At 71.9% G+C, this 454,312-nt stretch carries 408 protein-coding genes, 9 tRNA genes, 4 pseudogenes and 2 riboswitches; of the genes and pseudogenes, 232 read left to right on the plus strand and 189 right to left on the minus strand.

What is annotated here, in order from left to right; all coding sequences use genetic code 11:
- Positions 1 to 964 precede the first annotated feature (964 nt).
- The 6 genes from ACIO92_RS10105 (at position 965) to ACIO92_RS10130 (ending at position 8,028) form a co-directional block, all read left to right on the plus strand.
- Positions 965 to 1,495 (plus strand): hypothetical protein, encoded by a 531-nt coding sequence (locus tag ACIO92_RS10105; protein WP_402280237.1) that lies wholly within the window; start codon positions 965 to 967, stop codon positions 1,493 to 1,495.
- Positions 1,482 to 3,914: a phage/plasmid primase, P4 family gene (locus ACIO92_RS10110; RefSeq protein WP_402280235.1), complete on the plus strand. Its 2,433-nt coding sequence runs from the start codon at positions 1,482 to 1,484 to the stop codon at positions 3,912 to 3,914. The genes ACIO92_RS10105 and ACIO92_RS10110 overlap by 14 nt, the downstream gene beginning before the upstream one ends.
- Before the next feature lie 102 nt (positions 3,915 to 4,016).
- The gene (locus ACIO92_RS10115; RefSeq protein WP_402280234.1) at positions 4,017 to 5,843 is read left to right on the plus strand and encodes a DNA polymerase; all 1,827 of its coding nucleotides are present in this window, start codon (positions 4,017 to 4,019) and stop codon (positions 5,841 to 5,843) included.
- Between the two features lie 390 nt (positions 5,844 to 6,233).
- Positions 6,234 to 7,049, plus strand: coding sequence for a sigma factor (locus ACIO92_RS10120; RefSeq protein WP_402280232.1), 816 nt, complete (start codon positions 6,234 to 6,236; stop codon positions 7,047 to 7,049).
- Positions 7,046 to 7,228 (plus strand): hypothetical protein, encoded by a 183-nt coding sequence (locus ACIO92_RS10125; RefSeq protein WP_402280230.1) that lies wholly within the window; start codon positions 7,046 to 7,048, stop codon positions 7,226 to 7,228. Before ACIO92_RS10120 ends, ACIO92_RS10125 begins: the two co-directional genes overlap by 4 nt.
- Before the next feature lie 566 nt (positions 7,229 to 7,794).
- Positions 7,795 to 8,028: a hypothetical protein gene (locus ACIO92_RS10130; protein WP_402280228.1), complete on the plus strand. Its 234-nt coding sequence runs from the start codon at positions 7,795 to 7,797 to the stop codon at positions 8,026 to 8,028.
- A gap of 44 nt (positions 8,029 to 8,072) precedes the next feature.
- Here the strand turns inward: ACIO92_RS10130 and ACIO92_RS10135 are convergent, their stop codons facing one another.
- On the minus strand, positions 8,073 to 9,086 hold the full coding sequence (locus ACIO92_RS10135) for a transcriptional regulator (protein WP_402280226.1): 1,014 nt from the start codon (positions 9,084 to 9,086) through the stop codon (positions 8,073 to 8,075).
- Positions 9,087 to 9,549: 463 nt separating this feature from the next.
- Between ACIO92_RS10135 and ACIO92_RS10140 the strand changes: the two genes are divergently transcribed.
- From ACIO92_RS10140 to ACIO92_RS10155, 4 genes and pseudogenes are all read left to right on the plus strand, one after another.
- Entirely contained in the window at positions 9,550 to 9,780 is a 231-nt protein-coding gene (locus ACIO92_RS10140; protein WP_402280224.1) for a hypothetical protein, read from the plus strand.
- A 493-nt stretch (positions 9,781 to 10,273) separates the two neighbouring features.
- Positions 10,274 to 10,747, plus strand: coding sequence for a hypothetical protein (locus ACIO92_RS10145; protein ID WP_402280222.1), 474 nt, complete (start codon positions 10,274 to 10,276; stop codon positions 10,745 to 10,747).
- A 231-nt stretch (positions 10,748 to 10,978) separates the two neighbouring features.
- Entirely contained in the window at positions 10,979 to 11,125 is a 147-nt protein-coding gene (locus tag ACIO92_RS10150; protein WP_402280220.1) for a hypothetical protein, read from the plus strand.
- A gap of 260 nt (positions 11,126 to 11,385) precedes the next feature.
- Positions 11,386 to 11,704, plus strand: a pseudogene (locus ACIO92_RS10155) (hypothetical protein).
- A gap of 644 nt (positions 11,705 to 12,348) precedes the next feature.
- Here the strand turns inward: ACIO92_RS10155 and ACIO92_RS10160 are convergent.
- Positions 12,349 to 12,597 carry a GntR family transcriptional regulator gene (locus tag ACIO92_RS10160; protein WP_402280218.1) on the minus strand — a complete coding sequence of 83 codons (249 nt, stop codon included), beginning with the start codon at positions 12,595 to 12,597 and terminating at the stop codon, positions 12,349 to 12,351.
- A gap of 170 nt (positions 12,598 to 12,767) precedes the next feature.
- On the opposite strand from ACIO92_RS10160, the gene ACIO92_RS10165 reads away from it, so the two are divergent.
- The 4 genes from ACIO92_RS10165 to ACIO92_RS10180 all read left to right on the plus strand — a co-directional run bounded on the left by ACIO92_RS10165 (position 12,768) and on the right by ACIO92_RS10180 (position 14,037).
- Positions 12,768 to 13,136 carry a hypothetical protein gene (locus ACIO92_RS10165; RefSeq protein ID WP_402280216.1) on the plus strand — a complete coding sequence of 123 codons (369 nt, stop codon included), beginning with the start codon at positions 12,768 to 12,770 and terminating at the stop codon, positions 13,134 to 13,136.
- Complete coding sequence (locus tag ACIO92_RS10170) at positions 13,133 to 13,336, plus strand: hypothetical protein (protein WP_402280215.1); 204 nt, start codon at positions 13,133 to 13,135, stop codon at positions 13,334 to 13,336. Before ACIO92_RS10165 ends, ACIO92_RS10170 begins: the two co-directional genes overlap by 4 nt.
- Positions 13,337 to 13,385: 49 nt before the next feature.
- Complete coding sequence (locus ACIO92_RS10175) at positions 13,386 to 13,694, plus strand: hypothetical protein (protein ID WP_402280213.1); 309 nt, start codon at positions 13,386 to 13,388, stop codon at positions 13,692 to 13,694.
- A 97-nt stretch (positions 13,695 to 13,791) separates the two neighbouring features.
- Positions 13,792 to 14,037 (plus strand): hypothetical protein, encoded by a 246-nt coding sequence (locus tag ACIO92_RS10180; RefSeq protein ID WP_402280211.1) that lies wholly within the window; start codon positions 13,792 to 13,794, stop codon positions 14,035 to 14,037.
- 97 nt (positions 14,038 to 14,134) lie between these two features.
- Here the strand turns inward: ACIO92_RS10180 and ACIO92_RS10185 are convergent.
- The 8 genes and pseudogenes from ACIO92_RS10185 to ACIO92_RS10220 all read right to left on the minus strand — a co-directional run.
- Positions 14,135 to 14,530, minus strand: a pseudogene (locus tag ACIO92_RS10185) (MFS transporter); the annotation flags it as partial.
- A 74-nt stretch (positions 14,531 to 14,604) separates the two neighbouring features.
- Complete coding sequence (locus ACIO92_RS10190) at positions 14,605 to 16,881, minus strand: ArnT family glycosyltransferase (protein WP_402280209.1); 2,277 nt, start codon at positions 16,879 to 16,881, stop codon at positions 14,605 to 14,607.
- Positions 16,878 to 18,149, minus strand: coding sequence for a bifunctional glycosyltransferase family 2/GtrA family protein (locus tag ACIO92_RS10195; RefSeq protein WP_366445377.1), 1,272 nt, complete (start codon positions 18,147 to 18,149; stop codon positions 16,878 to 16,880). The genes ACIO92_RS10190 and ACIO92_RS10195 overlap by 4 nt, the downstream gene beginning before the upstream one ends.
- 25 nt (positions 18,150 to 18,174) lie before the next feature.
- Positions 18,175 to 19,704 (minus strand): sensor histidine kinase, encoded by a 1,530-nt coding sequence (locus tag ACIO92_RS10200; protein ID WP_401235374.1) that lies wholly within the window; start codon positions 19,702 to 19,704, stop codon positions 18,175 to 18,177.
- A 6-nt stretch (positions 19,705 to 19,710) separates the two neighbouring features.
- Complete coding sequence (locus ACIO92_RS10205; protein ID WP_366445375.1) at positions 19,711 to 20,466, minus strand: response regulator transcription factor; 756 nt, start codon at positions 20,464 to 20,466, stop codon at positions 19,711 to 19,713.
- A gap of 164 nt (positions 20,467 to 20,630) precedes the next feature.
- Positions 20,631 to 21,554: an amidohydrolase family protein gene (locus ACIO92_RS10210; RefSeq protein WP_402280376.1), complete on the minus strand. Its 924-nt coding sequence runs from the start codon at positions 21,552 to 21,554 to the stop codon at positions 20,631 to 20,633.
- 139 nt (positions 21,555 to 21,693) lie between these two features.
- Positions 21,694 to 22,029 (minus strand): antibiotic biosynthesis monooxygenase, encoded by a 336-nt coding sequence (locus tag ACIO92_RS10215; RefSeq protein WP_366445374.1) that lies wholly within the window; start codon positions 22,027 to 22,029, stop codon positions 21,694 to 21,696.
- A gap of 260 nt (positions 22,030 to 22,289) precedes the next feature.
- Complete coding sequence (locus tag ACIO92_RS10220; protein ID WP_401235371.1) at positions 22,290 to 23,162, minus strand: DUF2797 domain-containing protein; 873 nt, start codon at positions 23,160 to 23,162, stop codon at positions 22,290 to 22,292.
- Between the two features lie 27 nt (positions 23,163 to 23,189).
- On the opposite strand from ACIO92_RS10220, the gene ACIO92_RS10225 reads away from it, so the two are divergent.
- On the plus strand, positions 23,190 to 23,591 hold the full coding sequence (locus ACIO92_RS10225; RefSeq protein WP_401235370.1) for a hypothetical protein: 402 nt from the start codon (positions 23,190 to 23,192) through the stop codon (positions 23,589 to 23,591).
- 120 nt (positions 23,592 to 23,711) lie between these two features.
- On the opposite strand, the gene ACIO92_RS10230 is transcribed toward ACIO92_RS10225, so the two are convergent.
- The 6 genes from ACIO92_RS10230 to ACIO92_RS10255 form a co-directional block, all read right to left on the minus strand.
- On the minus strand, positions 23,712 to 24,536 hold the full coding sequence (locus ACIO92_RS10230) for a Bro-N domain-containing protein (RefSeq protein ID WP_366445371.1): 825 nt from the start codon (positions 24,534 to 24,536) through the stop codon (positions 23,712 to 23,714).
- 125 nt (positions 24,537 to 24,661) lie between these two features.
- Positions 24,662 to 25,027 carry a PH domain-containing protein gene (locus ACIO92_RS10235; protein ID WP_366445370.1) on the minus strand — a complete coding sequence of 122 codons (366 nt, stop codon included), beginning with the start codon at positions 25,025 to 25,027 and terminating at the stop codon, positions 24,662 to 24,664.
- Positions 25,028 to 25,293: 266 nt separating this feature from the next.
- Complete coding sequence (locus tag ACIO92_RS10240) at positions 25,294 to 25,806, minus strand: stress protein (RefSeq protein ID WP_366445369.1); 513 nt, start codon at positions 25,804 to 25,806, stop codon at positions 25,294 to 25,296.
- 98 nt (positions 25,807 to 25,904) lie between these two features.
- The gene (locus tag ACIO92_RS10245; protein WP_366445368.1) at positions 25,905 to 26,465 is read right to left on the minus strand and encodes a stress protein; all 561 of its coding nucleotides are present in this window, start codon (positions 26,463 to 26,465) and stop codon (positions 25,905 to 25,907) included.
- Positions 26,466 to 26,713: 248 nt separating this feature from the next.
- Positions 26,714 to 26,992, minus strand: a complete 279-nt coding sequence (locus tag ACIO92_RS10250) for a hypothetical protein (RefSeq protein ID WP_366445367.1) — start codon at positions 26,990 to 26,992, stop codon at positions 26,714 to 26,716.
- Positions 26,989 to 27,189 (minus strand): hypothetical protein, encoded by a 201-nt coding sequence (locus ACIO92_RS10255; RefSeq protein ID WP_366445366.1) that lies wholly within the window; start codon positions 27,187 to 27,189, stop codon positions 26,989 to 26,991. Before ACIO92_RS10255 ends, ACIO92_RS10250 begins: the two co-directional genes overlap by 4 nt.
- Positions 27,190 to 27,672: 483 nt before the next feature.
- Here ACIO92_RS10255 and ACIO92_RS10260 point away from each other — a divergent pair, with 483 nt between their 5' ends.
- The gene (locus ACIO92_RS10260) at positions 27,673 to 28,653 is read left to right on the plus strand and encodes a LuxR C-terminal-related transcriptional regulator (protein ID WP_366445365.1); all 981 of its coding nucleotides are present in this window, start codon (positions 27,673 to 27,675) and stop codon (positions 28,651 to 28,653) included.
- Positions 28,654 to 28,835: 182 nt separating this feature from the next.
- Here ACIO92_RS10260 and ACIO92_RS10265 read toward each other — a convergent pair.
- Both ACIO92_RS10265 and ACIO92_RS10270 read right to left on the minus strand, forming a co-directional pair.
- Positions 28,836 to 28,908: transfer RNA gene (locus ACIO92_RS10265), tRNA-Arg, on the minus strand.
- 243 nt (positions 28,909 to 29,151) lie between these two features.
- Positions 29,152 to 29,242: transfer RNA gene (locus ACIO92_RS10270), tRNA-Ser, on the minus strand.
- 266 nt (positions 29,243 to 29,508) lie between these two features.
- On the opposite strand from ACIO92_RS10270, the gene ACIO92_RS10275 reads away from it, so the two are divergent.
- Complete coding sequence (locus ACIO92_RS10275) at positions 29,509 to 29,937, plus strand: SSI family serine proteinase inhibitor (protein ID WP_366445364.1); 429 nt, start codon at positions 29,509 to 29,511, stop codon at positions 29,935 to 29,937.
- Positions 29,938 to 30,116: 179 nt separating this feature from the next.
- Complete coding sequence (locus tag ACIO92_RS10280) at positions 30,117 to 34,004, plus strand: PAS domain-containing protein (protein ID WP_402280203.1); 3,888 nt, start codon at positions 30,117 to 30,119, stop codon at positions 34,002 to 34,004.
- 216 nt (positions 34,005 to 34,220) lie between these two features.
- On the opposite strand, the gene ACIO92_RS10285 is transcribed toward ACIO92_RS10280, so the two are convergent.
- From ACIO92_RS10285 to ACIO92_RS10340, 12 genes are all read right to left on the minus strand, one after another.
- Positions 34,221 to 35,873, minus strand: coding sequence for a long-chain fatty acid--CoA ligase (locus ACIO92_RS10285; protein ID WP_366445362.1), 1,653 nt, complete (start codon positions 35,871 to 35,873; stop codon positions 34,221 to 34,223).
- 124 nt (positions 35,874 to 35,997) lie between these two features.
- Positions 35,998 to 36,543: a SigE family RNA polymerase sigma factor gene (locus ACIO92_RS10290; protein WP_366445361.1), complete on the minus strand. Its 546-nt coding sequence runs from the start codon at positions 36,541 to 36,543 to the stop codon at positions 35,998 to 36,000.
- 319 nt (positions 36,544 to 36,862) lie between these two features.
- Positions 36,863 to 38,206 carry a DUF1906 domain-containing protein gene (locus ACIO92_RS10295; RefSeq protein WP_402280200.1) on the minus strand — a complete coding sequence of 448 codons (1,344 nt, stop codon included), beginning with the start codon at positions 38,204 to 38,206 and terminating at the stop codon, positions 36,863 to 36,865.
- Between the two features lie 53 nt (positions 38,207 to 38,259).
- Positions 38,260 to 39,426 carry a lipid-transfer protein gene (locus tag ACIO92_RS10300; RefSeq protein WP_402280198.1) on the minus strand — a complete coding sequence of 389 codons (1,167 nt, stop codon included), beginning with the start codon at positions 39,424 to 39,426 and terminating at the stop codon, positions 38,260 to 38,262.
- Positions 39,423 to 39,806 carry a MaoC family dehydratase gene (locus ACIO92_RS10305; RefSeq protein WP_402280196.1) on the minus strand — a complete coding sequence of 128 codons (384 nt, stop codon included), beginning with the start codon at positions 39,804 to 39,806 and terminating at the stop codon, positions 39,423 to 39,425. The genes ACIO92_RS10300 and ACIO92_RS10305 overlap by 4 nt, the downstream gene beginning before the upstream one ends.
- Positions 39,803 to 41,059, minus strand: a complete 1,257-nt coding sequence (locus tag ACIO92_RS10310) for an acyl-CoA dehydrogenase family protein (protein ID WP_402280194.1) — start codon at positions 41,057 to 41,059, stop codon at positions 39,803 to 39,805. The genes ACIO92_RS10305 and ACIO92_RS10310 overlap by 4 nt, the downstream gene beginning before the upstream one ends.
- Before the next feature lies 1 nt (position 41,060).
- A complete protein-coding gene (locus ACIO92_RS10315) occupies positions 41,061 to 42,131 on the minus strand; it encodes a bifunctional MaoC family dehydratase N-terminal/OB-fold nucleic acid binding domain-containing protein (protein WP_402280192.1) in 1,071 nt (356 codons plus the stop codon).
- Positions 42,128 to 43,294 (minus strand): acyl-CoA dehydrogenase family protein, encoded by a 1,167-nt coding sequence (locus ACIO92_RS10320; protein ID WP_366445355.1) that lies wholly within the window; start codon positions 43,292 to 43,294, stop codon positions 42,128 to 42,130. The genes ACIO92_RS10315 and ACIO92_RS10320 overlap by 4 nt, the downstream gene beginning before the upstream one ends.
- 378 nt (positions 43,295 to 43,672) lie before the next feature.
- A complete protein-coding gene (locus ACIO92_RS10325) occupies positions 43,673 to 43,978 on the minus strand; it encodes a hypothetical protein (RefSeq protein WP_402054942.1) in 306 nt (101 codons plus the stop codon).
- Positions 43,979 to 44,382: 404 nt separating this feature from the next.
- Positions 44,383 to 44,907: an O-acetyl-ADP-ribose deacetylase gene (locus tag ACIO92_RS10330; protein ID WP_402280190.1), complete on the minus strand. Its 525-nt coding sequence runs from the start codon at positions 44,905 to 44,907 to the stop codon at positions 44,383 to 44,385.
- A 286-nt stretch (positions 44,908 to 45,193) separates the two neighbouring features.
- Complete coding sequence (locus tag ACIO92_RS10335; RefSeq protein ID WP_402280188.1) at positions 45,194 to 45,439, minus strand: antitoxin; 246 nt, start codon at positions 45,437 to 45,439, stop codon at positions 45,194 to 45,196.
- Between the two features lie 272 nt (positions 45,440 to 45,711).
- Positions 45,712 to 45,801: transfer RNA gene (locus tag ACIO92_RS10340), tRNA-Ser, on the minus strand.
- 228 nt (positions 45,802 to 46,029) lie between these two features.
- Between ACIO92_RS10340 and ACIO92_RS10345 the strand changes: the two genes are divergently transcribed.
- Entirely contained in the window at positions 46,030 to 46,806 is a 777-nt protein-coding gene (locus tag ACIO92_RS10345) for an NUDIX domain-containing protein (RefSeq protein WP_402280186.1), read from the plus strand.
- Here ACIO92_RS10345 and ACIO92_RS10350 read toward each other — a convergent pair.
- Positions 46,790 to 47,926 carry an XRE family transcriptional regulator gene (locus ACIO92_RS10350; RefSeq protein ID WP_402280184.1) on the minus strand — a complete coding sequence of 379 codons (1,137 nt, stop codon included), beginning with the start codon at positions 47,924 to 47,926 and terminating at the stop codon, positions 46,790 to 46,792. The genes ACIO92_RS10345 and ACIO92_RS10350 overlap by 17 nt on opposite strands.
- Before the next feature lie 706 nt (positions 47,927 to 48,632).
- On the opposite strand from ACIO92_RS10350, the gene ACIO92_RS10355 reads away from it, so the two are divergent.
- The 17 genes from ACIO92_RS10355 (at position 48,633) to ACIO92_RS10435 (ending at position 61,909) form a co-directional block, all read left to right on the plus strand.
- On the plus strand, positions 48,633 to 48,899 hold the full coding sequence (locus ACIO92_RS10355; protein WP_402280182.1) for a DUF6284 family protein: 267 nt from the start codon (positions 48,633 to 48,635) through the stop codon (positions 48,897 to 48,899).
- Positions 48,900 to 48,904: 5 nt separating this feature from the next.
- Positions 48,905 to 49,177 carry a DUF6303 family protein gene (locus tag ACIO92_RS10360; protein WP_402280374.1) on the plus strand — a complete coding sequence of 91 codons (273 nt, stop codon included), beginning with the start codon at positions 48,905 to 48,907 and terminating at the stop codon, positions 49,175 to 49,177.
- Positions 49,174 to 49,515 carry a hypothetical protein gene (locus ACIO92_RS10365; protein ID WP_402280180.1) on the plus strand — a complete coding sequence of 114 codons (342 nt, stop codon included), beginning with the start codon at positions 49,174 to 49,176 and terminating at the stop codon, positions 49,513 to 49,515. Before ACIO92_RS10360 ends, ACIO92_RS10365 begins: the two co-directional genes overlap by 4 nt.
- Positions 49,512 to 50,537 (plus strand): DUF2637 domain-containing protein, encoded by a 1,026-nt coding sequence (locus ACIO92_RS10370; RefSeq protein WP_402280178.1) that lies wholly within the window; start codon positions 49,512 to 49,514, stop codon positions 50,535 to 50,537. The genes ACIO92_RS10365 and ACIO92_RS10370 overlap by 4 nt, the downstream gene beginning before the upstream one ends.
- Positions 50,538 to 50,557: 20 nt before the next feature.
- Positions 50,558 to 51,016: an NUDIX domain-containing protein gene (locus ACIO92_RS10375; protein ID WP_402280176.1), complete on the plus strand. Its 459-nt coding sequence runs from the start codon at positions 50,558 to 50,560 to the stop codon at positions 51,014 to 51,016.
- A 1-nt stretch (position 51,017) separates the two neighbouring features.
- Entirely contained in the window at positions 51,018 to 51,236 is a 219-nt protein-coding gene (locus ACIO92_RS10380) for a hypothetical protein (protein ID WP_402280174.1), read from the plus strand.
- Positions 51,237 to 51,316: 80 nt separating this feature from the next.
- Positions 51,317 to 52,903: a hypothetical protein gene (locus ACIO92_RS10385; RefSeq protein ID WP_402280172.1), complete on the plus strand. Its 1,587-nt coding sequence runs from the start codon at positions 51,317 to 51,319 to the stop codon at positions 52,901 to 52,903.
- Positions 52,903 to 55,014, plus strand: a complete 2,112-nt coding sequence (locus tag ACIO92_RS10390; RefSeq protein WP_402280170.1) for a hypothetical protein — start codon at positions 52,903 to 52,905, stop codon at positions 55,012 to 55,014. The genes ACIO92_RS10385 and ACIO92_RS10390 overlap by 1 nt, the downstream gene beginning before the upstream one ends.
- 225 nt (positions 55,015 to 55,239) lie before the next feature.
- Entirely contained in the window at positions 55,240 to 55,737 is a 498-nt protein-coding gene (locus tag ACIO92_RS10395; RefSeq protein WP_402280168.1) for a hypothetical protein, read from the plus strand.
- A gap of 10 nt (positions 55,738 to 55,747) precedes the next feature.
- Positions 55,748 to 56,152: a hypothetical protein gene (locus ACIO92_RS10400; protein ID WP_402280166.1), complete on the plus strand. Its 405-nt coding sequence runs from the start codon at positions 55,748 to 55,750 to the stop codon at positions 56,150 to 56,152.
- 11 nt (positions 56,153 to 56,163) lie between these two features.
- A complete protein-coding gene (locus tag ACIO92_RS10405) occupies positions 56,164 to 56,442 on the plus strand; it encodes a hypothetical protein (protein ID WP_402280164.1) in 279 nt (92 codons plus the stop codon).
- Between the two features lie 10 nt (positions 56,443 to 56,452).
- Positions 56,453 to 57,094 (plus strand): hypothetical protein, encoded by a 642-nt coding sequence (locus tag ACIO92_RS10410; protein ID WP_402280162.1) that lies wholly within the window; start codon positions 56,453 to 56,455, stop codon positions 57,092 to 57,094.
- 99 nt (positions 57,095 to 57,193) lie between these two features.
- A complete protein-coding gene (locus ACIO92_RS10415; protein WP_402280160.1) occupies positions 57,194 to 58,129 on the plus strand; it encodes a bifunctional DNA primase/polymerase in 936 nt (311 codons plus the stop codon).
- Positions 58,126 to 58,428, plus strand: a complete 303-nt coding sequence (locus ACIO92_RS10420; protein WP_402280158.1) for a hypothetical protein — start codon at positions 58,126 to 58,128, stop codon at positions 58,426 to 58,428. Before ACIO92_RS10415 ends, ACIO92_RS10420 begins: the two co-directional genes overlap by 4 nt.
- Positions 58,425 to 59,966: a YfjI family protein gene (locus tag ACIO92_RS10425; RefSeq protein ID WP_402280156.1), complete on the plus strand. Its 1,542-nt coding sequence runs from the start codon at positions 58,425 to 58,427 to the stop codon at positions 59,964 to 59,966. Before ACIO92_RS10420 ends, ACIO92_RS10425 begins: the two co-directional genes overlap by 4 nt.
- Before the next feature lie 313 nt (positions 59,967 to 60,279).
- On the plus strand, positions 60,280 to 60,468 hold the full coding sequence (locus ACIO92_RS10430) for a helix-turn-helix transcriptional regulator (RefSeq protein ID WP_402280154.1): 189 nt from the start codon (positions 60,280 to 60,282) through the stop codon (positions 60,466 to 60,468).
- A gap of 58 nt (positions 60,469 to 60,526) precedes the next feature.
- Positions 60,527 to 61,909, plus strand: coding sequence for a tyrosine-type recombinase/integrase (locus ACIO92_RS10435; protein WP_402280152.1), 1,383 nt, complete (start codon positions 60,527 to 60,529; stop codon positions 61,907 to 61,909).
- Positions 61,910 to 62,048: 139 nt separating this feature from the next.
- Here the strand turns inward: ACIO92_RS10435 and ACIO92_RS10440 are convergent.
- Positions 62,049 to 62,138, minus strand: a tRNA-Ser gene (locus ACIO92_RS10440).
- Between the two features lie 200 nt (positions 62,139 to 62,338).
- Between ACIO92_RS10440 and ACIO92_RS10445 the strand changes: the two genes are divergently transcribed.
- On the plus strand, positions 62,339 to 63,211 hold the full coding sequence (locus ACIO92_RS10445; protein ID WP_366445335.1) for an MHYT domain-containing protein: 873 nt from the start codon (positions 62,339 to 62,341) through the stop codon (positions 63,209 to 63,211).
- 84 nt (positions 63,212 to 63,295) lie between these two features.
- Here ACIO92_RS10445 and ACIO92_RS10450 read toward each other — a convergent pair whose 3' ends face one another.
- Positions 63,296 to 64,912: a S1C family serine protease gene (locus ACIO92_RS10450; protein WP_402280150.1), complete on the minus strand. Its 1,617-nt coding sequence runs from the start codon at positions 64,910 to 64,912 to the stop codon at positions 63,296 to 63,298.
- A 210-nt stretch (positions 64,913 to 65,122) separates the two neighbouring features.
- Here ACIO92_RS10450 and ACIO92_RS10455 point away from each other — a divergent pair, with 210 nt between their 5' ends.
- The 3 genes from ACIO92_RS10455 to ACIO92_RS10465 all read left to right on the plus strand — a co-directional run bounded on the left by ACIO92_RS10455 (position 65,123) and on the right by ACIO92_RS10465 (position 68,164).
- On the plus strand, positions 65,123 to 65,944 hold the full coding sequence (locus ACIO92_RS10455) for a glycerophosphodiester phosphodiesterase (RefSeq protein ID WP_366445333.1): 822 nt from the start codon (positions 65,123 to 65,125) through the stop codon (positions 65,942 to 65,944).
- 137 nt (positions 65,945 to 66,081) lie between these two features.
- Positions 66,082 to 66,684, plus strand: a complete 603-nt coding sequence (locus ACIO92_RS10460) for an ATP-binding protein (protein ID WP_366445332.1) — start codon at positions 66,082 to 66,084, stop codon at positions 66,682 to 66,684.
- Between the two features lie 502 nt (positions 66,685 to 67,186).
- On the plus strand, positions 67,187 to 68,164 hold the full coding sequence (locus ACIO92_RS10465; RefSeq protein ID WP_401235351.1) for a DUF5926 family protein: 978 nt from the start codon (positions 67,187 to 67,189) through the stop codon (positions 68,162 to 68,164).
- Between the two features lie 221 nt (positions 68,165 to 68,385).
- Here the strand turns inward: ACIO92_RS10465 and ACIO92_RS10470 are convergent, their stop codons facing one another.
- Positions 68,386 to 68,754 (minus strand): hypothetical protein, encoded by a 369-nt coding sequence (locus ACIO92_RS10470; RefSeq protein WP_401235349.1) that lies wholly within the window; start codon positions 68,752 to 68,754, stop codon positions 68,386 to 68,388.
- Positions 68,755 to 69,314: 560 nt separating this feature from the next.
- Positions 69,315 to 69,863 (minus strand): bifunctional DNA primase/polymerase, encoded by a 549-nt coding sequence (locus ACIO92_RS10475; RefSeq protein ID WP_401235501.1) that lies wholly within the window; start codon positions 69,861 to 69,863, stop codon positions 69,315 to 69,317.
- Positions 69,864 to 70,799: 936 nt separating this feature from the next.
- Here ACIO92_RS10475 and ACIO92_RS10480 point away from each other — a divergent pair.
- Positions 70,800 to 72,251, plus strand: a complete 1,452-nt coding sequence (locus ACIO92_RS10480) for a PP2C family protein-serine/threonine phosphatase (RefSeq protein ID WP_401235347.1) — start codon at positions 70,800 to 70,802, stop codon at positions 72,249 to 72,251.
- Between the two features lie 224 nt (positions 72,252 to 72,475).
- A complete protein-coding gene (locus tag ACIO92_RS10485; protein ID WP_366445328.1) occupies positions 72,476 to 73,936 on the plus strand; it encodes an aminopeptidase P family protein in 1,461 nt (486 codons plus the stop codon).
- A gap of 240 nt (positions 73,937 to 74,176) precedes the next feature.
- On the opposite strand, the gene ACIO92_RS10490 is transcribed toward ACIO92_RS10485, so the two are convergent.
- Positions 74,177 to 74,647: an ATP-binding protein gene (locus ACIO92_RS10490; RefSeq protein WP_366445327.1), complete on the minus strand. Its 471-nt coding sequence runs from the start codon at positions 74,645 to 74,647 to the stop codon at positions 74,177 to 74,179.
- Positions 74,648 to 74,860: 213 nt separating this feature from the next.
- Between ACIO92_RS10490 and ACIO92_RS10495 the strand changes: the two genes are divergently transcribed.
- From ACIO92_RS10495 to ACIO92_RS10535, 9 genes are all read left to right on the plus strand, one after another.
- Entirely contained in the window at positions 74,861 to 75,652 is a 792-nt protein-coding gene (locus ACIO92_RS10495) for a hypothetical protein (protein ID WP_401235345.1), read from the plus strand.
- A 146-nt stretch (positions 75,653 to 75,798) separates the two neighbouring features.
- Positions 75,799 to 76,596: a YcnI family protein gene (locus tag ACIO92_RS10500; protein ID WP_402280146.1), complete on the plus strand. Its 798-nt coding sequence runs from the start codon at positions 75,799 to 75,801 to the stop codon at positions 76,594 to 76,596.
- A 48-nt stretch (positions 76,597 to 76,644) separates the two neighbouring features.
- Positions 76,645 to 77,385 (plus strand): SCO family protein, encoded by a 741-nt coding sequence (locus tag ACIO92_RS10505; RefSeq protein WP_402054920.1) that lies wholly within the window; start codon positions 76,645 to 76,647, stop codon positions 77,383 to 77,385.
- Positions 77,382 to 77,849 carry a copper chaperone PCu(A)C gene (locus ACIO92_RS10510; RefSeq protein WP_401235341.1) on the plus strand — a complete coding sequence of 156 codons (468 nt, stop codon included), beginning with the start codon at positions 77,382 to 77,384 and terminating at the stop codon, positions 77,847 to 77,849. Before ACIO92_RS10505 ends, ACIO92_RS10510 begins: the two co-directional genes overlap by 4 nt.
- Before the next feature lie 44 nt (positions 77,850 to 77,893).
- Positions 77,894 to 79,933, plus strand: coding sequence for a copper resistance CopC/CopD family protein (locus tag ACIO92_RS10515; protein WP_402280143.1), 2,040 nt, complete (start codon positions 77,894 to 77,896; stop codon positions 79,931 to 79,933).
- Positions 79,934 to 79,936: 3 nt separating this feature from the next.
- Positions 79,937 to 81,241: an iron uptake transporter deferrochelatase/peroxidase subunit gene (efeB, locus tag ACIO92_RS10520; RefSeq protein ID WP_402280142.1), complete on the plus strand. Its 1,305-nt coding sequence runs from the start codon at positions 79,937 to 79,939 to the stop codon at positions 81,239 to 81,241.
- A 27-nt stretch (positions 81,242 to 81,268) separates the two neighbouring features.
- Entirely contained in the window at positions 81,269 to 82,204 is a 936-nt protein-coding gene (gene pheA / locus ACIO92_RS10525; RefSeq protein WP_366445319.1) for a prephenate dehydratase, read from the plus strand.
- A 509-nt stretch (positions 82,205 to 82,713) separates the two neighbouring features.
- Positions 82,714 to 84,003, plus strand: a complete 1,290-nt coding sequence (serS, locus tag ACIO92_RS10530; RefSeq protein WP_366445318.1) for a serine--tRNA ligase — start codon at positions 82,714 to 82,716, stop codon at positions 84,001 to 84,003.
- The gene (locus ACIO92_RS10535; RefSeq protein ID WP_366445317.1) at positions 84,000 to 84,806 is read left to right on the plus strand and encodes an HAD family hydrolase; all 807 of its coding nucleotides are present in this window, start codon (positions 84,000 to 84,002) and stop codon (positions 84,804 to 84,806) included. Before serS ends, ACIO92_RS10535 begins: the two co-directional genes overlap by 4 nt.
- Positions 84,807 to 84,929: 123 nt before the next feature.
- Here ACIO92_RS10535 and ACIO92_RS10540 read toward each other — a convergent pair whose 3' ends face one another.
- Both ACIO92_RS10540 and lpdA read right to left on the minus strand, forming a co-directional pair.
- The gene (locus ACIO92_RS10540) at positions 84,930 to 85,547 is read right to left on the minus strand and encodes a rhomboid-like protein (protein WP_366445343.1); all 618 of its coding nucleotides are present in this window, start codon (positions 85,545 to 85,547) and stop codon (positions 84,930 to 84,932) included.
- A gap of 139 nt (positions 85,548 to 85,686) precedes the next feature.
- Positions 85,687 to 87,090 carry a dihydrolipoyl dehydrogenase gene (lpdA, locus tag ACIO92_RS10545; protein WP_366445316.1) on the minus strand — a complete coding sequence of 468 codons (1,404 nt, stop codon included), beginning with the start codon at positions 87,088 to 87,090 and terminating at the stop codon, positions 85,687 to 85,689.
- 120 nt (positions 87,091 to 87,210) lie between these two features.
- Here lpdA and ACIO92_RS10550 point away from each other — a divergent pair, with 120 nt between their 5' ends.
- Positions 87,211 to 87,891, plus strand: coding sequence for a FadR/GntR family transcriptional regulator (locus ACIO92_RS10550; RefSeq protein ID WP_366445314.1), 681 nt, complete (start codon positions 87,211 to 87,213; stop codon positions 87,889 to 87,891).
- Entirely contained in the window at positions 87,888 to 89,240 is a 1,353-nt protein-coding gene (locus ACIO92_RS10555; protein ID WP_402280138.1) for a CynX/NimT family MFS transporter, read from the plus strand. The genes ACIO92_RS10550 and ACIO92_RS10555 overlap by 4 nt, the downstream gene beginning before the upstream one ends.
- Before the next feature lie 89 nt (positions 89,241 to 89,329).
- On the opposite strand, the gene ACIO92_RS10560 is transcribed toward ACIO92_RS10555, so the two are convergent.
- The 4 genes from ACIO92_RS10560 to ACIO92_RS10575 form a co-directional block, all read right to left on the minus strand.
- On the minus strand, positions 89,330 to 90,049 hold the full coding sequence (locus ACIO92_RS10560) for an ABC transporter permease (RefSeq protein ID WP_366445312.1): 720 nt from the start codon (positions 90,047 to 90,049) through the stop codon (positions 89,330 to 89,332).
- 14 nt (positions 90,050 to 90,063) lie between these two features.
- The gene (locus ACIO92_RS10565; protein WP_366445311.1) at positions 90,064 to 90,975 is read right to left on the minus strand and encodes an ABC transporter ATP-binding protein; all 912 of its coding nucleotides are present in this window, start codon (positions 90,973 to 90,975) and stop codon (positions 90,064 to 90,066) included.
- Positions 90,976 to 91,054: 79 nt separating this feature from the next.
- Positions 91,055 to 91,966 (minus strand): ABC transporter permease, encoded by a 912-nt coding sequence (locus ACIO92_RS10570; protein WP_366445310.1) that lies wholly within the window; start codon positions 91,964 to 91,966, stop codon positions 91,055 to 91,057.
- Positions 91,963 to 92,928, minus strand: a complete 966-nt coding sequence (locus ACIO92_RS10575) for an ABC transporter ATP-binding protein (protein WP_366445342.1) — start codon at positions 92,926 to 92,928, stop codon at positions 91,963 to 91,965. Before ACIO92_RS10575 ends, ACIO92_RS10570 begins: the two co-directional genes overlap by 4 nt.
- Before the next feature lie 283 nt (positions 92,929 to 93,211).
- Between ACIO92_RS10575 and ACIO92_RS10580 the strand changes: the two genes are divergently transcribed.
- From ACIO92_RS10580 to ACIO92_RS10605, 6 genes are all read left to right on the plus strand, one after another.
- A complete protein-coding gene (locus ACIO92_RS10580; protein WP_366445309.1) occupies positions 93,212 to 94,057 on the plus strand; it encodes a M24 family metallopeptidase in 846 nt (281 codons plus the stop codon).
- Positions 94,057 to 95,940, plus strand: coding sequence for an SDR family oxidoreductase (locus ACIO92_RS10585; RefSeq protein ID WP_402280135.1), 1,884 nt, complete (start codon positions 94,057 to 94,059; stop codon positions 95,938 to 95,940). Before ACIO92_RS10580 ends, ACIO92_RS10585 begins: the two co-directional genes overlap by 1 nt.
- A 151-nt stretch (positions 95,941 to 96,091) precedes the next feature.
- On the plus strand, positions 96,092 to 97,039 hold the full coding sequence (locus ACIO92_RS10590) for a MerR family transcriptional regulator (RefSeq protein ID WP_402280133.1): 948 nt from the start codon (positions 96,092 to 96,094) through the stop codon (positions 97,037 to 97,039).
- A gap of 176 nt (positions 97,040 to 97,215) precedes the next feature.
- The gene (locus tag ACIO92_RS10595; protein ID WP_401235500.1) at positions 97,216 to 97,758 is read left to right on the plus strand and encodes an RNA 2'-phosphotransferase; all 543 of its coding nucleotides are present in this window, start codon (positions 97,216 to 97,218) and stop codon (positions 97,756 to 97,758) included.
- 15 nt (positions 97,759 to 97,773) lie between these two features.
- The gene (locus tag ACIO92_RS10600; RefSeq protein ID WP_366445304.1) at positions 97,774 to 98,226 is read left to right on the plus strand and encodes a hypothetical protein; all 453 of its coding nucleotides are present in this window, start codon (positions 97,774 to 97,776) and stop codon (positions 98,224 to 98,226) included.
- 109 nt (positions 98,227 to 98,335) lie between these two features.
- The gene (locus tag ACIO92_RS10605; protein ID WP_402280131.1) at positions 98,336 to 99,229 is read left to right on the plus strand and encodes an LLM class flavin-dependent oxidoreductase; all 894 of its coding nucleotides are present in this window, start codon (positions 98,336 to 98,338) and stop codon (positions 99,227 to 99,229) included.
- Between the two features lie 524 nt (positions 99,230 to 99,753).
- On the opposite strand, the gene ACIO92_RS10610 is transcribed toward ACIO92_RS10605, so the two are convergent.
- The gene (locus ACIO92_RS10610) at positions 99,754 to 100,272 is read right to left on the minus strand and encodes a MarR family transcriptional regulator (protein ID WP_366445301.1); all 519 of its coding nucleotides are present in this window, start codon (positions 100,270 to 100,272) and stop codon (positions 99,754 to 99,756) included.
- 68 nt (positions 100,273 to 100,340) lie between these two features.
- Here ACIO92_RS10610 and ACIO92_RS10615 point away from each other — a divergent pair, with 68 nt between their 5' ends.
- The 4 genes from ACIO92_RS10615 (at position 100,341) to ACIO92_RS10630 (ending at position 103,923) form a co-directional block, all read left to right on the plus strand.
- Positions 100,341 to 101,165 (plus strand): hypothetical protein, encoded by an 825-nt coding sequence (locus ACIO92_RS10615; RefSeq protein WP_402280128.1) that lies wholly within the window; start codon positions 100,341 to 100,343, stop codon positions 101,163 to 101,165.
- A gap of 4 nt (positions 101,166 to 101,169) precedes the next feature.
- Positions 101,170 to 102,171 (plus strand): SGNH/GDSL hydrolase family protein, encoded by a 1,002-nt coding sequence (locus tag ACIO92_RS10620; RefSeq protein ID WP_366445299.1) that lies wholly within the window; start codon positions 101,170 to 101,172, stop codon positions 102,169 to 102,171.
- Positions 102,168 to 102,878 (plus strand): NAD(P)H-binding protein, encoded by a 711-nt coding sequence (locus ACIO92_RS10625; RefSeq protein ID WP_366445298.1) that lies wholly within the window; start codon positions 102,168 to 102,170, stop codon positions 102,876 to 102,878. The genes ACIO92_RS10620 and ACIO92_RS10625 overlap by 4 nt, the downstream gene beginning before the upstream one ends.
- Before the next feature lie 184 nt (positions 102,879 to 103,062).
- On the plus strand, positions 103,063 to 103,923 hold the full coding sequence (locus ACIO92_RS10630) for an HAD family hydrolase (RefSeq protein WP_402280126.1): 861 nt from the start codon (positions 103,063 to 103,065) through the stop codon (positions 103,921 to 103,923).
- Positions 103,924 to 103,942: 19 nt separating this feature from the next.
- Here the strand turns inward: ACIO92_RS10630 and ACIO92_RS10635 are convergent, their stop codons facing one another.
- The 5 genes from ACIO92_RS10635 to hisC all read right to left on the minus strand — a co-directional run bounded on the left by ACIO92_RS10635 (position 103,943) and on the right by hisC (position 113,774).
- Positions 103,943 to 105,697 (minus strand): GAF domain-containing protein, encoded by a 1,755-nt coding sequence (locus ACIO92_RS10635; protein WP_366445296.1) that lies wholly within the window; start codon positions 105,695 to 105,697, stop codon positions 103,943 to 103,945.
- Positions 105,698 to 105,951: 254 nt separating this feature from the next.
- Positions 105,952 to 109,620 (minus strand): thiol reductant ABC exporter subunit CydD, encoded by a 3,669-nt coding sequence (cydD, locus tag ACIO92_RS10640; RefSeq protein ID WP_402280123.1) that lies wholly within the window; start codon positions 109,618 to 109,620, stop codon positions 105,952 to 105,954.
- A gap of 20 nt (positions 109,621 to 109,640) precedes the next feature.
- Complete coding sequence (gene cydB / locus ACIO92_RS10645; RefSeq protein WP_366445294.1) at positions 109,641 to 110,642, minus strand: cytochrome d ubiquinol oxidase subunit II; 1,002 nt, start codon at positions 110,640 to 110,642, stop codon at positions 109,641 to 109,643.
- Positions 110,643 to 110,660: 18 nt separating this feature from the next.
- Positions 110,661 to 112,169 (minus strand): cytochrome ubiquinol oxidase subunit I, encoded by a 1,509-nt coding sequence (locus tag ACIO92_RS10650; protein WP_366445293.1) that lies wholly within the window; start codon positions 112,167 to 112,169, stop codon positions 110,661 to 110,663.
- A gap of 507 nt (positions 112,170 to 112,676) precedes the next feature.
- On the minus strand, positions 112,677 to 113,774 hold the full coding sequence (gene hisC, locus ACIO92_RS10655) for a histidinol-phosphate transaminase (RefSeq protein WP_366445292.1): 1,098 nt from the start codon (positions 113,772 to 113,774) through the stop codon (positions 112,677 to 112,679).
- A 414-nt stretch (positions 113,775 to 114,188) separates the two neighbouring features.
- On the opposite strand from hisC, the gene ACIO92_RS10660 reads away from it, so the two are divergent.
- The 3 genes from ACIO92_RS10660 (at position 114,189) to ACIO92_RS10670 (ending at position 117,854) form a co-directional block, all read left to right on the plus strand.
- On the plus strand, positions 114,189 to 115,295 hold the full coding sequence (locus tag ACIO92_RS10660; RefSeq protein WP_351783227.1) for a LacI family DNA-binding transcriptional regulator: 1,107 nt from the start codon (positions 114,189 to 114,191) through the stop codon (positions 115,293 to 115,295).
- A 298-nt stretch (positions 115,296 to 115,593) separates the two neighbouring features.
- Complete coding sequence (locus tag ACIO92_RS10665) at positions 115,594 to 117,051, plus strand: metallophosphoesterase (protein ID WP_402280120.1); 1,458 nt, start codon at positions 115,594 to 115,596, stop codon at positions 117,049 to 117,051.
- Positions 117,052 to 117,212: 161 nt separating this feature from the next.
- Positions 117,213 to 117,854: a hypothetical protein gene (locus ACIO92_RS10670; RefSeq protein ID WP_402280118.1), complete on the plus strand. Its 642-nt coding sequence runs from the start codon at positions 117,213 to 117,215 to the stop codon at positions 117,852 to 117,854.
- 62 nt (positions 117,855 to 117,916) lie between these two features.
- On the opposite strand, the gene thiC is transcribed toward ACIO92_RS10670, so the two are convergent.
- Positions 117,917 to 119,698, minus strand: coding sequence for a phosphomethylpyrimidine synthase ThiC (thiC, locus tag ACIO92_RS10675; RefSeq protein ID WP_366445290.1), 1,782 nt, complete (start codon positions 119,696 to 119,698; stop codon positions 117,917 to 117,919).
- Positions 119,692 to 119,838, minus strand: a riboswitch (TPP riboswitch). (Overlaps the previous gene by 7 nt.)
- Before the next feature lie 71 nt (positions 119,839 to 119,909).
- Here thiC and ACIO92_RS10680 point away from each other — a divergent pair.
- Positions 119,910 to 121,295 (plus strand): YibE/F family protein, encoded by a 1,386-nt coding sequence (locus tag ACIO92_RS10680; protein WP_402280116.1) that lies wholly within the window; start codon positions 119,910 to 119,912, stop codon positions 121,293 to 121,295.
- Between the two features lie 175 nt (positions 121,296 to 121,470).
- Here ACIO92_RS10680 and ACIO92_RS10685 read toward each other — a convergent pair whose 3' ends face one another.
- From ACIO92_RS10685 to ACIO92_RS10700, 4 genes are all read right to left on the minus strand, one after another.
- Positions 121,471 to 121,914, minus strand: a complete 444-nt coding sequence (locus ACIO92_RS10685; protein ID WP_351783574.1) for an SsgA family sporulation/cell division regulator — start codon at positions 121,912 to 121,914, stop codon at positions 121,471 to 121,473.
- Between the two features lie 135 nt (positions 121,915 to 122,049).
- Positions 122,050 to 122,820: a helix-turn-helix domain-containing protein gene (locus tag ACIO92_RS10690; RefSeq protein ID WP_366445288.1), complete on the minus strand. Its 771-nt coding sequence runs from the start codon at positions 122,818 to 122,820 to the stop codon at positions 122,050 to 122,052.
- Positions 122,821 to 123,058: 238 nt separating this feature from the next.
- Positions 123,059 to 123,271: a DUF5326 family protein gene (locus tag ACIO92_RS10695; protein ID WP_366445287.1), complete on the minus strand. Its 213-nt coding sequence runs from the start codon at positions 123,269 to 123,271 to the stop codon at positions 123,059 to 123,061.
- 218 nt (positions 123,272 to 123,489) lie between these two features.
- Positions 123,490 to 123,807 (minus strand): cupin domain-containing protein, encoded by a 318-nt coding sequence (locus tag ACIO92_RS10700; protein ID WP_366445286.1) that lies wholly within the window; start codon positions 123,805 to 123,807, stop codon positions 123,490 to 123,492.
- Between the two features lie 51 nt (positions 123,808 to 123,858).
- Here ACIO92_RS10700 and ACIO92_RS10705 point away from each other — a divergent pair, with 51 nt between their 5' ends.
- The 5 genes from ACIO92_RS10705 to ACIO92_RS10725 all read left to right on the plus strand — a co-directional run bounded on the left by ACIO92_RS10705 (position 123,859) and on the right by ACIO92_RS10725 (position 127,540).
- Positions 123,859 to 124,248 (plus strand): phage holin family protein, encoded by a 390-nt coding sequence (locus ACIO92_RS10705; RefSeq protein ID WP_366445285.1) that lies wholly within the window; start codon positions 123,859 to 123,861, stop codon positions 124,246 to 124,248.
- 9 nt (positions 124,249 to 124,257) lie between these two features.
- Positions 124,258 to 124,749: a low molecular weight protein-tyrosine-phosphatase gene (locus tag ACIO92_RS10710; protein WP_366445284.1), complete on the plus strand. Its 492-nt coding sequence runs from the start codon at positions 124,258 to 124,260 to the stop codon at positions 124,747 to 124,749.
- Positions 124,750 to 124,760: 11 nt separating this feature from the next.
- Positions 124,761 to 125,891: a cystathionine gamma-lyase gene (locus tag ACIO92_RS10715; RefSeq protein ID WP_366445339.1), complete on the plus strand. Its 1,131-nt coding sequence runs from the start codon at positions 124,761 to 124,763 to the stop codon at positions 125,889 to 125,891.
- 237 nt (positions 125,892 to 126,128) lie between these two features.
- Entirely contained in the window at positions 126,129 to 127,025 is an 897-nt protein-coding gene (locus tag ACIO92_RS10720) for a LysR family transcriptional regulator (protein WP_366445283.1), read from the plus strand.
- A 35-nt stretch (positions 127,026 to 127,060) separates the two neighbouring features.
- The gene (locus tag ACIO92_RS10725) at positions 127,061 to 127,540 is read left to right on the plus strand and encodes an NUDIX hydrolase (RefSeq protein WP_351783247.1); all 480 of its coding nucleotides are present in this window, start codon (positions 127,061 to 127,063) and stop codon (positions 127,538 to 127,540) included.
- Here ACIO92_RS10725 and ACIO92_RS10730 read toward each other — a convergent pair.
- A complete protein-coding gene (locus ACIO92_RS10730; RefSeq protein WP_402280370.1) occupies positions 127,483 to 128,889 on the minus strand; it encodes a globin domain-containing protein in 1,407 nt (468 codons plus the stop codon). The genes ACIO92_RS10725 and ACIO92_RS10730 overlap by 58 nt on opposite strands.
- Positions 128,890 to 128,894: 5 nt before the next feature.
- Positions 128,895 to 129,548 (minus strand): HAD-IB family phosphatase, encoded by a 654-nt coding sequence (locus ACIO92_RS10735; RefSeq protein WP_366445282.1) that lies wholly within the window; start codon positions 129,546 to 129,548, stop codon positions 128,895 to 128,897.
- A 100-nt stretch (positions 129,549 to 129,648) separates the two neighbouring features.
- Between ACIO92_RS10735 and ACIO92_RS10740 the strand changes: the two genes are divergently transcribed.
- From ACIO92_RS10740 to ACIO92_RS10750, 3 genes are all read left to right on the plus strand, one after another.
- Entirely contained in the window at positions 129,649 to 130,512 is an 864-nt protein-coding gene (locus ACIO92_RS10740) for a GNAT family N-acetyltransferase (RefSeq protein WP_402280111.1), read from the plus strand.
- A 91-nt stretch (positions 130,513 to 130,603) separates the two neighbouring features.
- Positions 130,604 to 131,062: a MarR family transcriptional regulator gene (locus ACIO92_RS10745; protein ID WP_366445280.1), complete on the plus strand. Its 459-nt coding sequence runs from the start codon at positions 130,604 to 130,606 to the stop codon at positions 131,060 to 131,062.
- Positions 131,063 to 131,171: 109 nt separating this feature from the next.
- Positions 131,172 to 131,624 carry a GNAT family N-acetyltransferase gene (locus ACIO92_RS10750; RefSeq protein WP_402280109.1) on the plus strand — a complete coding sequence of 151 codons (453 nt, stop codon included), beginning with the start codon at positions 131,172 to 131,174 and terminating at the stop codon, positions 131,622 to 131,624.
- Between the two features lie 48 nt (positions 131,625 to 131,672).
- Here the strand turns inward: ACIO92_RS10750 and ACIO92_RS10755 are convergent, their stop codons facing one another.
- The 3 genes from ACIO92_RS10755 to ACIO92_RS10765 all read right to left on the minus strand — a co-directional run bounded on the left by ACIO92_RS10755 (position 131,673) and on the right by ACIO92_RS10765 (position 134,612).
- Positions 131,673 to 133,052, minus strand: a complete 1,380-nt coding sequence (locus ACIO92_RS10755; protein WP_402280368.1) for a serine hydrolase domain-containing protein — start codon at positions 133,050 to 133,052, stop codon at positions 131,673 to 131,675.
- 351 nt (positions 133,053 to 133,403) lie between these two features.
- The gene (locus ACIO92_RS10760; RefSeq protein ID WP_402280107.1) at positions 133,404 to 134,006 is read right to left on the minus strand and encodes a gamma carbonic anhydrase family protein; all 603 of its coding nucleotides are present in this window, start codon (positions 134,004 to 134,006) and stop codon (positions 133,404 to 133,406) included.
- A 51-nt stretch (positions 134,007 to 134,057) separates the two neighbouring features.
- Positions 134,058 to 134,612, minus strand: coding sequence for a hypothetical protein (locus ACIO92_RS10765; protein ID WP_402280105.1), 555 nt, complete (start codon positions 134,610 to 134,612; stop codon positions 134,058 to 134,060).
- On the opposite strand from ACIO92_RS10765, the gene ACIO92_RS10770 reads away from it, so the two are divergent.
- On the plus strand, positions 134,578 to 134,847 hold the full coding sequence (locus ACIO92_RS10770) for a LysR substrate-binding domain-containing protein (protein WP_402280103.1): 270 nt from the start codon (positions 134,578 to 134,580) through the stop codon (positions 134,845 to 134,847). The two genes, ACIO92_RS10765 and ACIO92_RS10770, sit on opposite strands and share 35 nt — an antisense overlap.
- Positions 134,848 to 135,083: 236 nt before the next feature.
- Here the strand turns inward: ACIO92_RS10770 and dnaB are convergent, their stop codons facing one another.
- Positions 135,084 to 136,565 (minus strand): replicative DNA helicase, encoded by a 1,482-nt coding sequence (gene dnaB / locus ACIO92_RS10775; RefSeq protein WP_366445275.1) that lies wholly within the window; start codon positions 136,563 to 136,565, stop codon positions 135,084 to 135,086.
- A 422-nt stretch (positions 136,566 to 136,987) separates the two neighbouring features.
- Here dnaB and ACIO92_RS10780 point away from each other — a divergent pair, with 422 nt between their 5' ends.
- Positions 136,988 to 138,325 carry an MATE family efflux transporter gene (locus ACIO92_RS10780; RefSeq protein ID WP_402280101.1) on the plus strand — a complete coding sequence of 446 codons (1,338 nt, stop codon included), beginning with the start codon at positions 136,988 to 136,990 and terminating at the stop codon, positions 138,323 to 138,325.
- 147 nt (positions 138,326 to 138,472) lie between these two features.
- Here ACIO92_RS10780 and rplI read toward each other — a convergent pair whose 3' ends face one another.
- The 4 genes from rplI to rpsF all read right to left on the minus strand — a co-directional run bounded on the left by rplI (position 138,473) and on the right by rpsF (position 140,199).
- On the minus strand, positions 138,473 to 138,919 hold the full coding sequence (rplI, locus tag ACIO92_RS10785; protein ID WP_351783263.1) for a 50S ribosomal protein L9: 447 nt from the start codon (positions 138,917 to 138,919) through the stop codon (positions 138,473 to 138,475).
- 18 nt (positions 138,920 to 138,937) lie between these two features.
- A complete protein-coding gene (gene rpsR, locus ACIO92_RS10790; protein WP_003956534.1) occupies positions 138,938 to 139,174 on the minus strand; it encodes a 30S ribosomal protein S18 in 237 nt (78 codons plus the stop codon).
- Between the two features lie 57 nt (positions 139,175 to 139,231).
- Positions 139,232 to 139,834, minus strand: coding sequence for a single-stranded DNA-binding protein (locus ACIO92_RS10795; RefSeq protein ID WP_401235301.1), 603 nt, complete (start codon positions 139,832 to 139,834; stop codon positions 139,232 to 139,234).
- Between the two features lie 74 nt (positions 139,835 to 139,908).
- Positions 139,909 to 140,199 (minus strand): 30S ribosomal protein S6, encoded by a 291-nt coding sequence (gene rpsF, locus ACIO92_RS10800; RefSeq protein ID WP_015034882.1) that lies wholly within the window; start codon positions 140,197 to 140,199, stop codon positions 139,909 to 139,911.
- A 285-nt stretch (positions 140,200 to 140,484) separates the two neighbouring features.
- On the opposite strand from rpsF, the gene ACIO92_RS10805 reads away from it, so the two are divergent.
- The 3 genes from ACIO92_RS10805 to ACIO92_RS10815 all read left to right on the plus strand — a co-directional run bounded on the left by ACIO92_RS10805 (position 140,485) and on the right by ACIO92_RS10815 (position 143,151).
- A complete protein-coding gene (locus tag ACIO92_RS10805; protein ID WP_366443596.1) occupies positions 140,485 to 140,799 on the plus strand; it encodes a hypothetical protein in 315 nt (104 codons plus the stop codon).
- A gap of 119 nt (positions 140,800 to 140,918) precedes the next feature.
- Positions 140,919 to 142,037, plus strand: a complete 1,119-nt coding sequence (locus ACIO92_RS10810; protein ID WP_366443595.1) for a peptidoglycan bridge formation glycyltransferase FemA/FemB family protein — start codon at positions 140,919 to 140,921, stop codon at positions 142,035 to 142,037.
- Positions 142,038 to 142,119: 82 nt separating this feature from the next.
- On the plus strand, positions 142,120 to 143,151 hold the full coding sequence (locus ACIO92_RS10815) for an alanine racemase (protein ID WP_351783271.1): 1,032 nt from the start codon (positions 142,120 to 142,122) through the stop codon (positions 143,149 to 143,151).
- Between the two features lie 15 nt (positions 143,152 to 143,166).
- Here the strand turns inward: ACIO92_RS10815 and ACIO92_RS10820 are convergent, their stop codons facing one another.
- A complete protein-coding gene (locus tag ACIO92_RS10820; RefSeq protein ID WP_366443594.1) occupies positions 143,167 to 144,663 on the minus strand; it encodes a glycosyltransferase 87 family protein in 1,497 nt (498 codons plus the stop codon).
- Between the two features lie 116 nt (positions 144,664 to 144,779).
- Positions 144,780 to 147,533 (minus strand): transglycosylase domain-containing protein, encoded by a 2,754-nt coding sequence (locus ACIO92_RS10825; RefSeq protein WP_366443593.1) that lies wholly within the window; start codon positions 147,531 to 147,533, stop codon positions 144,780 to 144,782.
- Between the two features lie 369 nt (positions 147,534 to 147,902).
- Between ACIO92_RS10825 and ACIO92_RS10830 the strand changes: the two genes are divergently transcribed.
- The 3 genes from ACIO92_RS10830 to ACIO92_RS10840 all read left to right on the plus strand — a co-directional run bounded on the left by ACIO92_RS10830 (position 147,903) and on the right by ACIO92_RS10840 (position 151,049).
- The gene (locus ACIO92_RS10830; protein ID WP_366443592.1) at positions 147,903 to 148,583 is read left to right on the plus strand and encodes a helix-turn-helix transcriptional regulator; all 681 of its coding nucleotides are present in this window, start codon (positions 147,903 to 147,905) and stop codon (positions 148,581 to 148,583) included.
- Positions 148,584 to 148,630: 47 nt separating this feature from the next.
- Positions 148,631 to 149,713, plus strand: coding sequence for an inositol-3-phosphate synthase (locus tag ACIO92_RS10835; protein ID WP_366443591.1), 1,083 nt, complete (start codon positions 148,631 to 148,633; stop codon positions 149,711 to 149,713).
- Positions 149,714 to 149,789: 76 nt separating this feature from the next.
- Entirely contained in the window at positions 149,790 to 151,049 is a 1,260-nt protein-coding gene (locus tag ACIO92_RS10840; RefSeq protein ID WP_402280096.1) for an MFS transporter, read from the plus strand.
- Positions 151,050 to 151,149: 100 nt separating this feature from the next.
- Here ACIO92_RS10840 and ACIO92_RS10845 read toward each other — a convergent pair whose 3' ends face one another.
- Positions 151,150 to 152,616: a CCA tRNA nucleotidyltransferase gene (locus tag ACIO92_RS10845; RefSeq protein ID WP_402280094.1), complete on the minus strand. Its 1,467-nt coding sequence runs from the start codon at positions 152,614 to 152,616 to the stop codon at positions 151,150 to 151,152.
- A 214-nt stretch (positions 152,617 to 152,830) separates the two neighbouring features.
- On the opposite strand from ACIO92_RS10845, the gene ACIO92_RS10850 reads away from it, so the two are divergent.
- From ACIO92_RS10850 to trxA, 7 genes are all read left to right on the plus strand, one after another.
- Positions 152,831 to 155,260, plus strand: a complete 2,430-nt coding sequence (locus tag ACIO92_RS10850; RefSeq protein WP_402280092.1) for a DUF6049 family protein — start codon at positions 152,831 to 152,833, stop codon at positions 155,258 to 155,260.
- A 45-nt stretch (positions 155,261 to 155,305) separates the two neighbouring features.
- Positions 155,306 to 157,666 carry a murein biosynthesis integral membrane protein MurJ gene (gene murJ, locus ACIO92_RS10855; RefSeq protein ID WP_366443587.1) on the plus strand — a complete coding sequence of 787 codons (2,361 nt, stop codon included), beginning with the start codon at positions 155,306 to 155,308 and terminating at the stop codon, positions 157,664 to 157,666.
- 117 nt (positions 157,667 to 157,783) lie between these two features.
- Positions 157,784 to 159,508: a protein kinase family protein gene (locus ACIO92_RS10860; protein ID WP_366443586.1), complete on the plus strand. Its 1,725-nt coding sequence runs from the start codon at positions 157,784 to 157,786 to the stop codon at positions 159,506 to 159,508.
- A gap of 105 nt (positions 159,509 to 159,613) precedes the next feature.
- Positions 159,614 to 160,324: an RNA polymerase sigma factor SigM gene (sigM, locus tag ACIO92_RS10865; RefSeq protein WP_366443585.1), complete on the plus strand. Its 711-nt coding sequence runs from the start codon at positions 159,614 to 159,616 to the stop codon at positions 160,322 to 160,324.
- The gene (locus ACIO92_RS10870; RefSeq protein WP_366443584.1) at positions 160,321 to 161,262 is read left to right on the plus strand and encodes a hypothetical protein; all 942 of its coding nucleotides are present in this window, start codon (positions 160,321 to 160,323) and stop codon (positions 161,260 to 161,262) included. The genes sigM and ACIO92_RS10870 overlap by 4 nt, the downstream gene beginning before the upstream one ends.
- 138 nt (positions 161,263 to 161,400) lie before the next feature.
- Positions 161,401 to 162,366, plus strand: coding sequence for a thioredoxin-disulfide reductase (gene trxB, locus ACIO92_RS10875; protein ID WP_401235290.1), 966 nt, complete (start codon positions 161,401 to 161,403; stop codon positions 162,364 to 162,366).
- Between the two features lie 48 nt (positions 162,367 to 162,414).
- On the plus strand, positions 162,415 to 162,747 hold the full coding sequence (gene trxA, locus ACIO92_RS10880) for a thioredoxin (protein ID WP_351783298.1): 333 nt from the start codon (positions 162,415 to 162,417) through the stop codon (positions 162,745 to 162,747).
- A gap of 134 nt (positions 162,748 to 162,881) precedes the next feature.
- Here the strand turns inward: trxA and ACIO92_RS10885 are convergent, their stop codons facing one another.
- The 9 genes from ACIO92_RS10885 to rpmH all read right to left on the minus strand — a co-directional run bounded on the left by ACIO92_RS10885 (position 162,882) and on the right by rpmH (position 169,591).
- The gene (locus ACIO92_RS10885; protein ID WP_366443582.1) at positions 162,882 to 163,499 is read right to left on the minus strand and encodes a GNAT family N-acetyltransferase; all 618 of its coding nucleotides are present in this window, start codon (positions 163,497 to 163,499) and stop codon (positions 162,882 to 162,884) included.
- Between the two features lie 163 nt (positions 163,500 to 163,662).
- Complete coding sequence (locus ACIO92_RS10890) at positions 163,663 to 164,736, minus strand: ParB/RepB/Spo0J family partition protein (protein ID WP_366443581.1); 1,074 nt, start codon at positions 164,734 to 164,736, stop codon at positions 163,663 to 163,665.
- Positions 164,733 to 165,812 carry a ParA family protein gene (locus tag ACIO92_RS10895; protein ID WP_366443580.1) on the minus strand — a complete coding sequence of 360 codons (1,080 nt, stop codon included), beginning with the start codon at positions 165,810 to 165,812 and terminating at the stop codon, positions 164,733 to 164,735. Before ACIO92_RS10895 ends, ACIO92_RS10890 begins: the two co-directional genes overlap by 4 nt.
- Before the next feature lie 237 nt (positions 165,813 to 166,049).
- Positions 166,050 to 166,766 (minus strand): 16S rRNA (guanine(527)-N(7))-methyltransferase RsmG, encoded by a 717-nt coding sequence (gene rsmG, locus ACIO92_RS10900; protein WP_366443579.1) that lies wholly within the window; start codon positions 166,764 to 166,766, stop codon positions 166,050 to 166,052.
- A gap of 117 nt (positions 166,767 to 166,883) precedes the next feature.
- Positions 166,884 to 167,393, minus strand: coding sequence for a R3H domain-containing nucleic acid-binding protein (locus tag ACIO92_RS10905; protein WP_366443578.1), 510 nt, complete (start codon positions 167,391 to 167,393; stop codon positions 166,884 to 166,886).
- A 29-nt stretch (positions 167,394 to 167,422) separates the two neighbouring features.
- Positions 167,423 to 168,733, minus strand: a complete 1,311-nt coding sequence (yidC, locus tag ACIO92_RS10910) for a membrane protein insertase YidC (RefSeq protein ID WP_366443577.1) — start codon at positions 168,731 to 168,733, stop codon at positions 167,423 to 167,425.
- Between the two features lie 3 nt (positions 168,734 to 168,736).
- Positions 168,737 to 169,063 carry a membrane protein insertion efficiency factor YidD gene (yidD, locus tag ACIO92_RS10915; protein WP_329855968.1) on the minus strand — a complete coding sequence of 109 codons (327 nt, stop codon included), beginning with the start codon at positions 169,061 to 169,063 and terminating at the stop codon, positions 168,737 to 168,739.
- On the minus strand, positions 169,060 to 169,431 hold the full coding sequence (rnpA, locus tag ACIO92_RS10920) for a ribonuclease P protein component (RefSeq protein ID WP_366443576.1): 372 nt from the start codon (positions 169,429 to 169,431) through the stop codon (positions 169,060 to 169,062). The genes yidD and rnpA overlap by 4 nt, the downstream gene beginning before the upstream one ends.
- A 22-nt stretch (positions 169,432 to 169,453) precedes the next feature.
- Entirely contained in the window at positions 169,454 to 169,591 is a 138-nt protein-coding gene (gene rpmH / locus ACIO92_RS10925) for a 50S ribosomal protein L34 (protein ID WP_006381191.1), read from the minus strand.
- A gap of 395 nt (positions 169,592 to 169,986) precedes the next feature.
- Here rpmH and dnaA point away from each other — a divergent pair, with 395 nt between their 5' ends.
- The 10 genes from dnaA to ACIO92_RS10975 all read left to right on the plus strand — a co-directional run bounded on the left by dnaA (position 169,987) and on the right by ACIO92_RS10975 (position 183,227).
- Positions 169,987 to 171,735 (plus strand): chromosomal replication initiator protein DnaA, encoded by a 1,749-nt coding sequence (gene dnaA, locus ACIO92_RS10930; RefSeq protein ID WP_366443575.1) that lies wholly within the window; start codon positions 169,987 to 169,989, stop codon positions 171,733 to 171,735.
- 1,036 nt (positions 171,736 to 172,771) lie between these two features.
- Positions 172,772 to 173,902 (plus strand): DNA polymerase III subunit beta, encoded by a 1,131-nt coding sequence (gene dnaN / locus ACIO92_RS10935; protein WP_366443574.1) that lies wholly within the window; start codon positions 172,772 to 172,774, stop codon positions 173,900 to 173,902.
- Between the two features lie 171 nt (positions 173,903 to 174,073).
- Positions 174,074 to 174,952 carry a phosphogluconate dehydrogenase (NAD(+)-dependent, decarboxylating) gene (gene gnd / locus ACIO92_RS10940; protein WP_366443573.1) on the plus strand — a complete coding sequence of 293 codons (879 nt, stop codon included), beginning with the start codon at positions 174,074 to 174,076 and terminating at the stop codon, positions 174,950 to 174,952.
- A 57-nt stretch (positions 174,953 to 175,009) separates the two neighbouring features.
- The gene (gene recF, locus ACIO92_RS10945; protein WP_366443572.1) at positions 175,010 to 176,131 is read left to right on the plus strand and encodes a DNA replication/repair protein RecF; all 1,122 of its coding nucleotides are present in this window, start codon (positions 175,010 to 175,012) and stop codon (positions 176,129 to 176,131) included.
- A complete protein-coding gene (locus tag ACIO92_RS10950; protein WP_351783324.1) occupies positions 176,128 to 176,679 on the plus strand; it encodes a DciA family protein in 552 nt (183 codons plus the stop codon). Before recF ends, ACIO92_RS10950 begins: the two co-directional genes overlap by 4 nt.
- A gap of 726 nt (positions 176,680 to 177,405) precedes the next feature.
- Entirely contained in the window at positions 177,406 to 179,433 is a 2,028-nt protein-coding gene (gene gyrB, locus ACIO92_RS10955) for a DNA topoisomerase (ATP-hydrolyzing) subunit B (protein ID WP_366443606.1), read from the plus strand.
- Between the two features lie 41 nt (positions 179,434 to 179,474).
- On the plus strand, positions 179,475 to 182,096 hold the full coding sequence (gene gyrA, locus ACIO92_RS10960) for a DNA gyrase subunit A (RefSeq protein WP_401235280.1): 2,622 nt from the start codon (positions 179,475 to 179,477) through the stop codon (positions 182,094 to 182,096).
- Between the two features lie 106 nt (positions 182,097 to 182,202).
- The gene (locus ACIO92_RS10965; protein WP_366443570.1) at positions 182,203 to 182,763 is read left to right on the plus strand and encodes a DUF3566 domain-containing protein; all 561 of its coding nucleotides are present in this window, start codon (positions 182,203 to 182,205) and stop codon (positions 182,761 to 182,763) included.
- A 98-nt stretch (positions 182,764 to 182,861) separates the two neighbouring features.
- A tRNA-Ile gene (locus ACIO92_RS10970) sits at positions 182,862 to 182,935 on the plus strand.
- Between the two features lie 157 nt (positions 182,936 to 183,092).
- Positions 183,093 to 183,227 carry a DLW-39 family protein gene (locus ACIO92_RS10975; protein ID WP_003958712.1) on the plus strand — a complete coding sequence of 45 codons (135 nt, stop codon included), beginning with the start codon at positions 183,093 to 183,095 and terminating at the stop codon, positions 183,225 to 183,227.
- A 905-nt stretch (positions 183,228 to 184,132) separates the two neighbouring features.
- On the opposite strand, the gene ACIO92_RS10980 is transcribed toward ACIO92_RS10975, so the two are convergent.
- Positions 184,133 to 184,681, minus strand: a complete 549-nt coding sequence (locus ACIO92_RS10980) for a DNA-binding protein (protein ID WP_351783332.1) — start codon at positions 184,679 to 184,681, stop codon at positions 184,133 to 184,135.
- A 129-nt stretch (positions 184,682 to 184,810) separates the two neighbouring features.
- On the opposite strand from ACIO92_RS10980, the gene ACIO92_RS10985 reads away from it, so the two are divergent.
- The 3 genes from ACIO92_RS10985 (at position 184,811) to ACIO92_RS10995 (ending at position 186,054) form a co-directional block, all read left to right on the plus strand.
- Positions 184,811 to 184,883 (plus strand) — tRNA-Ala (locus ACIO92_RS10985).
- 342 nt (positions 184,884 to 185,225) lie between these two features.
- Positions 185,226 to 185,492 carry a GlsB/YeaQ/YmgE family stress response membrane protein gene (locus tag ACIO92_RS10990; protein ID WP_366443568.1) on the plus strand — a complete coding sequence of 89 codons (267 nt, stop codon included), beginning with the start codon at positions 185,226 to 185,228 and terminating at the stop codon, positions 185,490 to 185,492.
- Positions 185,493 to 185,670: 178 nt separating this feature from the next.
- On the plus strand, positions 185,671 to 186,054 hold the full coding sequence (locus tag ACIO92_RS10995) for a DUF6344 domain-containing protein (RefSeq protein ID WP_366443567.1): 384 nt from the start codon (positions 185,671 to 185,673) through the stop codon (positions 186,052 to 186,054).
- Between the two features lie 679 nt (positions 186,055 to 186,733).
- Here ACIO92_RS10995 and ACIO92_RS11000 read toward each other — a convergent pair.
- Positions 186,734 to 187,435: a DUF5324 family protein gene (locus ACIO92_RS11000; RefSeq protein WP_402280082.1), complete on the minus strand. Its 702-nt coding sequence runs from the start codon at positions 187,433 to 187,435 to the stop codon at positions 186,734 to 186,736.
- Between the two features lie 207 nt (positions 187,436 to 187,642).
- Between ACIO92_RS11000 and ACIO92_RS11005 the strand changes: the two genes are divergently transcribed.
- Positions 187,643 to 188,170, plus strand: a complete 528-nt coding sequence (locus ACIO92_RS11005) for a peptidylprolyl isomerase (RefSeq protein ID WP_366443565.1) — start codon at positions 187,643 to 187,645, stop codon at positions 188,168 to 188,170.
- Positions 188,171 to 188,193: 23 nt separating this feature from the next.
- A complete protein-coding gene (locus ACIO92_RS11010) occupies positions 188,194 to 189,078 on the plus strand; it encodes a rhomboid family intramembrane serine protease (RefSeq protein ID WP_366443564.1) in 885 nt (294 codons plus the stop codon).
- Between the two features lie 373 nt (positions 189,079 to 189,451).
- Here the strand turns inward: ACIO92_RS11010 and crgA are convergent, their stop codons facing one another.
- Positions 189,452 to 189,706, minus strand: a complete 255-nt coding sequence (crgA, locus tag ACIO92_RS11015) for a cell division protein CrgA (protein ID WP_306329356.1) — start codon at positions 189,704 to 189,706, stop codon at positions 189,452 to 189,454.
- Positions 189,707 to 189,846: 140 nt separating this feature from the next.
- Between crgA and ACIO92_RS11020 the strand changes: the two genes are divergently transcribed.
- The 6 genes from ACIO92_RS11020 (at position 189,847) to ACIO92_RS11045 (ending at position 194,122) form a co-directional block, all read left to right on the plus strand.
- Positions 189,847 to 190,614 (plus strand): DUF881 domain-containing protein, encoded by a 768-nt coding sequence (locus ACIO92_RS11020; protein ID WP_366443563.1) that lies wholly within the window; start codon positions 189,847 to 189,849, stop codon positions 190,612 to 190,614.
- Positions 190,615 to 190,671: 57 nt separating this feature from the next.
- A complete protein-coding gene (locus ACIO92_RS11025; protein WP_401235276.1) occupies positions 190,672 to 191,358 on the plus strand; it encodes a class E sortase in 687 nt (228 codons plus the stop codon).
- 65 nt (positions 191,359 to 191,423) lie between these two features.
- On the plus strand, positions 191,424 to 191,585 hold the full coding sequence (locus tag ACIO92_RS11030) for a hypothetical protein (RefSeq protein WP_366443561.1): 162 nt from the start codon (positions 191,424 to 191,426) through the stop codon (positions 191,583 to 191,585).
- Positions 191,582 to 192,220 (plus strand): aminodeoxychorismate/anthranilate synthase component II, encoded by a 639-nt coding sequence (locus tag ACIO92_RS11035; RefSeq protein ID WP_366443560.1) that lies wholly within the window; start codon positions 191,582 to 191,584, stop codon positions 192,218 to 192,220. The genes ACIO92_RS11030 and ACIO92_RS11035 overlap by 4 nt, the downstream gene beginning before the upstream one ends.
- Entirely contained in the window at positions 192,217 to 193,407 is a 1,191-nt protein-coding gene (locus ACIO92_RS11040; protein ID WP_401235273.1) for a class E sortase, read from the plus strand. The genes ACIO92_RS11035 and ACIO92_RS11040 overlap by 4 nt, the downstream gene beginning before the upstream one ends.
- Positions 193,408 to 193,447: 40 nt before the next feature.
- Positions 193,448 to 194,122, plus strand: a complete 675-nt coding sequence (locus ACIO92_RS11045; RefSeq protein WP_366443558.1) for a class E sortase — start codon at positions 193,448 to 193,450, stop codon at positions 194,120 to 194,122.
- A gap of 176 nt (positions 194,123 to 194,298) precedes the next feature.
- On the opposite strand, the gene pknB is transcribed toward ACIO92_RS11045, so the two are convergent.
- From pknB to ACIO92_RS11075, 6 genes are all read right to left on the minus strand, one after another.
- Positions 194,299 to 196,338, minus strand: coding sequence for a Stk1 family PASTA domain-containing Ser/Thr kinase (gene pknB / locus ACIO92_RS11050; RefSeq protein WP_366443557.1), 2,040 nt, complete (start codon positions 196,336 to 196,338; stop codon positions 194,299 to 194,301).
- Positions 196,339 to 196,480: 142 nt separating this feature from the next.
- Positions 196,481 to 197,947: a penicillin-binding transpeptidase domain-containing protein gene (locus ACIO92_RS11055; RefSeq protein WP_366443556.1), complete on the minus strand. Its 1,467-nt coding sequence runs from the start codon at positions 197,945 to 197,947 to the stop codon at positions 196,481 to 196,483.
- Positions 197,944 to 199,383 carry an FtsW/RodA/SpoVE family cell cycle protein gene (locus ACIO92_RS11060; RefSeq protein ID WP_366443555.1) on the minus strand — a complete coding sequence of 480 codons (1,440 nt, stop codon included), beginning with the start codon at positions 199,381 to 199,383 and terminating at the stop codon, positions 197,944 to 197,946. The genes ACIO92_RS11055 and ACIO92_RS11060 overlap by 4 nt, the downstream gene beginning before the upstream one ends.
- Positions 199,384 to 199,409: 26 nt before the next feature.
- The gene (locus tag ACIO92_RS11065) at positions 199,410 to 200,894 is read right to left on the minus strand and encodes a Stp1/IreP family PP2C-type Ser/Thr phosphatase (RefSeq protein WP_366443554.1); all 1,485 of its coding nucleotides are present in this window, start codon (positions 200,892 to 200,894) and stop codon (positions 199,410 to 199,412) included.
- 206 nt (positions 200,895 to 201,100) lie between these two features.
- Positions 201,101 to 201,622, minus strand: coding sequence for an FHA domain-containing protein (locus ACIO92_RS11070; RefSeq protein WP_366443553.1), 522 nt, complete (start codon positions 201,620 to 201,622; stop codon positions 201,101 to 201,103).
- Positions 201,623 to 201,632: 10 nt separating this feature from the next.
- Positions 201,633 to 202,481, minus strand: a complete 849-nt coding sequence (locus tag ACIO92_RS11075) for an FhaA domain-containing protein (RefSeq protein ID WP_402280076.1) — start codon at positions 202,479 to 202,481, stop codon at positions 201,633 to 201,635.
- A 565-nt stretch (positions 202,482 to 203,046) separates the two neighbouring features.
- Between ACIO92_RS11075 and ACIO92_RS11080 the strand changes: the two genes are divergently transcribed.
- Positions 203,047 to 203,130 (plus strand) — tRNA-Leu (locus ACIO92_RS11080).
- Between the two features lie 264 nt (positions 203,131 to 203,394).
- On the opposite strand, the gene ACIO92_RS11085 is transcribed toward ACIO92_RS11080, so the two are convergent.
- Positions 203,395 to 205,500: a peptidoglycan recognition protein gene (locus ACIO92_RS11085; protein ID WP_402280365.1), complete on the minus strand. Its 2,106-nt coding sequence runs from the start codon at positions 205,498 to 205,500 to the stop codon at positions 203,395 to 203,397.
- Between the two features lie 856 nt (positions 205,501 to 206,356).
- Here ACIO92_RS11085 and ACIO92_RS11090 point away from each other — a divergent pair.
- From ACIO92_RS11090 to ACIO92_RS11110, 5 genes are all read left to right on the plus strand, one after another.
- Positions 206,357 to 208,096, plus strand: a complete 1,740-nt coding sequence (locus ACIO92_RS11090; protein ID WP_402280074.1) for a sensor histidine kinase — start codon at positions 206,357 to 206,359, stop codon at positions 208,094 to 208,096.
- Between the two features lie 37 nt (positions 208,097 to 208,133).
- The gene (locus ACIO92_RS11095) at positions 208,134 to 208,793 is read left to right on the plus strand and encodes a response regulator transcription factor (protein ID WP_366443550.1); all 660 of its coding nucleotides are present in this window, start codon (positions 208,134 to 208,136) and stop codon (positions 208,791 to 208,793) included.
- Between the two features lie 427 nt (positions 208,794 to 209,220).
- Positions 209,221 to 210,678 (plus strand): DUF2252 domain-containing protein, encoded by a 1,458-nt coding sequence (locus tag ACIO92_RS11100; protein ID WP_366443549.1) that lies wholly within the window; start codon positions 209,221 to 209,223, stop codon positions 210,676 to 210,678.
- Between the two features lie 902 nt (positions 210,679 to 211,580).
- The gene (locus ACIO92_RS11105) at positions 211,581 to 212,324 is read left to right on the plus strand and encodes a hypothetical protein (RefSeq protein WP_366443548.1); all 744 of its coding nucleotides are present in this window, start codon (positions 211,581 to 211,583) and stop codon (positions 212,322 to 212,324) included.
- A 56-nt stretch (positions 212,325 to 212,380) separates the two neighbouring features.
- On the plus strand, positions 212,381 to 212,725 hold the full coding sequence (locus ACIO92_RS11110; RefSeq protein ID WP_366443547.1) for a rhodanese-like domain-containing protein: 345 nt from the start codon (positions 212,381 to 212,383) through the stop codon (positions 212,723 to 212,725).
- Between the two features lie 32 nt (positions 212,726 to 212,757).
- On the opposite strand, the gene ACIO92_RS11115 is transcribed toward ACIO92_RS11110, so the two are convergent.
- The 6 genes from ACIO92_RS11115 to paaA form a co-directional block, all read right to left on the minus strand.
- On the minus strand, positions 212,758 to 213,891 hold the full coding sequence (locus ACIO92_RS11115) for an acyl-CoA dehydrogenase family protein (RefSeq protein ID WP_402280071.1): 1,134 nt from the start codon (positions 213,889 to 213,891) through the stop codon (positions 212,758 to 212,760).
- 321 nt (positions 213,892 to 214,212) lie between these two features.
- A complete protein-coding gene (locus ACIO92_RS11120; RefSeq protein WP_402280070.1) occupies positions 214,213 to 215,301 on the minus strand; it encodes a 2Fe-2S iron-sulfur cluster-binding protein in 1,089 nt (362 codons plus the stop codon).
- Positions 215,302 to 215,799: a 1,2-phenylacetyl-CoA epoxidase subunit PaaD gene (gene paaD, locus ACIO92_RS11125; protein ID WP_366443544.1), complete on the minus strand. Its 498-nt coding sequence runs from the start codon at positions 215,797 to 215,799 to the stop codon at positions 215,302 to 215,304.
- The gene (paaC, locus tag ACIO92_RS11130) at positions 215,793 to 216,500 is read right to left on the minus strand and encodes a 1,2-phenylacetyl-CoA epoxidase subunit PaaC (protein ID WP_402563906.1); all 708 of its coding nucleotides are present in this window, start codon (positions 216,498 to 216,500) and stop codon (positions 215,793 to 215,795) included. Before paaC ends, paaD begins: the two co-directional genes overlap by 7 nt.
- 137 nt (positions 216,501 to 216,637) lie before the next feature.
- Positions 216,638 to 216,925, minus strand: coding sequence for a 1,2-phenylacetyl-CoA epoxidase subunit PaaB (gene paaB / locus ACIO92_RS11135; protein ID WP_015034815.1), 288 nt, complete (start codon positions 216,923 to 216,925; stop codon positions 216,638 to 216,640).
- Entirely contained in the window at positions 216,922 to 217,944 is a 1,023-nt protein-coding gene (gene paaA, locus ACIO92_RS11140; protein WP_366443542.1) for a 1,2-phenylacetyl-CoA epoxidase subunit PaaA, read from the minus strand. The genes paaB and paaA overlap by 4 nt, the downstream gene beginning before the upstream one ends.
- Before the next feature lie 111 nt (positions 217,945 to 218,055).
- On the opposite strand from paaA, the gene ACIO92_RS11145 reads away from it, so the two are divergent.
- From ACIO92_RS11145 to ACIO92_RS11155, 3 genes are read left to right on the plus strand one after another with little or no spacing between them, the layout of a single operon-like run.
- Positions 218,056 to 218,913, plus strand: a complete 858-nt coding sequence (locus ACIO92_RS11145) for a DUF5819 family protein (RefSeq protein ID WP_366443541.1) — start codon at positions 218,056 to 218,058, stop codon at positions 218,911 to 218,913.
- Positions 218,910 to 220,370, plus strand: coding sequence for an HTTM domain-containing protein (locus ACIO92_RS11150; RefSeq protein ID WP_402280067.1), 1,461 nt, complete (start codon positions 218,910 to 218,912; stop codon positions 220,368 to 220,370). Before ACIO92_RS11145 ends, ACIO92_RS11150 begins: the two co-directional genes overlap by 4 nt.
- Positions 220,367 to 221,044 carry a TrmH family RNA methyltransferase gene (locus ACIO92_RS11155; protein ID WP_401235256.1) on the plus strand — a complete coding sequence of 226 codons (678 nt, stop codon included), beginning with the start codon at positions 220,367 to 220,369 and terminating at the stop codon, positions 221,042 to 221,044. Before ACIO92_RS11150 ends, ACIO92_RS11155 begins: the two co-directional genes overlap by 4 nt.
- A gap of 154 nt (positions 221,045 to 221,198) precedes the next feature.
- On the opposite strand, the gene paaN is transcribed toward ACIO92_RS11155, so the two are convergent.
- Positions 221,199 to 222,896 carry a phenylacetic acid degradation protein PaaN gene (gene paaN / locus ACIO92_RS11160; protein ID WP_402280064.1) on the minus strand — a complete coding sequence of 566 codons (1,698 nt, stop codon included), beginning with the start codon at positions 222,894 to 222,896 and terminating at the stop codon, positions 221,199 to 221,201.
- A 124-nt stretch (positions 222,897 to 223,020) separates the two neighbouring features.
- Here paaN and ACIO92_RS11165 point away from each other — a divergent pair, with 124 nt between their 5' ends.
- Both ACIO92_RS11165 and ACIO92_RS11170 read left to right on the plus strand, forming a co-directional pair.
- Entirely contained in the window at positions 223,021 to 224,583 is a 1,563-nt protein-coding gene (locus ACIO92_RS11165; protein WP_402280062.1) for a 3-hydroxyacyl-CoA dehydrogenase, read from the plus strand.
- Entirely contained in the window at positions 224,580 to 225,173 is a 594-nt protein-coding gene (locus ACIO92_RS11170; RefSeq protein WP_366443536.1) for a TetR/AcrR family transcriptional regulator, read from the plus strand. Before ACIO92_RS11165 ends, ACIO92_RS11170 begins: the two co-directional genes overlap by 4 nt.
- Before the next feature lie 325 nt (positions 225,174 to 225,498).
- On the opposite strand, the gene ACIO92_RS11175 is transcribed toward ACIO92_RS11170, so the two are convergent.
- Positions 225,499 to 226,089 carry an Lrp/AsnC family transcriptional regulator gene (locus ACIO92_RS11175; RefSeq protein ID WP_401235253.1) on the minus strand — a complete coding sequence of 197 codons (591 nt, stop codon included), beginning with the start codon at positions 226,087 to 226,089 and terminating at the stop codon, positions 225,499 to 225,501.
- Between the two features lie 177 nt (positions 226,090 to 226,266).
- On the opposite strand from ACIO92_RS11175, the gene pdhA (ACIO92_RS11180) reads away from it, so the two are divergent.
- From pdhA (ACIO92_RS11180) to ACIO92_RS11210, 7 genes are all read left to right on the plus strand, one after another.
- Positions 226,267 to 227,424: a pyruvate dehydrogenase (acetyl-transferring) E1 component subunit alpha gene (gene pdhA / locus ACIO92_RS11180; protein WP_366443535.1), complete on the plus strand. Its 1,158-nt coding sequence runs from the start codon at positions 226,267 to 226,269 to the stop codon at positions 227,422 to 227,424.
- Positions 227,424 to 228,470, plus strand: coding sequence for an alpha-ketoacid dehydrogenase subunit beta (locus ACIO92_RS11185; RefSeq protein WP_384853730.1), 1,047 nt, complete (start codon positions 227,424 to 227,426; stop codon positions 228,468 to 228,470). The genes pdhA (ACIO92_RS11180) and ACIO92_RS11185 overlap by 1 nt, the downstream gene beginning before the upstream one ends.
- Positions 228,470 to 229,873, plus strand: coding sequence for a dihydrolipoamide acetyltransferase family protein (locus ACIO92_RS11190; protein WP_402280059.1), 1,404 nt, complete (start codon positions 228,470 to 228,472; stop codon positions 229,871 to 229,873). Before ACIO92_RS11185 ends, ACIO92_RS11190 begins: the two co-directional genes overlap by 1 nt.
- 553 nt (positions 229,874 to 230,426) lie before the next feature.
- On the plus strand, positions 230,427 to 231,275 hold the full coding sequence (locus ACIO92_RS11195; RefSeq protein ID WP_402054813.1) for an NTP transferase domain-containing protein: 849 nt from the start codon (positions 230,427 to 230,429) through the stop codon (positions 231,273 to 231,275).
- Entirely contained in the window at positions 231,272 to 232,831 is a 1,560-nt protein-coding gene (locus ACIO92_RS11200) for a molybdopterin molybdotransferase MoeA (RefSeq protein ID WP_402280057.1), read from the plus strand. The genes ACIO92_RS11195 and ACIO92_RS11200 overlap by 4 nt, the downstream gene beginning before the upstream one ends.
- Positions 232,828 to 233,913, plus strand: a complete 1,086-nt coding sequence (locus ACIO92_RS11205) for a potassium channel family protein (RefSeq protein ID WP_366443530.1) — start codon at positions 232,828 to 232,830, stop codon at positions 233,911 to 233,913. The genes ACIO92_RS11200 and ACIO92_RS11205 overlap by 4 nt, the downstream gene beginning before the upstream one ends.
- Before the next feature lie 45 nt (positions 233,914 to 233,958).
- A complete protein-coding gene (locus tag ACIO92_RS11210) occupies positions 233,959 to 234,945 on the plus strand; it encodes an NAD(P)H-quinone oxidoreductase (protein WP_366443529.1) in 987 nt (328 codons plus the stop codon).
- A 209-nt stretch (positions 234,946 to 235,154) separates the two neighbouring features.
- Here ACIO92_RS11210 and ACIO92_RS11215 read toward each other — a convergent pair whose 3' ends face one another.
- The 4 genes from ACIO92_RS11215 to ACIO92_RS11230 form a co-directional block, all read right to left on the minus strand.
- A complete protein-coding gene (locus ACIO92_RS11215; RefSeq protein WP_366443528.1) occupies positions 235,155 to 235,700 on the minus strand; it encodes a bacterial proteasome activator family protein in 546 nt (181 codons plus the stop codon).
- 97 nt (positions 235,701 to 235,797) lie between these two features.
- Positions 235,798 to 238,662, minus strand: a complete 2,865-nt coding sequence (locus ACIO92_RS11220; protein ID WP_402280054.1) for an FtsX-like permease family protein — start codon at positions 238,660 to 238,662, stop codon at positions 235,798 to 235,800.
- The gene (locus ACIO92_RS11225; protein WP_402280052.1) at positions 238,659 to 239,393 is read right to left on the minus strand and encodes an ABC transporter ATP-binding protein; all 735 of its coding nucleotides are present in this window, start codon (positions 239,391 to 239,393) and stop codon (positions 238,659 to 238,661) included. The genes ACIO92_RS11220 and ACIO92_RS11225 overlap by 4 nt, the downstream gene beginning before the upstream one ends.
- A gap of 229 nt (positions 239,394 to 239,622) precedes the next feature.
- Entirely contained in the window at positions 239,623 to 240,408 is a 786-nt protein-coding gene (locus tag ACIO92_RS11230; protein WP_366443525.1) for a PadR family transcriptional regulator, read from the minus strand.
- A 475-nt stretch (positions 240,409 to 240,883) separates the two neighbouring features.
- Here ACIO92_RS11230 and ACIO92_RS11235 point away from each other — a divergent pair, with 475 nt between their 5' ends.
- On the plus strand, positions 240,884 to 241,426 hold the full coding sequence (locus ACIO92_RS11235; protein WP_401235244.1) for a hypothetical protein: 543 nt from the start codon (positions 240,884 to 240,886) through the stop codon (positions 241,424 to 241,426).
- Between the two features lie 298 nt (positions 241,427 to 241,724).
- On the opposite strand, the gene ACIO92_RS11240 is transcribed toward ACIO92_RS11235, so the two are convergent.
- Positions 241,725 to 243,362 (minus strand): protein kinase, encoded by a 1,638-nt coding sequence (locus ACIO92_RS11240; protein WP_402280049.1) that lies wholly within the window; start codon positions 243,360 to 243,362, stop codon positions 241,725 to 241,727.
- 277 nt (positions 243,363 to 243,639) lie between these two features.
- Here ACIO92_RS11240 and ACIO92_RS11245 point away from each other — a divergent pair, with 277 nt between their 5' ends.
- Positions 243,640 to 245,244: a protein kinase gene (locus ACIO92_RS11245; RefSeq protein WP_401235240.1), complete on the plus strand. Its 1,605-nt coding sequence runs from the start codon at positions 243,640 to 243,642 to the stop codon at positions 245,242 to 245,244.
- A gap of 112 nt (positions 245,245 to 245,356) precedes the next feature.
- Here the strand turns inward: ACIO92_RS11245 and ACIO92_RS11250 are convergent, their stop codons facing one another.
- The 3 genes from ACIO92_RS11250 to ACIO92_RS11260 all read right to left on the minus strand — a co-directional run bounded on the left by ACIO92_RS11250 (position 245,357) and on the right by ACIO92_RS11260 (position 247,812).
- Positions 245,357 to 246,436 carry a phosphotransferase gene (locus ACIO92_RS11250; protein WP_402280047.1) on the minus strand — a complete coding sequence of 360 codons (1,080 nt, stop codon included), beginning with the start codon at positions 246,434 to 246,436 and terminating at the stop codon, positions 245,357 to 245,359.
- 15 nt (positions 246,437 to 246,451) lie between these two features.
- The gene (locus ACIO92_RS11255) at positions 246,452 to 246,934 is read right to left on the minus strand and encodes a pyridoxamine 5'-phosphate oxidase family protein (RefSeq protein WP_366443521.1); all 483 of its coding nucleotides are present in this window, start codon (positions 246,932 to 246,934) and stop codon (positions 246,452 to 246,454) included.
- Between the two features lie 218 nt (positions 246,935 to 247,152).
- Positions 247,153 to 247,812: a response regulator transcription factor gene (locus ACIO92_RS11260; protein ID WP_351783435.1), complete on the minus strand. Its 660-nt coding sequence runs from the start codon at positions 247,810 to 247,812 to the stop codon at positions 247,153 to 247,155.
- A gap of 366 nt (positions 247,813 to 248,178) precedes the next feature.
- Here ACIO92_RS11260 and pdhA (ACIO92_RS11265) point away from each other — a divergent pair, with 366 nt between their 5' ends.
- The 5 genes from pdhA (ACIO92_RS11265) to ACIO92_RS11285 all read left to right on the plus strand — a co-directional run bounded on the left by pdhA (ACIO92_RS11265) (position 248,179) and on the right by ACIO92_RS11285 (position 253,990).
- On the plus strand, positions 248,179 to 249,360 hold the full coding sequence (pdhA, locus tag ACIO92_RS11265) for a pyruvate dehydrogenase (acetyl-transferring) E1 component subunit alpha (RefSeq protein ID WP_366443519.1): 1,182 nt from the start codon (positions 248,179 to 248,181) through the stop codon (positions 249,358 to 249,360).
- A 2-nt stretch (positions 249,361 to 249,362) separates the two neighbouring features.
- Entirely contained in the window at positions 249,363 to 250,343 is a 981-nt protein-coding gene (locus tag ACIO92_RS11270) for an alpha-ketoacid dehydrogenase subunit beta (RefSeq protein ID WP_366443518.1), read from the plus strand.
- A 31-nt stretch (positions 250,344 to 250,374) separates the two neighbouring features.
- Complete coding sequence (locus ACIO92_RS11275; RefSeq protein ID WP_402280361.1) at positions 250,375 to 251,829, plus strand: dihydrolipoamide acetyltransferase family protein; 1,455 nt, start codon at positions 250,375 to 250,377, stop codon at positions 251,827 to 251,829.
- A gap of 191 nt (positions 251,830 to 252,020) precedes the next feature.
- Positions 252,021 to 252,674: a GntR family transcriptional regulator gene (locus ACIO92_RS11280; RefSeq protein ID WP_384853777.1), complete on the plus strand. Its 654-nt coding sequence runs from the start codon at positions 252,021 to 252,023 to the stop codon at positions 252,672 to 252,674.
- On the plus strand, positions 252,671 to 253,990 hold the full coding sequence (locus ACIO92_RS11285) for an MFS transporter (RefSeq protein ID WP_366443514.1): 1,320 nt from the start codon (positions 252,671 to 252,673) through the stop codon (positions 253,988 to 253,990). The genes ACIO92_RS11280 and ACIO92_RS11285 overlap by 4 nt, the downstream gene beginning before the upstream one ends.
- A 124-nt stretch (positions 253,991 to 254,114) precedes the next feature.
- On the opposite strand, the gene ACIO92_RS11290 is transcribed toward ACIO92_RS11285, so the two are convergent.
- Positions 254,115 to 254,942 (minus strand): maleylpyruvate isomerase family mycothiol-dependent enzyme, encoded by an 828-nt coding sequence (locus ACIO92_RS11290; RefSeq protein ID WP_366443513.1) that lies wholly within the window; start codon positions 254,940 to 254,942, stop codon positions 254,115 to 254,117.
- A 155-nt stretch (positions 254,943 to 255,097) separates the two neighbouring features.
- On the opposite strand from ACIO92_RS11290, the gene ACIO92_RS11295 reads away from it, so the two are divergent.
- Positions 255,098 to 255,901 carry a carbon-nitrogen family hydrolase gene (locus ACIO92_RS11295; RefSeq protein ID WP_366443512.1) on the plus strand — a complete coding sequence of 268 codons (804 nt, stop codon included), beginning with the start codon at positions 255,098 to 255,100 and terminating at the stop codon, positions 255,899 to 255,901.
- Between the two features lie 19 nt (positions 255,902 to 255,920).
- On the opposite strand, the gene ACIO92_RS11300 is transcribed toward ACIO92_RS11295, so the two are convergent.
- The 3 genes from ACIO92_RS11300 to ACIO92_RS11310 form a co-directional block, all read right to left on the minus strand.
- On the minus strand, positions 255,921 to 256,412 hold the full coding sequence (locus tag ACIO92_RS11300) for an LURP-one-related/scramblase family protein (RefSeq protein WP_401235233.1): 492 nt from the start codon (positions 256,410 to 256,412) through the stop codon (positions 255,921 to 255,923).
- 68 nt (positions 256,413 to 256,480) lie between these two features.
- Positions 256,481 to 257,233 (minus strand): hypothetical protein, encoded by a 753-nt coding sequence (locus tag ACIO92_RS11305; RefSeq protein WP_401235231.1) that lies wholly within the window; start codon positions 257,231 to 257,233, stop codon positions 256,481 to 256,483.
- Between the two features lie 2 nt (positions 257,234 to 257,235).
- Complete coding sequence (locus ACIO92_RS11310; protein ID WP_402280042.1) at positions 257,236 to 258,930, minus strand: hypothetical protein; 1,695 nt, start codon at positions 258,928 to 258,930, stop codon at positions 257,236 to 257,238.
- Positions 258,931 to 259,206: 276 nt separating this feature from the next.
- On the opposite strand from ACIO92_RS11310, the gene ACIO92_RS11315 reads away from it, so the two are divergent.
- Complete coding sequence (locus ACIO92_RS11315; RefSeq protein WP_401235228.1) at positions 259,207 to 261,045, plus strand: NHL domain-containing thioredoxin family protein; 1,839 nt, start codon at positions 259,207 to 259,209, stop codon at positions 261,043 to 261,045.
- A gap of 22 nt (positions 261,046 to 261,067) precedes the next feature.
- Here the strand turns inward: ACIO92_RS11315 and ACIO92_RS11320 are convergent, their stop codons facing one another.
- From ACIO92_RS11320 to ACIO92_RS11330, 3 genes are all read right to left on the minus strand, one after another.
- Entirely contained in the window at positions 261,068 to 261,412 is a 345-nt protein-coding gene (locus ACIO92_RS11320) for a hypothetical protein (protein ID WP_366443507.1), read from the minus strand.
- Between the two features lie 76 nt (positions 261,413 to 261,488).
- A complete protein-coding gene (locus ACIO92_RS11325; protein ID WP_366443506.1) occupies positions 261,489 to 262,796 on the minus strand; it encodes a M18 family aminopeptidase in 1,308 nt (435 codons plus the stop codon).
- 351 nt (positions 262,797 to 263,147) lie between these two features.
- On the minus strand, positions 263,148 to 264,977 hold the full coding sequence (locus ACIO92_RS11330; RefSeq protein ID WP_402280039.1) for an acyl-CoA dehydrogenase: 1,830 nt from the start codon (positions 264,975 to 264,977) through the stop codon (positions 263,148 to 263,150).
- A gap of 143 nt (positions 264,978 to 265,120) precedes the next feature.
- Here ACIO92_RS11330 and ACIO92_RS11335 point away from each other — a divergent pair, with 143 nt between their 5' ends.
- The 3 genes from ACIO92_RS11335 (at position 265,121) to ACIO92_RS11345 (ending at position 268,235) form a co-directional block, all read left to right on the plus strand.
- Positions 265,121 to 265,630 carry an SseB family protein gene (locus tag ACIO92_RS11335; RefSeq protein ID WP_366443504.1) on the plus strand — a complete coding sequence of 170 codons (510 nt, stop codon included), beginning with the start codon at positions 265,121 to 265,123 and terminating at the stop codon, positions 265,628 to 265,630.
- Positions 265,631 to 265,806: 176 nt separating this feature from the next.
- Positions 265,807 to 266,769 carry a pirin family protein gene (locus tag ACIO92_RS11340; RefSeq protein ID WP_366443503.1) on the plus strand — a complete coding sequence of 321 codons (963 nt, stop codon included), beginning with the start codon at positions 265,807 to 265,809 and terminating at the stop codon, positions 266,767 to 266,769.
- A 389-nt stretch (positions 266,770 to 267,158) separates the two neighbouring features.
- On the plus strand, positions 267,159 to 268,235 hold the full coding sequence (locus ACIO92_RS11345) for an AI-2E family transporter (protein ID WP_366443502.1): 1,077 nt from the start codon (positions 267,159 to 267,161) through the stop codon (positions 268,233 to 268,235).
- 159 nt (positions 268,236 to 268,394) lie between these two features.
- Here the strand turns inward: ACIO92_RS11345 and ACIO92_RS11350 are convergent, their stop codons facing one another.
- Positions 268,395 to 270,512 carry a SpoIIE family protein phosphatase gene (locus tag ACIO92_RS11350; protein ID WP_366443501.1) on the minus strand — a complete coding sequence of 706 codons (2,118 nt, stop codon included), beginning with the start codon at positions 270,510 to 270,512 and terminating at the stop codon, positions 268,395 to 268,397.
- A 243-nt stretch (positions 270,513 to 270,755) separates the two neighbouring features.
- On the opposite strand from ACIO92_RS11350, the gene aspS reads away from it, so the two are divergent.
- Positions 270,756 to 272,540 (plus strand): aspartate--tRNA ligase, encoded by a 1,785-nt coding sequence (gene aspS / locus ACIO92_RS11355; protein WP_366443500.1) that lies wholly within the window; start codon positions 270,756 to 270,758, stop codon positions 272,538 to 272,540.
- 75 nt (positions 272,541 to 272,615) lie between these two features.
- Here the strand turns inward: aspS and ACIO92_RS11360 are convergent, their stop codons facing one another.
- The 6 genes from ACIO92_RS11360 to ACIO92_RS11385 all read right to left on the minus strand — a co-directional run bounded on the left by ACIO92_RS11360 (position 272,616) and on the right by ACIO92_RS11385 (position 277,184).
- On the minus strand, positions 272,616 to 273,167 hold the full coding sequence (locus tag ACIO92_RS11360; protein WP_366443499.1) for a YceI family protein: 552 nt from the start codon (positions 273,165 to 273,167) through the stop codon (positions 272,616 to 272,618).
- A 175-nt stretch (positions 273,168 to 273,342) separates the two neighbouring features.
- Positions 273,343 to 274,089, minus strand: coding sequence for a hypothetical protein (locus tag ACIO92_RS11365; protein ID WP_366443498.1), 747 nt, complete (start codon positions 274,087 to 274,089; stop codon positions 273,343 to 273,345).
- A 155-nt stretch (positions 274,090 to 274,244) separates the two neighbouring features.
- Positions 274,245 to 274,484, minus strand: coding sequence for a hypothetical protein (locus tag ACIO92_RS11370; protein ID WP_402280035.1), 240 nt, complete (start codon positions 274,482 to 274,484; stop codon positions 274,245 to 274,247).
- Positions 274,485 to 274,498: 14 nt separating this feature from the next.
- Complete coding sequence (locus ACIO92_RS11375; protein ID WP_402054769.1) at positions 274,499 to 275,413, minus strand: hypothetical protein; 915 nt, start codon at positions 275,411 to 275,413, stop codon at positions 274,499 to 274,501.
- Positions 275,394 to 276,458 (minus strand): helix-turn-helix domain-containing protein, encoded by a 1,065-nt coding sequence (locus ACIO92_RS11380; RefSeq protein ID WP_366443496.1) that lies wholly within the window; start codon positions 276,456 to 276,458, stop codon positions 275,394 to 275,396. The genes ACIO92_RS11375 and ACIO92_RS11380 overlap by 20 nt, the downstream gene beginning before the upstream one ends.
- 252 nt (positions 276,459 to 276,710) lie before the next feature.
- A complete protein-coding gene (locus tag ACIO92_RS11385) occupies positions 276,711 to 277,184 on the minus strand; it encodes an ATP-binding protein (protein WP_401235214.1) in 474 nt (157 codons plus the stop codon).
- A gap of 148 nt (positions 277,185 to 277,332) precedes the next feature.
- Between ACIO92_RS11385 and ACIO92_RS11390 the strand changes: the two genes are divergently transcribed.
- Positions 277,333 to 278,172, plus strand: a complete 840-nt coding sequence (locus ACIO92_RS11390; RefSeq protein ID WP_401235212.1) for a helix-turn-helix domain-containing protein — start codon at positions 277,333 to 277,335, stop codon at positions 278,170 to 278,172.
- Between the two features lie 128 nt (positions 278,173 to 278,300).
- Here ACIO92_RS11390 and metG read toward each other — a convergent pair whose 3' ends face one another.
- On the minus strand, positions 278,301 to 279,905 hold the full coding sequence (metG, locus tag ACIO92_RS11395) for a methionine--tRNA ligase (RefSeq protein ID WP_366443493.1): 1,605 nt from the start codon (positions 279,903 to 279,905) through the stop codon (positions 278,301 to 278,303).
- 90 nt (positions 279,906 to 279,995) lie between these two features.
- Between metG and ACIO92_RS11400 the strand changes: the two genes are divergently transcribed.
- Both ACIO92_RS11400 and ACIO92_RS11405 read left to right on the plus strand, forming a co-directional pair.
- On the plus strand, positions 279,996 to 280,652 hold the full coding sequence (locus ACIO92_RS11400) for a response regulator transcription factor (protein WP_366443492.1): 657 nt from the start codon (positions 279,996 to 279,998) through the stop codon (positions 280,650 to 280,652).
- 40 nt (positions 280,653 to 280,692) lie between these two features.
- The gene (locus tag ACIO92_RS11405; protein ID WP_366443491.1) at positions 280,693 to 281,799 is read left to right on the plus strand and encodes an ATP-binding protein; all 1,107 of its coding nucleotides are present in this window, start codon (positions 280,693 to 280,695) and stop codon (positions 281,797 to 281,799) included.
- A 170-nt stretch (positions 281,800 to 281,969) separates the two neighbouring features.
- Here ACIO92_RS11405 and ACIO92_RS11410 read toward each other — a convergent pair whose 3' ends face one another.
- Positions 281,970 to 284,078, minus strand: coding sequence for a VWA domain-containing protein (locus ACIO92_RS11410; RefSeq protein ID WP_402280031.1), 2,109 nt, complete (start codon positions 284,076 to 284,078; stop codon positions 281,970 to 281,972).
- Positions 284,079 to 284,334: 256 nt separating this feature from the next.
- Here ACIO92_RS11410 and ACIO92_RS11415 point away from each other — a divergent pair, with 256 nt between their 5' ends.
- A complete protein-coding gene (locus ACIO92_RS11415; RefSeq protein WP_401235208.1) occupies positions 284,335 to 286,416 on the plus strand; it encodes a PhoX family protein in 2,082 nt (693 codons plus the stop codon).
- A 63-nt stretch (positions 286,417 to 286,479) separates the two neighbouring features.
- Here the strand turns inward: ACIO92_RS11415 and ACIO92_RS11420 are convergent, their stop codons facing one another.
- From ACIO92_RS11420 to ACIO92_RS11430, 3 genes are all read right to left on the minus strand, one after another.
- Positions 286,480 to 287,466 carry a hypothetical protein gene (locus tag ACIO92_RS11420; RefSeq protein ID WP_366443488.1) on the minus strand — a complete coding sequence of 329 codons (987 nt, stop codon included), beginning with the start codon at positions 287,464 to 287,466 and terminating at the stop codon, positions 286,480 to 286,482.
- A 103-nt stretch (positions 287,467 to 287,569) separates the two neighbouring features.
- Complete coding sequence (locus ACIO92_RS11425; protein WP_402280029.1) at positions 287,570 to 289,045, minus strand: APC family permease; 1,476 nt, start codon at positions 289,043 to 289,045, stop codon at positions 287,570 to 287,572.
- Between the two features lie 193 nt (positions 289,046 to 289,238).
- Entirely contained in the window at positions 289,239 to 291,194 is a 1,956-nt protein-coding gene (locus ACIO92_RS11430; protein ID WP_402280027.1) for an FUSC family protein, read from the minus strand.
- A 175-nt stretch (positions 291,195 to 291,369) separates the two neighbouring features.
- Here ACIO92_RS11430 and ACIO92_RS11435 point away from each other — a divergent pair, with 175 nt between their 5' ends.
- Positions 291,370 to 291,867, plus strand: a complete 498-nt coding sequence (locus tag ACIO92_RS11435; protein WP_402280026.1) for a DUF397 domain-containing protein — start codon at positions 291,370 to 291,372, stop codon at positions 291,865 to 291,867.
- 89 nt (positions 291,868 to 291,956) lie between these two features.
- On the opposite strand, the gene ACIO92_RS11440 is transcribed toward ACIO92_RS11435, so the two are convergent.
- The 4 genes from ACIO92_RS11440 to ACIO92_RS11455 are packed head-to-tail and all read right to left on the minus strand — an operon-like array spanning position 291,957 to position 294,136.
- Positions 291,957 to 292,193 carry a DUF2630 family protein gene (locus ACIO92_RS11440; protein WP_366443483.1) on the minus strand — a complete coding sequence of 79 codons (237 nt, stop codon included), beginning with the start codon at positions 292,191 to 292,193 and terminating at the stop codon, positions 291,957 to 291,959.
- A gap of 18 nt (positions 292,194 to 292,211) precedes the next feature.
- Positions 292,212 to 293,225 carry an endonuclease/exonuclease/phosphatase family protein gene (locus tag ACIO92_RS11445; protein WP_402280024.1) on the minus strand — a complete coding sequence of 338 codons (1,014 nt, stop codon included), beginning with the start codon at positions 293,223 to 293,225 and terminating at the stop codon, positions 292,212 to 292,214.
- Positions 293,226 to 293,229: 4 nt separating this feature from the next.
- Positions 293,230 to 293,664 carry a hypothetical protein gene (locus tag ACIO92_RS11450; RefSeq protein ID WP_402280022.1) on the minus strand — a complete coding sequence of 145 codons (435 nt, stop codon included), beginning with the start codon at positions 293,662 to 293,664 and terminating at the stop codon, positions 293,230 to 293,232.
- A gap of 34 nt (positions 293,665 to 293,698) precedes the next feature.
- Complete coding sequence (locus ACIO92_RS11455) at positions 293,699 to 294,136, minus strand: hypothetical protein (RefSeq protein ID WP_402280021.1); 438 nt, start codon at positions 294,134 to 294,136, stop codon at positions 293,699 to 293,701.
- 350 nt (positions 294,137 to 294,486) lie between these two features.
- On the opposite strand from ACIO92_RS11455, the gene ACIO92_RS11460 reads away from it, so the two are divergent.
- Together ACIO92_RS11460 and ACIO92_RS11465 are read left to right on the plus strand one after the other, a co-directional pair.
- Entirely contained in the window at positions 294,487 to 294,876 is a 390-nt protein-coding gene (locus ACIO92_RS11460) for a RidA family protein (RefSeq protein ID WP_402280359.1), read from the plus strand.
- 80 nt (positions 294,877 to 294,956) lie between these two features.
- Positions 294,957 to 295,361, plus strand: a complete 405-nt coding sequence (locus ACIO92_RS11465) for a hypothetical protein (RefSeq protein ID WP_402280019.1) — start codon at positions 294,957 to 294,959, stop codon at positions 295,359 to 295,361.
- 117 nt (positions 295,362 to 295,478) lie between these two features.
- Here ACIO92_RS11465 and ACIO92_RS11470 read toward each other — a convergent pair whose 3' ends face one another.
- The 3 genes from ACIO92_RS11470 to ACIO92_RS11480 all read right to left on the minus strand — a co-directional run bounded on the left by ACIO92_RS11470 (position 295,479) and on the right by ACIO92_RS11480 (position 297,715).
- Positions 295,479 to 295,913 carry a universal stress protein gene (locus tag ACIO92_RS11470; RefSeq protein WP_366443477.1) on the minus strand — a complete coding sequence of 145 codons (435 nt, stop codon included), beginning with the start codon at positions 295,911 to 295,913 and terminating at the stop codon, positions 295,479 to 295,481.
- Between the two features lie 61 nt (positions 295,914 to 295,974).
- Entirely contained in the window at positions 295,975 to 296,598 is a 624-nt protein-coding gene (locus ACIO92_RS11475) for an FMN reductase (RefSeq protein WP_366443476.1), read from the minus strand.
- A 4-nt stretch (positions 296,599 to 296,602) separates the two neighbouring features.
- Complete coding sequence (locus ACIO92_RS11480; RefSeq protein ID WP_401235489.1) at positions 296,603 to 297,715, minus strand: LLM class flavin-dependent oxidoreductase; 1,113 nt, start codon at positions 297,713 to 297,715, stop codon at positions 296,603 to 296,605.
- 217 nt (positions 297,716 to 297,932) lie between these two features.
- Here ACIO92_RS11480 and ACIO92_RS11485 point away from each other — a divergent pair, with 217 nt between their 5' ends.
- The 3 genes from ACIO92_RS11485 to cobM all read left to right on the plus strand — a co-directional run bounded on the left by ACIO92_RS11485 (position 297,933) and on the right by cobM (position 300,169).
- A complete protein-coding gene (locus ACIO92_RS11485; protein WP_366443475.1) occupies positions 297,933 to 298,061 on the plus strand; it encodes a DUF6126 family protein in 129 nt (42 codons plus the stop codon).
- A 138-nt stretch (positions 298,062 to 298,199) separates the two neighbouring features.
- Positions 298,200 to 299,423: a precorrin-6y C5,15-methyltransferase (decarboxylating) subunit CbiE gene (gene cbiE / locus ACIO92_RS11490; RefSeq protein ID WP_402054742.1), complete on the plus strand. Its 1,224-nt coding sequence runs from the start codon at positions 298,200 to 298,202 to the stop codon at positions 299,421 to 299,423.
- Positions 299,420 to 300,169, plus strand: coding sequence for a precorrin-4 C(11)-methyltransferase (gene cobM, locus ACIO92_RS11495; protein ID WP_402054739.1), 750 nt, complete (start codon positions 299,420 to 299,422; stop codon positions 300,167 to 300,169). Before cbiE ends, cobM begins: the two co-directional genes overlap by 4 nt.
- Before the next feature lie 23 nt (positions 300,170 to 300,192).
- Here the strand turns inward: cobM and ACIO92_RS11500 are convergent, their stop codons facing one another.
- On the minus strand, positions 300,193 to 300,267 hold the full coding sequence (locus ACIO92_RS11500) for a 50S ribosomal protein bL37 (protein ID WP_384854521.1): 75 nt from the start codon (positions 300,265 to 300,267) through the stop codon (positions 300,193 to 300,195).
- A gap of 89 nt (positions 300,268 to 300,356) precedes the next feature.
- Between ACIO92_RS11500 and ACIO92_RS11505 the strand changes: the two genes are divergently transcribed.
- Both ACIO92_RS11505 and ACIO92_RS11510 read left to right on the plus strand, forming a co-directional pair.
- Positions 300,357 to 300,602, plus strand: coding sequence for a type II toxin-antitoxin system prevent-host-death family antitoxin (locus ACIO92_RS11505; RefSeq protein ID WP_366443472.1), 246 nt, complete (start codon positions 300,357 to 300,359; stop codon positions 300,600 to 300,602).
- Positions 300,599 to 301,033 carry a PIN domain-containing protein gene (locus ACIO92_RS11510; RefSeq protein WP_402280016.1) on the plus strand — a complete coding sequence of 145 codons (435 nt, stop codon included), beginning with the start codon at positions 300,599 to 300,601 and terminating at the stop codon, positions 301,031 to 301,033. Before ACIO92_RS11505 ends, ACIO92_RS11510 begins: the two co-directional genes overlap by 4 nt.
- 27 nt (positions 301,034 to 301,060) lie before the next feature.
- Here the strand turns inward: ACIO92_RS11510 and ACIO92_RS11515 are convergent, their stop codons facing one another.
- Entirely contained in the window at positions 301,061 to 302,182 is a 1,122-nt protein-coding gene (locus tag ACIO92_RS11515; protein WP_402280356.1) for a cobalt-precorrin-5B (C(1))-methyltransferase, read from the minus strand.
- Positions 302,183 to 302,197: 15 nt separating this feature from the next.
- Here ACIO92_RS11515 and ACIO92_RS11520 point away from each other — a divergent pair, with 15 nt between their 5' ends.
- The gene (locus ACIO92_RS11520; RefSeq protein ID WP_402280014.1) at positions 302,198 to 302,929 is read left to right on the plus strand and encodes a cobalt-precorrin-6A reductase; all 732 of its coding nucleotides are present in this window, start codon (positions 302,198 to 302,200) and stop codon (positions 302,927 to 302,929) included.
- A 3-nt stretch (positions 302,930 to 302,932) separates the two neighbouring features.
- On the opposite strand, the gene ACIO92_RS11525 is transcribed toward ACIO92_RS11520, so the two are convergent.
- The 4 genes from ACIO92_RS11525 to ACIO92_RS11540 form a co-directional block, all read right to left on the minus strand.
- Positions 302,933 to 304,633: a PA14 domain-containing protein gene (locus ACIO92_RS11525; protein WP_402280354.1), complete on the minus strand. Its 1,701-nt coding sequence runs from the start codon at positions 304,631 to 304,633 to the stop codon at positions 302,933 to 302,935.
- Positions 304,634 to 304,874: 241 nt separating this feature from the next.
- Positions 304,875 to 306,377 (minus strand): precorrin-2 C(20)-methyltransferase, encoded by a 1,503-nt coding sequence (locus ACIO92_RS11530; RefSeq protein WP_366443469.1) that lies wholly within the window; start codon positions 306,375 to 306,377, stop codon positions 304,875 to 304,877.
- The gene (locus ACIO92_RS11535; protein ID WP_351783534.1) at positions 306,374 to 307,027 is read right to left on the minus strand and encodes a precorrin-8X methylmutase; all 654 of its coding nucleotides are present in this window, start codon (positions 307,025 to 307,027) and stop codon (positions 306,374 to 306,376) included. Before ACIO92_RS11535 ends, ACIO92_RS11530 begins: the two co-directional genes overlap by 4 nt.
- On the minus strand, positions 307,024 to 308,253 hold the full coding sequence (locus ACIO92_RS11540; RefSeq protein WP_402280011.1) for a cobalamin biosynthesis protein CobG: 1,230 nt from the start codon (positions 308,251 to 308,253) through the stop codon (positions 307,024 to 307,026). Before ACIO92_RS11540 ends, ACIO92_RS11535 begins: the two co-directional genes overlap by 4 nt.
- A 72-nt stretch (positions 308,254 to 308,325) precedes the next feature.
- Positions 308,326 to 308,470: riboswitch (cobalamin riboswitch) on the plus strand.
- A gap of 34 nt (positions 308,471 to 308,504) precedes the next feature.
- Here ACIO92_RS11540 and cobN point away from each other — a divergent pair.
- Positions 308,505 to 312,113, plus strand: coding sequence for a cobaltochelatase subunit CobN (cobN, locus tag ACIO92_RS11545; protein ID WP_402054731.1), 3,609 nt, complete (start codon positions 308,505 to 308,507; stop codon positions 312,111 to 312,113).
- 34 nt (positions 312,114 to 312,147) lie between these two features.
- On the opposite strand, the gene ACIO92_RS11550 is transcribed toward cobN, so the two are convergent.
- Positions 312,148 to 313,695, minus strand: coding sequence for an ABC-F family ATP-binding cassette domain-containing protein (locus tag ACIO92_RS11550; RefSeq protein ID WP_401235483.1), 1,548 nt, complete (start codon positions 313,693 to 313,695; stop codon positions 312,148 to 312,150).
- A 311-nt stretch (positions 313,696 to 314,006) separates the two neighbouring features.
- On the opposite strand from ACIO92_RS11550, the gene ACIO92_RS11555 reads away from it, so the two are divergent.
- Positions 314,007 to 314,876 carry an alpha/beta fold hydrolase gene (locus tag ACIO92_RS11555; protein ID WP_401235481.1) on the plus strand — a complete coding sequence of 290 codons (870 nt, stop codon included), beginning with the start codon at positions 314,007 to 314,009 and terminating at the stop codon, positions 314,874 to 314,876.
- 87 nt (positions 314,877 to 314,963) lie between these two features.
- Here ACIO92_RS11555 and ACIO92_RS11560 read toward each other — a convergent pair whose 3' ends face one another.
- Positions 314,964 to 315,572, minus strand: a complete 609-nt coding sequence (locus ACIO92_RS11560) for a S8 family serine peptidase (protein WP_402280351.1) — start codon at positions 315,570 to 315,572, stop codon at positions 314,964 to 314,966.
- A gap of 61 nt (positions 315,573 to 315,633) precedes the next feature.
- Here ACIO92_RS11560 and ACIO92_RS11565 point away from each other — a divergent pair, with 61 nt between their 5' ends.
- Both ACIO92_RS11565 and ACIO92_RS11570 read left to right on the plus strand, forming a co-directional pair.
- Positions 315,634 to 316,593, plus strand: a complete 960-nt coding sequence (locus ACIO92_RS11565; RefSeq protein ID WP_366443465.1) for a DUF1648 domain-containing protein — start codon at positions 315,634 to 315,636, stop codon at positions 316,591 to 316,593.
- 2 nt (positions 316,594 to 316,595) lie between these two features.
- The gene (locus ACIO92_RS11570) at positions 316,596 to 316,952 is read left to right on the plus strand and encodes a GntR family transcriptional regulator (protein ID WP_351783554.1); all 357 of its coding nucleotides are present in this window, start codon (positions 316,596 to 316,598) and stop codon (positions 316,950 to 316,952) included.
- A 432-nt stretch (positions 316,953 to 317,384) separates the two neighbouring features.
- On the opposite strand, the gene ACIO92_RS11575 is transcribed toward ACIO92_RS11570, so the two are convergent.
- Positions 317,385 to 318,344, minus strand: coding sequence for a D-2-hydroxyacid dehydrogenase family protein (locus tag ACIO92_RS11575; protein WP_402280008.1), 960 nt, complete (start codon positions 318,342 to 318,344; stop codon positions 317,385 to 317,387).
- Between the two features lie 141 nt (positions 318,345 to 318,485).
- Here ACIO92_RS11575 and ACIO92_RS11580 point away from each other — a divergent pair, with 141 nt between their 5' ends.
- Positions 318,486 to 319,952: a hypothetical protein gene (locus ACIO92_RS11580; RefSeq protein WP_402280006.1), complete on the plus strand. Its 1,467-nt coding sequence runs from the start codon at positions 318,486 to 318,488 to the stop codon at positions 319,950 to 319,952.
- An 18-nt stretch (positions 319,953 to 319,970) separates the two neighbouring features.
- On the opposite strand, the gene ACIO92_RS11585 is transcribed toward ACIO92_RS11580, so the two are convergent.
- A complete protein-coding gene (locus tag ACIO92_RS11585) occupies positions 319,971 to 321,647 on the minus strand; it encodes a threonine/serine exporter ThrE family protein (protein WP_402280004.1) in 1,677 nt (558 codons plus the stop codon).
- A gap of 156 nt (positions 321,648 to 321,803) precedes the next feature.
- On the opposite strand from ACIO92_RS11585, the gene ACIO92_RS11590 reads away from it, so the two are divergent.
- Positions 321,804 to 322,163 (plus strand): hypothetical protein, encoded by a 360-nt coding sequence (locus tag ACIO92_RS11590; RefSeq protein ID WP_366443461.1) that lies wholly within the window; start codon positions 321,804 to 321,806, stop codon positions 322,161 to 322,163.
- Positions 322,164 to 322,267: 104 nt separating this feature from the next.
- On the opposite strand, the gene ACIO92_RS11595 is transcribed toward ACIO92_RS11590, so the two are convergent.
- The 6 genes from ACIO92_RS11595 to ACIO92_RS11620 all read right to left on the minus strand — a co-directional run bounded on the left by ACIO92_RS11595 (position 322,268) and on the right by ACIO92_RS11620 (position 329,689).
- Positions 322,268 to 322,579: an SCO5918 family protein gene (locus tag ACIO92_RS11595; RefSeq protein ID WP_366443460.1), complete on the minus strand. Its 312-nt coding sequence runs from the start codon at positions 322,577 to 322,579 to the stop codon at positions 322,268 to 322,270.
- A gap of 49 nt (positions 322,580 to 322,628) precedes the next feature.
- Positions 322,629 to 323,030: a hypothetical protein gene (locus ACIO92_RS11600; protein ID WP_402280001.1), complete on the minus strand. Its 402-nt coding sequence runs from the start codon at positions 323,028 to 323,030 to the stop codon at positions 322,629 to 322,631.
- 48 nt (positions 323,031 to 323,078) lie between these two features.
- On the minus strand, positions 323,079 to 324,557 hold the full coding sequence (locus tag ACIO92_RS11605) for a DEAD/DEAH box helicase (RefSeq protein WP_401235180.1): 1,479 nt from the start codon (positions 324,555 to 324,557) through the stop codon (positions 323,079 to 323,081).
- A gap of 268 nt (positions 324,558 to 324,825) precedes the next feature.
- A complete protein-coding gene (locus tag ACIO92_RS11610) occupies positions 324,826 to 325,029 on the minus strand; it encodes a cold-shock protein (RefSeq protein ID WP_030939356.1) in 204 nt (67 codons plus the stop codon).
- A gap of 1,344 nt (positions 325,030 to 326,373) precedes the next feature.
- Entirely contained in the window at positions 326,374 to 327,750 is a 1,377-nt protein-coding gene (locus tag ACIO92_RS11615; protein WP_402279998.1) for an erythromycin esterase family protein, read from the minus strand.
- Positions 327,751 to 328,186: 436 nt separating this feature from the next.
- Positions 328,187 to 329,689 (minus strand): MFS transporter, encoded by a 1,503-nt coding sequence (locus ACIO92_RS11620; protein WP_366443456.1) that lies wholly within the window; start codon positions 329,687 to 329,689, stop codon positions 328,187 to 328,189.
- Between the two features lie 113 nt (positions 329,690 to 329,802).
- On the opposite strand from ACIO92_RS11620, the gene ACIO92_RS11625 reads away from it, so the two are divergent.
- A complete protein-coding gene (locus ACIO92_RS11625) occupies positions 329,803 to 330,327 on the plus strand; it encodes a MarR family winged helix-turn-helix transcriptional regulator (protein ID WP_402279996.1) in 525 nt (174 codons plus the stop codon).
- A gap of 138 nt (positions 330,328 to 330,465) precedes the next feature.
- On the opposite strand, the gene ACIO92_RS11630 is transcribed toward ACIO92_RS11625, so the two are convergent.
- Positions 330,466 to 331,827, minus strand: a complete 1,362-nt coding sequence (locus ACIO92_RS11630) for a DUF1254 domain-containing protein (protein WP_402279994.1) — start codon at positions 331,825 to 331,827, stop codon at positions 330,466 to 330,468.
- A gap of 219 nt (positions 331,828 to 332,046) precedes the next feature.
- On the opposite strand from ACIO92_RS11630, the gene ACIO92_RS11635 reads away from it, so the two are divergent.
- From ACIO92_RS11635 to ACIO92_RS11645, 3 genes and pseudogenes are all read left to right on the plus strand, one after another.
- Entirely contained in the window at positions 332,047 to 332,724 is a 678-nt protein-coding gene (locus ACIO92_RS11635; protein ID WP_366443453.1) for a GAP family protein, read from the plus strand.
- Positions 332,721 to 334,457 (plus strand): SulP family inorganic anion transporter, encoded by a 1,737-nt coding sequence (locus ACIO92_RS11640; RefSeq protein WP_402279991.1) that lies wholly within the window; start codon positions 332,721 to 332,723, stop codon positions 334,455 to 334,457. The genes ACIO92_RS11635 and ACIO92_RS11640 overlap by 4 nt, the downstream gene beginning before the upstream one ends.
- A 38-nt stretch (positions 334,458 to 334,495) precedes the next feature.
- Positions 334,496 to 334,687: pseudogene (locus ACIO92_RS11645) on the plus strand (HAD family phosphatase); the annotation flags it as partial.
- A gap of 70 nt (positions 334,688 to 334,757) precedes the next feature.
- Here the strand turns inward: ACIO92_RS11645 and ACIO92_RS11650 are convergent.
- Positions 334,758 to 334,828: transfer RNA gene (locus ACIO92_RS11650), tRNA-Gly, on the minus strand.
- Between the two features lie 402 nt (positions 334,829 to 335,230).
- On the opposite strand from ACIO92_RS11650, the gene dcd reads away from it, so the two are divergent.
- Together dcd and ACIO92_RS11660 are read left to right on the plus strand one after the other, a co-directional pair.
- The gene (gene dcd / locus ACIO92_RS11655; RefSeq protein WP_351785576.1) at positions 335,231 to 335,806 is read left to right on the plus strand and encodes a dCTP deaminase; all 576 of its coding nucleotides are present in this window, start codon (positions 335,231 to 335,233) and stop codon (positions 335,804 to 335,806) included.
- A 13-nt stretch (positions 335,807 to 335,819) separates the two neighbouring features.
- A complete protein-coding gene (locus ACIO92_RS11660) occupies positions 335,820 to 336,317 on the plus strand; it encodes a phosphoribosyltransferase (RefSeq protein WP_366441932.1) in 498 nt (165 codons plus the stop codon).
- A 68-nt stretch (positions 336,318 to 336,385) separates the two neighbouring features.
- On the opposite strand, the gene ACIO92_RS11665 is transcribed toward ACIO92_RS11660, so the two are convergent.
- From ACIO92_RS11665 to ACIO92_RS11675, 3 genes are all read right to left on the minus strand, one after another.
- Entirely contained in the window at positions 336,386 to 337,429 is a 1,044-nt protein-coding gene (locus tag ACIO92_RS11665) for a Yip1 family protein (protein WP_366441933.1), read from the minus strand.
- A gap of 380 nt (positions 337,430 to 337,809) precedes the next feature.
- Positions 337,810 to 340,071: a heterodisulfide reductase-related iron-sulfur binding cluster gene (locus ACIO92_RS11670; protein ID WP_366441934.1), complete on the minus strand. Its 2,262-nt coding sequence runs from the start codon at positions 340,069 to 340,071 to the stop codon at positions 337,810 to 337,812.
- A 107-nt stretch (positions 340,072 to 340,178) separates the two neighbouring features.
- Positions 340,179 to 340,709, minus strand: coding sequence for a sugar transferase (locus tag ACIO92_RS11675; protein ID WP_402054691.1), 531 nt, complete (start codon positions 340,707 to 340,709; stop codon positions 340,179 to 340,181).
- A 361-nt stretch (positions 340,710 to 341,070) separates the two neighbouring features.
- Here ACIO92_RS11675 and dnaK point away from each other — a divergent pair, with 361 nt between their 5' ends.
- The 4 genes from dnaK (at position 341,071) to ACIO92_RS11695 (ending at position 345,270) form a co-directional block, all read left to right on the plus strand.
- On the plus strand, positions 341,071 to 342,909 hold the full coding sequence (gene dnaK, locus ACIO92_RS11680) for a molecular chaperone DnaK (RefSeq protein WP_366441936.1): 1,839 nt from the start codon (positions 341,071 to 341,073) through the stop codon (positions 342,907 to 342,909).
- Positions 342,909 to 343,553: a nucleotide exchange factor GrpE gene (gene grpE, locus ACIO92_RS11685; protein WP_366441937.1), complete on the plus strand. Its 645-nt coding sequence runs from the start codon at positions 342,909 to 342,911 to the stop codon at positions 343,551 to 343,553. Before dnaK ends, grpE begins: the two co-directional genes overlap by 1 nt.
- Before the next feature lie 90 nt (positions 343,554 to 343,643).
- Positions 343,644 to 344,822 (plus strand): molecular chaperone DnaJ, encoded by a 1,179-nt coding sequence (gene dnaJ, locus ACIO92_RS11690; RefSeq protein ID WP_366441938.1) that lies wholly within the window; start codon positions 343,644 to 343,646, stop codon positions 344,820 to 344,822.
- A 4-nt stretch (positions 344,823 to 344,826) separates the two neighbouring features.
- Positions 344,827 to 345,270: a heat shock protein transcriptional repressor HspR gene (locus ACIO92_RS11695; protein WP_351785598.1), complete on the plus strand. Its 444-nt coding sequence runs from the start codon at positions 344,827 to 344,829 to the stop codon at positions 345,268 to 345,270.
- Between the two features lie 132 nt (positions 345,271 to 345,402).
- On the opposite strand, the gene ACIO92_RS11700 is transcribed toward ACIO92_RS11695, so the two are convergent.
- Positions 345,403 to 345,870: a hypothetical protein gene (locus ACIO92_RS11700; RefSeq protein ID WP_366441939.1), complete on the minus strand. Its 468-nt coding sequence runs from the start codon at positions 345,868 to 345,870 to the stop codon at positions 345,403 to 345,405.
- A 116-nt stretch (positions 345,871 to 345,986) separates the two neighbouring features.
- Positions 345,987 to 346,970, minus strand: a complete 984-nt coding sequence (locus ACIO92_RS11705) for a helix-turn-helix transcriptional regulator (RefSeq protein ID WP_366441940.1) — start codon at positions 346,968 to 346,970, stop codon at positions 345,987 to 345,989.
- 128 nt (positions 346,971 to 347,098) lie between these two features.
- Between ACIO92_RS11705 and ACIO92_RS11710 the strand changes: the two genes are divergently transcribed.
- Both ACIO92_RS11710 and ACIO92_RS11715 read left to right on the plus strand, forming a co-directional pair.
- Entirely contained in the window at positions 347,099 to 347,371 is a 273-nt protein-coding gene (locus tag ACIO92_RS11710; protein ID WP_366441941.1) for a hypothetical protein, read from the plus strand.
- Positions 347,368 to 347,688, plus strand: coding sequence for a (2Fe-2S)-binding protein (locus tag ACIO92_RS11715; protein ID WP_366441942.1), 321 nt, complete (start codon positions 347,368 to 347,370; stop codon positions 347,686 to 347,688). Before ACIO92_RS11710 ends, ACIO92_RS11715 begins: the two co-directional genes overlap by 4 nt.
- A 318-nt stretch (positions 347,689 to 348,006) precedes the next feature.
- Here the strand turns inward: ACIO92_RS11715 and ACIO92_RS11720 are convergent, their stop codons facing one another.
- Positions 348,007 to 348,411: a pyridoxamine 5'-phosphate oxidase family protein gene (locus ACIO92_RS11720; RefSeq protein ID WP_402279985.1), complete on the minus strand. Its 405-nt coding sequence runs from the start codon at positions 348,409 to 348,411 to the stop codon at positions 348,007 to 348,009.
- A gap of 122 nt (positions 348,412 to 348,533) precedes the next feature.
- Here ACIO92_RS11720 and clpB point away from each other — a divergent pair, with 122 nt between their 5' ends.
- Both clpB and ACIO92_RS11730 read left to right on the plus strand, forming a co-directional pair.
- Positions 348,534 to 351,125 carry an ATP-dependent chaperone ClpB gene (gene clpB / locus ACIO92_RS11725; protein ID WP_366441944.1) on the plus strand — a complete coding sequence of 864 codons (2,592 nt, stop codon included), beginning with the start codon at positions 348,534 to 348,536 and terminating at the stop codon, positions 351,123 to 351,125.
- Between the two features lie 165 nt (positions 351,126 to 351,290).
- Entirely contained in the window at positions 351,291 to 351,824 is a 534-nt protein-coding gene (locus ACIO92_RS11730) for a YbjN domain-containing protein (protein WP_366441945.1), read from the plus strand.
- 182 nt (positions 351,825 to 352,006) lie between these two features.
- Here the strand turns inward: ACIO92_RS11730 and ACIO92_RS11735 are convergent, their stop codons facing one another.
- Entirely contained in the window at positions 352,007 to 353,188 is a 1,182-nt protein-coding gene (locus tag ACIO92_RS11735; RefSeq protein WP_402054681.1) for a pyridoxal phosphate-dependent aminotransferase, read from the minus strand.
- A 387-nt stretch (positions 353,189 to 353,575) separates the two neighbouring features.
- On the opposite strand from ACIO92_RS11735, the gene ACIO92_RS11740 reads away from it, so the two are divergent.
- The 17 genes from ACIO92_RS11740 to ACIO92_RS11820 all read left to right on the plus strand — a co-directional run bounded on the left by ACIO92_RS11740 (position 353,576) and on the right by ACIO92_RS11820 (position 372,237).
- Complete coding sequence (locus tag ACIO92_RS11740; RefSeq protein WP_366441947.1) at positions 353,576 to 353,842, plus strand: hypothetical protein; 267 nt, start codon at positions 353,576 to 353,578, stop codon at positions 353,840 to 353,842.
- Positions 353,843 to 354,108: 266 nt separating this feature from the next.
- Complete coding sequence (locus ACIO92_RS11745; protein WP_366441948.1) at positions 354,109 to 354,627, plus strand: DUF2617 family protein; 519 nt, start codon at positions 354,109 to 354,111, stop codon at positions 354,625 to 354,627.
- Between the two features lie 96 nt (positions 354,628 to 354,723).
- Positions 354,724 to 356,460 carry a spermidine synthase gene (locus tag ACIO92_RS11750; protein ID WP_402280349.1) on the plus strand — a complete coding sequence of 579 codons (1,737 nt, stop codon included), beginning with the start codon at positions 354,724 to 354,726 and terminating at the stop codon, positions 356,458 to 356,460.
- A gap of 90 nt (positions 356,461 to 356,550) precedes the next feature.
- The gene (locus tag ACIO92_RS11755) at positions 356,551 to 357,690 is read left to right on the plus strand and encodes an SRPBCC family protein (protein ID WP_402279982.1); all 1,140 of its coding nucleotides are present in this window, start codon (positions 356,551 to 356,553) and stop codon (positions 357,688 to 357,690) included.
- 74 nt (positions 357,691 to 357,764) lie between these two features.
- Positions 357,765 to 358,550 (plus strand): aldose 1-epimerase, encoded by a 786-nt coding sequence (locus ACIO92_RS11760; RefSeq protein ID WP_366442129.1) that lies wholly within the window; start codon positions 357,765 to 357,767, stop codon positions 358,548 to 358,550.
- 23 nt (positions 358,551 to 358,573) lie between these two features.
- On the plus strand, positions 358,574 to 359,113 hold the full coding sequence (gene pyrE / locus ACIO92_RS11765) for an orotate phosphoribosyltransferase (protein ID WP_366441951.1): 540 nt from the start codon (positions 358,574 to 358,576) through the stop codon (positions 359,111 to 359,113).
- A gap of 223 nt (positions 359,114 to 359,336) precedes the next feature.
- On the plus strand, positions 359,337 to 360,359 hold the full coding sequence (gene fbaA, locus ACIO92_RS11770) for a class II fructose-bisphosphate aldolase (RefSeq protein WP_366441952.1): 1,023 nt from the start codon (positions 359,337 to 359,339) through the stop codon (positions 360,357 to 360,359).
- Between the two features lie 78 nt (positions 360,360 to 360,437).
- Positions 360,438 to 361,598 (plus strand): MalY/PatB family protein, encoded by a 1,161-nt coding sequence (locus tag ACIO92_RS11775; RefSeq protein WP_366441953.1) that lies wholly within the window; start codon positions 360,438 to 360,440, stop codon positions 361,596 to 361,598.
- A gap of 126 nt (positions 361,599 to 361,724) precedes the next feature.
- A complete protein-coding gene (locus ACIO92_RS11780; protein WP_366441954.1) occupies positions 361,725 to 363,179 on the plus strand; it encodes an MFS transporter in 1,455 nt (484 codons plus the stop codon).
- A gap of 471 nt (positions 363,180 to 363,650) precedes the next feature.
- Positions 363,651 to 364,064 (plus strand): DUF3151 domain-containing protein, encoded by a 414-nt coding sequence (locus ACIO92_RS11785; RefSeq protein WP_366441955.1) that lies wholly within the window; start codon positions 363,651 to 363,653, stop codon positions 364,062 to 364,064.
- Positions 364,065 to 364,278: 214 nt separating this feature from the next.
- A complete protein-coding gene (locus tag ACIO92_RS11790; RefSeq protein ID WP_402279979.1) occupies positions 364,279 to 365,178 on the plus strand; it encodes a DUF3152 domain-containing protein in 900 nt (299 codons plus the stop codon).
- Between the two features lie 125 nt (positions 365,179 to 365,303).
- Complete coding sequence (locus ACIO92_RS11795) at positions 365,304 to 366,152, plus strand: tryptophan 2,3-dioxygenase family protein (protein ID WP_351785650.1); 849 nt, start codon at positions 365,304 to 365,306, stop codon at positions 366,150 to 366,152.
- Positions 366,145 to 367,347 carry a kynureninase gene (gene kynU / locus ACIO92_RS11800; RefSeq protein ID WP_402054670.1) on the plus strand — a complete coding sequence of 401 codons (1,203 nt, stop codon included), beginning with the start codon at positions 366,145 to 366,147 and terminating at the stop codon, positions 367,345 to 367,347. The genes ACIO92_RS11795 and kynU overlap by 8 nt, the downstream gene beginning before the upstream one ends.
- Positions 367,348 to 367,896: 549 nt before the next feature.
- Positions 367,897 to 368,766, plus strand: a complete 870-nt coding sequence (locus ACIO92_RS11805) for an alpha/beta hydrolase (RefSeq protein WP_401235152.1) — start codon at positions 367,897 to 367,899, stop codon at positions 368,764 to 368,766.
- A gap of 121 nt (positions 368,767 to 368,887) precedes the next feature.
- Entirely contained in the window at positions 368,888 to 370,210 is a 1,323-nt protein-coding gene (locus ACIO92_RS11810) for a sensor histidine kinase (RefSeq protein WP_402054667.1), read from the plus strand.
- Complete coding sequence (locus ACIO92_RS11815; protein ID WP_351785660.1) at positions 370,207 to 370,869, plus strand: response regulator transcription factor; 663 nt, start codon at positions 370,207 to 370,209, stop codon at positions 370,867 to 370,869. Before ACIO92_RS11810 ends, ACIO92_RS11815 begins: the two co-directional genes overlap by 4 nt.
- A gap of 141 nt (positions 370,870 to 371,010) precedes the next feature.
- The gene (locus ACIO92_RS11820) at positions 371,011 to 372,237 is read left to right on the plus strand and encodes a cytochrome P450 (RefSeq protein ID WP_402279975.1); all 1,227 of its coding nucleotides are present in this window, start codon (positions 371,011 to 371,013) and stop codon (positions 372,235 to 372,237) included.
- Between the two features lie 58 nt (positions 372,238 to 372,295).
- Here ACIO92_RS11820 and ACIO92_RS11825 read toward each other — a convergent pair whose 3' ends face one another.
- Both ACIO92_RS11825 and ACIO92_RS11830 read right to left on the minus strand, forming a co-directional pair.
- A complete protein-coding gene (locus ACIO92_RS11825; protein ID WP_401235144.1) occupies positions 372,296 to 373,867 on the minus strand; it encodes an ABC transporter permease in 1,572 nt (523 codons plus the stop codon).
- Positions 373,864 to 374,823, minus strand: coding sequence for an ATP-binding cassette domain-containing protein (locus tag ACIO92_RS11830; protein ID WP_402279973.1), 960 nt, complete (start codon positions 374,821 to 374,823; stop codon positions 373,864 to 373,866). The genes ACIO92_RS11825 and ACIO92_RS11830 overlap by 4 nt, the downstream gene beginning before the upstream one ends.
- A gap of 93 nt (positions 374,824 to 374,916) precedes the next feature.
- Here ACIO92_RS11830 and ACIO92_RS11835 point away from each other — a divergent pair, with 93 nt between their 5' ends.
- Positions 374,917 to 375,447: a GbsR/MarR family transcriptional regulator gene (locus ACIO92_RS11835; protein WP_402279971.1), complete on the plus strand. Its 531-nt coding sequence runs from the start codon at positions 374,917 to 374,919 to the stop codon at positions 375,445 to 375,447.
- A gap of 286 nt (positions 375,448 to 375,733) precedes the next feature.
- On the opposite strand, the gene ACIO92_RS11840 is transcribed toward ACIO92_RS11835, so the two are convergent.
- Entirely contained in the window at positions 375,734 to 376,534 is an 801-nt protein-coding gene (locus tag ACIO92_RS11840) for a diacylglycerol kinase (protein ID WP_402279969.1), read from the minus strand.
- Between the two features lie 143 nt (positions 376,535 to 376,677).
- Between ACIO92_RS11840 and ACIO92_RS11845 the strand changes: the two genes are divergently transcribed.
- Positions 376,678 to 377,961: an adenylosuccinate synthase gene (locus tag ACIO92_RS11845; protein ID WP_351785676.1), complete on the plus strand. Its 1,284-nt coding sequence runs from the start codon at positions 376,678 to 376,680 to the stop codon at positions 377,959 to 377,961.
- Positions 377,962 to 378,036: 75 nt separating this feature from the next.
- On the opposite strand, the gene ACIO92_RS11850 is transcribed toward ACIO92_RS11845, so the two are convergent.
- Positions 378,037 to 380,049, minus strand: a complete 2,013-nt coding sequence (locus ACIO92_RS11850; protein ID WP_402279967.1) for a serine/threonine-protein kinase — start codon at positions 380,047 to 380,049, stop codon at positions 378,037 to 378,039.
- Positions 380,050 to 380,075: 26 nt separating this feature from the next.
- Positions 380,076 to 381,611: a substrate-binding domain-containing protein gene (locus ACIO92_RS11855; protein WP_366441966.1), complete on the minus strand. Its 1,536-nt coding sequence runs from the start codon at positions 381,609 to 381,611 to the stop codon at positions 380,076 to 380,078.
- A 281-nt stretch (positions 381,612 to 381,892) separates the two neighbouring features.
- Here ACIO92_RS11855 and ACIO92_RS11860 point away from each other — a divergent pair, with 281 nt between their 5' ends.
- The 4 genes from ACIO92_RS11860 (at position 381,893) to ACIO92_RS11875 (ending at position 385,497) form a co-directional block, all read left to right on the plus strand.
- A complete protein-coding gene (locus ACIO92_RS11860) occupies positions 381,893 to 382,834 on the plus strand; it encodes a zinc-binding dehydrogenase (RefSeq protein WP_401235130.1) in 942 nt (313 codons plus the stop codon).
- A gap of 178 nt (positions 382,835 to 383,012) precedes the next feature.
- Positions 383,013 to 383,954: an FG-GAP-like repeat-containing protein gene (locus ACIO92_RS11865; protein WP_366441968.1), complete on the plus strand. Its 942-nt coding sequence runs from the start codon at positions 383,013 to 383,015 to the stop codon at positions 383,952 to 383,954.
- Between the two features lie 182 nt (positions 383,955 to 384,136).
- Entirely contained in the window at positions 384,137 to 384,997 is an 861-nt protein-coding gene (locus ACIO92_RS11870) for a glycoside hydrolase family 19 protein (RefSeq protein ID WP_401235475.1), read from the plus strand.
- A gap of 113 nt (positions 384,998 to 385,110) precedes the next feature.
- Positions 385,111 to 385,497 (plus strand): hypothetical protein, encoded by a 387-nt coding sequence (locus ACIO92_RS11875; protein ID WP_366442130.1) that lies wholly within the window; start codon positions 385,111 to 385,113, stop codon positions 385,495 to 385,497.
- 101 nt (positions 385,498 to 385,598) lie between these two features.
- Here the strand turns inward: ACIO92_RS11875 and ACIO92_RS11880 are convergent, their stop codons facing one another.
- Both ACIO92_RS11880 and ACIO92_RS11885 read right to left on the minus strand, forming a co-directional pair.
- Positions 385,599 to 386,060 carry a MarR family winged helix-turn-helix transcriptional regulator gene (locus ACIO92_RS11880; RefSeq protein WP_402279964.1) on the minus strand — a complete coding sequence of 154 codons (462 nt, stop codon included), beginning with the start codon at positions 386,058 to 386,060 and terminating at the stop codon, positions 385,599 to 385,601.
- The gene (locus ACIO92_RS11885; RefSeq protein WP_402279962.1) at positions 386,061 to 386,663 is read right to left on the minus strand and encodes a DJ-1/PfpI family protein; all 603 of its coding nucleotides are present in this window, start codon (positions 386,661 to 386,663) and stop codon (positions 386,061 to 386,063) included.
- 155 nt (positions 386,664 to 386,818) lie between these two features.
- Here ACIO92_RS11885 and ACIO92_RS11890 point away from each other — a divergent pair, with 155 nt between their 5' ends.
- From ACIO92_RS11890 to ACIO92_RS11900, 3 genes are all read left to right on the plus strand, one after another.
- The gene (locus ACIO92_RS11890; RefSeq protein ID WP_366441972.1) at positions 386,819 to 388,183 is read left to right on the plus strand and encodes an aspartate aminotransferase family protein; all 1,365 of its coding nucleotides are present in this window, start codon (positions 386,819 to 386,821) and stop codon (positions 388,181 to 388,183) included.
- A 69-nt stretch (positions 388,184 to 388,252) separates the two neighbouring features.
- A complete protein-coding gene (locus tag ACIO92_RS11895) occupies positions 388,253 to 388,960 on the plus strand; it encodes a GntR family transcriptional regulator (RefSeq protein WP_366441973.1) in 708 nt (235 codons plus the stop codon).
- Positions 388,961 to 389,092: 132 nt separating this feature from the next.
- Entirely contained in the window at positions 389,093 to 389,743 is a 651-nt protein-coding gene (locus tag ACIO92_RS11900) for a hypothetical protein (RefSeq protein ID WP_366441974.1), read from the plus strand.
- 144 nt (positions 389,744 to 389,887) lie between these two features.
- On the opposite strand, the gene ACIO92_RS11905 is transcribed toward ACIO92_RS11900, so the two are convergent.
- Positions 389,888 to 390,610, minus strand: a complete 723-nt coding sequence (locus ACIO92_RS11905) for an SLATT domain-containing protein (RefSeq protein ID WP_366441975.1) — start codon at positions 390,608 to 390,610, stop codon at positions 389,888 to 389,890.
- A gap of 252 nt (positions 390,611 to 390,862) precedes the next feature.
- On the opposite strand from ACIO92_RS11905, the gene ACIO92_RS11910 reads away from it, so the two are divergent.
- The 7 genes from ACIO92_RS11910 (at position 390,863) to ACIO92_RS11940 (ending at position 397,596) form a co-directional block, all read left to right on the plus strand.
- Entirely contained in the window at positions 390,863 to 391,198 is a 336-nt protein-coding gene (locus ACIO92_RS11910; RefSeq protein ID WP_351786077.1) for a YbaB/EbfC family nucleoid-associated protein, read from the plus strand.
- Between the two features lie 110 nt (positions 391,199 to 391,308).
- Positions 391,309 to 391,908: a recombination mediator RecR gene (gene recR / locus ACIO92_RS11915; protein WP_351786039.1), complete on the plus strand. Its 600-nt coding sequence runs from the start codon at positions 391,309 to 391,311 to the stop codon at positions 391,906 to 391,908.
- 35 nt (positions 391,909 to 391,943) lie between these two features.
- Positions 391,944 to 392,606 (plus strand): DUF5063 domain-containing protein, encoded by a 663-nt coding sequence (locus ACIO92_RS11920; protein WP_366441976.1) that lies wholly within the window; start codon positions 391,944 to 391,946, stop codon positions 392,604 to 392,606.
- A 387-nt stretch (positions 392,607 to 392,993) separates the two neighbouring features.
- Entirely contained in the window at positions 392,994 to 394,262 is a 1,269-nt protein-coding gene (locus tag ACIO92_RS11925) for an aspartate kinase (RefSeq protein ID WP_351786034.1), read from the plus strand.
- Entirely contained in the window at positions 394,259 to 395,311 is a 1,053-nt protein-coding gene (locus ACIO92_RS11930; protein WP_366441977.1) for an aspartate-semialdehyde dehydrogenase, read from the plus strand. The genes ACIO92_RS11925 and ACIO92_RS11930 overlap by 4 nt, the downstream gene beginning before the upstream one ends.
- Positions 395,312 to 395,575: 264 nt before the next feature.
- A complete protein-coding gene (locus tag ACIO92_RS11935) occupies positions 395,576 to 396,346 on the plus strand; it encodes a SigE family RNA polymerase sigma factor (RefSeq protein WP_401235110.1) in 771 nt (256 codons plus the stop codon).
- On the plus strand, positions 396,343 to 397,596 hold the full coding sequence (locus ACIO92_RS11940; protein ID WP_402279957.1) for a hypothetical protein: 1,254 nt from the start codon (positions 396,343 to 396,345) through the stop codon (positions 397,594 to 397,596). The genes ACIO92_RS11935 and ACIO92_RS11940 overlap by 4 nt, the downstream gene beginning before the upstream one ends.
- A gap of 265 nt (positions 397,597 to 397,861) precedes the next feature.
- On the opposite strand, the gene ACIO92_RS11945 is transcribed toward ACIO92_RS11940, so the two are convergent.
- Both ACIO92_RS11945 and ACIO92_RS11950 read right to left on the minus strand, forming a co-directional pair.
- A complete protein-coding gene (locus ACIO92_RS11945) occupies positions 397,862 to 398,602 on the minus strand; it encodes an SURF1 family protein (protein WP_366441979.1) in 741 nt (246 codons plus the stop codon).
- Positions 398,603 to 398,625: 23 nt separating this feature from the next.
- Positions 398,626 to 400,461, minus strand: coding sequence for a prolyl oligopeptidase family serine peptidase (locus ACIO92_RS11950; protein WP_402279955.1), 1,836 nt, complete (start codon positions 400,459 to 400,461; stop codon positions 398,626 to 398,628).
- Between the two features lie 121 nt (positions 400,462 to 400,582).
- Between ACIO92_RS11950 and ACIO92_RS11955 the strand changes: the two genes are divergently transcribed.
- From ACIO92_RS11955 to ACIO92_RS11965, 3 genes are all read left to right on the plus strand, one after another.
- Positions 400,583 to 402,325: a recombinase family protein gene (locus ACIO92_RS11955; RefSeq protein ID WP_402279953.1), complete on the plus strand. Its 1,743-nt coding sequence runs from the start codon at positions 400,583 to 400,585 to the stop codon at positions 402,323 to 402,325.
- Between the two features lie 301 nt (positions 402,326 to 402,626).
- On the plus strand, positions 402,627 to 402,989 hold the full coding sequence (locus ACIO92_RS11960; RefSeq protein ID WP_402279951.1) for a hypothetical protein: 363 nt from the start codon (positions 402,627 to 402,629) through the stop codon (positions 402,987 to 402,989).
- Between the two features lie 792 nt (positions 402,990 to 403,781).
- A complete protein-coding gene (locus ACIO92_RS11965) occupies positions 403,782 to 404,615 on the plus strand; it encodes a recombinase family protein (RefSeq protein WP_402279949.1) in 834 nt (277 codons plus the stop codon).
- 301 nt (positions 404,616 to 404,916) lie between these two features.
- Here the strand turns inward: ACIO92_RS11965 and ACIO92_RS11970 are convergent, their stop codons facing one another.
- The 6 genes and pseudogenes from ACIO92_RS11970 to ACIO92_RS11995 all read right to left on the minus strand — a co-directional run.
- Entirely contained in the window at positions 404,917 to 405,138 is a 222-nt protein-coding gene (locus tag ACIO92_RS11970; RefSeq protein WP_402279947.1) for a hypothetical protein, read from the minus strand.
- Between the two features lie 217 nt (positions 405,139 to 405,355).
- On the minus strand, positions 405,356 to 405,559 hold the full coding sequence (locus ACIO92_RS11975) for a hypothetical protein (protein WP_030145899.1): 204 nt from the start codon (positions 405,557 to 405,559) through the stop codon (positions 405,356 to 405,358).
- A 63-nt stretch (positions 405,560 to 405,622) separates the two neighbouring features.
- Positions 405,623 to 406,471, minus strand: coding sequence for a Scr1 family TA system antitoxin-like transcriptional regulator (locus tag ACIO92_RS11980; protein ID WP_402279945.1), 849 nt, complete (start codon positions 406,469 to 406,471; stop codon positions 405,623 to 405,625).
- Positions 406,461 to 406,985, minus strand: coding sequence for a DUF6879 family protein (locus tag ACIO92_RS11985; RefSeq protein ID WP_402279943.1), 525 nt, complete (start codon positions 406,983 to 406,985; stop codon positions 406,461 to 406,463). Before ACIO92_RS11985 ends, ACIO92_RS11980 begins: the two co-directional genes overlap by 11 nt.
- Positions 406,969 to 407,175 (minus strand): hypothetical protein, encoded by a 207-nt coding sequence (locus tag ACIO92_RS11990; protein ID WP_030145901.1) that lies wholly within the window; start codon positions 407,173 to 407,175, stop codon positions 406,969 to 406,971. Before ACIO92_RS11990 ends, ACIO92_RS11985 begins: the two co-directional genes overlap by 17 nt.
- Positions 407,176 to 407,380: 205 nt before the next feature.
- Positions 407,381 to 407,657, minus strand: a pseudogene (locus ACIO92_RS11995) (TolB family protein); the annotation flags it as partial.
- 71 nt (positions 407,658 to 407,728) lie between these two features.
- Between ACIO92_RS11995 and ACIO92_RS12000 the strand changes: the two are divergent.
- Positions 407,729 to 408,559 carry a class I SAM-dependent methyltransferase gene (locus ACIO92_RS12000; protein ID WP_402054637.1) on the plus strand — a complete coding sequence of 277 codons (831 nt, stop codon included), beginning with the start codon at positions 407,729 to 407,731 and terminating at the stop codon, positions 408,557 to 408,559.
- An 8-nt stretch (positions 408,560 to 408,567) separates the two neighbouring features.
- Here ACIO92_RS12000 and ACIO92_RS12005 read toward each other — a convergent pair whose 3' ends face one another.
- Complete coding sequence (locus tag ACIO92_RS12005) at positions 408,568 to 408,864, minus strand: DUF6191 domain-containing protein (RefSeq protein ID WP_366441982.1); 297 nt, start codon at positions 408,862 to 408,864, stop codon at positions 408,568 to 408,570.
- Between the two features lie 112 nt (positions 408,865 to 408,976).
- On the opposite strand from ACIO92_RS12005, the gene ACIO92_RS12010 reads away from it, so the two are divergent.
- Positions 408,977 to 410,383: a tetratricopeptide repeat protein gene (locus ACIO92_RS12010; RefSeq protein WP_402279940.1), complete on the plus strand. Its 1,407-nt coding sequence runs from the start codon at positions 408,977 to 408,979 to the stop codon at positions 410,381 to 410,383.
- A 109-nt stretch (positions 410,384 to 410,492) separates the two neighbouring features.
- Positions 410,493 to 411,509, plus strand: a complete 1,017-nt coding sequence (locus ACIO92_RS12015) for a YdcF family protein (protein ID WP_366441984.1) — start codon at positions 410,493 to 410,495, stop codon at positions 411,507 to 411,509.
- Between the two features lie 25 nt (positions 411,510 to 411,534).
- Here the strand turns inward: ACIO92_RS12015 and ACIO92_RS12020 are convergent, their stop codons facing one another.
- Positions 411,535 to 413,358 carry an alkyl sulfatase dimerization domain-containing protein gene (locus tag ACIO92_RS12020; protein ID WP_366441985.1) on the minus strand — a complete coding sequence of 608 codons (1,824 nt, stop codon included), beginning with the start codon at positions 413,356 to 413,358 and terminating at the stop codon, positions 411,535 to 411,537.
- 249 nt (positions 413,359 to 413,607) lie between these two features.
- On the opposite strand from ACIO92_RS12020, the gene ACIO92_RS12025 reads away from it, so the two are divergent.
- Entirely contained in the window at positions 413,608 to 413,886 is a 279-nt protein-coding gene (locus tag ACIO92_RS12025) for a hypothetical protein (RefSeq protein WP_366441986.1), read from the plus strand.
- 231 nt (positions 413,887 to 414,117) lie between these two features.
- On the opposite strand, the gene ACIO92_RS12030 is transcribed toward ACIO92_RS12025, so the two are convergent.
- The 3 genes from ACIO92_RS12030 to ACIO92_RS12040 all read right to left on the minus strand — a co-directional run bounded on the left by ACIO92_RS12030 (position 414,118) and on the right by ACIO92_RS12040 (position 418,502).
- Complete coding sequence (locus tag ACIO92_RS12030) at positions 414,118 to 415,317, minus strand: serine/threonine-protein kinase (protein WP_401235092.1); 1,200 nt, start codon at positions 415,315 to 415,317, stop codon at positions 414,118 to 414,120.
- Between the two features lie 1,097 nt (positions 415,318 to 416,414).
- Positions 416,415 to 417,020, minus strand: a complete 606-nt coding sequence (locus tag ACIO92_RS12035) for a cysteine hydrolase family protein (RefSeq protein WP_402279937.1) — start codon at positions 417,018 to 417,020, stop codon at positions 416,415 to 416,417.
- A 153-nt stretch (positions 417,021 to 417,173) separates the two neighbouring features.
- Entirely contained in the window at positions 417,174 to 418,502 is a 1,329-nt protein-coding gene (locus ACIO92_RS12040) for an MFS transporter (RefSeq protein ID WP_402279935.1), read from the minus strand.
- Between the two features lie 131 nt (positions 418,503 to 418,633).
- Here ACIO92_RS12040 and ACIO92_RS12045 point away from each other — a divergent pair, with 131 nt between their 5' ends.
- Positions 418,634 to 419,569 (plus strand): LysR family transcriptional regulator, encoded by a 936-nt coding sequence (locus ACIO92_RS12045; protein ID WP_366441990.1) that lies wholly within the window; start codon positions 418,634 to 418,636, stop codon positions 419,567 to 419,569.
- A gap of 10 nt (positions 419,570 to 419,579) precedes the next feature.
- On the opposite strand, the gene ACIO92_RS12050 is transcribed toward ACIO92_RS12045, so the two are convergent.
- The 4 genes from ACIO92_RS12050 to ACIO92_RS12065 form a co-directional block, all read right to left on the minus strand.
- Positions 419,580 to 419,987 carry an RNHCP domain-containing protein gene (locus tag ACIO92_RS12050; RefSeq protein WP_402054624.1) on the minus strand — a complete coding sequence of 136 codons (408 nt, stop codon included), beginning with the start codon at positions 419,985 to 419,987 and terminating at the stop codon, positions 419,580 to 419,582.
- Between the two features lie 19 nt (positions 419,988 to 420,006).
- Positions 420,007 to 420,333: an RNHCP domain-containing protein gene (locus ACIO92_RS12055; RefSeq protein WP_366441992.1), complete on the minus strand. Its 327-nt coding sequence runs from the start codon at positions 420,331 to 420,333 to the stop codon at positions 420,007 to 420,009.
- 450 nt (positions 420,334 to 420,783) lie between these two features.
- Positions 420,784 to 420,857: transfer RNA gene (locus tag ACIO92_RS12060), tRNA-Pro, on the minus strand.
- Positions 420,858 to 420,942: 85 nt separating this feature from the next.
- Positions 420,943 to 421,881, minus strand: coding sequence for a metallophosphoesterase (locus ACIO92_RS12065; RefSeq protein WP_366442008.1), 939 nt, complete (start codon positions 421,879 to 421,881; stop codon positions 420,943 to 420,945).
- A 74-nt stretch (positions 421,882 to 421,955) separates the two neighbouring features.
- Between ACIO92_RS12065 and ACIO92_RS12070 the strand changes: the two genes are divergently transcribed.
- Positions 421,956 to 422,420, plus strand: coding sequence for a GatB/YqeY domain-containing protein (locus tag ACIO92_RS12070; RefSeq protein WP_366442009.1), 465 nt, complete (start codon positions 421,956 to 421,958; stop codon positions 422,418 to 422,420).
- A gap of 265 nt (positions 422,421 to 422,685) precedes the next feature.
- Here ACIO92_RS12070 and ACIO92_RS12075 read toward each other — a convergent pair whose 3' ends face one another.
- On the minus strand, positions 422,686 to 424,923 hold the full coding sequence (locus tag ACIO92_RS12075; RefSeq protein ID WP_366442010.1) for a transglycosylase domain-containing protein: 2,238 nt from the start codon (positions 424,921 to 424,923) through the stop codon (positions 422,686 to 422,688).
- A gap of 416 nt (positions 424,924 to 425,339) precedes the next feature.
- Here ACIO92_RS12075 and ACIO92_RS12080 point away from each other — a divergent pair, with 416 nt between their 5' ends.
- Positions 425,340 to 425,684, plus strand: coding sequence for a WhiB family transcriptional regulator (locus ACIO92_RS12080; protein WP_026058363.1), 345 nt, complete (start codon positions 425,340 to 425,342; stop codon positions 425,682 to 425,684).
- Between the two features lie 131 nt (positions 425,685 to 425,815).
- On the opposite strand, the gene ACIO92_RS12085 is transcribed toward ACIO92_RS12080, so the two are convergent.
- Entirely contained in the window at positions 425,816 to 427,309 is a 1,494-nt protein-coding gene (locus ACIO92_RS12085; protein WP_366442011.1) for an ArsA-related P-loop ATPase, read from the minus strand.
- Positions 427,306 to 428,268 carry an ArsA-related P-loop ATPase gene (locus ACIO92_RS12090; RefSeq protein ID WP_351785980.1) on the minus strand — a complete coding sequence of 321 codons (963 nt, stop codon included), beginning with the start codon at positions 428,266 to 428,268 and terminating at the stop codon, positions 427,306 to 427,308. Before ACIO92_RS12090 ends, ACIO92_RS12085 begins: the two co-directional genes overlap by 4 nt.
- Before the next feature lie 124 nt (positions 428,269 to 428,392).
- On the opposite strand from ACIO92_RS12090, the gene ACIO92_RS12095 reads away from it, so the two are divergent.
- The 5 genes from ACIO92_RS12095 (at position 428,393) to ACIO92_RS12115 (ending at position 431,967) form a co-directional block, all read left to right on the plus strand.
- Entirely contained in the window at positions 428,393 to 428,548 is a 156-nt protein-coding gene (locus tag ACIO92_RS12095; RefSeq protein ID WP_351785977.1) for a hypothetical protein, read from the plus strand.
- Positions 428,545 to 429,015: a RidA family protein gene (locus tag ACIO92_RS12100; protein ID WP_366442012.1), complete on the plus strand. Its 471-nt coding sequence runs from the start codon at positions 428,545 to 428,547 to the stop codon at positions 429,013 to 429,015. The genes ACIO92_RS12095 and ACIO92_RS12100 overlap by 4 nt, the downstream gene beginning before the upstream one ends.
- Before the next feature lie 86 nt (positions 429,016 to 429,101).
- Complete coding sequence (locus ACIO92_RS12105) at positions 429,102 to 430,082, plus strand: NUDIX hydrolase (protein ID WP_402279930.1); 981 nt, start codon at positions 429,102 to 429,104, stop codon at positions 430,080 to 430,082.
- On the plus strand, positions 430,079 to 430,909 hold the full coding sequence (locus ACIO92_RS12110; RefSeq protein ID WP_402054614.1) for an MBL fold metallo-hydrolase: 831 nt from the start codon (positions 430,079 to 430,081) through the stop codon (positions 430,907 to 430,909). The genes ACIO92_RS12105 and ACIO92_RS12110 overlap by 4 nt, the downstream gene beginning before the upstream one ends.
- A 173-nt stretch (positions 430,910 to 431,082) precedes the next feature.
- The gene (locus ACIO92_RS12115) at positions 431,083 to 431,967 is read left to right on the plus strand and encodes a prohibitin family protein (RefSeq protein ID WP_366442015.1); all 885 of its coding nucleotides are present in this window, start codon (positions 431,083 to 431,085) and stop codon (positions 431,965 to 431,967) included.
- A gap of 76 nt (positions 431,968 to 432,043) precedes the next feature.
- Here the strand turns inward: ACIO92_RS12115 and ACIO92_RS12120 are convergent, their stop codons facing one another.
- Positions 432,044 to 432,718, minus strand: coding sequence for a Crp/Fnr family transcriptional regulator (locus ACIO92_RS12120; RefSeq protein WP_351785964.1), 675 nt, complete (start codon positions 432,716 to 432,718; stop codon positions 432,044 to 432,046).
- 290 nt (positions 432,719 to 433,008) lie between these two features.
- Here ACIO92_RS12120 and nth point away from each other — a divergent pair, with 290 nt between their 5' ends.
- The 3 genes from nth to ACIO92_RS12135 all read left to right on the plus strand — a co-directional run bounded on the left by nth (position 433,009) and on the right by ACIO92_RS12135 (position 436,305).
- Positions 433,009 to 434,214: an endonuclease III gene (gene nth / locus ACIO92_RS12125; protein WP_402279926.1), complete on the plus strand. Its 1,206-nt coding sequence runs from the start codon at positions 433,009 to 433,011 to the stop codon at positions 434,212 to 434,214.
- Between the two features lie 85 nt (positions 434,215 to 434,299).
- Positions 434,300 to 435,004, plus strand: a complete 705-nt coding sequence (locus tag ACIO92_RS12130) for a CoA pyrophosphatase (protein ID WP_366442017.1) — start codon at positions 434,300 to 434,302, stop codon at positions 435,002 to 435,004.
- 101 nt (positions 435,005 to 435,105) lie between these two features.
- Entirely contained in the window at positions 435,106 to 436,305 is a 1,200-nt protein-coding gene (locus ACIO92_RS12135; protein ID WP_366442018.1) for a MarP family serine protease, read from the plus strand.
- A gap of 51 nt (positions 436,306 to 436,356) precedes the next feature.
- Here the strand turns inward: ACIO92_RS12135 and ACIO92_RS12140 are convergent, their stop codons facing one another.
- The 6 genes from ACIO92_RS12140 to ACIO92_RS12165 all read right to left on the minus strand — a co-directional run bounded on the left by ACIO92_RS12140 (position 436,357) and on the right by ACIO92_RS12165 (position 444,444).
- Positions 436,357 to 436,554 carry a hypothetical protein gene (locus ACIO92_RS12140; protein ID WP_351785951.1) on the minus strand — a complete coding sequence of 66 codons (198 nt, stop codon included), beginning with the start codon at positions 436,552 to 436,554 and terminating at the stop codon, positions 436,357 to 436,359.
- Between the two features lie 122 nt (positions 436,555 to 436,676).
- Entirely contained in the window at positions 436,677 to 437,609 is a 933-nt protein-coding gene (locus tag ACIO92_RS12145) for an alpha/beta hydrolase (protein WP_366442019.1), read from the minus strand.
- The gene (locus ACIO92_RS12150) at positions 437,606 to 438,103 is read right to left on the minus strand and encodes a phage holin family protein (RefSeq protein ID WP_366442020.1); all 498 of its coding nucleotides are present in this window, start codon (positions 438,101 to 438,103) and stop codon (positions 437,606 to 437,608) included. Before ACIO92_RS12150 ends, ACIO92_RS12145 begins: the two co-directional genes overlap by 4 nt.
- A gap of 36 nt (positions 438,104 to 438,139) precedes the next feature.
- Entirely contained in the window at positions 438,140 to 439,570 is a 1,431-nt protein-coding gene (gene nhaA / locus ACIO92_RS12155) for a Na+/H+ antiporter NhaA (RefSeq protein WP_366442021.1), read from the minus strand.
- 320 nt (positions 439,571 to 439,890) lie between these two features.
- A complete protein-coding gene (acs, locus tag ACIO92_RS12160; protein WP_366442022.1) occupies positions 439,891 to 441,846 on the minus strand; it encodes an acetate--CoA ligase in 1,956 nt (651 codons plus the stop codon).
- A 192-nt stretch (positions 441,847 to 442,038) separates the two neighbouring features.
- Positions 442,039 to 444,444, minus strand: coding sequence for a SulP family inorganic anion transporter (locus tag ACIO92_RS12165; RefSeq protein ID WP_402279921.1), 2,406 nt, complete (start codon positions 444,442 to 444,444; stop codon positions 442,039 to 442,041).
- Positions 444,445 to 444,791: 347 nt separating this feature from the next.
- Between ACIO92_RS12165 and ACIO92_RS12170 the strand changes: the two genes are divergently transcribed.
- Complete coding sequence (locus ACIO92_RS12170) at positions 444,792 to 446,099, plus strand: hypothetical protein (RefSeq protein WP_402279919.1); 1,308 nt, start codon at positions 444,792 to 444,794, stop codon at positions 446,097 to 446,099.
- 226 nt (positions 446,100 to 446,325) lie between these two features.
- Here ACIO92_RS12170 and ACIO92_RS12175 read toward each other — a convergent pair whose 3' ends face one another.
- The gene (locus ACIO92_RS12175; RefSeq protein WP_366442025.1) at positions 446,326 to 447,312 is read right to left on the minus strand and encodes an ATP-binding protein; all 987 of its coding nucleotides are present in this window, start codon (positions 447,310 to 447,312) and stop codon (positions 446,326 to 446,328) included.
- 102 nt (positions 447,313 to 447,414) lie between these two features.
- Here ACIO92_RS12175 and ACIO92_RS12180 point away from each other — a divergent pair, with 102 nt between their 5' ends.
- Entirely contained in the window at positions 447,415 to 448,233 is an 819-nt protein-coding gene (locus ACIO92_RS12180; protein ID WP_366442026.1) for an oxidoreductase, read from the plus strand.
- Positions 448,234 to 448,665: 432 nt separating this feature from the next.
- On the opposite strand, the gene ACIO92_RS12185 is transcribed toward ACIO92_RS12180, so the two are convergent.
- Complete coding sequence (locus ACIO92_RS12185) at positions 448,666 to 449,514, minus strand: HAD-IB family hydrolase (protein WP_351785931.1); 849 nt, start codon at positions 449,512 to 449,514, stop codon at positions 448,666 to 448,668.
- A 574-nt stretch (positions 449,515 to 450,088) separates the two neighbouring features.
- On the opposite strand from ACIO92_RS12185, the gene ssd reads away from it, so the two are divergent.
- The 4 genes from ssd (at position 450,089) to ACIO92_RS12205 (ending at position 454,153) form a co-directional block, all read left to right on the plus strand.
- Complete coding sequence (gene ssd / locus ACIO92_RS12190; protein ID WP_366442027.1) at positions 450,089 to 451,198, plus strand: septum site-determining protein Ssd; 1,110 nt, start codon at positions 450,089 to 450,091, stop codon at positions 451,196 to 451,198.
- Complete coding sequence (locus ACIO92_RS12195; RefSeq protein ID WP_402279916.1) at positions 451,195 to 452,364, plus strand: TadA family conjugal transfer-associated ATPase; 1,170 nt, start codon at positions 451,195 to 451,197, stop codon at positions 452,362 to 452,364. The genes ssd and ACIO92_RS12195 overlap by 4 nt, the downstream gene beginning before the upstream one ends.
- A 77-nt stretch (positions 452,365 to 452,441) precedes the next feature.
- A complete protein-coding gene (locus tag ACIO92_RS12200; protein ID WP_402280346.1) occupies positions 452,442 to 453,392 on the plus strand; it encodes a type II secretion system F family protein in 951 nt (316 codons plus the stop codon).
- Positions 453,389 to 454,153 carry a type II secretion system F family protein gene (locus ACIO92_RS12205; protein WP_366442029.1) on the plus strand — a complete coding sequence of 255 codons (765 nt, stop codon included), beginning with the start codon at positions 453,389 to 453,391 and terminating at the stop codon, positions 454,151 to 454,153. The genes ACIO92_RS12200 and ACIO92_RS12205 overlap by 4 nt, the downstream gene beginning before the upstream one ends.
- Positions 454,154 to 454,312 lie beyond the last annotated feature (159 nt).

Genomic DNA, 454,312 nt, shown 5'->3' on the forward strand with positions numbered 1-454,312 from the left:
CGCGTCCCCGCCCACGGGGGGGGGCCGCCCCGAACCCGGTGGTCCGGGGGGGCCCCCCCCCAAGCGGCGACGCCCGCACGCTGCCACACTCGCCGATGAGGCGTGCTTTCTCCTGCCCTACTCCGACAGCCTCCGACGCGACGGGCGGCCCGGGGAATTCCCCGAAGCGGACGGGTGGGATGAATCTGCGGACTTTTGCCGCTCGCCTTCCGCATGGTGGGGCGATTTCCTGCCCGCAATCCGCCGATGGGAAGAGCTGACCGAACATCCTGCACCCGCCCCGACCGAATTGGGTCCGCGCGGCGGAGTCCGGGTCACTGCTGCTTTCGCCGAGTGGCTTATGGGCATTCCAGGGTGGGTGACCGAAGTTCCGGGGCTCACACGGCGCGAGCAGCTTAAGGCCATTGGCAATGGCGTGTGCCCGCCGCAGGCTTACGCGGCATTCAGGCATCTACTTATTCATAGCGATATCAGGGGGACTCATGGGGAAGCGCGGAGTAATCACGGACTACGCGAGCGACGAACTGTATCCGGGGGATCTCGTCGCCTATGCGGCGAGGCAGGGGAATCGGGTGCGTCTCGCCGATGCGATCATCCGACGCGTGACGACGCGAATGGAAGGCGGTCGGCTCCGGCCGATGCTTCTTGTCCGTCCGACGGGAATCGAGAGCGGATTCACTAAGCGCCGGTCGATGCGCTCGGAATGGATTTCCTCCGAACACGTCCGACTCATCATGCCGGACGTGACGGGCGAGCGGGACACGCAGGACTGTATACGGGGGATCAATGGAACTGACCATTTCTGCGGACACGGCACCACCGATCGGTGATATCCGCCGGCTCGGCGAGGGCGACACCGTACGGCTGCGCCCGGACTACCAGCGACGCCCCGACTGGATTCGGTATCTCGCTGCGGCTGCCCATGCCATGGGGCGGGGCGCACGCATAGTACAGGGGGAAACCGATGGCTAATCCGAACAAAAGCAAGGGGACCGCGTGGGAGAGCGCGGTGCGCGACCACCTAAACGCGTTCCTCGGCCTGGTAGACGAGCGCGGGAAGTTCCTTGACCCGATGGACGGCGCGAACGTCCGCCGAGCCGCACAAGAGGGCGCGCGGGACGTGGGCGATATCCACGCGGCCCCGTTCGTGCTGGAAGCGAAGAACACCGCAACCCCCGCCGTGCCGACGTGGATTCGACAGGCGGAGGTCGAGGCAGGGCACGCGGGATTCCCGTACGGAATCGTCGTCCGGAAGGTGCGCGGTCACTCCGTCGCCATGGGCCGCGTGCATGTGTCGGTTCGGACGTGGACCCGAATACGGCTCGCCCTTGGGATGCCGACGCAGGAATTCGCGGCGCTCTATGGGTGGTCGGTCTCGCTGCGCGGGCTCGACACGTCCCGGTGGTACTTCACCACCACCGTGGGGGACCTCGCGCACCTGGTCGGCGACTACCGCCGCAACGTCCCCTCGGGGGTGTCCCGTGCGGTTCGCTGATCTGCTCGGGCGGTTCTCGGGGGTGTCCGGTGAGGCGGACGGCGGGTACTCGGCCCTGTGCCCCGCCCACCAGGATTCGCGCCCGTCCCTCCGTATCTGGCGGGGCGAGGACGACAAGGTTCGGCTGACGTGTCGTGCCGGCTGTGGCACGGCCGATGTGATCAGGGCCGTAGGGCTCGACTGGTCGGCGCTCTTCGATGCGACGGGCCCCGGCTCGGTCGTGCCCGCCGGACGCCCCGACCCGGTACCCCCTCGCCTCATCGCTGGCCTCGCCGCGTACGTCGACCGCACGTCGGCTGCCCTCGGCGACTGGTCGGCGGAGTGGTCCGGGCGGGCTCGGACGTATCTCGCCGACCGGTTCGGCCTCGATGTCGAGACCGCCGTAGACCTCCGCGTCGGGGTGGACTTCGGCGACCAGGCCGAGGGGTACGCCTACTTGTCTCGGCAGTACCGCGCGCATCCCCGGATCACGGTGCCGCTCTGCGGGTGGGATGGGGTGGCACGGGGTCTCCAGGGGCGCGACATTGGCGGGGAGTGCTCCGCACGCTGGGTGTCCCTCGCCAATCCACGCGGACACCACTGGGCCCTGTGGGGCGTACTGCGGGGCGGGGGCGGATACGGGACCGTCCTGGTCACCGAGGGGCCCGGGGACGGGCTGACAGCCGTGGCGTGCGGCTATGACGCGGTGGTCATTCGTGGGGCCTCCCTTGCCAACTCACCTGATCTAGTGGCTGAGTTGGCGGGCGAGCTACGCGGGCGCCACGTTGTGCTGTGCGGCGACAACGACCGCAGCGGCACCGGGTTCTCAGCTCGCCTCGCCGAGGGGCTGACCGCGCACGGGGTCACCGCGTACGTGCTCGACATCCCGCACCAGGGCGACGACCTGACCGACTGGCGTGCACGGGACCCGAACGCGTTCCCCGCCGAGCTGCACCGTGCGGTTCGGGAGGCCCGTCCGGCGAGGGACACCGCCGAGCGGGAGGCGGAGGCCCGTACCGTCGAGCTGGCAACGCGCACGGGCGCGGACACCGTGTCCCGGGACCAGGGCGCGGAAGCGGCCGAAATCCTGGCCAAGCTGGTCGGTACCTACGGTGAGAGCGACGCCATGAACTCTCACGCCCTGGTGGCGTGGTCCGGGGGCCGCATCCGGTACGCGTCCGGGCTCGGGTTCTACACGTGGGACGGGCGGGTGTGGGTGCGCTCGGATATGCGGGTCCGGCAGGAAATCCACCGCATGGGCGCCGCTCTCGTCCTCGCCGGACAGAATCAGCTAGCACGCGGATTCACGATGACGTCCCGCATTGACGCACTGCTGACCGAGCTTTGTTCCGTCCCTAATGTCAGCATCGGTGCCACCGATTTTGACGACCGTCCCGACCTGCTGAACTTCCGGAATGGCACGGTTGATCTCCGTACGGGCCTGCTTCGGCCGCACGACCAGGCCGACCTACTCACGTACGCACTCGATATCGACTACCGGCCCGACGCACCCTGCCCGCGCTGGGAGGCATTCCTACAGGAAATTTTCCCCGGGATGCCGGACATGCCCGCGTACATCCAGCGCATGATCGGGTACGGAATCACGGGACACACTGCTGAACAGACATTCAGTGTCTTTTGGGGAAAGGGCGCCAACGGAAAGTCTGTACTAGTCGACACCATCACATCAGTATTCCGTGCCATCGTACGCACCACTCCGTTTTCCACATTCGAGGAACGCAAGAGCGGCGGAATCCCGAATGATGTTGCAGCGCTACGTGGCGCCCGGCTCGTCATGGCCTCCGAGGGCGAGGCGGGAAAGCCCATGTCGGAATCGATCCTTAAGCGCGTTACCGGTAAGGACATGATTTCGGCGCGGTTCCTCCGGCAAGAGTTTTTCGAGTTCAAGCCTTCCTTTCTGCTGCTGCTCGCCACGAACCACAAGCCGAAATTTCGGTCGCAGGATGAAGGGCTTTGGCGACGGGTGAAGCTGGTCCCGTTCAAGCGGTGGTTTGCGCCCGCCGAGCGTGACCCCGAGTTGGACACGAAGCTACTCGGCGAGGCGGAGGGCATCGCGGCATGGGCGGTGCGCGGGGCCGTCGACTGGTACCGCGAGGGATTGAGAGACCCGCAGGTCATCACGGGTGCGTCACGGGAGTACCGCGAGACGTCAGACCCGCTCGCGGGTTTCCTTCCGGGCGTCCTGGAGTGGGCCGACGAGTCCGTTGTAATGAATGGCACGGACGCTTTCAATCTCTATCGTGACTGGTGCGAGGCGGAGAACCTTCCCGCTAAGGAGCAGTGGACCCGCCGAGCCTTTTACGAGGCAATGGAGGAGCGCGGGGCGGTACGGAAGCGCACCAACAAGGGGATTGCGCTCGGCTGCCTGCGTGCTGCCGAGGAGACCCCCGGGCAGACCGGACCGGGGATATTCGGATAACTGCATAGCCAACCGATAGGGGGCGTTCACCTAGCCAAGGTGGGCGCCCCCTTTTTTTGCTTTCTGGGGGACGAATGATTGAGCTGCGACACCGAATAGCCGGTGACACTGTCACGGTGCACGTGCCTGAGACGCCCGAGGATCTGCAAAAGTTCTGGGAGTGGCTTTTACCGGGCGAGGGCACGGGGGCCCATTGCCGTTGACACTGAGACCACGGGTCTCCAGATATTTGCCCCGACCTTCCGGCTCCGTACGGTGCAGTTCGGCGACGCGCACGACGCGTGGGTAATCCTGTACGAGCGGGGCGGGTACCACGAATTTTACGCGCGGGAAGCGCTGCCGAAGATCCGCGAAATCCTGATCCACAATGCCGCGTATGACTGGCTTGTCCTCGGGCAGTGCGCCGGAATCCCTTTGGAAGACCTCGCACCGTGGACGACCGATACCCGCATCCTTGCGGCACTCATCGACCCCCGACAGCCTTCCGAGGGCGGGGCAGGGACGGCGCTGAAACCCCTATCGGCGAAGTGGGTTGACCCTGCGGCACCGGACACCCAGGGCGGATTGACGAAGGTTTTCAATTCCCTCGGTTTCACCAAAGAGACCGGGTGGGCGGGAATCCCTCTCACTCACCCCACCTACCTGCTGTACGCGGGTCTCGACGTCATTCTGACGGCCCGTCTCGCACCCGTGCTCCGCGCCGAGCTGGCGCGCGTCGGCGTCCGCCCCGACCTGGTGCCGTACGAGCATGAGCTTGCCCGTATCTGCGCCACGATGCAGCGCACGGGGCTCCTGGTGGACCAGGAGTACGCGGGGCCGCTCTCCCGCCGGCTCGCCGAGGACGCCGAGCGGTACGGGGCGGTGGCTGCCCGGTACGGGGTCGCGTCGGTCGGCAGCTCTGCGCAGGTGGCGGAAGCACTCGCAGGCATGGGCGAGCAACTGACGGAGCGAACCGACTCCGGCGCAGTGAAGGTAGACAAGGCTGTCCTGTTGCCCCTCGCGGACCTTGACCGGGACTGGCAGCGCATCGGGGCACGAGACCCGAACGCGCTCGCCGACGCGGTGCTGAGAGCGAAGCGCGCAGCGAAGTGGGGCACGACGTACGCCGCGCGGTTCATGAACAGGGCGGACGCGTCGGGGCGCATCCACCCGGCGGTGTCGCCCCTCGCCGCACGCACGGGCCGCATGTCGGTGTCGGACGGGCTGCACAATCTGCCGAGCAGTGAGTATGTGATCCGCCGGGCGATTGTCGCCGAACTCGGGCACGTCATGATCAGTACCGATTTCCAGGCTGTGGAAATGCGGGTCCTCGCCGCTCTCGCCAAGGTGCGGCGCATGACAGACGGTTTCGTCCACGGTGGCGACGATTTCGACATCCACCAGTTCACCGCGCGACTGATTAAGGGCGACCAGGCCACCGCAAAGGACCGGAAGGTATTCAAAGGCGCCGGTTTCGGAAAGGTGTACGGGGGTGGCATCCGCACAATTTCCCGTCAGACAGGTGCGGCCGAGGACGAGATTGCACGGGCGGTCGCTGAGTACGACCGCGTATTTCCGGAGATCAAACGGGCGTCGGCACGGTGGCAGCGGGAAGCGCGCCGAAACGGTGGCGTTCTGATCTCCGCCACGGGCCGTCGACTCCCGCTGGACCGAGACCGAATGTATGCCGTGGTCAATTATGCCTGTCAAAGCGCTGCGCGGGATCTGCTCGGGCAAGCAATGCTGAATGTCGATGCTGCGGGTCTGCTGCCGAATTGCCTTTTGCCTATTCACGATGAGCTTCTGGTGTCGGCTCCGCGCGAGGACGCCGAGGACGTTGCACGCGAGATAAAGCGGTGCATGACCATGAGCCTGTACGGCGTCCCGATCGTGGCCGATGCGGAGATCGGCGGGCGCTCATGGGGGTCCCTGTACGGCGCGGACTACTAGCTCAGTGCTCTGACCTGCACGGATGTGATCGGTGCGCCTGTGCGGACTAACGATCATGGGGGAGGGTTGCACGCTCTTTGGTCACGAATCGCGCAATGACGATCTCTCAGATAACGGCTGCGTGCCCGATCCGGAAGGTATGCCCGATTAGGCGAAGATAACGCACGAATGCATGTCATTGCCCACTGCGCGGCCCCGGCCTAATTTCGAGGTCAGCAGCGACGCACGGCAATGCGCAAGCCCCGTCCTGCTAATCCGGGACGGGGCCTTTTTAATGCCCTGATGCAAAGCGCATTGCACTGAGAGCACGGGACACCTATGCCCGTACTCCGTCCCGGAATCCTCCGCCCCTCATTCCAGGGGGCACCACCCGAGTACGGAGCGATTCCCATGACGCATTTCACTGCTGAGATGATCGCAGCAGCCAAGGAAAACGACCTGTCGGCGATCACCGCTCTTATATCCGAGACCGAGGATCTAGTGACCCGCCGCGCGTCCGATTATGCGACCAGCGACGGGTGGACGGATCACGCCCTCGCTGACGATCTCGCACAGGTCGGCAGGGTCAGAATTTGGGAATCCGTCGCTAAATTCGAGGGTACGGAACCGGGCGAATTCATGGCCTTTATTTCCAGGGCCTTGCATTCGGCGATGACCGATCACCGCAGGGAAGAGCGGTTCCCTGGGGTGGATGTCGGAACCGTCCGGGACTTCCGCACGGCGCTCATCCTCGCAGGGGGCGACCCGTACGAGGCTGCTCGCGTCGCCGCAACGGATGCCATGGGGGCCCGCAGGATGGTCCCGGACCGGGCGCGCGCTGCCCTGCTGTCGTGGCTCGGCACGGATCGTATAGACAGGCCCGTGACCGGCGAGGGGGAAGACGTCGTCACCCTCGCGGATGTGATCGCGGATGAAGTCGGTGTTCCCGTCGACTTGCTCGACCCGCACGACGCGGCGACGGTCAGCCGGCGGACCATTCGTAAGCAAGTCCACGCAGCACTGGGCAAGTTGAGTGATCGGCAGCGCCACGTACTCAAAGCCGATCACGGGATTGCCCCGGTCGGCTGCTATGCCAATGAGCCCTTGGCGCTTGCCTCCGACATGGGCTTGACCCTGGAGCAGGTGCGCCACGCCCGCCGGTTGGGCAAGTCGCGGTTTGCAGGGGTGTACCTGGCGGAGACCGGGGAAGCTTCGGGGGCCGCGTGACCGCCATCCTGCCCACCCGTGACGGGGGGACAGTCACGGTCACCCGCCGGGGACGTCTGGTCGATATGCACGTGCGGGACGCCGAGGGCCGAACGGTCGCCACGGTCGTCCGCCCCGCCGACCAGGCCGACACGCTGCTTTCCGTGGCTTCCCGACTGCAACGCCAGTTCCAGGTTTGAGCGTTATCCGGGCCGTGTCTCAAACCAGACCCAGGGGTTTGGTACTTGCTCTGACCTGCACCTTTTGCAAAAAAGGTTCTTGCCCGTGACCGTGCCGTGTCCTAATATCGACGCCAAGCGCAAAGATGCGCCTGAAAGTGGGGGGTACAAGTGACATCCGGAAGGACCGACACCAACAAGATCATCACGGGTCGCAGCTCAGCCGTGACCCTGAGTGTTCAAATTTTCGAGAGCGAACCCGGCGGTTTGTTTCAGCGGTGGGCCCCTGAGGGGTCCGTCCCGTCCTACTCGGCCGTGGTCGGCACTGAGAGCGCGCTCGCCGCTGCCCTCGCCCTGTACGGGGCACGCGTCGCCGCTCTGGTCGAATCGCTCGCTGACACGACGTGGCGGATCATCGCCCGGTGCCTCCCCACGGGTACCACGGTCGGCGAGTGGACATGGGTGCGCAGCGCCGAGACGGGCCGATGGGTGCCGGCTGCGGAGCCGTGGTGCGTCTGGGACGAGATGCGGCGCGTGGAAGCGCTCGACAGAGCGACCCGACGCGCCGCCGAGCTGGGGCACGCGGCATGACGACGACGTTCGTTGACGGGTACGACGACCGAGACAGCGCGTACGCGTCCGCCTTCCGCCCCGCGCGCATCCTGGTCCGCGCCCGGTTGTCCGACCGGTACGGCATGAGCGTGCACCGCATGAAGGGTGGGTGGGGCGTCTACCTCACCGACCGAACACCCGACCGTCCCGCACCCGCCACGCTGCGCCTGCTGCCCTTCCGCAGCACCCCCCACCGCGCAGCAGCATGAAACGGCCCCGCCCTGTACCCAACTCGGTGCAAGGGCGGGGTTTGTCATTTCCGGCTAAGTGAAAATGCCCGCTCGGCAGTCTGCCGGGCAAGCGAATTACCACGATACGACGAGAGAAGGGGCGGGATTCTCCTCACTTGCTCGTCAATTCTCCCCGAATGAATAGCAGGATACCCGTCAAGTGCAGAATCCCATGTAGCGCAAGCGGCTTCCAAGTGACCGATTGCGAGCTGCCGTTCAGCAAGTAGCGCACTGAATTTGATTTCCGACCGCTTGCTATCCGTGGAGTCTCGGAGTCGGAAATGGTCATTCAGAGACTCAACGCTCCCCTTGGTGTCGCCCAATGCGTGCCGCACTTCTGCGGTCGCATAGGCGAGAGTGGCAGAACTGAATCCACCAAAGGTCCCCATTTGGCTTTCCGCCTGGTTAACTGCTCGCTCTGCCTCGCGCAGACTTACAAGCGCATTATTCTTTTCCCCTGCGAGGGCATATGCGTGGGCCTGTTGACCTGCCATGAATGCTCGCATACGCGGAGTTGATTCCGGTGCTGCTTCTGCGGCTGCGTTCGCTAGTCTTGCCGCTGGTGTTCCGTGACCTAGGCTCGCGGCTTGTACGGACATGCCGCGCAGGACATGACAGTACGTGTTGTGGTCCCCTGCTGCACCAGCGAGTTCAAGGGATTTCACGTAATACTGCTGGGCCCTACCGTGCGCTCCCTCATCAACCGCCATCCATCCGGTCAGGTAGCAGAGGAATGCAGCGGCGGACAACATAGATTTGCGTGTCTCGCTGGATGCGTCTGCGTTCATGTACGGGGTGACAGTGTTGACCAGGAAAGCAGCAGCCATGGGGCGCGCATACCGGCCGCCGAAATCACCATCCAGGTCTGAAAGGCGGTCAGTCATCGCCCTAACTGCCTGAACCTCCGATTGCCCAATACGGATCTTTGGGTTTCTCTGGACCGCTTCCATTCGTCCCACCACGTCCCGCCAGTCGGGAATGGTAAGCGCGACGGAAAATAGTCCCGCGCCGAGAACGCCACGGCGTGAGGGGTCCATGTCTTGCCTCCCGAGTTCTAACAACCCTTCAACGACATTCGCGTGACTGTTGGGCTCTTTTAGAGGTTCCGGGAATCCCGCCTCGGTGTGCGTGACGGGGCGGAGCAGTCTCCGGGCGAGTGCTTCCAAGATCAGGGGCCGAACATCGGGTTTTGGCAGATGCCCCTTTAGCCACTGGTGCACCGAGGGTTCCCGGTACCGCAAGGGTGTTCCTCGCTCCGTGCCTAGCCGGTTGACCTCCTGGGCGAACTGCCGCAGGGTCCACCCGCTCTCTCGGTACAAGCGTTCCAGTGTGATGTTCGGCTGTGGTGTCAACGGCCCCAACTCCCGTGCCATGCCCTCTTAAAGCTCTTAAACCTTGCCCACTTCCCAACGGTACCGCTGTGCGTGGTCGGACGGTTGCCTAGTGCGAGCACGGAGTGTGCCGCATCGCCGACCGAGTGACCCAGAGGGAAGGTTGATCATGATCAGTTCCACGTGGGTACCCGTTCTCAACGGGTACGCGGTGGACACCAGCAACGGCCATCCCCGCCCCGGAAAGATCGTCCGGACGGATCACGAACTGTTCATACTGCGCCCGCCCGGTGGTGGCGCCGAGTGGCCTGCGTCCCGTCAGTCCCTCAGGGAGCCGGACATCACGGAGCGGGGGGAGATCCGCACGCTCATCACGCCCGTTCCCGAGGACCGACCGTGACCGCGCTGCCGGGGGGACCGGTTCCCGCCTACGTCGCCGAGGTGTATGCGGAGTGGCCCACCGAAACCGCGTACGCCACCGCCGCTACCCGCCTCGCCGTCCATGAGAACACCGACCCGAGGCTGGCCCTCCGATGGCTCCGGAGCGAAGCGCGCCGACTCGCGGACCGCATCGACCCCGCCCCCAAACAGGTGAGTTGGGGGCCGCCGCGCGCCTTCCGACCGGTCACCCCATCTGGCCCTAACTCGGCTGCGATACTGCGGAGTTGGGCGAGTTCCGAGCGTGCTGCGGAGGACGTCCTTGAAGTGCTGGGGACACGGCATCCCTTCCGTGCCGCATTCCCTGATACGGGCGCCACCTACGTCCTAAGTGTCTGGTTCAGCACCGCCCGCACCGAGGACGTTCGGGAACCTCCGTCGGCCCCGGTAGTGCAGCGCGTCGGCACTCTCGCGGCCCCGCTGTACGCGGACGCTACAGACCCCCGGAGATAGTCATGGCCCCTCTCAGCCCCGCCCACGAACACGCGCTCGCGCAGAAAGACATCATCATCCGCCGGTACGTCGACAAGAAGGTGTCCGCGCGCCGGTTGGCCGATCAATACGGCGTCGACAACGGATGGCTGGGGCGTCGCCTCGATGAGTGGGGCGTGGTCCGCCGAACCAGGCCCACTCGCACCCCCGCCCACGAGCGCGTGTTCGCCGAGAAGGACGCGATCATCCGCCGGTACGTCGACAAGAAGGTGTCCGCGCGCCGGTTGGCCGATCAATACGGCGTCAGCCCGTGGTGGCTCATCCGACGTCTCGATGAGTGGCGGGTCCCCCTCCGCCAACTCCGGGCGCCGTGTTCCGCGAACTGCGCGTCAACACTCTCGCGGCCCCGCTGTACGCCGACGCCCACTGACCCCCTGATAGCGGCCGTCAACGCGACCACGGACGCACCCGCCGCGCGCATCGTGCAGCACACCTAGACCCCCGCCCCTGCCGCACAGGCCCCGCTCTCCAGGACAGCACGGGGCCGTGACTCGCTCTGCGGCGGGGGCGGGCACCACTTCCGCATCCGGGGAATCTCCCGAGACCGCCGGTACACACATCACGGTCGGCAGTCTCACGGATGCGGTGCTCGGTCCGGCGTAGCGACGGGCCGAGCGCACTTCCCCGCGCCCGACCGGGCCAGGGACCAACGAGAGACCGGAGAGACCATGCCCACCGCCGAACCGATCACCGAAGACCCGGCCGACACCGAGCCGGCGAGCGAGCCGACCGACGAGCCGGACGGCATCGGGCGCCAGGACGACGACCAGGCCGACGCCAGCGACCCCCACGCACAGGTGCAACTCGTCGCCTAGCGCGTCCTCTCAGACCCCGACCCGACCGGCCCCAACCCTGGCAGGTAGACCGATCGGATCGGGCACCCGTGACCTAGCCACCGAGGGGAGGTGACGACATGGCCGCCAGTAGCCCCGGAGACACGAACCCGGACGGAACAAAGGGTACGGGCATGGGCCCCCGCCCGACGAAGCCGCCGCCGCCGGACGCGCACTGATTCCGTACCGCGACGGTCGCGCGGGTCGTTAGTGACCGAGCAACCTGATACGGAGGCGAGTCAATGATCTTGATCGGCTGCGGTTTCGGACTCAGCGAAACCGATGTCACCACCTGCGAGGCGTGTTGGAAAGCTCCGGTGCAAGCGGTGAGGCACCGGACCGACGACGCGCCCCGTGACCTGCTGTGCGGGGCATGTGCGGAAGCCGGATATCCGATCCGCACGGACCTGTTCCCCCCGTTCGGCATCCGAGGACTGACAACCAGGAAGGTGAACAATGGGCAAGCACAAGGCACCCGGACCCCCGCAAATGCCCCCGGACCCCGGACCGGAGGCGCCTAAGCCTGCGCCGAAGAGCCCTCCCGGAACCCCGCCGGTCTAGCTCCGGCAACCTGACCCCGGTACGGCGGACGCTCCCCCGCCTCTGCCGTACCGGACCGTGACACCTCCGACCGGACAAGCCCCGGGCAGAGGCAGCCGTGCCGCATCTGAGTCGACGGTCTCAGGCCCTCGGCCCCGGTCCGCCCCATGGCGGGGTGCCGCTCCCCCACTGGAGCGGTGAGGGTGTCACACCCGCCCCGTCCGTACGCTGCCCCCTGCGGCGCACGGGCGGGGCACTCTCGTCTACCGACCCGAGGACCGACAGATGTTGCAGTGCACTGCCGTGCGTCGCCGACCCGTCAGATTCCCCGACCCCGACTCTGACACCAACGTGCCACCCCTCACCGACCATTACGCAGCGTGCGAACTCGGCGTAGGGCACGACGACGACCATGCCGCACTGGTACGTGTCGACGACGCACAGGGGTGTTGGTTGCGCTGGCAGACGGACACAGGCCCCGTCACGTACGACCTGGTGTCGTGGTGCACAGCCGGAATGGAATCCGGGGCCCCGTGCGTCTTCTTCGCGGGGCACCCCCTGGGCCACTCGTTCGAGGTGACCGACCCGACGAGCGAGGCGTACGCGGCGGACATCCTCGCCCACCCGGAGAGGTACGGAGGCGCGCCGGCTGACTCGGAAGACGACTAGACGTCGGCCTGGTCGTCGTCCCGGCGGTCAGCCACAAAGGAGCCCATGCCGGGCGTGGTGGTGATCCAGCCGGATTCCCGAAGGTTCTTGGTTGCCTTCCGCACGGTGTCCCGGGCTACGCCGAACTCAGCTTGCATGGCCACTTCGGAAAGGTGGTACGCGGTCGGATACTGCCCGCTCCGGATACGGCTCCGGATCAGGTCTGCGATCTGCTGCCACTTCGGGCGGGTCGGGTCGAACTCCACGCTGCGGACCCTACCCATCCCCGTACACGTCTCTCCAGTGGCCTATACCCGCCCACAGGCATGGACACGGGTATACAGGCTTACTACTCTGCACAAAGAAAAGCGCCCCGGCGGACCGCTGTAACGGTCAACCGGGGCTCCGCCTATCAGCTAATAGGAGCTGACAGACAATGCGCGATCTTACCGCCCACCTGTTCCTCTTGTTCCTCGGACTCGGTTTCGTGACCGTCCTCGCGGTCATCCTTACGGCCGTCCTCGCCACGGCCCCCCGACGCCCCGGACGCCACTCCGCCGCCCACCTCGCCGAGCAGACGGCGCCCGCACCGGCCCCCGTGTCGCCCTGGTCCCGCCCGTGGACCGGCCCCACCAAAGAGGAAGCGGCGGAGATCTTCCGGCAGGAAGCGAAGCGGTCCCGCGTCATCCGCGAACGGCGCACCGCCGCCGCCCTTGCCACCCTCGGTGTGGACTACGCCTACGGCTACGCGGGAGACCACTTCGAAACCCTCTCCACCCTCGCCGCTGCGGGCGTGACCGCATGACCCGCGACGCACTGACCGCCACGACTCCGACCCGCGCGGGAGCGCTCTGCGTCGTCTGCGGCACATGGACAACCGTCCCCGTCGAACTCGGCTACATCGAGCGCGTCAGCGGGCCCGGAGTGACCCTGTGGGGGTGCCCTGCCGAGCTGACCACCGCGAGCCCCGCACCCATGCCCGGAGAGGTCCAGCGGGGCGCGTAGAGCCCTTCCGCTGGCAGTATCGACACCACAGAAGAAGGAGGGGGCAGTCATGGCCCTTGCATCACGAGAGCGGTACCACCTGCACGCGGAGTTCGCCGAGGAAGTGTCCAAGACGTACGCCGACATCGTGTGCGAAGCGTGGGGGATGGTTCTGCGGATGCAGGCCGGCGGAAGTCCCGCCCGCCAGAAGAGCATCCGGCAGATCGCGGAAGGGATGGAACGGGCGGCGGTGATCGTCACCAAAGGGCACGACTACCTCACCGAGACACTGACGCCCGAGGACCGACTCAAGCGGGATCGCAAGCGGTACGAGGTCGCGTTCCTCGCCGATGAGGCGGACCGCAACGCACCCGCGTAGACACCCCGCAGAACGAGCCCCCACCCGGACCCCCTTCCGGGTGGGGGCTCCCCCGTTTTCGGCCCCGGTGCGGGTCTGTCTCGCTACCGTGCCCAGCATGGCCATCCTCAGTTACACCGACATCGCCCGTGACCTCTTTCGCCGGACGGAAACCGCCATCGCTGCCATCGCTGCCCTCGCCGTGGACACCGGCATCACGTTCCGCATCAGCGACATCGTGCAGCGGGTAGAAGACGAGTTGCCCGAGGGGTACCCGGACAGCTCCAACGGGGCGCACCCCCGCCGGGAGATCATCGCCGAAATGGCGCGCGACGCCTTGTCGGGCGAGGCGTACGCCGACTGACCGGAGGCAGCAAAACGCCCCGTTCGGCCATGTGCCGTGCGGGGCTTCCTGTTTCTCTGACCTGCTGACTTTTGAGCTACCAGGCTGTAGGTTCGCCGAGGGTGGTGGTCATCAGGATCGCGCCGCCGACGCCCATGCCCGCGCGGGCGGCGATCAGCTGGCCCGTGGAGTCGGCGAGTCCGGCGGCGAGCGAGCCGAGGCCGAAGAGCGCGAGTCCGATCGCGAGCAGCTTCTTGCGTCCGTAGCGGTCGGCCGCGTTGCCCGCCGTCAGCAGCAGTCCCGACTGGACGAGCGAGTACGCGTTGATCATCCACTGGATGTCGGTGGTGGTCGCGTGGAGTTCCGAGGTCAGCGAGGGGATGGCGACGCTGAGCACGGTGTTGTCGAGCAGCACGGTGAGCTGGGCGAGGCAGATGACGCCGAGGATCAGCCAGCGCTGCGGATGGCCGCCGCCGGTGGACGGCTGTGGGGTCGCGGCGGTGGTCGCCGTCATGGCAAGACTCCTTGTACGGTGTACGGGACCGGGCTCGTACACCGTACAAGAGTCTCTCTTACGCCGTACAGGGATTACTTCGGACGGGTCAGGTCGTAGAAGGTGGCGCCGCCGATCGTGACCTCCTCGAAGTTCTCCGCGACCCACGAGGAGATCTCCGAGCCGCCGCCGGGACCTCCGCCGAAACCACCGGCCCGGCTCCGTCCGCCGTCACCCTGACCTCCTTGGCTTCCCTGGCTTCCCTGGCTTCCCTGGCTTCCCTGGCTTCCCTGGCTTCCCTGGCTTCCCTGGCCGGCCTCTCCGCTCCGGCCGCTCGTGCCGCCCTCGCCTCCGCCGATGAAGTAGTGGATCTCTCCTTGGGCCACGTACTCCTTGAACCGGGCGAGCGTCGGGGAGGGATCGCTGCCGTTGAAGCCGCCGATCGCCATCACGGGTTTCTCGGTGGCGAGTTGATAACCGGCCGCGTTCTGCGCGCCGACCGTGGCCGCGACCCAGGTGTAGGAGTCGGCGTCCACGAGGAGGGCGGCCCCGGCCTCCGCCCCGACGCTCACGCCGTTGAGGAGACCGCCCATGCCGCCGCCCCCACCGGGCCCCTCGCCCCCGGCCGTCCCGGGAGCCGTGCCCGGGGACATGCCCGGCGGCATCCCCTGCGGCCCGCCGCCACCGCCCGGCACCTGCCCCCGCGCACCCTGGTCCTGGTCCTGGCCCTGCCCCGGCATCCCCGGGAACCGCGCACCCCCCTGGTTCCGGCCGCCGCCCTGGAACCCGTACGGCAGCGCCGTGCCCCGGCCGCCCGGCCCCCGCATCCCGCCGAACCCGGCCCCCGCCGGACCCGCCGTCACGATCGAGCCCCGGTGCCCGGTGCCCACCGTCGCCAGGGTGTACGCGAACGGCCCCGCGAGGCCCGCCGCGAGAGCGAGCCCCGCCGCGCACAGCCCGATCCGCCGGTCCACCCGCCCGGCGAGCAGCAGCCCGAGCACCGACACCAGACCCACCACCAGGACCGCCCAGCGCAGCCACGGCAGCCACTCCGGCGTACGGCCCAGGAGCACCCAGCCCCAGTACGCGGTCACCCCCGCCGTCACCGCGAGGGTCACCGGGGCGAACAGCCCGGTGCGCTCCTCCCAGAGCACCGCCCCGCCCATGCCGACGAGCGCCGCGAGGTACGGGGCCAGGGCCACCGTGTAGTACTCGTGGAAGATGCCCGCCATGAAGCTGAACACGGCCAGCGTGACCAGCAGACAGCCGCCCCACACCAGGAACGCGGACCGGGCCGTGTCCGTCCGGGACGCCCGCCAGGTCACGACGAGCCCCGCGACGAGCAGAACGAGCGCGGCGGGCAGGAGCCAGGAGATCTGACCGCCGACCGAGTCGTTGAACATCCGGCCGATCCCGGTCCCGCCCCAGCGGCCACCGCCCCCACCGCCCGGACCGCCGCCGACACTGCCGGTCTCCTCGCCGTTGAGGCGCCCGAGACCGTTGTAGCCGAAGGTCAGCTCCAGGAAGCTGTTGTTCTGCGAGCCCCCGACGTACGGACGGGAGGACGCGGGCCACAGCTCGACCAGCGCCACCCACCAGCCCGCCGACACCAGCAGCGCGAGCCCGCCGAGCGCCAGCCGCCCCAGCCTGCGCCCGACCCCGCCCGGCGCGCACACCACATGGACCAGGGCGAGCGGTGGCAGGACCAGAAAGGCCTGGAGGGTCTTCGCGAGGAACGCGAACCCCAGCGCGACCCCCGCCGCCACGAGCCACTTCGTCGCGCCCCGGTCCTCTTCGAGGGCGCGCAGCACCGCGTACACCGCCACCGTCGTCAGGAGGGCGAGCAGCGCGTCCGGGTTGTTGAAGCGGAACATCAGCGCGGCCACCGGGGTGAGCGCCAGGACCGTGCCCGCGAGCAGACCCGCCCCCGCGCCGAACCGGCGCCGGACCGCCGCGTGGAGCACGCCCACGGTGGCGACGCCCATGAGGACCTCGGGCACCAGGATCTGCCAGGACCCCAGACCGAAGAGGCGGACCGAGAGGGCCATCGGCCAGAGCGCGGCCGGCGGCTTGTCGACGGTGATGGCGTTGGCCGCGTCGAGCGAGCCGAAGAAGAAGGCCTTCCAGCTCGCGCCGCCCGCCTGCACCGCCGCCGAGTAGAAGGAGTTGGCGTAACCGGAGGCGCTCAGGTTCCACAGATAGAGGACCGTGGTCACGGCGAGCAGCCCGAGGAGGGCGGGCCGGGCCCAGGGCGCGTCCTCGGCCCGCCCCCGCCAGAGCCGGGCGGCCCGTCCGGGGGCGGGAGCCCCGGCGGACGGCGGGGTCACGGGCGGGGTGCCGACGCCCGGCGCCGGGAAGGGTGTCGTCGTCATCGGCCGTTCCTTGCGGTGGACCGCTCGGGGAAGACCCAGAGCCGGAAGAGGAGGAAGCGCAGCACCGTCGCCGCCAGATTGGCGACGACCAGCACGGCGAGTTCGGTCGAATGCCCGGGATCACCGGTCGCCGTGTCGAGGGCGGCCAGCGATCCGCTGGTCAGGGCGAGACCGATGGCGAAGACCACGAGGCCCTGCGCCTGGTGACGGACCGCCCGGTCCCGGCCCCGCACCCCGAAGGTGAGCCGCCGGTTGGCCGCCGTGTTGGCGACGGCGGAGACGAGCAGGGCTGCGGCGTTGGCGAACTGCGGGCCGAGCCCCAGCCGGAACGCCGAGTACAGGGCCAGATAGAAGAGCGTGGACAGCGCCCCGACCACACAGAAGCCCACCAGCTGCCGGGCGAGACCGCCGGGCACACCGTTCAGCTCACGGTCCCGGGGATCGTCCCCGAAGGGCCGGGCCAGCCGGTCGAGCGGCAGCGAACCCGTGGCGAGGGCCCGCCCCACCCGCCACACGCCCTTCAGGTCGTCGGTGGCCGTCCGCACGATGCGCACGGTCGACTCGGGGTCGTCGACCCAGTCGACCGGCACCTCGTGGATGCGCAGCCCGGCCCGCTCGGCGAGCACCAGCAGCTCGGTGTCGAAGAACCAGCCGGTGTCCTCGACCATCGGGAGCAGCCGTTCGGCGACGTCCCGCCGTATCGCCTTGAACCCGCACTGCGCGTCGGAGAACCGGGCGGCCAGCGAACCGCGCAGGATCAGGTTGTAGGCGCGCGAGATCAGTTCCCGCTTCGGCCCGCGCACCACCCGCGAGGAGCGGGCCAGCCGGGAGCCGATCGCCAGGTCGGAGTGGCCGGAGATGAGCGGCGCGACCAGCGGCAGCAGGGCGTTGAGGTCGGTGGACAGATCGACGTCCATGTACGCCAGGACCGGCGCGTCGGAGTCCGACCACACCGTCCGCAGCGCCCGCCCGCGTCCCTTCTGTTCGAGGCGCACGGAGCGCACCTCGGGCACCTCGGCGGCGAGGGCTGCGGCGAGGACCGGAGTGGAGTCGGTGGAGGCGTTGTCGGCGACGGTGATGCGGAAGCCGTACGGGAAGGTCCGGGAGAGGTGTTCATGGAGCCTGCGGACGCAGGGCTCCAGGTCCTTCTCCTCGTTGTAGACGGGGATCACCACGTCCAGGACGGGCCGTCCGGCCGGATGCACCGGCAGGTGCTCCCGGGCGGGAAGCGTGCCGGACAGGGGCCCCGCGATCGTTGGGGTGCGCATACGGGGACCCTCGCCGGGCCCGCTGTCACGGCTGTGTGATCAGCCTGTGGCCCGCCTGTGAGCGGGGGGCGCCCGGGAGCAGAACGGTGAACACGGTCCGGCCCGGGGCGCTCTCGACGCTCACCTCCCCGTCGTGCGCGAGGACCACCGCGCGGACGATGGCGAGCCCGAGCCCGGTGGACCCGGCGGTGCGGGAGCGGGAGGCGTCCCCGCGCGCGAACCGCTCGAAGACGGTGGGCAGCAGGGCGGGCGGGATGCCGGGGCCGTCGTCCTCGATCTGGACGGCGACGGTGTCGGGCCCGGGGCGGACCCGTGCGGTGACCCGGGTCCCGGCCGGAGTGTGGGTACGGGCGTTGGCGAGGAGGTTCACCAGGACCTGGTGGAGCCGGGCGCCGTCGGCGGGGACGGAAGGCCCGCCGTCCTCGGGCAGTTCGAGGCTCCAGCGGTGCTCGGGACCGGCGGCGCGGGCGTCGCTCACGGCGTCCACGACCAGCGGGACGAGGTCGGTCGGCTCGTACGAGAGGGGGCGTCCGGCGTCCAGCCGGGCCAGCAGCAGCAGATCCTCCACCAGGCCCGTCATCCGGGTCGCCTCCGACTCGATCCGGCCGAGCGCGTGCCGGGTGTCGGGCCCGCACTCCTCCCGGCCGCGCCGGGTCAGCTCCGCGTAGCCCCGGATCGAGGCGAGCGGGGTCCGCAGTTCATGGCTGGCGTCCGCGACGAACTGCCGCACCCGGGTCTCGCTCTGCTGACGTGCGTCGAGCGCCGAGTGGACGTGGTCCAGCATCCGGTTGAGTGCCGCGCCGACCTGACCGACCTCGGTCCTCGGATCGGCCTCCGCCTCCGGGACGCGCTGGTGCAGCGCCACCTCGCCGCTGTGCAGCGGCAGCCGGGCGACCTGACGGGCGGTGACGGCCACCCGCCGCAGCGGGCGCAGGGCCACCCCGACGAGCACGCTCCCGGCGAGCGAGGCCGCGACGAGCCCCGCGCCGGTGACGCTCAACTCGACGACGACCAGGGTGGAGAGGGCGTCCTCGACCCCGGCGAGCGGAATACCGGCGAGGAAGGCGCCACGACCGCCCTCCGCGAAGACGACCCGGTACGAGCCGAGTCCGCCGGGCAGATCCACGGTGTGCGGCTCGCCGTCGCGCGGGACGGCGTCGAGCGCGGCCCGCTGGGCCCCGTCGAGCCCCTCGATCGGGAAACGCGGGCCCTCCGTCCCGCCGCTCCCCGCGACCTCCGTCGAATACCCGGCGGAGGAGACGCCGTCGTCGCTCAGCACGGCGCCGAGGCTCCCGATCGGGACACCCGGCCCGCCGAGGAAGGCGAGCGGCTCCCGCTCCGGGGCGGGGCCGGGCTTCGGCATGACCACCGGCGGTCCCGCCGCCCGCTGGGCCAGACCGTCGATCTGCTCGTCGGCCTGGGCGTAGAGGTACGAGCGGAACGCGATCGCCGTGACCGTGCCGATGACGGCCGCGACGACCGCGATCAGGGCTACGGCGGCGACGACGAGCCGGGTCCGCAGCGACCACGGCCGCCGCCCCGACCTGGCGGACACCGCTGGCTACTCGCCCGGCTTGATGAGATATCCGGCCCCGCGCCGGGTGTGGATCATCGGCGCCCGGCCCGCGTCGAGCTTCCGCCGCAGATAGGAGATGTACAGCTCCACGACATTGGCCTGGCCGCCGAAGTCGTAGGACCAGACGCGGTCGAGGATCTGCGCCTTGCTCAGCACCCGGCGCGGATTGCGCATGAGATAGCGCAGCAACTCGAACTCGGTCGCGGTGAGATGGATGGAGACGCCGCCCCGGGTGACCTCGTGACTGTCCTCGTCCAGCGTGAGGTCCCCGACGACGAGCACCGACTCGCTGCGCGCGAGCACCGCCCCCGACCTGCGGACGAGTCCCCGCAGCCGGGCCACGACCTCCTCCAGGCTGAAGGGCTTGGTGACATAGTCGTCGCCGCCCGCCGTGAGCCCGGCGATCCGGTCCTCCACGGCGTCCTTCGCGGTCAGGAACAGCACCGGCACATCGGGCAGCTCCCGCCGGATGCGCCCGAGCAGGCTCAGCCCGTCGACATCGGGCAGCATGACGTCGAGGATCACGGCATCCGGCCGGAACTCACGCGCGGTGCGCAGGGCGGCGGTACCGTCCCCGGCACTGCGCACCTGCCAGCCCTCGTACCGCAGGGCCATCGAGAGCAGCTCGGCCAGCGATGCCTCGTCGTCGACGACGAGCACACGGACGGCGGTTCCGTCGGCACGGAGCAGATCGGCACGGGTGCCGCTTCGGGTGCTCGTGCGGGATGTGGTGACGGTCATGGGCCCACGCTCTCGGCCGCCGCTGAGAGGCCCCTTGCCCTTTCCTGTGAATTGCCTGAGAAACAGCCCTGAGGTTTCACGTGGAACGACGGCCTCCCTGTTTCACATGCTTGTTTCACGTGAAACAGCGGACCTGCGGACTCGGGGGCGGCGGGCCCTCGGCGTCAGGGAGAGCGGTGAGCCCCTGGCGTGAGCTGGAACAGCGCGGCCCCGTTCTCGTACAGGACACCCCGGAGCCAGTCGTCGCCGAGCCCGAGGCGCTCCAGGGCCCGGATCTGATGCGCGTACGGATACGGGATGTTCGGGAAGTCGGAGCCGAGAAGAATGCGGTCGCCGAGGTCCACGAGCCGCTTCAGCTCCCCCTCGGGGAAGGGCGCGAGCCGCTCGCTGAAGTCGGTGAAGGCCATGGTGGTGTCCAGGAGCACGCCCTCGTACCGCTGCGCGAGATCGAGGAAGTCCGCGTACTCCGGCATCCCCATGTGGGCGATGATCACCCTCAGCCGGGGGTGCCGGGCGAGCAGCCGGGCCATGGGACCGGGGCCGGTGAACGGGCCCGGCGCGGGACCGGAGCCGCAGTGGACGACGGTCGGGGTGCCGTTGTCGGAGAGGGTTCCCCACACGGCGTCCAGTCGGCTGTCCGTCGGGTCGAAGCCGCCGACCTGGAGGTGCGCCTTGAAGACCCGGGCACCGGCGTCGAGCGCCCGGCGGACGTACCGGTGGACGCCCGGCTCGGGGAAGAAGGTCGCGGTGTGCAGACAGTCGGGGGTGCGGGCGGCGAAGTCCGCGCCCCAGGCGTTCAGCCACTCCGCCATGCCGGGCTTGTGCGGGTAGAGCATCGCGGTGAAGGCGACCGTGCCGAAGCCGCGCAGGAGCGCGAGCCTGCGGTCCTCCTCCTCTCGGTAGGTGATGGGCCACTCGACACCGGTGAGCGGGCCGACGCCGTCGAAGTAGGACCAGACCTTGTCGAGGACGTTCTGCGGCATGAAGTGCGTGTGCACATCGACGAGCCCGGGAATCCCGAGCCGTTCGACGAGGGCGGGGAGGTCGGTGAGAGCGGGGGCTGGGGGGCGGGCCGAGGCGGGGTCCAGGTCCGGGCCTGCGGCCGGGTCTGGGACGGGATGGTGGTCCTGGTCCTGGTCCTGGGCGGGGGTGTGGTCCCTGTCCGGGACATCGGTGCGGGTCCGGGGGCTGTCGGAGCTCCGGTGGTCGTCGCCCCCGGCGCTGCCGCTACTCGCGCTCAAGGCCGTAGCTCCGCTCGACCCTGCCGATGTGGACGCTGTAGCTCTCGTACCAGTGCTCCCGCCCGTACTCCTTGGCCGCCCGGTGCTCCGCGTCGAGGCGCCAGGCGTCCAGCGACTCCAGATCGCGGAAGTAGGCGACGGTGATGCCGATGCCCCCGGGCGTGCGGGCGGACTCGTAGCCGAGGAAGCCGGGGACCGCGCTGACGACCTCCTTGAGCCGGGAGGCGGTCTCGGCGTACCCCTCCGGGGCGTCGGGCCGGACAGAAGTGAACACGGCGGTGTAGTAGGGCGGTTCGAGGCCCGCCACCAGCTGGGGAGTCATGTGATCACCCTCGCCGGGACGGGACGCGGATGTCCACGCCACCCCGGGAAAGGGATCCAAGACTTTACGAAGGAGGACACGGCGACGGAGCCGACGGCCGGGCACCGGCCGCCGGGGCACACGGGAAGCGCGGACCCCGAGGACGGCGGCCCGGCGGGCCCGCCGGGGCCGGGCGGGGCCGGGCGGGGCCGGGCGCGGCTGGGCGGAGCCGGGCGCGGCTGGGCGGAGCCGGGCGGGGCGGGCGAGCCCGGCGGGGCCCGTCAGAACAGCTCTCCCTGGGCACCCGGGTCGGCGGCCGGGACCGCCACCGGCGACACCGGAACCGAGAGATCCTCGTCGTCCCCGGCGCTCCGGAGCGCCCACCCGCCCATCAGCCGCGTGTCCAGGGCGAGACAGCGCCCGTCGGGGACCAGCAGATGCAGATCGGGCCCGGCGGCGGCCAGCAGCCGCCCGGTGACGACACCCCCGTCGGCCAGCTCGGTGACCGTGCCCGCGAGCGGCGGCAGACCGTCGAGCCCGAAGGCCCCCGCGTGGTCGTGCGGCACCCACTCCAGGGGCTCCAGGGTCTCCGTCCAGCCGCCGACCTCCCGCGCCCGCCGGTACAGCTCCAGGACCTCCGCCGCCCGCTCGGGAGCGGGCGGAAGCGCGTGTCTGACCGCCCGCTTCCGCTCGTACGCGACCCGGTCGGGCACGCCCAGGGCCTGCCGCAGCACCTCCTCGGTGCGCCGGGCGGCCATCAGCGGCCCCCGCCCCAGCCAGCCGAACGTGACGGCGCCCTGTTCGAGCAGCCGGGTCGCGCCCCGCGTCTCGGCGGTGATCCCCACCTTGGTCATGCCGGGCCCGAACCAGGCCAGGTACACGCGGTACGGCCGGGGGTCGTCGAGAAAAGTGTCGGCGGCGACGGAACGGGCCCTGTCGAGCCGGGCGCACTCGGGGCACCGGCCACCGGTGGACCGCCCCGGAACGGCCGCCCCCATGGGGCACGGGTTCTCCCGCGCGCCCGGACAGCGCCGTACTCCCACGGCCCGGAAGGCCAGCCGACGCCCCCGGACGAGCGGGCTGACCCGCCCGCCCCGCCACCGGAGGCCTGGGGTCCCCCCGGCCCAGCCGATCCCCCGGCACCACCACTCCACGACGCCCGTCCCTCCTAAGCTCCCCGGATGTCCAGTCTCCGGCACATCCGTTTCCAGTCCCCGACGAGGAGCCCGCGGGGCCACCGGCCCGGGGTCTTCGGCCTGGCCAACGCGCTGGCCCGCGAGGGCCTGCTCTCGGCCGAGGAGTACGCGGTCTGGCGGGCCTCGAACGACTGGTACGACACGCACGTCCCGAACCCGTCGACGGTGGACCCGACGGTCTACGACCCGGCGGTGAACCCCGGCGCCGCCGCCTGGTTCCTCCCGACGGCGACCGAGGCCCTGGCCCGGGTCGCCCCGTACCTGCGCATCCTGCGGGACCACGGGGTGCCCTGCGTACGTCTGGAGTCGGCGGACCCGGGCCGGATCGTGTACGCCGACACGTACCAGGTGGTGGCGGTGGCCCCACCCGGCGAGGGCGGGGCGTAGAGCCGGGGCCGGACGTCGTCCCCTACGACCGACCGCCCGGAACAGACCGGATGGAACAATCCGCCCGGAACAGCCCGATCAAGGCAGGACAGTCAAGGCAGGACAGTCAGGGCAGGACGGTCAGGGCAGGACGTAGATCCGGGCTCCGTCCGGGTCCGGTTCGCCGACCTCCCTCATGCAGCCCCGCTCGATCAGGAGCCGTACACAGTCCCGTACGCGCTCGCAGGAGAGCCCGGTGCGGCTCGTGACGTCCTGCGGCCGGTAGCGGACCCCGCCCCGGACGAGCGCGGGCGCCAGGCAGCTGGCGACCGTCCGCATGTCGCCGGTGATCGCCCAGGACTCGACGAGTTCCTGCGGGTCGAGCATGACGACGGCACCGGTGCGCTGGCGGGGCACGGCAGGCCGCACAAGGGAGTCGGCGACCCTTGAGAGGCTGTGCCGCGTCTCGCGCAGCAGCTCCGCGTACTCGGCGTGCTCGACATGGGCCGCGGCCCGCTCGTCGAAGCGGCCCTCCAGCCGGACGAGGACGTCGAGCAGTTCCTGCGGCAGGACGAACCCGGCGTACACGGGCGAGGGCCGGAGCCCGTAGCAGCCGGTCCGCTGCACCGAGGCCACCACCTCCGCCGTCCACGCCCGGAACGCCGCCGCCTCGGGCCTCCGGCACACCCCGACGAGCTGCACGAGTCCCCGGAGGCTCACCATCCGCGTCGAGGCCCTGATCCCCGGCCGGCCGAGGAAGTCCACGCCGTCGGTGAGCTCCCGCGCCGACGCCAGGCACTCCGGAGGGAGCGCCACGGTCCGCAGCACCTCCCGGCTCCCCCCGTAGCCGAGCCTCTTCGCCACGTCCACCACCGGGAACCAATGGCCACCGTCGGGCGCGGTCAGCCGCCGCAGGGGTCCGCCGGTGGCGACGTGCGCCAAGTCGTCGATGTCGATCGCGTCCATCGCTCATCACCTCCGCCACGCAAGGTAGGCCGAGGGCATATTCAACTGACATTCAAATCAGACAGGTTCACCCAAAAGGGGAGGCCTCCCGAGGATTCCCGGGAGGCCTCCCCACCGTCAGGGCCCTACCTGGCGACGAACTGCGTGAGGATCGCCTGCACCTCGTAGATGTCGACGCCCTTGGTGAAGGTCTTCTGCACGGGCAGCTGGCTGCCCGAGATCCAGATCTTCAGCTCGGCGTCCAGGTCGAAGGTGCCGGCGGTCTCGACCGCGAAGTGCGTGATGCTCCGGTACGGGATCGAGTGGTACTCGACCTTCTTGCCGGTGATGCCCTGCTTGTCGACCAGCACGAGCCGCCGGTCGGTGAAGAAGATGGTGTCGCGGATCAGCAGGTACGCGGCGTGCACCTGCTCCCCCGGCCCGAGCAGCCGCGCGTAGTCCTGCTGCGCCTGCGCCGGGTCGATCGCGTGCGCGTTTCCGAAGAGTGCCATGTCCCTACCCCCATATGGTGAGAAAGAACGATCATCCGATCCGAACCGGTATGAGGGCAAGAGATCGGCCGGACCGCGTGCCGGAACGGCCGATTCGCCCGAAAACGTGCCGGAACGCCGAGCGACCCCGGCCTCCTGATGGAGGACGGGGTCCCGGGACGAGCCCTGGCGTGCGCTTGCGAGTCGGTTCAGTTCGGGTCGGGTCGGGTCGGGTCGGGTCGGACCTGATCAGATCTGACCTGATCGCGGTTTCAGATCGGGTCGGATCAGAAGGTCACGGTGCCGCCGTTGCGGTTGAACCAGCCCTTGAAGCCCCAGTTGATCCAGCCGCCGTCACCGGTGTTCTTGAAGGTGCCGCCCGCGCCGAAGATCCAGACGCCGTAGTAGACGCTGCCGAACTTGACGTTGGCGTAGAGCTTGACGCTGCCGAGGCTGTCCTCGTACCCCTGGCTCAGGTTGAAGACCATCACGTTGTACTGCCCGCCCGCCGCGTCGAAGACCTTGTCGACCGCCTGCTGGACGAAGGTGCCGCGGTCGTCGGTGTTGATGCTCTTGATCGCGCTCTCGACGGCCGCCTTGTACGGGGCGTCGCCGTGCATCGTGACGATCGGGGCGATGCCGAGGGCGTTCATCTCGCCGGGCTGGGCCGCCTGCGCCGCGGCGGGGGCGGAGGTCGAGGTGCGGGCCTTCTCGGGCCCCTTGTCGGCGGCCTGGGCCGGCAGCGCGGCGACGGCGGTCATGGCGAGGGAGGCGAGGGTGACACCGGCGAGAGAGGTCATACGGCGCATGATGCGAACTCCTGTTCGAATGAAAGGAAAGGGTGAGGTGCGGAGGAGGAACGGGGAGGGGAGGGAGGAGAGCTCGGGGTGATGCCGGGTCACCAGGACCGGTGGAAGGTCACGTTGTTGCCGTTGCGGTCGAACCAGCCCCTGAAGGCCCAGTTGATCCAGCCGCCGTCGCCGTGGTTGGTGAAGGTGCCGGACTCGAACACGATGACCCGGTAGGTGCCGTAGTCGCTCTTGATCCGGGCGTCGAACTGCACACCGTGGAGGTTCGTCGAGATGGAGTTGGCGTTGTTGATGACCATGACGTTGTAGCGCTGGCCGGCGTCGTAGAAGGCGCCCTCCATCAGGGACTTCACGTAGCCCTCGCGGTTCTGCTTCTTCTCCAGGGCGGCCACGGTGATGTTGTAGACCTTCTCCGCGAGACCGATGACCGCGACGATGACCTCGACGGCGACCGCGAAGCCCTGCGTCTTCGGCGGGGCGAGCTGCCCCTTGAGCCCCGCCGTGTTCACGACCGGACCGGGAGCGGCGTACGAGGCCGGGGCGGGGGCGGCGGACACGGAGGCGGCGTACGAGGCGGTCGAGGGCAGCAGGACACCGGCGGCGACGACGGCGCTGATGACGGTGAGGGCGGCGCGCTTACGGTTCTTCATCTCGGATTCTCTTTCTCTCGGTGTTCTCGTGGAGTGGATTCGAACGAATTTCTGACGAACTTCGGACAGATCCCGGACGAATTTCAGACGGACGGGATTCGCCAGAAGGAAGAATGTTCTTTCGGGCAGCGAGGAGTGCCCTTTCGGTCATGCCGATCGATGCGGCAGACCCCGATGATGGGAAGCGAATATCGAGCTTCGGGCAATTCGCGGAACCATGGTGCCGTCCGGGAAACCGGGATGCCACGTCACCAGGAGGTGGTGAGGTGATCGAGTACGTCGTCGGGGGACGAGCGACGGGGACGGCCGGGCCGGGGGGCCTCGGAAGTCCTGCGGTCCGTCAGCCGCCCGACCGCGAGGGCCAGGGCGAATCCGGCCCCGATCCCCAGGAGCGCCGCCAGCCGCAGGGACCTTCCTGTGGCTGCCGTACCGCTGCCGCACGAGGCGACGAGGCGGCTCCCGCCCGGGGTGTACGGGGGGCGTGAGATCCGGCGCGAGCGGTGGACCCCGGTTGTTCCATTGGTCACGTGAGGACTTTCGGGCAGGTGGTGGCGGGGCTGCTCCACTCGGTGTCGTCGGGCTTGTTCTTGCATTTCTCGACGGCCTGGGCGGAGATCCGACCGGATTCCCCGGCGGAACCCAGAGCGGAGGACACGGCGCCGGCACCGGCGCCGACCATGCTCACCGTCAGAGCGGCGGCGCACATGAATCGCATGAGCTTCATCGTGTTCTCCCTGGTCTGGTTCCGGTTTCCCGGGGTTTCCCTCTTCGGTGATTCAAGAATCGCCCGGAAAGAATGGCGGGACCAGAGCGTCGAGGCGTCATCAACGTGCCTGGCACCAAAGAGAGGGGGGTAAACATGACCAAACCGATGGAAAGCGATGCCCTGGACGGCCCTGACAGCGGGCCCCCGGCCCCGGAATCCCCGAATCCACCCGGACGACGGCCGGGCCGACAGCAAAAGGACACGGAGCGGACGGACCCCGGGAAGAAGAACGGGTCGAGGAGCACGGCCCCGGCCCCGGCTCCAGACCCGACCACGGCCCCATCCCCGACCACGGGCACGGGCACGGCCACACCTCCGCCCCAGCCCCCTTCCTCTTCCCCCTCCCCCTCCCCCTCCCCCTCTCCCTCTCCCTCTCCCTCTCCCTCTCCGAAACCGTCGCCCGAGGACTTCACCCTCACGGACGGCTTCGACACCACGACGGTGGGGCTCTACTCCCACCTGCTGCGCCACGGTCCCGCGCCGCTGACCGCCCTGGCGGGCGCCCTCGGTCTGTCGCCGGAGCGGACGGGGGAGGCGGCCGCGGTACTGGCCCGCCACCGCCTCCTCACCCACGCGAAGGAGGAGCCGGAGGGCCCCTGGCACGCCATCAGCCCGTACGCGGCCGCCGCCGAACTCGTCGGCCCGGAGGAGAGCAGACTGCGCCGCCGGCTGGAGGCCCTGGAACGCGCGCGGGCACGGCTCGACTCCCTCGCGCCGCTGTACGAGGACGCCCGGCGGGGCGGCGGGGACTCGGCGGCGGTCGAGACGGTGTCGTCACGGGACCGGGTGATGCTCCTGATCGCCGACGCGGCGGCCCGCTGCACGAAGGAGGTGCTCACCGTCCAGCCCGGCGGCGGACGCCCGGTGGGACACCTGGAGCGGGCGCTGCCCCGGGACCTGGAGATGCTGCGCCGGGGGGTGCGGCTGCACACGCTCTACCAGCACACGGCCCGCTACAGCCCCGGGACTCAGGAGTACGTGGCGGCGGTGATCGAGGCGGGCGCGGAGGTCCGGACGCTGGGCGAACTCTTCGGCAAGATGGTCGTGTTCGACCGGGCGCTGGCGTTCCTGCCGGTCTGGGACGACCCGGACGCGGCCGTCGTCCTGCGCGAGCCGTCGGCGGTCGCGTTCCTCTGTTCGGTCTTCACCCACGCCTGGAACCTGGCGGAGCCGTTCTCGACCTCGTACACGACGACGACGTCGATCCAGCTGCGGGACACGATCGCGGCCCGTCTGGTCACCGGCGCGAAGGACGAACAGATCGCCCGCAGACTGGGCATGTCCCTGCGCACCTGCCGCCGCCACATCGCCCAGCTGATGGAGGAACTGGGCGCCGAGAGCCGCTTCCAGGCGGGCTACCTCCTGGCCCTCCGCTCCCGGGACCCCTCCCACACACCCCCGGAGGCATCGACGGGCCCGTGAGACCGGCCGATCACGGCCCCCGAGGCAGACCGCCGGGCGGTTACGGACCACGGAGGCCACGAGGAGGCGGTGGCGTACCCCCGCCACCGGACACCGGCCCACCATCACCTGACCGAAGGACAGCGACCCAGCCCCCGGATAACGCAAGAGGCCCGGACTCTCGTCCGGGCCTCTCACCTGTGTGCACTCGGCAGGATTCGAACCTGCAACCTTCTGATCCGTAGTCAGATGCTCTATCCGTTAAGCTACGAGTGCTTGTTCTGTTTTCTGTCTTTGCTCTCCGGCCTTTCGGCCCGTTCGCGGCGACAGGAAGAACATTACATGACTGCCGCCGTCATGTGAAATCCATTGGGTGCACCCCTTGTGAGCTGCGAAAACGTCGAGGTTCGCCGAGGGGTGAGACGGCGTGGCGCGGGGGTCCGAGGGGCCGGAACCGGACGGGAAACGGCTGGGAACGAGCGAAGCCCCGGCCTGGTGGGGCCGGGGCTTCGGGTGGGGCGGAGGCGGAGGGATTTGAACCCTCGATGGGCTTTAAGACCCAAACCGCATTAGCAGTGCGGCGCCATAGACCGGACTAGGCGACGCCTCCATGCATCGCGCGCTGACGCGTGCGGTGCGTGCAGATGATGACACAGGCGAACCGTGCGCCACCAATCGATTCTCACCGTACTAGTCCTCCGGGGTCGAGGGCAAAGCCCCGCGAGCCTCTCGTGGCGCCCTCGTGGCGCCCGCCCGGCGCCCGCCCGGCGCACCCCGGTTGCGCAACGCCCCGGCCCCCGGAGCGTTAGACGGGGCGGGCACGCGTGCGCCCCGCGCCCGTCGTCCACGCCGCACCCCTCGTCCCTGGAGACCGCCATGCTGCGCAGCTTCGCCACCCTCGCCACTCTCGCCACCACCGCCGCCGGGACCTCCGTGCTCGGTCCGCTGCCTCCGCTGCCGCTGTTCTCCGCGCCGGACTCGCTGACCGTGACCGTCTCCCAGAGCGGGAACCCGAGCGCCGACGGCACCTTCGACCTCACCTGCGACGACCGGGCCGACGGGAACCACCCGGCCCGCGAGGACGCCTGTGCGCGCCTCGGACGCCTCGCCGAAGAGGGCGCGAACCCGTTCAAGGAGGTGCCCGCGGACCAGATCTGCACCCAGGTGTACGGCGGTCCCGCCCTCGCGCACATCACCGGTACGTGGCAGGGCCGTAGCGTCGACGCCCGGTTCTCCCGCGCCAACGGCTGCGAGATCGACCGCTGGGAGAAGCTGGAGCCGGTCCTTCCGCTCGTGCGGGGATGAGCGGGAGGATGGGCGGGGGACGAGCGGGGGACGAGCGGGGATCAGGGGGCCGTGTCAGAAGGCCCGCTCCCGGGCTCCCTTAGACTCCCCTCAGTGACAGGCCGCGGCCCGAGGGGCAAGATGGGGCCGGCCGGTCGATCGGCAAGCACGTAGCAGTGCGTCAGGGAGGAAGCGTCGTCGTGAGCAGCAGGCCATCCCGAGGCGCTGCTCGCCTCGCAGCCATACTCGACGCCCTCCCCGACGGCCTGGTGCTCGTCAACTGCAACGGCACGGTCGTCAACGCCAACACCATCGCCCTCGGCATGTTCGAGACGCCGGGCACCGCGCTCGTCGGGCGCGGGCTGCTCGACCTGCTGCCCGCCTTCGACTCGCGGCTCATCCCCGGTTCGATGCGCCTGCCCGAGGCCGCCGACGAGCAGGGCCGTACCAGGCCCGCCCGGATGGTCGCCCGGCGCACCGACGGCAGCGAGTTCCCCGCCGAAGTGACCAGCGCCAGCCTGGAGGACGGCCGGGAGGCCTACGACTCGTACGGCGGCTACACCGGCGACGAGCTGCTCATGCTGGTCGTCCGCGATCTCACCGGCACCCTCGACACCGAGGCCGAACTGGCCCGTTCGCAGCGGCAGACCGAGATGATCCTGCGGGCCGCCTCCGAGGGTGTCGTCGGCACCGACACCGACGGCCGGGTCGTGCTGGTCAACCCCGCCGCCGCGCAGATCCTCGGCTACCGCGCGGGCGAGCTGGGCGGCCAGGAGCTGCACCCGCTGATCCTGGCCAAGCGGTCGGACGGCGATCCCTTCCCGTACGAGGAGTCGCCGCTCGCGGACACCCTCAAGTCGGGGCGCAAGCACCGGGTGCGGGGGCAGGTCCTGTGGGCGAAGAAGGGCGACCGGGTGCCGGTCGACCTGACGACCGCCCCGGTGCGCGACGGCGACCAGCTCGTCGGCGCCGTCATGACCTTCACCGACCGCAGGCCGTACGAGCAGCTCGTCGAGGAGCACACCGCCGAACTCGCCGACCGGGCCGAGCGCGCCGCCGCCGAGCGGGAGGCGCAGCAGGAGCGGTACGCGTCCCTCGCGGCCCGGCACGAGCAGCTGACGGCCGTCCTCGCGCATTCGCTGCGCGGGCCCCTGGAGGAGCTGCGCACCCAGCTCGGGACCCTCGCCGCCGACGACGCCGGGCAGCTCTGGCCCGAGGCCAACCAGGTCCTGCACCATCTGGCCGCCGGGTACGCGCGGATGACCTCGCTGGTCGACAACGTGCTCGGCTACCAGCGGCTCGACGCGGGCGCGGAGAAGCTGGACAAGCACGTCGTGCTCCTCGACGGGGTCGTGACGGCGGGCATCGACAGGGCCGTGGAGCTGATCGGGCCCGGCCGGGCCCAGTTCGCCGTGCACGCGCCGCCGATCGAGGCCGAGGTGGACGCCGTCCGGCTCGGGACGGCGCTCGCGCACCTCGTCGCGGACGTCGCCGGGGTCGACGCGACCGGCCGGAGCCGGGCCGCCACGGGGGGTTCCGCCCCCGCCGACTCCACCATCGTGGTCGCGGCGGCGCAGCGCGGTGACGTCGTCCGCATCGAGGTCCGCGGTCCGTACGCGGGTGGCGATCCGGTCCACGGGCCGGTCGTCCGGGGCATCGTGGCTCTGCACGGCGGTGTCGTGCAGACCCATGAGGTGCCGGGGACGAGCGGCGGCGCGTACGTCCTGGAGGTGCCGCTCGGCTCGGGCCGGGGCACGGTCACTCCGCCGTCAGGACCCTCAGGGCCGTCAGGACCTTCCGGGACCGGCCCGCGGCCGGGGCGGCGCGAGGCCCTCGCCCTGCCCGCGCAGGCCTCCCCGGCGGTCCCGCGGCCCACGGCCCGCGACTCCGCCCCCGGCGGGCCGGGGATCTCCGCCGGGACCAGCGCTCCTGACGCGCTGTCGGGTACGGGTACGGGCCCGGGGACAGCCACCGTGCCGGGCCCGGCGCCCGGTGCCGTCGCGCTCGTCGGCGATCCGTCCGAGGCGCCCGGGGCCGAGGCCTCCGGCGGGGGGCGGCGACGGGCCCGGCGCGGCTCCACCGACGCCTTCCTGGAGAGCCCGGTCGTGTCCGAGGGCGCCGCCGGGCCCAGTGGCCGTCGCCGGGGCCGTACGGGCGACACCGCCGAGATGATCCCGGCCCAGCAGAACACCGCTCCCCCCGGCGCCGAGCCCACCGGGCGGCGGCGCGGGCGGCCCGCCGAGGGCGCCGTGGTGACCGCCGCCGAGGGCGCGCAGGGCAGGGCCGCGCTCGGTGCCGCCGTGCCGCCGCAGGGCGTCCCGGTGGAGCCGCAGGGCATGGCTCCGGGGCCGTCCGGCCTCGCCCTGGAGCCCCCGGCCGTGCCCGGCCACGCTCCCGCTTCCGCCCTCGCGCTGCCCGCCGTGGCGTCCGAGCCGTCCGAGCCTCAGCCGAGCGGGCGCCGTCGCCGTGCCCTCGCCGCCGCGCAGGAGCGGGCGGCGGCGGCCGACGCGGGGCCCCGGACGCCGTTCGCGCTCCCGCCCGCCGACACCGGCCGTCCGTCCGACGCCGATGCTCCCTCCGGCATCGGCCGTCCCGCCGAAGCCGAGCGGACCGCCCACGCGTCCCCGGACCCCGGGCCGGTCGGTCCCGTGCCCGCCCCGGGGCCCGGGGCCGCGTTCGCCGGTCCGTCGCCGGTCTCCGCCGAGGAGCGGCACGAGGCCGTACGAGGGGTCCCCGGCGCGGACCACACACCTCCGCAGCCGCATCCGCACGTCCAGCCGCAGGAGACCGGGCCCGGTGGTCACCACCGGGCCGTGGCGCTGCCGCTGCCGGAGCCGTACCAGCGGGCGGAGCCGTATGCGGGCCAGGAGCCGGGGAACGGTGCCGGGTCCGCGACGGGCACCGGTTCCGTACCGCTGCCTCCCGAGCTGCCGATGCCGCAGGACTCCGCGCAGGGACGTGCGTTCAGCGTCCGCGCGCTCGGGCAGGGCGGGCCCGCCGTCCGCCCGGCCGGGCCCGTGGCGCCCCCGGCACCCGTGGCACCTCCGTCCGCCCCGCCGTCCGGAGCCGTTCCGGCGGCTGCCGGCTCCCCGGCGCCCGCCTCCAACGGTTCGGGGCGGCGGCGCAGGCTCGCCACTCCGCCGGAGGTCGATCCGCCGGTCCCTGCGGCGGCCCTCCCGGGCGTCGGCGGTGCCCGGCCGCAGTCCTCGGTGCTCGCGCCCGCCGCCCCGGTCTCCGAGGGGCGTTCCTACGCCATAGGGGCGCCCGCCGAGGGTTCCGCCGAGGGCCCCGAGCCGCTGGACGGGCCCGGTGGCGCCGTCGAGGTCGCCAACCGGCCCGCGCCGCGCCCGGTCGACGACGAACTTCCGCCGGAGCCGCTGGACAACCCCCGGCGGCTGCTCGTCTGGCCCGCGCCCGACGTCTCCACCCAGCAGGCGCTGAGCGACCGGGGCTACCGGCCGGTGATCGTGCACTCCCGCGAGGAGGTCGACGCGCAGATCGCCGCCTTCCCCGCCGCGCTCTTCGTGGACCCGCTGACCGGCCCCATCACCCGTACCGCGCTCCAGTCGCTGCGTCAGGCGGCCGTCGCCGCCGAGGTGCCGGTGCTGCTCGCCGCCGGGCTCGGGCAGGCGACCCGGGAGGCGGCGTACGGCGCCGATCCCGCCGTGCTCCTCAAGGCGCTCGCGCCCCGCGACAGCGAGCAGCACCCGTCCAGGGTCCTGCTGATCGAGGAGAACGAGGACATCGCGGAGGCGCTCGCGGCCACCCTGGAGCGGCGCGGGATGCAGGTGGCGCGGGCCTCCTCGGACACCGATGCCGTCACCCTGGCCACCCGGACCCGGCCGAACCTGGTGGTGATGGACCTGATGCAGGTGCGCCGCCGCCGGGCCGGGATCATCGACTGGCTGCGGGCGAACGGGCAGCTCAACCGCACCCCGCTGGTCGTCTACACCTCGGCCGACCTCGCCGCGCAGGAGCTGCCGGGGCTGTCCTCGGGCGAGACGGTGCTGTTCCTCGCGGAGCGCTCGAACAGCACCGAGGTACAGGCCCGGATCGTGGATCTGCTGGCGAAGATAGGCACCAACTGACGTTCCCGCGGACGCGGACGCGGGCATCGGCACGGGCGCCGACACGGACGGGGTTGTCTGCGCGGACGCGGACGTCGGTGCGGACGCGGACGCGGGGAGGGCTTCGTCACCACGAAGCCCTCCCCGCGTCCGTCCGACCACGGCCGGTCCCGGTGCCCCGGTCCTGGCGTAGGCCCGGGTCAGGTCCAGGTCCAGGTCCAGATCCAGCCGCCCGGCCTACAGCTCCGTCACGTCCAGTTCCCCGTCCGCGTACTGCTTGCGGATGACCTTCTTGTCGAATTTACCGACGCTCGTCTTCGGTACCGCCGGGACGATCGCCCAGCGCTCCGGGAGCTGCCACTTCGCGATGCCGCCCTCGGCACCGAGGAAGGCCCGCAGCGTCTCGTAGTCGGCGCTCGCGCCCTCCTTGAGGACGACGGTCGCGAGCGGGCGCTCGCCCCACTTCTCGTCCGGGACGGCGACGACGGCCGCTTCGGCCACCGCCGGGTGGGCCATCAGGGCGTTCTCCAGTTCGACGCTGGATATCCATTCGCCGCCGGACTTGATGACGTCCTTGGCGCGGTCGGTGAGGGTGAGGAAACCGTCCGGACCGATCACGCCCACGTCACCGGTCTTGAGCCAGCCGTCCGCGCTGAACTTGTCCTCGGGGCGCAGCGGTTCGCCGTCGACGCCGTTGTAGTACGCGCCCGCGATCCAGGCCCCGCGCACCTCCAGCTCACCCGCCGACTCGCCGTCCCAGGGCAGGTGGTCGCCGCCGGGGCCGACGAGCCGGGCCTCGACGCCGGTGGGGAAGCGGCCCTGGGTGACCCGGTAGGGCCACTCCTCCTCCGGGGTGAGCCCGGCGGGCGGGTGCGCCATCGTGCCCAGCGGGGAGGTCTCCGTCATGCCCCAGGCGTGGCAGAGCCGGACGCCGAGCCGGTCGTACGCCTCCATCAGGGACGGCGGACAGGCCGCGCCGCCGATGGTGACCTGGGCCATCGAGGACAGGTCGCGGGGGCGGGCGGTGACCTCGGCGAGCAGACCCTGCCAGATGGTGGGAACGGCCGCCGCGTGGGTCGGGCGCTCCCGTTCGATCATGTCGGCGAGCGGGGCGGGCTGGAGGAAACGATCCGGCATGAGCATGTTGATGCCGGTCATGAAGGTGGCGTGCGGCAGGCCCCAGGCGTTCACATGGAACTGGGGGACGACCACGAGGGTGGTGTCCCGGTCGGTCAGGCCCATCGACTCGGCCATGTTGACCTGCATGGAGTGCAGATAGATCGACCGGTGGGAGTAGACCACGCCCTTGGGGTCGCCGGTGGTGCCGGAGGTGTAGCACATGGCGGCGGCGGTCCGCTCGTCCAGCTCGGGCCAGTCGTAGGTGGTGGCGCGGCCCGCGATCAGCTCCTCGTAGTCGTGGACGCGCGGCGCGGCGCCGTCCAGGACCGACCGGTCGCCGGGACCCGCGACGACGACGTGCTCGACCGTCGGCAGGTGCGGCAGCAGCGGGGCCAGGAGGGGCAGCAGGGAGCCGTTGACGAGGACGACCCGGTCGGCGGCGTGGTGGACGATCCACACCAGCTGTTCGGGGGGCAGACGCAGGTTCAGGGTGTGCAGGACCGCGCCCATGGAGGGGATCGCGAAGTACGCCTCGACGTGCTCGGCGTTGTTCCACATCAGGGTGGCGACCCGCTGGTCGCCGGTGACGCCGAGTTCGTCCCGCAGGGCGTTGGCCAGCTGATGGGCGCGCGCTCCGGCCTCCGCGAACGTGCGGCGCTGCGGTTCGGGCTCACCCGTCCAGGTGGTGATGGTGGACTTCCCGTGGATCGTCATCCCGTGCTTGAGGATGCGGCTCACGGTCAGCGGTACGTCCTGCATGGTGCTGTACACGGGGCGTCCTCCCGGTGGGCGCTACGTGGCAGTAGGGGTGTGCAGATTCTGCGCACGTACCGCGCGGTATGTCACTACCCGGGAGTACGGAAATTGCCAGTGATCACTGGCAGCAGCGGGAGCGCTACCGTACGGGAGCCAGCTCGGGGTCCTCGCGGAGCTTGCCGAGCGCCCGCGACACCGCGCTCTTCACCGTCCCGACCGACACCCCGAGCACCTCGGCCGTCTGCGCCTCGCTCAGGTCCTCGTAGTACCTGAGGACGACCATCTGCCGCTGGCGCTCCGGGAGCTTCAGGACCGCGCGCCACATCGCGTCGTGCAGTGCCTGCCGCTCGGCCGGGTCCGGTTCGGGCAGCCCGGTGGGCTCGGGCAGCTCCTCGCAGGCGAACTCGTCGACCTTGCGCTTGCGCCACTGCGAGGTGCGCGTGTTCAGGAGCGCCCGGCGCACATAGCCGTCCAGGGCGCGGTGGTCCTCGATGCGCTCCCAGGCGACGAAGGTCTTGGCGAGCGCCGTCTGGAGCAGGTCCTCGGCGTCGCACGGGTTCGCCGTCAGGGAGCGCGCGGTGCGCAGCAGCACGGGCCCGCGCGCCCTGACGTACGAGGAGAAGGTCGGGTACGACGCGTACTGCGAGGCACCGGCGCAGACGGGGCCAGAAGGTGGCGGAGTCATGGCTCCACGCTAGGAGGGGAGGAGCCTCCGGCGGATCGGCCCCAGGTCCCGAACCGTCGTCCGCCTCAGGTTGTAGGGGTGGGGAAGGCTCCACCTCCTCTGGGTGGAGAGCCGTAGGGGCCGCGTCAGGGTCGGACCCCGGCGGGACGGGGCCCCGGGGGGGGAGGCCGGGGCCCTTTCGGGGTCCGGACCGGGTCCGGACCCCCGGTGCTCCCTGACCCGGCCGGAATCGGCCCGCCCGCGGGGACGGCCGGGACCGGCTCCCCCGCGAGCACGGCCGGGGACGGTCCCCCTGCGAGCACGGCCGGGGACGGCCCCCTCATGGGGACGGCCGGGACCGGTCTCCACCTGATCCACGGTCCGGGACGGGGACGGACTCCGTGTGCTCACGCTCCGGACCGGTCCCGGGGTCCGCGTGCACACGGTCCGGGACGGGGTCGGCCCGGTGCTCCCGGACCGTCAGACGCGCGGCCGGGGTGATCCGGGCGACGGGCGCGTCCACCTCGTCCCGGTCGATGACGAGCCGGTGCCCGCCGTACGTCTCCGCCACATCGCCCTCGTACTGGTGGATCCGCGCGTGCGGCCACGCGTGCGGGTCCAGGACGTTCTCCGTGTACAGCGCGGGCCCGCCCCGCCAGCGCGCGAACCAGATCACGTCCGGCAGGTCGGCCGTGCCCGCCCGCCGCTGCGCCTCGATGTCGCGTACGCCCGAGTCGGCGCTGCTGTAGAACCCGGCCAGATGGCCGAGCCGCCGGACCTCCCGGTTCCAGGCCCGTACGAAGGAGAGGGTGGTCGCGGCGCAGTGGGCGTCGCCGGAGCGGTACGACTCGATGTCGAGGTACAGCGGGCTGCCCGCGTCCAGGCCCAGGGCCCGCGCGGCCCGCACCGCGTCGCCCGCCTCCCGGGTGCCCTGGCCCCAGGGGTCGGAGCCGAGGGCGAAGGGCCGCTTGGCGGCGGAGAGCACGCACGGCGCCTGGGAGCCCACGAAGATCGGCAGCAGCCGCCAGCCCATGGTGTGGACCTCGGTGACCCACGTCCGGTCCAGCTCCCGCTGGCCGGGGCAGCCCCGGCCCCTGCCCCCGAAGTAGATGCCGACGGCCCCGTAGGGGGAGTCCTGCCAGGCCCTCATCGTGGCGAGGGGCGGCGCCTCGCAGGTGTCGAAGGCACGCCCGGTGAAGTGGTCGGCGGCGACCGCGCCCCGGACGGGGGAGGCGGGTGTCCCGTGCGCCGGGGGCGCGAGTGCGGCTCGGGCGTCGTACACCGGGGGGACGACCGGGGGCCGGGCCGGACCGGACCCCGCCCCTTCCCGTACGGCGGAGGCCGGGGCGGGTCCGGAGAGCAGCGCCGCCCCCGCCAGGACGGTCACGAGCGCGGCGGCGAGGGCCCGCACGCGGGAGGACGCCGGACGGCCGGACGGCGGTCGCGTGGGCGCCGGGGGCTCAGGGGATGTCGGGGGCCGGGCGCGGTCGGGCGGTGGCGCGCCGGGCTCCGGGACTCCGGTCGGGGCGGGGGCGGAGACGCGGGCCGGGTCGGGGTTCCCGGTGCGGGGCACGTCGGCGTGCCCGGTGCGGGCCGGACCGGCGCCCCGGGTCCGGCGGGGCTCGTCGGGGCCCGGGGCCCGGGTCGGGTCGGCGTTCACGGTGCGGGGCGGCTCGTTGTCCATGGCGCGAGTAAAAGGACCCCCGCCGCCGCCCGGCCACTCCGGAGGCCTTCGCCTCAGCCGTCCGTGCCCAGGATCAACCCGGACGTAGGAACGCCCGTACCGGCCGTCACGAGGCTCCGGGCCGCCCCCGGCACCTGGTTCACCGAGGTCCCGCGCAGTTGCCGCACCGCCTCCGCGATGCCGTTCATGCCGTGCAGGTACGCCTCCCCGAGCTGCCCCCCGTGGGTGTTCAGGGGCAGCGCGTCCGCCGCGACGAACCCGGCCGCCTCGCCGGGCCCGCAGAAGCCGAACTCCTCCAGCTGCATCAGCACGAACGGGGTGAAGTGGTCGTAGAGGATGCCCACGTCGATGTCGGAGGGGGCGAGCCCGGACGTCCGCCAGAGCTGCCGGGCGACCACGCCCATCTCCGGCAGCCCGGTGAGACCGTCCCGGTGGAAGCTGGTCATCGCCTCCTGCTTGCGTCCGGCGCCCTGTGCCGCCGCGAGGATCACGGCGGGCGGGTTCGGCAGGTCACGGGCGCGCTCCACGGAGGTCACGACGACCGCCTGCCCGCCGTCGGTCTCCTGGCAGCAGTCCAGGAGCCGCAGCGGTTCGGCGATCCAGCGGGAGGCCGCGTGGTCGGCGAGGGTGATCGGCTTGCCGTGGAAGTACGCGGCGGGGTTGCGGGCCGCGTGCCGCCGGTCCGTGACGGCGACGTGACCGAACACCTCCGGGGTCAACCCGTAGGCGTACAAGTACCGTTGGGCGGCCATGGCGACCCAGGAGGCCGGGGTGAGCAGCCCGAACGGCAGCTGCCAGCCCAGTGCGGCGCCCTCGGCGGAGGGCTCCCGCCGCTGGACGCCGGAGCCGAAGCGGCGCCCGGAGCGCTCGTTGAACGCGCGGTAGCAGACGACGACCTCGGCGATCCCGGTGGCGACGGCGAGCGCGGCCTGCTGGACGGTGGCGCAGGCGGCCCCGCCGCCGTAGTGGACGCGGGAGAAGAAGGACAGCTCGCCGATGCCGGACGCCTGGGCGACGGTGATCTCGGGGTTGGTGTCCATGGTGAAGGTGACCAGGCCGTCGACGTCGGCGGGGGTGAGCCCGGCGTCGGCGAGGGCCGCGCCGACCGCCTCGACGGCGAGGGACAGCTCGCTGCGGCCCGAGTCCTTGGAGAACTCGGTGGCCCCGATGCCGACGACGGCCGCCCGCCCGCCGAGCCCGTCCCGGTGGCGGACGCTCATTCCGGCACCTCCACGGTGACGGTGCCGGTGACGTGGTGCCCGAGCCCGTTGGCCCCGGTGATCCTGACCCGGGCGGTGTCCCCGTCCACCTCCACCACGGTGCCGGTGAGGACCATGGTGTCGCCGGGGTAGTTGGGGGCGCCGAGGCGGATGGCGACCTTGCAGAGGACCGCGCGGGGGCCGAGGCGGTCGGTGACGTACCGCCCGACGAGGCCGTTGGTCGTGAGGATGTTCATGAAGATGTCCGGGGAGCCCTTCTCCCGGGCCAGTTCGGCGTCGTGGTGCACGTCCTGGTAGTCGCGGGAGGCCACGGCCCCGGCGACGATCAGGGTGCGGGTGATCGGCACCGTCAGCGGCTCCAGTTCGTCCCCGGGTTTCACGACGGCTCTCCTTCCGCGAGCAGGTCGCCGAGTTCGGCGAGGAGTTCGGTGCCGCAGCCCAGGTACGCGTCGAGCTGCCGGCCCCACAGGAAGTGCCGGTGGACGGGGTGGTCGAGGTCCGCGCCGGTGCCGCCGTGCAGGTGCTGCCCGGCGTGCACGACCCTCTTCCCCGCCTCGGAGGCCCACCAGGCGGCGGTGAGGGCCGCCCCGGAAGCGGCCAGGCCCTCGTCGAAGCGCCAGGCGGCCTCGTAGGCGGTGACCCGGATGGCCTCGGTGTCCATGTACGCGTCGGCGGCCCGTAGTTGGACGGCCTGCCGGGTGGAGAGCGGGCGGCCGAACTGCTCCCGTACGGAGGTGTGCTCGACGGCCCTGGCCAGCGATCCGGCGCAGACGCCCGCCTGGAGCCCGGCGAACGCGGTCCGCGCGGCGGCGAGCACGTCCGCGTACGCGCCGGGGCCGCCGAGCCGCTCCCCCGGGGCCCCTTCGAGGACGAGCCGCCCCGCCGACCAGGGCGCGGTGAGCTCGACGGGTTCGGTCCCGGCCGCGTCCTCGACGCGGACCAGCCACAGGGCGTGCTCCCGGTCCGGTACGAGGACGTGGGTGGCGTCCCCGAGCCAGGGGACCCACGGCACGGTGCCGTCGAGCAGCGCGTGCGGGTGCGCGTGCGCGTGCGGATGCGGATGCGTGTCGGGGAGTTCGCGGGCGCCTTCGTCGGGGAGTCCGTGGGGCCCTTCGTCGGGCCGCCGCGCGCCGGGGGACCCGTCGGGCCGTCCTCCCAGGTCCCGGCCGAGCGGACCCTCGGGCCCGTTCCGGCGATGTCGAGGCCCTCCGCCGGGCGGCCCGTCGTGCTCCGCGACCAGCGGACCGGCCGGGCTCCCGGCGCGGGCCGTGACCGTGCCGGGCGCCGGGAACGCGCCCGTCACCACCGTCGTACCGTCGCGCAGTCCGGGCAGCAGCCGGGCGCGCTGTGCCCCGGTGCCGTGCCGGGCGATCGCGAGGATCCCGTACGCGCAGGTCACGGCCAGCGGCACCTGGGCCGTCACCCGCCCCTGCTCCTCCAGGAGCAGGACCAGGCCCAGCAGCCCGGTCTCCTCGACGGCGGCCGGGAGCCCGGCGGCACACAGCGCCTTCCACAGCTCGGCGTCCGTGCCGGTGCCCGCCGCCCTGAGCCGTTCGTGGGTGGCGAGGTCGGTGAAGATACGGGCGGCGAGCTCCCGTACGGCCGACTGCTCCTCGCCGGGGGTGAAGTCCATGTCAGCGCTCCCCTTCCGCGTCCGCGCCCGTGTCCGCGCCCACGTCCGAGCCCGCTTCCGTTTCCGTTTCCGGGCGGAAGACGGGCAGTTCCAGGTCCTCGTCGACCCGCAGGAACTCCAGCCGCACCGGCATCCCGATCCGCACCTCGTCGTGGGGCACCCCCACCACGTTGCTGATGATCCGTACCCCTTCGGCGAGTTCGATCAGACCGACCGCGTACGGCGGATCGAAGGCCGGGAACGACGGGTGGTGCATCACCACGTACGAGAAGACCGTCCCCGCGCCGCTCGCCTCGACCGTGTCCCACTCCCGCGAGCCGCAGTCGGCGCAGCCGGGCAGCCAGGGCAGGCGGAGGGCCGCGCAGCCGCCGCAGCGCTGGACGAGGAGCCGGTGCTCGGCCACGCCCGCCCAGAAACCGGCGTTGTCCCGGTTGATCACGGGGCGGGGCCGCCGGGGCTTCGGCTCCGGTTCGGGGGGCCGGGCGGCGGGCGCGTACTTGAGGATGCGGAAGCGGTGGGTGCCCGCGAGTTCTCCGGCGGCGCGCACATCGGTCCTGGTGGTGACGAAGTAACCGGTCCCGAGCTTCGTCGTCTTGCGCCCGGACACGGACTCGATGACCGTGTCGAAGGTGATGTCGTCGCCGGGCCGCAGCGGGCGCAGGTACTCCTGCTCGCAGTCGGTCGCGACGACCGAGGTGCACCCGGCGCCGTCGAGGAGCGCGAACAGCTCGTCGTGGGCCGACGCCCGGCCGGTGTGCCCGGAGCGGCCGGTGCGCCCGGAGAGCCCGGTGTGTCCGGTGTGCTCGGTGTGTCCGGTGTGCTCGGTGTGATCGGAGAGCCTGGTGTGCCCGGAGAGCCCGCCCATCGTCCAGGCCTGGAGCATGGTCGGCGGCGCGACGGCCCCGGGGCCCCGGTAGGCGGGGTGCTCGTCCCCCACGGCCTCGCACCAGTGCCTGATCATGGGCAGGTTGACGGGGTCCTTCCCGGTCACGCCGACGGCGGCGGCCCGCCCCTCGAACGCCAGGAGGAGGGGGTGGAGGGGGTCGGGGTCCCGTTCCGTCTCCCGGGTCACCGGCGGCTCCTCCCCTTCATGCCGAGCCGCATCATCGCGACGATCTCGCGCTGCACCTCGCTCACGCCTCCTCCGAAGGTGTTGATCTGCGCGGCCCGGTTCATCCGCTCCAGTTCGCCGCCGTCGAGCGCTCCCGGCGAGCCCGCCCGGACCGTGCCCGCGCCGCCCGCGATCTCCTGGCAGATCCGGTAGACCTCGACCGCCGACTCCGTCCCCGCGAACTTCACTCCGCTCGCGTCCCCCGGGGCGAGGCGGCCCGCGCCGACATCGCCCACCAGACGCCAGTTGAGCAGCCGGGTCGCGGCCAGCCGGGCGTGCGCCTCGGCGGCGCGCAGCCGTACCCACGGTTCGTCGATCCGGCGGCGGCCGGTCGCCGGGTCGGGGATCCGGGCGCGGTCGAGCGCGGCGGCGAAGAAGTCCTCGGCCTGCATACCGATCGCGGCGAGCGCGACCCGCTCGTGGTTGAGCTGGTTGGTGATCAGCCCCCAGCCGCCGTGCTCGGGCCCGACGAGGTTCCCGGCGGGGACGCGTATCCCGTCGTAGTAGGTGGCGGTGGTGGTCAGTCCGCCCACGGTCGTGATCGGGGTCCAGGAGAAGCCGGGCGCGTCGGTGGGGACGAGGACGATGGAGATGCCCCGGTGCGGGGGCGCGTCGGGGTCCGTACGGCAGGCGAGCCAGATCCAGTCCGCGTTCTGGGCGTTGGAGGTGAAGATCTTCTGGCCGTCGATCCGCCAGGAGTCCCCGTCGCGGACCGCCCGGGTCCGGAGGGAGGCGAGGTCGGTACCGGCCTCGGGCTCGCTGTAGCCGATGGCGAAGACGATCTCGCCGCGCAGGATGCGGGGCAGGAAGTGGCTCTTCTGCGCCTCGGTCCCGTAGGCCATCAGGGTGGGGCCGACGGTGTTCAGGGTGACCATGGAGACGGGTGCGCCCGCTCGGTAGGCCTCGTCGAAGAAGACGAACTGCTCGTCGGGACCCCGGCCCCGGCCCCCGTACTCCTCGGGCCAGCCGAGCCCGAGACGGCCGTCCGCACCGATCCGGCGGAGCAGCCGGCGCTGGGCGTCGATGTCGGTGGCGGGGGGCGGTCCTTCGGGCATCAGGTCCCGGAAGTACGCGCGGAGTTCGGCGCGCAGCCGCAGCTGCCGCCCGGTCGGGGCGAGGTGCACGGAGACGGCCTCCCGTGGGACGACTGAGATTTCTGACTGTCCGTCAGATTCCCTTGCCGTGTCAAGGTCGGGGACCGGGGGCGTGGGCGCCGGAGGGCGGGGCGAGGGGCGAGGGACCTGGGGGCCGGGGGGACCGGGGAGGGCTGGGGGGCTGAGGAGGGCTGGGGAGGGCTGGGGAGGGCTGGGGGCGCCGCCGGGGCGCGAAGGGCGGGCGCGAAGGCCGTCGTGGCGCCGGACCCGGCGGTGTGGCCGACCGGGCTCAGGAGGGCGGGACGACGACAGCGCGGCGGCCCGCACTCCGGTACCGAAGTACCTTCGTGCGGGCCGCCGCTCACACCACGGTCACGCCCCCCATCGGGCCGGATTCCGTGCTGCCGGTCACCACCACGGGTGGAAGTTGACCACCGCGTTGGTCTGGGAGATCTGGGTGAAGGCGGAGCCGTTCACGCTGGCCGTGTTGTTCTGGTTGGAGGCACCGGCGCCGGTCGCCACCTGCTGCGTCGTGGTGGAGTTGCCGTGGTTGTTCCCGCCCACGCCGCTGCCGATGACGCTGGCGACGCTCGTGTTCGATCCGTCGTTCGCGAACCCGCCGTTGTCGGCCTGGGCCACCCCGGTGAAGAGCGCGGCGGCGAGGGGCAGGGCGGCGGTGGCGGCGAGAACGCGGACGGTACGGATGCTTGCCATGTCTGTTCCTCCGGGAACTGAAAGCGGGTGCTGAGGCACGGAACTGCGCGGAACTGCGCGGAACTGCTGTGAAGCTGTGAAGTAAGGCCATTCCCAAGGCAGTTGGCCGACCGCCCGGTGTTTTCTGCTCGACGTCGCGAGTCCAGAGTTGCCCACCGAATCCCTGGCGAACCACCCCGGAGCGCCCCATTCCCCCGCAAGCGTGAGGACAAGTCGATAAACCCGGTCAGCACAAGAAATGCCCGGCTCACCGGAATGGAGGAGTCCGAGTGCGGGCACGGCCGTTGCGCCGCAAGAGCGGAAGCGTTTCGGCAGATTTCCCGCCAACCGCCGATTCGGCGGAATGTGACAGCGAGTCCCGGGCCGAGAAAAATCAAACGGATCTGCGAAATCCGAAAGAACTCCTACTTCTGGCCCGCCCGGAGGACGGCGGCCTCGAAAACGGCGTACGCCGGAGCGTCGAAGAGCACGAACCGGACCTCTTCCACATCGGTACGGGCCGCCAGCACCGTCTCGACCGCGATCCGGGCACCGTCGTCCAGGGGCCAGCCGTAGATCCCGGTGGAGATGGCGGGGAACGCGACGGTCCGGTCTCCCGACGCGTCCGCGACCCGGAGGGATTCGCGGTAGCAGGAGGCCAGCAGCTCGGAACGGTCCTCGTCCCGCGACCAGACGGGACCGACCGTGTGGATCACGTGCCGGGCCGGGAGCCGGCCCGCCGTGGTCGCCACCGCCCGATCGGTCCTCAGGCCCTTCCCGTGGTGGGAGCGGCGCAGCGCGCGGCAGGCTTCGAGGATCTCGGGCCCGCCCGCGCGATGGATGGCGCCGTCGACCCCGCCCCCGCCGAGCAGGGAGGAGTTGGCGGCGTTGACGACGGCGTCGACGGTCTCGCGGGTGATGTCCCCGCGCACGAGCACGATCCGCACCACGACGTAACCCCCGACTTCTCTCCGTCGGGCTTCGAACCGCCCGGGGTCCCGTCGAGGCCCCGCCCGAGGCCCCCATTGAACCCGGAAAGCCCTCAGGGGCGCCCCCGGATTTCCACCTCGGGGGCGCCCCTGAGAAGGAGGCCGCGCGACGCCGGAGACCGGGCGCGGAAACCGGCTGACGGTGCCCACGGACGGACCTGCGGAGCGCGAAGCCCGGAGAACAGAACCGGCCCACCGACCACGACGAGGTCCGCCGCCTCGCCGAGAACGACCGGCCGCCCTCCCGCTACGGCTGCGGGGACGAGGGCGGGGGCGGGGGCGGGGGCGGAGTCGGGGGCGGAGTCGGCGGGTCCTGCTGCGGGGTGCCCGTCCCGCCGAGCTGCTCCTTGAGCTTCTCCTGGGCGGTGTCGACCTGGCTGCTGTACTTGCCCTGCGTCTTCTGGTCGACGAAGTCACCGGCCTTGTCGATGCCCTGAGAGGCCTTGTCCTCGTGGCCCTTCAGCAACCCCTTGAGCTTGTCCAGCACAGACATCCTCCGGCCCTCCTGCTTCAGCGGCTCGAACCCTCCCAGCATCGCCTTCCCCCGCGGATACCGCATCCGCAGGACACCCACGAACCGCCGGAAACCCTCGCCCCGCGCATGAGTCCCGAGCCACGACCCCCGAGAAGCCGAAACCCGCCGCCGACACCCAGAAACCCAGAAGAGCTCGAACGCCCCCTGACGGGTCGGAACAACCCAGGCCCCACAAGAAAGGGGCACCCCGTGAGACGGGGTGCCCCTTCCGGTCAGCGCGACGGCTGACCTGGTGCGGTGGGTGTGGGATTTGAACCCACGGTGACTCGCGCCACGACGGTTTTCAAGACCGCCTGTCGTACAGCAACCATTGCCACTGCGACCTGCGCGTTCCCCACTCCGAGATCTCTGCGTGGCTTCCCTGGCCCGCACCTGGCCCACGAGGCCCCGAAACAGCCCCTTCTCAGGTCTGCATCCGCTGTCCGCTCGCGACCGGCATCCGGGGCCGGGCGACCGCTGGAAGAGAGGTTCACATGGCCGAGTCATCCGTTCTGCTCCCCCGATACGCTGGCTACCACCAGCCGACGATCCGGGAGTGTGCGCCGAGGATGGGACCCAAGACGCAGAAGGTCTACGAGACGATCCGCTCCTGGATCGAGTCGGGCCGCTACGGCCCCGGCGACAAGCTGCCGTCCGAGCGGGCGCTGAGCGCCGAGCTGGGGATCGGCCGTACCGCGCTGCGTCAGGTACTCGCCCGTCTGTCCAACGAGCACTTCATCAAGGCACACGACCGCAGCTCCTACCGCGTCCTCGGCAGCGAGAGCGTCCCGACGCCGCCGGAGGTGGAGCCGTGGAAGATCCACGGCTCCCGCCACATCTACGAGAACCCGTGGGTGAACCTGGAACTGGTCGACGTCGAGCCCCCCGGAGTCGACCGCTTCGAGCACCATGTCGTCCGACTCTTCCGTGTGGCGATCACTGCTGTGGTTGATGACCAGGACCGCGTACTCATGCTGTGGCGGTACCGCTTCGTACCGCAGCAGTGGGGGTGGGAGCTGCCCGGCGGAATCGTTGACTCGGGCGAGGACGCGGCCACGACTGCGGCCCGCGAGACCGAGGAAGAGACCGGGTGGCGTCCCGGCCCCGTCGAGCACATCGTCAGCTACCAGCCAATGATCGGCATGGTCGACTCACCGCACGAGATCTTCGTGGCCCGTGGAGCCGAGAAAGTTGGCGAGCCGACCGACGCCGAGGAGGCCGGGGAGATCGCTTGGATCCCCCTCGACGACATCCCGCGCCTGATGGCCGATGGCAAGCTCATGGGCTCCGGCACGCTTGTGGCCTTGCTCCACATCCTCGCGACCCGGTCTAGAGGCGCCCGGTAAGGAGCTCCACACGGCGGCGGTACCGCACGGACCCCGTGCGGTTCGCCAGCAATCGCGCCTTCTGGAGATGCGACCGCGCCTCGTCCAGCTCCCCGCGGGCTAGGTGCGCCTGGGTGAGGTCGCAGTGGATGCCGGAGTTCGCGCGTACGAAGGTCTCATCGGCAGTGCGGAGAGACGCGTACAGCTCCTCCATCGCTGAGGCGTCTCCGAGCTTGACCAGGACATTTCCCCGCCACCGCGACAGGTGATCGGTGTTGAGGAAGATGCTCAGCATGTCGGCATCGCGTACTTCGCCGTCGCCCGGCAGAAGCGCCGTCGCACGCTCAAGCGCTGCCCTCGCAGCCGACTCCATCTCTGAACCGCCAGCGGCAGCACACAGTTCGGCTTCTGCCGCCGCCAGCCATGCCCTCAGGCGAAGTGACTGGCCTTCGAGATGGGTGCGCTGAGCGTCCCGCACTAGCTCGACTGCCAGCTGAGGCCGACCGGCGTCCGCAAGCACATACGCCTGCTCACCCATGGCGTGCGCCAGGTACAACGGCGACTCGGCATCCTGAGATGCCTTCTTGGCGAGCTCATACCGACGCCATGCCCGATCCACGGCCCCAGCGTCCAACGCCTGCCAGGCGGCAAGGGTGGATGCTCCCGCGAGGGCAGTTGCGATGGGCCGTCGTACTCCCGGCCGCACGGCGAACGTCAGCGCTTCCTCCATCGCAGCCAGATGGCCGTTCATCTGGTCAACCAGACCGGTCGCGCCCATCTGACGGTCCATGGTCCGGAGTAGCTCAGTCTGGGCCAGGAACGACGGAACCATGGACTCGCTCAGGCTGCCTGCCGCGTCAATTCGGCTCAGCAGATCCGCGTACCCGTCCGCCTGCGGCTGCTGCGCTTCGGTCTCACCCCGCAGTTCGGCATCCGTCGCGCCCAGAAGCGGCCGAAGGATCGCGGCATACCGGTCCGTGATGGTGCGTCGACCGTTCTCCCACTCAGAGATATAGGTCTTGAGACTGGCCGCAGCAGCAATGTCGAGTAGCCGTTGCTCCGCAACCCGCCGCATCTCGTGAACCAGTCGATCCTGCGACCAACCTCGTGCGGTTCGGATCGCTCGTAACCCCTGCGCCACGCCGCCTCCTGTAAAGCCCCAGGTGAGAGCACGTTAACCCCCCTGAGGTTAACCCCAGTTGGCTACCGAAGCACCGCGCTTGGGCCGTTCTCTAGAAGAGCACACCAACAACCCACCTTCCGAAGGGGTTGCATCTGGTGCGCACCAGATGCCATTCTTCTGGTGCGCACCAGATGGACCCGAAGGTTCGGAGGGTGTGCACGAGAGGGCCCTCTTTGGGCTGCTCTCAGCGCCCGGAGAGCCCCGTGTAGGCGGATCGGCTCCAAGGAAGCGACTGCTGGCTTGAGAACTGAACAGTGGACACAGAACGACAGGCATCTGCGACAAGCCGCAGGCCCTGCCGCACGAGCAGCAAGCACCTTTTCCCAGGCCGCCCTTGCGGGGCGGACAAGCGATCCGTACGTGCGGTGAGACAAGGGCAAAGATCGCGAACGAACTACGCATGTGCATGTCCGCCCCGTTGGAGGCCGACGTGAAGCGAAGACCAAGGGCGCCCCAGTGCTGGACCGGCACGGACGGCGAAGCCCGCTGAGTCACCTGACCTCCGCAGCGCTGCTGCGGCCGGTTGCCTCCCTTGCCCGTCCGGGCCCCGTTCGCGGGGCTCGTACGGGCGGGGTTGAGGGGAGCCGGAGTGCTCCAACGGCTGAACCCCCGGGGCGCCTACCCCGGGGGTTCGTAGGGCCGTTCCTCTCAGGAAGGAAGACCCATGAACCCCATCATCACACTCCCCGCAGACGGCGGGGGCCTGGCGTTCGGCGGTGAGCCGTCGGATGCGGAGCTGGACGCGATCGAGCAGGAGTTGCCGCTGATCCTGGCGGCGGTCGACCTGCTCGACGCGGAGATCATGATTCTGGACTGTCCGGCGACCGTGCTGGACGCGCTGAGGATCCGGCGGGCCCGCCGCCGGGTGCTGGCGGCTCGCCGGGACCTGGCCAACCGCGCCGCCGCGATGCTGTCGGGTGGTGCGGCGTGACGCACATGGCCCGGCTGGTCAGTCGTTCCACGGGCCTGTGGGTGCTGTACGTCGTCACCGACGACGCCCGGCCCTCGACCTGGCCCACCGTCTACCTCGCCCGAGCGTCGGCGCCGACGTGGCCGGAGCGGCTGGCGTTCCTGGCCTCGCTCGGCTACGAGCCGGTCGAGCCTGGGGCCGCCTGGGAGTGGGAGGAGCTGTCCGGGCCGGACGACTACCGCGTCCGCCTGTCCGCCTCCCTCCCGGTCCGCCCCCTCGCCGAGGAGGGCGCCTCGTGAACGCTCCGAGGCTCGCGGATCTGTCCGCGCCGCTGGCGGCCCTGCTCGTCCTGGGGACGGAGTTCGCGCACCTGCCCGCTCCCTGCGTCCACGTCTCGGAGGTCTTCCCCGAGCGGCTGGAGCTGGCGTTCCACCACGACGACTTCGCCGCGTTCGAGGCGTGGCGTGAGGCTCTGGACATCAGCCCGGAGGGCACTGTTCACCACGTTCAGGGTGACGGCTCGACGGCCGTGCGGATCGTCCACGGGGCTGTCGCCGGGGCTGATGTTCAGCTGATCGGTTTCGCGCCGATCCCGGCTCTCGTGCCGGTCGGCGCGGGGTCGGAGGCGGCGGAATGAACAGTGTTCAGATCCGTTCAGCCGAGAAGGCACTGAATGTCGGGACGTGGCTGATCGTGTGCGGGGCGATGCTCTACTCCGTCCTCACGGTCACCCCCCTGATGCGGGCCCACACCCCGGACGGGTGGAAGTGGACCGCCCCCATCCTCCCCATCGTGGTCGACGCCGCCGTCGTCATCGTGGTCCGCCTCGACTCGGTCCTGGCCCGGTTGGGCGGGGACGGCGGGCGGTGGCCGGTGGTGCTGCGGTGGATGACCGGGGTCATGACCCTGGCCCTGAACACCGCCGACTCCCTGCTGAAGAAAGACCTGGTCGGGGCCGCTGTCCATGCGGTCGCACCACTGCTGCTGATCGTGACGGCGGAGACCGGCCTGGCCTACCGGCGGGCCATCAACGCCGCCCAGGCGGTCGCCGCCGAGCGGGAGCGGGCCGAGCGCCGTCAGCGGGAGGACGAGGCCCGGCAGCGCGCCGAGCAGGCCGAGACAGCCAGCCGCGAACGGGCCGAGGAAGCCGACCGGCGGGAACGCGAGCGTCGTGACCACGAGGCCACGCTCGCCCGTGAACAGCGTGACCACGAAGCACGGCTGGCCCGTGAACAGGCCGCCCGGGAAACCGCCCGCGAGCAGGCGGAGCGGGACCGGACCGAGGCCGCCGAGCGGGCCGAGCGAGTAGCCCGTGAACACGGCGAGCGGATCCGTGAACAGCAGCGGGCCGAGCGTGAACGCCGTGAACACGCCGCCGCCGAGCAGGCCGAGAAGGAGCGTCGCGAATACGCGGAGCGGGTCGAGCGTGAACAGCGCCAGGCCACCGAGCGCACCGCCCGTGAACACGCCGCCCTCCTCGCCGCCGGACCCGCAGCCGAGAAGCAGCCCGAGGCAGTGGCCCGCCAGACCGTCGCCGCCGCCTTCGCGGCCGGGCTCCCGGTCCGCAGGGCTGCCGAGCTGTGCGGCTGGTCGACCGGCTGGGTCACCGGCCACTACCAGGAACTCCGCCACACCACCCCCGTCACCGCCGCCGTATGAGCGGCACCGAAGGAGCCACCATGAGCACCGGCACCGAGACCGAGATTGTGCAGTTCACCGCCGACATCGTGTGTGTGCGGGGCGGGGACGTCCTGCTGATCGAGCGGGGCTGGCCGCCGTTCCAGGGCCGTCTCGCTCTGCCCGGCGGGTACGTCGATCCCGGGGAGACCGCACGCGCCGCCGCCGTCCGTGAGCTGGCCGAGGAGACCGGCATCCAGGTGAGCGAGCCGGATCTGACCCTGGTCGGCCTCTACGACGCCCCCGGCCGGGACCCGCGCGGCCGGTTCGTGAGCGCCGCCTTCATGGTCACCGTCCCCGCCACCACCACCGCGCGGGCAGGTGACGACGCCGCCGCCGTGTGCTGGGTCCCCTTCGACGCCCCGGGCCTGCTGGCGTTCGACCACACGGACATCGTCCGCGAGGCACAGCGCAGGACTCCGACGATCGCCACCAACTCCAGCTCTGTGAAGGGGATTTGATATGACGCGCAGTCAGAGGCAGGGCACCCACGCCTACGTGATCACCCTCCAGGGCGGTCCGGACGGTGGTGTGTGCACCCTCCAGGGCACCCACACCCCGCGCGTGGGTGAGACCCGCTTCGACATCCTCATGCAGCTCCGGGCCGACGCCGCCCGCTCCCACCGGGAGATGGAGGACGCCGTCGTCCTGTTCTTCTCCCTCGACCGAAACACCCTCTGACCCGCACAAAGCAGGGCCCGGCCGCTTCCTTCCACAGTCCCGGCCGGGCCCCCTAACTCCCCTTAAGGGAGGTAGCAAGGATGACGGACATCAGTACCGAGCCGGTAGTGGGCACCGTCCCGCCGCCCACTCCGCCGACCGTCCCGCCCCCTGCTCCGGCTCCGGAGCAGGGGAAAGCGAAGCAGGGTCCGGCCGGGGTCGCACATACGGCGGGCGGGTGGCCCGTGGTTCCGCTGGCCACCACCAGCGTCAACACCAGCGTGGGCACGGTCGCCGCCGCGACGCTCGCGGGCGGCCCGGCCGGGGCCGCGCTCGCGGTCGCCGGGGCGGCCCTCGTCGGCAGCGCCGTCCTGGCCCACCGCGCCATCCGCCAGCGCACCGCCAAGGCCAAGACCACCACCAAGGCCGGGGCCAAGGTCCCGACCCCCAAGCCGACCCCGAACCCGAGCCCGTCCCGGCAGCCGAACAGCTCGCCCCGCGCGGGCGGGCAGCGCTCCGCCGGCACCTTCCCGGGCGGGGCGTCCCGGGGCCGTACCGGCTCGACGGGGACGTCCGCGTCGGCGGCGCCCCGGCAGCAGCAGAAGGGCAAGCTGGGTCAGGTCCGGGACCTGCGTCAGTCGGCCCGCTCGACGGCCGGGGCCGCGACACGAGCCGACCGCCGGACCGCCCAGACCCAGGCCCGCCGTCAGACCGCCGACAACCGCCGCACCACCACTCCCACCCCCCGCCAGACTGCCCGCACCCACATCCCTTCCGCCTCCCGCGATCACAAGGCCGGTGGCTCCAACTCCCCGAAGAAAAAGCCGGGTTCGGGTCTGGGGGCTCGGGTGGGGGCGGTTCGTGACACGGCTGTCCAGCGGGCCCGTACGGCCCGGGACCGGGCCGCCGCGCGTTCGGTCGATGGTGCCCGGGACACGACCCGCTCGGCAGTCACCGCCCGCCAGAAGAAGGCGATGACCCGAGCGGTCCGCAAGCGGGCCCGGCGGGACCTGTGGCGCTCAGCGGCCCGCACACAGGGCCGTCGCCTGCTCGCCGCACTGTTCGCGGCGCCGCTCGGCGTCCTCGGGCTGCTGACCACCCCGCTCGGCCGGAAGCTCGGCATCGGCTGGCTTCAGCACCCCGGGCGCCGGTTCTACCGGCGCCTGATGCGCACCGCCGAGGAACAGCAGGCCACCCGGGACACGGCGATCCGTGAGCGGCGGGCCGCCGCCGAGGCCGCGATCGACGCCGACCTCACCCCCGAGCAGCAGATCAGCGACACCGTCGAACGCCCCGCATTCCTTCTCCCCGCCACCCCGTCGTCTCCGCTGGAGGTTGTGAACATGTCCGGTTTCAAGTTCGAGGAGGCCGCTGCCGAGATGGAGACGGCGGCCCGTACCTACGAGCCCGACACGGCCATGGAGATCCTGGACATGGTCGAGGGTCTGCCCGAGGCCCTGACCAGCGTGGCGAACACCTTCCGCATCCTCGCCGAGCGCTCCGACTCGGAGTTCCCCCTGGAGAAGGCCGTCGCCGCCGCCTTCGACGACATCTTCGGCGCCCTGCTGCACGCCGTCGACGCGGCCGGAGACGTCGCGCCGCTGTTCCGGCAGGTCCACGCGTACGACATCGCCCGCCACACCGACCCCCGCAACGGCCCCGAGGCCGAGAAGGGCTGGAACGTCTGATGACCACCACGACCCCGAAGGACACCACCACGTCGGGGCCGGTGTGGGACTGGGCTGCCGGTCACGGACCTGTGACCGGCGCCCTGTCCGCCACCACCGGCGCGTTCGCCCTGGCCACCACCGGCGCCGCCACCGGGATGCCGCCCACATGGGCGCTCGCGGTCGGCGCGGCCGGGGCCATCGGCCACACCGTCTCCACCCTCCGCGAACGGCTCTCCGCCCGCACCGTCGCCCTGCGCGCCTCCTCCTGGCTCCTGGGCGCGGGGTGGACGACGTGGGCGGTCGCGACGGGGCCGCTGTCCTGGGGCGCGATCGGGTCCCTCGCCGTCCTCGGCGTCGGCATCGGCACCACCGCCCGCAGCGCGGCCCTGTTCGAGGACGGCCGCGAGCTGGAGCTCATCGCAATCGCGGACCGGCAGGTCGCCGCCGAACTCTCCGCCGAACGCCGCACCCTCGCCGCGGAATGGGTCGAGCGGATCCAGCGGGTCGCGGGCATCACGGTGACGGTACTCGCGATCGAGAAGTGGCCCACGGGCACGGGGTTCACGATCGACGCGGAGCTGCCCGGCGGCACGACCTACGACCAGGTCGCCAAGGAATCCGCCCGCCTGTCGGCGGACGCCCGGCTCCCGCACGGCTGCACCGTCGCCGCCACCCCCGGCATCCACCAAGGGCGCGTCCTGATCGACGTCGCCACCGTCAACGTCCTGGTCAACGAGATCCCCTACCCCGCCGACTACAGCCCCCTGTCCATCCACACCGGCCTCCCCTGGGGCGTCCGGGGCGACGGCCGGGACGTCCTGGTCTACCTCCGCGAACAGTGCGCGCTCATCGTCGGCCCCACCGGCTCCGGCAAGACCAACATGGTCCACACCGTCCTCGGCTCCTTCGCCCGGTCCGGCGACATCCTGAGCTGGGTCATCGACCTCAACGCGGGCTCGGCGGGCCTGCCCTGGGTCCGGCCCGCTCTCGACGGCGACGGCACCCCCGGCCGGGAGACCCGCCCCGGAATCGACTGGCTCGCCTCCACCTACGACGAGGCCATGCTCATGCTCGACGCGGCCCTGCGCCTCGGCAAGCACCGCAAGGTGTTCTACCAGGGCCTGATGGCGCAGACGAACACGGACCTGCTGCCTGTCTCCGCGCAGATCCCGCAGGTCATGATCCTGATCGACGAGGGCGCGGAGATCCTCGCCAGCTCCGACCCCCAGATGCGCAAGCTCGCCGAGCGCATCCTGGAGGTCATCCGGCTGCTCCGCTCGATGGGCGTCCGCACGGTCCTGACCGCGCTCGGAGCCACCAGCTCCGTCCTCGGCAACCTCATGATCCGCCGCGAAGCCAAGGCCCGTGTCTGCCTGACCGGCGGAGAGGTCGAAGGCATGGACCTCAGCAAGGTCTTCCCGGGGACGCGGGGCCTGCGGCCGGACCAGGCGCCGTACAAGGGGGCCGGGTTCATCGGCACTCCCGAGTCGGCCCCGGGGCTGTTCAAGAGCTGGCGGATCACCCCGCACCAGATCGCGGACATCGTCCGGGCGACATCAGCGCTCCACCCCCGGCTCGACGAGGCGTCCGCGACCGCCGCCGGACCCGCCTACGCCCGCCGCTGGGACACCACCCGCACCGCCTGGATGCGCACCACCACCCCCACCGCCGAGCAGCCCGCCGACCGGCCCGGCCGCGAGACCCCCGGCCGAACAGGCGGCGGGCTCAACCTCTCCGCCCTCCGCAACACCCCCACCCCGGCGGCGGGCGGGCCGGACGAGGACACGCTCGCGGCCGAGTTCATGGCCCAGATCGACGCCCAGTTCGGCACCGTTCCCGAGCCCGCCGCCGACCCGTCCGAAGACGACGACCGGCCGCGCGGGCTGAACCTGACCGCATTCCGCAACGAGCCGTCCGGCGGCCCGGAAGGCCCCGACTGGCTGCCCGCCGCCGTCGACGCGATCCGGGCCGCCGGACCCGAGGGCATGAAGCCCTCGGCCGTCGCGGACGCGGTCGCCAAGGACCGCAAGACAGTCCGGGCGGGACTGAAGGCGGCGGCCGAACGAGGCGAGCTGGTCTACCGGGACAACGGACCGCACTCCGTCTACGTCCACCCCGACCACGCCTAGAAGGCTCCACAGAGAGCTACTGGGTACTGGGTAGTGGGGCGTCGCCCCACTACCCAGTAGACGCCCCAGTAAGGCACACAGGGCCTTTCAACAGGCACTTCTACTGGGGACCCCACTACCCACTACCCAGTAGCGCACCCCACTAGAAACCACACAGCGTCACCCAGCCCGGCGGGCGGCACCTCACCACGAGGCGCCGCCCGCCGCCGTCGAAGGGACCGCATTGTGTACGAACAGGCCGCGTACGAGATCACCACCGCCCACCCCTGGAACCCGCCTCCGACGCCCGTGATGCGGCCGGTGGTCCTGCCCGCCGACATCCCGCCAGGCGTCGAATGGGTCACCCTCCCCAACGGCGTCCGCACCCTCGCCTACACCCACCCCACCCCGCCCCCGCACATTCCGCTTCCGGCGCCGCAGCCCATCCCCGCGTGGGCCCGGACCACCGCCCTGCTCGCCCCCACCGTCGGCGGCGGGATCGCCGCCGCCGGGATCGGACTCTCCTACGCCGCCCCGGGACTGATCGCCATGAGCCACGCCCTGTGGTCCGCCGCCGCCCTCGTCGTCGCCGCCGTCACCGCCGTCCCGATCCTCCTGCGCACCGCCCGCCGCACCCCCGGAGCGGGCCCCGGGGCGGGCGGGGGGACCACGACGCACATCACGCAGAACATCACCGCCAGCGGCATGTTCGGCCGCGCCAACGGCACCATCAACCACCCCTGAGGAGAACCCGTTGACCAGCATCCGGATCACCTCCTACGGCACCGGACACCACGACACCCCCACCGCCCACGACCCGGTCGTCGTCGACACCACCACCCTGCACAACCCGCCCGACGACCCCGCCGTCCGCGCCACCCTGACCCAGCTCACCGGACGCCACCCCGACGTCGTCGCCTACGTCATGGCCACCCCCGGAGCCACCCAGCTCCTCGACACCACCCGACGCACGGTCGAGCGGCGCATCGCGGACGGCGAGCAGCACATCGACGTGCACGTCCACTGCTACGGCGGCCGACACCGCTCCGTCGCCCTCGCCGAACTCCTCACCACCAACCTCACCACCCACGGCCACCACGTCCAGGTGAGCCACCGGCACATCGACCGCCCCATCCTGCCGTCGCGCACCACCACCTGAGGAGAGACGAGATGCGCCTGCGTATCCGCCGGGCCGACTGGCCCCGTCCGGCCCTGGTCCTGACCGACACCCCCCTCCCCGACTGCCCCGACTGCGGCGGTGAGGGCGGTTACGCCTACGACTACGGGGACGAGTCCGGCGAGTACGCCGGTACCGACTGGGACTCCTGCACCTGCTGGGACGACACCCGCTGCTGGATCCTCCTGCCCCTCCCGCGCCTGCCCCGCCGCCGCACCCCGGCCACCGACCCATGGGGACCCAGCGGCTACAGCGACGAACCCCCCTTCTGAGGAGACACGTTTGACCACAGACCACCGCCCCTACATCGACGACGTCGTCCTGGATCTGTCGATGCTCAACATCACGGTGACAGAACGCGAGTTGGCCGACACCCCCGTACGGTCGGCCAGCCTCACCGCCACCTGCAGCGTCACCTACCGCGCCACCCAGGTCGTGTTCGGCTGGACCGAGGAAACCGGCTGGCAGGTCACCCTGGGAGAGCAGCCCGCCGCTCCCCTGCTCGACACTGTGCTCCCGCGCGGCGGCGCGCTCGCCAGGGCCGTCATCGAACTGATCCTGGGCGACACCCCCCGCCGCGACGCCATCCCCCCGTACCGCCACGTGGGTGACAACGACGACTTCGAAGCCCAGCTCAAAGCCCGCCACCCGAAGCCGTACGAGCCCGAGAACATCACCGATCCCCGGCTCGACCGGCTCGACGAACTCCTGGACACCCTCCTGACCGCCTACACGCAGGCTGCGGACGGCGGGCCGCTGCCCACCCCCGCCGACGCCCAGCAGACCGCCGCCGACGTCCGGGCCGCACTCGCCGACGTCCACACGATGCGCGAGCAGCTGCTCCGGGCCCGCTACCTCAGCGCCGGAAACGCATGGGCGGCCGGACAGCGCTCGGGCCGCCGCGCCGCCAACCGCCGCTACTAGACCCCACCCCGCCCCCACCCAGATACGCCGAGGGCGGCCCCCATCCAGCACAGATCCGGGGCCGCCCTCATCCACCAACTCAACAGTGGAGGTACCAGCATGACCCATGCCGTCCCCATCCGGCGAGACCGGCTGAACACCGCTCTGGACGCGGCTGCACGCGGCTGGCCGGTGTTCCCGCTCCGGCCCGGCGACAAGCGGCCCGCCGGGCACTCCGAGGAGCGGTGCCCCGGCACCGGCCGTTGCGCGGCCGGTCACCGCACCCCGGAGGAGCGGGCCACGACCGACCGGGCCCGGATCCTGGCCGCCTGGACGCACACCCTCTACAACGTCGGCCTGGCCACCGGCCCGGCCGGACTGGTCGTGGTCGACCTGGACCTCCCCAAGGCCGACGCCCAGGCGGCGCCCCCGCAGTGGGAGGGGTTCCGGGACGGCATCGAGGTGTTCACGGCCGTGTGCGAGCGCTCCGGGCATCCCGTACCGGCCGACACCTACACCGTGCGCACCGGGCGCGGCGGGCTGCACCTGTACTTCGCCGCGCCTGAGGGAAAGCGGCTTCGTGGGAGCGCGGGGCGTCTGGGGTGGAAGGTCGACACGCGAGCCTGGGGCGGGTACGTGGTGGCCGCTGGAAGCGTGGTCAACGGCCGGGCGTACGAGGTCGTCAACGCGGTGGACCCGATCCCCCTCCCCACGTGGCTCTGTGACCTCCTCACCCCGCCGCCCGCGCCCGCTCCCCTGTCGGTGTCCGCCGTGCGGGCCCGGGTCGGGCGTGCGGACCGGTACGCCGCCGCCGCCTTGAGCGGTGAGCTGGCGAAGCTGGCCGCCGCCCCGGACGGCGAGCACAACCTGACCCTCTACCGGGCCGCGTACGCGCTCGGACGCCTCATCGCGGCCGGGGGCCTGGCGGAGCAGGAGGTCACCGACCGGCTCACCGAGGTCGCTCTGGCCAAGGGTCTGGCCGCGTCCCGGGCTGCGTCGAGCATCCGCGACGGTATCCGCCGCAGCACCCGCAACGCCCTGGCAGGTGCCCAGTGACCGCCCACCTCCGCTCCGCCGGACCGGCCTCGGCCGCCCCCGGCGGTAGGGCGGGAAGGGTCGTCGCCGAAGGCGTCCTTTCTGGTTCTGAGCCGCGCCCGGTCGACGGGCCGAGGGTCCTCGCGATGCTCCGGATCGGTCTGGCCGGTCGGAACGCGGTGCCCACCGCGCACTCGTGGTGTTCCTGCGGCCGGGACCTGCAGGCGTTCGGGCATCAGCAGATCGCCCGGCTCGCCGATGACCACGCCCGGCACCGCGACCGGTGCCCGCTGCTCGCCCATGGAGAGGAAGCCGCATGAGCACGCACGACTCGGAGCTGTGGGCGGGGTTCGAGGAGACGAGCGCCGAGGACATCGCCGGGCCTGTGTGGGACGAGCCCGTACCGCTCAACCCGCGCGGCCAGCTCCCCGTCTTCCCCGTGGACACGCTGCCTGACTGGCTCGCCGCCATGACCGCCGGTGTCGCCGAGGAGACCCAGACCCCGGTCGACCTCGCCGGGTGCCTCGCGCTCGCCGCCATCGGCACCGCCGCCGGCGGACGCATCACCGTGACCGTGCGCGGGCAGTGGAGTGAGCCGGTCACCCTCTACACCGCCGTCGCGCTCCCGCCTGGGAACCGCAAGAGCGCCGTGTTCGGGCTCATGACCAAGCCGCTCCTCGCCGCCGAAAAGGCTCTCATCGAGCTGACCGCGCCGCAGCGGGCCGAGGCCGCCGCCGCCGCGCGGATCGCGAAAGCCGCGGCCGAGAAGGCGGAGAAGCTGGCCGCCAACGCCGACGCCGACAAGCTCGCTGGCCTGACCGCTCAGGCCATCTCGCTGTCCGAGGCGGCCGAGCGGGCCGTCATCCCGGCCGAGCCGCAGCTCATCGCCGACGACGTCACCGCCGAGAGCCTGACCACCCTCCTCGCCCAGCAGGACGGACGGATCTCGATCCTGTCCCCCGAGGGCGAGATCTTCGAGATCATCGCCGGACGCTACTCCGGCGCCCCGAACATGGGGATCTTCCTCAAGGGCCACGCGGGCGACATGGCCCGCGTCAACCGCCAGGCCCGGGACTCCCAGTACATCGAGAACCCCGCCATCACCATGGGCCTGGCCGTGCAGCCGGACGTCCTGGACTCCATCGGGCAGATCAAGGGCGCCGACGGACGCGGCCTGCTCGCCCGGTTCCTCTACTCCAAGCCCGCTTCCCTCGTCGGCTACCGCAACCTCACCCCCGAACTCCTCAGCCCCGACACCGCCGACACCTACGCCCACAAGCTGGGGCGCCTGGCCCTGACCCTCGCGGCCTGGACCGAGACGGCCGAACTCACCCTCAGCCCCGAGGCCGACGCCGTCCTCCTGGCCTACCAGCGCGTCACCGAGTCCCGTCTCCGCAAGGACGGGACCCTCGCGCCGATCACCAACTGGGCCAGCAAGAGGGACGGCGCCGTCGCCCGCATCGCCGGTCTCCTCCACCTCGCCACCCACCCCGACGACGCCTGGACACGGCCGATCGCCGCCTCGACGATGGCCGCCGCCACCCGCCTCGGGGACTACTTCACCGCCCACGCCCTCGACGTGTTCAACGCCATGAAGGCCGACCCCGCCCAGGGAGCCGCCCACACGGTCCTGACCCACCTGAGCGAGACCCGCACCGCCGCCTTCACCAAGCGCGACCTCTTCCGCGCGATGCCCCGCAGCGAGTTCCCCGCCATGGGCGACCTCGACCCCGCCCTGGACCTCCTGGAGGAACACGGCTGGGTCCGCCAGCAGCCCCCGCCGCCCCGCACCACACGCGGCGGCCGACCGCCCTCCCCCCGCTACGAGACCCACCCCCGCATCACCCGCGCCGCCTGAAAACCCCCGAACCCGCTGACAGAACTGACAGAACCTCCCGACCAGCCACCTGACCTGCGGAAACGAGCACTTCTGGAGCTCTGACAAAACCTCCGGAAACTCTGACAGAACTCGAAAAACCTCACCCCCGGGTGAGCCGTCCGGTCTGACAGAACCCAGGTTTCCGAGGTTCTGTCAGAGTTTTTCGAGGTTTTGTCACAACGGCCGAACCGGCCAAAGCAGCAGGTCAGATGCCATACAGCGAGGTTCTGTCAGTTCTGTCAGTACTTTCCGGGGTTCTGGCACCCCGGATCGAGCTGAAGGAGCCCGATTCATGGCCCGCCCGCAGATGCTCAAGCTCCCCGAAGTCCTCACCGAACTCGGCATGAGCCGTGCCGCCTTCTACCGAATGCGCGCCCGCTCGCAGGGGCCGCGCCTCATCAAGCTCCCCAACGGCCAGCTCCGCGTTCGCCGTTCGGACTTGGACTCGTGGTTGTCCGGGTGCGAGGAAGCCGCCGCCTGACCCATCCCGCAACGAGGGGGTCCACCAGTGGTGGGCCCCCTCACCCATCTGGAGAGACATGCTCACGTACGACGTGGAATTCTGGTCCATCCGCCAGCGCCGTCGCCCGAAGCCGTTCGAGCTGCGGTGGCGGGTCGGCGAGCGCAAGCACTCCAAGAGCTACAAGCTCAAGCCCCAGGCCGAGGGCCGCCAGACCGAGCTGATGTCCGCCCTGCGCAAGCGGGAGCAGTTCGACGAGGAAACCGGCCTCCCGGTCTCCGAGCTTGAGGTGTTGACCGCACCCACCTGGTACGAGCACGCCACCGGGTACGTGCTCATGAAGTGGCCGAAGGCGTCGGCCAAGCACCGCGCGAGCATCGCCGAGACGCTCGCCACCATCACGCCGGTGCTCGCGTCCAGCTCGCGCGGGGCCCCGACGCCGCCCGTCCTGCGGATGGCTCTCTACGGATGGGCCTTCCGCGCGGTGCGGGACGAGGGGGGCACGCTGCGGCTGCGGCACCAGGTCGAGGAGCCACCGGCCGAGGTCGCTGCCGCGCTCGCCTGGATCGCCAAGCACACGCACAAGATGACCGATGCTGCCCGGTCAGACCGAATGCGCGCCGCCCTGGACGCTATCTCGGTGAAGCTCGACGGGAAGCCTGCCGCTGACAACACGGTGAACCGTAAGCGCATGGTGCTGAGCAACGTGCTGCGGTACGCCGTCGAGCGGGCGATCCTGCCCACGAATCCCCTGGGAAGGGTGGACTGGACGGCCCCGACAACGGACGACGAGGTCGACTTCCGGTACGTCCCCAACCCGAAGCAGGCCGCTGCCCTCATCGGAGCCGTGCGGCAGATCAGCGATAGGGGCGAGCATCTGGCTGCGTTCTTCGGGTGCCTCTACTACGCCGCCATGCGTCCATCGGAGATCGCGGCCTTGCGTGATGCTGACTGCACGCTGCCGGAGACCGGCTGGGGCGAACTGGTCCTCGCCGGGAGCCGTCCCGAGGTCGGCTCCGGCTGGACGGACGACGGGAAGTCGTACGACGAGCGCGGCCTGAAGCGACGAGCGCGGAAGGCCACCCGCCCCGTACCCATCCCTCCGGTGCTCACGGCGATGCTCCGCGAGCACCGGGAGCGGTACGGGGTCGCGGCGGACGGCACGCTGTTCCGGGCGGCCGAGGGCGGTCGAGTCCGCTCCACGGAGTACTGCGCGCTGTGGGATGCCGCCCGGTTCAAGGCCCTCTCGGCAAGGGAGGCGGAGACACCCCTCGCCGACGTGCCGTACTCCCTCCGCCATGCCGGGGTGTCCCTCTGGATCAACTCCGGCGTGGACCCGGTGGAGGTCGCCCGGCGGGCCGGTCACAGCCTCACGGTCCTCTTCCGGTTCTACGCCAAGATTCTCCGGGGTCAGCAGGACAAGGCGAACGCCCTCATCGAGCAGGGGCTCAACGGTGGCTGAGCCGTCGATCCTGGCCCGCGCCTGGCCCACACGTGCTGGTCAGGACTGGGATACCGGCGAGCCGGGGTGAGACAGGGTGAGCACAGGGGGCGGGCCCCGGATTCCGGGACCCGCCCTCTGACCTGCCACTTCCCTGACCTGGCGGTGGGTGTGGGATTTGAACCCACGGTGACATCGCTGCCACGACGGTTTTCAAGACCGTTCCCTTAGGCCGCTCGGGCAACCCACCTTCGCTTCCGGCCGCTTGGGGCGGAGCGGGCTACAGCGTACCGGGTGGGGGGACGGGGCGGGGGCGGGCGGGGCGATCTTGCGGTGGTTCCGGTGGTCGCGTCCCGCATGTCCCGGGTGCGTGAAGATCAACTGAAACGCCGGGTTAGAGTCCCGTTCGCAACGTCTCCGCGTTTCTTGAGAAGAACTGAGGTCCCCAGGGTGCAGGGCACGATCGACGGGTTCAGCTATGGCATGGTCACACCCCTGGTGGGCTATGTGATGGCCTGTCTGGGCAGTGCGCTGGGACTGCGCTGCACCGTGCGGTCGCTGGCGCACGGGCGGACCCGGAAGCCCGGGTGGCTCGCGCTCGGAGCCGCGTCCATCGGATGCGGGATCTGGACCATGCACTTCATCGCCATGCTGGGCTTCCAGGTGCGCGAGACGCGCATCACGTACGACGGGACGCTGACCTTCCTCAGCCTGCTCGTCGCCGTGCTCGTCGTCGGCGCGGGTGTCTTCACCGTCGGCTACCGGGGCGCCCGTCCGCTGCCGCTGGGGGCCGCCGGTCTCTTCACCGGGCTCGGCGTCGCGGGTATGCACTACCTGGGCATGGCCGCCATGCGGATGAACGGCGCCGTGTCGTACGCCCCCGGCGTCGTCGCCCTGTCGATCCTCATCGCCGTCGTCGCCGCGACCGCCGCCCTCTGGGCCGCCGTCTCCGTACGGGGCTTCGCCGCCAGCCTCGGCGCCAGCGTCATCATGGGCGTCGCCGTCACCGGGATGCACTACACCGGCATGGCCGCCATGGACGTCCGGGTCGAGCACGGCGCCCACGCCACCATCGCCCCCACCGGCACCACCGCCTTCGACGTGCTGCCGCTGCTCGTCGGCCCGCTGATCTTCCTGGTCTTCGCCGCGGCCGTCGTCATGCTCGACCCGATGCTCATCATGGGGGACGACGAGCCCGGCGCGCGGCCCGTCCAGCGCCTCGACATCGGCGACCTCCAGTCCACCCTGAACGCCGACAACAACTGGGGCGCCACCGGCTCGTACTCGTCCACGGGACAGCGGCAGCAGCCGCCCGGCCGGTAGCGACGCCGAACGGGAAGGCACCGGGGCCCGCCCGGTGCCTTCCCGTTCCCGTACCCGCTCCGCACGCGCCCGCGTGCGCCCCGCTCAGCTGTCGCCGGTGCGCTCGCCCAGGACCACCGTCGCCGTGGACGTCTTGCCGTCCCGCTCGTAGGTGACCTTCACCGAGTCGCCCGGCTTGTGCGTCCAGATCTCGCTGATCAGCGTGGGACCGCTGTCGATCTGGTGCCCGCCGAAGCCGGTGATCACATCGCCCGGCTTCAGGCCCGCCTTCGCCGCCGGGCCGTCGGCGGTGACCGAGGGGGTGCCGCCGGAGCCCTGGGGCGCGATCGTGGCGCCCTCGCCCTTCTCGTTCATCGTCACCGTCGCGCCGATCACCGGGTAGACCGGCTTGCCCGTCCTGATCAGCTGCTGGGCCACGTTCTTCGCCTGGTTGACCGGGATCGCGAAGCCGAGGCCGATCGAGCCCGCCTGCGACTGGCCGAAACCGCTGCCGGTCGACTGGATCGCCGAGTTGATCCCGATCACCGCGCCACTCCCGTCGAGCAGCGGGCCGCCCGAGTTGCCCGGGTTGATCGACGCGTCCGTCTGCAGCGCGCTCATGTACGAGTTGCCGCCGCCGTTCCCGTCGCCCGAGGCCACCGGGCGGTTCTTGGCGCTGATGATGCCCGTCGTCACCGTGTTGGACAGACCGAACGGCGCGCCGATCGCGATCGTCGAGTCGCCGACCGCGACCTTGTCCGAGTCGCCCAGCGGCAGCGGCTTCAGCCCCTTCGGCGCGTTCGTCAGCTTCAGTACGGCCACGTCGTAGCCCTGGGCCCGGCCGACGACCTCGGCGTCGTACCGCTTGCCGTCCGGGAAGGTCACGGAGAGCGTGCCGCCCTCCGCCGCCGACGCCACCACGTGGTTGTTGGTGACGATGTGGCCCTCCTGGTCGTACACGAAGCCGGTGCCCGTACCGCCCTCGCCCTGCGCGCCGCCGGACTTCGCCTGGATGGTGACCACGCTCGGCAGCGCCTGCGCCGCGACCGCCGCGACCGTGCCCGGGTCGCGCTTGAAGGCCGCCGGGGCGTCGCCGGAGGAGACCGTCGTCGAGCTGGGGCCGTTGTCGCCGCGCTCGGCCGCCCAGTAGCCGATGCCGCCGCCGACCCCGCCCGCGACGAGCGCCGCGACGAAGACCGCAGCCACGAGACCGCCGGTCCGCCTGCGCGGTCCCGAGGGGACCGGGGGACCGGGCGGGAGCGGGGCGCCCCAGGCCGGTACGGCCGGCGGGGGCGGCGGCCAGCCGCCGGCCGCCGCTCCGGCCCCCGCGCCCGCCGCCCCCACAGCGACCGGTTCGGGGGCCGGGGCGGCCGGGGCGGGAGCGGGAGCCGGGGAGGGCGCCGCTGCCGGGGGGACCGGGGCCGAGGAGGAGGCCGGGGTCGTCGGCAGGGCTCGGGTCTGCTCCTGCTCGCCCGCCGACGACACCGGCGGGGGCTGGGTGGGCTGCGGAGGCGTGGGCAGGGGCCGCGTCGGCTCCGCGGCCGACGGGCCCGACGCGGCCGACGTGTCCGACAAGCTCGCCGGGTACGTCTCGGTGGCCGGGTCAGGGGTCGTCGGGAGGGGCTCGGTCAGGTCCGGGGTCGCCGCCGAGGGGGGCGGCGGAGGGGCGGACGGGGCAGCCTGGTCCGCCGGAACCGCCGTGCCCTCGTTCTCGGTGCTCACAGCTCGCTCTCCTCGTCGACTACGCGGGGTGGGGTGTGGGTGGTACCTGCGGGGCCACCTGCTGGCTCCAGGGTGCTGCACCAGCTTTTCCCACAGGACGTCAGGCCACCGTAAGCCGTAGCTGTGCGTTCGCACCCCCACTTTTACATACGGACAGAACGGACAGCCTCCGGTGTGCCCGCCCCGCCCCGCCAATGGCACCATGACGCCGTGACTCACGCACGGCAGCACCCGCCCCGCGTCCCCCTCCAGGTCGTCGCCCACCGTGGAGCATCCGAGGACGCACCGGAACACACCCTGGCCGCCTATGTGAAGGCCATCGAGGACGGCGCCGACGCCCTGGAGTGCGACGTACGCCTCACCGCCGACGGACACCTCGTCTGCGTCCACGACCGGCGCGTGGACCGCACCTCGAACGGGCGCGGGGCCGTCTCCGCGCTCGAACTCGCCGATCTCGCCACGCTCGACTTCGGCACCTGGAAGGGCCGCGAGGACTCCGGCGAGAGCCCCGACCGGCGCGACCCCGGCTCCACCTCCGTGCTCACCCTGGAGCGCCTCCTGGAGCTGGTCTCCGACGCCGGGCGCCGGGTCGAGCTGGCCGTCGAGACCAAGCACCCCACCCGCTGGGCGGGCCAGGTCGAGGAGAAGCTGCTCCAGCTCCTCGGCCGGTTCGGGCTCGACGCGCCCGCGTCCCCCGAGGAGTCCCCGGTACGGGTCATGAGCTTCTCGGCCCGTTCCCTGCACCGGATCGCCGCCGCCGCGCCGACGCTGCCGACCGTCTCCCTCGCCCAGTTCGTCTCGCCGCGCATGAGGGACGGAAGGCTCCCGGCGGGCGCGCGCATCGCGGGCCCCTCGATCCGGATCGTGCGGCACCACCCCGCCGTGATCCTGCGGCTCCGGAAGGCGGGGCACCAGGTGCACGTGTGGACAGTGGACGAGGAGGAGGACGTGGAGCTCTGCGAGCGCCTCGGGGTGGACGCGATCATCACCAACCGCCCCAAGCAGGTGCTGGCGCAGCTGGGCCGCGGCTGACTCCCGCCCCCTTCCCCGCCGCCCCCGCGCACCCCCTCCCGAGGCGTCTCCGTGCCCTTCTTCCCCTTGTGCCACAAGGGGTGAGGCCCGTACGGGGGTGTGCACCGGCGCGTTCCGTACGTACGCGATCGTCACGAGTGCCTCATCCCACGCGGATTGGCCGGTTTCCGGTCCAGTCCAATGGGGCATCCACACGGTGGCGTGGGGCAAAGGAGGTCTCGGGGGTGGCGTTGGTGGTGGCACAAGAGGTGCCCACGTCGTCGAGCATGGCCGTACCCCATGGCCCTGCGGGCGTGGGAGAAGCGCGGCACCGGATGCGGGACGAGCTGTACCGCAGCGGGGTGTCCGACGCGGTCGTGGACGACGCGGTCCTGATCCTTTCCGAACTGCTCAGCAACGCGTGCCGGTACGGCAGACCGCTGGGGCGGACGGACCGGGGCGACGGGGACGTACGCGCGGCCTGGCGGGTCGACCGCTCGGGCGGCCTCAGGGTCGAGGTCACCGACGGGGGCGGTCCGACGCGACCCGTCCCGTCGACCCCCTCGGTCACCGCACGGGGCGGACGCGGGCTGAACATCATCAGCGCGCTGGCACAGGACTGGGGCGTACGGGACAACGCGGCCGGCGAGGTCACCGTCTGGGTGGTCGTCACCGAAGGACACCGCCGCGAGGACTTCGCTACGCGCGTCGGCGGCGGCTCGGGCTTCGACTTCCTGGACGCGTACGACGATCTGGACTGAGCGATCTGGACTTGAACGGTCCGGAGAGCGGGCGGACCGCTTTCGATCCGGACCGAAAGGTCTGGGCTGAGCGGTCTGGGCTGAGCGGCCCGGACCGAAGCGGTCCGGACCGGGCGATCTGCACAGCGCTGCCCGGACCGAAGCGGTCCGGACCGAGCGGGCCGGGCGCCCCGCAGCGGGCGGGCGGGTGGAGGCGCGGACCGTACGACCGCCTGCCGTACGACCGCGTGCGGTACGGGATCAGGCATCGTACGAGCTCCGGCACCGGGCGAGGTCCGGCATCGGGCGAAGCCCGGCACGGTACGAGGCCGGGTGCCGGGGGCCGCCGCCGGGCGAGGCCCGGCACCGTACGGTCCCTGGTCACCGGCCCGTACGGGACCGCCCACCGGCGCCGTCCCCGTGGCGCGGGCGGCGGCCCGCCTGAGAGGTGGCGGTGTCCCGTGCGGCTAGGCTCGCGGCCGGAACAGCCACCGCACCGCCGCGATCGGGAGAAAGCCACACCATGGCCAAGAAGCGCCCCCAGACGAAGGCCGGCAAGACCGGCCAGGCACAGGTCACGAGCGGGGAGATCCCGGTCGTCGGCGCGCGGGAGCCGTGCCCGTGCGGTTCGGGCCGCCGGTACAAGGCGTGTCACGGCCGGACCGCCTCGCACGCCGTGACCGAGCTCGTCCAGCGCCCCTTCGAGGGCCTGACCGGCGAGTGCGACTGGGTCGCGCTGCGCGAGCTGGTGCCTGCCGCGACCGTCCCGCTCACCCTGAAGGACGGCCTGCCGGAGGGCGTCCCGTCCGTGACGCTCGCGACCGTGCTGCCGATGGCGTGGCCCGCGCTGCGCCGCGACGACGGCTCGGTGCTGCTCGCCCTCCAGAACGACTCCACCTCCGGCGACCTCGCCCGCGACCTCGCCGACACCCTCCAGCGCGCCCTGGTCGCCGAGCCGGGCACCCCGGTCCCCGGCCGCCGCGTGCCCGCCGAGGGCCCCCGCCTCCAGGACCTGCTCGACGCGGACGCCGAGTTCGCCCCCGAGGTCCACTCCGGGTTCGAGTTCTGGATCCCGCAGTCCGCCGACGGCGCCGACCCTGAGGTCGCCGCCTCCCTGGAGCGGGCCAACGCCGCCGCGATCCCGACCGTCAAGCTGACCGGCGTCGACTCGGCGTACTGGTGCGAGACCCCGGACAAGAACCACCTGCGCTGGGTCATGCCGTACCCGGAGGAGAAGCTCCTCGACGCGCTGGCCCGCCTCCAGGCTGCCGGTGGGACCTCGATCGGCGAGGAAACCCGTCTCGTCGGCTCGTTCCGCGCCCACGGTCTGATGGTGCCGGTCTGGGACCTGCCGACGTCGATGACGGCGGAGGAGTGCGAGAAGCCCGCCGCCGAGTTCGCCGAGCGGCTCGCCGCGGCACTCGCCTCGGACGCCCCGCTGACCGCCGAGGAGCGGCGCGCCCGTGGCGGCCTCACGAACCGTCAGGTCACTCTCAGCTGATACCCCGGGTGGTATCGGTCACTGACAGACCGATCAGTCGGTGACTTCCGCCACAACATGGCGGTGGCACGGGTAAATCCCTGTCCGAATAACCGAGATCGAATTTGCGAACAGCAGATCTCTTGTTACCGTTCTGGAAGCCCGGTCGCTGGTGCATCCCCCGTCGCCAGCGATCGGGCGTTTCCATGCCCTCTTCCAGCCACTCCGGCCGGGGGACGGATTCAACTCCCTTGGCCGTCCGCCGCGTTGCTGCCCGCCCGCAACAGCAGCGGGGTGCTGTCCCCCTCGCCCGCACCGGCGAATTCCGCGACCGCCGTATGGGCCGTCGCCGCACCGCGACCCCGCTCCCTCGGCGTCTCGCAGCTCCCGGGTTCGTCCTGCGCCGGGACCGCGCAGTGGACCTGCACGGTCCGCCCGCCGGGGGTCATGAGGGTCAGAAACGCGTCGAGATCCTGTCCCGAGGCGTTCCGGTAGTACGTGCGCGCCCAGAGGTCGGGTCCCTCGGACAGCACGCAGGTCTGCGCCTCGACACCGTCCGGGGAGGCGAGTTCCGGTCCGCAGCGGGTGACCCGCTCCGGCAGTTCCGCCACGGAAGCCCCCGAGGCCGCGGACCCTCCCGGAGCGAAGGCCCCGGAAGAACCGGCGGGACCGGCGGGACCGGAAGCCCCGGCCGAGTCCGCGGAGCCGGAGGAGTCGGTCGTACGGGGGACCAGGCCGAGTCCCGTCAGCAGTCCCCCGGGCTTCGCGTCGGTCCCACCGGACCCATTGGTCCTACTGGTCCCACCAAACCCATTGGTCCCGACGACCCCACCGGTCCCGACGGCTTCAGCAGCCTCACCGCCCCCACCCGTCGCTCCCCTCGCGCTCGCCCGGACGCCCGGTTCGCCCGTCTGGCCCGCCATCGCGACGAACGGCAGCAGGACGGCGGCCGTGACGACGGCACCCAGTCCGACCACACGAAGGTTCACCGGGCTCATGCGCTCCACCTGCCCTGCTCGGCCGGAGACCGCGGCCGGAGATCCTGAACGGTGGGCCGAACATAGCGGCGCCCGGCGGCCGTCCCGCCGGGCGCACGCCCGTTTCCCCGGGAAGTCGGCGCCGGACGCACCCGTTCGGGTGAACGCCCCGCGCCCCTCCGGAGCACCGCCGATCAGTACGCCAGTCGGCTCCCGCCGCCCGGGGCGCTGGTGCTCGCCTCCACCAGGGCGTCGACCACCGCCTCCACGTCCGGCAGCCACGGCCGGGCCGAGCCCGCGAGCGGGGCGCGCTCCCACCGGACCTGGCCGGTCCCGGTCACCGAGGGCGGCAGCACCAGATAGCCGCCCTCGCCGTGGAACCGCAGCGAACTGGGCACGCTGTCCTTCGCGTACAGCAGCTCCCCGAGCCGTTCGAGCCCGTACGGGGCGACGAGGATCGACCACCGGGTCGGGGTCGCCACGACCGGGCCGAGGCGCATCCCCGTCGCGTCGAGCGCGGCGAGCGCCCGCGCGCCCGCCACCGCGGGCAGGCTGACCGCGCAGGGCGCGCCGCCGCCGGTGGCCAGGAGCACCGGGGCGTCCGGGCGCCTGGTCCACCACCAGCGGATCATCCGCTCGTCGGTGGTGGCCGCGAGGAGGACCGGTTCGTGGGGGTGGGCGCCCGGCACCACGCAGTCGGGGTCGGGGCAGGCGCAGGACCGGACCGGGGGCACGGGGGCCACCGCCGCCGGACCGGCCGCCGCCGGGCTCGGGTCCGGGGTCTCGGCGGAAGGGCCGCCGACCGTTCCGGAAGGACCGTCCGCGGTGCCCGACGGGCCGGGGGCACCACCTGCGGGCTTCGACGAGCGGGAGACACCGCTCCCGGTGCCCGACGGGCCGGAGGTGCCGTCCGCGGTGCCCGACGAGCCGGGCGCGCCGCCCGTCACCGGGCCCGCGGCCCTGCTCGTGGCCGTGCGGGAGGTCGCTCCCAGACCCGCTCCCGGCAGGACGGGCCAGCCCCATTCGACGCCGAAGGCGACCGCCGCTTCGAGCCGGGCGGTCCTCGCCTTGCGTCGGGACCGGAGCCTGCGTCGCATTCCGAGGATCTCGCGCATGAGCGCTCGTTCCTTTCCGTTGAACGCCGAATCCACATGACACCATGTGCAGGACACTTCACTGTGCGTATCAGCGCGTACCGGGTCGGCGGGGCGCCGGCCCCGTCGATGCGGGGCCGTCCGGGCCGTGTCCAGGTGGACCACGTGGAACCGGGTGGAGCAGGGGTCGGATCCAGGTGGCGCCAGGTCAGAACGAGGTGGAGCCGGGTCAGCACCAGGGGCGGGTCGGAACAGGTTCCCCGCCACTCGGTGACGGGCTGCGGCCTGCGGCATGAAAGACGCCGGGGTCCCGCTTCGCGTTCCGGGACAGCGTCAACTGCCCCTGCCTGTCATCGACTACGTACCCAGCACGCTCGGAATGACGCGCTTTCAAACGACGCCAGTCGACCGCAAAAGGTGCACACTGGGGGCAATTTTCAGCCAAGTTCCCAGGGAGTTCAACCCCTGTGCGCGACCTCACGGACACCACAAGTCCCGGGGAGACAATGCTGGACATCGTTCGTCTTGTGCGTGTACATGTGGATACATCGAGCGGCTCATGATGACGTGGGGGTTTGCGATGCTATGGCGCCAAACGGACCGGTCGGAAAGCCGACTGCCATGAGTGCCCCGCACTCACCGAAAGTGGCCGGAATCAATTCCACTGTTCCCGGCCCCCCGCAGACTGCGTCACCCCTTCCCGGGGTCCCCCCGGCCGCGGCACCCTCCGATCCGGTCCCGCCGCCCGGCGCGCTGATCCAGGACCGGCTGGCCGCCTGGGTCTCCGACCTCACCACCCTGCACGAACTCACCGAGCGCCTCATCAGGACCTCCTCGCTCGACGAGGCCCTCCGCGAGGTGCTCGACGCGGGCGCCGCCCTCGTCGGGGCCCGCCGCGGCATGGGCGTCCTCGAACCGGCCGACGGACTCGGCCCCACCGCCACCCTCGGCCTCGGCCTCGCCCACGCCGATCTCGGGATCATCGAGACCGTCCCCCGCGCCACCAGCAGTTACGGACGCCTCCTCGACGGCCTCCCCGACCCCGCCCGCCCCGAACGGGTCCCCGACCCCATCACCATCCGCGACCTGCGCACCGAGGAGGGCCTCGACCCGCGCCACCGCGAGGTCGCCGCCCGGCTCGGCTTCGCCGCCAGCTACGCGCTGCCCCTCGCCACCGAGGAGACCGGACGGCTCGGCGCGGCCGTCTGGTTCTACGACGAGCCCGCCGAACCCGACGCCCGCCGCCGCCACCTCGTCGGGCTCTACGGACGCTTCGCCACCGAGCACCTCGCCCGGCTCCTCCAGGTCGAGCGGGCCCGCCTCCGGCTCGGCGCCGTCGCCGAGGAACTGCTCCCCAGCAGGCTGCCCCGCGTCCCCGGTGTCCGGCTCGCCGTCCGCCACCGCACCGGCCCCCGGGGCGGCGGCGACTGGTACGACGCGCTGCCACTGCCCGAGGGCGCCCTCGGGCTCTCCGTCGGCTCCGTCACCGGGACCGGCCCCGGCGCGCTCGCCGCCATGGGACGGCTGCGCGCCTCCCTGCGGGCGTACGCGGTGATGGAGGGCGAGGACCCCGTCGCCGTCCTCTCCGACCTGGAACTCCTGCTCCGGCTCACCGAACCCGCACGCTCCGCGACCGCCCTCTTCGCCTACGCCGAACCGGACCGGCGGCGGATCGTCCTCGCCGGGGCCGGGCACGCCCCGCCGCTGATCGTGGGCGAGCGGCGCACCGAGTTCGTCGAGACCTCGCTCTCGGCCCCGCTCGGGATGCTCTCCTGCTGGGAGGCGCCCAGCGTGGAGCTGTCCCCGGCACCCGGAGAAACGGTGCTTCTCTACACCGACGGGCTGCTGCGCCGTACCGGCGAGCCCATGGACCGCGCCTTCGCCCGGCTGCGCGCGGCCGCCGCGAGCGTGCCGAAGGCGGACCGGGACGACCCGGGGGCGCTCGCCGACCACGTCCTGCGGACCCTCCTCCCGGACGGTCTCGACACCGGCGCGGACGGGGAGGACGTGGTCCTGCTCGCCGCCCGCTTCGCCTGACGCGCCCCGGCTCGGGCCGCCCGACAGCGGTGTCCGGCGCCCGGCACGGCCCGCTCCGCGCACGGTCCGGACAGCTCGCCGCCCCCTTCGGCCGAGGGGTGCGGACCCGTGAGGGACCAGGCCCGGAGCGTGACATTCCGGTAATGGGCCTTCCGGCCCTGGGACCCCTTCCGTACGACCGTACGATGGTGAAGGTTCAGTGTCGTACCAGAGGAGGCAGACCCGTGGCCGAGGAGCTCACGCCGGAGACCCCGGAAGAGACCGAAGAGCAGGCGATCAAGCAGCGGAAGAACGGCCTGTACCCGGGCGTCTCCGATGAACTGGCCGAGAACATGAAGTCCGGCTGGGCCGACACCGAGCTGCACGGACTGGAGCCGATCGCCCAGGCCGACCGCACCGCCGAGCGCCGCGCCGCGCTCTCCGCCCGCTTCCCGGGCGAGCGCCTGGTGGTCCCCGCGGGCAATCTGCGGACCCGGTCGAACGACACCGAGTACGCCTTCCGGGCCTCCACCGAGTACGCGTACCTCACCGGCGACCAGACCCCGGACGGCGTCCTCGTCCTGGAGCCGACCGCCGACGGCCACGAGGCCACCCTCTACCTGCTGCCGCGCTCCGACCGGGAGAACGGCGAGTTCTGGCTCGACGGCCAGGGCGAGCTGTGGGTCGGCCGCCGCCACTCCCTCACCGAGGCCGAGCAGCTCATCGGCGTCCCCGCGAAGGACGTCCGCGAGCTGACCGGCGCGCTGCGCGAGGCCACCGGCCCCGTCCGCGCGGTGCGCGGCCACGACGCGGGCATCGAGGCGGCCCTGACCGACAAGGTCACCGCCGAGCGCGACGAGGAACTGCGCGTCTTCCTCTCCGAGGCCCGCATCGTCAAGGACGCCTTCGAGATCTCCGAGCTGGAGAAGGCCTGCGCCGCCACCGCCCGGGGCTTCGAGGACGTCGTGAAGGTCCTCGACAAGGCCGAGGCCACCAGCGAGCGCTACATCGAGGGAACGTTCTTCCTGCGCGCCCGCGTCGACGGCAACGACATCGGCTACGGCTCCATCTGCGCCGCCGGTCCGCACGCCACCACCCTGCACTGGGTCCGCAACGACGGCGACGTCCGCTCCGGCGACCTGCTGCTGCTGGACGCGGGCGTGGAGACCACCGAGCTCTACACCGCCGACATCACCCGCACCCTGCCGATCAACGGCCGGTACACCGAGCTCCAGCGCAAGATCTACGACGCCGTGTACGAGGCGCAGGAGGCGGGCATCGCCGCGGTGAAGCCCGGCGCCGCCTACCGCGACTTCCACGACGCCGCCCAGCGCGTCCTCGCCGAGAAGCTCGTCGAGTGGGGCCTCGTCGAGGGCCCGGTCGAGCGCGTCCTCGAACTCGGTCTCCAGCGCCGCTGGACCCTGCACGGCACCGGCCACATGCTCGGCATGGACGTCCACGACTGCGCCGCCGCGCGCACCGAGGCCTATGTCGAGACCACCCTCGCGCCGGGCATGTGCCTGACCGTGGAGCCGGGTCTGTACTTCCAGGCCGACGACCTGACCGTGCCGGAGGAGTACCGGGGCATCGGCGTCCGGATCGAGGACGACATCCTCGTCACCGAGGACGGCAACCGGAACCTCTCGGACGCGCTGCCGCGCCGTTCCGACGAGGTCGAGGCCTGGATGGCCGCGCTGAAGGGCTGATCTCCGCGTACGTTGGATCCGAGGGGCCCCGTCGACCGACCGGCGGGGCCCCTCGCCGTGGTCCGGCCCGGCAGGGGCCTTCGGCGCCGATCCGGCGCGGCAGGGGCCCTGTGCCGTGGGCCCGCGCGCCTTCGTGGCGCGCCTTCGCCGTGATCCCGCGCGCCCGGTCCGGTCCCGTGCCGACCGCCCCCGTACGTCCGCCCGGTCCGGGGCGCCCGGTCCCGCCCCGCCGCGGGGCGGTCAGGCCAGGAGCAGGGAGGGGCTGTCCTTCCACTTCAGGATCTTGTCGAAACTGACCACCGCGCCGCCCCGGCCCGACCGGTTGCCGAAGTGCACATGGTCCGCCAGCTCCGCGATCAGCCGCAGCCCCCGGCCGTGCTCGGCGTCCGCCGGGGCCGCCGGGACCCCGGCGGGTCCCGGTTCCCCGCCCGGACCGGGGAAACCGGGCCCTGAGTCCGCCACCTCGATGCGGCAGGTCTCGCCGTCCAAGTACGCCGTCACCCGGTAGGCCCTGCCCCCGGCGCCGCTCCCGTCCGTGCCGCCCCCGCCGTGCTCCACCGCGTTCGCGCACGCCTCGGTCAGCGCGACCGACAACTCGTAGGACACGTCGGGGTCGACCCCCGCCGTCTCCATCGTGCCCAGCAGCAGCCGCCTGGCCAACGGCACGCTGGCGGCCTCCCGCCGCAGATGGAGTGACCACCAGATGCTCATGCTCCAGCCTCCCGGCAGCGGCTCGACATACCGATACCTATTGCCAGGCGGGACCCTTCGTAAGCGCCGAAAGGCGTCAAGAGCGCTCGTTCGGCGGATGCACCGCACCGGTGAGCCGGTGTATGTCGCCCCGAAGACCTCCAAGCGCCCCAAGAACGACCTTACGGACCTGCCTCCTGACGGTGGGGGCCGTGGTGCGATGATGGGCCCGCCATGACTGCCCCCGCGCTCGCTCCACGGCTGCTGAGGGCCGCGGTGTTCACCGCGGTCTGTGTCGTGCTGTCCGCGCTCGGGCACGCCCTCGCCGCCTGTGCGGGCATCGCCCTGTGGACGCTCGTGGCGGGCTTCCTCGGGGTCTTCGGGGTCACGGTCCTCTTCACCGGGCGCGAGCGCTCGCTCGGTTTCGTCGTCGCCGCCCTCACCTGCGGACAGCTCGGTCTGCACGTCCTCTTCGGTCTCGGACAGCGTCGGCTCACGCTCGGCCCCGAGGCCGACGACGCCCTCGTCCGGATGGCCGCCCGGTTCGTCTGCGGGGCGGGCGCCGCGGCCCTCGACCCGGCCGACGCCGCCCGGATCGTCCGCGACGCCGGGATCGACCCCGCCACCACGGGAACGGGCGCCGGAGCCCATCTCGGGCACACGGCCGTCGCCGCCTCCCCCGCCGGGGAACTGGTGCCCGGTCTTCCGATGCTCCTCGGACACCTGCTCGCCGCCCTCGCCACGGGCTGGCTGCTGCGGCGCGGCGACCGCGCCCTCGTCCGGCTCGTCGAACTCTCCGAGCAGGGCGCGACGGAGCTCGCCGAATGCGCCACGGTCCGCTCGCTGCGGGCCGCGCTCCGGCTCGTACGGACCCTGCTCCGCGGTCTGTCGGCCGCCCCGGTCGCGGGTCCGGCGCGGGCCGTCCGGACCGCCTTCGACTCCTCGCCGCCACCGGTGGCCGAGGCTCTCCAGCACACGGTGATCAGGCGCGGCCCCCCGGCCGCCGACTGCGTCCTCGCAGCCTGACATCTGCGTCCCCGCAGCCTGACACCGCTCGCCGCGGACCGCTCGGCACGAGTGCGACCGCGATCGTCCGTACGCCCGTGGAGGTTCCTTCCTCCGCCCGGCGCGCCGGACGCCACCCCTTCTCTCCTCGCTGGAGTGTTTCTGCCATGACCGTTCTCCGCGCCTCCTCCGCCTCCCGGGTCTCCACCTCCCGCTCCCGGACCTCGGCCTCCCGGGTCGCCCTCGCCGGTGGCATCGCCCTCTCCTCCGTCGTGCTGCTGTCCGGCCCGGCGTTCGCCCATGTGAGCGTGCAGCCGCAGGGCGAGGCCGCCAAGGGCGGCTACGCGACCGTCAACATCAAGGTCCCGAACGAGCGCGACGACGCCTCCACCGTGAAGCTGGAGGTCAGCTTCCCGCTCGACCACCCCCTGGCCTCCGTCATGCCCCAGCCCGTTCCCGGCTGGAAGGCCGAGGTGACCAGGAGCAAGCTCAGCAAGCCGCTGGAGCTGCACGGCAAGAAGATCAACGAGGCCGTGTCCAAGGTGACCTGGACCGCCGACGGTTCGAAGATCGGCCCCGGCCAGTTCCAGCAGTTCCCCCTCTCCCTCGGCCAGCTGCCCGAGGACGCCGACCAGCTCGTCCTCAAGGCGATCCAGACGTACGACAACAAGGAGGTCGTGCGCTGGATCGAGGAGCAGAAGGAGGGCGCGGAGGAGCCGCAGAGCCCCGCCCCGGTCCTGAAGCTCTCCGCCGCCTCCGAGGACCACCACGGCGGCGCCGCCCCCTCCGCGTCCGCGTCCGCCGGTGCGGACAAGAAGGACGGCAAGGCCGGTCACGACGGCCAGGAGACGGCCTCCGCCGACTCCTCCGACACCACGGCCCGGATCCTCGGCGTCATCGGCATCCTCGCCGGTGTGGCCGGTGTCGCCTTCGGCGTCCTCGCCGGTCGCCGCCGCTCGGCCTGACGGCCGCCCCTCATCCAGCACACCCGGAAAGAAGCGGAAAGAACCAGCATGTCCGCAGAGAAGACATCCCCCCCGAAGTCCGGTGACGCCGCCGAGGCCGCCCGCCCCGGTCGGCGCACCCCGCTGATCGTCGCCGCGGTCGCGATCGTCGCGGCGATCGGCGTCACCGCGGCGGTCGGCCTCGGCGGCGACGGCGACAAGGCGCCCGGCGCGGGCTCCGGCTCGGTCGCCGTGGTCTCCGGCGGCTCCGACTCCACCAAGGCGGCCACCGTCCTGGACCGGCCGTTCACCAAGCCGGACCTCGTCCTCACCGACACCGAGGGCAAGCCGTACGACCTGCGGGAGCGGACCAAGGGCAAGCCGACGCTGATCTACTTCGGCTACACCCACTGCCCCGACGTCTGCCCCATGACGATGAGCAACATCGCCATCGCCAAGAAGAAGCTCCCCCCGGCCGACCAGGAGAAGCTCCAGGTCGTCTTCGTCACCACCGACCCCGAGCGGGACACCCCGGCCTCCCTCGCCAAGTGGCTCCCGGCCGCGGGCGACGCGTCCTTCACCGGTCTCACCGGCGACTTCTCCACCATCCAGGCGGGTGCCCGCCAGATCGGCATCGGCATCGACCCGCCGAAGAAGCTGCCCGGCAACAAGGTCGTCTCCATGCACGGGGCCCAGGTGGTCGCCTTCTCGCCCACCACCGACCAGGGCTACGTCCTGTACGGCGAGGACACCGGCATCGACGACTACGCCAAGGACCTGCCGAAGCTCATCAAGGGGGAGAACCCGTGATACGCCGCACCACCACCCTGTCCGCCGCCGTGGCGCTCGCCGCCGCTCTCGCGCTGACCGGGTGCTCGTCCTCGTCCGACGGCGCCGCGGACGGCAAGCCGAAGCTGGAGGTCAGCGGCGCGTTCATGCCCCAGCCCGTGATGGACATGGCCGGGGGCTTCCTCACCGTCAAGAACACGGGCGGCACGGCCGACAAGCTGACGTCGGTCACCAGCCCCATCTCGGACGACATCACGATCCACGAGACGAAGAACCAGAAGATGCTGGAGGTGAAGTCCTTCGACATCCCCGCGAACGGCGAACTGAAGCTCTCCCGTGGTGGCAACCACATCATGTTCATGGAGCTGAAGCAGAAGCCCAAGCAGGGCGAGAAGGTCAGCATCGAGCTCCATTTCGAGAAGTCCGACCCCATCAAGGTCGACCTTCCCGTCGAATCCGCCGGCCACAACCCGCAGCAGCACTGAGCGAGTTGACGTAGTTCAGACAGAACTGACGGAGTGACCCAGAGATGACAACCACCGCCCCGCGCCTCGGCACCGCCCTGGCCCGGCTGCTGATCCTGGCGGCCGCGCTCCTCGGCACGCTGCTCGCCGGTGCCGCACCCGCGTCCGCGCACGCGGCACTGACCGGAAGCGACCCGAAGGACGGGGCGGTGGTCGTCACCGCGCCCAAGGAGGTCAACCTGACCTTCTCCGAGCAGGTCGCCATGAGCCCCGACTCGATCCGGGTCCTCGACCCGGCGGGCCGCCGGGCCGACACCGGCGAGATACGCGACCTGTGCAGCGGCGCCATCGTCCGATACGGGGTGGGGCTCCGCGCGGGTCTGCCCGACGGCACCTACACCGTGGCCTGGCAGACCGTCTCCGCCGACAGCCACCCCATCTCCGGCGCGTTCACCTTCTCCATCGGCGCCCCCTCCACCACCTCCGTCGCCCTGCCCGACCGGTCGGCGGACGGCGGGGTCGTCGGGACCCTCTACGGTCTCGCCCGCTACCTCTCCTACGCCGGTTTCGCCGTCCTCGTCGGCGGCGGAGCCTTCGTCCTGGCCTGCTGGCCGCGCGGCGCGAGCGTCCGGCCGGTCCAGCAGACCGTCGTACGGGGCTGGCTCACCCTCACCGGCGCCACCCTCGTCATGCTGCTGCTGCGCAATCCCTACACCGGCTCCGGCGAACTCTCCGACGCCTTCGACCTCGCCGGTCTGAAGGCCGTCCTGGAGACCAAGACCGGGGCCGCGCTCACCTCCCGGCTGCTGCTGCTCGGCGCGGCCGCGCTCTTCGTGGCCGTCCTCTTCGGCTCCTACGCCCGGCGCACCGACCCGAAGGAGAAGAAGGACCTCTCCTTCGGCCTGGCCCTCGGCGGCACGGTCGTCGCGGCGGGAATCGCCGGCACCTGGGCGCTGGCCGAGCACGCCTCGACCGGCATCCAGCCCGGCATCGCCATGCCGGTCGACATCCTGCACCTGCTCGCGGTCGCCGCCTGGCTCGGCGGTCTGACCGTGCTGCTGGTCTCCCTTTACCGCACGCCGCACGTCGACCGCTCGGCGGTCGAGCGGTTCTCCCGGGTCGCCTTCGGCGCCGTGCTGGTCCTCGCGGCCACCGGGCTCTACCAGTCCTGGCGCCAGGTCGGCTCCTGGTCCGCGCTCACCGGGACCCGCTACGGGCAACTGCTGCTCGTCAAGATCGGTCTGATGTGCGTGCTCATCGGCATCGCCTGGATCTCGCGCCGCTGGACCCGCCGCCTGGCCGACGCCGAGCCCACCGGGGAAGCGCCCGAGAAGCCCGGTGCGGCCGAGAAGCCCGGTGAGGCCGGTGAGGCCTGCGGTGCCGAAGAAGCCTGCGGTGCCGAAGAAGCCGGTACGACCGGGGGCTCCGAGGAGACCAGGAGGCCCGGGGGGACGGTCGACGAGACGGCCGACGAGACGACGACGGAGACGGTCGGCCCCGCGACGGACGAGGCCGAAACCGATCCCGAGCGGTCCGCGCAGCTCGCCCGTCAGCGGGTCGCCGTCGCCACCGCGCGGCGCAAGCGCGAGCGGGACGCCGACCCCGAGCGGGCCGGGCTGCGCCGCTCGGTACTCACCGAGGCGGCCGTCGCCGTCGTGCTCCTCGCCGTGACCACCGTGCTCACCTCGACCGAACCCGGCCGCACCGAGGAAGAGGCGGCACGGAGCGGCAACGTATCCTCCGGTCCCGCCGCCGTGCCCGACCGGCCCGTCGACATCCGGCTGCCCTTCGACACCGGCGGCGTCGAGGGCAAGGGCATCGTCCGGCTCAGCCTCGACCCCGGCCGCACCGGCGCCAACGCGCTCCACCTCTACGTCGAGCGCCCCAACGGCAAGCCGCTCGACGTCCCCGAGGTCAAGATCGCCCTCACCCTGGACGCGAAGGACATCGGCCCGCTGCCCGTCGCCCCCGACCGCATCCAGACCGGACACTGGAGCGCGAGCGGCGTGCAGATCCCGATCTCCGGCGACTGGCGGATCCAGGTGACCGTCCGTACCTCCGAGATCGACCAGACCACCGTCGAAAAGAACGTGAAGATCGGCTGATCCGTGACCGAGAACGACAACCTTGAGATCTCCCGGCGACGGCTGCTGGGCACCGTCGGCGCGGCGGGCGCGGCCGGACTCGTCATCGGCGGGGCCGGTGGCATCGGGATCTCCACGTCCGGGTCGGACGACGACGCGGGCGCCAACGGCCCCGGAGGCTCCCCGGCACTGACCTCCGTCGGGGCGACCGAGGTGATGTTTCACGGGAAACATCAGGCGGGCATCACCACACCGCTCCAGTCCCGGGGCCATCTGGTCGCCTTCGACCTGGCACCGGGCGCCGGGCGCAAGGAGGCCGTCGCCCTGCTGCGCCGCTGGTCGGCGACGGCGAAGGCGCTGATGGCGGGGAAGGCCCCGACCGGAGACACCGGGATCGCCCTCGACGCGGGCCCGTCCTCCCTGACGGTCACCTTCGGCTTCGGCCGGACGTTCTTCGACCGCACCGGGCTCGCCTCGCGGCGGCCCGCCGCCCTCGACCCGCTGCCCGCCTTCTCCGCCGACGCGCTGGACCCCCGGCGCTCGGAGGGCGATCTGTGGGTGCAGATCGGTGCCGACGACGCCCTGGTCGCCTTCCACGCGCTGCGCGCCGTCCAGAAGGACGCGGGCGAAGCCGCCCGGGTCCGCTGGCAGATGAACGGCTTCAACCGCTCGGCCGGGGCCACCCCGAAGCCGATGACCGCCCGGAACCTGATGGGCCAGGTCGACGGCACCGCCAACCCGAAGCCCACCGACCCCGACTTCGACCGGCGGATCTTCGTCCCTGCCGGAGCGGCCGGGACAGCCGGAGCCACCGGAGCCACCGGAGCCACCGGGGCCGAGGAGTGGATGGCCGGAGGCTCGTACGCGGTGGTGCGCCGCATCCGGATGCTCCTCGACGACTGGGAGAAGCTGCCGCTCGACGGGCAGGAGAAGGTGATCGGGCGCCGGAAGTCCGACGGGGCCCCGCTCACCGGCGGCTCCGAGATCACCGCGCTGGACCTGAACAAGTTCGGTCCCGACGGACAACTGGTCATCCCGGACAACGCCCACTCCCGGATCTCCGCCCCCGAACAGAACGGCGGGGCGGCCATGCTGCGCAGGCCGTTCTCCTTCCACGACGGCATCGGTCCGGACGGGGCGCCGGACGCCGGGCTCCTCTTCGTCTGCTGGCAGGCGGACCCGCTCAGGGGCTTCGTCCCGGTGCAGCGCAAGCTCGACCGGGGCGACGCCCTGTCCGCTTTCATCCGCCATGAGTCCAGTGGCCTCTTCGCGGTCCCCGGCGGCCCGGCCCAGGGCGAATACGTGGGCCAGCGCCTCCTGGAATCCTGAGCGTCCCGGGCCCACTAGGGTGACGGTATGTCCGCCACCCGGTACACGTATCTCGGCCCCGAGGGCACCTTCACCGAGGCCGCGCTGCGTACGCTGCCCGAGGCCGCGACCCGGGAACTCGTCCCCATGGTCTCGGTCCCGGCCGCGCTCGACGCCGTACGGAACGGGGAGGCCGCCGCCGCACTCGTGCCGATCGAGAACTCCGTCGAGGGCGGGGTGACGTCCACCCTCGACGAGCTGGCCTCCGGCCGCCCGCTGATGATCTACCGCGAGGTGCTGCTCCCGATCGCCTTCGCCCTGCTCGTACGGCCGGGGACCAAGCTGTCGGACATCAAGACGGTCACCGGTCATCCGGTGGCGCAGCCGCAGGTGCGGAACTGGCTGCGGGCGCATCTGCCCACGGCCGTGTGGGAGTCGGCCGCCTCCAACGCGGACGGGGCCCGGCTGGTGCAGGAGGGCCGGTTCGACGCGGCCTTCGCGGGCGAGTTCGCGGCGGCGACCTACGGCCTCGAAGCGCTGGTGACGGAGATCCACGACGCGCAGAACGCCGAGACGCGCTTCGTGCTGGTGGGCAGGCCCGCCCGTCCGGCGGCTCCGACCGGCGCGGACAAGACCTCGGTGGTGCTGTGGCAGGGTGACGATCATGCGGGTGCCCTCCTCGAACTGCTCCAGGAATTCGCGGTGCGCGGGGTGAACCTGATGCTGATCCAGTCCCGGCCCACGGGGGCGGGGATCGGGAACTACTGCTTCGCCGTGGACGCCGAGGGCCATATCGCGGACCGCCGGGTGAGCGAGGCGCTGATGGGGCTCAAGCGGATCTGCCCCCAGGTGCGCTTCCTCGGCTCGTACCCGAGGGCGGGGGTCTCGGTCGAGCAGGTGCCGCCGCTGCGGCGCGGTACGTCGGACGAGGAGTTCACTTCGGCCTCCGACTGGTTGGCGAGGGCCCAGGACGGTCGGGCTTGATCCGATGATGGACGAGCGCTCCCGAAGCCGGGAGCGCTCGTCCACAGGTGCGAACCACTAGTCCTACCTGCGTATTTTCAGTTACCCGCAGCAGTTATCCACAGGCGCCCTCTTCAACCTGGGGACAAGTCGACAGCTCGCCCCGACAAGGTCGACAAATCGCCCTAGCCACATCCATGGCAGGGGCATCTGTCCACAGCCCCTCATCCATGACTTCGTCAGCACCACTCATCACGCCAACTCGTTGGAGCGAGGAGTTCCCACCCAAATGAGTGGCTCAATAGCGTTTGATCACGGAATTCCCAGGCTCGAAGCGGGAAATCCCCATGATGTTCTCCGTAGTCCACAGATCTTCCGCACAGCCTGTGGATAACTAAATGCATCAGCCCGGATCTCGACATTCCCACGGGCCTCAAAAGGGATGAAACGGTACACAGGGCATCCCGTGTGACAACACGCGTGACGTTATCCGGTAGGGGCCCGCGAACACGCACCGGTAGCCTGGTGGGGTGATTGACCTTCGCCTGCTCCGTGAGGACCCCGACCGTGTTCGCGCCTCCCAGCGCGCCCGTGGAGAGGACGTCGGCCTCGTCGACGCCCTGCTCTCCGCCGATGAGCGGCGCAGGTCGTCCGGCGTCCGCTTCGACGAACTCCGCTCCGAGCAGAAGGCGCTCGGCAAGCTGATCCCCAAGGCCTCTCCCGAGGAGCGCGCCGAGCTGCTCCAGAGGGCCGAGCAGCTCAAGGCCGACGTCAAGGCCGCCGACGCCGAGCAGAACGACGCCGACGAGACGGCCAAGTCCCTGCTGCTCAAGCTCGGGAACATCGTCCACACGGACGTCCCGGTCGGCGGCGAGGAGGACTTCGTCGTCCTGGAGACCCACGGCACCATCCGCGACTTCGCGGCCGAGGGCTTCGAGCCCAAGGACCACCTGGAGCTGGGCGAGGCGCTCGGCGCCATCGACATGGAGCGGGGCGCCAAGGTCTCCGGCTCGCGCTTCTACTACCTGACCGGCGTGGGCGCCCTCCTGGAGCTCGCCCTGGTCAACGCGGCGATCGCGCAGGCCACCGAGGCCGGCTTCATCCCGATGCTGACCCCCGCGCTGGTCCGCCCGCGCGCCATGGAGGGCACCGGTTTCCTCGGCCAGGCCGCGGAGAACGTGTACCACCTGGAGAAGGACGACTACTACCTCGTCGGCACCTCCGAGGTCCCCCTCGCCGCGTACCACATGGACGAGATCATCGACGCCGACAAGCTGCCGCTGCGGTACGCGGGCTTCTCGCCCTGCTTCCGCCGCGAGGCGGGCACGTACGGCAAGGACACCCGGGGCATCTTCCGCGTCCACCAGTTCGACAAGGTCGAGATGTTCTCGTACGTCGCGCCGGAGGACGCCGAGGCCGAGCACCAGCGTCTCCTGGACTGGGAGAAGCAGTGGCTGACCGGCCTCGGGCTGCCCTTCCAGGTCATCGACGTCGCCACCGGCGACCTCGGCGCCTCCGCCTCCCGTAAGTACGACTGCGAGGCGTGGATCCCGACCCAGGGCAAGTACCGCGAGCTGACCTCCGCCTCGAACTGCGACAGCTTCCAGGCGCGCCGGCTCTCCGTCCGTATGCGGGACGAGCAGGGCGGCAAGAAGACCGTGCAGCCGCTGGCCACCCTGAACGGCACGCTGTGCGCCGTACCGCGCACGATCGTGGCGATCCTGGAGAACCACCAGCTCGCCGACGGCTCCGTGCGGGTGCCCGAGGTGCTCAGGCCGTACCTCGGCGGCCGTGAGGTCCTGGAGCCGATCGCCAAGTGAGCCCCTTCCCCTACCGCCTGGTCGCGACGGATCTCGACGGGACGCTGCTGCGCGCCGACGAGTCCGTCTCCGGCCGCACGCGGGAAGCGCTCGCCGCCGCGACGGCGGCGGGCGCCGCGCACATCGTCGTCACCGGCCGGGCGGTGCCCTGGACCCGGCACATCCTCGACGACCTCGGTTACGAGGGGATCGCGGTGTGCGGCCAGGGCGCGCAGGTCTACCACGCGGGCGAGCACCGGCTGCTGACCTCGCTGACCCTGGACCGGCAGCTCGCCGGGCTCGCGCTCTCCAAGATCGAGGCGGAGGTCGGCCCGGTGGCGCTGGCCGCCAGCCGGGACGGTCTGGAGGGCGAGGTCCTGATGGGCCCCGGCTACCAGGTGCAGGAAGGCCCGCTGCCGTACGTCCCGTACGAGGACCCGGCGGAGCTGTGGGCGGCCCCGCTGACCAAGCTCTACCTCCAGCACCCGACCCTGACGGACGACGAGCTGACCCGGGCCGCCCGGAAGTCCGTCGGCAGTCTCGTGGACGTCGTGATGGCGGGTCCCGGCATCGTGGAGATCCTGCCGCTGGGACTGAGCAAGGCGACCGGGCTCTCGCTCGCGGCGCGGCGGCTGGGCGTCAAGGCGGCGGAGACGATCGCGTTCGGCGACATGCCGAACGACGTCCCGATGTTCGGCTGGGCGGCCCACGGCGTCGCCATGGGCAACGCGCACGAGGAACTGCGCGCGGTCGCGGACGAGGTGACCACCTCGAACGAGGAGGACGGCATCGCCGTCGTCCTCGAGCGTCTGCTGGCGGGCTGACAGCCCGCCGGAGACCTCCGGAGCCTGGTGGAAAGGGGAAGGGGCGGCCTCGCGCGGACCAGGTCCACGCGCTCGAAGCGGCCGCCCCTTCCCTCCGGGAGATCCCCCGTTCCTCCCGCACAACTAGTGTGCGACGAGACCGTGTTCGCGGGCGACCGGTTTTCCGCGGGTGAGCGGATAGCAGGCCAGACCGATCGCGAGCGAGATCAGATGCCCGAGGTCGGTGTACGTACGGTCGGTGACGAACGGTACGACGAAGAAGGCCACCGCCCCCATCAGGTAGAACCAGCGCCAGGGCCGGGCCAGCCGGTAGGTGAGGACGCCCGCGGCGGCGGCGAGCCCGTAACTGACCCCGATGTCCACGACGTGCGCCATGCTGCGCGGGACGTCGTGGTGGCGGATGGCGGCCAGAACGACCTGCTGGCTGATCAGGGTCGCCGCGATGTGGGCCGTACCGACGGTGAAGAGCCATCTGGGGGTCCCCAGCCAGCGCTCCACGGGGGCGTGGAGCAGCTCGAACAGCACCGCGTACAGCAGCAGGTCGGCCGGGTTCTCGATCCAGAAGGCGCTGCCGAGCAGGGCGCGCACCGGATGGTGGGACAGCTGGTGCAGATTGCTGCTGTTGCGGTGGAGGAGATAGGTCTCCAGGCCCTGTGGCGCGAGGGCGATGACGAGGCTGGTGATCGCGATGATCAGGAGCCAGACGTGGGTGCCGGGTGACGAACGCACCCACGACCTGATCGGTCGGGACGGTTCGCCACCCGGTGCGGATCGGCTCGTTCCGCTGTTTCCGTCGACTCCGTCGTTTCCGTCGACTCCGCTGGTTCCGCTGGCTTCGGTCGGCACCCTTCAGTGCCTATCACCCGGAGCCCGGAGAAACTCAGAAATTGATCATGTGTCCGGAAATGCCGTGGATCGCTTCCTTCACGGCCTCGCCCAGCGTCGGGTGGGCGTGGACGTTGCGCGCGACCTCGTGGACGGTGAGGTCCCACTGCTGGGCCAGGGTGAGCTCGGGCAGCAGCTCGGTGACGTCCGGGCCGATCAGGTGGGCGCCGATGATCTCGCCGTGGGTGCCGTCCGCGATGATCTTGACGAAGCCGGTGGCGTCGCCCAGACCGTGCGCCTTGCCGTTCGCCACGAACGGGAACTTGGCGACCTTGACGTCGAAGCCCTTTTCGCGGGCCTGCGCCTCGGTCCAGCCGAAGCTGGCGATCTGCGGCTGGCAGTAGGTCGCGCGCGGGATCATCGGGTAGTCGAGTTCCATCGTCTCGGCGTCCCCGATGGTCTCGGCGGCGATCACGCCCATGGCCTCGGCGGTGTGCGCGAGCATCAGCTTCGCGGTGACGTCGCCGATGGCGTAGATGTGCGGCACGGAGGTGCGGCAGCGGCCGTCCACGTCGATCGCGCCGCGCTCGGTGAGGGCGACGCCGGTGGCCTCAAGGCCGTAACCGGTGACGTTCGGCGCGAAGCCGATGGCCTGCAGGACCTTGTCGGCCTCCAGGACCTTGCTGACACCGTCCTTGCCGGTGACGGTGACGCGGACCTGCGGGCCCGACTCGTCGATGGCCTCGACGCGGGTCGAGGTCAGGACGTCGATGCCGAGCTTGCGGTACTGCTTCGCCAGCTCCTTGGAGACCTCTTCGTCCTCCAGCGGCGCGATCCGGTCGAGGAACTCGACGATCGTGACCTTGGTGCCGTAGTTGCTGAGGACGTACGCGAACTCGATGCCGATGGCACCGGCGCCGGCGATGACGATCGACTTCGGGGCGTCCTCGGCGAGGATCTGCTCCTCGTACGACACGACGCGCTCGCTGCGGGCGGTGCCGGGGAGCAGCCGGGGGGTGGCGCCGGTCGCGATGACGCAGTTGTCGAAGGTGATCGTCTCCGAGGTGCCGTCGGACTTGGCCACCTGGAGGGTGTGCGCGTCGAGGAAGGTGCCCCGGCCGTCGAACTCGGTGATCCCGTTCTTCTTCATGAGGAAGTGGACGCCCTTGACGCGGCCGTCCGCGACCGAACGGCTGCGGCGGAACGCCTCCGTGTAGTCGAAGGAAACCGTGCCGTCGACCTTGATGCCGAAGGTCTTGGCCTCGTGCTGGAAGATGTGGGCGAGTTCGGCGTTGCGCAGCAGCGCCTTGGTGGGGATGCAGCCGACGTTCAGGCAGACCCCGCCCCAGTACTTCTCCTCGACGACCGCGACCCGCTTGCCCAGCTGGGCGGCGCGGATGGCGGCGACGTAGCCGCCGGGGCCAGCTCCGAGTACGACGACGTCGAAGCGGTCTGACATGACTGACTCCCGAGGGTGGTGAGGGTGTTCGGTCCGCGTACGGCCCCACAGTAGTCGGGAGTGCCCCGTCCAGTCAGTTGTAGGATGACTGGGCAACCGGGCAAATGAAGGTGGGTCGGCATGGCTCTGAAGGCGGCGGGACGGACCTCGCTGGTGGACTCCGTGGTGGAGCAGCTGCGGGCCCAGCTCGCGGGCGGGGAGTGGGCGGTCGGCGACCGCGTCCCGACCGAGCACGAGTTGGCGCAGCAGCTCGGCGTGGGCCGCAACACGGTCCGGGAGGCCGTCCGCGTCCTGGTCCACGCCGGTCTCCTGGAGTCCCGCCAGGGCAACGGCACCTTCGTCAGGTCGCACGCCGATCCGGCCGCCGTGCTGCGCGGGGTCCGGCACGCGGGCGCCTCCGACGTCCTGGAACTGCGGATCGCCCTGGAGGCCGAGGCCGCCCGGCTGGCCGCGGCCCGCCGGGACACCCATGACCTGCTGCGGCTGCGGGCGGCCCTGACCACCCTGCGCGAGGAGGGCGACCGGGACGCCGACGCGGACCTCGCCTTCCACCTCGCGGTCGTCGGCGCCACCCACAACACGGCCTTCGTCGAGGTCTACCGCTTCTTCTCGGCCCAGGTCCACGAGGTCCTGGTGGAGGCGCTCGGCGACCAGGAGATGCCGCCGGTCGACATCGACGCCCACGAGGCGCTGGTCACCGCGATCGAGGCGGGCGACCCGGAGGCGGCGGAGCGCCAGGCCCGCGAACTGCTCCGGCTCCCCATGGAGACGGTCGCGGCACTGACGGACCACTCCCGATGAGCACGGGAACCCCGACGACCGGCCCCGGACCGGGCCCGGAACTCGATACGGGCACGGGCGTAGGCATAGGCATCGGCGCGGTGGGTGTCGGCGGGCCGTCGCTGCTCGTGGACGCCGAGGCCGGGACGCCGGAGACCACGGCGGGTGCGGCCACCCGGCGGGCCCTGCTCGCCCACCCGGCGCTGCTGCTCGTCGGCATCGTGCTCGCCTCGCTGAACATGCGGGTCGCACTCGCGAGCGTGGCGCCCCTGGTCGGCGAGGTGTCCGACACCTTCGGGCTCTCCGCGACGGCGAGTTCCCTCGTCACCTCGGTGCCGGTGCTCTTCCTCGGCGTCGGCGCCCTGGTGGCACCGTGGCTGGGCCGCCGCTTCGGGGCCGAACGCGTCCTCTTCGCGGCGCTGCTCCTGCTCGCCGTCGGCATCCTCGGGCGGCTGCTGCCCTCCGCCGCCGCGCTGTACGGCGGCGGTGTCCTCGTCGGCACCGCCATCGCCCTGCTCAATGTGCTCATGCCGGGCCTGATCAAGCGGGACTTCCCCGACCGGGCCGCGGCGATGACCTCCGTCTACACGGGCGCGATGATCGCCGGAGCGACGGTCGCGGCGGCCGCCGCCGTGCCCCTGGAGAAGGCCCTGGGCGGCGGCTGGCAGGCCTCGCTCGGCTTCTGGTCCCTGCTCGCCGTGGTCGCGGCGGTCGCCTGGCTGCCCCAGGTCCTGATCGCCCAGGGCCGGACGGGCCGTGCGGTGCGGGCCGTCCCGGCCACCGGGGCCGCCGCCCGCCCGGTGAGCGTCTGGCGCTCGGCCCTCGCCTGGCAGGTCACCCTGTTCATGGGGCTGCAGTCGCTCTGGTCGTACGTGCTGATCGCCTGGATGCCGACGATCTTCACCGACCACGGGATGAGCCGCTCCACGGCCGGTGTCGTCTTCGCCTTCAACAACCTGATCCAGGTCGCGGGCGCCTTCGTCGTACCGCTGCTCGCCGGGCGGATGCGGAGCCAGCGTCCGCTGGTCGTCCTCGTCACCACGCTCGTCGCGGCCGGATACGCCGGTCTGCTGGTGGCCCCGCTGGAAGGGGCCTGGCTCTGGTCGGCGGTCCTCGGGGTCGGCCAGGGCGGTGCGGTCGGGCTCGCCCTGACCCTGATCGTGCTGCGCTCCGGGGACGCGGCCACCGCCGCCCGGCTCTCCGGGATGGCACAGACGGTCGGCTACCTGCTCGCCGCCGCGGGGCCGCTCGCGGCCGGTGTCCTCCATCAGGCCACCGGCTCCTGGACCCTGCCGATCTGTGTGGTCCTGGTGGTCTGCGCGGCCGCCCTCGGTGTCGGGCTGCTCGCCGCGCGGGACCGGGTGGTGTGAGAGGGAAGCGGTGCGGCTCCCGGTGGGGCCTACCGAGGTGGTGACCCGGAGGTTCGGAGCCGTACCGCTTCCGTCTCTTCCCCCCGGGCCTACTCCTCGCCCGCGAGAGTCAGTCTGTTGAGCTTGTGACCGGCGAACCAGGTCGCCGCGACGGTGACCGCCGCGAGGAGCGCGATCGCCGTCGGCAGGCCGACCTCGGAGCTGACCAGGCCCTCGCCCGTGACCTTCTCGGCCAGGGCCAGCGCCCACTGCTGCACGCTGAGGGTCTTCGCGCCCGCGATCAGGGAGCCGAACAGGGCCTCCCACACCAGGGCGTAGACCAGGCCGATGACGACCGCGTGCCTGCTGACCGTGCCGAGCAGCAGGAACACCGCGCTGTACGTGATGGAGGCCACGAGCGCCGCCACCGTGTACGCCACGGCCACCTGCTGGCCGTTGCCGTTGAGGATGAACCCGGCGAGGAACGTCGGCACCGCCGAGAAGACCATCGTCACCGAGACCGCCACGATCAGCTTGGTGAAGATGATCGAGTGCCGTTTCACCGGCTTCGACAGCAGATAGACGATCGAACCGTCGTCGATCTCGGGCCCGATCGCGCCCGTGCCCGCGATGACACCGATCAGCGGCACCATCGTGGCCAGGGCGAACCCGCCGAGGACATCGGCCGCCACCTGGTCGTCCGCCCCGTTGAAGAGGCGGACCGCCACCGCGATCAGCAGCAGGATGGCGGGCAGCAGGAAGAGGATCAGGGCCCTGCGGCGGCCGAGGAGGGCCCGGTAGGTGAGCCGGGCGACTGTGGGGTTGTACATCGGTCAGGCTCCTTTCAGGCCGCGACGAGGTACGAGAAGACCGATTCGAGGGACTCGTCCGAGGGCGAGACCGTCAGGAGCCGGATGTCCCGCTCCCGTGCCACCTTCGGCAGCAGCTCCGTGAACCGTCCGAAGTCCACCGCCTGCACCCGCAGTCCGCCGTCCGCCAGGTCCACCTCGATGCCCGCCGTGGACGGGTCGGCGATCAGCGCGGCGGCGAGCGCCCGGTCGTCGCTGGAGCGGACCAGATAGCGGTGCGGCCGGTCCGTCATCAGCCGTCGGATCTTGCGGAAGTCACCGGAGGCCGCGTGCCGTCCGGCCACGATCACCTCGATGTGCGAGGCCAGCTGCTCGACCTCCTCCAGGATGTGCGAGGAGAACAGGACCGTGCGCCCGTCCGCGCCCATCCGCCGCAGCAGGTCCATCAGCTGCATCCGCTGGCGCGGATCCATGCCGTTGAACGGCTCGTCGAGCAGCAGCACCGAAGGCTCGTGCACGAGGGCCGAGGCCATCTTCACGCGCTGCCGCATCCCCTTGCTGTACGTGGAGATCTTGCGGTCCTGCGCGTACTCCATCTCGACGGTGGCCAGCGCCCGCTGCGCCTCCTCGGCGCCGAGGCCCTGCAGTTCCGCGTTGGCCAGGACGAACTCGCGTCCGGTCAGGAAGTCGTACATCGCCTCCCGCTCGGGCACCACGCCTATCTCGCGGTAGACCGACTCGTTCCCCCAGATCGACCGGCCGTCGAGCGTGACGCTGCCGGTGGAGGGGTCGAGGAAGCCTCCCATCATGTTGATCAGCGTGGACTTCCCGGCGCCGTTGGGCCCGAGGAGGCCGGTGACGCCCGGACCCACCGTCATCGTGACGTCGTTCACGGCCACGACGTTCCCGAACCAGCGGGACACGTGGTCGATGGTGAGGATGCTCATGGGCGCTGCCCAATCCTTGGAAGGGTGGTGGCGGGCGACGGGACGCCGGTCGGGCGCGGCCCGTTCGACGGGAGGGCGGTCACAGGCCGACCTTTCGGTAGCGGCGCATCAGGATGCCGTAGGTACCGGCGATGAGCGCGAGGACGACCAGCAGATAGACCGCGCCCGCTCCGGCACCCGGTCCCTCCCCTCCGGGGAAGGAGGAGGGCGCCCCGAGGAAGGCGGTCTGCACCCCGTCGATGAGGGTGATCGGCGAGAACAGGCCGAGCCAGGTGATGGCGTCCGGGTTGTCCGTGCCGTACGCGATGCCTTGGAGGGTCGAGACCGCCCCGTACGAGATGGTCAGCGCGGCGATCACGGCGGCGACGCCGAAGCCCCGGCGCGGGGTCAGGGCCGCCATGACCAGCCCGATGCCGCCGAAGAGCAGCGAGAGCAGCGTCACGGACACCAGGCCCTGGCCGAACATCTGCGTCTGGGTGCCGAAGTCCATCTTGGCCAGCAGCGAACCGATCCAGAGGATCACCAGCGGCACGGACGTCAGCAGGAAGAGCGCCGAGGCCATCGCGGCGAACTTCGCGAGCACGTAGTCCCCGCGCTCGATCGGGCGGCAGAAGTACAGCGGGACCGTCCGGAACCGCAGGTCCCGGGAGACCGACTGCGGCGCCTGCGAGGCCAGGTAGATGCCGATGACGAGCTGGAGGAAGATCGCGTACTGCGTGTACTCCAGCGACAGCTTGCTCTGCTTGGTGGCGACCGCGACCGCGACGATGATCAGCGCGGGCACGCACATCACCCCCGCGAGCAGCATCGGCAGGACCTTCGACTTGGCGCTGCGGCCCAGGCCGTAGGCGCCGCGCAGCGACTGCGAGAACAGCGACCTGCGCGCGTACGCCCGGCCGAGGCGGGGGCCGTCGTAGGACCGGTATCCGATGTTGTGGATGCGGGTCGTGTCGGGAGCGCCCTGGGCGGGCTGGGGGAGCTGGGTGCTCATCGGGCCGGCACCTCCTCGTGCTGCGGGGCCGCGTCGGGGCGGAAGACCTCGGCTATGTGGTGGCGGCGCTGCTCCATGCGGACCAGGCCGAGGCCGAGACCGGCGACGGTGTCCCGCACGAGGTCGTACGTCTCCTCGCCGGGGGCCTCCAGGAGCAGGATGTGGCCCGCGCCGGGCAGGCCCTCCTCCACTCCCGCGTGGAGGGTCACTCCGGCGGTGGTGAGGGCCGCGCGGAGCGCCGCCGTGCCGTCGGGGTGGGTGTCGGAGTCGGTGACCTCGACCGCGAGCGTCGTGGTCTGCCGGGTGAAGTCGCTGGTGGAGCTGGAGCGCAGCAGGCGTCCGCCGTCGATGACGACGACGTGGTCGCAGGTGCGCTCCAGTTCGCCGAGGAGGTGCGAGGTGACGAGGACGGAGATGCCGAAGTCCGTCCAGACGCGGCGGATCAGGCCGAGCATCTCGTCGCGGCCGACCGGGTCGAGGCCGTTCGTCGGCTCGTCGAGGAGGACCAGTTTCGGGTCGTGCACCAGCGCCTGGGCGAGCTTCACCCGCTGCTTCATGCCCGTCGAGTAGCCGCCCATGGGGCGGTAGCGCTCCTCGTACAGGCCGACGTGGCGCAGGGTGTCGGCGGTCCGCTCGCGGGCGGCGGTCGCGGGCATCCCGGACATCCGCGCCATGTGGACGACGAACTCGGTGGCCGAGACGTCCGGTGGGAGGCAGTCGTGCTCGGGCATGTATCCCACGCGCTCGCGGATCTGGGCGCCGGAGGTCCGGACGTCCAGTCCGAGCACCTCCACGCGGCCCTCCGTGGCGGGGGAGAGTCCGAGCAGAATCTTGATCATGGTGGACTTGCCGGCCCCGTTGGCACCCACGAGTCCGGTCACACCGGGCCCGATGTCCAGGGAGAGCCGGTCAAGAGCGGTCACCCGGGGGAACCGCTTGCTGAGGCTTTCGGTCGCGATCACAGTCACGATTCGAAGGTAGTGGTGTGTGCCACAGGAGTCGTCAGCCCAACGGCTCGATCCTTCTCCGACCAGAGGAGTACAAGCCAGTAGGGGAGGTCGCGACGAAAGTCTTTCGCCTTCGGGGTTTCGGGCGGCGGGAGTACTGCTTCCGGCCGCCTTTCCGAGGGTTTTCCACAGGCCGTCGTCCGACCCCTTGACGCAGCCGCCGGGCATTGTCACATTCATCGGTGTCAAGTTACGGACGCGTAGCGCGGTCGGGTGCTCACACGGGACGGCGGATGGCATGGCCTCAGCGGTGACAGGGGAACTCGCGGCGGAGCTGCGGGGGTTCAGGGAAGTGCAGCGGCTCTCCTACGAGTGCGCGGAGGCCGTCGCGGCGCAGCTCAGGCCCGGGGTGACCGAGCGCGAGGCCGCCCGGATGCAGCGCGAGTGGCTGTACGCGAGAGGGGTGCGGGACTGGTTCCACCGGCCCTTCGCCTGGTTCGGGGACCGCACGGCCTTCGTCGACTTCAAGGTGCCGCTGCAGTTCTTCCCGACGAACCGGCCGCTGGAGGCGGGGATGCCGTTCATCCTCGACATGGCGCCGGTCTACCGGGGGCACACGGCCGACATCGGCTACAGCGGCTGTCTGGGGCTCAACCCGTTGCACGACAGACTGCTCGCCGACCTCAGGGACCACCGCGAGCTGATCCTGCGGGAGGTCCGCGAGCGCCGCACGCTCCGCGAGATCTACCAGGACGTCGACCGGCTGATGGTCCGCCAGGGGTACGCGAACCGGCACCGGGCCTATCCCTTCGGTGTCATCGCCCACAAGATCGACCGGGTGCGGGAGCGCCGCTGGTCGCCGACGGTCTTCGGGTTCGGCGCCCAGGCGCTCAAGGGCCTCGCGGGCGACGCCCTGCACGGGCACCGGGACGGCTGGTCGCCGCTCTGGTCGCCGTACAAGTTCTCCGACCATCCTCCGCAGCCCGGTCTGTGGGCGGTCGAACCGCACCTCGGGTTCCGGGGTACGGGCGCGAAGTTCGAGGAGATCCTGGTCGTCACCGACTCCGGGGACCCCGAGCAGAGCGCTTTCTGGCTGGACGACGATCTGCCGCACGTGCGGCGCTGGAACGAGGGGGCGGTCTGATGGGGCGCGACGACCTGACGGCGGGGAGCGGCGGCGGCACGACCGGGCCGGGGCGCCTGGCGTCCGGGCCGGGGAGCCGCGCTCGGGGGCCGGGTGGCCTGGCGGGGGCGCGGGAGCGGTGGGTGCGGACCGGCGGGATCGAGCTGTGCGTCGCCGAGCTCGGCGAACCGGACCGGCCCACCGTCCTCCTCGTCCACGGCTACCCGGACTCCAAGGAGGTCTGGTCGGAGGTCGCGGTCCGGCTCGCCGAGGACTTCCACGTGGTGCTCTACGACGTCCGGGGCCACGGCCGGTCCACGGCTCCGGCGCCGCTGCGCGGCGGCTTCACCCTGGAGAAGCTGACGGACGACTTCCTGGCGGTCGCCGCCGCCGTCAGCCCGGACCGGCCGGTCCATCTCGTCGGACACGACTGGGGGTCCGTGCAGTCCTGGGAGTTCGTCACCGTCGCGCGCACCGAGGGCCGCATCGCCTCCTTCACCTCGATGTCCGGGCCCTCCCTCGACCACTTCGGGCACTGGATCAAGCGCCGGATGACCCGCCCCACTCCGCGCCGGGTCGGCCAGCTCCTCGGCCAGGGCGCCAAGTCCTGGTACGTGTACCTGCTGCACACGCCCTACCTGCCGGAGCTGGCCTGGCGGGGCCCGCTCGGCAGGCGCTGGGCGAAGGTCCTGGAGCGGGTCGAGAAGCTTCCCGCCGGTGACTACCCGACGCCTTCGCTGCCGAGCGACGCGGCGCACGGCGCCTGGCTCTACCGGGACAACGTCCGGGCCCGTCTCGGCAGGCCCCGCCCCGACGCGTACGCCCACGCGCCCGTGCAGCTGATCACACCGACCGGGGACGCCTTCCTCTCCGAGCGGCTCTACGACGACCTGGGCACCTGGGTGCCGGACCTGACCCGGCGCACCCTGCCCGCGAAGCACTGGGTGCCGCGCACCCGGCCGGACCAGCTGTCCGCCTGGATAGGCGCGTTCGTCCGGGCCAACGAGGGTCCGGCGGGGCGGGTGGCGGAGGCGCTCGCCGGGACGGCGGCCGGGGGCGGGGTGAGGCCGGAGTACGCGGAGCGGTTCGGCGGGCAGCTGGTCCTGGTCACGGGGGCGGCCAGTGGCATCGGCCGGGCCACCGCCTTCGCCTTCGCGGAGGCCGGTGCCCGGGTCGTCGCCGTCGACCGGGACGCCGAGGGCGCGGGCCGTACGGCCGAGATGGCCCGGCTGATCGGCGCACCCGACGCCTGGGGCGAGACGGTCGACGTCTCCGACGAGCAGGCGATGGAGAAGCTGGCCGCGAAGGTGGCGAGCGAGTACGGGATCGTCGACGTCCTGGTCAACAACGCGGGGATCGGGCTCACCGGCTCCTTCTTCGACACGACGAGCGAGGAGTGGCAGCGGGTCCTCGACGTCAACCTGTGGGGCGTCATCCACGGTTGCCGGTTCTTCGGCGCCCAGATGAAGGCACGCGGGCAGGGCGGTCACATCGTGAACACCGCGTCCGCCGCCGCGTTCCAGCCGTCCCGGGCGCTGTCCGCGTACAGCACGTCCAAGGCCGCGGTGCTGATGCTCAGCGAGTGCCTGCGCGCCGAACTGGCCGACCAGGGCATCGGAGTGTCCGCGATCTGCCCCGGGATCGTCAACACCGGCATCACGGCGACCACGCGGTTCGCCGGGGTCACGGACGAGGCCGAGGAGAAGCGGCGCCAGAAGAAGACGTCCCGGCTGTACGGCCTGCGGAACTATCCGCCGGAGAAGGTCGCGGACGCGGTCCTGGGAGCGGTCCTGCACGACCGGGCTGTGGTCCCGGTGACCCCCGAGGCCCGGGGTGCGCACCTCCTGTCCCGGCTGAGCCCGGGAGTGCTGCGGGCCCTCGCCCGGTGGCAGCCGCCGACGTAGGGGGCGGGGGCGCGCGGGCCGGGGCGCGGTCACGCAAGGGCCGGGGCCGGGGCGCTTCCGCGCGGGGTCGGAGGTGGTGGCACGGTCGTACGATCCCTTGCGGGAGGGCCCCGCGACGGCGGGGTGGAACGAGCGGTCGGTGGGAGCGGGTTTGTCCGAGCAGTCAGCACAGCCGGAGTACCGGATCGAGGATCTCGCCCATCACAGCGGGGCCACGGTCCGGACGATCCGTGCCTACCAGGACCGTGGCCTGCTGCCCCGACCGGAGCGGCGGGGCAGGTCGAACGTGTACGGGGACGCCCACCTCGCGCGGCTCCGGCAGATCGCCGACCTCCTCGACCGGGGCTACACCCTGGCCTCGATCAAGGAACTCCTGGAGGCCTGGGACACCGGCCGGGGTCTCGGCGGGGTCCTCGGTCTCGTCGCTGAGGTCCACGGCCCCTGGACGGACGAGGAGGCGGCCCGCATCTCCCGCGCGGAGCTCGACGCCCGCTTCGGCGGCGCTCCGGACGAGGCGGCCATCCGGGAGGCGGTCGAGCTCGGCGTGCTGGAGCGGATCGGGGACCGGGAGACCGAGGAGTACCTCGTACCGAGCCCCCAGGAGCTGGCGGTGGCGGTGGAGTTGTACGCGGCCGGGGTTCCGCTGCCCGCGATCACCGGGCATCTGAGGGAACTTCGGGATCAGGTGGAGCACATCGCCTCGCGCTTCCTGGAGTTCACCACGGAGTACGTGTTCGCGCGCTACCTGGAGCACCGGCCCCCGACGGACGCGGACGCGGTCGAGGCGGCGGCGATGGTGCGGCGGCTCCGCCCCCTCGCCCAGCAGACCGTGGACGCCGAACTGGCCCGCGCCATGCAGATTCTGGCGACTCGTCACCTTCAGTTGCACCTGTCGCCCGAAGCGCCTCCCGCGAAGGACGACGAACCGCGTTCCGTACCGCTTCCGGCCGCCACCATCAGGGGCGTTCAGGAGCTGACGGGCCCCGACGGGGTCGCCGCCTTCGTCGCCGCCGCCACCGAACGAGAAGTACAGAAGAGAACATTGGATGCACTTTGCTCAATAGAGAATGAAAGTGTAGAAGTTGGACAAATGCCGTGAAAAGTGGCGCTCGTTGTCCACAGAGAAGCCAACTTGCCTGTGGATAAGTCGGGTTGGCTGTGGACCAAACCTGCTCGGGTGAAAATTGATGGAACGAAGCGATCGGGCTCCGGCATCCTGACGGGATGCATCCCGACCGGAAGGACCGAGAGCGCTCGCCGGACGAGCTCCGCAGGGTGGACGAGCTCCGCAGGGTGAAGGTCTCGAAGTACCTGTCCAAGCACCTGCGCCACCAGCCCGAGCGCATCGGCATCGTCCTCGACGCCCACGGCTGGACCGAGATCGACGCACTGCTCCGGGCCACCGAGCGGCACCGTTTCCCGGTCAGCCGCGAGGAACTCGACCTTGTCGTCGCCGCCGACGACAAGAAGCGCTACGCGGTCGAGGGCACCCGCATCCGGGCCAACCAGGGACACACCGTCGCCGTGGACCTGGAGCTGCCGCCCTCGGAGCCGCCCGCGTACCTCCACCACGGCACGGTCGCGGACCGGCTGCCCTCGATCCGGGACGAGGGTCTGCGCCCCATGGCCCGCCACCATGTGCACCTCTCCCCCGACCGCGAGACCGCGACCCGGGTCGGCGCCCGCCGGGGCCGACCGGTGGTGCTCAGCGTCGACGCGGGTGCCATGCACCGGGCCGGACACGTCTTCCACGTCAGCGCCAACGGGGTCTGGCTGACCGACGCCGTCCCACCGGAGTTCCTGCGCATCCCGGACTGAGGCAGGATCGTGCCCATGGCACATCCGCACCTGCCCAGCACAGAGGCCGCCGTCGTCGCGCTCCGGGACATCGCCCGGGAGTTCGGCCTGGAGATGAGCGTGACCGACGACATCGGCGCCGACCAGACGTCCCGGCGCACCTCGTCCGGCGCCTTCTCCGTCCTCGACACCGACGGTTCGCTGCCCCACGAGGCCTTCGTCGAACTGGGCGGCTCCCCCTCGGTCGACGTCCAGATCTATCCCGAGGACGACGCCCGGATCACCGTGGACGGCGTCGAGTTCGCCGATGTGCCGCGCGACGCGGTCCCCGCCTTCGTCCGCTCCGTCCACGGCGGCCTCGCCCATGTGAAGGGCCGGCTCTTCCCGCCCGGCTGGTGGCTGGTCGTCCCGCTGCCCGGCGACGAGACGTACAAGGAACTCGTCCCCGGTGTCGCGCTGACCCCGTGGATGAGCGGCCGGACCCGCTGACCCGGACCCGCTGACCCGAGCTTGCGGACCGGCGCCGACGGGGTCGGCCCCGACCGGCGCCGATGTGGAGGCCTGTGCCGGGGACGGACGGCGCGCGTAGGGTGACGCCATGCGCTTGAGTACGGTGATCCTCCCCATCCACCGGTGGAGCGAGGGCCAGAAGACCTGGCGGCGGGCCGAGGACCTCGGATTCCATGCCGCGTACACCTACGACCACCTCTCCTGGCGGACCTTCCGGGACGGCCCGTGGTTCGGCGCCCTGCCCACGCTCACCGCGGCGGCGACGGCCACCGAACGCATCCGGCTCGGCACGCTCGTGACCTCGCCGAACTTCCGGCACCCGGTGACCCTCGCCAAGGAGCTGATGTCGCTCGACGACATCTCCGACGGCCGGGTCACGCTCGGCGTCGGCGCGGGCGGCAACGGCTTCGACGCGACCGCGCTGGGCCAGGAGCCGTGGACGCCGAAGGAACGGGCCGACCGTTTCGCCGAGTTCGTGGCACTGCTCGACCGGCTGCTCACCGAGGAGTCGGTCACCGAGCACGGCACGTTCTACTCGGCCGACGAGGCCCGGAGCATCCCCGGCTGCGTCCAGCGCCCGCGCCTGCCGTTCGCGGTCGCGGCGACCGGGCCGCGCGGGCTGAGGCTGGCCGCGCGGTACGGGCAGGCATGGGTGACGACCGGTGACCCGAAGATCTTCGAGGAGGGCACCCCGGAGCAGTCGGTGGCGGCCCTGCGCGGTCAGATCGAGAAGCTCGGCAAGGCCTGCGCCGAGACCGGCCGCGAGGTGGCCGCGCTCGACAAGGTGCTGCTGACCGGGTTCACCCCGGACCGCAACCAGCCGCTGGAGTCCGTCGACGCCTTCGTCGACTTCGCCGGTCGGCACCGTGAGATCGGCTTCACCGAGATCGTGATCCACTGGCCGATCCCCGACTCCGACTTCGCCACCGACCAGGCGGTGTTCGAGCGGATCGCCACCGAGGCCCTCGCCCAACTGGGCTGATCCACGGCGCACGGGACCGGACCGCCGGGTGGCTCGTACCGTAACGTCACGCCCGCCCGGCGGCTCGTACGCGTGTCATCGCGCCCGCCCGGCGGTCCCCCCGTACGTCACCCGGCGCCCGGCGCGTCGGGTGAACCGGCGCGCGCGGTGCCGGGACCGGACGGGCCCGGTGAAGACGGCGGCCTTCCATGGCCCACGACGCCGACCAGACTCGCCAGGACATCGCCGACCAGCACCGGTTCACGGGCGGGATGACCCGCGCCCGACCCCTCGCACTCCGGGCAGAGCACCATGCCGAGGCTCCCGACCCACATCCCGTACGGGGCGCCGCAGGAGTCGCACATGTCGCTCAACCATCCCGAGTCCATGCCCCCGCCCCCCTGAGACGCCTCCCATTCTCAGAAGTCTTCCCCGCCACGGCGAAAACGAACGGATGTTTACGGCCACGGCCGCGTAGGGACAGACCGTCCCGCGGCGCCGGGTGGCCACGTCCCGGGATTCCGCGGTTCAGGGCCCCGCACCGCTCAGCCGCGCCCCGGCCGCTTCGGCAGACCTCGGTAGCCGGGGTGCACCCCGGGCGTGAGCCCTTGCTGTTCCGCGACCCGGCCGAGCAGATCGGTCAGCCGGGCCCGGTCCTCCGCGTCCAGCGCCGCGAAGAGGTCGTCCTCGTGCGCGGCGGCCACCTCCCGTACGCCCTCAAGAGCCCGTCGGCCGCCCTCGGACACGTACAGCTCGTGGTGGCGACGGTCCTCGACGCTGCGGCGGCGCTCCACGAACCCCTTGCGCTCCAGATTGTCGATGAGCGCGACGACCCTGCTCGGCACGACGCCGAGGTCCGCCGCGAGGGAGCGCTGACTCCTGCCGGGCTCCGTGGCGATCATCCGCAACAGACCGACGTCCGGCGGCGCGAGGCCGAGTCCGCCGACGCGCTCACCGAAACGGCCGGCCGCGTGCGCCCCGAGCTGGGCCAGCAGAAATGCCCCTCCGCGCGGGGGCGGGGGCGCCGTCCCGGAATCTTCCGCTGCTTGCCGGTCACTGCTCACGGAGCTATGGTACGCGAAAAGAATGATTCTCCACTGTGAACCATTCCTCCGAGAGAACGGATAGTGCCGTGTCCACAGAGAGCTGGAGCGCGTCCCGGCCGACCGAGGTCCACCGCGAGCGCGGGGAAGCCCAGGGAGGACCACCGCCGGGCGTGCTCGCCGTGGTGTTCACCGCGCTCTTCCTGGCCGGGCTCGTGCTCAGCACCGTGCTCGCGGGCGGCGAGCCGTTCCCCTCCCCCTTCGGCGACACCGCCGGGATCGTGGCCTGGTTCCGCGCCCACCCCGACGCCGTCCAGGTCTCCGGCGCCCTCCAGTTCGCCGCCGCGATCCCGCTGGCCATCTACGCCGCCACCGTCTCGGCCCGGCTGCACCGGCTCGGCGTCCGCGCACCCGGCGCGACCATCGCCCTGGCCGGTGGCCTGCTCGCCTCCGGGTTCCTGGCCTGCTGCGGCCTGATCGGCTGGACCCTGTCCCGTACGGAGGTCCTCGAACTGCCGCAGCTCGTCCGCGCCCTCCAGTACCTGGCCTTCGCCACCGGAGGACCCGGGCACGTGGTCACGCTCGGCCTGCTCGTGGCCGGGATCGCCGTGCCCGGACTCCTCGCCGGACTGCTCCCGCGCACCCTGGCGCTGACCGGCCTGGCCCTCGCGGCCGTCGCCGAACTGTCCACCCTCACGCTGCTCCTCGACGGCGCCGCGCTCCTGCTGCCGCTGGCCCGGTTCACCTGCCTCGGCTGGCTGATCGCCGCCGGATTCCTGCTGCCGCGCCACCGCGCCCACGCCCGTGCCACAGCCCGTAGGGGGAGCAGCGGCGGCCCCGCCCGTACCGGCGTCACCACGAGCACCGCCGACACCACTGGCGACTCCGTCGGCCACAGCCATGAAGAGGTCTGAGCCCATGCCCATGCCCAAGCCCAAGAGCGAGCCCGAGAACGAGCGCGAGAACCAGAACGACACCGACCGGTCCGAGCCGATCAGCCCGGCCGACCCCGCCGCCCCGGCCCGGCAGGAGGACCGAACCGGCGAACCGTCACCGGCCGACAAGCTCCTGCGTTTCCAGCAGCCGGAGAAGACCCTGCGCCACCTCGGGGAACTCTCCGACGACCGGATCGCCGGGCTCTTCGGCCTGGACGGCGGCACCTACCGCGCCCGGCTGCGCGCGTACGACGACCAGGTCCGCGAGACGGCCGCCCGGCTCCTCAAGGACCCCGGCTTCGCCGACCGGGTCGCCCGACTGCCCTTCCGGCCCGGCCAGCTGGTCGTGGCACTCGGCGAGAGCACCACCGCCGACCGGCTGTCCTGGTGCGAGGTCCTGCGTCACCTCCTCCCGGAGGACGTACGGCTCGTGAACCTCGCGGTCTCCGGACTGACCACCACCCAGGCCCTCGCCCAACTGCCCCAGCTGTCCCGCTTCCGCCCCGACTGGGTCCTGTGCATGATCGGCGCGAACGACACCCAGCGCCTCGGCCGTTCCCCCGGAGCACCGGGCACGCGGCTGGTCAGCGCGGCGGAGACCGAGCGCAATCTGCACGCCCTGCGCGCGCTCGCCGCCCCGGACACGGCCGACCGCTGGGTCTGGCTCACCCCGAGCGGGGTGGACCAGGAACGTGCCGACTCCTACCCGCACTTCCTCCGGGCGGGGATCGGCTGGGCCGCCGAGGACATCGACGGCATCGCCGACTTCCTCCTCGGCCGCCCCGAACCCACCGTCGACACCCGGCGGGTGACGGCCGGTCTGCACCTCGACGACGGGATCCACCTCACGCCGGAGGGCCAGCGGGCCGTCGTCGCCGCCCTGGTCGACACGCTCACGGAACACACCGCGCCCGGCGCCACCACGGGCCGGACCGTGCCCGGCGCCTCCGGGGAACCCGTCCCTCCCCGGGCGGTGGCGTCATGAGACTGCTGCTCTTCGGCGTCACCGGCGGGACGGGGGCGCAACTGCTCTCCCAGGCGCTCGCCGCCGGACACCGGGTCACCGCCGTCGCCCGCGACCCCGCCCGGGTGCGGACGGGCGACCCGAAGGGCGGTGCCCCGGTCGGAGGGCCCGGGGCCGGACCACCGGGCGGGTACGGGAGTCCCGAGGCCCGGCTGACGGTCCTGCGCGGGGACGCGCTGGCCCCCGAGGGCTGGCGGGAGGCCGTCGCCGGGCACGACGCCGTCGTGTCCTGCCTCGGCAGCACCGACCGCAGGCACCCGACGACCGTCTACTCGCAGGGCACCCGGCACATCGTCGAGGCGATGCGCGCGTCCGGGGTGCGGCGGCTGCTCTGCCTCTCCTCGGCCGGCCTCGACGTCACCCCCGACCTCCCGCTGCCCCAGCGGCTCGTCACCCGGCACGTGATCCAGCGGCTCTACCGGCACGGCTACGCCGACATGACCCGGATGGAGGGCCTCCTGTCCTCGGCGGTCGCGGAGGAGACGCTCTGGACGGTGGTACGGCCTCCGATGCTCACCGACGGCCCGCCGACCGGCCGCTACCGGACCGTCGTCGGCGGACACCTGGAGCGTCCGAAGTCCCTCTCCCGCGCCGATCTCGCACACTGCCTGCTCGGCCTCGTCGAAGACCCCCGCACCCATCGGACCGTGGTGGAGGCCGCGTACTGAACCGGCCGCCCGGCAACCGAGGGCCAGGGACCGGGGACCGACATCCGACATCCGACATCCGACATCCGACATCCGACGACCAGCATCCGACGACTGCCATCCGACCGGCTGAAACCGGACACGGAATCCACTCATATGTGCGGCTCCCCGCACGCCCGTGCGTTCGGTGCGGAAGAATGGGGCGGTGACCTCTCCCCGTGCTCCGCGCACCTCCGCCCCGGCGCCCCGGCTGATCGCCACCGACCTCGACGGCACACTGCTGCGCGACGACAAGACCGTCTCCGCGCGCACGGTCGCCGCCCTCGCCGCCGCCGAACGGGCGGGCATCGAGGTCTTCTTCGTCACCGGCCGCCCGGCCCGCTGGATGGACGTCGTGAGCGAGCACGTGCACGGCCACGGCCTGGCGATCTGCGCGAACGGCGCCGCCGTCGTCGACCTCCGCTCGGGAGGCACCTTCCTGGAGGTGCGTCCGCTGGAGCGGCCGGTCGCCCTCGATGTCGTACGGGCCCTGCGGGAGGCCGCGCCCGGCATCTCCTTCGCGGTCGAACAGACCACCGGCATCCACTACGAGCCGCTGTACCCGCCGTTCTTCCTCGACCCCGGTGCGACCATCGCCACCGCCGAGAACCTCCTCTTCGAAGAGGCGCCGGGCGCCGCCGCCCCCGTACTGAAGCTGCTCGCGAAGCATCCCGAACTCGATCCCGACGAGTTCCTCGCGGTGGCGCGGAAGGCTGCCGGGCACCTGGCCGCCTTCACCCGGTCCAGTCCCACCGCCCTCATCGAGATCAGCGGCCCCGGTGTCTCCAAGGCCTCCACCCTGGCCCGGTGCTGCGCCGAACGCGGGATCACCTCCGAGGAGGTCGTCGCGTTCGGCGACATGCCCAACGACATCGAGATGCTGAGCTGGGCGGGCCGCTCGTACGCGATGGGCAACGCCCACCCCGACGTGATCGCCGCCGCCACCGACCGCACCTCCGCCAACGACGAGGACGGCGTGGCCGCCGTCATCGAACAGTTGGTGGCCGAGGTGGTCGCCGCCCACTGACCCGGTGTCGCCGAGGCCCCTACAGCGGGGCCTCCCACACCACCGTCGTGCCGCCGCCGTCCTCGTCGAGACCCGGCCCGCACCAGCTCGCGCCACCGAGCGACTCGGCCCGGCGCGCCAGATTGCGCAGACCGCTGCGGCGGCCCCCCTCGGGGATGCCGATCCCGTCGTCCGCGACCGAGAGCCGCACTCCCGAGGAACCGTCGGGCAGGGTGACACCGGCGTCCACGACCACCTCGATCCTGCTCGCCCGCGCGTGCCGGAAGGCGTTGGAGAGCGCCTCGCGCAGCGCCGCGATCAGGTTCTTTCCGGTGAGTTCGCCGACCGTCGCGTCGATCGCGCCCAGAAAACGGTGGGCGGGCTTGAAGCCGAGCGGCACCGCCGCCATGTTGATCTCCCGCAGCACCCGGGTGCGCAGCCCCGACGGGGCCTCGGCGGGGCCCTGCTGGAGCGCGAAGATCGCCGTACGGATCTCCTGGATGGTCACGTCCAGTTCGTCCACGGCCTTGCCGACACCCTCGCGCACGGCCGGGACGATCGACCTGCGCTGTGCGCTCTCCAGCATCATGCCGGTCGCGAAGAGCCGTTGGATGACGAGATCGTGCAGGTCACGGGCGATCCGGTCGCGGTCCTCGTAGACGGCGAGGCGCTCCCGGTCCCGCTGGGCGTCCGCCATCATCAGGGCCAGTGCCGCCTGCGAGGCGAACTGGGTCGCGAGCGTCCGTTCGGCCTCGGTGAACTGGCGCGCGCCGCGCACCCGGGGGGTGGCGAGCGCGCCCAGCACCCGCCCGCCGCTCTGCAGCGGCAGCATCATGCTCGGCCCGTACGAGGAGTTCAGCCGGGTGATCATGCGCGGGTCCGTCGACGCGTCCGCCACGAAGACGGGCTCGCCGTCCAGCAGCAGGCGTGCCACCGCGCTCTCCGGCGGGATCACCACGCCCAGCGATCTGGTGGACCTCGGCGAGGAGACGGCGACGATCTCCAGCCCGCCGTCCTCGGCCGGCAGCAGCACGATCCCCGCGTCCGCGTCCGCGAGGCGCCTGGCCTGCTCGGCGACGACGGAGAGGGCGTCGTCGGCGTCACCGCCGGAGAGCAGCGCGGTGGTGACGGCGACCGAGCCGTCGATCCACCGCTCGCGCTGCCGGGCCGCCTCGTACAGCCGGGCGTTGCCGATGGCGATGCCCGCCTCGGTGGCGAGCACCCTGACCATGTGGACGTCGTAGTCGTTGAACTCGCCGCCGCCGTGCTTCTCGGCCAGGTACAGATTGCCGAAGATCTCGCCCTGGACGCGGATCGGGACGCCGAGGAAGGTCCGCATCGGGGGGTGGCCCGGCGGGAAGCCCGCCGAGCGGGGGTCGGTGGACAGATCGGCGAGGCGGATCGTCCGGGGGTCCCGGATCAGCGCGCCGAGCAGCCCCGCGTGCCCGTCCGGCCGGTGCCCGATGCGGCGGGCCACGTCCTGGTCGACCCCGAAGGTGACGAAGTCGGAGAGGCCATCGCCCTCGTCGTCGACGACTCCGATCGCCGCGTAGCGGGCGTCGGCCAGTTCGGCGGCGGTCTCGCAGATGCGGTCGAGCGTCGTGCGGAGTTCGAGCCCGGTACCGACCGACCGCATGGCCTCCAGGAGCTGTGGCACGCGCGCGGTGAGCTCCGTGGACAGCCCCTGGAGGCTGCGGGTGGCCCGGGTGGCTGCCTCCAGGGGGTCCTGGGCTGCTTCCGAGGTGTCCGGGTCGTCTTCCAGGGGGTCCGGGGCGTCGGACGCTGCGGCAGTCATGGGGTTGAGCCTAGTAAGTCCCATTTGACGAGAAAAGTCGAACGTCGGTACCGGGACGGCCACCGGACCCGGTACGGCCCGGTACGGCCCGGTCCAGAACCGGTCCGGGCCATCACCGGGCCGGGTAGCGAGCGGGCGGAACGGCCCCCACCGCCGACACGGATAACTCGCCACGGCCCCGTGCCGGGGCCCGGCCCCGGCTGCGTACCGAGGCCGGGGACAGTCACCGAGGCCGGGGACAGTCACCGGGGGGCTCAGGCCGGAACGGCCTCCGTGGTTTCCGCGATCACCGCGTCCTCCGTGACTTCCTCGTCCTCCGTGCCGACGACGAGCAGATCCGTCGCGCGTTCCCGCTCCAGCATCCGGCGCAACGGGCCGTCCACCGATGCCAGCTCCGCGTACGGGCCGCGCTGCACGGTCCGGCCCTCGTCCAGGACGATGACCTCGTCGACCGCGTCGAGCCCATGCAGCCGGTGGGTGATGAGGACGGTCGTACGGCCCTCGGTGGCCCGCAGCAGATCGTCGGTGAGCGCGTCGGCGGTGGCCAGGTCCAAGTGCTCGGCGGGCTCGTCGAGGACGAGGACGGGGAAGTCCGCGAGGAGCGCGCGGGCCAGCGCGAGCCGCTGCCGCTGCCCTCCCGAGAGCCGGGAGCCGTGTTCACCCACGAGGGTGTCGAGACCGTCCGGCAGCCCGTCCACCCAGCCGAGCAGCCGGGCCCCGCGCAGCGCCTCGCGCAGTTCGACGTCGTCGGCGTCGGTACGGGCGAGGCGCAGGTTCTCGCGGACGGAACTGTCGAAGAGGTGCGCGTCCTGGGCGCAGAGGCCGACGAACCGCCGTACCCGGTCACCGTCGAGCGCGCCCGCGTGCACCCCGCCGATCCGGTACGTGCCGTGCTCCGCGTCCAGGAAGCGCAGCAGCACCTGGGCGAGCGTGGTCTTGCCGGAGCCGGAGGCGCCGACGACCGCGACCCGGTGCCCGGCGTCCAGCGTCAGCCGGAAATCGGCGAGCGCGGCCCGCTCCTGACCGGCGTGCCGGGCGGAGAGCCCGTCGAGCTCCAGCGGGAAGGGGCTCTCCGGGGACGTCTCGGGCCGGACCGGCTCCCGTACGGGCACGGGCGCGTCCAGCACCTCGAAGACCCGCTCGGAACTGTGCTTGACGCGCTGCCGGTACTGGACGGCGAGGGGCAGTCCGGTGACCGCCTCGAAGGCGGCGAGCGGCGTCAGGACGATCACGGCGAGGGACACCCCGCCGAGCCTCCCGTCCGCCACCGCCTGGACACCGACGACCGCGGCGGCCACCACTGTCAGACCGCAGACCAGGGCGGAGAGACCGGCACCGAGGGCGGCGGCGGCGGCCTGCCGGGAGGCGATACCGGTCAGGGTCCGGTCGGCGCTCCTGGCCCGCTCGATCCGGCCGCGCAGCGCACCGGCCACGGTCAGCTCGGCGCAGCCCCTGAGCAGGTCGGCCACGGCGGTCGCGAGGGCGCCGCGCGCGGGAGCGAGCCGACGTTCGGCGCGGCGGGCCAGGGCTCCGCTCGCCAGGGGCACGAGGATGCCCGCGACCAGGAGTCCGACGGCGAGGACCGCACCTGCCTCGGGCAACAGCCAGGCGGTGAAGCCGACGGAACCGAGGCCCACGAGGAGCGCGGCGCCCGCCGGGAGCAGCCAGCGCAGCCAGTAGTCCTGGAGCGCGTCGACGTCATGGACGAGCCGGGCGAGCAGATCGCCCCTGCGGGTGCGGGCCAGTCCGGCCGGGGCGATCCGCTCCAGGCGCCGGTAGACGGAGACCCGCAGCTCGGCGAGCATCCGCAGCACGGCGTCGTGCGAGACGAGCCGCTCGGTGTACCGGAAGAAGGCCCGGCCGATGCCGAAGGCGCGGGTGGCGGTGACGGCCATCATCAGATAGAGCACGGGCGGCTGTTCGGAAGCACGGGAGATGAGCCAGCCGGACACGGCCATGAGCCCGACGGCGGAGCCGAGGGCGAGGCTGCCGAGCAACAGGGCGAGCGCCATCCGCCCCCTGAGTTCCCCGGCCATGCCCCGCACCCGCCCGAGCACGGACCCACCGGTGGCCCGGGGGACGGACTCGGCACCGGCACGGACCGCCGTCCCGGAGCCGGACCCGGCCTGCGGTCCGAACTCGGCCCCGGCCCCGGACCCGCCGAAGACACCGGCCCGAGCATCGACATCAGCACCGGCACCGGCACCGGTCATGCCAGTACCGCCGCCCCCGGCGCCTTCGAGAGCCGCTCCCACCCGGACCCCCGCCGGAACGGGCGCCGCCGGGGCGATCCGTACCACCCGGTCGGCCACCGCGAGCAGCGCCGGGCGGTGGACGACGAGGAGCACCGTCCGGCCGGCGGCGAGGCGGCGGACCGCCTCGACCACACCCGCCTCCGTCCCGCCGTCCAGCGCGGCCGTCGGCTCGTCGAGCAGCAGCAGAGGCCGGTCCGCGAGGAACGCGCGGGCGAGCGCGAGGCGCTGTCGCTGCCCCGCCGACAGCCCGGCGCCGTCCTCACCGAGCGGGGTCTCGCTCCCCTGCGGGAGCCCCGCGACGAACCCGTCCGCCCCGGCGTCCCGCAGCGCCCGCCGCACCTCCTCCTCGGAAGCGTCCGGTCGGGCCAGCCGTACGTTCTCGGCGACCGTGCCCGCGAAGAGGTACGGGCGCTGCGGGACCCAGGCGATCCGCGACCGCCAGGCCTCCAGGTCGAGCGTGCCGAGGTCCTCGCCACCGACACGGACGGAACCGCCCGGCTCCGGCACGGCGAATCCGAGCACGACATCGAGCAGCGTCGACTTCCCGGCCCCGCTCGGACCCACCAGGGCCACCGTCTCACCGGGTTCGACGGTCAGCGTCGTCACGTCGAGCGAGGGCTCGGCCCGTCCGGGGTGGCGTACGGTCACGCCGTCCAGCTCCAGGCGCACCGACTCCGGGACCGCGCCCGAGCCGCCCGCCCGTACCGGGTGCTCCAGGACGTCGAAGATCTCCTCCGCCGCCGCGAGGCCCTCCGCCGCCGCGTGGAACTGGGCACCGACCTGGCGCAGCGGGAGGTACGCCTCCGGGGCGAGCACGAGGATGACGAGTCCGGTGTACAGATCGAGGTCGCCGTGGACGAGCCGCATACCGATGGTCACGGCCACGAGCGCGACCGACAGGGTCGCGAGGAGTTCCAGCGCGAAGGAGGAGAGGAAGGCGATCCGCAGGGTGCGCATCGTCGCCCGGCGGTACTCCGAGGTGATCGAGCGGATCGACTCGGCCTGGGCCTTCGCCCGGCCGAAGATCTTGAGGGTGGGAAGTCCGGCGACGACATCCAGGAAGTGGCCGGAGAGCCGGGAGAGCAGCTTCCACTGACGGTCCATGCGGGCCTGGGTGTACCAGCCGATCAGGACCATGAAGAGCGGGATGAGCGGCAGGGTCCCGACGATGATCGCCGCCGAGACCCAGTCCTCGGTGACGACCCGGGCCAGAACGGCCACCGGGACGACCACCGCGAGTCCCAGCTGGGGGAGGTAGCGGGCGAAGTAGTCGTCCAGGGCGTCCACGCCCCGTGTGGCGAGGGCGATCAGCGAGCCCGTCCGCTGTCCGCTCAGCCAGCCGGGCCCGAGGGCGGCCGCCCGGTCGAGCAGACGGCCGCGCAGTTCGGACTTGACCGCCGCGCTCGCCCGGTGGGCTGCGAGTTCGGTCAGCCAGGAGACCAGCGCCCGTGCCAGCGCCACTCCGGCGAGCAGCAGCAGGGGCGTGGTCAGGGCGGAGACCGACCGGTCCTGTTGGAAGGACCCCACCACGATCTCGGCGATGAGCATCGCCTGGGCGATGACCAGCGCCGCTCCGACGAGACCGAGCACGACCACCGCGAGCAGGAAGACACGGGTGGCCCTGGCGTACCGGAGCAGGCGCGGATCGATCGGTTTCACGTGAAACATTGCTCCCTGGAGAGGGCCGGCTAGTGGGCGTCGGCGAGGTGCTGGGTGCCGATCCGCTTGCGGAACACCCAGTAGGTCCAGCTCTGGTAGAGCAGCACCAGCGGGGTCGCGATCCCCGCGCACCAGGTCATGATCTTGAGCGTGTACGGGCTCGACGACGCGTTCGTCACGGTAAGGCTCCACTCGGGGTTCAGCGAGGAAGGCATGACGTCCGGGAAGAGAGCAAGGAAGAGCATCGCCACGGCGGCGGCGATGGTGATGCCCGAGAGCGCGAACGACCAGCCCTCGCGCCCCGCCTTGATCGCGACGATCGCTCCGACCAGGGCCACCACGGCGATCAGCATCGCCGCGAGGCTCCAGCTGTCACCCGTGTGGACCTGGGTCCAGATCAGGAAGCCGAGTGCGAGCACCGCCGCACCGAGCCCCAGCTTGAGCGCGAGCGCCCGTGCCCGGGTCCGGATGTCACCGACCGTCTTGAGCGAGACGAAGACTGCCCCGTGGAAGGTGAAGAGGGTGAGCGTGACCAGACCGCCGAGGATCGCGTAGGGATTGAGCAGGTCCCAGAAGTTGCCGACGTACTCCATCTCCGCGTCGATCTTCACGCCCCGGACGATGTTGCCGAAGGCCACGCCCCAGAGGAACGCGGGGATCAGCGAGGTCCAGAAGATGGCCCGTTCCCAGTTGCGCTGCCAGTTCTCCTCGGGCCGCTTCACCCGGTACTCGAAGGCGACGCCCCGGATGATCAGGCAGACCAGGATGATCAGCAGCGGCAGATAGAACCCGGAGAAGAGCGTCGCGTACCACTCGGGGAACGCGGCGAAGGTCGCGCCTCCGGCAGTGAGCAGCCACACCTCGTTGCCGTCCCAGACGGGTCCGATGGTGTTGATGAGGACCCGCTTCTCGGGCCTGCCACGGGCGAGCAGCTTGGTCAGGATGCCGACCCCGAAGTCGAAGCCTTCGAGGAAGAAGTAGCCGATCCAGAGGACGGCGATGAGTACGAACCAGACGTCGTGGAGTTCCATGCCTCGATCTCCTGAGCCTCAGTACGAGAAGGCCATGGGGCGGTCGGGGTCACGAGAGTCCCCGCCGATCTTGGTGGGCGGGTTGAGGTCGTCCTCGGTGAGCTCCGGCGGGCCCGCCTTGACGTACTTCACGAGCAGCTTGACCTCGATCACGGCGAGGACCGCGTAGAGCGCCGTGAAGATGATCATCGAGGTGAGGACCTCGCCCTGGGATACGCCGGGGGAGACCGCGTCCTTGGTGCGGAGCACGCCGTAGACGACCCAGGGCTGACGGCCCATCTCGGTGAAGATCCAGCCCCAGGAGTTGGCGATGAGCGGGAACGCCATGGTCCAGAGGGCGATGATCCAGTACCACTTGCCCAGCCGGGGGCTGAGCGCCTTCCGCCGGAACAGGACCAGGTTCGGCACTTCGTCCTCACCGGTCCTCAGGCCGGGTGCCAGCAGGAACTTCTTGCGGGTCAGCCAGAGACCGATCAGGCCGATGGTCAGCGAGGCCATGCCGAAGCCGATCATCCAGCGGAAGCCCCAGTAGGCGACGGGGATGTTGGGCCGGTAGTCGCCGGGCCCGAACTTCTCCTGCTCGGCCTTGTTGATGTCGTTGATGCCGGGGACGAAGGAGTCGAAGTCTCCGTTGGCGAGGAAGGACAGCAGGCCGGGGATCTCTATGGCGACCTTGTTGTGCCCCTCGTCGACGTCTCCGTAGGCGAAGATCGAGAAGGGCGCCGGGGCCTCGCCGTCCCAGAGGGCCTCGGCGGCGGCCATCTTCATCGGCTGCTGCTTGAACATGACCTTGCCGAGCAGGTCACCGCTGATGGCGGTGCCGAGACCGGCGATGATCAGGGTGACCAGGCCGACCCGGAGCGAGGTCCGCATCACCGGGATGTGCTTCTTGCGGGCCAGGTGGTAGGCGGAGATGCCGACCATGAACGCGCCGCCGACCAGGAAGGCGGCCGTCATGGTGTGGAAGAACTGGGTGAGGGCGGTGTCCTGGGTGAGCACGCGCCAGAAGTCGGTGAGCTCCGCCCGGCCGCGCTCCTCGTTGATGCGGTAGCCGACGGGGTGCTGCATCCAGGAGTTGGCCGCGAGGATGAAGTACGCGGAGAGGACGGTGCCGATCGACACCATCCAGATGCAGGCGAGGTGGATGCGCTTCGGCAGCTTGTCCCAGCCGAAGATCCACAGACCGATGAAGGTCGACTCGAAGAAGAAGGCGATGAGGGCCTCGAAGGCGAGCGGCGCCCCGAAGATGTCACCGACGAACCTGGAGTAGTCGGACCAGTTCATGCCGAACTGGAACTCCTGGACGATGCCGGTGACGACGCCCATGGCGATGTTGATCAGGAAGAGCTTGCCCCAGAACTTCGTCGCCCGGAGGTACTTCTCCTTCTCCGTCCGCACCCAGGCGGTCTGGAGTCCGGCGGTGAGCGCGGCGAGGGAGATCGTCAGGGGGACGAAGAGGAAGTGGTAGACGGTAGTGATGCCGAACTGCCAACGCGCCAGGGTCTCTGGCGCAAGAGCGAGGTCCACGTCGTTTTCTCCTTACATCGCCGTGGTCACACCGGCAGTTTGCCCTGCTAATCCCATGAATTACGGGATGAACCAGGACACGCTTGTGAACGCGTTCACATTCACAAGCATTATGGACCATACGAAATCCGTATCTTCGACCGGGGGTCCCCCCTGAAGCCCACCCCGGCCGGGCGATCGATTCGTCCCCGTTCGGCGGCTTCCCAGCGGCTCCACCGTCTTGCGGGATCCAGGGCCCGACCCTTCGGACACGCATCGTCCGGCCCGCCGGACACACCACGGCGCCCCAGACGGAGGCCCCCACGAGCACGGCGCTCGTGAGGGCCTTCCTTCTTTCCTCCATCACCCACGTCCGGGGCGAGAAGGTCTCCCTCGACGCCCCGGCCTCCGCCACCCCGGCCACCGTCCGCGACGGCGACGGCGACAGCGACCCGGTCCGGGGGGAACACGTACGGGACCGGACACCGGACCCACCGGTGACCGGTCCCGTGGCTCACCAGCAGCCGGTCAGCCCTCCCGGCGGAAGCCCTCCGCCGCCTTCAGGAACAGATCGTTCGCCTCGGTCTCACCGATCGTGACGCGCACGCCCTCGCCCGCGAACGGCCGCACCATCACACCGTGCCGCTCGCACTCCGCCGCGAAGTCCGCGGTCCGCTCGCCGAGCCGCAGCCAGACGAAGTTGGCCTGCGTGTCCGGCACCGTCCAGCCCTGGGCCACGAGCCCCGCGTGGACCCGCTCGCGCTCCGCCACCAGGGAACCGACCCGCCCGAGCAGCTCGTCCTCGGCACGCAGCGACGCCACCGCCGCGTCCTGCGCCAGCTGGCTCACCCCGAACGGCACCGCCGTCTTGCGCAGCGCCGCCGCGACCGGCTCGTGGGCGACCGCGAAACCGACCCGCAGCCCCGCCAGGCCGTACGCCTTGGAGAAGGTGCGCAGCACGGCGACGTTCGGCCGGTCGCGGTACAGCTCGATGCCGTCCGGGATCTCGGTGTCGCGGACGAACTCGCGGTAGGCCTCGTCGATCACGACCAGGACGTCGGAGGGGACCCGGTCGAGGAAGCGCTCCAGCTCGGCCCGGCGCACAGCGGTGCCCGTGGGGTTGTTGGGGTTGCAGACGAAGATCAGCCGGGTCCGGTCGGTGATCGCCCCGGCCATCGCGTCGAGGTCGTGCACCTCGCCCTCGGTCAGCGGCACCCGCACCGAGGTCGCCCCGCTGATCTGCGTGATGATCGGGTACGCCTCGAAGGAGCGCCAGGCGTAGATCACCTCGTCGCCGGGGCCCGAGGTCGCCTGGAGCAGCGACTGGGCGACGCCGACCGAGCCGGTGCCGGTGGCCAGGTGCGAGACGGGGACGCCGAAGCGGTCGGCCAGCTCCTCGGTGAGGCCCGCGCAGGCCATGTCCGGGTACCGGTTGAAGTTCGCGGCGGCGGCCAGCGTGCTCTCCAGGACACCGGGCAACGGCGGGTACGGGTTCTCGTTGGAGGACAGCTTGAAGGCCACGGGGCCGCCCGCGGCCGCGGGCCTGCCCGGCTTGTAGGTGGGGACGCCGTCCAGCTCGGCGCGCAGCTTCGGGCTGCCGGTGCTCGTCCCGCTGGTCTCGCTCACAGTGTGGCCTCCTCGACCGTACGTACCGCCAATGCTCCTCACCTTAAGAGGATTCGCGCCCGCTGCGAATGGCCTGTGGACAACCCGCTGCGCATGGGCTGTGGACAACGGGAGGGCGCCGCGGACGCGTCACCCCTTCACGGCCGACAGACCAGGGGGCGCACGCACGGGTAGCGCGCGCCGGTGGCGAGCGCCGTGGCGCGCATCCCCCGTAGAGGTGAGTTGAGACCTCTTCGAGACCTCGCACCCTCGCCAGGTCGACGCGGTCCGATACCGATGGAACCCACGACAATCGCTCTAACTGCCTTTGATTTATTGATCTTTGAGGCTTTTCGATCATGCAGAAACGTGCCTGTCAATGCCTGTATGTGCGACCGGCCCAACCACCCTCCGTCGCCCTACTATCGGCTCGCCATGACAGCAGCAGGGAAGCACCAGGTGAGCCGGGCACAGACCCGGGGAAGCCGGCAGGGCCGAGCAGGCATCCGGGACGTGGCCGCCGCCGCCGGGGTCTCCATCACGACTGTCTCCGACGCGCTCAACGGCAAGGGCCGACTCCCCGACGCCACCCGGCGACACGTGCGCGAGGTCGCAGACCGGCTGGGGTACCGCCCCTCCGCGGCGGCCCGCACGCTCCGCACCGGCAAGTCGGGACTCATCGGCCTGACCGTGACCACGTACGGGGATGAACCTTTCACCTTCACCGAATTCGCGTATTTCGCGGAGATGGCCAGAGCCGCCACATCGGCCGCACTCGCCCGGGGCTACGCCCTGGTCATCCTCCCCGCCACCTCCCGCCATGACGTCTGGTCGAACGTCGCCCTCGACGGCACCGTCGTCATCGACCCCTCCGACCACGACCCGGTCGTCACCGAACTGGTCCGCCAGGGCCTGCCCGTCGTCTCCGACGGACGCCCCGCCGGCACCCTTCCGGTCACCGCCTGGGTCGACAACGACCACGAAGCCGCCGTCCTCGACCTGCTCGACCACCTCGCCGACGCCGGCGCCCGCCGCATCGGCCTCCTCACCGGAACCACCACCGACACGTACACCCGCCTGTCCACCACCGCGTACCTGAACTGGTGCGAGCGGGTGGGCCAGGACCCCGTCTACGAGGCCTATCCGGCGCACGACCCGTGCGCGGGCGCCGTCGCGGCCGACCGGCTGCTCGCCCGCCCGGACCGGCCGGACGCCGTCTACGGCCTCTTCGACCCCAACGGAACCGACCTCCTCGCAGCCGCGCGCCGCTACGGGCTCCGCGTCCCGGACGACCTGCTGCTGGTCTGCTGCAGCGAGTCGACCGTCTACGCCACCACCGAACCGCCCATCACGACGCTCTCGCTCAAGCCGCGCCGGATCGGCACGGCCGTCGTCCAGCTCCTCATCGACGCCATCGAGGGAATCGAGACCGACGGCCCGGTCGAGCAGGTGATACCGACCGAACTCATCGTCCGCACCTCCTCGCAGCGCCGCTCGCCCCGTACGACGGTCAGCCCGCCGCGCTCGCCCTCGAAGGACTGAGAAGTCCCGACGGAACGCCCCGCACCGGAACCTCCGACGGGGCGTCACCCCACCGCCGTCCCGCCCCTGCCCGTGGGCCGGGACGGCCAAACCGGCCGACGCACCGGTCTCCACCCTGGACTACACCTTCCCAAATCGGGCGAATCAACCGGTGAACCCGGAGCGGACCCGGATTCACCACCCCTGGTGCGTCACACAGCACGACCCTCATTCCTATGATGGGCGCACGACATCGCGGACCACCCCCACCAGGCCGGTCCGCGATGTGCAGGGCATCGCGACGGTGGTGGAGGGGTCCATGACTCAGGGGGCCGGGCAGGAGCCCGTGGCGCGCACGGCGACATTGCGTGACTTCCGAGTACCGCCGTACGCGCGCGTGCCCGTACAGGGCCACGCCTCCGAGCCGACCTCCGGGGAACCGCTGCCGGTCCCACCACCGGTCGAGGCCCCGTCCGCCGAGCAGCCGCACCACACGGCGCCCGAGCGTCCCCCGGCACCCCCGCGCCCGGCCGACCACGACCCCCGTACGGCCCCGCCGATGCCCACCACCGCGCCCGGACAGCCGTGGCACCCGGGACATCCGCCCGCCCCGGCCACCCCGGGGCAGCAGGACCCGGCCGCCCCCGCCGCCGGACACCAGCACCCCGCGTACCCGTCCGAGCCGCCCCGGCACCCCGCGGGACCCCCGCCCGGCGCCCCCCAGCCCTCCGAGCCGACCCTGCTCCTCGGCCACCGCGCCCGGCCCGCGTACCCCTCCGCGATCGTCTCCGTCGCCACCGGCCACCCCGGCAACGCCTTCCCGGACGGCGAACTCCCCGAGGGATACACCCCGACCGAGCGCGACCTGCCCGTCATCGGCCCCGGCGACACCCTCCGGCTCCCCGTCACCCCCGAGCCCGTCCCCGCGACCGGACCCGCCTCCGGGAACGACGAGGGGCCCGGCCCGCTCTTCGTCGTCGGTGACGTCCACGGCTACCTGGACGAACTGACCTCCGCCCTCCACGCCCAGGGCCTCATCGACGAGAACGGCGACTGGTCCGCCGGGAACGCCCGCCTCTGGTTCCTCGGCGACTTCACCGACCGGGGCCCCGACGGCATCGGCGTCATCGACCTCGTCATGCGCCTGTCCGCCGAGGCCGCGGCCGCGGGCGGCTACTGCAAGGCCCTCATGGGCAACCACGAACTGCTGCTCATCGGCGCCAAGCGGTTCGGCGACACCCCGGTCAACTCCGGCGCGGGCACCGCCACCTTCCAGGCCGCCTGGCTGCTCAACGGCGGGCAGAAGCACGACATGGACCGCCTCCAGGACGTCCACCTCCAGTGGATGTCCCGGCTCGACGCCGTGGTGCGCGAGGACGACCACCTCCTGCTGCACTCCGACACCACCGCGTACCTGGAGTACGGCGAGACCATCGAGGACGTCAACGACACGGTCCACGAACTCCTCAACCGGAACGACGCCGACGAGGTCTGGGACCTCTTCCGCAAGTTCACCAAGCGCTTCGCCTTCCGCGACGAGGGCGGCCCGCAGGCCGTGCGGGAGCTGCTCTCCACCTACGGCGGCCGACGGATCGTGCACGGCCACAGCCCCATCCCGTACCTCCTCGGCCAGGTCGGCGCGGAGGACGGCGAGGACGACACGGGACCGGTCGTCGACGGACCGCACGTCTACGCCGACAACCTCGCCATCGCCATGGACGGCGGAGTGACCATGGCCGGAAAACTCCTGGTCGTCCAACTGCCCCTGACCGGCTGAGGCGTCACCCTTCGCATCCGTGGACGTCGAATTCCGGAAACACCCTGTCAGCCCGTGGCGCCCCCGTCCTACCATCGGGGTCCATTGGTAGCAGGCTCTCCTCCGTTTCCGCTCGACCGACCGTTCGCCACGGCTGATCCGCGGCCACGGAGCATCGGGGGATGCACATGAACGTGGCTCCGCACCTGCTGACCGAGGACCGTGCCGAGTACGAGCGGGTCCTCGACGACGCACTCAACACCGCCCACGCACGTCCGGATCTCGACGGAGCGGGTGACCACCTCACCCTCGTACAGCTGCGTGCCCTCACGCTGAACGCGACCACTCTGGTCACCAGCGCGGCGGCGAGCGAGTACGAGCACTACGTGAAGGTCCGCGAACAGCACCGCGCGGCCCTCGGCAGCCGCCCCTCGACCGCCGACCGGCCGGAACCGGGCGGCGCGGGTGTCGTCGCCGTCCTCACCGTCATGGTGCCCGTCCTCGCGGGCGCGGCGTCCGTCATCCTCCTGCTGACGGGCGCGGTCCTGCACGCCCTCACCCCGACCGTGGCGTTCGGCGCGACGCTGCTCACCGCCGGTCTGGTCTTCGGGACGGTGGCCGCGGCGGGACTGCTCTGCGCCGCCGTGGGACTCCTCGTGACGGCCCTGCGCAACAGTCCCGCGGAGGTGGGCGGGGAGCAGGACGACGAGCTGTCCCGCGCCCGGGAGGCCTGGCGCCTGGCCCTCCTGGAACGCGGGATCCTGCCCTTCCTCCACGACGTCCTGGCCGCCGCCGCACCCGTGCCCGACGCCCCGGACGGCTGAGACCGCCGCCGGTACCGATGTCCGGTACCGATGTCCGGCACCGTACCGGCGGCGGCGGTGGATCAGTCCGCGAGCGGGAGGTACACGCGGTTGCCGCTCGCGGCGAACTCCTGGGACTTCTCGGCCATCCCCGCCTCGATCTCCTCCCGTGTGCCGCCGTGCTCCCGCCGGATGTCCTGCGAGATCTTCATCGAGCAGAACCTCGGCCCGCACATGGAACAGAAGTGCGCCGTCTTCGCGGGCTCCGCGGGCAGCGTCTCGTCATGGAACTCACGCGCGGTGTCGGGGTCGAGCGCCAGGTTGAACTGGTCCTCCCAGCGGAACTCGAACCGCGCGTCGGACAGCGCGTCGTCCCACTCCTGCGCGCCCGGGTGCCCCTTGGCCAGGTCCGCCGCGTGCGCCGCGATCTTGTACGTGATGACACCGGTCTTCACGTCGTCCCGGTTCGGCAGGCCCAGGTGCTCCTTGGGCGTGACGTAGCAGAGCATCGCCGTGCCCCACCAGGCGATCATCGCCGCGCCGATGCCGGAGGTGATGTGGTCGTACGCGGGCGCCACGTCCGTCGTCAACGGGCCGAGCGTGTAGAACGGCGCCTCCTCGCAGATCTCCTGCTGGAGGTCGATGTTCTCCTTGATCTTGTGCATCGGGACGTGCCCGGGGCCCTCGATCATCGTCTGCACCTGGTGCCGCTTGGCGATCGTGTTCAGCTCGCCGAGCGTGCGCAGCTCCGCGAACTGCGCCTCGTCGTTGGCGTCCGCGATCGAGCCGGGGCGCAGTCCGTCGCCGAGCGAGTACGTGACGTCGTAGGCCGCGAGGATCTCGCAGAGCTCCTCGAAGTGCGTGTAGAGGAAGTTCTCCTTGTGGTGCGCGAGGCACCAGGCGGCCATGATCGAGCCGCCGCGCGAGACGATCCCGGTCTTGCGGCGCGCGGTGAGCGGCACGTACGGCAGGAGTACGCCGGCGTGCACGGTCATGTAGTCCACGCCCTGCTCGGCCTGTTCGACGACCGTGTCCTTGTAGATCTCCCAGGTCAGCTCCTCGGCCCTGCCGTCGACCTTCTCCAGCGCCTGGTAGAGCGGCACGGTGCCGATCGGTACGGGGGAGTTGCGCAGGACCCACTCGCGGGTGGTGTGGATGTTGCGGCCGGTGGACAGGTCCATGACCGTGTCGGCGCCCCACTTGGTCGCCCAGGTCATCTTCTCCACCTCCTCCTCGATGGAGGAAGTGACGGCGGAGTTGCCGATGTTGGCGTTGACCTTCACCAGGAACCGCTTGCCGATGATCATCGGCTCGATCTCCGGGTGGTTGACGTTCGCGGGCAGCACCGCGCGACCCGCCGCGATCTCCTCCCGCACGACCTCGGGGGAGACGTTCTCCCGGATCGCCACGTACTCCATCTCCGGGGTGATCTCGCCCCGGCGGGCGTACGCGAGCTGGGTCACCGCCCCGCCCTCGCGGCCCCGGCGGGGCAGCCGGGGCCGGCCGGGAAAGACGGCGTCGAGGTTCTTGAGCCCGCCGCGCGGCGAGGTGTGCCTGATGCCGTCGTCCTCGGGGCGGACCGGGCGGCCCGCGTACTCCTCGGTGTCGCCGCGCGCGACGATCCAGTTCTCGCGCAGGGCCGGAAGGCCCCGTCGCACATCGGTGTCGACGGTCGGGTCGGTGTACGGGCCGGAGGTGTCGTACAGCGTGACGTCCCGGCCGTTGGTGAGGTGCACCTGACGGACCGGCACCCGGAGGTCGGGGCGCGAGCCCTGGACGTACCCCTTGTGCCAACCGGGCGTGCGCTCCTGCCCGTCGGCCCGGTTCTGGTCGGAGGCAGGCGTGCGTGCATCCTGAATGGTCATGAGACCGATCTCCCTACGCCGGCATTACCCGGTAACAGGTTCAGCGGTCGGCGCAGCCCTTTCCCGTACGTACATCAGTACGCGCGTACGGTGATCAGCGCCCTCTCAGCCCGGTGCTCCGAGCTCCCGCGTGTGCAAAGGTGCCACCACGCTAGCGCCATCCCTGGCGTGCTGAACAGTGGGCCCCTGCCGTTCTTGCGATGATCGGTCGGTGACTTCCCCCCATCAGACCCCCGAACCGCACGGCCACGGGCACGGCCATGGGCACAGCCACAGCCACAGCCACGGTCCCGCCGCCCCGGTCTCCCGTCATCTGCGCAAGGTCATCGCCGCGATCCTGATCCCGTTCGCCACCGCCGTGGTGGTCGGTCTGGTGGTGCTGTGGCCAGGGGGCACCCCGGCGCACGAGCGCACGGGAGTCGGCTTCGACCGGCAGACCGAGCAGGGCAAGGTCGTCTCCGTGCAGTACGTCGACTGCGCGTCGGTGAACGCCGGGCAGGTCCCGCCGACCGGGGACACCTCCACCCCGGAGGGGCGCGAGGCCGTCGACTCCCGGCGGGGGCAGTGCGCGAAGGCGACGGTCGAGGTCACCAGCGGGCCGGAGAAGGGGCGTCGGTTCACCGAGATCGTGCAGCCCGACGCACCCCGCCAACTCCACCAGGGGCAAGGCGTGGTGGTGGCGTACGCTCCCGACGCGCCCCACGATCTCCAGTACTCGGTGACGGACGTCAACCGGAAACTGCCGATCGCCCTGCTCGCGGGGATCTTCGCGCTCGCGGTGGTGCTCGTCGGCCGGCTGCGGGGCCTGATGGCGCTCGTGGCGCTCGTCATCAGCTTCCTCGTGCTGACGTTCTTCATCCTGCCCGCGATCCTGGAGGGATCGAATCCGCTGGTCGTGGCGGTGGTCGGATCGAGCGTGATCATGCTGGCCGCGCTCTATCTGTGCCATGGCCTCTCGGCCCGCACCTCGGTCGCGGTGCTCGGGACGCTGATCTCGCTGCTGCTGATCGGGCTGCTCGGGTCCCTCTTCATCGACTGGGCCTCGCTGAGCGGCAACACCGACGACAACACCGGACTGATCCACGGCCTCTACCCGAACATCGACATGTCCGGTCTGCTGCTCGCCGGAATCATCATCGGATCGCTCGGTGTGCTCGACGACGTCACGGTCACCCAGACCTCGGCCGTCTGGGAACTGCACCAGGCCGACCCGGACATGGGGCCGCGCGCGCTGTACCGGGCCGGGATCCGGATCGGCCGTGACCACATCGCTTCGGTGGTGAACACCCTGGTGCTGGCTTACGCGGGCGCCGCCCTGCCGCTGCTCCTCCTCTTCTCGATCGCGCAGAGCAGCATGGGGACGGTGGCCAACAGCGAGCTGGTCGCCGAGGAGATCGTCCGGACACTGGTCGGCTCGATCGGTCTGGTCGCCTCCGTGCCGCTCACCACGGCGCTCGCGGCCCTGGTGGTCTCCGCCGACCGTGAGCGGGCCGGGGGCGCGGGGCGTGCCGGGGGACCGACGGCGGGTGACCGTACGGGAGCGGGAGCCCGAAGGGCCACCGGCACGCGGGGCGGACGCCGTCGCCGCGCCAAGTGACGGCCGCGGGACGGCGGGCACCGGCGGACAGCCGGGACAGGAGGGCCCGTTCACACCGGTTGGTACGGGAGAGGTGTCACCGTTCCGGTGGGTACGGGACGGTGAGGGCGTCGCCGTGCCGGGCGCCACGGGCGCGGCGGAAGGTGTCGGCCCCGTGCCGGGTGGTGGGCGCCGGTCAGGCCGCCGGGCCCGCACTCTCCTCGGCGAGGATGCGGCCGAGCGCGGCTTCCAGATTGTCCTCGAAGTCGCCCAGGTTCCGTTCCTGACCGAGCGGGACCAGCTTGTCCGTGCGGTCGAGGAACGCGACGAGCGGGGGCGCGCTGGCCCGGAACAGGGCCCGGTCGCTTCCGACCTGGAGCCTGATGGAGACGTCCGAGAGACCCTCCGGCTCCGTCGGGGCGATGTGCACATCACCCTCCCCGCTCGGCCTGTTGATCCCGTCGAGCAGCAGTTCCCGGCCGAACGCCCAGGTCACCGGAGCGTCTCCGGGGAGATGGAAGGTCATCCGCACCGCATAGGGATCACGGGTCTCGTACCGCAGTTCCACCGGGATCCTGAACGAGAGCTCCTCGGAGACGAGGAAGCTCATCAGGACCTCGGCCTGAACCGACTCTCGCATCATGTACCCCGCAGTAGATGAAGCAGTTGTGTAAACAGCTGCTGAAAGCTGTGCCCGAAACGGCCAGGAATGATCCCCGTGGCCCTCTTGACGCAATCGTGCTGTACGCGCTAGCAGATCACAAGGAGTGATTTTTCAGATACTGATAGAGAAAGCGAGGGAGTTGAAGAGCTTTCCGATCTCTGTGCGTAGTCGCTCGATTGCTGGGAGCAACCGTTCTTCCTGGTGGAGTGGCATGGAAATCGCCACGGCGGCGGCCGTGGAGCCCGCCGTGATGGGGATCGCGGCACAAACCGTGCCGAGCGCATATTCCTGACGCTCCACCGAGGGCTCCATTCGCCCCAAACCACCCAAACGCTCCATAAGGGCGCGATGGTTACGCACCGTATACGGCGTGATGGCTTCGACCGGATGTCGGTCGAGGTGGTCTTGACGAGATTTCGAATCGAGTTGGCTCAACAGGCACTGCCCGATCGCGTGGGCGTGCGCGGTCTCGCGGAAGTCGGCCCACTCCTCCACTGCGGGGGAGGAAGGGGTGTCCGCGACCGAGACGAGTTCGACCTCGCCGTCACGGTAGAGGGCGAAGTACACCGGCACACCGATCTCGTCCCGCCAGCGCGCCAGGGAGTCTTCGATCTTGATGCGACGATTCTGCACAGCTCGGCCACCGGCGAGCCGGACAGCTGCCTCCCCGAGGACGAACACACCCTTCTCGCGGCGCAGATAGCCCTCGTGCGTCAGGGTGCGCAGCAGGTGGTACGTGGTGGGCAGCGGAAGGCCCGTCTCACGGGCGAGCTGTTTGGCCGGAGCGCCGTCCGCGTGGGAGGCCACGGCCTCCAGCAGTCTCAGCGCTCGCTGCACCGAGCCGATAAGGGTAGGCGCAGCAGTCTGCGTAGCCGTGGCCAAAGGTCACCCCCAGGCGTGACGACGGATGCACCGCATCCGCCCGCGGGGGCCGCCCCCGCGCGCCCGCCGGGCCTGGGAAACCGCCGGTCAGAACGGAGGTCTACGCCTGTAGTCCCCAACGCGGCGGAGAGATTCCACTCTAGTGGCAGCCCCCGGGGCGATGTCCTGATTCAGCCGGTGCGTTCCCCCGGCCGGGCTAACGCGCTCCAAGGGCTTCGTACTCGATGAGTGGCGTGTGCTACCAGTCCTCCCTGGAGCGGCCGGAGGAGCTGAACTTCTTCACGACGTAGATCAGTCCGGCGACGAGGGCCACGAAGAGCAGCACCTTGAAGAGCAGACCGATCACGAAGGTCAGGACGCTGGTGATCAGTCCGCCGAAGACGATCAGGACCAGGGCCGGTATGGCGACCCACTTCACCCACCAGGGCATCCCCGCGAGAATCTGCTGCACGGCCATCGTCCTACCTCGCTCTCGAAATCCGTTCCACGCACTCCGCGCCGAACACTCTCAAGGCTAGGTGTCGGAAGCGGCCCGTGGGGGCCCTGCGGCCCCCGCTCTCCCCTGATCCGCCCCCTAGGGGCCCGCCCCCTCCGGAACCCCTGCCCGCGGGCCGACCCCTAAGGGCTCACCCCGCAGGGCCCCGGCGCTCCACCGGGCACACGGCCCGCTCAGCCCTCCGGCGGCGAGAAGACCACGAGCACCCGCAGGTCCTCGCTGATGTGGTGGAACTTGTGCTCCACCCCTGCCGGTACGTAGACCACGCTGCCTCGCGCCACCTGGGTCGTCTCCGTCCCCACCGTGATCGACGCCCGGCCGCTCACCACGAAGTACACCTCGTCCTGACGGTGCGGCTGCTGCGGATCGAGCGCCCCGGCGTCCAGCGCGTACAGGCCCACCGACATGTTCCGCTCCCGCAGGAACTGGAGATAGGCGCCCTGATTCGCGGCACGCTCCGCCTCCAGTTCGTCCAGTCGGAATGCCTTCATCGCCTGTCAGCCCCTGCCCTCGGCCCGATCGTGTCTGCCACGATCAGACACATGAAGAATTTCGTAGTCAAGACGCTCGCCAACGCGGGCGCCCTGGGAGTCGCCATCTGGCTGCTCCAGGACATCACCCTGACCGGCGACGACCCGAACGCGACCACCGGCAACAAGATCCTGTCCCTCATTCTCGTCGCCCTGCTCTTCGGGCTCGTGAACTTCCTGGTCAAGCCGGTCGTCCAACTGCTGACGTTTCCCCTCTTCATCCTGACCCTCGGCCTGATCACCCTCGTGGTGAACGCCCTGATGCTGCTCCTGACCTCATGGCTGGCCGAGCAGTTCGACCTCAGCTTCCACGTCGAGGGCTTCTGGACCGCCGTCCTCGGCGGCCTGATCATCTCCATCGTGTCGTGGGCGCTGAACGTCGTGCTTCCCGACGGCGACTGAGCGCGACCCGTGACCTATCGCGTCTGCTTCGTCTGCACGGGCAACATCTGCCGCTCGCCAATGGCCGAGCACGTCTTCCGCCGGTATCTGGAGGACGCCGGTCTCGGCGACGCGGTGGAGGTCGACAGCGCGGGCACCGGCGGCTGGCACCAGGGCGACCCCGCCGATCCCCGTACCGTCTCCGTACTCGACGAGAACGGATACTCCTCCGCGCACGCCGCACGTCGGTTCCGGGCCTCCTGGTTCCCGGCCCTCGACCTGGTGATCGCGCTGGACGAAGGGCATCTGCGGGAGCTCCGCGGACTCGCCCGCACACCCGCTGAGGCCGGGCGAATACGCCTGCTGCGCTCCTACGACCCGGCCGCGGGGGACACGCTCGACGTCCCCGACCCCTACTACGGGGACCGCGGGGGCTTCGAGGAGTGCCTTGAGATGGTGGAGGCCGCGAGCGGGGGACTGCTCGCGGCCGTACGCCGAGAACTGGAGAACCGGACACCGTGAACGAGCACGACATGGGCGACGGCACACGCGCCGTGCGCGCCGGGCTGCCCGAGCCCGTCAAGTACGAGCCGACCCTGCCGGGACCGGTCTTCGCCGCGCACTACCACCTGCCCGGCGAGCCGACCGGCCCGTACGCCTACGGCCGCGACGACAACCCCACCTGGACCCATCTGGAGCGGGCGATCGGCGAACTGGAGGCGCCGGGGGAGCGGGACGTCGAGACGCTGGTCTTCGCCTCCGGCATGGCCGCGATCTCCGCCGTCCTCTTCTCCCAGCTGAGGGCGGGCGACATGGTCGTGATGCCGTCCGACGGCTACCAGGCCCTGCCGCTCCTCCATCAGCAGCTGCGGGCCTTCGGCGTCGAGGTCCGTACCGCGCCGACCGGCGGGGACGCCCAGCTCGACGTGCTGGACGGGGCCAAGCTGCTCTGGATCGAGACCCCCTCCAACCCCGGGCTCGATGTCTGCGACGTCCGGCGCCTGGTCCGCGCGGCGCACTCCGGGGGAACCCTCGTCGCCGTCGACAACACCCTCGCCACCCCGCTCGGCCAGCGTCCGCTGGATCTGGGCGCCGACTTCTCCGTCGCCAGCGACACCAAGGGCATGACCGGGCACGGCGACGTCCTGCTCGGTCACGTCAGCAGCCGCGACCCCGAGCGCGCGGCGGAGGTGCGCCGCTGGCGCAAGGTCGTCGGTGCCATCCCCGGCCCCATGGAGGCCTGGATCGCGCACCGCTCGCTCGCCACCCTCCAGCTGCGGATCGACCGCCAGTGCTCCACGGCGCTCACGCTCGCCCAGGCGCTCGCCGGGCGCTCCGACGTGACCGGACTGCGCTACCCCGGTCTGCCGGACGACCCCTCCCACCAGGTCGCCGGGCGCCAGATGCGCCGCTTCGGCTCCGTGGTCTCCTTCGAGCTGGCGGACCGCGAGCGGGCCGAACGCTTCCTCGGAGCACTGCGGCTCGTGGAGGACGCCACCAGCTTCGGCGGTGTGCGCTCCACGGCGGAGCGGCGGGGGCGCTGGGGCGGGGACGCCGTCGCGGAGGGCTTCATCCGCTTCTCGGTCGGCGCCGAGGACCCGGAGGACCTGATCGCCGACGTGCTGCGGGCACTCGACGAGACCGGGGGAGCGGCGGGAACCTGATCCCGTCCGCGCCTGCGTCCAGGCACACGGAACGGGGCGCTCCGAGCCTCCCCCCTCATGGCTCGGAACACCCCGGTTCCGGCGCGGAAACCGCTTGAACAAGGCTAGTTGACTGTGTGTCGGTGTCCAATCACGGTAGCGACAGAGGCCTATCGACTTATTTATAGTTGGACGGTCCTGAGGCGCAGTCAGCCGACCGCCTGAGTCGAACGGCCCCACGGCCGGGAGGAGGCGGACATGGATCTGGCCCTGCTGCGCACGTTCGTCACGGTGCACCGGGCCGGTTCCTTCACTCGCGCCGCCGCACTCCTCGGACTCTCCCAGCCGGCCGTCACCAGCCAGATCCGGACCCTGGAACGGCAGCTCGGCCGCCCGCTCTTCCTCAGGCAGGCCCGCGGGGTCACCCCCACCACCGTCGGTGACGAACTCGCCCACCGGGCCGCGCCCCATCTGGACGCCCTCGTCGAGATCGCCGACACCGGTCTCGACCGGGAGAACGGCGTCCGCACCCTCCATCTCGCGGGCCCCCCGGAGTTCACCGCGCTCCGTGTCCTGCCCGCCCTCACCCCTCTGGTCGGTCAGGGTCTCGCCGTCCGGGTGTCCTTCCTCGGGAACACGGAGGAGATCCTCGACGGGCTGGCGGCCGGTCACCACGACCTCGCCGTCACCACCGCCCGCCCCCGGGGCGGACTGCTCGTCGCCACCCCGCTCTGCGACGAGGAGTACGTCCTGGTCGCCGCGCCCCGCTGGGCCACCCGCCTCACCCCCGACGTCCTGCTCGCCAAGGGCGCACTGGTACTGGAGCAGTTACCGGTGGTCGAGGTGCACGAGTCGCTGCCGTTCGTCGCCCGCTACTGGGCGAGCGTCTTCGAGACCAGGCCGACGGCCGCCGCCACCGTCATCGCCCCCGACCTGCGGGCCGTCCGCGACTCCGCGGCCTCGGGCGCGGGTCTGGCCGTGCTCCCCCGCTATCTGTGCGAGGAAGCCCTGGCCCAGGGGCGGCTCGTGGCCCTGCTCGATCCCCCGGTCCCGCCGCTGCGGACCTACTTCCTCGTGGTGCGGACCGGCACGCTCGCGCTGTCACCCCTCGCCCGCGCTCACGAGGGCCTGCTGCGCGCCGCTGCCGCCTGGTGAGTTTCAGTCCCGCCCGAACGGGCCATTTTCTTCCCATGAACGAACGGCCCGTGATCAAACGCACCGCACGCGCCATCCTGCTCGACGGGGACGACCTCGTCCTCATCAAGCGCACCAAGCCGGGGATGGATCCCTACTGGCTCACGCCCGGCGGCGGCGTGGAACCCTCCGACCCCACCGTCGTCGAGGCCCTGCACCGGGAGGTGCACGAGGAACTCGGCGCCAAGATCACCGATGTGGTGCCCTGTTTCGTCGATACCGTCGAGCACATCGTGGACGGCGGCGTCTCCGGGGTGAAGGTCCAGCACTTCTTCGTGTGCAGGCTCGACTCCATGGACACCTCACTGCGTCACGGCCCCGAGATCGAGGAACCGGTCGGCGAGTACGAGATCGTCCGGGTGCCGTTCAGCCGGGTCGGCATCGCCGCCGTGCACCTCGTCCCCCTCTCCCTGCGTCACTACCTCGACGGCAACATCGAGGGCGTCCGTGCCATGCACGCCCCCGACCTGGGCTGATCCACCGGAGTCAGCTCGGCGAGGAAGTCGTGCCGGATGCGCTCGGCGGGGACGCCCGCGCCCCGCAGCACGTCCACGCCCCGCCGGACCATGCCGAGCGGACCCGAGAGATAGGCGTCGCGCTCGTCCCAGGGCCCGAGGCGGCCGATCGCCTCGGGCAGCCGCCCCTGCTCCTCGGTGACCGGATGGACCGAGAGCCACGGGAAGGTCCTCTGGAGCCGCAGCATCGTGTCGATGTCGTAGAGGTCGTGGCCGCTGCGCGCGCCGTAGAAGACATCGACCGGGCGCCGGTCCCCGTGCTCCGCCACATCCTCGACCAGCGCCTTGATCGGTGCTATCCCGGTTCCCCCGCCGAGGCAGAGCAGCCCGGTGTCCGTGGCGTGGTCGACGGTCATGGAACCGGCCGGGGGACCGATCCGGAGGACGTCCCCCGGGCGGGCCCGGTGGACCAGCGCGTTGGACACCCAGCCGGCCGGGACCGCCTTGACGTGGAGGGAGATCAGCCCGTCGGGCCGGGGCGCGGAGGCGAACGAGTAATGCCGCCAGACCCGGGGCCACCACGGGGTCTCCAGCGTCGTGTATTGCCCCGCCAGGAAACGGTACGGCTGATCGGGCCGGAGCGTGACGACGGCGATGTCCGGGGTGCGCAGGTCGTGGGAGACGACCTCGGCCTGCCACCAGGCGGGCGCCGAGCGCTCGTCCACCGCCGCCGCGTCGATCATGATCTGCGAGATCGTCGTGTACGTACGGACCCAGGCCGCCTCGGTCTCCTGGTCCCAGCTCGTCGTCGCGTACCGCGAGAGCGCCCCGATGAGCGCCTCGCCGACGGCCGGGTAGTGCCCGGCGTGCGTGCCGTACTTACGGTGCCCCCGGCCGAGGTTCTCCAGGTACGCGGTGAGCACCGGGGTGTCGTCGAGGTGCTCCGCCGCCGTCAGGAGGGCCTGCAGGAGCCGGTCCCGCTGGGTGTCCATGGCGGCCGGGAACATCTCGCGCAGCGCGGGGTTCCCGATGAAGAGCAGGGCGTAGAAGTACGAGGTCACCCGGTCGGCGATCGGTGCGATCTCTGCCAGGGTGCGGCGGACGAGCAACGCGTCGGCGGACGCTCCCCCGGCTGTCCGGGGCTCGTTCCCGTCCGTCGGAACTTCCCCCGGGCGATCCCGTAACGGTGTCCCGTACGTGTCCGTCACCCCGGACCCGCGGGCGTCCACGGCCTCCGGAGCCCTCGTGGTGGTCGGAGCGTCCATCATGTGCCTCGCCCTCGCGCTGGCCTGGCTTCCGTGCTCGAAGCATGAGCCCCTTCGGCAGCGGCCCGGACGGAAAGTGGCGTTCTCGGGCCAGAGAGCGGGGATTCTGGTTAAGCTGCGCGGTTTCGGACCAGGGCGTAGGCCTCGCGCAGATCTCCTCCCGTGTAGCTGTGCCGCGACAATCCGGCGAGATGGTGGTCCGCGTTCACCGCCACGGTGTCCGGCACGCTCGCGAAGAGCTCCGCGTCGGACATCGAGTCCCCGTAGGCGACACAGTCGGCCGCGTCGATCCCGTACTCCGCGCAGAGTCGCCGTGCGATCCGTACCTTCGCCCCGGCGTCGAGGATGCCGGGCCGGTGGATCTGCTCGGTGAAGGGAACGGCCGGCCAGTGTGAACCGTGCGTCGCGTCGGCGCCCCAGTCGAGCAGCCGCTCCACGAAGAAGTCGGGCGAGAGGGAGATCACCGCACAGCGGTCACCCCGCTCCCTGATGTCGGCCCAGACCTCACGGATGCCGTCGAGCCAGGGCGCCCCTTCGAAGGCGGCCGTGACCTGTGCCACGGTCAGCTCGGACCAGAGGGCGCGGGCCCGGACGGCGAACTCGTCCGGGGTGAGCCCGCGCAGGAAGCCTTCTTCCAGGGCCGCGATCTCCTCGACCAGACCGAGCTGGCGGGAGATCTCCACAGCGGCGGCCGACCCCCGGATCAGTGTGCCGTCGAGGTCGAAGAGATGGAGGCGTCGCTTGCGGGGTTTCACGTGAAACATCGTGCTTGTCCCACAGCATGGAATCAACGCCCCTTCGGATCTCGGTCAGATCCCCTGAAACGGTGGACGGAAGATCACTCCATCGGACAGCCTGGACGACATGCCGATCTCCCCCACCGCTCTCGTTCAGCTCCCTGTCCGGCGTCTCACCTCGAACGACCTCCTCGCCTGCGCCGACCTCTCCGAGAACCGGGGCTGGCCGCGCGAAGAGCACAAGTGGGGCCTGCTGCTCACGGCGGGAACCGGGTACGGCATCGACGACCCCGACGGCTCCGGGCTGGCCGCCTGCTCCGTCGTCACCTCCTACGGTCCCGGGCTCTCGGCGATCGGCATGATGCTCGTCGCCGAGCGCTACGCGCGCCAAGGCGTGGGACGTCGGCTCATGCGACACGTCCTGACGGAGATCGGGGACACCCCGGCCACCCTGTACGCCACGGCGAACGGGCAACCGCTGTACGAGCAGCTCGGTTTCGCGGAGATCAGCCGGTCCGAGATGGTCCGGGGCCGCTTCACCTTCGCCGAACCCGCCCCCGCCGTCACGGTCCGCCCGGCCACGGCGGACGACCTTCCGGCGATCCTGCGTCTGGACCACGAGATCTTCGGCCTCGACCGGACGCACATCATCACCCGGCTCCCCGCGTTCGCGGACCACCTCCGGGTCGCGGAGGGGAACGGCGGGCTCACCGGCTTCGCGGCGATCTGGCCCAACATGGACACCCATGTCGTCGGACCGCTGATCGCCGAGGACCCGGACACCGCAAAGGCACTGATCGCCTCACTGGCCGCGGCGACCGATCGACCGCTCCGCACGGACATCGATGTGCGCCACGCCTCCCTCCTGACCTGGCTCAAGGGGAACGGAATCGATCCGATCGCCAACAACTCGGTGATGGTCCACGGCCTTCCCGACCTCCCCGGCGACCAGCTCCGCCGCTTCGCACCCCTGACGGTCGCAGCCGGATAGCGCACACCCCGAGAATTACTTGCACGCGCGCACTATTGCGTCGCATCGTCTACCCTTGGCCGGGAAGCCACTCCGGCGTCGAGGAGAGAGCATGACCGCGACGGACCCCGCACTCACCGCGCTGTCCCAGCGCTGGTGTGCCCTCAGCCTGCTGCACGGCCGGATCGAGTCGCACATCGAGCGCGCTCTGGAGAGCCGCCACGGTCTGAGCGTGCGCGAGTACTCCCTCCTCGACGTCCTCGGCCGCCAGCACAACGGGCCCGGCGGGCACCTTCAGATGAAGCAGGTCGCCGACGCGGTCGTCCTCAGCCAGAGCGCCACCACCCGGCTGGTCACCCGCCTCGAAGACCGGGGACTGCTCACCCGGTACCTCTGCACCACCGACCGGCGCGGCATCTACACGGACGTCACCGAAACCGGGCAGAAGCTCCTCGACGAAGCCCGCCCCACCAACGACAACGCACTGCGCGAAGCCCTCGACGAGGCAGCGAAGAACCCGGAACTGACAGCACTGGTCCAGGTGCTGGAGGGCCAGGCCACCCCCGCGTGATCAGGACGTCTTCCCTGTGATCGGGTCGGGCCGCCTCTCCGTCGCACGGTGATCAGCGACGATTCGGCCGAAGGCGCCACGGCAGACGCTCCCGCGTACTCTGCGGGGCATGAGCGATCTTGAGATACGGCCCACGACCGCAGGGGACATCCCCGCCATCGTCGCGATGCTCGCGGACGACCCGCTGGGCGCACAAAGAGAGTCCCCCGAAGACCTCACGCCGTACTTCGCGGCCTTCGAAGCCCTCGCGGACGACCCCCACCAGCATCTCGTGGTGGCCGTCCGCGGGGGCCAGGTCGTGGGAACCCTCCAGCTGACGGTGATCCCGGGACTCTCCCGCCGGGGCACCGTCCGCTCGATCATCGAGGCCGTACGCGTCCGCGCGGACGAGCGCGGCAGCGGTCTCGGGACCCGGCTCATCGAGTGGGCCGTCGAGGAGTCCCGGCGCCTGGGCTGCAAGCTCGTCCAGCTGACCTCCGACGTCAGTCGTACGGACGCCCACCGCTTCTACGAGCGTCTCGGCTTCGAGGCCTCCCACGTGGGCTTCAAGAAGAGCCTCTGACGCACTCCCGGACGAGGGGGTGTTTCACGTGAAACACCCCCCTACGACTCAGAGACCGCGCCAGCCCGCCTCATCCACCCCACCCGGAACCGCGTCCGCGGGGGCGTAGGGCTCCCGCGTGAAGACGAACGAGCCGAGGTCGAGATGGCTGACGCCGCCGTCGGCACGCCGTACGACCCGGAGGGTCTCCCCCTCGTAGTAGCCGTTCAGCCCGACCCAGCCGCCCTCGGGCAGCGCCCGGAAACTCGCCCCGCGCCCGACACCCCGCAGAGGTTCGAAGACGCCACTCCGCTCGGGTCCGACGCGCAGCCCGTAGGCATACGTGCCCCAGTACCAGGGGCCGGTCAGCGACAGCAGCTCCTCGTCGACCTCACCTTCGGGAAGCGGCCTCCAGGGCTCGGGGAAGCGCGGCTCTGCCTCCGCCACGATCTGAACGAGATCGGCGGCCACGGCCCCCGGCTGCGGCCCCGAGGTGGCATTGGCGAGGGTGATCCCCGCCAGACCCTCCTCCACGCACACCCACAGAGCCGCGAGGAAGCCCGGGAGCGAACCGGTGTGACCGATGAAGGTCCGGCCGTCCCGGCGCGCCAACTGGAGACCGAGCCCGTAGCTCAGCTCCCACTCCCCCTCGGCCCCCGGCGCGCCCGGAGCTCGCATCTCCTCCACGGCGGCGGCGGCGAGCACCCGCTCGTCACCCGCCGCGAGGAAGGTGGCGAACCGGGCGAGGTCCGCCGCCGTCGACCACAGCTGCCCGGCAGATGCCATCAGACCCAGGTCCTCGGACGGCTCGGGCAGCATCACATCGGCCCAGGGGTGCACTGCCCAGCCACCGGCGTGCGGGGCGACCGGCTCCGGCGTCGTCCGGTCCATCCCCAGGGGTTCCAGGATCTCGCTGCGCAGAGCCTCGGTCCAGGGCACCCCGCGCACGGCCTCGACCAGCGAACCGAGAAGGGTGTAGCCCGGGTTGGAGTAGTGGTGGCGGCGCCCAGGAGCCCTCAGGAACGGCTGATCCCCCAGCACGTCGGAGAGCTCGGGCCGCAACGCGGCCGAGGACCGCTCCCACCACGCACCGGGTGTCTCGGCGGCGAGACCGCCACTGTGCCCGAGGAGTTGGGCGATCGTCACCTCGCCGACGCCCGTGCCCTTGAGATGCCGCTCCAGCGGATCGTCGAGCCCCAGGAGCCCCTCGTCCCGCAGTCGCATCACCAGCACGGCGGTGAACACCTTGGTGATGGAGCCGATCCTGAACTGTGTGTTCGCGTCCGGCGCGTGCCCGTCCACGCAGCTGCGCGACCCGCTCCACACCAGCACCCCGTCCCGCACCACGGCCCCCACCACCGAGGGAGCCCGGCCCTCGGCCTGGGCGACGGCGACCCGATGCGACAGCGCCCGTTCGGTTCCGGGCAACAGCCCGTCGAATGAAGTCATCATGCCCCCATCCAACGCCACCCCCGGCGACCCAGGCCTCCCCGTCCGCAGAAACCTCCCGAAGGCTCAGCCGCTCCACCCCGGGACGGCCCACCGGCCCGCCGGCCGAAGCAGAAGGCCGAGCCCCCTCACCCCGAGCGGTCCGCGCCGGACGGGAACCGTCCGGGGCGCCGCTGCCAGGGGCGTGTAGGGTCTCGCCGATCGCGGCATAGGTCGTGCTCGCCGACCAGCAGCTCTTCCGCTGCCTCAGGTCGATGGCACAGCCGCTCAGTCTCACGAACGTGGCACTTCCTTGTGGTGTCCGCTTACCGGGTGTTCTTCAACCCTGGACCCACGCGCTCCAGGCGGGGCTCAGATCTGGTGGTCGTCGCTGTGGCGGCCGAGGCTGCGGCCGAAGCGTTCGGAGATGGCGGGCATCAGGCTCTGGCCTTCGCCAGGCCGGTCCAGGCCGAAGACGTAGCCGGGGAAGTCGAGCTCCTTCTGCACTTCCCCGATCCCGTCGTGGTCCTCCGGCGGGAGGATGCGCGCTGGGTCGCCGACGGCGACCCAGCCGATCGGCACCGTCGAGTCGGCGGGCAGGACCGTGCGCAGGTGCACGATGCCGTTGATCCGTACCTCAGAGCAGGTCCCGATCCGTGCTCCGTTGAAGGCGCGGCTGCCGGTGGCCAGGAAGACCTCGTCCTCGACCCGGCAGCCGGTCAGACAGGAGGTGGGGCCCACCAGAACCTGCCGCCCCAGGACCAGCGGATCCCGTCGGGTGCCACGTAGGACCGCGTTCTCCATGACGATGCAGCCTTCGCCCAGCTCCACCGGCCCGTCCTCGGCGGTGAGCACCGCACCGAACAGCACCCGGCACCCGGCTCCCACGCGCACGTCCCCGCACAGCGTGGCGTTCGGAGCGACATAGGCCGTGGGGTGGTCGGAGGGCGAACGGCCCTCATGAGCGAGAAGCATGGCCGCGATCAGCCGTCCTTTCGTATGCCTGCCGATGTCTGCGACATACGGTCATGAGGGCCGGGCGCTGGTCAGCGCGTCGACCAGCCGGGCGAACTCGGCACGCTGCCGGGCGGTCAGCGTGGCGTAGAGCGGCGCCTGCAGCTCGTCCGTGAGCCGCTCGGCGCGCTGCCAGCGGGGAATCAGAGCCGCGGCGGCCGGACCCGGCTCGCGCCAGCCGTAGTGGGTCGCCTGCTCGACGCCGAGGTTGACGACCATCGCCTCCCGGGCGCTCAGCCCGGACAGGCGTACTGCCGCGAGATGGCAGGCACCGCGGTGTTCCCGCAGGACGTGGATACGCTGCATCGCCGCTCCGACCGGATCGTCGCCGGGCACGGGCTGCGCGCGCCAGTCGGCGAACAGGGGCAGCGCGTCGGCGTCGGCGGCGTCGATCAGCCGCTGCGCCAGGCAGTTGAAGCGCTCCACGTCTGCGTCGGCGGGAATATGGGCGCGTCCCCACGTCCGGACCGCCTCTGCGTAGCAGGCGGCGGCCTCCTCCGCCAACATGGCGGGCCGGCCGTCCCGCCAGCCGGTGGCGACGAGATCGGGGCCGAGGAACCCCTGCACCGCCCAGCTCACCCTCGCCCGGTCCGGCCTCGCCACCGCGCTCGTCCCCCGGACGGCCATCGACCCGGCCACGCCAGGAATCCGCGCGGCCCCCATCGACGACCACCCGATCCAGCGCCTCCTGTTCGCCGCGACCCGCCACACCGAAACGACCAACCCGACCACCGCAGCCGTCATCGCGGCGCTCCGCAAAGCAGCGCGGCAGAACCGCACCACGCACCTCCCGCCGACCTGAGAACAGGACCGGACGCAACGGGCGAACAGGGCCAGGACGCCAGCCCATCGCGTCCTTGGCAGCCCCCTGATGGCCATGGCGCCAGCGCGGCAACCACGACGGTGCCAGCCTCGCGCAGAGTCACCCAGCAGGCGAGGCACTCGCCCCGCGAATCTCAGATGGATGGCACAAGTGCCAAAGCGGTGCCATTGCGGCTGAGACTGTGCCGCGAATCTTGAGACCCTACAAGCGGACCGTCAGGTCTGTGCCATGTCGACGAAGCGGGAGTAGTGGCCCTGGAAGGCGACGGTGATGGTGGCCGTCGGGCCGTTTCGGTGCTTGCCCACGATGATGTCGGCCTCGCCCGCGCGCGGGGACTCCTTCTCGTAGGCGTCCTCGCGGTGGAGCAGGATCACCATGTCGGCGTCCTGCTCGATGGAGCCGGACTCACGCAGGTCGGAGACCATCGGCTTCTTGTCGGTGCGCTGTTCGGGTCCACGGTTCAGCTGGGAGAGCGCGATCACGGGCAGCTCCAGCTCCTTGGCGAGGAGCTTGAGGTTTCGCGACATGTCCGAGACCTCCTGCTGACGGCTCTCCTGCCGCTTCGAGCCACCCGACTGCATCAGCTGGAGGTAGTCGATGATGACGAGCTTGAGGCCGTTGCGCTGCTTGAGCCGACGGCACTTCGCACGGATCTCCATCATCGACAGGTTCGGGGAGTCGTCGATGAAGAGCGGCGCCTGCGAGACGTCCGGCATCCGGCGGGCCAACCGCGTCCAGTCCTCGTCGGTCATCGTTCCGGAGCGCATGTGGTGGAGCGCGACCCGCGCCTCGGCCGAGAGCAGACGCATCGCGATCTCGTTGCGGCCCATTTCGAGGGAGAAGATGACGCTGGGCAGGTTGTGCTTGATGGACGCCGCCCGCGCGAAGTCCAGGGCGAGCGTCGACTTACCCATGGCGGGACGGGCCGCGATGATGATCATCTGACCGGGATGGAGGCCGTTGGTGAGCGAGTCGAGATCGGTGAAGCCGGTCGGCACACCCGTCATCTCGCCGCTGCGGGAGCCGATCGCCTCGATCTCGTCGAGCGCCCCCTCCATGATGTCGCCGAGCGGCAGGTAGTCCTCGGTGGTGCGCTGCTCGGTGACCGCGTAGATCTCGGCCTGGGCCGAGTTCACGATCTCGTCGACGTCCCCGTCGGCCGCGTATCCCATCTGCGTGATCTTGGTCCCGGCCTCCACGAGACGCCGCAGGACGGCCCGCTCGTGGACGATCTCCGCGTAGTACGAGGCGTTGGCCGCCGTCGGCACCGACTGGACCAGGGTGTGGAGGTAGGAGGCACCGCCGACACGGGTGATCTCGCCGCGCTTGGTGAGCTCCGCGCCGACCGTGATCGGGTCGGCGGGCTCACCCTTGGCGTAGAGGTCGAGGACCGCCGCGTAGACGGTCTCGTGCGCGGGCTTGTAGAAGTCGTGGCCCTTGATGATCTCGACGACGTCCGCGATGGCGTCCTTGGAGAGCAACATGCCGCCGAGGACCGACTGCTCGGCGTCGAGATCCTGCGGCGGAACGCGTTCGAAGCCGGAGAGCCCACCGTCCCAGGGACCGTCGCCCCCGCGCTCGTGCTGGTCATCACGCCCTCGTCCGCGACCACGCCCCTCACCCCGGGTACGGGTGGGCAGCCGGTCACTCGGTCCGCTGTCCGCCCAGGGGTCGTCCATCGGCTCGGGAACGCTCACCAAGCACCTCTTCCCGTCCGCTCCGCGGACCTCGCCGTGCCACTCTTCCTTACGCCACGCCCTGATCGACGAGTGGCTGCGCGACCGTTTCTGGCGCGTCGGGCGCCGGACCACGGTAGGCCCGCGAGGGGCATCAGCCAATCTGGTTATCCACAGGCCCTGTGGGTGAAGGCCCCAATACTGTGGAGAACTCCCCGGAACCTGTGCACGGAGCGGGGGACAGTCATGTGGACAAACTCATAGGGGCCCCCTCAACACCGCTCTGACCTGCAATTTCACCATCCACCGGCTGTGGGGGAGAAAAACTTTCCCCCCCGGATCAAGATCAGAACAAACGGCCCACACCCGAAGCGCTCCCCTCTCGACAAGTAAGGGATGAGATGTCATTGCATCTCTTACCTGTGGAAGATTAGATTGCCCCCATGACCCAGGCCTCCGCGACCTCCAGAGCCGTCCGCCGGCAGCACGACCGAGAGATCGTCTCCCTCGCCCTGCCCGCGTTCGGCGCCCTGGTCGCCGAGCCTCTCTTCCTCATGGTCGACAGTGCCATCGTCGGGCACCTCGGCACGCCGCAACTCGCGGGTCTCGCGATCGCCGCCGCTCTGCTCTCCACCGCCGTCAGCGTCTTCGTCTTCCTCGCCTACGCCACCACCGCCGCCGTCTCCCGACGCGTCGGCGCGGGTGACATCGCCGCCGCCATCCGACAGGGCATGGACGGCATCTGGCTCGCGGTCCTCCTCGGTGCCGCCGTCGTCGCCTTGACCTTCCCCACGGCACCCTGGCTCGTGAACGTCTTCGGTGCCTCCGACACCTCGGCCCCCTACGCGATCACCTACCTGAGGATCTCCAGCCTCGGCATTCCGGCGATGCTGGTGGTCCTGGCCGCCACGGGCGTCCTGCGCGGCCTCCAGAACACCCGTACACCGCTCTACGTGGCCATCGGCGGCTTCGCGGCCAACGGCGCCCTCAACCTCGGACTGGTCTACGGAGCGGGTCTCGGCATCGCCGGTTCCGCCTGGGGCACCGTCATAGCCCAGTACGGCATGGCCGCCGTCTACCTCGTCGTGGTCGTCCGGGGCGCCCGTCGCCACGGGGCCTCCCTCCGTCCTGACACGGCCGGCATCCGCGCCTCCGCCCAGGCAGGCGTTCCTCTCCTGGTCCGTACGCTCTCGCTCCGCGCGGTCCTGATGATCGCCACAGCCGTCGCGGCACGGATGGGAGACGCGGAGGTCGCCGCCCACCAGATCATCCTGTCCTTGTGGAGCCTGATGGCCTTCGCCCTCGACGCGATCGCCATCGCGGGCCAGGCCATCATCGGGCGGTACCTCGGTGCGGGCGACACCGACGGCGCCCGTCAGGTCTGCCGCCGCATGGTCCAGTGGGGCGTGATCTCCGGAGTGGTCCTCGGCGCGCTGCTGATCCTGGCCCGCCCCCTCTTCGTACCGCTCTTCACCGGTGACACCACCGTCCAGGACACCCTGCTCCCCGCCCTGCTCGTGGTCGCGGTCTCCCAGCCGATCTCCGGGGTCGTCTTCGTCCTCGACGGCGTTCTGATGGGCGCGGGGGACGGCCCCTACCTGGCCTGGGCCATGCTGCTGACCCTGGCCGTCTTCGCCCCGGTCGCCCTTCTGGTTCCCGCGCTCGGCGGCGGACTGACCGCCCTCTGGTGGGCGATGACCCTGATGATGTCGGTCCGTATGGCGACGCTCTGGCTGCGGGCCCGCTCCGGCCGCTGGATCGTCACGGGCGCCACCCGCTGACGTTCCACGTGAAACACCCCTTCATGGAACATCCGAATGTTTCACGTGAAACGTGACGCACAGAGCAGGGCACCACACAGCGGAAGGGCCGCACCCCGAGGGGTACGGCCCTTCCTCACTGCTGAGCGCAGACTGCCCGGGGCAGCGTTACGCGGCGACGACCTCGACGCCGAGCTTCGCGGCAACCTCGGGGTGCAGACGCACGGACACCTGGTGCGAGCCCAGGGTCTTGATCGGCGAACCGAGCTCGACGCGACGCTTGTCGACGTCGGGGCCACCCGCGGACTTGATCGCCGTGGCGATGTCGGCCGGGGTCACGGAGCCGAAGAGACGGCCGGCGTCGCCGGAGCGAACGGCCAGGCGCACCTTCGTACCCTCGAGCCGGGCCTTGATCTCGTTGGCCTGCTCGATGGTCGCGATCTCGTGGATCTTGCGGGCGCGGCGGATCTGCGCCACGTCCTTCTCGCCACCCTTGGTCCAGCGGATCGCGAAACCACGCGGGACCAGGTAGTTGCGAGCGTAGCCGTCCTTGACGTCGACGACGTCGCCAGCGGCACCGAGGCCAGAAACCTCGTGGGTCAGGATGATCTTCATTGGTCGGTCACCCTTTCCTTATCGCGCGGTGGACGTGTAGGGCAGCAGCGCCATCTCACGGCTGTTCTTGACGGCCGTGGCGACGTCACGCTGGTGCTGCGTGCAGTTGCCGGTCACGCGGCGGGCACGGATCTTGCCGCGGTCGGAAATGAACTTCCGCAGCATGTTCGTGTCCTTGTAGTCCACGTACACGGTCTTGTCCTTGCAGAACGCGCAGACCTTCTTCTTAGGCTTGCGCACAGGCGGCTTCGCCATGGTGTTTCTCCTGTGTGATCAAGAAGTGGGGGTACGAGCTGCTTCCGGGGCTTCGTCCTAGAAGGGAGGCTCGTCCGAGTAGCCGCCGCCGGCGCTGCCGCCGCTGGAGTTTCCACCCCAGCTGCCGCCTCCGCCGCCCTGCTGCTGACCGCCGGAGGGGCTGCCGGTCGCCCACGGGTCGTCGGCGGGAGCACCGCCGCCACCCTGCTGGCCACCGCCGCTGGAGTTTCCACCCCAGCTGCCGCCTCCGCCGCCCTGCTGCTGACCGCCGCCGTAGCCGCCCTGGCCGCCTCGACCGGTGGTCTTGGTGACCTTGGCCGTGGCGTTCTTGAGGCTGGGGCCGACTTCCTCGACGTCCAGCTCGTAGACCGTGCGCTTGACGCCCTCACGGTCCTCGTAGGACCGCTGCTTCAGCCGGCCCTGCACGACGACGCGCATGCCTCGCTGAAGCGACTCCGCGACGTTCTCCGCCGCCTGACGCCAGACCGAGCAGGTCAGGAAGAGGCTTTCGCCGTCCTTCCACTCATTGGTCTGACGGTCGAAGGTGCGGGGGGTGGACGCGATACGGAACTTCGCGACCGCCGCACCGGACGGGGTGAAGCGCAGCTCGGGGTCGTCGACAAGATTGCCGACGACCGTGATGACGGTCTCGCCTGCCATGGGGGTACCTCTCGGCGGGATTGCTTCTGGCTGCTTTGCTGCTACTCGGACCCGATGACCTCTGAGCTAGAAGCTCAGTGGGTCTCGGGACGGAGGACCTTGGTCCGGAGGACCGACTCGTTCAGGTTGAGCTGGCGGTCGAGCTCCTTGACGACCGCAGGCTCGGCCTGCAGGTCGATGACCGAGTAGATGCCCTCGGGCTTCTTCTTGATCTCGTAGGCGAGACGACGACGGCCCCAGGTGTCGACCTTCTCGACCTTTCCGTTGCCCTCACGGACGACAGAAAGGAAGTTCTCGATCAGCGGGGAGACAGCGCGCTCCTCGAGATCGGGGTCGAGGATGACCATCACTTCGTAGTGACGCATGTGGAACCCACCTCCTTTGGACTCAGCGGCCACGGTCGTTCCGTGGCAGGAGGGTCGTGATGCGTGCGCAACGGTATCGGCGACCACTGACGGTCCACCCCCGTGAACGAGGGAGGAACCACCGATCCAGGACGGACCAGGGCAGACACCGCTGCAGACCGTACAGACTACCCGCACATCGGCCTGCGGTTGAAATTCACCGGTGAGGGGACGCAATCTGTACACAACGGATGACGGCGGCGCTAGGATGCGCCGCCTTCCGGCAAGCACGCCAGGAGGTGCCCCATGGCACAGGCAATGCGACCCGACCCCGGCCACTCCCTCTTCGCGACCGACGGCAAGCCCCATCCGATCCAGGACACCCTGGTCGGAGTGACACTGGTGCTGGGCGTCCTCGCCTTCGCCACCGCTCAGTTCTCCAACCTGCACCTGCTGAGTTCCTGGGCAGGCCTGGTCGGCATCGTGACCGGCGGCTACGGGCAGTTCATCTCCGTGACCACCCGCGAACGCTTCCTGCTGATCATCGGCCTCGGCATGTCCGCGGTGGGCTTCTTCCTCGGAATGGCCCACGGCGGACTCTTCGGCGGCGTCATCGGCTAGGCCGAGCGGCACGTCAGGGCATACGCGCCCCTCCGGGGCGCTCCTCGGTCACAGTAGGCTTCGGCGCGAGAGCCGGAGCCCCTGACCGATGGGGACACACCTGCCGAGGAGCGCCCCGTATGAGCCTGACCCTGAGGACCATCAGTCGTGAGCAGCATCTGGCATTCATCCAGAGCCAGCCCGCCGCGAGTCACTGCCAGGTCCCGGCGTGGGCTGATGTGAAGACGGAGTGGCGCTCGGAGAACCTCGGCTGGTTCGACAAGGCCGGCGAGCTCGTGGGCGTCGGTCTCGTGCTCTACCGCCAGCTTCCGAAGATCAAGCGCTATCTGGCCTACCTGCCCGAGGGCCCGGTCATCAACTGGCACGCGCCGAACCTCGACGACTGGCTCCAGCCGATGCTGGCGCACCTCAAGCAGCAGGGCGCCTTCTCCGTGAAGATGGGCCCGCCGGTCGTCATCCGGCGCTGGAACTCGGCCGCCATCAAGTCCGGCATCCAGGACCCGGACGTCAAGCGCCTCAAGGACGTCGAGGCCTCCCACATCGAGCCGCGCGCCTTCGAAGTCGCGGACCGGCTGCGGAGGATGGGCTGGCAGCAGGCCGAGGACGGCGGGGCCGGCTTCGGCGACGTACAGCCCCGGTACGTCTTCCAGGTGCCGCTGGCGAACCGCTCGCTCGACGATGTCCTCAAGGGCTTCAACCAGCTGTGGCGCCGGAACATCAAGAAGGCCGAGAAGGCCGGTGTCGAGGTCGTCCAGGGCGGCTACGAGGACCTGGCCGAGTGGCAGCGGCTGTACGAGATCACGGCCGTCCGGGACCACTTCCGGCCGCGCCCGCTCTCGTACTTCCAGCGCATGTGGACCGTCCTCAACAGCGAGGACCCCAACCGCATGAGGCTGTACTTCGCGCGGCACGAGGGCGTGAACCTCTCCGCGGCGACGATGCTCGTCGTCGGCGGACACGTCTGGTACTCCTACGGTGCCTCCGACAACATCGGCCGTGAGGTCCGGCCCTCGAACGCGATGCAGTGGCGCATGTTGCGCGACGCGTACGCGATGGGCGCGACCGTCTACGACCTGCGGGGCATCTCCGACTCGCTCGACGAGACCGACCACCTCTTCGGTCTCATCCAGTTCAAGGTGGGCACGGGCGGCGAGGCCGTCGAGTACGTCGGCGAGTGGGACTTCCCGCTGAACAAGCTGCTGCACAAGGCCCTCGACATCTACATGTCGCGCCGCTGACCCGTGTCGTACCGCTGACGGTTCCGTAGTCTCGTACATATCTTTGAATCACCGCTGCCATCAGAAAGGTTCCGGGCCGACCATGGCGCTCTCCCTCTACGTCGACACCGCTCGCTGGCGCGCGCACCAGAAGAGCGTCCTCGACCAGTTCCCGGGGGTCATCCCGGTCTGCAAGGGCAACGGATACGGCTTCGGCCACGAGCGCCTCTCGGAGGAGGCCGCCCGGTTCGGTGCCGACATGCTCGCCGTGGGCACCACCTACGAAGCCGCGCGCATCAAGGACTGGTTCAGTGGCGACCTGCTGGTCCTGACCCCGTTCCGTCGGGGTGAGGAACCGGTTCCGCTGCCCGACCGGGTCGTCCGTTCCGTGTCGTCCGTCGACGGGGTGCACGCCCTCGTGGGCGCCCGGGTCGTCATCGAGTGCATGAGCTCGATGAAGCGGCACGGCGTCCGCGAGGAGGAGCTCCCGCAGCTCCACGCCGCCATCGAGGACGTACGTCTGGAGGGCTTCGCGCTGCACCTCCCGCTGGACCGGCCGGACGGCACCGACGCCGTCGAGGAGGTCATCGGCTGGATGGACCGGCTGCGGGCCGCCCGACTGCCGCTGCACACCCTGTTCGTGAGCCATCTGCGGGCCGAGGAGCAGGCCAGGCTCCAGCAGCAGTTCCCGCAGACCCGGTTCCGGGCGCGGATCGGCACCCGGCTGTGGCTGGGGGACCACGAGTCCACGGAGTACCGGGGATCCGTCCTCGACGTGACCCGGGTCACGAAGGGCGACCGCTTCGGCTACCGCCAGCAGAAGGCGGCGTCGGACGGCTGGCTGGTCGTCGTCGCCGGTGGCACCTCGCACGGTGTGGGCCTGGAGGCGCCCAAGGCGATGCACGGCGTCATGCCGCGTGCCAAGGGTGTCGCGCGGGCGGGTCTGGCCACCGTGAACCGGAACCTGTCGCCGTTCGTCTGGGCCGGGAAGCAGCGCTGGTTCGCCGAGCCGCCGCACATGCAGGTGTCGATCCTGTTCGTGCCCGCGGACGCGCAGGAGCCCCGGGTCGGCGACGAACTGGTGGCGCATCTCCGCCACACCACGACGCAGTTCGACCGGCTCGTCGAGCGCTGAGCCGGCCGGTCCCGCTCACCCCCGGGGGGTCTCCTCCCCGGGGGTTCCCCATGCCACCCGCCGTGCCCCGGCCGGGGACGGCGGCAGGGCCCTGCCCGCGGCGACGACGTCCTCCGCGCCGTCCAGGACGCCTCCGGAGGGGTCGTCCGAGCCGTCCTGCCGGACGGGGTCCTTCTCGGGCTTGAGGATGTCCCGTACGACCATCACGCACAGGTACAGGGTGCCGAGCAGGTGCAGGACGATCGCGAACTGGTAGCCGTCGACCGGCAGGCCCTGCTTGTTGCCGCTGGTGGTGAACGCCAGGTACATCCAGACGCCGACGAAGTACATGACCTCGCACGCCTGCCAGATCAGGAAGTCGCGCCAGCGCGGCCGGGCGAGGGCCGCCAGCGGGACCAGCCACAGGACGTACTGCGGTGAGTAGACCTTGTTGGTCAGGACGAACGCGGCGACGACCAGGAACGCCAGCTGTGCGAAACGGGGCCTGCGGGGCGCCGTGAAGGCCAGGTAGGCGAGGCCCGCGACCGCCACCAGCATGAGCACCAGGGCGTACAGGTTGGCCCGCTCCGGCGGGATGCCCTGGCCCGTGCGCTGGCTGATCAGCAGCCAGACCGAGCCGAAGTCGACGTTCCGGTCCCGGCTGAAGAGGTAGAACTGCTTCCAGCCCTCCGGGGCGAGCAGCATCACGGGCAGGTTCACCACCAGCCACGCCCCGGCCGCGCCGAGCACGGCGGTGCCGAACTCGCGCCACTTCCCGGCCCGCCAGCAGAGCAGGAGCAGCGGGCAGAGGAGCAGGGCGGGGTAGAACTTGGCGGCGGTCGCGAGGCCGAGCAGGACGCCGAAGGCGAGCGGCCGCTCGCGCGACCACATCATGACGGCGGCGGCGGTCAGGGCGACGGCCAGCAGGTCCCAGTTGATCGTGGCGGTGAGCGCGATCGAGGGCGCCAGGGCGACGAGCAGGCCGTCCCAGGGACGCAGCCGGTGGGTGCGGGCCACACAGACCGCGAGAACGGCCGCGCAGACCATCAGAAGGCCCGCGTTGGCCAGCCAGTATCCCTGCTCGCGCTGCATGGTGCCGCCGCCGCCCGGCGTCAGCCAGGCCGCGACCTCCATGAACAGCCCGGTGAGGACGGGGTACTCCAGGAACGGTATGTCGCCGCCCAGCCGGTCGAAGTAGGGGACCAGGCCGTCCGCGAAGCCCCGCCCCGTGAAGAGGTGCGGGATGTCCGAGTAGCAGGCGTGGGTGTACTGGGAGGTCGTGCCGCGGAACCAGGCCCAGTTGTAGCAGGGGAGCTTCTGCACCATGCCGAGGGCGAACATGCCGATGGCCACGAGGGCGATCACCCGCACCGGGGTCACCTGTCCGGTGCCGGTCGCGGCCCGGCGGCCGTAGGGGCCACCGATCAGTTCGCTGCCCGCGGCGGCCACTTCGTCCCGGCGGGTGGGGGCGACCGTCCGAGAGCGGCCTTGCGGCCGGTGCTGCGGCGCGCTCGTCTTCTGGAGGCTCGGCATGGGGGACATCCTGCCGTACGTCCCCGGGAATGCGGCGAGGGCCGCTGCGGCCGGCCCCGTACGGAAGGTACGGAGCGGCCGCGACGGCCCTCGGGGAGTGCGCCGGTGGAGCCGGATCAGGGGACCCAGGACCCGTCACCGGGTCTCCCCGGTCCGCCGCTTCCGTTCCCCGGCCCGTTGCCGTCCGTAGGTGTGTCGGTCGGTGTCGGTGTGTCGGTCGGGGGTGGTGTGGTGGTGGGCTGCCCCGTGTTGCCCCCCGGGTTGCCCGGGTTGTTGCACTCCCAGTCCCAGACACCGCACGTCGTCTTGGTCGGCTTGGGCGTCGTGGTCGTCGGGGGGGTCGTCGTGGGGGTGGCCGGGGGAGTCGTCGTCGGCGTCGCGGTCTCGGTGGGAGTCGGCGTGGGGGTCGGCGACGGGGTCGGACTGGTGGCGCCGCCGCCGTAGACCGGCTCGGCGTTGTCCAGGTCCATCGGCTCGGGGAACTTGACCTTCGGCATCCCCTCGACCGCCGTGGTCATGTAGTCCTTCCAGATCCGCGACGGGAACGACGAGCCGTGGATCTTCGGCTGGTCACCCGTGCCGTACATCTCCTCGAACTCGCGGTTCTTCTTCGTCTCGTCGTCGTCGAAGCGGTACATGTCGATCGCGGTCGACAGCTGCGCGGTGTAGCCGACGAACCAGGCCGACTTGTTGCCGTCGGTGGTACCGGTCTTGCCCGCCACGTCGCGGCCCGGGATGGCGGCCTTGCGGCCGGTGCCCTTCGGGTCCTCCACGACGTCCCGGAGGATGTCGGTGACGTTGCTGGCGATGGCCGGGGAGAAGGCCTCGTTGGACTTCGTCTTGTGCACGTAGATGTCATCGGCGCCCTTGCGGACCTTCTTCACCGAGAACGGCTCGTTCTGCTCACCGCTGTTGGCGAAGGTCGCGTAGGTGCCCGCCATCCGGATCGCGCTCGGACTGGAGATGCCGAGCGAGAACGAGGGCACCTCGCCCTGGACGAGCGAGTCCTTGCGCAGACCGGCGGAGATCGAGGCCTCGCGGACCTTGTCGATGCCGACGTCCATGCCGAGCTGGACGTACGGCGAGTTCGCCGAGCGGATCATGGCCTCACGAAGGGTCATGTCGCCGTAGCTCGCGCCGTCGTCATTGGTCTGGCGCCACTCGTCGCCCTTCTCGTTGTGCCAGATGTCGCCGTCGTAGCGGCGGACCTGCAGCTTGTCCTTGCCGGAGTAGCGGCTCTTGTCCGGATTGACGAGCGTCCGGGAGGACTCGTCCTGGACGGGACCCAGCTTCGGATCGCGCACGCCGTACTTCATCGCGGCGGCCAGCACGAAGGGCTTGAACGTCGAGCCGACCTGGGCACCGGTCGTGTCGGCGTTGTTGGTGAAGTGCTTGGTGGCGTCGACACCGCCGTAGATCGCGACGATCGCACCGGTCTTCACGTCCACCGAGGCGCCACCGAACTGCACGTTGGTGTCGGTCTTCGGCCGCTTCTTCGGGTCGATGTACTCGTCGAGGATCTTCGAGACGGACTTCTCCAGAGCCTGCACCTTCGGCTTCTGGAAGGTGGTGTAGATCTCGAAGCCGCCGCGCTCCAGCTCCTTGGCCCCGATGCCCTGGTCGTTGCTGTTGATGAAGTTCGCCTTGGCCGTGCTGACGAGGTAGCCGATCTGGCCGGTCAGCTGGGCGTCCTGCTTGCGCTTCTGGACCTTCGGGAAGGTCGTGTACTTGGCGCGCTCCTCGGCGGTGATCTTCTTGTCGTTGAGCATCTCGTCGAGGATCCACTTCCACCGCTTGGTGGCGCGGTCGAGGTTCTTCTCGGGAGTGGCTTCGGGGTCGTACTCCGGATAACCGGCCGGGTCGTAGTACGTCGCGCCCTTCAGGACGGCGGCGAGCAGCGCCGACTCGCTGGCGTTGAGCTGCTCCGCGTCCTTGTCGAAATAGGCGCGGGCCGCCGCCTGGATCCCGTAGGCACCTCGTCCGTAGTACGCGGTGTTCAGGTATCCGGCCATGATGTCGGACTTCTCGAGCTCGTTGCCGACCTTCATGGAGATGAAGAGTTCCTTCACCTTCCGGGTGACGGTCTGCGACTGGTCGTTGAGCCGGTTGTTCTTCACGTACTGCTGGGTGATGGTCGACCCGCCCTGGGTGTCACCGCCCTTGGCCATGTTCCACACGGCGCGGCCGATGCCCATCGGGTCGATGCCCAGGTCGTCCCAGAAGGTCTTGTTCTCGGCCGAGACCACGGCCTCCTGCATGATCTTCGGGATTCTCTCGATGCCGATGATCTGCCGGTTGGCGCCACTGCCGGTCGCGACCATGCGGGTGCCGTCGTCCCAGTAGTAGATGTTGTTCTGGGAGGTCGCGGTCGCGTCTTCCTTCGGGATGGCCACGTTGTAGTACGCGAAGACCGAGCCGCCCATCAGGATGCCCAGCCCGACCAGGAACGTGCCCGTCACGAGCTTCCACGACGGCATCCAGCGACGCCATCCGTACTTTCCGTGACGGGGGTAGTCGATGATCCGCTTCTTGCCCGGCGGAGGCCCGCCGGAGCCCCTCCCGGGACCGCTGCCGCGGCCTCCGCCGCCGCCACCGCGCCGGCCACCGCCGGGGCCACCGGGGCCCGTGTCGGCGCCCTTCCTGCGGCCGCCCCGCTGGGCGGCCCTGCGGGCCTCCGCGCGGCCCCCGTAGGGGCGCGGCTCCTCTCCGGCGGGAGAAGAAGGTCCGTACGAGGCCGACGGGGCCTCCGTACCGACGTCCTGGGCCGGGGCCGACCTGCGGCCCATCGGCTGCTGGGCAGCGCGCCGTGCCGCCGCGCGACCGCCTGTGGGCGGCTGCTGCGGCGGCATTTTGCGACGGTGCTCGCTCATCGAACGACTACTCCTCGGGCAGGCGCGTACGCCTGGAAGCGGCAGTTGAGTTCCGGTCCCCCCGAAATGCGCACGGCCGGAACCTCATCGGAGGCTCCTCCGTGACGCAGCCGGTCACCCGCAGCACTGACGCCCGGCGGCATCTCTCGGTTCCCGGTGGTCATGCCGCACAGACTACGCACGGCCAAAACCCGTCCAGGACCGGACTTCCCCTCAAATCAGGCAAGTCGATCCCTGTGAATCGATGATGTGACGCCGGTCACGGCGCCCCCACTTGTCGAGGCTCTCGGCCCGTTCTATCGTGCTGATGTATCGACTCGATACATCAGCACGGCATAAGGGTCCCGTGGACGGAGGAGGAGGCGACGAATGAGCAGACGCTCCGGCATTCTCGAGTTCGCCGTTCTCGGCCTGCTGCGCGAGGCCCCCATGCACGGATACGAGCTGCGGAAGCGCCTCAACACCTCGCTGGGCGTCTTCCGGGCGTTCAGCTACGGGACGCTGTACCCCTGCCTCAAGACGCTGGTCGCCAACGGCTGGTTGATCGAGGAACCGGGCAGTGCTCTTGAGGACGCCCTCGCCGCTTCGCTCGCGGGACGCCGGGCCAAGATCGTCTACCGGCTGACCCCGGCAGGCAAGGATCACTTCGAGGAACTGCTCTCCCACACCGGCCCGGACTCCTGGGAGGACGAGCACTTCGCCGCACGCTTCGCCTTCTTCGGGCAGACCGAGCGCGAGGTGCGGATGCGCGTCCTGGAGGGCCGCCGCAGCCGGCTGGAGGAGCGCCTGGAGAAGATGCGCGCCTCTCTGGCCCGTACCCGCGAGCGCCTCGACGACTACACGCTTGAGCTGCAGCGCCACGGCATGGAATCCGTGGAGCGCGAAGTGCGCTGGCTGAACGAGCTCATCGAGAGCGAGCGGGCGGGACGGGACCAGCGTTCCGGTCCCGGTGCCCCCGCTCTGCACGACAACGATTCTGGAGAGACGGGCGGCCTGCCCCGGCACGGGGGCAGTACCCGGCCGGATCCGTCCGACGACACCGCCAAGTGAAGCCCGCGCACAGCAGGGCTTCCACGATTACACAGGGAGCAATCGGAATGGGTTCGGTTCGCGTAGCCATCGTCGGCGTGGGCAACTGCGCCGCCTCGCTGGTGCAGGGCGTCGAGTACTACAAGGACGCCGACCCGGCGGCCAAGGTCCCCGGTCTGATGCACGTCCAGTTCGGCGAGTACCACGTCGGTGACGTCGAGTTCGTCGCCGCCTTCGATGTCGACGCGAAGAAGGTCGGCCTCGACCTCTCCGACGCCATCGGCGCCAGCGAGAACAACACCATCAAGATCTGCGACGTCCCGAGCAACGGCGTCACGGTCCAGCGCGGTCACACCCTCGACGGTCTCGGCAAGTACTACCGCCTGACCATCGAGGAGTCCGCCGAGGAGCCGGTGGACGTCGTCCAGATCCTCAAGGACCGTCAGGTCGACGTTCTCATCTGCTACCTGCCCGTGGGTTCCGAGGCCGCCGCGAAGTTCTACGCGCAGTGCGCCATCGACGCCAAGGTCGCCTTCGTCAACGCGCTCCCGGTCTTCATCGCCGGCACCAAGGAGTGGGCCGACAAGTTCACCGAGGCGGGCGTCCCGATCGTCGGTGACGACATCAAGTCGCAGGTCGGCGCGACCATCACGCACCGCGTGATGGCCAAGCTGTTCGAGGACCGCGGTGTCCGTCTCGAGCGCACGATGCAGCTCAACGTCGGCGGCAACATGGACTTCAAGAACATGCTGGAGCGCGACCGCCTGGAGTCCAAGAAGATCTCCAAGACCCAGGCCGTCACCTCGCAGATCCCCGACCGCGAGCTGGGCGAGAAGAACGTCCACATCGGCCCGTCGGACTACGTGGCCTGGCTGGACGACCGCAAGTGGGCGTACGTCCGTCTTGAGGGCCGTGCCTTCGGTGACGTCCCGCTGAACCTCGAGTACAAGCTCGAGGTGTGGGACTCCCCGAACTCCGCCGGTGTCATCATCGACGCCCTGCGCGCCGCGAAGATCGCCAAGGACCGCGGTATCGGCGGCCCGATCCTCTCCGCGTCGAGCTACTTCATGAAGAGCCCGCCGGTCCAGTACTTCGACGACGAGGCCCTGGCCAACGTCGAGAAGTTCATCAAGGGCGAGGTCGAGCGCTAAAGCGCCCCACCGATGCCGTCGAGGGCCCCCGGAGCATGTGCCCCGGGGGCCCTCCTCGTATGTGAGTCTTGCTGCCATGTCCGTCGTACGTGATCTGCGCGTACTCCTGCGCCTGACCGACTTCCGCCGTCTGCTCGCCGTCCGGCTCCTCTCCCAGTGCGCCGACGGCGTCTACCAGGTGGCCCTGGCCACGTACGTCGTCTTCTCCCCCGAGAAACAGACCTCCCCTGCGGCGATCGCCTCCGCCATGGCGGTCCTCCTGCTCCCGTACTCCCTCGTCGGCCCCTTCGCGGGTGTCCTGCTCGACCGCTGGCAGCGCCGTCAGGTCTTCCTGTACGGCAACCTCCTGCGCGCCCTGCTCGCCTTCGGAACGGCCGCGCTCGTCCTCGCGTCCGTCCCCGACTGGCTGTTCTACGCCTCCGCGCTCTCCGTCACGGCCGTCAACCGCTTCGTTCTCGCCGGGCTCTCCGCCTCGCTGCCGCGTGTCGTCGACGAGGAGCGGCTCGTCGTCGCGAACTCGCTCTCCCCCACTGCGGGCACCCTCGCCGCGGCCCTGGGCGGCGGCCTCGCCTTCGGCATCCAGTTGCTCGCCGGTCATTCCGACGCCGCCGTGGTCGGCTTCGGAGCCGTGCTCTATCTGTGCGCCGCCCTCGCCTCGCTCCGTATGTCCCGGGAGCTCCTCGGACCCGATCCGGGCAGCGCTCCGCAGTCCCTCGGCTCATCCCTGGCCATGACCGCCCGAGGTCTCACCGCCGGACTGCGGCACCTCTCCGAGCGACGGCCCGCCGCACGTGCCCTCGTCGCGGTGACCCTCATGCGCTTCTGCTACGGCGCCCTGTTCGTCACCGTGCTCATGCTCTGCCGGTACGCCTGGAGTTCCACGGAGTCCGAGGGGCTCAAGCTTCTGGGGCTGGCCGTCGCCATGTCCGGCGCGGGGTTCTTCGCGGCGGCCGTCCTCTCCCCGTGGGCAGTGGGACGGCTCGGTCCCTTCGGGTGGATGGCCGTGTGCGCCGGGACGGCCGCCGTACTGGAACCGGTGCTGGGCCTGACCTTCGCCCCCGCACCGTTCCTGATCGCCGCCTTCGTCCTCGGGCTCATCACTCAGGGAGGGAAGATCGCCACGGACACGGTCGTCCAGACATCGGTGGACGACGCCTACCGGGGCCGGGTCTTCTCGCTGTACGACGTGCTGTTCAACGTCGCCTTCGTGAGTGCCGCGGGTGTCGCGGCCCTGATGCTGCCACCCGACGGCCGGTCCGCACTGCTGATCGTGCTGGTGGCCGTGATCTACGCGGCGATCGCGCTGGCCCTGCGCGGGGGACGCGCAAAGGGGTGATGTTCCACGTGAAACATCACCCCTCGGCTCTTCGGCGCCGCCTGTGGTCGATGTTTCACGCTCCGCGTTTCACGTGAAACATCGACAGGCCACGTCCGGCTCAGCTCTGCCCGGCCCACCACTCCTTGAGTGCGGCGACGGCCTGAGCGTGCTCCATCGGACCGTTCTCAAGACGCAGCTCCAGCAGGAACTTGTACGCCCGGCCGATGGCCGGCCCTGGGCCGATGCCCAGGATCTCCTGGATCTCGTTGCCGTCGAGGTCGGGACGGATCGAGTCCAGCTCCTCCTGCTCCTGGAGCTGGGCGATGCGTTCCTCCAGGCCGTCATAGGCGCGGGAGAGCGCGGCCGCCTTGCGCTTGTTGCGGGTGGTGCAGTCGGAGCGGGTGAGCTTGTGCAGACGGGAGAGCATCGGTCCGGCGTCGCGGACGTAGCGGCGCACGGCCGAGTCGGTCCACTCCCCGGTCCCGTAGCCGTGGAAGCGCAGATGCAGCTCCACGAGCTGCGAGACATCCTTGATCATCTCGTTGGAGTACTTGAGCGCGGTCATGCGCTTCTTGGTCATCTTCGCGCCCACCACCTCGTGGTGGTGGAAGGAGACCCGGCCGTCCTTCTCGAAACGACGGGTCCGCGGCTTGCCGATGTCGTGGAACAGGGCCGCGATCCTCAGCACCAGGTCCGGGCCCTCCTCCTCCAGGTCGATCGCCTGGTCGAGGACGGTCAGCGAGTGCTCGTAGACGTCCTTGTGCCGGTGGTGCTCGTCGCTCTCCAGCCGCAGCGCCGGCAGCTCGGGGAGGACGTGGTCGGCGAGACCGGTGTCCACGAGGAGCGCGAGGCCCTTACGGGGGTGAGCGGAGAGGAGCAGCTTGTTGAACTCCTCGCGGACGCGTTCGGCGGAGACGATCTCGATCCGGCCCGCCATCTCCTTCATCGCCGTGACGACCTCGGGGGCGACGTCGAAGTCCAGCTGCGCGGCGAAACGGGCGGCCCTCATCATCCGCAGCGGATCGTCGGAGAAGGACTCCTCGGGCGTGCCCGGAGTGCGCAGCACCCGGGCCGCGAGATCCTCCAGACCGCCGTACGGGTCGATGAACCGCTTCTCCGGGAGGGCCACGGCCATGGCGTTGACCGTGAAGTCACGCCGGACGAGGTCCTCGTCGATGGAATCGCCGTAGGAGACCTCGGGCTTCCGCGAGGTCCGGTCGTACGCCTCCGAGCGGTACGTGGTGACCTCGACCTGGAAACGCTGCTCCACGTCCCCGACCCGGGCGTCCTTCTGGCAACCGACCGTTCCGAAGGCGATGCCGACCTCCCACACCACGTCGGCCCAGGGGCGGACGATCTTCAGTACGTCCTCGGGGCGGGCGTCGGTGGTGAAGTCCAGGTCGTTGCCGAGCCTGCCGAGCAGCGCGTCGCGCACCGAGCCGCCGACGAGCGCGAGGCTGAACCCGGCCTCCTGGAATCGGCGGGCGAGGTCGTCGGCGACGGGGGACACACGCAGCAGTTCACTGACCGCTCGGTGCTGCACCTGGCTCAGTGCGGTCGGGATGTCTTCGTTGGCGTTCGGCACAACAGAAAAGGGTACGTGCCCCGGCTCGCGACGTTGTCCCCGTTTTTCCACGGGCCACCGCCACGCGAACCGGGCGCCCGGAGGCCGGACGAAGATCGCCTGGAGCACTCCCCGGCACTTGCTCCCAGGATGCCTCGTTACCATGCCTGGACACAGCAACCGGGAAGCACCCACCCCACTGGCATCACGGGCAACGACGAGGACGGGCGAACGCGTGGCCGAGGCGGCAGACATCCAGGGAACAAGTCCCTCACCTGCTCGCCGGTGGCTACGGCGCACGATCACCGTCGCCGTGGGGGCACCGCTCCTCGCCGGACTGCTCCAGGCGCCCGCGGTCACTTCCACGGCGTCCGCCGCCGAGGACTCCACCGGTTCGAAGACCGTCGACGTGTCCCTCGACACACTGAGCCCCAGCGCGCCCGTCGAGGGGGACACGGTCAAGGTCACCGGAACGGTCACCAACCGGGGCAAGAAGACGATCACCGACGCGACCGTGGACCTGCGGGTCGGGCCCCGGATGACGAGCCGCAGCGAGATCGACCAGGCGACGGACCGCACCGGCTACCGGGACGACAGCGACCCGGCGCCGCTCGAAGACGCCCCCGTGGTGAAGATTCCCCGTCTCGCCGCAGGTCTCAGCGCGGACTTCTCGTTCTCCGTCCCGGTCTCCGAACTCGGGCTCGACGACGCGGGCGTGTACCAGCTGGGCGTGTCCCTCACCGGGCAGACCTCGGACCGGCGCTACGACCGGGTCCTCGGCATCGAGCGGACGTTCCTGCCGTACCAGCCCGATCCCACCGAGAAGAAGACCCAGCTCACCTATCTCTGGCCGTTGATCTCCTCTGCCCATGTCTCCGCGGAGACCGCCACGGACGACCAGCAGACCCCCGTCTTCGAGGACGACGCCCTGGCCACCGAGCTGAAGCCGGGCGGGCGCCTCGACCAGCTCGTCTCCCTCGGCAAGGACCTCCCCGTCACCTGGGTGGTCGACCCGGACCTGCTGGCCTCCGTCGACGCCATGGCGAACGGCTACCGGGTCAAGGAGGGGTCCCTGCACGTCCCCGGCAAGAACCAGGCCGTCGCCAGGAGCTGGCTGGACGCGCTGGAGAAGGCGGTCCAGGGCCGCAAGGTCGTCGCGCTCCCCTTCGCGGACCCCGACCTCGCCTCCCTCGCCCACCGGGGCAAGGACGTCCCCGGCTCCCTCGAACACCTCCAGTCGGCGACCGCGCTCGCCGGGGTGACCGTGGAGACCGTGCTGCACACCCGGGCCGCCACCGACTTCGCGTGGCCCGCCGACGGGGCCGTGGACCCGTCCATCGTGGCCGTCGCGACCTCGGCGGGCGCCGACAAGGTGATCGCCCGCAGCGACAGCGTCCGCGACGAGCTCTCCTACACACCGACGGCGGCCCGCCCCTTCGGTACCGGGAGCACCACGGCCGTCGTGAGCGACGCCCTGCTGTCCACGGCGTTCGAAGGGGACATGCTCCGCGCCGAGAACTCCACCCGGGCGGTCCAGGAGTTCCTCTCCCAGTCCCTCGCGGTCACCCTGGAGCAGCCGGAGGACCAGCGGAGCATCGTCGTCGCCCCACAGCGGGTGCCGAGCATCTCCCAGGCGCAGACCATGGCGAGCGCGCTGAAGGGCCTGTCCGGCCGCCGTTGGACCCAGCCGAGCGACCTCGTCGCCGCCGCCGCGGCCAAGCCCGACCCGGACGCCTCCACCCGGGTGCCCAGCAGCTCCCGCTACCCCAAGAAGCTGCGCGACCGGGAGCTGCCCGTCCAGGCCTTCCGCGACATGAAGACCACCCGCGACGAGCTGGACGACTTCAAGGTCATCCTGACCCAGCCGGACCGCGTCGTGACTCCCTTCGGCAACGCGATCAACCGCGAGATGTCCACCTCGTGGCGGGGGCAGGCCAGGGCGGCCGCGCTCTACCGGATCAACGTCCTGGAGTATCTGCAGACCCTCACCGAGGGTGTACAGCTCGTCGACAAGTCGGACCTCACTCTTTCGGGCCGCAGTGCCACCATCCCGGTGACCGTCCAGAACAAGCTGCTCCAGGGCGTGGAGAACCTGGAGCTGCGGCTCGTCTCCAGCAACAAGGGCAGGCTCAAGCTCAACGGTGACGAAGGCGTCGCCGAACTTCCCGTGAAGATCAACGGCGGCCACAGCCAGTCCGTGAAGTTCACCGCCACCGCCAGCGTCAACGGCCAGGTCCCGATGACCGCCCAGCTCTACACCGAGGACGGCACCCCGTACGGGCAGCCGATGATGTTCATCGTGAAGGTCTCCGAGATCACCGCCACGGTGATGCTGGTGATCGCCGGTGGTGTCCTGCTCCTCGTCCTCGCCGGAGTACGGATGTACACCCAGCGCAAGCGGGTGGCCGCCCGCAACGCCGAGGCCGGAGCGGCGGAGGCGGAGGCGGCGGACACCCAGCGGGCCGAGAACACCGAGAACACCGAGAACGCCGCAGCCCAGAAGACGGACGACGGCCCGCACCCGGACGACAGCACGCCCCCGGCTTCCGGGACGGTGCCGGAGCGGGCGGACGGTGACGAAGCCGAGCAGCCGAGTGACCCGGAGCCGGACACCGGGTCCGAAAGCGGCGACCCGTCGGGCCCGGGTGAGAAAGTGGACCGTTGAGCGATGCCGTGGCCGGTCGGCCGGGGACGATGAGGTGGGGTAACCATGAACGCGCCGTACGACGGTGACCGCGGCCAGGGCGCGGGCGGCGCCGCGCCGTCCGGTGGGACGCCCGCGGCACCCTCCGGCCCCGGCCACCCGCCGGTGCCGCCCCCGCAGGAGCAGAACCCCTACGCGCAGGGCGCCCCACCGCAGACCCCGTACGCCCCGTACCAGGGACAGACCCCGTACGACCAGGGCCCGTACCCCCAGCCCCACGGACAGGGCCGGTACGCCCCCAACCCTGGGCAGGGCCCGTACACCCCCGCCCAGGGACAGGGACAGGGACAGTACGAGCAGAACCCGTACGCGCAGGACCCCTACGTCCAGGACGCCTACGCCCACGACCCCTACCGGGCCCAGGACCTCTCCGCGCAGGACCCCGTGTCCGAGGCGCTCTACGACCGCGCCGCGCACCCCCCGCCCCCGCCCGGCACCTACCAGGAGCCCCAGCCGCTCTACGCGCAGCCGACCGCTCCCCAGCACGCCCCCGACCCCCGGGTCTGGGCGCAGACCCCGGCACCGGAGCCCGACGGCACCTCCCGCCACCTGCCCTACGGCGACGACGCCCGCACGGTCCAGTTCACCGGCGTCGACGACCTGGTGACCCGGGCCGGCGAGGACAGCCCCGAGCCGGACGCCTTCGCCCACCTCTACCGGGACCAGCAGACTCCCGGCCAGGTGCCCCCGCCCGCCCCGGAGCCCGACCCGCTGCCCGCCCCCGCGCCCAAGAAGTCCGGCCGTGCCTCCGGACTCCTGAAGTCGAGCGCGGTGATGGCCGCGGGCACCCTGGTCTCCCGGCTCACCGGCTTCGTCCGCAGCCTGGTCATCACCGGCGCGCTCGGCGCCGCCCTGCTCGGCGACACCTTCACCATCGCCTACACGCTGCCGACGATGATCTACATCCTCACCGTCGGCGGCGGCCTCAACTCGGTCTTCGTCCCGCAGCTCGTCCGGTCGATGAAGAACGACGAGGACGGCGGCGAGGCGTACGCCAACCGGCTGCTCACCCTCGTCATGGTGGCGCTCGGTCTGATCGTCGCCGCGGCCGTCTTCGCCGCGCCGCTGCTCATCCGGCTGATGTCCAACACCATCGCCGACGACGCCGCCGCGAACAGCGTGGCCGTGACGTTCGCCCGCTACTGCCTGCCCACGATCTTCTTCATGGGCGTGCACGTGGTGATGGGCCAGATCCTCAACGCCCGCGGCAAGTTCGGCGCGATGATGTGGACGCCGGTCCTCAACAACATCGTCATGATCGTCACCTTCGGTCTGTTCATCTGGGTCTACGGCACCTCCGCCGAGTCCCAGATGGGTGTGCAGACCATCCCGGACGACGGCATCCGGCTGCTGGGCATCGGCACCCTGCTCGGCCTCGTCGTCCAGGCCCTGGCGATGATCCCGTACCTGCGCGAGACGGGTTTCCGTTTCCGGCCCCGCTTCGACTGGAAGGGCCACGGGCTCGGCAAGACCGTCAAGCTCGCCAAGTGGACCGTCCTCTTCGTCCTCGCCAACCAGGCGGGTGTCCTGGTCGTCACCCAGCTCGCCACCGCCGCCGGTGAGGAGTCCGGGATGAACGGCGCCGGCTTCCTCGCCTACTCGAACGCCCAGCTGATCTGGGGGATGCCGCAGGCCATCATCACGGTCTCCGTGATGGCCGCGCTGCTGCCCCGCATCTCCCGCGCCGCCCACGACGACGACCCGGGCGCCGTCCGCGACGACATCTCGCAGGGCCTGCGGAACTCCGCCGTCGCGATCGTCCCGGTCTCCTTCGCCTTCCTGGCGCTGGGCGTCCCGATGTGCACCCTCCTCTACGCTTCCAGCGGCGTCGAGGCCGCCCAGGGCATGGGCTTCATCCTGATGGCCTTCGGCCTCGGTCTGATCCCCTACTCCGTGCAGTACGTCGTGCTCCGCGGCTTCTACGCCTACGAGGACACCCGGACGCCCTTCTACAACACGGTCATCGTCGCCGCCGTCAACGCGGCCGCCTCGGCGCTCTGCTACGTCGTCCTGCCCGCCCGCTGGGCCGTCGTCGGCATGGCCGCCTCGTACGGCCTCGCGTACGCGGTCGGCGTCGGCATCGCCTGGCGCCGCCTCCGCAAGCGGCTCGGCGGCGACCTGGACGGCACGCACGTGCTGCGGACCTACGCCCGGCTCTGCATGGCCTCCGTGCCCGCCGCGATCGTCTCCGGCGCCATCGGCTTCGGTCTGCTGAAGCTCCTCGGCGAGGACGCGCTGGGCTCGCTCGTCGCCCTGCTCGTGGGCGGAGCGGCCCTCCTCGGTGTCTTCTTCCTGGCCGCCAAGCGGATGCGGATCGCGGAACTGAACACCCTGGTCGGCATGGTGCGCGGACGACTCGGACGCTGATCCGGCACGGCAGCGCAACCATCGGGGGGAGCCGCGTGTCGTGCATAGCGTCCGACTGTGGGCACAATTGGCTTGGCTGTTGGATGTGGCGCAACGGATGGGGAGGCAGGAACGACGGTGGCGGAACGTAGCACGGCCGCCGTCGACGTGGCCGACAACAGCGGTGACGACCCGCTGACCGCCAAGGCGGACACGGCCGCGACCGACGGGGTGGCGGAGGAACAGAAGACGGCGGAGAGCACCGCCGAGGTCACGGAGAAGAAGGCGGTCGAACGACAGAGCGGCGAACAGCCCTCGATCACGGCTCCCGAGCTGCACAGCGGCCACAAGCTGGCCAGGCGCTACCGGCTGGAGGAGTGCGTCACCCGGCTGGACGGCTTCAGCAGTTGGCGTGCCGTCGACGAGAAACTGCGGCGCGCGGTCGGGGTCCACCTGCTGCCCGCGGACCATCCCCGGGCCCGCTCGGTCCTCGCGGCGGCCCGTTCCTCGGCGCTGCTCGGCGACCCCCGGTTCGTCCAGGTCCTCGACGCCGTCGAGGAGAACGACCTGGTCTACGTCGTGCACGAGTGGCTGCCCGACTCCACCGAGCTGACCGCGCTGCTCGCGGCCGGTCCGCTGGAGGCCCACGACGCCTACCAGCTCGTCAGCCAGGTCTCCCAGGCCATGGCAGCCGCCCACCGCGAGGGCCTCTCGCACCTCCGGCTCACGCCGAGTGCCGTCCTGCGCAGCTCCACCGGCCAGTACCGCATCCGCGGCCTGGCCGTGAACGCCGCCCTGCGCGGCATCACCGCCGAGCGCCCGCAGCGCAGCGACACCGAGGCCATCGGCGCCCTCCTGTACGCCGCACTCACCCAGCGCTGGCCGTACGACAGCGACGCCTACGGCCTCTCCGGGCTCCCCAAGGGCATCGGGCTGCTCCCGCCCGACCAGGTCCGGGCAGGGGTCCACCGGGGCCTCTCGGAGATCGCCATGCGCGCCCTGGCCAACGACGGGGCCACCGCCTCGCGCCAGGAGCCGCCCTGCACCACCCCGGACGAACTGGCCAAGGCCGTGGCCGCGATGCCGCGGGTGAAGCCGCCGGAGCCGGAGTTCACCGCCCCGCCCGAGTACCAGCGCACCACCTACCAGCAGGGCACCTACGGACGTCCGCAGCCCCGCCCGGTCGTCACTCAGCCGGTGATCGTCCCTCCGCCCCCGCTGCAGAGCCGTACCGGCAGGGCGCTCAAGTGGACCGTCTCGGCCCTGCTGATCGCCGCCCTGGGCCTCGGCAGCTGGCAGATCGCGGACCGGCTCCTCAACAAGGAGACCCCCGTCGACACGCCGACGACGGCCCCGACCCTCGTCGACGAGAAGCCGGAACCGCCCAAGCCGCTGACGATCAGCTCGGCCCAGGAGTTCGCCCCCGACGGCAAGCCGCAGAACCCGGAGAGCGTCGGCGACACCTACGACAACGACAGCTCGTCGTACTGGCGCACCAGGACCTTCCTCGGCGGCCCCGTCCTGGCGCCGTACAAGCAGGGTGTCGGCATCGTCTACGACCTCGGGAGCGAGCAGAACGTCTCGTCCGCCTCGATAGCGCTCCGCTACGGAGGCCCGAAGACCGCGATCACCCTGTACGCGGCGGACTCGCTCTCCCCGTCCGGTACCCCGGACTCCATGAAGAAGATCGCCACGGTCGAGACCTCGGGATTGACCGCGAACCCGGAGACGAAGACCCCGGTCAAGGCCCGTTACGTGCTGCTCTGGATGACCTCCGCGCCGTACTCCACGGGCGACCAGTACTTCGGCGCCGGTTACAAGCAGGCCATCACCAACGTGTCGTTCCAGGGCACGCCCCGGTAACCGACCGTGCACCACCGTGAGCGCCGGGCCCAGCCCGGCGCTCATTTACTTCCGGGCAGGGACCGGATTGAATGCCTGCACGGCTGCCGAGCGAGGAGGGGAACCGTGACGCCTGCGGCTGACGACCTCCGGACCGCCGCCGACGAGGAGCTCCTGGCCCGCCATGTCGCCGGGGACCCCGACGCCTTCGGCGAGCTGGTCCGGCGGCACCGTGACCGGCTGTGGGCCGTGGCCCTGCGGACCCTGAGGGACCCCGAAGAGGCCGCCGACGCCGTCCAGGACGCCCTGGTGTCCGCCTTCCGGTCCGCCCACACCTTCCGTGGCCGGTCGGCCGTCACGACCTGGCTGCACCGGATCACCGTGAACGCCTGTCTCGACCGGGTGCGCAAGACCGCCTCCCGCAGGACCTCGCCCGTCGACGACACCGCCCGATTCGAACAGCTCCTCGAACCGCATGAGTCCGCCGAGGCCCCGGTCGAGCGGCAGGACCTGCATCGAGAACTCCTCGCCGCACTCGGCACCCTCGCCCCCGACCAGCGCGCCGCACTCGTCCTGGTCGACATGCAGGGATATCCGGTGGCGGAGGCGGCCCGCATCCTCGACGTTCCCACCGGCACCGTGAAGAGCCGCTGTGCGCGAGGACGGGCACGCCTGCTGCCACTGGTCACTCATCTGCGCGCCGACACCGTGGGTAACGAGCCCCTCGAAGGGGGAAGGAACCGGACGCCGGGGGCATCCGTCCCAACGGTGCCGGGACCGAAGGACATCGGACCGACTGATCAAGCTGCTGTGAAGGGCGGAGGTGGGCGCACGTGACTTCCACAGCCGGCAAGGCCGACACCACACAGCACCCGGACGTCTCGGAGATCTCCGACCTGACTGAGGGGCTCCTTCCGCCGAGCCGCTCCATGGTCGTCCGCAGACATCTGGAGGGCTGTCCCCTCTGCGACGACGTGCGGGCCTCCCTGGAGGAGATCCGGGGCCTGCTGGGCACCCTGCCCGGCCCGCCGCGTATGCCCGCCGAGATCGCGGGCAGGATCGACGCCGCTCTGGCCGCCGAGGCCCTTCTCAGCGCCACCAGGCCCGAGAACGGCAGCGCTGTTTCACGTGAAACAACGCGCACCCCGGTGAAGGCGTCTCCTCCCATCCCCTCGATTCCCCCGGTCGACCGTCCCGGTGGCCGTCCCGGCGCGTCCACCGGCCCCGGACGGGGTATTCGGCCTCGACGTCGGCGCGTCACCCTGCTGGCCACGATCGGCGCCGCCTTCGGTGCTGTCGTCCTCGGAGCGGGTCTGTACCTCAGCCAGGCACACCATCCGGTCTCGAACAGTGCGTCGGGTGACACCAAGAAGGCCGACGTGGCCGCCGGAGCGGCCCACACCGTCTTTTCCGGGTCCCCGGTCGAAGACCGGGTGCGGAACCTCCTGCACGAGACCCGCACGGCCAAGACACCCCAGGGTGTCGGCCCCGGGCCGATGTCCACCGAGACCGACGGCGGGACTCCCCGGCAGAACAGGGAAGCCACCGTCCCCGGCTGCGTCCTGGAGGGGACCGGACGCACCGACGCGGTACTGGGCCAGGAGCTCGGCGAATACCGGGGGACACCCGCCTATCTGCTCGTCCTGACCGACCCCGCGGACAACAACCGGGTCCAGGCGTACGTAATCGACGCCTCCTGTGCGAGCGGCTCCGCCGGTGGGGCCGGAAGCACGGCCGCCCGTGTCCTGTTCAGCGAGACGTACGCCCGCTCCTGACTCTTCCTCCCGCCCGGCTGCGGTGCCGTGCGGCGGTCTCGGGAATGCACGCCCCTTAGTATCCGTTGGGTGGGGTGAGAGTGACCGAGACAATCGCCCCGTAGGCAGTGGCAGTCTGCAGAGACGAGGAAGAAACCCGTGAGCGACGTCCGTAACGTGATCATTATCGGCTCCGGGCCCGCGGGATACACCGCTGCCCTCTACACGGCCCGCGCGTCGCTGAACCCCCTGGTCTTCGAGGGGGCGGTCACCGCGGGTGGCGCCCTGATGAACACGACCGAGGTCGAGAACTTCCCCGGATTCCGTGACGGCATCATGGGCCCCGACCTCATGGACAACATGCGCGCCCAGGCCGAGCGCTTCGGCGCCGAGCTGGTCCCCGACGACGTCATCGCCGTGGATCTGACCGGTGACATCAAGACCGTCACCGACACGGCCGGCACCGTGCACCGCGCCAAGGCCGTCATCGTCACCACCGGCTCGCAGCACCGCAAGCTGGGTCTGCCCAACGAGGACGCTCTCTCCGGCCGTGGTGTCTCCTGGTGCGCGACCTGCGACGGCTTCTTCTTCAAGGACCAGGACATCGCCGTCGTCGGCGGCGGCGACACCGCGATCGAGGAGGCCACCTTCCTCTCGCGCTTCGCCAAGTCCGTCACGATCGTCCACCGCCGGGACAGCCTGCGCGCCTCGAAGGCGATGCAGGAGCGTGCCTTCGCCGACCCGAAGATCTCCTTCGCCTGGGACAGCGAGGTCACCGAGATCCACGGGGAGCAGAAGCTCACCGGTGTGACCCTGCGCGACACGAAGACCGGCGAGACCCGCGAGCTGCCCGTCACCGGCCTCTTCATCGCCGTCGGCCACGACCCGCGGACCGAGCTCTTCAAGGGCCAGCTGGACCTGGACGACGAGGGCTACCTCAAGGTCTCCGCTCCCTCCACCCGTACGAACCTCGCGGGTGTCTTCGGCGCCGGTGACGTCGTCGACCACACCTACCGTCAGGCCATCACGGCAGCCGGTACCGGCTGCTCGGCCGCCCTGGACTCCGAGCGCTTCCTGGCCGCCCTCGCGGACAGCGAGAAGCTGGCCGAGACCCCCGCGGTCTGAACCCGACTCTCCCCGCCCCTCACACCCCGCGAGATCAAGGAGGCCGCTGTGGCCCTCAAGTCTGTGACCGACGCTTCCTTCGACGAAGACGTCCTCAAGAGCGACAAGCCCGTTCTGGTGGACTTCTGGGCTGCCTGGTGCGGCCCGTGCCGTCAGATCGCGCCGTCGCTGGAGGCCATCGCCGCCGAGCACGGTGAGATCGAGGTCGTGAAGCTCAACATCGACGAGAACCCGGACACCGCCGCCAAGTACGGCGTGATGTCGATCCCGACGCTGAACGTGTACCAGAACGGCGAGGTCGTGAAGACGATCGTCGGCGCCAAGCCGAAGGCCGCCATCCTGCGCGACCTGGAGGGCTTCGTCGAGCCGACCAAGGCCTGACACACCCGCTGTTTCACGTGAAACAGCGACAACGTTTCACGTGAAACAGAAACGGCCCGCCCCTGCTCGGGGGCGGGCCGTTCTCGTACCCCGACACCAGGACCACGCGCGCCCGGCCTGCTCGGCGAAGGTTCTCAGAGTGGTCGCAGGACCGGCTCCTTCTGGACCGCACCGAGGAGACGGTCGAGGGCCATCTCGACGTCCTCCTTCCAGGAGAGCGCCGTTCGCAGTTCCAGCCGCATCCTCGGAAAGGCCGGGTGCGGCCGTACGGTCTTGAAGCCCACCGCGAGCAGATGATCAGCCGGCAGCACACAGGCCGGTTCCTTCCAGCGGGCGTCTCCGAAGGCCTCGATCGCCTTGAAACCCCGCCGCAGCAGATCCTTGGCCACCGTCTGCACCACCACCCGTCCCAGTCCCTGCCCCTGGTAGCCGGGCATGATCCAGGCGGTCATCAGCTGTGCCGCGTCGGCCGCCACCGGACTCGTCGGGAAGGCCGTCGAGCGCGGTACATAGGCAGGGGGAGCGTAGAGGACGTAGCCGACCGGCACCTCGTCGACGTAGACCACCCGTCCGCAGGAACCCCATTCCAGGAGGACGCCCGATATCCAGGCTTCCTTCTCCCGCTCGGCACGACCCGCCTTCACCGCCGCCTCGCCGCTCACCGGGTCGAGCTCCCAGAAGACGCAGGAGCGGCACCGCTTGGGCAGGTCCGGAAGGTTGTCCAGCGTGAGCGGTACGAGCCGACGCCCCACGGCTGTTCCTCGTTTCCCTCGCCCGACGAGTACGGATACGCCTCTCGAATCGTATCGACCGGGAGATCGGTACGACACCGCCCACAGGCAAAGGGCGGGCCGCGTTCCGGTGGAACCGGAGCACGGCCCGCCCAGGGCACTCGGACGGCGGAAGGGATCAGCCCTACCGACCCTCCCCCGCGTTCTTCTGGTCCATGACCCGGCCCTCTCCGGGGGCGAGGCTCGACAGGATGCGCTCCAGATCCTCCATCGAGGCGAACTCGACGACGATCTTGCCCTTCTTCTGGCCGAGGTCGACCTTCACCCGGGTCTCGAAGCGGTCCGAGAGACGAGAGGCCAGATCAGTGAGCGCGGGCGACACCCGGGCACCCGCCCGCGGCCCCTTCGGCTTGACGGCACCAGCAGACTCCTCGGAGCCCATGAGGCTCACGATCTCCTCCACGGACCGCACCGAGAGTCCCTCGGAGACGATCCGGTACGCCAGCTTGTCCTGCGCCTCGGAATCCTCCACACCGAGCAGCGCACGGGCATGTCCGGCGGAGAGCACTCCGGCGGCGACCCGCCGCTGGACCGTCGGCGAGAGACGCAGCAGACGCAGGGTGTTGGAGATCTGCGGCCGGGAACGTCCGATCCGCTCCGCGAGCTGGTCATGGGTGCAGCCGAAGTCCTTGAGGAGCTGCTCGTAGGCGTGCGCCTCTTCGATCGCGTTCAGCTGGGCGCGGTGCAGATTCTCCAGGAGGGCGTCCAGGAGCATCTTCTCGTCGTCGGTGTCCCGCACGATCGCGGGAATGGTCTCCAGACCGGCCGCCTTGGACGCCCGAAGCCGCCGCTCGCCCATGACGAGCTCGTAGCTCTCGGCATCGGTCCTGCGAACGACGACGGGCTGGAGGAGACCGACCTCCTTGATGGAGGCGACCAGCTCCGCTAGGGCGTCCTCGTCGAAGACCTCACGCGGCTGATGCCGGTTGGGGGTGATGGCGGCGAGCGGAAGCTCGGTGAAATAGGCACCGGCCGGAGGCTGGGGAAGAGTCTGGTTCCCGGCGCCGTTCCACGCCTCCGGGGACTGCGTGCTCTGCGGAAGGTTCGCCAGCTTGGCGGCGGCCACCCCCCGGACCGGTGCGAGCACCGGGGCTCCGGTGGGGGAGGCCCCGTTGTCGGCCGGTGCCTGCCGTTCCTGGGAAGCAGCGGGGATCAGCGCACCGAGCCCACGCCCCAGTCCCCTACGTCGCTCACTCACTGGATCCCCTCCGACATGCTGTGCTGGTTGTTCCGGTGCCCGACATGGTGGGCGTGCTGCGGGTCGTAGTGCACGGCGGCCCCCCGCAGGGCGATCTCACGGGCCGCTTCGAGGTAGGACAGGGCACCACTGGAGCCCGGGTCGTACGTGAGGACGGTCTGTCCGTAGCTGGGTGCCTCCGAGATGCGGACCGATCGCGGGATGCTGGTCCGCAGGACCTCCTCGGCGAAGTGGGTGCGCACTTCTTCGGCGACCTGCGAGGCGAGCCTCGTCCTGCCGTCGTACATGGTGAGCAGGATCGTCGAGACATGCAGTCCGGGGTTGAGGTGTCCCCGCACGAGATCGACGTTCCGCAGGAGCTGACCGAGCCCCTCCAGTGCGTAGTACTCGCACTGGATCGGGATCAGGACCTCGGCACCGGCCACCATCGCGTTGACCGTGAGGAGGCCGAGGGAGGGCGGACAGTCGATCAGGATGTAGTCGAGCGGCTGCTCGTACGCCTGGATCGCCCGCTGGAGCCTGCTCTCCCGCGCCACCAGCGACACCAGCTCGATCTCCGCACCGGCGAGATCGATGGTGGCGGGAGCACAGAAGAGACCTTCGACGTCCTTGACGGGCTGGACCACTTCGGAGAGCGGCCTGCTGTCCACCAGGACGTCATAGATCGAGGGGACCTCGGCGTGATGATCGATGCCCAGTGCCGTGGAGGCGTTGCCCTGCGGGTCCAGATCGACGACCAGGACACGGGCACCGTGCAACGCCAGCGAGGCGGCGAGGTTGACCGTCGTGGTCGTCTTGCCCACGCCGCCCTTCTGGTTGGCGACCACCATCACGCGCGTCTGAGCGGGGCGGGGAAGTCCCTCACCGGCACGGCCCAGGCCCTCTACGGCCAGCTGGGCAGCGTGCCCCATGGGGGTGTCGTCCATCGGGGGCGGTGTTTCACGTGAAACATCCTCCCCCGCCGATTCGATTCGGGGACCGGGGACCGCATCGGTCATCGGTCCCGCGATGTTGGCGTCGGACCGCAAGGATTCACTCTCCTCGGCTTCAGGCTCGCGTTGGGAAGAGCCTGTCATGCTTTCGGGGTCGTGAACCAGCGAGGCCGGTGGTTCTGTGGGTGAATCCACCTCTGTGGACAACCCCGTGACCCTCGTGGGTGGATTCAGCCGGGGGCGACGGTCCCGAGGCGTGGCGGCCGCGCGCCCGCGGCCGATGATCCCTTGCAGCAGTGAGCGACGTTTCACGTGAAACACCTTGCCCCTGCCGCCGCACCAGGGTCGCCCGACACTCCGAAATGGGATGTATGGGGACTTTCAGCGACGCCGACGAGTCTTGCTCGTCCGCGCGGCCTTGGCCCGCTTGGCGGCGAACCGCACACCACCGGGGCTCTCGCCGACCTCCACCCGGACGACCGTGGACAGCGGATCGACGATCCCCTCGCCCACGTGCAGCACCGAGGTCTCCACCACGCCGAGACGGGCGAGAGCGGCCCGTGCTCCGCTGATCTCTTCCTCGGCGGTGTCTCCCTTGAGCGCGAGCATCTCGCCGTACGGGCGCAGCAACGGGACACCCCAACCCGCCAGCCGGTCCAGCGGGGCCACCGCTCGGGCGGTCACCACATGCACGGGGGTGATCTTGCCGAGCATCTCCTCCGCTCGCCCCCGGGCCACGGTCACATGGTCGAGTCCGAGCATTTCGACGACCTCCTGGAGGAAGTTCGTCCGACGCAGAAGGGGCTCAAGGAGCGTGATCTTCAGATCGGGCCGGACCAGCGCCAGCGGGATGCCGGGCAGGCCGGCGCCTGAGCCCACATCGCAGACCGTGACGCCCTCGGGGACGACCTCCGAGAGGACGGCACAGTTCAGCAGGTGGCGTTCCCAGAGACGCGGAACCTCACGCGGGCCGATGAGGCCGCGCTTCACACCCGCGTCCGCCAGGAGCTCCGCGTACCGCACGGCCTCCGGGAAGTACTCACCGAAGACTGTCCGCGCCTGCTCCGGAGCCTCGGGGAGCTCCGCTTCCTCCGTCACGGGAACCGTCCTTCCGTACCGCACGTCCAGCGTGCGAGCGCACTGTGGTGGCTGACTATCGGGCTGACAAAGATCGGCCCCGCCTGCGAACAGACGGGGCCGACACTACGTGAGGGTTCAGGCCGGAAGCACGACGACGAAGCGCTGCGGCTCCTCGCCCTCGGACTCGCTGCGCAGACCGGCGGCGGCGATCGCGTCGTGCACGACCTTGCGCTCGAAAGGCGTCATCGGGTCCAGCTTGACCGGCTGGCCCGAGGTCTTCACCTCGTTCGCGGCCTTGGCTCCCAGTTCGGCGAGCTCGGCGCGCTTCTGCGCGCGGAAGCCCGCGATGTCCAGCATCAGGCGGCTGCGGTCACCGGTCTCACGGTGCACGGCCAGCCGGGTCAGCTCCTGAAGGGCCTCCAGGACCTCACCGTCGCGGCCCACGAGCTTCTGCAGTTCGCGGCTGCTGGAGTCGCTGATGATCGAGACCGCGGCGCGGTCCGCCTCGACGTCCATGTCGATGTCGCCGTCGAGATCGGCGATGTCGAGCAGACCTTCGAGGTAGTCGGCCGCGATCTCACCCTCCTGCTCCAGGCTGTTCAGGGTGTCGCCCTCGGCAGCGGCGGTGGTGGTGCCTTCCGTCACGGATGGACTCCTTCTTGCTTCTGGGCGGCTTACTTCTTGGAGGACGGGTGCTTGGGCCGCTGCTGGCCCTTGCGCTGACCGGACTTGCCCTGGCGGGAGCCTCCGGAGTTGGCACGGCTCGGGCGGCCGGGCTTGTCGGCCGGTGCCGCGTCCTTCGACTCGTCCTTGGCCGTGGGCTTCTTCTCGAGCGAGGGGCCCTCCGAGGGGCCCTCGTCCTCGGAGGCGGCCTCGGAGGCCTCCTCGGTGTCCGCTGCCGTGTCCTTGGAGGCGCCGGCCTGGCGCTGGGCCTTGGTCTGGCGCTTGGGCTGCTGACGCTTGGCGGCACCGCCCTCGGCCTCGGCGGCGACCGTGTCGCTCTTGAGCACGTTGCCGTCGGTCTGGGCGGCGAAACCGGCCTTGGCCAGGCCCGCGAAGAAGCGGCGCTCGTTCTCGTTGCGGTCACCGCCCTTGGCCACGATGGCCTTGACGATGTTCTTCCGGCGACGGCCGCGGACCTCGCCGTGCTGCGTGACGTTCTTCAGCAGCCGCTGGAGGTAGGAGTCCTGCGCCTTGCTGCCCGGAGTCGGGTTCTGGCTGATCACGTACATCTGCTGGCCCATGGTCCACACGTTGGTGGTCAGCCAGTAGACGAGGACACCGACGGGGAAGTTGACACCCATGACGGCGAAGATCACCGGGAAGATGTACATGAGCATCTTCTGCTGCTGCATGTACGGCGTCTTCACCGAGAGGTCGACGTTCTTCATCATCAACTGGCGCTGGGTGAAGAACTGCGAGGCCGACATCAGGACGATCATGATCGCGGTGACGATGCGGACGTCGGTCAGCGAGGCGTCGAGCGCGGCGACCTTCTCGGCGCTGTCCGTGAACTTGGCGGCCAGCGGGGCACCGAAGATGTGGGCCTGACGAGCACTCTCGAGGAGCGGCTGGTCGATGACGCCGATGACCTTGCCCGAGGCGATCGAGGACAGCACGTGGTACAGCGCGAAGAAGAACGGCGACTGGGCCAGGATGGGAAGGCACGAGGAGAGCGGGTTGGTACCCGTCTCCTTGTACAGCTTCATCATCTCTTCGGACTGACGCTGCTTGTCGCTCTTGTAGCGCTCCTGGATCGCCTTCATCTTCGGCTGGAGCGCCTGCATGTTCCGCGTCGACTTGATCTGCTTGACGAACAGCGGGATCAGACAGATACGGATCAGCACCACGAGGGACACGATGGACAGGCCCCAGGCCCAGCCCGTGTCAGGGCCGAAGACCGCCCCGTACACCTTGTGGAACTGGACGATGACCCAGGAAACAGGCCAGGTGATGAAGCTGAACAGACTGGCGATCGTGTCCACTAATCAGGCTCCTTGAGCATTGGGCGAGGTCTCGGCGGCCGGGCTCGTCTCGGCGGGGGACCCGCCCTTGTCGCCACGCAACGCGTTCCGCAGCATCTCGTGCCAGCGGGGGCGCTTGCGCGCGGGGACGTGGTCCACTCCGCCGGGCGACCACGGATTGCACCGCAGGATGCGCCAGGCGGTCAGGGCCGTGCCCTTGATCGCGCCATGCCGGTCGATGGCCGTGAATCCGTAGTGGGAACACGACGGGTAGTACCGGCAGACGGGCCCCAGAAGGGGGCTGATCGTCCACTGGTACAGCTTGATGAGAGCAAGGAGCGGGTACTTCATCGCGCGCCCCCTCCCAGCAGCCGCTCAAGAGCGGCGTCCAGGTCTCGGGCCAGCTGCGCGTGGTCGGCGTCGCCGGCACCGGGCAACGCCCGTACGACCACCAGGCTACCGGGGGGCAGCTCGGTGAGACGGTCTCGCATGAGATGGCGGAGGCGACGCTTCACCTGGTTGCGTACGACCGCACCGCCTACGGCTTTGCTCACGACGAAACCCGCACGCGTCTGGGGAGCGCTCTCCCCAGGCGCGTGCGGGTCCGTTGCACCGCTGCGTAGGTGGACGACGAGGAGCGGGCGCCCGGCCCTGCGTCCTCGTCGTACCGCAGTTGCGAAGTCCTCGCGCCGCCTCAGCCGATTCTCGGTAGGCAGCACGTCATGACCTGTTTGAGGTGGATCAGGCGGACAGGCTCGCGCGACCCTTGCCACGGCGGTTCGCCAGGATGGCGCGGCCGGCGCGGGTGCGCATACGCAGACGGAAGCCGTGGGTCTTCGCACGACGACGGTTGTTCGGCTGGAAGGTGCGCTTGCTCACTCGGGGGCTCCAGAAATGATTCGTAGATGGCGGGACATCGCCTGGCTGTCACCGTGCGCCCACGAGTAGCTCGCAATACGCCCGAGTGCACCGCTTCACGATCACAGACCGTGATCTTTGCCCATCGGAGGCAGGCGGCAGCAGCCATCGACAACTCGACCTGGTCACGGTACGCGCGGCTACGCCATCCGGTCAAACCGACCTGTCGCCACCTCCCATTGTGCACAGGCTGTGGACAACAACTTGAACCACGTCAGGCGGCGCGACTACCTTGGACAGACTCCACAATCTTTTCCGTTCTGTCCTCTCCTGTCCTCACGGACCCGTCCTCACGGACACCGACCCACCGTCCCCGAGAACCACACCATCGTGGGACCTGCGAGAAAGCGTGCCCTGTGGCTGACGTACCTGCCGATCTTGCCGCAGTGTGGCCACGCGTCCTGGAACGTCTCCTCGCCGAGGGCCAGCAGGGGATCGAGCCCAAGGACAAGCAGTGGATCGAACGCTGCCAGCCGCTCGCCCTGGTCGCCGACACGGCGCTGCTCGCCGTCCCCAACGAGTGGGGCAAGCGCGTCCTGGAGGGCCGCCTGGCCCCGCTGATCAGCGAGACCCTCAGCCATGAGTGCGGCAGGCCGATCCGGATCGCGATCACCGTCGACGAGTCGGTCGGGGAGCCGACGCCGCCCGCTCCCCCGGCGCAGCAGCCGCAGCAGTCCCGGTACGACGAGCGCGGGCAGGCGGAGACGTACGAGAAGTACGACGGCTACGGCCACCGGCCGATGCCCGACGACGGGCTGCCCACCGCCCGCCCCGCCTACCCGGACTACGGGCAGCAGCGGCCCGACCCCGGCGCCTGGCCGCGGACCCAGGAGGACCTGTCCTGGCAGCAGCCGCGGCTCGGCGGCTACCAGGAGCGCGCCCCGTACACCGGCCCCGAGCAGTCCCGGCAGCCGCGCTACGACGAGCCGTCCCGGGGGTACGAGCCGCAGCGCTCCGAGCTGCCCGACCCGCAGGGCCACGGTGGTGCCCGCCCCGGCCCCCGGCCGGGCGGTCCCGTGCCGGGCCCGGGTTCCTCTTCCAGCGGGCAGGGCACGGGCGCGCCGGGCGAGCAGCACGCGCGGCTGAATCCCCGGTACCTCTTCGACACCTTCGTGATCGGTTCCTCGAACCGGTTCGCGCACGCCGCCGCCGTCGCGGTGGCGGAGGCGCCGGCGAAGGCGTACAACCCGCTTTTCATCTACGGCGAGTCGGGCCTCGGCAAGACCCACCTGCTGCACGCGATCGGGCACTACGCGCGGAGCCTCTACCCGGGCACGCGCGTGCGGTACGTGAGCTCGGAGGAGTTCACCAACGAGTTCATCAACTCGATCCGGGACGGCAAGGGCGACGCCTTCCGCAAGCGCTACCGCGATGTGGACATCCTGCTCGTCGACGACATCCAGTTCCTCGCGAGCAAGGAGTCGACGCAGGAGGAGTTCTTCCACACCTTCAACACCCTGCACAACGCGAACAAGCAGATCGTGCTCTCCTCGGACCGGCCGCCCCGGCAGCTGGTGACCCTGGAGGACCGGCTCCGCAACCGCTTCGAGTGGGGCCTCACCACCGATGTGCAGCCGCCGGAGCTGGAGACCCGGATCGCGATCCTCCGGAAGAAGGCGGTGCAGGAGCAGCTGAACGCCCCGCCGGAGGTGCTGGAGTTCATCGCCTCCCGGATCTCACGGAACATCCGCGAGCTGGAGGGCGCGCTGATCCGGGTGACCGCCTTCGCGAGCCTCAACCGGCAGCCGGTGGACCTGGGCCTGACCGAGATCGTCCTGAAGGACCTGATCCCGGGTGGCGACGACTCGTCGCCGGAGATCACCGCACCGGCGATCATGGCGGCCACGGCCGACTACTTCGGGCTCACGGTGGAGGACCTGTGCGGATCGTCGCGCAGCCGCGTCCTGGTGACGGCCCGGCAGATCGCCATGTACCTGTGCCGGGAGCTGACGGACCTGTCGTTGCCGAAGATCGGCGCGCAGTTCGGCGGGCGTGACCACACGACGGTGATGCACGCGGACCGGAAGATCCGCGCGCTGATGGCGGAGCGGCGCTCCATCTACAACCAGGTCACCGAGCTGACCAACCGCATCAAGAACGGCTGACGGGCGGCGGCGCGACCCCGCCGGACCCAAGGGCGCCCCGGGACACCTCCCGGGGCGCCCTTCGCCGTTCCCGGGCCTTGTCCCGTACGCCGTCGGGGCGGCGGGACCGGCGACCGGACCTGGCCCGAGCGGAAGTCCCCCGATTCCGTATCCGAGCGGTCCCCGAGCCGTCCCCTGACGCTTCCCGCACCCTCTCCAGAACCGCTCCAGACCCTCCTGGGGCTCTCTCCAGACCCCCTCCGGACCCCTCCTCGGGGCCTTCTGGAGCACCTGCGGGGCCGTACGCGGCTGTGCACGGACGGTCGCCACGGCGCGGGGCTGTTCGATTAAGCCGCTCCGGTGGCAGGTTCTCCACAGATTGGGGGATGATCTCCCGTCCACAGGGTGGGGACTACGAAGTTATCCGGATCGTGTCCACAGGCCCGGCTGGTGACAGATCATCACCCCAGGTCAGCACCCTGTGGAATTGTGCATAAAAGATCTCCACAGGCTGTGGATAAAATTTTCGTCCACAGGAGGCCTCGAAGGTTGTCCACCGGCAACCCACAGGCAGCAGCCCGTTGCCCACAGCTTCTCCACACCCCTGTCCACTGTTCGGCAACAAAACGGCCATGGTCACCGCGCCGAGTGAAAGCCGTCACACCAAGGTGGACGGTTGGGCTGTGGGGAACCCGGGTAAAGCTGGGGACATCGCTGGGGAGAACTCCCCGTCGCCTGTGCATGGCCTGTGCAGAACTTTCGGGTGTCCACAGAGACCCCGGGTTTTCCACCGCCTCCACCCACAGGCTCGGTGGACAAAAAACAGGGCCTGACCTGCGAATACGGGGTTATCCACCGTTTCCACAGGCCCTACTACTACTCCTACTTAGAGTTAGCTAGGAATCCGCTTCGAAGTGGGGCCTGTGCACAACTCGCCGCCGGAGCTCGGACGCCTGCTCGACCCGACTTGACCCCGAGCAGCACCGAGTGTCGGCGGCGTACGTCAGACTGGTTCTCGCAGTCGACGAAGAGCCAGCAACAGCAGGAGGCGGTTCCGGTGAAGATCCGGGTGGAGCGCGATGTACTCGCGGAGGCGGTGGCCTGGGTGGCCCGCAGCCTTCCGGCCCGTCCGCCGGCGCCCGTGCTCGCGGGCCTTCTGCTGAAGGCCGAGGACGGCGCGCTGAGCTTCTCCAGCTTCGACTACGAGGTCTCGGCCCGTGTCTCCGTCGGGGCGGAGGTCGAGGAGGACGGCACCGTCCTGGTCTCCGGCCGTCTGCTCGCCGACATCTGCCGCGCCCTCCCCAACCGCCCGGTGGAGATCTCCACCGACGGCGTCCGGGCGACCGTGGTCTGCGGCTCCTCCCGCTTCACCCTCCACACCCTGCCCGTGGAGGAGTACCCGGCGCTGCCCGAGATGCCGACCGCCACCGGCACCGTCCCCGGTGAGGTCTTCGCCTCCGCCGCCGCGCAGGTGGCCATCGCCGCCGGCCGTGACGACACGCTGCCCGTCCTCACCGGTGTGCGCATCGAGATCGAGGGCGACACCGTCACCCTGGCCTCCACCGACCGCTACCGCTTCGCGGTCCGCGAGTTCCTGTGGAAGCCGGAGTCCCCGGACGCCTCCGCCGTCGCCCTGGTGCCCGCGAAGACCCTCCTGGACACCGCGAAGGCGCTCACCAGCGGTGACACGGTCACCCTGGCGCTCTCCGGCTCCGGCAAGGGCGAGGGCCTCATCGGCTTCGAGGGCGCGGGCCGCCGCACCACCACCCGGCTCCTCGAGGGCGACCTGCCGAAGTACCGGACGCTCTTCCCGACCGAGTTCAACTCGATCGCCGTGATCGAGACCGCGCCGTTCGTCGAGGCCGTCAAGCGCGTGGCCCTGGTGGCCGAGCGCAACACCCCGGTGCGGCTGAGCTTCGAGCAGGGCGTGCTCATCCTCGAAGCCGGCTCCAGCGACGACGCACAGGCTGTGGAGCGGGTCGACGCGAAGCTGGAGGGCGACGACATCTCGATCGCCTTCAACCCGACCTTCCTGCTCGACGGTCTGAGCGCGATCGACTCCCCGGTCGCCCAGCTCTCCTTCACGACCTCCACCAAGCCCGCGCTGCTCAGCGGCAGGGCGGCCGTGGACGCCGAGGCGGACGAGGCGTACAAGTACCTGATCATGCCGGTGCGGCTCTCCGGCTGAACCCGGGTCCGGGGATCGCCCCCGGAGGCCGCCCGTGGAGCGGTGCGGCCCTCCGGTCGAGCGCCCCGTACGGGGCTTCGCCTGAGCGGCTGACCCCACAGGTGTGCACCCGCGTCCGGGCGTAGGCTCGGACGCGGGTACGAACCGCACACGACGCTTAAGGAATCTCTGATGGAGCTCGGTCTCGTCGGTCTCGGCAAGATGGGCGGCAACATGCGCGAGCGCATCCGCCGCGCAGGCCACACCGTCATCGGATACGACCGCAACCCGGACCTCGCCGATGTCCACAGCCTGCAAGAGCTTGTGGGCAAGCTCAAGGGTCCGCGCGTCGTGTGGGTGATGGTCCCGGCCGGTGCCGCGACCCAGTCCACCATCGACGAGCTGGCCGAACTGCTCTCCCCCGGCGACATCGTCGTGGACGGCGGCAACTCCCGCTGGACCGACGACGAGAAGCACGCGGAGGAGCTGGCGGCCAAGGGCATCGGCTTCGTCGACTGCGGTGTCTCCGGCGGCGTCTGGGGCCTGGAGAACGGCTACGCGCTGATGTACGGCGGCTCCGCCGAGGACGTGGCGAGGGTCCAGCCGATCTTCGACGCCCTCAAGCCCGAGGGCGAGTTCGGCTCGGTCCACGCGGGCAAGGTCGGCGCGGGCCACTTCGCCAAGATGGTCCACAACGGCATCGAGTACGCCATGATGCAGGCCTACGCCGAGGGCTGGGAGCTCCTGGAGAAGGTCGACTCCGTCACCGATGTGCGCGAGGTCTTCCGCTCCTGGCAGGAGGGCACGGTCATCCGTTCCTGGCTGCTCGACCTCGCGGTGAACGCGCTGGACGAGGACGAGCACCTGGACGCGCTCCGGGGCTACGCGCAGGACTCCGGCGAGGGCCGGTGGACCGTCGAGGCGGCCATCGACAACGCGGTGCCGCTCCCGGCGATCACAGCCTCGCTGTTCGCGCGGTTCGCCTCGCGGCAGGACGACTCCCCGCAGATGAAGATGATCGCCGCGCTGCGCAACCAGTTCGGCGGCCACGCGGTCGAGTCCAAGAAGTAGTCCACAGGCTGTGCACCCGGTGGTGCACAGCCGCTGGGGGAAGGTCGGCGCCCAACCATGCACGTCACGCACCTCTCGCTGGCCGACTTCCGCTCGTACGCCCGGGTCGAGGTACCGCTCGACCCGGGCGTCACCGCTTTCGTGGGTGCCAACGGCCAGGGCAAGACCAATCTGGTCGAGGCCGTCGGCTATCTCGCGACCCTGTCCAGCCACCGGGTCGCCTCCGACGCGCCGCTGGTGCGGATGGGCGCCGAGCGCGCCGTCGTGCGCGCCGCCGTCACCCAGGGCGAGCGCTCCCAGCTCATCGAACTCGAACTCAACCCGGGCCGCGCCAACCGCGCCCGCATCAACAGGTCCTCGCAGGTCAGACCGCGTGATGTGGTCGGCATCGTGCGGACCGTGCTGTTCGCGCCGGAAGACCTCGCCCTGGTGAAGGGCGACCCGGGCGAGCGCCGACGCTTCCTCGACGAACTCATCACGGCGCGCACGCCGCGCATGGCGGGCGTCCGCTCCGACTACGAGCGCGTCCTCAAGCAGCGCAACACGCTCCTGAAGTCGGCGGCGATGGCCCGCAGACACGGCGGTCGCGGCATGGACCTGTCGACGCTCGACGTCTGGGACCAGCACCTGGCCCGTGCCGGGGCGGAGCTGCTCGCCCAGCGGCTCGACCTGATCTCCGTACTCCAGCCGCTCGCGGACAAGGCGTACGAGCAGCTGGCGCCCGGCGGGGGACCGCTGCTCCTCGAGTACCGGCCGTCCGCGCCCGGCGCCGGGCACACCCGCGAGGAGCTGTACGAGCAGTTGCTCGCCGCCCTGGGAGAGGTGCGCAAGCAGGAGGTCGAGCGGGGCGTCACCCTGGTCGGTCCGCACCGCGACGAACTGCTCCTCAGGCTCGGCGACCTGCCCGCCAAGGGGTACGCGAGCCACGGCGAGTCCTGGTCGTACGCGCTGGCGCTCCGGCTCGCCTCGTACGACCTGCTGCGGAGCGAGGGCAACGAGCCGGTCCTCGTCCTCGACGACGTCTTCGCCGAACTGGACGCCCGGCGGCGCGAACGGCTCGCGGAGCTGGTGGCGGGCGGCGAGCAGGTCCTCGTCACCGCTGCCGTCGACGACGACGTGCCGGGTGTCCTCGCCGGGGCGCGTTACACGGTGGCGGGCGGGACGGTCGAGCGGACATGAGCGAGGGTTCCCCACAGCCTGTGGACAGGCCCGCGGTCCCCGAATCCTCCGGAGTGGACCTCGCCAGGGTCGCCCTGCGCGCCGCCAAGGAACAGGCGAAGGCGCGGGGCGCAGCCGCCCAGCAGAAGAAGCAGGCCCGGCGCGGGGGCGGACTGCGCTCCGGCGCGCGCGCCGACGGGCGCGACCCGATGGCGCTCGGAGCCGCGATCAACCGGCTGATCACCGAGCGGGGCTGGGAGACGCCCGCGGCCGTCGGCGGGGTCATGGGCCGCTGGCCGCAGATCGTCGGCGAGGACCTGGCCAAGCACTGCGTACCGCTGAAGTTCGACGACGAGCCGGACGCGCGCGTGCTGACCGTCCAATGCGACTCGACGGCCTGGGCGACCCAGCTGCGGCTGCTCGCCCCCCGGCTCGTCGCCCGCCTCAACGAGGACCTGGGGCACGGGACGGTACGGGTGATCAAGGTCCTCGGCCCCGGCGCGCCCCGGCGCGGGTACGGACCGCTCAGGGCCCCCGGCAGCGTCGGGCCCGGGGACACGTACGGGTAGCCGCCCTCCCGTGAGGCGGGGCGTGCTGGGCGCTGGGCGCGCGGCGAAAGGGGCGTGCGCCCAGCGCCCGCCGAAAGTGTGCGCGCCCTCACACGAGCCTCCCTCGCACGAGCTGTACCCCAGCACGAGCAGCCTTCGCCTGAGCCGCCCCACCAGATCGCCGCCACCCCCGGCCGTTCCCACTCCGGGCCGCCCTCACCCGGCCGTCCCCCCGCGCGAGCGTCCTCGGCGCGGCCCGTCCTCCCGCGCGGGAGCCCCGACGCGGGCCCGTCCTCATGCGCCCGCCCCACCCGGCTCCTCGGCGGACGGCCCGTCACCACGTGCCCGGCCGGGCACGGCCCGCCAGCCCATGTGCCCGCGCACGGGCGCTCGTACACGCGCGCCCGTGCGGATGTCCCGATTCCGCCGCACCCCTCCCCGCCGCCCGGCGGTTCCGTCCCGCCCCCGCCCGCCCGTTCCGCCCCCGCGGGCCCGTGCCCGTGACACGGCGGGCCGGATGCCCACAGCGAGACATCGGCCCGAAGCGCTGGGTGGCCGTCAGGGGGCTCTGGAGCCCCTGTCCGGATATGGGGAGTCGTCTAGCTCCCACTCAGGGCGGCACATGCGGACTCAGGTACCGGCAAACCCCCATGAGTGTCGGCGCTACCGGTAGACTGGAAGGAATCCCGCCACCCCGCGGAAATGTCGAACGACGCAGCCGGCTCCCGTATGCCCGGAGAACGGTCTGTGCTGTGCCAGAAAGGGCGCTTCGTGGCCGATTCCGGCGACCCCAACGAGAACAACCAGTACACCGCCAACAACATCCAGGTCCTCGAAGGCCTGGATGCCGTGCGCAAGCGCCCCGGCATGTACATCGGCTCGACCGGCGAGCGCGGTCTGCACCACATGGTGCAGGAGGTCGTCGACAACTCGGTCGACGAAGCCCTGGCCGGTCACGCCGACACCATCGACGTGACGATCCTGCCCGACGGCGGCGTCCGCGTGATCGACAACGGCCGCGGCATCCCGGTGGGCATCGTGGCCTCCGAGGGCAAGCCGGCCGTCGAGGTCGTCCTGACCGTGCTGCACGCGGGCGGCAAGTTCGGCGGCGGCGGCTACGCCGTCTCCGGCGGTCTGCACGGTGTCGGTGTGTCGGTCGTGAACGCCCTGTCCACGAGGATCGCCGTCGAGATCAAGACGGACGGTCACCGCTGGACGCAGGAGTACGCGATGGGCGTCCCGACCGCCCCGCTCGTCCAGCACGAGGCGACCGAGGAGACCGGCACCTCGGTCACCTTCTGGGCCGACCCGGACATCTTCGAGACCACCGAGTACTCCTTCGAGACGCTCGCGCGCCGCTTCCAGGAGATGGCCTTCCTCAACAAGGGCCTCACCCTGACGCTCACGGACGAGCGCGAGTCGGCGAAGGCCACGGTCGGGGCGGACGTCCCCGCCACGGAGGCCACCGAGCCCGCCGCCCGCACGGTGAAGTACCACTACGAGGGCGGCATCGTCGACTTCGTGAAGTACCTCAACTCGCGCAAGGGCGAGCTGATCCACCCCACGGTGATCGACCTGGAGGCGGAGGACAAGGACAAGAGCCTGTCCCTCGAGGTCGCGATGCAGTGGAACAGCGGCTACAGCGAGGGCGTGTACTCCTTCGCCAACATCATCCACACCCACGAGGGCGGCACGCACGAGGAGGGCTTCCGGGCGGCGCTGACCTCGCTGATCAACAAGTACGCGCGCGACAAGAAGCTGCTCCGCGAGAAGGACGACAACCTCACGGGCGACGACATCCGCGAGGGTCTGACGGCGATCATCTCGGTCAAGCTGAGCGAGCCGCAGTTCGAGGGCCAGACCAAGACGAAGCTGGGCAACACGGAGGCCAAGACCTTCGTGCAGCGCGCGGTCTACGAGCACCTCAACGACTGGCTCGACCGCAACCCGATCGAGGCCGCGGACATCATCCGCAAGTCGATCCAGGCCGCCACCGCGCGCGTGGCCGCGCGCAAGGCGCGCGACCTGACCCGCCGCAAGGGCCTCCTGGAGTCGGCGTCGCTGCCGGGCAAGCTCTCCGACTGCCAGTCGAACGACCCGTCCAAGTGCGAGATCTTCATCGTCGAGGGCGACTCCGCCGGCGGTTCGGCCAAGTCCGGCCGCAACCCGATGTACCAGGCCATCCTGCCGATCCGCGGCAAGATCCTGAACGTCGAGAAGGCGCGGATCGACAAGATCCTGCAGAACACCGAGGTCCAGGCGCTCATCAGCGCCTTCGGCACCGGGGTGCACGAGGACTTCGACATCGAGAAGCTCCGCTATCACAAGATCATCCTGATGGCGGACGCCGACGTCGACGGCCAGCACATCAACACCCTGCTCCTGACCTTCCTCTTCCGCTTCATGCGGCCGCTGGTCGAGGCCGGGCACGTCTACCTCTCCCGCCCGCCGCTCTACAAGATCAAGTGGGGCCGGGACGACTTCGAGTACGCCTACTCGGACCGGGAGCGGGACGCGCTCGTCGAGCTGGGCAAGCAGAACGGCAAGCGGATCAAGGAAGACTCGATCCAGCGCTTCAAGGGCCTCGGCGAGATGAACGCCGAGGAGCTGCGCGTCACCACCATGGACGTCGAGCACCGCGTCCTCGGCCAGGTCACCCTGGACGACGCGGCCCAGGCCGACGACCTCTTCTCGGTCCTCATGGGTGAGGACGTCGAGGCACGCCGTTCGTTCATCCAGCGCAACGCCAAGGACGTTCGCTTCCTCGACATCTGAGTCGGTCCCCGCTGACCGTACGAAAGGACTGACGACCAGCAATGGCCGACGAAACCACGCCCACCGGCACCACCGAAGAGCAGGAACCCGTCATGCGGATCGAGCCCGTCGGGCTCGAGACCGAGATGCAGCGCTCGTACCTCGACTACGCGATGTCCGTCATCGTGTCCCGCGCGCTGCCCGACGTACGGGACGGCCTCAAGCCCGTCCACCGGCGCGTGCTGTACGCGATGTACGACGGCGGCTACCGGCCCGAGAAGGGCTTCTACAAGTGCGCCCGCGTCGTCGGTGACGTCATGGGCACGTACCACCCGCACGGCGACTCCTCGATCTACGACGCGCTCGTCCGGCTCGCCCAGCCCTGGTCGATGCGGATGCCGCTCGTCGACTCCAACGGCAACTTCGGCTCCCCGGGCAACGACCCGGCCGCCGCCATGCGCTACACCGAGTGCAAGATGGCGCCGCTGTCGATGGAGATGCTCCGCGACATCGACGAGGAGACCGTCGACTTCACGGACAACTACGACGGCCGCAACAAGGAGCCCACGGTCCTCCCGGCCCGGTTCCCGAACCTGCTGGTCAACGGCTCCGCGGGCATCGCCGTCGGCATGGCCACCAACATCCCGCCGCACAACCTGCGCGAGGTCGCGGCCGGTGCCCAGTGGGCCCTGGAGCACCCCGAGGCAAGCCACGAGGAACTCCTCGACGCCCTGATCGAGCGGATCAAGGGCCCGGACTTCCCCACCGGCGCGCTCGTCGTCGGCCGCAAGGGCATCGAGGAGGCGTACCGCACCGGTCGCGGCTCCATCACGATGCGCGCGGTCGTCGAGGTCGAGGAGATCCAGAACCGCCAGTGTCTGGTGGTCACGGAGCTCCCGTACCAGACCAACCCGGACAACCTCGCGCAGAAGATCGCCGACCTGGTCAAGGACGGCAAGGTCGGCGGCATCGCCGACGTCCGCGACGAGACCTCGTCCCGGACCGGCCAGCGCCTGGTGATCGTGCTCAAGCGCGACGCCGTCGCCAAGGTCGTCCTCAACAACCTGTACAAGCACACCGATCTCCAGACGAACTTCGGCGCGAACATGCTGGCGCTCGTCGACGGCGTGCCGCGCACCCTCTCGCTCGACGCGTTCATCCGCCACTGGGTGACGCACCAGATCGAGGTCATCGTGCGCCGGACCCGCTTCCGGCTGCGCAAGGCCGAGGAGCGCGCCCACATCCTGCGCGGTCTGCTCAAGGCGCTCGACTCGATCGACGAGGTCATCGCGCTCATCCGGCGCAGCGACACCGTCGAGATCGCGCGCGGCGGCCTGATGGAGCTGCTCCGGATCGACGAGATCCAGGCCAACGCGATCCTGGAGATGCAGCTCCGCCGGCTCGCCGCCCTGGAGCGCCAGAAGATCGTCGCCGAACACGACGAGCTCCAGGCGAAGATCAACGAGTACAACGCGATCCTGGCCTCCCCGGAGCGCCAGCGCTCGATCGTCAGCGAGGAGCTGGCCGCGCTCGTCGAGAAGTTCGGCGACGACCGCCGGTCCAAGCTCGTGCCCTTCGACGGTGACATGTCCATCGAGGACCTGATCGCCGAGGAGGACATCGTCGTCACCATCTCGCGCGGTGGCTATGTGAAGCGGACGAAGACCGAGGACTACCGCTCGCAGAAGCGCGGCGGCAAGGGCGTGCGCGGCACGAAGCTGAAGCAGGACGACATCGTCGACCACTTCTTCGTCTCCACGACCCACCACTGGCTGCTGTTCTTCACGAACAAGGGCCGGGTCTACCGCGTGAAGGCGTACGAGCTGCCCGACGCGGGCCGGGACGCGCGCGGCCAGCACGTCGCCAACCTGTTGGCCTTCCAGCCGGACGAGCAGATCGCGCAGATCCTGGCGATCCGCGACTACGAGGCCGCGCCGTACCTGGTGCTCGCGACCAAGGCCGGTCTGGTGAAGAAGACCGCGCTGAAGGACTACGACTCGCCGCGCTCCGGCGGTGTCATCGCGATCAACCTGCGCGAGACCGAGAACGGCGCGGACGACGAGCTGATCGGCGCCGAGCTGGTCTCCGCCGAGGACGATCTGCTGCTCGTCAGCAAGAAGGCGCAGTCGATCCGCTTCACCGCAACGGACGACGCGCTGCGTCCGATGGGACGCGCCACCTCGGGCGTCAAGGGGATGAGTTTCCGCGAGGACGACGAGCTGCTCTCGATGAATGTCGTCCGGCCCGGTACGTTCGTCTTCACCGCGACCGACGGCGGCTACGCGAAGCGCACCGCCGTCGACGAGTACCGCGTCCAGGGCCGCGGCGGCCTCGGCATCAAGGCTGCCAAGATCGTGGAGGACCGGGGCTCGCTCGTGGGCGCGCTGGTGGTGGAGGAGACGGATGAGATCCTCGCCATCACACTGTCCGGCGGTGTGATCCGTACGCGAGTCAGCGAAGTCAGGGAGACCGGCCGTGACACCATGGGCGTCCAGCTGATCAACCTGGGCAAGCGTGACGCCGTCGTCGGCATCGCGCGCAACGCCGAGGCGAGCGGTGACGACGAGGTGGACGAGTCCGACGAGGCCGTGGAGGCGTCGGAGGACACGGTGGTCGAGACCGTGGTGGTCGAGACCGGGACAGTCGAGGGCACGGAGCCCTCGGCAGGGGAGCACGAGGAGTGAGAGCGTGAGTGGAGCCACGGGCGCCGGATCGGCGGCTGCCGGAGCTTCTGCTGGTGCTGGAGCGAACGGCGCCCGTGGCTCCGCCACGGACTCCCAGGGGGTTGCGGTGACGGACACTCGGGGGCAGCAGCCCCCGTACGAGACCTACAACGGGCCGCTGCCCGGTGAGCGCACGAGTGCGCAGCCGACGGGGCCCTACCATCCGCCGCAGGCGTACGGCGCTTCGGCGCCGGGCGGCCAGCAGGCGGGGACCGGTGCCGTGCGCCGGCCGCGTACCGGGGCACGTACGACGCCCCGGACGCGCAAGGCGCGGCTGCGGGTGGCCAAGGCCGATCCGTGGTCGGTGATGAAGGTGAGCTTCCTGCTCTCCATCGCGCTGGGCATCTGCACGGTCGTCGCGGCGGCCGTGCTGTGGATGGTCATGGACGCCATGGGCGTCTTCTCCACGGTCGGCGGCACGATCAGCGAGGCGACGGGCTCGAACGAGTCCAACGGCTTCGACCTGCAGTCGTTCCTGTCGCTGCCGAGGGTGCTGATGTTCACCTCGGTGATCGCGGTGATCGACGTGGTGCTGATGACCGCCCTGGCGACGCTGGGCGCGTTCATCTACAACCTGTCGGCGGGCTTCGTGGGCGGTGTGGAGCTGACCCTCGCCGAGGACGAGTAGGGCGTGCGGGGCCGGCCCGGGAACGGATTTTGGGACTGGCCCCCACGTGCGCTAATCTTCAGGAGTCAGCGCGCGGGACATACTCCGCAGAGCGCGGCGGGGCTATAGCTCAGTTGGTTAGAGCGCATCCCTGATAAGGATGAGGCCACAGGTTCAAATCCTGTTAGCCCCACAGTGACGATCGGCCCGGACGGTACTCCGTCCGGGCCGATCTGTTTCTCCGGACGCGGCCGGAGGTTTGAACCTCGCACAGGTCACCGATCGGTATCGGTCGATGTGTAGAGTGGGCGTCAGAAGTCCCCTACGTCAACGAAGGACGAGGTCGCGCGGTGAAGAAGCTTCTCCTGGTCGCACTGGCCGCCATCGGCGGGCTCCTCGTGTACCGCCAGATCCAGGCGGATCGCGCCGAGCAGGACCTGTGGACGGAGGCGACCGACTCCGTGCCCGCAGGTTCCGGTGTCTGAGTCGAAGAACGTCTGTGGGTGAAGCCCCGGCCGCGCGTGAGCGGGCCGGGGCTTCGCTCTGTCCGAGCGATTTTTCCTTGCCGGTGTGAAGCGCCGAGGGGGAGCGCGTGAGGAAGCGGGCGTGCGCGGGCGGGACGGTGCCGGGGGCACCGGAGGGCCGGGGGCGTGCTCGGGGGCGTACGGCGGGCCACGGGGCCCACAGGGGCGGGTGGGAGCGGCCGGGAGTGACAGGAGGTGCTGTCCGGGGCAGCTGCGGGGCTCCCGGGGCGCTCTGGCACTCTGGGCGGAAACCCGGTGGCAGGGGTCCCGTTGATCGCGGATCTCGTCCCGCGCCTCGTCACCCCTCGGCGCGGGCAGCACCTCGACGGCCGCGCCGAGCGACTCGCGGGCGCCCGTGACCGGTACGGAACCGGCCCTGCGGGGTCGGGCCGGAGCAGCCCAGCGAGGACCTGCCACAGCGGCTCGGGCACGCCTTCGGGGGGCTCGGGGTGCCGTGCTCGACGAAGCCCCACACCAACCAGTGCCCTGGAGTCCGGTACGCGGCCCTGGCGCGGATGCAGCGTGACCAGACCGACCGCGAACAGATCGGTAGGGAAGTCGGGTTCGGCGCCGAGGATCTGCTCGGGCGCGAGATGTCCGGGCGTGCCCACGAGGTGGTGCGCCGCGGTCAGACGGAGCAGCGCCCGCTCGCGGACGAAGCGGAGCAGTGTGTGTCGCTCTGGAGCAGAACCCCGCAGCACCTTGGCCGTCAGGTGGCGGCGGCGCCGGTGGTCCCGGGCGCGGCGGACGGCGCCTGCGCCGCCCCGCCCGGCCGGGCCGACCAGCTAGTACCGGCCGGCGAAGACCCCACCCCTCGTGCTGCGCCCGCTCCCCGGTGCGTGGTCCCGGTGGTGCCGCCGGACGGTCTAGTTCTGGTGCGACTCGTAGTGGGCGACGGCGTCCGCCGTGCGGCCCGCGCCGTACACCCGGAGGAACTCCGCCAGTTCCGGGTGGGCCGGGGCGAGGGAGTCGGCGGCGTCGATGATGTCGCCCGCCGCCGCTACGGAGCGCAGCAGGGACTGGATCTCGCGGACCACCCGGCGCACGGTCGGCGCGCCGGAGCCGTTGGTGGGCTGGGTGGCGCCGGTGAGGACGGAACCGCCCTGCGACTTCTTGACCTCGTCCATCCGGTCGGCGGCCTCGGCGGCGCTGACACTGCCGTCGGCGACCTGGACGGCGAGCTCCTGGAGGGCCTGGACGCGCTGGACGACGGCCGGATTGCCGATCTTGGCCCGCTGGCCGCTCATCAGCTGGGACAGCATGGGCGCGGAGAGCCCGAGGACGGCCGCGAGCCTGGCCTGATTGAGCCCGAGGTCGTCGATCAGCCGACGGAAGAGCGCCCCCAGCGGCTCCCCGTACCAACTGCGCTGAAGCTCTCTGGCTCTGGCCGTGGCTTCCTGCTGCGCTGCGTCCATGACTTACTCCCCATCCCTGCGGTTCGCCACCGCGAACCTCGCACAGCATCTTACGGAGCGTGGTCGCGGACCGGGAGTCCTATCCTTTTGCCGGACATGGGGGGTGACCCGGTACGCTGTCCTCGTTCCGGGGCCTTAGCTCAGTTGGTAGAGCGCTGTCTTTGCATGGCAGATGTCAGGGGTTCGACTCCCCTAGGCTCCACGTGACAAGACCCCTCCGGCCTGTGTTCCGCACAGGCCGGAGGGGTCTTTTCGGCATTCTCGCCGGTCGTGCTCGCGCCCGTCGGCGGCGGCGGGCGGACGGTCCCGCCGGTCCCACCCGTGCGGCCGGTGTTCAGGCGCGGTCCGTCAGTTCCTCCGCGTAGACCTGGGGCAGCGGCTGCGGGCCGATGTACCGCAGCAGAACAGGGCGGCCCTCCGGCCGTACGAGAGGGCGCGGCAGAGGGTTTCGTACGGCGGGCCGGGGGCAGGTCGGCGTCGTGGGGCCGGTGCTCACCCGTACCCGGTCCCGTCCACTCCCGCCCTACCGGAAGGAAGCTCATCCATGGGCATCATCAGCTGGATCGTCCTCGGCCTCCTGGCCGGAGCCGTGGCCAAGTTCCTCCTGCCCGGACGTGATCCGGGCGGCCTCATCGGCACCACCCTCATCGGCGTCGCCGGGGCCTTCCTCGGCGGCTGGCTCTCCGCGACCTTCCTGGACCGCCCGATACAGACCCAGTTCTACGACCTCGCCACCTGGGGCGCGGCCATCGGCGGCGCCCTGGTGCTGCTGATCGCCTACCGGGTCCTGTTCGGCAACTCCCGGAACTGACCGCGCCGGGGCCCGCGGGTTCCGGCCCGCTGGTCCGGACGGGTGGTGTTCATCGGAAGAACTGCGCGGCGGCGGCCACGGTCCGTGCACATCGGGAGCGCATCCACATCATGGGAAAAGTACGTAAAGCGCGCAACCCGAAATGAACCATCCGAGAACATCACGAAAGCGAGGGGCCATGGCCACCGCCAAGGTCAAGCAGTTCTGGACCGCCTTCCTCTCCGTCCTCTTCGCCCTGCTCTCCTCCGTCGGCCTGGCGGGCACCGCCACGGCCGCCCAGCCGCAGGCCGTCCACCAGCCCGAGGAGCCGGTCACCGCCCCGGCCCGCGTCGCCACCGTCGCCACCGCGCCGGGCGGGCGGACGGAGGCCTCCGTACCGGCGCAGCGGACGCACCGGTGGACGCTCGCCGGGGACCGTTCCCTGCCGCCCACCCTCAAGCAGCGCATCGCCGCCGAGGCCCACGGGTCCTCGCCCGCCGCGCGGCACCGCTCGTCGGCCGGTGCCCCGGCCGTGAGCGACGAGCCCGCCGCGCTGACCGAGCTGGCGCTCGCCGCCGCGTAGCGCCGGTGACCACGATCGCTCGCGTCCTTCCGCGCGTCCCGGCCTCACGGCCGCTCCGCACGGCACGTCTCCTCGTACGTCTCGTCCCTCCGCAGGTCACGCGCCCCGGTACGTTCCCCGGGAGCCGGTGTACGGCTCTCCGGCCGCGTCCCTCGGTACGTCGCTCCGCGCACCTCATGGCCGCGGGGCCCGCAGGACCTGTGGCTCCGTAGGACCTGTGGAACCCGTAGCTCGGCAGGACCCGTGGAACGCAGGACCGGCGAGCCAGGCAGGACTTCTCGGCCCGGCGGCAGGACTCCTCAGTTCCATGAGACCCAGGAACCCCTGTGGCTTTGGGAGCCCAGCAAAACTCCTCAGCCCCACAAAACTCCCCAGCCTCACAAGGCTTCTCAGCCCCACAAGGCTCACAGACACGAATAGCCCCACAAGCCCACGACTGGACGCACAAGACCCACAAGCCCCACAGACTCAGCCGGACCTGACGAGTCCCACCGGACCTACAGGCCGAGCCGGACCCACCAGCCCAGTCGGACCCACCAGACCCACCAGCTCACTCGGGCCCATCAGCCCGACGGACCCACCAGCCCAGAGTCCGTTCACACCGGCCCAGCCAGACCCACAAGCTCCGTCAGACCCCTGTGCCCTGCCAGATCCGCAAGCCCCGTGAGATACGTCGGCCTCAGCGGCGCTCGTCGTGTTCGCCGGCCTCTTCGGCCGCGGCGACGGCATCCGCCCCGGTCTCCGCCTCCGGGTCGAGGGAAGCCACCTTGCCGTCCACCGACGACGGGACGGTGTCCTCGTCCACCTCGGTGGGAGCGGGCGGTTCGACCAGCCAGTCGGGGTTGGCCTGCTTGTCCCAGCACTTCCAGGCGGCGACCGCGCCGCCGACCAGAAGCCCCAGGACCACCAGGCCCTTGGTGAGGCGTCCGGCCCTGGCCCGGCGCTCATGCTTCCGTACGATCTTCTGGATCTCCCCCGGCGTCACCTGCCCGCGCAGCGCGGCCCAGGCGGCGGTGGAACGCGACCCGGCCTCCTCCAGGACGGGACCGGTCGCGGCGACCGCGTGCTCGACGCGGGGAACGGTGTAGTCGGCCGCCTGTCGCGCGGCCAGGCGGGTCTTGACCGCCGCACGGTGTGCGGCCGCGTCGACCCGCGGCGGTACATGCGGTGCGACGTACGCGTCGTACTGCGCACGAGCCTGCTCCCGGGCCACGCACGCGGCCTTCGAGACCTTCGGCGCGAGCAGTACGCGCGCTTCGTGCGCGTAGTGCGCCGCCTGGTCCTTCGCCGTGCCTGCGTACGGCGCCACCACTTCCGCGGCGTGCAGAACGTTCTCCTTCGCCGAACCTGTGGCGGCGCGCACGCTGTCCATGCGGGTCACGGGATTCCTCCTCCTCGGTGGTGATGTCGCCCGCTGGCGATGTCGGTTTTTCACCTTTCCATCCTTTTCGAAATCATGCCCGCCGGAGCGAGGTCCGGCATGTGGGGCGGGCATCCGGGTCATGCGAGGATCGGACACGCCAGAGACAGGCGTGACATGACACGGCCCGACCGTGGCAGACACGCACGACGTGGACGGAAGGCGACCGTGGCCGAGCAGCTGTACGCGATCATCAAGACCAGCCAGGGCGACATCGAGGTCCGGCTGATGCCGTTCCACGCCCCGAAGACCGTCCGGAACTTCGTCGAACTCGCTTCCGGCGAGCGCGAGTGGACCCACCCCGCGACCGGCAAGGTCTCCTCCGACCCGCTGTACGACGGCACGGCCTTCCACCGGGTCATCAAGGGGTTCATGATCCAGGGCGGCGATCCGCTCGGTGACGGCACCGGCGACCCGGGGTACTCCTTCGCCGACGAGTTCCACCCCGAGCTGTTCTTCGACCGGCCCTATCTGCTGGCCATGGCCAACGCGGGACCGGGCACCAACGGCTCGCAGTTCTTCGTCACCGTCGCCCCCGCGACCTGGCTGAACCGCAAGCACACCATCTTCGGCGAGGTCGTCGACAAGGAGAGCCGCAAGGTCGTCGACGCCGTCGTGGCCCTGCCGACCGACCCGCACACCGAGCGTCCGCTCCAGGACGTGGTCGTCGACACCGTGGTGATCGAGAAGCGCTGAGCCGGAAGGGACGGGAACCCCGTATGGATCCGCGGCCCTCCACGGACCCGCAGGCCGGTCCGGCGCGCTGCTACCGCCACCCGGAGGCCGAGACCGGCATCCGCTGCACCCGCTGCGACAAGCCGATCTGCACCGCGTGCATGATCTCCGCCGCCGTCGGCTTCCAGTGCCCCGACTGCGTGCGCGGCGGCTCGGGCACCGGCCACTCCGCCGACGCCAACCGCCCGAGGACGCTCGCGGGCGGCCGGATCGAGCGCGACGGACGGTTCGTCACCAAGATCCTCATCGGGATCAACCTCGCCGTCTACCTCGCCGTCCTCGCCTTCGGCGACCGGCTGGTGGACCAGCTGGTGCTCATCGGGTACGCGTACAACCCGTTCCTCGGCGAGGTCGTCGGGGTCGCGGACGGCGAGTGGTACCGGCTGCTCACCTCGGCCTTCCTCCACCAGGAGGTCTGGCACATCCTCTTCAACGTGATGGGCCTGTGGGTGATCGGCGGGATCGTCGAGCCCGAACTGGGCCGGGTCCGGTACACCGCCTTGTGTCTGCTCTCCGGGCTCTCCGGCTCGGCGCTCGCCTATCTCGTCGCCGCGCCCAACCAGCCGTCGCTCGGTGCCTCCGGCATCGTCTACGGGCTCATCGGCGCCTGGGTCGTGCTGGCCCGCAGGCACCGGCACGACATGCGCCCGGTGATCCTCTTCGTGGCGCTCTCGCTCCTCGTGACATTCACCCGTCCGGGAATCTCCTGGGAGGCGCACGTCGGCGGCCTGGTCGCGGGCCTCCTGGTGACGTACGCCCTCGTGCACGCGCCCCGGGCCCGCCGTGACCTCGTGCAGTACGGGGCCTGCGGCCTGGTCCTGCTGATCGACCTGGGGATCGTGCTGGCCCGTTCGGCGGCGCTCACCTGAGTGCAGGGGGCTCTGGATGAGCTTTTCGGCGAGCTTTCCCCAGAGTTATCCACAGTGAGTGGCGGGTTGTCCCCGCTGTGTGGGGAAATGCCACGCCCCTCGCCTCTGACCTGGGGTTTTTCCAGGGAGGCGAGGGGCATCACTCATTCGAGCGAGGGTGATTCCGGTCATACCGGCGTCAACTTGGCGCGAGTTATCCACAGATCTTCTGAAGTTATCCAGTGCTGTGCACAACGCTGTGGATAAGCTCAGGGGAGAACTTGACGAGCGACCGTCGGAGCGGTCCGACCGTCGTCCCCCGCGCGGACCGCTCCGAACGGACCGGTGCCGTGCGAGGGCCTCGTGGTGTCCTGCGACGGTGCGGGCGGGCCCGCTACTTCCACTGGGTGGAGACGCCGAACCCGGCCGCGATGAAGCCGAAGCCCACCACGATGTTCCAGTTCCGGATCGACTCGATCGGCATCGAACCGTCGGTGACGTAGAAGACCACGATCCACACCAGACCGATGGCGAACAGCGCCAGCATCACCGGCGCCACCCAGCTGCGATTGGTCAGCTTGATGTTGGTCGCCTGCTTCGCGGGCGGGGGCGTGAAGTCGGCCTTCTTGCGGATCCGTGACTTCGGCACGAGGGACTCTCCTGTCGATGCGCTGCGTGACCGCGCAGGGAACTGTGGCTGGCGCCGGGATGTGACGAAGGAGGACGTCTGCGTCCCCCAGGCGTCCGTTAGCGTAGTGGTTCCGCGGCACCGAAGGGGATCAGGGTACGTTGAGCAATTCCATCGGCACTCCCGAAGGCCCCGGCCGCACCGCCCGATGGCGGCCCGTCCGGGCCCTCACCCTCGCCGTTTTCGCCCTCGCCGGACTGATCTTCGTCACCAGTTTCAACACCGCCAAGGGCACCAACATCCGCACCGACGCCTCGCTGCTGCGCCTCTCCGATCTGATCGAGGAACGCGGCCACAAGAACGAGGGCCTCGACGAGACCGCCGCCGCCCTCCGCGCCGAGGTCGACTCCCTCGCCGCCCGCGACGACGGCTCCACCCGCGCCGAGGACGAGAAGCTCGCCGCCCTGGAGGCCGACGCGGGCACCACCGAGATCTCCGGCTCCGGCCTCACCGTCACCCTCGACGACGCCCCGCCGAACGCCCAGGCCGCCCCCGGCTACCCCGAACCACAGGCCAACGACCTCGTCATCCACCAGCAGGACCTCCAGGCCGTCGTCAACGCCCTGTGGCAGGGCGGCGCCGAGGGCATCCGGGTCATGGACCAGCGGCTCATCTCCACCAGCGCCGTCCGCTGCGTCGGCAACACCCTGATCCTCCAGGGCCGCGTCTACTCGCCCCCGTACAGGATCACCGCCGTCGGAGACCGGGGGAAGCTGAGCGAGGCGCTCGCCGAGTCCGAAGCGATCAAGAAGTACCAGCTGTACGTGAAGGCCTACGGGCTCGGCTGGAAAGTCGACGAGCACAAGGCGATGACTCTGCCCGGCTACTCGGGCACAGTGGACCTCCACCAGGCCAAGCCGGTGAGCTGACCCACGACCCGGCCCGGCACGGCACGGCCCGGCGCGGGCGGAGGAGCGGGAGGGCGCGTGCGGCTCGTCGTACGGACCTTCAGCGAGCTGTGCCTCACCGTCGGCACCCTGATCGTCCTCTTCGTCGTGTACGTCCTGTACTGGACCGGCGTCCAGGCCCGTGGCGCGGGCGGCGAGCAGATCGACAGCCTCCAGCGCCAGTGGGCCGCCGCCCCCGTGACCGCCCCCGCCGCCCCCGGAAGCCCGTCCCCCGCCGTACGGCCACCCCCCTACGCCCCCGGCAAGGGCCTCGCCGTCATGTACGTGCCCCGGCTCGGCAAGGACTGGAAGTGGCCCGTCCTCGAAGGCACCGGCCCCGCCGTCCTGCGCAAGGGCCTCGGCCACTACGCGGCCACCACCCGCCTCGGCGCGACCGGCAACTTCGCCGTCGCCGGACACCGCCGCACCCACGGGGACCCCTTCAAGGACTTCCCCCGGCTGCGCCCCGGCGACGCGGTGGTCCTCACCGACGGGACGACCTGGTTCACGTACCGGATCGACCGGGGCCCCCACCGGACCGTCCCCACCGACGTCGGGGTCGTCGACCCGGTGCCCCGGAAATCGGGGTACGGGGGACCCGGCCGCTATCTCACCCTCACCACCTGCGACCCCGAGTGGGGCAGCAGCCACCGGCTCGTCGTCTGGGCCCACCTCGACGCCACCCGCCCGGTCGCCGACGGTCTTCCGAGGGCTTTGGACAGCTGACCCCCCTGCGGCCCCCTCGCCCCGTACTCTGGTGCCCGTAACGAACGGAAGGGGCGGTCGACGTCATGTACGGCTGGATCTGGCGGCATCTGCCGGGCAACGCGTGGGTGCGGGCGCTGCTCTCGATCGTGCTGGTCCTCGCGATCGTCTACGCCCTCTTCCAGTACGTGTTCCCCTGGGCGGAGCCCCTGCTTCCGTTCAACGATGTGACGGTGGACGGCCAGTGAACGCGCGCATTCTCGTCGTCGACAACTACGACAGCTTCGTCTTCAACCTCGTCCAGTACCTCTACCAGCTCGGCGCCGAGTGCGAGGTGCTGCGCAACGACGAGGTCGGGCTGAGCCACGCCCAGGACGGCTTCGACGGCGTCCTGCTCTCGCCGGGACCCGGCACGCCCGAACAGGCCGGCATCTGCGTCGACATGGTCCGGCACTGCGCGGACACCGGGGTGCCCGTCTTCGGCGTCTGCCTCGGGATGCAGTCGATGGCCGTCGCGTACGGCGGGGTGGTCGACCGGGCCCCCGAGCTGCTGCACGGCAAGACCTCCTCCGTCGTCCACGAGGGCCGGGGCGTCTTCACCGGGCTCCCGTCGCCGTTCACCGCGACCCGCTACCACTCGCTGGCCGCCGAACCGACCGCCCTCCCCGCCGAGCTCGAAGTCACCGCGCGGACCGAGGACGGCATCATCATGGGCCTCCGCCACCGCGAACTGGCCGTCGAGGGCGTCCAGTTCCACCCGGAGTCCGTCCTCACCGAGCACGGACACCTGATGCTGGCCAACTGGCTGGAACAGTGCGGCGACACGGGGGCGGTCGAGCGGTCGGCGGGGCTCGCGCCGGTGGTGGGCAAGGCCGTCGCGTGACGACGGGCTCTCCGTGGTTCCGGGCGACGAACGAGCCCGGCCCCGAGCCGATACCCCCGGACCCCTACGGGTCACCCGCGCCCGGCCACGCGCGGAACCCCGCACCGGACCACGGCCACACGCCCCCGCGGGGCTACGGAGAAGCGCCCCCGCAGGGGTACGGGGAAGCGCCCCCCCAGGCGCCCCCGCACGGCTACGGCGAAGCCCCCGTACCCGCGGCCCCCTACGGGAACCCCTACGAGGAGCCCTACGCGCCCCCGTACGAGGTGCCCGAGGTGCCCGAGCCCTCCCCGGTCCCGCTCGACGCCACGGCGCCCCTGCGGGCCGTGGAGCCCCTTCCCGGGCCCGGCCGTGCCGAGCGGCGCCGGGCCGCCAAGGGGGGCCGCGCCAGGAACCGCAGGACCGGACCCGCCGAGACCCGCCCCGCGGCCGGGGCTCCGGCCGCCGCCGCCCCCGGCCGGCCCCTCTCCCGCGTCGAGGCCCGCCGGGCCGCCCGCGCCGCCAAGGAGAGCGTCGGCGTCGTCGCCAGCCGGGTCGTCGGCGAACTCTTCATCACCTTCGGCGTCGTCATGCTGCTCTTCGTCACCTACCAGCTGTGGTGGACCAACGTCCTCGCCGGGCAGGAGACCGACCGGGCCAAGGAGCAGATCGAGGACACCTGGTCCAGGGGCGGCGAAGGGGCCGCCGAACCGGACGCCTTCGAACCCGGCCAGGGCTTCGCCATCATGTACATCCCCAAGCTGGACGTCGTCGTCCCCGTCGCCGAGGGCATCGACAAGGCCAAGGTCCTCGACAAGGGCATGGTCGGCCACTACGCCGAGGGCGGCCTCAAGACGGCCATGCCCTCCGACAAGCAGGGCAACTTCGCCGTCGCGGGCCACCGCAACACCCACGGCGAACCCTTCCGGTACATCAACCGGCTGAATCCCGGCGACCCCATCGTCGTCGAGACCCGGAACACGTACTACACCTACGAGATGGCGAGCATCCTCCCGCAGACCTCGCCCTCGAACGTCTCCGTCATCGACCCCGTGCCGAAGGCCTCGGGCTTCACCGGGCCCGGCCGGTACATCACGTTGACCACCTGCACCCCCGAGTTCACCAGCACGTACCGCATGATCGTGTGGGGCAAGCTGGTCGAGGAGCGCCCACGGAGCAAGGGCAAGCCCCCGGCGCTCGTAGGCTGAGACCGCACACCTCCTCCGTACGGGACGACAGGACGACCTAGTGGCACGCGTGCGCAACCGGATCGCCGGGATCATCAGCGTCTTCGGCGAACTCCTCATCACGGCGGGCCTGGTGCTCGGCCTCTTCGTCGTCTACTCCCTGTGGTGGACCAACGTCCTCGCCGACCGCGCCGCCGACCAGGACGGCGCCCAGGTCCGCGACAACTGGGCCGACGGACCCGGGGCGCTCGACACCAAGGACGGCATCGGCTTCCTCCACGTGCCCGCCATGAAGAACGGCGAGGTCCTGGTCAAGCGGGGCACCGGCAGCGACGTCCTCAACCACGGCGTCGCCGGGTACTACACCGACCCCGTCAAGTCCGCGCTCCCGCAGGACGAGCGGGGCAACTTCACGCTCGCCGCCCACCGCGACGGACACGGCGCCAAGTTCCACAACATCCACAAGTTGAAGAACGGCGACCCGATCGTCTTCGAGACCAGGGACACCTGGTTCGTCTACAAGGTCTACAAGACCCTGCCGGAGACCACCAAGTACAACGTGGACGTCCTCCAGCCGGTGCCCCGCGAGTCCGGGAAGACCGAGCCCGGCCGGTACATCACGCTCACCACCTGCACCCCGATGTACACCTCCGACTACCGGTACATCGTCTGGGGCGAGCTGGAGCGCACGGAGAAGGTCGACCGCGACCGCACCCCTCCGGCCGAACTCCGCTGACCTGACGATCCGGTGACCCGCTGAACCGATGGCCGATCCGGTCCCCACCGGCCTGGTGACGGGCCGGTCCGGGCCGGGCGGCCCGGACCCGAGCAGGGCGGGACACGGAGGAGGGCCCCGGCGTCCTGACGGATACCGGGGCCCTCCCTCACCTCACGCCGTCACGCCCACGGGCGTCAGCCGAACCAGCCGCCGTCACCGGGGTTGTCCCCGTTGCCGCTGTCGCCGCCGTTCCCGTTGCCGTTCCCGCCGAGGGTGAACACGGTCACCGTGTCACCGGTGTTGGCCATCTGCCCCGCACCCGGCATCGAGTTGATCACCAGCGCGTTCTCGTCGGTCGACCCCTGCTGCTGGACGACCAGACCCAGGCCCTCGAGCTGCTGCTTGACGTCCTTGAACTTCTTGCCGCCGATGTCACCGGGGATCTGGACCTGCGTCTGCTGCGGGCCCTTCGAGACCCGGAGCTTGACCTCGGAGTTCTGGGCCGCGGGCGAGTTCCCCTCCGGGGACTGGCTCAGGACCTCGTCCTTGGGCTTGTCGTTGTCGACGTACTCCGTGACGACGGTGAAGCCCAGCCCCTTGAGCTGCTGCTCCGCCTGCGACAGCGGGTTGCCGACCACCAGCGGAACCGTCTTCTGCTTCTGCTTCGAGACGGTGATCGTCACCTCGGAGTTCTTCTCCGCCTTGGTGCCGCCGTCGGGGTCCTGGCGCAGGACCGAGCCGGGGTCCTCGTCGGACTCCTCCTGCTGGACCTTCACCTTGAAGCCCTTGGCCTTCAGCGACTCCTCGGCGCGCGCCTGCGACTGCTCGACGACGTCCGGGACCTCCAGGAGGGGCGCGCCCTCGGAGACGTACACCTGGATCGTGCCGTCGACGTCCATCTTCGCGGTGCCGTCCGCGGCCGGGTTCTGCCGGCAGATGGCGCCCTTGGGCTGGTCGCAGCGCTCGGTGCCGGCCTCGACGACCTTCACCTTGGCGTTGGCCTCGGCGCCCTTCGCCTGTGCCATGGTCTGGCCGACCAGCTGAGGCACGGTGAGCTGCTGGGGGCGGTCGTTCTTGTCGAACAGGGAGACGCCGATGAAGATCGCGCCGACCAGCACCAGGACACCCGCGAGCGCCAGGAAGATCGTCGACGTGTTCGACTTCTTCGGGCCGCCCCGGCGCCGGTCGGGCCGGTCGTCGTAGCCGCCGTAGCCACCGTAACCGCCGTCGTCCGGGCCGACCGGGGGCATCATCGACGTCTGGCCCGCCGGGTCGGCCTGGCGCAGCGCCGTCGTCGCCTGGTCCTCAGGCGGGTAGCCGCCGTAGCCCCCGCCGTAGGGGGGCGTGCCCGCCATGCCCATCCCCATGCCCATCGCGGCGGCTGCCGCGACCGGCTGCCCGTCGAGGCACGCCTCGATGTCCGCGCGCATCTCGTCGGCGGACTGGTAACGGTAGTCGGGGTCCTTGACCAGCGCCTTGAGGACGATGGCGTCCATCTCGGGCGTGATCTCGGGGTCGAAGTTGCTCGGCGGCTGCGGCTCCTCGCGGACGTGCTGGTACGCGACCGCGACCGGGGAGTCGCCGATGAACGGGGGCCGGACGCTGAGCAGCTCGTAGAGCAGACAGCCCGCGGAGTACAGGTCGGAGCGGGCGTCGACCTGCTCGCCCTTGGCCTGCTCGGGGGAGAGGTACTGGGCGGTGCCGATCACCGCGGCGGTCTGCGTCATCGTCATGCCCGCGTCGCCCATGGCGCGCGCGATGCCGAAGTCCATGACCTTGACCTGGCCGGTGCGCGTCAGCATGACGTTCGCCGGCTTGATGTCACGGTGCACGATGCCCGCGCGGTGCGAGTACTCCAGTGCCTGGAGGATGCCGACCGTCATTTCGAGGGTGCGCTCGGGCAGCAGCTTCCGCCCGGAGTGCAGCAGCTCGCGCAGGGTCGACCCGTCGACGTACTCCATCACGATGTACGGGATGGAGACCCCGTCGACGTAGTCCTCGCCGGTGTCGTAGACCGCGACGATCGCCGGATGGTTCAGCGAGGCGGCGGACTGTGCCTCACGGCGGAACCGGGCCTGGAAGGACGGATCGCGGGCCAGGTCGGCCCGCAGCGTCTTCACGGCGACGGTGCGGCCGAGCCGGGTGTCCTGGCCGAGGTACACCTCGGCCATGCCACCGCGGCCGAGCACCGAGCCCAGCTCGTACCGGCCGCCGAGGCGACGCGGCTCTTCCATAGCTAATCCAGCCCTCTCCGTCTGTCCCGACCGCACCCTGGGGTGGTCCGGCGGTGTGTGCTGTTCGCGCATACGCTACCGGCCCCGGGCGGACCTTCCGCCGGGGACCGGTACCTGATACCCGACCGGTACATGCGCGCGATCAGCCCCGGGTCTTCAGGACCGCCTTCATGACGGCCTTCGCGATCGGGGCGGCCAGACCGCCACCGCTGATGTCCTCGCGGCTCGTGCCCTGGGAGTCCTCGACGATGACGGCGACCGCGACCGGGGAGCCCTCGGCGGTCTTCGCGTACGAGATGAACCACGCGTACGGGCGCTTCGCGTTCTTCTCGCCGTGCTGGGCCGTACCCGTCTTGCCGCCGACCTTCACGCCGTCCATCTTCAGGTCGGCCTTGCCGCCGGTGCCCTTGGTGACGACGTTCTCCATCATCTGCTGGAGGAGCTGGGCGTTCTGCGGCGAGACCGGGCGGCTCATCTCCTTGGGCTCGGTCTGCTTGATGACGTCGAGGTTCGGGGCCCGCAGCTGGTCGATCATGTACGGCTGCATCAGCTTGCCGTCGTTGGCGATGGCCGCCGTGACCATCGCCATCTGGAGCGGGGTGGTCGCGGTGTTGAACTGGCCGATCGAGGAGAGCGCGTTGCCGCCGCGGTCGGCCTTCTTGTCGTAGACCGAGGCGGAGGAGCGGACCGGGGTGAACTGCTCGGCGTTGAAGCCGAACTTCTCGGCCGTCTCGACCATCTTGTCGCGGCCGACGTCGTCGCCGAGCTTCGCGAAGACCGAGTTGCAGGAGACTTCGAGGGCGCGGTTGAGGCTGGCGTCGGCGCAGCCTCCGGAGTGGTTGACCATCTCCTTGTTGGAGAGGGGGATCTTCCAGCCGTCGGGGGTGTCGGTCGCCGCGTTGATGTCGGTGACCTTGCCGTTCTCCAGGGCGGCGGCGGCGGTGACGACCTTGAAGACGGAACCGGGCGGGTAGATCTCGCGGATCGCGCGGTTCAGCTTCGGCTTGTTCTTGTCCTTCTCCAGCGCCACCCAGGCGTTCTCGTCCTTGCCGGAGTAGCCGGCGAAGGCGGAGGGGTCGTACGAGGGGGTGGACGCCATCGCGAGGATCTTGCCGGTCTTCGGGTCGATGGCGACGACGGCGCCGGTCTTCTTGCCGAGCCCCTCGAAGGCGGCCTTCTGCGCGGCACCGTTGAGGGTGGTGACGACGTCGCCGCCCTTCTTCTTCTCGCCGGTGAACATGGCGAGGGTGCGGTCGAAGAAGAGCCGGTCGTCGTTGCCGGTGAGGATGCCGTCCTCGATCTTCTCGATCTGGTTGGCGTCGTACGCCTGCGAGGCGAAGCCGGTCACCGGGGCCCACATGGGGCCGTCGACGTAGGTGCGCTTGAACTTGTAGAAGGTGTCCTTGGAGTCGACGGAGCCGGTGACGGGCTTGCCGTCGACGATGATGTTGCCGCGCTCGTTGGCGTACCGCTCGATCTGGACCCGGCGGTTCTTGGGGTGCGCGTTCAGCTCGTCGGCGCGGACGAACTGGAGCCAGTTGTCGCGCAGGAGCAGGGCGAGGACGAGCAGGCCGCAGAAGATCGCGACCCGGCGCAGCGGCTTGTTCACGGACGGACCACCTGGGTCATCTCGGCGTCGGGGGACGGGGCGGGCGCGGGCGCGGGGCGCCGCGCGGTGTCGCTGATCCGGATCAGGATGCCGATCAGGGCCCAGTTGGCGATCACGGAGGAGCCGCCGTACGCGAGGAACGGCATCGTCATACCGGTGAGCGGGATGAGGCCCATCACACCGCCCGCGACGACGAAGATCTGGAGCGCGAAGGCGCCGGAGAGGCCCATCGCGAGCAGCTTGCCGAAGGGGTCGCGGGCGGCGAGGGCGGTGCGGACACCGCGCTCGATGATCAGCCCGTAGAGGAGCAGGAAGACCATCACACCGGTGAGTCCGAGCTCCTCGCCGACGGTGGCGAAGATGAAGTCGGAGTTCGCGGCGAAGCTGATGAGGTCGGAGTTGCCCTGGCCGAGACCGGTGCCGAGGATGCCGCCGGAGCCGAAGGACATCAGGACCTGCGTCATCTGGTCGCAGGCGTTCAGCATGTTCTGGTCGGTGGCCGTCTCCAGACAGCCGAAGGGGTCGAGCCAGGCGGCCACGCGGGACTGGACGTGGCTGGCGAACGAGCTGACGAGGACCGCGCCGCCCGCCGCCATCAGCAGACCCATGACGATCCAGCTGGTCCGCTCCGTCGCCACGTACAGCATGATCACGAACATGCCGAAGAACAGCAGCGAGGTGCCGAGGTCGTTCTCGAAGACCAGGATGAGGAGGCTGACCGCCCAGATCGTCAGGATCGGGCCGAGGTCGCGGCCGCGCGGCAGGTAGAGCCCCATGAAGCGGCGGCTGGCCAGGGCCAGCGCATCCCGCTTCACCATCAGGTATCCGGAGAAGAACACCGCGAGGACCAGCTTGGCGAACTCGCCGGGCTGGATGGAGAAGCCGCCGACGCGGATCCAGATCTTGGCGCCGAAGACGTCCGCGCCGAGCCCCGGGACGAGCGGCAGCAGCAGCAGGACGAGCGAGACCGCCATGGAGATGTACGTGTAGCGCTGGAGGACGCGGTGGTCCTTCAGGAGCAGCAGCACGCCGACGAACATGGCGATGCCGATCGCCGAGTACATCATCTGGCTGGGGGCGTCCGGGCTGAACGAGTCGTACCGGCGCATCGACTGGGCGATCAGCCGTGGCGACTGGTCGAGGCGCCAGATCAGCACCAGGCCCATGCCGTTGAGCAGGGTCGCCAGTGGCAGCAGCAGCGGGTCCGAGTACGGCGCCCACTTCCGCACCACCAGGTGCGCGACCCCGGCGAGCAGGGCCAGACCGAGCCCGTACCCGAGCATTCCTGCCGGGACCTTGCCGTCGATCGCCAGGCCCACGTTGAGGTACGCGAACACCGGGATGACGACGGCGAACGCGAGCAGCGCCAGCTCGGTGTTGCGGCGGCTCGGTGCCTCGATCGCGCCGATCGTGGTCGTGTTGGTGACAACGCTCATGGTGGTGAAAGGCCCCCTACGGGTGCTTACTGCTTGCCGCAGTTCGAGGCCAGCTTCTGCTCCTCCGCGGTGAGCGAGGGACCCGGCGACGGAGCGGCTGTGGTGGGCTTGGATTCGGGGGTGACGGTGGCGTCCGGCTTCGGCGTGGCGGCGGCCTGGTCGGCGGCCTTCTCGGCGGCGGCCCGGCGCTGCTCGGCCTTCTTGCAGGCCGAGGCCTGGAGGGCGAGCTCGGAGATCTTCGTCTCGGCCTTGCCGAGGCTGCCGCCCGCGATCGTGTCCTCGACCTGCTTCCGCTGGTAGGCGGGGAGGTACTTGAGTTCGATCTCGGGGTGGTCCTTCTCGACCTTCGACAGCGAGACCCACGCCAGGTCCTGGCTGATGCCCTGGTAGAGCGCCACGTGCTGGTCCTTGGACCCGACGAAGTACTGCGTCTGCGTCCAGCGCCAGCCGCCGTAGAGACCGCTGCCGACGAGCGCCAGCACGAGGACGAGGAAGAACGAGCGCAGCAGCCACTTGCGGCCGGTCCGCGGCTTCACGAAGTCGTCGTCCGTGTACGACTCGAAGGAGCCCTGCGGGGGCATCCCGCCGTAGCCGTGGCCGTCGCCGCTGCCGGGCGGGCCGAAGCCGCCCGCGGGCGGCTGCTGGTGCGGGGCCCGGCGGCCGAGCCCGGAGGCGCGGCCCGCCGGGGTCTGCATCGCCCCGCCGTCGTTCAGCTGGGCCTGGTTCTCGGCGACCGCGCCCACGATGACCGGGGTGTCGCTGAGGTGACCGGCGAGGGTGTCGCCGCCGTCGACGTCCAGGACGTCGGCGACGATCACCGTGATGTTGTCGGGGCCGCCGCCGCGCAGCGCGAGCTGGATCAGCTCCTGCACGGTCTCCTGCGGACCCTGGTAGCTGGCGAGGGTGTCCTCGAGGGTCTGGTGCGAGACGACGCCCGACAGACCGTCCGAGCAGATCAGATAGCGGTCGCCGGCCCGGACCTCGCGGATCGACAGATCGGGCTCGACGTGGTCGCCGCTGCCGAGCGCCCGCATGAGGAGCGAACGCTGCGGGTGGGTCGTCGCCTCCTCCTCGGTGATCCGGCCCTCGTCGACCAGCCGCTGCACCCAGGTGTGGTCCTGGGTGATCTGGGTCAGCAGACCGTCGCGGAGGAGGTACGCGCGGGAGTCGCCGACATGCACCAGACCGAGCCGCTGGCCGGTCCACAGCAGGGCGGTGAGCGTGGTGCCCATGCCCTCCAGCTGCGGGTCCTCCTCGACCATCATCCGGAGCTGGTCGTTGGCGCGCTGCACCGCCGTGCCCAGCGAGGTGAGGATGTCGGAGCCCGGGACGTCGTCGTCGAGGGTGACGAGCGTGGAGATCACCTCGGAGGAGGCGACCTCACCGGCGGCCTGGCCGCCCATGCCGTCGGCGATGGCGAGGAGCCGGGGCCCGGCGTAGCCCGAGTCCTCGTTCCCCTCGCGGATCATGCCCTTGTGCGAGCCCGCGGCGAATCGCAGGGACAGACTCATGCGCACCTGCCCTGTGGAAGCCGCATCGGGGTACAGCCGGTCTCGACCCACACTGCCCACCCTCCGGTCGATCCGGTCACGCCGGTCGCTCCAGTCGCTCCGGTAGTCCCGGGCGTTTCGGTCGCTCCGGTCAGGAGCGCGGAACGGCCTCCGGAGGGGCCCGTCCCGACTCGCTCGCTCCGCTGCCGCCTATTCATGATGTGGCACTACTTCCGCAGCTCGATGACGGTCTTGCCGATGCGGATCGGCGCGCCCAGCGGAATCGGGGTCGCGGTGGTGAGACGGCTCCGGTCGAGATACGTGCCGTTGGTGGACCCGAGGTCCTCCACGATCCACTGGCCGTCCCGGTCCGGGTAGATCCGGGCGTGCCTGCTGGAGGCGTAGTCGTCGTCGAGGACGATCGTCGAGTCGTGCGCCCGGCCCAGCGTGATCGTCTGGCCCTGGAGGGCGACGGTCGTGCCGGTGAGGGTGCCCTCGGAGACGACCAGCTTGGTCGGGGCGCCGCGGCGCTGCCGCCCGCCGCCCGTGCTCTGCTGGCCGCGTTGCTGCGGTGGCGCGGCGGTCTGCCGTGCCTGCTGCTGCGGTCGCGCCTCCTGGCGCCGCGAACCGCGCTGGGTGACCCGCGTACCGAAGAGGTCGCTGCGGATGACCTGGACGGCCACGATGACGAACAGCCACAGAACGGCCAGGAAACCCAACCGCATGACCGTCAGGGTCAGCTCTGACATTGCCCCCGCTTCACCCTTCGGCTTGCCGGTAAACGATGGTGGTGCTGCCCACGACGATCCGCGAGCCGTCGCGGAGCGTAGCGCGGGTGGTGTGCTGCCCGTCCACCACGATGCCGTTGGTGGATCCCAGATCCTGGATCGTCGAGGGCGTTCCGGTCCGGATCTCGCAGTGCCGGCGGGAGACGCCGGGATCGTCGATCCTCACGTCCGCGTCGGTGCTGCGGCCGAGGACCAGGGTCGGGCGGGAGATCTGGTGGCGGGTGCCGTTGATCTCGATCCAGCGGCGCGCCTGGGCGCCCGCACCGCTCTGCGCGGCGGGGCCGGAGGGCCCTGCCGACGGCCGGTGGCCGGGGGCGCCGGGAGGCGGGGAGGCGGGCATCGGCGGGGCGGCGGCCGGGGGGTACCCGTAGCCGCTGCGGCCCTGCGCCGGGCCCTGCTGCTGGTGGGAGGGCTGGCCGCCCGCGGGAGGCTGCGGCTGGGACGTGCTCGACGCCAGCGTGCGGCTGCGGACGCGGTACAGACCGGTGTCGAGGTCTTCGGCCTTCTCCAGATTGACCTTGATCGGTCCCATGAAGGTGTACCGCTGCTGCTTCGCGTAGTCCCTGACCAGGCCCGCGAGCTCGTCGCCGAGCTGGCCCGAGTAGGGGCTGAGGCGCTCGTAGTCCGGCGTGCTCAGTTCCACGATGAAGTCGTTGGGGACGACGGTCCGCTCGCGGTTCCAGATCTGCGCGTTGTTGTCGCACTCGCGCTGGAGCGCGCCCGCGATCTCCACCGGCTGGACCTCGGACTTGAAGACCTTGGCGAAGGTGCCGTTGACCAGACCTTCGAGACGCTGCTCGAAACGCTTCATGACTCCCATGGGGCACCTCCTCCGTCGTTGTCGTCCTGGTACTGCTTACTGATCGTATCCACGCGTCGGGAAATCGGCTGGTTCCCCTTCCCCGCCCTGTGGACGAGTGTCACCTCTCACAGGCTTTCCCCAGGGATCGTAGAGGTGGCCTGTGGACAGTGTCCCGCACCCGGCTGTGGGCGGACGGCGAGAGGGCCCTCCGGGGCGGTGTCCGGGACGGTCGCTCCGGAAGTCTCCGGGCGGTCCTGGGGGGTTCTTGGGCGGACTTCGGGTGCCCTTCGGGTGGGTCGAGGTGGTCCTGGGGTGGGTCGAGACGGGCCTTCGGGCGGGTCCTGAGGTGGGTTCCGGGGTGGTTTCGAGGTGGTTCCGAGGTGGTTCCGGGAGGTCCTGGGACGGTCCGTCCGCTTCCTCCTCCGGCACTCCTCCGTCACTGTGGCCTCCTCTCCCTCTTCACCTTGTTCTCCGCGAGCCCAGCCGAAACAACGGATGTGAATCCACGGCCTGCGACGTGCTAATCTTCAGATGTCGCCAGGCGATCGCACCGAAAGGTGAGGGAGCCCGGAGCACACCCAATGCGCGGGTGGCGGAATAGGCAGACGCGCTGGATTCAGGTTCCAGTGCCCGAAAGGGCGTGGGGGTTCAACTCCCCCCTCGCGCACAGATGAAGCGGTCGGCATCGTGATCACGATGCCGACCGCTTCTTTTTGTTCGGCGGCCGGGTGTCTGTCTTGCTTTCTCCCTGCTCCCTGCTCCCTGCTCCCTGCTCCCTGCTCCCTGCTCTTGCTCCGGTCCGGCCTGTCCGGCGTTGTGAGATAGCACTCAGGCCGTTCACAAAGGCCGCCTCCGTGAACGGAGACGGCCCGCCGGATGAACCGGCGGGCCGTCGAGGAGAAGCGTCACCGGACACCGGTGACGCCTCCGGTCACTTGAGGTAGACGAGACCGTCGGTGGTGACGGCGGGACGGCCCGTGGTGCCGACCACGACGATCTTCACGGTGTGCTTGGCGCTGGTGGCCCAGGTCCTGGTCCAGAGCGCGTCGCGGTACTTGGTGGCGGACGACTTCAGGTCGACCGTGGCGGCCTTCACCCCGTCGACGTAGACATGGGCCTGGCCGGACGTGGCGGCGCGGGAGACGGTCCAGGCCGCCGACCGTCCGGTGAACGTCCACGTCAGGGACGCGTTCTTGGCCGAGCTGGTGAGGGACTTGCCCCCGAGGTAACTGGTGGACGACTTGGCCGTCCAGGTGCCGGTCTTGACGGCCGCCGTCTCCTGGAGGATCACCGGGGTGCCCGATACGGAAGCGGTGGCGGTGTTGCCCGCCCGGTCGTACGCGGTCATGTTCCAGGCCGTCGCGGTGCCGGACTTGGCGGTGTGCGCGGCGCTGGTGACGGTGGGCCCGTAGACCGCGGCGAGCGGCGCCGTCAGCCGTACGTCCCTCAGCGCGTTGCTGTCGGCGGCCTTCCAGCTCAGGGTGACCGGGACGGCGGTGGTGTTCACGGTCCCGGTGCGCAGGGACAGAGCGGGCCTGGTGGTGAAGGTGGGCGCGGTGGTCTCCGCGATCACGGTCGCCGCCGGGCCGGTGATCTGCTTGCCGGAGATGTGGGTGGCCCGTACGGCCACGGTGTGGGTGCCGCGCGCCAGGGTGGCACCGGCCGAGGTCGCGTTCCCTGCGGCGGTGCCTACGGGCTTGCCGTCGACGAGCAGCTCGTACTGCTTGATCAGGGCGGCGGGCGTGGTGTTCGCCCAGCTCACCGTGATCGCGGCCTTGGTGTAGTACGTCGTGCCGGACGGGTTCGCGCCGGTGATCGACTTGATGGCCGGTGCCGTGCCGGGCCCGGCGGCCCATTTCCGGACGGTGCCGAGCTGATCGTAGAAGGCGTTGCCGGGGCACTGGGTGTTGAAGCCGTCGCGGTGGCCGTGGATGACGGGGAACGGGAGCTGGGCGCCCTTGGCCCAGGACTTCCGGAAGTAGTTCGTCCCCGCGTCACCCGCGGTGAGGGTGGTGGTGCCCGCCGGGTCGACGCCGTACTGGCCCAGCTTCCACGCGGCGATCCGGGCGACCGAGATCATCGCCTCCGGCGAGGGCGCGACATCGGTGTAGGTGCCCAGGACGGAGATGCCGGTGGTCTCGCTGTTGAAGCCGTAGGCGTGGGCGCCCTGGACGGGCTGGTCCACCCCGCCCTTGCGGCCCTCGTAGACCACACCGCACTTGTCGACGAGGAAGTTGTAGCCGATGTCCTTCCAGCCGAGCTGCTTGACGTGGTACGCGTAGATGCCGCGGACCACCTTCGGGGCGTCGGCGCAGGTGTAGGCGTTGGACTCGGCGGTGTGGTGGACCACGACCGCCTTGATCCTGCCACCGGCCAGATAGCCCGGTTCCTCCGGACTGATCGACTCGTCCGCACCCCAGCCCGCCCGTGAGGTGATCGGCGGCCGGGGGGCCGTCGACGGCCTCGGGGGCGCGGTGGTGGGCGCGGTGGACGTCGGGCTCGCCGTCGTGGACGGGGAGGCGGACGGGGACGTCGTCGAGGACGGCGACGCGGACGAGGGCGACGCGGAGGGCGTGCCGGTCGTCGGCGTCGGAGCGGTGGCCGTCGGCGCTCCCGTCGTCGGAGCGGTGGTGGACGGCGCGCCGGTGGTGGAGGCGTCGGGCGTCGGCGTTCCGTCCGGTGCCGGAGTCGTGGACTCCGTGCCCGGGGCGGTGGGTTCCGTGGTGGACTCCAGGGCGAACGCCGCCGGGGCCATGCCCTTCACACCGCCGGTGCCGGGGTCGACCATGTCCAGGCGCAGCCCCGCGGGCAGCCCCGAAGAGGACTTCCCGGCCGAGGTGACACGCACCTCGACGCCGTCGGACGGACCCACCCAGGCGGGCTCGGTGCCACCTCGGGCGGCACCGCTCTCGCCCTGGCCGCTGTCGTCCGCCAGCCGCAGCCAGCCGGACCAGGTCCCGGACCCGGTGGCCCGGGTCCGTACCTCGACCGTGCCGCCCACGCGCGCGCGTGGATCGGTCCAGGTCACGCCCACCATGCTGAACGGCGCGGTGTCCCCCTGCTTGAGGGACGCGCTGCGACTGTCCGTGCTCGTCGCCAGCCGCGCGGTGCGCTCCCGGGTGCTCACCGGACCGGCCGCTCCGCCGTCCTGCCCCGCGAGCGGCTCGCCGCTGCCGTTCACCCCCTGGAACACCAGCGCCCCGGCCAGTACCGCGACCGCCGTGGCGGCCGTACCCCATATTCGACGCCGCTTCACGCAGCCCGCCCTTCGAGAACATCGCGGAGGGCACGCGGTAGATCGACACGCGTGCCGCAGGCGATGTACGTGGTGATGTACGCGGTGACGTACGTGGGGAAAGGTACAGGCCTGGTGCGACGGGCCTGTCCGCCACCGTCGGTCGGGGTGGGCCGAGATGGGCCGGTGCGGGCGTGGTGCTCCGGGTGGGGTGGTACGGAGCGGGTGGCCCGCCGGGCAGGGCGGTCGGTAGGGGGGGGTCCGGTGTCCGCGAACAAGGGGTGTGGGCCTGGAACTTCCGGGGGGAGCGGTTCGGGAGGGCGGTTCGGAGTGGTTCAGGATGGTCCGGGGCGGCAGGTCTGATCGTCGTATCGCTGATCTTCGGCTTGGAGTGTCCGGCGGCCCTCCCCGGTGGGAGAAGGGCTCCTCCATCGAGACTTTTGTCGTCGCAGGGCGCGACGAAAGGGGGAAGCCGGGCGCCGGGCCCGCTGCCTAGGGTGCGAGCGTGGACGCTATGTCGAAATTGGAGAAGCACGGCTCGCGGGGGCCGGGGCCGGAGGCCGTGGTCGTGGCCGGCCGCGGGGAGCCGGCCGGGCCGACCCTCAGCGGGGGCCCCGGGCTCGGCCGGGCCCCCCGCCCGGGTCGTGGTGGCCGGGTCGTGGGCGCGCTCGCCGCCGCGTGGGCGTGGTTCGCCGCGCCGGGACAGTGGTCGGGGCGCAGGACCACCGGCGAACTGGCGCTCGCCGCCGTCGTCGCGCTGCTCGGTGCCGGGACCGAGGAGATCCTCGGCGGCGAGGGCTGGCGGCTCGCCGTCGTCGCCGCCGGTTCCGCCGTGCTCTCCCTGGCCCGGCGCGGACTCCCCACGAGCGTCCTGGTCCTGTCCGCCGGACTCGCGCCCTTCATACCGGGCCTCGGCCCCCTGCTGCTGGTGGTGGGCTGGTCGTCGGGCCGGTACGTGGTGGGCGCCGGGCGCGCCCTTGCCGCGTTCATCGCGGCCTTCGTGCTGAACGTCGGCGGGACGCTCCTGAACGCCTGGGACTCGCAGCGGGTGCTCACGCTCGCCTTCATGGCGGCCCTCTTCTACCTGGGCACCATCCTGGCGCCGGGCCTCGCGCACCGTTACTGGACCCAGCGCCGGACCCTGCTGCACGCGCTCCAGGAGCACAACGCGCAGCTGCTGCGGGAGCGGTCCATGGTGGTCTGGCAGGCACGGCAGCGAGAGCGGCAGCGCATCGCCCATGACATGCACGACAGCCTCGGCCACCAACTGGCCCTGATCGCCGTGCACACGGGAGCCCTGGAGGTCGACCGGGAACTCGGCGACCGGCAGCGCGAGGTGGTCGGCGTCCTGCGGAACGCGTCGGTGACGGCGATGCACGAGCTGCGCGAGGTCGTCGGAATACTCCGGGACGGCAGCGGAGCCTCGGGCGACGCGGCGGTGACCACACTGGCCGGGGACGAGACCGGTAGGGCCACGCGGGGCATCGCGGGCATCGAGGGCCTCGTGGAGTCGGCACGGGAGGCCGGTACCGAGGTGGGCCTGAGACGTTCGGGGGAGGCACGCCCGCTGGAACCGGCCGCCGACCACGCCGCGTACAGGATCGTGCAGGAGGCGCTGACGAACGCCTACAAGTACGCCCCGGGGACTCCGATCGGTGTCGAACTCCGCTACGAGCCGGACACGTTCGTCGTCGAGGTCGTCAACGAACGGCCCATGGAAGGCCCGTCGAAGGACGTGGTGAGCGGAGGCCAGGGTCTGACCGGCCTCGCGGAGCGGGCGCGCCTGGTCGGCGGCATGTGTCATGCGGGCCCGGCCGACGGAGGCGGGTTCCGGGTCGCGGGAATGCTGCCGTACGGGGCCGCGCCGATCGCCGAAGCGGCGCCTTTGGTCGATGCGGCCGACGACTTCCGGCAGCAGACCACGAGGCCCCTGGCGGGCGATGGTCGTCCGGTCGTGGTCGGACCGGCCGACTGGACGTTCACGGAGCGGGAGCTCGCGATGGCGATACATGGGGGCAGGGGCAGAAGCACGGGCGGTTCGGTCGCGCTGGGCTGCGGGATAGCGTTCGCCGCGGTGGTGCTGCTCGTCGTCGCGGCGGGCTTCGGCCTCTACTTCCTGATGGGCTCGATGAAGGAAGGCATGATCGATCCCGAGGAGTACGACGCGGTGAAGGTCGGGATGTCCGAGAAGGAGGTCCGGGACATGCTGCCCTCGGGCGACACGATCACCACGGCCGGACTCTCCGGCCGTGGGCCGGCCCGGCCTGAGGGCGCGGAGTGCCTGGTACTCATGTCCTCGATGGTCAGCGACGACTTCAACAAGGAGCCCGTCTTCCGGTTCTGTTTCAAGGACGGCAAGCTGACCGAGAAGAAGTCGTACGAGATCAAGTCGCGGTAGGACGGGACCGCTCGTACCGGAGCGTGGGGGAACAGTTGTGGCAGGCCAGCCCATCAGGGTCGTGATCGCCGATGACGAGCCTCTGATCAGGGCCGGGATCAGGATGATCCTCAACTCGGACCAGGAGATCGAGGTCGTCGGCGAGGCGGCCGACGGGCGGCAGGCGATCGAGGCGGCCCGCGCGCACGCGGCCGACGTGGTGCTGCTCGACATCCAGATGCCGGTGCTCGACGGGCTCTCGGCACTGCCCGAGCTGCGCCGGGCGGCCCCGGGGGCCCGGGTGATCGTCCTGACGACGTTCGGGGAGCGGGAGAACGTACTGCGGGCGCTGGAGCACGGTGGGTCGGGGTTCCTGCTCAAGGACACGGCGCCCGCGGAGCTGATCCGCGCGGTACGGGCGGCTGCCTCGGGGGACGCCTATCTGTCCCCGGCGGCGACCCGGCACGTGGTGGAGCGGCTGGCCTCCAGCCGTGAGGCGTCCCGTGCCGAGGAGGCGCGGGGCCGGGTGGCGGGCTTGAGCGAGAAGGAGCGCGGAGTGCTGGCGCTGCTCGGCGAGGGTCTGTCCAACGCGGACGCGGGGCGACGGCTGCACATGAGCGAGGCGACGGTGAAGACGTACGTGAGCCGCATCCTGTCCAAGCTGGGCTGTGAGAACCGGGTCCAGGCCGCCCTCCTCGCCAGGGACGCGGGGCTGTAGGGACGGGCCGGTGGGGATCCTGGCCGGATGCCGGATGCCGGATGCCGGATGCCGGATGCCGGATGCCGGATGCCGGGCCGGGTGCGGGCTTCGGGGCGGGCGTGGCTGTGGGTGCTGGGTATGGGTCCTGGAGCGAGTGGGGTACGGGTGCTGGGTTTGGCTCCAGACCGGGCGCGGACGCGGTTCCTGCCGGGTGCGGGGCCGGGTGTGGGTGCGGTCTCCGCCTGCTCCGTGATTCCGGCCGGGTGGTGGAGCGGTGGGAAGGCTCCGTGGCGGGGTGCGCTTGTGGAACGGGCTGTTCCCAGGGTTTTCCACAAGCCGTCATCGGCTTCGTCCCGAGGTTTTCCACAGGGGGAGACGGTCGTTGAGGCCCGGCGGTAACGTCGACGCCGGATGATGTTGGAATTCGCATCGGGGGAGGACTGCCATGGACGTGATCCAGGCCGTGGTGCCGGAACAGCGCGGTACCGAAGGCGACGGGGACGGCGCTCGGATCCCGCACGTCCCGGGCTTCGCCCGACGCGGGGCAGCCGTTGCCACCTCCCCCAGAACTCTGGGCAAGGAACTCCGCGACCGAGTCCCCCGCTCCGCGCACAGCCGCCCGGCTCTCGCCGCTGACCGCCCGGACGCTGTCCGTGCCGTCGAGGAATCGAACCTGGGCCGTGTTCCCGACCTCGCCCCCATCAGGGTCGGCCGCATGGCGGCAAGCCCCTTCACCTTCCTCAGGGGCTCCGCGGGACTCATGGCCCACGACCTCGCCGACACCCCGGTCACCGGTATCGCCGCCCAGCTCTGCGGTGACGCCCACGCCGCCAACTTCGGCCTCTACGGCGACGCCCGGGGCCAACTCGTCATGGACCTCAACGACTTCGACGAAACCGTCGTCGGACCCTGGGAGTGGGACCTGAAGAGGCTCACGACCTCCCTCGTCCTCGCCGGACGGGAGGTCGGGGCCGACGAGGACGTCTGCCGCGCCGCGGCCTTCGACACCGTGGGCGCCTACCGGCGCACCATGCGCCTCCTCTCCCGTCTCCCCGCCCTCGACGCCTGGAACGCGATAGCCGACGAGGAACTCGTCTCCCACACCGACGCCCGCGACCTCCTCGGCACCCTGGAACGCGTCTCCGCCAAGGCACGCAACAACACCAGCGCCCGGTTCGCGGCCCGCTCCACCGAAGCCGTGACCGAGGCCGAGGGCGGCGGCCGCAGATTCGTCGACGCGCCTCCGGTACTCCGCCGGGTCCCCGACACCGAGGCCGCAGCCGTCGCCGCCTCTCTCGGTGCCTACCTGGAGACCGTGTCCGAGGACCGTCTGCCGCTCCTCGCGCGGTACACCGTCCACGACGTCGCCTTCCGCGTCGTCGGCACCGGCAGTGTCGGCACCCGCTCCTATGTCGTCCTGCTCCTCGACCACCGTGGCGAACCCCTGGTCCTCCAGGTGAAGGAGGCCAGACCGTCCGCCCTGCTGCCCCATCTGCCGACCGCGGGCTTCTCCGTGCCGGACGCGGGCCACGAGGGCCGTCGTGTGGTCCTCGGACAGAAGCGGATGCAGGTCGTCAGCGACATCCTGCTCGGCTGGACCAGCGTCCAGGGGCGCCCCTTCCAGGTGCGCCAGTTCCGCAACCGCAAGGGCAGTGTCGACCCCGCCGCGCTCACGCCGGACCAGGTCGACGACTACGGCCGGATGACCGGGGCGCTGCTCGCCCGCGCCCATGCCCACAGCGCGGACCCGCGCCTGATATCCGGGTACTGCGGCAAGAACGAGGAGTTCGACGAAGCCGTCGCCGCCTTCGCCGTCTCCTATGCCGACCGCACCACGGCCGACCACACCGACCTGCTCACCGCCGTCCGAGCCGGCCGTATAGCGGCGGAACTGGGCGTCTGACCGGCACCACCACCGGCTTTCGTTTTCCTTATCGCTGTTCGGCTGATGCCGTTCTATTGCCGATTGCCGACTGCTGATGGCTGATGCCCGCTGGGTGGCGGTCGCCGGACGATGAGCGACAGCGTAGGGAAGGCTGACTGGCTGAGCCGTCTGAGCCGCCTGACCGGTGACGACCGGATGGCAGTGCCCGATCTACGAGGGCTTGGTGGTGACGACGGGGCTCGGCCGATGGGTGGCGGCGTCGGAGGAAGCCCTCGGAAGGCAGCGTCGGGTGGTGGCGGCTGAGCGATGCGGACCGTGTGACGGCGGCTGGACGGTCGCGAAGGGGTTGCGGCGGTGCGCGGAACGCGGCAGCCGGAATACGGCGGTCTGAAGGAGGTGCCCAGGCGGTGAGGTGCCCCGGTGGCGAGGGGCGTCGGTGCTCGACCTCGGTGTCGGACCGGCGTCGGCAGTGCTGTGCGGGCTGGGCAGCGGTGGGAGGGGGCCGAGGGGGAGGGAGGGGAGGGGGGAGGGAGGGGGAGGGAGGGGGGAGGCCCCCCGGAGGCCCGTAGGCTGGGCCGGGACGAGCCGGAACGAGGACGTGGACGGGCGTGGACGTGAGCGTGCACCAGGGTGCGAACGAGGGCCCCGAGGCGGCCGGTGGCGGGCAGCCGGGGGTCGGGCCGTCTCCGGCCGAAGGGCCCGAGGCTGGGCTTGAGCCCGGGTTCGAGTCCGGGTTCGAGCGAGGCGAACGGTTCGGGGACGAGTCCGGGGCTGAGGCTGGGCTCGGGCAGGCTGATCAGACCGAGTTCGGGGCCGGGTCGGACTGGCGGTCCGAGGCCGGGTCGGGGGCTGGGGCGGACGGGCGGTCCGAGGCCGGGGTCGGGCAGGACGAGCGGCCTGAGGCTCGGCTTGAGCGGGCTGTGCGGGTGGCCGAGCAGGCGCTGATCGAGTTCGAGATCGCTGTCGAGACCTTCCGCGTCGAGGTGGACAACTTCTCGCGGCTGCACCACCAGAAGCTCGGTCCGATGTATGCGCGGCTCGATGAGCTCGACGCGCGGATCGCTGAGGCACGGGCTGCCCGTACCGGTGACCCCGAGGACGTGCGGAAGGCCGCGGAGGCGCGGGCGGCGGTCCTGCCGATGCCCGGGGTGGAGGAACTGTTCCACGACTGGATCGACTCCGACGGTCTGTCGCCCGAGGCTGCGGCGATGCTCACCGAAGGTCCGGTGCAGCCGCCCAAGCGGGTTCGGCCCAGCGACGAGGCCCGCAGGCTCTACCGGGACCTGGCCCGCAAGGCCCACCCGGACCTGGCCCGCGAAGAGGCCGAGCGCAAGCGCCGCGAGGAGTTCATCACCCGGGTGAACGCCGCCTACGCCCGTGGTGACGAGGCACTGCTGCGCGAGTTGCTCGCCGAGTGGGAGGCCGGTCCGGCCCCGGCCGAGGAGCGGCTGAGCGAGAGCGAGGAGCTGTACGCGCGTCTGGAGTGGCTGGCACAGCGCAAGGACCTGCTGTCGGCGCTGGCGCGTGAGCTGGAGGAGAGCGCGATCGGCGCGATGCTGCGGATGGCGCCGGACGACCCGGACCGTCTTCTGGAGGAGATCGCCGAGCAACTGCTCGCGCAGGTCGCCGAGCGTGAGGGCGAGCTGACGGGGCTGGTGCAGTAGGTTTTCGGGTGCGTCCGATTCCCTTCGGGCGGTACTCACGAGAGAAGGCCGGTCCCATGAATTTCTCCCCGCTGCCCTCGGTGGACGCGGCTTCCGTGCCGGCCGATGCCCTGGTGCTGGACGTCAGGGAGGACGACGAGTGGGCGGCCGGGCACGTCGAGGGTGCCCTGCACGTGCCGATGAGTGGCTTCGTCGCCCGCTTCGGTGAGGTGACGGAGGCGGTCGCGGACCGAGGCCGGGCTTATGTGATGTGCCGGGTCGGCGGCCGGTCGGCGCAGGTCACGCAGTATCTGGTGCAGCAGGGCTTCGACGCGGTGAACATCGACGGCGGGATGCTCGCCTGGGACGGCGCCGGGCGTCCGATGGTGGGCGGCGGCGACAGTCCGGCCTTCGTCCTCTGACGGGCGCGCCGGGGGGCGGCGCCCGGCGCCTGTCAGCCGAGGGGATGGGCGGCCAGCAGGTCGCCGAGTGCCTCCTCGTGAGCGGCGGCGGGGCCCAGGGAGAGTTCCAGGTACTTGGCCCAGGCGTGGTAGCGGTGCAGCGGGTAGTCGGTGTCGGCGCCGAAGCCGCCGTGCAGGTGCTGGGCGGTCTGCACCACCCGTCGTACTCCTTCTGAGGCCCAGATCTTCGCGACGGCGATGTCCCCCGTGACGGGGAGCGGGCCTTCCGCGTCGACACCGAGGCGCCAGGCGGCCTGCCAGAGGGTGGCTTCCATGGCGCGCAGGTCGATGTAGCGGTCGGCGGCCTGGACGGCGACGGCCTGGAAGGTGGCCACGGGGTGGCCGAACTGTTCGCGTTTCCCGGTGTACTGGCTCGTCATGGTGAGGACGGCTTCGCCGAGGCCGAGGGCGAGCGCGCAGGTGCCGGTGGTGAGGAGTCCGCGCAGTCGTTCCCAGGCGCCGTCGGCGTCGATGACATCGGCGGTGTCGAGGCGGACGGTGTCGAGGCGTAGTTCGGCGAGGAGTTCGCCGTGGGTGGAGTACTGCGCGGTGAGGCCGAGACCGTCGTGGGTGCGGGGCACCAGGGCGAGAACGGTACGGCCGTCGGCGGTGTGTGCCGGTACGGCGATGAGGTCGGCGCCGTGGGCCCAGGGGACGGCGGTCTGCTGTCCGTCGAGGATCCAGTGGTCGCCGTCACGGCGCACGGTGACGGCCCGTTCGGCGGGGTCGTGTCCGGTGCGGCCCTGGGAGGCGGCGGTGAGGACCAGTTCGCCACGGCCGACGCGGGGGAGTATCCGGTCGGCGGTCCCGGGAGGTGCGTACCGGTCGACGGTCATCGCGACGGCGCTGGTCTCCAGGAGGGGCACACGGGCGAGGACGCGGGCCGATTCCCGCAGCACGAGGCAGAGGGCGACGGGGTCGAGGCCAGAGCCGCCGTGTCGTGGGGAGACGGTGAGCGCGAGGAGGTCGGCGACGGCGAGCCGGGCCCAGAGGGGCCGGTCGAGGTCCTCGGCGACCGCGCCGGGAGTGAGGGCGGGGCTGGGTACGGAGTCGGGTGCGACGTCGGAGAAGACCGCCTCGGCCGCCTCCATGGCCGCCCGCTGTTCTTCGGTGAAGGTGAAGTCCACTGCCCTGCCCTCCCGTTGGGACCCGCTTGCCTGACGGTTCGTCAAGATAGAACAGGTTCTAGTGGAAGGGAATGCGCGGCACCGCCCGTACTTCACGGGAGCGTGGTCGTCCGGACCTCCTGGAAGGCATGGACCTCCCGGAAGGCGCGAACTTCTCGGGGGCGCGTATCCCCCGAAGGGCAGGTACCTCTCCGTGGGCGTGGGCGTGGGCGTCCGGGTTTCACGGAAGCGGAAGCGGAAGCGGAGGCGAAGACGGAAGCGGAGGCGGTGGCGCCCATGGGGTCCGGGCGCCGCCGCCGGTCCGGTGCTGTCCGGTGCGGGTCAGCGGTCGAAGTCCAGTTCCACGTCCGGGGTGACCGGGTGGGACTGGCAGGCCAGTACGTATCCGGCTTCCGTCTCCTCCGGTTCGAGGGCGAAGTTGCGGTCCATCCGTACCTCGCCGCCGACGAGGAAGGCACGGCAGGTGCCGCACACCCCGCCCTTGCAGGCGTACGGGGCGTCCGCGCGGGCCCGGAGCACCGTGTCGAGGAGGGTCTCCCCCCGGTCCACCGGCCAGCTGCCGGACCGTCCGTGCAGGGTCGCGGTCAGGGTGGCGTGGGCGGGGGCGTCGGCCGCCGGGGCGCTGACGGGCGCGGAGCCGTCGTCGACGTGGAAGATCTCCTGGTGGACGCGGGTGCGGTCGACGCCGAGCCCGCGCAGGGCCCGCTCGGCTCCCTGGACCAGTCCGAAGGGGCCGCAGAGGAACCAGCCTTCGACGGCGCCGACCGGCAGCAGCGCGGGCAGCAGTGCGGAGAGCCGCTCCTGGTCGAGACGGCCGGACGGCAGCCCGGACTGCTGCTCCTCCCGGGAGAGCACGGTGACCAGCTGGAAGCGGTCGGGGTGACGGTCCTTGAGGTCGGCGACCTCGTCGAGGAACATCGTGGACGCCTCGGTGCGGTCGCTGCGGATCAGACAGAACCGGGCCTCGGGCTCGCGGGCGAGCAGGGTGGCGGCGATGGACAGGACCGGGGTGATGCCGCTGCCGCCGACGATCGCCGCGAAGTGGCCGGGGCGCGGGGCGAGCGTGAATCGGCCCCGGGGTTCCATGACGTCGACGAGGTCGCCGACGGCCAGTTCCTTGAGCGCGTACGTGGAGAACGAGCCGCCGTCGACGAGCCGGATGCCGACGCGCAGCACGGGGGGTTCGCCGGGCGGGGAGGCGGGGGCGCAGATCGAGTAGGTGCGCCGGACGTCCTCTCCCCGCCGGTCCGTGCGGCGCAGGGCGAGGTGCTGGCCGGGGAGGTGCCGGTAGGTCTCGTGGAGTTCGGGAGGGACGGCGAAGGTGACGGCCACGGAGTCGTCGGTGAGCTGCTCGACGCCGCTCACCGTGAGCGGGTGGAACCCGGCCCGCTCGGCGCCTGGGGACACCATCTACAACTCCTTGAAGTGGTCGAACGGTTCGCGGCAGGCGGTGCAGCGGCGGAGCGCCTTGCACGCGGTCGAGGAGAAACGGCTGAGGAGTTCGGTGTCGGTGGAGCCGCAGTGGGGGCAGCGGATCGCGAGGGTGAGGGGGACGGGGCCGCCCGCCGGGCCCTGCGGGCGGGGCGGGGCGACGCCGAACTCGGCCAGTTTCCGGCGGCCTTCCTCGCTGATGTCGTCGGTGGACCAGGCGGGGCTGAGGACCGTGACGACGGAGACGTCGGGGACGCCGTGCTCGTGGAGGGCGCGCTCGATGTCCGAGGACATGGTTTCGACGGCCGGGCAGCCGGTGTAGGTGGGGGTGAGGGAGACCTCGACGCTGCCGGGTCCTGTGATGTGGACACCGCGCAGTACGCCCAGTTCGGCCAGGGTGAGGACGGGCAGCTCGGGGTCGAGGACGGCGCCGGCGATCCGGGCGAGTTCCTCTTCGAGGGCGGTGGCGGTCACCATGTCGCCCCCGGGTGGCTGCGGTGCAGGTGCTGCATCTCGGCGAGCATCAGTCCGAAGGGCTCGGTGTGCAGGCCCTGGCGGCCCGCTCCGGCGGCCCAGGCTCCGGTGCGGGGGCCGGAGGGCACGGTGAGGGTGGCTCTGCCGAGGATGTCGGTGACGGATGCCAGCCAGTCCTCCTCCAGGGCCGGGTGGTCCACGTCGATGCCGTCGACGGGCCGGAAGAGCTCGCCGGTGTACCGCCAGAGGGCGTCACAGGCCCGCTGGGCGCGGATGTGGCTCTCCTCGGTGCCGTCGCCGAGGCGCAGGATCCACTGCTCGGCGTGGTCCCGGTGGTAGGCGACTTCCTTGACGGCTTTGGCGGCGAGCCCGACGAAGGGGCCTTCGCCGGTGGCCAGCCGCCCGTACAGGAGGTGCTGGTAGGTGGAGAAGTAGAGCTGCCGGACGATGGTGTGGGCGAAGTCGCCGTTCGGCTGCTCGACGAGCTGGACGTTCCGGAAGGAGCGTTCCTCGCGGAGGTAGGCGAGTTCGTCCTCGTCGCCGACGAGGGAGAGCAGGACGCGGGCCTGGCCGAGGAGGTCGAGCGCGATGTTGGCGAGGGCGACCTCCTCCTCCAGGACGGGGGCGTAGCCCGCCCACTCCCCCAGGCGGTGGGAGAGGACGAGGGCGTCGTCGCCGAGGGCGAGCGCCGCTTCGACGGGCACGCCGGTCGCGGGCGCCCGGGTGCCGGTGGCGGGCGGGGGGCCGCCCCCGGGGCGTTCCCCGGTCGTGGTCACGGTGGTGGGGCCGCCGCTGGTCCGGTCTTCGGGCGTGGCGGTGTGCTCGTGGGTTCCGGTGGTGCTCACAGGTGCTTCACCCCCTCCGGGATCTCGTAGAACGTCGGGTGGCGGTAGGGCTTGTCGGCGGCCGGTTCGAAGAACGGGTCCTTCTCGTCGGGGGAGGAGGCGGTGATCTCCGTGGAGGGGACGACCCAGATGGACACGCCCTCGCTCCTGCGGGTGTACAGGTCGCGGGCGTTGCGCAGGGCCATCTCCGCGTCGGGGGCGTGGAGACTGCCCGCGTGGGTGTGGGACAGTCCGCGCCTGGAGCGCACGAACACCTCCCACAGCGGCCAACCGTCGCTCGTCATCCCTGTGCCTCCCCGTGCTCGCCGGTGTGCTGGTGCTTCTTCGCGTGGGCGGCGGCGGCCTCTCTGACCCAGGCGCCGTCCTCGTGGGCCTGGCGGCGTCTGCTGAGCCGCTGTTCGTTGCACGGGCCGTTCCCCTTGAGGACGTCCCAGAACTCGGTCCAGTCGATCGGGCCGAAGTCGTGGTGCCCGCGCTCCTCGTTCCACCGGAGGTCGGGGTCGGGGAGGGTGAGTCCGAGGGCCTCGGCCTGGGGCACGGCGATGTCGACGAAGCGCTGGCGCAGTTCGTCGTTGGAGTGACGCTTGATCTTCCAGGCCATCGCCTGGGCGGTGTGGGTGGACTCGTCGTCCGGCGGGCCGAACATCATCAGGGAGGGCCACCACCAGCGGTCCACGGCGTCCTGGGCCATGGCGTGCTGGGCCTCGGTGCCCTTCGACAGGGCGAGCAGCGCCTCGTACCCCTGGCGCTGGTGGAAGGACTCCTCCTTGCAGACGCGGACCATCGCGCGGGCGTACGGCCCGTAGGAGCAGCGGCAGAGGGGGACCTGGTTGGTGATCGCGGCGCCGTCGACCAGCCAGCCGATGGCGCCGACGTCGGCCCAGGTCAGGGTGGGGTAGTTGAAGATCGAGGAGTACTTCTGGCGGCCCGAGTGGAGCTTGTCGAGGAGTTCGTCGCGGCTGGTGCCGAGGGTCTCCGCCGCGCTGTAGAGGTACAGGCCGTGGCCCGCCTCGTCCTGCACCTTGGCGATGAGGATGGCCTTGCGGCGCAGCGAGGGCGCGCGGGTGATCCAGTTCGCCTCGGGCTGCATACCGATGATCTCGGAGTGGGCGTGCTGCGCGATCTGCCGGACGAGCGAGGCGCGGTACGCCTCGGGCATCCAGTCGCGCGGCTCGATCCGCTCGTCGGCGGCCACCGCGGCGTCGAACACGGCCTCGTGGGCGGCCTGCTCGGCGGCCCCGGCCGCCTCCGACACGCCGGGCACGCCCGTGGTCTCTGCTGTCCCTGCCGTCACTGCGGTCATCGGACTCCCTACCGACCGATCGTTCGGTTGAATGACTTCAATGGTGAGTCGACGGCCCGTATGGTGTCAACCCTGTGGATAACCGAGTGGGCCGATCGGGATCGGGGCGGGATGGACGCGTACGTCGAGAAGGACGCGGCCGGAGTGGACGGCGACCCTCCGGGACCCCTCGCCCCCGACCCCGCCGAAGCACCTCCCGGAGGCCCCGCGACCGGTCCCGCCGGGGCGCGTCCCGGGGGCCCCGCGAGCGTCCGGGACCCGTCGCGGTCCGGCCGCGCGACCGTGGGGATCATGGCCCTGTCCCTGCCCTACCAGGTCGTTCTCGCCGTGGCGCTCGCCGTCACCGGGGTCTTCGCCTGCGTCCATCTGGCCATGGTGTTCCTGCATGTGGCTCCGTCGAACACACTGACCAAACGGCACGGTCAGGCCGTCGACGACTGGATCTACCCCGAGTTCGAACAGAACTGGAAGCTCTTCGCGCCCAACCCGCTCCAGCAGAACGTCTCCGTCGAGGCCCGCGCCGAGATCGCCACCGGTGACGGCACCCTCCGCACCAGCGGCTGGATCGACCTCACCGCCCAGGACACCGAGGCCGTCCGGCACAACCCGATGCCCAGCCACACCCAGCAGAACGAGCTGCGCAGGGCCATCGACTTCTACCTCGGCACGCACGCCGAGGACCACCGCCCCCAGGGGACGCGCGGCGAGCTCTCCGAGCGGTACATCCGCCGGATCGCGGTGTTCCGGCTCGACGCCCTCCCCACCCTCGCGGGCACCGACGGGCGGGGGCTCAGCGGTGAGGTGCGGCGCGTCCAGCTCCGCGCCGTCTCCCGGCCCGTCCCCGCGCCCGCGTGGAGCACCGAGAAGACCGACACCGCGCCCTCCTACCGCGACCTCCCGTGGTGGCGGGTCACCGACGCCGACCGGCCCGCCGGGGCCGACCGAAGCCGCACGGAGGCGGGCCGATGAGCAACGCGACCCCGGAACACGGCTCAGAACCGGCCCCGGCCCCGGAGCCCGGCTCCGGGCCCGCTCCGGGACCGGCCCCGGAGCCCACCCCTCTCTCCCTCTCGAAGCCCGCCCCCGCCTTCGGTCCGGTGGGGGAGGGGGGAGGCGGGGCGGGGCCCGGGGGGGTCGGGGCTCTCGAACCCGGGCCTGTGCCGAGCGGAGTCGTACCTCTTGGGAGAAGTGCCGACGGGGCCGGGGGCACGCGGGCGCGTGAGACCTTCGACCGGCGGCTCGCGCGGGCCGTCCAGACCGTCACCGGCCGCTCCCTCGGCGCCTACCAGAGCGCGATCGTCCGGATCGGCTTCGCGCTGACCTGGCTGGTCTTCCTGCTGCGCGAACTGCCCCACCGGCACGAGCTGTACGGCCCCGACAGCCCCTGGTCCTGGGAGCTGGCCCACCGGCTGATCACCGACAACCGGGCCTTCACCGTGCTCCTGTGGTCGGACGGGAACCCGTGGTTCGAGTTCGTCTACGCCGTCGCGGTCCTCTCCGCCGTCCTGCTCCTGCTGGGCTGGCGCACCCGCGCCGTCTCCGTGGTCTTCATGGTCGGCGTGCTGTCGCTGCTGAACCGGTCCGTCTTCGTCGGCGACGGCGGCGACAACGTCCTGCACCTCGCCGCGATCTACCTGGTCTTCACCCGCTGCTCCCAGGTGTGGTCCCTCGACGCCCGGCGGGCGGCCCGCGCGGCACGCGCAGCCGACGCCGGGGAGCCGCCGCGCCAGGACCGCGTCGGCCCGCTCCTGTGGACCGTCCTCGGCGGTTTCCTCCTCGCCACGACCTGGTTCAGCGGTGTCAGCGGCGAGTGGTGGCTGCCGGTGCTGCTGTGGGTGCTGTGGCTGGGGAACGGCCTGTGGTGGCTGGTCCGCCGACAGGCCCCCGACGAGCCGCGCACCCTGCTCGACGCGCTGGCGAACCTCGCCCACAACGCCGCCCTCCTCGTGCTCATGGCCGAGGTCTGTCTGATCTACGCCACGGCCGGCTGGTACAAGATCCAGGGCTCGCGCTGGCAGGACGGCACGGCGCTGTTCTACCCGCTCAACCTGGACTACTTCACCCCCTGGCCGGCCCTCTCCGAGCTGCTCGGCACCAGCGGGACCATGGTGATGCTGCTGACCTACGGCACGGTCCTGGTGCAGGTCGCCTTCCCCTTCACGCTCTTCCACCGCAAGGTGAAGAACGTGCTGCTCGTGGCGATGATGCTGGAGCACGCCGGGATCGCGGTCCTGCTGGGGCTGCCGGTCTTCTCGCTCGCGATGATCTCCGCCGACGCCGTGTTCCTGCCCACCCCGTTCCTGATGGCGCTCGGCGTCCGGGTCGTGAGGGGCCGGGACCGGCTGCTGAGGCGGCCGGGCACCGGGAAGCTGCCGGAACAGCGCCGTACGGGTGAGGAGCGCGCCCCCCGTACCCTCGTCGGGTGAGCACCACCGAACAGAGTCCCGGACCCGGGTCCGCCGAGCCGGTCCAGTACGACGAGGGCTTCGGCCCCGAGATCGGCGTCGGGCCGCATCCGGAGCCGTGGCCCGAGGGCGAGCGGTACGACCCCGAGCTGCTGGCCGGGGGCGACCGGCGCAATGTGGTGGACCGCTACCGGTACTGGACGCGGGAGGCGGTCGTCGCCGATCTCGACACCCGACGGCACGACTTCCACGTGGCCGTGGAGAACTGGGGCCACGACTTCAACATCGGCTCGGTGGTGCGGACCGCCAACGCGTTCCTCGCGAAGGAGGTCCACATCGTGGGCCGCCGCCGCTGGAACCGTCGTGGCGCCATGGTCACCGACCGCTACCAGCACGTCCGGCACCACCCCGACACGGCGTCGCTGACCTCGTGGGCGGCGGCCGAGGGCATCCCCGTCATCGGCATCGACAACCTGCCGGGCGCCGTGCCGCTGGAGCGGACCGTGCTGCCGCGCCGCTGTGTGCTGCTGTTCGGCCAGGAGGGCCCCGGGCTCACCGAGGAGGCCCGCGCGCACGTGGAGACGGTCTGCTCGATCGCCCAGTTCGGCTCGACCCGCTCCATCAACGCGGGGGCCGCCGCCGCCATCGCCATGCACGCGTGGGTGCAGCGGTACGCGGAGATCGAGAGCGCCTGACGGAGGCCGAGGACCCGGCGGCGGAGCCCGGCCCGGCCGGAGCCGGAGGCCCCGGCGGCGCCGGAGACCCGGTGGCGCCGGAGGGGTCCGGCGGGCTGGGGCGGGGCGGCCCGACACGTGTGGGGACCTCCGGAGATCCCCACACGCGCGTGGTTCAGGCCTGGCGGCGGACCTCCACCACCCGGAAGCGGTTGGCGACGAAGGCGCCGTCGCACAGGGCCGCGTTGGCGGCCGGATTGCCCCCCGAGCCGTGGAAGTCGGAGAACGCCGCCGTCTGGTTCACATAGACCCCGCCGGTGAGGTTCAGCGAGAGCTGGGCCGACTCCTCCAGACAGACCTCCTCCACCGCCCGCTCGGTCTCCGCCGAGGTCGTGTACGCCCCGACCGTCATCGCGCCCTTCTCACGGACCGTGCGCCGCAGCAGCTCCAGCGCGTCCTCGGTCGAGTCCACCGACACGGCGAAGGAGACCGGACCGAAGCACTCCGAGAAGTACGCGGCCTGGGCGTCGGGCTTGGAGCCGTCCAGCTTCACGACGACCGGGGTGCGGACCACGGCGTCCGGATACTCCGGATTGACCACCTCGCGGGAGGCGAGCGCCACCTCGCCGAGCCCGGCGGCGGCTTCCAGGCGCGCCTTCACGTCCGGGTTGACCAGGGCGCCGAGCAGCCCGTTCGCCCGTGCGTCGTCGCCCAGCAGGCCGTCGACCGCCGAGGCGAGGTCCGCGACGACCTCGTCGTACGACTTGGGCCCCTGGTCGGTGGCGATGCCCCCGCAGGGGATCAGCAGGTTCTGCGGGGTGGTGCACATCTGGCCGCTGTACAGGGAGAGGGAGAACGCCAGATTGCCGAGCATCCCCCGGTAGTCGTCGGTGGAGTCGATCACGACCGTGTTGACGCCGGCCTTCTCGGTGTAGACCTGCGCCTGGCGGGCGTTCTCCTCCAGCCAGTCGCCGAAGGCGGTGGAGCCCGTGTAGTCGATGATCCGGACCTCGGGGCGCACGGCGAGGGTCTTGGCGATGCCCTCGCCGGGCCGCTCGACGGCCAGCGCCACCAGGTTCGGGTCGAAACCTGTCTCGGCGAGGACCTCGCGGGCGACGCGGACGGTGAGCGCGAGCGGCAGCACCGCGCGCGGGTGCGGCTTGACCAGGACCGGGTTGCCGGTGGCGAGGGAGGCGAACAGGCCCGGGTAGCCGTTCCACGTGGGGAAGGTGTTGCAGCCGATGACGAGGGCGACGCCCCGGCCGACCGGGGTGAACTCCTTGCTCAGCTCCAGCGGGTCCCGCTTGCCCTGCGGCTTGGACCAGTCGGCCCGTCCGGCGGGCGTCCGGGTCTGCTCCGCGTACGCGTACGCCACGGCTTCGAGACCGCGGTCCTGGGCGTGCGGGCCACCGGCCTGGAACGCCATCATGAACGCCTGTCCGCTGGTGTGCATGACGGCGTGCGCGAACTCATGGGTGCGGGCGGAGATCCGGGCGAGGATCTCCAGACAGACCAGGGCACGGGTCTCGGGCCCCGCGTCCCGCCAGGCACCGGTGCCCGCGCGCATCGCGGGGAGCAGGACGTCGATGTCGGCGTGCGGGTACTCGACGCCGAGGGCCGGGCCGTACGGCGAGGTCTCGCCACCGGTCCAGCCGTCCGTGCCGGGCTGGTCCAGCTCGAAGCGGGTGTTCAGAACTGCCTGGTGGGCGGCGAGCCCCGCCGCCGCGTCGAGCGAGCCGTCCGTCCCGTACGCCTTCGGGTGCTCGGGGTACGGCGACCAGTAGGCACGGGTCCGGATGGTGGCGAGCGCCTGGTCGAGCGTGGACCGGTGCTTCTCGGCCAGACGGTCGGTGGTCGGCTGAGCGGTGGCCATGGATGGACCAACTCCTCGTCGAGCTGGGCAGGGAGACGCGTACGGAGTTAGAGTAACCGAACGATCGGTCGGGACAAGGGGGCCTGTCGATCCTGTGGAAAACCCATCGGGGAGGATCACTCCAATGAGCGCCAACGTGACCGTCAGGGGGAGCGACGACGTGACCGCCAGTGAGCCCGCCGCCGTGGGACGCGACCGCACCGTCGCCGTCGTCGGCACCGGCACCATGGGCCAGGGCATCGCCCAGGTCGCCCTGGTCGCGGGACATCCCGTCCGCCTCTACGACAGCGCCCCCGGCCGCGCCGAGCAGGCCGTGAAGGCCCTCGCCGCCCGCCTCGACCGGCTCGTGGAGAAGGGCCGCCTGGACGCCACCGCGCGCGAGGAGGCCCTCGGACGCCTGCACGCGGCCCGGGACCTCACGGCCCTCGCCGACGCGGCGCTCGTCGTCGAGGCGGTCGTCGAACTGCTCCCCGTCAAACAGCGGCTCTTCGCCGACCTGGAGGAGGTCGTCGCCGACGACGCCGTCCTCGCCACCAACACCTCGTCCCTCTCCGTCACCGCCGTCGCGGGCGGCCTGAGACTGCCGGGACGTCTCGTCGGACTCCACTTCTTCAACCCGGCGCCGCTGCTCCCCCTCGTCGAGGTCGTCAGCGGCTTCGCCACCGACCCGGACGTCGCCACGCGCGCGTACGGCACGGTGAAGGGCTGGGGCAAGACCCCGGTGCGCTGCGCCGACACCCCCGGCTTCATCGTCAACCGGATCGCCCGCCCCTTCTACGCGGAGGCCCTGCGGGTCTTCGAGGAGGGCGCCGCCGACCCGGCCACCATCGACGCGGCCCTGCGCGAGTGCGGCGGCTTCCGCATGGGCCCCTTCGAGCTGACCGACCTCATCGGCCAGGACGTCAACGAGGCCGTCACCCGCTCCGTCTGGGAGTCCTTCCACCAGGACCCCAAGTTCACGCCCTCGCTCGCGCAGCGCAGGCTCGTGGAGTCCGGACGCCTCGGCCGCAAGACGGGCCGGGGCTGGTTCTCGTACGCGGACGGCGACGAGCGGCCCGCCCCGCACACCGCCCCGCCCGCCGAGGCGCCGGGGCGGATCGTGGTCCGGGGCGGCCTCGGCCCGGCGGAACCACTGGTCGGGCTCTTCAAGGAGGCCGGGATCCAGGTCCGGCGCAGGGTCGGCGACGGCCACGTCCTGCTGCCCGGCGGCGGCAGGCTCCGCCTCGCGGAGGGCGAGACGTCCTTCGAGCACGGCACCGAAGAGATCGTCCACTTCGACCTCGCCCTGGACTACGCGCGGGCCACCCGGATCGTGCTCTCCACCCGTGAGGGCACCTCGGAGGAGACCCTCGCGGAAGCGGTCGGCCTCTTCCAGGCCCTCGGCAAGCGGGTGTCCGTGATCGGCGACGTACCCGGCATGATCGTGGCCCGTACGGTCGCGATGCTCGCCGATCTCGCGGCCGACGCCGTCGACCGGGGCGTCGCCACCGCCGAGGACGTGGACACCGCCATGCGGCTCGGGGTCAACTATCCGGTGGGGCCGCTCGAATGGGCCGGAAAGGTCGGCCACGCGCGCGTACGGGACCTGCTCGACGCCCTGCACGAGCGCTGCCCGACGGGCCGGTACGCGCCCAGCCCGGCCATCGCGCGCCGGGCGTACGCCGAGGACGCGGAGGACTCCCGATGACGACCGCCAGACGTGACACCTACACCCCCGAGACGCTGCTCTCCGTCGCCGTCCGGATCTTCAACGAGCGCGGTTACGACGGCACCTCCATGGAGCACCTCTCCAAGGCGGCGGGCATCTCCAAGTCGTCGATCTACCACCACGTGTCCGGCAAGGAGGAGCTGCTGCGCCGGGCCGTCAGCCGGGCCCTCGACGGGCTCTTCGCGGTCCTCGACGAGCCGGGCGCCGGGCACGGCAGGGCCGTCGAACGGGTCGAGTACGTCACGCGCCGCACGGTCGAGGTGCTGCTCGCGGAGCTGCCGTACGTGACGCTGCTGCTCCGGGTGCGGGGCAACACGGCCACCGAGCGGTGGGCCATGGAGCGGCGTCGCGAGTTCGACCACAAGGTGGCCGAACTGCTCAGGGCCGCCGCCGACGAGGGCGACCTGCGGGCCGATGTGGACATCCGGCTGGCGACCCGGCTCCTCTTCGGCATGATCAACTCGCTGGTGGAGTGGTACCGGCCGCACCAGGACGCGGTGGCGGAGCGCGAGCAGCTCGCCGAGACCGTCGCCCGGCTGGCCTTCGACGGGCTGCGTACGGCCCGCTGAGGGCCGTCGGGGACCGGCCCGGCGAGGTTCCCCCGGACCGGACTGGCGAGTTCGCCCTGGACCGGTCTGGCGAGGTTGTCCCGGGGCCGGGTCGGCCGAGGCGTCCGGGGCGCCTGGCTGAGGTGTCCGAGGCGGCTGAGGTGGCTGCGATCGGGTCGGCGGGACCTCAGCGTCCGGCCCCGCCCGGCCGAGGTGCCCGGGGTCCGGCCCCGCCGAGGTGTCCGGGATCGGCCCGGTCACGTCGTCCGGGTCCGGCCCGGCCGCGACCTCGTCCCCTCCGGGCCCTGCGGTCGGCCCGGAGGAGCAGGACCCGGAAGAGGCGGTCCTAGAACCCCGGGCCCGCGTTCAGGTCCGTCTCCTCGAAGACCAGCAACGTACGCGTGGACAGCACTTCCGGGATCGACTGGAGCCGGGTGAGCACCAGCTCCCGCAGCGTCCGGTTGTCCGGTGTGTGCACCAGGAGCAGCACGTCGAAGTCCCCGCTGACCAGCGCGATGTGCGTGGCCCCCGGCAGGGCCCCGAGCTGTTCGCGGACCGTCCGCCAGGAGTTCTGGACGATCTTGAGCGTGATGTAGGCGGAGGCGCCGTGCCCCGCCCGCTCGTGGTTGACGCGGGCGCTGAAGCCCCGGATCACCCCGTCGTCGATGAGCCGGTTGATGCGCGCGTACGCGTTGGCCCGCGAGACGTGCACCCGCTCGGCCACGGAGCGCACCGAGGCGCGCCCGTCCGTCTGCAGCAACCGCAGGATGTCGCGGTCGATCGCGTCCAGCGGCCGGGCCGGGAGGCTCGTCGGGGGCATGTCGAACGGGGTGCTCAGGGTCTCCCCCGGCACCTCGCCCCCCGCCCCGCCGGGACCGCCGCCCGCCCCGTCCGCCGGGACCCCGTCCCGGCCGACGGCCATTTGTTCATCCGCCATGTCCCCCCGCCTCTCTCCGGTGGACGACCTGCACCCATCCCAGGCTGTGGAGAACCGTTTGTCCACAGGCTGAAGGTGCCTGTAGCCAAAATGCCTCCACGACCGAACAATCGGTAGGTGAGGCGCGCCACACTCGCGCCACCCGCCTTCGGGTCTTATGCCCGCTCCCACGAGGAGGTGGACTCGTTGCAACAGCGCAGTTCGACAGTCCAAGAGCCGCCCGGTGCCGTCCCGACCCGGCCCGTCCCGCCCCCGGCGTGGCAGCCCCGCACCGACCCCGCCCCGCTGCTGCCCGACGCCGAGCCGCTGCGCGTGCTCGGCACGGACGCCGTGGCCGACACCGATCCCGCGCTGCTGCTCCGGCTCTACGCGGAACTGGTCCGCGGCCGCCGGTACAACGCGCAGGCCACCGCCCTCACCAAGCAGGGCCGCCTCGCCGTGTACCCGTCCACCACCGGGCAGGAAGCGTGCGAGATCGCCGCCGCCCTGGCCCTGGAGGACCGGGACTGGCTCTTCCCCTCGTACCGCGACACGCTCGCGGCGGTCGCCCGCGGCCTCGACCCCGTCCAGGCCCTGACCCTGCTGCGCGGCGACTGGCACACCGGGTACGACCCGCGGGAGCACCGCGTGGCGCCGCTCTGCACCCCGCTGGCGACCCAGCTCCCGCACGCGGTGGGCCTGGCCCACGCCGCCCGTCTCAAGGGCGACGACGTCGTCGTCCTCGCCATGGTCGGCGACGGCGGCACCAGCGAGGGCGACTTCCACGAGGCCCTGAACTTCGCGGCCGTCTGGCGGGCGCCCGTGGTCTTCCTCGTGCAGAACAACGGCTTCGCGATCTCCGTCCCGCTGGCCAAGCAGACCGCCGCCCCCTCCCTCGCCCACAAGGCCGTGGGATACGGGATGCCCGGCAGGCTCGTCGACGGCAACGACGCGGTCGCCGTGCACCAGGTGCTCACCGAGGCCGTGTCCCGCGCCCGGCGAGGCGGCGGCCCCACCCTCGTCGAAGCCGTCACCTACCGGATCGACGCCCACACCAACGCCGACGACGCCACCCGCTACCGCCCGGCCGACGAGGTCGAGACCTGGCGTGCACACGACCCGATCCTCCTCATCGAACGGGAACTCGACGCGCGCGGACTCCTCGACGAGGACACCCGGCGCGCGGCGGCCGACGCCGCCGAGACGATGGCCGCCGACCTGCGCGAACGGATGAACGCCGACCCGGCGCTCGACCCCATGGACCTCTTCTCCCACGTGTACGCGGAGCAGACCGCGCAGCTGCGCGAACAGGCGGCGCAGCTGCGCGCCGAGCTCGAAGCCGAGGGTGAGGCGTGATGACGACGGCGACGACCCGACCCACGGCGGGCAGGACCGCCGGGGCCGCAGGACGGCCCAAGCCGGCCACCATGGCGCAGGCGCTCCAGCGCGCCATGCGCGACGCCATGGCCGAGGACCCCACCGTCCATGTCATGGGCGAGGACGTCGGCACCCTCGGCGGTGTCTTCCGCGTCACCGACGGACTCGCCGCGGAGTTCGGCGAGGACCGCTGCACCGACACCCCGCTGGCCGAGGCGGGCATCCTCGGCGCGGCCGTCGGCATGGCCATGTACGGGCTGCGCCCGGTGGTCGAGATGCAGTTCGACGCCTTCGCCTACCCGGCGTTCGAGCAGCTGATCTCGCACGTCGCGAAGATGCGCAACCGCACCCGGGGCGCGATGCCGATGCCGATCGTCATCCGTGTCCCGTACGGCGGCGGGATCGGCGGCGTCGAGCACCACAGCGACTCCTCCGAGGCCTACTACACGGCCACGCCGGGACTCCACGTCGTCACCCCGGCCACCGTCGAGGACGCCTACGGACTGCTGCGCGCGGCCATCGCCTCCGACGACCCGGTGGTCTTCCTGGAGCCCAAGCGGCTCTACTGGTCCAAGTCCGACTGGTCCCCCGAGGCGCCCGCGCCCGTCGAGCCGATCGGCCGGGCCGTCGTCCGCCGCCCCGGCACCGGGGCCACCCTGATCACCTACGGCCCCTCCGTGCCGGTCTGTCTGGAGGCGGCCGAGGCCGCGCAGGCCGAGGGCTGGGACCTGGAGGTCGTGGACCTGCGGTCGCTCGTGCCCTTCGACGACGAGACCGTCTGCGCCTCGGTGCGGCGCACCGGCCGCGCGGTCGTGGTCCACGAGTCGACCGGCTTCGGCGGCCCCGGCGCGGAGATCGCCGCGCGGGTGACCGAGCGCTGCTTCCACCATCTGGAGGCACCGGTGCTGCGGGTCGCGGGCTTCGACATCCCGTACCCGCCGCCGATGCTCGAACGCCACCACCTGCCGGGCGTGGACCGGATCCTGGACGCGGTCGCGCGGCTCCAGTGGGAGACGGAGAACTGATGGCCCAGGTCCTTGAGTTCAAGCTGCCCGACCTCGGTGAGGGACTCACCGAGGCGGAGATCGTGCGCTGGCTGGTCGCCGTCGGCGACGTCGTCGCCGTCGACCAGCCGGTCGTCGAGGTCGAGACGGCCAAGGCCATGGTCGAGGTGCCCTGCCCGTACGGCGGTGTGGTCACCGCCCGGTACGGCGAGGAGGGCACCGAGCTTCCCGTCGGCTCCCCGCTCCTGACGGTCGCCGTGGGCGGTACGGAGCCGACGGAGGCTCCCGGGAGCGACGAGACGCCCGCCCCGCCCGGGGAGACCGCCGCCGACGCGGCCGTCTCCTCGGAGTACTCGGGCAATGTGCTCGTCGGCTACGGCACGGCGGGACCCGCCGCCCGCCGCCGCCGGGTGCGCCCCGCGAACCCGGTGGTGACACGGACCTCCGCCGTGCGGGCTCCTGCCGCTCCGGCTCCGGCGCCCCTGCCGGTCGCCGTGGCCGTCGCCGGGCACGGGCCGGTGCCGGTCATCTCGCCCCTCGTACGGAAGCTGGCCAGGGACCAGGGGCTCGACCTGCGGGAGGTCCGCGGATCGGGGCCCGAGGGCCTGATCCTGCGCGTCGACGTGGAACGGGCCCTCGCGGCCCCCCAGGACTCGGCCACCGGTGCCGCCCCGACTGTCGTCACCGCTACGCCCGCCCCGGCAACCGTCTCCGCCGCCGTCGGCACCGCTCGGGCCGGTGAACGGATTCCGCTGCGCGGGGTCCGTGGCGCCGTCGCCGAGAAGCTGTCCCGCAGCCGTACGGAGATCCCCGACGCGACCTGCTGGGTCGACGCCGACGCGACCGAGCTGATGGGCGCGCGGGCGGCGATGAACGCGGCGGGCGGGCCGAAGATCTCGCTGCTCGCGCTGCTCGCCCGGATCTGTGTCCACGCCCTGGCCCGGTTCCCCGAGCTCAACTCGACCGTGGACACCGCCGCGCGGGAGATCGTCCGGCTCCCCGACGTGCACCTCGGCTTCGCCGCCCAGACACCGCGCGGTCTGGTCGTGCCCGTGGTCAAGGACGCGGGTTCCCGCACGGCGGAGTCGCTGACGGCCGAGTTCGCCCGGCTGACCGGTGCCGCCCGGGACTCCTCGCTCACCCTGGCCGATCTGACCGGGGGCACGTTCACCCTCAACAACTACGGGGTGTTCGGGGTCGACGGGTCCACACCGATCATCAACCACCCCGAGGCGGCCATGCTCGGCGTCGGCCGGATCGTCCCGAAGCCCTGGGTCCACCGGGGTGAACTGGCCGTCCGGCAGGTCGTGCAGCTCTCCCTCACCTTCGACCACCGGGTCTGCGACGGCGGTACGGCGGGCGGCTTCCTGCGGTACGTGGCGGACTGCGTCGAACAGCCCGCCGTCCTGCTCCGCACGCTCTGACACCCTCCGTCCCTCCTCCCTCCGCGCGGTCCGCTGCGCCCTCCGCACCTTCCGACCCCCCACGGGAACGGGCCCGGCACCCGCCCGGCCCGCTCCGGAGGGGGCCCGGCGCTTCGTCGGGTCTCCTCCGGTGGGGGCGCTCCGGCACCCTGCCGCCCCGCTCCTCCACCTTGCTGGTTCCGCTTCCGCGTTCCGCTCTCGCATCCTGTTTCCGCGTTCCGTCGGGGCCGTCCCCGGCAGGGTGCTGGGCTTGTCCTCAGCTCGGTGTCCGGGTGCAGTCCCGCCACCTCGCCGAGCCCGCCCCGGCACCCTGTCGGGCCCGTCCCGGCCCCCCCCGACAGGCCCGTTTCAGCGTCCCTCCGCCCCCACCCACACTTCGCCGTGACGCCCCCCCCGTGCCCCGCCGGGTCGGTCCCGACCCTCCGTCAGGCCCGGCTCACCACCCCGCCGGGCCCCTCCGGCCCCGTACCGCGCCCGTTCTCCTCCGCCCTCGGGCGTCTCCTCGGGCGGGTGGGCCGGACGCGGGGATACCCCGGCGGCCCATACTGCTGGGGTGACCACCGCACATGATGTCGTCGTGCTCGCCGGAGGAGCCGCCAGGCGCCTCGGCGGTTCCGACAAACCCGGGGTACGGATCGGGGGCCGGACCCTGCTCGACCGGGTCCTCGCCGCCTGCCCCGACGCGGGCCGGACCGTGGTCGTCGGCGCCCCCCGCCCGACCCTCCGCCCCGTCCGCTGGACCAGGGAGGAACCGCCCGGCGGCGGCCCGACGGCCGCCCTCGGCGCCGGGGTCCGGGAGACCGGTGCCGATGTCCTCCTGGTCTTCTCCGCCGACCTGCCGTTCCTCGACGACACCACCGTCCGGGACCTCCTGACGGCCCTCGACGAGGACCCCCGGGCCGACGCCGCACTCCTGACCGACGCCGGGGGACGGGACCAGCCGCTCGTCGCCGCGTACCGGTCCGGCCCGCTGCGCCGGGCGCTCGACGGTCTCGCACGGGACCACGGAGCCCTCGCCCATCTGCCCTTGCGCCATCTCACGGCGCTGCTCCGGCCCGTCCGGGTCCCGGCGGGACCGCTGGCGTCCTTCGACTGCGACACCTGGGAGGACATCGCCACGGCCCGAGCCCGGATCAGGGAGCATGGGACCGTGCTGGACGAATGGATCACCGCAGTCAAGGACGAACTGGGCATCGACCTGGCCGTCGACACCGGCCTGCTGCTGGACCTGGCCCGCGACGCCGCCCACGGGGTGGCCCGGCCCGCCGCGCCCCTGACCACCTTCCTGGTCGGGTACGCGGCGGCGCGCGCCGACGGCGGACCGGAGGCGGTCGCCGAGGCCGCCCGCAAGGCCGCCGCGCTGGCCCAGCGCTGGGCGGCCGAGCAGGACGAGGCCGGATGAGCCTGCGGGAGTCCGTCCCGGTGACTCCGGGGCCCGGGGGCGGTGCGTCCGCGCCGCGTCCGCACCGTGCCACCGCCTGGCCCGAGGCGCGGGCCGTCGCCGCCCGCGCCGGGGCCCACGCGCGGGGCGCCAGGAAGGCGTCGGCCGTACCGCTCGGGTCGGCGCTCGGCGGGGTCCTGGCGGAGCCGCTGACGGCCCTCACCGATCTGCCGCCCTTCGACACCTCCGCCATGGACGGCTGGGCCGTCGCAGGGCCCGGCCCCTGGGCGGTCCGCGCGGAGACCGCCGTACTCGCCGGGCACGCCTCCGGACCCGGGACGGCGCCGGAGCCCGCCGACGGCGAGGCGGTACGGATCGCCACCGGCGCCCGCGTCCCGCCCGGCACCACCGCGGTCGTCCGCACCGAGCACGCCCGCACCGAGGCGCCCCGCACGGAGACATCCCGCACCCGGGCACCCCGTACGGACGACCGCGCCGGGAGCCCCGTGCTGTGCGCCCTGCGCGAGGTCGTGCCCGGCCAGGACATCCGGCCCCGGGGCCAGGAGTGCCGATCCGGCGACGAACTGCTTCCCGCGGGCACCCTCGTGACCCCCGCCGTCCTCGGTCTCGCGGCGGCGGCGGGCTACGACGGGCTCGCCGTCTTCCCCCGCCCCCGGGTGGAGATCCTGGTCCTCGGCGACGAACTGCTGACGGCGGGACTCCCCCGCGAGGGGCTCATCCGGGACGCCCTCGGCCCGATGCTCGGGCCCTGGCTCACCTCGCTCGGCGCCGACGTCCTCGGTACCCGCCGCATCGGCGACGACGCCGAGGAACTGTACGGGGCCGTCACCGGTTCCACCGCCGACCTGGTCGTGACCACGGGCGGAACGGCCGCGGGTCCCGTCGACCACGTCCACGGCGTGCTGGGCAGGGCGGGCGCGACCCTTCTCGTCGACGGGGTGAAGGTCAGGCCGGGCCACCCGATGCTGCTCGCCCGGCTCGGCGCGGGACCGGACGGCCCCACCTCCGTCCGGCATCTGGTCGGACTGCCCGGCAACCCGCTCGCGGCGGTCTCCGGCCTCCTCACCCTTGCCGCACCCCTCCTCGAAGCCCTGGCGGAGACGCCCCCGGGCCCCGAGCGGCTCCCGGGACCGGAGACGACCCCGGGTCCTGAGGCGACCCCGGAGCCGGAGACGACGCCGGAGCCGGAGACGACGCCTGAGCCGGAGACGGAGGCGACCCCGGAGCCGGAGACGGCGCCTGAGCCCGAGACGACCCCCGGAAGCGGTCTCCGGCCCCGCTCCGGGACCCGTACCTCCGCCCGCGTGCCCGTCCGGGACGAGGTACAGGGGCATCCCTACGACACGCGGCTCGTCCCCGTCGTCCGCCGGGGCGGCCGGGCCGTACCGCTGCGCTACCACGGACCCGCCATGCTCCGCGGCCTCGCCGCCGCCGACGGCCTCGCCGTCGTCCCGCCCGGCGGCGCAGCCCCCGGCCAGGAACTGGACGTCCTCGACCTTCCCCGGCCCCTGGACGAAAGGGCCGCGACGGCGGCCCAAGGAGCGTGTTTCACGTGAAACTTCCCAGTCGTGACGTGATGGCCCGTCGCGCGGACGAACGGATTGCGGGCCCGAGCATCCGGCTGCCCCGGCGGGTCGTCGAACGGCCGTTGCGTCAGGTCGGCATCCGGTTGCTCATGGCACTGGCCGTGCTCGCCGTGACGATCGTGATCGTCTACATCGACCGCGAGGGCTACCACGACAACGCCGACGAGACGCTCGACTTCCTCGACTGCGCCTACTACGCGACCGTGACGCTCTCCACCACCGGATACGGCGACATCGTCCCGTACAGCGACTCGGCGCGGCTCGCCAACATCCTGCTGGTCACGCCCCTGCGCGTGCTGTTTCTGATCATCCTGGTCGGCACCACTCTCGAGGTCCTCACGGAGCGGACCCGGGAGGAGTTCCGGCTGAACCGCTGGAGGTCCACCTTGCGCGACCACACCGTCATCGTCGGCTTCGGCACCAAGGGACGGTCCGCGATCCAGACCCTCTGCGCGACGGGCCTGAGCAAGGAACAGATCGTCATCGTCGATCCCTCCAGCAAGGTCATCGAGACGGCGAACGCGGACGGCTTCGTCGGTGTCGTCGGCGACGGCACCCGCAGCGCCGTTCTGCTCCGTGCCGAGGTGCAGCGGGCACGGCAGGTCGTCATCGCCACCCAGCGCGACGACACGGCCGTCCTGGTCACCCTCACCGCGCGCCAGCTCAACCGGGGCGCGAAGATCGTCGCGGCGGTCCGTGAGGAGGAGAACGCGCCGCTGCTGCGCCAGTCCGGTGCCGACGCGGTCATCACCAGTGCCAGCGCCGCCGGGCGGCTGCTCGGTCTCTCCGTACTCAGCCCCAGCGCGGGCACGGTGATGGAGGACCTGATCCAGCAGGGTTCCGGTCTCGACCTGGTGGAACGGCCGGTGACCAAGAGCGAGGTCGGCAAGAGCGTGCGGGAGACCGGAGACCTGGTGGTGAGCGTGCTGCGTGGCCACCGGCTCCTCGGTTACGACGATCCCGCCGCCAGCCCGCTCCAGCTCACCGACCGGGTGATCACCATCGTGCGCGCGGCGCCGGTCACCCCGCTCAGCACCCCGCCCGAGGACTGAGCGTGGAGCCCCGGGCCGGGGCGCGGCGGGAGTAGCCTCGCCGCCATGTACGCGATCACGATTCCGGAACCCGGCGGCCCCGAGGCCCTCGTCTGGGCCGAAGTGCCCGACCCCGTACCCGGTGAGGGCGAGGTCCTCGTCGAGGTGGTGGCCAGTGCCGTCAACCGCGCCGATCTGCTCCAGCGGCAGGGTTTCTACGACCCGCCTCCGGGCAGCTCCCCGTACCCCGGTCTGGAGTGCTCGGGGCGGATCGCCGCACTCGGTCCAGGGGTGGTGGGCTGGGCGGTCGGCGACGAGGTGTGCGCGCTGCTCGCGGGCGGCGGATACGCGGAGAAGGCCGTCGTCCCGGCGGGGCAGCTGCTTCCCGTGCCGGAGGGCGTGGACCTGGCCACGGCCGCCGTGCTGCCCGAGGTGGCCTGCACCGTCTGGTCCAACATCTTCATGATCGCGCACCTGCGGCCGGGGGAGACACTGCTGGTGCACGGCGGCGCGAGCGGGATCGGCACGATGGCGATCCAGCTGGCGAAGGCGGTCGGGGCACGGGTCGCGGTGACCGCCGGAAGCCCGGAGAAGCTGGCGCACTGCGCGGAACTCGGCGCGGACGTCCTCATCGACTACCGCGAGCAGGACTTCGTCGCGGAGCTGGCCGGGGCGACGGACGGGGCGGGCGCGGACGTCATCCTGGACATCGTCGGTGCCAAATACCTGGAGCGGAACGTGAAGGCGCTGGCCGTGAACGGCCGCCTCGTCGTGATCGGACTCCAGGGCGGGGTGAAGGGCGAGCTGAACCTCGGGGCGCTGCTCGCCAAGCGCGCCGCCGTCATGGCGACCACGCTGCGGTCCCGTCCGGTGGAGGAGAAGGCGGCGATCGTCGCCGCCGTCAGGGAGCACGTCTGGCCGCTGATCGCCGCCGGTACGGTCCGTCCGGTCGTCGACCGGACGCTGCCGCTCGCGGAGGCGGCCGAAGGTCACCGGGCGCTGGAGTCCGGCGCCCATGTCGGCAAGGTCCTGCTCCTCGCGCCCCGGAGCTGACCGGGAACGGACATACGGAAGGGGCCCGGCACGGGATGCCGGGCCCCTTTCCCTTGAGTTCTACGAGCCCAGGGCCCTACGAGCTGGTCGTACGGGTCGGGTAGCCGGTGACACGAGCGGGCCGGGGCCGTACGAGCCGGGTGGTTCCCGCACCGCCGACCTGCCGGGCCTCGCCCGCCCCGGGCCGTACGCCCGGACGTCCGTGTCCGTTACAGGTACGGGCCCGAGCGGACCGCGTGGCCATGGCCCTGGTCGTCGTCATCGTCGTGGCCGGAGCCGGGCGGGAGCGCCCTGCGCATCTGCTCCAGCTGGGCGCGGGCCGCCATCTGCTGGGCGAACAGCGCCGTCTGGATGCCGTGGAAGAGGCCCTCCAGCCAGCCCACCAGCTGCGCCTGCGCGATGCGCAGCTCGGCCTCGGAGGGGATCGCCTCGTCCGTGAACGGCAGCGAGAGCCGCTCCAGCTCCTCCACCAGCTCGGGCGCGAGCCCGTCCTCCAGTTCCTTGACGGAACTGGCGTGGATGTTCTTCAGGCGGACGCGGCTGGCCTCGTCGAGAGGTGCCGCGCGTACTTCCTCCAGGAGCTGCTTGATCATGCTGCCGATGCGCATGACCTTCGCAGGCTGCTCGACCATTTCCGTCACCGGGACCTCGCGGGGTTCGTCGTCGCTCGGAACGCCGCTGAGCGCCATCCCGTCCTGTCCCACGACGAGGATCGGGGGGCTCTCCTGCGACCTGTCATTCCTCGGCATCTCCATGCCGTCATTCTCTCGTACACATGAGTCATCACGAGGTGTGCCCCTGTACGAGGGTGATCCACCCTCGTACAGGGGCACAGGACGGAGACGGAGACTGTCAGGTCGCCGCGCGCCGGGCCAGCGCGCCGCGCGAGCGCGTCACGAGGGCGGCGAGCAGCGCGGCGCCGAGCGGTACGGCGACGAGCAGGCCCAGAAGGGTCTCCCACGGGATGACGATCGGGATGTACGGCGGGGGCGTGTCGCCCGCCCAGCCTTCGGCGAGGCTCATCTCGTAGAAGCGGATCTGTTCGCGTTCCTCAGTGAGCCGGAGGCCCATCGCGGGCAGCATTCCGGCTGCCGATCCGAGGACCACACCCATCGCGGCGACGACTCCGCACTGGAATCCGCTGAGGGTGCGGCGGACCCGGGGCGGGGCGCCGACGGCGGCGAGCGTCTTCAGATCGGCCTCGGCGTCGGCCTGCGCGAGGCCGGTGGCGATACCGGCGGCCCCGATGGTGACCAGGCCCGCGAAGAGGGAGAGCGCGATGAGGATCAGGGTGTACTCCTCGACGAACCCCTCCTCCAGGTGCAGCTGGACGTCACTGCCGAGCTTGGTGAGTTCGCCGTCGAGCTTCTGGCGCGCCTCGCTGTCCGGCATCTGCTCGGTGGTGACGTAGGTGCCCAGCGGGACCGTGGCGAGACCGGCCGCCTTGGCGGTGGCCGGGGTCATCAGGCCCTGGAGTCCGAAGCTGTTCGGGTTGCCGGGCACCTGGTAGGCGGGGATGGAGCTGACCTTCCCGGGGGCGGGGAGGTTCTTCTCCATGGCCTTGTCGGCGGCGGCGAGGTCGGTGACCTGCTTGATGCCGACGGTGCCGTCCTTGGCGACCTGGGCGCGGGAGAAGCTGACGATCTTCCCCTCGGTGAGGGCCTTCTCGGCGCCGGCGTCCTGGATGCCGAGGACCTTGAGGAGCTTGGCGTCACCGACCAACAGACCGGCGTCGGTGATGACGTTGCCCCCACCGGGCGACTGCGCGCAGCGCCAGTCGTCGGCGAGCAGCTTCCGGCGCTGCTCGGGCGTGAACTTCTCCGCGGGGTCGCTGCCGTCGGTGCTGGCCACGTACAGGGGGCACTCGTGGGCCGGAGGAATGACGACCTGGTAGCTGCCACAGCCGGCGGAGCGGCCCCAGGGGTCGCAGCCCGGCTTGCCGACCGAGACACGGTCGACATCGGCGCGCAGGGCCACCGGGAAGTAGCGCTGGATGGCCTCGCGGAGGGCGGGAACGTCCCGGCCGCCCTCCTCCATGATGGTGGCGGAGACCGCTCCGTGCGGCAGCTGGGCCTCGTACATGGCCCTGTTCCCTGCCTCACGGCTGGCCATGTACGTGGAGACGGCGACCGTGCCCGCGACGGCGGCGAGGACGGCGGCGACGGCGGGAGCCGTACGGCCCCGGTTGCGCACGGCGTCACGCAGGGCCAGGCGCGGCGACAGCGGCAGCCAGCGTCCGGCCCGTCCGAACAGGCCGACCAGGGCCGGGGTCATGGCGACGACGCCCAGTTCGGCGAGGGCCGAGCCGAGCGCCACGAGGGCGACCTGCTGCGAGACCAGTGAACCGAAGAGGGCCACCGCGGCGCCGATCAGGAGGGCGCCGAGCCCGATCAGGGGCAGGACCCGGCTGCCGCGGCGGACACCGCGACGACCGGTGAGCGAGGCCAGGACGGTCTGCCGGGAGGCGGTGATGGCCGGGACGATCGCGGCGAGCACACCGGTCAGTACGGCGAGCAGCGCGATGCCGAGGATTTCGAGCGGCCGAATGTCGAAACTGCCGAACCGCTGCCCCATGAAGTCTTCGAGGAACGGCTGGAGAAGCAGGGTGAGGACGACGGCGAGGCTCGTGCCGAGGACCGCCGCGACGACACCGATGACCAGACCGCCGCTGAGGACGATGGCCCGAATGTGGCTGCGGGCACCGCCGTTGGCCCCGACCAGACCGAGCTGACGGCGCGAGCGACGGGCGCCGACCGCGAAGGCGGGACCGGCCAGCAGACAGATCTCCAGCATCGCCAGACCCACGACGGTGACCAGGGAGGCGAGTTCGACGGCACTGGCCGCCGGACCGGCGTTGTAGTTGGCCCACCCGTCCTTCTGGTAGATCGGCACCTCGGAATCAGCGGGCGGATCGATGAGCACCGTGCGCGAGGTGACGACCACGCCCTTGGTGTTGATCTCCTGGACCATGTTCCACGTGAAACCACCGGACTTGCTGACCAGGTAGGTGGTGGAACTGCCCGGACCCGGCATACCGGCCTTGTCGGCGGCCTTCTTGTACGGGACCAGGAACGCTCCCGGCAGTGCGTTGACCTGAACGCTCTTCAGGGCGTCGGGAATCTCGTAGGCGCCGACGATCCGGTACGCGCGGTCGAAGTTGCGGGCGGAAAGGGTCGAGCCGATCTTCAGACCACTGACCTCCAGGAACTGAGAGGTCGCCATGACCTCGTCGTTCTTCTCGGGGTGGCGCCCCTCCAGGAGAGTCATGATGCCCCGGGCCATCGGGTCGGACGCCTTCAGCTCACGGATCTCAGCGGGGAGCAGACCGTGCACGGTCGTCAGCTTGGCGCCGCCCGCGGTGTCCTTGAGGATCTTGGAACCCACGGGGAAGACCTTGGTGATGTCGGTGGGACCGCTGGGCCACATCTGGTCCTTGTAGTCCTTGGCCGGGGCGCTCATGTTGCCGGACGGGTCCTGGAGGAGCGGGACGCCGTCGTACCCCGGGTCCGAGAACCGGGCGTCGGCCGCGCCCAGTTGACGCCCGGCCTGCTCGACGGGGGACAGCTCCGAGCTGCGGAAGGTCAGATCCAGGGCGCTGACGCCCAGGATCGGCAGCGCGATCATGGCGAGGACGAGGGCGCTGCGGCCCTTGGAACGCCAGGCGTCACGGCGGGCGATGCGGATCGCGGCCCGCCAGGAGTGGAACCAGGTCTTCACGCTTCGGCCACCTGGCCCGACAGCAGGGAGTCGGCGTCGCTGCGCACGGTCTGGTCGACGATGGCGCCGTCCCGCAGGAACACGACCCGGTCGGCCCAGGCGGCGAAACGGGGCTCGTGGGTGACGAGCACACCGGCGGCGCCCGCGTCGCAGCGGCTGCGGAGCAGGGCCAGCACGGACTCGCCGGTCTCGGAGTCCAGGGCGCCGGTCGGCTCGTCGGCGAGGACGAGCCGACGGTCGCCGACCAGGGCACGGGCGATGGCCACGCGCTGCTGCTGGCCGCCGGACATCTCGTCGGGGAAGCGCTCGGCGAGGTGGCCGAGCCCCATCTCCTCCAGAGCACGCACGGCCTCGACGCGCGCCTTGCGGGCGGAGGTGCCGTCCAGCTCGCGGGGCAGGGCCACGTTCTCGGCGGCGGTGAGCGCCGGTATGAGGTTGTAGTCCTGGAAGACGTAGCCGATGCTGCGCCGCCGCAGGGCGGCGAGCTGCTTGGCGCCGACGGTGGTGATGTCGGTGTCCTCGACGACGACCTGTCCCGAGGTGGGGACGTCGAGCCCGCCCGCGATGGTGAGCAGCGTGGACTTCCCGGAACCGGACGGACCCATCACGGCGACGAGTTCGCCCGGGTACACGGCGAGGTCGATGCCGCGCAGGGCGTGTACCTCGGTGGCGCCCGAGCCGTGGACACGGGTCAGGTTCTTGAGTTGCAGCACGGGCTGCGGTGCGGACATGAGGGGTCCCCCCTTGGGCGTACGCGGCGGTCCGCCGGGTACGGGAGCGAGCGGTGGAAGGTGATGCGGAAGAGATGCGGGCGCGGCACGACCGTGCGGTCGGCGCGCGTCGCCCAGGAGCCGGGCTCGGTGGCGGACGCGGGGGTCCGGTCACCGGGCCGGGCGGTGTCGGTGGTGCTGGTGGTGTCGTCGATGCCGACAGGCCCGACGGTGCTGGTGGTGCCGGGGTCTACGGACTCGACGGGGCCGACGCTGTCGGCGAGACCGACAGGCCGATGGGACTCACGGGGCTGGTGGGGTCATCGGGGCCCGTATGACCGACGGGACCGGCCGCGCCGGATTCCGTCCCTGCCGCCGTTCCCGTTCCTGCCTCCGCCCCCGTTCCCGTACTCGTTCCCGGTCGCGGCTCGGTCTGCGGGTTCGTGGCCCGGCCCGTCGCCGTACCGGTCGCCGTCCCGGCTGATCCGCCGGTCGTCGACAGGCGGATCAGCCGCGACTCGCAGTGGTCGAGCCAGCGGGCCTCCGCCTCGGTCTGGAAGATCAGCTGCTCCAGGACGAGCAGCCAGGCCACGTCGTCCCGCTCCCGGGCCCCGCCGCTCTCGACCGCGACGAGCGCCTGGGCCTTGAGACGGGTGTAGTCCTGCATCGCCTGCACGGTGTGGCGGCGCTGGGACTGGATGACGTCACGGATGTCGACACAGGGGGCGCCCACGGCCATGGCGAGCTTGATCGCCAGTTCGTCACGGGCGGGGCTGGTGCGGTCCACCGGCTTCTCGAACCAGGTCCGCAGCTCGGCGCGACCCGTGTCGGTGATCGCGTAGAGCGCGTGCCCGGCCGCGTCCTCGCCGCCCTGGGCGACCATGCCGTCGCGCTCGAGACGGCTGAGGGTCGTGTAGACCTGGCCGACGTTGAGCGGCCAGGTGGAGCCGGTGCGCGACTCGAACTCCGTACGGAGCTGAGAGCCGTAGCGAGGGCCGCGTTCAAGGAGGGCGAGAAGCCCATGGCGGATCGACATACTCAGTATGTATACCGGGTATGCGGAGAGGGACAACCGTCCTGAGACGGAAGCGGCGGGTCCGACTCAAGGGGGACGGAGGCGCTTCCGGAGGGCTCAGCGGCGTCGCATCCGCAGTCCGAGGAACCCGATTCCCAAGCCCATCAGAGTGAGTCCCACACCCAGGGTGCGCACGGGAACCCCCTGGTGGCCCAAGGGTTCGGGGGCTTCGGCGAGCAGCCGGGGCGCGGTGGCCGGGCGGCTGGCGGGCGGCTTCTCCGGAAGGACCACGTCCTCCTCACGTACCGCCCCGTCCTCCTCCTCGCCGCTCCGATGGCGCTCCGATTCTGTAGCGGTTTCGGTACGGGAGACGTCGGGAGGGGCGGTCGGGGCGCTCGCGGAGACGGTCGGACCCGGCGGGCGTCCGGGCCGGTCGTGGCCCTCCGCGGCGGGCCGTCCTGCCAGGGAGCCGGAGCCGCTGGGAGCGGGGGCGTCGGTGGGCTCGGCGCTCGGCGCGGCGGAGCCGGTCCCGGCGGGGGCGGGCGTCACGGGCGCTCCGGCGTTCCCGGTACGCCCCGGGGGAGCCGCGGGCACGGGGGCGGCCACGGTCGAGGACGGCGCGGCCGTCGGCGGGCGGGCGGTGGACGAGGGGGGCGGCGCCGGTACGGTCCCGGGCGGCGCGGTCGCCGAGGCCACGGCCGTCGAGGTGGCCCGGGGCGCCTCGGCCCGGAGCCTCCCGGGAGCGGAGCCGCCACCCTCCCCGGATGCCTCGCGCGCGGCGGTGGCCCCTCCCGGGGCGCCCCTGACGGAGGTGTCCTCCACGGGGAGGTTCCTGGTGGAGGAATGCCCCACCGGGATCCCCCGGGCGGAGGCGCTCCCGGTGGAGACGGCTCCGGCCGCGCTCCGGGCCGGGACCCCCATGGCCGCTCCGTACCCGGCTGGAGCCCCGTACAAGGTGCACGCGCAGGCGAAAGCGCAGGTGAGCGCGGGCCCCAAGGCCCGCACCCTCGTCCTGCGGAGTGCTGGAGTCACCGGGTGACCCCCTCCCGTACCGAGCCGCCGAGGTGGTCCGCCCAGAGTCACATGGCGGAACGGTCCCGGCATCCGGGACGGGTCGGAGGAGGGACGGCCGCCCCGTCACGAAAGAGGATCGGCCACCTGGTCACGAAGAGAAGAAGGGGATCGGCCACCCCGTCACGAAGAGAGAGGGGAAACGGCGACCGAGCCCCCGGGCGCCCCGCCGACCGAGCCCCCGGGCGCCCCGCAGACCGAGACCCCAGGTGCCCCGCCGACCGAACCCCCGGGCACCTCGGAGCCCGGAGCCTCCGAGGCTCCCCTCACTGCGGCGGGTTGCCCGTCGAGATCTTGAGCGTGAACTCGGCGTCCTTGTCGGCGATGTCCTCACCGGCCGGCGGGTACTGCTCCAGGACCGTGCCCTCGCCGTAGGTCGCCTCGTCCACCGGGGTCTGGGTCATGATCTTCCAGCCCGCCGCCTGGACGCAGTCCTTCACCGACTGGATGTTCTTGTACGCGAAGTTGGGGACCTCGAACTTCTCGGGGTCGTCGCTCGACTCGGTCGGCTGTGTGCACTTCTTCGGGTCGATCGTCTTGCTCAGATCGGGGCCCTTGTGGCCCGGCGCCGCCGTCTGGTCCTGCTGGGAGGTGCCACCGGTGCCGCCCGCCTTCGGGTCCGGATCCTCTTTGGTCAGGTCGAGGGAGTAGAGCAGGCCGCCGACCGCGAGCAGGGCGACGACGACCGCGCCCACGAGGACCCGGGAGTTCCGCCGGGGGCCGCCGCCGCCCGCCGGGGCGGGCGCGGGCGTGTGCACCGGCGCGTAGGGCGCGGGGGCCGGTGCCTGGTAGGCGGGCGAGGGCGTCGGCGCCTGCTGCGGATACCCGTACGACGGGGCGGCCGACGGGGTCGCGGGACCGTAGGGACCCGGTTGCGGTGCGGGCGGCAGGTACGGCTGGTGGACCTGCGGCCCGGTGTACGGGCCCGGCGGCGGGGTCTGGCCGACCGGCGGGAAGACCGCGGAACCGACGCCCGCGCCGCTGCTGACCGGGCCGCCCTGGACGATCACCGGCGCACCGGTCCGGCCCGCCGCGAGGACCCGCAGGCACTCGTCACGCATGGCCGCGGCGCTCGGAAACCGCTCGTTCGGGTTCTTCCGCAGCGCGCGGGCGACGAGCGCGTCCATCGCGGGCGTCACCGCGCGGTTGACGGACGACGGTGCGACCGGCTCCTCCTGCACATGCGCGTAGGCGATGGCCAGCGGTGAGTCGGCGTCGAAGGGGAGACGGCCGGTCAGCAGCTGGAAGAGCATGATGCCGACCGAGTAGAGGTCGGAGCGGGCGTCCACCGGGCGGCCGAGGGCCTGCTCGGGGGAGAGGTACTGGGGGGTGCCGACGACCATGCCGGTCTGCGTCATCGACGTGACGCCGGACTGCATGGCCCGCGCGATGCCGAAGTCCATGACCTTGACCACGCCCCGCCGGGTCGTCATCACGTTGCCCGGCTTGATGTCCCGGTGCACCAGGCCCATCTCGTGACTGACCTCGAGCGCGGCGAGCACATCGGCCGTGACCCTCAGCGCCTTGTCGGCGGGCATCGCCCCGTACTGCCGGACGTCGTCGGCGAGGACCGAGCCGAGCGGCTGCCCCTCCACGTACTCCATGACGATGTACGGCATGACCGCGCCGTCGAGGGTGTCCTCGCCGGTGTCGAAGACCGAGACGATGTTGGTGTGCGACAGCTTGGCGACCGCCTGCGCCTCGCGCCGGAACCGTTCGCGGAACGACTGCTCGCGGCCCAGCTCCGTGTGCAGCGTCTTGATCGCGACCTGCCGGTCGAGGGCGCTGTCGTAGGCCAGGTACACGGACGCCATGCCGCCCTCGCCGAGAAGGTCGCGCAGCTGGTAGCGGCCACCCGCGACCGAACCGCCCGCGTAGCGGCCCCGTGCGCCGTCCTGGCTCATCTGTGCTTCCCCCATTACGCGCGCGTGGCGGCGTCGATCCCGTGTTTCCGGGCCAAGTCTGCCCCAGGGCATCACCACGTCAAGCCGGGTGCCCGTTCCGTGACCCTCCGCACAGGAAGGTCCCCCGGGGCGATTTCACCGGGGCGGAGGAATCCCATCGAATTTGCACAGGTGTACGTGAACGGGGTTCGATGGCCGGTCCACCTCGGACCGTGATGTCGTACGAAGCCTGTAGCGTGACGACTGGACACGGCACGACAGACGACGGCGAGGACTGATGGCACCCGAATCCGGAGCAGGCGGCGGTGTGCCGGACGCGGCAGCGGAGTCCTGGGGCGTCGGCGGGGTCGTCGGTGACGGGCGCTACCGCCTGACACACCGTCTGGGCCGCGGCGGCATGGCCGAGGTGTTCGCCGCCGAGGACGTACGGCTCGGCCGCACCGTCGCCGTCAAGCTGCTCCGCGCGGACCTCGCCGAGGACCCGGTCTCCAAGGCCCGTTTCACCCGCGAGGCACAGTCCGTCGCGGGCCTGAACCACCACGCGATCGTCGCCGTGTACGACTCCGGCGAGGACTTCGTCGGCGGCCGTCCCGTGCCGTACATCGTGATGGAGCTGGTCGAGGGCCGCACCATTCGTGAGCTGCTGCTCAGCGCCGAGGCGCCGGGCCCCGAGCAGGCCCTCATCATCGTCTCCGGGGTGCTGGAGGCGCTGGCCTACTCGCACCAGCACGGGATCGTGCACCGGGACATCAAGCCCGCCAACGTGATCATCACCAACAGCGGCGCGGTGAAGGTCATGGACTTCGGCATCGCCCGTGCCCTGCACGGCGCGCAGTCGACGATGACGCAGACCGGCATGGTCATGGGCACCCCCCAGTACCTCTCCCCCGAGCAGGCGCTCGGCAAGGCCGTCGACCACCGCTCCGACCTGTACGCGACGGGCTGTCTCCTCTACGAGCTCCTCGCGCTGCGGCCCCCGTTCACCGGCGAGACCCCGCTGTCCGTGGTGTACCAGCACGTCCAGGACGCCCCGGTGCCGCCGTCCGAGGTGACGCACGCCGTGCCGCCGGAGCTCGACGGCCTGGTCATGCGCTCGCTGGCGAAGGACCCGGACGACCGGTTCCAGAGCGCCGAGGAGATGCGCGGCCTCATCCAGTACGGCCTCCAGATGCTCCAGCACCAGGGCGGCCACACCGGCACGTGGAACACCGGACCGGTCGAGGCGCACAGCGGCGGGCACACCCCGGCCGCCGGGATGACCGCGACGACCGCGATGGGTCACCCGATGCACGGCGAGACCGCGCAGGGCCCGATCCTCCCGCCGATGAACCCGGACGACGGCGGGTACGGCGGTTACGACGGCGGCGCGGGCGGCACCGGGGGCTACGGCCAGGGCGGTGCCTACGGCCAGGGCGGCGGTGGCAACGGCGGGCGCGGCAAGGTGTGGCTGTTCGCCGCGCTCGCGCTGATCGCGGTCGTCGCCGGGGTCGTCTTCGCGCTGGACAAGACGGGCGGTACGGGGGGCAAGACCGGCGGAACCACGCCGACGGTCACCGGCACGCCGTCGACGGCCCCGGAGGAGCCCACTCCCTCGGAGGAGCCGTCCGACCACCAGTCGACGGACCAGGGCTCCTCGGACGGCGGCTCCACGCAGCAGCCGTGGACCCCGCCGACCACGCAGAATCCGACGACCGAGCCACCGAAGACCCAGGACCCGACGGGCGATCCGACGACCACCCCGCCGAAGACGAAGGACCCGACGACCGCTCCGCCGGACACACAGGAGCCCACGACGGCCCCGCCGGACACGCAGGAGCCGCCGACCACCCCGCCGGGCGAGCCGGGCACCCAGTCCCCGGGCAACGGCTCCCAGACGGGCTGACCGGCCCCGCGAGCCCCGCCGACCCCCGGACCCGCCGTCGCGGGGCCGGGGGTCCGTGCTTCCGGGGCCGGGGGCCGGGACTTCGCGGGAGCGTACGGCCCCCGGGGCCCGGTCACCCCGTGAACGCGTCCCGTACCGCCTCGTACTCGCGGGTCCACCACACGGCCAGCGCCGACACCACCGGGAACAGCGGGTCGGCCCGCCGGTCGTGGAGCCGGTAGCGCCAGTGCAGGATCCAGAAGTCGTTGAGCCGCTCCCACCACACCCGGTGGGCCGCCTCCGCCAGCTCGGCCCGGCCGGCGCCCGTCGCACGCCGGTACGCGCGCGCGTAGGCCCGCACCTTGTCCAGGGCCAGCTCGCCCTCCGGCCGTACGAAGAAGATGGCCGCCGCCCTGACCGCCTCCTCGGCCCGGGGGCGTAAGCCGAGCCGGTCCCAGTCGATGATCGCGGCGGGCTCGGCGCCCTGGTAGAGCAGGTTCAGCGGGTGGAAGTCGCCGTGCACCCAGGCGGTGGCGGTGGCGGGCGGCGGGCGGTGGTGGGCGTGCCGGGCGAGAAGCCTGCGCCGCTCCCTGAGCCGGTGCTCGGCGAGCGCGTCGAAGCCGTCGCGGGGGCGGTGGGCGCGGGCCAGCCGGAGCAGTTCCTCGACCTCCCGGAAGGTGTCCGGGAGGTCCGCGCTCGCGCAGACTCCGTGGTCGGGGGTGTGCCCGTCCTGCCCCGAGTGGCCCATCACCTGGTCCAGGGCGGTGTGGACCTGCCCGAGCAGGGTGCCGAGGCGCTGGGAGCAGCAGGTGGAGAGCTGGGCGCCGTCGCGGTGCCGGCCGTCGATCCAGGGGTGCAGGGCGTAGCAGTGGCCGTCGACGACGGTGACCGTGCGGCCGGTGGAGTCGGCGAGGGGCGGGGCGACGGGCAGGCCGAGGGCGTGCAGCCGCTGGGTCGCGCGGTGCTGACGGGCGATGGTGGCGCGGTCGGCGGTGGGCGCGTCCAGGTGCTGTTTCAGGAAGTAGGTGCCGCGGCTGGTGGAGAGGCGGAAGCCCCGGTTGAGCAGCCCCTCGGTGACGGGCACGCAGGAGAGGGCCTCTCCTGCGTGCCGGTGGCGTCGCAGGAGGGCGCCGAGGGGCGGGACGGCCACGGGCCGGGCGGGGGATGCCCGGTGGGCGGTCGGCGGGGTGAGCGTTTCAGATGAGCGCGGCACCCGCCAGATGGTAGATCACGCTACGTGGTGGAGATGGCGCTGTACGGAACGGTCGGCGGCCGGTCGGGTGGCGGAGGCTCCGGCCGGTCGGCTCATGGAGGTCTCGTCGGGGTAGTCGAGCACGTGGATCGTGACGAACTGCGGTTCGACCCGCATGAAGACCGGGACGAAGGGCTCGCCGTCGACGGTGTCCGGTGCCGTGCCGAAGTGCTCCAGCTCCGCCGCGGTGGGTTCGACGATCTCGGCGGTGCCGGTGAACTGCACGGACCAGAGCTGCCCGGCGCCGGAGTCGAAGCTGTCCGCGCCGTACGCGACGACGCTGCCGTTGCAGGCGCGGTGGTAGCCGAGCCCCTCGTGGAGACGGAACAGGACGCCTCCGCCGGACACGATGTGCCGGGCGGGGGCGACGAACGGCATCGCTCGCATACTGGTGGCCACCCGGCCGTAGGACACGCGGCTGAGCAGCTCTAGGGCGCGGATCTCGTCGGTGGTGGACATGGTCACCACTCTCCGCCACCGGGGCTCCCGGGGAAAGGGGCCCCGGCCCCGCTTTCGTGGGGACGTAGGTCCCGAAACCCGCCGCGGGCCCCGCTGGCAAGTCCTGTCGGCGCGCCCACCGGCCCTGCCGAGGGGCTCCCGGGCCCCTTCGGCACCGGGGCCCGGCCCGCCCTGCTCGCCCGGGGCCGTGGGCGGCTTCCGGGCGGCGGGGGGTCACCTCAGCGGCGTTCGGCCTGGAGCCGGGCCACGTACGCGGCGGCCTGGGAACGGCGCTCCATGCCGAGCTTCGACAGCAGGCTGGAGACGTAGTTCTTGATGGTCTTCTCCGCGAGGTGGAGGCGCTCGCCGATGACCCGGTTGGTCAGGCCCTCGCCGATCAGGTCCAGGATCTTGCGTTCCTGGTCGGTGAGGTTGGAGAGCTTGTCGTCGCGCTTGGGGTTGTTGCCGTCGCGCAGCCGCTCCAGGACGCGGGCGGTCGCCACCGGGTCGAGCAGCGACTTCCCCGCGGCCACGTCCCGCACCGCGTTCAGCAGCTCGTTGCCGCGGATGGCCTTGAGGACGTATCCCGAGGCACCGGCCATGATCGCGTCGAAGAGCGCCTCGTCGTCCGCGTACGAGGTCAGCATCAGACATTTGACGCTCTCGTCCTGGGACCGGATCTCCCGGCACACCTCGACACCGCTGCCGTCCGGCAGCCGCACGTCGAGAACCGCGACGTCAGGGCGGGTCGCGGGGATCCTGACCAGCGCGTCCGCCGCCGTCCCGGCCTCGCCGACCACCTCGATGTCGTCCTCCACGGAGAGCAGCTCGTGGACGCCGCGCCGGACGACTTCATGGTCGTCCAGCAGAAATACCCGGATTTTTCCTTCTTCGCGCACGCAGCCAGTCTCACATATTGGCTCTTCCCGCGCCCGGGGTGCGCGGGATAACGTGCCGGATGTTCCGGCGGCCCTCCGAAGCCGTTGCCGACGCGCTGACCAGCCGCTGTTCCCCGTTTTCTCGATTTACTTGGAAATCCAAGCAAAATCGCAGGTCAAGTGGGGTTTCGCGGGAATGCCGCGTGATGGGTAACGTGCCTATGACAGGGCGCTCGCCGGGGCACCTGTCACGCCGACCCCGGCCGCGTCGCACCCACCCTGTGCGAAGGGTACGGAGAAGGCGGAGAGCCTCCCCTTGCCCAGCGGCAGGGGGGACCCAGGCCCTACCGGCGAACCCGGGGGCCGGACCGACGGAGGAGCACGCACGTGACCGTGGAGAGCACTGCCGCGCGCAAGACGACGCGCCGCAGCAGCGGCACCAAGCGCACCGCAAGCGCGAGCACGAGCACCACCAGGAAGACGAGCGCGGGCGCGGCGGAGCCCGAGCTCGTCCAGCTGCTGACGCCCGAGGGAGAGCGCGTCCAGCACCCCGACTACGACATCGACCTGAGCGCCGAGGAACTGCGCGGGCTCTACCGGGACATGGTCCTCACCCGTCGTTTCGACGCCGAGGCCACCTCGCTCCAGCGGCAGGGCGAACTGGGCCTGTGGGCCTCGCTGCTCGGCCAGGAGGCGGCCCAGATCGGTTCCGGGCGGGCCCTGCGGGACGACGACTACGTCTTCCCGACCTACCGGGAGCACGGTGTCGCCTGGGTCCGGGGCGTGGACCCCACGAACCTGCTGGGAATGTTCCGCGGTGTGAACCACGGTGGCTGGGATCCCAACAGCAACAATTTCCACCTGTACACGATCGTCATCGGTTCGCAGACCCTGCACGCCACCGGTTATGCGATGGGCATCGCCAAGGACGGCGCGGATTCCGCCGTGATCGCCTACTTCGGCGATGGAGCGTCCAGCCAGGGCGATGTGAACGAGGCTTTCACCTTCTCCGCGGTCTACAACGCGCCCGTCGTGTTCTTCTGTCAGAACAATCAGTGGGCGATCTCCGAGCCCACCGAGAAGCAGAGCCGTGTCCCGCTCTACCAGCGCGCCCGCGGCTTCGGCTTCCCGGGCGTCCGGGTGGACGGCAACGACGTCCTGGCCTGTCTCGCGGTGACGAAGTCCGCCCTGGAGCGGGCCCGCCGGGGCGAGGGCCCCACGCTCGTCGAGGCGTTCACCTACCGGATGGGCGCCCACACCACCTCCGACGACCCGACGAAGTACCGCAGGGACGAGGAGCGGGAGGCGTGGGAGGCGAAGGACCCGATCCTGCGCCTCAAGGCGTACCTGGAGCGCGAGGGCCACGCCGACGCGGCCTTCTTCGAGGCGCTGGAGGCGGAGAGCGAGGCCCTCGGCAAGCGCGTCCGCGAGGCCGTGCGTTCCATGCCCGACCCCGAGGACACCGCGATCTTCGAGCACGTCTACGCGGACGGGCACACGCTGGTGGACGAGGAGCGCGCCCAGTTCGCCGCCTACCAGGCGTCCTTCGCGGATGACGAGGTCAAGTAACCATGGCTGTACAGAAGCTTCCGCTGGCGAAGGCGCTCAACGAGTCGCTCCGCAAGGCGCTGGAGACCGATCCCAAGGTCCTCATCATGGGTGAGGACGTCGGCAAGCTCGGTGGTGTGTTCCGGGTGACCGACGGTCTGCAGAAGGACTTCGGCGAGGACCGGGTGATCGACACCCCGCTGGCCGAGTCCGGGATCGTCGGCACCGCGATCGGTCTGGCCCTGCGCGGCTACCGCCCGGTCGTGGAGATCCAGTTCGACGGTTTCGTCTTCCCCGCGTACGACCAGATCGTCACGCAGCTCGCGAAGATGCACGCCCGTGCCCTCGGCAAGATCAAGATGCCGGTCGTCATCCGCATCCCGTACGGCGGCGGTATCGGTGCGGTGGAGCACCACTCGGAGTCCCCCGAGGCCCTGTTCGCGCATGTCGCGGGCCTGAAGGTGGTCTCCCCCTCGAACTCCTCGGACGCCTACTGGATGCTCCAGCAGGCGATCCTGAGCGACGACCCGGTGATCTTCTTCGAGCCGAAGCGGCGCTACTGGGACAAGAGCGAGGTCGACACCGAGGCCGTCCCGGGCGAGCTGCACAAGGCCCGGGTGACGCGTGAGGGCGCCGATCTGACGCTGGCCGCGTACGGCCCGATGGTGAAGGTCTGCCTGGAGGCCGCGGCGGCGGCCGAGGAGGAGGGCCGGTCGATCGAGGTCCTGGACCTGCGCTCGATGTCCCCGATCGACTTCGACGCGATCCAGCGGTCGGTGGAGAAGACCGGCCGTCTGGTCGTCGTCCACGAGGCCCCGGTCTTCTACGGCTCCGGTGCGGAGATCGCGGCCCGGATCACGGAGCGGTGCTTCTACCACCTGGAGGCCCCCGTCCTGCGGGTCGGCGGCTACCACGCGCCGTATCCGCCGGCGCGGCTGGAAGAGGAGTACCTGCCGGGTCTCGACCGTGTGCTCGACGCTGTCGACCGCTCGCTGGCGTACTGAGGAGAGCACCGTGACGATCCGCGAATTCAAGATGCCCGACGTGGGCGAAGGCCTGACCGAGGCCGAGATCCTCAAGTGGTACGTGCAGCCGGGCGACACCGTCGCCGACGGACAGGTCGTCTGCGAGGTCGAGACCGCGAAGGCGGCCGTCGAGCTGCCGAGCCCCTTCGACGGCACGGTCCACGAGCTGCTCTTCCCCGAGGGCACCACGGTCGACGTCGGCCAGGTCATCATCTCGGTGAACGTCGGCGGCGAGGCGCCCGAGGCCCCGGCCGCCCCGGCGTCCGCGTCCGCCCCGGCGGCTGCCGCGTCCGTCCCCGCCCCGGCGCCGGTCGCCGAGGAGGACGACGAGCCGCAGGTCCGCCAGCCGGTCCTCGTCGGCTACGGCGTGGCCGCCAGCTCCACCAAGCGCAGGCCCCGCAAGGCCGCACCGGGCACGGCTCCGGCGGCTCCCGCCGCCCCCGCCGTGACCGTGGCGGCCCCGGTCCCCGCTTCGGTCCCCGTACCGGAGCGGCTCAACGGGCACGTGTCGGGTGCCGCCCGGCCGCTGGCCAAGCCGCCGGTGCGGAAGCTCGCCAAGGACCTCGGCGTGGACCTCGCCGCGGTCACCCCGACCGGTCCCGACGGCGTCATCACCCGTGAGGACGTCCACGCGGCCGCCGCTCCGGCATCGGTCCCCGCCGCTCCGGCGACCGCCCCCGCCGCTCCGGCCGCTCCGGCTCCGGAGCCCGTGGCCGCCCCGGTCGAGTCCCCGGCCACTCCGGCGTCCCCCGGGCAGTCCGGTGTCCGGGAGACGCGCGTCCCGGTCAAGGGCGTACGGAAGGCGACGGCGGCGGCGATGGTCGGTTCGGCGTTCACCGCACCGCACGTCACCGAGTTCGTGACCTTCGACATCACCCGCACGATGAAGCTGGTCGAGGAACTGAAGTCCGGCAAGGACATGGCCGGGCTGCGGGTCAACCCGCTCCTGATCATCGCCAGGGCGGTCCTGGTCGCGGTCCGGCGCAACCCGGAGATCAACGCCGCCTGGGACGAGGCCGCGCAGGAGATCGTCCTCAAGCACTATGTGAACCTGGGCATCGCCGCGGCCACCCCGCGCGGACTGCTCGTCCCGAACATCAAGGACGCGCACGCCCAGACCCTGCCGGAGCTGTCCGCCTCCCTCAGCGAGCTGGTCGGCACCGCCCGCGAGGGGAAGACGACCCCGGCGGCGATGCAGGGAGGCACCTTCACCATCACCAACGTCGGCGTCTTCGGCGTCGACACCGGTACGCCCATCCTGAACCCCGGCGAGTCCGCGATCCTCGCGGTCGGTGCGATCAAGCTCCAGCCCTGGGTCCACAAGGGCAAGGTGAAGCCCCGCCAGGTCACCACCCTCGCGCTCTCCTTCGACCACCGTCTGGTCGACGGCGAACTCGGCTCCAAGTTCCTGGCCGACGTCGCCGCGATCCTGGAGCAGCCGAAGCGGCTGATCACCTGGAGCTGAGCGCCAAGGCCGTCCCTTCCTGGTCCTGACCGACCCGTGAGACCCGGAAGGGGAGCCTCAGCCGCGACGCGCGGGTTGGGCTGTTTCACGTGAAACGGCCCAACCCGTCACCGTTTCACGTGAAACAGGGAACCCGTCCACGATATGGAACGGGCTCCCTGTTGCACCTCTGTTGTATCTATGCTGTGCCCATGCCATCAGCCCCGGTCAAGCAGCCCCCCGCGGCCGACCGCGTCTACGCGCACGTCAAGCAGGCCGTACTCGACCGGCGCTACGAAGGAGGCACCCTCCTCACCGAGGGTGAACTCGCCACGGCCGTCGGAGTGTCCAGGACCCCCGTCCGCGAGGCGTTGCTCAAGCTGGAGATGGAAGGGCTGCTCAAGCTCTACCCGAAGAAGGGCGCCCTCGTCCTCGCCGTCTCCGCCCAGGAGATCGCCGATGTCGTGGAGACCCGGCTGCTCGTCGAGGAGTTCGCCGTCCGCCGGGTCGTGCCCGCCCCCGCCCCGCTCGTCGCCCGGCTGGAAGAACTCCTGGAGGAGCAGAAGCTCCGGGCCGCCGCCGGAGACCTCGCCGAGGTCGCCGCCACCGACCGCTGCTTCCACGTCGAGATCGTGCGGTACGCGGGCAACCAGATCCTCTCCCGCCTCTACGACCAGCTGCGCGACCGCCAGCTCCGCATGGGCGTGGCCGTGATGCAGTCCCAGCCGGACCGGGTCGCCAAGAACATCACCGAGCACGCCGAGATGCTCGACCGCATCAAGGCGGGCGACGCGGACGGCGCCGCGCTCTGCGTCCGCCGCCACCTCAGCTGGGTCAAGGTCCTGGTCAGGGGCGAGGAACGGTGAGCCGGGGCAGCCGCAACGGCTACGGATCGGCCGTCACCCTCCCCGGCGACCCGCCCGGCGGGCGCCGCGCCGCCCTCGTCTGGGGCGTCGGCGTCGCCGTCTACTTCGTCGCCGTCATCTTCCGTACGTCCCTCGGGGTCGCCGGACTCGACGCCGCCGACCGCTTCGACGTCAACGCCTCCGCGCTCTCCACCTTCTCCATACTCCAGCTGCTGGTCTACGCGGGGATGCAGATACCCGTCGGCCTGATGGTCGACCGGCTCGGCACCAAGAAGGTCCTCGCCCTCGGCGTCGTCCTCTTCACCCTCGGCCAGCTCGGCTTCGCGCTCTCCCCCTCGTACGGCTCCGCGCTCGCCTCCCGCGCACTCCTCGGCTGCGGCGACGCCATGACCTTCATCAGCGTCCTGCGGCTCGGCACCCGCTGGTTCCCCGCCCGCCGGGGCCCGCTCATCGGACAGGTCGCCGCCCTCTTCGGCATGGCGGGCAACCTGGTCTCCACGGTCTTCGTCGCCCGCGCCCTCCACGGACTCGGCTGGACGACCACCTTCGTCGGCAGCTCCTTCGCCGGAGTCCTCGTCCTCGTCCTGCTGCTGCTCTTCCTCAAGGACCACCCCGAGGGGCACGAGCCCCAGCCCGTGTCCCACGCGGGCGCCGCCTTCGTCCGCCGCCAGATCGCCGCGTCCTGGCGGGAGCCCGGCACCCGGCTCGGCATGTGGGTGCACTTCACCACCCAGTTCCCCGCGATGGTCTTCCTGCTCCTGTGGGGGCTCCCGTACCTCGTCGAGGCGCAGGGCCAGTCCCGCTCGGCCGCCGGGAGCCTGCTCACCCTGGTCGTCCTGTCGAACATGGCCGTCGGCCTCGCGTACGGGCAGATCATCGCCCGCCACCACGAGGCCCGCGTCCCGCTCGCCCTCGGCACGGTCGCCGCCACCGCCCTGCTCTGGGCGTCGGTCCTCGTCCATCCCGGACACGCCCCGATGTGGCTGCTCGTCACCCTCTGCGTGGTCCTCGGCGCCTGTGGACCGGCCTCGATGATCGGTTTCGACTTCGCCCGCCCGGCGAACCCGCCGGAACGCCAGGGCACCGCCTCGGGCATCGTCAACATGGGGGGCTTCGTCGCCTCGATGACGACCCTGTTCGCGGTGGGCGTGCTCCTCGACGCGACCGGTGGCGACTACCGGATCGCGTTCTCCTCGGTCTTCGTCCTCGAAGCCCTCGGGGTCGTCCAGATCCTGCGCCTCAAGGCCCGCAGCCACCGCAGGGAACGCGAACGGCTCGTCGCCAGCCGGGTGGAGGCCGTGCACGTCCCCGTCTGAGACGAGCCCTCACGGGACCGCGAGACAAGGCGCGGAAGAACACGCGGGACAGGCCGCGGCCCGGCAGCCGCGTGGGCGGGGCACGTACGAGAAGACCGCGTACGAGAAGGCCGTGGGCGCGGACCTACCGGGGCGTCACCGCGAAGTTGTCGAGGATCGCGCGCGCCAGGTCCTCGTCGCCCTCCGTCTTGAGCAGGTCGGCCACCTCGCCCGCCCTGACCCGGCCGCAGGCGAGCCGTACGTACGTCTCCCAGTCCGTCGCCAGCGTCACGGCCGGGCCCAGCGAGGGCGCGCCGTCGACCGACCCCCGGCCCTCCGCGTCCACCCGTACCGTCCGCAGGAACTCCACCGGGCCGGTCACGTCGATGACCACCGCCGAGGGCGCGGGCGCCCCCGCGTCCTTCGCGACCACCTTCGGCAGCGCTTCGAGCAGCACGTCCCGCGTGACGTGCGCCCCCGCCGAGTCCAGATTGCCCGGCCGGCCGAGCGTCGCCCGCAGGTCCTGCTCGTGCACCCACACGTCGAAGGCGCGCATCCGGTACGCCAGTTCCAGGGACTGCTCGACGCCGAGCGGGGCGCGGACCAGGCGCTCGGGGGGACGGTTCTCGTTGCGGAGCTTCCGGGCCCGGCGGATCAGGATGTACTCCAGCTCCGAGGTCATCTCCGGCGCCGTGTGGTGCCGCCGCACATCGACCTGGACCTCCATGTAGCGCGCGAAGTCACTGCGCACATGGTAGAGATCGCGGGGGAGCGAGTGGATCGGACGCGGGTCCCCGAGCATCTCCGTCTCCATGCCGATGACATGGGACACGATGTCCCGCACCGACCAGCCCGGACATGGCGTCGGCCGGTTCCACTCCCCCTCCGCGAGCGGCTGCACCAGCTCGGCTATCGCCTCGATGGAATGGGTCCAGGCGTCGGCGTAGTTCTGGAGGCTGGGATGGACGGTCACGGGACCCCTCGGCGGTTCTTCGGTGCGCGGGCTGAAAACACGGCTGGGTGGGAGGCTCGAACGCTAAGTTACGCTGCCCGAAGGCACCCCGGCAGTGCTTTCGTGTGACGATCGTAGGCCTGTGTTGACGGCTCGAATGCCAGGACGGTGGTAGTGTGCGCGCCTCGCTGATCCAGATCGCGGTAGACCCGGACGAACCGGTCGACGCCCGTCGCGCCCGCGCGGCGGACCTCGTACGAGCGGAATCCGGCCATGCGGACCTCGTGGTCCTCCCCGAACTGTGGCCCGTGGGGGCCTTCGACTACGAGCGGTTCGCCGCCGAGTCCGAACCGATGAACGGCCCCACGCACCGGGCGATGGCGGAAGCCGCCCGCGACGCCGGGGTCTGGCTGCACGCCGGTTCGTTCGTCGAGGCGCGGGACGGGGCCCTCTACAACACCTCGCTCGTCCTCTCCCCCGACGGCGAACTCGCCGCCTCCTACCGGAAGATCCACCGCTTCGGCTTCGACAAGGGCGAGGCGGTCCTGATGGCCGCCGGGGAGGACCTGGTCACCGTCGGCCTGCCGCGGCTGACCATCGGCCTCGGCACCTGCTACGACCTGCGCTTCCCCGAGCTGTTCCGGGGCCTCGTCGACGCCGGTGCCCAGGCCTTCGTCCTCCCCGCGGGCTGGCCCGAACGGCGCCGCGCCCACTGGAGCCTGCTGGCCCGCGCCCGCGCGGTGGAGAACCAGGCGTACGTCCTCGCCTGCGGTACGGCGGGCACGAACGGCGGTGTCGAGCAGGCCGGTCACTCGGTCGTCGTCGACCCCTGGGGCGAGGTCCTCGCCGAGGCGGGGCTCGGCGAGGAGGTCCTGCGGGCCGTCCTCGACCCGGCGAAGGTCGTGGAGACCCGCGAGCAGTTCCCGGCCCTGAAGGACCGTGTCCTGGGCGTCGCCGCGCCCCGGTCCCGGGAGAGCTGAGCACGGACGGCGGAGCGGGTCAGTCCTCGCGCTCCCGCTCCGCCATCCGGATCACACAGACCGCCACCGCGAGGAGCAGGGCCGCGTCGGCGTCCTCGCGGACCACGTTCACCGCGTACGCGTCCCGGACGCGGAACCACTGCCGGGAGATGTGGGCGAGCAGCTCGCCCTCGTACTCGACGGCGAACTCCCGGTCCAGGACCCGCCCGCTGACGTCCAGTTCGGTGCCCTCCACCAGCGTGACCCGGAAGTGGTTGCGGAGCAGCGAGAGGCGTTTGCGGCGTACGGTCGCCAGCGGGCGCTCGTCCCGTTCGATCGTCATCGTGTCGCGGACGCTGAACATCTTCTGCCGCAGGGTGACGAGGATCTGCCCGTCGGGGTCCTTCAGTTCCAGCGTGTCGCGCAGCCGCAGCGCCTTCCCGTCGACGAGGAAGGCGTGGCGGCCCCGCTCGTCCTCGATCCAGTAGTCGTCACCGATCGCGAAGATCTTGTCCCGCACGAGATATTTCACGGCGTCATGTCTGCCCCGTGGCGGCGGTTTCTCACCGTTCGCCATCGTTCATCACCGTTCATCACTGATCATGTCCCGAAATAGCGGGTGAACGGGGTCGGGTTCGCCCCGAACATCGCGCCGAAGGGCGCGTCCAGCTGATGGATCAGCAGCACGGTGAAGGCGATGAACCCGGCGAGGCCCATCACCATCACCACGTGCGTCGTGTTCCGGGTGATGCCGAAGAGGAACATGAAGGCGAGGGTGAGGACACCGCCGATGATCAGCCCCGCCCAGAGCACGGGGGAGAGGCTCGTCTGCGCCGCCGCCTCCCGGCTGCGCCGCGCGTCGTCGACGTAGCCGATCTGGGCGAGCGCCTCCTGGCCCGCGATCTGCTCGGGCGGCTTCGCGGAGTCGGGGATCGCACTGGCCTGCCGCAGCCGGGCGAGCAGGTCCCAGCCCGAGTGGCCCAGGGGTTCGCGGGCCTCCATCACGGGCCACTCGACGTCGACGACGTGGTGGGCGTACGCGGAGGCCGCGTCCCGCAGCGGCTGCCGGTGTCCCGCGGGGTAGGCGTCGGCGAGCAGATACGTCTGGTGCAGGGCGCTGGCCTCGGCCTGGACGGCGTCGGAGGCGGAGGAACTGGTGCCCCAGACGGACACCAGGCAGAGGCCGAGCACCAGCGCGTAGAGGACCGACACCATCATGGCGATGTACTCGGCGACGTCCTCGCGGGGCTCGTCCTCCTCGCTGATCGGGAACAGCCGGGTCTTGGCGTAGACGGCTCCGGCGGCGACGAGGGCGACGCCGCCGGTGACGACGAGCGTTTCGGTCAGGGCCACGGTCAGCTCCTTCGGTTGCCGAGGAGGATGGCGGCGAGGGCCGCCGGGATCAGGAGCAGCAGCAGGATCGTGACGATCCCGAGTTCGCCCGCCTGGCGCCCGCGCCGCTGGATCCGGGCGAGGAGCCCCTCGTTCTCGGCGGCGGCCCGGCGGGCGACGGAGGGCGGGGTGGTGGTGCCGGAGGTGGCAGAGCTGCCGGAGGTGCCGGAGGTGTCCGTGGCACCGGTGGTTCCGGTGGTTCCGGTGGTTCCGCCGCCCCCGGAGGCACCCGCGCCTCCTACGCCTCCTACGCCTCCCGCGCCTCCACCGGCACCCGAAGCCCCGGTCCCTCCCGTGCCCGCACCGGCACCCGCGCCACCCGCGCCGCCGGAGGCACCCGCGCCCCCGATCCCCCCTCCGCCCGCACCAGCACCAGCACCGGCATCCGCTGCCGCACCGGCCCCGGCTCCCGGGGAGGCGGTGCCGGGCGCGGCGATCCCCGGGGGCGGGAGGGCCCCGGGCGCCACGAGGGCGGGCAGCAGCGGTCCGGGTACGGCTCCCCCGGATACGGCCGCCCCGGGCAGGGCGAGGGCCCCGGCGGCCCCCGGCACCGGGACCCCGGCCCCGGGCAGCGGAAGGACCCGCCCGCCCGGACCCCGTAAGGGATTCCCTACGGGACCCCCGGGGGGATTCCGTACGGGTCCCGGCCCGGTCTGCTGTCGTCCCGGCACGGTGAAGTCCGCCGCCGAGCGGGCCACGAGCGTCGGCGCCGGGACCCGGGCGCCGTCCGGCCCGTAGGTGGTCACCCGGTCGCTCCCGGCGGCGGTCCCGGTGCTCCGGTAGGTGCCGGGGGGCCGTCGTACCGTGGCCGTGCAGCGGGCCGACGCGCCCGGCGCGAGCACCGGGACGGTCCCCGGCCGCCCGGAGCAGTCCACGGCGGCGGCGCCGAGCCCGAGGGCGGGGTCGGTGACGAGGACCGCGTACAGGGGACGGTCGCCCCGGTTGGCCACCGTGTACGTGACGGTGGCGGGGGCGGTGTCGGCCGCGCGGAGCGGGCTCCGCACCCCGGCCCGCCCCGGACCGGTCGGCACGGCCCGCCGGACGGGGGCGCTGCGTCCCGCCCGGCCCCCGGCGGCGGGGGCCGGGGCCGGTCCGAGGGCGCCCACGGTGACGCGTTCGGTGAGGGCGAGGGCTCCGGCGATCCCGGTGTACCCGGTGCGGACGGTGGCCGTGAGGACCTTCCGCAGGGAGGGCACGGTGGCCCGCGCCCGGACCGTGCCCCGGTGTTCTCCCGGCGCGGCCGTGAACCGGGCGACGCACTCCAGCCGCCCGAGCGCGGCGAGCGGGCGCCCGGGGCAGCGGACGGCCCCGGCGGGCACCTCGGGGTCGAGGACCCGCACCTCGTACAGATGGGCCTCGCTCCGGTTCAGGAGCCGGTACCGCTTCACGACGGGCGCCCCGGCCCGCACCTCGGGCGGGTGCGGTCCGCCGCCGTCCCGCCCGTTGACGGTGACGACGACCCGCAGGGAGTCGTCCCCCACCCCACCGGCCCGCGCGGGACCCGTGGGCAGCGCGACGACGGAGAGCAGGGTCAGACCGGCCACGAGAACGAGACAGCCCAGCCGCGCGGACCCCGAGGAGAGGAGCCGGGCGAGCCCGTACGGGACTTCCTGTACGGGCCCCGACGGGACAAGCCGGGCGCGACCCCGCAGGAACATCCCTGCGCGACCCCGCAGGAACATCCGGGCGCGACCCCGGAAAGCCCTCGGCGGGGTCGGGGGGACCCCGGGAAGAACCCGGGCGAGGGCCCCCGACAGAGCCGCTCGGGGCCGCCGGGGCCGGGGCCTCCCCCGCCAGCGGTAAAAGTCAGACGATCTGATCACGCGCTCCGCCATGTGGGCCATGCTGACCAGCCCCCGCCCGCACCCCGCCCCCGGACACGCGCCCCCGCCCCTCCCGGCCCCCACTTTCCACCCGTACGGCACCCTTGACCCATGAGCGACTCCGCCCCCGCGACCCCGTCCGCGACACCTTCCGCGACCGCGTCCGCGCCCCCGCCCCGACGTGCCCGTGTCCGCGCCCCCGAGCTGATCGGCAAGGGCGGCTGGCTGAACACGGGAGGAGACCAGCTGACCCTCGCCGACCTGCGGGGGAAGATCGTTCTGCTGGATTTCTGGACCTTCTGCTGCGTGAACTGCCTGCACGTCCTCGACGAGCTGCGCGAGCTGGAGGAGAAGCACCGCGACACGCTCGTGATCGTCGGGGTGCACTCGCCGAAGTTCGTGCACGAGGCCGAGCACCAGGCGGTCGTGGACGCCGTCGAGCGGTACGGGGTCCACCACCCCGTACTGGACGACCCGGAGCTGGCGACCTGGAAGCAGTACGCGGTCCGCGCCTGGCCGACGCTCGTCGTCATCGACCCCGAGGGGTACGTCGTCGCCCAGCACGCGGGCGAGGGCCACGCCAACGCGCTCCGGATGCTCGTGGAGGAGCTGGAGGCCGAGCACGAGGCCAAGGGCACCCTGCGGCGCGGCGACGGCCCCTACGTGGCCCCCGAGCCCGTCGCCACCGGCCTGCGCTTCCCCGGCAAGGCGATCCTGCTGCCCTCGGGCAACCTCCTGGTCTCCGACACCACCCGGCACCAGCTGGTGGAGCTGGCGGCCGACGGCGAGACCGTGGTGCGCCGCATCGGCGAGGGAGTGTTCCGCGAGCCGCAGGGCCTGGCCGCGCTGCCCGACGGCAGGGTCGTCGTCGCCGACACCGTGCACCACGCCCTGCGGGTCCTCGACCCGGAGACGGGCGCGGTCGAGCGGGTCGCGGGCACCGGCAGGCAGTGGTGGCAGGGCTCCCCGACCTCGGGCCCGGCCCTTGAGGTGGACCTGTCCTCGCCGTGGGACGTCGCCTGGTGGCAGGGCCGGGTGTGGATCGCGATGGCGGGCGTCCACCAGCTGTGGACGTACGACCCGGCCACGGGGACCGTCGAGGTCGCCGCGGGCACCACCAACGAGGGCCTCGTGGACGGCCCCGCCGCCGAGGCGTGGTTCTCGCAGCCGTCCGGTCTCGCCGCGACCGAGGACCGGCTGTGGGTCGCGGACTCGGAGTCCAGCGCGCTGCGCTGGATCGAGCGGGACGGCGACGGATACGCGGTGCGGACCGCCGTCGGCACCGGGCTCTTCGACTTCGGACACCGCGACGGCCCCGCCGGACAGGCCCTCTTCCAGCACCCGCTGGGCGTGACGGCGCTGCCGGACGGCTCGGTCGCGGTCTCCGACACGTACAACCACGCCCTGCGCCGTTTCGACCCGGCGAGCGGCGAGGTCACCACCCTGGCGACGGATCTGCGCGAGCCCAGCGACGCGGTCCTCGTCGACGGCGACATCGTGGTCGTCGAGTCGGCCCGGCACCGGCTGACCCGGCTGCGGCTGCCCGAGGAGGCCGTCCGGGTGGAGGCGGTCGCGCACCGCACCCGCCGGGAGGCCACCGGGATCGCTCCGGGGACCCTGCGGCTCGACGTCGTCTTCCGGGCGCCGACCGGGCAGAAGCTGGACGAGCGGTACGGCCCCTCGACCCGCCTCCTGGTCTCCTCGACACCGCCGGAGCTGCTGCTCGGCGGTGAGGGCAAGGGCACGGACCTCTTCCGCGAGCTGGCCCTGAACCCGGAGGTCACGGAGGGCGTCCTGCACGTGTCGGCGATGGCCGCGTCCTGCGACGACGACCCGGCGAACGAGTACCCGGCCTGCCATGTCCACCAGCAGGACTGGGGCGTCCCGGTGAAGATCACGGAAACGGGCGCGACCCGCCTCCCCCTGATCCTCGCGGGCCTCGACGCCTGACCCGCGGACCGGCGCCCGCGGCTCAGCGCACGATCCCCTGGTTCTTCGACGGGAGGCCGGCGGCCGCGTCCAGGCAGCCCTGGACCCATCTCGCCGGGTTGTGGACGGCGCGGGCGCCGCCCATGCCGTCGCGTTCCATGCGGGCGCATTCGCCGTCCAGGAGCTCGCGGGTGCGGGAGCCGTCGACGTCGTAGCCGCGGATGCGGGAGGCCTGGACGAAGCCGCCCTCGTAGGCGATGTCGTCGGCCCAGGGGGGCCGTTCGTTGTACCGGCCGATCAGGAGCCCCGCCGCCGCCGTGCCCAGGAGCACGACGGCGGTGATGGCGGCGGCGAACTTCCGTGGCGGCGGACCCTCGTGACGGTGCATGGGGACGACGCTGCCAGCCGGGACCTTTCGCGGATGTTTCCGCGCGGGCCGGTCCGTCGGAAGAACGGCCGGGGGCTCAGCCCTCCAGGAACGCGACCAGGGCGTTGGCGAGGAGGTAGGGGTCCTCGGCGCCGCAGAGTTCGCGGGCGCTGTGCATGGAGAGGATCGCCACGCCGATGTCGACGGTCTTGATGCCGTGGCGGGCGGCGGTGATGGGGCCGATCGTCGTGCCGCACGGCATGTCGTTGTTGGAGACGAACGACTGCCAGGGCACGCCCGCCTTCTCGCAGGCGGCGGCGAAGACGGCCCGGCCGCTGCCGTCGGTGGCGTACCGCTGGTTGACGTTCACCTTGAGGATGGGGCCGCCGTTGACGCGGGGCTGGTGCGTCGGGTCGTGCCGCTCCGCGTAGTTGGGGTGGACGGCGTGGCCGGTGTCGGAGGAGAGGCAGACGGTGCCCGCGAAGGCCCGCGCGCGGTCCTCGTAGCTTCCTCCCCGCGCGTAGACCGAACGCTCCAGGACGTTGCCGAGCAGCGGGCCGTGGGCGCCGGTGTCGGCCTCGGAGCCGTTCTCCTCGTGGTCGAAGGCGGCGAGGACGGGGATGTACGGCAGGTCGTCGCGGCCCGCGAGGGAGGCGAGCGCGGCGACGGAGGCGTGGACGGAGACCAGGTTGTCCATGCGCGGCCCGGCGAGCAGTTCGCGGTCGCGGCCGAGGTAGGCGGGGGCCTCGACGGCGTGCACCATCAGGTCCCAGCCGGTGACGTCCTCGGCGTCCACGCCCGCTTCGGCGGCGACGAAGGAGATCAGATCGCCCTCGTGGACGTCGCCGATGCCCCAGATGGGCTGCATGTGCCGCTGCCGGTCGAGCTTGAGGCCGTCGTTGACCTGCCGGTCGAGGTGGATGGCGAGCTGCGGGACGCGCAGCAGCGGCCGGTCGACGTCGACCAGGTGGTGGCTGCCGTCGCGGAGGGTGAGGCGCCCGGCGAGGCCGAGGTCGCGGTCGAGCCAGGTGTTGAGGAGGGTGCCGCCGTAGATCTCGACGGCGACCTGCCGCCAGCCCTGCGAGCCCAGGTCGGGCCGCGGCTTGACGCGCAGGTTGGGGGAGTCGGTGTGGGCGCCGACGATGCGGTACGGGGTGTGGGCGGCGGTTCCGGCGGGGACGTACCAGGCGATGATCGCGCCACCGCGGATCACGTACTTCCCGCCGCTCGTCCCGTCCCAGGACGCGGTCTCCTCGACCCGGTGGAACCCGGCCTTCTCCAGCCGCTCGGCGGCGCTCCGGACCGCGTGGTACGGAGACGGCGAGGCCGTCAGGAAGGTCATCAGGTCGTCGGTGTGGCCGCGGTCGAAGGGGCCTGCGGTGGGACGGGAGGCTGCGCTGCTCATGGGTTCACCTTACGCAGGACCGGGATCGGTCCCGTACGGACCGGGACCGGCGTCCGTCCCGTACGGGGCCCGGCTTCGCACGGACCCCGGGACGCGGGCGCCGCCCCTCCCCACCCGTACGGGACGGACCCGCCCATAAGGGACCGACCCTGAGAGACCCGCCTGTGAGGGACCCGTCCAGCCGGGCGCGGCGCGGCCCTACTGGACGACCCGGAGGCGGACCGCCCCCGGAAAACACGCCGCCCCCGGAAAGCGGGCGCGGCCCGGGAAGCGCGCCGGGCCCGGGGAAGCGGACACGGCCGCCCCCCTCCCCGGGGGCGGCCGTGCGCCTGGTCGGACGGGGCGCGTCGGTCAGAACGCGGCCTCGTCCAGGTCCATCAGCGTCCCGTCGACGGCCTCGGCGAGGGCGCGCTCGGCGGTGACGCCGGGCAGGACGTTCGCCGCGAAGAACTTCGCGGCGGCGATCTTGCCCTGGTAGAAGGCGATGTCCTTGCCGGAGGCCCCGGCGGCGAGCTTCTCGGCGGCGACGGCGGCGCTCTTCAGGAGCAGGTAGCCGACGACGACGTCGCCGGAGGCGAGCAGCAGGCGGGTGGTGTTGAGGCCGACCTTGTAGATGTTCCTGACGTCCTCGCCGGTGGCGGTGAGGTCGGTGAGCATGGCGCCGACGATGCCTTCGAGGTCGACGGCGGCCTTGGCGAGGGAGTCGCGGGCGGTGGCGAGGTCCTCGCCGCCGGTGCCGACGGCGAGGAACTTCTTGATCTCCTCGGCGAGGGCGTTCAGGGAGGCGCCCTGGTCGCGGACGATCTTGCGGAAGAAGAAGTCCTGGCCCTGGATGGCGGTGGTGCCCTCGTAGAGGGTGTCGATCTTGGCGTCCCGGATGTACTGCTCGATCGGGTACTCCTGGAGGAAACCGGAGCCGCCGAAGATCTGCAGGGACTGCGCGAGCTGCTCGTAGCCCTTCTCGGAGCCGTAGCCCTTGACGATGGGGAGCAGCAGGTCGTTGAGGCCGTGGAGGGCCTTGCTGTCCTCGCCCGTGGCCTCCTTGACGGCGATCTCGTCCTGGACGGAGGCGGTGTAGAGGACGAGGGTGCGCATTCCCTCGGCGTACGCCTTCTGCGTCATGAGGGAGCGGCGCACGTCGGGGTGGTGGGTGATGGTGACCTTGGGCGCGGCCTTGTCCATGAAGTCGGCCAGGTCGGTGCCCTGGACGCGCTCCTTGGCGTACTCCAGGGCGTTGAGGTAGCCGGTGGAGAGGGTGGAGATCGCCTTCGTGCCGACCATCATGCGGGCGAACTCGATGATGAGGAACATCTGGCGGATGCCGTCGTGCTTGTCGCCGATGAGCCAGCCCTTGGCGGGGTGCTGGTCGCCGAAGGTCATCTCGCAGGTGTTGGAGGCCTTGAGGCCCATCTTGTGCTCGACGTTGGTGGCGTAGACGCCGTTGCGGGCGCCCAGTTCGCCGGTCTCCCAGTCGAACTCGTACTTGGGGACGAGGAAGAGGGAGAGGCCCTTGGTGCCGGGTCCGGCGCCCTCGGGGCGGGCGAGGACGTAGTGGAGGATGTTCTCCTCCATGTCGTGCTCGCCGGAGGTGATGAAGCGCTTGACGCCCTCGATGTGCCAGGAGCCGTCCTCCTGCCGGACGGCCTTGGTGCGGCCCGCGCCGACGTCGGAGCCCGCGTCGGGCTCGGTGAGGACCATGGTGGAGCCCCAGCGCTTCTCGACCGCGATCTGGGCGGCCTTCTTCTGCGCCTCGTTGCCCTCGTTGTAGAGGACGCCCGCGAAGGCGGGTCCCGAGGAGTACATCCAGATGGCCGGGTTGGCGCCGAGGAGCAGTTCCGCGTAGGCCCAGACGAGGGAGCGCGGGGCGAGGGTGCCGCCGATGCCCTCGGGGATGCCGAGGCGCCAGTACTCGGAGTCCATGAAGGCCTTGTACGACTTCTTGAAGCTCGCCGGCACGGGGGCGGTGTGGGTCTCGGGGTCGAAGACCGGGGGGTTGCGGTCCGCGTCGGCGAAGGACTCCGCGAGCTCGTTCTCGGCGAGGCGGCGGACCTCGTCGAGGATGCTCCGGGCGGTCTCGACGTCCATCTCCTCGAACGGCCCGGTGCCGTACACCTTGTCGCGGCCGAGCACCTCGAAGAGGTTGAACTCGATGTCGCGGAGATTCGACTTGTAGTGCCCCATGGCGACGGCTCCGTAAGGCTCGGGGAGGCAGGTTCCTCGTACACGTACCAGCGAGTAGCAAAACGCTCTCACCGATGATGCTACCCACCGGTAATAAGGGCAACCCCTGTCGGGGCAACTGTGACGCAGTAGGCTCGTGGCCCATGTACGGCTACGACCAGAATCCGGGCGCCCAGCAGTACGCGCAGCCCCAGCAGCAGTACGCCCCCCAGGACGGGACGCAGGGCGGGTCGCAGGCCGGGATGCCGGGCGCCGGGTACGGACAGCAGCAGCCGCCGCTCTATCCGGAGCCCTCGCCCCCCTCCCTCGCCGACGCCGTACGCGCCTTCACGACGGGCACGCTCGCGCCCGAGGACTTCCAGCAGATCTTCGCGACCTCCAGGGTCTACTGCCCGCGCGGCGACGGCCCCGGGTTCCTGGCCCTGCACAACACCCAGCACCCGGTCATCCCGATGTTCACCTCGCTGAAGGAGCTGCGGCGGTACGCGGGCAAGGAGTCGAAGTACTTCGTGATCACCGGCGCCGAGGTGATCGACCTGCTGCCCACCGGGTACGGCTTCGTCCTCGACATGGAGGGCGACCACCGGATGGTCTTCGACGCGAAGGCCGTGGAGCAGATGGTCGACTTCGCGATGCGGCGGATGTACGGCTGACGCAGGCTTGTGGTGGAGGCCCGTGGCTGACGCGGCCTCGGGACGGAAAGAACGCCCGGGAGGAATTCCTCCCGGGCGTTCCGCGTTCGGACTGGCAAGAAGTTCAGCGTTCAACTAAAGTGGGGGCACGAGGTCGGAGAAGGCCGCGCCCCGAGGCCCGTACCAGGAGGTCCGTCATGCCCGCCGTGACTGTCGAGAACCCGCTCACCCTGCCGCGCGTCGCGGCTCCCGCCGACGCCGTCGCCCGTCCCGTGCTGGCCGTCACCACGGCCCCCACGGGCTTCGAGGGCGAGGGCTTCCCGGTCCGCCGCGCGTTCGCCGGGGTCAACTACCAGTACCTCGACCCGTTCATCATGATGGACCAGATGGGTGAGGTGGAGTACGCGCCGGGCGAGCCGAAGGGCACCCCCTGGCACCCCCACCGGGGCTTCGAGACCGTCACCTACATCATCGACGGCGTCTTCGACCACCAGGACTCCAACGGCGGCGGCGGCACCATCACCAACGGTGACACCCAGTGGATGACGGCGGGTTCCGGCCTCCTCCACATCGAGGCCCCGCCGGAGTCCCTCGTCGTCAGCGGCGGCCTGTTCCACGGCCTCCAGCTGTGGGTCAACCTGCCCGCCGCCGACAAGATGATGGCCCCCCGCTACCAGGACATCCGGGGCGGCCAGGTCCAGCTCCTCACCTCCCCCGACGGCGGCGCGCTGCTCCGGGTCATCGCCGGGGAGCTCGACGGGCACGAGGGGCCGGGCATCACCCACACCCCGATCACGATGATCCACGCGACCCTGCGGCCGGGCGCCGAGATGACCCTGCCGTGGCGCGAGGACTTCAACGGCCTCGCGTACGTCCTCGCCGGACGCGGCACCGTCGGCGCGGAGCGGCGCCCGGTCCACACCGGCCAGACCGCCGTCTTCGGCAAGGGCGGTTCGCTGACCGTCCGGGCGGACGAGAAGCAGGACGGGAACACCCCGGACCTGGAGATCGCGCTCCTCGGCGGGCAGCCGATCCGTGAGCCGATGGCCCACTACGGCCCGTTCGTCATGAACACCCAGGCCGAACTCCGCCAGGCCTTCGAGGACTTCCAGGCGGGCCGCCTCGGCACGATCCCGGCGGTCCACGGGATGGGCGAGTAGGCGGCCCGTCTCCCACCGCCGGACGGCGGGGGCGCGTACCCGGATGACACCGGGCACGGGCCCCCGCCGAACGGTGCTCTGGGGGCGGGCTCCCTTGCGGGGCCGGGCTCCCCTACGGGTCGGTGTGATCCCGTACGGGGAGGGGTGCGGGTCCCACGGGCGTGGAGGCGGCTCATGCGCGGGTGGGGCGGTGCCTCGCGCCCGCCCCCGTACCCGCGCCCGCCCCCGTACACCTGCCCCCGCCCCCGTATCCGCACCCGTACCCGGCCCCGTATCCGTAGCGTCGTATCCGTACCGTCGTGCCTCGCCGCCCGGCCGGGCGGCCATCCCGCCACCCGTACGGCCGTCAGCGCGCGACGGCACGCCCGCGCGCGTGATCCGGTGGGGACGTGCAGCCGACGCCCCCGCTCCTCCCCGAACCCGCCCGCCGGGTCGCCGCCTGGTGCGGTGTCCTCCTGCTGGTCGCCGGTGTCGCCGCCGTCGGGATCTGGCTGTGCGTCGTCTTCAAGACGGCGGTCACCCCCGTCCTGCTCGCGATCCTCGGCACCGCCCTCCTCGGCCCCCTCTACCGGCGCCTGCTCCGGATGAAGGTCCGCAAGTCGCTCGCCGCCGCGCTGACCGTCGTCGCCGTCCTCGCGGTCGTCGGCGGGGCCACGTACATCGTGGTCGCCGCCCTCCTGGAGACCGGCGACCAGATCGTCGCCTCGCTGCGGCAGGCGGGCACCGACATCGCCAAGCACCTGGGAGCGGCCGGGACCTCCCTGGAGGACCTCGCCAAGAACGCCGAGAGCCTCCTCAAGCAGTTCGGCGGCACCGCCGCCTCCGGTGTGCTGACCGGCATCAGCGTGGTCGGCGAGATGCTCGCCACCGCCGTGCTCGCGCTGCTGCTGATCTTCTTCTTCCTGCGGGACTCCGACCGGGCCGCCGGGGCCCTGCGCTCCCTGGTGCCCCGGGTCACCGGTGACCTGGTCGAGGCGATGGCCCGCCGTGCCTTCGAGGCGGTCGAGGGCTTCATGCGGGGGACGACCCTGGTGGCGCTCGTCGACGCGGTCCTCATCGGGATCGGGCTCGTCGTCCTCCAGGTGCCCGGCGCGGTGGGGCTGGCCGCGCTGGTGTTCGTCACGGCCTACATCCCGTACCTCGGGGCCTTCCTCTCCGGCGCGGTCGCGGTGCTCGTCGCCCTCGCCGACCGGGGTTTCGTCATCGCCCTGTGGGTGCTGGGGGTCGTCCTCGCGGTGCAGGTCATCGAGGGGAACGTGCTCCAGCCGATGGTGCAGAGCCGGACCGTGCAGATGCACCCGGCGGCGGTGATGCTGGCGATCACGGCGGGGGCGTCCGTCGCGGGCATCCTCGGAATGCTGCTCGCCGTCCCGCTGACGGCCGCCGCGACCGGCGTCCTCGGCGAACTCCGCACCCGGTACGGGACCCCGCCGGGCCCTCCGGAGGAACCCCGCCCGGCGGGGTGACCCGTACGGGACACGCGACGGGGTGACCCGTACGGCCTCAGGGGGCGGCCTCCGGACTTCCCAGGGGGTCTCGGGGACGGCCTCCGGGCGCGCTACGAGACCGAGGGAGGCGCCGCCGCGCCCGGCCCGCCCCGGGCGCCCCCGCGCCCCGCGCCCCGCTCATCCGGTCTCCGGCTCCCCCCGGCTCTCGTTCAGTTCGAACCAGATCGACTTGCCCTCGCCGCGCGGGTCCACGCCCCACGCGTCCGCCAGCATCTCCATCAGGACCAGGCCCCGGCCGCTCGACGCCATCTCGCCCGGGTGGCGCTTGTGGGGCAGTTCGTCGCTGGTGTCGGAGACCTCGACGCGCAGCCGCCGGGCCTTCTCCCCGCAGGCCACCTCCGCGACGAGCAGCGCGTCGCCGTCGGTGTGGACGAGGACGTTGGTGACCATCTCGGAGACCATCAGGACCGCCGAGTCGAGCTGGTCCTCGTCCGCCCAGTCGTGCAGCAGCTGCCGCATCTGCTCCCGCGCCTCCGCGATCCGCTCCGGCTCCGCCTGGGCGATCGTCATGAGGGTGCGGCGGGGAGGCTCGGGCGGCGCGCCCGCCGGACGGCGGGAGAGCAGCAGGACCGCGATGTCGTCCTCGCGGCGGTCGGCGAGCGGCCCGGTCGTGTGGTGCGAGCGAGGCCCGTGGACGGCCTCCACCAGCGTGTCGGCGAGCTGTTCCAGGTCCTCGCCGTCATGGGTCTCCAGGAGCGCGCGGACCCGCTCCCAGCCGCTGTCGAGGTCGTGGCCGCCGGTCTCCAGGAGGCCGTCGGTGCAGATCATCAGGGTCTCGCCGGGGTCGAGGGTGAGCCGGGTGGTGGGGTAGTCGGTGTCGGGGTCGATGCCGAGGGGCAGCCCGCCGGCGGTCGGCCGCAGCAGAACCGTTCCGTCGTTCATCCGTACCGCCGGATCGGGGTGTCCGGCCCGTGCGATGTCCACCGCGCCCGTCTCCAGGTCCACCTCCAGATAGAGGCAGGTGGCGAAGCGCGGCCCGCCCTCGGTCTCCCCGTCGTCGCCGTCGGTGATCCCGTACAGGAAGCGCGAGGCGCGGGAGAGGACCGCGTCCGGCCGGTGTCCCTCGGAGGCGTACGCGCGCAGGGCGATCCGCAACTGCCCCATCAGGGCCGCCGCCCGTACGTCGTGGCCCTGCACGTCGCCGATGACCAGGGCGATCCGTCCGGCGCCGCGCCCGCCGGTCCTGGAGGTGCCGCCGGGCAGCCGGATCATGTCGTACCAGTCGCCGCCTACCTGGAGCCCGCCGCCGGTCGGCACGTACCGGGCGGCCACCCGGATGCCGGGGATGCCGGGCCCGAGGACCGGCAGCATCGTCCGCTGGAGCCCGAGGGACAGCTCCCGCTCGGACTCGGCCACGCCCGCGCGTGCGAGGGCCTGGGCGAGCATCCGGGCCACCGTGGTGAGGACCGAGCGCTCGTCGGGGGTGAACGCCACCGGGTGCTTGAAGGCGGCCATCCACGCGCCCATGGTCCTGCCCGCGACGACCAGCGGCACGAAGGCCCAGGAGCGGCGTCCGAAGCGCTGGGCGAGCGGCCAGGTCACGGGGTAGCGGCGCAGATAGTCGTCGGGGGAGGGCAGATAGATCGCGCGGCCGGTCCTGGTGACCTCCGCCGCCGGGTAGTCCGTGGTCAGGGACATCGAGGAGAAGGGGCCCTCGTCGCCCTCGCTGTGCCCGTGGTGTCCGATGACGGTGAGCCGGTCGCCCGCCACGCCGAAGACGGCGAGCCCGTCGGGGGAGAAGCCGGGCATCGACAGGGAGGCCGCGACCCGCAGCACCTCGGCCGTCGACCTGGCCTCCGCGAGCGCCCGGCCCGCGTCCAGCAGGAACGCCTCGCGGGAGCGGCGCCAGTCGCCGGTGACCGGTGTCCGGGCGGCGGTGCCGGGCAGCTGCTCGGCGACCTCCTGGAGGGTGCCGACGAGCAGGTAGTCGTCGGCATCGACGAGCGGCTTGGACCTGCTCCGTACGGTACGGATCACCCGGCCGCGCTCGTCCATGATCCGCAGCCGGGCCTCGGCGAGGGTGCCCTCGGCGACGGCGAGGTTCACGACGCCGTCGATCTCGTTCCAGTCGACCGGGTGGAAACGCGAGCGGACGGCCGCCTCGGTGAGCCGTACGGGTGCGGCGGGCAGCCCGAGCAGCCGGGCGGCCTCGGCGTCGAGCGAGACGATCCCGGACGCGTTGTCCCAGCGCCACAGGCCGGTCGCGACGGCGGCCAGGACGTCCTCGGTGCGCATTGCCCTACTTTATGAATATCGGACACCAGATCGCCACTGAGCGTATGCGAAGAGCGATCCCCCGGCGGAGCGGCGGCGGAGTACACGGGGGAGCGGCGGCGACGTACGCGGTGGATCGGCGGCCGAGTACACGGGGGAGCGGCGGCCCGGTATTCGAAGGGGCGATCACGGGGCGGCCGGTAGGCTGGGCAGGGCTTGACACCGTCATGCCTCCCACCGATCCCGAAGACTGGATGAACGACGATGCATCCGTACAGGTCCCACACCTGCGGCGAGCTCCGCGCCTCTGACGTCGGCACCGACGTCCGGCTCAGCGGCTGGCTGCACAATCGGCGCGACCTGGGCGGCATCCTCTTCATCGATCTGCGCGACCACTACGGCATCACGCAGCTCGTCGCCCGGCCCGGCACCGCCGCCGCCGAGGTCCTCGACAAGCTGACGAAGGAGACCGTCGTCCGCGTGGACGGCAAGGTCGTCTCGCGCGGCGCGGAGAACGTCAACGCGGAGCTCGCCACCGGCGAGATCGAGATCGAGGCCGTCGAGGTCGAGGTCCTGGGCGCCGCGAAGCAGATCCCCTTCACCATCAACGCCGACGACGGCGTCAACGAGGAGCGGCGCCTGGAGTACCGCTTCCTCGACCTGCGCCGCGAGCGGATGCACCGCAACATCATGCTGCGCTCCGCCGTCATCGCCTCCATCCGCTCCAAGATGGTGGCCCTCGGCTTCAACGAGATGGCGACCCCGATCCTCGCCGCGACCTCCCCCGAGGGCGCCCGCGACTTCGTCGTCCCGTCCCGTCTCAACCCGGGCAAGTTCTACGCGCTGCCGCAGGCGCCGCAGCAGTTCAAGCAGCTGCTGATGATCTCCGGCTTCGACCGGTACTTCCAGATCGCGCCCTGCTTCCGCGACGAGGACGCCCGCGCGGACCGCTCGCCGGGCGAGTTCTACCAGCTCGACGTCGAGATGAGCTTCGTCGAGCAGGAGGACGTCTTCCAGCCGATCGAGAAGCTCATGACGGAGCTGTTCGAGGAGTTCGGCGGCGGGCGCCACGTCACCTCGCCGTTCCCGCGCATCCCGTTCCGCCAGTCGATGCTGAAGTACGGCAACGACAAGCCGGACCTGCGCACCTCGCTCGAACTCGTCGACATCACCGATGTCTTCGAGGGCTCGGAGTTCAAGGCGTTCGCGGGCAAGCACGTCCGCGCGCTCGCCGTCCCGGACACGGGTGACCAGCCGCGCAAGTTCTTCGACGGGCTCGGTGACTTCGCGGTCTCCCTCGGCGCGAAGGGCCTGGCCTGGGTCCGCGTCGGCGAGGCGGGTGCCCTGACCGGCCCGATCGCCAAGTTCCTCACCGAGGAGAACGTCAAGGTCCTCACCGAGCGCCTGGGCCTGGAGCCCGGCCACGCGGTGTTCTTCGGCGCGGGCGAGTTCGACGAGGTCTCCAAGATCATGGGCCCGGTCCGGGTCGAGGCCGCCAAGCGCGCCGGCCAGTTCGAGGAGAACGTCTTCCGCTTCGCGTGGATCGTGGACTTCCCGATGTACGAGAAGGACGAGGAGACCGGCAAGATCGACTTCTCGCACAACCCCTTCTCGATGCCGCAGGGCGGCCTTGAGGCCCTGGAGACCCAGGACCCGCTGGACGTCCTCGGCTGGCAGTACGACATCGTCTGCAACGGCATCGAGCTCTCCTCCGGCGCCATCCGGAACCACGAGCCCGAGATCATGTTCAAGGCCTTCGAGATCGCGGGCTACTCGCGCGAGACGGTCGAGCACGAGTTCGCGGGTATGCTCCGCGCCTTCGAGTACGGCGCCCCGCCGCACGGTGGCATCGCCCCGGGCGTGGACCGCATCGTGATGCTCCTCGCGGACGAGCCGAACATCCGCGAGACCATCGCGTTCCCGCTCAACGGCAACGCGCAGGACCTCCTGATGGGCGCCCCGACGGAACTCGACGAGGCGCGCCTGCGCGAGCTGAACATCCAGCTCCGCAAGCCGGTCGAGAAGACGGCGGAGAAGTCCGGGGAGTAGTCCTCGGGAGTGCGCGGAAGGGGCCCGGGGACCGCAGGCGGCGGTTCCCGGGCCCCTTCCGCGTGCGCGGGGCCCTCAGCCCTGCTTGATCGCGGAGATGTCGAACTCCAGGACGATCTTGTCGCCGACGAGGACGCCGCCGCCCTCCAGGGCCGCGTTCCAGGTCACGCCGAACTCCTTGCGGGAGATGGTCACCGAGCCCTCCAGGCCGACCCGCAGGTTGCCGTAGGGGTCGACGGCGTTGCCGGTGTACTCGAAGTCGATGGTGACGGGACGGGTGGTGTCCTTGACGGTCAGGTCGCCGGTGACGCGGTAGTCGGTGTCGGAACGGACCTCGACCGCGGTGGTGCGGAAGGTGATGTCGGGGAACTGGGGGGCGTCCAGGAAGTCGTTGGTCCGCAGGTGCTGGTCGCGCTGCTCGACGCCGGTGTCGATGCTCTCGGTCTTGATCACCACCTGACCGGTGGAGCGGGCCGGGTCGGCGCCGTCCAGGTGGGCGGTGCCTTCGAACCGGGTGAACGCTCCGCGGACCTTGGTCACCATGGCGTGCCGGGCGACGAAGCCGATCCGGGTGTGGGTGGGGTCGAGGACGTAGTCCCCGGTGAGTTCGGGCAAGCTGACGGCCATCTTCGACGTGCCTTCCGTAGGACCGTGACCCCGGCGACGGTCCGCCCGGATCGTTCCGTCCCACGCTAGGGGGAGACGGGCCCGGCGGCCCGGTGGACGCACGGGGAGTCGCCGGAGTGCACTCCGGCGACTCCGGCGACTCCGGCGCGGGGAGGCCCGGAGTCGTCGCGGTGCGTCAGGCGCGCTTCTCCGAGGCGGTCCGGAACCGCAGGGCGGTCTCGGCGGCCTCGGCGAGGCCCTTCTCGTCCGCCAGCAGCATGTTGCCGAAGGTGGCGGAGTCGGTCCACGCGCACACGACCGGCCGCCCCCCGGTCGCCGCCTTCACGAAACCGCAGCTCAACCGGCCGCCCCAGGGCCCCGCCTCGAAGTCGGTGACCTCGGTCGCCTTCGCTCCGGCGAAGAAGTTGCGCAGCTCCTGGGCCATGGTGTCCGCGCTCTTCTCCTCGGCCAGGTCCGCGTCCCATTCGGCGGTGTTGATCTGGAGCACGGCTCCCAGGGGTCCCTCGCCGGGGCCGTCGTAGTACCAGCGCTTGCCCTGGGGCGCGCGGAACGACTTCTCGTAGGCGGCGACCTCCTCGCCCGTGAGCAGTCGGTAGGCGCCGACCTGCGGGGCGGCGTCGACGAACCGCTCCATGACGACGGGGGACGCCGCGGCGCTGGGCGGCTCTCCCTCGTAGGTGCACGCCCGCACCAGACCCGTGACGGCGACGACCAGCAGCACTCCGGTGACGATGTTGCGCCGCCGCAGGGCCGTCGACAGGACCTCCTCGGCCTCGACCCCTCCGGTGGCCACGGGCCCCTGCCGCCAGGTCCGGGTGGAGAACCAGATGACCGCCATCACCGCGGCGGTGACGAGGAGCGCGCCGATCGCCTGACCGGCGGCGTAGCTCTGCGAGGAGGTGTCGATGGATAGCGTGTACATGGCGGAATCGTGCCATGCGTTCGTACGGGCGTTCGCATGGGGGCGGCCCCGGCCCCACACCTGTGGCGGTGTGGAGCCGGGGCCGAGTGCGCGGGGTCCCGGCCGACGCTCCGGCGCCGACCGGGGACACCTCGTCCGGCGTACCCGGAGAACCCCTAGGCGTCCTCGCCCGCGAAGACCTCTTCGGTGGTGGCGGCGGTGACGGCCCGCTTCAGCCAGCGGTGGAGGGTGTCGGGGTCGTCGCAGTGCTCGACCCGTTCGCGTACGGCGTCGGTGACGGTGAGGCCGCGCTGTTCGAGGACGGTCAGTATGGCGGCGGCACTGCCCTGTGCCCGGCCTTCGTCGCGGATTTCCTCGGAGAGGTAGGACGTGTAGAAGGAGAGGTCCACGGCCACCCGTCCCTGCCCTTCTATGAGTCCTCGTCCGTGAAGACTTCTTCGGCTGTCGTGACGGTGACCGCTCGTACGAGCCAGCGGTGGAGGGTGTCGGGGTCGTCGCAGTGCTCGACCCGTTCGCGTACGGCGTCGGTGACGGTGAGGCCGCGCTGTTCGAGGACGGTCAGTATGGCGGCGGCACTGCCCTGTGCCCGGCCCTGCTCGCGGCCTTGTTCCCGGCCCTGCTCGCGGCCTTCGTCGCGGATTTCCTCGGAGAGGTAGGACGTGTAGAAGGAGAGGTCCACGGCCACCAGGTTCCTCCAGAGTTCTCTGACCGGGCGGTTGCCCAGGCCCTGTGCGGTGAATTCGATGATGGGGTCGGCGACGTCCTCGGGGACGTCCTTCAGCGCGGCGGACAGTGCTTTCAGTATGGCACCGATGTCCGGATCGCCCGCGTGCGTGATGGCCGACAGAGCCGTCAGCGCCAGGTCGGCGCCCGCCTCCGCCGGGTCGGTGATCACCGGCATGTTGTGAGGCCCCACGACGACCGGCTGCACGGTCAGCGTGGGCAGGTGCGGCGGTCCGCTGCTCACCGGCCGCCCGGCCCATTCGGCCGTCGCCCGGTCCTGACAGACGACCAGCAGGGCGGTCGGCATCCGGTACTTCGTCCAGAGGTACGCGGTGTAGTACGCCCAGCTCGCCGGTTTGGCCGGGTCCTTCTTCCCCTGCGCCTCGATGGCCAGCAGCAGCGAGCCCTCCTCCGCGCTGTCGAGCCGCAGCAGGGTGTCCACCCTGCGCTCGACGGGGGCCGATTCGGTGAGGTCGGTGGGCATGACGGTGACGTCCACGGGCGGCGGCAGCGAGAGCCCCAGCAGTCCGGACAGGCGGCTGAACAGCCGTGTGTCGTGCTGGAAGATCCGGTGCATCGCCTCATGTGGTGAGCTGACCATGGGTTTCCTCGGTTCTACAGGGGGTGCACTTGCCCGGTTCCGGACCTCGGTAGGCCCGGTCGCAGGTGTCGCAGTTGTGCAGGGGGTACAAGGGCGGCGGCCGTTCCTTCGGCGGCCGGAACGGCGGCAGCGGCGGCAGCCGGGCCGTCAGCCGGTGGGCCAGCAGCGCGGCCGGGCGGTACAGCGGTTCCGTCGGGAGACCGCTGGTCAGGGCCTGGTGCACCGCCTCCGGCGGCAGCTCGCGCTCCAGCCAGGCGACCACCCCCGGCGCCAGGTGCTCGGCCTCCGCCGCCGAGATCAGAAGGCGGGGATCGCCGAGGCGGAGCCCCGACAGGACCCCTACGGCCGTGTGCAGCAGGTCAGGGGTGGCGTACGCGGGTGCCGGGACGGCCGGAAGCGCCTTGCGCCGGGGTCGTTCCCGCTGGTCGGAGCGGTGGGGAGCGTTCCCGGGCGGCCGGGTCCGCGGTGGCTGCGCCTGCCCCTCGGGCCGCCGTGCCCGCTTCTCCTGCCCCGTTTCCGCGCGCCGGGCCGGGGCGTCCGGTCGGTTCTGCGGGCGTCGGCGCGGGATCTCCGAGCGGTTCTGGTTCCCCGTGCGCCGGGGTGGCGGCTCGGGCCTTCGAGGGGGCGGCTCCGGCCTCGGCCGGGCGGCCCGCCCCGCCTCCGTACGGTCCGGCTGGTTGCAGGAGACCGTTCGGGTGACGACCCGGCCGCCCGCCGTGCGTTCCCTGCCGCGCCGCAGGTAGCCGTGGGTCTCCAGCTCCCGCAGGGCCCCCGCGATCCGGGCCGTGCCCTCCGGGAAGCGGTCCGCGAGGGACCTGATGTCCACGGCCGAACCGGCGGGCAGCGACTGGATGTGCGTCGCCAGGCCGATGGCCATCAGCGACAGCTCCCCGTGCTGCGCGAGGTGGTTCCCCACCACCGTGAAGTGAGTGGTGTGCGGGGTGTTCTCGTGGACGACTCCGCGAGAAGTCACCCCAGAGGGGTGGTTCTTGGCGCCGTTGCGGGACGGGGCGGGCGCCTGAGCGCTAAGGTTTTGGCTGTTCATCGGGAAGGGTTTGCTTCCTTGGTGTTCGGACCATCGGAAGGTGTTGCTTCGCGATGGTCAGGCCCTCGCACTGGGATTGCCGTCCCGGCGGGGGCCTTCGTCTGTCTGGGCTGGCTCTGTTGGGCAGAGCGTAGATCAAACAACCCACCCCAAAGCCAGCCCAGTTGGGCATATTCACCCGAGCGAGTGACGCGCGTTCCCGGGAGGGAAAGGGTGGGGCTTGGTGGGGTTTCTTTCTCTCCGGTGGTTCTTTCAGGAGAGAGCCCGCGCCACCGGCGCCCGGGTTCCCGGGCGCCGGTGGGCGGGGAGTCCGAGCTCCGCCCACACGGTCTTCCCGGGTACGGGTCCCAGGACCACGCCCCAGCGGTCCGCCAGCGCCTCCACCAGCAGCATTCCCCGTCCCGACTCCGACTCCGCCTCCGGGACCGGGAGCGAGGGAAGGGCCTCCGCGCGGGTGTCCGTGACCTCGATCCGGAGCGTGGCGGGCGAGGCCCGCAGGACGAGACGGAAGCTCCGTCCGCCGACCCTGCCGTGCGTGGCCGCGTTCGCCGCCAGCTCGGCCACGATGTGGGCGGCCGTCTCCGTCACCTCGTACGGGACCTCCCGATCCCGCAGCCACTGGACGGCGAGCAGCCGGGCGAGGCGGGCTCCGCGCGGGGTGGGGGAGAGCAGGACGGTGAAGTGCCCCGTGGAGACGGGTACTCGGGTGGCGTTCTTCTGGTTCACCTCACCGAGCGTGGCCGTCGCTGGCTACCGTGAACAGGGACTCGCCCGATGCGTCGGATGACTGTCCGGAGCCTGTCCGCCGCTGTCCGGGCCTGTCCGGAGCCGCCTCGCGGGCAGGACGCGCAGGCCTGGAGACGGAGGAAGCGGGATGCAGATGAGGGAGCCCACCTGGGAGGTCGATCAGGACGACGACCGGGGCGCGGCCGTCGTCACCACCGTGGGAAGGCAGTTGAGGCTACGGCGGGAAGCGGCGGGCATACGGGCCGCCGAGTTCGCCGTCGCGGTCGGCTACGGCGAGGACATGATCTACAAGATCGAGGGCGGGAAGCGCGTCCCGCGTCCTGAATTCCTCGACAAGGCGGACGAAGTCCTTCGGGCGGACGGGCTGGTCTCGGCCATGAAGGAGGACCTGGCGAAGGTCCGCCATCCGAGACGGGAACGGGCCCTGGCGAAGCTGGAGGCCCAGTCGGTGGAGATGCAGCTCTACGATCCGCTCGCCGTCCCCGGTCTGCTCCAGACGCCCGAGTACGCGCGCGGCCTGTTCCTGATGCGGCGTCCGGTGTACACACCGGACGAGGTGGACTGGTACACGGCGGCACGCGTGGCCCGCGCGGCGGTGATCGGGCGGAGCCCCGCGCCCGAGCTGAGTTTCGTCGTGGAGGAGTGCGTGCTTCGCCGCCCGCTGGGAGGCCGGGACGTGCTGCGGCGCCAGCTTGAACACCTTCTCCAGGTGGCCGAGTTGCGCCATGTCGAACTCCAGATGATGCCGCTGGACCGGGTGGAGCACGTAGGTCTGTCGAGCCTCGAAGTGATCAAGTTCGAGGACGGCACGGCGATCGGACGGTCGTCCGCCGTGTGCGGGGGAAGGCCGATGAGCGACCTGCGGAGTCTTCGCCTCCTGGAACTGCGCTACGGCATCCTCCGGACCCAGGCCCTCACGCCGGGGGAGACCGGCGGCGCCATCCGGGACCTGCTGAGAAGCACCTGACGTCCCGCCGCCGTCACGTTCCCCCGTCCCGCCCGCCGTCCTCGTGTTCGGCGGGGGTACGGCGAAGGCCGCCGCCTCCCGGGAGGGGAGTGCGGCGGCCTTCGGCGCATACCTATGACGTCAGGACGTCAGTCCTTCTTCTCCTCCAGGCGGGGGAACAGCACCGCGCCCTTCGTGACCGTCGTGCCCGCCGGGAGCTTGCCCCACGTGCCCGCGTCCTGGAGCGGCTGGGCGGACAGGGCGCCCAGGGACGCCTCCGCGCCCAGCGAGTCCCACAGCGCCCGCGAGGTCTCCGGCATGATCGGGTTCAGCAGGACCGCGACCCCCCGGAGCGACTCGGAGGCCGTGTAGAGGATCGTCGCCAGGCGCGCCCGGCCCTCCTCCGACTCGTCCTTCGCGACCTTCCACGGCTCCTGCTCCGTGATGTAGCCGTTGACCTGCTTCACGAAGTCGAAGATCGCCAGGATGCCGGCCTGGAAGTCCAGCTCCTCGCCGATCTTCGCGTCGGCCGTCGCCACGGCCTTCGCCAGGCCCTCGTGGATCGCCGTCTCGGCCTCGCCGTCCGCCGTCGACGCGGGCAGCTCGCCGCCGAAGTACTTGCCGACCATCGCCGCCACGCGCGAGGCGAGGTTGCCGTAGTCGTTGGCCAGCTCCGAGGTGTAGCGCGCGGAGAAGTCCTCCCACGAGAACGAGCCGTCGCTGCCGAAGGCGATCGCGCGCAGGAAGTACCAGCGGTACGCGTCCACGCCGAAGTGCGAGGTCAGGTCCTGCGGCTTGATGCCGGTCAGGTTCGACTTCGACATCTTCTCGCCGCCGACCATCAGCCAGCCGTTGGCCGCGACCCGGCCCGGGACCGGCAGGCCCTGCGCCATCAGCATCGCGGGCCAGATCACCGCGTGGAACCGCAGGATGTCCTTGCCGACCAGGTGCACGTCCGCCGGGAACGTCTCCTCGAACTTCTCCTGGTTCGCGCCGTAGCCGACGGCCGTCGCGTAGTTCAGGAGCGCGTCCACCCACACGTAGATGACGTGCTTGTCGTCCCACGGGATCGGGATGCCCCAGTCGAACGTCGAGCGCGAGATCGACAGGTCCTGGAGGCCCTGCCGGACGAAGTTCACGACCTCGTTGCGCGCCGACTCCGGCTGGATGAAGCCCGGGTTCGCCTCGTAGAACTCCAGGAGCTTCGGGCCGTACTCGCTCAGCTTGAAGAAGTAGTTCTCCTCCTTGAGGATCTCCACCGGCTTCTTGTGGATCGGGCACAGCTTCGTGCCGTCCTCGGCCTCGATGAGGTCGCCGGGGAGCTTGTACTCCTCACAGCCCACGCAGTACGGGCCTTCGTACCCGCCCTTGTAGATCTCGTCCTTGTCGTACAGGTCCTGCACGAACTCCTGGACGCGGTCGGTGTGACGCTTCTGCGTGGTGCGGATGAAGTCGTCGTTCGCGATGTCCAGGTGCTCCCAGAGGGGCTTCCACGCCTCCTCCACGAGCTTGTCGCACCAGGCCTGGGGCGTGACGTCGTTCGCCTCGGCCGTGCGCATGATCTTCTGACCGTGCTCGTCCGTGCCGGTGAGGAACCACACCTTCTCGCCGCGCTGACGGTGCCAGCGCGTGAGCACGTCGCCTGCGACGGTCGTGTAGGCGTGGCCCAGGTGAGGAGCGTCGTTGACGTAGTAGATGGGGGTCGTGACGTAGAACGCCTTCGTCCCCCGCTTCTCGGATCCAGTGGCCGCCATGGCCGAAATCCTAACGGGCTTACGAAGATCCACTCACATCGATAAACCCCGGTCGGAGCCCGGGGCGGGGGCGCGGGGAGGATGGACGCCATGCGCGTACTCGTAGCGGAGGACGAGCGGGACCTCGCCGCGCTCGTCACCATCGGCCTGCGGCGGGCCGGATTCGCCGTCGACACCGTCCACAGCGGTTCCGCCGCCCTCGACCACCTCGCCCTCCACCCGTACGACGTGCTCGTCCTCGACCGCGACCTGCCCGGCGTCCACGGCGACGACGTCGCCCGGCGGCTCGTCGCCGACGGCTCCCCCACCCGCATCCTGATGCTCACCGCCGCCACCGCCACCGAGGACCGCGTCACCGGGCTCGACCTCGGCGCCGACGACTACCTGGGAAAGCCCTTCGACTTCCCCGAGCTGGTCTCCCGCGTCCGCGCCCTGCGCCGCCGTGCCGCCCGCCCGCCGCTGCCCCCGCTCCTGGAGCGGTACGGGCTCCGCGTCGACACCGTCCGGCGGACCGCCCACCGCGACGGGCGCGACCTGGACCTCTCCCCCAAGGAGTTCACCGTCCTCCAGATCCTGCTGGAGGCGGAGGGCGCCACCGTCTCCGCCGAACAGCTCCTCGACCGGGCCTGGGACGTCCACGCCGACCCCTTCACCGGGGCCGTACGCGTCTGCATGAGCAAGCTCCGCGCCAAGCTCGGCGAGCCCGCCCTGATCGGCACCGTCCAGGGCGTGGGGTACCGGCTGTGATCCCTCGTGACGCCGTCCGTCTCGGGTCCGGGGGCTCGCTGTGACCCCCCGCGACGACGCCTACCTCGGCTCCGGGTCCACCATCCGCACCCGGATCGCCCTCGTCTACGGCGGTGTCTTCCTCGTCCTCGGTGCGCTGCTGCTGCTCGTCGTCGACCTGCTCGTCCTCGCCGGGACCGCCGACGCGACCGACGCGATCATCGTCAGCGCCGGAGCCGCCGGAGCCGTCGGTACGGGACCCGTCAGCGCCGGAGGGGACGCCGGGGCGCTCGGCGACGAGCTCGGCCGGGCCGTGGGCGAGCAGATGCTGATGTGGTCCTCCCTCGCCCTGCTCGTCACCGCCTGCTGCGCCGTCGTCGTCGGCTGGTGGACCGCCGGACGCGTCCTGCGGCCCGTCCACGAGATGACCGCCCGCGCCCGCCGCCTCTCCGAGCGCACCCTGCACGACCGGATCGCCGTCCGGGGACCCGACGACGAGCTCAAGGAACTCGGCGACACCATCGACGCGCTCCTGGCACGCCTGGAGACCGCCTTCGACAGCCAGCGCCGCTTCATCGCCAACGCCTCCCACGAACTGCGCACCCCGCTCGCCACCCAGCGCGCCGCGATCCAGATCGGTCTGGACGACGACTGCGCCGTACGGGACGTGCTCCTCGCCGCCAACCGGCGCAGCGAACGGCTCATCGACGGGCTCCTGCTCCTCGCCCGGGGCGAGCGCGGGCTCGCCGAACGCGAGGACGTGCCGCTCGGCGAGGTCGTCGGGGAGGAGTACGCGGACGCGGACGTCACCGGGGACGGCGGGACCGTCCGGGGCAGCCGGGTCCTCCTCGGGCACCTCGTACGGAACCTCGTCGCCAACGCCGTCGCCTACAACGTGCCCGGCGGCACCGTCTCCGTCCACGTGGCCGCCGGGGTCCTGACCGTCGTCAACACCGGGCCCGTCGTCCCCGCCGAGGGCGTCGAAGCCCTCTTCGAGCCCTTCCGGCGCGGCGAGGGCCGCGACCGCACCGGGCCCGGCGCGGGCCTCGGCCTCTCCATCGTCCGGTCGATCGCCACCGCCCACGGCGGCACGGCGACGGCGCTCGCCCGGCCCGCCGGGGAGGGCGGCGGACTGGTGGTGACGGTGACCCTGCCGGTCGGGCGGTGACCTCGCCCGCCGGGACGGGCGGTGACCCGGGGGCGGATCGTCCGGTGCGGTCGGCTGGGCTCGGTCATCGGACCCGTCCGGTACGGCGACGGGGGCGGTGACCTCCTCGGTCACCGCCCCCGTCGCGTCCCGCCGTGTCCCGTCCCGTCGTGTCCTTCAGGACCCGGGACTCAGAGCTCCAGGCCCGCCAGCAGCCCCTCGTAGAACGCGGTGTGCGTGGTGTCCGAGGGGGTCACGCCCGCGAGGTACGTGCCCGTGCGCGGAGCGCCGTCGAGCTTCCGCACGAAGTCGAAGGCCTTGTTGTCCTCCTCGCCCCAGGCCACGAACCGCCAGTGCAGCGGGCGGTCCGCCGCCTCCGCCAGGGCCTGCGCCGCCGCCGTCTTCGACTCCGGCGCGCCGTCCGTCTGGAAGACCACCAGGGCCGTACGGGCCGGGTCCGCCTTCGTGTGGTGGGCGAGGACCTCCTCCACCGCGCGGTGGTAGTTCGTCCGGCCCAGCCGTCCCAGGGTCGCGTTGACCTCCTCCACACGGGTGGGTGTCAGGGTCTCCGGGGTCAGCTCGACCGTGCCGTCGACGTCCGTCGAGAAGAACACCGTCGTCACCGTCGCGGTCTCGTCCAGGTGCGCCGCCAGCGCGGTCACCTGCTCCGCGAGCCGCTGCACGGAGCCGTCCTTGAAGTACCCGCGCATCGAACCGGAACGGTCCACCACCAGGTACACGGCGGCCCGGCTCCCGGCCAGCCCCTGCTTCGCCAGCTGCGCCCCGGCGGCCTCGTGGGCGTCCGCGAGGTGCGGGGCGGTCGCCCCGAGCGGGGCGAGGGGGAGGGCGGCGCCTGCCGTGACCTCGGCGGCGGTGTCCGTCTCCGGCCGCGTCTCGGCGGGCTCCGCCTCCGTGACCTCGGTGGTCCCGTCCTCGGGCGCGTCGGTGACGGCCTCCTGCCGGGCCGGGGTCTCGTCGGCCGGTGCCCCGGCCTCGGGCGCCGGGTCGGCGGCGGGCGCCTCCGGCGCGGTCTCGGCGGCGGCCCCGGGGGCCTCCGGCTCCGTGGCCTCGACCGTCTCGTCGGCGGGGGCGGCCTCCGGCGTGGTCGCCGGATCGGCCACCGCCTCGGCAGCGGTCCCGGTCTCCTTCGCCGCTTCGGCTTCGGGCTCGGCTTCGGGCTCGGGCTCGGTCTCCGCGACCGGCGCCTCGGACTCCGGCGTGGTGGCCGCATCGGCGGCGGGCTCGGCCTCCGGCTCCGCCACCGCTTCCTGTTCCTGCGGTGCGGCCTCGGCGTCCTTCTCCCGCGACTCGGCGGCGACCGGCTCGACAGCGTCCGCGTCCGTGTCCGCCTCGGTCACCGCTTCGGCAGCGGTCCCGGTCTTCGCCCCGGCGGCCTCCGGCTCCACTCCCTCTTCCCGCGCCTCGACGGCGACCGGCCCGGTAGCGTCCGCCTCGGCCACCGGCTCCGCCTCGGCCGGGGGCTCTTCGGCTCCCGCCGCGGGAGTCTCCGCCCCGGCCGTCACCGGCTCCGCCCCGGGAGCGGCCTCTTGCTTCACCGACTCCGCCTCGGCGGCGGGCTCCTCCGCGTCCGTCGTGGGCGTCTCCGCTCCGGGCTCCGCGTCCGTCGCCGTCTCCGTGGCCCCGGCCGCGACCGGTTCGGCGACGGTCTCCTCGGCCGTGACCTGCTCCGAGGCGGCCGTCTCCGTCGCCGCAGGCGTGTCCGCAGGCGTCTTCGCCTCGGGCTCCGCGTCCGCCTCGGGCTCCGCGACCGCGTCCGTCACCGTCTCCGTCACCGTGGGCGTCTCGGCCGCGACCGTCTCCGCCTCCACCGGCTCGTCCGCTGCGGGCTCCGCCGCGACCGGCTCCGCCTCAACGGCCTTCTCCGCCAACGGTGTACCGGTCTCGGCCTCCGCCGGGTCCGCCGTGACGGTCTCCGGCGCGTCAGCCGTATCCGTCGGCTTCGCCGCATCGGCCTCGGCCGTGATCTCCTCGGCCGCGCTCGGCTCGGCAGCGGGCGTCGCCGTCGCCGTCGCGTCCGCAGGCGCCTTCGCCTCGGGTTCCTTCTCGGCCGTCGCAGGCGCGTCCGCGTTCGGGGGCGCGTCCGCCGGAGGCTCCTCCGTGCGGGCCTTCGGGATCTGGGGGTTGTCGAAGGACGCCGACACCAGGTCGTCGGCCGCGCGGCGGGCCGCGTCCTCCGGGGTGGCCTCGGGGGTCTCACGCTTCTGGGACGGGACAGAGGCCGCAGGGGACTCCTCGTGGTCCCGGCCGAACACCTTGCGCAGCATGCTCCGAATACCCATGGGCGAACCCTTTCGCATGAGTGGGGTGCTTGTGAATGTCCGTACTGGGCGTTTCGGGATGTTCATCCCTGGCCAGGGCGGACACGTAAGGTTAGCGGCCGCCCCGGCCTCCGCCGATGACCCGGTCGTCCCCGGTTGTCGCGCATTCATCCGGTGTTCACCCCACCGCCGTCCCCGGGCAGAGGTGCTCACCTAGCGTCACGGCCGAGGGAATCCCGACACCATGTCGGCGCGGTGTGCGCCGGAGGAGGACGACGTGCGCAGACTGCTGCCGCTGTTGAGCACCAACCCGCACGGGGGCGGCCGTTCCGCTCTCACCTGCCGGTACCGCTGCGGGGACGCCTGCTTCCAGGAGGTGCCCAACACCAGTGCCAACGAGTACGTCGGCGACATCATCGCCGGTGCCCTCTCCCGCCGTTCCGCCCTGCGCGCCGCCGCCGTCGTGACGGTCGCCTCCGCCGCCGGCGGGGCCCTGGCCCTCGGCACCGCCCCCGAGGCGTCCGCCCTCCCGCAGGCGCCCACCGGTCACGGCCGCGGCAAGGACAAGGGCCACGGCCACGGCAAGGCCGACGGCGCCCGGGGCCTGCGCTTCAGCCCGGTCGCCCCCAACACCGCCGACCAGGTCACCGTCCCCGCCGGGTACGCCCAGAACGTGGTCGTCCGCTGGGGCGAGCCCATCCTGCGCGGCGCGCCCGCCTTCGACTCCGAGAAGCAGTCGGCGAAGGCCCAGGCCGGTCAGTTCGGCTACAACAACGACTTCCTCTCGCTGCTCCCCCTGCCGGGCGAGCACGGCCGTCAGGTCCTCGTGGCGAACCACGAGTACACCGACGAGGTCCTGATGTTCCGCGGCTACGACCCCGCGAACCCGACCCGCGAGCAGGTCGAGATCGCCTGGGCCGCGCACGGCCTCTCGGTCCTCGTCGTCCAGGAGGAGCGCCGTACCGGCAGGCTCACCCCGGTCACCCGCCACCACCTCAACCGGCGGCTGCACACCACCAGCCGCTTCGAGGTCACCGGCCCCGCCGCTGGCGGCGCCCTGCTGCGCACCTCCGCCGACCCGACGGGCCGCAGGGTCCTCGGCACGCTGAACAACTGCGCGGGCGGCACCACCCCGTGGGGCACGACCCTGCACGGCGAGGAGAACTTCAACCAGTACTTCGCCAACGGTTCCAGCGCCACGGACAAGCGCTACGGCGTCGGCACCGGGGCCAGCGAGCGCAAGTGGGAACGGTTCGACGAGCGCTTCGACCTGAAGCGGGAGCCGAACGAGGTCCACCGCTTCGGCTGGGTCGTCGAGCTCGACCCGTACGACCCCGACTCCACGCCCCGCAAGCGCACCGCGCTCGGCCGCTTCAAGCACGAGGCCGCGCAGCCCCGGCTCACCGAGGACGGGCGTCCCGTCGTCTACATGGGCGACGACGAACGCTTCGACTACTTCTACAAGTTCGTCTCCTCGAAGCGGATGCGGAAGGGGAACTCGCGGTCCGCCCGCGAGCACAACCTGACCCTGCTCGACGAGGGCACCCTGTACGTGGCCAGGCTGACCGGGGACTCCCCGGCGGCCGAGATCGACGGCACGGGCAAGCTCCCGAACGACGGCGAGTTCGACGGCACCGGCAGCTGGATCCCGCTGGCCACCGGGAACGTCAGCCACGTCCCCGGCATGACCGCCGAGGAGGTGTACGTCTTCACCCGCCTCGCCGGTGACAAGGTCGGCGCGACGAAGATGGACCGCCCCGAGGACGTCGAGCCGAGCCCGCGCACCGGCCGGGTGTACGTCGCCCTCACCAACAACTCCGACCGGGGCAAGGCGGGCAAGGCCCCCGCCGACGAGGCCAACCCGCGCAACCTCAACAAGCACGGCCAGATCCTGGAACTCGCCGAGAACTGGGACGACCCGGCCTCCGACGGCTTCGCCTGGCGCCTCTTCCTGGTCGCGGGCGACCCGAACGACCCGTCCACGTACTTCGCCGGATTCCCCAAGGAGAAGGTCTCCCCGATCTCCTGCCCGGACAACGTGGCCTTCGACCCGCACGGCAACCTGTGGATCTCCACCGACGGCAACCAGCTCGGCTCGCACGACGGGCTGTTCGGCGTCGCCACGCGCGGTGAGCGGCGCGGTGAGCTGAAGCAGTTCCTGACCGTGCCGAGGGGCGCCGAGACCTGCGGCCCGATCGTCCAGGACCGGCGCGTCCTGGTCGCGGTGCAGCACCCGGGCGAGATCGACGGCGCCTCCGTCGAGAAGCCCGCCTCGGTCTGGCCCGACGGCCCCGGGAAGATCGTCCGCCCCTCGGTGGTGGCGGTCTGGCGCACCGACGGCGACGACATCGGCGTCTGAGTCCACGAGGGCCCGGGACCCGGGGCCCGCACGGGCCCACGGGTGGGCCGGGGGCGGAGCGTCTCACTCCGCCCCCAGGCCCTCCCTGAACCGCGTGAACTGCTCCTCGGGGTCCCCGGTGTAGGCCCAGGGCACCCACGCCGCCCGGGTCCCGAGCATCCCGAGGAGCTCCCGCGCGATCTCCACCTGGCCCGCGTAACAGGCCGCGTGCGCGAGGAAGTTGAGGTCGCCGACCTCCTCCGGGGCGACCGGCAGACCGGGCTCCCGGCCGCCGATCCAGCGCGCGTACGTCCGGCGCAGCTCGGTGACCGCCAGTTCGTGCTTCCAGTGCTGGTCGAAGCCGCGCACCGGACCCCGTCCGAGCGCGCCGTCCGCGATGTACCGGTACTCCTCGACCCGCGCGACCTGCACGAGCACCGGCAGCGGGGAGCCGGGCGGTGCCACGCCCGCCGCGTCGCGGGCGAAGTCGTACATGCTGCCGTGCGTCCCGTGCCACCGCGCCGACCAGTAGCGGAGCACCTGGATGTGCCCCTCCGTGTTGTACGGGTCGCGGCGCCGCAACTCGTCGAACCAGTGCCGCAGTTCCCGGCGCGGCACCCCGCCCTCGTACAGCCGGGCGACGGAGAGCAGCGACACCCACGGCATGGGGTCGGCGGGTGCCGCCTCGGCGGCGCACCGGCAGGCGATGACGGCGGCGTCGATGCGGGCCCGGTCGATCGCGGCGCCCCGGCCCGCGGCGATGGCCGCGTCGAAGACCCGGACGACCTCGGTCGCCGCGCGCAGTACGGCCGCGTCGGGGTTGCCCGGTTCGGCGGCCCGCCAGGTCTCCACGGTGGAGCTGCCCGCGGCGGCGTGCGACAGGAGCCGCAGCCGGTGGGTGCGGCGCGCCCAGTGGTCGCCGGTGGCGGCGAGCAGGTCCCGTACGCCCTGCCAGCGTCCGATGACGATGTCGTGGCGGGCCTCGGTCAGCGCGCGGTCCCCGAAGTCCGGGTCGAAGTCGGGCGCGAAGCGCGTCGGACGTGCCGTGCGTGAGCGTCGGCGTACGGCCATCGGGACCTCCTCCGGTTCGGCTTGCGGCCTGTCAGATGTGGTGCGGCGGGCGTCGGTTGGCCGGTGGCGGGGTCCGGCCCTTCCCTCCCCGGCGGGGGCGGGGTCAGAAGTCGGTGGCGTAGCTCTTGCCGCGGCTGCCGCCGCGGGGGTGGCCCGCCGGTCCCGAGCCCTCGGCGGCGGCGAGCGCGGCGACCGCGTCGAGCCGGGCCGGACGGTAGTAGTCGCTGCCCTTGCGCCAGTACACGGTCAGCGGCACGAGACCGAGGGCGAGGCCGCCGAGGCCGATGGTGAGGGCGGTGGTGGAGAGGGAGCCGAGGGACTGGACGAAGGCCCACAGCATGAACGCGGAGCCGAGCAGCGGCCAGAGCCCGCCCAGGACCAGGTTGCGTACGGAGCGCAGCAGCAGCGACTTGTAGGCGACGACGGCGGCGATCCCGGCGAGCCCGTAGTAGAAGGCGATCTGGAGTCCGATGGCGGAGACGGCGTCGCGGAGGATCTGCTGGAGGGAGCCCGCGGCGGCGGCGCCCGCGAACAGCAGCAGGGCGGCGGCGCCGACGGCGACGACCGCGACCCACGGGGTGTTCCAGCGGTGGTGGACCGTGCCGAGCGCGGCGGGCATGGTCCGGTCGCGGCCCATCGCGAAGAGCGAGCGGGTGACCTGGATGAGGGTGGTCTCCAGGGTGGCGACGGTGGACAGCAGGACGGCGATCAGGAGGAGCTTGCCGCCGACGCCGGGCCAGATCTCCTGGCCGAGGACGGCGAGCACGTTGGGTCCGGCGCTCTTGATCTCCTCGGCGCTCAGCAGGACGTTCACGGCGACGGTGAAGGTCACGAAGAGGAAGAAGACGAAGCCGACGCCGACGAGGGCGGCGAGTCCCGCGGTGCGTCTGCTGTCGCGGGTCTCCTCGCTGAGGTTGCTGGTGACGTCCCAGCCCCAGTAGTAGAAGGCGGCGATGAGCGCTCCGGCGGCGAAGCCGTGGGTGCTGTCGAAGCCGTCGAGGCCGAACCAGGACCAGTCGAAGGCGGTGGCCCGGCCCCGGTGGGCGAGGGCGGCGAGCACGAACCCGCCGAGGATCAGCATCTCGACGCCGGACATGATCAGTTGGGCCCGTACGGTGAGCCGGGCGCCGCCGAGGACGACGAGCAGCATGATCAGGAACCAGCCCGCGCCGACGGCGGCGGCGAGCACCGTGTCGTCGGCGAGGTCCTGGTCGACGAGGGCGAGGGTGAGGGATCCGGCGGGCAGCGAACCGGCCACCATGAAGACGGTGGCGGCGAAGACGAGGGCCCAGCCGGAGAGGAAGCCGAGGAAGGGGTGGAGGGTGCGGCCCACCCAGGAGTAGCCCGCGCCCGCGTTGACGTCGATCCGGCCGAGCCGGGCGTACGCGAGGACGATGCCGAACATCGGTATCGCGCAGTACAGCAGGGCGGCGGGGCCCGCGTAGCCGACGGTGCCGAAGAGGACGGCGGTGGTCGCGGTGAGGGAGTAGGCGGGCGCGCTGCCCGCGACGGCCATGACGACGGTGTCGAAGGTGCCGAGGACGTTGGGCTGGAGCCCTCTGTTCGTCGTGGTGCGCATGGCGTGGTCCTCGGGGCGCGGGGGTGGGGCAGGGCGAAGTGGCCCGCCCGCCCGGCCGGTTGCCGACGGCGGCGGGCGGAGCACGGTGAATCGAGCGCATCGTAGTCGCCCGGGTGGCGTGGGGTAACGGCGGTGGGGAGGGTTCCGTTCAGTGACCACCGGTTTGTCCGCCCGTACGTCCCCGGGGGCGGGGTCATCGCAGGTCGGGACCGGCGATGGCGCGGGCCGCGCGGACCTCTCCGCGGACCGGGGCGAGGACGCCGTCCTCGTCGCCGGGGAGTTCCGCGCGGACCGCGAAGAGGGTGTCCGTGCGGCGCAGTCCGTCGGCGAGCTCGCGCAGTTCGCGGGTGACGGCGGCGACCTCGTCGGGGTCGGGGGCCGGGGCGCCGTGGTGGACGCGGATGCGGGCGGCGGTGGTGGCGTCAACGATCCGTTCGACGGCGACGACCAGCGGCCACCAGGCGGCGGCGCGGGGGCCGGTGGGCGGTGGTTCGGTGAGGGCCCGCTGGAACTCGGAGCGGACCGTGGACAGATCGCGGTAGAGCTTGCGCCGGGCCCGCAGCCGCCCGCCCTGGTCGTCCCGGGGGCCGCCGAAGGCGCACGCCACATAGGCGGCGGTGTCGGCGACGGAGTCCGCGAGCCGGTCGCCGACGCGGGTGCTCCAGGACTCGGGCCACAGCAGGTATCCGGCGATCAGCGTGATGCCGCAGCCGATGAGGGAGTCGTACAGCCGGGGCAGGACCAGGTCGAAGCCCTGCTGGCTGAGGGTGTCGGAGAGCAGCAGGATGACCGGGGTGATGGCCGCCGTCTGGAAGGCGTACCCCTTCGCGGAGAACGCCGGGATGAGGGCGGCGAGCAGGCACATCACGGGCACGTCCCACCAGCCCCGGGGGACTTCGGCGAGGACGAGCGCGGCGAGGACCAGGCCGACGGCGGTGCCGAGGGCGCGGAGCACCGCGCGGGAGAAGACCGAGCCGAAGTCGGGCTTCATGACGAAGGTGACGGTGAGCGCCACCCAGTAGGAGCGGGGGACGGCGATCAGCGAGACGAGGGCCTGGGCGAGGCCGATGCAGAGGGCGAGCCGCAGGCCGTACCGCCAGGACGCCCCGGAGAGCAGGACGGCGCGGGTGGTGCGGCGGGCCCTGACCTGGAGCGCGGCGGGCCCGCCGAGCCGGTCGCCGACGTCGTACAGGTCGGGTTCGGCCTGGTGGACGACGGTGGCGGCGTGCCGCAGGGCGTGGTCGACGGCTTTCTCGGCGGGCCGTTCGGGGGTGGGCAGTTCGAGTACGGGGGCGCCGGTGCGGCCCTCGTCGACGGCGTCGGCGAGTTCGCGCACGGCGGCCGGGACGGCGGGGGACAGCGGGCCGTACAGCAGGGCCCTGAGGTGGGCGGCGGGGGCGGCCTCGACGAGCGGGATGACCACGTTGAGCTGGGCGAGCAGCCGGACCAGGGAGGGCGCGCGGCCGTGCTGGCGGGCGCGGCGGGCGAGGACGAGGTCGTAGGCCTGGTTGAGGGAGGCGGTGACGTCCTGCCGTCTCTCGTCGTACGCGGGGGTGCCGGTGGCCTCGTACAGCGCGGCGACCGTGCGGTAGGTGGCGGCGACGGCGGCGCGTTCGGGGGCGGCGCGGCGGAAGGGCCAGCCGAGCAGGGTGAGGACGAGGACGAAGAGGCCGCCGAGGGTGAGGAGCAGCGGGGCCTTCCACCAGGGGTCGGGCATCGGGAGTCCGGCGCCGACGACGGCGTTGAGCAGCAGCAGGAGGCCGGAGACGGAGGCGACCGCGCCGATCGAGGAGATCATCCCGGAGACCAGCGCGATCAGGGTGAGGGCGCCGACGGCGAGCCAGCCGTGGCCGAAGACGAGGGTGCCGAGGGTGACGCCGATCGCGCCGAAGAGCTGCGGCACGGCGATGTTGAAGATCCGCATCCGGTAGGCGTCGGCGGTGTCGCCGATGACGCCGGAGAGGGCGCCCATGGAGACGAGCGCGCCGTAGGCGGGCCGGTCGGCGGCGAGTCCGACGGCGAGCGGCGCGGACAGGGCGACGGCGGCGCGCAGGACGGCGGCCCAGGGGATCGGCGCGGGGGCGGGCTTGAGCCCGGCGGTGAGCCAGGCGGGCGGGGAGAGCCGTACGGGGTGCGCGGGTCGTGCCATGCCCCCAAAGTACGTCGCGAGCCTCCCGTGGAGCCCGGTTCTCCACGGCCCGCGTGCGTCCGGCGGCGGCCGGTGCGGGAGGGGGCCGGTCATGCGACGGGCCTCGCCGCGTCCGAGGGGGCGCGCCGGCTTTTCCGGCGCCGATATCGCACGCTTCCCCGGCGGTGAGCGCGCAGTGGCCAGCCTCATCGAATCCGGCCGGTACGGCGTGAGCGCCGAGCGCGTGCGCCGACTCGCCGCCCACTGTTCGGCCACCGACGAACACCTGGTCAACGTGCTAGCGGCGATGGCCGAGGAACGCGGAAAGGGGTGGTGGGAGGAGTATCGGGGGCGCCTTTCGCCCGGCTTTCCCGACCTCGCCGAGCTTGAGCATCACGCGCTTCACCCGCGCGCGATCGACATGCTGCACGCGCAAGTCCATTCACCGAGTCGCACAGGGAATGTGAGAGAGATGACCGACCCCACCGCCTGGCAGAAATCCTCATTCTCGGGAGCGGACAACAACCAGAACTGCGTGCGCGTCTCCCTCTCGGGGAGCGGCACGATCGAACTGGTGGAAAGCGCCATCCCCGAGGCGATCGTCGCCACGAGCCGCGCGAACTTCGCGGCGTTCGTCCGGGGCGTCGAGGCGGGCGAGTTCGACCACCTGATCGAGGCCCCGGTTCAGGGCTGAACCACGCCCCGGTCGGGGTGGTGCCGCCAGCGCCTCCCGCCAACTCGCGGGGGCGTTTGGCATATGCCGGTCCGACCGTGAGGGCCCCGTCAGTTGCGGTAGGACTCGACCTCGGTGGCCGGGCGGACGGCGGCGGTGTCCGGGTCCTCGCCGAACTCGCTCTTCGCGCGGCGCTGCCGCAGCAGGTCCCAGCACTGGTCCAGACGGACCTCCAGCTCGGAGAGGCGGGCCCGCTCCTCGGGGAGGAGGCCGCCCGCGCGGGCCCGCAGGCCCCGCTCCTCCTCCACGAGGGAGCCGATGTCGTCCAGGATCTCCTCGTTGTCCATGTCTTCCAGCGTGGCCGATCAGCGCGGTCCGCGCAGGTCGAGATCGGCGAGGACGGCCCGGTGGTCGGACCCCTCGACCTCGGGGAAGCGTACGTCGGCGACGGTGAAGTCCTCGCTGTGCAGAACGTGGTCGATCTGCGTGAACGGCGGCAGGGGGCCCTCCACGGGCCAGGTCGGGACGCGGCTGCGGCCCGCCTCACGGGCGGCGTCCCGCAGCCGTCCCGCGTCAAGGACCGCGCGGAAGGCCGCGTGGTCCTGGGAGGCGTTGAAGTCCCCGGCGACCAGCGCGGGGCCGGAGACCCGGGCGGCGACGGCGTCCCGGAGCCGGGCCAGCTCCCGCTGCCACGGTCCGCTCGCGCCCGGCAGCGGCGGCATCGGGTGGGCCAGCTGGAGGCGGACGGTCCGCCCGGCGACGGTGGTGGTGGCGCCGGGCATCCCCAGGGTGGCGGGGACGGCGCCCCGCTCGTGCAGCGGATCCGCGCTGAGCAGCACGGAACCCGCCGCGCCAGGGGCCACCACGGCGGTGTGGTGGGGGAGGACGGCGGCGAGGGCGGTGGTCAGGGCGGTGCCGCAGGCCCGGTCGCACTCGGAGACGAAGAGGAAGCGGGGGCGCTCCCGGAGCGCGAGGCGGACCAACGCCCCGGTGCCCTGCCCGAATTCGACGTTGGCGGCGAGGACCCGGACGCGGGCCTGCGGCGGCCCGTACGAGGTGACCGCCGAGGGGGTGTACGGCAGGGAGCTCCAGCCGGTGGCGAGGAGGACGACGGCGGCGGTGAGGGCGAGGGCCCGGCGGCGCGCGGCGGCGGCGAGGAGCAGGGCCAGCCCGGCGGGGAGTGTCAGCCAGGGCAGCAAGGCGAGGAGTTGGGGGACGGGGGTGACGCCGTCCGTGCCCAGGAGGCGGCAGGCGGTGACGACGGCGGGCGCGGCCAGGAGCAGCCCGGCGGCCCCGGCGGTGACGCTGTGCCGGGGCCGGAGGGGCGGTCGGGGCGGGCCGGGCCGTTCCGTGCCGGAGGGGGTCAGGACGGGGTACACGCCGTCAGTGTCGCAGGGCCTGCGCGATCTCCGCCTTGGTGGCGCCCGACAGCGTCCGGTTGCTGCGGGCCGTGCCGGTCTTGGACCGGCCGGGCGGGATCCCGTCGATGTTCAGGACGACCGAGTCGAGGAAGTTCCCGTCGGCGTCCCGGAAGGTCACCATGACCGTGTAGTCGGCAGCCTCGTCCTTCGGGTTGGTGGCGGTGATGTCGGCGACCGTGCGGTCCCCGTCGGCGCGGGTGGCGCCCGCCTTCACGTCGCCGGTGGCGTTGACCCCGTCCTTGACCTGGTCCATCGTCTCCTGGGCCGCCGAGGCGACGGCCGCCGTGGCGGAGGAGAAGGCACCGCCCGCCGCGTCCTTGGCGGCGTCGCACCCGGTGAGGGCGAGCGCGGCGGTGGCGGTGAGGGCCAGGGTGATGCCGGTGGTGGTGCGTCTCATGGGTTCTCGTCCCGGATGCTCGCGCGGGGCCGTCTCAGGGCCTCGCTGTGTTCCCGCCGTACGACTCGTCCGTGGCCAGCGCCCAGATCACGAAGACGGAGATGGCCATGGAGAAGAGGGCCCACCAGGGCTGGTAGGGCAGGAAGAGGAAGTGCATGACGATGTTCAGGGAGGCGAGGGAGATACCGGCGACCCGGCCCCACTCGGCGCCCTTGAGGATGCCGTAGCCGGCGATGGCGACGACCACGCCGAGGGCGAGGTGGATCCAGCCCCAGGTGGTCAGGTTGAACTTGAAGACGTAGTCCCCGACACGGGCGTAGACGTCGTCCTCGGCGATGCCCGCGATGCCCTGGAAGATGTCCAGGAATCCGGTGACCAGCATGAGGACACCCGCGAAGAGGGTGCCGCCCGCCGCCCAGGCACCCGAGGCGGACTTCTTCGGTTCGCGCGGAGGCGCGGTGTTCTGGCTCATGCTCCTCATCGTGCGAGCGTCCGGCCGTTTCCGACCGTCCAGCTGGTCCGTACGGGTGAGGGGGCGGAACCGCCCGGCGTTGTCGGCCCCCGGCCGTAGGCTGCCCGACGCGCCGCCGTCCGGGCAGCACCGGTCCGGACACCCGGGCCCGGGACTGAGATGCCCGGGACCGCGACTCCCCGGGACCGAACAGGAAGGAACGACCCCGCATGACCGACCGGACGACCACCGGCACCACCGCGACCGCTTCCACCCCCTCGACCGGCACCTCCGCCGGGCCCCCCGCGCCCGGCGCTCCGGCCGGGTCCCCCGGCACCGCCTCCGGCACCGCTCCCGCCGACCGGCGGGTCATCACCAACCCCGGCACCCTCCACGACCCCACCCCCTTCGGGTACGCGCACGCCGTCTCCGCGCCCGGTGAACTCGTCTTCATCGCCGGGCAGTACGCCTCCGACGCCACCGGCGCGCCCGTCCCCGGGGACTTCGCGGACCAGGTCGAGCTGTCGCTGACCCGGCTGCGGCAGGCCCTGGAAGGGGTCGGGCTCGGCCCGGAGCACGTCGTGCGGCTCGGCTCGTTCGTCGTCGGGCACGACCTGGCCAAACTGGAGGTCCTGGGCGCGGCGCTGCGCGCGCACTTCGGGGACCGGCTGCCCGCCCAGACCCTCAGCGGGGTCGCGGCGCTCGCGCTGCCCGGGATGCTCTTCGAGATCGACGCGGTGGCCGTGCGGCCCGTCGGCTGATCCACTTGCGCGGGCCGGGGCACGGGTGTGACCTGGAGGGTGCGGGACCGCAGCAGGGGGGCGAGACGAAGGAGCTTGCCATGGCCGCACACGCAGCGACGCCGCTGAGGCGTCCGTTCCCCGCACGCGGCTGGACGTTCCCGGTCGTCACCGGTGTCCTGTACGGCCTGTACGCGGCGACGGTGGCGCGGCACGGCGGCCCGACGACCCTGGGGCAACTGTGGCTGGGACTGGTCTCGGCCGTCGTCCTGGCCGTGGGCATCCACACCCTCCGGCGGTACGGCCGGGCGCTGCCCCGTGAGCCGAGGGCCGCCGCCTGGGGCGTCCTGACCGGCGGCGCGGTCGGCTTCCTCTTCAGCCTCTCCGGGGCCAGCGTGCTGTCCTCCAGCGGCCTGGGCCTGGCGTTCGCCGTGGTCACCACGGCGGCGGCGTACTACCTCTTCTACACCCACGAGGACGCCCGGGGCCGTCCGGCGCCGTACTGACCCCGCGCGACCGGCCGCCGCACCCCGGGCACCGCGAAGCCCGCACCCGGCACGGCGAAGCCCGTACGGCCGACGGCGACGGCGGGGCCCCTCCCAGGAGGGGCCCCGCCGGGCCGTTCAGTCCTCCGCGCCGCCCCTGACCACGACCACCGGGCACGGGGCGTGCTGGGTGACGTGGGTGGAGACCGAGCCGAGCATGGCGGCCTTGAAGCCGCTGTAGCCCCGGTCGCCGACGACCAGGAGCTCCGCGCCGCGCGCCGCGTCGAGGAGCGCCTGGGTGGCGTTGCCGCCCACGACCGTCCGGACGACGGGGGCCGCCTGCTCCGGGGTGAGGGTCGAGGACAGGGACTCGTCGAGGATCTGCCGGGCGAGCCGTTCGGGGTCGAACTCCGCCGGTACGCCGGGCACGAGCGTCGCCCACGAGGCCGGGTACTCCCAGCCGATCACCGTCTGCAGGGTGTCCCCGGTGAGGGCCGCCTGCCGGGCCGCCCACCTCAGCGCCTTCAGGGAAGGCGCCGATCCGTCCACGCCCACCACGATCCTGCCGGCCATCGCCGACCTCCGTTCGCTGTACGGCACATATGAACCATGCGCCACCAACGTAACAAACCGCTCAATCGAGGCGGAGGTCGGCCAGTTGCCGCTCGAAGGGGACGAGCTCCTCGTCGTCCGCCGCGCGCTCCGGGCGGGCCGCGACGGCCTCGGCGAACTCGGTGCCCGCGCGGGTGATCCGGGCGGGCAGCCCCTCGGTGTACTCGTCGCCGCCGCTGCCCCAGTCCTCCGAGGCCGCGTAGACGGCGGTCGGGACGACGAGGGCCCGCAGATAGGCGAAGAGCGGTCGCAGGGCGTGGTCGAGGACGAGCGAGTGCCGGGCGGTGCCGCCGGTGGCCCCGATGAGGACCGGGGTGCCGGTGAGCGCGGCCGGGTCGATCAGGTCGAAGAACGACTTGAACAGCCCGCTGTAGGAGGCGGTGAAGACCGGGGTCACGGTGATGACCCCGTCCGCGCCGGTCACCTCGTCGATGGCGCCCTGGAGCCGCTCCGAGGGGAAGCCGGTGACGAAGTTGTTCGCGATGTCCACCGCCAGGTCGCGGAGTTCGACGACCTGGACGTCGACGGCGTACTCCCGCTCGGCCAGCCGGTAGCGGGCGGCCTGGAGGAGCCGGTCGGCGAGCAGCCGGGTGGAGGACGGCGAGCTGAGGCCCGCCGAGACGGCGACCAGTTTCAGCGTGCGCACGGTGTCATGCCTCCTTCGTGATGGCGGGAGCGGCGGGAGCGGCGGCGGTGCCGCCGGTGACGGCCGGGTGGAGCGGGGCGGTGGCGGGGACGTGGGCGGGGCGCAGGCTCTCGAACTCCTTGCGGAGCACCGGGACGACCTCCTCGCCGAGCAGGTCGAGCTGTTCGAGGACCGTCTTGAGCGGCAGTCCCGCGTGGTCGACCAGGAACAGCTGGCGCTGGTAGTCGCCCGCGTAGTCGCGGAAGGACAGGGTCCGGTCGATGACCTCCTGCGGCGAGCCGACGGTCAGCGGGGTCTCGCGGCTGAAGTCCTCCAGGGAGGGGCCGTGGCCGTAGACCGGCGCGTTGTCGAAGTACGGGCGGAACTCCCGTACCGCGTCCTGCGAGTTCTTCCGCAGGAAGACCTGGCCGCCGAGGCCGACGATCGCCTGCTCGGGGGTGCCGTGGCCGTAGTGGGCGTACCGCTGGCGGTAGAGCCTGACCATCTTCTCGGTGTGCTGCTTGGGCCAGAAGATGTGGTTGGCGAAGAAGCCGTCGCCGTAGTACGCGGCCTGCTCGGCGATTTCCGGGGAGCGGATGGAGCCGTGCCAGACGAACGGCGGGACGCCGTCGAGCGGGCGCGGGGTGGAGGTGAAGCCCTGGAGGGCGGAGCGGAACTTGCCCTCCCAGTCGACCACGTCCTCCCGCCACAGCTTGTGCAGGAGCGCGTAGTGCTCGATGGCGAGCGGGATGCCCTGGCGGATGTCCTGGCCGAACCACGGGTAGACCGGGCCGGTGTTGCCGCGCCCCATCATCAGGTCCACGCGGCCGTCGGCGAGGTGCTGGAGGGTCGCGTAGTCCTCGGCGATCTTCACCGGGTCGTTGGTGGTGATGAGGGTGGTGGAGGTGGAGAGGATCAGGTTCTCCGTGCGGGCGGCGATGTGCCCGAGGAGGGTGGTGGGGGAGGACGGCACGAACGGCGGGTTGTGGTGCTCGCCGGTCGCGAAGACGTCCAGTCCGACCTCCTCCGCCTTGAGCGCGATGGCGACGGTGTTCTTGATGCGCTCGTGCTCGGTGGGGGTGCGGCCGGTCGTGGGGTCGGCCGTCACGTCGCCGACGGTGAAGATCCCGAACTGCATCGTGCTCACCTCTCGCCTTCCTGGTCTCCGCGCTCCCCGTGGTCGGCGGGTCTCTCGCGGTTCTTGGTTGAATCTTAAACCATCTCGTCCAACGGTGCCACCCGTCCCCCTATTCCGGCCCGCGCCCCGCCCCGTACGACAGGGGCCTTCCGGCCGTACGGCGGACCGGTTCCGGTCGGTACGGCGGGCGAGGAGACCGGCCCGTACGCTGGACCGCGTGACCGATGAGGAGAGCTGGAAGGAGCGCGGGGTGATGCTCCGCGTCTTCGTGTACGTCTTCGCCACGCACGCCTTCGCGGGCTTCGTCTGGATCCTCTTCTACGTCGGCCAGAACGCGCGGAAGTGACGCGGGGCGGACCCGGAGGGCGACCCGTGGCGGGGGCCGGAAGGAGATCCGTGGTGGGGGCCGGAAGGAGATCCGTGGTGGGGGCCGCCGGACCCCGTCACCCCGCCCACCTGCGGAGCCTCCCGTAGAGTCCCCGACGTGAACGGTGCGATACACGTCGTCGGAATCGGCGCGGACGGCTGGGACGGGCTCCCCGAGGCCTCCCGCCGCGTCCTGCGCTCCGCCGAGGTCCTCCTCGGCGCCCCCCGCCAGCTCGGACTGCTCCCCGCCGCCGACTGCCCCGGCGAACGCGTCGCCTGGCCCTCCCCGCTGCGCCCCGCCGTCCCCGGACTGCTCGCCGCCCACGAGGGCCGCGCCGTCGCCGTCCTCGCCAGCGGCGACCCCTCCTTCCACGGCATCGCCCGCACCCTCGCCGGGGCCGTCGGCGCCGACCGGCTGCGCGTCCACCCGCACCCCTCCTCCGTCTCGTACGCCTGCGCCCGCCTCGGCTGGCCCCTGGACGCGGTCGACACCGTCTCCCTGGTCGCCCGGCCCCTCGCCGCGCTCTCCGCCGCGCTCCACCCCGGACGCCGCCTCCTCGTCCTCGGCGAGGGCCCCGAGACCCCCGCCCAGGTCGCCGCCCTCCTCCGGGACACCGGCTGGGGCGGCACCCGCGTCCGGGTCCTCGAACAGCTCGGCGGCCCCCGCGAACGGCTCCTCGACGCCACCGCCGCCGACTGGCCGCACGAACGGACCGACGCCCTCCACGTCCTCGCCCTCGACTGCGTCCGCGACCCCGGCACCCTGCGCCTGGGCACCGTCCCCGGACTCCCCGACGAGGCGTACGAGCACGACGGGCAGCTCACCAAGCGGTACGTGCGCGCCGCCACGCTCGCCGCCCTCGCGCCCGCGCCCGGCGAACTCCTCTGGGACGTCGGCGGCGGCTCCGGCTCCATCGGCGTCGAATGGATGCGGGCCCACCGCGACTGCCGGGCCGTCGCCGTCGAGAAGGCCCCCGAGCGGGCCGCGCGCATCGCCCGCAACGCCGCCGCCCTCGGCGTCCCCGCCCTGCGCGTGGTGACCGCCGCCGCACCGGACGGGCTCGCCGGGCTCGACCGGCCCGACGCGGTCTTCGTCGGCGGCGGACTCACCGCCCCCGGCCTCCTCGACGCCTGCTGGGCCGCGCTGCCCGTCGGCGGACGGCTCGTCGCCAACACCGTGACCCTGGAGTCCGAGGCGGTGCTCGCCGCGCGGCACCGCCGCCACGGCGGCGAACTGGTCCGGCTCGCCGTCGCCGCCGCCGTCCCCGTCGGAGGCTTCACCGGCTGGCGCCAGGCGATGCCGGTCACCCAGTGGTCCGTCACCAAGGAAGAGGAAGCATGACCGTCTACTTCATCGGCGCGGGCCCCGGCGCCGCCGACCTCATCACGGTGCGCGGCGCCCGTACGCTCGCCTCCTGCGGGGTCTGCCTGTACGCGGGCTCCCTCGTCCCGGTGGAACTGCTCGCCGAGTGCCCGCCGGACGCGAAGCTCGTCGACACCGCCCGGATGGACCTCGACCAGATCGTCGCCGAGATCACCGCCGCCCACGCGGCCGGCCGGGACGTGGCCCGGCTGCACTCCGGCGACCCGTCCGTCTTCAGCGCCATGGCCGAGCAGATGCGACGGCTCGACGCGCTCGGCATCCCCTACGAGGTCGTGCCCGGGGTGCCCGCGTTCGCCGCCGCGGCGGCGGCGCTCAAGCGGGAACTGACCGTGCCCACCGTCGGCCAGACCGTCGTCCTCACCCGGATCGCCCAGCAGGCCACCCCGATGCCCGAGGGCGAGGACCTCGCCACCCTGGGCCGCAGCGGCGCGCTCCTCGTGCTGCACCTCGGCGCCCGGTACGTCGACCGGATCGTCTCCGAACTGCTCCCCCACTACGGCGCCGACTGCCCCGCCGCCGTCGTCGCCCTGGCCAGCCGCCCCGACGAGACCGTCCTGCGGGGGACCCTGGGCGACATCGCGGAGCAGACGAAGGCGGCGGGCATCACCAGGACCGCCGTCATCCTGGTCGGCCGGACGCTGGCCGCGTCCGCGTTCCGCGACAGCCACCTGTACGACCCGGCCCGGGACCGCCACAGCTGCTGAGGCGGTCCCCGCGGCCGGACGGATCAGGTGTTCGGCCGCTTGCCGTGGTTCGCGCCCTTCTTCCTCCGCGCCCGGCGCTTGTTGCCCCGCTTCGACATGGCGTTCCTCCCGTCCGGTAGGGGTCTGCCCTGGAAAGCCTAGGTTCATGGACCCGCCGACGCACGTCGGGTGTAGTAACATGTAGTACATGGAGACCACGGCTCGGGAGTTCAACCAGAAGTCGTCGCAGATCCTGGCTGCGGCAGCCGCCGGCGAGACCGTCACGGTGACGAAGAACGGTGTCGCCGTCGCACGCGTGGTGCCGATCGGCACCGAAGTGCCCCCGTACCCCACCGACGCCATGGGCGAGATAGATCTTCCCGACCTCGACCTTCCTGACCTCGACGACGACGAGATCGAGGACGTGCTCAAGGGGATGGGCGCGGCCGAGTGATCGCTGTCGCGGACACCAACGCTCTCTACCGTCTGCTCGATCCGCGTCACTCAGGGCACGAGGCGCACAAGAAGGCGCTCGCTACGATCAGCCATCTGGTGATCTCGCCCCTGGTGCTGGCCGAACTGGACTACTTGATCTCGCAGCGGGGCGGCAGCCGCAAGGCGCTGGCGGCGGCTCGTTTCATCGAGCGGTACGCGGTCACCCGGCGGTTCGAGGTCTCTTCGGTCGCCGCGCACCTCTCCACGGCCATCGCCGTGGCCGAAGGCTACGCGGACGGCGGGAAGGGTGTCGGCCTCACGGACGCCATGAACGTGGCATTGGCCGCCGCCCACGGCACCGAGGTCCTGTTCACCACCGACCGCCACTACCGCATGATCCGGCCGTTGACCGGCCACCCGGCGTTCCGGCTGCTGCCCGGCGACCTGTAGGCAAAGGGGACGGGCCCCCGGGCGTTCCTACGCCCCCGGTCCCGCCGGGCCCGCCCGCCCCACCACCGCCCCCGCGCGGTCGACGCAGACCACGTCCACCGTCACCGGCGCGCCCCGCAGCACCGCCAGGGCCTCGTCGCGGGCGCGGGCCGCCACCAGGTCGCCCAGCGGGACCCCGGCCGCCTCGCAGAGCCGCAGCGCCGCCAGGCCCGTGTTCGCGGCGGCCACCTCCGCCGCCAGGGACTCCGGCGCGCCGCCCGCCCGCGCCAGCTCCGCCAGGAAGCCCTTGTCGACCTGCGAGCGGGCCGAGTGCAGGTCCAGATGGCCCGCCGCCAGCTTGGACAGCTTCGCGAAGCCGCCGCAGACCGTGAGCCGGTCCACCGGATGGCGGCGGACGTACTTCAGGACCGCGCCCGCGAAGTCGCCCATGTCGAGCAGGGCGATGTCCGGCAGGTCGTACAGCTCCCGCACGGTCCGCTCCGACGTCGAACCCGTGCAGCCCGCCACATGGCGCAGCCCGCCCGCGCGGGCCACGTCCACGCCCCGGCGGATCGAGTCGATCCACGCCGAGCACGAGTACGGGACCACGACCCCCGTCGTGCCGAGGATCGACAGACCGCCGAGGATGCCGAGCCGGGGGTTCCAGGTGGACCGGGCGATCTCCGCCCCGTGGTCCACCGAGATCGTGATCTCGACGTCCCCGGTCCCGCCGTGCGCCGCCGCGACCGCCGCCACGTGCTCCCGCATGAGCTGCCGGGGCACCGGGTTGATCGCCGGTTCGCCGACCTCCAGGGGAAGGCCCGGCAGGGTCACCGTGCCGACGCCCTCGCCCGCCCGGAAGACCACCCCGGAGCCCGGCGGAAGGAGCCGTACCGTCGACCGGACCACCGCCCCGTGCGTCACGTCCGGGTCGTCGCCCGCGTCCTTCGTCACCGCCGCCGTCGCCGTACCGCCCGTGCGGGACTCGGCCGTCAGCGCGAACGACGGCCGCTGCCCCTTCGGCAGCGTCACCGTCACCGGGTCGGGGAAGTCGCCGGTCAGCAGCGCCGTGTACGCGGCCGTCGTCGCCGCCGTCGCACAGGCACCGGTCGTCCAGCCGGGCCGCAGACCGGTGTGCTTGAGTTGGGCCTCACGCCCGCCGCCTGACATCACGAAGGGGCTCCTGTGCACGTACTCATTCTCGGGGGCACCACCGAGGCCCGCGCCCTCGCCGGGCTGCTGCACGCCCGCCCCGGGCTGCGGGTGACCAGTTCGCTCGCCGGGCGGGTGGCCCGGCCCCGGCTGCCCGAGGGCGAGGTCAGGATCGGCGGCTTCGGCGGGGCGGACGGGCTCGCCGAGTGGATCGGCGGGCACGCCGTGGACGCGGTCATCGACGCCACGCATCCCTTCGCCGGGCGGATCAGCTTCAACGCGGCCCGTGCGGCCGCCACCGCCCATGTTCCCCTGCTGGCGCTGCGCAGGCCCGGCTGGGTCCCGGCCGCCGGGGACCGCTGGACGTCCGTGCCGTCCCTGGAGGCGGCGGCAGGGGCGCTCGGCGGCCTCGGGGAGCGGGTGTTCCTGACCACCGGCCGGATGGGCCTGGCGGCCTTCGCGGGGCTGCCGCAGTGGTTCCTGGTCCGCTCGGTGGACGCCCCCGAAGGGCCCGTCCCGGCCCGTACCGAGGTCCTCCTCGACCGGGGGCCCTTCACCCTGGACGGCGAGCGGGAGCTGCTGGCCCGGCACCGGATCGACGTCCTGGTCACCAAGGACAGCGGGGGCGCGGCGACCGCCCCGAAACTGGCGGCGGCCCGCGAGGCGGGCCTGCCGGTCGTGGTCGTCGTACGTCCCCCGGTCCCGGCGGACGTACCGGTGGCGGCGACCCCCGAGGAGGCCGCCGCCTGGGTGGTGCGGGGCTGAGGCTCAGCCCCCGGCGGGGGCGCCCGGCTCGGTGATCTCGACCCACGACACCCGGTCGAGGTCGGTGACCGCGAGGGAGTTGTCCCACTTGTCGACGGCGACGACGGCGAAGCGGTACGTGTCGCCGTCCTGGACCGAGCCGTAGAGGTGCGAGGTGGCGTCCGCGGGGAAGTACTCGACGCGCCGGTAGACCCAGACGCCGCCGCCCGGCTCCTCGTCGTCGGGCCAGAACTCGGCCTTGAGCAGCTCGTAGTGGTCCAGGTCGGGCTCGGTGCTCGCCGCCCACTCCAGGAACACCCCGTCCTCGCGGGCGACGCCCTTGAGTCCGGCGACGGGCGCCGGGGCGACCAGGTCGCCCGGGGTGGTGAGGGTGAACGGCGCCGAGGGGGCCGACTCGTGGCCCGCCGTGTCGACGGCGGTCACCGTGTACCGGTACGTCGAGCCGTAGCGGGCCGAGCGGTCGGTGGAGGTCCGGGCGGTGACGGTGTTCCACAGGACGCCGTCGCGGTAGACCCGGTAGGAGGCCACGTCCCGGTCGGCGGGCGCGGACCACTCCAGGAAGGCGGCGCGGGCGGGGTCGGCGTACTCGGCGGTCAGCCCGGTGGGCGCGCCCGGGGCGAAGTCGCCGTGGACGGTGCTGACGGCGGTGCGGCCGGAGGTGTTCCCGGCGGCGTCGACGGCCGACACCCAGTAGCCGTAGCCGGTCTTCTCGGTGACGGCGGTGTCGGTCCACGAGGGGGCGGTGAGCCCGGTGGCGACCTGGACGACGGGGGCCGCCGGGTCGGTGCCCGCGCGCCGGTGCACGGTGTAGCGGGTGGCGCCCGCGACGGGCCGCCAGCCGAGGGTGACGCCGCCGCGCGCGTCGGCCGCGGTGAGCCCGGCCGGGGCGGCGGGGGCGGTGCGGTCGACGGTGGTGACGGTGAGGTCGGCGCCGCCCGGGGACTCGTTGCCCGCCCGGTCGACGGCCCGCAGCTCGTAGAGGAACTTCTCCCCGGTGGCGGGCGGGGAGTTGACGTACGAGGTGGCGGTGATCAGGGTGGTGGGGCTGCTGACCCTGGTCCACACCGTGGTGGTGGCGGCCCGCCGGTAGAGGCGGTAACCGGCGTGGTCCATCTCCTTGTTGGCCGCCCACTTCAGGGTGACCCGGTTGAGGGTCCGGTCGTAGGCGGCGGACGCGCCTGCCGGTGCGAGCGGCCTGACCCGGTCGACCGTCGCCGAGGTGTTCGGGGTGTAGCCGAACCTGACGTTGGCGGCGCCGGTCCAGTGGGCGTAGTCCACGCGGATCGTGTGCCGTCCGGCCGGGACGGTGACGGCGACGGCCTTCTTCTGGGTGGTGGAGACGTTCCGCCACAGATCGGTCCTGCGGACGCCGTCGAGGTAGACGCGGATGCCGTCCTGCGCCTCGGCGGTGAAGGTGAACGGGCCGCCGGAGCCGAAGTCGCGGGTGAGCGACCAGCGGACGGAGAAGTTGTCCTTGGGCAGGGTGACGCCCGCGGGGTCGCCGAGGCCGTAGTTCTCGGCGATCGCGCTGTCGCAGGCGGTCAGCTTCGGGGCGCCGCTGAAGGTGGGGTTGGCGTAGTACTGCGCCGTCCACACGGGGGACGCGCAGCTGACGGCGGCGGTGGCCGGGGCGGCGGCGAGCAGGCCGCCGGACGCGGCGAGGGCGGCCGAGGTGGCCAGTGCGCTCAGCCGGTGACGAGTCATCACGAAGAAGGGGCCCTTTCCGGACCTACGGGAGACAGATGGCGCGGGGGGAAGTCGACGGGCGGTGCGGGTGGGGCCGGTCCACCGCCGTCGCCCCGCGACTTTACCGTCCCTTTCCCTTGAGGCGACAGGGGTTTGAGCGCCGGGACGCCTTCCCGGTCCGGTCCGGGACGCCTTCCCGGGCCTCTGCGGAGGCCCGGTCCGGGCGCTCCCCCGGTCCGGTGGGGGAGCGCCCGGGATGTCACCCGTACCGGCGGGGAGTCCAGGCGATCGTGCGGCCGTCCGCGCGTTCCACCGCGCGGGTCTGCGAGGAGCCGATCAGGAGCAGGGTCCGCATGTCGACCTCGGACGGCTCCAGGGTCTCCAGGGTCACCACCCGCACCGACTGCTCCGGCCCGCCGACGTCCCGGGCGACGACCACCGGGGTCTCCGGGGCGCGCAGCGCCAGCAGCAGTTCGCGGGCGGCGGCCACCTGGTGCGTACGGGACTTCGAGCCCGGGTTGTAGAGGGCGATGACCAGGTCGGCCTCCGCGGCGGCGCGCAGCCGCGCCTCGATGACCTCCCAGGGCTTGAGCCGGTCCGACAGGGAGATCGTCGCGTAGTCGTGGCCGAGGGGCGCGCCCGCGGCGGCGGCGGCCGCGTTGGCGGCTGTCACCCCCGGGAGGACCCGTACGGGCACGTCGGCGTAGGCCGGTTCGCAGGCGACCTCCAGGACGGCGGTGGCCATCGCGAAGACGCCCGGGTCGCCGCCGGAGACGACCGCGACCCGGTGGCCCCGGCGGGCCAGGTCGAGGGCGAACTCGGCGCGCTCGGACTCGGCCTTGTTGTCGGAGCCGTGCCGGATCTGCCCGGGGCGCAGCACCGGCACCCGGGCCAGGTAGGTGGTGTAGCCGACGAGGACGTCGGCGTTGACGAGGGCGCCGCGCGACTCGGGGGTGAGCCAGGGCGCTCCGGCGGGGCCGGTGCCGACGACGACGACCTCGCCCCGGTCCCGTACGGGGGGCACGGCGTCGACCCGGGAGGGCAGGACGGCCACCGAGAAGTAGGGGACGGTGCCGGGGTCGACGTCGGCGAGGTCGCCGGTGCGCTCGCCGGGCATGAAGGCGCGCTCCACGTACCGGGCGTCGTCGAGCCGTCCGGCCCGCTCCAGGGCCCGCCGGACGGTGGGGAAGGTGCGGCCGAGCTTCATCACGACCGCCGAGTCGGTGCCCGCGAGCCGGGCCGTCAGCTCGTCCTCGGGGAGGGTGCCGGGGATGATCGTGAGGACTTCCTCGGCCTCGCACAGCGGCTCGCCGAGCCGGGCGGCGGCGGCGCTGACCGAGGTGACGCCGGGGATGACGGTGGTGTCGTAGCGGTCCGCGAGCCGCTTGTGCATGTGCTGGTAGGAGCCGTAGAAGAGGGGGTCGCCCTCGGCGAGCACGGCGACGGTGCGGCCCGCGTCGAGGTGGGCGGCGAGCCGGGCGGCGGCCTCCTCGTAGAAGTCGTCCAGGGCGCCCCGGTAGCCGCCGGGGTGGTCGGTGGTCTCCACGGTGAGCGGGTACATCAGCCGCTCCTCGACGTGGTCCTCGCGCAGGTGCGCGGCGGCGATGGAGCGGGCGATGGACCGGCCGTGGCGGGCCGAGTGGTAGGCGACGACGTCGGCGTCCCCGATGGCCCTCACGGCGGCCAGCGTCATCAGCTCCGGGTCGCCGGGCCCCAGCCCGACCCCGTACAGCCTGCCCGGGGTGCGCGGTGCGGTGCTCATGCCTGGATCTCCGCTTCGTGGGCGAGGGCGTTGAGGGCGGCGGCCGTCATGGCGCTGCCGCCGCGCCTGCCCCGGACGACGAGGTATTCGAGGCCGAGGTCCTGGGCGGCGAGGGCGTCCTTGGACTCGGCGGCGCCGATGAAGCCGACGGGTATGCCGAGGACGGCGGCGGGCCGGGGCCCGCCCTTCGCGACCATCTCCAGGAGGTGGAAGAGGGCGGTGGGCGCGTTGCCGATGGCGACGACGGAGCCTTCGAGGCGGTCCCGCCACAGTTCGAGGGCGGCGGCGGAGCGGGTGGTGCCCAGTTCGGCGGCGAGGCCCGGCACGGCCGGGTCGGAGAGCGCGCAGATCACCTCGTTGTCGGCGGGCAGCCGCTTGCGGGTGACGCCGCTGGCGACCATCTGGGCGTCGCAGAGGATCGGCGCCCCGGCGCGCAGCGCGGCGCGGGCCCGGGTGACGACGCCGGGGGAGTACGCGATGTCCTGGACGAGGTCGGTCATCCCGCAGGCGTGGATCATGCGGACCGCGACCTGGGCGATGTCGGCGGGCAGGCCCGAGAGGTCCGCCTCGGCGCGGATCGTGGCAAAGGACCGGCGGTAGATCTCCGCCCCGTCCTTCTCGTAGTCGAACATCGTGGTGCTCTCGCTCATCTCGTGTGGGTCGCCGGGTTGCGGGCCGCCGCGACCGCCTCGGACAGGGCGGCGCGGGGGGTGGGGACGTCGTCCACCAGGTAGCCGTCGTCACCGGTGGCGACGACTTCGGTACGGGCGCCGTGGGGGTGCCCGCAGCGGCGCGCGCAGCCGGAGTAGTGCACCGGCAGCGGGCCCGGGGGCGCGGCGAGCGCGTCGGCCCGCACATCGGCGAGGGACTTGGCGCAGCCGGGCCGCCCGGTGCAGACGGTGACGCCGGTGCCGGGCGCGTCGGGCCGGGTGATCAGGCCGTGCGCGGCGAGCGCGGGCAGCCTGCCGGGGCCCGCGCCGACGACGACCGCTCCGCGCCAGGGCGTGAGCCGGACCTCGTCGGCGGGCAGCAGGGCCCGCAGCTGGGCGGCGGTCAGCCTGCCCAGCGGGGCGAGGACGTGCGGGGTGCCGCCGGGCAGTTCGCCCGGCGGGGGCGGCGGTGACACCGGCGGCGGGGGTACGGAGACGGGCTCGGCCGCGATCCCGGCGCGGGCCAGTGCCCCGGCCCAGTCCGGTACGTGCGCCCCGGGCAGTTCCCGGGGGCGCCAGGCCCCGGTCCCGGCGGCGTCGGCGGCGTCGAGGAAGGCGAGGGCGGCGGCCAGGGCCGCCGGGACGGCGTCGGCGGCCCCGGTTCTGAAGGCCAGCGGGCCCAGCCGCAGCAGGGCGGTGCCGCCGGGCGCTGCGACCAAGGTCACATCGCCGCCGAGTCCGGCGACGTCCCCGCGCCCGTCGTCCAGGACGAACAGGAACCGGCCCGAGAGCGCCGCCGCCCGGGGCTCGGCGCACAGGGCGCCGTCCAGCGCGCGGGCCCACAACTGCGCGTCGCCGTGGCCGAGTCCGTCGAGTCCCGCGGTGGGCGAGGCGACGATGTTGCGGACGCGTTCGTGCCGGGGGGAGGGCAGCAGGCCCGCCGGGGCGAGCCGGTCGGCGAGCGCGGCCCCGCAGTCGTCCGGGAGGCCGCGCAGTTCCGCGTTGCCGCGCGAGGTGACACTGATCCGTCCGTCGCCCAGCTCCTCCGCCGCCGCCGCCAGGACCTCCACCTGAGGGGCGGTCAGACGGCCTCCGGGAAGCCGGAGTCGGGCGAGCCCGCCGTCGTCGGCGGAGTGCGGGCGCAGCGCTCCCGGGCACGCGTCGCCGCGGTCCCGGGTGCGGGGCGCGGACGGCGGGAGCGGGGTGGGCGGCATGGCGGCGAGCATACCGACGGGGGACCGGACGGCTCGCGGGTGTGATCCGGACGACTGCGACGGCGGCCCCGGCCCGCCGACGGCACGTTCTACTATGCAGACGGCATGGGGTCCCAGGACCCCGGGGAGGAAGCCCGGTGCGATTCCGGCGCGGTCCCGCCACTGTGAGCCGGTCCGGCACCACCGGGCAGGTGAGCCAGGAACTCCCGCCGTCCACACGACCACCCGGGGCGCGGACCACCCCGAGGAAGGCCTGCGTAGCCATGCTCCTGCTGCTGTCGCACTCCGACACCGACCTGCTCAGTGCCCGCGCGGCCGGCGGACCGGTGGAGTACCGCTTCGCCAACCCCGCCCGGCTCCCCCTGGCCGATCTGCCCGGCCTCCTGGACGGCACCGACCTCGTCGTCGTCCGTCTCCTGGGCGGGCTCCGCTCCTGGCAGGAGGGCCTGGACGCGGTCCGCGCCGCCGGACTGCCGGTGGTCGTCCTCAGCGGCGAACAGGCCCCCGACGCCCAGCTGATGGAGGCGTCCACCGTCCCCGTCGGCGTCGCCACCGAGGCCCACGCCTATCTCGCGCACGGCGGCCCGGCGAACCTGGAACAGCTGGCCCGCTTCCTCTCCGACACCGTCCTGCTCACCGGCCACGGCTTCGAGTCCCCGGCCGCCGCCCCCACCTGGGGCCCGCTGGAGCGGACCGCCCGCACGACGGACGGCCCGACCGTCGCCGTGCTCTACTACCGCGCCCACCACATGAGCGGGAACACCGGCTTCGTCGAGGCCCTGTGCGCGGCGGTCGAGGACGCGGGCGCCCAGGCCCTCCCGCTGTACGTGGCGTCCCTGCGGGCCCCCGAGCCGGAGCTGCTCGACCGGCTGCGCGCCGCCGACGCGATCGTCACCACGGTCCTCGCGGCGGGCGGCACCAAGCCCGCCGAGGCGCAGGCGGGCGGCGACGAGGAGGCCTGGGACGCGGGCGCGCTGGCCGGGCTCGACGTGCCGATCCTCCAGGCGCTCTGCCTGACCTCCTCGCGGGCCGCGTGGGAGGAGAGCGACGAGGGCCTGTCGCCGCTGGACGCGGCGAGCCAGGTCGCCGTCCCCGAGTTCGACGGGCGGCTCATCACCGTCCCGTTCTCCTTCAAGGAGATCGACGAGGACGGGCTGCCCGCGTACGTCGCCGACCCCGAGCGGGCGGCCCGGGTCGCCGGGACCGCCGTGCGGCACGCCCGCCTGCGGCACATCCCGAACGCCGACAAGAGGCTGGCGCTCGTCCTCTCCGCGTACCCGACGAAGCACTCCCGCATCGGCAACGCGGTCGGCCTCGACACCCCCGCCTCCGCCGTCTCCCTGCTGCGCCGGCTGATCGCCGAGGGGTACGACTTCGGGCCCGCCGACGAGCTGCCCGGTCTGGTCTCCGGCGACGGCGACGAGCTGATCTACGCCCTCATCGAGGCGGGCGGCCACGACCAGGACTGGCTGACCGAGGAGCAACTGGCGAAGAACCCGGTCCGCATCCCGGCCGCCGACTACCGGCGGTGGTACGCGGAGCTCCCCGCCGGGCTGCGCGAGCGCGTCGAGGAGCACTGGGGGCCCGCCCCCGGCGAGATGTTCCTCGACCGCTCCCGGAACCCGGAGGGCGACATCGTCCTCGCCGCGCTGCGGCGCGGGAACCTCCTGGTCCTGATCCAGCCGCCGCGCGGCTTCGGCGAGAACCCGATCGCGATCTACCACGACCCGGACCTGCCGCCGTCGCACCACTACCTGGCGGCGTACCGGTGGATCGCGGCCCGCGCGGACGACGGCGGCTTCGGCGCCGACGCCATGGTCCACCTGGGCAAGCACGGCAACCTGGAGTGGCTGCCCGGCAAGAACGCGGGCCTGTCCGCCGCCTGCGGCCCCGACGCGGCCCTCGGGGACCTGCCGCTGGTCTACCCGTTCCTCGTCAACGACCCCGGCGAGGGCACCCAGGCCAAGCGGCGCGCCCACGCCACGCTCGTCGACCACCTGGTGCCGCCGATGGCCCGCGCCGACTCCTACGGCGACATCGCGCGCCTGGAGCAGCTCCTCGACGAGTACGCGCAGATCTCCTCCATGGACCCGGCGAAGCTGCCCGCGATCCGCGCCCAGATCTGGACGCTGATCCAGGCGGCCCGGCTCGACCACGACCTCGGTCTGGAGGAGCGTCCGGGGGACGACGGCTTCGACGACTTCCTGCTGCACGTCGACGGCTGGCTGTGCGAGGTCAAGGACGCCCAGATCCGGGACGGTCTGCACGTCCTGGGCGGCGCCCCGGCCGGTGAGGCCCGGGTCAACCTGGTCCTGTCCATCCTGCGGGCCCGGCAGATCTGGGGCGGTACGCAGGCGCTGCCCGGTCTGCGGGAGGCGCTGGGCCTGGACGAGTCGGCCGCGACCCGGACCACCGCCGACGAGGCGGAGGCGAAGGCCCGCGAGCTGGTCGAGGCGATGGAGGCGGCGGACTGGTCCGTGGACGCGGTCGCCCCGGTGGCCGCCGCGTACGGCCCCGAGGTGCACGCGGTGCTGCGGTTCGCCTGTGAGCAGGTCGTGCCGAGGCTCGCCGCCACCACCGACGAACTCACGCACGCCGTGCACGCCCTGGACGGCGGCTTCGTCCCGGCCGGTCCCTCCGGTTCGCCGCTGCGCGGTCTGGTCAACGTCCTGCCGACCGGCCGCAACTTCTACTCGGTCGACCCGAAGGCCGTACCGTCCCGGCTGGCCTGGGAGACCGGGCAGGCGCTCGCGGACTCGCTCCTGGAGCGCTACCGCACCGACAACGGCTCCTGGCCGACCTCGGTGGGCCTCTCCCTGTGGGGCACGAGCGCGATGCGCACCTCGGGCGACGACGTGGCCGAGGCGCTGGCCCTGCTGGGCGTCCGGCCCCTGTGGGACGAGGCGTCCCGCCGGGTGAACGGTCTCGAACCGATCCCGCTGGCCGAGCTGGGCCGCCCCCGCGTCGATGTCACCCTGCGCATCTCCGGCTTCTTCCGGGACGCGTTCCCGCACGTCATCGGGCTCCTCGACGACGCCGTACGGCTGGTCGCGGGTCTTGAGGGCGAGTCCGCCGAGGACAACCACGTCCGGGCGCACACCCAGGCCGACCTCGCGGAGCACGGCGACGAGCGGCGCGCCACCACCCGTATCTTCGGCTCCCGGCCGGGCACGTACGGCGCGGGCATCCTCCAGCTGATCGACTCCCGCGACTGGCGCACGGACGCCGACCTCGCCGAGGTGTACACGGTGTGGGGCGGGTACGCGTACGGGCGCGGTCTCGAAGGGCGCCCGGCGCGGGCCGAGATGGAGACCGCGTACAAGCGGATCGCGGTGGCCGCGAAGAACACGGACACCCGTGAGCACGACATCGCGGACTCCGACGACTACTTCCAGTACCACGGCGGCATGGTGGCGACCGTCCGCGCGCTCAAGGGCACCGCCCCGGAGGCGTACATCGGGGACTCGACCCGCCCGGAGACGGTCCGCACCCGCACGCTCGTCGAGGAGACGTCCCGGGTGTTCCGGGCGCGGGTGGTCAACCCGCGCTGGATCGAGGCGATGCGCCGCCACGGCTACAAGGGCGCGTTCGAGCTGGCGGCGACCGTCGACTACCTCTTCGGGTACGACGCCACGACGGGCGTGGTCGCGGACTGGATGTACGACAAGCTCGCCCAGGAGTACGTCCTCGACCCGACGAACCAGGCCTTCCTGAAGGAGGCCAACCCGTGGGCCCTGCACGGCATCGCGGAGCGCCTCCTCGAAGCCGAGTCGCGCGGCATGTGGGAGAAGCCGGACGCGCAGACCCTGGCCGCCCTGCGCCAGGTCTTCCTGGAGACGGAGGGCGACCTGGAGGGCGCGTCCGACGCGTAGCCGACGGTGCCGGGCGGGGCCTGCCGGCCCCGGTCTAGACGGGCAACGGGGCCGTCGCCGGGGCCAGTTCGAGGACCCGGCCCCGGAAGCCCGCCCGCAGCCGCCGGTCGTGGCTGACGACGACCAGCGTGCCCCGGTAGGGGACGAGCGCGGCCTCCAGCTCCTCCACGAGCGCCGGGGCCAGATGGTTGGTCGGCTCGTCGAGGAGGAGCAGGTCGACGGGTCCGGTGACGAGCCGGGCCAGTTCCAGCTTCCGGCGCTGCCCGGTGGACAGGTCCCGGACCGGGGTCGTCAGGTCGCGGGCGGAGAACAGGCCGAGGGCGAGCAGTGCGTCCGTACGGTCCTCCCCGAAGGACTCGCCCACCGTACGGGGATCGGTGGGCGGGTCCGTCTCCTGCCGGAGCAGCCCGACCCGCGCGGGTCCGTCCTCCGTCGCCGTGTCCACCGTGCCCTCGTCGGGGGCGAGTTCGCCCGCGAGGAGCTTCAGCAGAGTGCTCTTCCCGGCGCCGTTCGGACCGGTCACCAGGAGCCGCTCGCCCGGCTCCAGACGGAGGGCGTCGAGCCGCAGCCGCCCCTCGATCCGTACTCCGGCGAGGTCCACGGGCGCGCCCCCGCCGGTGAGTTCGGCGCGGAACGCCAGCGGGGGCGGCGGCGCGGGCACGGGCGCTGCGGTGAGCCGGGCGAGCCGTTCCCCGGCGGCCCGGATGCGGCTCATGGCGCCGTGCGCCCGTGACCGGGCCCGGAAGGCGCCCGCCCCGCTGAAGGCGGCCGGGGCCTTGCGGGGGATCGCGGAGAAACGGTCGGTGTGGGTGTCGGCGAGGGCCCGGTGGCGGGCCAGTTCCCGCTTCCACTCCTCGTGCTCCCGCTGTCTGCGGGCCCGTTCGGCGGCGCGTCCGGCGAGATAGCCGGGGTAGCCGTCGCCGTACCGGCGCACGGTCCCGCGGTCCTCGTCCACCTCCAGGACGCCGGTGGTGACCCGGTCGAGGAAGGTCCGGTCGTGGGAGACGGCGACGACCGTGCCCCGGTGGGCGCGCAGCCGCTCCTCCAGCCAGGCCACGGACCGGTCGTCGAGGTCGTTGGTGGGTTCGTCGAGCAGCAGCAGTTCGGGTCCGGCGGCGAGGACGGCGGCGAGCGCGAGCCGGGAGCGCTGTCCGCCGGAGAGCGCGGCGAGCGGCCGGGCGCGGTCGAGCGGGCCGTCCCCGCCGAGGCGGCGCAGCACGGTCTCGACCCGCCGGTCGGCCCCGGCGCCGCCCCTGGCCTCGTACGCGGCGAGCAGCCCGGCGTATCCGGCGAGGTCGCCGGTCCCGGCGAGCGCCGTCTCGGCGGCGCGGATCGCCCGCTCCAGCTCCCGTACGTCCGCGAGGGCGTGGTCGACGGCGTCACCGACGGTGGCGTCCGGGGGCAGGTCCCGGGTCTGGGCGAGATGCCCGACTCCCCCGGGGACGTCGACGGTGACGGTCCCCGCGTCGGGGGCTTCGAGCCCCGCGAGCAGCCGGAGCAGGGTGGACTTCCCGGCCCCGTTGTCCCCGACGACACCGAGCCGTTCGCCGGGCCGCAGCGCCAGCGAGACCCGCTCGAACACGGCCCGGTGCCCGCCGTCGGGACGGTGGTGGTGCCTGCTGACCTCGGTGAGTAGGACACGGAACAAGGGCGGCCTCCGGAGGATCGACGACGAGAATCAATGAGACGAGACGAGACGGTCCGTCTCGCTCGATGGAGAACATACGCCATGGGCGCACCCTTCGCAAGACGTTGCGTCTCGTTCGGGAGTGCGAAGGGATCGGGAGTGCGAAGGAATCGAGAACTTCGAAAAGAAATCACGCCGGAGAGCGATGAGTGCGGCCCGGCCCGGACGTCTACCCCTATGACTGGCTCACCACCGAGGAGAACACCATGGCCGAGACCGACACCCGCATCCTGGAGACCGTCGGCGCGACCCTGCGCTACGACGTCCGGCCCGGCACCGGGACCGACCCGCGGCCCCTGCTGCTGATCGGTTCCCCCATGGACGCGAGCGGATTCGTCAGCCTCGCCTCGTACTTCACCGACCGCACCGTCGTGACGTACGACCCGCGCGGGGCGGGCCGCAGCGAGCGGACCGACGGAGCCGCCGAGAACCTTCCCGGCGAGCACGCCGACGACCTGGTCCGGCTGATCGAGGCGCTCGACGCCGGACCGGTCGACATCTTCGCGAGCAGCGGCGGCGCCATCAACTCCCTCGCCCTGGTCGCCGGGCGCGCCGACCTGGTCCACACCCTCGTCGCCCACGAGCCGCCGAGCGCCCAGGTCGTCCCGGACCGCGAGGCCGCCCTCGCGAGCTGCGCGGCCGTCCACGCCACCTACCAGCGGGAGGGCTGGGGCGCCGCGATGGCCCAGTTCATCGCGCTGACCAGCCTCACGGGCCCCATCCCGGCGAACTGGGCCGAGGAGCCCGCGCCCTCCCCCGACGCCTTCGGCCTGCCCGCCGGGGACGACGGCTCCCGCGACGACCCGCTGCTCGGCCAGAACATGCGGGGCTGCACCTCCTACCTCCCCGACTTCCCCGCCCTGCGGGCCGCGTCGACCCGGATCGTCGTCGCCGCGGGCAAGGAGTCCGAGGGCACCTTCGCCGCGCGCGCCGCGGTGGCGATCGCCGAGGGCGTCGGCACCCCGCTCTCCGTCTACCCCAGCCACCACGGCGGCTTCCTGGGCGGCGAGTTCGGGCAGCAGGGCGCCCCGGCGGAGTTCGCCGAAGCCCTGCGCGCCTCGCTCGCGGGCGCCTGACCCACGGGCGCCTGACCCACGGGCGCCTGACCCACGGGCCCGGACGCCCGGAACCCGGCCGACCGCTGCCGGGTCACGGGTGCCGGTCTACTTCTGGTGCGCGGCGGCTGCCTTCACGGCGGCCGCCGCGTCGACGTTCCCGAGGCCCAGTTCCGGGAGCCGCCCCGGGTTCGCCGCCGTGTCGCGGACCGTCGCCGCGAGCGCGTCGGGACCGAGGCCCTGGTGGTGCGGCAGGGCCGCCACGGCGGAGACGTACGGCGCGGCCATCGACGTGCCGGAGAGCTCCCCGTACCCCGAGGTGTTCTTCGGGGTCTCCTTCGTCGGGTACGGGGGGAGGGTGGAGAGGAAGTCGACGCCGGGGGCGGCGAGGGCGTCGCGCGCGCCGAAGCCGGTGAAGGACGCGGGCCGCCCGTCCCGGTCGGCCGCGTCGACCACCAGGACCGGGGCGTCGACCTCGTAGGGCCGGAGCGCGGTGGAGTCGTTGCCCGCGGCGGCCACCACGAGCGCACCCTCTCCGTGGGCGAGGGCGATGGCGCTGTTGAGGACGCCGCCCTTGAGGCGCCGGGCCATCGGACCGGACCCGCCGAGCGAGAGGTCGACGACGTCGGCGCCGTGCCGCGCGGCCCAGACGATGCCCCGCGCGATGTCGGCGTACGCGGATTCCCGCGCGTGCGGGCGGGCGTCTCGACAACCGATCGCCTTGTTCTAGCGAAGTACGAACAACTTGTTCTATCCTGGTGCGAACAAAGGAGGTCTCATGCATCGCGCCGCGCTCCGGCTCCGCGTCCTCGCCGCCCTGCCCCACGTCCTCGCCCTCACCGGCTACCTGCTGCTCCTCGCCCTCCGCTGGGACCGGCTCCCCGACACCCTCGCCACCCACTTCGGCGTCGACGGCGGCCGAGCCGACGGCTTCACCGGCCGCACCGCCTTCGCCCTCGGCGGCACCGCCCTGCTCCTCGTGCTCGGCGCGGGCTGGACCGCCCTCGTCCAGCGCGGTTCCCTCTGGGGCGCCTGGGCCACCGCGGGCTTCACCGGCGCGCTCCTCGTCCTGCTCGTCCGGGACAACCTGGACGCCGCCGACCCCGCCCTCGTCGAGTTCTCCCCCGCCGACCCGCTGCTCGCCCTGGCCGTCTCCGCCCTCCTCGGGCTCGTCGGCCTGGCACTGACCCGGACCGTCCCCCGGGCCGCCCCGACCGGGGCCGCCGTCGGCCCCGACGCGCCCCGGCTGCCGCTCGGCGCGAGCGAGATCGCGGGCTGGTCCCGCGCCACCGCCTCCCGCACGCTGACCGTCCTCGCGGCGCTCGCCCTGGCCGCGACCCCCTTCGTCCTGCTCTTCGCCCCCTGGCCCGGCGCCCTCCTCGGACTGCTCGGCCCCCTCATCGGCCTGCCGGGCCTCGCCCTCGCCCGCGTCCGGGTCAGTGTCGACCGGCGCGGCCTCACCGTGCGGTCCGCGCTGTTCGCCCGGCCGCGCGTCCGCATCCCGCTCGACGAGGTCGCCGGGGCGACCTTCCGCACGCTCGACACGGCCGCCGTCCTGAGCGAGTTCGGCGGCTGGGGCTACCGCGTCCGGGCCCACCGCACCGGCGTGATCGTCCGCACCGGCGAAGCCCTGGTCGTACGGCGGGACAGCGGCCGGGAGTTCGCGGTCACCGTCCCCGACGCGGGCACCGCCGCCGCCCTCCTCAACACGCTCGCCGAGCGCCATGGGAAGGTCTGACCGTGCTCTTCCGTGTCGACCCGGCCTCCGCCGCGCCCCTCGGCGACCAGATCGCCGCCTGTGTCCGGGGCGCCCTCGCCGACGGCTCCGCCGCGCCCGGCGAGCGGCTCCCGGCCGCCCGGGAACTCGCCGACTCCCTCGGAGTCAACGTCCACACCGTCCTGCGCGGCTACCAGCGGCTGCGCGAGGAGGGCCTGATCGAACTGCGCCGGGGCAGGGGGGCCGTCATCGTCCCCGGCGCCACCGCCCCCGACCGCGCCCGGCTCGTCTCCCGCCTCCGAGAGGCGGCGGCCGACGCCCGGGGGCTCGGCCTGACGGCCGAGGAGTTCCTGGAACTGGCCCGCACGAGCCTGGACTGACGCCCGGGGGACGGCCGGCCTCGCACGCCCCTGCCCCCGATGCGGAGGGGGCTCGTCTCCGGGCCCCCCGCACGGCCTCTTCCCGTACGGGTGTCCCGGCCCGGCTTCCGAGGTCGTACGGCTCCGGTCCCCGAAGCCCTACGGCGGGCCACGGGCTCCCGCCCGGTCTTCGGCGCGGCATGGGGCCGGGCGGCCCGCCCGGGTGCGGGAGTCTCTCCCCGCCCGGGTTCCGGCCCCGGCCCTCCCGACCGTACGGCCCGGTCTCCGAGGCCGTACGGGAGGGGCTCGCGGCTCCCTTCGGCGCCGTACGGGCGCGGGCGGACCGCGCCCGGCGCACGGGCGGCCCGCCCCGGTGCCGGTGCCGGTAGGGTCCGGGGCCGGACCCGTACGGGCCGCGTACCCCTGCCCGTACCGGCGCCACCTCCCCCGTCCTCAGGCCAGTTCCCGTACCGGCGTCCCCGCCAGGAACGCCTCGATGTCCTCCACCGCCTGGCCGAAGTACCGTCCGTAGTTCCCCTCCGTCACATAGCCCAGGTGCGGCAGCGCGAGCACGTTCGGCAGGGAGCGCAGGGGATCGTCCAGCGGCAGCGGCTCCGTCTCGAAGACGTCGAGGCCCGCCCCCGCGATCCACCCCTCCCGCAGCGCCCGCAGCAGCACCCCACCGTCCACGAGCCCCGCCCGCGAGGTGTTCACGAGGTACGCGTGCGGGCGCATCGCCCGCAGTTCCGGCTCCCCGACCAGCCCGCGCGTCCGCTCCGACAGCACCAGGTGCAGCGAGACGAAGTCGGCGCCCGCGAACAGCTCCCGCCGGTCCCCCACGTACCCCGCACCGTGCTCGGCGGCCCGCTCCGCCGTCAGGTTCGGGCTCCACGCCCGTACGTCCATGCCGAAGGCCAGACCGACCCTCGCCACCCGGGAGCCGATCTTGCCGAGCCCCACGAGCCCCAGGGTCCGGCCCGCCAGATCGGCGCCGACGGTCGACTGCCAGGGCCCGCCCCCGCGCAGCGCCCCGGCCTCCGCCGGAACGTGCCGGGCGAGCCCCAGGAGCAGCGCCCAGGTCAGCTCGGCGGGCGGCTCGGAGCTGCTGGCGGTGCCGCAGACGGTGATCCCGCGCGCGCGGGCGGCGGCCACGTCCACGGAGGCGTTCCGCATCCCGGAGGTGACGACGAGCCGGAGCCGGGGGAGCCGCTCCAGGAGCGCCGCGTCGAGCGGGGTCCGCTCCCGCATGACGACGAGGACCTCGCAGTCCGCGACGGCGGCGACCAGCGCGTCCCGGTCGGCCAGGTGCTCCCGCAGCACCCGCACCTCGACCCGGTCCGCGAGCGGCCCCCAGTCGGCGGAGGTCAGGGCGACGCCCTGGTGGTCGTCGAGTACGGCGCAGCGCAGCTTCATGCCCGCATGATCGCGCACCGGGCACCGGGCGGGTAAGGCCCTTCCTCCGGTCCTCCGATGCCCCGCCCGGAGCGACAGGAACGCCACCGGTACGGAGAATTGCCCTGACTTGTCATGAATCGGGTCCGAGGAGTGGATGCCATGGCCGCCGTGGACGACGGTGCCGACGCCGGTGACGAACTGGCCGCCCTCCGCGCCAGGGTGTCCGCCCTGGAGGGGGACGGGGGGACCGCGCGGCCGTCCCACCACCGCGTCCGGTCGTTCTTCGCCGCCCTGCTCGTCGTCCTCGGCTGCGTCCTCGTCCCCCTCGGACTCGTCGCCTCCTGGACCTCCGACATCGTCGGCGACACCGACCGGTACGTGCGGACGGTCGCCCCGCTCGCCTCCGACCCCGCCGTCCAGGCGGCCGTCGCCGACCGGGTGACCGGCGCCGTCATGGACCACATCGACCTGGCCTCCCTCCTCGAAGGCGTCGCCCCCGACCAGCGGCCCCTGGTCGAGAAGGCGCTCGGCAAGCTCGGCGGCTCGCTGGAGAGCGCCGTCCGCAGCTTCGTCCACGACCGGGCGCGGGACGTCGTCGCGTCCCCGGCCTTCGAGACCGTCTGGACCGATGCCAACCGGGCCGTCCACACCTCCCTCGACCGGGCCCTGACCGGCGACGACAACGGCGCCGTGAAGATCGGCACGGACAAGGTCACCATCGACCTGGCACCGGTGATCGACCAGGTCAAGGCCCGTCTCGTCGACTCCGGTCTCACCGTCGCCGGGAAGATCCCCGAGATCCACACCGACTTCACCGTCCTCCAGGCCGACGACATCGGGAAGGTCAAGACCCTCTTCGCCCTGCTCCAGGCGATGGGCTTCTGGCTGCCGGTGATCGCGGTGCTGCTGGTCGCCGGGGGCGTGCTCCTCGCGGTCCGCAGGCGCCGCACCCTGGTGGCGGCGGCCCTCGGCGTCGCCCTCGCGGCCCTCGTCCTCGGGGCGGCGCTCACCGTCTTCCGTACGGTCTACCTCAACGCCCTTCCGAACGGGGCCTCCCCGGCGGCGGCGGGCGCCGTCTACGACACCCTGGTCCGCTACCTCCGCACCTCGGTGCGGGTGTTCGCGTCCCTGGGCGTCCTGATCGCCCTCGCGGCCTGGCTCTCCGGCCCGAGCCGCCCGGCCGTCCTCCTCCGGGGACTGGGGGGCGCGGGCGTCTCCGCCACCCGCTCCTTCGCCGACCGCGCGGGACTGCGCACCGGCCCGGTGGGGCCCTTCGTCCGCCGTCACCGCGCCTGGATCACCTGGCTGCTCGTCGCGGCGGCGGCCGCGGCCTGCGTCTTCTGGCCCCACCCCACCGGCTGGGTCGTCCTGGGCCTCGCCCTCGCCCTCCTCTTCGCCCTCGCGGTGACCGCGTTCCTGGCGGAACCGGACCGGGAGCCGGAGCCGGGCCCGGCGTCGGTGTCGTCGGGCCCGCAGCCGGGCCCGGCGTCGGCGTCGGCGTCCGAGCCCGGCCCGGCACCGGACCGGGAGCCGGGTGCGGACCGGGAGCCGGGCCCCGGCCCCGCACCGGACTCCGCCCCGGACCCCGGACCCGCCCCGGACGACCCGGGAACACCGCCGCGTTAGAAGGACGGCCGGGAGCCCTCAGGAGACGTCCCGGAACTCCCGCTCGGCCCGGCTCGGGACGAGCGCCGCACCCGCGAGCAGCCCGACCGCGATCGTCATCACGACCGTGACGAAGTCCATGAGGTCGTGGAAGCCGTGCAGCACGTGCCCGCCCGAGAGCGAGGTGAGCGCCCGCAGCCCGAGCGACCCGGCGGTGAGCGTGAAGAAACCGCCGAGGAAGAGGACGAGCCGGGGCGGCCTGCCGGGCGGCCGGGAGAGCAGGTCCGCCGTCGCCGCGAGTGCCACCGCCGCCACGAACGTCCCGCCGACCTCGCCGATCAGGGCCGTGACCGCCGCCTGCGCGCCCAGCGTCAGGAAGACCAGGGCCGTCACCCAGCCCGCCGCCCGCCACGGCACCCCGAAGGCGAGGACGAGCCCCGCCGTGAAGACCGCCCAGCTCCCGACGACCACCCAGCGGGACAGGTCCGCGTCCTGCGCGGTGTCGAAGAGCGCCCCGGTCGGGGTGCCCGTGACGGCCACCCCGAGCAGCACGCCCACGTACAGCTGGAGCAGCAGCACCAGGGCGTAGACCAGCCGGACGGCACCCGTCGAGAGGAAACCACCGACCAGTTCGGCCGCGGCGGCGCTCAGCAGGTCGCCGGGGACGAAGAAGAACAGCGCGGGCAGCATGATCAGCACCGGCCCGCCGTGCGCGTGCCCCGGCTGGAGCAGCCCCAGGGTCACCAGCGAGACCAGGGTCGCGGCCAGCAGCGGAAGCACCCGGGCGAGCCGGGGCCGCGTCTCGGACAGGACCGTGAGGACCGCCACGAGGCCCGCCAGGAGGGCGGTGCTGCCGATCTCGTACCAGGTGGGCTGGACGGCGGGCGCGAAGCCGAGGGCGAAGAGCACGATCCCGAGGAGCCGCGCCCACGGCGGTACGCGGCCCGGCATCGCCTCGATCCGCCGCAGCCCGGCCATCGCCTCGCCCAACGGGGGCCGCTCCTCCCGCAGCCGCTCGACGAACGCCTTGAGGGCGAAGGCCCGGTCGAGCCGGGGAAGATCGGGAAAGGCGGAGACGACGGAGGTGAGGGTCCGCTCCCCGCCGGTCCGTTCCTGGGCGGCCTGCTCTCCGCCGGTCCGTTCCCGGACGGCCTGTTCTCCGCCGGTCTGTTCCCGGGCGGCCTGAGGTCCGCTTCCGGACGCCCTCTCCGTCTGTTCTCCATCGGTCCGTTCCTGGGCGGCCTGCCCTCCGTCGATCCGCTTCCGTACGGCCCGTTCCCGGGCGGTCTCGTCCGCGCCGACCCGCTCTCCGGCGGCCCGCCCCTCGCCAGCCCCGGTCCCACCGATCTCACTGGGCCCACCGGTCCCACTGGTCCCACCGGCCCCACTGACCATGCCAACCCCGTCGAGCCCACTGGTTCGACCGACCCCACTCACCCCACCAGCCTGACCGACCCCACCAGCCCCACTGACCCCGCCCGTCCTGTCGATCCCCCCGGCCCCCGCCCCGCCCTCCCCCACCGTCACGGAGAGCACCGCGCCGTCCGCGACGAGGACGGTCTCGGCCCGGCCGCCGTACGTCCGGGCCAGCCCCCGGACGACCCGGTCCACTCCCTCGGCGCCCTCGCCGCTGAAGCGCAGCATGAACCGGGTCAGTTCCCGCAGGAACCCGTGCAGTTCGTCGGCCGGGGCGCGCCCCGGCCCGGAGTCGCTCATCCGCCCTCCCGGCGCTCGCCCGACCCCTCCACGCTGAACGGCCCGGAACCCTCCGGCAAGCGGGGGCGCCCGCCCGGGGGAGCGGTCGGCCGGGACAGCGGCCGGCCTGGGGGGCCCGCTGGGGGAACCCGGGGTGCGCGCCTAGAATCGGCTTCCATGTCGAAGCCTGACGAACTGCTCGTTGAGATCGCCACCACGGTGGAGTCGGGGCGGAGCAATCAGATGTCCCTGACGGTGGTCGCCGGAGGCGTGGTCCTCACCGGCCGACTGGCCCCGGAAGCCCTGTGGAGACAGCGCGTGTCGGAGGTCCTGACGGACTCGGACCGCCTGGGAGAGTTCTCCTGCGCCTTCAGTCCCTCCGAACGGAAGGCCGGGTCGCCCACCCATCTGCACTTCCACCTCGCCCGCATCCTCCAGGGCACGGTGGGCATCCCGGAGACCGGCGGAATGTACCGGGTGGCCCTGGAGGACATCAGCGCCTGGACGGTGGGGGACCTCCGCTACTCCGACCACTGACGACCCCCCGGTACGTCAGAAGGGCCCGACCGGTGTGTACCGGGTCGGGCCCTTCTGGCGGTTCGGGCGTCAGCTCGTTCTTCCGTGGCGCACGGCCGGACGCGTCAGACCTCCGCCGGGCCGCCGAGCAGGTTCGAGGCGTGCTGGAGCGGGGCCACCGGCTGGGTGGGCTCGGCGGTCCCGGGAAGGTCGCGGCAGGTGAACCCGAGCTTGGTCATCGCCCTGATGACCTCGGCGGCGCTGAAATCGCGGCGGTCCTGACGGGTGATGACCTCACCGACCTGCTTGGCGGGGTAGACACGGCGCCCGATGATCACGGACTCCCCGGTCACTTCTTCGGGCTTCACGTCCTTCATGGCGTCCAGGACGCTGTTCTTGGTGAGATCGAAGGGGAAGCGGGCGATGACACAACGCATGGTGCCTCACAAGGTCTGGAGGGTGAAGGTTCCGCGGTGCTGAGCCGGTTCAGCGGGCGAGGACAAGGATGCCTTGGGCGCCGCCCTGTCCGTCCACGACGGACGGGGGTGCGGGGAGCCGGTGGTGGAGCGTGGCGTGCGCGGCCGTCCTGTCGGCGGGTGGGGCGAACGGTCCGTGGTCACCAAGGATGTCACGCAGCCGGACCCGGTCCGTGTACGAGGGGCTGTCACGGACGGCGGTGAGCCGGGCCAGGGTGACGAAACCGGTGCACAGGCCGTCCTCGTCGCAGAGCCGCAGGGCTTCGGTACGGGCACCGGCCATGACGGCCAGGGCCACCTCGACGGTCATGTCGTCACCGGCCTGAGGCCCTGTGGTGTCCACGGCGTCGGCCTCCGTCCCGTGGACGGGAGCGATGGGCGCCGGGCGGGGCCGGGTCTGGAACGGTGTCACGACGTGCCTCCAGCGGAGAGGGATCGGCTTCCGGATCACGTGCGGTGCTCAGGCCGCCGCGTCGAGGGCGGACCGGCGCCCGCCCGCGCGCCGGGCGGCCGGCGCGGCTCCGCGCCGACCCCGGACGGGCGCCCCGCGCCTGCGCCGCTCGGTCACCGGTGCGGTGATCTTCACGGGGATGCCCGAGGGGGCCTGGGCGCCGGTGATCCGGCTGAGCGCCTCCTCGCCGGAGTGGACCCGGGTGGTCCGGGGCACGATGCCGGCGGCGGCCAGGAGGTGGGTCATGGCACGGCGCTGGTTGGGGGTGACGAGGGTGACGACGCTGCCGGACTCCCCGGCCCGCGCGGTGCGGCCGCCGCGGTGGAGGTAGTCCTTGTGGTCGGTCGGCGGATCCACGTTGACGACGAGGTCGAGGTGGTCGACGTGGATGCCGCGCGCCGCGACGTTCGTCGCGACGAGGGCGGTGACGTGCCCGGACTTGAACTGGGCGAGGGTGCTGGTGCGCTGGGGCTGCGACTTCCCGCCGTGCAGGGCGGCGGCCCGGACCCCGCAGTCGAGGAGTTCCTGGGTGAGGCGGTCCACGGCGTGCTTGGTGTCCAGGAACAGGATCAACCGGCCCTCGCGCGCCGCGATCTCCGTCGTCAGCCGGTGCTTGTCGGCGCCCTGTACGTGCAGGACGTGGTGCTCCATCGTGGTGACCGCGCCCTGGGAGGGGTCCACGGAGTGGACGACCGGGTCGGCGAGGTAGCGGCGGACCAGGAGGTCGACGTTGCGGTCGAGGGTCGCGGAGAACAGCATGTGCTGCCCTTCGGGGCGGACCTGGTCCAGGAGCGCGGTGACCTGGGGCATGAAGCCCATGTCGGCCATCTGGTCGGCTTCGTCGAGGACGGTGACGGCGACCCGGTCCAGTCGGCAGTCACCACGGTCGATCAGGTCCTTGAGGCGCCCGGGGGTGGCCACGACGACTTCGGCGCCGCCGCGCAGTGCCGAGGCCTGCCGGCCGATCGGCATCCCGCCGACGACGGTGGCCAGGCGCAGTCGCACGGCTCGGGCGTAGGGGGCGAGGGCGTCGGTGACCTGCTGCGCGAGTTCCCGGGTGGGGACCAGGACCAGTGCCAGCGGCTGACGGGGCTCGGCACGCTGTCCGGTGGTACGGGCCAGCACGGCCAGGCCGAAGGCGAGGGTCTTGCCGGAGCCGGTCCGGCCTCGGCCCAGGACGTCACGGCCCGCGAGGGAGTTCGGCAGGGTCGCGCCCTGGATGGGGAACGGCACGGTGAGACCCTGCGCGCCGAGTGCGGCCAGGAGCGGGGCGGGCATGTCGAGTTCGTCGAACTTCTCGACGGCGGGCAGGGCCGCGGTGACCGTCTCCGGCGGGGCGAACTCGCCCTGCGGCGCGGCAGGCCGTCGGCCGTGGCCGCCTGACCGGTTCGGGCCTCCCGAGCGCTTCGGTGCTCCCGAGCGCTTCGGGGCGGGGGCGCCGCTGCGGCGGGTGCCGGACGAGCGGCCGTTCGTACGTGTGGGGTTCATTTCGGAACCTTCCTCGACGGGGCACGCGTCAAGGAATTCCCCCGGTGGAAGAGCGGTGCGGGGAATCGCAGGCACGCACCGAATAAATGATGCGAAAAGATGAATCGCGGGAAGCCCGTAGGAAAAAGAGTGGAATCGGGGGTTCTCGGCAGGAGCTCCGGTACGCCACCGCTCCGCATGATCGATTTTTCGCGGGCTGTGGAAAAAAGTGCAGCTGGGACCCGCACCCCGAGGGATGCGGGTCCCAGCTGCAAAATGTGCGTCAGCGTCAGGCGGGAACGATGTTCTCAGCCGTCGGGCCCTTCTGGCCCTGCGCGATGTCGAAGGAGACCTTCTGGCCTTCCTGCAGCTCGCGGAAGCCCTGGGCCGCGATGTTCGAGTAGTGGGCGAACACGTCCGGGCCGCCACCGTCCTGCTCGATGAAACCGAAGCCCTTTTCCGCGTTGAACCACTTCACGGTGCCAGTAGCCATGTCATATCTCCCTTGTGGGCAGTACATCGGAATCCGCACTTCACGAACCCCGCGTCGCCGCGATGATGCCCTGACCGGAAAATAATGACCGGAAATACGAAGCACTCCCGTGCGGCGCGAGCCGACCGGATGCGCTTGAAGTCTATGGGTACCAAAACTGCAACCTGCTTCGACAGTACCATGCCCCTGCGATATTTGTGCGTCGAATACCTGCCCCTACCCGGTTCCGGTATGAAATTTCCAGGCGGGGGCTGCGAAATTCTCCATCCTCGGGCACAGATATTCGTGCGACACGAGTGCGATGTGCGCGCGAGGCGAATGGGCGTCCGGGAGGCGGGATCACCCACGGCGCACGGTCGGCGGAGGCCGGGGCCGAGGGATCCGTGACGGCGCCGAAGCGCGGGGCGGCGCGCGAGTGTCCCGCGGTGGCTCCGGGCCGGGCGGAGGGTCGAACCGGCGGGAATGCCGTCGGCTCATGGACCCCTGGAATGAAGCGTCTTTCCGGCAACCCTGTTGCTCCCCAAGGGAGTTGACTGGAAAAAGGTGGGCGATTCCGGGCCCGAGGTGTCCCCCTTGACGGTCTGAGAAGGTCGTGTGCCGCATCCGGCGCGGGCGGTGGAAGCGGTGCGCGGGCGTGCCCGGGGTGCAGGGGTGGCGCCCGGGTCGTACGAGCGGTGAGCGCCGTCCGGCACCCGGAAGTCGTAACCCGCCTTGCCCGGTCGGCGGCTCCGGGGTCCTCAGTACATGCCCCCCATACGTATTTTCCGATCGGCTTCCTGCTCCCCGAGGGCTGGCACCGCGATGAAGCCGGACCCGACCGCTTCGGAACGGGCTCTCCTTCTCGTCTGGCTGATTCCGCTGCTGTGGTCCGTCGCCCTCGGCTCCCGGGGGCTGTCGCGGCAGGGAAGCGGGTGGCGGGACGAACCCGGTCCGATGCGGCGCCGACCACCTCGGAAGGGCCCTGGCCCGAGACGTACGACAGCCGTTCCGGGCGCCCGCGCCCCGGTCCCGCCAGGCGCCCTCCCCGCCCACCGGGACCCCGCACACGCCGGACGTCGTCCGTCGTCCGCCGTCCGCCGTCCGTCGGACGAGTGCTGTTTCCCGTTCCCGAGGACTCGAACGCGGCCCAGGGTGCGGGCACTGACCGCCCGGCTCCTACGGGACCGTGGTCCTACGGGGCCGTGGGCCTCGGAGAGGAGCGCGCGGGCGGCGAGGCGCCGCCCGTCACGGGTGCGGACCCGCGGCGACATGTCCGTACGGCCGACGGCCTCGGTCTCCGTACGACTGCCGCAGCAGCCCCCGGCCTCGGTCTCCGTACGACCGCAGCAGCCCCCGGCCCGGGGCTCACGGCTTGCGGGGTACGGCCACCCGCACCTCGTGGAGGTGGATCAGGACGTCGAAGGCGTGGCCGAGCGCCTGATCGAAGAGGGGGTAGTCGTCGCGGAACTCCGTGCCGATGCTGCGGGTGGGGCGCGCGGTCTCCAGCCAGCCGCGGGCGGCGGGCGCGGCGGCGCGCAGATCGACGTAGAAGTCGCGGTGGCGGACCTTGTCGAGGGTGTGCTCGTTGCTGCCCGGGACGGCGGCGCCGACGGCGAACTTCTTCCATTCGCCGCCGAGGGCGGTGTCCTTGGAGAGGAAGGAGCCCCGGTCGAAGGTCATGCCGATCGGGAGGTAGTCCCGGCCCAGCGCGTCACGGAGGAAGGATCCCTGGGTCTTGGGGTAGTACACGGCTTCCGCGGCGATGAGGCCGAGGTGGTCGTTGTGCGCGGAGACCAGCATCTTGTGGCCGGTGCGCTTCTGCCACCAGAGGATGTTCTGGGTCATGACCCGGTCGCGCATACGCATGAATGCGGGCAGGGTGGCGGAGTCGCCCGGATCGAGGGTCAGGAACTCGGTGGTGTCCGCGATGGAGCGGGCGTTCTGTACGGCCCGGTCGTGGGCTTCCCGGTCCCGGCCGCCCGCCGCGCGGATCAGGTCGAGGACCTGCCGGGCCTGCCCCGCGAGGCGCTGCCGCTCGGCGAGCGGCCTGCCCAGGTAGACGTAGATGTCGTCGATGGGGCGCAGCCCGGTGTAGAGCTCGTCCACCCGGGGCGCCAGCGCGGGGTGGTGCCGCTGGACGTAGCCGGTGATCCGGCCGAAGAAGTCGTCGGTGACGGCGGGGGCGGAGAGGTCGTTGCCGACGAAGTGGACGGTACGGGTGGGGTTGCGCCGGTTGTGCTCGCGCATCCACTGGATGAGGTGGACGAACTCCTCGCGGTCCCAGGGGGAGTTGGCGAGGGTCTCCTCGGCGATCTGCCGGGCGTCGCCCTTGCCGGTCTGGAGGTATTCGTCGATCCGCAGCCCGGCGGCCCAGCTGTACTCCAGGGAGAAGGCGCGGAACCCCTTCTCCTCGACGAGATGGCGGAAGACCCGCTCCTTCATGGCGAAGAACTCGTGGGAGCCGTGATTGGCCTCGCCCAGGCCGACGACCTTCGCGCCGCCGATCATCGCGCCCAGGGCCCGCAGATCGGTGGTCCTCCCGCCGGGTTCGGTGGAGCGCAGCGGGTGGGCGATCCGGTCCAGCTCGCGGACGACGGGATCCTTGGCCGGGGCCGACCGGGCGGCGGCAGGGTCCGGGGCTGCCCGCGCCACCACGGGGGTGAGAGCGGCCCCCGCCGCGATCGTCACCGCGGCGAGCAGAGCGGTCCTGCGGCTGAGCTGCTGTCGGCGATTCCTGGTCATACCCCTGGACTCCTTACGAGTGGGCTTCCGGTGACATGACAGATCCTGGCCCGCGACGCCCCGACAGCGCGCGGGGCCTGACCTCAGTGTTTCCAGGGGGATATCCCCCTACGAACAGCCCCCGGCAGCCCTACGAACAGTCCCCGGCAGCCCTGCGGACAGACCTTGGCCCTCCTGCGAACAGCCCCCGGCAGCCCTCCGGCGGAACGCCCGTCACCTGCCCCTGCCGGGACACCGCCGCCTCTGGCGGAGTACGGCGTACGAGGGAGCGGCGACGGCCCATCTGGGTGCGGACAGGATCGCCTCCAGGACACTTGGGCCGTGTCCTCCGGCTCTTTGTCGCCCGCTGCTCACCGTCCCTGCCCGGCGGGCGGTGGCACGTGCGTCATGACCAGGTCTTCCCGTTCCTGGGCGGTGACCCGGTTCACGGCCGGGTTCATGCGGTGAGGCGCTGCTTCGCTTCGGGGCCGGGGGAAGCGGTGTCGGCGGTGACGCCGTGCTGCTCGTCGTCGGGGCGGCCCCGCCTGGGCAGCAGGAAGGTGATCGCGAGGAACGCCAGCAGCAGGCACGCCTGGACGATCAGCGCGCGGTGGAAGCCGCCCGTGAAGTCACCGGCCTCGGTCCGGGCGAAGAACACCGAGCCGAAGACCGCGACGCCGATGGAGCCGCCGAGGGCCTGCACGGCCGACAGGACGCCGGAGGCGGAGCCGATCTCGTCGTCGTCGACCGCGGCGAGGACGAAGCTGAACAGGGCGGCGATCACCATGCCCGCTCCGACACCCGCCACCGCGACGCCGGGAGCGATGTCCCGGATCGAGAACGAGGCCGGGTCGAGACCGTCCAGCTCGAACCACAGCACGGCCGCACCGGCCAGCTGGACCAGCGGGCCGATCTGCAGCACCCTGCGGCCGATCCTGTCGGCGAGGAACGCGCCGCTGACCGCTCCGCCGATCGCGGTGCCCACGGCGAGCGGCAGATTGCCCAGGCCCGCCTCCCCGGCGGTGAAGTGCCGGCCGATCTGCAGGTACAGGGTGAGCACCAGCTGCGTGCCGATCAGCCCGCCGAAGAACAGGGCGATGCCGCCGAGCCCGACGGTGAAGGCGGGCTTGCGCAGCAGCCCCGGTGTCACCAGCGGTTCACGGCCCGCCGCGGCCGTACGGCGCTGCTGTACGGCGAACAGGCCGAACCCGGCCACGGAAGCGGCCACGCACAGCCACGTCCACAGCGGCCAGCCGTCCTCCTGGCCCTGGTTCAGCGGGAGTACGAGCAGGGCGCAGGCGGCCACGACCAGGGCCGCGCCGATCATGTCGACCCGCACCGTGCGGTCGCCCGGTTTCCTGGGCACGATCTTCGCGGCGACGATCAGCGCCGCGGTGCCGATGGGCAGGTTGACGAGGAACACCGACCGCCAGCCCAGGCCGAAGAAGTCACCCTCGATGAGGAAGCCGCCGAGGACCGGGCCGATGATGCCGCCGAGGCCGAGAACGGGTCCGAAGACCGCGAAGGCCTTGGTGAGTTCGGGCCCGGAGAAGTTCTCCCGCAGCAATCCGAGGCCCTGGGGCAGCAGCATCGCCCCGGCGGTGCCCTGCAGCAGCCTGAAGGCGATCAGCGACTCGATGTTCGGGGCGATCGCGCACAGCAGCGAGGCGGCGGTGAAAGCGGTCAGGCCGATCAGGAACATGCGGCGCCGCCCGTAGCGGTCGCCGAGACGGCCGCCGAGCACGAGCCCGGCGCCCAGGGTGAGGGCGTAGCCGCCGATCACCCACTGCAGGCCGACGGCGCTGGCGCCGAGGGATTCCTCCAGGGCGGGCCCGGCGACGTTGACGATCGAGGCGTCCAGCAGGTCCATGATCTCGGCGACGATCATCACGACCAGGATCAGCCACCGCCATCGGTAGGGCTCGGCGGTCTCGTCGGTGGCCGGGGAAGGGTCGTGCACGCCAGTTACCTCCATGGTGAAGTAATTCCATCATGAAGGTAAAATGGTGGCGGTAGGTTGTCAAAGGCGGGCCGTCGGCACGGGCGGCAGGAGAGAAAGGCGGCGGGGCCTTCATGGAGGAAGCGATGAACGACGGCGTCGCGGCTCAGCGCGAGCGGCTGATGGAAGGGCTGCGGGTCTACGGCGGCCACTACGCCGAGCTCAGCCGCCGCTTCGCCGCCTGGCTGGGCCTGCACTCCACCGACGCGACCGCGGTACTGGAGATCGCCGCCGCCGAAGAGCGCGGCATCCTGCTGTCACCGGCACGGCTGAGCGAGCGCGTCTCCCTGTCCACGGGAGCCACCACCGCGCTCCTCAACCGCCTCGAAGAGGCCGGGCACATCACCCGCACCCGCGAACACTCCGACCGGCGCGTCATCACCCTGCGCGGCGGCGCGCACATCCAGGAGCGGGCGGACGAGTTCTTCGGCCCGCTCGCCCACCGCCTCGACACCGCGATGTCCCACTACCCGGCGGAACTCCTCGAACGGTTCGAGTCGTTCATCGCCGACCTGAACTCCACCATGGACGCCCACCTCGCCGAGCGTCCCGCGGCTCCACCGAGGCCCCCCGACACCGCCGACGGAAAGCCTCACTAGGGCCGCAGCGGTTGTCTTTCCGGATCGATGGTTCACGCGGACTCAGGCGGGACGGCCACGGGCCGCTCAAGGAGCGGCTCGTGGCCTGGCGCGACGACACGACGCAGGGGGAGGCCCAATGACCGCCGCCGCGTTCGCTCAGCGGTCGACGCGGACGACGGCCGGGGGCGCGTAGCGGCCGGTGAGGATGTCGGGGGTGGGCAGGTACTGGCGCAGGATGAGGCGGAACAGGACGCCGGGTTCGGTGGTGGGGAGCCAGTTGGACTCCTTCTCCGGGCCGGGGTTCTCGCGCTGGAGGTAGAGGGTGAGGGAGCCGTCGGGACCGTAGGTGAGGTCCTTGGTGAGGCTGCCGAGGTGGTAGCGGCCGATCGGGTTCTCGACGAGGAAGCCCTGCGGGTTGAGGTACATGGTCACCGACCAGAAGGCGTCCACGGGCGGGAAGTCGTCGGGGCCGAAGCGGAGTTCGTAGCGGTGCTCGCCGGAGAGCGGGTCGCCGTCGCCGTCGAGGATGGCGCCGATGTAGTACGCCTCCTTCGCGCTGTTGGCGAGCAGACCGACCTGGGCGATCTCCAGGCGGGAGAAGTAGTCGGTGCCCCAGTCTCCGATGGTGTCGACGTCGACCATGACCCAGCCGTTGCGGGACGGGCCGGCGAAAGGCATGTCCGCGTACAGGTCGCGCAGTCCGTCGGCGACCGCCCGCCGCAGGCCGTCGACGGCTGCGGGGCGGAGCCGGGAGGCGTCGAAGGGGTGGTGCGGGGTGATGCCGATGCGGGCGATCAGGCCGAGGACGCCGTGGTCGGCGGCCGGGGGCGGGCTCGCGCTCAGACAGTCGGCGAGCATGTGGTAGTAGTCCAGCGGGTCGCCGCCCTCGCCCCGCCAGTCGCGGGCCGGCGGGTTGACCGAGGGGTCGGGCTTGGGGGTGGCGGGGTCGGCGGGGCGCAGGGCGATCCGCTTCTGCAGGGCCACGGCGGCGGGGACGTCGTCGTCGAGGATCGTGACGCGGGCCAGGAGACAGATCAGGGGGGTGGGGGCGGTGACGACCCGGGTGATGCCGTCGGGGACGGTGCCGCGCCAGCCGGGCCCGGCCAGCAGGTAGTCGCCGCCGGTGGTGTCGCCCGTGCGCGTACCGACGTAGCCGAAGCTGTTGGTGTACATGTCCAGGAGCTGGACGGTGAAGTAGCGGTCGGTGACGGGCGGGACGGTGAGGACCACCGCGCCGCCGGACAGGTCGACGAAAGTACGTGAGTACGGGGCGTCGACGATCGGCGTGACGAAGTACGTGTCCTTCGGCTCCGCCCGGCGCGGGGTGTGGTGGATCTCGTTGATCGCGCCGAGGTGCGTCGGGGCGGACGCGTCGACGTGCCACTCCCACAGGCTGCGGTGCATCTCCAGGAGCGGGAAGCCGTAGCGGAAGGCCGCCATGCCGAGCCAGTACCCCTCGTCGGCCCGTGCCTTCTCGTGGGCCGTGGCGATCTGCTGCTTCAACGTCTGCGCGTCCATGCGGACTCCGATCCGGTACACCAGGAGGGGGCGCAAGCCATACAACGGTCATCTCATTCCGTTGGGTCCGCAACCGCGGTCCGCGACCGTGGGGCGGCCGGGGAGGGGTGTCACCCGTTCGGCCCCGCCGCCGTTGCGGCCCCCTGAGCTGGCGGAAAGGCTCGGGCACACCGCCTGCCGTGGCGGGGGTGGAGCAGGGCCGGTACGGAGGAGGCAGCGATGGGTGACGCCGTCGGACAGATGCTGGTGTCGGCGGTGGGCATCGCCATCAGCCCCCTTCCTCTGATCGCGGTGGTGCTGATGCTGGCCACCCCGCGCGGCAGGGTCAACGGCACGGCGTTCACGCTGGGCTGGATGCTCACGCTCGGAGTGATCACCACCGCAGTCGTCCTCGTCGGCTCGGGCGCCGGCGCCGACGACGGAGGCACACCCGCCGACTGGACGTACTGGCTCAAGCTCGCGCTCGGCGTGCTCTTCCTGCTCATGGGCGCCAAACAGTGGAAGGACCGCCCGAGGGAGGGACAGGAGCACACGTTGCCCGGCTGGATGCGGGCGATCGACCGCTTCACCCCGGGCAAGGCGGTCGGCCTCGCGGCCCTGCTGTCCGGCGCCAACCCGAAGAACCTCGTCCTCGCGGTCGGCGGCGCGGCCTCCATCGCGAGCAGCCCGGCGAGCGGCGGCGGCAAGGCCGTCGCCGGCGTCCTGTTCGTCCTGATCGGCTCGGCCTGCGTCCTGCTGCCCCTGCTCGTGTACGTCGTCGGCGGCAGCAGGTCGGCCGCGGTGCTCGGCGGCTGGAAGACGTGGATGGGCGAGCACAACAGCGCGATCATGACGGTGGTCCTCGTCGTGCTCGGCGCCAAGTACGCGGGAGACGCGATCAGCGGACTCGCCTCGTGAAGTTCCCCCGCTCGTGGCGCGGGCGGAAGCGGAGCCTCGGCCGCCCGAAGCCCGCGGACGTGGGTTCCGGGCTGGTGACGGGGCTCTTCTCGATCCCGGAGGGCATGGCCTACGCGGCGATCGCCGGTTTCAACCCGGTCGCCGGCCTCTACGCGGGCGTGGTCCCGGCGATCGTCGGCTCCCTGACCTCCCGGACCGTCCTCATGGTCACCACCCTGACGAGCGCACTCGCGCTCACCTCGCAGAGCGTGCTCTCGGACGCCGGCCTCGACTCGAAGGACGCGGGGAACGTCGCCGCCCTGACCCTCATGGCGGGCGTGGTCATGCTCCTGATGGGCGTGCTGCGGCTGGGCGTGGTGATGAGCTTCGTCTCCAACGCCGTCATGACCGGTTTCTCCACCGGCATCGCCCTCCAGATCATCACCGGCGTCCTCAAGGACGCCACCGGCTACAAACCCGAGGGCCACAACCGCCTCGTCCAACTCGGCGACTGGCTCGCCCACCTCGGCGACTGGCAGCTCGCCACGACCCTCGTGGCCGTCGCCACGATCACCGTCTGGGCGGCCACCCGTCTCGTAGGACGACTGGAACCGGTTGCCCTGCTCGTCGCCATGGTCGCCGCCTCGGGGGCCGTCGCCCTGCTCGGCACCGACGTCGAACTCGTCGGCGGCATCGCCCACATCCCCGCCGCCCTCCCCGGCTTCTCCGCCCCCGACCTGTCCGCCGTTCCCCACCTGCTCGGCGGCGCTGTCGCGGTCGCGCTCGTCGGCCTCGCGCAGGCGGCGAGCATCGGCCCGTCCGTCCCCAACCCCGACGGCTCGAAGTCCTCCGTCAACGGCGACTTCGCCGCCCAGGGCCTTGCCAACCTCGCCGGCGGCCTCTTCCAGTCACTGCCCTCCGGCGGATCCCTCTCCCGTACCGGCGTCGCGGTCTCCGCCGGCGCACGCACCCGCTGGGCCGGCATCTTCTCCGGCGTCCTGCTCGCCCTGATCGTCCTCGTCTGCGCCCCACTCGCCGAACACATCCCCATGCCCGTCATCGGCGGCCTGATCCTCGTCGTCGGCGGCGAGCTGATCTGGGGCAAGCGCCACGACGTCCTGTTGGTGCTCCGCACCTCCCGCCTGTCGTCGGCGGCGATGATCGTCACCTTCCTGGCCACCACGCAGCTTCCGCTCCAGCGGGCGATCGTCCTCGGCGCCGTCCTCTCCCTGCTCCTGTACTGCGTCCAGGCCGCCCGCCGCGCCCGCCTGGTCGCCCTCGTTCCCGACGGCCGGGGCCGCTGGCATCCCGGAGACGTCCCGGCGAGCCTGCCGCCCGGCGAGGTCACCGTCCTCTACTACGACGGCGTCGGCTTCTTCGCCGAACTCCCCGGCATCGAGAGGACGCTGCCGCCCACCGACCACGCCCGCGGAGCCGTGCTGATCCTGGTCATGCGCGGTGTCCCCGACGTGCCGTCGTCCACCATGACCAGGGTCCTGCGCCGCCACGCCCACGACCTCCGCCGGTCGGGCGGCCGACTGATCCTCTCCGGCGTGGAACCGGGCCTCGCCCGCGCACTGAAAGCCGCCGCTCTCGACCGGGACCTCGGCCCCGACGGCATCCTCCCGGCAGGCGGCGCCCTCTTCGCCCCCCTCGACCAGGCCCTGGCTACCGCGCGCGCATGGATCACCGCAGCAGAGAACCCGAACCGGCATGATCCGCAGGACGGACCGGAGCGACCGGTAAGGCCCTGACCGCGGTCACCCGACGGGCCGTAGCCTCCAACGGCCGGATGCCGCACAGGACTGATGTCTCCGACAGGCGCGGCCAGATCCTCGACTCCGCCGGGGTGCTCACCGCCAGCCCGATCGACGTCCACCGCGCCTGGCGCGTGCCGGAAGGGCTGGCTCCGGGCGCGTGGCGCAGCACTCTCAGCGATCACCCCGAGGGCCGACGTCTGTACGCGGCTCTGGAGATCGGGGAGGGCACGGCAGGACCCAAGAGGTCTAGACAACAACGAAGCCCCGGGTCGCTGACCCGGGGCTTCGTAGAAGAGCGGATGACGGGAATCGAACCCGCGCTATAAGCTTGGGAAGCTCATGTTCTACCATTAAACTACATCCGCGTAGCGGACGGGTGATCCGTGCCGCATCGTTGCACACTGTACCCCATGCGCCACTTGAGTCGAAGCTCGTGGTTTTTCGGGTGCGGAGTGCCGTGCTGGAGGGTGTCCCGTTGATCCCCTAATGTGGCTTCTCGTCCACCACATGTGTAGGGGAAGGGACTTGATGGGTCCGATGGAGCGCACCGTCGTCCGTTGTGCCGAGGGGCACGTGTTCAGTACCGCTTCGTTCCCGCTTCAGCAGCTCGGGGCCGGGCGGCTCGGGCCGGGGCGGCTCGTCCGGTGTCCGAGGTGTGCGCGGCTGCGGAATGCCGTGCCCGTGGAGGCCGGGCGGCGCTGACGGTGGCCGGGGCGCGGGCGAATGCCGATTGGGGCAGGTCCGCGCCCTCTGCGTATCGTGGGGACGTGCTTCTCTCAGACAAGGACATCCGGGCCGAGATCGATGCCGGACGGGTGCGCATCGACCCGTACGACGAATCCATGGTGCAGCCCTCGAGCATCGACGTGAGGCTTGACCGCTTCTTCCGGGTGTTCGAGAACCACCGGTACCCCCACATCGACCCCGCCGTCGAGCAGCTGGACCTCACCCGTGAGGTCGAGCCGGAGGGCGACGAGGCGTTCATCCTGCATCCCGGCGAGTTCGTGCTCGCCTCCACCTACGAGGTCATCGGCCTCCCCGACGACATCGCCTCCCGGCTGGAGGGGAAGAGCTCCCTCGGGCGGCTCGGGCTCGTCACGCACTCCACCGCCGGGTTCATCGACCCCGGCTTCTCCGGTCACGTGACCCTGGAGCTGTCGAACCTCGCCACCCTGCCGATCAAGCTCTGGCCGGGGATGAAGATCGGGCAGCTGTGCATGTTCCGGCTCAGCTCGCCCGCCGAGTTCCCGTACGGCAGCGAGCGGTACGGCTCCCGGTACCAGGGCCAGCGGGGGCCGACGGCCTCCCGTTCCTTCCTGAACTTCCATCGGACCCAGGTGTGAGGCGGTCGCAGACATGAGTGACGTACGCGAGAACCTGACGTACGAGGGATTCGGGCGGGCGGTCCGCGAGCTGGCGCAGGCCATCGCCGACGACGGCTACGAGCCGGACATCGTGCTCTCCATCGCCCGTGGCGGCGTCTTCGTCGCCGGTGGTCTGGCCTACGCCCTGGACTGCAAGAACATCCACCTGGTGAACGTGGAGTTCTACACCGGTGTGGGCACCACCCTGGAGATGCCGGTCATGCTGGCGCCGGTGCCGAACGCGATCGACTTCAGCGACAAGAAGGTGCTGATCGCCGACGACGTCGCCGACACCGGCAAGACCCTCAAGCTCGTCCACGACTTCTGTGTCGACCATGTCGCCGAGGTCCGCTCGGCCGTCGTCTACGAGAAGTCCCACTCCCTCGTGAAGTGCGAGTACGTGTGGAAGAAGACCGACGAGTGGATCAACTTCCCCTGGTCGGTCGAGCCGCCCGTCGTCCGGCGCGAGGGCCAGATCCTCGACGCCTGAGCCGCTGAGCGGTACGGAGAAGGCCCCCGCCGGGCGTCGGCGGGGGCCTTTCCTCGTATCGCGTGCTCCTACAGCGTGCCCAGCTTGATCAGGCTCAGCAGGGCCACCAGCTGGATCGCCGACGCGCCCAGGGCCTTGGGCCACGGCAGGTCGTGCGAGCGGCTGATCATCAGGGTGAAGAGCGCGCCCGCCGCCAGCCAGGTCAGCCAGCCGATCACCTGGACCAGGCCGTTCTCGCCGCCCAGGAAGAGCGCGAAGACCAGGCGCGGGGCGTCCGTGATCGACATGATCAGCATGGAGAGGCCCACGGTCGGCTGCCAGGCGCCGTCGCCGCCGAGCTGACGGGCGAGGGTGTGCGTGACCGCGCCGAGGATGAGCCCGCCGAGGACGAAGCCCGTGGCGGTCATCAGGACGTACGGGACGGCCGTCGACAGGGTCGCGTTGATCGCCTCTTCGCGCGCCTTGTCGAAGCCGAAGATCGCGAGGAGCCCGTAGAGGAAGGTGACGACCAGCGCCGGGCCCCAGACGGCGTGGTCCCGCATCTGGAGGAAGGTGTCCGCCGGGCGCAGCACGATGCCGCTCAGGAGGCCCTTCCAGGGGAGCCGGGGGCCCGTGGGGACGGGGGCGGCGGGGGGCGCGGCCTGCCCGTAGGGGTCGTCGACGCTGAACATCTGGGTGTGACCCGGATTGTTCGCGGCGGCGGCGCCGGGGTGCTGCTGCCCGTAGGGGTCCCCGAAGTACTCGGGTTCGTCGTACGGCTGCCCGCCGTGCCCGCCCTGGGAACGGTCGCCGTACGGGGGCTGTCCGCCCCGGCCGCCACGCCCGTCCTGCCCGCGGTACGGGGGCTGTCCGCCGTAGGGCTGCTGCCCGTGCCCGCCCTGGGACCGGCCCCCGTACGGCTGGCCGCCCCGCTGCTGGCCTTCGTACGGCCTGCCGCCGTCCTGCGGGTGTCCGCCCTGCTGTCCGTACGGGGCCTGGCCCCGGCCCTGGCCCTGCTCGGGCCACTGCTGCTGCGGGTACGGCGGCGGGGCCGCCTGGTGCCCGTAAGGGGCCTGCTGCGGTTGCTGCGGGTCGCGGTTGTCCCGGCCGCGTCCGTTCCTGAATCCAGCCACGTCAAGGAACGTACCCGCTCCCGGTGCCTCCGTGCTCCTCCGCGTCCGGGTTGCCACGGAGCTGTGACATCCCCTAGGGGATGGTCAGGGACCTCCCTGGGGCCTCCCGAGGGCGTTTCGAGGGCGTTCCTGTCGGTCCCGGTCGGTCCCCGTGGGTCCCGTTCAGTATCGGTCGGTCCCGGTCGGTCCCCGTCGCTCCCGTTCAGTACCGGTCGGTCCGAGGGGCATCCCGGTGCCGGCCGCGACCCCGGTCCGACCGGGACCGGCCCCGGCACCCGCCCCGACGGCCGAAGGGCCGCCCCGCGCGATGTGCGCGGGGCGGCCCTTCCGTGTTCTTGGCGTTCCTGGCCTTCCTGGCCTTCCTGGCTCGGAGCGTCGGCTCAGACCGCCGGCTCGGGCTCCGGCTCCGGGTCCTCGGCGGGCTCCGGGTCGGCCGGGGTCCTGACCGATTCGAGGAGCAGCTGGGCGACGTCCACGACCTGGACGGACTCCTTGGCCTTGCCGTCGTTCTTCTTGCCGTTGACCGAGTCGGTCAGCATGACCAGGCAGAACGGGCAGGCGGTGGAGACGATGTCCGGGTTGAGGGACAGGGCCTCGTCGACGCGCTCGTTGTTGATGCGCTTGCCGATCCGCTCCTCCATCCACATCCGGGCACCACCGGCGCCGCAGCAGAAGCCGCGCTCCTTGTGGCGGTGCATCTCCTGCTGGCGCAGCCCGGGGACGGCGGACATGATCTCGCGCGGCGGCGTGTAGACCTTGTTGTGACGGCCCAGGTAGCAGGGGTCGTGGTAGGTGATGAGGCCCTCGACCGGGGTCACCGGGACCAGCCTGCCCTCGTCGATGAGGTGCTGGAGCAGCTGGGTGTGGTGGATGACCTCGTACTCGCCGCCGAGCTGCGGGTACTCGTTGGCGATGGTGTTGAAGCAGTGCGGGCAGGTCGAGACGATCTTCTTCGCCGACTTCGGCTTCTTCGTCGACTCGTCCTCGTCGTCCTCGCCGAACGCCATGTTCAGCATGGCGACGTTCTCCTGGCCGAGCTGCTGGAACAGCGGCTCGTTGCCCAGGCGGCGCGGGGAGTCACCGGTGCACTTCTCGTCGCCGCCCATGATCGCGAACTTGACGCCCGCGATGTGGAGGAGTTCGGCGAAGGCCCTGGTGGTCTTCTTGGCGCGGTCTTCGAGGGCGCCCGCGCAGCCGACCCAGTACAGGTAGTCGACCTCGCTGAGGTCCTCGATGTCCTTGCCGACGATCGGGACCTCGAAGTCGACCTCCTTGGTCCACTCGACGCGCTGCTTCTTCGCCAGGCCCCAGGGGTTGCCCTTCTTCTCCAGGTTCTTGAGCATCGTGCCCGCCTCGGACGGGAACGCGGACTCGATCATCACCTGGTAGCGGCGCATGTCGACGATGTGGTCGATGTGCTCGATGTCCACCGGGCACTGCTCGACGCAGGCGCCGCAGGTGGTGCAGGACCACAGGACGTCGGGGTCGATGACGCCGTTCTCCTCGGCGGTGCCGATGAGGGGGCGCTCGGCCTCCGCGAGGGCGGCGGCGGGAACGTCCTTGAGCTGTTCCTCGGACGCCTTCTCCTCGCCCTCCGGCGTCTTGCCGCCGCCCGCGAGCAGGTACGGGGCCTTGGCGTGCGCGTGGTCGCGCAGCGACATGACGAGGAGCTTGGGGGAGAGCGGCTTGCCGGTGTTCCAGGCGGGGCACTGCGACTGGCAGCGCCCGCACTCGGTACAGGTGGAGAAGTCGAGGAGGCCCTTCCAGGAGAACTGCTCGACCTGGGAGACGCCGAAGACGGCGTCCTCCGCCGGGTCCTCCCAGTCGATCTCCTGGCCGCCGGTGGTCATCGGCAGGAGCCCGCCGAGCGCGGTGGCGCCGTCCGCGTTGCGCTTGAACCAGATGTTCGGGAAGCCGAGGAAGCGGTGCCAGGCGACGCCCATGTTGGTGTTCAGCGAGACCACGATCATCCAGATGAACGAGGTGCTGATCTTCACCATGGCGGTGAAGTAGATCAGGGTCTGCAGGGTGCCGACGCTCAGGCCCTCGAAGGCCAGGACCAGGGGGTACGAGGCGAAGTAGGCCGCCTCGTAGCCCTCGACGTGGTGGATCGCGCCCTCCAGGCCGCGCAGCACGTAGATGGCGAGGCCGATGGTGAGGATCACGTACTCGACGAAGTACGCCTGGCCCGCCTTGGAACCGGCGAAGCGGGACTTGCGGCCTGCCCGGCCCGGGAGGCTCAGCAGCCGGACGGCCATCAGCACGGCGATGCCGAGGATCGTCATCACGCCGATGAACTCGATGTACAGCTCGAACGGCAGGAAGCCGCCGATGACCGGCAGCGTCCAGTCCGCCCGGAAGAGCTGGCCGAACGCCTGGGCCAGGGTGGGCGGCAGGGTCAGGAAGCCCACGGCGACGAACCAGTGGGCGAAGCCGACGATGCCCCAGCGGTTCATGCGCGTGTGGCCGAGGAACTCCCGGACGAGCGTCACGCTCCGCTGGTAGGGGTTGTCGGTCCGGCTGCCAGCGGGGACGGGCTGTCCCAGCTTGAAGTACCGGACGAACTGGCCGACGGCGCGAGCGAGCAGAGCAACGCCGACCACGGTCAGGGTCAGCGACACGATGATCGCGGCGAGTTGCATGAAGGGCTCCTCGGGCGGGCCTACTAAGCAGTAACTTATGGAGTCCGTGCAGAGATTACCCGCTCGGGGCTCCGTGCTGTAGCGGCGTTCGCGGTGATCTGTGTCGCTCAGGCAAACCTTGCCGCGCGCCGCCTGCGGACAGCTGGAAGCGTACGCGCCAGGATGGTCAGGTCCGTTCCCAGCCAGTGGTGGTCCACGTAGTGCAGGTCGAGCAGCTCGCGCTCCTCCCACGGCAGCTCCGAGCGCCCGCTGATCTGCCAGGGGCCGGTGAGCCCGGGGCGTACGGAGAGCCGTCGGCGGCCCTCGCCCGCGCACTCGCGGTGGGCCGGGGCCAGCGGACACGGCCCGACCAGCGACATCCGGCCGCCGACGACGTGCAGCAGCAGGGGCAGCGCGCCCAGCGGACTCCTGGTGCGGAAGGTCAGCATGGTGAAGGGCCGCCCGTCCAGGCCCGCCACCGTGCGGCGGCGCAGGACGCGCCCCTCGGGGGCCGCGGCCCCGTCGGGCGCGGGCGGAACGCGCCTCCCGGGGGCCGCCCCGCCGAGCGCGAGCGACAGGGCTACGGCCGCGAGGACCGGCGACAGCACGACCAGGAGGGCGAGCCCGCCCAGGACGTCGAACACGCGCTTGGCCGTCATTTCCCGCACCCTTCCGAATGTCCCGCCCCCTTCGGGACGCGTCGCCCACCGCCCCTTCGGGCGGCGGGCGGAATCCCCGGGACGCGAGATCATGGGCTGTTCGTGGGATATTCGTGGTATATGGCAGCTTTGCCCGTCATGGGGCAACCGGACTCTCTCATGCACCACCCCGCCGGGTCCCGGAGCGACGCGCGCCGCTCCGGCGGGTCGGAACGATGGGTTCCGCACCCGCTCGGGGCCGCTCTGAGTGGACGGGCGGACGAAGAGTTGAGTCGCCTCCGCTCAGGTCTGTTGACTCTGATGCGGGTCTCATGCATTCTTGAGTCAGTTCCACTCAAGTCAGTCAGCTGGAGGAATCGAAATGGCACGTGCGGTCGGCATCGACCTGGGCACGACTAACTCCGTCGTCAGCGTTCTCGAAGGCGGCGAGCCCACCGTCATCACCAACGCCGAGGGCGCCAGGACCACGCCGTCCGTCGTCGCCTTCGCGAAGAACGGCGAAGTGCTCGTCGGCGAGGTGGCCAAGCGTCAGGCCGTCACCAACGTCGACAGGACCATCCGGTCGGTCAAGCGCCACATGGGCACCGACTGGAAGATCGAGATCGACGGCAAGAACTTCAACCCGCAGCAGATGAGCGCCTTCATCCTGCAGAAGCTCAAGCGTGACGCCGAGGCGTACCTGGGCGAGAAGGTCGTCGACGCGGTCATCACCGTCCCGGCGTACTTCAACGACTCCGAGCGTCAGGCGACGAAGGAGGCCGGTGAGATCGCGGGCCTCAACGTCCTGCGCATCGTCAACGAGCCGACCGCCGCCGCCCTGGCGTACGGCCTCGACAAGGACGACCAGACGATCCTCGTCTTCGACCTCGGTGGCGGCACCTTCGACGTGTCCCTCCTGGAGATCGGCGACGGCGTCGTCGAGGTGAAGGCCACCAACGGTGACAACCACCTCGGTGGCGACGACTGGGACCAGCGCGTCGTCGACTACCTGGTGACGCAGTTCCAGAACGGCCACGGCGTGGACCTGGCCAAGGACAAGATGGCTCTCCAGCGTCTCCGCGAGGCCGCGGAGAAGGCGAAGATCGAGCTGTCGTCCTCGACCGAGACCTCGATCAACCTGCCCTACATCACGGCCTCCGCCGAGGGCCCGCTGCACCTGGACGAGAAGCTCACGCGCGCCCAGTTCCAGCAGCTCACGTCCGACCTGCTCGACCGCTGCAAGGTGCCGTTCCGCAACGTCATCAAGGACGCGGGCATCAACCTCTCCGAGATCGACCACGTCGTCCTCGTCGGCGGTTCGACCCGGATGCCGGCCGTAGCCGAGCTCGTCAGGGAACTGACCGGCGGCCAGGACGCCAACAAGGGCGTCAACCCGGACGAGGTCGTCGCCATCGGCGCCGCGCTCCAGGCCGGTGTCCTCAAGGGTGAGGTCAAGGACGTCCTGCTCCTCGACGTGACCCCGCTGTCCCTCGGCATCGAGACCAAGGGCGGCATCATGACCAAGCTCATCGAGCGCAACACCACGATCCCGACCAAGCGGTCCGAGATCTTCACGACGGCCGAGGACAACCAGCCGTCCGTGCAGATCCAGGTCTACCAGGGCGAGCGCGAGATCGCGGCGTACAACAAGAAGCTCGGCATGTTCGAGCTGACCGGCCTCCCGCCGGCCCCGCGCGGCGTCCCGCAGATCGAGGTCGCCTTCGACATCGACGCCAACGGCATCATGCACGTGACCGCGAAGGACCTGGGCACGGGCAAGGAGCAGAAGATGACCGTCACCGGCGGCTCCTCGCTGCCGAAGGACGAGGTCGACCGGATGCGCCAGGAGGCCGAGCAGTACGCGGACGAGGACCACCGCCGCCGCGAGGCCGCCGAGTCCCGCAACCAGGGCGAGCAGCTCGTCTACCAGACGGAGAAGTTCCTCAAGGACAACGAGGACAAGGTCCCCGGCGACGTCAAGACCGAGGTCGAGGCGTCCCTCGCCGAGCTGAAGGAGAAGCTCAAGGGCGAGGACAGCGCGGAGATCCGCACCGCCACCGAGAAGGTCGCGGCCGTCTCCCAGAAGCTCGGCCAGGCGCTGTACGCCGACGCCCAGGCCGCGCAGGCCGCGGGCGGCGACGCCGGGCAGGCCAAGGCCGACGACGACGTCGTCGACGCCGAGATCGTGGACGAGGACAAGCCGAAGGGCGGCGCTGCCTGATGTCGGAGGAGACCCCGGGCTTCGAGGAGAAGCCCGACGTCCCCGCCGACGGCACGCCCGAGGAGACCGAGGCCGCCGCTCCCGCCGACAAGGCGGACGGGGCGGCCCCGGTCGGGGACGCTACGGACGTAGCACTGCTGGCGCAGCTGGACCAGGCCCGGACCGCGCTCGACGAGCGCACCGCGGACCTCCAGCGGCTCCAGGCCGAGTACCAGAACTACCGCCGCCGCGTGGAGCGGGACCGGATCACGGTCAAGGAGATCGCCGTCGCGAACCTCCTGTCCGAGCTCCTTCCCGTGCTCGACGACGTCGGCCGGGCCCGGGAGCACGGTGAGCTCGTGGGCGGGTTCAAGTCGGTGGCCGAATCGATGGAGACCGTCGTCGCCAAGATGGGTCTGCAGCAGTTCGGCAAGGAGGGCGAGCCCTTCGACCCGACGATCCACGAGGCCCTGATGCACTCGTACGCGCCGGACGTCACGGAGACGACGTGCGTGGCGATCCTGCAGCCGGGGTACCGGATCGGCGAGCGGACCATCCGGCCCGCCCGTGTGGCCGTCGCCGAGCCCCAGCCGGGCGCGGCCCCGGCCAAGGACGACGCGAAGCCGTCCGCCGACGAGGAGAGCGGTGCCCCCGACGAGGGGTGACGCACCGCTCCTCACAGAGGTGGTCACCGGGACCCCGGTGACCACCGGAGCAGGGACGAACACCGGAGCAGTCCGGAAGGAGGGACGTCGATGAGCACGAAGGACTTCGTCGAGAAGGACTACTACAAGGTCCTCGGCGTCCCCAAGGACGCCACCGAGGCCGAGATCAAGAAGGCGTACCGGAAGCTCGCCCGCGAGAACCACCCGGACGCCAACAAGGGCGACACCAAGGCCGAGGGGCGCTTCAAGGAGATCTCCGAGGCGAACGACGTCATCGGCGACCCCAAGAAGCGCAAGGAGTACGACGAGGCCCGCGCCCTCTTCGGGAACGGCGGCCTGCGGACCGGCGGTCCCGGGGGCGGCGGCTCGTTCAACTTCGACCTGGGCGACCTCTTCGGGGGCACCCAGGGCGGGGCCGGCGGCTTCGGCGGCGGCGGTGGCGGGATCGGGGACGTCTTCGGCGGGCTGTTCAACCGGGGCGGCGGCGCGGGTCCCCGCACCCAGCCCCGGCGGGGCCAGGACATCGAGTCCGAGGTGACGCTCAGCTTCACCGAGGCCATCGAGGGCGCCACCGTGCCGCTGCGGATGTCCAGCCAGCAGCCGTGCACCGCGTGCTCCGGCACCGGCGACAAGAACGGCACCCCCCGGGTCTGCCCGACCTGCGTCGGCACCGGGCAGGTCTCGCGCGGCAGCGGCGGCGGTTTCTCGCTGACCGACCCGTGCGTGGACTGCAAGGGCCGCGGCCTGATCGCGGAGAACCCGTGCGATGTCTGCAAGGGCAGCGGGCGCGCCAAGTCCTCGCGGACCATGCAGGTCCGCATCCCGGCGGGCGTGAGCGACAACCAGAAGATCCGGTTGCGCGGCAAGGGAGCGCCGGGCGAGCGCGGCGGGCAGAACGGTGACCTGTACGTCGTCGTGCACGTCGACGCCCACCCGGTCTTCGGCCGCAAGGACGACAACCTCACCGTGACCGTGCCGGTCTCCTTCACGGAGGCGGCGCTCGGCGGCGAGGTCAAGGTGCCGACGCTCGGCGGTCCCCCGGTCACCCTCAAGCTGCCCGCGGGCACCCCGAACGGCCGGACCATGCGCGCCCGTGGCAAGGGCGCGGTCCGCAAGGACGGCACCCGGGGCGACCTCCTCGTGACGGTCGAGGTCGCGGTGCCGAAGGAACTGGACGACAAGGCACGTGAGGCCCTGGAGACCTACCGCGAGGCGACCGCCGCGGAGGACCCCCGGGCGGAGCTGTTCCAGGCCGCGAAGGGAGCGTGACCCGGTGGACGGACGCCGACGCAATCCGTACGAACTGACCGACGAGTCGCCGGTGTACGTCATCTCGGTGGCGGCCCAGCTCTCGGGTCTGCATCCGCAGACCCTGCGGCAGTACGACCGGCTCGGTCTGGTGTCCCCGGACCGTACGGCCGGCCGGGGCAGGCGCTACTCGGCCCGTGACATCGAGCTGCTCCGTCAGGTGCAGCAGCTGTCGCAGGACGAGGGCATCAACCTGGCCGGGATCAAGCGGATCATCGAACTGGAGCACCAGGTCGCCGCGTTGCAGAGCCGGATCGCGGAGCTGTCGGCGGCCGTCGACGGGGCCGCGGCGGCGATGCGGCAGCGGGAGGCCCAGGTGCACGCCTCGTACCGGCGCGACCTGGTGCCCTACCAGGACGTGCAGCAGACGAGCGCGCTGGTGGTCTGGCGTCCCAAGCGGGGCGAGTGACGAAACGGGTCGTGTGAGGCCCCTTCCCCTCCGGGGGAAGGGGCCTCACGCCGTTTCCGGGGCCGTTCGGGCGGCTGCGGGGACGGGCCCCGCCCCTGAGGGGGAACCCCCTGTCCCTGAGGGCGCCCCTGACTAAAAGATGAGTTCGACCGCGATGCCGCCGACCGTCTCCCACCACGGGGCCGCCCCGGTCCCGAACGCGACGGCCAGCGCGGTGCCGAGGGCGCGGTCGCGGGGCGTGGGGGCGCTCTCCCAGCGCTCGATGATCAGGCCGCCGCCCGAACGGATCAGGGTGCCCAGGCGCCGTCCGTCCCGGAGCAGCCGGCTGGTGTCGGACCCGCAGGGCACCAGCCGGTAGTGGACGCCGTCGGTGCGCACGTCCACCCGGTAGGAGTACCGCAGGAGCCGCCCGCGCGCGGGCCTCAGGCGGGCCGGTTCCCCGTCGACCGTGAGCGCGAGCAGCGCGGCCCTGCGGGTGCCGATGGGGGTGTGGGCGTCGGGGCGGGTCCCGGGGGCCCGTACGAGCTCCACGGTGGGGAGCTCGTACCCGGAGACCCTCAGGGTTCCGGCGGGTCCGTCGAGGTCGATCTGTGCGTACACGGTGTGCGGTGTTCCCGTTCGGGGCTGGGCGGGGGCGGGGGCCGGGCGGGGGCCGGAGCGGCGGGGTGCGCGGCCCGGAGGCCGGTCCGGTCCGGGCCGGTCCGGCCTCCGGGCCGTCAGGTGTCCTGGTCGAGGATGCCCGACTGGGCGATGAGGTAGCCGAGTTGGGCCCGGCTGCCGCTGCCGAGGGTGGCGGCGAGTTTGGCGATGTGGGCGCGGCAGGTGCGCACGTTCATGCCGAGGCGGCGGGCGATGGCCTCGTCGACGTGGCCCTCGACGAGGAGTTTGGCGATGGAGCGCTGGACCCCGCCGATGCCGTCCACGGAGGGGCTGTAGGGGATCACTTCCTCCCAGGGGACGCCGTGCAGCCAGAACTGGTCGAAGACGCCGACGAGGTACTGGACGAGTCCCTCGTGGCGCAGTTCGAGGGCGACCTGGCGGTCGCTGCGCGCGGGCACGAAGGCGACCTTGCGGTCGACGATGATCAGCCGGTCGACGATCTCTTCCAGGGTGCGCAGTTCGAGCCCGTAGGGGGCGACCCGCTCGACGTAGGCGAGGGTGGCGGGATGGTGACGGGCCGTGTGCTGGTAGAGGGTCCGCATCCGGACACCCCGGTCGAGGAGGGGGGCGAGTCTGCGGAGGGCGGCTTCGAGGGTCTCGGGGCGGCGGCCGCTGCCGGGCTGGATGGTGAGGAGTTCGGTGGTGCACTCGTCCATGACGCGGTCCAGCGTGGCGTTGATGACGCTGAGGCCTTCGAGGACGGTGATGGCCTGGGTGCCGGAGGGGTCCTGGGTGTGGATGGCCATGAACGGCTCGAAAGCGTCGGCCAGGGCGATCGCGTGCTGCCGCCGGACCTGTATCTCCCGTTCGATGGGGTGGACCAGTTGGTTGAGGGCGATCGAGGGCGGCACCGGGTGCAGCCATTCGCCGTCGTCGGGGTCCGGGTGCAGGAGGGACAGTTCCTTCAGGCAGGGGGCCGCCTCGGCGTCGGCACGGGCTATCCGGCCGGTGCGCAGGGCGCTCGCGTAGAGCTCCTTGCCCAGGTCGCATAGTTCACCGTGACTGTGCTTATGGCCGGACTCATTGCCTTCTCGCCTCATTTGCACCCCCCTCAGGGTCATGAATTACAGGAACATGATGCCCGGGTTGGCTGGTGAAAAGGGTCGTGAGTGAGCCATCGTCTTACTCGCGGGGGGGAGGTAGTGATCAAAAGAGGTGGAGATCGGCCATGACCAGGATGGTTCGTGCACTTAGCGCCATAGCCGTTGCGGCGGCTGCTCTCGGCGCACTCGCCGTCGGCGAGCCCTCGTGGGAGAGCACCCCGGCGCATCACGTGGCGGGGCCGGACGAGCCCTCGTGGGAGAGCACCCCGGCACACGAGGTGTGGGCCGGGCCGGACGAGCCTTCGTGGGAGTCCGCCCCCCGGGAGCACGTCGTCGCCGGTCCTCCCGAGCCGTCCTGGGAGTTCGTGTCCAAGGCCGCCAAGGGTGCGGGCGCGTGACTCTCCCGCAGGACGACCCCAGGTTCCGCCGGGAGATGGCCACGGCCTACCGGTCCGGTTGGCACTTCGTCGACCTCGCCACGGCCATCCCCCACCGTGGTGACGCGCTGAAGGTCACCCTGTTCGGAGAACCCGTCGTCGTGGCGCGGGGGCAGGACGAGGACGTCCGCGCCTACCGCTGTCTGCGCCGCCCCCGGGGCGCCCCACAGCCCATCCGCTGTGCCATCCGGTACGGCATGATCTTCGTCAACCTCGACCAGCGGGACCACCAGCTGATCGAACCCGAGACCATCACCGCCACCCCCCGCAGTGCTTGAGCGATTCCCCCGTCGTTGTAGATCGCTCAGGCACTTCCCCCACACAGCGGCGCCATCGCGGACCTGAAACGCGATGGCGCCGCTGTGCTGCGCCCGTACGGTTCCGGGGCCCGGGTACGGAGCTGCCGCCCGTACGGCAGCCGTCCCGGCAGGGCGCCGGCCTCCGTACGGCTGTGACGTCCGTACGGCTGTGACGTCCGTACGGCCCCGCGGGCCGTACGGCGTCGCCCCTTCGCCCCCCTTCGCGTCCGCGGTTCCCGAGCGGCCCTCACGGCTCCGACGCCCGTGCCGCCCCCGAAGGGCCCGTGCCGCCCGGTGTCAGGCGTGGCCCATCGCCCGGGTGAGGGCGATCTCGACGACGACCCGGTCCGGGTCGGGCGCCGGGACGCGCCCGTACCGCTCCGCGTAGCGGGCGACCGCGTCCGCGACCACCGCCGGGTCCGTACGGATGTGCGCGAGGCCCTCCAGGGTGGCCCAGCGCGCCCGGTCCACCTGGCAGACCGCGACCCGTGCCCCGTCCGGGCCCGCCGCCAGGACGTTCACCGCCTTCCGGCTCTTCCCGCCGGTGATGATCCGCGCGTACCCGTTCTCCGGGTCGTACATGGCGCCGACCGCCACGACGTGCGGGGTGCCGTCCGTGCGGGGGGTCGTCAGGGTGCAGAGGTGGTTCTCGCGCCAGAAGCTGAGGTACGAGTCTGAGGGGTTCCTCGGATCTGTGGACATGTCCGGAAAATACCGGGTGCGGAGCCCTCCCGTTTACCTTGAGCGGAGTTCGCTCAACTTTGTGTACTCTGGAAGAGTCATAAAGGGAGAGGACCACCGCACACCCAGGAGGAGCACCGCACGTGGACGCCGAACTGACCAACCGGAGCCGGGACGCGATCAACGCGGCCAGCAGCCGCGCCGTGTCCGAGGGGCACGCCGACCTGACCCCCGCCCACCTGCTGCTCGCGCTGCTGACGGGTCAGGACAACGAGAACGTCACCGACCTGCTCGCGGCGGTCGACGCCGACCAGGCGGCCGTCCGCTCCGGCGCCGAGCGGCTCATCGCCGCCCTGCCGAGCGTCACCGGCTCCACGGTGGCGCCCCCGCAGCCCAGCCGCGACTTCCTCGCGGTCCTCGCCGACGCCGACCGGCGGGCGAAGGAACTCGGCGACGACTACCTGTCCACCGAGCACCTCCTCGTCGGGGTCGCCGCCAAGGGCGGCCGTGCCGGTGAGATCCTCGACGGCCAGGGCGCGAGCGCATCGAAGCTGCTCGACGCGTTCGAGAAGAGCAGGGGAGGACGCCGGGTGACCACACCCGACCCGGAGGGGCAGTACAAGGCGCTGGAGAAGTTCGGCACGGACTTCACGGCCGCCGCGCGCGAGGGCAAGCTCGACCCGGTCATCGGCCGCGACCACGAGATCCGGCGCGTCGTCCAGGTGCTGTCCCGCCGCACCAAGAACAATCCGGTCCTGATCGGTGAGCCCGGCGTCGGCAAGACCGCCGTCGTCGAGGGCCTCGCCCAGCGGATCGTGAAGGGCGACGTGCCCGAGTCGCTGAGGAACAAGCGGCTGGTCTCGCTCGACCTCGGCGCGATGGTCGCCGGAGCGAAGTACCGGGGCGAGTTCGAGGAACGCCTCAAGACCGTCCTCTCCGAGATCAAGGCCAGCGACGGCCAGATCATCACCTTCATCGACGAACTGCACACGGTCGTCGGCGCGGGCGCGGGCGGCGACTCCGCCATGGACGCGGGCAACATGCTCAAGCCCATGCTGGCCCGGGGCGAGCTGCGCATGGTCGGCGCGACCACCCTCGACGAGTACCGCGAGCGGATCGAGAAGGACCCCGCCCTGGAGCGCCGCTTCCAGCAGGTCCTCGTCGCCGAGCCGACCGTCGAGGACACCGTCGCCATCCTGCGCGGACTCAAGGGCCGGTACGAGGCCCACCACAAGGTGCAGATCAACGACTCCGCCCTGGTGGCCGCCGCGACCCTGTCCGACCGGTACATCACCTCCCGCTTCCTCCCCGACAAGGCCATCGACCTCGTCGACGAGGCCGCCTCCCGGCTCCGTATGGAGATCGACTCGTCCCCGGTCGAGATCGACGAGCTCCAGCGTTCCGTGGACCGCCTCCGCATGGAGGAACTGGCCCTCAAGAACGAGACCGACGCGGCGAGCAAGCAGCGCCTGGACAAGCTCCGGCGCGACCTCGCCGACCGCGAGGAGGAACTGCGCGGCCTCACCGCCCGCTGGGAGAAGGAGAAGCAGTCCCTCAACCGGGTCGGCGAGCTGAAGGAACGCCTCGACGAGCTCCGGGGCCGCGCCGAACGCGCCCAGCGCGACGGCGACTTCGACACCGCCTCCCAGCTCCTCTACGGCGAGATCCCGACCCTGGAGCGGGAGCTGGAGGAGGCCACCGAGGCCGAGGCACGTCAGGAATCGGCCAAGGACACCATGGTCAAGGAGGAGGTCGGCCCCGACGACATCGCGGACGTCGTCGGCGCCTGGACCGGCATCCCCGCCGGGCGCCTCCTGGAGGGCGAGACGCAGAAGCTGCTCCGGATGGAGGATGAGCTGGGCAGGCGGCTGATCGGCCAGTCCGAGGCCGTCCGGGCCGTCTCCGACGCCGTGCGCAGGACCCGCGCGGGCATCGCCGACCCCGACCGGCCGACCGGCTCGTTCCTCTTCCTCGGCCCCACCGGCGTCGGCAAGACCGAGCTGGCGAAGGCGCTCGCCGACTTCCTCTTCGACGACGAGCGGGCCATGGTCCGCGTCGACATGTCGGAGTACGGCGAGAAGCACAGCGTCGCCCGGCTGGTCGGCGCGCCCCCCGGCTACGTCGGCTACGAGGAGGGCGGCCAGCTCACGGAGGCGGTCCGCCGCCGCCCGTACAGCGTCGTCCTGCTCGACGAGGTGGAGAAGGCGCACCCGGAGGTCTTCGACGTCCTGCTCCAGGTCCTCGACGACGGCCGCCTCACCGACGGCCAGGGCCGTACGGTCGACTTCCGCAACACGATCCTGATCCTCACCTCGAACCTGGGCAGCCAGTTCCTGGTGGACCGGGCCACCCCGGAGGACGTCAAGAAGCAGCAGGTCCTGGACGTCGTCCGGGCGAGCTTCAAGCCCGAGTTCCTCAACCGGCTCGACGACCTGGTGGTCTTCTCCGCGCTCGACCGGGCCGAGCTGGGCCGGATCGCCCGGCTCCAGATCGACCGGCTCGCCAAGCGGCTCGCCGACCGGCACCTCACCCTGGAGGTCACCCCGGAGGCCCTGGAGTGGCTCGCCGACGAGGGCAACGACCCGGCGTACGGAGCCCGGCCGCTGCGCCGCCTCATCCAGACGGCGATCGGCGACCGGCTCGCCCGGGAGATCCTCGCGGGCGAGGTGCGGGACGGCGACACGGTCCGGGTGGACCGCTCAGGGGACGACCTGGTCGTGGGTCCGGCGCGGTAGCGGGACCGGCCCGGTGACGGGGGCGCGAACCGGTCGCGCGGACGCGGGCGACCGGTTCCACGTCGGCTTCTTGTCAGCCCGCAGCGGATCGCGGGGGGTGGGGCTTGCCACGGACCGCCCGGCATGGGGGAGGATGGCGAGCATCCGTACGAAGGGAAATACACGGTGAGCATCGACCCGTCCTCGATTCCGAATTTCGGGGGCCAGCCCCAGCCTCAGGCCGCAGGACCGGCGGGCCCCGTCGTCCCCGACCAGGACCTCGTCAAGCAGCTCCTCGAGCAGATGGAGCTGAAGTACGTCATCGACGACGAGGGTGACCTCGCGGCGCCGTGGGAGGAATTCCGCACGTACTTCATGTTCCGCGGTGAGGACGAGCAGCAGGTCTTCTCGGTGCGGACGTTCTACGACCGTCCCCACTCGGCCGACGACCGCGCCAGGATCCTCGACGCGATCGACGACTGGAACCGCCGCACCCTGTGGCCGAAGGTCTACACCCACCTGCACGAGGAGGAGGACGGCTCCGCCACCCTCCGCCTGATCGGTGAGGCGCAGATGCTGATCGGCACCGGCGTCGCCCTGGAGCACTTCGTGTCCTCCACGGTCAGCTGGGTCCGCGCCTCCATCGAGTTCGACAAGTGGGTCGTCGAGCAGTTCGGTCTGGAGACCCCGGAGGACAAGTCCTCCGACGACGAGGCCTGATCCCCCTCGCCCTCGTGCCCGCCGTCCGTGCGGGCACGAGGACGCCGTCCGCCCCCGGGCGGACGCCGAGCCCGGCCGGAACCGCGCCCACCAGGACGCGACTCCGACCGGGCTTTCGTCTTGCGGGGGCGCGGGGGCGCGGGGGCGCGCCCGTCCGGGCCTGGGCGCCCGGCCCGCGCCGCTCAGCCCGAGAGCCGCTTGAGCCGTGAGACGGCCTCCTCCAGGACCTCGGTCTTCTTGCAGAAGGCGAAGCGGACGAAGGGGGCGCCCGCCTCCCGGTCGTCGTAGAAGACGGCGTTGGGGATGGCGACGACCCCGGCGCGCTCGGGCAGCGCCCGGCAGAAGGCGAAGCCGTCGTCGGTGCCGAGCGGGCGGACGTCGGTGGTGACGAAGTAGGTGCCCGCCGGGCGGTAGACCTCGAAACCGGCCGCTGCCAGGCCCTCGCTCAGCAGGTCCCGCTTGGCGGCGAGGTCCGCGCGGAGCCCGTCGAAGTAGGCGGCCGGCAGCCGCAGGGCCTCGGCGATCGCGTACTGGAAGGGGCCGGAGGAGACGTAGGTCAGGAACTGCTTGGCGGAGCGCACGGCGGTCACGAGCTCCCGGCTGCCGGTGGCCCAGCCGACCTTCCACCCGGTGAACGAGAACGTCTTGCCCGCCGAGCCGATGGTGAGGGTCCGCTCCCGCATCCCCGGCAGGGTGGCGATCGGGACGTGCTCGGCGCCCTCGAAGACCAGGTGCTCGTAGACCTCGTCGGCGACGACGAGCAGGTCCCGCTCCACCGCGAGTTCGGCGACGGCGGTCAGTTCGGCCCGGCTGAGGACGGTGCCGGTCGGATTGTGCGGGGTGTTGAGGAGGATCAGCCGGGTCCGGTCGGTGACGGCGGCCCGCAGTTCGTCGAGGTCGAGGACGTAGGCGCCCTCGTGGGGGCGGAGGGTCACCGGGACCCTGGTCCCGCCCGCCATGGCGATGCAGGCGGCGTACGAGTCGTAGTACGGCTCCAGGGCGATCACCTCGTCGCCCGGCTCGACCAGGGCGAGGAGCGCCGCCGCGATGGCCTCGGTGGCGCCCGCCGTGACGAGCACCTCGGTGTCCGGGTCGTACGCGAGGCCGTACCGGTCCCGCTGGTGGTCGGCGACGGCCGCGCGCAGCTCGGGGACGCCGGGGCCGGGCGGGTACTGGTTGCCCCGGCCGTCCCGCAGCGCGCGGACCGCGGCCTCCCGGATCTCCTCCGGGCCGTCGGTGTCGGGGAAGCCCTGGCCGAGATTGATCGACCCGGTCCTGACGGCGAGCGCGGACATCTCGGCGAAGATCGTCGTCCCGAACTCGGCGAGGCGGCGGTTGAGCAGCGGTCGTGTCATGACGGACATCCTGGGGCCAGGCTCCGGGATCGCTCAAGTGCGCCCGGCCGCGGCCGGGCGGCGGTGGCCGGGCGACGGTGGCCGGGCGGTGGTCCGGTGACGCCCGGACGGCGGCGGGACGGCGGCCCCGGGACGGCCGGACGCCGACGGGCCCGGCGACGGTCGGCCGCGGCTCAGGGGTGGCCCAGGGACGGCCCCGGGACCCCCGGCTCCGGGGGTTCCGGCGGTGGCTCGGGAGTGACGGCTCCGGGGGTCCGGGGCGGCCTCCGGGAGGTCGTCCGGAGCCGCGCTCCGGCTCCTCGCGCGGCCGAAGCTCTGGACTCGCTCAAGTCGGCTTTGACGCCGGGCCGTACGGGGCATCCCCCTCGCACGGAAGAACGAACGGGGGTAGTACCGATGGAAATCTTCATCGTCTTCGTGCTGGGGGCCCTGGTCCTCGTCGGGCTCGTCTCCACCGCCCGCGAGCGGCGGCGGCGCAAGAACGCCCTGCGGCTGTCGAAGCGGCGCGGCGGGCGGTCGGGCCGCTCCCACTGGGCCGACGGCGGCGGCGGGGGCTCGGGGGGCGGCAGCTCCTGCGGCGGTTCGAGTTCGTGCGGCGGGGGCGGGAGCTCGTGCGGCTCCAGCGGTTCCAGCTGCGGCGGGGGAGGCTGCGGCAGCAGCTGAACGGCGGGACGGGGGAGGGCTCCCGGGCCGGTCCACCGGTCCGCCCGGAGTGAACAATTGAACTGTGGGGTCCCCGAAGGGGTTGGAAAACACGGCAAGTTGGGTAAAAACGCTGCGAGTCGCCCGACGTCCGTGGTTCTCTCGCTCCTGACAGAGACAGCCCTCGGACCGTGTGTGGACCCGAGCCGGCGATTCCCCACTCCCGTTGAATCCCTCACCGGGGCGCCCCCGGCCCACCCGTCAAACCGTGTTTGCGGAGCCGACCCATGCTCACCACCCTGAAGACCTCCTACACCGACACCCGCGCGGCCGACCTGGCCTGGGCCCTCGGGCGCGAGCCGCTGCCCGCCCTCGCCACGCTCGACCTCGAACTCACCGGTGCCAAGCTCCAGTTGAGACTGCTCGGCGCCTCCCACCAGGTCCTCCTGGAGGAGGACGGGCGCGACTGCTCGGAGACCGTCGCCTGTATGCCGGGCAGCAGCACCCCGCTGCCGCTCGGCGTCTCCAAGCGCGTCGGCGAATGGGAATACGAATTCGCCGCACGGGTGGAGACCCTCTCGCACGGCTCCTTCGCGGGCCGCGCCCAGGAGTTGCTCGCCCTCGTCGCCGACCATCCCCACGGACTCGCGGGGACCTTCCCCGGCTCCCCGCACGCCTTCACGGCGATGCTGGCGCAGCGTCACGAGGGACAGGTCCGCTGGCGGACCTGGCACGCCTACCCGCAGGAAGGGCAGTTGGTGGTGACCAGGACCCGGATCGGCGCACGTATGCCCGCCATGCTCTGATACGCCCTCCGGGAGCCCCAGGTGCACTCGTGTGGGTGACAAGGGGCGCCCGGGTCGTGACGTAGCGTTACGGTCATGATCGAGCCGACCGTGACCATGCCACCCGAGGAGGTGCGGCGGGCGCCCGCGCGGCGGCCGGAGCCGCCGCGCGGAGCGGTGCGGTTCCCGGTCCTCGCGGTCGTCTTCGTCTGCGCCGCCTGCGGTCTGGTCTACGAGCTGGAACTGGTCGCGCTCGCCTCCTACTTGATCGGCGACTCGGTCACCCAGGCGTCCGTGGTGCTCTCCGTGATGGTCTTCGCCATGGGCGTGGGCTCACTGCTCGCCAAGCGGCTGCGCTGCTGCGCCGCCGTCGGCTTCGGCCTGGTCGAGGCCGCGCTCGCGCTCGTCGGCGGCAGTTCCGCGATGGTGCTGTACGCGGCCTTCGCCTGGCTCGGCGAATCGCGGTACGTGCTGGTCGCGTTCTCGCTGACCATCGGGGTGCTCATCGGCGCCGAGATCCCGCTGCTGATGTCCCTGATACAGCGGGCCGGACACCCCGAGGAGCGGCCGGGCCGGGCGGGCCGCACCCGGCGGACCGGCCGCGCGGCGCGGGCGGGCCGCACCGGGCGGGCGGGCCGCACCGGCCGCAAGGCCTCCGTGGGCGAGCGGGACGACGCCGCGGGGACGGTCGCCGACCTCTTCGCCGCCGACTACGTCGGCGCGCTGGTCGGCGGCCTCGCCTTCCCCTTCCTGCTGCTGCCCTGGCTCGGGCAGCTCACCGGCGCCCTCGTCACCGGCGCGGTCAACGCGGTCGCGGGCGGCGGTCTCGTCCTCTGGGTCTTCCGCCGGGACCTGACCAACCGCTCCCGGGCCCTCCTCGTCGTCGTGAACGTGTCGGTCCTCGCCGTCCTCGCCACCGCGACCGTCCTCGTCGACGACTTCGAGCAGGCCGCCCGCCGGGCCGTCTACGGCGAGCAGGTGCGGGTCGCCGTCCACACCGACCTCCAGGAGGTGGTGGTGACCGGCGGGGTCGACGGCCCGCCCGACCTCTTCCTCGACGGCCGTCTGCGGGTCGCGGGACAGGACGAGTACCGCTACCACGAGGCCCTCGTCCACCCCGCGATGAACGGCCCGCACACCCGTGTGCTGATCGTCGGCGGCGGCGACGGCATGGCCGCCCGGGAGGTCCTGCGCTACCCCGACGTCCGGGCCGTCACCGTCGTCGAGCTCGACCCGGGGGTCGTCCGGCTGGCCCGGACGGACCCGGCGCTGGCCGCGCTCAACGCGCGGGCGTTCCGCGACCCGCGCGTCCGGGTGGTCTACGCGGACGCCTTCCACTGGCTCCGGTCCTCCGTGGGCCGGGTGCGGGAGCGGTACGACGTGGTGGTCTCCGACCTCCCGGACCCCGGCATCACCCCCAGCACCAAGCTGTACTCGGAGGAGTTCTACGGCCTGGTGTCCCAACTGCTCACCCCGTCCGGGCGCTTCGTCGTGCACGCCGGGTCCGCCACCGACCGGCCCCGCACCTACTGGACCGTCGAGGCCACCCTGCGCGCCGCGGGCTTCGCCACCCGCCCCTACAGCGCCTCCGGCCGCACCCCCGGCTTCGCGGCGGGCCCCGACCGCGCCGAGCGGGTCAGCGGCACCGGCCGGGGGCCCGACGACTGGGGCTTCCTGCTCGCCGTGCCCGCGGCCCCCGGCGCCCCACCGCCCCCGCTCGGGCTCGCCCTCGACGCGCCCCGGCTGCGCTCGCTCGGCCCCGGCGGTCTGGCCGCCGCCGCGCGCCGCGCCGAACGGGCCCGGGGCGCCCCGCTGCCGCCCTCGACCCTGATCCACCCCCGGTACGGCGGCTGAGGCCCGGCGGACCACCCGTACGGGTCCCGGCACCGTCCCGGACGGACGAACAGGCGACGCCGCGCCCCCGCCTGAGTAGGCTCGGCTTCCATGGAGCATGAGGTGTTCGTTCCGGTCCCGGCCGAGGTCCTGCGCGCGACGCTCACCGACCCGGACCGGGTGGTGCGCTGCGTCCCCGGTCTCCAGCGGGACGCCGACGCGGAGGCGGGCCCCCTCACGGGCCGCCTCAAGGTGCGGGTCGGCGGCAACACCATCACCTACCGGGGCGCCCTGCGGATCGTCGAGCGCGACGGCGCCATCACCTACGAGGGCCAGGGCACCGAGGTCCGGGGCAAGGGCTCCGCGGAACTCTCGCTCACCGTCGTCCTCACCCCGGCGGCCGAGGGCACCGGGCTGAGCTTCACCGGGGCGCTGACGGCGACCGGGCGCCTCGCCGACGCGGCGGCGGAGACCCGGTCCACGGCGGGCACCCGGCTGCTCGACCGGTTCGTGGAAGCGGTCACGGACCTGGCGGCGGAGACCGTCGCGGCGGCGGAGGAACCGGGAGCCCGCCCGGAGGCCGGAGACGCGGGCGGTCCCGGCACCGGGGCGGCGGCTGCCGGTCGTCCGTCCGCCGGGGGCGAGGGCGTTCCCCGTGAGGGCACGGCCCACGGCGACGGCGGGCCCGCCGGTGCCGACGAGCGCGCCGACCACGAGGGCCACGGCCACGACGCCACCGGCCGCGAGGGCGTCGACCACGAGGGCGCCGGTCGTGACGCCGCTGGTCGTAAGGGAGCCGAGGCCGACGGCACCGGTCGTGGCGGCACCGGCCAGGACGGCACTGACCACGAGGGCGCCGACCGCGACGCCGCCGACGACGAGGGCTTCGGCCGGGACGGCGGCGAGGCCGACATCGTCGACGACGGCGCCGAGGAGTCCGGGCAGGGCTCCGTCTTCGACGTGTCCGTCCCGCCCTCCTCCCTCGACCCCCTCCTCGGCGAGGACTTCGACGGGGCGCCCCTGGAGTTCCCCGCCCCGCAGCCCGCCGCCGAGGCCGCCCACGCCCGCCGCACGATGATCGGACGGAGCGCCGAGGAGGTCGACCACGCCCCGCCCCGCGGCCGGTACGCCCCCGTGCCCGCGCCGGAGGCGAACAGCGCCGGGGCCACCCTGCGCTGGATCGCACCCGCCGCCGTCCTCGCCCTGGCCTCCGCCGTCGTCGTCGGCCGGGCCCTGCGCCGACGCCGCTGAACGGCGCCTCCGGCGAGTGCCCCCGGCGAGTGGCCCCGTCCGGCGCGCGGCACGATTAGGGTCGTCGCGTGAGTATGCAGACGCGACTGACGGCGGGCGACGCCGAGCTGACCATCAACCCCGGGCACGGCGGCCGGATCGAGAGCCTGCGCATCGGCGGCACCGAAGTGCTGCGCCAGGGCGAGCGGTTCGGCAGCTTCCCGATGGCGCCCTGGTGCGGACGGACCGAGAACGGACGCTTCCGCAACGGGGCGACCGTCCATCAGCTGCCGGTCGACGCGGCCCCGCACGCCATCCACGGCACCGTCCGCCACCTGGCCTGGAAGACCGTACGGAGCTCGGCGGACGAAGCCGTCCTCACCTGTGAACTCGGCGACCCCTGGCCGTACCGGGGCCGGGTCACCCAGATCTTCGAGCTGACCGAGGACTCCCTCACCCTCACCTTCGGGGTCGAGACCTACGACGACTCCTTCCCGGCCCAGGCCGGCTGGCACCCCTGGTTCCTGCGCAACCTCGGGCGGGGCGGCCAGGACGTGCGCCTGGACTTCGCCCCCGCCTGGCAGGAGGAGCGCGGCGAGGACCACCTGCCCACCGGGCGCCGGATCGACCCCCGCCCCGGCCCCTGGGACGACTGCTTCGGGATGCCCGACGGCGTCGACGCCACCCTCACCTGGCCGGACGAACTGGAACTGAGGATCACCAGCCGCGCCCCCTGGGTCGTCGTCTACGACGAGCCCGAGGAGGCCGTCTGCGTCGAGCCGCAGTCCGGCCCCCCGAACGGCCTCAACACCCACCCGCGCCTGGTCACCCCGATCGACCCGCTGGAGGTCGGCAGCACCTGGCGCTGGCGCCGCCCCTGAGCGGCGCACTCTAAGCTCGGGGCATGACTGACGTACGCGCTGAGCTGCTCCAGCAGATCAAGGACAAGGCCGTGGTGCACGGCAAGGTGACCCTCTCCTCGGGTCTGGAAGCCGACTACTACATCGACCTGCGCCGGATCACGCTGGACGGCGAGGCCGCGCCGATGGTGGGTCAGGTCATGCTCGACCTCACCGCCGGTCTGGACTTCGACTGCGTCGGCGGTCTCACCCTGGGCGCCGACCCGGTCGCCACCTCGATGCTGCACGCCTCCGCCGCGCGCGGACAGCGTCTCGACGCCTTCGTCGTCCGCAAGGCGCAGAAGGCCCACGGGATGCAGCGCCGGATCGAGGGGACCGACGTCAAGGGACGCCGCTGCCTGGTGGTCGAGGACACCTCGACCACAGGAGGTTCGCCGCTGACCGCCGTCGAGGCGGTCCGTGAGGCCGGGGGCGAGGTCGTGGCGGTGGCGACGATCGTGGACCGGGGCGCCGCCGGGGCCATCTCGGGTGCGGGCCTCACGTACCTCACGGGTTACCAGCTGGGCGACCTCGGACTGGGCTAACCGCCGCGAACTCGTGACTTAGGTCCCGGGCCCCCGCGCAGAATGGTCCTGACCTGCATTTTTGTCCAAGGGCGGGGTGTTTCACGTGAAACACCCCGCCCTTCGGTGTGCCGTGCCCGTGGGACCTCGTACAAGAGTCTGGAAAGATGGGGGTGACGATGACGTCGCCCCCAGGTCAGGGACAGCAGTAGCACACACCCCGCACATCACAAGGAGCGGACGAATGCCCATCGCAACCCCCGAGGTCTACAACGAGATGCTCGACCGGGCGAAGGCAGGCAAGTTCGCCTACCCGGCCATCAACGTGACCTCGTCCCAGACCCTGCACGCTGCTCTGCGCGGCTTCGCGGAGGCCGAGAGCGACGGCATCATCCAGATCTCGACCGGTGGAGCCGAGTTCCTGGGCGGTCAGTACAGCAAGGACATGGTCACGGGCGCCGTAGCCCTGGCCGAGTTCGCGCACATCGTCGCCGCGAAGTACGACATCACGGTCGCGCTGCACACCGACCACTGCCCGAAGGACAAGCTGGACACGTACGTCCGTCCGCTGATCGAGGTCTCCGCCGCGCGCGTCGCCCGTGGCGAGAACCCCCTGTTCCAGTCCCACATGTGGGACGGCTCCGCCGAGACCCTCGCGGACAACCTGGCCATCGGCCAGGAGCTGCTCGCGAAGGCCGCCGCCGCCCGGATCATCCTTGAGGTCGAGATCACCCCGACCGGCGGCGAGGAGGACGGCGTCAGCCACGAGATCAACGACGAGCTGTACACCACCGTCGACGACGCGCTCCGCACCGCCGAGGCCCTCGGCCTGGGCGAGAAGGGCCGCTACCTGCTGGCCGCTTCCTTCGGCAACGTCCACGGCGTCTACAAGCCGGGCAACGTCGTGCTCCGCCCCGAGCTCCTCAAGGACCTCCAGGCCGGTGTCGGCGAGAAGTACGGCAAGGCGTCCCCGTTCGACTTCGTCTTCCACGGCGGCTCGGGCTCCACGGCCGAGGAGATCGCCACCGCGCTGGAGAACGGCGTCGTGAAGATGAACCTGGACACCGACACCCAGTACGCCTTCACGCGTCCGGTGGTCAACCACATGTTCAAGAACTACGACGGCGTGCTGAAGGTCGACGGCGAGGTCGGCGTCAAGTCGACCTACGACCCGCGCACCTGGGGCAAGCTGGCCGAGGCGGGCATGGCCGCTCGGGTGACCGAGGCGTGCGGCGCGCTGCGCTCGACCGGCACCAAGATGAAGTGATGAAGCAAGAGCCTTGAGCGAAGGGCCCGGTACCTCCCGAGGTGCCGGGCCCTTCGTGCGTCGACAGGGAGGGCCCGTATGTACGACTTCGACCGCATAGTGGACCGGCGCGGCACCTGGTCGGTCCAGTGGGACGGGATCGCGGACCGCTTCGGCGTCCCCGACCTGCTCCCCTTCACCATCTCCGACATGGACTTCGCCTCCCCGCCGGAGGTGCTCGCCGCCCTGCGCGAGCGGGTCGACCACGGGGTCTTCGGCTACACGGACTGGCGGCTCGGGGAGTTCCGGGAGGCGATACGCGACTGGTACGCGGACCGCTTCGACACCGTGATCGACACCGGGTCCCTGGTGTACGCGCCGTCCGTGCTCAACCAGCTCTCCCAGCTGCTCCAGATGTGGACCGGGCCCGGTGAAGGAGTCGTCGTCCACACCCCCACGTACGACGGCTTCCGCAAGGCGGTCACCGGGCTCGGACGCGAACTGCGGGGCGTCCCGCTCGGTGACGAGGAGGCCCTGGAACGCGAACTGGCCCGCCCCGACAGCCGGATGCTGCTGCTCTGCTCCCCGCACAACCCGACCGGACGGGTGTGGACGGAGGAGGAACTGACCGGCTTCGCCCGGCTGGCCGAACGGCACGGCGTCGCCGTCGTCAGCGACGAGATCCACGCGGACCTGACCACCGAGGGCCACCGGCACGTCCCCTGGGCCCGGATCGCCGAGCCCGGCAGGGGCCGCCGCTGGGCGCTGCTCACCTCGGGCACCAAGGCGTTCAACTTCCCCGCGCTCTCCGGCTCGTACGGGATTCTCGGCGACCCCGACGAGCGCACGGAGTTCGTCCGGCGGATGGAGACCGGACAGGGCCTCGCCTCCCCCGCGGTGCTCTCGCTGACCGCGCACATCGCCGCCTACCGGCACGGCGCACCCTGGCTGGACGCCCTGCGCGGCTATGTGGCGGGCACGATGGACGGGCTCCGCAAGAGCCTGGCCGAGGGACTTCCCGGGGTGGTCTGGGAGCCGCCGCAGGCCGGATACCTGGCCTGGATCGACCTGCGGCCGCTCGGTGTCGAGGAGGCCCGGCTCCAGGAGGAGCTGGTGGCCGTGGAGAAGGTCGCGATCATGCCGGGCGGGGTCTACGGCACACCGGGCTTCGTCCGGCTGAACGTGGGCTGCCCCCGCGAGAAGGCCGAGCGGGGCACGGAGGCGCTGATCCGCGCGGCGAACCGGCTGCGGACGGACTGACCGGCCCGGACGCGCCCGGGACGAGTGACGGCGCCGTCCGGGACCGCCCCTTCGTCCTGAAGTGCCGGGCGGTCCGATCGGGTCGTGCCGATGGCAGGCGCGGGTGCTTCGCGGGACCATGCAGCCATGGGTGAGCGGGATGTGCGGATGGCCTCGGCGAAGGGGCGGTGGATCGTCTTCACCACCGTCCTCGGCTCCGGGATGGCTCTGCTCGACTCCACCGTCGTCAACGTGGCCCTGCCGCACATCGGTGACGACCTGGGCGCCGACCTCGCCGTCCTCCAGTGGACGGTCAACGCCTACATGCTCACCCTGGCCGGGCTGATCCTGCTCGGCGGCTCGCTCGGGGACCGCTTCGGACGGCGGCGGGTCTTCGTGATCGGCGTGGTGTGGTTCGCGCTGGCGTCGCTGCTGTGCGGGCTCGCCCCGAACGCCGGGATCCTCATCGGCGCCCGCGCCCTCCAGGGCGTCGGCGGCGCGCTGCTCACCCCCGGCTCGCTCGCGCTGATCCAGGCGAGCTTCCACGAGGACGACCGGGCCAGGGCGGTCGGCCTGTGGTCCGGTTTCGGCGGTGTGGGGGCGGCGATCGGGCCGTTCGTGGGCGGCTGGCTGGTGGACGGGCCGGGTTGGCGCTGGGTGTTCCTGCTGAACGTGCCGCTCGCCGCCGTGTGCGTCCCGGTGGCGCTGCGGCACGTGCCGGAGTCGCGGGACAGGGTCGCGCACGGCCGGTTCGACGTGCTCGGCGCGTTCCTCGGCGCGGTGGCGCTCGCCCTGGTGACGTACGCGCTGATCGGCGCCGCCTGGTGGGCGGGGGTCGCAGGGGTGCTGGCCGGGGCCGGGTTCGTGGCGGTGGAGCGGCGGCGCGGCGAGGCGGCGATGGTGCCGCCGTCGATCTTCGCGTCCCGGACGTTCACCGCGGTGAACCTGGTGACGCTGTGCGTGTACGCGGCGTTCGGCGGGTTCTTCTTCCTGGCCGCGCTCCAGCTCCAGGTGGTCTCGGGCTATTCGGCGCTCGGCGCCGGTACGGCCCTGCTGCCGACGACCGTCCTGATGCTGCTGCTCTCCGCGCGGGCGGGGGAGCTGGGGGAGCGGATCGGCCCCCGCATCCCGCTCACGGTCGGGCCGCTGCTGTGCGCGGCGGGGATGCTGCTGATGCTGCGGGTCGGTGAGCACGCCTCGTACGTACGGGACGTGCTGCCCGCGCTGCTGGTGCTCGGGCTCGGGATGACGGCGCTGGTGGCGCCGCTGACCGCGACCGTCCTGGCCTCGGTGGACGTGGCCAGGGCGGGGCTCGCGAGCGGCATCAACAACGCGGCGGCGCGGGCGGCGGGGCTGCTCGCGGTGGCCGCGCTGCCGCTGCTGGCCGGGATGGGGCCGGAGGCGTACCGCTCGGCGGAGGAGTTCGGGTCGACGTTCCGGCGGGCGATGCCGATGTGCGCGGGGATCCTGGTGGTGGGCGCGGTGCTGGCCTGGACGACGCTGCGGACCCCGCCACGGGCGGACTGCCACCCCGACTGCAAGGTCCACTGCGGGGTGACGTCCCCACCCCTCGACCCGGGCGAACGGGACGCCGCCGCCTGAGACCCGTGGGGCCCTGGTGCCTGTAGTGCCTGTGGGGCGCCCTGGGGCCCCACAGGCTGGGGGCGGAGCCCCCCGGGGATCCGCCGGGACCCTGCGGAGGCCCCCGCGTCCGCCTGTGGCCGTTCCTGGCCACCGGGCTGGGGCCGGAGGCCCTTGCCCCGGCCCCGGCCCCGGTTGAAGCCCTCCGGCAGCCGCCCGAGGGCCCTGAGCGCCCCGCGAGCCCTGGAGCCGGACGGGACATTGCCCGTGGACGCTCCCGCCCCGCCCGGAAGGGCCCGTGTCCGGTGGGAGGGTGGCCGCCCGGGTGGGAAGAACGGCCCTGGAGCGGGCCCTGGAGCGGGCCGGGCGGGGCCCCCGTGGGGGTCCGGATCCGGCCGTCGTGGTCCTGCCCGGCCCTGTGCGGGCTCCTCGGCGGGCCCCGCCAGGGTGGTCCGGGTCCGGGTGGGTGGGCGTCTGGGGCAGACTGGGCCCATGGCCATCCACGAGAACCTTCTGGGGGGACCGGCCCCCACCCACCTGCCCGACGACCCGGGTCCGCGCGAGCTGCTCGCGAACGGTACGGCCCCGGCGGACGTCGCCGCGAAGTACCCGACGTCCTCGCTCGCCTGGGCCCGGCTCGCGGACGACGCGTACGAGCGCGGCTCGGTCGTCGAGTCGTACGCCTACGCCCGTACCGGCTACCACCGCGGCCTCGACGCGCTCCGCCGCAGCGGCTGGAAGGGCCACGGCCCGGTGCCGTGGGAGCACGAGCCGAACCGCGGCTTCCTGCGCGCCCTGCACGCCCTCGCCCGCGCCGCCGGGGACATCGGTGAGAAGGACGAGTACGAGCGCTGCTCGACCTTCCTGCGGGACTCCTCGGAGACCGCCGCGGAGACGCTCGGCTGAGTCCGCGTCCCGCCCGGCACGCTCCGTCCCGCCCGTCCTGACCTGATTTCCCCCTGTCCCGGAGGGCAGGGGGAAATCAGGACACCCTTCCCCGGCCTGTTCGAGGCGCGTTCGATACGGCCGGTACGATCCCCGGGACCGCAGGACCGAAGTAGCCGGTACCGAGACCCTTTTCCTCTCCCCCACTGCCGGCCGAGCAGGGGAGAAGTCTGTCGTGGCCGAGCGCGCGGTATCCGCAGGACGACGGCTGCGAACGGGGAGCCGACGCGGAGGCGGGAACAGGCGCGGTCCCGCGCGTCGGCTCGTCCTGCCGGCCCTGGCCCTGATCACCGTGGCGCTCGGCGCGGGCGCCGCCCTCGTCCACCACGACGGCCCGGCGAAGGACATCGCCGCCCCCGCACCGGGAGCGACGACGGCGACCACGGCGACCCCCGCCCCGGCCCCCACCCCCCGGCCCACCACGGCGAAGCCGAAACCGAAGCCGGAACCCGAGCCGGAACCGACGCCGTCGAAGAAGCGGAAGAGCGACCACGAACGGGTGACCGTCCCGCAGTCCGGCACCGGCAGGTTCCTCACCGCGCGGGCGTCCGGCGCGCCCGTCGGCCACGGCGGGACGCTCCGCCGCTACCGGGTGCAGGTCGAGGAGGGCGTCGAACTGCCGGCGGCGGAGACCGCCGCCGAGATCCAGCGGATCCTGGCCCATCCGCGCGGCTGGGCCGCACACGGCAGGGGCCGGTTCCAGCTGGTCTCGGAGAACGCCGACTTCGTCATCAGGATCGCCACCCCGGACACCGCGGACGCGCTCTGCCTCAAGCAGGGCCTGGACACCCGCGGCGAGCTGAACTGCGAGACCACCGACGGGGTGGTGGTCAACCTGAAGCGCTGGATGCTGGGCTCGCCGACCTTCGCCGGGGAGCCCGCCGAGTACCGGCACCTGATCATCAACCACGAGGTCGGACACGAGACAGGCATCCGGCAGCACCTCGGCTGCCCGGGTCCGGGCAGGCCCGCGCCCGCGATGATGCAGCAGATCAAGGGCCTGAACGGCTGCCGCTCGAACGCATTTCCGTATGCCGAAGACGGGAGCTACATCACGGGGCCGATCGTGCCATGATGCGCTTGGGACGCCGTGCGACGAAGCATCCGTCCCGAGGGGACCGGGGCTCCCGTGCCGCAGCGTGAGAGCGCGGGCACGGTGGAGCGGACCGCTACCCGGTAATACGTATCGAGGAGACAGAAATGTCCACCTTCCCCGATGCCGGAGCCGGTTCGGTCGCCGACGACCCGAACCTCGACTTCGCGGGTACCACGCCGTACGAGGACTACGTCCAGGCGGACGTCCTCACCCACCTCCAGCACCTCCGCTCGGACGACCCCGGCGAGATGGTCTTCCTGGTCACCACCCAGGTCATGGAGCTGTGGTTCACGGTGATCGTCCACGAGTGGGAGACCGCGGGCCGCGCCCTGCGCGAGGACCGGGTCCCCGACGCGCGGGACGCCCTCAAGCGCTCGGTGCGCGAGCTGGAGGCCCTCAACCACTCCTGGCGGCCGCTCGCCCAGCTCACCCCGGCCCAGTTCAACTCCTACCGGGGCGCGCTCGGCGAGGGCTCCGGGTTCCAGTCCGCGATGTACCGGCGGATGGAGTTCCTCCTCGGCGAGAAGTCGGCGTCCATGCTCGTCCCGCACCGGGGCGCGCCCCGCGTCCACGCCGAGCTGGAGAAGGCGCTGCACGAGCCGAGCCTGTACGACGAGGCCCTCGGCCTCCTCGCCCGGCGCGGTCTGCCCGTACCGGCCGAGGTGCTCTCCCGTGACCTCGCGCGGCGGTACGAGCCCTCCGCCGGGGTCGAGGCGGTCTGGGCCGGGATCTACGCGGACCCGGAGGGGAACGCGGAGCTGATCGGGCTCGGCGAGGCCCTGAGCGACGTCGCCGAACTGGTCTGGCGCTGGCGCAACGACCACCTGGTCGCCACCCGGCGCGCGATGGGCTCGAAGACCGGCACCGGCGGTTCGGCGGGTGTGGCCTGGCTGGAGAAGCGGGCCCAGAAGAACGTGTTCCCCGAACTGTGGACGGCGCGCAGCCATGTCTGAGGCGCTGCGGGGCCGGGCCCTGGAACTCGACGCTGCGGACGGGCTCGCCGGGCACCGGAAGAAGTTCGCCCTCGACGAGGGGACCGTCTACCTGGACGGCAACTCGCTGGGCGCGCTGCCCGCCCACGTCCCGGAGCGGATGGCCGACGTCATCACCCGTGAGTGGGGCGAGCTGCGCATCCGCTCCTGGGACGAGTCGGGCTGGTGGACCGCGCCGGAGCGGGTCGGCGACCGGATCGCGCCCATCGTGGGCGCCGCCGCCGGACAGATCGTGGTCGGCGACTCGACCAGCGTGAACGTCTTCAAGGCGGTCGTGGCCGCCGCCCGGCTCGCCGGTGCGGGACGCGACGAGATCCTCGTGGACGCGACGACCTTTCCCACGGACGGGTACATCGCGGAGTCGGCCGCGCGGATGACGGGGCACCGGATCGTGCCCGTCGAGCCCGCCGCGATGGCCGACGCGGCCGGTGCCCGGACCGCCGCCGCGCTCGTCAACCACGTCGACTACCGCTCCGGGCGGCTCCACGACCTGCCGGGCGTCACGGCGGCGCTGCACGCGGCGGGCGCGCTCGCGGTGTGGGACCTGTGCCACAGCGCGGGCGCCCTGCCGGTCGGCCTGGACGCCCACGGGGTCGATCTGGCGGTCGGCTGTACGTACAAGTATCTGAACGGCGGGCCGGGCGCGCCCGCCTACCTGTACGTCGCCGAGCGCCACCAAGCGGCCTTCGACTCGCCGCTGCCCGGCTGGAACTCGCACGCCGACCCGTTCGCCATGACCCCCGGGTACGAGGCCGCGGCCGGTGCCGTGCGGGGCCGGGTGGGCACGCCGGACATCCTGTCGCTGCTGGCCCTGGAGTCGGCGCTCGACGTCTGGGACGGGGTCGAGGTCGAGGACGTGCGGGCCAAGTCCCTCGCCCTGACGGACTTCTTCCTGGAGTGCGTGCGGGCGTACGCGCCGGAGGGCCGGGTCGTCGCGGTGACGCCCGAGGGCCACGGGGAGCGGGGCAGTCAGATCGCGCTCGGCTGCCCGGACGCGCCCGCCGTCATGGCGGAGCTGATCCGGCGCGGTGTCGTCGGTGACCTGCGCCGCCCGGACGTGCTGCGGTTCGGCTTCACCCCGCTGTACGTCGGTTTCGCGGACGCGGAGCGGGCGGCGCGGACCCTCGCGGAGGTCCTGGCGGACCGCGCCGCCTGAGAGCGGGTACGGCACGGCTGTCCGGCGGCGCCGCACGCGGGATGGCCGGTGCCGCACCAGGGGCGGTCGGTGCCGCATCCGGGGCGGTCGGTGCCGTACCCCGGGGCGGTCGGTGCCGTACCCCCGGTCGGGCGGTGTCGCGGCCCGGTCGGGGTACGGCGCTCTCCGGTCCGGCGGCACGGCCCGGCGGCACCACGCCGAGTCTCTGGCGGCACCGCGCCACGGCCTGGCGGCACCGCGTCGCGTCCCTGGCGGCATCGCGCCAGGTTCGGCGGCACCGTGCCGTGTCTCCGGTGGTGCCGCGCCCCGGCCTGGCGGCGCCGTGCCGCAGGCCGGTGGTGCCGCCCTCCGGTGCGGCGGCGCGTCCCCGGCGGGCCGCGCCGCTCTCCGGCCGGACGGCCGCGTACAAGCGGTGGCCGCCGATCGCTCCCTGAGCCCGTCCCCGGGCCGTACCGTCCGATGATCGCCTGATCTGCCAGGGCTTCCGGTGCTGGTACCGTCCCCGCAGGTCAGGTCAAGTCGGCCCGGTACCGGAGAGGTTGGAACAGCATGTCGGACCCCGCCGCGCGCGGTGCCGCCGAAGAGGCGTCCGCCTTCTCGCACCCGGCCGTCGCCCCGGACGCCTCCGCGGCCTACGGCGAGCACCCGGACCAGGTGATCGACTTCTACGCGCCCCGGGGCGGCGCGACCCGCGCCCCGCTCGTGGTCGCCCTGCACGGGGGCGCCTGGAGGTCACCGTACGACCGGGCGCATCTGACGCCGTTCGTGGACTTCCTGGCCCGCCGGGGCTTCGCCGTCGCCAGTGTCGAGTACCGGCGCGGCGGCGGCCTCCCCCGGCAGGGCGGTGGCGCCCCGGTCGCCGGGCGCTGGCCGGAGACCTTCGACGACGTGGCCGCCGCGCTCGACGCCGTACCGGAACTCGCCGCCGCGCACCTGCCGCGGGCCGACACCGGACGGATCGTGCTCACCGGCCACTCGGCGGGCGGCCAGCTCGCCCTGTGGGCCGCCGCCCGGCACGTCCTGCCCGCCGGATCGCCGTGGCGGCTGTCCGGTCCGCCGCCGCTGCGCGGGGTCGTCGCGCTCGCCCCGGTCGCCCACTTCGGCCGCGCCGTCGAGCTGGGGGTGTGCGGCGGGGCGGTCACCGAACTGCTCGGGGGACCGGACGCGGCCGGGGAGCGGGCGGCCTCGGCCGACCCCTCGCGGCTGCTGCCGACCGGGATCGCGACCATCGTCGTCCAGGGCCGCGAGGACCTCGTCGTGCCCCCCGCAGTCGCCGACGCGTACGCCGACGCGGCCGCCGCCGCGGGCGAGGTGGTCGGCCTGACGCTCCTGGAGGGCGTCGGCCACTTCCCGCTGATCGACCCGGCGGCCGACGCCTGCGCGGTGGTCGCGGAGGAGATCGCCCAGCTCGCCTGGTGACGGCGGCCCGGGGGACGGGAGTCTCGTCATCGCGGGCGGAATACTGGGTTCCGTAGTACTCAGGAGGGACCCCGGAGGATCCGCATCCAGCCGGACGACCCGGCGCCGCGGCCCCCGTACCGTGTTGAACGTGACCCAGACACAGATCCCCGAAACGAGCCGCAGCCCCGAGATCCGCCTGGCGCAGGCGGCTCTCGGCGGGCTGAGCCAGGAGCTCTTCCGTGACGTGGCCGTCTTCCGGCCGCTGCCCCGCGCGAACGTGGCGACCGGCCCCGCGCGCTTCCTGCCCCGGCCGGTACGGCCCTACGCCGGACTGCTCCCGCACGCCTTCGTCGGGTTCTGCGCGCTGATCGTCTTCGCCCTGGGATACCAGCGGATCTACTACGGCTTCGGCGTGCTGTCGATCGTGATCGCCTGCGTCCCCGCCGCCGTCGTGCTGCTCACCCTGATCCGGCCGACGCTCGCCTTCTGGGTCTCGCTGGGCACCGCGCCCTTCATCGCCTACCTCGGCGGCTCGGGCGGCAACTGGCCCTGGTCGCACGCCTCGTTCGCCACCCATCTGATCGTCCTCGGAGTGGTCGCCGCCCGCACCCGGCCCCGGGCCGCCGCGTGGATGTGGGTCGTGACGGCCGCCTACTGCGTGTTCTTCCAGCTCTTCTTCGGCTTCGGCGGCCTCACCGAAGCCGCCCCGATGCTGTTCTTCTCCGCCCTCGTCCTGCTCACCGTGACCGTCTTCCAGGTCCGCCGCCAGGCCGATCTGGAGGTCACCGCGCAGCAGACCGTCACCGCGGAGGAGCGCTCCAAGCGGACCCTCCTGGAGGAGCGCACCACCATCGCCCGCGAGCTCCACGACGTCGTCGCCCACCACATGTCGGTCGTCGCCATCCAGGCGGAGGCAGCCCCCTACCGGGTCGAGAACCCGCCGCCGGAGCTGGAGCAGGCCTTCCGCACCATCCGCGAGAACGCCGTCTCCGCCCTCACCGAACTGCGCCGCATCCTCGGTGTCGTCCGCGCCGAGGACTACGAGGCCCCCGACGCCCCGCAGCCGACCCTCGCCGACCTCGAAGGGCTCGTCGCCAATGTGCGGGAGGCCGGGCTCACCGTCGACAAGGTGGTCACCGGCGCCGTACGGGAGCTGCCGCCGGGCGTGGAGCTCTCCGCGTACCGGATCGTCCAGGAGGCCCTGTCGAACGTGCTGCGGCACGCGCCGGGCGCCGGGGCGAAGGTCGAGATCGGCTATGTCCTCGGCGGGATCGGACTCCGCGTCGCCAACGGCCCCGCCCGGGGCCTGGTGAAGCCCTCGCCGGGCGCCGGACACGGCATCACCGGGATGCGGGAGCGTGTCACGATGCTCGGCGGGGAGATGACGGCCGAGTCCACCGGGGACGGCGGCTACGAGGTGACCGCCTACATCCCCGTGAGCCGCGAGGAGACCGACCGATGATCCGCGTCCTGATCGTCGACGACCAGATGATGGTCCGCGAGGGCTTCTCGGTGCTGCTGGGCGCCATGCCGGACATCGAGGTCGTCGGAGAGGCGGTCAACGGCCGGGAGGCCGTCACCCAGGTCGCCGCCCTCCGCCCGGACGTGGTCCTGATGGACATCCGGATGCCCGAGCTGAACGGCCTCGACGCCACCCGGGAGATCGTCGCCGCCGACGCGGACGCGAAGGTCCTCGTCCTGACCACCTTCGACCTGGACGAGTACGTGTACCAGGCGCTGCGCGCGGGGGCCTCCGGCTTCCTCCTCAAGGACGCCTCGGCCCGGCAGCTCGCGGACGGCGTGCGGGTGGTCGCGGCGGGCGAGGCGCTCCTGGCGCCGAGCGTGACGAAGCGGCTGATCAACGAGTTCGCGAAGGCCCCGGGCAGCGGCCCCCGGCCGCCCGCGATGGCGCAGATCGGGGAGCTGACGGAGCGCGAGACGGAGGTCCTGGTACTGATCGCGCAGGGCCTGTCGAACGCCGAGATCGCCGATCACCTGGTGGTCGCCGAGTCCACCATCAAGACGCACGTCAGCCGCATCCTGGTGAAGCTGGCCCTGCGCGACCGCACCCAGGCGGCGGTCTTCGCCTACGAGGCGGGGCTCGTACGCGCCGGAGGCTAGGCCCCTGACGTTCCCGTGGCCCGGCAGGGCCGGGAAGGCCCGGCGGAAGGAACAGCCCCCCGGGGCCGGGGAGCGGATCCCGAGAGGGGGGCTTTCCGGCCCCGGGGCGTGTCCGGGGCCGGGTGGCGGTAGCGTCCGGTCATGGACGCTTCCGCTTCCCCGGACCCCCGTACGGACGACGTCTCCGCCGTGTACGACCCCTGGTCGCCCGGGTTCGTCGCCGATCCCTACCCCGCCTACGCCACCCTGCGGGCGGCGGGCCGCGTCCACTGGCACGGTCCGGCCCGGCAGTGGCTCGTCCCGCACCACGCGGACGTGTCGGCCCTGCTCAGGGACCGGCGGCTGGGGCGCACGTACACCCACCGCTTCAGCCACGAGGAGTTCGGGCGGGAGGCGCCGCCCGCCGCGTACGAGCCCTTCCACACGCTCAACGACCACGGGCTGCTCGACCTGGAGGGGGCGGACCACGCCCGCATCCGGCGGCTGGTGTCCACGGCGTTCACCCCGAGGACCGTGGAGGAACTGGCCCCGACGGTACGGCGGCTCGCCGCCGAACTGGTCGGGCGGCTGGTCGCGGAGGGCGGCGGCGACCTCCAGGCGCTGGTCGCGGAACCGCTGCCGGTCGCGGTGATCGCCGAGATGCTGGGCATCCCGGCGCAGGACGAGGAACGGGGGATGCTGCGCCCCTGGTCGGCGGCGATCTGCGGGATGTTCGAGCTGAACCCCTCGCAGGACACGGCCCGGCGGGCGGTACGGGCGTCGGTGGAGTTCTCGGCCTATCTGCGGGAGCTGATCGCCCGGCGGCGGCGGGAACCGGGCGACGACCTGATCTCGTCCCTGGTCGCGGTGGAGGGCCTGACCGAGCAGGAGACGGTCTCCACCTGCGTCCTCCTGCTGAACGCGGGCCACGAGGCCACCGTGAACACCACGGTCAACGGCTGGTGGACGCTCCTGAGGGAGGGCGTCCGGCCCGATCCGGAGAAGTTGTCCACAGCTGTGGAGGAACTGCTGCGGTACGACACCCCGCTCCAGATGTTCGAGCGCTGGGTCCTCGACGACATCGAACTCGGCGGCACCGTCATCCCGCGCGGCTCCGAGGTCGCCCTGCTCCTCGGCTCCGCCAACCGGGACCCGGCCCGCTTCGGCCCCACCGCCGACCGGCTCGACCTGACCCGCGCCGACAACCCGCACGTCACCTTCGGCGCGGGCATCCACTACTGCCTCGGCGCCCCGCTCGCCCGGCTGGAACTCACCGCGGTCTTCGCCGAACTGCTCCGCCGGGCCCCCAACCTGCGCCTGGCCGCCGAACCCGTCCGCAGACCGGGCTACGTCATCCGGGGCTTCGAGGAACTGCTGGTGGAGGTCTGACCCGGCCCCGGCCGCAGGGGCCGGGCCGGACCTCGCCGAGCCCCCCGGCCGGTCCCGCTCAGACCTCCAGGTCCCGGTGGCGCAGCCGGGCGAGTCCGGCGGTCACCAGGACGGCGGCCAGGGCCGTCAGGACCAGGACCGGGGTCCAGTCCATCCCCTGCCCCGGCAGCTTCGGCAGATGCCCGTAAGGGGAGAGGTCCAGGGCCGCCCGCGGCAGCCCCAGCGCCGGGCCCACCCAGCCGAGGGCCAGACAGATCCCGGCCGCGCCCCACGCGGCCCCGGCGGCCCGGGGGACCGCGCCCCACAGCAGGACCGCGAGCCCCGCGAGCGTCCACACGGCCGGGAGCTGGACGAGCGAGGCGCCGAGGAGGGGCCCGAGGTCCCGCCCGTACGAGAGGGCGAGGCCGAGGCCGCCGAGGGCGAGGACCACGGCGGAGCCGCCGAAGGCGACCACCAGGTGCCCGGCCGCCCAGCGGAGCCGTCCGAGGGGCCCCGCGAGGAGCGGTTCGGCCCGCCCCGAGGTCTCCTCGCCGTGCGCCCGCAGCACCGCGCCGACCGCGAACAGCGCCGCGACCATCCCGAGCAGGGAGACGAAAGTCGCCAGGAAGGCGCTGGTCAGCGCGGTCTGACCGCCCATGCGGGCGATGATCTCCCGGGTCCGCGCGTTGTCGCCGACGATGCCCGCCGCGCCCTCCGCCATCCCGCCGAAGAGCAGTCCGCAGAACAGGAAGCCCAGCGACCAGCCGGTCAGGGTGCCGCGCTGGAGGCGCAGGGCGAGCGCGCCCGCCGAGCCGAGCCGCCCCGCGGCGGGCCCCGGCCGGGTCGGCAGGAAGCTCGCGCCGACGTCCCGGCGGCCGGTCAGCGCGTACGCCGCCGCCGTCTGGAGCAGTACGGCCGCGAGCGGCAGGAGCAGCACCCACCAGCGCTCCCCGGCGAAGGCGCGGACGTGCTCGGCCCAGCCGATCGGCGAGAGCCAGGTCGAGGCGGAGGACCCGTCGGCGGTCCGGGCGTCGCCCGCCGCCCGCAGCGCGAACGCCAGGCCGACCGCGGCGCCGGTGAGGCCCTTGGCGAGCCGGGCGCTCCCGGTCAGCTGGGCGGCGAGCGCGGCGGTGGCCGCGAAGACCATGCCGGTGCCGCCGACCGCCAGGCCGAGGGCGAGCGCCCCGGCGAGGCCCTGTCCCGCGAGGCCCGCGGTGACGAGGAGGGCGACGGCCGTGTTCAGGGCGAGGGCGGCGAGGAGGGCGGCGGTGAGCGGTGCCCGGCGGCCGACCGCCCCGGCGGAGAGCGTCTCCTGGCGCCCGGTCTCCTCCTCCTCGCGGGTGTGCCGGACGACGACGAGCAGGCTCGCGACGGCGGCGAGGACGGCGGCGAAGGTGCCGAACCGCCAGGCGACGAGCCCGCCGAGGGAGTCGTCGAGGACGGGCCCGTAGAGCGCCCGCAGCGAGCCGTTGGCGCTCATGGTGGCGGCGGCCGAGGCCCGGTCGGCGGCGGTGGGGTAGACGTCCGCGAGGGTGCCGGGGCCACTGGCGACCAGACCGCCGGTGACGAGGACCCAGAGGGGGATCAGCAGCCGGTCGCGGCGCAGGGCGAGCCGGGTGAGGGTGCCGGTACCGGCGAGGGCCGTGCTCATCGCGGGCCCCCGGCCTCGGAGACCCCTGAGGTCCCTGAGACCCCGGTGGTCCCGGTGGCGTCGGGGCCCCCGCCCTCGGTGGCGTAGTGGCGGAGGAACAGTTCCTCCAGGGTGGGCGGGGCGCTGGTGAGGCTCCGTACGCCCGAGGCGGTGAGGGTGCGCAGGACGCCGTCGAGGTGTTCGGTGTCGACCTGGAGCCGCACCCGGGTGCCGGTGACGTCGAGGTCGTGGACGCCGGGGAGGCGGTCGAGACCGGCCGGCGGGGCGGCGAGTTCGGCGGTGACGGCGGTCCGGGTGAGGTGCCGCAGACCGGCGAGCGTGCCGGACTCCACGGTGCGGCCCGCGCGGACGATGCTGACCCGGTCGCAGAGGGCCTCGACCTCGCTGAGCAGATGGCTCGACAGCAGGACGGTCCGGCCCCGGTCGCGGACCTCCCGGACGCACTCGCGGAAGACCTCCTCCATCAGCGGGTCGAGGCCGCTGGTGGGTTCGTCGAGGACGAACAGCTCGGCGTCGGAGGCGAAGGCGGCGACGAGGGCGACCTTCTGCCGGTTGCCCTTGGAGTAGGTGCGGCCCTTCTTGGTGGGGTCGAGTTCGAAGCGTTCGACCAGGGCGGCGCGGCGCGCCGGGTCGAGGCTGCCCCGGAGGCGTCCGTGGAGGTCGATGACCTCGCCGCCGGAGAGGTTGCGCCAGAGGGTGACGTCGCCGGGGACGTACGCGATCCGGCGGTGCAGTTCCACGGCGTCGTGCCAGGGGTCCCCGCCGAGCAGCCGGGCGGTGCCGGAGTCGGGGCGCAGGAGGCCGAGGAGGACGCGGATGGTGGTGGACTTCCCGGCGCCGTTGGGGCCGAGGAAGCCGTGGACCTCTCCGGTGGGGACGGTGAGGTCGAGGCCGTCGAGCGCGTGGGTGCGCCCGAAGGACTTGTGGAGTCCGGCGACGCTGATTGCCTTCGTCATGTTTCGGAACGTACGCTTCTTTCACAAATTTGTGAAGTTAAGGAAGCGTATAAAGTCGGGGGTCAGCGGCGGACGAGGGAGACGATGAGCGGTATGAGCGGCACCGGGACCGACGGCACGGCTCCCGCCGAGGAGCGGGCGGTCTCCCGCTTCGTCGAGCGGTTCGCCGCCGAACTCACCGAGGCGGGTATGCAGCGCATGGCCGCCCGGGTCTTCGCGGCCCTGCTGGCCTCCGAGACCGGCTCGCTGACCTCGGCGGAACTCGCCGAGCGGCTCAGGATCAGCCCCGCCGCCGTCTCCGGCGCGGTCCGCTACCTCGGCCAGGTCGACATGGTCGGCCGCGAGCGCGACCCCGGCACCCGGCGCGACCGGTACGTCCTCCACAACGAGCTCTGGTACGAGACGTTCACCCGCCGCGACCAGGTCCTCACCCGCTGGGAGAAGGTCCTGCGGGAGGGCTCGGAGACCCTCGGCCCGCACACGGCGGCGGGGATGCGCACCGCCGAGACCGCCGAGTTCTTCGCCTTCCTCCAGCGGGAGATGCTGGGCATCCTGGACCGCTGGGCGGACCACCGGCGCACCCGGACGGCGCCGGACGCGCCGCCGCCGCCGTCCGGGAACTGAGCCCGGGACCTCACGGGGGCCGCGCCCCTACGGGTCCCGAGCCGGGCCCCTGCCCTCCTACGGGCCCACGGGGACGGGCGCCCGATCCCGTACGGGATCACCGGGCCACCGCCCGGCCACCGTCACCCGTACGGCCGTGCGAGGGCAGGGCTCGTTCTCGGGCTCGCCCCGTACCGCCCGTACGGGCAGCCCGGCCCCGGTCCCGTACGGGCTCACGGACACGGGCGCCCCGCCCGGCCCCGTAAGGGCTCACCAGGGCCGACGCGCCCGGGTCCCCCTCAAGGGCTCACCGTTCCCGTGGCAGGGTCAGGCCCCACGCGCCCGCTCCGACCGTCCAGGTGCGGCGGCGGACCGGGCCGGTGAGGCGGCCGTCGGCGCGGTAGCGGAAGTCCGGGCCCGAGACCGTGAGGACCCGGGCGGTCGCGTACCGGGGCGGCGCCGCCACCGGGTGCACGGTCACCTCGGCCGCACCGCCCGCCGAGCGGACCGTCAGGCCCTCCACCGGGGCGTCGACGTCCGCCAGCAGCACCCCGTCCGCCTCCACCCGCAGCCGGTGGGTGCGGACCGCAGGCTCCGCCGGGACCGGCCGGACCAGGGTGCGGACCAGGGACCGGCAGGTGCCCCAGACCGACGCGGCGGCCGGACCGGGCACGGGCCTGGCGGGCACCAGGAGGTCGCCGACGACGACCCCGTCGCTGTCGTCGACCAGCAGGTCGAGCCGCCGCACCGACCCCTCCAGGACCGCCCGCGCGGCGGCGGGCACCGCGCGCGGCACGCCGAGCGCGCGGGCCGTCTCCAGGGCCTCGGGGGCGCCGATCGCGACGAGGGAGAGGACCACCCCGGCGAGCTCCCGCTCGCGGTGCAGCAGCGCCACCGTCCGCAGCAGCGCCCGGTCGTCGCCGAGCACCACGGGACGCCGGGAGCCGCGTCTGGCCAGGGCCCGGGAGAACTCCTCCGGCCCGTCCGGCAGGCAGATCCGCACCTCCGCCCCGGCGCACAGGACATCCTTCGCGATCCGCACGGACTCGCCGTCCGACCGCCGGGCGACCGGGTCGACGATGACCAGTAGCTGGTCGTGATCCGACACCTCGGTCCTTCCTCGGGTAGCATCTTTGTGCAAGAGCCCCTTGCGCTATTGCGCCAGGGGCTTCGTCTATTCCGGGGCACACCGGTGAGGCGGGCCTCGGCCCCCGACCCTGGACATGCCCCACCCGGAAGGGGTGTACGCCTGTGCCCGCACTTGTGCTGCTCGGTGCTCAGTGGGGTGACGAGGGCAAGGGAAAGGCCACCGACCTCCTCGGTGGATCCGTTGACTATGTAGTGCGTTACCAGGGCGGCAACAACGCCGGCCACACCGTCGTCGTCGGCGACCAGAAGTACGCGCTGCACCTTCTCCCTTCCGGCATCCTCTCACCGGGGTGCACCCCGGTGATCGGAAACGGTGTCGTCGTCGACCCGGCGGTCCTGCTCTCCGAGCTGAGCGGACTGAACGAGCGCGGTATCGACACGTCCAAGCTCCTGATCAGCGGAAACGCCCACCTGATCACCCCGTACAACGTCACGCTCGACAAGGTGACGGAACGGTTCCTCGGCAAGCGGAAGATCGGCACCACGGGCCGGGGCATCGGCCCGACCTACGCCGACAAGATCAACCGCGTGGGCATCCGGGTCCAGGACCTGTACGACGAGTCGATCCTGACCCAGAAGGTCGAGGCGGCGCTGGAGGGCAAGAACCAGCTGCTCGCCAAGCTCTACAACCGCCGCGCGATCGACGCCGCCCAGATCGTCGAGGAGATGCTCCAGTACGCGGAGCAGATCAAGCCCTTCGTCGCGGACACCACCCTGATCCTCAACAACGCGCTCGACGAGGACAAGGTCGTGCTCTTCGAGGGCGGCCAGGGCACCCTGCTCGACGTCGACCACGGCACGTACCCCTTCGTCACCTCCTCGAACCCGACGGCGGGCGGCGCCTGCACGGGCGCGGGCGTGGGCCCGACGAAGATCAGCCGGGTCATCGGCATCCTCAAGGCGTACACCACCCGCGTCGGCGCCGGTCCGTTCCCGACCGAGCTGTTCGACGCGGACGGCGAGGCGCTGCGCCGCATCGGCGGCGAGCGCGGTGTCACCACCGGCCGTGACCGCCGCTGCGGCTGGTTCGACGCCCCGATCGCGCGCTACGCGACCCGGGTGAACGGCCTGACGGACTTCTTCCTCACCAAGCTGGACGTGCTCACCGGCTGGGAGCAGATCCCCGTCTGCGTCGCGTACGAGATCGACGGCAAGCGCGTCGAGGAGCTGCCCTACTCGCAGACCGACTTCCACCACGCGAAGCCGATCTACGAGATGCTGCCGGGCTGGTCCGAGGACATCACCAAGGCCAAGACCTTCGCCGACCTGCCGAAGAACGCGCAGGCGTACGTGAAGGCCCTGGAGGAGATGTCGGGCGCCCCGATCTCCGCCATCGGCGTCGGCCCCGGCCGCACCGAGACCATCGAGATCAACTCCTTCCTGTAGGAGCACGCGCGCGTACGAAGGGCCCGCGACCCGGTGAACCGGGGCGCGGGCCCTCCGCGTGCCCCGGCGGGGCCCTCAGTTCCGGTAGTACTCGTTCGGCTCGCCGTCGAGCATCGGGTAGACGAGGAGCCGGTCCTTGCCCCTCAGCTTGTCGACGAGCAGGTATCCGGCGAGGCCCTGCTGGCACTCGCGGTCCCAGGCGGTGGTGTCCTGGGTGGTCGGGCCGATGACCAGGAGGCCCCCGGCGCCCGCGAGGACGGCCGTGGCACCGCAGTACCAGTCCTCCGAGCTGAGCACGCCGTCGACCGTGCGCGGATAGCCGTTGACGACACGGAACACGGGGGAGCCGACCGGGCCCTGGGTGATCGTCACCTCCGAGGTGTAGCGGCCGTCGTTCTTCCCGTACATCTCGGGCGCCGGGATGCGCGACCAGCGGCCGAGATAGCGGGCGGGGACGGCCTCGGTGCCGGTGGGGGCCTTGCGGAAGGTGGCCCGCGCGGCGCCCGAACTCCATTCGAGGACGTCGGGGGAGCGCAGGGTGAGGGTCTGGTGGGCGGCCGGGACACAGCGCCGGGCGGGCACGCTGGTCGTCACGTCGGACTCCCCGAACACCACCTTGTCCTCGTCGGCCGAGACCAGCCGGGAGCGGCCCATGCACATGCGGTTCTCGGTGACCTGGACGTAGACGGCGGTCTTGGCGCCCGCCGCGCCCTGCGAGATCTCGATCCGGGCGGTCTCCCGGGGGTGGTCGGGGGAGCCCTGGAGGACGCCCTCCCAGGCGCCGAGGAAGACGGCGGGGACGATGCCCGGGGTGCGGGCGGCGCCCGTGGCCCCGTTCTTCCGCCCCTCGTCGCCGGTGCCGGGCCAGGAGAAGTACGCGAGGCCCGCCGCCGCCACGGTGAGGGCCGCGAGCCCGGCGACCAGGGCGGTACGGGCCCGGCGCCGGGCGGGCGGCCGGGGCGCGGGGACGCCGGTGGGCCCGCCGACCGGGACCGGGAGGTCCGTGACCGGCCGGTGGGGACCGGCGGACGGCTGCGGGGTGCGGTCGCCGGAACCGGCACCGGCACTCGTCCGGACGTCTCCGGCCCCCGTAGGGGTGCCCCTGACACCGGCCGTGGCGTCCGTGCCCGCGTCCCTGCCGACGTCACCGGCTCCCGCGCCGGAGGGCCGGGCTCCGGCGGCGGGGCCCTCCGGTGCCGTCTCCGCCTCCAGGAGACGGGCCGCGTGGCGGCCGAGGCGGGCCAGGACGCCCGCCGGGAGCCAGGGGTCGGGGACGGGAAGGGCCTCGGCGATCTCGGCGGCGGACGGGCGGCCCGCCGGGTCCTTGACGAGGCAGGCGCGGATCAGCCCGGACAGCTCGGCCGGGAGGTCCGTCAGATCGGGCTCGTCGTGGGCGATGCGGAACATCGTCGCGTGGACACCGCTGTCCGCCGTACCGAAGGGGGCCCGTCCGGTCGCCGCGTACCCGAGGACCGAGCCGAGGCAGAAGACGTCCGACGCCGGGGTCAGCCGGTCCCCGCGCACCTGCTCAGGCGACATGAAGCCGGGGGAGCCGACGAGCGCCCCGGTGGTGGTCAGGTTGCCGCCCTCGGCGACGGTGTCGACGGCCCGCGCGATGCCGAAGTCGATGAGCCGGGGGCCGTCGACGGTCAGCAGGACGTTCGAGGGCTTGAGGTCGCGGTGGACGAGTCCGGCGGCGTGGATGTGGACGAGGGCGCGGGCGAGCCCCCCGGCCAGCGCCTTCACGCTCGCGGGCGGCAGCGGCCCGGACTCGTCGCCGACCACGGTCCGCAGCGAGGGCCCCGGCACGTAACCGATCGCCACCCACGGCGCCTCGGCGTCCGTGTCCGAACCGAGGACGGGCGCGGTGCCGGTGCCGCCGACCCGCTCCAGGGCGGCGACCTCGCGGGCGAACCGGCGCCGGAACTCGTCCTGGGCGGCCAGTTCGGCGTGCACCACCTTCACCGCGACCGTGCGTCCCCCGGCCGAACGTGCCAGGAAGACCCGGCCCATACCGCCGACCCCGAGACGGCCGAGCAGCCGGAACGGGCCGATGACGAGCGGGTCCTGCGCGTTCAATGGATCCACATCGTCAGAGGATGCCAGACGGGGAGTCAGCCGTCCCCGCAGATCCGCAGCCCCTCGGGGGTGGCGCAGGGCAGGTGCCCATGGGCGCGGACGACGTCCTGTCCGCCGCCCTGGTTCATATAGGTGAGGAAACTGGAGGTCAGGGAGTCGGCGGGCGGCTGGCCCCAGGTGTAGGCGTACTCGATCTCCCGGTACGGGTAGCTCGACGCCCCGATCTCGTCGAGGACCGGCCGTCTGCCGTCGAGGGCCACCCGGTGCAGCCCCTTCAGACCGCTCCCGGACCGCAGTTCGGTGTAGCCGAGGGCGCCGGGGAGCCGGGCGACGGCGGCCAGGACCTGCTCGGTGGAGTCGAGTTCGCAGCGGATCACCTTCGCCTCGGGATCGTCGAGGTGCTCGCAGTCGCGGGACGAGACGGCGGGCTCGTTGCGGCCGAGGACCCGGCGCTGGAAGACCTCCCTGGTGCCGGAACCGGCGTTCCGGCTGACCAGCAGGACCGGCCGGTCGAGACCGGGGACGAGCTGGTTCCAGTTGTCGGTCCCGCCCCGGTAGAGCCGCCGGACCTGGTCCAGGGTGAGGTCGTCGACGGGCACGTCGTCGTGGAGGACGAGGGTGAAGAGGGAGACCGCGACCCTGCTCCGGCGCAGTCGCGGGTGGCCGTCCGGTCCGCGCCCGTCGGAGAGGGCGATGACGGCGGGGGAGTCCTTGCCGGACTTCGCCCCCGCGTCGGCGAGTTCCCGTATCCCGGTGGTCGAGCCGCGCGCGTCGACGACGACGGTCGAGCCCTCGCAGTCGTCCTCGTACTTCTTCGCCAGCTCCCGGACGACGGGCGCGAAGGCGGTGGAGCCGGTGACGGTGAGGGTGCCCCGGGCGCAGCCGATCGGCGGCGGGTCCTGTTCCCGGACGATGATCGCGGCGAGGGCGACCACACAGACGGTGAGGACGACGGTGACGGTCCGGGCGGCCCGGCTGAAGACGGGCGGGGTGTCGTCGGGGGTGGTGCTGTGGTTGAGGTGGACGTGGCCCTCGTCGATGTTGCCCTCGACGGTGACGGGCCCGCCGATCGGGCCGCCGGTGAGCAGGACGAGCAGTTTGTAGTGGGCGCCCCGGTTGAGCGGGACCTTGGGGAGGTGGACGGCGGTGTCCCCCTCGGCGGGCCCGGACCAGGTGGCCGGAAAGTGACTGAGGAGCCGGGGGTGGCCGGGGGCGGTGACGACGACCGCCTTCACCCGGCGGCCGGTGAACCGCACGGTGAGTCCGTTCGGGCCGCCGTCCGTGTAGTGGTCGGCGGTGAGGGCGAGGGCGCCGTCGTTCTCGATCCTGAGCAGGACGAGGGTGGCGTCGGCGAGGTCGGGGCTCGCGTCGAAGAAGCCGCGCCGCACGGCCGTGCCCGCGCCGGACAGGGAGCCGTCGGCGTCGCCGATGGCGGTGTCGAGCTGGACGCGGTAGCCGATCCGCCGCCGGTGCGGCACCCGCCGCTCGTACCAGACGGCACCGGCGGAGACGAGGACGCCGAGGAGCGCGGTGCCCACGGCGATGAGGTTCTCAGCGGTCAGCCATTCCACCCGTGCGACGGTACGGACGTGTGTGCGACGGCGGGGGTGGTGCGGCCGACCGCCACCTGGAGTTCTTCCTTCCGTCAGCGGGTCCCGGCACTTTCTCCGGGGGATTCCAGGGGGATTCCCGGGGTGGGTCCCTGGCCGGTCCCCGATGGCTCGCCCGACGGCTCCCCCGTTGGCTCCCCGGGCCGGTCCCCGATGGGCCCCGGGCGGGCGATCAGGGGTTGCCCGGGGGTGTGGAGCGTGGGTGTAATGGCCACGAGGGGGCCTTCCGTGAGGAGTACCCCATGCGTGTCGTCGAAGTGACCGCCTACGGCGGACCCGAGGTCCTCAGGATGGCCCGCCGACCCGAACCGGAGGCCGGAGCCGTCCCGGGCCGGGTGCGCGTACGGATCAAGGCCACCGCCGTGAACCAGGCGGACCTGAAGATCCGCGCCGGGCGCTTCGCCGCCGTCCTCGGGGCCATCGAGCCGCCCTTCGTCCTCGGCTTCGACTTCGCGGGCCGCCTCCTGGACGCGGCGCCCGGTCTGCCCGAGGGCACCCGGGTGGCCGGATTCGTTCCCTGGCTGGCGGAGAGGGCGGCCACGGGCACGTACGCGGAGATGATCCTGGCCGATCCGGCCTGGCTGGCGCCGGTCCCCGACGAGCTGGACTTCTCCACGGCCGCCTCGGTGCCGGTGTCCGCGCTGACCGCCGCGCAGATCCTCGACCTGCCGGCCCTGCCCGCGGGGTCCGCGGTGCTGATCACCGGGGCGAGCGGGGTGGTGGGCCGGTTCGCCGTCCAGCACGCGGCGGCGGCCGGGCTCCGGGTGGCGGCCCTGGCCAACAGCGGCGACGAGGCCGAACTGCTCCTCCTCGGAGCGGAGACGGTGGTGCCGCGCGGGGCGCCGGAGGACGTCATCACGGGGGTGCTGGGCTTCGCCCCGGAGCGCCTCGACGGCATCTTCGACGCGGCCCTGATCGGCGACCCGCTGCTGCCCGCGCTCAAGGACGGCGGGGTCTTCGTCACGGCGTCCGGCGAGCGGGCGCCGGTCGCCGAGCGGGACATCACCGTGAAGGCCGTACAGGCGGTCCCGGACGGCGCCCGGCTGAAGGGGATGCTGGAGCGGGTCGCCGCGCGGGAACTGGCCACCCGGATCGCTGACGTCCTCCCGCTGGAGGAGGCCGCCGAGGCCCACCGGCGCGCGGAGGCGGGCCACCGGCCGGGGCGGATCGTGCTGCTGGTCTGAGGGGTGGCGGGCGGGACCACGACCCGGAGCCGGCGGCTCCGTCCGGAGCCGCCGATTCCGGACGGCATGGTGTCGGGCCTGGTCAGAGCGGTGTCGGACCCCTGTGAGAGGCTGCGGATCTCAGCTCGCGCGCGGCGGTCCCAGGACCCGCGCGCAAGGATCCCAGGGGGGAATCTTCATGATCGACCGACGCCGGAGCATGTTCCGGGCCGTCTTCGCCGCCACCGCCGCCGGAGTCGCGCTGGCCGCCACCGCCGGTACGGCCCTCGCCTCCGGCGATCCGGCCGTGGCCGAGCGGGCGCGGGCCGTGGCCGAGCACCGGGCGCAGAACGCGCCGGGCGCGGGTGCCCTCGCGCGCACCGACGAGGCTCCTGTCGAGACGCCCACCTTCGCCATGAACGCCGTCCACAAGCGGACCTCCGAGCTGTACCTGTACTTCCCGGACCTCGCGGGCGGCTTCGAGCCCCGCGAGCACATTCCGTTCGAGGTCGACTACATGGCCGACGTGATCGACGTCGACAACGACAAGGACGGCTGGGCCGAGGGCGGCTGGCTCCTCTACAAGGACGGCGAACTGGAGTTCAGCCGGGTCACCGAGGACGGCGACTTCCAGGAGAAGAAGGTCGGACGGGGCTGGAACACCTACCGCACCGTCCTGTCGCCCGGCAGCATCGGCGGGGCCAAGGAGGCCGACCTCATCGGCGTCGACAAGGCCGGTGTCCTGTGGTCCTACCTCGCCTACGCGAACGGCACGGTGACCCCGCGCGCCCGGGTCGGCAGCGGCTGGGACCAGTACGGCCAGATCGCCGGACAGGGCGACCTGACCGGTGACGGCAAGGCCGACATCGTCGCCCGCGACAAGTCGGGCGTCCTGTGGCTCTACAAGGGCACCGGCAACTACAAGGCCCCCTTCGCGGGCCGCGCGAAGATCGGCGGTGGCTGGAACGCGTTCGACCGGCTGCTTTCCGTCGGCGACCTGGACATGGACGGCCGGACGGACCTGATCGCCCGGAAGACCAACGGTGACCTGCTGCGTTACTCGGGTACGGGCAACGCCGCAGCCCCGTTCCAGAAGCCGGTGAAGATCGGCTACGGCTACCAGATCTACAACCTGCTCTAGCGGCAAGGGAATTGGCGTAGCTCCGGTGGGAGCTACGCCAATCCCACCCCCAAGTCCATCCCGATCGTCACAAGTTCTGGTCTAGACCTTGACGGGTCCAGACCAATCACGCTTCGCTGTGGCTTCCCCCACCCGGCCCCACCCGGAAGGAAGCGCACATGCTGCGTAAGTTGCTCGCCGTGATGGCAGCACTCTGTACGGCCCTAGGAATCGCCGTACTCGTCCCCTCCGCCACCGCGGGCGCCGCACCCGCCTGCGTCGGCGCCTGGAACTCGGGCAGCGTCTACACCGGCGGCATGACCGCCTCGCTCAACGGCCGGAACTGGTATGCGAAGTGGTGGACGCTCAACGAGCGTCCCGGCACCGCGGACGTCTGGCGCGACCAGGGCGCCTGCGGCGACGGCGGCGGCAACCCGGACCCCTCCGGGTTCGTGGTCTCCGAGGCGCAGTTCAACCAGATGTTCCCGAACCGGAACCCCTTCTACACGTACGCGGGCCTCGTCTCCGCCACCAAGTCCTACCCCGCCTTCGCCAAGACCGGCAGCGACACCGTGAAGAAGCAGGAGGCCGCGGCCTTCCTCGCCAACGTCTCCCACGAGACCGGCGGGCTCTTCTACATCGTCGAGCAGAACACCGCGAACTACCCCCACTACTGCGACGCGGGCAAGCCCTACGGCTGCCCCGCGGGACAGGCCGCCTACTACGGCCGCGGCCCCATCCAGCTCTCCTGGAACTTCAACTACAAGGCCGCCGGTGACGCCCTCGGCATCGACCTCCTCAACAACCCCTGGAAGGTCGAGCAGGACCCGGCCGTCGCCATGCAGACCGGTCTCTGGTACTGGAACACCCAGAACGGCCCCGGCACCATGACCCCGCACAACGCCATCGTCAACGGCGTGGGCTTCGGCGAGACCATCCGTTCCATCAACGGCATCCTGGAGTGCAACGGCGGCAACCCCGCCCAGGTCCAGAGCCGCATCAACAAGTACACGCAGTTCACCCAGATCCTGGGCGTCCCCACCGGGGCGAACCTGTCCTGCTGATCCCTCCCGACGGGCCGCCCCCACCGGGGCACGGTCCGGGCGGCGGGCCCGCGACGCGCGCGGGCCCGCCGCCGAAGCGGGAACATGGCCCTGTGAACGACGACAACCGGGAAGTGACCGTGGATTGGATTCCGGTTTCAGGATTCCAACTCCGCAAGGCCGGAGTGCAGTTCGACGCCGTTCGAGTCGACGGCGACGAGGGGCGACGGCTCGCCGACTGGATAGAGGCGCTCACCGCCGGCGACCCGGGGCCGGTGGTCGCCGAGGCGAACGGGCGCCGCGGGGTCTACTTCCTCGTCCCGCCCGGCACGACCGCGCACCGGCCGTGGCCCCGGGGAGTGACCCGGCTCAACGCGGGTCCCGCCCATGCGAGTTATGTTCCGGTACCGGCGTTGACGGGCCGGACCTGGCCGCTGTCCTGGCGCTGTCCGCCGACCGCGCCGGACCGCTTCGTCCACCCGAGACTGCTGCGCAGCGTCGTCTGCGAACTGCTCGCCTGAGCCGCCCCGCCCGCCCGCGCCCGAGGGGAGAGCGGTCCGCCGCCGGCTCCCGCGCGGCCGGGCCGTCACCCCGGCCTCCCGTACGGCCCCGGCCCGCCCGCTCACTCCGCCCCGAGGTCCGCCCCGGCCGCGTCGAGCGCCGCCGAGAGCCGGTCCAGGACCCGTACCGTCTCGTCGAAGGCCTCCTGGCCGCCCAGTTCCCGCAGGAGCGCGGCGGCGAGCCGCGCGTGGCCCGGCTCGATCTCCCGGACCGCCGCCCGGCCCGCCCCGGTGGGGGCGAGCAGCTTGGCGCGGCGGTGCGCCGGATTCGGCTCGTACGCGGCGAGACCCTCCCGCACCAGCAGGTCCGCGATCCGCTGGACGCTCTGCCGGGTGATGCCCATGACCCGGGCGATCCCGGCCACCGGCAGGGGCTCCGGGAGGACCGCCCCGAGGACCTGCCACCAGGCGGCGGTCAGTCCGGCGGGCGCGGCCAGCTCCTCCGAGACGCTGAGGAACTGCCCGTTGAGCCGGAAGACGCCGAGGGCGGTACGGGACAGGGCGTCCTGCCCTGCCCGGCCCATCTACGCCTCCCGCGCGTTCAGTTCGGCGAAGGCCGCCGGGTCCGAGTCGTGGAAGAGGCGGTACCAGGCGTCCCGCTTCCCCTCGTACGCGCCGAGCCGGGCGAAGATCTCGCGCGCGAAGGCGACCGGCTCGGTCGGGCCCGCCGTGATCAGGTCGCCGTCGGTCACCGCGTCCGCCTCGACGTACCGCCCGGCGCCCCGGTAGCCGGTGGCGGCGAGGTGGAAGGAGGCGGCGCCGGTGTGGGCGCGGTCGTCGAGCAGGCCCTCCCGGGCCAGGCCCGCCGTGGCACCGCAGATCGCGGCGACCGGGACCCCGGCGTCGAGGAAGGCGCGGGCCTTGGCGGTGAAGGGGGCGAGTCCGTCGCCCTCGTCGTAGGTGTCGGCGCCGGGCAGGATCAGCAGCGCGCTGTCCTCGGGCCGCAGGTCGCCGAGGGACAGATCGGGCACGATCCGCAGGCCCGCGAGGGTCGTGACGGGCTCGCCCGCGACCGGGCCGACCGTCCTGACCGTGAATCCGGCGCGGGCGAGCCAGGCCGTGGCGTGCCCGGTCTCCCAGTCGGCGAGGGTGTCGTACACAGCGAGGTGGACCGTCGTGTTCATCATGACAGAAGGCTGTCATGACGACAGCGTGCTGTCAATGAACCCCGGCTCGGTGGTGGGTCGGGGAGGTCCGGGAAACAAGGTGTCGCGTCCGCCCCGGTCTCGATGGACAGGATGGCCATGGCCCGCCCCACCTGCGGTTCCTTACCCTCGACCCCATGACCCCTCATGTCATCGAACCCGACCCCCAGGCCGGGGCCGCCGTCAAGGCCGCCGACCGCGCGCACGTCTTCCACTCCTGGTCCGCCCAGGGCCTGATCGACCCGCTCGCCGTGGCAGGCGCCGAGGGTTCGTACTTCTGGGACTACGACGGAAACCGCTACCTCGACTTCACCAGCGGCCTCGTCTACACCAACATCGGCTACCAGCACCCCACGGTGGTCGCCGCCATCCAGGAGCAGGCCGGGAAGCTCGCCACCTTCGCGCCCGCCTTCGCCGTCGACGTCCGCTCCGAGGCCGCCCGCCTCATCGCCGAGCGCACCCCCGGCGACCTGGACAAGATCTTCTTCACCAACGGCGGTGCCGAGGCCGTCGAGAACGCCGTCCGCATGGCCCGGCTGCACACCGGCCGTACGAAGGTGCTCTCCGCCTACCGCTCGTACCACGGCGCCACCTCCACCGCGATCAACCTCACCGGTGACCCGCGCCGCTGGCCCTCCGACACCGCCTCCGCTGGTGTCGTGCACTTCTGGGCCCCCTTCCTCTACCGCTCGCCCTTCTACGCCACCACCGAGGCGGAGGAGAGCGCGCGGGCCCTCCAGCACCTGGAGGACACGATCGCCTTCGAGGGTCCGGCGACGATCGCCGCGATCATCCTGGAGACCGTGCCCGGGACCGCGGGCATCATGACCCCGCCGCCCGGCTACCTCGCGGGCGTCCGCGCGATCTGCGACAAGTACGGCATCGTCTTCGTCCTCGACGAGGTCATGGCCGGATTCGGCCGCACCGGCAGGTGGTTCGCCGCCGAGCACTTCGACGTCGTGCCCGACCTGATGACCTTCGCCAAGGGCGTGAACTCCGGCTACGTGCCGCTCGGCGGCGTCGCCATCAACGCCGAGATCGCCGCCACCTTCGACAAGCGCCCCTACCCCGGCGGTCTGACCTACTCCGGTCACCCGCTGGCCTGCGCCGCCGCCGTCGCCACCATCCAGGTGATGGAGGACGAGAAGGTCGTCGAGAACGCCGCCCACATCGGCGAGACCGTGCTCGGCCCCGGACTGCGCGAGCTGGCCGAGCGCCACCCCTCCGTCGGCGAGGTCCGCGGCACCGGCGTCTTCTGGGCCCTCGAACTGGTCAGGAACCGCGAGACCCGCGAGCCCCTCGTCCCGTACAACGCGGCGGGCGAGGCCAACGCGCCCATGGCCGCCTTCGCCGCCGCCGCGAAGAAGAACGGCCTCTGGCCCTTCGTGAACATGAACCGCACCCACGCCGTCCCCGCCTGCAACGTCACCGAGGCGGAGGCCAAGGAGGGCCTCGCGGCCCTGGACGCGGCCCTGACGGTCGCCGACGAGCACACCGCGTAACCACGACGCGGGTCCCCTCCGTCCGACTGGACTAGGGTGTCCGGAACCGGACGGAGGGGGACCGACCACATGCCCGCGAGCGGAGCCGTCACCCGCAACACCCTGCGGCAGCAGATCGCGGACGCGCTCCGTGACGAAGTGGTCGCGGGGCGTCTCAAGGCGGGCCAGGAGTTCACCGTCAAGCAGATCGCCGAGCAGTACGGCGTCTCCGCGACCCCCGTGCGGGAAGCCCTGGTCGACCTCTGCGCGCAGGGCCTCCTCGACTCCGACCAGCACCGGGGCTTCCGCGTCCACCGGTACTCCGTGGACGACTACCGGCGGATGGTCGAAGCCCGCACGCTCGTCGTCGACGGCGTCCTGCGCCGCTGCACGACCGCCCCCGCCGCCCGCCGCCAGGCCCCCGGGCCCGAGCCCGGTCTCGGGGTCGCGCTCGTCTCCGTACGGCGCAGGGGAGAGGCCGCCGCCCGCGCCGCCCGCGCCGGGGACCTCGACATCCTCATCGGCTACGACATCCGCTACTGGCGCGAGCTGGGCCGTCTGGTCGCCGCCAACGACCACATCGCCGACTTCCTGCACCGGCTCCGCGTCCAGGGCTGGGCCTTCTCCGTGCCCCACCTGCGCGCCGAACGGGACCTTCCCGCCCAGCTCTGGAGCCGTCACGTCGAACTGGTCGACGCGGTCACCCGTGGTGACACCCGCACCTCCGCCGAGGTCGTACGGGACTACGACGAGCACTCCCTGGCCTGGGCGGACCGCCTGGAGCACCGGGCCCGCTGAGACCCGTCGGATTGAGGCCCCGCCTCCCGGGGCAGGTCCCCAGCGGGTGGGCGCCGCCCGCCGGGCCGACTACCCTGACCATCCCCGCGAACCGACGCGAACCGACGTGAACTGACGGAGAGCGAGCCTCCCTTGGCCTGTGACCTGTGGCTGGTCCCCCTAGTCGACGTGCTGTGCCACAGCCCCGACAACCCCTTCGCCGAAGAGATCGCCGCGTACGACGCCGTGCTCAGCGCGTCCGGCCTGCCGACCGTGCCCGTCTACGCGTACATGCCGGGCCTCTCGGGCGAGGTCGCCCCGGTGGCCGGATTCGACTACGAGGCCCTGCACTTCCTGCGCCGCGCCTATCTGCTCCAGGTGCACGGGCTGCCGGTCGAGCCGGTCGGCGAGCTCGGCGGGGACTACGAGCAGCTCCTGGAGATGTTCGAGTCGACCGCCCAGCAGTCGCACCTGGTCTGGCACTACGACCACGCGGGCTCCTACGTACCGGTCGACTTCCCCGCCCCCCTCGCCAACGACGAGCTCCTGGAGGGCGGCGGACCGCTCGGCTCCTCGTACGGACTCCTGCGCGAACTCCAGTTCGTGGCGCCCTCGATCGGCATCGACCCGGCGAACCCCCCGGCGCCGCCGCTCCCGCCGGACCGCCCCACGGCCCTGGAGGAACCGGCCGTACCGCTCCCCTACGACGACGGCCCCTTCGCCCGGGAGCGCCATGTGTGGCTGGGCCTGCACGCGGCGGCGACCCGGAGCCTGGCCCAGGGCTCGATGATCATCCTGAGCTGAGCCCTGAGCCCTGAGCCCTGAGCCCTGAGCCCTGAGCCCTGAGCCCTGAGCCCTGAGCCCTGAGCCCTGAGCCCTGAGCCCTGGGACCCGGGACCCGGGACCCGGGAATCCCGGACCCTTCCCGCGCGCGGCCCCGGGACCCGGCTAGCGGGTCTCCGGGGGCCGCTGGCGCGGCATGTTCGGCCGGGTCATCGGCGGCAGCGGGAAACGGCCCGGCGGATGGATGCTCTCCGGCCGGGCGGGCGCCACGCCCACCGACTGGAGCGCCAGCGGCGCCGGACCCGAACGGAACTCGACCATCCAGTCCGCGGTCTCCGCCCGTACCAGCTCCGTCACGTCCTCCGAGAAGCGCCGCAGCACCCCGAGACAGCGCTCGGCCGCCTCGCTCGCGGTGCCCTCCGTGGGCCCCAGCACCTCCCGGACGCTCTCCGTCGCCCAGTCGAACTGGAGCGCCTGGAGCCGCCGCTGCACCGCCTGCGCCGTCGCCACGTCCCGCATCCAGCCGGACGTCAGCCCGAAGTACCGGTCGCACGCCATGCACGCGGCGCCCATCAGCAGCGACAGATAGCCCCAGCCCGCCGTACCCCGCGCCACCCCGGTCAGATCGAGCAGCGGCAGCGCCGCGCCCGCGATCACACCGAGGGCCGTGCCCAGCCGCAGGACACGGGCGAAGCGACGCTTCCAGACCCGGTCGGAGAGGTACCACTCGGCGGCGCGCAGGGCCTGGGCCTCCACCCAGCGGTACAGCTCGTCGAGCCGTTCGGCGGGTTCGCCCCAGTCCCCCAGCGGGAACGGCGTACCGGTCAGATCGCGGTGGACGTCTCCTCCGGGGGGGCCCGGTGGTGGCGTCTCCGGCTGCTGGCTCACCGGGCGACTCCTCTGTTCAGCTCAGCGCTCGTGATCCTTCTGTGACGTGCGGTGCACATGGTGCCTGCCCTTCCTACCGCCGAATGGTGGGCGGCGGGCCCCGATTCCCGGGATCTCCGCCCTGAAGAGGGGGTTGATCAGGTAGGGGAGTCCATGGTTTCTCACCCGAAAGAGTGGTGGAGGCGGGCCGGGCGGGGACCACGTAGGCTCGGGCGTACCGACATACGGACGTACCGAACCTCAGGAGTGACCGTGATTCCCGGTGGTGGCCAGCCCAATATGCAGCAGCTTCTCCAGCAGGCCCAGAAGATGCAGCAGGACCTCGCCCGCGCCCAGCAGGAACTGGCGGCGACCGAGGTCGAGGGGCAGGCGGGCGGCGGCCTGGTCAGGGCGACCGTGACCGGTTCCGGCGAACTGCGCGCCCTGGTCATCGACCCCAAGGCGGTCGACCCGGAGGACACCGAGACGCTGGCCGACCTGGTCGTGGCCGCCGTGCAGGCCGCCAACGACAACGCGCAGCAGCTCCAGCAGGCCAAGCTCGGCCCGCTGGCGCAGGGCATGGGCGGTATGCCGGGCCTGGGCTTCTGACCTCGCCCGGTTCCGGCCGGACCCTTCCCGGTCCCGGCCGGTCATGGGCTTATGCGGCCCGCTTCCAGCCACTACCGTAAGAAACAAGCACTCCCCCGGAAGGGCGTTCCGTGTACGAAGGCGTGGTGCAGGACCTCATCGACGAACTGGGCAGGCTGCCCGGCGTCGGTCCCAAGAGCGCGCAGCGGATCGCCTTCCACGTCCTCCAGGCCGAGCCCACGGACGTCCGGCGCCTCGCGCACGCCCTCCTGGAGGTCAAGGAGAAGGTCAGGTTCTGCGAGGTCTGCGGCAACGTGGCCCAGCAGGAGCGGTGCAACATCTGCCGCGACCCGCGCCGCGACCTGACCGTCATCTGTGTGGTCGAGGAGCCCAAGGACGTCGTCGCGATCGAGCGGACCCGCGAGTTCCGGGGGCGCTACCACGTCCTCGGCGGCGCGATCAGCCCGATCGAGGGCGTCGGACCCGACGACCTGCGCATCCGCGAGCTGCTCGCACGGCTCGCCGACGGCTCGGTCACCGAGCTGATCCTGGCCACCGACCCCAACCTGGAGGGCGAGGCCACCGCGACGTACCTGGCGCGGATGATCAAGCCCATGGGCCTTCGGGTGACCCGGCTCGCCAGTGGTCTGCCGGTCGGCGGCGACCTGGAGTACGCCGACGAGGTGACCCTCGGCCGTGCCTTCGAGGGGCGGAGGCTGCTAGATGTATGACGACAGGGCCGGCGCGCTCCCAGAGAGGCTCCTCGATGTCTGACCCCACGCTGCACTCCCTCACGCAGAACCCCGACGACTTCGCGGTCCAGATCGCCGACTCGATCGAGAGCTTCATCGTGGCGACCACCGAGGTGGCCAAGGGCGACGAACCCGACAGCGCGGTGCCCTTCCTGCTCCTGGAGGTCTCGCAGCTGCTCCTGACGGGCGGCAGGCTCGGCGCGCACGAGGACATCGTCCCCGACGAGCGCTACGAGACCGACACGGGCCCGGAGCCGGACGCCGACGCCCTGCGCGAGCGGTTCGCCCTGCTCCTGGAGCCGGTGGACGTCTACTCCGAGGTCTTCGACCCGTACGAGCCCCGCAAGGCGCCCGTCCCGGCCCGGATCTCCGACAGCCTCGCCGACATCGTCACCGATCTCCGGCACGGCCTCGCCCACTACCGCGCGGGCCGCACCAGCGAGGCCCTGTGGTGGTGGCAGTTCTCCTACTTCTCCAACTGGGGCCCCACCGCCTCCGCCACCCTCCGCGCCCTCCAGTCCCTCGTCGCCCACGTCCGCCTCGACCAGCCGCTCGCGGCCCTGGACGGCCTCGACACCGACGAGGACCTGACGGAGGACGAACTCGCCGAGGAGGCGGGCCGCGTGATGGCCGAGGAGATCGGCGCACCGCTGGGCCTGCGCACCCTCAAGGGCTGAGCGCCGACCGCCGGGGCCGTCCCCCTGGGGGCGAGGTCGTCTGCCGGGGCGTGCCCCTGGAGGGATCGGGTGCCGTCCGCCGGGGGCGTGGCCCCTCGGGGGCTGAGCAGTGCCCGCCCGCCCGTGCCCCGCCCAGCCCCTCGGGAGCCGAATCCGGGCGGGTCCATGAGCGACGCCTGAGCGGGGGAGCGCCCGCCGCGAGACACCCGTGCTCCCGGGTGCCCGCGAGGTCCCCGTACCCGGGTGAATCGTCCGGCGGGGACCCGGGGTGATCACTCCGCGAGCGGCGCGTCTCACCATCCGATATGCCATGGGTGTTCGCGGGCCGCTCGTTAGACTGAGCCGATCGCAGCGCCGGCTGCGGCACACACTGAGCGAGGAGCGCACGTGGGCCTTGTCGTGCAGAAGTACGGAGGCTCCTCCGTTGCCGATGCCGAGGGCATCAAGCGCGTCGCCAAGCGGATCGTGGACGCCAAGAAGAACGGCCACCAGGTGGTCGTCGTGGTTTCCGCGATGGGCGACACGACGGACGAGTTGATCGATCTCGCCGAGCAGGTATCCCCGATCCCTGCCGGTCGTGAATTCGACATGCTGCTGACCGCCGGGGAGCGGATCTCCATGGCCCTGCTGGCCATGGCGATCAAGAACCTGGGCCACGAGGCCCAGTCGTTCACCGGCAGCCAGGCCGGTGTCATCACCGACTCGGTCCACAACAAGGCGCGCATCATCGATGTCACGCCGGGCCGTATCCGCACCGCGCTCGACGAGGGCAACATCGCCATCGTCGCCGGTTTCCAGGGCGTGTCCCAGGACAAGAAGGACATCACCACGCTGGGCCGCGGCGGTTCCGACACCACCGCCGTGGCGCTGGCCGCCGCGCTCGACGCCGAGGTCTGCGAGATCTACACGGACGTCGACGGCGTGTTCACGGCCGACCCGCGCGTGGTCAAGAAGGCGAAGAAGATCGACTGGATCTCCTTCGAGGACATGCTGGAACTCGCCGCCTCCGGCTCCAAGGTGCTGCTGCACCGCTGCGTCGAGTACGCGCGCCGCTACAACATCCCGATCCACGTCCGCTCCTCGTTCTCGGGGCTGCAGGGCACATGGGTCAGCAACGAACCGCAAGGAGCCCAGAAGGTGGAGCAGGCCATCATCTCGGGTGTCGCCCACGACACCTCCGAGGCGAAGATCACGGTCGTCGGCGTGCCGGACAAGCCGGGCGAGGCCGCGGCCATCTTCCGGGCCGTCGCGGACGCCGAGATCAACATCGACATGATCGTGCAGAACGTGTCCGCGGCCTCCACCGGCCTCACGGACATCTCCTTCACCCTCCCCAAGGCCGAGGGCCGCAAGGCCATCGACGCACTGGAGAAGGCGAAGAGCGCGATCGGCTTCGACTCGCTCCGCTACGACGACCAGATCGGCAAGATCTCCCTGGTCGGCGCGGGTATGAAGACCAACCCGGGCGTCACCGCGGACTTCTTCCGCGCGCTCTCCGACGCGGGCGTCAACATCGAGCTCATCTCGACATCCGAGATCCGCATCTCGGTCGTCACCCGCGCCGACGACGTCAACGAGGCGGTCCGCGCCGTCCACACGGCCTTCGGCCTGGACAACGCGGACGAGGCCGTCGTCTACGGAGGCACCGGCCGATGACGCCGAAGCCGACGCTCGCGGTCGTCGGTGCGACCGGAGCCGTCGGCTCGGTGATGCTCCAGCTGCTCACGCACCACGCGGACGTCTGGGGCGAGATACGTCTCCTCGCCTCCCCGCGCTCGGCGGGCCTCAAGGCCTCCGTGCGCGGGGAGGAGTGCGAGGTCCTCGCACTCGACGAGACGGCCCTGGAAGGCGTCGACGTGGCGCTCTTCCTGGTGCCGGAGCCGGTGGCCGCCCGCTGGGCGCCCGTCGCCGCGCTCAAGGGCGCCGTCGTCGTCGACACCTCCGCCGCCTTCCGCGCGGACCCCGAGGTGCCCCTCGTCGTCCCCGAGACCAACGCCCCCGCGGCGCTCGTACGCCCCCGGGGCATCGTCGCCAGCCCCGGCTGCACCACCCTCGCGCTGATCGTCGCCGTCGGCGCCCTGCACGCCGAGTTCGGGCTCACCGAACTGGTCGTCACCGCCCAGCAGGCCGCCAGCGGCGCCGGGCGGGCGGGCGTCGAGGCGCTCCGCGCCCAGCTCGGCCTGGTGGCGGGCGCCGAGGACCTGGGCACCCACCCCGGCGATGTGCGCCGGGCCGTCGGCGAGTCCACCGGTCCCTTCCCCGGGCCCCTCGCGCTCAACGTACTGCCCTGGTCCGGCACGCCGGGCGCCGACGGCTCCTCCTCCGAGGAGGAGCGCGTACGGGACGAGACCCGCCGGGTCCTCGGCCTGCCCGCCCTGCGGATCGCCGCGACCTGTCTGCGCGTCCCCGTCCTCACCGGGCACTCCGTCACCGTGCACGCCCGCTTCGAGCGGCCCGTGCCGGTCGGCCGCGCCCACGAGGTCCTGGCGACCTCCCCCGGCGTCGTCCTCTACGACGACCCCGCCCGGGGCGACTTCCCCACCCCCGCCGACGTCGCGGGCACCGACCCCGCCTGGGTCGGCCGGGTCCGGCGCTCCCTGGACGACGAGCGGGCCCTGGACTTCTTCGTCTGCGCCGACAACCTGCGCAAGGGCGCCGCCCTGAACGCCCTCCAGATCGCGGAATCGGTTGTCACAGCTTTGTAGGATCTGTGAACGACCTGTGAGCAAATAGGCGCCATATACCTCTTGAACTGCGGCGATGCCGTGTTCGAGGATGCTCTTCCCCCTTACTGCAACCAGTGGTCGAACGGGGGACGTCTCTGCGTGCGCCCACGACGGTGTGACGCGGGGCACGCCGTGGAGGCGGGGTACCGGGGGAGAACGTTTACACATGGGGATGAACGGCACGCCGGTGAAAAGGGCGCCGCACGCGTACAACCTTGCCGGGGGGAAGCGTGTCCAACATGCGTGGCTGAGGTACTCGACATCGCGATCATCGCCGCCCCGCGCGGCGCGGGCACGGCGCTGCTCCCCCTGCGGAGCCCCGCCGTCGCACCCGCACGCGCCTCGGCGGTCGTTCCCGCACGCGGTTCCACCGGCGCCCCCGTGCGCGCCTCCGGCGCCTTCCGGCGGACCCGCTCGCCCGGCGGGATGCCGGTGATCGCCCCCATGCCGATCGGATCGCGCACGAGCTCCGTGGACGGCATCCCCTCGCCCCGGACCAGCGCCGAGGGCTCCTCGGTCGCCGGGACCACCGTCGACCACCTGACCGAGACCTACCGCGCCCACTACCGCTCGCTGCTCGGCCTCGCCGCGCTGCTCCTCGACGACATCGCTTCCTGCGAGGACGTCGTCCAGGAGGCGTTCATCCGCGTGCACTCGGCCCGCAAGCGGGTCCGCGAGCCCGAGAAGACCCTCGCCTATCTGCGCCAGACCGTGGTGAACCTCTCCCGGTCCGCACTGCGCCGCCGCATCCTGGGTCTCAAGCTGCTGTCCAAGCCGATGCCGGACATGGCCAGCGCGGAGGAGGGGGCGTACGACCAGCTGGAGCGCGAGGACCTCATCAAGGCCATGCGCGGACTCCAGCGGCGCCAGCGCGAGGTGCTCGCCCTGCGCTACTTCTCCGACATGACCGAGGCCCAGGTCGCCGAGGCGCTCGGGATATCACTGGGCTCGGTGAAGGCCTACGGTTCGCGGGGCATCGCGGCGCTGCGTGTCGCGATGGGAGCGACCTCGTGAGCGCGGCACCCGGCGAGGACGGCGCGACCGGCGGCGCCGGGGAGGGCCGTGACGACGACGCCCGAGAAGCCGGGGAAGCCCGGGAAGCCGGGGAAGCCCGGGAAGAACGAGAAGAACATGACGAGCTGAGCGGACAGCCCATGGTGAACAACGAGCCCGACGAGCCCGGCGAGGGCGCCGGGGACGACGAACTCGCGCTGCGGCGGCTGTTCCAGGGCGCCGTGTCCGGTCTGGAGCCCGCCCAGGGCTCGCTGGACCAGCTGCGCCGCGCCGTGCCCGCCCGGCGCGCCCGCAAGCGGCAGGCCGTCGTCGGCGCCGCCGCCGCGGCCGTCCTCATCGGCACCGCCGTTCCCGCCTTCATGCACGTCGCCTCCTCCGGCGGCGTCTCCGCCGCCCGGCCGGTGAACGCGGGCCACGGCGAGGAGGCCCAGGGCGGCACCGGCACCGAGACCGGCGTCGTCGGCGGGAGCTCCCGTCCCCCCCGGGACGGTTCCTCGCCCCGGCCCGGCGCGGACGAGGGCTCCGAGGGCGACCCGAGGCGGCCCGGCACCGGCGCGTCCGGCGGCGGCCCCCGGGAGTCCCAGGGCAGCGGTTCGGGCTCCGCGCCCCGCTGCGGGGCCGACCAGCTCGGCGTCAGCTCGGCGGGAGCGGGCGGACCCGACGGACAGGGCAAGGTGCAGGGCACCTTCCGCATCACCAACGTCTCCGGCCGCGACTGTGTCGTCGACGGCGGCGGGACCGTCGGCTTCGCGGCCCTGGGCGCGGCCGACCCGGGCCGGATCTCGGTCGTCCGGCACAGTCCGGGGGACGGGACCGGTCTGCCCGACCCCTCGCAGGAGTCCGCCTCACTGCTCCTGAAGCCGAGCGGCAGCTACGAGGTGAAGTTCGTCTGGGTGCCCAGCGAGACCTGCCCGACGACCGGGGGCACCCCGACGCCCACGCCGACCCAGACGGCCGAACCGCCGACCACCCCGCCGACGACGCCCCCGCCCACCACCAGCAGCCCGGAGCCCAGCGAGGGCGACGGCTCCGGAGGCGGCGGTACGGGCCCGGTCACCGTGCCCGGCTCGGGTTCCGGCTCCGGCGCGGAGGCGGGCATGGCCCCGCAACTGCTCCGCGCGGACGGCCCCGCCGAGGGCAGCGTCCTGGTCAGCCATGTCGCGGAACCGGGCGGTCCGGCGGCCTCGGCCACCATCCCGGGCGCCTGCGCGGGCACGATCTACCGCACGGGCGTCCTGACCGCCCAGTGACCGCCCGCGCCCGCCGCCACCGGCACGGCCGTACGGCCGGGGACGGCGGAGCGTGACACGGCCCGGACGGCTCAACGTCCGGGCCCGGCCCCGGGGCCGACACGGCCGCATGGCGTCGGCCCCACGGCCCACGGCACCGGCCCGGCGGAGCCACCGGAACACCGGCCCGGACCCCGGCCCACTCAGGTCACCGGCCGGAACGGCCACGGCCATCGGGGCCGGACCAGCGGTCCGGTCCGGGCAGCGAGAGCCCCGCAGGGGCCCGCTACAGTCCCAGTGCCTCGTCGCGGGAGGCCTCCGCCTCACGGCGGACCAGGCGGAACCACATGAAGAGGACGAAGCCCGCGAAGACGAACCACTCCGCGGTGTAGCCCAGGTTCTGGAAGGCCTTCGCGTCCAGACCCGTGCCCGCGGCGGCCGCCGCCGGGACCGGGGTGAGCCCGGCGGGGGAGTCCGTGAGCGTGACCCAGGCGTCGTAGACGTCGTCGGTGACCACGTTCACCAGGGCCGCCGCACTGATCATGCCGAGCTGCCCCTCGGGCAGCCCGCCCGCCGTGTGGACGCCCTTCGTGCCCGGGTTCTCCGAAGCCTGGAGCGCGCCCACCACCTTGACCTCGCCGGACGGCACCACGGGTGCCTTCGCGCCGGTGGGGAGCCAGCCCCGGACCACCGGCAGCGACCGGCCGTCGTCCGTCCGCAGCAGCGTCAGGACGTACGAACCGGTCCGGCCGTCCAGCTCGCGCCCCGGGACGAGGAACTGCGCCCCGAACCGGCCGCGCGCCTCGGCCGACCGGCCCGAGGTCTCCTTGTCCACCGGGAGCAGCGAGTCCAGCGGCCGGGCCGCCGACGCGCTCGCTGCGGGCCGTTCCTCGGCCTCCCGGTGGGAGTCGACACGATCCTCGAACTTGCCGAGCTGCCAGGTCCCCATGAACACGCAGAACGGGATCGCCAGCAGGACGAAGAGGTTGATCCCCCACCAGCGGGGCGTTCTCAGGAACCGGTACACCCCCCCACGGTACGCAGGTCCCCTCAGCCCTCCGTCGCCCGGGTCCCCAGGTGTTTCGCGGCGAACGCGAGGTCCAGGGCGACCTGCTTGATCCGTTCCTCCACGACGAGCGAGCCGTGGCCCGCGTCGTACCGGTACACCTCGTGCACCGCGCCCCTGGCCGCCAGCCGGCCGACGTAGTTCTCGATCTGACGGATCGGGCAGCGCGGGTCGTTGACGCCGGCCGAGATGTGCACCGGGGCCGTCACCGCGTCCACGTACGTCAGCGGCGACGAGGCCGCGTACCGCTCGGGCACCTCCTCGGGCGAACCGCCGAGCAGCGTCCGGTCCAGCGCCTTCAGGGCCTCCATCTCGTCCTCGTACGCCGTGACGTAGTCCGCGACCGGCACCGCCGCGAGACCGACCGCCCACGCGTCCGGCCGGGTGCCGAGGCCGAGGAGCGTCAGATAGCCGCCCCACGAACCACCCGAGAGGACGAGCCGGTCCGGATCGGCCAGCCCGCTCTCCACCGCCCACGCGCGGACCGCCTCGATGTCCTCCAGCTCGATCAGACCCACCCGGTGCTTCAGCGCGTCCGTCCACTCCCGGCCGTATCCCGTCGAGCCCCGGTAGTTGACCCGCACCACCGCGTACCCGTGGTCCACCCAGGCCGCCGGGCCCGAGGCGAAGGCGTCGCTGTCGTGCCAGGTCGGACCGCCGTGCACCTCGAAGACCGTGGGGAACGGGCCCTCGCCCGCCGGACGCTGCACCAGCGCGTGCACCCGGCCCCCCGGGCCCGCCACCCACACGTCCTCCACCGGCACCGAGGGCGGCGCCTTCGGACCGGGCGGGTCGAGGACGACACCACCGGCCGTGGAACGCACCACCGGCGGCTCGGCGGCCGACGACCACAGGTACTCCACGCTGCCGTCCGGCCGGGCCGTCGCTCCCGACACCGAACCGGCCGGGGTCTCCACCCGGACCAGGGCCCCCGTGCCGATCTCGTACCGCCACAGCTCGCTGCGGGCCTCGAAGCTGTGCACCACCAGCAGCCCCGTGCCGTCCGGGCACCACTCGGCCGACACGTCGCCCGGCAGGTCGAGCGAGAGATCGGTCTCGGCGCCCGTCACCACGTCCCACAGCATCGGCTCCCAGCGACCGCGCCGCTGGTGCCCGACGAGCAGCCGGGTGTCCCCGGCCACCGGAGCGAAGCCGAGCACCGAGAGCCCCAGCTCCTCCGTCCCGCCCTTGGTGTCGTCGAGCTCCGCGACCACGCCCGCGTCCGAGGCGCGCAGCACCCGCAGCGCGGAGTGCATCGCGTCCCCGTGCTCGGTGTGCTCGACCGCGACCAGCGAGCCGTCGTACGACAGGTCGCCGACCCCGGCGGACTCCCGGTGCCGGTAGATCTCCACCGGGACGTCCGACCCCGGCCGCACCAGGTGCACCGTCGAGCCGTCCTCGTCGGTGGAGCGGCCCACGACCAGCGTCCCCTCACGGCCGACGGCGAGCCCCGCCGGGTAGGACGCGCCCAGACCGGGCACCGCAGGTTCGTCCGCGCCGCCCGCGAACGGCTGGCGCATCCACACCCCGAACTCGTCCCCGTAGGACGGCAAGTCTGGAACGGAGGAGCTACGGCCGTCATCGAACCACCAGATCCACTCACCGTCAGGTGAGAGGACCCCGTCCGTGGTCCCGTCCGGCCGGTTGGTGACCTGCCGCTGTTCGCCGGTCTTCCGGTCCCACGCGTAGATCTCGTACGTGCCGGTCGCGTTCGACACGAACAGGCTGCGGTCGGGGGCGTCCTCTGCCCAGTCGGGCAGCGAGACGCGAGGTGCTCGGAACCGCTTCTCCCAGTCGGGCATGGCTGCATCAGTCGTCATGCCCCTATTCAACCTGATGGCGCGACCTGCCAAGAACGGGTTTCGGAAACGCTAACCCCCGTGTTCTTTCCCGCATTTTGATCGCTAGGTCGCAAGCATAGAACGGGCTAGAATCCAAGTAATGCCTGAGAACATTCGTGTAGTCGGCTGCGGCCGACAGTCGGTCACCCGTACAGAAGACGAGAACTCCCTTTCCGTCAGCGCCCAGAAGCGCGACCTCCAATACTGGGCGGATACGCCCGGCCAGAATCGCATCGTTGTCGGGTGGGCACTGGACACGAACACCTCCGGAACGACGAACCCTTTCACCCGTCCGCAGCTCGGACCGTGGATAACCGAGCGCATGGATGAATGGGATGTGCTGGCGTTCCCGCGTATCGACCGGATATCCCGGAAGGTCCGCTACTTCTCCGAACTCCTCGACTGGGTCGAGGACAACAACAAGCACATCGTTACCGTCGACGGAAGCCTGAACACACAGGCCGCCGGTGGTAGCGCGGTCGCCAAAGTGCTCTCCGTCCTGGCGGAGGAAGAACACCGGAAGATCCAGAAGAACGTAACCAACGGAATCAAGACCCTGCGGGAGCTGGGACGTTTCACCGGAGGCCCTCAGCCTTTCGGGTACCGGTCCGTGGACTCCGGCGACGAACACCGAATCCTCACCCCCGACCCTGTATACGCGGAGCTGCTCCGAGAGATAGCCAGGCGGGTGCGCAATGGGGATTCCACCTACGCCATAGCCGACGACTTCAACCGGCGCGGCATCATGACGTGGTCGGATCACCTTCGCTTCCTCAAGGGGAAGCCGGTGAAGGGGATCATCTGGAAGGCCGCCACCGTTGCCCGCGTCATCCAGAACCCCGTCTGTGTCGGCTATCAGACGCACAACGGTGAGATCTGGGAGACGGAAGAAGGCGAACCGAGCGTCATCGCCGACACTCCCATTCTGAAGTTGGGGGAGTGGGAGTCTGCAACGAAGGCGCTCACCGCTCGCACTCGACTGAAGAAGGTGAGGCGCAGAGACACCGCTTGTTTGCTCACGGGTATTGCCATCTGTGGTGGATGCGGTACCGCAATGATCTGCCACCACACGACCAAGACCCTGAAGAACGGGGAGACCCGTACGTACAAGGACTACCGGTGTTCCGCGAAGAACCGGTCCGTCCGCTGTGAAGCACTGGCTACGATCAAGGAATCCGAACTCGAAGGTGTCTTCACGGATGCGCTCATGGACTCGATCGGTCACGCGCCCGAGATGGTGAAGATGGTCGAAGAGGGGGAGGACCACACCCCGGAACTGGAGCAGAAGCGCCAGCGCCTGAACCGGCTGGAGAGCGACTACGCCGAGGGCAAGTACGACACCCCGGCGAAGGAGTCGTCCTACTGGCGGACGCTGGAGAACCTCACGAAGAAGATTGCCGAGTTGGAGTCCCGGCCTATCCGTCCGCGCACGGTTACGTTCCAGCAGACCGGCCGGAGGTGGGCCGACAAGTGGACGGCGATGGGGACGCAGGACCGACGGGAGTTCCTGAGCGAACGGAACGTGCGGGTCATCGTCTGGCGAAACCCGATGCCGGGTGTGAAGCGCGGCGTGGTCGTGCACTTCGGCAACCTGAAGGAGTTCGCCGTAGCGGGCGGGGTCGACGGGGCGGAACTCTCCGACTGGGGTGAGATGGGGTGGAACGTGCCGGAGCACTGGATGGACCCGGTGACACTGCGCGATGAAGCGGAGCGGGCCACCGTCACCGAGGTGTTCGGCTCGACGGAACTCCCCGTGACCCTGGTCAAGGTGCGGGACAAGACGCGCGAGATCTTCCCCGAAGCGGCTTCCGGCTACGTGTCCACGCTGCACACCGCCGCGTGAGCGCAGGCGGGCGCTGAGCGGCCTTGCAACCCCCGGTCCGGGTTCTTCCTGGGCCGGGGGTCCTTCGTGCCTCCAGGCGGCTCAGGGTCGCATTCCGCCCACCTGTACGATGCCTGGCAGGTCGCCGCCGTCACTCCCGACCGCACGAGACCGAGTCCGGGCCGCAAGCCTGGGCGACCACCTGTGAAGCGCCGTGCTCACCGCACGGCCACCCCCGCGAAGAAAGGGAGGCTCATGTCCCGCCGTCCGGCGGGGGTCACTGGCGCACCCGTGTGCGCTGCACAGGAAGGAGCCACGCTCGGTGGCTATCAGCTTCGGTTATGACCGCCCGTGGGGCGGCGTCTCCCAGCACGAGTACCGGCGCATGGCGCAGGACCCCGGTCACCCGCTCGCCTATCGCGTGCACTTCGCCGCCATTGGATGGGCGGACAGGCAGGGACACGCGGCCTTTGAGCCGGGTCGCCTCGCGACGCTACTCGGCAAGAACGGCAACCGGCTCTCCGACCAGAGCGCGCGCAACGCGATAGGGCGAGCCAAGGATCTACGCCTTGTCTCGCCCCGCTCCGGGGCGGCGTGTCTGGTGCTTCCGCCTCACCTGTTCCAGAAGGCCAAGGGCGCTCCCGTTCCATGCCGCGTTCACCAGGACCGCACGCCCTGCGTGTAGTCGGAGCACGTCTGACGTGTGCCGCTACCTGCGCTGAGCTGCGGAAACGTTCGCGTCCTCTCTTCTCTATTTGGGGTAGGTCCAGTGCGGCCCCCTCCGGGGCCGACAGAGTGAAGACACTTCGACCAACGGCAAGGGCATACCGGGGCGCGGCAGCGCCCCACCTGCGCAAGTCGCAGCGGCGGAAGAGTCACCAGGGAGGGGCGGCTACGCCGCCACGGAGCAAAGGCCTTCAACGGTGCGGCCCCGACGGGGCCGATATCTGGAAGACCAGGAAGCTACACAGTGGGGGCGCTGGCGCGCCCTCACAGGGGGAAGCCGCAAGGGGTAAGGCGCTTCCCGTTGGCCGCTACGCGGCCACAGAGCGAAGACACTTACGCCAAGCCTCGAAAGGCTCCACTCTTGTGCAGGCTTCCGCCGCCGGCTGGAGCCTCACCGTTGCTCTGGCCTGCGGCTTTCCTCTTGCGCTTCTCCTCGCCATCGCCCTGGCGACCCCTGGAACCGTGGCAGAATCTGAGCTGCTAAGACATGGCGGTCGAAGCCTGCCCCCTTCGGGGGTCATACCCCCACCTCCCCGCCGTCGCTCGTGTCCTTGCCGACGGGCACGCCTGCACTGCCGGGCAGTGCCCACAGGGCGACAGGTCAAGGTGTCGCGTAAACGGTCGGTTGCGCGACAATGCGCCGCACCCCGGCCCATGTCCGGTTCGCCCTGGCCGGACTGTCGCGTAACCCGTCGCGAAAGTTCCGGCTCCTATCTAGCTTTCGCGACACGTATGTGCGACAGTCCTCGGCATGACCATGAACACCCCGGCCGATCAGGTCGAGCGCCACGACTGCCCCAAGTGCCAGGCTCCCGCAGGAAGTCCCTGCCGTACCGGCGCGGGCAAGGTGGCAGCCAGCTACCACACAGGGCGCTTCGCCCTCGTGCCCGCCTTGAAGGCGGAACTCACCGTGAAGACCCCGGCCGACCGCAACCCCGGCAAACGATGGACGCAAGGGGCACCCGTTCCCCAGGTTCCCGACGCCGTACCGGGCGCAGCGATCCGGCTCGGCTACGCCCGCACCTCGACCGCCAGTCAGGAACTCCAGTCCCAGTTGGATGCCCTTGCCAGGGCGCAGTGCACGCGGGTGTTCTCGGAGAAGATCAGCAGCCGGGTGAAGGAACGGCCGGAGCTGGAGAAGGCCCTCACCCTGGCGCGGGAGATCAAGCAGGCCGCCCCCGGCCAACCGGTCATCCTGACCGTGCTGGAGATGAAGCGCCTTGCCCGCAGTGCAGCCGAGTTGATGACCCTGTCGTCCACCCTCCAGGCGGACGGCATCCAACTGGAACTCCTCTCCGGTCCCCTCCAGGGGGTGTACGACCCGAACGGGGCGGGAGCCATCGTGTTCGCCGTTCTCGCCGTCAGTGCGGAGGTCGAGCGGGAGGGCATCCGGGAGAAGACGATGGAAGGGCTCGAAGCCGCCGCCCGCAAGGGCAACGTGGGCGGACGCCCGTCCGTCATGGACGATGACAAGCTGGCCGTGGCCCGCGCCAGGCACGCCAAGGGCGAGAGCGTCACAGCCATCGCCAAGGGCCTGGGAGTCCACCGGGCCACCCTGTACCGGCACCTCGGAGAAAGCGCCTGAGGCAGGCGCACAGCCGTTCTGACTGGCCCCTGACGTACGCGTCGGGGGCATCGTCATGTCCGGCATGGGTGAGCCCCTGCCAGCCACGGGGGCGACTGACAGGGGCCTGTGTCCCTCACCGTGCGCCGGGTGGTTGCACGGCACCCCGCATACGAGGGCGGACCGGGGCGAGGGCCTGAGCACGTCGGCTCAAGCGGAGACACGACCTGCCTCCTGCCCAAGGCTTGTCCGATCGGGGGACAACTGGCCTGCCCTCACCGCGTCGCGCCGCCGCGATCACGGGAAGGGCAGGGGCCTGTACCTACTCGGCGCGCACCACCATGGCGAACGAGGTGCGCACCCGTCGGAAGCCCTTGTGGTTGCTCCGGCCCGTGTGGGTCATGCACTCCTCGTCCACAGCCGCACTGTCCGTCGATGGACGCGCCGACCACTTGCAGTGCAGGCACTCCGCCTCGAACGTCACATCCGTATCCGGGTGCTCCGTGATCCGGTGCTGCACGTACCGCAGGACTGAGCGGCTCACTGCGCGACCTGCCGAGCCCTCATCGCCTCTGCCATCCGCTCGGCAACATCCGCACGCACCATGCCCATGTGTACATACGGCGTACCGTTGTAGGTGACGACGGGACGTAGCGCCTCCCACGCCCTCTCTGGGAGGCCAAGAGCCGCAAGGGCATCCCGTAACGCGGAGGTCGCCTGTTCGGCCGTCAAGCGGCCGTCTCGCCACGTCTGCATGTCCATCACTCGGCGCCGTGCCCTTCCCGCAGGTGCGTCCGCAGGACCACGTTCGCATCGGACACCTTCGAGTAGTCCCCGACCGAGCGCGCATTGGCCCGAGTCACCGCGATACCGAGGCACTCGCCGCAGCCTGCCATGGTGTCCGGCTCCCCGAGCGGAACCGTCAGATGCACCGGGTCTGCCATCGTCGTCTTCGGTGTACTCATCCTGTACGGCCTCCCGACTGAGCGAGAAACCAGTTTCATCCGGACCACCCGGAGAACCCAGGACTATTGGCGTAGTCGGGTAAAGATCATGGCCCAATCGCTGAGGAGCGACCGGCAATCCTCCCCGAAGACGGCATGGGATTCGTACCGCTCGAAGTCCTCCCGGTATGCACTGACATCCCTATGGTCCCGAAGTATCAAAGCCCCCGTGTGGGTCTCGACTTGGACCAGCCGCCGGTCATAGACCGTGAAGACGCTGAGCGGCGTCTCAGCGATAGGGCCGGCTAGTCCAAGGGGAATCACGCCGAGCCGCACATTTGGAATGCGGGAGACGGAGGCCAGGCGGTCGAGCTGCATTGCCATTGCCACGGGGGAAGCGAGAGGCCAGCGCACGGCCTGTTCCGTGAGAAGGAACGTGAAGAACTTCGAGGAGTCCAAGAGGATCTGCTGGCGCTCCAGCTTCTTCGCGACCGTCTTGGACATGTCGCCGGAGTTGCGCGAGAGACTGGCCCGCACATAGTCAGGCGTTGCCAGGAGACCCGTAATCATGGTCGGCAGGAAGAACCGGAACTCTGTGGTGACGGCTTCCAGCCGGGCCAACTCGTTCTGCTTCTTGTCCAGTCCCCGCCGCTGGGAACCCCAGTGGTCCTGCCACTCCGTGTTTGCTGCGCGGGCGAGAGCGAGGATCTCGGTTGCCACCGTCCCCTCTGCTCCAAGAGCTTCGAGGATCAGTTCCACATCCACTATGGCCGGGGTCAGCTTTCCGCTCTCGATATTGCTGACCCTGGTCTGGCTCATGTTGCAGCGCTTAGCGAGCCGGACTTGAGTCCACCCGGCCCGCTTGCGCTCGTTCTTCAAGACCCCTGCCAGGTCAGACCTGGATTGACCTAGGGTCTCCGGATCAAAGGTCAAGGCCCTTCACGTACTCCTCGAAGGGGACTGATTCGGATACCGCGATCCTCTGGTATTCGAGGAACGGTTCAGTAGAACCGTCGTGGACCTCTCGGCTGATCTGCCTGCCGTCCGGGTGGTAGTTCATGAGCACCACTTCGGACTGATCGAACATCCAGAAGTCATGCACCCCGTCCAGGGGATTGGGCCTATCCGTCACGTCGAGAATGCGGATCTGCTCACCTGCCAAGGCGTGAGCCTTGTAGTAGTGGTGGAACTCGAAGCGCAGGTAATCCGACAAGGGGCGAGTGACGACATGGACGCGCCCTTGCGTGCGTCCCTCCGTGGCCTGTCGGCGTAGCCGGTCGGTGTACTCGTTCGTCACCTTCTCCGGGTCGATGCGCGCCCCGGCGCGGAAGGCTGCGAACTCCTCTTCCTCCTGCGGCATGAGGTACTGCGGCAACGCTTCAAGACGCCACGCCTCCCGCGTGAACCGCTCGAATCGCGCTGCCCATTCCTCACCAGCCAAGAACACGGAACGCCTCCCTCAACGTCTCCTCCGGGATCTCCACGAGCCCTTCCCCGTCCGGGGCGTTGAACGCCTGCGACACGTCACCTTGGACGACGAACGAGCCGGACGCGGTCCGGTAGACGTTCGGGCAGTCGTCCTTACCGCACGTGCCGTTCCCGTTGCCGGTCAGCCGGGTCAGTTCCTCACGAGCCATGGCGAAACCCCCTGTCCCGCGCCCCCTCGTGGGGCGGCTCCACGACCGTACGGAGCAGGCGTCACCGCCGTCTATGCGGTCACGGCAATATTGGCGTTGTCGCATAAAGAAGCCCCTCGGGAGGGACCGGAGGGGCGGGAGTCAGCGGACGAGCAGGGCGGCGGATGCCCGAAGGACTGGACAGGCGTTCTCAAGTAGGGGCAAGATCCATCCCCGTCGGTGTCCGAGAACCACCAGATCCAGGCGCCGTCCGGCGACAGCGTCCCGTCCGTCGTCCCGTTCGGCCGGTCCGTGACCTGCCGCTGCTCCCCGGTCGTCCGGTCCCAGGCGTACAGCTCGTACGTCCCGGTCGCGTTGGACACGAAGAGCGAGCGGTCGGGGGCGTCCTCGGCCCACTCGGGCAGCGAGACGCGGGGCGCCCTGAAGCGCCGCTCCCACAGCGGGGTCGGTTCGGTGGGCTCGGCGTTCCTGGTCTCAGTCATGGCACCCATGATGCTCCGCGCGGCGGACAATCCGCTCGCGTCCGCCGCGACCTGTGGATAACCTCGCCGACATGTACTCCCCGACGCCCGAGGACTGGCACGAGACCAACCGCGCCCGCTGGGACGAGCGGGTCCCGATCCACACCGCGGCGGAGTTCTACGACCTCGACTCCTTCCGCGCGGGCAAGGACCCCCTGCGGGACTTCGAGCGCGCGGAGGTCGGCGACGTCACCGGCCGCAGCCTGCTGCACCTCCAGTGCCACATCGGCCTCGACACGCTGTCCTGGGCGCGGCACGGCGCCTCCCGGGTCGTCGGGCTGGACTTCTCCGTACCGGCGGTGGAGGCCGCCCGCTCGCTCGCCGCCGACCTGGGGCTGTCCCGGGAGCGGGCCGCGTTCGTCGCCGCCGACGTGTACGACGCCGCCGCGGCCGTCCCGGACGACGCGTACGACATCGTGTACACGGGAGTCGGGGCGCTGTGCTGGCTGCCCGACATCCGGCGCTGGGCACGGACCGCCGCCTCGCTCGTCGCGCCGGGCGGCTTCCTCTACCTGGCCGAATTCCATCCGCTGGCCGACTCGCTCGACGACGAGACGGGCGGCCGGGTCGTGCACGACTACTTCGTCCGCGAGCCGTGGGTGGACACCACGCCGGGGACGTACGCGGACCTCGACGCGGTCACCGTCCACAACCGCAGCGTGGAGTGGGTGCACCCGGTCGGCGAGGTCGTCACCGCGCTGGCCTCGGCGGGGCTGCGCGTCGATTTCCTGCACGAGCACGACGTGTCGCTGGTCCCCCGCTACGGCTCGCTCCAGCGGCACGAGGACGGCTACTACCGCTTCCCGGCGGACCGGCCCCGCATTCCGCTGATGTACTCGCTCAGGGCATCACGTCCGGCCTGACCAGGAGGTCACGGGGTCGGACGGCTGATCCTTATGACGGCCCGCCCGCCCTTGAGGTCCACCGTCGAGCGGTGCGGCGGGGCGCCGTCCTCCTCGTCGTCGCGGAGCACGAGCGCGCTCTGCCGCTCCTTGAGCTCGTTCTGCTTGCCCTGCGAGAAGGTGGCGTGCAGCTGCTCGAAGCCGGTCGAGGAGATCTGGCCGCTGCGCTTCCCCCTGCCCGTCATGCGCAGGATCTGGTCGGCGAAGGCGATCACGGTCAGCAGGATGACCAGACCCGGCAGCGTCACGAACACGGCGAACTCCATGCCTTCCATCAAAACACGTGGGCCCGGCCCTGGACAGGGGCCGGGCGGTCACCTTGCCCGGTGCGGGGGACACCTCCAGGATGTGCCATGGATGACGCTGGGAGAGTGACGCATGAGGCACGCGGGCCGTACAAGGCGCGGAGAGACGGCGGGGACGGCTCTGCTGTGGGGCGAGCAGGTGACCACCGGGCAACTCGCCGCCGCCGAGGAGGGATACGCCCGCTGCGGGCCCGCCGAGCGGCTCCTGTGGGAGCGGCTCTCCGTATTCGAGGGCGCCTTCGGCCGGGAGGCCGTCCGCGCGGTGTGCGGCTTCGGTGAACTGCCCCCCGCGCGCGTGCTCGTGGTTCTCGACCGGCTGGCCCCGCTCGCCCTCCTCCCGGTCGACGACCTCTTCGACGGGGAGCCCGCCGAACCCCGCTACTGGATGCCGCACCCCGTGCGGGCGGTGGGCGCCCGGCGGCTCAGCGCGCGCGGCGACCGCCCGTCCGTCGTCCCCCGCCACCGGCGCTGGTCGCTGGAGCTCGCCCGGCGGGCCGCCGACCGGTGGCGGGACGGCCGACAGCTCGACGCCCGCGACCTCGCCCTGCGGGAACTCCCCGACCTGGCTGCCGCCATGGACCCGACGACGGCGTCCGGCGCGCCCGGCGAGGAGGCCGCCACGGCCGTCGAGACCGCCGTCACCCTGTGGTTCCTGTGGGTGGCCTGCGGCCGGGTCGCCGAGGGCCGGACCCGGCTGCGGCACGCCCTCTCCCTGTACCCCGGGCCGCCACCGGCCCGCGCGCTGTGGCTCGCGGGCTTCCTGGAGCTGGAGTCCGGCCGCCCCGAGGAGGCCACCCGGCTGCTCGGCCGGGCCGTCGAGGCGGCGGAGCGCGACGGCGACGACGGCGCCCTCGGCGTGCTGGCCCATCTGCGCGGTTCGGCCGCCCTCCACCAGGGGCGCACGCGCGCGTCGGCCGCCGCTTTCCGCGAGTCCCTCGAACTGGTCTCGGAGCCGACGGAGTTCGGGCCGTCCCGGCACGGCTGCTGGGTGGGCCTCGCGCTCTCCCTGTGCCGGACCGATCCCGGGGGCGCCCGGGAGGCGCTCGGCGGGGCGGAGCGGGAGCACCGGGCCGGGGACGCCCGGCCGGCCGATGTGTACGCCGACGCCTGGGCCGAGCACGTACGGGCCGAACTCGCCGCCTGGGACGGGGACCCGGAGCGGGCGGCGGGGCACGCCAGGCGGGCGCTGCGCGCGCACTTGGACCTCGGCTCCTCGGTGGGGGCGGCCGTGGCGGCGGAACTCCTCGCGCAGATGCGGTCGCTCGGCGGCCGGAAGGACACGGCGGCCCGGCTCCTGGGCGCGGTGGACCTGCTGCGGACCTCCGCCTTCGAACCGTCCTACCGGCCCGCGCGGTTCGTGGAGGCCGTACGGGCCCACCGGGACCGGGACCTGCGGTCGCTGCGGGACGACCCGGCGCTGCGGGACGCCTTCGAGGAGGGCGCCAGGCTCGGTCTGTTCACCCTGGCCGACTGTCCTTAGCCGACTGTCCCCGGCCGACCGCCCCGGCGGCCGGACCGCGGGTCGCGGAGTTTTCCACAGATGCGAGCTGGCCCCGTTCCGGGCCCGTCCCGCTGTCTACGATGCCGACATGATCGCCTTCGTCGTCGCCGCCGTGTTCCTGCTGCTCTTCGGGGTCGGTGTGCTGCGGGACCGGCGCCGCTTCGGCAACGCCGTGTATCTGGGGCTCGCCGTCACCTTCCTCGGCATCGGGCTCCTCACCGGGATCGAGGACGCCCCGCCGGGCGTCGCCGAGACCGTGATGGTCCTGCTGCTCCTCGTGGTCGCCCTCGGCCCGCTCGTCCTCGCCGGACTGCTCTGCGCGAACGGCGTGAAGATGGTCCGCAAGGAGGGCAGACACCCCGCCAACCTGCTGTCGCTCCTCGCCGGGCTCGGGATACTCGGGGTGATGGGCCTCGCCGCGTCCGCCGTCGTCACCCGGTCCGTGGTCCTCGCCCTGATCGTCGGCACCACCCTGCTCGTCCTCGGCTACGTGTCGTTCCTCTTCGTCTGCTTCGTCGGCTACGCCTTCCTGTACGGCCGTATGAGGGTCCGCCGCGACGCCGACTTCGTGGTGGTCCTCGGCTCCGGTCTGATCGGCGGCAGCCGGGTGTCCCCGCTGCTCGCCAGCCGCCTGGACAGAGGACGGCAGGTGTACGAGCTGCTGGCCGCGCGCAGAGGACCCGACCGCCCCGCGCCCGTCCTCGTCACCTCCGGCGGACAGGGCCCCGACGAGCACCTGTCCGAGTCCCACGCGATGGCCGACTACCTCGTCGAGCGGGGCTTCCCCGCCGACGCGCTGGTCCGCGAGGACCGGTCCCGGACCACCGAGGAGAACCTGCTGTTCAGCAGGGAGCTGATGGAGCGGGAGCGGCCGGGCTCCGCGTGCGTGGTCGTCACCAACAACTTCCACGCCTTCCGGGCCGCCCTGATGGCCCGTAGGGCGGGCGTGGACGGCCAGGTGGTGGGCTCGCCGACGGCCGCCTACTTCTGGCCCTCGGCGACCATCCGCGAGTTCGTCGCGGTCTTCCTCCAGTACAAGGTGGTGAACCTGGGGATCTGCCTGACGCTGATCGCGCTGGGAGTGGTGGCCGGTCTCGCCCGCTGACCCGGCCCGCCCGCCGGACGGTGTCTCACGGGGTCACCACCGGGAACAGCGGATCGGGTGTCGTCACGTACGACAGGAGGCGCGCCAGCAGGGCCGGATCACCCTCCACCCCGATGCCCGGCTCCCCGGGGTCCCCTCCGGCGAGCAGCCCGAGCAGTCCCGCCTTGTCGAGGGTGAGGACGAGCCCGGCGGGCGTCCGGGGAGTGTCCGGCACGGCCCGCTGGGTGAGGGCACCGTGCCGGAGGGTGAGACGGCGGCGTTCCCCGGGGAGGACCAGATCGACGGTGAGGTCCTCGTCCCAGGCGCGCGGCCCGTCGATCCGCACCGCGATCGAGTCGACCAGCATGGGCACGGTCAGGGCCGTCGACATCTCGGGGTTGGTCATGTCGACCATCTCGCCGCTGATACCGTGCCGCAGTTCCTGAGCGGCGGTCAGGTAGAAGTTGCGCCAGGGCCCGTTCTCGGAGCCGTGTCCGAGCCGCTCGTAGACCCCGGCGAGCGTCTCCTTCGCCGGGACGTCCTCCGGGTCGGCGAAGACCAGGTGGTTCAGCAGGGTCGCGGCGAACCGCAGATCGCCCTCCTCGGCGTACGCGCGGGCCTTGGCCAGGGTCGCCCCGGGGCCACCGGCCACGTCCACGTACCGGCGGGCCAGTTCGGTCGGCGGATGCTCCCACAGATGGGCCACGTTGCCGTCGAACCAGCCCAGGTAGCGCTGGTAGACCGCCTTCGTGTTGTGGCTGAGGGAGCCGTAGTAGCCGCGCGCGTGCCAGGCGCGCGCGAGGGCGGGCGGCAGCTCCAGGCGCTCGGCGATCTCCGGTGCGGTCAGCCCCTCGTTGAGGAGCCGCAGCGTCTGGTCGTGGGTGTACGCGTACAGGTCGCGCTGTTCGGTCAGGAACCGCACCACCTCGTCGTGGCCCCAGGTCGGCCAGTGGTGGGAGGCGAAGGCGACGTCGTACCGCCCGTGGAAGTACTCGATGGCCTCGTCGAGGTACACGGCCCAGATCCGGGCGTCGCGGACCACCGCCCCGCGCAGGGTCAGGATGTTGTGGAAGGTGTGCGTGGCGTTCTCGGCCAGGCACAGGGCGCGGTGGTCGGGGAAGAGGAAGTTCATCTCCGAGGGAGCCTCGGTGCCGGGCGTCAGCTGGAAGACGATCCGCACCCCGTCGACGGTCTCCTCCTGGCCGGTCTCCGTGATGTCCACGGTCGGCGGGACGAGACTGATGGTGCCGGTGGAGGTCGTCGGGCCGAGACCGGCGCCGATCTGCCCGTCCGGCGCCTTCGGGAGGTTCGACCCGTACATGAAGCTCGCCCGCCGGGTCATCGCGTTGCCCGCGTAGACGTTCTCGCTGACCGCGTGCTCCAGGAAACCGGCCGGGGCGAGGACCGGCACCCCTTCCTCGGTGCCGTGCGGCAGGACGCCCCGCGCGCCGCCGAAGTGGTCGCCGTGCGAGTGGGTGTAGATCAGACCGGTCACCGGACGGTCGCCGCGGTACGCCCGGTAGAGCGCGAGGGCCGCTTCGGCGGTCTCCGTGGAGATCAGCGGGTCGATGACGACGATCCCGCGTTCGCCCTCGACGACCGTCATGTTCGACAGGTCGAGCCCGCGCACCTGGTAGATGCCGTCGGTGACCTCGTACAGGCCCTGCTTCGCGGCGAGCCGGGACTGCCGCCAGAGGCTCGGGTGCGCCGTGTCCGGGCAGTCCTCGGCCAGGAAGCCGTAGGCGTCGCCGTCCCAGACCGTGCGCCCGGCGGCGTCCGTGACCACGCCGGGGACGAGGGCGCCGAGGAAGCCCCGGTCCGCGTTCTCGAAGTCGGTGGTGTCGTCGGAGGGGGGAAGGGGCTCGCTCATGTGCCGGGGCTCCGTTCCACGGGGGTGGTGATCGGCGTACCGGACCATCTGATCACCGGGGTGCCGGGGCCGCACCTCGGGCCGGGACCGGCTCCGGGGCGGGCGCGCCCGCCCAGGGTGCCTTCCGGGCGGAGGCGCGCGCCTACTGGAACGCGCTCCCGGGGCGGGCCCGGCGGAGGCGGGCCCCGGGGCAGGAGCGGCGGAGGAGGCCTTCCGTACCTACCCTTGAGTTACCGACGGAGGTGACCCATGAGCCGACACCACTTCCACATCGACTACCTCGGGCACTCGGTCTCCGCGACCGTGCGGACCGGGCACCACCCCGTGGTCGAGGTCCTCGTCGACGGCAAGGAGACCGGCTACGCCACGACCAGGGAAGACGGTGCGGTCACGGTCCCGGTCGAGCTGCCCACCGATCCGCCGAGGACGGTGACGGTACGGGCCACCCCGGGGCCCGGAGTCCCGCGCTGCCTGCTGCTCGCGACGGCGGACGGGGAACCGCTGGTGATGGCGCCGAGACCGTACTGAACGGGTCGCGGGGCCGGGTGGGCCGCGGGGCCGAGCGGGCCGTGTGAGGCGGCGGGCCGTGCGGGCCGTGTGAAGCGGCGGGCCGTGCGACGGAAACCGGTCGGCCTGGCCGTACCGGCTGCACCGGCCGTACCGGAAGACGGGGCCGTCTCCCCGGTCCGTAACGGGAAGGAAAGATCCGCCGCCCCGGCCCGTACGGGAACCCCGAGGGCGGCCACCGGTCCGTACGGCTCAGGACAGCCAGGCCATCCCGATGACCAGGAAGACGACGAAGGCGATGGCCCCGGCGACGGCGGCGGTCTTGCGGGGGCGGCGCCGGGAGATCTCGGCGAGCCGGTCGCCCGCACCGGCGGGCCGTTCGCGCCGCCGCGACGAGGACATCGTCCCGGCACCCTGGCCGGACCCGCGCGCGGTCCTCGGCGGCGGTACCGGCGAGGGCACCGAGGGCGGCAGCGGCACGGACGCGGTCGCGGGGGCGTGAGCGGCAGGCGCGTGCGCGGGCGCGCGACCCGGGCCGGGCGCGTGCGCGGGCAGGGGCCGGGCCGGAGCGGGTGACCGCCCGCCCGGACGCCGGTGCTGCACCGGCCCCGGCACCGGCCCCGCCGGGACGGTCTGCGGATAGCCGCGCCAGGCGCCGGAGGAGAACCAGTCCGCGATGCCCTGCGCCGGGGGCCGCTGCTCCGGCTGCTTCGCGAGCAGGCTCAGCAGATACGTCTCGAACTCGGGCGGGAGCACCGCGCCGAGACGGCTCGGCGGCACCGGGGCGGTGTCGATGTGCTGGTACAGGAGGGCGGTCGCCGTGTCCGCCTGGAACGGCGTCCGCCCGGTGAGGAGCTGGTAGAGGACACAGCCGAGCGAGTACACGTCGGACGCGGAGGAGGCGGGCTGCCCGAGGGCCCGCTCGGGCGCCAGATAGAGCCCCGTGCCCACGATCTGACCCGTCGTCGTGAGCGCCCCCGACGGGTCGTCGACGAACCGCGCGATGCCGAAGTCGGCCAGTTTGACCGTGCCGTCGCCGTCGACCAGCAGGTTTCCGGGCTTGATGTCCCGGTGCACGACGCCCTGCCGGTGCGCGGCGGCGAGCCCGGCGGCGGCGTGGGCCGCGACCACGGCGAGCCGCTCGGCGGGCAGCACCAGCGGTTCGGCGGGGGTCCCGGCGAGGCTGTCGCCCTCCACCAGCTCCATGACGAGGAACAGTTTCCCGTCCCAGGTGCCGAAGTCGAAGACGCCCACCACGTGCGGATGGCTCAGCCGCGCGGCCGTCTGAGCCTCCAGCCGGAACCGGTCGCCCGCGGACGGATCGGCCATCTGCGCCAGCATCAGCTTCACGGCCACGGACCGGCCCAGCACTTCGTCGGTGGCCCGCCACACCTCGCCCATGCCGCCCCGGCCGATACACACATGAAGTCGATATCGGTCCGCGACCAGCACCGGGAGACCACCCTTTCGACGATCGATCAACGTGACGGAAGAGAACCAGCCTAGAGCCGCCAGGCCCGCCCCTTCGCCGCACTCCCCCCGACCGGCCCCCGCCGTCGCAGGACCGGCCGCCCCCGCCGCAGGTTCCCCTCGCCCACCGGAAGCGACTCGGCCCCCTGCCGGAAGGGAGACGCGGCCCCCACCGGACGAAAGCCCGGTCATTGCCGTACGAAAGCCCGGCCCCGACCGGAGAGACCGCCCGGCCACCGCCGGGAGCGAGTCCCTCCACCGCCGGAAGGGCCACGGGTCCCCCGCCGAAAGCCGATTCGGCCGCTGCCGGAGGAGATTCCGTTCCCCGGCGGAAGGGACTCCGGCGGCCCCGTCGCGGTTCCCGCCCGCCGCAGAAGACCTCTACCGCCGCGACCGGATGCGTGCTCCGGACCCGAGGCGCCCGAGAGCCGGCCGTGGACAGGGGCGGACCGACCCGAGGAGCGGCCGCGCACGAGAACCGGCCGAGACGGAGGACCGGCCGAGACCAGGAGAACGGGCCGAGACGGAGGACCGGCGAGACCAGGAGAACGGGTCGTGGACAAGGGAACCGCCCCCCTGCGCGGCTCCCGGGACGACCGGCGGCGAGGGGGGGCCGGATCTGGAGGACCTGTCCGCCGACGCGCCGCTTCAGCTCGCCCGGCCGTCCCTCGGCGACCTTGCGGCCCTTGTCGAAGACGGTGATGGAGTCGGCGAGCTGGTCGGCCTCCTCCAGGTACTGGGTGGTGAACAGCACCGTGGAACCGTCGGAGACCAACCCCCTTACGGCGTAACGGACTTCCTGCCGGGCGCGCGGGTCGAGGTCGGTGGTGGGCCGTTGGGGCCCAGGACTCCCACGACCCGCCCGGCCGGAATTTCCAGGTCGACACCGTCCAGGGCGGTGAACTCCCCGTACTTCTCGGTCAGGCCCTCGGCCCGGATCGCGTACGACGTGTTCCACGGCTCCTCGTCAGGTCTTCGTCTCGCTTCGACGTCCCTGACGACGCCGGTCCCGGCTGACAGGCCCCGGACGGTCCTCTGACGGCCTCGCGCGGAGGTCCGTCAGCGGCTGTCAGGGGCTGTCAGGCGCCGCCGTCCGGCCGGAGTAGCGCGCGGAGCGCGGCGGTGTCGAGGACCTGGGCGCGGGACGGGAGGACCCGCCGGACCAGGACGTCCTGGACGTCGGGGTCGGGGTCGGCGACCCCGTCGGAGAGGACGAGGAGCCGGTAGTCGCGGTCGGCGGCGTCCAGGACGGTGGAGAGGACGGCCCCGCTGGTGCTGACGCCGGAGACGACCAGGGTGGTGATGCCTCGCTCGCGCAGCAGCCGGTCGAGGTCCGTGGTCGACAGGGCCCCGAACCGGGTCTTGCGCACGACGAGGTCGCCGTCCCGGGGCGCGAGGCGCGGATGGAAGGCGGTGGCGGGGTCCTCGTGGTGCAGCGCGCGGTGCCGGGCCGCCGGGGCGAAGGCCCTGTTGGTGCCGGAGATCGCGTCCCAGTCGGCCTCGGTGAAGCCCACGCGCACATGGGCGACGGCGCCGCCCGCGGTACGGACGGCGGCGACGGCCTCTTCCAGGCGGCCGATCAGGGCTTCGCGACCGTCCTCCGGCAGCCCGGCGAGGATCGCGGGCTGGCAGTCCATGACGAGCAGCGCGGTACGGGCGGGGTCGAGCGCGGGGGTGGTGGTCACGCGGGGATTCTCCTTCGGGGGCCGGGAGGCGGGACGGTGGCGCGCGGGGACTTCTTCGAGGACCGGGGCGGGGCCGGGGGTGGCCCCGGGCCCCGGGCCTGGACGCGGAGCCGGGAGCTGGGCAGTTGGCCGGTAGTCGGGCAGGGAGTCGGGTCAGGACGCGGGTCCCCGCGCCGGGCGGTGCCGCGCGAGTGAGGTCCCGCTCCGGTCGGACCGGGGCAGCAGGAGCGGGGTGGCCAGGGCGAGCAGTCCCACGACCACGAGGGCGGTACGGGGTCCGGTGGCGGCGGCGAGCAGCCCGCCGAGCGCGGTGAGGACGGCGATGGACGCCTGCTGGGCGATCGACCAGGCGGTCAGGGTGCGGGCGACGAGGTGCCGGGGGGTGCGTTCGAGCCGGAGGGTGGCGAGCACCGGGGTGTACAGGCTCATGTGGACGATGATCGCCAGCTCGACGGCCATCACGGTGAGGAGTCCGACGGTGCCGGGACCGACGAGGGCGAGGCCGATCAGCCAGACGGCCCGCAGGGTGCCGACGACCCCGATGACCCGGCCCCGGCCGTGCCGGGCCACGGTACGGCGGGCGAGCCGCGAGCCGACGAGCCCGCCCAGACAGGGGGCGGCGAAGGCGAGGGCGTACTGCCAGGGCGGGAACCCGAGGTCACGCAGCAGGAGCACGGCGAGGACCGGCTCGGTGGCCATGATCAGCCCGGAGACGGCCATGTTGTTGAGGCAGAGCGCCCGGAGGACGGGGTCGCGGAGGAGATGCCGCCAGCCGTCGAGCAGGGCCCCGGCCGGTGCGGTGGACCTGGCCGGGGTCGTGACCTCCACCGGTGCCGTGCCCCCGGCCGGTACCGTGCTGCCCCCGGCCGGTGCCGTGCCCCCGGCCACCGGGCGCGGCGGGGCCTCCTCCCGGCCGCCCGCCGCGACCAGGCAGAGCGCCGAGAGAAGGTGACCGAGCGCGTCGGCGACCAGGGTGACGACCGGTCCGAACACCCCGATCGCGGCCCCGCCGAGCGGTGGTCCGACCGCGATGGAACTCCAGTTGGTGGACTCGAACCGGGCGTTGGCCACGAGCAGGTCCTCCGGCCGGAGCAGGGCCTTGAGGTAGGCGCCGCTCGCCGCGCCGGACGCGATCCTGGCGGCGGAGAGCGTGGCCGAGACCACGAACAGCTGCCCCGGGCCGAGGAGCCCGAGGGCGTACGCCACCGGGACCGACGCCAGGGCCGCGCACCGGACCAGATCCGTCACGATCATGACCGGGCGTTTGCGCCGGAACTCGACCCACGGAGCGAGCGGCACCGCGAGCAGCGCCCCCACCGCGGGCCCGGCGGCGGACAGCGCGGCCACCTCGGCGGGACCCGCGCGCAGCACCAGTACGGCGATCAGCGGCAGGGCCCCGAAGCCCAGCCCGGAGCCGTACGCGCTCACCGCGTACGCCGCCCACAGCAGACCGAAGCGCCGCCCCAGCCGTCTCCTGGCCACCCTGCCCCCGAGGTTCCGTCCGAACAACCCGACACCGACCGGACAGAGGAAAGCGAGCGACCGTACCGCAGGTCAAACAACCGGAAACGGCGAATCCCACAACCAGCGGTTGTTCCCTAAGGTGGTCCGTCATGGACCTCGAAGCCGTACGCACCTTCGTCGCCGTCGCGGAGGCGGGCCAGTTCCGGAAGGCGGCCGTCGACCTGTCGGTCACCCAGCAGGCCGTCTCCAAACGGATCGCCGCCCTGGAGCGGCACCTCGGGGTGCGGCTGTTCACCCGCACCCCGCACGGGGCCGAGCCCACCATCGACGGACAGGCCCTCCTGCCGCACGCCCGGGAACTGCTCCGGGTCGCGGACCGGGCCGTCGCGTCCGTGCGCGCGGGCCGGCGCCCGCTGCGGGTCGACGTGATCAACTCGCGGGGCGCGGTGTCGGGCCTGATGCGCGACTTCCACCGGGCGCATCCCGGGACCGAACTCGACGTGCTGATGATGCCGGCCATCGACGAGGCGGTCGCCGCCCTCCGGTCCGGCGCCATCGACGCGTCCTTCCGGGCCGTCGCCGACCCCGGCCGTCCGCTGCCGGAGGACATCGCGTCCGTCCGGGTCCTCGACGAGCCGCTCCAGCTGCTCACCGGCCCCGGCCACGCGCTGGCGCGCGCCCGGTCGGTGACCGTCGCCGAGCTGGTCGGGCACCGGATCTGGATGCCCGGCATCGTGCCGGGGACGGAGTGGGCCGCCTACTACGACGAGCTGGTCGCCGAGTTCGGTCTCACCATCGAGGCGACCGGCCCCAACTTCGGTTCCGACGCGCTCCTCGACACCGTCGCCGACACCCCGGCCCTGGCCACCTTCATGAGCGAGGGCACCCGGCTGGTCTGGCCCGCGGGCCACGGTCTGCGCCGCGTCCCGGTGACCGACCCGGTGCCGGTCTACCCGCACTCGCTCCTGTGGCACCGCGACAACCCCCACCCGGCCCTGACGGTCCTGCGGGCCCACCTCGCGGGGGTGTCCCCCGCCCCGGACACCCCGGGCACCTGGCGCCCGGGGTGGACGAGACCGTACTGAGCGGGGCGGGTCACAGGGAGGCGAGGACCTGGGCGGCCCTGCGGGGGTCGCGCAGCGGCCGGAGCGCGAGCCGGACGAGGACCAGCGGGTTGTCGTCCCCGGCGGCCCGGTTGGTGCCGAGCTCCCCGCAGGACAGACACTCGTGGATGATCATCCACTCGCCGTCGTCCCGGGCGCAGAGCCCCACTGCCTCCATACGGCCCCGGCAGTCCGAGGCCCGGTCGCCGGGGACGCGGTGGTCGACGTGCAGACTGGCCAGGCAGTGGGGGCAGTGGTTCCGGTGCGCGGTGCCGGGCGCGTCCAGCGGGACGTCCAGACGGCAGCCGACGCACCGGAAGCAGTCGGCCCGGTCGCGGATCCGGCCGTGCAGAACGGTCTTGGGCCGTTGCGGGCGCCGGTCGTGCGGGCGTCGTGGCATGACGGTTCCTCCTTCCGGATCAGTGGGCGCCGAACGCTTCGAGCGGGAAAGGCGGTTGGGCCAGGGGACGGACCGCCATCCGCATCAGGACGAGCTGGTTGTCGTCCGCGCGGACCGGCGAGGAGGTCAGCTCGTCGCAGCGCGCGCAGCGGTGGATGACCCGCCAGTCGCCGGTGCGGAGCACGGCGACGGCGATCGGGACCATCCGGCCCTCGCAGTCGCTCGGCCCGCCCTCGACGTGGTCGAGGACGTGCCGGGAGTGCAGGCAGGAGGGGCAGTGGTCGGCGGACGCGGCGACGGTCAGGCCGCACGCGACGCAGGTGAAGGCGTGGTCGGTGTGGGACACCCGGGGTGTGCTCCTTGCTGGAAGTCGTACAGGGCAGCAAGAGCAGGCCGAGCGGTCCTCGCCGGGGCCGTGACGACGGCCCCAAGAAGATGACGAAGGATTACGCGGCGTGGCGAGGCGCGCTCGGCGCGGTCCGGGGCATCAACACATCCTTGACAGTGACCCGAAGAGGGCCGTTCGACGAAGGCCCCGCACACCACGGGACGTCGGGAGCGTAACAACGCCCCTCCACCCCGCCAACCGGATTTTTCCCCCCCGGCCGACCGCCCCACAGCGACTCAGGAGCGGCACGCCCCCCAGCCCAGCCGACCACCTGCTTCGTCTCCCGCTCCCGCCCGCGCGGGAGCAAGCTCGCCCTCTCCCCCGGACACGCGGTAAGCACTGGTCACAGCCACAAAGAGGTGTGGCCGGTACTGATACCAGTACCGGCCACACCTGCTGTTACGGCTGTCGGGGTGGCGGGATTTGAACCCACGACCTCTTCGTCCCGAACGAAGCGCGCTGCCAAGCTGCGCTACACCCCGATGTCACTGCGCTGTTCTTCACTTCGCGGCGACATCGCTTACTTTAGCCCACGCGCGGGCTGAGGCGAAATCCGGTATTCGGGGGCTACGCGCGGGCCGTCAGGGTGAGGAGGGTGACCTCCGGCGGGCAGGCGAAGCGGACCGGGGTGTAGCGGCTGGTGCCGCAGCCGGCGGAGACGTGCAGGTACGAGGTCCGGCCCCCGGCCGTGTGGGTGGAGAGGCCCTTGACCCGGTCGGTGTCCAGGTCGCAGTTGGTGACCAGCGCCCCGTAGAAGGGGATGCACAGCTGACCGCCGTGGGTGTGCCCGGCGAGGAGCAGCTCGTACCCGTCGGCCGTGAAGGCGTCGAGCGCGCGCAGGTACGGGGCGTGGACCACGCCCATCGTGAAGTCGGCGTCGGGGTCGGGGCCGCCCGTCACCCGTTCGTACCGGTCGCGCTTGATGTGCGGGTCGTCGAGCCCCGTGAAGGCGAGGTCCGCCTGCGGCAGCTTGAGCCTGCCGCGGGTGTTGGTGAGGTTCGCCCAGCCCGCCGCGTCGAAGGCGTCCCGGATGCCCTCCCACGGGTTGTGGACGGCGTCGACGACCGGCTTGTTGCCGTTGAGCCCGTGACGGCCCTGCACCTTCTCCATCAGGTAGAGGGCGGGGTTGCGCAGCCGGGGGCCGTAGTAGTCGTTGGAGCCGAAGACGTACACGCCCGGGAACTGCATGAGCGGGCCGAGCGCGTCCAGCAGCTCCGGTACGGCCTCCGGGTCCGAGAGGTTGTCGCCGGTGTTGACGACGAAGTCCGGACGGAGGCCCGCGAGGGACTGGAGCCAGGCCCGCTTCTTCCGCTGGCCGCTCACCATGTGGATGTCGGAGACCTGGAGCACCCGCAGATCGCTCATGCCGGGCGGCAGCACCGGCACCGTCACACGGCGGAGCCGGAACGAGCGGGCTTCGACCCCCGCCGCGTAGACGATTCCGGCGGCGGCCGCCGCCGTGAGACCTGCCGTGATCTTGAGGGGGATCCCGTACCGTGCGCGCATTCCCCCATCGTCGCAGACCCGACGAGGGGAAATGCGCGGGCGGGCGGGGCGCGACACCTGCCACACTTGACCCCATGACCACGCTCAAGGAGAAGCTCCAGGCCGACCTCAATGCCGCGATCCGGGCGCGCGACGAACTGCGTTCCTCGACCCTCCGGCTGACCATCACCGCCATCACGAAGGAGGAGGTCGCGGGCACCACCAAGCGCGAACTCTCCGACGACGAGGTGCAGAAGGTGATCGCCAGGGAGGCGAAGAAGCGCCGAGAGGCCGCGGACGCCTTCGCCCAGGGCGGCCGTTCCGAGTCCGCCGAGCGGGAGAAGGCCGAGGGCGTTCTCCTCGACGCGTACCTGCCGAAGCAGCTCGGTGACGACGAGCTCGACGCGATCGTCGCCGCCGCCGTCGAGGAGGCGCGGGCGGCGGGCGCCGAGGGGCCGCGTGCCATGGGCGCCGTCATGAAGATCGTGAACCCGAAGGTGGCCGGTCGGGCGGAGGGCGGCCGGGTCGCCGCCGCGGTGAAGAAGCTCCTCGCGGGCTGATCCGAGCCCTTTGTCCGGTGTCCGGGCTTCCCGGGCCTCCCGGTTCTCCGGTTCCCGCCACGCGGACCCCGGCGGGAGCCGGGCCGACCTCCGACGGGTCGACCTCCGACGGGTCGACCTCACGAACGGGCTGTCCCCGGTCGGGGGGCGGTCCCGGACAGGCCCCCGACCAGCGGCCCCGTCCCGCCGCCGCGCGGACCCGCACCACATGAGGAAGGGCGCCCCACCGGAGCGGGGCGCCCTTCCTCATGTCCTCGGCGGGGTGTCAGCGGTCTCCGCCGTCGTTGCCGTCCCCGTCACCGAACGTGCCCGGTGGGATCGTCATCCCGGGCAGCGGGTTCGTGGGATCGCCGTCGCCCGGCTTGCCGTCGCGCGGCCTCCGCTTGTCGCGGTTCGGGCCCTCGTCGCCGTCCTCCGGCGCCTTCGGCCTCTCGGCACGCGGTACGGAGACGGCGGCGAAGCCCGGGGTCTGCCCGGCGTCCAGCGCGCCCGTCATGGCGATCTTCCAGATCGGGCCCGGAAGGCAGCCGCCGCAGACCTTGTCGTAGTACTCGCCGCCGATGGTGATGTCGAACATCGACTTCTTCTCGCCGATGTCGTCACCGACCCAGACGGCGGTGGAGAGGTTCGGGGTGTAGCCGACGAACCAGGCGTCCTTGCGGTCGTTGGTCGTACCGGTCTTGCCCGCGTTGTCCCGGTCGCTCAGACCTGCCTTGGTACCCGTGCCGTCCTCGACGACGCCCTTCAGCATCTGGTTGATCGTGTCGGCGGTGCGCTCGCTCATCGCCCGGGTGCACTTGGTGTCCGGCACGTTCAGCTTGTCGCCGTTGGCGGCCTTCACGGACTCGATGGCGATCGGGGTGCAGTAGATGCCCCGGTTGGCGAAGGTCGCGTAGACGGTCGCCATGTCGAGCGGGGTGCTCTCCTGGGCGCCGAGGGTGATCGAGGGGAGCTCCTTGACCTTCTTGCCCAGCTCGCGCTCGTACCCCATGTTCTTGGCCATCGTGATCGTCTCGCAGAGGCCGGCCATCTGCTCCAGCTTGGCGAAGTACGTGTTGATGGACTTGCCGAGGGCGCTGGTCATGTCGAAGGCGCCCTCCTCCGACTCCAGCTCGTTGCCGATCTCCCAGTTGGCGTAGCCCGCGGGCTTGCCGTCACAGCGGGTGTAGTCCTTCTCCGGGATGTTGATCTTCCACGGGGTGTCGAAGGACTGCGCCGGGCTCAGCCCCTTCTCCAGGGCCGCCGCGGCCGTGATCGGCTTGAACGTCGAGCCGGTCTGGAAGCCGTACGTGGTGCCGCCCATCTTGCTGCCGACGGCCAGGTTCAGCGTGGTCTGGTGCTGCTTCTGGTCCAGGCCGTAGGGGCGGGACTGGCCCATCGAGAGGATCTTGCCGCTGCCGGGCTGGACCTGCACCACCGAGGCGGCGACCTGGTCGTCCTTGTTGATCTTCGCGATGGCGGCCTCGTTGGCGGCGGCCTGCGCGCGCGGCGAGAGCGTGGTCCTGACGGTGAGACCGCCGAGGTTCCACAGCTTCGTGCGCTCCTCGGCGGTCTTGCCGAAGACCGGGTCGTTGAGGATCGTCTTGCGGACGTAGTCGCAGAAGAAGCCGGAGCCCGCGACGGCGGTGATGCAGCCGTTCTTCGGCATCTTCACCTTCAGCTTCAGCGGGGTCGCCTTCGCCTTGTCCGCCTCGGCCTGGCTGATGTCCTTCACGTCGGCCATCCGCTGGAGGACCACGTTGCGGCGCTTGGTGGCCTCCTGGATGTCGTTGACCGGGTCGTAGCGGCTCGGCGACTGCACGAGACCGGCCATCATCGCCGCCTCGCCCAGGGTCAGGTCGGCGGCGCGCTTGGAGAAGTACCGCTGCGAGGCGGCCTCGATGCCGTACGCCTGCTGCCCGAAGAACGTGATGTTGAGGTAGTTCTCCAGGATCTTCTTCTTGCCCAGCTCCTCCTCGACCTGGATCGCGAACTTCAGCTCGCGGACCTTGCGGCCGATGGTCTGCTGGGTCGCCTGCGCGACCTTCTCCGGGTCGTCACCCGCCTCCTCGACGAAGACGTTCTTCACGTACTGCTGGGTCAGCGTGGACGCGCCCTCCGAGACCCCGCCGGACTGCGCGTTCTTGTTGATCGCGCGCAGCACACCCTTGAGGTCGACCGCTCCGTGCTCGTAGAAGCGTCCGTCCTCGATCGCGACGATCGCCTTCTGCATGTAAGGGGAGATCCTGTCGAGCGGGACGACCGTCCGGTCCCGCGAGTACACCGTGGCGATCAGACCGCCCTCGGAGTCCAGGATCTTGGTGCGCTGACTCAGCGGAGGAGTCTTCAGATTGGAGGGGATCTCGTCGAACCCCTCGACCGTGCCCTTCGCGGCCAGTCCGAACACCCCGGCCGCGGGCAGGGCGATACCCGCCAGCACGGCTCCGGAGAGCACGCTGACACCGAGGAACTTGGCGGCCTGCTGGGTCCCGGTCAGACCACCGCCCGAGCGCTTCTTTGCCATGGGGGCAGCCTACGTTCTCATTCGCCGGACACACGTATATGCCTTGGCCTAAGCTGCTCCCAACTGTCACAGCAGTGTGGTCCGGCATCAAGACCCGGGTGTGACATCGACATGAAATCCCGCGACCCCGAAGCGCGGGCGGCTCGTGTCCGATTACGGCTCATGCGTCATGCGGTGTCCCGAGTGGACCCGAGCGATACGGGCATGTCCAGGCGGTATGTCCACTATCACGCGCATGTCCTCCGGTCACTCCTCTGGGTGATCTGACGCGTACGCATAGTCCGTTCGGGCCATCCAAGATTGGGCCTGAAGGGGGTGTTGCGGCGTCCCGGCCTTCCGTAACGTCCCAACTGGCAGCGGTGAATATGCCGCTGTCGCCGTGGGGGAGCCTCGATTCGGGAGAGGACGGCGCCGGTATGGGCTGGGTAGCTGACTGGAGTGCGCAGGCGGCCTGCCGCACTACCGATCCGGATGAACTTTTCGTTCAGGGAGCGGCGCAGAACAGGGCGAAGGCGGTGTGCACCGGATGCCCGGTGCGGACCGAGTGCCTCGCCGACGCCCTCGACAACCGCGTGGAGTTCGGTGTGTGGGGCGGTATGACGGAGCGGGAGCGCCGCGCGTTGCTGCGCCGCAGGCCGACCGTCACCTCGTGGCGCCGTCTCCTGGAGACCGCGCGCACGGAGTACGAGCGCGGAGCGGGCCTGCTGCCCGTGGCCATGGAGGACGACGCGACGTACGAGGCGTACGCGGCGGTGGGCTAGCCCCGCGCGGTCGCGCGAGTGCCTCAGCCCTGGTGGGTCCGGTCCTCCACGAAGGCATCGGCCCGGCTCGGGCGCGCGAGCGCCCCGGCACGTGCGGGCTCCGGTGCGGAGGTGCGGGGCCCGTCGATCGCTCAGGCCGAGCCCGTCCGCACGGCTGTGAGACGGTCACCGATGGCTCGCAGTCCGGTGAGGTCGTGCACATCGCCGGGCAGGGCGGCCACCTCGGTCACCGCCACCTCGGGGTGGAGCGCGGTGAAGCGGTCGCGTGTGCGCCGCTCGCGCGCGAGCACCCGCATCCGCTCGGCATGTAGCCGCAGCAGTCCCGCGGTGAGCTGTCGTACGTCCGCTTCGGTCTCCGCGGCCGTGCGCGGGTCGGCACCGGATTCCGCACGCGTGTGTATGTCCGCGCCGGTGTCCGCGTCCACGGGTGGGTCCGTGCCGGGGTCCGGGGGGGCGGTCACGTCGGTTCCCACGGTCACGTCCGCGTCCGCTTCGGTGGCCGGGTCGTGCGCGTCTGTTTCCTGTGCCGGGTCGGCTGTGGGGGCAGCCTCGGATACGGAAAGGGCGGCGGCGGTGGCGATCTCGGAAGGCTCGGGGTCGGTGGCCGGGGAGCCACTCCGACGATTCTTCCCGGCCATCTGATCCACCATGCGTCCGTCCTCAAGATTTTCCGCCGCGGCCCGTGCCCGCTCGGCCGAGAGTCCGGCGGCGCCGCTGCCGTGCACCCGGTTGAGGACCAGTCCGGCCAGCGGCATCCGCTCGGCTGCCAGCCGTTCCACGAAGTACGCGGCCTCGCGCAGCGCGTCCCGCTCCGGCGTGGCCACCACGAGGAAGGCCGTGCCCGGTGCCTGGAGCAGCCGGTACGTGGCGTCCGCGCGGGTCCTGAACCCGCCGAACATGGTGTCCATCGCGGCGACGAACGTCTGCACGTCCTTGAGGAACTGACCCCCCAGCAGTTTTCCCAGCGTCCCCGTCATCATCGACATGCCCACGTTGAGGAACTTCATCCCGGCCCGGCCGCCCACCTTCGCCGGTGCCATCAGGAGCTTGATGAACTTCCCGTCGAGGAAGGAACCCAGCCGCTTCGGCGCGTCCAGGAAGTCGAGGGCGGACCGCGACGGCGGAGTGTCCACCACGATCAGGTCCCACTCGTCACGGGCCCGGAGCTGGCCCAGCTTCTCCATCGCCATGTACTCCTGCGTACCGGCGAACCCGGCCGACAGGGACTGGTAGAAGGGGTTCTCCAGGATCGCCCGCGCCCGCTCGGGCTCCGCGTGCGCCTCGACGATCTCGTCGAAGGTCCGCTTCATGTCCAGCATCATCGCGTGCAGTTCGCCGCCGTCCGGACCCTTGACGCCCTCAACCCGGCGCGGGGTGTTGTCCAGGGAGTCGATGCCCATCGACTGGGCGAGACGACGGGCCGGATCGATGGTGAGGACCACCACCCGCCGCCCGCGCTCCGCCGCCCGCACACCGAGCGCCGCCGCCGTGGTCGTCTTCCCGACGCCGCCCGAACCGCAGCAGACGATGATGCGGGTCCCCCGGTCGTCGAGCAGCGGATCGAGCTCCAGGACGGGAGCCGCGTCGAGACCGCCCCCCACCGAGGACTTCTGCGCCTGCGTCACGCGCCCACCCCTTGCCTCCGCAGTTCCTTCGCGAGCCGGTAGAGACCCGCGATGTCCGCCCCGTCCCCCAGGAAGGGCAGCTCGTACGTCGGTACGCCGATGCCGTCGAGGGCCTCGCGCTGGGCCCGCTCCAGCTCCACCCGCCGCGCGTGCTCCGCCGCCTCGGCGAGCAGCGGATCGACCAGCTTCGCGCCCCCGGGCACCCCGGCGGCCACCAGCGTCCGCGCGACCGCGTCCCGGTGTCCGCCGGAGGCGGCCCGCAGCGCGGCGGCGTCCAGGACGTGCGGCCGGACCATGTTCACCACGACCCGGCCCACCGGCAGTTCGGCGCCCCGCAGCTCCGCGACGCCGTCCGCGGTCTCCTGGACCGGCATCTCCTCCAGCAGGGTCACCAGATGGACCGCCGTCTCCGGGGACTTGAGGACCCGCATCACGGCCTGCGCCTGGTTGTGTATCGGACCGATCCTGGCCAGGCCCGCCACCTCGTCGTTCACATTGAGGAAGCGGGTGATGCGGCCCGTCGGAGGCGCGTCCATGACCACGTGGTCGTAGGTGTGGCCGCCGTGCTTCTCGCGTCTGCGGACCGCCTCGCAGGCCTTGCCGGTCAGCAGGACGTCCCGGACGCCCGGCGCTATCGTCGTCGCGAAGTCGATCGCGCCGAGCTTCTTCAGGGCCCGCCCCGCCCCGCCCAGCTTGTAGAACATCTGGAGGTAGTCGAGGAGCGCGCGCTCGGCGTCGATCGCCAGCGCGTACACCTCGCCGCCGCCCGGCGCGACGGCGATCTTGCGCTCCTCGTACGGAAGGGCCTCCGTCTCGAAGAGCTGTGCGATGCCCTGTCTGCCTTCGACCTCGACGAGGAGGGTCCGCTTCCCCTCCGTCGCGAGGGCGAGGGCGAGGGCGGCGGCGACCGTCGTCTTACCGGTACCGCCCTTGCCGCTGACGACCTGGAGCCTGCTCACGTTGTCGAGCCTAACCACTGGCGACGGCGCCCAATCAGGAGACCGCCCCGGAGAAGTCACCTAGGGGGCCGCTGAGGGGCGGTCCCGGCGGGACAGGTCCGCGGCAGCGGATACAGTCGGCTCCATGACCAAGTGGGAGTACGTCACGGTGCCGCTTCTGGTGCACGCGACCAAGCAGATTCTGGACACCTGGGGCGAGGACGGCTGGGAGCTCGTCCAGGTCGTTCCCGGGCCGAACCCCGAGCAGCTCGTGGCCTACCTGAAGCGGGCCAAGTCGTGAGCGGGGCCGTCGAGGCGAAGCTCGCCGAGCTCGGCCTGACCCTGCCGGAGGTCGTGCCGCCGCTGGCCGCGTACCAGCCGGCCGTGCGCTCCGGCGCGTACGTCTACACCTCGGGTCAGCTCCCGATGGTGGGCGGCGAGCTCCAGCTGACCGGCAAGGTCGGCGCCGAGGTCACCGCCGAGGAGGCCAAGCAGCTCGCGGCCACCTGCGCGCTGAACGCGCTCGCGGCCGTGAAGTCGGTCGCCGGTGACCTGGACCGGATCAAGCGGGTCGTCAAGGTCGTCGGCTTCGTCGCCTCCGCCCCCGACTTCACCGGACAGCCGGGTGTCGTCAACGGCGCCAGCGAGCTGCTCGGCGCGGTCCTCGGCGAGAAGGGCGTGCACGCGCGCAGCGCCGTTGGCGTGGCCGTACTGCCGCTCGACGCGCCCGTCGAGGTCGAGGTCCAGGTGGAGCTGGTCGAGGGCTGACCCCCACCAGCACGCGCTCAGGGCCGGTTCTCCGTCACGGGGAACCGGCCCTCGTGCATTCGCGGCCCGGCGCATAGCATCCGGCCATGTCGACGAATGGTCAGCCGCAGCAGTCGGAGCAGGGGCCGGAGCAGGGCCCGGAGCAGGGCCCGGAGCGGCCGGAGCACCCGGACCAGCAGCGGGCCGAGCGGTCCGGGCGGCGGTCCGACGGCCAGTGGTACCCGGCCGAGTGGCCCGACCGCATCCGGGCCCTCACCGCCGGCGATCTGGTCCCGGTGGACGCCCGGCCCGCCGCCACCGTCATGCTCCTGCGGGACGCGCACGCGGGACCCGAGGTCCACATGTTGCGCCGCCGGACCTCCATGGCCTTCGCGGGGGGCGCGTACGCCTACCCCGGCGGCGGTGTCGACCCGCGTGACGAGCAGCCGGTGCGCTGGGCGGGCCCCGATCTGGAGACCTGGGCCGCACGGCTCGGTCTGGACGGTCCCGCGCGGGCGCAGGCCGTGGTGTGCGCGGCCGTGCGCGAGACGTACGAGGAGGCGGGCGTCCTGCTCGCCGGGGAGACCGCCGACGGCGTCGTCGGCGACACGACCGGCGCGGACTGGGAGCGGGACCGGGAGGCGCTGGTCGCCCGGGAGCTGTCCTTCGCGGACTTCCTGGACCGGCGGGGGCTGGTGCTGCGCTCGGACCTGCTGGGCGCGTGGGCGCGGTGGATCACGCCGGAGTTCGAGCAGCGCCGGTACGACACCTGGTTCTTCGTGGCCGCGCTGCCCGCCGGACAGCGCACCCGCAACGCCTCCACGGAGGCCGACCGCACGGTGTGGACCCGCCCCGCGGAGGCCGCCGCCGGGTACGACCGGGGCGAACTGACGATGATGCCGCCGACGATCTCTACCCTGAGGACCCTGGAGCCGTACGGCACGGCGGCGGAGGCGCTGGCCGCCGCCGGGGAGCGGGACCTGGCACCGGTGCTCGCGCGGGCGCGCCTGGAGGGCGACGAGCTGGTCCTGAGCTGGCCTGGACACGAGGAGTTCACCAAGGTCGTCCCGCTGGGGGGTGCGCGGTGAGCGACGCGGCGGCGCTGCCGGGGCAGCCGCGCGGAGTGGTGGCCTCCGGGCCCGCGACCGCCCGCGCCGTGAACGTCCTCGCGCCGAACCCGTCGGCGATGACCCTGGACGGCACCAACACCTGGCTGCTGTCCGAGCCCGGTTCGGACCTCGCCGTGGTCGTCGATCCCGGTCCGCTGGACGAGGGGCATCTGAGCGGGGTGGTGGCGACCGCCGAGCGCCTCGGCAAGCGGGTCGCGCTCACCCTGCTGACCCACGGGCACCCGGACCACGCGGAGGGCGCGGGCCGGTTCGCGGAGCTGACGCGGACGCCCGTACGGGCCCTGGACCCGGCGCTGCGGCTCGGCGACGAGGGCCTCGGCGCGGGGGAGGTGGTGACGGTCGGCGGTCTGGAGCTGCGGGTGGTCGCGACCCCCGGGCACACCTCGGACTCGCTCTCCTTCCACCTGCCGGCCGACGGGGCGGTGCTGACGGGGGACACGGTCCTGGGGCGCGGGACGACGATGGTGGCGCACCCGGACGGGCGGCTCGGGGAGTACCTGGACTCGCTGCGGCGGCTGCGGTCGCTGACGGTCGACGACGGGGTGCGCACGGTCCTGCCGGGGCACGGCCCGGTCCTGGAGGACGCGCAGGGGGCGCTGGAGTTCTATCTGGCGCACCGGGCGGCCCGGCTCGCGCAGGTGGAGGCGGCGGTCGCGGCCGGCTGCCGGACGTCGGCGGAGGTCGTGGCCCGGGTGTACGCGGACGTGGACCGTTCGCTGTGGCCCGCGGCGGAGCTGTCGGTACGGGCGCAGCTGGAGTACCTGCGGGAGCACGGCGGGAGCTGAGCCGGGCGGCGGGGCGATCCCTGCCCTTCATGGGCGGGTACGGGTCGTTCGCCCGGTTCCGGGGTCCGTGCGCGTCACGATCCTGTCCCGAGGTGGGACCCGGCCCTTCGGTCTCCTTGACCCGTGCTTTACGCTCCGCTTACTTCTGTTGTCAGATTTCGGGGGGAACGCCCGTGTTCGTCGTCGCCATCCTGCTGCTCATAGCCGCAGTGGTGCTCTACTTCGTCGCCCGCTCCAACGACTCGAAGGGGCTGCGCCTCGGCGCGATCGGCGCGGCGGTCGCCGGTCTCCTCTCGCTGGTCACGAGCATGACGTACGTGATCAGCGCGTACGAGGTGGGTGTCCCGGTCGCCTTCGGCAAGGTCGGTTCGCCGATGACCTCGGGAATGCACGTGAAGTCGCCCTTCACCGAGGTCACGACCTTCTCGACCCGCCCGGTCGACCTCAACCTCTCCGACAAGGACGTGGTCGAGGTCCGCTCCTCGCAGGGCGGTGTCATGTACGCGGAGGTGACGGTGAAGTGGGCCGTCGTCCCGTCCAAGGCCGTGGAGCTGTACAAGCTCGCGGGCAGCGAGGACGCCATCCAGCAGCGGCTCGTCTTCCCGGACAGCCGTGAGATCGTCCGGAACGTCTTCGCCCGCTATTCGAGCGAGCAGGGGTACGCCTCCGACCGCGAGAAGATCAACGCGGAGATCGCCGCCCTGGTCGAGGAGCGGCTGGCCCCGCGCGGGATCGTCGTCACCACGGTGAACCTGCGCAACGTGAAGCCCTCGGAGGCCCTCCAGGGCCAGATCGACCGCAAGATCCAGCAGCAGCAGGCCACCGAGCGGGCCACCGAGGCCGCCCGGACCGCGAAGGCCGAGTCCGACCGGCGCCGGATCGAGGCGGAGGGCATCGCCCGCGCCAACCGGATCCTGAACGACTCGCTGACGGACAAGGTCCTGATGAACCAGTGCATCGACGCGTTCAAGGAAGCGGCCGGGAAGAACGCGGTCTACGCCCTGCCCTGCGGCAACGGCTCCTCCACCCCGGTGATCGTGGACGGTTCGAAGCGCTGACCACGCCCGCCCGGCACGCGAAGAGGCCGCCCCGGATCCTGACGGACCGGGGCGGCCTCTTCGCGTACGGGAGCGACTACCGCGAGCGCTTCGCGAGGCGCTCCACGTCGAGCAGGATCACCGCGCGGGCCTCCAGGCGCAGCCAGCCGCGCTGGGCGAAGTCGGCGAGCGCCTTGTTGACCGTCTCGCGGGAGGCGCCGACCAGCTGGGCCAGCTCCTCCTGGGTGAGGTCGTGCACGACGTGGATGCCCTCCTCCGACTGCACGCCGAAGCGGCGCGACAGGTCGAGGAGCGCGCGGGCGACCCGGCCGGGGACGTCGGAGAAGACCAGGTCGGACATCTGGTCGTTGGTCTTGCGCAGTCGGCGGGCGACCGCGCGCAGCAGGGCGGTGGCCACCTCGGGGCGCGCGTTCAGCCAGGGCTGGAGGTCGCCGTGGCCCAGACCGAGCAGCTTGACCTCGGTCAGCGCGGTCGCGGTCGCGGTGCGCGGGCCCGGGTCGAAGAGGGACAGCTCGCCGATGAGCTCACCGGGGCCGAGGACGGCCAGCATGTTCTCGCGGCCGTCGGGGGAGGTGCGGTGCAGCTTCACCTTGCCCTCGGTCACCACGTACAGGCGGTCACCCGGGTCGCCCTCGTGGAAGAGCGCGTCACCTCGGGCGAGGGTCGCCTCACCCATCGAGGCGCGCAGCTCAGCAGCCTGCTCGTCATCGAGCGCCGCGAAGAGCGGGGCGCGCCGCAGAACGTCGTCCACGAGTTCTCTCCATACTGTCGACCTGCTCAGGGACCTGGGTCCCATGATGCCGGACGTACAAAACAGTGCGATCAATCACAACAAGTTTGACCCACCGAGTCGCTCTTCCGTACGTCAGGGGCCCGATTGGGGGCTGATCGGCCACGCCCGGGACGGATGTCGGCGGCGGCGCCTAGGCTGGCCGGGTGTCCAACTCGCCGGTGAGAGCGCAGGCCAAGGGGGCTGAAAGAGTGTCGGCCGAAGGTAATTCCGCCGTGGGCGAACACGGTGTGTCGAAACGGGCAAAAGCCGTGAAAAGGAAGTCGGTCGCGCCGGAACGCGGGACGACGGCGCCGAAGACCGGGACGTCGAAGGGCGGTACGCCGAAGGGCGGGGCCACCAGGACCACGGCCCCGAAGAAGGCCACGGCCGCCGCCGGGACCGCGAAGAAGTCGTCGGCCTCCCCCGCTCCGAGGAAGGCCACGGCTTCCGGAGCCGCCTCCTCCGAGGCCACGGCCTCCCCGCCCGCGAAGAAGCCGACGAGGGTCAGGACGGCGACGGCCAGGACGGCCAGGACGGCCGGAGCGACGTCGGCCGAGACGGCCAGGACCGCGACGGCCGAAACCAAGGCCAAGGCGGCCAAGGCCACCCCCGCCGGACCCGCGAAGAAGGCCGTCACCAAAGCCAAGGCCAAGGCCACCGCCACCGAGCCCCCGGCCTCCTCCCCGCCCGCGACCGCCAAGGCCGCGCCCGAGTCGCGGATCGCCATGGTCCGCCGGGCCCGCCGGATCAACCGCGAGCTCGCCGAGGTCTACCCGTACGCCCATCCCGAGCTGGACTTCCGCAACCCCTTCGAGCTGCTCGTCGCCACGGTCCTCTCCGCCCAGACCACCGATCTGCGGGTCAACCAGACCACCCCGGCCCTCTTCGCCGCGTACCCGACCCCCGAGGACCTGGCCGCCGCCGTCCCCGAAGAGGTCGAGGAGCTGATCCGCCCCACCGGCTTCTTCCGCGCCAAGACCAAGTCGATCATGGGCCTCTCGGCCGCCCTCCGCGACGACTTCGGCGGCGAGGTCCCCGGCCGCCTCGACGACCTCGTCACCCTGCCGGGCGTCGGCCGCAAGACCGCGTTCGTCGTCCTCGGCAACGCCTTCGGCGTCCCCGGCATCACCGTCGACACCCACTTCATGCGGCTCGCCCGGCGCTGGCGGTGGACCGCCTCCGACGACCCCGTGAAGATCGAGGCCGAGGTCGCCACCCTCTTCCCGAAGAGCGAGTGGACCATGCTCTCGCACCGGGTGATCTTCCACGGCCGCCGTATCTGCCACGCCCGCAAGCCCGCCTGCGGCGCCTGCCCCATCACCCACCTCTGTCCCTCGTACGGAGAGGGCGAGACCGACCCGGAGAAGGCGAAGAAGCTGCTCAAGTACGAGAAGGGCGGCTTCCCCGGCCAGCGGCTCAACCCGCCCCCGGACTACCCCGGCCGCCCGGCACCCCCGCTGGGCGCGCGCGACTGAGCCCGCCCGCCGGCGGCCCGCGCCGGAGCACGGAGCCGGGGAACGAACCCGTACATCGACCGCGTTGTGAACCACGGGGGTGCCTATGACGCGCACTGACGAACAGATCCACGGGCCGGGCAGCGACGGGCTGCTCAGCCGGGACGGGCTGCCCGGCTGGCTCGGACCCGTCGACCGGGCCGCCCGCACGGTCCGGCCCGAGCAACTGAGCCGCTTCCTGCCGCCCGCCAGCGGAGCGGGCCGCCAGTCCGCCGTCCTCGTCCTCTTCGGCGAGGGCGAGCGCGGCCCCGAACTGCTCCTCATGGAACGGTCGGGCAGCCTCCGCTCGCACGCCGGACAGCCCTCCTTCCCCGGCGGCGCCCTCGACCCCGAGGACGGCCCCCCGGCCGACGGCGGACTCCTGCGCGCCGCCCTCCGCGAAGCCCGGGAGGAGACCGGCCTCGACCCGGAGGGCGTCCAGCTCTTCGGCGTCCTGCCCCGGCTCTACATCCCGGTCAGCGGCTTCGTCGTCACCCCCGTCCTCGGCTGGTGGCGCACCCCCAGCCCGGTCGACGCCGTCGACCCCGGCGAGACCGCCCGCGTCTTCACCGTCCCCGTGGCGGATCTCACGGACCCCGCGAACCGCGCCACCGCGATCCACCCGAGCGGCCACCGGGGCCCCGCGTTCCTGGTCGCGTCCGCCCTGGTCTGGGGATTCACCGCCGGGGTGATCGACCGGCTGCTCCACTTCTCCGGCTGGGAGCGACCCTGGGACCACGCCAAGCAGGTCCCGCTCGACTGGCGGTCATGACAGGCTGAACCCCGCGCGCGGGCCGACCACCCGGCGCCCGCCCTCCCGGCGAACAGGCTGCCCCTCCGGCGACCGGAAACGAATCTGCGAGGCATTTGACGGTGAACGTGCTGGACATCCTGCTGCTGCTCGCCGCCGTGTGGTTCGCGGTCATCGGCTACCGCCAGGGATTCGTCGTCGGCATCCTGTCGGTGATCGGCTTCCTCGGCGGCGGTCTCGTCGCCGTCCTGCTGCTCCCGATGCTCTGGGACAAGCTCACCGACAGCAGCGAGGTCTCCACCACGACGACCGTCGTCTTCGTGATGGTCGTCATCGTCTGCGCCTCCGTCGGCCAGGCCTTCACCACCCACCTCGGCAGCCGACTGCGCCGGCACATCACCTGGTCACCCGCGCGCGCCCTCGACGCCACGGGCGGCGCGCTGGTCAACGTGGTCGCGATGCTCCTGGTGGCCTGGCTGATCGGCTCCGCCCTCGCCCGCACCTCGATGCCCACCGTCGGCAAGGAGGTGCGCCAGTCCAAGGTGCTGCTCGGCGTCGAACAGGTGATGCCCTCCCAGGCGTCCCGGTGGTTCGGCGACTTCAGCTCCACCCTGGCCCGCAGCGGCTTCCCCCCGGTCTTCAGCCCCTTCGCCAACGAACCCATCACCCCGGTCACCCCGCCCGACCCGGCACTCGCCGACAGTCCCGTCGCGGCCCGCGCCCAGCGCTCGATCGTGAAGGTCGTCGGAACCGCGCAGAGCTGCGGCAAGGTCCTCGAAGGCACCGGCTTCGTCTTCGCCGACCGCCGCATCATGACCAACGCGCACGTCGTCGGTGGCGTCGACGAGCCCACCGTCCAGATAGGCGGCGAGGGCAGGCTCTACGACGCCAAGGTCGTCCTCTACGACTGGCAGCGCGACATCGCCGTCCTGGACGTGCCCGACCTGAAGGCCGCCCCGCTGGCCTTCACCGGCGAGGACGCCCACAGCGGCGACAGCGCGATCGTCGCCGGATTCCCCGAGAACGGCTCGTACGACGTGCGCTCCGCGCGCGTACGGGGCCGTATCGACGCCGACGGACCCGACATCTACCGCCGGGGAGACGTGCGCAGGGACGTCTACTCGCTGTACACGACGGTCCGTCAGGGCAACTCCGGCGGCCCGCTCCTCACCGAGGACGGCAAGGTGTCCGGTGTGATCTTCGCCCGCTCCCTCGACGACCCGAACACCGGCTACGCCCTGACGGTCGACGAGATCCGCGAGGACATCGAGCGCGGCAGGACCGCCGCCCAGCAGGTCGACACCCAGGGTTGCGCCCTGTAGGGCCTGTAGGACCCGTAGGGGCCCACCCCCTCAGGGGCGGGCCCGGGGGCGTCAGGCCGTGTCGCGCGGATGCCGGAGGCGGGCCGAGACCCAGCGGGCCCGGCGGCGGAGGATCCGGGAGAACTCCACCCCCCGCGCGGTGTGCGCGCGGCCCTGGTCCGGCGGGCCGCCCCCCTCACGGGGACCCGGCCCGGAGGCCGAGCGGCGGTTGCGTGCTGTTGTGTCACCGTAGTCGTGCGTCCAGCCCATACTTCGACGTCTGCCCGTGCCCCAAGGTCGGTAACCACTTCGGGGCACTCCAATCGGAGTATGCGCGGGGCACATGGCCGTTCGACGCAAGTCCGTACGGCCCGCAGGGAGGAGAGGGGCCGTCAGCGGTCCGGCTCGGGGTCCTTCAGCCAGTTGACCAGCTCCGCCGAGAAGGCCGCCGGGTCCTCCTCGTGCGGGAAGTGCCCGAGCCCGTCGAACAGCCGCCAGCGGTACGGCGCCTCCACGTACTCGCCCGAGCCCGCCGCGCTCCTGGTCCGCATCACCGGGTCCTGGGAGCCGTGCAGATGCAGCGTCGGCACCCGTACCGGCCGCTTCATGCGCCGGTTGAACTGGATGCCGTCCGGCCGGGCCAGGGACCGCACCATCCAGCGGTACGGCTCGATCGAGCAGTGCGCCGTGGACGGGACCAGCATCGCCCGCCGGTACGTGTCGGCCGTCTCCTGGTCCACCCCGTACCGGGGACCCGACCAGTCCTGGAGCAGCTCGCCCACCAGGGCCGCGTCGTCCGCGACGAGCTGACGCTCCGGCAGCCACGGCCGCTGGAAGCCCCAGACGTGCGAGCCCGCCCGCGACTGCGCGAAGTCGGAGAGCATCGCCGAGCGCCAGCGGCGCGGGTGCGGCATCGAGGAGACCGCGAGCCTGCGCACCAGCTTCGGCCGCATCACGGCCGCCGTCCACGCGAGATAGCCGCCCAGATCGTGCCCGACGAGCGCGGCGTCCGGCTCGCCCAGCGAGCGGATCACCCCGGTGACGTCGAGGGCCAGATTGGCGGGGTCGTAACCCCGGGGGGTGCGGTCGCTGCCGCCGACCCCGCGCAGATCCATGGCGACCGCCCGGAAACCCGCCTCGGCGAGCACCGGCAGCTGGTGCCGCCAGGTCCACCAGAACTGCGGGAAGCCGTGCAGGAGCAGCACCAGCGGGCCGTCGCCCATCTCGGCGATGTGGAAGCGGGCGCCGTTGGCGGCCACGTCACGATGGGTCCAGGGCCCGTCGAGCCGTACCGGCCCGCCGTTGCCGCTCTCGGAAAGGGTCATACGGACGAGCGTGCCACAGAGGAGGCCTTGTCCAGCGTCCTGTCCAGCGCCGTCCCCGGCTCGGGACGGGGGTGCGGCTTGACGGTGGAGAGCACGGCGGCCGTCTGCTTGGCCGAGGCGATGGACTTCTCCGGCGGCTTGACCTTCTTGAACTTGGCGACCGCGACCAGGCCCAGCAGCACCGCGAGCAGTACGTTGAACGCGAAGGACAGCAGGAAGCACCAGACCAGGTTCCAGCCCCCGTTCCCGTTGTGCCCACCGGTCCAGGTGTTGATGGCGTACGCCAGCGCGAAACTCAGCATCGGCAGCGAGAACAGCAGGACGACCAGGGCGCCGACGCCCAGGATCGCCCCCATGCCGCCGCGCTTGACGTCCTGTCGGATCTCGGCCTTGGCCAGGGCGATCTCGTCGTGCACCAGGGCCGACATCTCGGTGGTCGCCGAGGCGACCAGCTGACCGAGGCTGCGCTCGGCTCCGTCGATCGGGTCGCTCATCGCTGCTCCCTCTTCTTCTCTACGGTCCGACTCAGATCATGCCGGACGGTCGGCCCCGTCGCGCGGTGCCCCCGCCAGTCGGGCGCGCTCGCGGTGATCGGCGGCCTTCTTCTCGTAGATGGCGGCCATCCGGAGGTGGTACTCCGGATTGTCCTCCTCGTAGATGTCGGGGATGCCGTCCTGGTCCTCGTCGCGCTCCTCGTCGGTGACGAGCGCCTGGTACTTCCGCACCCGCAGTTTCAGCAGGACGGAGGCGAGGACGGCGGCGATCAGCGAGCCGATGAGGACGGATGCCTTCACCTCGTCGGTGAGGACGGCGTCGCCCTCGAAGGCGAGTTCGCCGATGAGCAGCGAGACGGTGAAGCCGATCCCGGCGAGGGTGGCGACGGCGAAGACGTCCGGCCAGCTCAGGTCGGGGTTGAGTTCCGCGCGGGTGAAGCGGGCGGCGAGCCAGGTGCCGCCGAAGATGCCGAGGGCCTTGCCGACGACGAGACCCAGCAGGACGCCGAGGGTGACCGGCTGGGTGAACACGTCCCGCAGGGCGCCGCCGGTGACGCTCACCCCGGCGGAGAAGAGGGCGAACAGCGGGACGGCGAGCCCGGCGGACAGCGGGCGGACCAGGTGCTCGATGTGCTCGCCGGGGGAGTGCTCCTCGCCCTCGCGGGTGGTGCAGCGGAGCATCAGGCCCATGGCGACACCGGCGATGGTGGCGTGGACGCCGCTGTTGTACATCAGGCCCCAGACGACCAGGGCCAGCGGCACGTACACGTACCAGCCGCGGACGCCCTTGCGCAGCAGCAGCCAGAACAGGAGCAGTCCGGCGAAGGCGCCGCCGAGGGCCGCGAAGTTCAGGTCGCCGGTGAAGAAGACCGCGATGATCAGGATCGCGAAGAGGTCGTCGACGACGGCGAGGGTCAGCAGGAAGGCGCGCAGCGCGGACGGCAGGGAGGTGCCGATCACCGCGAGGACGGCGAGCGCGAAGGCGATGTCGGTGGCGGTGGGGACGGCCCAGCCGGCCAGGGAGCCGTTGCCGAGGGTGTTGACCAGGACGTAGACGAGGGCGGGGGCCGCCATGCCGCAGAGGGCGGCGACGACGGGGAGGGCGGCGGCCTTGGGGTCGCGCAGCTCGCCCGCGACGAGTTCGCGTTTCAGTTCGATGCCCGCGACGAAGAAGAAGACCGCGAGGAGGCCGTCGGCGGCCCAGTGCTGGATCGACAGGTCGAGGCCGAGGGCGGCGGGCCCGAGGTGGAAGTCGCTGAGGGAGCGGTAGCTGTCGCGCAGCGGGCTGTTGGCCCAGACGAGGGCGGTGACGGCGGCGAGGAGGAGCAGGACGCCGCCGACGGTCTCGGTGCGCAGGGCGTCGGCGAGGTAGCGGCGCTCGGGGAGGGGGAGGCGGCCGAGGAACTTGCGGTCGCCGCCGGTGCGGGTGTCGCGGTCGTCTCGGTCGGTGGGGGTGGGCGCGGCCACGGGGAAAACCTCCGGTCGGTGGGCAGGACTGAGCACATGCCGACCAGACTTCCCGGCGCACCTTGGTTTTCTTGTCGCGTCTCTGACGCGGTCTTTACCTTACCTAAGGAGCGTGGGCTGCGTCCGGCGGGATCAACTCTAGGGAATTTTGTCCCTTTCGTCCCGCCGGGGCGTCGGCCCCGCCACGGATGTACGCCCGTGGATGTACGGCCGTCTCCGCGAGGGCGACGGCCGTACGGCCCGTCTCCACGGGGGCGCGGAAACGGGGAACGCCCGCCCCGAGCGGTCCGGGGCGGGCGTCCTCGTCGTACGGGCCGGGCTCAGTCCTCGCTGGAGGCGGCCGGCAGCTGGGTCTGGATCAGCGACATGACCGAGGAGTCGGTCAGCGTGGTGACGTCGCCCAGCTCCCGGTTCTCCGCCACGTCGCGCAGCAGACGGCGCATGATCTTGCCCGAGCGGGTCTTCGGCAGCTCCGCGACCGGCAGGACGCGCTTCGGCTTGGCGATCGGACCGAGGGTCGCGCCCACGTGGTTGCGCAGGTCGTCGACGAGGCTCTCGTCCTCGCTGGCCGTACCGCGCAGGATGACGAAGGCGACGATCGCCTGCCCGGTGGTCTCGTCGGCGGCGCCGACGACGGCCGCCTCGGCGACGGACGGGTGCGAGACCAGGGCCGACTCGACCTCGGTGGTCGAGATGTTGTGGCCGGAGACCAGCATGACGTCGTCGACCCGGCCGAGCAGCCAGATGTCGCCGTCGTCGTCCTTCTTGGCACCGTCACCGGCGAAGTACTTGCCCTCGAAACGGGACCAGTAGGTGTCGATGTAGCGCTGGTCGTCGCCCCAGATGGTGCGGAGCATCGACGGCCACGGCTCGGTGAGGACCAGGTAGCCGCCGCCGCCGTTCGGAACCTCGTTGGCCTCGTCGTCGACGACGGTGGCGGAGATGCCCGGCAGTGCCCGCTGGGCGGAGCCCGGCTTGGTCTCGGTGACGCCCGGCAGCGGCGAGATCATCATCGCGCCGGTCTCGGTCTGCCACCAGGTGTCCACGATCGGGGTCTTCCCCGCGCCGATGTGCTCGCGGTACCAGACCCAGGCCTCGGGGTTGATCGGCTCGCCGACCGAGCCGAGGACCCGCAGGCTCGACAGGTCGAACTTGGCGGGGATGTCGTCGCCCCACTTCATGAACGTGCGGATCGCGGTGGGCGCCGTGTAGAGGATCGTGACGCCGTACTTCTGCACGATCTCCCAGAACCGCCCCTGGTGCGGGGTGTCCGGGGTGCCCTCGTACATGACCTGAGTCGCGCCGTTGGCCAGCGGGCCGTAGACGATGTACGAGTGGCCGGTGACCCAGCCGATGTCGGCGGTGCACCAGTAGACGTCGGTCTCCGGCTTGAGGTCGAAGACCGCGTGGTGGGTGTACGAGGCCTGCGTCAGATAGCCGCCGGAGGTGTGCAGGATGCCCTTCGGCTTCCCGGTGGTGCCCGAGGTGTAGAGGATGAAGAGCGGGTGCTCCGCCGGGAAGGCCTCGGGGGCGTGCTCGGTCGACTGGCGGGCGACGATCTCGTCCCACCACACGTCGCGGCCCTCGGTGAACGCGGTCTCCTGGCCCGTGCGGCGGACCACCAGGACGTGCTCGACCTGCGGACACTTGGCGACGGCCTCGTCGATGGCCGGCTTCAGGGCGCTCGGCTTGCCCCGGCGGTAGCCGCCGTCGGCGGTGACGACCAGTTTGGCGTCGGCGTCCTGGATGCGGGAGGCCACGGCGTCCGCCGAGAAGCCGCCGAAGACCACCGAGTGGGCGGCGCCGAGGCGGGCGCAGGCCAGCATCGTGACGGCCGCCTCGGGGATCATCGGCAGATAGACGGCGACCCGGTCGCCCTTGCGGACGCCCAGCTCGGTCAGGGCGTTGGCGGCCCGGGAGACCTCGTCCTTCAGCTCGGCGTAGGTGATCGAACGGCTGTCGCCCGGCTCCCCTTCGAAGTGGATGGCGACGCGGTCGCCGTGTCCGGCCTCGACGTGCCGGTCGACGCAGTTGTACGCGACGTTCAGCTCGCCGTCCGCGAACCACTTCGCGAACGGCGGGTTCGACCAGTCGAGGGTCTCGGTCGGCTCGGTGGCCCAGGTCAGGCGCTTGGCCTGCTCGGCCCAGAAGCCCAGCCTGTCCGCCTTGGCCTGCTCGTACGCCTCCGCCGTCACGTTGGCGTGCGCGGCCAGCTCGGCGGGCGGCGAAAACCGTCGCTCTTCCCGAAGCAGATTGGCCAGGCTTTCGTTGCTCACGACATCTCCCTTTCCCAGGGCGTCCTCTGTGCGTATGTGTCCCGCGTCATAGCTCATCAGTCAGATGCCCGGGTGACAAGAGCATCCAGGAAATTGGTTTAGACCTATGAACCGGCGGGTGGGTGGTGGCCCCTCTTCCCGAGCGGTGGGAAAAGGGGCCACACAGTCTCACGGACGGGAGGAGCGCGGGGTTCAGGACGCGCGGACCCTCTCCCGGGGGCCGGTCGGCATGACCCGGGTGAAGACGTCGTCGTAACCGTGCGGCTCGTCGGGCTCGGAGAGCAGGTACGCCTGCGCCTCCCCGACGTGGAAGTACACCCCGTGCAGCGTCAGCGTGCCCTCGGCGAGGCGCCGCGCCACCGGCTCGTACTCCCGCAGGTGCTCCAGCTGCTGCACCACGTTGGTCAGACAGAGCTGCTCGACCGCGTCGGCGGGCAGCCGCCCCGCGATCCTGGCCCAGGCGTGCCGACGGCTCGCCATCCGCTCCAGACTGGGCCGCCCGTGCCGCAGCCAGCGGCGCAGCGGGCTCGTCGGCTGGTCGGGACCGCCGCCCAGCAGGGCCTGCATCGCGCCGCAGCCGGAGTGGCCGCAGACGGTGATCGAGTCGACTCCCAGCACGTCCACCGCGTACTCGATCGCCGCCGCCACCGAGTCGTCCCCGCTCTCCTCGCCGGGCCGGGGCACGAGGTTCCCGACGTTGCGCACGGTGAACAGGTCACCGGGGCCGCTCGATGTGATCATGCTGGTGACGAGCCGGGAGTCGGCGCAGGTCAGGAAGAGCTGAGAGGGCCGCTGGCCCTCCCGGGCGAGCCGTGCCAGCTCGTCCCGGACGAACGGGGCCGTGTTCCGCTGGAACTTCCCGATGCCACGGGCGAGCTGGAGCCCCGTCGAACTCCGGAAGCCGTCCGGCGCCGGAGATCCGGACTCCTTCCCCGGCGCCTCCGGGGGCTCCTCGCACTGGTGGTTGTGCCACGGGGTCCACGGGCGGCAGCAGGTCTGGGCGGTGGCCGTCGACGCGCCGGGCTCGGCGATCCGGACCCCGGACGGGCCGGTCGTCTCGACCGTGCCGCCGTGGGCGAGGTGCCCGGCGGTCCAGTCGCTCAGCGTCTCGTAGGCGGCGTGGTCCATGAACGAGCCGTCCAGCTCGACCACCACGTCCGAACCGGCCGGCAGCTGGTGCAGGGCCCGGCTCAGCCGGGGCACCGCGAGGAACGTCAACTGGCCCCGGACGCGCAGCAGCTGCCGCCCGTCCCGCTCCTCCAGAGCGATCCTGGTCCGGGCCAGCCGGTGCAGCGCGACCGCCACTGCCACGCCGATCCCGAGGGCGACGCCCTCCAGGAGGCCGATCAGCGCGACCCCGGTCAGCGTCACCGCGTAGACGACGACCTCACGGTGCCGGGTGACGGTACGGATGTGGGTGATGCTGACCATCTGGATGCCGACCACCATCACGAGCGCGGCGAGCGCGGGCAGCGGGATCAGATCGAGCACCGGCACCAGCAGCAGCGCCGCCAGCACGATCCACAGGCCGTGCAGCATCGTGGAGGCGCGGGACACCGCGCCCGCCGACACATTGGCGACGCTGCGGACGGCGACCCCCGCGACGGGCAGTCCGCCGAGCGCCCCCGAGACCACGTTGGCCGCGCCCTGACCGGCGAGTTCACGGTCGAGGCGGGAGCGCGGGACGCTGTTGCTGTGGTTGCTGTGGTTGCTGTGGTTGCTGTGGTTGCTGTGGTTGTCGCGGGCGGCGACGAGCTTGTCGACGGCGACGGCCGAGAGCAGCGACTGCACGCTGGTGACCAGGGTGATCGTGAGCACTCCGGCCAGGATGCCGAGGACCGGGCCCTCGGGCAGGCCGGGCAGCGCGTGGCTGCTCCAGGACGGCAGGTCCACCCGGGGGACGGCGAGCCCGGCGAACGCCGCCACCGCCGTCGCCCCGGCCACCGAGATGAGCGCCGCCGGGACCTTGCGGGAGAAGCGCCCGGTGCGGCCCGGCAGCCGGGGCCAGCAGAGGAGCACGGCGACGGTCAGGGCGCTGATGAGGAGCGCCCCCGGCCGGATGTCCGCCAACTGGGCGGGCAGCCCCAGGACGTTGTCCACGGCGGAGCTCTGAGGGGTCCCCCCGAGCACGATGTGCAGCTGGGCGAGGGCGATGGTGACGCCGATGCCGCCGAGCATCCCGTGCACGATCGCGGGCGAGACGGCGAGCGCGGAGCGGGCCACGCGGAGGGCGGAGAGGCCGAGCTGGGCGAGCCCGGCGAGGACCGTGATGGCGCAGGTGGTGCGCCAGCCGTAGAGCTGGATCAGTTCGGCGGTCACGACGGTGAGTCCGGCGGCGGGGCCGCTCACCTGGAGCGGGGAGCCGCCGAAGCGTCCTGCCACCAGGCCGCCGACGGCGGCGGCGACGAGGCCGGACTGGAGCGGTGCCCCGGTGGCGAGCGCGATGCCGAGGGAGAGCGGCAGCGCGATCAGGAAGACGGCGACGGAGGCGGAGAGGTCGGCGCCCGCGACACGGAAGCGGCGCGGGCCGCCCGGCGGGCTGTGGGGCCGCTGGACGCGGGGTCGGTTGGTGGTGCGGGCCGGGGTGGTGAGGGGCATGTCAGGTCTCCTCCGGGGCAGCGCGGTCGCGGTTCGTGCAGGGCGCACAGGTGGTTCGCGGCCGTGGATCACGGCGTGCGGCGGGGGATCGCCGACGAAGATCCCCGTCGGCACAAGGATCAACGCTCGGTAAACGAATCGTAATGGAGAGTAAAGATCATTGCCCTGTTTTCAGGGCAAACAGGGCAATGATTCACCTGTTCCAGTGAAGGACGAACGCATTGCCGCTTGTCGTTTCATCTCTTTGGTGCTCGTGGTGCGACGTTGACGCCGCCGACCCCGAAGCCCGCCCACGGCGGCCGGACGGCAGCACGGAGGCTCGCACGGAACCGAGGAGAGGTGGGCGGATGACTGCCGCCGGGAGAAGGACCACTGCCCAGAGGAAGGCGCTCGCCGCCGGTGCCCTCGCCGTCGCCCTGATCGGCGGTCTCGCCGGGTGCTCGGGCTCCGACGGCGCCGCCGCCAAGGGAGCCCCCGGCGGAGCGGGCGGCAAGAAGGGCCCCGCCGCCGCGCCCGGAGCGCCCCGCCTGATCGGCGACGGCTCCACCGCCTACACCGGGGCCCAGCCCCACCAGCCCGTCTGGCACCGCCTCAAGCCGGGCGAGACCCCGCCGCAGTTCGTCGTCTTCTCCTGGGACGGCTCGGGCGAGGACAGTCAGAAGCTCTTCTCCCACTTCCGTACCGTGGGCAAGAAGTACGACGCCACCATGACGTACTTCCTCAGCGGCGTGTACCTGCTGCCCGAGGCGAAGAAGGAGCTGTACGACCCGCCGCAGCACAGCCCCGGCCGCTCCGACATCGGCTTCAACGACACCGAGGGCATCCGCGCCACCGTCCGCGAGCTGCGCGGCGCGTGGCAGGAGGGCAACGAGATCGGCACCCACTTCAACGGACACTTCTGCGGGGCCGAGGGCGGCGTCGGCAACTGGTCCGTCGAGGAGTGGAAGAGCGAGATCAACCAGGCCAAGTCCTTCGTCAAGAACTGGAAGGGCAACTCCGGACTGCGCGCCGAGCAGCCGCTGCCCTTCGACTACGACAAGGAACTCGTCGGCGCCCGCACCCCCTGCCTCGAAGGCCGCAAGAACTTCGTGAAGGCGGGGGCGCAGATGGGCTTCCGTTACGACACGAGCGGCGTCAACGACCAGATCTGGCCCAAGAAGGACTCGGGCCTGTGGGACCTCTCCCTCCAGCTCGTGCCCGTCCCCGGCCGCGCCTTCGAGACGCTCTCCATGGACTACAACTTCATGGTCAACCAGTCCCCGGGCACCACCCAGGGCGACCCGTCCCAGCGCGAGTACTGGGGCGACCAGATGCGCGACGGTCTGGTGGAGGCCTTCCAGCGCTCCTACCGGGGCAACCGCGCGCCGCTCGTCATCGGCAACCACTTCGAGTCCTGGAACGGCGGCGTCTACATGCGCGCCATCGAGGAGACCATCGCCAACGTCTGCGTGCAGAAGGACGTCAAGTGCGTGTCCTTCCGGCAGCTGGCCGACTGGCTGGACGCCCAAGACCCGGAGGTCATCGCCAAGATGCGCACCCTGAAGGTCGGTCAGGCCCCGGCGGGCGGCTGGAAGACCTTCCTCGCCTCCCGTCCGGCCGCCCCGGCGGGCGCGACCGTCCCGGCCCCGGGAGCCCCGAAGCCCGCGAGCCACTGACCGGACCGCACGGGCCGCTGACCCGAGCCGCTGACCGATCGGGCCGCTGACCCGCCGTGACACGGGGCCGACCGCGGGCCCCGGGCCGACTTCGGTGGCCGGGGCCCGGGGTCGGCCTCACGGATCCTGGGCCGGGCGCCGGGCCGGGCTCTGACTCGGGCCTCCGGAACGGGGCTCCGGCCCGGAGCCCCGTGGGCGGCTCTGTCCCGCCCGGCGCTCCGGGATGTCAGCCGAGCTGGGAGGCGGTCAGCGGTTCACCGAGGACGAAGCCGGGGTCGACCTGCGCCGCCAGGTCCGCCCCGGTCCTCTCGTTGCCCCAGCTCTCCGCGTTGCGGAGATGGAAGTGGACCATCTGACGCGTGTAGCGCTCCCAGTCGCGGTGGACGTACGAGTCGTCCGCCGCGTCCTGGAGGGCCTGGAGCGCCATCCGGTTCTCCGCCTCCAGGAGCTCGAACCGGGCCGGTCGGCCCTTCTCCATGGCCCGCACCCAGTCCGAGTGCCCGACCGTCACGAGCAGGTCGTCACCGACCTCCGCGCGCAGGAAGTCGATGTCGTCCTCGCCCTGCACCTTGTTGCCGACGACCTTCAGCGCCACGCCGAAGTCCCGTGCGTACTGCTTGTACTGGCGGTAGACCGAGACGCCCTTGCGGGTCGGCTCGGCGACCAGGAACGTCATGTCGAAGCGGGTGAAGAGCCCGGACGCGAAGGAGTCGGAGCCCGCCGTCATGTCGACGACCACGTACTCGTCGGCACCGTCGACCAGGTGGTTGAGGCAGAGCTCGACCGCGCCGACCTTCGAGTGGTAGCAGGCGACCCCGAGGTCCGACTCGGTGAAGGGCCCGGTCGCCATCAGACGGATCTCGCCGTCGTCCAGCACGACCGGCCGCGCGCACGCCTCGTACACCGGGTTGTCCTGGTGGACCCCCAGCAGCCGCGAACCCTCCCCGGGGGGCGTCGTCTTGATCATCGTGTCGGCCGAGGCGATCCGCGGGTTGGTGCCCCGCAGGTACTCCTTGATCAGTGGCAGGTGCGCGCCCATCGCGGGCAGCGCGGCGGCCTCCTCCTCGGACAGGCCGAGCGCGGCGCCGAGGTGCTGGTTGATGTCGGCGTCGATGGCGACGACCGGGGCTTCGTTGGCTGCGAGATGACGGATGAAGAGCGAGGACAGCGTGGTCTTTCCGCTGCCGCCCTTCCCGACGAAAGCGATCTTCATGTTCACCTAGCGTAGCGGTACGGAAGCGGCCCGTGGTCGGGGTGCGTGAAGAAGACCACTCCAACGTGGGGCGGACCGTCGGGGCGCGTAGCCTCCCTACTTATGAGTACGCACGCCTCTGACCCCTTGGCCGCCCTCGGCTCCCTGCCGGGCGTCGCCGACGCGGTGGACTCCGTACGCAAGGCCGTCGACCGGGTCTACGGCCATCGTGTGATGCGCCGCCGCAGCAACGAGATCTCCTCCGAGGCGGCTCTGCGCGGGGCGCGCGGCTCGGCCGCCCTGTCCGGTGCCGACTGGGCCCTCGAAGAGGTCCGCCGCCGCACCGACTTCGGTGCTGACCCCGAGGCCCGCACGGTCGGCGCCGCTCTGCGCCTCGGCGCCGAGGCGGGGCAACTGCTCTCGATCTGGCGCCAGTCGCCCCTCCGGGTGCTCGCCCGGCTCCATCTGGTCGCCGTCGGCGTGCCGGGCGACTCGGTGGGGCGTCCCCGACTGGACGGCGAGCGGGCCGACGAGCCGCTGGTCGACGCCCCGCTGCCGACGCCCGCCGAGGTCGCGGCCCGGCTCGACGCACTCGGGGAGCTGATCGTCGCGGGCAGCGGAGCCCCGGCCCTGGTGACGGCGGCCGTGGTGCACGGCGAACTGCTCGCCCTGCGCCCCTTCACCTCCCACAACGGCCTGGTCGCACGGGCCGCCGAACGGATCGCGCTGGTCGGCAGCGGCCTCGACCCCAAGGCGGTCTGCCCGGCCGAGGTCGGCCACGCGGAACAGGGACCGGACGCCTACCGCGCGGCGTTCGAGGGATATCTGTCGGGGACCCCGGAGGGCGTCGGCGGCTGGGTCGCGCACTGCGGGCGCGCGGTCGAGCTGGGAGCCCGTGAGTCGACGGCGGTCTGTGAAGCGCTTCAGCGCGGCGCGGCCTGACGGACGCGGCACGGCCCCGTTCGTCGGGGCGCGGGGCCCCTGAAGGGGGATGCGGAACCGGAGCCGAACCGGGTGGCGGACGCCCGGTCACCGAACGGTTTACGGGCTTCTCCGCAGGCCCGGAAAAGGGTTGCGGCGGTACCCGTTCCGGTACCGCCGCTGGCACGTCCGCCCAGTTACCATGCGTCCTCGAATATGTGCCCATCAGGCCGGGAACTTTGCCCGTTGCCTGGTGCGGCTGGCCCGTAATCGACGGGTCGACGTCGCGTGGGTGCTCGGTTTCTGTGCTAGGTCCGTGGGGCCTTCATGCTCAACAGGTGATCCTCTCGGATGTCCTTGGTCTCGCGGGCCTGATTCCTTTCTACTCCTGTCCCGCAGGAAGCGAAAGTGGTGGCCGTACTTCTCCACCGCTCCACTCAAATTCGGGCAAAGTCATCCGCGAGCCGATGTGAGAGCCGCCTGCCGACGCCGGGAGGCGTACCAGACGAGTCCGGCGCCCACGGCCGCCGCACCCACCGCGGCGGCGGCGACGAGCGTGGGACGCGGTGGCATCCGGAATGCGGGAAGCCGCTGCTTCAGCCGAACCGGCTTCTCGAAGACGAGAACAGGCCATTCCCGCGCCGCCGCCTCACGGCGCAGCGCCCGGTCGGGATTGACCGCGTACGGATGGCCGACGGCCTCCAGCATGGGGACGTCGGTCGCCGAATCGCTGTACGCGTAGCAGCGCGCGAGGTCGTAGCCTTCCGACTCCGCCAGTTCCCGGACGGCCTCGGCCTTCGTCGGGCCGTAGGCGTAGTACTCCACCTCGCCCGTGAAGCAGCCGTCCTCGCCCACCACCATGCGGGTGGCGACGACCCGGTCGGCCCCGAGCATCTCGCCGATCGGCTCGACGACCTCGGCGCCGGAGGTCGAGACGATCACGACGTCGCGGCCGGCGGCGTGGTGCTCCTCGATGAGGGAAGCCGCTTCGTCGTAGATGATCGGGTCGATCAGATCGTGAAGGGTCTCGGCGACGAGCTCCTTCACCTGGGCGACGTTCCAGCCTTTGCAGAGCGCGGAAAGATATTCACGCATCCGCTCCATCTGGTCGTGATCGGCTCCGCCCGCCAGGAAGACGAACTGGATGTACGCCGTCCGCAGGGCGGCGCGGCGGCTGATCAGTCCGCCACGGTAGAAGGACTTGCTGAAGGTCAGCGTCGAGGACTTCGCAATGACCGTCTTGTCCAGGTCGAAGAAGGCGGCTGCGCGCGGCAAGGAGTGGTTTTCCACAAGCCCGAGCATAGGTGCCCGCCATTCGGCGTACGCTGGGGCGCGTGGGTTTGCCTGAGAAGCCTCTCGGGTACACCATGGAAGTCACGGATCGTTCGCGACCGTGCTACGCCGGTCCGGCTCCTCCCCCCCCGAGTCGGCCCGGCAAAGACGACCCCCGCTCTCCCCCCCGGCGGGGGTCGTCGCATGTCCGGAGCCGTTTTCGCGCGGTGGGACATCGTCTTCCTCCTTCCTCTCGACCGCTGGCCGCTACTTCGGCCGATGCTCACCCGGGACTTGATTCCTCACTCACGGTAACCGGTCGGCCTCGTTCCGGGCAGCCCCCGGGCGGGTGGCGAAGTTATTCACAGGGCTTGGGATATCCCCAGTTTTTCAGCGGGGTCCCCAGGATTTCCGGTGCGGCCCCACGGTGATTCCTGTCGCGAAGTCCGCGGCCGACAGGAATCACGAGAGGGGGCGTGCCATGACGCCATCCGTCAGGACCGCCGGGACCGGGAGCGCGCGGGGCGGGACGGGGAGCGCGCTGGACGGGCTCGGGAGTGCGCGGGGCGGGGCCGTGCGGGGCAGGACCAGGAGTGCGCGGGGCGTGGCCGGGGCCGTGCGGGGCGTGGCCGGTGAGTCCGGCGTGGGCGAGCCGCGCCGCCCCGGGCCGCTCATCGTCACCGAGGACCTCGGGCTGCTCGACGATCTGCTGCGGCTGTGCGCCGCCGCCGGAGTGGAGCCCGAGGTGCATCACCGGGTGCCCGAGCGCCGGGCGAACTGGACCGATCCGCCGCTGGTCCTGGTCGGCGACGACGTGGCGGACCACTGCCGGGGCGCGGCCCGTCGCCCCGGGCTCGTCCTCGTCGGCCGTGACCGGGACGATCCGGAGGTCTGGCGGCTGGCCGTCGGCATCGGCGCGGAGTGCGTGCTGCGGCTGCCCGACGCCGAGACCGTCCTGGTGGACCGCATCGCGGACGCCGCCGAGGGGGTCGGCCGCCGGGCGCTGACCGTGGGGGTGGTCGGCGGCCGGGGCGGCGCCGGTGCCTCCACCCTGGCCTGCGGGCTCGCGCTCGCCGCCGCGCGGACCGGGCGGAGGGCCCTGCTCGTCGACGGCGACCCCCTGGGCGGAGGGCTCGACGTGCTGCTCGGGGGCGAGCGCGAGGACGGCAGGCGCTGGCCGGACTTCGCTGCCTCGAAGGGGCGGCTGGCCGGTGGCGCCCTGGAGGAGTCCCTGCCGTCCGTGCGGGGCGTCCGGGTGCTCAGCTGGGGCAGGGAGCCCGCCGCCCCGGTGCCGCCCGAGGCCGTCCGGTCGGTGCTCGCCGCCGCCCGCCGCCGGGGCGGTGTCGTCGTGGTCGACCTGCCGCGCGGGACCGACGCGGCGGGCGCCGAGGCCCTCGCCCAGCTCGACCTCGGACTGCTCGTCGTGCCGGGGGAACTGCGGGCGGTCGCGGCGGCCCACCGGGTGGCCGCCGCACTGACCGTCGGAGTGCGCGACCTGCGGGCCGTGGTCCGGGGGCCCTACGCCACGGGACTCGACGAACGGTGGATCGCCGACGCGCTGCGGCTGCCGCTGGCCGGGGAACTGCCCTACGACCCGGGGATCGTGGCCGATCTCGACGCGGGACTGCCCCCGGGCGCCGCACCCCGTGGACCGCTCGGCCGGTTCTGCGACGCCTTCTGGGCGCACGCCCTGGCCACTGGCGGTGCGGCATGACCGGGATCGCGGGTGCGGGCGGTACGGCGCTGCTCGACGCGGTGCGGCAGCGGCTCGCCGCCAGCGGGGCCGAGCCCACCCCGGCCCGGGTCGCCGCCGCCCTCCGCGCCCAGGGGCGGCTGCTCGGCGACACGGAAGTCCTCGGCGCGGCGGAGGAGCTGAGGTGCGAACTCATCGGGACCGGGCCCTTGGAGCCACTCCTCGCCGACCCCGCCGTCACCGACGTCCTCGTCTCGGCGCCCGACCGGGTCTGGGTGGACCGGGGGACCGGCCTGGAGCGGGTGCCGGTGTCCTTCCCGGACGCCGCCGCCGTCCGCCGCCTCGCCCAACGGCTCGCCGCGGTGGCCGGCCGCAGGCTCGACGACGCCCGGCCCTGGGTCGACGCCCGGCTCCCCGACGGAACCCGGATGCACGCGGTGCTGCCCCCGGTCGCGGTCGGCTCGACCTGTCTGTCGCTCCGGGTCGTCCGCCCGCGCGCCTTCACCCTGGAGGAACTCACCGCGGCGGGCACCGTACCGCCCGGTGGCGCCCCGGTGCTGCGGGCCCTCATCGACGCCCGGGTGTCGTACCTGGTCAGCGGTGGGACGGGCACCGGGAAGACCACGCTCCTCGCCTCTCTGCTCGGCCTGGTGGGCGAGCGGGAGCGCATCGTCCTCGCCGAGGACTCGGCTGAACTGCGGCCGGACCACCCGCACGTGGTGCGTCTGGAGGCCCGGCCCCCGAACCAGGAGGGCGCGGGTCTCGTCACCCTGCGGGACCTGGTCCGGCAGGCCCTGCGGATGCGGCCCGACCGGCTGGTCGTCGGCGAGGTCAGGGGCGGTGAGGCGGTGGACCTCCTCGCCGCCCTGAACACGGGCCACGAAGGCGGCTCGGGCACGGTCCACGCCAACACGGCGGCGGACGTGCCGGCCCGGCTCGAAGCCCTGGGGACGGCCGCCGGGCTCGATCGGGCCGCCCTGCACAGCCAGTTGGGCGCGGGCCTGTCGGTCGTGCTGCACGTGGCGCGGGACGGGGGCGGACGGCGACGGATTGCCGAGGCGCACGTCCTGGAGCGGGACCGCGAGGGCCTCGTCCACACGGTTCCCGCGCTGCGATGGGGCCCCTCCGGGTTCGAACGCGAGCGGGGCTGGGGGCGGCTGCGGTCGCTGATCGGAGGGGGAGCGTGATGACGACCGACCCGGAGTCGGTACGGGCGCTGGCCCAAACGGTCGCGGACATGGATCGGGTACGGGCGCTGTCCTGGATGGCGGCCGACCCCGATGCCGTACGGGCACTGGCCCAGTCGGCGGCGGCGCTCTGTGCCGGATCGGCGCTGTGGCTGTGGTGGACGGTCGGACGGCGGCGCGGTGCGCGCCGGGCGCGAGCGGTCCTCGCGGGCGGCACCCTGGACGGGCTGGACGGGCTGGACGGGCTCGGCGGGGTCGACGGGGTCGACGGGAGTGGTGGGTGGTCGCCGTTCCGGCCGGAAGGCGGATGGCGGGCCTGGGGCGTCCGCCGGTGGGCCGTGGCGCGCGGTCGGCGCGCGTGGCTGTGCCTGCCGGTCGCGGGGGTCCTCGCCTTCCTCGGAGCCTCGCCGTTGCCCCTGGTCGCGGGCGCCCTCGCGGTGCCGCTCGTCGGGCGGTGGCTGCGGGCCGCCGGACGCCGGAAGGAACGCGAGGCGAGGGCCGGGCGGGTGGTCGCCCTGTGCGGGGCCCTCGTCGGGGAGCTGAGAGCCGGATGGCAGCCCGCGCAGGCCCTGTCCTTCGCGGCCAGGGAGACGGGCGCGCTGGGCGGCGAGGAGGCGGCGGTACTGGCGGCCGCCAGGTTCGGCGGGGACGTACCCGAGGCGTTGCGCGCGGCGGCGGTCCGGGACGGCGCCGGGGGACTCGCGGGGCTCGCCGCCTGCTGGCAGGTGGCCGTGGACGGCGGCGCGGGCCTGGCCGCCGGTCTCGAACGGCTCGAAGCGGCCCTGCGGGACCACCACGAACAACGGGAGCGGCTGCGCGCCGAACTGGCCGGGGCCTGGGCGACGGTGGTGGTCCTCGCACTGCTCCCGGTGGCGGGGATCGGTCTCGGGGCGGCGCTCGGCGCGGACCCCCTGCGGGTGCTGCTGCACACCCCGGCGGGCCTCGGCTGCCTCGCCGTCGGCGGCGCCCTGGAGGCGGCCGGACTGTGGTGGGCCGCGCGGATCGTCCGGGGAGGGGAGCGGACATGAGCGACGCCGTACGGCTGGGGGTACTGCTCGCGGTGCTGCTGGCGGGTGGTGCGCAGGGCGCCCGGCACTGGAGGGACGGGCGGCGGGAGCGCGGGACGCGACGGCGGGCGGGCGCCCTGTTCCCGCCGGTGGCGCCCGCGCGGCAGAAGGGGCGGTCCGCGCCTTCGGGACGGCTGCGGCACGGGGCCGTGGCCCTCGGGGCGGCCGGTCTCGGCTGGGTGCTCTGCGGAGTGCCCGGCGCCCTGCTCGCCGGAGCGGTGGTGGGGGCGGGCGCGCGGCGGTGGCTCGTCCCACGGGAGACCTCGTCGGCCGACGATGAGGCCGCGGCGCGCGACCTGCCGCTCGCCGCCGACCTGCTGGCCGCCTGTGCGTCGGCCGGAGCGGGGCCGGGCGAGGCGGCGGAGGCGGTCGGCCGCTCGCTGGGCGGCCCCTTGGGCGAGCGGCTGTGCCGTACTGCGGCGGAGTTGCGGCTCGGTGGTGAACCGGCGGAGGTGTGGGGGCGGTTCGGGGCGATACCGGGAGCCGAGGGGCTGGCCCGCTGCATGGAGAGGGCCGGCTCTTCGGGGGCGCCCGCGGCGGAGGCGGTGGCCCGGCATGCGACGGCGCTGCGCGCGGCCCGGACCCGCGTGGCGGTGACCGGGGCGCGCAGGGCGCAGGTGCTGATCAGCGCCCCCGTGGGTCTCTGCTTCCTGCCCGCCTTCCTGGCGGTGGGGGTGGCCCCGGTGGTGATCGGCCTGGCTATGGGCCTCCTGAGCGGATGAGCGGTCGCGACGGAGCGACGGCAGGACGGTGCGCACAGCCGTCGTGATGACACGGCTGCCATGCCGGCACGACGGCGACGACAGCAAGCACGAGGAGACCACGACATGACGGAAAACGGACGATTCGAGGAGAACGGCATGACAGTCGGCAAGGGCGGG

This window comes from Streptomyces sp. NPDC087215 (genome assembly GCF_044744885.1).
Taxonomy (GTDB): domain Bacteria; phylum Actinomycetota; class Actinomycetes; order Streptomycetales; family Streptomycetaceae; genus Streptomyces.

Excerpts from the sequence above, each read along its gene's own strand:
- ACIO92_RS10375 (WP_402280176.1), top strand. The coding sequence starts at position 50,558 with ATGAGCACCGGCACCGAGACCGAGATTGTGCAGTTCACCGCCGACATC.
- ACIO92_RS11735 (WP_402054681.1), bottom strand. The coding sequence starts at position 353,188 with ATGTCCGTCATGACACGACCGCTGCTCAACCGCCGCCTCGCCGAGTTC.
- ACIO92_RS10205 (WP_366445375.1), bottom strand. The coding sequence starts at position 20,466 with ATGACCGTCACCACATCCCGCACGAGCACCCGAAGCGGCACCCGTGCC.
- ACIO92_RS10480 (WP_401235347.1), top strand. The coding sequence starts at position 70,800 with ATGGCGCCAAACGGACCGGTCGGAAAGCCGACTGCCATGAGTGCCCCG.
- ACIO92_RS11465 (WP_402280019.1), top strand. The coding sequence starts at position 294,957 with ATGGCCGCACACGCAGCGACGCCGCTGAGGCGTCCGTTCCCCGCACGC.
- ACIO92_RS10255 (WP_366445366.1), bottom strand. The coding sequence starts at position 27,189 with ATGAAGCTCATGCGATTCATGTGCGCCGCCGCTCTGACGGTGAGCATG.
- ACIO92_RS10700 (WP_366445286.1), bottom strand. The coding sequence starts at position 123,807 with ATGAAGGCATTCCGACTGGACGAACTGGAGGCGGAGCGTGCCGCGAAT.
- ACIO92_RS11955 (WP_402279953.1), top strand. The coding sequence starts at position 400,583 with ATGCCTGAGAACATTCGTGTAGTCGGCTGCGGCCGACAGTCGGTCACC.
- ACIO92_RS11740 (WP_366441947.1), top strand. The coding sequence starts at position 353,576 with ATGGAAATCTTCATCGTCTTCGTGCTGGGGGCCCTGGTCCTCGTCGGG.
- ACIO92_RS10215 (WP_366445374.1), bottom strand. The coding sequence starts at position 22,029 with ATGACTCCCCAGCTGGTGGCGGGCCTCGAACCGCCCTACTACACCGCC.
- ACIO92_RS10605 (WP_402280131.1), top strand. The coding sequence starts at position 98,336 with ATGCGCTTGAGTACGGTGATCCTCCCCATCCACCGGTGGAGCGAGGGC.
- ACIO92_RS10980 (WP_351783332.1), bottom strand. The coding sequence starts at position 184,681 with ATGGACGCAGCGCAGCAGGAAGCCACGGCCAGAGCCAGAGAGCTTCAG.
- paaA (WP_366443542.1), bottom strand. The coding sequence starts at position 217,944 with ATGACCGCAGTGACGGCAGGGACAGCAGAGACCACGGGCGTGCCCGGC.
- ACIO92_RS12075 (WP_366442010.1), bottom strand. The coding sequence starts at position 424,923 with ATGGCAAAGAAGCGCTCGGGCGGTGGTCTGACCGGGACCCAGCAGGCC.
- ACIO92_RS11425 (WP_402280029.1), bottom strand. The coding sequence starts at position 289,045 with ATGCGCACCACGACGAACAGAGGGCTCCAGCCCAACGTCCTCGGCACC.
- ACIO92_RS11830 (WP_402279973.1), bottom strand. The coding sequence starts at position 374,823 with ATGACGAAGGCAATCAGCGTCGCCGGACTCCACAAGTCCTTCGGGCGC.
- ACIO92_RS11660 (WP_366441932.1), top strand. The coding sequence starts at position 335,820 with ATGAGTGACGTACGCGAGAACCTGACGTACGAGGGATTCGGGCGGGCG.
- ACIO92_RS11060 (WP_366443555.1), bottom strand. The coding sequence starts at position 199,383 with ATGAGCGTTGTCACCAACACGACCACGATCGGCGCGATCGAGGCACCG.
- ACIO92_RS11225 (WP_402280052.1), bottom strand. The coding sequence starts at position 239,393 with ATGTCCGCACCGCAGCCCGTGCTGCAACTCAAGAACCTGACCCGTGTC.
- ACIO92_RS10755 (WP_402280368.1), bottom strand. The coding sequence starts at position 133,052 with ATGACTTCATTCGACGGGCTGTTGCCCGGAACCGAACGGGCGCTGTCG.
- ACIO92_RS11340 (WP_366443503.1), top strand. The coding sequence starts at position 265,807 with ATGCCCGCCGTGACTGTCGAGAACCCGCTCACCCTGCCGCGCGTCGCG.
- cobN (WP_402054731.1), top strand. The coding sequence starts at position 308,505 with ATGCTCCTGCTGCTGTCGCACTCCGACACCGACCTGCTCAGTGCCCGC.
- ACIO92_RS12065 (WP_366442008.1), bottom strand. The coding sequence starts at position 421,881 with ATGCGCGCACGGTACGGGATCCCCCTCAAGATCACGGCAGGTCTCACG.
- ACIO92_RS11010 (WP_366443564.1), top strand. The coding sequence starts at position 188,194 with ATGGATCCGCGGCCCTCCACGGACCCGCAGGCCGGTCCGGCGCGCTGC.
- dnaJ (WP_366441938.1), top strand. The coding sequence starts at position 343,644 with ATGAGCACGAAGGACTTCGTCGAGAAGGACTACTACAAGGTCCTCGGC.
- ACIO92_RS10635 (WP_366445296.1), bottom strand. The coding sequence starts at position 105,697 with ATGACTGCCGCAGCGTCCGACGCCCCGGACCCCCTGGAAGACGACCCG.
- ACIO92_RS10750 (WP_402280109.1), top strand. The coding sequence starts at position 131,172 with ATGAGCGATCTTGAGATACGGCCCACGACCGCAGGGGACATCCCCGCC.
- ACIO92_RS10570 (WP_366445310.1), bottom strand. The coding sequence starts at position 91,966 with ATGAGCACCCAGCTCCCCCAGCCCGCCCAGGGCGCTCCCGACACGACC.
- cydB (WP_366445294.1), bottom strand. The coding sequence starts at position 110,642 with ATGGAACTCCACGACGTCTGGTTCGTACTCATCGCCGTCCTCTGGATC.
- ACIO92_RS11590 (WP_366443461.1), top strand. The coding sequence starts at position 321,804 with ATGTCGAAGCCTGACGAACTGCTCGTTGAGATCGCCACCACGGTGGAG.
- ACIO92_RS11280 (WP_384853777.1), top strand. The coding sequence starts at position 252,021 with ATGCCATCAGCCCCGGTCAAGCAGCCCCCCGCGGCCGACCGCGTCTAC.
- paaN (WP_402280064.1), bottom strand. The coding sequence starts at position 222,896 with ATGGCCACCGCTCAGCCGACCACCGACCGTCTGGCCGAGAAGCACCGG.
- ACIO92_RS10820 (WP_366443594.1), bottom strand. The coding sequence starts at position 144,663 with ATGCCGAGCCTCCAGAAGACGAGCGCGCCGCAGCACCGGCCGCAAGGC.
- ACIO92_RS11705 (WP_366441940.1), bottom strand. The coding sequence starts at position 346,970 with ATGAGGCGAGAAGGCAATGAGTCCGGCCATAAGCACAGTCACGGTGAA.
- cobM (WP_402054739.1), top strand. The coding sequence starts at position 299,420 with ATGACCGTCTACTTCATCGGCGCGGGCCCCGGCGCCGCCGACCTCATC.
- ACIO92_RS10720 (WP_366445283.1), top strand. The coding sequence starts at position 126,129 with ATGGATCTGGCCCTGCTGCGCACGTTCGTCACGGTGCACCGGGCCGGT.
- ACIO92_RS10835 (WP_366443591.1), top strand. The coding sequence starts at position 148,631 with ATGGGTTCGGTTCGCGTAGCCATCGTCGGCGTGGGCAACTGCGCCGCC.
- ACIO92_RS11430 (WP_402280027.1), bottom strand. The coding sequence starts at position 291,194 with ATGGCACGACCCGCGCACCCCGTACGGCTCTCCCCGCCCGCCTGGCTC.
- ACIO92_RS10995 (WP_366443567.1), top strand. The coding sequence starts at position 185,671 with ATGGCCACCGCCAAGGTCAAGCAGTTCTGGACCGCCTTCCTCTCCGTC.
- ACIO92_RS10840 (WP_402280096.1), top strand. The coding sequence starts at position 149,790 with ATGTCCGTCGTACGTGATCTGCGCGTACTCCTGCGCCTGACCGACTTC.
- ACIO92_RS12165 (WP_402279921.1), bottom strand. The coding sequence starts at position 444,444 with ATGCCCCTCACCACCCCGGCCCGCACCACCAACCGACCCCGCGTCCAG.
- yidD (WP_329855968.1), bottom strand. The coding sequence starts at position 169,063 with ATGAAGTACCCGCTCCTTGCTCTCATCAAGCTGTACCAGTGGACGATC.
- ACIO92_RS10175 (WP_402280213.1), top strand. The coding sequence starts at position 13,386 with ATGGCCCTTGCATCACGAGAGCGGTACCACCTGCACGCGGAGTTCGCC.
- ACIO92_RS10325 (WP_402054942.1), bottom strand. The coding sequence starts at position 43,978 with ATGGCAAGCATCCGTACCGTCCGCGTTCTCGCCGCCACCGCCGCCCTG.
- ACIO92_RS10240 (WP_366445369.1), bottom strand. The coding sequence starts at position 25,806 with ATGACCTCTCTCGCCGGTGTCACCCTCGCCTCCCTCGCCATGACCGCC.
- ACIO92_RS11615 (WP_402279998.1), bottom strand. The coding sequence starts at position 327,750 with ATGACCAGGAATCGCCGACAGCAGCTCAGCCGCAGGACCGCTCTGCTC.
- ACIO92_RS10380 (WP_402280174.1), top strand. The coding sequence starts at position 51,018 with ATGACGCGCAGTCAGAGGCAGGGCACCCACGCCTACGTGATCACCCTC.
- ACIO92_RS11170 (WP_366443536.1), top strand. The coding sequence starts at position 224,580 with ATGACGACCGCCAGACGTGACACCTACACCCCCGAGACGCTGCTCTCC.
- ACIO92_RS10335 (WP_402280188.1), bottom strand. The coding sequence starts at position 45,439 with ATGTCTGTGCTGGACAAGCTCAAGGGGTTGCTGAAGGGCCACGAGGAC.
- ACIO92_RS11635 (WP_366443453.1), top strand. The coding sequence starts at position 332,047 with ATGGGTGACGCCGTCGGACAGATGCTGGTGTCGGCGGTGGGCATCGCC.
- ACIO92_RS11145 (WP_366443541.1), top strand. The coding sequence starts at position 218,056 with ATGGACGCGTACGTCGAGAAGGACGCGGCCGGAGTGGACGGCGACCCT.
- ACIO92_RS11505 (WP_366443472.1), top strand. The coding sequence starts at position 300,357 with ATGGAGACCACGGCTCGGGAGTTCAACCAGAAGTCGTCGCAGATCCTG.
- ACIO92_RS11585 (WP_402280004.1), bottom strand. The coding sequence starts at position 321,647 with ATGAGCGACTCCGGGCCGGGGCGCGCCCCGGCCGACGAACTGCACGGG.
- ACIO92_RS10225 (WP_401235370.1), top strand. The coding sequence starts at position 23,190 with ATGTCCAGTCTCCGGCACATCCGTTTCCAGTCCCCGACGAGGAGCCCG.
- ACIO92_RS10550 (WP_366445314.1), top strand. The coding sequence starts at position 87,211 with ATGGCTCTGAAGGCGGCGGGACGGACCTCGCTGGTGGACTCCGTGGTG.
- ACIO92_RS10390 (WP_402280170.1), top strand. The coding sequence starts at position 52,903 with ATGACCACCACGACCCCGAAGGACACCACCACGTCGGGGCCGGTGTGG.
- ACIO92_RS11950 (WP_402279955.1), bottom strand. The coding sequence starts at position 400,461 with ATGACGACTGATGCAGCCATGCCCGACTGGGAGAAGCGGTTCCGAGCA.
- ACIO92_RS11785 (WP_366441955.1), top strand. The coding sequence starts at position 363,651 with ATGGCCATCCACGAGAACCTTCTGGGGGGACCGGCCCCCACCCACCTG.
- ACIO92_RS11215 (WP_366443528.1), bottom strand. The coding sequence starts at position 235,700 with ATGGAGATGCCGAGGAATGACAGGTCGCAGGAGAGCCCCCCGATCCTC.
- ACIO92_RS10620 (WP_366445299.1), top strand. The coding sequence starts at position 101,170 with ATGCCCATGCCCAAGCCCAAGAGCGAGCCCGAGAACGAGCGCGAGAAC.
- ACIO92_RS11525 (WP_402280354.1), bottom strand. The coding sequence starts at position 304,633 with ATGACTCGTCACCGGCTGAGCGCACTGGCCACCTCGGCCGCCCTCGCC.
- ACIO92_RS10145 (WP_402280222.1), top strand. The coding sequence starts at position 10,274 with ATGGCCCCTCTCAGCCCCGCCCACGAACACGCGCTCGCGCAGAAAGAC.
- paaD (WP_366443544.1), bottom strand. The coding sequence starts at position 215,799 with ATGGTGACCGCCACCGCCCTCGAAGAGGAACTCGCCCGGATCGCCGGC.
- ACIO92_RS11455 (WP_402280021.1), bottom strand. The coding sequence starts at position 294,136 with ATGAGCCAGAACACCGCGCCTCCGCGCGAACCGAAGAAGTCCGCCTCG.
- ACIO92_RS10295 (WP_402280200.1), bottom strand. The coding sequence starts at position 38,206 with ATGGACAACGAGCCGCCCCGCACCGTGAACGCCGACCCGACCCGGGCC.
- ACIO92_RS12170 (WP_402279919.1), top strand. The coding sequence starts at position 444,792 with ATGACTGCCGCCGGGAGAAGGACCACTGCCCAGAGGAAGGCGCTCGCC.
- ACIO92_RS10165 (WP_402280216.1), top strand. The coding sequence starts at position 12,768 with ATGCGCGATCTTACCGCCCACCTGTTCCTCTTGTTCCTCGGACTCGGT.
- ACIO92_RS10245 (WP_366445368.1), bottom strand. The coding sequence starts at position 26,465 with ATGAAGAACCGTAAGCGCGCCGCCCTCACCGTCATCAGCGCCGTCGTC.
- ACIO92_RS11805 (WP_401235152.1), top strand. The coding sequence starts at position 367,897 with ATGTCGGACCCCGCCGCGCGCGGTGCCGCCGAAGAGGCGTCCGCCTTC.
- ACIO92_RS11075 (WP_402280076.1), bottom strand. The coding sequence starts at position 202,481 with ATGGGAGTCATGAAGCGTTTCGAGCAGCGTCTCGAAGGTCTGGTCAAC.
- ACIO92_RS11325 (WP_366443506.1), bottom strand. The coding sequence starts at position 262,796 with ATGAGCAGCGCAGCCTCCCGTCCCACCGCAGGCCCCTTCGACCGCGGC.
- ACIO92_RS11275 (WP_402280361.1), top strand. The coding sequence starts at position 250,375 with ATGCCCGACGTGGGCGAAGGCCTGACCGAGGCCGAGATCCTCAAGTGG.
- ACIO92_RS11420 (WP_366443488.1), bottom strand. The coding sequence starts at position 287,466 with ATGGCCGTACGCCGACGCTCACGCACGGCACGTCCGACGCGCTTCGCG.
- ACIO92_RS11610 (WP_030939356.1), bottom strand. The coding sequence starts at position 325,029 with ATGGCTACTGGCACCGTGAAGTGGTTCAACGCGGAAAAGGGCTTCGGT.
- ACIO92_RS10140 (WP_402280224.1), top strand. The coding sequence starts at position 9,550 with ATGATCAGTTCCACGTGGGTACCCGTTCTCAACGGGTACGCGGTGGAC.
- ACIO92_RS10370 (WP_402280178.1), top strand. The coding sequence starts at position 49,512 with ATGAACAGTGTTCAGATCCGTTCAGCCGAGAAGGCACTGAATGTCGGG.
- ACIO92_RS10555 (WP_402280138.1), top strand. The coding sequence starts at position 87,888 with ATGAGCACGGGAACCCCGACGACCGGCCCCGGACCGGGCCCGGAACTC.
- ACIO92_RS11190 (WP_402280059.1), top strand. The coding sequence starts at position 228,470 with ATGGCCCAGGTCCTTGAGTTCAAGCTGCCCGACCTCGGTGAGGGACTC.
- ACIO92_RS10120 (WP_402280232.1), top strand. The coding sequence starts at position 6,234 with ATGACGCATTTCACTGCTGAGATGATCGCAGCAGCCAAGGAAAACGAC.
- ACIO92_RS12080 (WP_026058363.1), top strand. The coding sequence starts at position 425,340 with ATGGGCTGGGTAGCTGACTGGAGTGCGCAGGCGGCCTGCCGCACTACC.
- ACIO92_RS12050 (WP_402054624.1), bottom strand. The coding sequence starts at position 419,987 with ATGCCACGACGCCCGCACGACCGGCGCCCGCAACGGCCCAAGACCGTT.
- ACIO92_RS11390 (WP_401235212.1), top strand. The coding sequence starts at position 277,333 with ATGCAGATGAGGGAGCCCACCTGGGAGGTCGATCAGGACGACGACCGG.
- ACIO92_RS11605 (WP_401235180.1), bottom strand. The coding sequence starts at position 324,557 with ATGAACCCCACACGTACGAACGGCCGCTCGTCCGGCACCCGCCGCAGC.
- ACIO92_RS11110 (WP_366443547.1), top strand. The coding sequence starts at position 212,381 with ATGAATTTCTCCCCGCTGCCCTCGGTGGACGCGGCTTCCGTGCCGGCC.
- ACIO92_RS11365 (WP_366443498.1), bottom strand. The coding sequence starts at position 274,089 with ATGTACACGCTATCCATCGACACCTCCTCGCAGAGCTACGCCGCCGGT.
- ACIO92_RS11175 (WP_401235253.1), bottom strand. The coding sequence starts at position 226,089 with ATGGCGGATGAACAAATGGCCGTCGGCCGGGACGGGGTCCCGGCGGAC.
- ACIO92_RS11720 (WP_402279985.1), bottom strand. The coding sequence starts at position 348,411 with ATGTCCACAGATCCGAGGAACCCCTCAGACTCGTACCTCAGCTTCTGG.
- ACIO92_RS11865 (WP_366441968.1), top strand. The coding sequence starts at position 383,013 with ATGATCGACCGACGCCGGAGCATGTTCCGGGCCGTCTTCGCCGCCACC.
- ACIO92_RS11885 (WP_402279962.1), bottom strand. The coding sequence starts at position 386,663 with ATGATGAACACGACGGTCCACCTCGCTGTGTACGACACCCTCGCCGAC.
- ACIO92_RS10805 (WP_366443596.1), top strand. The coding sequence starts at position 140,485 with ATGGCACAGGCAATGCGACCCGACCCCGGCCACTCCCTCTTCGCGACC.
- cydD (WP_402280123.1), bottom strand. The coding sequence starts at position 109,620 with ATGTTTCACGTGAAACCGATCGATCCGCGCCTGCTCCGGTACGCCAGG.
- ACIO92_RS10565 (WP_366445311.1), bottom strand. The coding sequence starts at position 90,975 with ATGAGCATCCTCACCATCGACCACGTGTCCCGCTGGTTCGGGAACGTC.
- ACIO92_RS12025 (WP_366441986.1), top strand. The coding sequence starts at position 413,608 with ATGAGCCGACACCACTTCCACATCGACTACCTCGGGCACTCGGTCTCC.
- ACIO92_RS11890 (WP_366441972.1), top strand. The coding sequence starts at position 386,819 with ATGACCCCTCATGTCATCGAACCCGACCCCCAGGCCGGGGCCGCCGTC.
- ACIO92_RS12005 (WP_366441982.1), bottom strand. The coding sequence starts at position 408,864 with ATGGAGTTCGCCGTGTTCGTGACGCTGCCGGGTCTGGTCATCCTGCTG.
- grpE (WP_366441937.1), top strand. The coding sequence starts at position 342,909 with ATGTCGGAGGAGACCCCGGGCTTCGAGGAGAAGCCCGACGTCCCCGCC.
- ACIO92_RS10745 (WP_366445280.1), top strand. The coding sequence starts at position 130,604 with ATGACCGCGACGGACCCCGCACTCACCGCGCTGTCCCAGCGCTGGTGT.
- rplI (WP_351783263.1), bottom strand. The coding sequence starts at position 138,919 with ATGAAGATCATCCTGACCCACGAGGTTTCTGGCCTCGGTGCCGCTGGC.
- fbaA (WP_366441952.1), top strand. The coding sequence starts at position 359,337 with ATGCCCATCGCAACCCCCGAGGTCTACAACGAGATGCTCGACCGGGCG.
- ACIO92_RS11185 (WP_384853730.1), top strand. The coding sequence starts at position 227,424 with ATGACGACGGCGACGACCCGACCCACGGCGGGCAGGACCGCCGGGGCC.
- murJ (WP_366443587.1), top strand. The coding sequence starts at position 155,306 with ATGAACGCGCCGTACGACGGTGACCGCGGCCAGGGCGCGGGCGGCGCC.
- ACIO92_RS11515 (WP_402280356.1), bottom strand. The coding sequence starts at position 302,182 with ATGTCAGGCGGCGGGCGTGAGGCCCAACTCAAGCACACCGGTCTGCGG.
- ACIO92_RS10795 (WP_401235301.1), bottom strand. The coding sequence starts at position 139,834 with ATGGCAGGCGAGACCGTCATCACGGTCGTCGGCAATCTTGTCGACGAC.
- ACIO92_RS11630 (WP_402279994.1), bottom strand. The coding sequence starts at position 331,827 with ATGGACGCGCAGACGTTGAAGCAGCAGATCGCCACGGCCCACGAGAAG.
- ACIO92_RS11745 (WP_366441948.1), top strand. The coding sequence starts at position 354,109 with ATGCTCACCACCCTGAAGACCTCCTACACCGACACCCGCGCGGCCGAC.
- ACIO92_RS12140 (WP_351785951.1), bottom strand. The coding sequence starts at position 436,554 with ATGGGCTGGACGCACGACTACGGTGACACAACAGCACGCAACCGCCGC.
- ACIO92_RS11710 (WP_366441941.1), top strand. The coding sequence starts at position 347,099 with ATGACCAGGATGGTTCGTGCACTTAGCGCCATAGCCGTTGCGGCGGCT.
- ACIO92_RS10515 (WP_402280143.1), top strand. The coding sequence starts at position 77,894 with ATGACAACCACCGCCCCGCGCCTCGGCACCGCCCTGGCCCGGCTGCTG.
- ACIO92_RS11895 (WP_366441973.1), top strand. The coding sequence starts at position 388,253 with ATGCCCGCGAGCGGAGCCGTCACCCGCAACACCCTGCGGCAGCAGATC.
- ACIO92_RS11410 (WP_402280031.1), bottom strand. The coding sequence starts at position 284,078 with ATGGGTATTCGGAGCATGCTGCGCAAGGTGTTCGGCCGGGACCACGAG.
- thiC (WP_366445290.1), bottom strand. The coding sequence starts at position 119,698 with ATGACCATTCAGGATGCACGCACGCCTGCCTCCGACCAGAACCGGGCC.
- ACIO92_RS12000 (WP_402054637.1), top strand. The coding sequence starts at position 407,729 with ATGTACTCCCCGACGCCCGAGGACTGGCACGAGACCAACCGCGCCCGC.
- ACIO92_RS12145 (WP_366442019.1), bottom strand. The coding sequence starts at position 437,609 with ATGACCCTTTCCGAGAGCGGCAACGGCGGGCCGGTACGGCTCGACGGG.
- ACIO92_RS11815 (WP_351785660.1), top strand. The coding sequence starts at position 370,207 with ATGATCCGCGTCCTGATCGTCGACGACCAGATGATGGTCCGCGAGGGC.
- metG (WP_366443493.1), bottom strand. The coding sequence starts at position 279,905 with ATGGCGGCCACTGGATCCGAGAAGCGGGGGACGAAGGCGTTCTACGTC.
- ACIO92_RS11625 (WP_402279996.1), top strand. The coding sequence starts at position 329,803 with ATGGAGGAAGCGATGAACGACGGCGTCGCGGCTCAGCGCGAGCGGCTG.
- ACIO92_RS11530 (WP_366443469.1), bottom strand. The coding sequence starts at position 306,377 with ATGAGCACCGCACCGCGCACCCCGGGCAGGCTGTACGGGGTCGGGCTG.
- ACIO92_RS11120 (WP_402280070.1), bottom strand. The coding sequence starts at position 215,301 with ATGGTGTCCCCAGGCGCCGAGCGGGCCGGGTTCCACCCGCTCACGGTG.
- ACIO92_RS11760 (WP_366442129.1), top strand. The coding sequence starts at position 357,765 with ATGCAGACGCGACTGACGGCGGGCGACGCCGAGCTGACCATCAACCCC.
- ACIO92_RS10195 (WP_366445377.1), bottom strand. The coding sequence starts at position 18,149 with ATGCGCACCCCAACGATCGCGGGGCCCCTGTCCGGCACGCTTCCCGCC.
- ACIO92_RS11470 (WP_366443477.1), bottom strand. The coding sequence starts at position 295,913 with ATGGCCGGCAGGATCGTGGTGGGCGTGGACGGATCGGCGCCTTCCCTG.
- ACIO92_RS10895 (WP_366443580.1), bottom strand. The coding sequence starts at position 165,812 with ATGACAGGCTCTTCCCAACGCGAGCCTGAAGCCGAGGAGAGTGAATCC.
- ACIO92_RS10180 (WP_402280211.1), top strand. The coding sequence starts at position 13,792 with ATGGCCATCCTCAGTTACACCGACATCGCCCGTGACCTCTTTCGCCGG.
- ACIO92_RS10625 (WP_366445298.1), top strand. The coding sequence starts at position 102,168 with ATGAGACTGCTGCTCTTCGGCGTCACCGGCGGGACGGGGGCGCAACTG.
- ACIO92_RS10130 (WP_402280228.1), top strand. The coding sequence starts at position 7,795 with ATGACGACGACGTTCGTTGACGGGTACGACGACCGAGACAGCGCGTAC.
- ACIO92_RS12105 (WP_402279930.1), top strand. The coding sequence starts at position 429,102 with ATGTCGACGAATGGTCAGCCGCAGCAGTCGGAGCAGGGGCCGGAGCAG.
- ACIO92_RS11310 (WP_402280042.1), bottom strand. The coding sequence starts at position 258,930 with ATGTTCCTGCGGGGTCGCGCCCGGCTTGTCCCGTCGGGGCCCGTACAG.
- ACIO92_RS10465 (WP_401235351.1), top strand. The coding sequence starts at position 67,187 with ATGGCCAAGAAGCGCCCCCAGACGAAGGCCGGCAAGACCGGCCAGGCA.
- ACIO92_RS12195 (WP_402279916.1), top strand. The coding sequence starts at position 451,195 with ATGACCGGGATCGCGGGTGCGGGCGGTACGGCGCTGCTCGACGCGGTG.
- aspS (WP_366443500.1), top strand. The coding sequence starts at position 270,756 with ATGCATCCGTACAGGTCCCACACCTGCGGCGAGCTCCGCGCCTCTGAC.
- ACIO92_RS11870 (WP_401235475.1), top strand. The coding sequence starts at position 384,137 with ATGGCAGCACTCTGTACGGCCCTAGGAATCGCCGTACTCGTCCCCTCC.
- lpdA (WP_366445316.1), bottom strand. The coding sequence starts at position 87,090 with ATGTCAGACCGCTTCGACGTCGTCGTACTCGGAGCTGGCCCCGGCGGC.
- ACIO92_RS11555 (WP_401235481.1), top strand. The coding sequence starts at position 314,007 with ATGGCCGAGACCGACACCCGCATCCTGGAGACCGTCGGCGCGACCCTG.
- ACIO92_RS10300 (WP_402280198.1), bottom strand. The coding sequence starts at position 39,426 with ATGAGCGTCCGCCACCGGGACGGGCTCGGCGGGCGGGCGGCCGTCGTC.
- ACIO92_RS10290 (WP_366445361.1), bottom strand. The coding sequence starts at position 36,543 with ATGACTCCGCCACCTTCTGGCCCCGTCTGCGCCGGTGCCTCGCAGTAC.
- ACIO92_RS11070 (WP_366443553.1), bottom strand. The coding sequence starts at position 201,622 with ATGTCAGAGCTGACCCTGACGGTCATGCGGTTGGGTTTCCTGGCCGTT.
- ACIO92_RS10585 (WP_402280135.1), top strand. The coding sequence starts at position 94,057 with ATGGGGCGCGACGACCTGACGGCGGGGAGCGGCGGCGGCACGACCGGG.
- ACIO92_RS11775 (WP_366441953.1), top strand. The coding sequence starts at position 360,438 with ATGTACGACTTCGACCGCATAGTGGACCGGCGCGGCACCTGGTCGGTC.
- ACIO92_RS11780 (WP_366441954.1), top strand. The coding sequence starts at position 361,725 with ATGGGTGAGCGGGATGTGCGGATGGCCTCGGCGAAGGGGCGGTGGATC.
- ACIO92_RS10490 (WP_366445327.1), bottom strand. The coding sequence starts at position 74,647 with ATGAGCATCTGGTGGTCACTCCATCTGCGGCGGGAGGCCGCCAGCGTG.
- ACIO92_RS11540 (WP_402280011.1), bottom strand. The coding sequence starts at position 308,253 with ATGCTCGCCGCCATGCCGCCCACCCCGCTCCCGCCGTCCGCGCCCCGC.
- ACIO92_RS11990 (WP_030145901.1), bottom strand. The coding sequence starts at position 407,175 with ATGGCTCGTGAGGAACTGACCCGGCTGACCGGCAACGGGAACGGCACG.
- ACIO92_RS11375 (WP_402054769.1), bottom strand. The coding sequence starts at position 275,413 with ATGGTCAGCTCACCACATGAGGCGATGCACCGGATCTTCCAGCACGAC.
- ACIO92_RS10660 (WP_351783227.1), top strand. The coding sequence starts at position 114,189 with ATGACAGCAGCAGGGAAGCACCAGGTGAGCCGGGCACAGACCCGGGGA.
- ACIO92_RS11150 (WP_402280067.1), top strand. The coding sequence starts at position 218,910 with ATGAGCAACGCGACCCCGGAACACGGCTCAGAACCGGCCCCGGCCCCG.
- ACIO92_RS10780 (WP_402280101.1), top strand. The coding sequence starts at position 136,988 with ATGACCCAGGCCTCCGCGACCTCCAGAGCCGTCCGCCGGCAGCACGAC.
- ACIO92_RS11360 (WP_366443499.1), bottom strand. The coding sequence starts at position 273,167 with ATGGCCGTCAGCTTGCCCGAACTCACCGGGGACTACGTCCTCGACCCC.
- ACIO92_RS11750 (WP_402280349.1), top strand. The coding sequence starts at position 354,724 with ATGCCACCCGAGGAGGTGCGGCGGGCGCCCGCGCGGCGGCCGGAGCCG.
- ACIO92_RS10230 (WP_366445371.1), bottom strand. The coding sequence starts at position 24,536 with ATGGACGCGATCGACATCGACGACTTGGCGCACGTCGCCACCGGCGGA.
- ACIO92_RS11065 (WP_366443554.1), bottom strand. The coding sequence starts at position 200,894 with ATGAGTCTGTCCCTGCGATTCGCCGCGGGCTCGCACAAGGGCATGATC.
- gyrA (WP_401235280.1), top strand. The coding sequence starts at position 179,475 with ATGGCCGACGAAACCACGCCCACCGGCACCACCGAAGAGCAGGAACCC.
- ACIO92_RS11085 (WP_402280365.1), bottom strand. The coding sequence starts at position 205,500 with ATGGTGGGCGTGACCTGGACCGATCCACGCGCGCGCGTGGGCGGCACG.
- ACIO92_RS11315 (WP_401235228.1), top strand. The coding sequence starts at position 259,207 with ATGAGCGACTCCGCCCCCGCGACCCCGTCCGCGACACCTTCCGCGACC.
- ACIO92_RS11450 (WP_402280022.1), bottom strand. The coding sequence starts at position 293,664 with ATGAGACGCACCACCACCGGCATCACCCTGGCCCTCACCGCCACCGCC.
- ACIO92_RS10665 (WP_402280120.1), top strand. The coding sequence starts at position 115,594 with ATGACTCAGGGGGCCGGGCAGGAGCCCGTGGCGCGCACGGCGACATTG.
- rpsR (WP_003956534.1), bottom strand. The coding sequence starts at position 139,174 with ATGGCGAAGCCGCCTGTGCGCAAGCCTAAGAAGAAGGTCTGCGCGTTC.
- ACIO92_RS11535 (WP_351783534.1), bottom strand. The coding sequence starts at position 307,027 with ATGAGCGAGAGCACCACGATGTTCGACTACGAGAAGGACGGGGCGGAG.
- ACIO92_RS11675 (WP_402054691.1), bottom strand. The coding sequence starts at position 340,709 with ATGACGGCCAAGCGCGTGTTCGACGTCCTGGGCGGGCTCGCCCTCCTG.
- ACIO92_RS12015 (WP_366441984.1), top strand. The coding sequence starts at position 410,493 with ATGATCGCCTTCGTCGTCGCCGCCGTGTTCCTGCTGCTCTTCGGGGTC.
- ACIO92_RS10505 (WP_402054920.1), top strand. The coding sequence starts at position 76,645 with ATGTCCGCAGAGAAGACATCCCCCCCGAAGTCCGGTGACGCCGCCGAG.
- ACIO92_RS10815 (WP_351783271.1), top strand. The coding sequence starts at position 142,120 with ATGGCGCTCTCCCTCTACGTCGACACCGCTCGCTGGCGCGCGCACCAG.
- ACIO92_RS10560 (WP_366445312.1), bottom strand. The coding sequence starts at position 90,049 with ATGTACAACCCCACAGTCGCCCGGCTCACCTACCGGGCCCTCCTCGGC.
- ACIO92_RS11350 (WP_366443501.1), bottom strand. The coding sequence starts at position 270,512 with ATGCGCACCGAGGACGTCCTGGCCGCCGTCGCGACCGGCCTGTGGCGC.
- ACIO92_RS10435 (WP_402280152.1), top strand. The coding sequence starts at position 60,527 with ATGCTCACGTACGACGTGGAATTCTGGTCCATCCGCCAGCGCCGTCGC.
- ACIO92_RS11795 (WP_351785650.1), top strand. The coding sequence starts at position 365,304 with ATGTCCACCTTCCCCGATGCCGGAGCCGGTTCGGTCGCCGACGACCCG.
- ACIO92_RS10385 (WP_402280172.1), top strand. The coding sequence starts at position 51,317 with ATGACGGACATCAGTACCGAGCCGGTAGTGGGCACCGTCCCGCCGCCC.
- ACIO92_RS10950 (WP_351783324.1), top strand. The coding sequence starts at position 176,128 with ATGAGCGAGGGTTCCCCACAGCCTGTGGACAGGCCCGCGGTCCCCGAA.
- pheA (WP_366445319.1), top strand. The coding sequence starts at position 81,269 with ATGTCCGCCACCCGGTACACGTATCTCGGCCCCGAGGGCACCTTCACC.
- ACIO92_RS11320 (WP_366443507.1), bottom strand. The coding sequence starts at position 261,412 with ATGCACCGTCACGAGGGTCCGCCGCCACGGAAGTTCGCCGCCGCCATC.
- ACIO92_RS11835 (WP_402279971.1), top strand. The coding sequence starts at position 374,917 with ATGAGCGGCACCGGGACCGACGGCACGGCTCCCGCCGAGGAGCGGGCG.
- ACIO92_RS11975 (WP_030145899.1), bottom strand. The coding sequence starts at position 405,559 with ATGAGTACACCGAAGACGACGATGGCAGACCCGGTGCATCTGACGGTT.
- paaB (WP_015034815.1), bottom strand. The coding sequence starts at position 216,925 with ATGACGAGCGACGGTTGGCCGCTGTGGGAGGTGTTCGTGCGCTCCAGG.
- ACIO92_RS12200 (WP_402280346.1), top strand. The coding sequence starts at position 452,442 with ATGGCGGCCGACCCCGATGCCGTACGGGCACTGGCCCAGTCGGCGGCG.
- ACIO92_RS10685 (WP_351783574.1), bottom strand. The coding sequence starts at position 121,914 with ATGCGAGAGTCGGTTCAGGCCGAGGTCCTGATGAGCTTCCTCGTCTCC.
- ACIO92_RS12045 (WP_366441990.1), top strand. The coding sequence starts at position 418,634 with ATGGACCTCGAAGCCGTACGCACCTTCGTCGCCGTCGCGGAGGCGGGC.
- ACIO92_RS10735 (WP_366445282.1), bottom strand. The coding sequence starts at position 129,548 with ATGTTTCACGTGAAACCCCGCAAGCGACGCCTCCATCTCTTCGACCTC.
- ACIO92_RS11240 (WP_402280049.1), bottom strand. The coding sequence starts at position 243,362 with ATGAGCCAGGACGGCGCACGGGGCCGCTACGCGGGCGGTTCGGTCGCG.
- ACIO92_RS11255 (WP_366443521.1), bottom strand. The coding sequence starts at position 246,934 with ATGTCCACCACCGACGAGATCCGCGCCCTAGAGCTGCTCAGCCGCGTG.
- ACIO92_RS11335 (WP_366443504.1), top strand. The coding sequence starts at position 265,121 with ATGTACGGCTACGACCAGAATCCGGGCGCCCAGCAGTACGCGCAGCCC.
- ACIO92_RS11480 (WP_401235489.1), bottom strand. The coding sequence starts at position 297,715 with ATGCAGTTCGGGATCTTCACCGTCGGCGACGTGACGGCCGACCCCACG.
- ACIO92_RS12180 (WP_366442026.1), top strand. The coding sequence starts at position 447,415 with ATGAGTACGCACGCCTCTGACCCCTTGGCCGCCCTCGGCTCCCTGCCG.
- ACIO92_RS10170 (WP_402280215.1), top strand. The coding sequence starts at position 13,133 with ATGACCCGCGACGCACTGACCGCCACGACTCCGACCCGCGCGGGAGCG.
- ACIO92_RS12205 (WP_366442029.1), top strand. The coding sequence starts at position 453,389 with ATGAGCGACGCCGTACGGCTGGGGGTACTGCTCGCGGTGCTGCTGGCG.
- ACIO92_RS10600 (WP_366445304.1), top strand. The coding sequence starts at position 97,774 with ATGGCACATCCGCACCTGCCCAGCACAGAGGCCGCCGTCGTCGCGCTC.
- ACIO92_RS12175 (WP_366442025.1), bottom strand. The coding sequence starts at position 447,312 with ATGAAGATCGCTTTCGTCGGGAAGGGCGGCAGCGGAAAGACCACGCTG.
- ACIO92_RS10705 (WP_366445285.1), top strand. The coding sequence starts at position 123,859 with ATGAAGAATTTCGTAGTCAAGACGCTCGCCAACGCGGGCGCCCTGGGA.
- ACIO92_RS11580 (WP_402280006.1), top strand. The coding sequence starts at position 318,486 with ATGGCCGCCGTGGACGACGGTGCCGACGCCGGTGACGAACTGGCCGCC.
- ACIO92_RS10235 (WP_366445370.1), bottom strand. The coding sequence starts at position 25,027 with ATGGCACTCTTCGGAAACGCGCACGCGATCGACCCGGCGCAGGCGCAG.
- ACIO92_RS11575 (WP_402280008.1), bottom strand. The coding sequence starts at position 318,344 with ATGAAGCTGCGCTGCGCCGTACTCGACGACCACCAGGGCGTCGCCCTG.
- ACIO92_RS12150 (WP_366442020.1), bottom strand. The coding sequence starts at position 438,103 with ATGAGCGACCCGATCGACGGAGCCGAGCGCAGCCTCGGTCAGCTGGTC.
- ACIO92_RS11210 (WP_366443529.1), top strand. The coding sequence starts at position 233,959 with ATGTACGCGATCACGATTCCGGAACCCGGCGGCCCCGAGGCCCTCGTC.
- ACIO92_RS11670 (WP_366441934.1), bottom strand. The coding sequence starts at position 340,071 with ATGCAACTCGCCGCGATCATCGTGTCGCTGACCCTGACCGTGGTCGGC.
- ACIO92_RS10150 (WP_402280220.1), top strand. The coding sequence starts at position 10,979 with ATGCCCACCGCCGAACCGATCACCGAAGACCCGGCCGACACCGAGCCG.
- ACIO92_RS11270 (WP_366443518.1), top strand. The coding sequence starts at position 249,363 with ATGGCTGTACAGAAGCTTCCGCTGGCGAAGGCGCTCAACGAGTCGCTC.
- ACIO92_RS11200 (WP_402280057.1), top strand. The coding sequence starts at position 231,272 with ATGAGCCTGCGGGAGTCCGTCCCGGTGACTCCGGGGCCCGGGGGCGGT.
- ACIO92_RS11860 (WP_401235130.1), top strand. The coding sequence starts at position 381,893 with ATGCGTGTCGTCGAAGTGACCGCCTACGGCGGACCCGAGGTCCTCAGG.
- dnaK (WP_366441936.1), top strand. The coding sequence starts at position 341,071 with ATGGCACGTGCGGTCGGCATCGACCTGGGCACGACTAACTCCGTCGTC.
- ACIO92_RS10405 (WP_402280164.1), top strand. The coding sequence starts at position 56,164 with ATGCGCCTGCGTATCCGCCGGGCCGACTGGCCCCGTCCGGCCCTGGTC.
- ACIO92_RS11245 (WP_401235240.1), top strand. The coding sequence starts at position 243,640 with ATGGCACCCGAATCCGGAGCAGGCGGCGGTGTGCCGGACGCGGCAGCG.
- ACIO92_RS10500 (WP_402280146.1), top strand. The coding sequence starts at position 75,799 with ATGACCGTTCTCCGCGCCTCCTCCGCCTCCCGGGTCTCCACCTCCCGC.
- ACIO92_RS11165 (WP_402280062.1), top strand. The coding sequence starts at position 223,021 with ATGAGCGCCAACGTGACCGTCAGGGGGAGCGACGACGTGACCGCCAGT.
- ACIO92_RS11565 (WP_366443465.1), top strand. The coding sequence starts at position 315,634 with ATGCATCGCGCCGCGCTCCGGCTCCGCGTCCTCGCCGCCCTGCCCCAC.
- ACIO92_RS11030 (WP_366443561.1), top strand. The coding sequence starts at position 191,424 with ATGTACGGCTGGATCTGGCGGCATCTGCCGGGCAACGCGTGGGTGCGG.
- ACIO92_RS10355 (WP_402280182.1), top strand. The coding sequence starts at position 48,633 with ATGAACCCCATCATCACACTCCCCGCAGACGGCGGGGGCCTGGCGTTC.
- ACIO92_RS11965 (WP_402279949.1), top strand. The coding sequence starts at position 403,782 with ATGACCATGAACACCCCGGCCGATCAGGTCGAGCGCCACGACTGCCCC.
- ACIO92_RS10990 (WP_366443568.1), top strand. The coding sequence starts at position 185,226 with ATGGGCATCATCAGCTGGATCGTCCTCGGCCTCCTGGCCGGAGCCGTG.
- pyrE (WP_366441951.1), top strand. The coding sequence starts at position 358,574 with ATGACTGACGTACGCGCTGAGCTGCTCCAGCAGATCAAGGACAAGGCC.
- ACIO92_RS10725 (WP_351783247.1), top strand. The coding sequence starts at position 127,061 with ATGAACGAACGGCCCGTGATCAAACGCACCGCACGCGCCATCCTGCTC.
- ACIO92_RS12010 (WP_402279940.1), top strand. The coding sequence starts at position 408,977 with ATGAGGCACGCGGGCCGTACAAGGCGCGGAGAGACGGCGGGGACGGCT.
- ACIO92_RS12095 (WP_351785977.1), top strand. The coding sequence starts at position 428,393 with ATGACCAAGTGGGAGTACGTCACGGTGCCGCTTCTGGTGCACGCGACC.
- ACIO92_RS12020 (WP_366441985.1), bottom strand. The coding sequence starts at position 413,358 with ATGAGCGAGCCCCTTCCCCCCTCCGACGACACCACCGACTTCGAGAAC.
- ACIO92_RS10190 (WP_402280209.1), bottom strand. The coding sequence starts at position 16,881 with ATGACGACGACACCCTTCCCGGCGCCGGGCGTCGGCACCCCGCCCGTG.
- ACIO92_RS12185 (WP_351785931.1), bottom strand. The coding sequence starts at position 449,514 with ATGCTCGGGCTTGTGGAAAACCACTCCTTGCCGCGCGCAGCCGCCTTC.
- ACIO92_RS10715 (WP_366445339.1), top strand. The coding sequence starts at position 124,761 with ATGGGCGACGGCACACGCGCCGTGCGCGCCGGGCTGCCCGAGCCCGTC.
- recF (WP_366443572.1), top strand. The coding sequence starts at position 175,010 with ATGCACGTCACGCACCTCTCGCTGGCCGACTTCCGCTCGTACGCCCGG.
- ACIO92_RS11400 (WP_366443492.1), top strand. The coding sequence starts at position 279,996 with ATGCGCGTACTCGTAGCGGAGGACGAGCGGGACCTCGCCGCGCTCGTC.
- ACIO92_RS10740 (WP_402280111.1), top strand. The coding sequence starts at position 129,649 with ATGCCGATCTCCCCCACCGCTCTCGTTCAGCTCCCTGTCCGGCGTCTC.
- ACIO92_RS10135 (WP_402280226.1), bottom strand. The coding sequence starts at position 9,086 with ATGGACCCCTCACGCCGTGGCGTTCTCGGCGCGGGACTATTTTCCGTC.
- gnd (WP_366443573.1), top strand. The coding sequence starts at position 174,074 with ATGGAGCTCGGTCTCGTCGGTCTCGGCAAGATGGGCGGCAACATGCGC.
- ACIO92_RS10360 (WP_402280374.1), top strand. The coding sequence starts at position 48,905 with ATGGCCCGGCTGGTCAGTCGTTCCACGGGCCTGTGGGTGCTGTACGTC.
- ACIO92_RS11330 (WP_402280039.1), bottom strand. The coding sequence starts at position 264,977 with ATGGGGCACTACAAGTCGAATCTCCGCGACATCGAGTTCAACCTCTTC.
- ACIO92_RS11440 (WP_366443483.1), bottom strand. The coding sequence starts at position 292,193 with ATGGACAACGAGGAGATCCTGGACGACATCGGCTCCCTCGTGGAGGAG.
- ACIO92_RS11880 (WP_402279964.1), bottom strand. The coding sequence starts at position 386,060 with ATGGGCCGGGCAGGGCAGGACGCCCTGTCCCGTACCGCCCTCGGCGTC.
- ACIO92_RS12070 (WP_366442009.1), top strand. The coding sequence starts at position 421,956 with ATGACCACGCTCAAGGAGAAGCTCCAGGCCGACCTCAATGCCGCGATC.
- ACIO92_RS10760 (WP_402280107.1), bottom strand. The coding sequence starts at position 134,006 with ATGCTTCTCGCTCATGAGGGCCGTTCGCCCTCCGACCACCCCACGGCC.
- ACIO92_RS11820 (WP_402279975.1), top strand. The coding sequence starts at position 371,011 with ATGGACGCTTCCGCTTCCCCGGACCCCCGTACGGACGACGTCTCCGCC.
- ACIO92_RS10310 (WP_402280194.1), bottom strand. The coding sequence starts at position 41,059 with ATGGACTTCACCCCCGGCGAGGAGCAGTCGGCCGTACGGGAGCTCGCC.
- rpsF (WP_015034882.1), bottom strand. The coding sequence starts at position 140,199 with ATGCGTCACTACGAAGTGATGGTCATCCTCGACCCCGATCTCGAGGAG.
- ACIO92_RS10670 (WP_402280118.1), top strand. The coding sequence starts at position 117,213 with ATGCACATGAACGTGGCTCCGCACCTGCTGACCGAGGACCGTGCCGAG.
- ACIO92_RS10830 (WP_366443592.1), top strand. The coding sequence starts at position 147,903 with ATGAGCAGACGCTCCGGCATTCTCGAGTTCGCCGTTCTCGGCCTGCTG.
- ACIO92_RS11100 (WP_366443549.1), top strand. The coding sequence starts at position 209,221 with ATGGACGTGATCCAGGCCGTGGTGCCGGAACAGCGCGGTACCGAAGGC.
- ACIO92_RS10810 (WP_366443595.1), top strand. The coding sequence starts at position 140,919 with ATGAGCCTGACCCTGAGGACCATCAGTCGTGAGCAGCATCTGGCATTC.
- ACIO92_RS11755 (WP_402279982.1), top strand. The coding sequence starts at position 356,551 with ATGGAGCATGAGGTGTTCGTTCCGGTCCCGGCCGAGGTCCTGCGCGCG.
- ACIO92_RS11825 (WP_401235144.1), bottom strand. The coding sequence starts at position 373,867 with ATGAGCACGGCCCTCGCCGGTACCGGCACCCTCACCCGGCTCGCCCTG.
- ACIO92_RS10415 (WP_402280160.1), top strand. The coding sequence starts at position 57,194 with ATGACCCATGCCGTCCCCATCCGGCGAGACCGGCTGAACACCGCTCTG.
- pknB (WP_366443557.1), bottom strand. The coding sequence starts at position 196,338 with ATGGAAGAGCCGCGTCGCCTCGGCGGCCGGTACGAGCTGGGCTCGGTG.
- ACIO92_RS10580 (WP_366445309.1), top strand. The coding sequence starts at position 93,212 with ATGGCCTCAGCGGTGACAGGGGAACTCGCGGCGGAGCTGCGGGGGTTC.
- ACIO92_RS10275 (WP_366445364.1), top strand. The coding sequence starts at position 29,509 with ATGCTGCGCAGCTTCGCCACCCTCGCCACTCTCGCCACCACCGCCGCC.
- ACIO92_RS10425 (WP_402280156.1), top strand. The coding sequence starts at position 58,425 with ATGAGCACGCACGACTCGGAGCTGTGGGCGGGGTTCGAGGAGACGAGC.
- ACIO92_RS10345 (WP_402280186.1), top strand. The coding sequence starts at position 46,030 with ATGGGACCCAAGACGCAGAAGGTCTACGAGACGATCCGCTCCTGGATC.
- ACIO92_RS10495 (WP_401235345.1), top strand. The coding sequence starts at position 74,861 with ATGACTGCCCCCGCGCTCGCTCCACGGCTGCTGAGGGCCGCGGTGTTC.
- ACIO92_RS11230 (WP_366443525.1), bottom strand. The coding sequence starts at position 240,408 with ATGTCGATCCGCCATGGGCTTCTCGCCCTCCTTGAACGCGGCCCTCGC.
- ACIO92_RS12130 (WP_366442017.1), top strand. The coding sequence starts at position 434,300 with ATGACGCGCACTGACGAACAGATCCACGGGCCGGGCAGCGACGGGCTG.
- ACIO92_RS11920 (WP_366441976.1), top strand. The coding sequence starts at position 391,944 with ATGTCTGACCCCACGCTGCACTCCCTCACGCAGAACCCCGACGACTTC.
- ACIO92_RS11380 (WP_366443496.1), bottom strand. The coding sequence starts at position 276,458 with ATGAACAGCCAAAACCTTAGCGCTCAGGCGCCCGCCCCGTCCCGCAAC.
- ACIO92_RS10105 (WP_402280237.1), top strand. The coding sequence starts at position 965 with ATGGCTAATCCGAACAAAAGCAAGGGGACCGCGTGGGAGAGCGCGGTG.
- ACIO92_RS10825 (WP_366443593.1), bottom strand. The coding sequence starts at position 147,533 with ATGAGCGAGCACCGTCGCAAAATGCCGCCGCAGCAGCCGCCCACAGGC.
- ACIO92_RS11930 (WP_366441977.1), top strand. The coding sequence starts at position 394,259 with ATGACGCCGAAGCCGACGCTCGCGGTCGTCGGTGCGACCGGAGCCGTC.
- ACIO92_RS11595 (WP_366443460.1), bottom strand. The coding sequence starts at position 322,579 with ATGCGTTGTGTCATCGCCCGCTTCCCCTTCGATCTCACCAAGAACAGC.
- ACIO92_RS10430 (WP_402280154.1), top strand. The coding sequence starts at position 60,280 with ATGGCCCGCCCGCAGATGCTCAAGCTCCCCGAAGTCCTCACCGAACTC.
- kynU (WP_402054670.1), top strand. The coding sequence starts at position 366,145 with ATGTCTGAGGCGCTGCGGGGCCGGGCCCTGGAACTCGACGCTGCGGAC.